Genomic DNA, 461,373 nt, shown 5'->3' on the forward strand with positions numbered 1-461,373 from the left:
TAACCAGCAACCTATTGTTCAACCATTAAGCATGATAGCTGCCGATGTGAATTATCGCCTGCATCTCCAACCTAACGAAGTGATTGATGGTACAAGATTTGAAATAGGTGTCGGTGTGAATTATTATGAGTGATAGTAAAAAATACGACACACAATTGTTTACTGGTGTCGTGGTAGAGCAGGACGCCTCGGGCCGGTATCGACCTAAAACTGGTGTTACACCTAATGTTTGGCGAACCGGAAAACATACTAAAGGAAAATTTAAACAAATTGGGCAGGTTTTTTTAACGGAAAAAGGCCAGGCGATAGCTGTGCTAAATACTGAAAAATTGGCTTTTAACAAACGACATAATTATTCCTCGTTACAACGTTGGACCAGCCAACAAGTTAGTCTCGAATTGTTAAAAGATTGGTTATGACAGTTAAATAGAAAAAACGTGCATATAGAAAATATTTTTGTTATTTTCTATATGCACGTTTTTTATGTTGTCTCTGAATTCAATTTAGATTGATTCATGTTCTAAATGACGTGTTGATACATTAAATAATACTGCGTTGATAATGATAATGATGGTACAGAAAACAAATATACCACGATAATCAAATAGACTCGCAATTAATGCACCAAACATAGGACCCATGACTGATCCTAGTGATTGAAAACTTTGGTTATAACTAAATATGCGACTGGTCATTTCAGTAGGTGAGTTTTTGGATAACAAAGTTTGGATTGCGGGTAACATTGTGGCATCACTAATACCAACTAAAAAACGAAAAAACATCAACATACTAACACTTGTGACAAATGCTGTTGGGAGGAAGGCAATAACAGCTATCATAAAACCAATTTTAATCATACGATCGGTGCCTAAATGGTCTCCGATACGGCCAAAAGGTGGGGCCGCTATGACAGTTGCAATACCGGGCATGGCAGCAACCATACCAGCAATAAAAGTCGTATTTGAGGCATTATGCATTAATTCACGAACAAATAAACTAATAATCGGATTGATGGCTGTATTCACAGTTTGAACTAACATGGTTGTCACAAATAGACCAATAATCAACTGCTTATTTGGAATATGTGTCCAGAGATACTTAGTCGAAGCATTAGCAATACGGGGTGTTGATATATGAGGCGTTTCTTTGACTAAAAATAATGTCAGTACAAATACTAGAAACAAAATGATACCGGTGATATGAAATGACGTACGGTAACTAAAAAAAGTTGCTAAAGTACCGCCAAATAAAGGGCCAATTAAATTGCCTGCAGTCATGCCAGTGACCAAAATACCCAGCGCTTTACCAGCATGTTTTTTAGGTGTTTGGGTAGCAACAAGTGCATTCGCATTTGATATAAAGCCACCCATGCCACCTTGTAGTGCTCGTAAAAAAAGTAATTGCCACACATTTGTCACATTGCCCATTAAAAATAGCACAATTGACATGCCAAGAGCAGCCCGTAATAGCATTAATTTTCGGCCTTTTCTGTCAGCGAGTTTGCCCCAAAAAGGTGACACAATTGCTGTCACAAGAAATGAAATGGCAAATACAGCACCAGAATAAAAACTTAATTGATTTTTACTGAAAGTACCTAACGTATCAATGTAAAGTGATAAAAATGGCATCACTTCACTTAGAGCAACACCAGTCATAAACACACCAAACCAAAGAACAAAAACATTCTGTTGCCAAATTGGTTCAGAATCATCTAATTTGGTGTTATAATTTTCAGACATTTGCATATTCCTTCTTTAAAAGTAATATTACTAGTTTATGCTTATTTGTAAAAATATGCACACTCTAAGACTGGCCTTGTGAAAATATTAAAATTTTATTATAATTAAATTACGCATAAAAAGCGTTATAAGGCACACTGCGGTTTTTAAAATAGCAATGTGTCTTCCGGAAGATATGAAGGGAAATATGGTTACATTGACACCATACTATGGTTGTCTAAGTAACATAGTTGAAAATATGGCAAAAACAAAAAAATATACAGGCGAAGAAGTACTGACCTTAGTTGGGCAATACATGTCTGATGCAGATACTGCAAAAGTTAGGGCTGCATATGAATGGGCATCAGATTTACATAAAGGACAGTTGCGTAAATCGGGCGAACCTTATATTATTCATCCCATTCAAGTTGCTGGTATTTTAGCTGAATTAAAGATGGACACGGCAACTGTCATATCTGGTTATTTACATGATGTTGTTGAAGATACGCCAGCAACACTTGCAGATGTTGAAGCAAAATTTGGCGAAACGATTAGCCAAATTATTGATGGTGTTACTAAAATTAGTAAGATTCAGTACAAAAATTCACAAGAGCAACTTGCAGAAAATCATCGTAAATTACTTTTGGCGATGTCAAAGGACATTCGCGTTATTATTGTTAAGCTGGCTGACAGGTTGCATAATATGCGAACTTTAGGTGCTTTACGTGAGGAAAAACAACATCGTATTGCAAGTGAAACGTTAGATATTTACGCGCCATTGGCCGATCGCTTAGGTATTAGTACAATCAAATGGGAACTTGAGGATTTATCTTTAAGTTATTTAAATCAAGAAAAATATCATAGTATTGCATCACGAATGAATATGAAACGTGACGAACGTATTAGGTATGTACAGGAAGCAGTTTCTGAAATTGAAACAGCCATTCAAGAGCTTGAATTACAACATATCGATGTTTATGGTCGACCAAAACATATTTATTCAATCTATCGTAAAATGACAGACAAACATAAAGCTTTCGAAGAAATTTACGATTTATCTGCGGTACGTGTTTTGACAGAAACAATTCCAGATACATATGCTGTACTTGGCGCGATTCATTCAAAATGGATGCCGTTGCCTGGTCGATTCAAAGATTATATTGCATTGCCAAAAGCCAATGGTTACCAAAGTTTGCACACCACCGTGATTGGCCCTGGAGGTCGACCATTAGAAGTACAAATTAGAACACATACGATGCATGAAGTGGCTGAATTTGGTGTGGCAGCACACTGGGCTTATAAACAAAATAAAGGTGCTAATAAAGAAGTTAAAATTAATGATCATAGCCAACAAGCACTAAATGTAATCCAAGGTATTTTAGAATTGCAAGAAGATGCGAAAAATGCTGAAGATTTCATGGATGGAGTTCAAGGTGATTTATTTAGTGACCGTGTCTATGCATTTACACCACGAGGAGATGTTTTTGAGTTAGCTAAAGGTGCAGGACCACTAGATATGGCTTTTTCAATCCATACGAATGTTGGTATTAAAACAACAGGCGCAAAAATTAACGGTCGAATTGTGCCACTTGATTATAAAATTAAAACAGGCGACATTATTGAAATTATTACAAGTACATCCGCCAAACCGAGTCGAGATTGGTTAGATTTAGTGTCAACCCGTCGTGCACGTAATAAAATCAAACAATATTTTAAGCAGTTAGACCGTGATGACAATATTGAAGCAGGACGAGAATTAGTAACACGAAATTTGCGTGATACAGGATTTAGTACGATAGCTATTTTGTCAACAGAGAATTTAACTAAAACAGCTGAGGTACTACATTATCATTCATACGATGATATGTTTGCAGCAATTGGTTATGGGGATGTTACAGTTCCTGGGGTTGTGAACAAGTTGACCGAGGGTATCCGTGAAGCACAACAAGAAGCTGAAACAGCTGAATTACAGCGCGAATTACTTGAAGAAGGACATGAAATTAAGCGTGGCGAAACGGCATTAACACAACGTCAAAAGGGTTCAGCAGATGATATTGTGATTGCTGGTGTTGACAATCTTTTAATCCGTTTGGGTCGTTGTTGCACACCAGTTCCTGGGGATCAAGTGATAGGTTATATTACAAAGGGACGTGGTATTTCTGTTCACCGAGTTGGTTGTCCGAATATTCGTGCGGCAGAAACACAGGGACAACGATTAGTTGATGTACAATGGGAAGATGAAGAAGGCTTAAAACCTAATTATGATGCTGATTTGACAGTTCACGGTGAAAATCGTAATGGTTTACTTAATGACGTTTTACGTGCTGTTAATGGGCGTACACGATTTGTGAATTCAGTTAACGGACATGTGACAAAAAATGGTATGGCGCAGGTATCATTGTCACTTGGTGTCAAAAATAGTATGCAACTCAATGGTATAATGGATGCACTAAATACACTACCTGCGGTTTATGATGTCGAGCGCACTTTTCATTAAGATTTATGGGCATTTTCAAAGTGAATATTATTCGTGTTGCATAGTTTGGTAAAAAGTTTTTTAGCAGATTGTGTTGTCAAAAATATAGGGGTAAAAATGAAAATAGTATTACAACGTGTGACACAGGCATGTGTCAGTATTGCGGGTGATAAAATTGGTGAAATTGAGCATGGATTTGTTTTATTCGTTGGTGTGGCAGATGCTGATAGCCAATTAGAAATTGACTATCTTGTTCGAAAAATTAGTCAATTACGTGTCTTCGAAGATGATAATGAGCGTATGAATTTAAGTATTAAAGATATAGATGGTGCCATATTGTCTATTTCACAGTTCACATTATTTGCTAACACTAAAAAAGGTAATCGACCCAGCTTTACGGATGCTGGTGCACCAGCATTTGCATCGATGATGTATGATCATTTTAATGAATCGCTACGTGCAAGTGGTTTGTCAGTCATAACTGGTGAATTTGGTGCTAATATGCAGGTATCAATGGTTAATGATGGGCCGGTTACGATATTATTTGATACAGCGCATCAATAAAAAATGGTATTTGCATGAGGCAAATACCATTTTTTATTGATGTCTATTTTGACGAATGCTATTGTATAAACCAAAGGGTACTGTGCTTTCTGTACCGTTTTTAATGCGAGAAATATTCGAACGGTGTCGATAAAAAACAAATATAGTTAATATAATAGTGACAATTGTTAAAACTAAATCATGATAAAATAATGAGGCACAAACTGCGAAACTAAAACTAATCATAGCACTCATTGAAACCATTGATGTTAACAGCAATACTAAAATAAATACACTGATGGCTAAAATAAAAAAATATGGATTATAGGCTAATAGAATGCCAGCGGATGTCGCAACGGCCTTACCACCTTTAAATTTGAGCCAAATTGAAAATGTATGACCGATAATGGCAGCAACGCCAACTAACATTGGATTAATGTTACTGTTGAATAATAGAGGTAATAGGCCGGCTGCAGTACCTTTCAATAAATCAAGTGCTAATGTTACAATGCCGGCTGCAGTGCCAAGAACACGAAATGAATTTGTTGTACCGACATTACCAGACCCTTCATCGCGGATATCTTTATGGTAAAAGAATTTACCAATCCAAAATCCGGGCATTAGAGACCCAAGTAAATAAGAGAAAACGAACATTAATATCGTTGAAAACATGATTTAAACTCCTCATATTGATGCGTTAGCATAAATTTAATTTTAGCATAAAAATAGATAGTAGAGGGGGTGACTTAATCAAATTAAAATATTTATACTTGTCAGAATGCATTTTTTCATCTATGATAATATAGATTGACGCGTGATGATGAACAATTATTGTTGTCGTGTGTGTATGAAATTAAGAAAGATATGAGTATTCATGGCAGAAAAAAACCATTATGATTCAGATTCAATAAAAATTTTAGAAGGACTTGAGGCAGTTCGTAAACGTCCAGGAATGTATATTGGCTCAACAGATGGCCGTGGTTTGCATCACCTAGTTTATGAAATTGTCGATAATGCCGTTGATGAGGCCTTAGGCGGTTATGGTCATGATATTCGGGTGACAATTCACGAAAATAATGCCATTACGGTGCAGGATTTTGGCCGTGGCATGCCTGTTGGTATGCATGAGTCTGGCAAACCAACGCCTGAGGTTATTTTGACCGTGCTGCATGCTGGTGGTAAATTTGGGCAGGGTGGTTATGCGACCTCTGGTGGTTTGCATGGTGTTGGTTCTTCAGTTGTTAATGCTTTATCTGAAAGCTTACAAGTGACAATTGTTCGTGATGGACACAAGTGGCAAGAAGATTTTATTAAAGGTGGACAACCGGTAGGTACGTTACGCGATTTAGGTGTGACCAAAGAGCCTAGTGGCACAAAAGTAACCTTTAAACCAGATGCAACTATTTTCAGTGCTACGGTTTATAAATATGATACTTTGTCTGAACGATTGCGCGAGTCAGCCTTTTTGATGTCAGGTGTTAAATTCAGTTTAACTGATGAACGGGTAAAGCCAAAAAGAGTTGAAGAGTATCATTATGAAAAGGGACTAGAGGCTTTTGTTGGTTTTTTGAACGAAGAAAAGGAAACCATTGGCTCAATTATGACGTTTGAAGGACAGCAAGATGGTATTGCTGTCGAAGTAGCTGCACAATATAATGATGGCTATTCAGAAACATTATTATCGTTTGTTAACAATGTGCGCACGCAAGACGGTGGTACACATGAAGTAGGCTTCCGTACAGCATGGACTAAAGCATTTAACGAATATGCTAGAAAAGTTAACTTATTAAAAGAAAAAGATAAAAATCTTGAAGGCACTGATGTTCGAGAAGGCTTAGCAGCTGTTATTTCATTGCGTGTGCCGGAACAATTTTTGCAGTTTGAAGGGCAAACCAAGGGCAAGTTAGGAACACCAGAAGCACGTGGCATTGTTGATGCCGTGGTTAACGAGACTTTAGGTCGATTTTTAATGGAAAATGGTGATTTTGGTCAAAATCTCATTCGAAAGGCAATTCGAGCACGTGAAGCACGTGAAGCTGCACGTAAAGCACGTGATGAAAGCCGAACAGGCAAGACAAAAGGTCAAAAGGATCGACTATTGTCTGGTAAATTAGCACCAGCGCAGTCAAAAAATGCAGAACATAATGAATTGTTTTTGGTGGAAGGTGACTCAGCCGGCGGTTCAGCTAAGCAAGGCCGAGATCGTAAGTTCCAAGCAATTTTACCGTTACGTGGTAAAGTTTTAAACACAGAGAAAGCCAAGCTTGCTGATATTTTGAAAAATGAAGAGATTTCAACGCTTATTTACGCTATAGGTGGTGGTGTTGGAACAGATTTCAAGGTTGCTGATACTGCATTTAGCAAAGTCATTATTATGACTGATGCTGATGATGATGGGGCGCATATACAGACATTGCTTTTAACTTTCTTTTATAAGTATATGAAACCGTTAATTGAAGCCGGCCGAGTTTATATTGCTTTACCACCATTGTATCGTGTTAAATATGCGTCTAAAAAGTTCGAGGATAAGTTTGCCTGGACAAACGACGAACTAGAAACGATTACAAATCAAAATGATGCCCGCTATGAATTAACGCGTTTTAAAGGGTTGGGCGAAATGAATGCACCATTATTGTGGGAAACGACAATGGATCCTGAATCGCGTACGTTGATTCGTGTGAAAATTGATGATGCTGTGCTTGCTGAAAAGCGCGTGACAACTTTGATGGGTGATAAAGTTGAACCACGTCGTGAATGGATTGAAGCAAATGTCCACTTTACGTTGGATGAAGCAGGCTCAATATTGGATACAGTTGAAGGTTATGATAGTAACGCAAGTGATATTTTCGAAAAAGTGCGGAACCATGAAAAGACCGATTCAGTTGTAAGCAATGATATAAAAACAAGTGAACCCGTAATTACAACGTGGCAAAAAGATGATAAATAATTACCTTGCTGTATGTTAATAGACTGTAACAGTGAGTCATTAATCTGACTAGCTATTGAAATACCGTGTACAATTGTATACGGTATTTGCGTAGTAATTTTATTTGAAAGGAATTGTGTCTATTTAGTAATAATAGACAATCATATATATGGCAGATCGTATAACTGAACTTTCACTCGAGGCAGTGATGGGCGAGCGCTTCGGGCGTTATTCAAAATATATTATTCAAGAACGTGCATTACCGGATATCCGTGATGGTTTAAAACCCGTACAACGGCGTATTTTATTTGCGATGGATCAGGATGGCAATACGTTTGACCATCCTTATCGTAAATCAGCAAAATCAGTTGGTAATGTCATGGGTAATTTCCATCCTCACGGTGATTCATCCATCTATGAAGCAATGGTTCGGTTGTCACAAAACTGGAAAGTACGCGAACCATTAATTGATATGAACGGTAACAATGGCTCGGTTGATAATGATCCAGCGGCGGCCATGCGTTATACTGAGGCGCGCTTGTCAAAAATTGCTGGGGAGATGATGACAGACTTAGGACAAGAAACTGTTGATATGGTTTTGAATTTTGATGACACGACGTATGAGCCGACTGTCTTACCATCACGAGTTTTGAGTTTGTTTATTAATGGTGCCACTGGCATTTCGGCAGGCTATGCGACAGAAATCCCACCACACAATTTAAAAGAAATAAATGGTGCTTTAACCTATTTACTCGATCATCCGGAAGCACCTTTATCTGCATTAATGCGTTATGTTAAAGGACCGGATTTTCCAACAGGTGGTATTATACAAGGTCTTGATGGCATTAAAAAGGCTTATAAAACTGGTCGCGGTAAAATTGTGGTTCGTGCCAAAACGGTCATTTCAGAAATTAAGGGTGGCAAAAAGAAAATTGAAATTACCGAATTGCCATATGAAGTTGTGAAATCGAATTTAGTAGCAAAAATTGATGGTATTCGATTAAACAAAGAGGTTGCTGGCATATCTGAAGTTCGTGATGAGTCTGATCGGGAAGGTATGTCCATTGTTATAGAACTTAACAAAGATGTTAATGCTGCCGGTATATTGACTTACTTATTCAAAAAAACAGATTTGCAAATTTATTACAACTTTAATATGGTGGCCATTCATGATCAGAGGCCAGTTCATGTGAGTTTGAAACAAGGTCTGGAAGCTTTTTTGAACTTTCGTAAAGAAGTTGTTTTGAAACGCTCAGCGTATGAATTAGCGAAAGCGCAGGCTCGACAACATATTGTTGAAGGTTTGATCCGTATGTTGTCAATATTAGATGAAGTCGTGGCGACAATTCGTGCCTCAAAGAATCGAAAAGATGCCACACAAAACTTGATTGACAGCTATCAATTCACACAGCCACAAGCAGAAGCAATTGTTACATTGCAATTGTATCGTTTGACGAACACAGATGTGACACAGCTAGAAGAAGAATTTGCGACACTTGCGGCTAAAATTGTGCGTTTAAACTTAATTATTAATGAATCGTCAGCCTTAAATGATGTCATACGTGACGAAATTGCAGAAATTACAACAACATATCGATCACCACGCCGATCAGAAATTGAAGCTGAGGTTGAAAACCTGATCATTGATTCAGCCATTACTATCGCCGAAGAGGACGTACAAGTGCTAGTCTCTCGCAATGGTTATTATAAACGTGCATCTTTACGGTCTTATAAAGCCTCAGACTCTGATAATGGTTTGGCTGAGGATGATTTAGCTATTTTTGAAGGTCAGCTCAATACAACGCAGCATTTGTTTATGTTCACTAACAAAGGCAACATCATTTATCGACCAGTTCACGAATTACCGGATTCAAAATGGAAAGATACTGGCGAACATTTTTCACAGCAGCTATCAAATTGGCACGCAGATGAGTTTGTTATTAAGGTTATTGCTATTGACAATCTTGAACAAGAAGGTGCTTTTACTGTTGTGACTAATGATGGCTTTATAAAGCAGACAATATTAAGCGATATGGTACCAAAGGCTTACAAGAAAAAAACAAGCATGGCAATTAAACTTAAGACAGATAGTAGTTATGTAGTTGGTATCGCCTATTTCAAACAAGCTAAGCAACAAGATGTTTTGCTACTATCTCACGATGGTGTGGGTCTTCGATTTAAAGTAACAGATGTCCCAGAAATTGGGCCACGTACAGCTGGTGTCAAGGCAATGGATTTACGTGGAACTGACACAATTATGGCAGCATTGTTTATTACAAATGATTCACAGCAAGTGGCAATTGTAGCTAGTAATGGGGCGTTTAAATATATGCCGATTTCAGAAATCAATCGTTCAAAACGTGCAAATAAAGGATTATTAATTTTCACACAAAAAAAGACGGTTGCCTATCATGTTGCTGCTGCGACTATTTTTGAGGCTCATGAAACGGCATTGGAAATTTTGACCACGCGCTGGCAAGCTCAAGAGCTACAGTTAAGCGACTATCATCCATCGCAACGCATTGGTAATGGACAATATGTTGTCGATGTTAAGAAGAATGGGACACCTTGGTTGATTAAACCGTTATCGATTCATGCGACAAAATAAGCTTTTTTTGCTAAAATAGATTTATAAACTTTTAGGAGATACGAACGAATGGCTAAGACATTAGTTTTCGGGCACAAGAACCCAGATACTGACACAATCGCTTCAGCAATTGCTGCGAGTTATTTATTAAATCAACTTGGTGGTGATACAGAGGCAGTTGCGCAAGGCACACCAAATGCTGAAACGCAGTTTGCATTAGATTTTTTTTCAGTCACTGCACCAAGAATTACGACATCAGCCGATACTGAAACTGTTGTCCTAGTTGACCATAACGAGGCGACACAATCTATTGATAATTTATCAGAAGTTATTGTTGAAGGTATTTACGATCACCATAAATTTTCGTTCACAAATAGTACACCATTGTACATTAATGCCAAACCATGGGGTTCTGTTGCAACAATTCTGTATTACGAATTTAAACAAGCAAACATCGACATCCCTTCAAAAGTTGCTGGTTTGATGGCCTCAGCGATTATATCAGACACGTTGTTGCTGAAAAGCCCTACAACAACGGCTTATGATAAGCCTGCATTAGAGGATTTAGCCGCTATTGCTGGTCTCGATGATTATGAAAAATATGGCTTGTCGCTGTTGAAAGCAGGAACAGATTTATCCTCACGAACTGATAAAGAACTCATTGATGGGGATGCAAAGTCCTTTGAAATAGGGGGACACAAGTTCCGCATTGGTCAGGTCAATACAGTAGATATTGCTGATGTTTTGACACGTCAATCAGGTATTGAAGCAGCTATGGTTGCTGAGGACTATGAGGATTTCTTGTTTGTGATCACTGATATTTTAAATTCAAATTCAAAAGCACTATATCTTGGTGATGCCACAACGTCTATCGAAGCAGCCTTTGGGGCAAAAATCAGTGACAATGTGATTGATCTACCTGGTGTTGTTTCACGTAAAAAACAAATTGTACCACCATTAGAAAAACAATTTTAAAAGTGATGTTGAAGAAATGTTTGGCTGTTAAGCAATGAAATCACTTTCATCGAACAGATTTTCGCTTGGATTTATAAAATAACTTTACACCACCTCAATGTTCATGTATAATAACTATTTGTATTGACAAGCAAATAATTTTAACAAACCACACACTAAGGAGTAAGAATATGCGTATTCACGTTGTTCTAGGAAATGATGAAACTGGCGAACGTATTTACTTGACGTCTAAAAACCGTCGTAATACACCAGATCGTCTTGAGTTAAAGAAGTACTCACCAAAACTTCGCAAAGTTGTAACATTTAAGGAGATTAAGTAAAATGGCAAAAAAGTCAAAGATTGCAAAAGCGCAAAAGCGTGAAGCTTTGGTTGCGAAATATGCTGACAAGCGCGCCGAATTAAAGGCAGCAGGTGATTTTATCGGTTTGGCTGCTTTGCCAAAAGATTCATCTCCTGTACGTGTACACAATCGCGACTGGATTGATGGTCGTCCTCATGCTTATATGCGTGAGTTTGGTATGTCACGTTTGAACTTCCGCCAATTGGCACACAAGGGTCAAATTCCTGGTGTTCGTAAAGCTTCTTGGTAAATTAAAGTTTCGTCAGTAACGTAACTTACACCGTAAGCATTACGTGGGCACGTTAAAAGTCAATTATTATAGCATCAGCTAAATACAGTGACTGCCTCAATGAGCAAAGCGAATGGGGTCATAAAGGTTCACAAACTAGTAAAAATCACAGTAATGTGATTTTTTTTGTTGTATTATGGGATACGTATTTGCATTTTTTTGGCTTTAGCGTTACAATTATAGTTGTTAATTTACATAGATTTTGTAAATGAGCGGGTCACATCCGATGCGGCCGGCTCATTTTTTATGGGATTGGCACTTGCTTACAATAAATATTAGAAATTCATCAGGGAGGGGCAGATAAATGGTAAATAAAGTTGAACAAAGAATCATAGAATTGATTACACCAATTGTTGATAGACGAAAAGAACTGTTATGGGACTTGACGTACACTAAAGAAGGTGGGCAAAAAGTTTTACGTATCTTATTAGATAAGCCAAACCATCAATTTATCACAATGGCTGATTTAACGGCTTTCACACAGGAAGTTAACGAACTTTTGGATACATCTGACCCTGACCCTATTCCAGAGGCATACTTACTAGACATTTCATCACCGGGAGCTGATCGACCGTTAAAACAGCCTTGGCATTTTAAATGGGCACAAGATGGCAACGAAAATATTCTAATGTCACTTTTCGTTGCAAAGAATGGTCAAAAGAAATGGCAAGGAAAGATTAAGACATTAACTGATAATGGTTTAGTTTTACTAACTGATCATGGTGAGATAATTCTTAATTTTGATGAAATTGCAAAAGCAGTGTTAGATATCCAGTTTTAACATAAACGTATGTATTGGTAATTTAAAATCTGTATTTTTGATAAGAACTGCGAAAACGTTGTTCTATGATAATACAGTAAATATCAGTATATACTCTACTAATTGAATGAGGATAGGCGAATGAGTAAAGAACTAGTCGATGCGCTCGATGCCCTTGAAGCCGAGCGTGGTATAGAACGTGAGATTGTTGTTGCAGCACTTGAAGATGCGCTAAGAGCAGCTTACAAGAAGCAATATAATGCTGAACAGAACGTTGAAGCAGTATTTGATACAAAAAAAGGGAACGTAGCAATTAAGCAAGTCAAAAACGTCGTATTAGATGACGATTTTGAAAATGAAGATACAGAAATCAGTCTAACAGATGCGTTAGTGATTAATCGTGCATATGAAGCGGGTGATGAAATTCGTTTTGATGTGACACCAAAAGATTTTGGACGAATGGCTGCTCAAGCAGCAAAGCAAGTTATTGTACAAAAAATGCGTGAAGCCGGTCGTGAAGCGATTTATAATAAGTTCGCTGATTATCAAGATGAGATCATTACTGGTGAGGTTGATCGACAAGATGCACGCTTCTTGTATATGACACTTCCAGGTAACCAAGAAGCTGCTATGGCACCAAATGATCAAATGCCAAATGAACGGTATCGTATGGGAGACCGTATTAAAGTTTTGGTAAATAAAGTTGAAAATAACGCAAAGGGACCACAAATCTTCGTCTCACGTACGGCACCAGACTTGGTAAAACGTCTATTTGAACAAGAAGTACCTGAAGTTTATGATGGCACAGTTGAAATCATGAATATTTCGCGTGAAGCCGGTGATCGTTCAAAAATAGCTGTTTATACACATGATACAGATTTGGATCCTGTCGGTGCAATGGTTGGACAGCGAGGTGCACGAGTACAAGCTGTTGTTAACGAACTTGGTGGCGAAAATATGGATATCGTTGAATGGGTTGAAGATGAAGCGCAATATATTGCTAACGCGTTGAACCCGTCCGAGGTAGCAGATGTTATCTTTAATCCTGAAAATGAACGTGCAGTGACGGTCATTGTTCCCGACAATCAATTATCATTAGCAATTGGGAAAAAAGGTCAGAATGCTCGTTTGGCTGCAAGGCTAACAGGTTTTAAAATTGATATTAAATCTGAAAGTGAAGCAGCAAATAGCTTGTCAAAACAGTCACCTTTAAAAGCTGAAAGTGGCGAATAAACTTTAGAAGGGAAATGTCTGCAGCTATTTGTTTTTGTAAGACTAGCTAAGACATGCTAAATATTATGAAACCTAGAAAAATACCAATGCGAAAAGATATTGTTACAGGTGAAATGTTTCCCAAAAAAGATCTTGTTCGTGTCGTTCGTGATAAAGAGGGAAACGTTAACCTAGACCCAACTTCCAAAGCTAATGGCCGTGGTGCATATATTGGATTGGATCGTACCATTGCAGCTGAAGCCAAGAAAAAGCATATTTTTGATCAAGCGTTTGAGATGAAAATACCAGATGAATTCTATGATGAACTTATTGCGTATGTGGATCATCAGCAGGCGCGTAGGGAGTTGTTTGCTAATGCTGATAAGTAAAGACGAACAAATTTTAAATTTGCTCGGATTAGCGATGCGTGCGGGTAAGTTAGTGCTGGGCTCTGATTCAACATTAACAGCTATTCGTGGTAATAAGGTTCAAATGGCTTTTTTTCCTAGTGATGGTGGGCAAAGCCAAAGCAAAAAATTTGCTGATAAATCAAGCTTTTATAATGTGACACTGATTCAAGACTATACCAAGAGACAATTAACCGATGCTATCGGAGTAAATCGCAGTGTATTTGCAATTGCTGATCGTGGATTTAGTCGAAAAATTAAACAATTAATTTCAGAAAAGGAGCGGAACTAAATGACAGAAGAAAAGAAATTCTCAGGGTCAAACCGTCCTGCAAGAAAACAGGCAGTTCCAGAACGCAAAGAGTTACCTGCCTCACAACGCCGACATGCGGCAAAATTGACAGATGGAACAACGGTGACACCCAATAATACAGCGTCTCGTCCAAGCAAACCAGCACGATCAGGTCAACAAGGTCAACAAAATCGCGCCTCTAACCAGAATCGTACGAATGGCACAGCTACTGGAACTAATGCCGGTGGTAACCGTTCAAACAATGGTGGGCAAAATCGTAATAGTCGACCTGGTGGATCACGTGTTCGAGCAGCAGAGGGCCGTCCAGCTATGCGCGAAACAAAAAATTGGTCAACAAAACCGCGTGAAGGTCAAGTAGACTATTCAAAGCAAAAAGACAATAGTTTAAAGCAGTATGTGAGCGAAAATGAAAAGCGTAAGCAAGCTGTAGCTGCGGCTAAAGAACCACAGAAGCCAAAGCCGGTGGCAAAGCCAGTTGAAAATAAAAAAACAGAGCCCAAAGTAGCAAAACCAACAACTGCAGCGCCAGCAGCTGGTGCAGGCAAATTTGGTGGGGCACTAGCTTCTGGAAATAATTCAGCGCGCAATAATTCTCGTAAACGCAATACAGCTGGAACTGGTCAACAGACACCACGCCGTAATGATAAGCCACGAGGTTCAAAAAAGTCACGTCGTATTGCCGCTAAAAGAGGACCTGTCGCACCAGTAACCGAACGTAAGAAACAACCGTTACCTGAAATTTTAGAATATCGTATTGGTATGAACGTTCAAGATTTGTCCAAGTTATTACATCGTGATACAGCTGAAATTATCAAGAAGCTATTCTTGCTTGGTATTATGACAAACCAAAACCAATCACTTGATACGGATACGATTGAAATTTTAGCAGCGGATTATGGTATTGAAGCACAAGTTAAAGCAGCAGAAGACGTTGCCGATATTGACCGCTTCTTCGATGATGAGAATATTGATGAAGGTCAGTTAGTATCACGTCCACCAGTTGTCACAATCATGGGTCACGTTGATCATGGTAAAACAACTTTGTTGGATTATTTACGTAATTCACATGTTACTGAGGGTGAAGCCGGTGGTATTACACAGCATATAGGTGCTTATCAAACTCAATTAAATGGTAAAACAATTACTTTCTTAGATACACCTGGACATGCTGCGTTTACAGAAATGCGTGCTCGTGGTGCTAATGTTACAGATTTGACTATATTAGTTGTGGCAGCAGATGATGGTGTTATGCCACAAACAATCGAAGCAATTAATCATGCTAAGGCTGCTAACACACCTATTATTGTGGCTGTTAACAAAATTGACAAGCCAGGTGCAAAGCCAGATGACGTAATGAATCAATTGATGGCGTATGATTTGGTTCCTGAAGAATATGGTGGAGACACAATATTTGTTAAAATATCAGCTAAATTTGGTCAAAATGTTGACGAATTGCTTGAAATGATACTATTGCAAGCCGAAGTACTTGAATTAAAGGCTAATCCTGATATGCCAGCACGTGGCTCAGTTGTTGAGGCACGTTTGGATAGAGGTCGAGGTCCGGTTGCAACTGTATTGGTACAGCAAGGTACAATGCGTGTTGGAGATCCTATTGTTGTAGGTAATACTTATGGACGTGTACGAACAATGACTAATGAACGTGGCGTTGAACTGGAAGAGGCTTCACCAGCAACACCTGTTCAGGTCACCGGTCTAAATGACGTGCCACAAGCAGGTGACCGTTTCATTGTTATGGCAGATGAGAAAACGGCCCGTGCAGCAGGTGAAGAACGTGCCAAACGTGCACAAGAAGTTATCCGTAATTCGGGCGCAGTTGTTACTTTGGATACATTATTTAGTACAATGTCTGAAAAAGCAATGAAGACTGTACCAGTTATTGTTAAAGCGGATGTTCAAGGATCTGTTGAAGCGTTATCCGGCTCTTTGAAGAAAATCGAAGTAGATGGTGTACGTGTAGATATTATTCATACAGCTGCTGGCGCTATTAATGAATCGGATGTTACTTTGGCATCTGCTTCAGGAGCAATTATTATTGGATTTAATGTCCGTCCAACACCTTTGGCAAAATCTCAAGCTGATTCTGAGAAAGTTGATATTCGTTTTTATAATGTCATTTATAATGCGATTGATGACGTTGAGGCAGCTATGAAGGGCCAACTTGAACCAGTTTATGAAGAAAAGGTTATCGGAACAGTGACGGTCAAAGAGTTGTTCAAATTCTCTAAGGTTGGAATTATCGCTGGTGCCATGGTTGAAGAGGGTAAAATTACCAAAGAAGCTAAGGTTCGTATTATTCGTGACGGTATTGTTGCTTTTGACGGTGAAATTGCGTCATTACAACGTGGTAAAGATTCAGTTAACGAAGTTAAGATGGGATTTGAGTTTGGCTTTACAGTTGCTAAGTATAATGATGTTAGAGTTGGCGATGTTGTTGAAGCCTATGTGATGGCAGAAGTTAAAGCAAAGTAACGTTAACACTATTATTTTAATCCGATATTTAGAAAAGAGGCAAAAGTTATGGTTAATCCACAACGAGCAGGTCGTCTCGCACAAGAAGTACAACGTGATGTAACATCTCTATTGCTTAAACGTATTAATGATCCGCGTGTGCAAGATGTTACAGTAACTAGTGTAGAGCTGTCGGGTGATTTGCAAATTGCAACAATTTATTATTCAATTTTGTCTGATCTAGCCAGTGATGGTAAGAAAGCACAAGCTGGGTTAGAAGCTGCTAGTGGATTAATTCGTAAAGAATTAGGTTCGCGTTTAACAGTTTATAAAACCCCAGAGTTGAAATTTGTGCGTGATCAATCTGTTCAATATGGCAATCATATTGAAGATTTGATTCGTAAGTTACATTCTGAAAATTAATAATTGTTCATAATTTAACGCTACCTTTAAAGGGTAGCGTTTTTTGTGTTAAAATAGAATTACAATAATCTGATTAAAAATAAGGAATTTAAAAAATGGCTAATTTTATACAACCACTCAACCCAATCATTACTGAAATGGCACCCGATAAGTTACTAGGATTTCAAAAATCAGTGCGAGATATTCCAGGTATTTTAAAATTAACGTTAGGTGAACCAGGATTTTCAGTAGATGAACGTATCAAAAAAGCAGCTACTGAGGCAATTAACAGTGACCGTTCTCATTATGCAGAAAGCCAAGGAGAACAAGCATTACGATTAGAAGCAGTTAACTATTTTAATAAACGATATCATTTAAACTTTCATGGTGAAGAGAATGTTATTGTGACATTAGGTGTGAGTGAGGCGATTAATGTTGTTTTAGATACCTTATTGGGTACAGATGACGGTCTATTAATGCCTGAACCAACTTATGGCCCCTATTTTACGTCGTTGGACATAGCGCATGGGACAAAAATAGCGATTGATACAACCCCTAATCGCTTTAAATTAACACCAGAAATGGTTGATAAAGCAGTAGCCAGTGCGACAGTTCCTGTCCGCGCTATTTTGATGAACTATCCTGCAAACCCAACTGGTGTGACATACTCGCGTCAAGAAGTCATTGCGTTGGCAGAAACATTTAAAAAACATAATCTTTGGGTTATTTCTGATGAGATATACTCGTTGTTAACATACGATCAGGCACATGTATCTTTTGCAGAAATTATTCCGGAACAGACAATTTATATTAACGGGTTATCAAAGTCACATGCTATGACAGGTTATCGTGTTGGATTTATATTAGGAGCAGCTGATGTGATAGCTGAAATGCAAAAAGTGCATGGGGCATTAACATTTGCCATTCCAACGTTTATTCAAGATGCTGCTTTAATCGCTTTACGTGATGTATCCGACACACCGATAATTATGCGTGATGCCTATAAATCTCGTCGTGACCGCATTGTGCCGCAACTACAAGCATTAGGGTTTGATGTGGTATCACCGGAAGGTGCCTTTTATGTGTTTGCCAAATTACCTACTGATATAGGTGATGATGGCGATGAATTTGCTCTAAGGTTGGCGCATGAAGGCAAGGTAGCGGTTATCCCAGGGTCTAGTTTTAGTGAAGTTGCAAAGGCATATATTCGAATTTCTTATGCGGCATCTGATGCTGATTTGGATGAGGGCATGCGACGATTGACAGCGCACATTAATCAACTGCGTGGAAAATAAGTAAGAGGCAATTTATGAACTGGTGGCAAAATGTATTTAATCAGAAAAATAAGTATAATCGTGTTAAAACGACCGGACAGATGAATGCAGTTCATGTTGCCCGTAAGTCAAAATTTCCTGTTGTAGTTGCCCCTGTCACAGGACAACTACAAAAAATTGATGGTGATAATGAGCAAAACCATAGTAAAAATGGCTTTATGATGTTACCAGACGGGAATAATATTATGTCTCCGGTATCAGGCATTGTAACAGCCTCAGATGAGCATACTGTTATCATTAAAAGTGTGAATCATGATAAAGTGACAGTTCAAGTTCAAGCACGCAATGAGATGCTGCAAGGAACACGTTTAGCAACTTATGGGACAGGCCAACAGCTTCATGCGGGTGATTTGATTGGAACTGCGCATGCAATGGACCAAAACGATGTTCGTGTCTATGTATTTTTTGAAGATAGCGTCGTGCCATATGTAAATTATGGCGCTGTGTATGCTGGGCAAAGTATTTGGCAGTATCAAGAGGATGAAGATGCAACATAATAATAACGTCGATGGTCTTATTGTTGTTAATAAACCACGTGGTGTGACATCGTTTGACGTCGTTGCCAAGGTTCGTCGTGCAATTGGTCAAAAAAAGGTAGGGCATGCGGGTACGTTAGACCCAAATGTTGACGGCGTTCTCGTAGTGGCTCTGGGTAAAGCTACAAAACTAATAGATGAACTGCAAACAAGGCCTAAACAGTATGTTGGTAGTATCACATTAGGCTTTGCAACAGAAACAGAAGATTTAGATGGTGAGGTAATATCAAAAGTTGATATTGATGTGCCGTTTACTGATGCTGCAATTGATACTGCTATAGCTAATTTAAATGGCGCTATAAAACAAGTGCCGCCTATGTTTTCAGCTGTTAAAGTTGGTGGTAAACGACTTTATGAATATGCGAGAGCAGGAGAAGATGTAACAAGACCAATTCGAGAAGCGTTAATTTATGATTACAAACGTATTGGTGCCACGATTTATGAAAATAAGCAACAACATTTTGATTTTGAGGCAACTGTTTCCAAGGGAACTTATATTCGAACTTTAGCAGTGGATACTGGTTTGCAGCTTGGTGTTCCTGCGACAATGAGCAGTCTGACACGCACAATGGGCAGTGGTATAACAATCGCGCATGCTGCGAATTTAGATGACATTGCTACCATTGCACAATCAGAATTATTAAAACTAATCATACCAATAAAGGATGTACTGACGTGGCCGACAAAAGCGCTATCAGATGATGAATGGTTTGCTGTTAAAAATGGTCAAAAGATAGCAACGTGGCCTGCAAGTGATACTTATTTGCAACTCACCTATCATGATGATGTTAAAGCGGTGTATGCTTATAATAAAGAAGATAACGTCTGGCAATCGCGCTACGTGTTTACGAATGAATAATAATGATTAAAGTAATTAAATTGCATTATCCAATCTTAAAGAAAATAATACCAGACCCAACACCACAGGTTGTTGCCATGGGTTTTTTTGATGGTGTACATTTGGGGCATCAAGCCGTTATTAAGCAGGCTAAACTTGAAGCTGATAAACAAGGTGTACCTCTTGCAGTGCTAACCTATGATCCGCAACCAATTGTTGTATTTGAAATGCTGACACAGCCTTTACGTTACTTAACATCAATTAATCAAAAAGCAGCATTATTAGCTGACCTTGGCGTTAATACAATGTATGTCATGCAATTCACTTCACAATTGGCGAAATTGGCACCACAAGAATTTGTTAATCAAGTTATTATGCGTTTAAATCCAGTAACCGTGGTGGGCGGATTTGATCATGTATATGGCGGAGATGTTAGTATAGCAGATATGGATCATTTACCTCAATATGCAAAGAAACGTTTTAATGTTGTATCAGTTTCAGAATTGGATGTTAATAACCAAAAAATTGGTTCGTCGTCTATCCGAAAGGCACTAGAACTAGGCAGCATGAATATTGTGAATAGCCAACTTGGGCGTATTCATCAGACAACTGGTTTAGTAATACATGGTGAAGCACGTGGTCGTGAACTAGGCTTCCCAACAGTTAACATTAAGACACCAGAATTAGAATGGCTGCCCACTATTGGAATTTATGCAGTTAAAATAATGATTGGTGATGATTGGCACTTAGGAATGGCTAGTATAGGTCGCAATATCACATTTGGCGACGCGCGGCCAATTACTGTTGAAATAAATATATTAGATTTTAATCAGCAGGTATATGGCGAAAATGTCACGGTTAATTGGTATAATTATCTTCGAGGTGAAGTAAAGTTTACGAATATACCAGAATTAGTAACGCAACTAAAAAAAGATGAAATTGCTACGAGACAATATTTTGATGCACTTAACTAATGTTAAGTGTGTTTTTTTTAGCACTCTTAAAAAAGAGTGCTAAAAAGCTTGCAATATTTTTGAAAAGGTGTATTATTATAGATGTTAGCAGTGAGTGTTATTGAGTGCTAAAATGGAGGTGGTGGCATGCTAACAGAACGACAAAAATTAATTTTAAGTGCCATCATTTACGAATACACACAAACAGCGCATGCGGTCGGTTCAAAGAGTCTTCAGGAACAACTTAATATTAAAGTGAGTTCTGCTACAATTCGTAACGAAATGGCGGCTTTAGAATCAGCAGCATTGATTAAAAAATTACATACATCTGCTGGACGCGTACCATCACGAGCTGGATATAGATATTATCTAGATAATTTGATGATGGCACGTGTGGCTACACAACAAGATATTGCTTTGGTCATGCAATCTTTTCGTGGTAATTTTCATGAAATAGATGACTTACTGGATGAGTCAGCCCGAACCTTGTCACAACTTACTGGGGCAACGGTGCTAATTTTAAAACCAGAACGTTTAAATATAGTTGTTTCCGGGTTTCGTTTGGTACCATTAGAAAATCAGCAATTGATTGCGGTATTGGTAACTAATGACGGGAAAGTAACGAGTCAAACATTTAAACTACCTCGAGAATTGGCGGTTTCATCATTAGATAGTATGATTAAATACATCAATGACCAGACTAATGGGAGACCTGTTTTGGAAGTTTTACAGATGATGCAGTCGGATGAACTACCAACACAAATGAGCCGAATGATTAAAACGCCAGCAGCATTCTTACAATTATTTGGGGATGTGTTAGCAAGATCAATTGGCGATAAAGTGCACATTGGTGGCCGGTTAAATGTGTTGGATTTTAGTGATGATGATCAAAACACGAAAAACGTTAAGCAACTATTAGAGTTTCTAACTTCTGCAGCTGATGTTCGTCGAGTCGCCACAACCACAGCACATCATGTCACCATTAAAATTGCTAAAGAAATCGATGAACCATTATTAAAGTCCTTTAGCTTAATTACAAGGGCATTCACTGTACCGAATCAAGGAGATGGCGTCATTGCCTTATTAGGTCCGATTCGTATGAGTTATGCACGTAATGTCTTGTTAATGGATGCATTTGGTGAAGCATTGAGTCAAAAAATGATTGAGTATACATAAATTAGGAGGTCACTTACGTGGCAGATGAAACTGAAAACAAACTAAAAGATGACAAAATAACAGAAGATAGTGATACTACAGCAAGTAATGCTACATCAGTAGAAGAGATGATTGAAGATGAAAATGTTGTGCAGGAAGAAATAGATCCTAAGCAAACTGAGCTTAATGAAGCCTTAGCGCGTGTCTCAAGCTTGGAAGATCAATTACTTCGTTCACAGGCTGAAATCCAAAATATGCAGCAACGACATGCACGTGAAATTCAAAATGTGCATAAGTATGATGGACAAAAATTGGCTAGTGCAGTGTTACCAGCAGTTGATAATTTAGAACGTGCGTTGTTGGTTGAATCTGAAGATGCAGTTGCACAACAAATTAAAACTGGGGTTGAAATGACATTAAAAACGTTGGTGCAAGCTTTAACTGACAATGGTATTTCTGCAACTGGTGAAGTTGGTGAAACATTTGATCCCACAAAACATCAAGCGATTCAAAGTGTTGATTCAGATGATGTCGACTCAGACCAAATTGCATCTGTTTTGCAAAAAGGGTATATACTACAAGATCGTGTGCTACGTCCAGCAATGGTGGCAGTGGCTAAATAATTGCAGTATTATTAATTTTAAATAATGATAATGTTATGGTGATTCAGCACAACGCACTACACCTAAAAAAGACAAAATTAAACTTAAATGTAAAGGAAGAATAAATTCATGTCAAAGATAATCGGTATTGATTTAGGAACTACAAACTCAGCAGTGGCTGTTCTTGAAGGTGGGGAACCAAAAATTATTACAAACCCCGATGGTGGTCGTACAACACCATCAGTTGTTTCATTTAAAAATGGTGAAAACCAAGTTGGAGATGTTGCTAAGCGACAGGCTATAACAAACCCAGATACTATTATTTCAATTAAGTCACATATGGGTGATGCTAATTATAAAGTTAACGTTGATGGCAAGGACTATACACCACAAGAAATTTCAGCAATGATTTTGCAATATATTAAAGGCTATGCTGAAGATTATTTAGGTGAAAAAGTTGATAAAGCTGTTATTACTGTACCAGCATACTTCAATGATGCTCAGCGTCAAGCAACAAAGGATGCTGGTAAGATCGCTGGATTAGAAGTTGAGCGTATTATAAATGAACCAACTGCAGCAGCTTTAGCATATGGCTTAGATAAGCTAGATAAGAATGAAAAGATTTTAGTTTATGATTTGGGTGGTGGTACATTTGATGTATCTATCCTTGAATTAGGCGATGGTGTGTTTGAAGTTTTGTCAACTAATGGTGATACACATCTTGGTGGTGATGACTTTGATAATGCAGTTATTGATTATTTAGCAGCACAATTCAAGTCTGATAATGGTGTCGATTTAAAGTCAGACAAATTAGCGTTGCAACGCTTGAAGGATGCTGCTGAATCAGCAAAAAAGACTTTGTCATCAGCAACTGAAGCACAAATTGATTTGCCATTTATTGCCTCAGGTGAACAAGGCCCATTGCATTTGCAAACGTCATTATCACGTGCTAAGTTTAACGAGATTACAGCTAGTTTGGTAAAGAAAGCTGAACAACCAGTTTTGAACGCTTTGAAAGATGCTGGTTTGTCATTTTCAGATATCGATGAAGTTATTTTAAATGGTGGATCAACTCGTATTCCAGCCGTTCAAGATTCTGTTAAAAAGTTAACTGGTAAGGAACCTAACCATTCAATTAACCCAGATGAGGCAGTTGCTTTAGGCGCTGCTGTTCAAGGTGGTGTGATTACTGGGGATGTGAAAGACGTTGTATTGTTAGATGTAACACCATTGTCACTTGGTATCGAAACAATGGGTGGTGTATTCACAAAGTTAATCGACCGTAACACAACAATTCCAACATCAAAGTCTCAAGTTTTCTCAACCGCTGCTGATAATCAACCAGCTGTAGATATTCATGTGCTACAAGGTGAACGCTCAATGGCTACGGATAACAAGACACTTGGTCGTTTCCAATTGTCAGACATTCCTGCAGCACAACGTGGTGTACCACAAATCGAAGTAACGTTTGATATTGATCGTAATGGTATTGTGTCTGTTTCTGCTAAAGATTTAGGCACACAGAAAGAACAAAAAATCACTATCCAAGCTGCAGGCGGTTTGTCAGATGATGAAATTGAGCAAATGATGAATGATGCTAAGGCTAATGAAGAAGCTGATGCAAAAAAGAAGGAATCAGTTGATACACGTAATGAAGCGGATCAATTGATCTTCTCTACAGAGAAGACTTTGGAAGAAGTTGGCGATAAGTTGGGTGATGACGATAAAAAGGCAACACAAGATGCATTGGAAGCTTTGAAAAAGGCAAAGGAAGATGCAGCAGCTGATGATGCTGATTTAACAGAATTGAAGACTAAGTCTGAAGAATTAGGAAAAGCAGCCCAAGAATTGGCTATGAAGTTGTATCAGCAAGCAGCGCCACAAGAAGGTGCTGAAGGTGAAGCTAAACCAGCTGATGATAATACAGTAGATGGCGATTTCGAAGAAGTTGATCCTGATAAGAAGAAGGACTGATAGCGTTTTATTAATAAATATCAAGCGAACCGCATTCAATTGAGTGCGGTTTGTGTACATAATATTATAAGGAGTGGGTAAGTGAATAATACAGAATTCTATGATCGTCTTGGTGTGGAAAAAAATGCCAGTCAAGATGATATAAAAAAAGCATACCGTAAATTATCTAAAAAATACCATCCAGATTTGAATCATGATGCCGGTGCGGAAGAAAAGTATAAAGAAGTCCAAGAAGCTTTTGAAACTTTAGGGACTGAACAAAAGCGTGCACAGTATGACCAATTCGGACCAGCAGGAGCCAATGGTGGCTTTGGTGGGCAAGGTGGACCTGGTGGTTATCAACAGCAGGGCGGATTTGGTGATTTTTCTGATTTGGGAGATATTTTTAGTCAAATGTTTGGCGGTGGTTTTGATCCAAACCGTCCACGCAAAGGACAAGATTTACAGTATCGTATGCATCTGAGTTTTGAAGAGGCAGTGTTTGGTAAAGAAGAAACCATTAAATTTAATCGTGGTGATGGTCCTCATGAAATTAAAGTGACAGTGCCAGCAGGCGTTGAAACGGGTCAACAAATGCGATTGTCTGAACAAGGCGAAGCAGGCGCTAATGGCGGACCACGAGGTGATTTATTTGTGGTGTTCCAAGTTTCACCGTCTAAAGATGGATTTGAGCGTGATGGGGCAGATATTTATTTAGAGCAAGCTATTGATTTTGTTCAAGCGGCACTAGGTACTGAAATGCAGGTTAAATCAGTTCATGGCGATGTTAATTTGAAAATTCCTGCTGGTACACAAACAGGTACACGCTTCCGCTTACGTGGAAAGGGTGCCCCACGTCTGCGGGGGACAGGTCATGGAGATCAATACGTCGTTGTGAAATTGGATGTACCGACAAAGCTAAATAGAGATCAAAAAAAGGCGTTAGAAGCTTATCAAGAAGCAACTGACGGTACCAAAAAGAAGAGCTTTTTTGACAAATTATAAAGATTAGATGTGTCGTATGATCCTACACATTTATTTCTATGTTAATTGGTAGTTTTTGTTATAAAGAAAGCACCTATACCATGTGGTATAGGTGCTTTTATGAGCTCTAATTTTTAGAGGACTTTTGATAAATATATTTAGTCAATATATTTTGTTTCATCATTAACTTCCCACGGCGCCTTTAAATCAATGTGATCGTAGTACAGATGTCCGTGCAGATGATCAATTTCATGTTGAAAGACAATAGCTGGGTAATCGCGTAATTTAATAATTTTTGTGGCGCCAGTTTCATCTTGGTATCGTACCGTAATGCGATCAGCACGGGGAACAAAACCAGGGACATCTTTATCAACTGATAAGCAACCCTCGCCAACATCTAATGCACCGCGTTTAATTGATTCAGAAATAATTGTAGGATTAAATATCGTACCCTTAAAATAAGGGGTCTCATCGGATTCATGTGGATCTAATGAAGGTACCAGTATAGACGCCATTCGCAATGAATAATTGACTTGTGGCGCAGCCAAACCAACACCTGGGCGTAGGCCATATTGTTCATTTTGTGACTCATCTTGTGAAATGACTAAATATGTCATCATATCTTTAGCCAGTTGTGCATGCTCCTCGCTTAAAGGAAAAGGAACAGATGCAGCTGTTTTTCGTAAGACGGAAGCGCCGTCTCGTGTGATTTTATCCATTGTAAATCGAATTGTCATGTTTTTACCTCTTTATTAGTATATCAAACTGTACAACATGTTAAAATAGTTGTATGAGTGAAAATTATATATTACCAATTGATGGCAATTGGACAGTGGATGATATTGTTAAAATATCTAACCTTGTAGATAGTGTTTTAGATGTTTATGAAACCGGTGTATTAAAATCAAAATTATTGATACGATACAACGCGTTTCGTGATGTGTTACCAGCACAGAGTGAGCAAAAACAATTCGACAAAGATTTTGAACGTCAAACTGGACACAGTATTTATAAAACAATAAAATTAGCACAAGGAACAACAAAAGATAAGGTGCGGGGATGACGTTAAGTCAGTTTGAAATACAAGATATCAATCAAACCGTTTTATTATGGTTAGATGAGGTCAGGAAAAGAACATTAATTGCCATGCAGCAGCATTTAGATATTTCTATCAAACATGATGCAAGAGATTTAGTGACAAATGTTGATCGAGACAATGAACAATTTCTAAACGCTAAAATTAGGTCCTATGATTCAGAGGCCAGTATTGTCAGTGAAGAAGGTTTTGGGGACCATCAAAAGAATATGCAAGGCAATGTATGGTTTGTTGATCCTATTGATGGCACAATGAATTTTGTTAAAGAGCAGGCAGATTTTGCAGTAATGATTGCCCTTTATATCGATAATGAGCCTGTACTAGGCTGGATTTTAGATGTGGTTAATAATGTTGTTTATCATGGGGGACCACAAGTTGGTGTTTTTGCTAATCAATTGCGGTTAGAGCAACCAAACAATGATGCATTAAGTGATGGCATTGTATTGTTAAGTGGTGCTCGTTTACTTTATGGTATGTTTGGCTATGATAAAATTGCCAAAGCTGCTTTAGGATATCGTGTTATTGGCGCCGCCGGACCCTCATTTTTACGTGTGATTTCTGGTCGTGCCGTGGGTTATTCTTCAAAAATGATGCCATGGGATTTTGCAGCGGGGCAAGTTTTAGCAAAAACACTAGGTTTATCGATTTCAGATATTGACGGCAGACCGTTAGATATGTTATCATCTAACATAGTATTAGTGGCTACAAATCGTGCGCATCGTGATATTCTCATGTTGCATCAAAGCTAGGGCACAACAGACCCTAGCTTTTACTGTGAGATAAGTAGCATTAAATTAAAGGAGCACTAGGAAATTGGCAAATCGCGAAGATATTCGTAACATCGCTATTATTGCCCACGTCGATCACGGAAAGACGACGTTGGTTAATGAATTATTGAAGCAATCAGATACATTGGACTCACGCAAAGAATTGGGTGATCGTGCAATGGATACGAATGATATTGAAAAAGAACGTGGTATCACAATCTTGTCAAAGAACACGGCCGTTAAGGTCGGAGACAAGCAAATTAACATTCTTGATACACCAGGTCATGCGGACTTCGGTGGTGAAGTTGAACGTATCATGGGTATGGTTGATGGCGTGTTATTAGTAGTTGATGCTTTCGAAGGTACAATGCCTCAAACACGTTTCGTTTTGAAAAAAGCCTTTGAACAACATTTGACACCTATTGTTATCGTTAACAAAGTAGATCGTCCGGGCGCACGCCCTGAAGAAGTTGTTGATGAAGTATTGGATTTGTTTATTGAATTAGGTGCTGATGATGAGGGACTTGATTTCCCAGTTATTTTTGCCTCAGCTATGAATGGGACAGCATCATTGTCACCTGTTATTGCTGATCAAGAGCATTCAATGAAGCCAATTTTTGATGCTGTTTTTGATACAATTCCAGCACCAATTGACAATTCAGATGAACCTTTGCAATTTCAAGTTGCTATGTTAGACTATAACGACTTTGTTGGTCGTATTGGTATTGGCCGCGTGAAGCGTGGAACAATTAAGATTGGTGATGCTGTTGAAGTTTTGAAACTTGATGGCACAACACAAACTTTCCGTGTAACAAAACTAGCTGGATTCATTGGTTTAGATCAAGTTGATATTCAAGAAGCCAAAGCTGGTGATTTGATTGCCGTTTCTGGTATGGAAGATATTTCTGTTGGGGAAACAGTTGCAGATCCAGCTCATCCCGATCCATTGCCAATCTTACGTATTGATGAACCAACTTTGCAAATGACTTTCCGTCAAAATGACAGTCCCTTTGCAGGTAAAGAAGGTAAGTTTGTTACAGCTCGTCAAATTGAAGATCGTTTGCGACGTGAATTGCATACTGATGTGTCATTACGTGTTGAAGACACAGGCCAAGCTGGTGCTTGGTTAGTGTCTGGTCGTGGTGAATTACATTTGTCAATTTTGATTGAAACAATGCGTCGTGAAGGCTTTGAATTACAAGCATCACGTCCACAAGTTATCTATCGTGAGATTGATGGCGTACAGTCAGAACCATATGAATCAGTTCAAATTGATACACCTGATGAATATTCATCGACTGTGATTGATTCTCTGAACCAACGTAAGGGTGAAATGATAAACATGGAGTCTGTTGGTAATGGACAAACACGTTTGACTTATATGGCACCTTCTCGCGGATTAATTGGTTATGCAACTGAATTTATGTCAGCAACACGCGGTTATGGTATTTTTAACCACACTTATGCTGAATATCGTCCAGTAGTGCGTAATTGGGAACCAGGCCGACGTAATGGTGCATTAGTGTCAATTACGCAAGGTACAACAACTAACTATGCTATCATGGGTGTTGAAGATCGTGGACAAATGTTCATTGGTGCTGGTATTGAAGTTTACGAAGGTATGATTGTTGGTATGAACGCACGTGACAATGATATCTCTGTTAACGTAACGAAACTAAAGCCACAATCAAACGTTCGTTCATCAAACAAAGACCAAACTTCGTCTATTAAGACACCACGTCTTATGAACTTAGAAGCATCTTTGGAATTTTTGAATGATGATGAATATGTTGAAGTAACACCTGAAAATGTTCGTATTCGTAAAGCTATTTTGAATACAGCAGAACGTGAAAAGTCTGCTAAACGTCGTAAGGCCTCAACAAATTAAATAGTAGTGACAGAAAATCTGACTAGATTTTCTATTACGGAGCTATGGCACAATCCGGTACTGCAACGGACTCGAAATCCGTCGAGCCGCTTTTGGCGGTGTGCGGGTTCGAATCCCGCTAGCTCCTTATTGGCTGTTTTATCAATAAATTTGATAGAATAGCTTTTTTGTCTGTAAACGTTTGTATGACGTTATTTTCAGTGTTTAATAACGTTCATTTATGTTTAACCAAAAACAATATTTTCACTTGTTAGTGCTACAGTTTATTTAATTCAGTCAATGCTTTTGAAGTTTCAATTTTTTTATCCAGCAATTAATCATTGCTTTCTAAACCCAATTACCTAAAAAGAAGCGCTTATTATTATCGTGCTGTTGTAACAAACATGTCTAGACAAGATAAATGTATAAAATCTATTGACAATTGTATATATACATTATATGATATCAAAGTTGTGTTAAATATATTTTTACAAAAAGTAAGTGAAAACAGAAGGATATTATGAAGTACAAAAAAACAATCATCACAATTACTGCTGCAGCCGCCATATCTTTTGGAGCAGGAGCAGCACTTGCCGATAGTGGTTCGTGGATTGGAACACCCAATTTAGCCCACACACGTAGTATTATTGACCAATTAGGTGATAAGTTGACAACGCAATCTGCTACCATTTCTACATTAAGTCAGCAAAGCACAACTTATCAAAGTCAGTTAACTGATGCCAAGAGCAATTTAATGTCATTGCAAAATCAGGTAGCTAGTCTACAGACCCAAGCAACAAATGACAATGCCGCTTTCCAAACCCAATTACAGCAAAAAATTGATGAAATTAACCAAAAAATAGCAGAAGGCAATCAAAAGGTTGCTGATAAACAAAAAGAATTGGACGGTGTACAATCGCAATTGACTGCTGCCAATTCAAAAGCATCAGATTTGCAGCAACAGTTGAATAGTTTGCAACAAAAATCAAATGATTCAGAAAACAAAAATTCTGATTTGCAAAAACAACTGGATAACGCATTACAAGATGCTAAAAATACTGAAACACATGCACAAGATGTTTTAAATCAACAGCAAAAGTAAAATACTAATATCTATCACAACATAAAACCGAGTTGATAAAAAATCTCAGCTTTTTCTATAAATTCATCTAAAATAAAGCAAGCTACTAAGTAGCTTGCTTTATTTTACTCAAGATTGTATAATATTGATTTATTGTGTTGTATACAAATGAAAAAATAACTTACAAATTAGTGAGTTATTTTTTCTTGTAGCGTATGTTATTATAAATTTTAGGTATAGCTTCAAACTATCAACAATATATTAAAAATTGTTGATAAATAAAATTTTTAATGGAAGAACAAAAATGTTAATCAAAATTTTTTTTAATTTCAAAAATAAATTAAAATCAAAGGTAAAGAATAATAATTATTTACAAAGTAGCGAGCTGAAAAGCGTGCAAACAATCGGAATTATTGGTGATAGTGTTTCTTTTGGGTTAAAATCTAGCATGAATTATGGTCAATACCTTCAAAAAATAACCGGAGGCGTAGTTCAAAACTTAGCGTATTCAGGGGCGCATTTATCCGATAATGGTCGAAAAAGTATTTTTCAACAATCTCAATATCTGGACCTGTGTGATTTGTATATTTTACAAGGCACTGACGATGATTGGCTCGCTAATGTGCCAATTGGTCATAAGGATGATACTGCAAAGCAATCTTATATTGGCGCTTTTTACCAAACTGTTTCTCAGTTACATCATTTGAATTCAACGGCCAAAATCATAATTGTTTCAACGACATGCCAAACACCTGTGTGGGGTAATGTTGTGAGACGTACGGATAAAACTGAAAATATGTTAGGGCATTCCTTACATGATTATATGATAGCACAAGAAAAAGCATGTGCCGATTTAAAACTACCTTTTGTTAATCTAATGCGTCAGACATTATTTGATCCGAGTAAAAAATCATTTCGGAAAAAATATATGCCTGATGGATTGCACCCGAACAAAGAAGGGCATCAAATTATTGCTAATGAAATTGTCAAGATTTTTAAACAGAATTTCGGATCATGATAATCAAAAAAAGCGCTTAGCTTAACTAAGCGCTTTTTTGATTAGTATTCAAACACAACACGAACACCTTCTGGGATAGTGAAGTCTTTTTGTAGTAGAGAGAGTTCACCGGATTGACTGTCACGTGCGTATAATGACACATTATCAGTATCTTGGTTAGCTACCACCAGGAACTCTTGATTAATATCCCAATTCATATCTCGTGGAAATTCACCTTCGGTGCTAATTAGCTGAATTCGTTCAATTTCTGAACCTTCATTAGCAATTTTGAAGACGGCAACAGAATTATGACCTCGATTTGAAGCATAAATAAATTTACCATCACTACTTAAACGTAGGGCAGCTGAGCCGTTATGTGCTGTCCAATCGCTGGGAATAGTAGATGCCGTCATAACATGTTCGAATGAGCCATCCTCTTTGTTGTATTTAAGAACACTCAGTAGACTAGACAGCTCACCGAGTAAGTATGCGTACTGTCCATCGGCTGAAAATCTTATGTGGCGTGGACCAAATCCTTCTTCTGTATGGAATCGAGAAGCTTCTAATAAACTACCACTGTCGTTAACATCAAAAGTGATAACTTCATCAGTACCAAGATCAATGGCAACAAGACGCTTATCCGGTGTAAGGTTGGCAAAATGAATATGTGATGAGCTTTGTTCAGGTCGGGGACCTGAACCGCTATTTTTCCAAGTATCAACAAGCGTTAAATTACCATCAGGTTGAATGCGATATGACTCTACTGTTCCGCGATGGTAATAACCTGCAAAAACTAATTGTCGTTCTTCATCAACACCAATATAAGCTGGGGCTGATCCTTCACTTAACTGTGAGTCAATTTCCGCAATGGGGCGGACTGAATTATCCAGTGTGACAATACCACCCTGACCGTCACGATTCTCAACGGCGTAAACTTTGTTCGCCTTGGATAATGCCAGATAAGTTGGATTTGTTAACTCGTTGATGAATGTTGGATTTTGTAACTGCTGTGATTCAGTATCTAATTCAGCTTGATAAATACCCTGTGAAATACGTTTTGTATAGGTGCCAAATAAAATCTTATATATTGCCATTTTTGTCTCCTCAATAAACTATTAACATTATACCACAAATGTAAGGGGTTTCACAAGTTGAGAAACAATCAGACATTCAGTATAATATAATTAGCGAACAAATGTTCAAGAAAGGTTACTATGAAATTTATTCATGCAGCAGATATCCATCTGGGCAACCCATTCATTGGATTAGACCAAACACTACCTAGTCAATTTAAAAAAAGTGTTCAACAATCGACGTTAACAGCGTTTAAAAGTTTAATTAATTCATCTATTACTGAAAATATTGATTTTTTGATTATCTCAGGTGACTTATACAATGCAGCTCAAAATAGTCCTCAAATTCAAGAGATTGTTAGTCAACAGTTCGAACGTTTAAATAGTGCTGGTATACCTGTTTATTTGAGTTTTGGAAATCACGATTTTGAAGCGAATAAACAAAATCATCTCTCTTGGCCAGAAAATGTGCATGTGTTTGAACAAAATGTTGAAACAAAATATTTAACGCTTAAAACAGGGGAAAGTATTGCTTTGACTGGATTTAGTTATCAAACACAACGTCAGACAAAAAAAATAATTAATGATTTTCCGGTAAAGATGCAGTCAGTAGATTGTCAAATTGGCTTGTATCATGGTGCTGTTGGCATAGATGGTGATCCGTATGCGCCATTTAGCGTGAGTGACATGTTGCAAAAAAATTATGACTATTGGGCGCTAGGACATATTCATATGCGGCAAACGTTAAATAATCAACCTTTTATCGGTTATTCCGGTGTATTACAAGGTCTTAATCGTAAAGAAATTGGCGAGAAAGGTTATTATTTAGTGACAAGTAAAAATCATGTATTAGTACCGGAGTTTTATGATATTTCGCCAATTATTTGGGAAGAATTAATCTTGTCGGAAGTGAGTGATGAGCTTGACTTAATTAATCAAGTATTAAATTATAAACATAATAAAATAACTTTTTTATCAGTCAAAATTACAGCAGATTTAGATGAGACAGTCATTCAACGTTTAGCGAGCGGTACGACATTGGAAAAGTTACGTGAAAAAGCATCGGTTAATCTGTGGGTAGTAAATTTAACAATCACTCATGAATTGTTGACATTGCTTGCTTCAGATAATATTGATCAAAAATATTGGCTAGAATCATTTGAAAAAATTTTCTCTGATTTTGTCATATCAGACTATGTCTCTAATCAAGCGCCAACCTTTGTTCGTGACTATTTTATGGGTGAAGAAGGAAAAAGCAGTCTGCAAAATAAGATGCAACAATTAATACAGTCTCGAAAGGTATGACAAATAATGAAAATAAAACAAATAGACATTAGTGGCTTTGGACGCTGGTCACAAAAAAAATTTGATTTTGTCAATGACTTGCAAGTAGTAGCTGGTCAAAATGAGTCTGGTAAATCAACATTACGTGCGTTTATTGTTGGCATTTTATTTGGTTTTCCGTCCAAAAAGAGTAGTATAAATGTTTATGATCCAAAAGATGGCAGTCAGTATGGTGGTAGTCTCATCGCTGATTTTAATAATATTGTTGTTAAAATTACGCGTCTTGGCAGAATAAAATCAGAGTTAACAATAACGTATTTATCTAATCAGTTAACTATTGTAGATCCTGAAAAATGGCTAACAGATCAATTAGCACCGCTAAATCGAGATATATTTAACAACATTTTTAATTTTAGTCAGCAGGATTTATCAAAAATATCACAGTTAAAAGCAATAGATTTACAAAAATTGTTGTTAAATATTGGTGCTGTTGGGAGTTCAGGTTGGCTTGAAGTCTCTGCCGATATTGAGAAACATGCAGATAAGCAATTTGCACAGCGAGCAACAGGAAAACGGCCGTTGAATATTGCTGCTAAGCAATATGAAGCACATAGTCATTTATTATTATCTAAAAATGAAGAAATGGTGGCTTATGTCGCTGAGAAAGAAAATATTGAAAGACAAACGCAAATCTTATCTCAAAATTATGAAGAAGTTCGTAAACTAACGCATCGCGTTCAAACTAGTCAAACAGTGATGCAAAAATATCAACTATATCAATCAGCTCAGTTATTGAAAAAAAACATGATAGTATCCGTACCACCAGTCACAGACACCGATATAGCCGCATTTCAACGGTTAAAAATTGGTATTGATATGCATCAAAATAAAATAAGTGAATTGAATACATTAATTAAAAAAATGCCGCAAACAACAGATTCTGTTGAAAAGTATGATGCAACCTCAGAATTGGCAAAAATTCAGATTGCTGAACGCCATTTACAGGAATTAATTAACCAAAAATCTTCAATTATGGCAGATGAAAAGCATCTGAGAGACCGTTTTTCAAATAAAAAAGTACCAGAATTATTGTCGAGTACGGAACAAAAAATATTGACTAACAAAAACAAAAGTATAATCACGCTATTAGTTGGTATTTTTATTGGTATCGTAGCTTTTTTCACTATCAAACCAATTGTTGTCGTGGCGCTATTAATAATTGTATATGGTTGTTATCTTTTCTACACACGTCGTAAATTTCTAAATAAGATACAAAAACGTTATAATATGATGTCCATTGCAGATATCGAGCTGATGCAGTCAAATATTAAGCAATTCTCTGATTGGCAGCATCAACTCGTGGCGATAGATGCAGATATTTTGGAGAAACAAAACAAAATTATGGCACAGTTATTGCCAATTGCTGATCATTTTCAAGTGCAATTAAACGATGATGTCTTTGAGGCTGTGATTATAGAACTCATGCATATTAATGATCAACAGCACATGCAGTCGCAAAATAACGCCGTAATGATTGCGCAAAAAAATCAACAAGTTTTAACAGAGATTAAACAACACCAGGAACAATTGGCGCAGCAATTATCAGATCAGCAAAATATACTACAAAAATATCATGTGCTAAATGAGCAAGAATTACTAACTTTAAAGCAAAATTATGTTGATCATATCCGGACTAAACAACGCTATGATGATATAATGCAACAAATTGAACCTGAAACGATGAATAAATTACAAGAAGTGACCGATGAAAAAGAATTAAAGAAACAATTGATATTATTGCAACATCAATTAGAACAGAAACAACGTACTGGACTAAGTTTACAGGCACAGTTATCAGATATGCAAGCACAACAGAAACAACGAACCAGTGACGACCAATTTTTGACGCTACAACAAAATTTGGCTGATGAACAGACGAGCTTGATTGATCAATTTGGGGATTTCATAGCAGAAAAAATGGGTGTTAAGTGGATTGATCAGGCTTTGCAACTGGCAACACAAAATCGTTTTCCAAAAATGCAACATATTGCTACAGATTTTTTTAAACGTCTTACTGGTGGTAAGTATGTAGCTATTCAATTTGTTAAAGATGATTTGAATCTCATTAGCTCAGCAGGTCAAAAATATCGTGTAATTGAATTATCAACGGGCGCACAAGAACAATTATATGTTGCACTACGGCTGGCTTTAAGTATTGTTATAGCAGATATTATAGCCGTACCACTATTGATTGATGACGGTTTTGTTAATTTTGATTCGATACGAAAACAAACGATGATTGATATTTTGCAAGAAATTGCTGAGGAACAGCAAATTTTTTATTTTACGACGTCATTATCACATAAGGCGAAAATTAATGTGATAAACTTGTAACAAGAGGTAGTGTATGACTAAATTATTAACAGAATACATAGATACAGAGCATATTGATTCCTTTGCGTTAATCAAAAGTGCTGATATTCGTTTGACAAAAACTGGAAAAACTTATTTAAATTTGCTCTTTTCTGACCGTTCAGGTGACTTACCTGGTAATCTTTGGGATGCATCAGACGATCAAATAAAATCATTGATACCTGGGCAAATAGTCAAATTACAGGGTGTACGTGGGGCTTATCAGGATAAACCACAAGTACAAATTACAAATTTACGTTTGTCAGAAACTGGTGAGCCAAATAATCCGACAGATTTTATGATTCATGCGCCAGTTAAAGAAGGTGAAATGAATGATGAATTAAGTGATTTTATTTTAATGATAACCAATCCAACATGGAACCGGTTAGTACGCAAGATTTTTTCGTTGTATCATGACCAATTTTTACGTTTTCCTGCAGCAAAGTCAAATCATCATGCTTTTGCCGGTGGATTAGCGTTTCACTCATTATCCATTGTTAAATTAGCTAGAAGCGTTGTGGCGCAGTATCCACAATTAAATAGCGATTTATTGATCACTGGCGCCTTGTTGCATGACCTAGGAAAAACAATTGAATTGTCTGGACCAATAGCAACACAGTATACACTTGCTGGTGATTTAATAGGCCATATTACATTAATTGACGAGCAAATTGTTTTAGCCGCCAATGAATTGCACTTTGATCTTCAATCTGAAGAAATGATTTTAATACGTCATGTTGTTCTGGCTCATCACGGTATTTTAGAATATGGGTCACCAGTTCGTCCTGCTGTTATGGAGGCGGAAGTTTTACACCAGTTAGATGAAATGGATGCTGGGATTCAAATGATGACTGCAGCTCTCAATAAAACAGAGGCAAAAACGTTTTCGGATCGTATTTTTGGACTTGATAATAGGAAATTCTACAAAATATCAGAATAAAATAAAAATGCGTTACAGCTGTTGGAAGCCGTAACGCATTTTTGGTTTACTTAGATGATGAAATGCCTGCAGTCATGTAACTGTTTAAAGCATTTTTGAGTTGAGAATCTTTGACATTGACGTTTTCCTTGCGTAAAATTTTACCAATGATAGTTTGAATTTTGGTTGTATTTTTTTGATCATTTAAGGATGTTGAGACAATTTTGTCTGATAACTTACTACGGACATTGTTTAAACTGGGCTTAGTCGTTGTCTTATTTAATTGAATGACATAGAATCCACCGTTTGAACCGGTAATAGGAGAATCTGAATAGTCATTTGGCTTGCTTAATTTAAATGCAGCTTCTTGAACAGCTGAATCGACGCTTGTGCTTGTTGAGTCAAATGAAGGTAGTTGACCATTCTGTTTGGCATATGTTTTTTCAGTTGTGTATTTTTTATAAACCGTATTCCAACTATCACCAGACTTCAATGCCTCAATGGCTTGTTTAGCAGAATTATCATCTTTAGCAGTTATCATGGAGATAGTGATATTTGGATGGTAGTCTTTATATGCCTGATTGATCTGCTTATCTGTCACTTTATAGTTCGCTTTGATGGCAGCATTCATGACTAAATTATTTTTGATGTTCGTTTTGAACTGATCCTCAGTTGCATTGTTTGATGCTAATACGCTTTTAAATGAATCACCATATTGTGCTTTTTGTGTATCATAAGCATTTTGAATGTCTGCCTTTGAAACGTTACCACCATATTGATTATCAAGAACTTTGTTAATCGTCATGTTGGCAAATTCTTGTTGGCCAGCTGATGATTTTTTGACATCATTGATAAACTGTTTTTCTGTAATTTTTCCTGAGTCAGAGGTCATCAATGTTTTTGATGAGTTTAAACTCAAAAATACAAGGCCCCCGATAAATATCACGGTAAGTAGACCCCAAATAAATTTACGCATGTTGTGTTTCCCTTTTCTGATTAGTATTTGAATAGTTTACCACAAAAAAAAATATTACGCTTTAAACTTTGATAGTTCAGTATTGAGATGATCCATTGTTTTCTGAATACGGTCCAAATGTGGCTTATTCTTAAAATTCATTTTCTCGATATCGATTTGAACATCATCAAGAACAGTTTGTGTATCGATTAATTGCTTAGACAAAATTTGTTGTTGTGATTGTAATTTTTTTGTTAATGCGGCAATTGTTTTAATTTGTGCGATTAATTGTTTGAAATCATCAAAAAGCTTCATGTTAGTCCTTTCTAAATTGTGCCGAAATGGCGTCAGCAATAGCTTGATATTTGTTTGCAGAAAAGTCTGCACTATGATCAATTGTTGGCGCAAGGGTAGAGGTAAGACCATCATCGTCATAACGAGGTATGAGATGCCAATGAGAGTATAGAACAGTTTGGCCTGCTGATGGACCATTATTAGATTGTATGTTGAGACCGCTGATTTTTGGATTGCTGTTTTTGATGGCGCGAGCAATCACAGGCAACTTTAAGAGGACTTTTTGAGCCATGGTTTCGTCATATCCAAAAATATCATCAACATGTTTTTTGGGTACAACAAGTGTATGTCCGGGTGTTACCTGTGAAATGTCCAAAAATGCCAATACGTCGTCGTCTTCGTAGACTTTATAACAGGGTATTTCGCCAGCAATAATTTTATCAAAAATAGTCATGTGTGAACCTCATTTCATTTTGTTACTTTCATTATACCAAATAACACATTATGCCTGTTATAATAGATTGTATGGGATTAAAAATAAAAAAAATATCCGGCGGCTATGTCGGTAACTCGGTTTTGAAAAATGTATCATTTGAAGTTGCTGATGGTGAAATTGTTGCCTTGATCGGTTTAAATGGTGCAGGAAAATCGACGACTATTAATCATATCATTGGTGAACTACACCCGCAGCAAGGAACAATTATGTTAAATGATGTTTATTTATCACAAGCACCTACTGCTTTTAAGTCTCAAATCGCTTACATTCCTGAGCAACCAATTTTGTACGATGAATTGACTTTGGAGGAACATTTACATTTAATGTTGTCAGCTCATATGATCGATAATACTGTGACATGGTCACGTGCTTTTGAGTTACTCAAATTATTTCGTTTGGAAGATAAATTACATTGGTTACCTACGCATTTTTCAAAAGGTATGCGTCAAAAGGTGATGTTAGTTGCTGCTTTCATGTTAGATGCGCCATTATTAATTGTCGATGAACCATTCTTAGGGTTGGATACATTAGCTCAAAAAGATGTTGTTCGCTTGATACGGGAGCAAGCAAAAAAGGGTAATAGCGTGCTAATGACAACACATTTATTGGCTTCTGCTGCAAAATTTGTTGATAAATTCATTGTACTGCATGAAGGCACTGTTCAATTTATTGGGACACCTCTAGCACTGGCAGATGCGCATGGGTTGACATTGGATAATCTAGATGATTTTTTTGACTTAATGCATGAGACTATAAATGATGAAAATTAATGACTTATTTGTGCAGCGTTTTGTGCGTGCACAAAATATTAATATTAAATATTTAAAATTACTCTTTAACGATCATTTCGTTGTCTTTCTTTTGATTGCTTTTGGCGCTAGTGTTTTGGGTTATCGACAATTAATTTTGTCCCCACAGCTTACATTAATCTGGCAATCAGCATGGTGGCAATTATTTGATGTGCTGTGGTTAATCATTGGGTTACAGATGGGAACATTAGTAACTTATTTTAAACCAGCAGATCGTCTTTACTTATTGAGTAATGATTATTTTATTGCAAAAAGTTACATGAAGCGCAGTATTGAGGTTAGTACAGTATTTGCTTCAGTGTGGCAAGTAATATTTGTGATTTTATTGGTACCTGTATTCTGGCAAACTCATGTTTTTTCATTCTGGCGTGTAGGCACCTTATTATTATTTACGTTGAGTTATAAATTGTTATTGTTGCTATTATTACGCGATAGTCTGTTTTTAAAACCACGTGTTAATCTGTTGAAATACCACAGCAGAATTAAGTATGTACTGTTTAATGTCATCGTGCCTGGAACAATAATGACACTTATTTTGCAATTGCCATCAGAATCTATTTGGATATTTGCTTGTTCATGGCTTATTGTAGCCAGTGTATGCGGCTACTTTTTTTATATCGACGACAAAAAAGCGGGACAATTAGCGCTTGATTGGACAAAAATAGTATCACAAGCAATAGAACATGAACAACGCGTGTTACATTTTTATGCCACTTTTGCTGAAGTACCACACCAATCAAGGACTATTAAGCGTCGAAAATATCTTGACTTTATGATCCGAAAATTGACAAAACAGCACCAGGTCATGTATCGTTTATATCTCATACGTTTAATACGAGATACTGAGGTGTTACCATTACTAGTGCGGTTAGAATTGGTTGGCGCTGTTGTTATGTATGCTTTACTGCGTGCCCCTATTTGGCTCATTGCCACAATTGCTGCAATGACAATGTATCTCATCATTTTTCAAATGATACCAATCTATTCAAATACTAAACAAAAATTGTGGACACAATTGTTACCAATAGACGAAAAAGCAAAACAAAAATCGTTTCAACAACTTGCAAAACAAGTGATGTTTATGACGACAATTTTATTGGCAATGGTTAGTTTGTCACATGGATGGTTGACCGCAATTGTCGTCATAATTGTTATGTATGCTATTGGCATTTTCTTAAACAAACAATATATTCCTAAAAAAATAAAATAAATAACAGAAAGTAAACGTGTGGCAGTGGGGTCGGTGTTAACTGCCACGCGTAGAGAAATAATATGCATCTTAGAGCAAAACCTTGGGCATCTGCTTGGTTAACAGCGCATTCTGACATTGTCATTGATCAAAAACAGGCAACAGAACAGATTGGCAAATGGCAAATGTTATTTGATCAAAAAAACCCAATTCACATTGAAATTGGTTCTGGAAAAGGACAATTTATTCTTGGTATGGCACTAGCACATCCAGAAATAAATTATATTGGTATGGAGATTCAAGAGACAGCAATAGCTATTGCTGCACGTAAAAGTTTTGAACAGGTTGGAAAACTGCCGAACTTGCGCTATATTTATGGCAATGGTAATGGTGTGGAAACGTACTTTGAAAAGGCTGAAGTTGCCAAATTATATCTTAATTTTTCTGATCCATGGCCGAAAACTCGTCACGAATCACGTCGATTAACCTACAAATCTTTTTTAAAGTCATATGAGGCTATTTTACCTGAAAAAGGCGAAGTAGAATTTAAAACTGATAACCGTCATTTATTTGAATACTCGATGGTCAGTTTCGTGAATTATGGTATGCGATGGTCAACGAATGACTATTCTTTAGATTTACATCAAGATGATGAAAAAGTTTTAGGTAATATAGAAACAGAGTATGAACAGAAGTTTATGGCTAAAGGTCAACCTATTTATAAGATAAAGGCTCACTTCTAGAGCGACAAGAATTACAGGATATTATATAAACAAAAAACAACGTCTAATTTAGGCGTTGTTTTTGCTTTCTGGGGACATTTGGGGACTTGAAGATAAAAACTTTAAAGCCATTGTACTTTGTTCTGTCTCTTTCTCTTTTAACATGTGGGCATAAACGTCTAATGTTATACGCGTATTCTTATGACCTAAGCGCTTGGAAACATAATCAATAGAAACATCGTTGTATAGTAGAAAACTAGCGTGAGAGTGCCTTAAATCGTGAAATCTAAGGTGTGGTATATCAAGAGCATCTATAATATCTTTTAACCGTCTGCTAAATTGTCTGTTGTAATAGTGAGAATATAAAGGGAGGTAGTCAGAATTGTCGTGTAGTAATTTCGAAAACTGCTCTGTGATAGCTATAATTCTATGCGATTGCATGTTTTTAGTTTCTGTCAATTTTTGCACGGCTATAGAATAAGATTTTGTGATGCGGTTTGTTTTCAGTGTAATATTTATTGTACTAATAAGGATTCTAATAGGTCAGGTGACAGTATCGATGATCAGTAAACATTGCTCTGATTATGTAATTACATGGCGATGTTTAAGACATATTGTAATTAATATGAACTGGTAGAACAATAAAGCGACATAAATGACGGTTATCCGTCGTACATAATATTAAGGAGCCAGACGAAAAATGCAGTTACTACCTGATATAAATGAAGCAGCAACGATTAGAGATGTCCGTCAGTTTTTCGAAGTGGAGGTGGAACGGATTGCCAGAATAGCTCATGAAGATATGGGTGGTTTAAAGTCACCAACTATGTCAGATATGCCACGGTCAGAAACATTTGGTAATTCAGTTGAAACTCGGTTGAATAAGCAAATCGAGGCACGTATGTTGTTTGATAAGATAAAAACTGCAATTAGTTTCATCAAATATCCCTACCGTCAGATACTCGAGACAAGGTATATTGATGGCATGAATTGGTTGGATATGGGGAGTCAGTTTCAATACTCGTCTAGACAATTAATGCGCAAGCGCGATCTAGCCTTTTTGTATTTTGCCGATACTTTTGAAGAGGTGCATGATTTTCATATTTACCAGTAGCTGAAAATGTCGCACGCGTGTCTGTTGAATGGTGGTATATTGGTATTATCGAATGATTACGAAGAGCACATCTTGCACGCACATTTTGGTTCTATATTAGATATTCACATGAGCAAGTAGCATACTTGATGTTCAGAGTATTTGGCTAAGGTTTAGAGTTCGATATGCTGCTTGCAAAGAATAAATAGCATTTTCAATACATGATAAGTCATATCCTTGTATCTGTTTTATATTAATTTAAAACTATTCTTGCATTATCCTTAAAATTGTTGTTAAATCTTAATAAGTAGATTAGAAAGAGAATAATGATAAATGGAAGAAAAAGAGATTACGAGTGATACAGTTTTAACGGACGTAAAAACTGTGGCAACAATGTTGAAAAAAGCAGGTGCAGACGTTAGATTATACCTTTTATGGAAAAATAAAAAAGAAACAATGTTTAGTTATGCTGAAACAAGTAAAGAGATTAAGGACTCGTTTAAAAAAAGGTGGATGAACGATTATAATGATGATAAAAATCAAGAAATTACTCAGTTTAATGTAGGCATGGAAAAAACGGATCATTTGATGTTTTGCAGTTCTGAAGAATTTCCTTTGATGAAAAAACATGTTGAAAAAACCAATACAGAAAATGATCCTAAACAATTTGTTGAAGATTTGTCTACTATTAGACCAAAATTAAATCTTGTAAGAGGTTACTGTGCACATATTTATACTGATGAAGAAAACTTGTATCTTTTTGGTAGCACTAATACTTTCAATAGCCTAACTAAATCGCGAGGGTTTGGATTGATTGGAAATGTTGGAGACAAAGAAATCACTAAATTATCGGATGATGATTTGATAATTGGATTCAATCCAAAAACTACTTGCTATATACACAATAGTGTTTGTGTAATAAAAAATAAAAAAGGATTTGAAGACTTATTTGGATTATTAGAAGAATATAAAAAGTTGGCAGAAGAAACAATAAAATTATTTTCGAACTATCCGGAATTTTATCAAGGAATCGAAAATTTCGAAGACGACCTGAATAGAAGACCTATCTTATATAGGTCAGTAGTTAATTTTGGAAAAAAAACTGGTATCATAGAAAGCGTTTCACAGCACTTGGATGAAATTAAGATGATTAAAGAAAACGATGCCTTTAAAGCGAAGTATAAAGATTTAAAAATAAATGACAAGGGAATAGTTTATACTAGAAGTTCACTTCCATTATTTTTATCTTTACTTAATGAAGAGCCGGTTAAATCCATAATTACAGGAAATGAATTTTTTGCAGAACACTAATATCCTGACAAAGGTGGGCACATGATAAAAATACAATTATTCTTGATATCATATATTCCTTTATATGGGTTAGTATATTTGCAATTAGTAGCTGATAAATATTTTCAATATCAAAAAAATTTTAAGTCAAATAAAATCTTAAATAACGTTCTTCTGATTATAAATGAAAATGCTGTTTTTGGATATTATATCCTAGCTCTTATTTTATTTCCTTTGCTATTTTTCATTATATACCTTGGTTATAGAATTAAAAAAGATAAGGGATCTGATCAACTTATAAATCGAATAAAAAAATCAGATGACAACATTATTAGTTATTTGATGACTTATGTGATTCCTTTTTTGACGGCCGGAATAAACGTTAGCGCTCCAATAGTAACAAATTTTGTATTGTTTCTTATAATAATGATCATTTACATTCGAATGGATTTAGTATATCTTAATCCTACCCTGATATTGGTAGGGTACAATATTTATATAGATAGTAATGATGATATGAAATACCTTACACGAAATTCATCGCAAGCAATACAAACCTCAAGGCAAAATCATGAAAAATTAAAAGTTACCAGAATTACTGATAGTTTTTCGTACATCGCAAAAAGAAAATAAACTGCACGTTAGTTTAAATCTAACGGCGGTTTTTTAGTACATAAAAATAAGTGGTCAAATTTGGGAACTTGAAACAACTACGCAGGTTGGACCTTTTGCATGGAGCGAATTATGAATGATGAAGAACTAATACGAGAGCAACGGAAACGCAATAGGCACATACGCGATGCCACAGATACCAATACATGCAGATGAGGTCAAGCGTGAGAGTGTTGCAAGGCATGCAAGAGCACGTGTGCAGATTAGAGCGGAAGTCGTTGATAACCGCAATATTGATTATAAGAGCCACATGGCGTGGTTAAGGAGATAAATAATTAACTAGTGTTAATTATGGTTGAAAGAATGTAGTATTTTTAATCATTTCATTATACAGCGATCCCTATTTCAATTTCATTCGTGTATAATATCTCGTGGAGATGAATTTTAATAAATAATAGGGAGTACTACATTCATGAAATTGAAAAACATTGTAATATCTGTAACTGTGATTTTAGCGGTGATTGGTGGTTCACTCGTATACATCGGTCACAATAGTGACACAGATCAAAAAGAAAATCACACAACTAAAAAAAGTGACAGGTCTAAATCAAGCTCAAGTTCTTCAACAAAGGAAGCCGCCAGCGAAAGCCAATCAGAGAATAATATTCTCATTTCAAGTGGAAAAGACTACGGTATTCAGCTATATCATGGGATGCCTGGTGCGGGTGCTCTAACTGCTAAACCAACCGCAATGACCAAAATGCTTAATAGAGAGACAGTCATAGATGTTGTCGCCTCCACTCCGAATATGAATCGCGGAAAATTAGTTAATATTGTTGCTGCTGGCGATAATTGGGAACTTGAAGTATCAAATAATAATACACAATATAAAGTTAAAGTAATGCATGCTCAAGATAATAAGGGAGCTGTTGTAGTCAGTACGGAAGGTGCTGATACTTTATTCTATGGTTTTACTATTCCTGAATCATTGTATGTACCATACAGGCAAGCAGAAAAAGAAAAAGCTGATGCGGTACATGATCAGTTAGTAGGAAAAAAATATAGAATCTCACCATCATTGTATGATGGTGAGAATACCGATCAAGCAATGAATGAACAGAAAGCCCCACAAAATTTAGCTCACGATGGTATACAAGATATCACGTTTATTACTGACTCCGTGGTACGTGTGAAACGGAGCGGTTCTTATAGACCTGATAGAGATGTTTCCTATACTCTGAACGCAACCACGTTGAGTTTTGATTACCAAAATATCCCCTATTCATTAATTAATGGTACTGTTTCATTCGACTCTTGGACAACTAATATGGACGGGCATACTGTTACTTGGACTATTACTCCTATGAATTAAATTTCAAAGTGCATAAGCGCTTTTTATTTTGCACTAAAACATTGAAAGGAGGTGCCGTAAATGACATGAAATTAACACCGAAACAGAAGAAGTTTGCTGATGAGTATATCAAGACTGGAAACGCTACGCAGTCAGCTATTGAAGCGGGTTACAGCAAGAAGACTGCAAGAAGTGTTGGCAGCGAAAACCTGACAAAACCTGACATATTTGAGTACATAGCTAAGCGAATTGAAGAAATCGATAAAGATAAGATCGCAGAGCAAAAAGAGATATTGGAGTTTATGACTCGTGTCATGCGCCGGCAAGAGATGGAACAAGTAACTAATGTGCTTAAAAAACCTGTTGTCTTAACTGTAACAGGTTCTGGTGATGATAATACTTATGAAAAGATCGTCAACGAAGAAGTTCTTGAAGTAACGGAAATTGCAGGTAGTGTGGGGGATGCAGTTAGAGCAGCAGACCTTCTTTCAAAAATTATAAAGCCAGCTAAAGAAGAGACATCATTCGAAGAGGATAGGGCTCGCAAGATGAAAGCTGATGCTGATCTGGCTGAAAAGAAAGTCGAGTTATTGAATGGTGGTAGCGGTGAGATAACTATCAATGTTAAACCGTTCGAGGAGGACATGTAATGTCTGAAATTGAATGGAATTTACCAGAAATGGTTAGTAAAGCATACGCGCCACTTTTTAACAGTAAGAAGCGCTACATTGTCTACAAAGGTAGCCGTGGAAGTGGTAAAAGCGAAGCAGAAGCCACGAAGGTCATCTACGATATACTCACGAAGTCATACGTTAATTGGTTGGTGTTGAGGCGATATGCCAACACTAACAGACAATCAACATTTACATTATTACAAAAGGTTGCTAATCGCATGGGCGTTGGCAGCCTTTTTCAATTTAACAGCTCACTACCTGAAATAACGTATAAACCAACAGGGCAAAAGATACTGTTTCGTGGTGCTGATAAACCATTGTCTATTACATCTATATCGGTTGAAACGGGTAATTTATGCCGATTATGGGTAGAAGAAGCCTATCAATTAGAGTTAGAAGATGCGTTTGATACAGTTGATGAATCAATGCGTGGCATTATTGCAGATCCAGACGGTTATTACCAAACAATAAATTGGGAAACATATGCAGCGATTGAATTTGGCGAGCGTGTCACTTCTCAAGAAGATTTCAACAAGTCATACGGCGCTTATATGTGGTTGACTCGTAAATTAGCAGACGAAGCAGGAGCAAATTATGATCTCGATGACAACGACGTTATTGAGATCAAGACGCACAACTTTGCTTCGCGTACCGGACGTGGTTCAGACCATGTAGTAGATCCTATTGCATTTTTGGCGAAGTGAAGTATTTGTTATGATCAATTAGAGGAAGACTCAATTAACGGTTTGGAGGAAAAATCTATGGCACAACCTAAATTGAAAGATGGCGATAACATTTGCCTAACAACAAAGGCAAGCACTTCTGCATATGGTACAGCGTTTGAATTGCATAAATCAAATTCTAACGACGCTTATCGTGTGGCGTTTTGGTATAACAATGCCATTGTGTTTTGGAATATTTTGGAACAAGATTTACAAATTAAATAGACAAACCACCTGTTAATTAAAATAGATGGCTTTGTGTTGTTTATTATGAATGGTCAATATTCAACGAACTTTAATTTTGAACGCACTAAAAAAGCCCAACTGGATAATTTCTGGTTGGGCTTTTTTGTGTTTTGGTAAGACATACTATTGTTTTTGTGCTATTATTATTGTGGCGATAAAAAACAGGTATGGAAACAATAAGAAATCAAGGTTCAACTCCTTGGACCGCCATTCCAACTTGTCTGTTCTGATGTCGTCCATCCTGATAACATTGTGTACTTCGATAATTGCTGACTGCATTTCACGTTTAGTTGAAGAAGGAGTGACTATGGAAAAGGTAAAATATTTAATAACATTTGGTGCTTTGCTTATTGTGGCGGTTCTGGTGATTAAAAGCACCAATATTAATTAGAGTCAGTGTAATAGCTGATTTTTTATTTGCAAATAAAAACAAATGTTCGTATGATGCCATAGAGGTGACATTATGAATTACGACGACCAACTTATCAAAAAAATTAAGGAACGATTCATTAAAAAGATAAACACACTATATTGGGTATGTATCGTGTATCAAAAATACTCAAAGAAAATTAATGTATATTTTCAGTTTTCTAAAATAGATACGGCAATACATTCTGGACAAATCGCCAAATATGATGAACAATATAAAGAACGAATGGCTGGATTATCTAAACGTATTAAACATGAAACAAAACCGACTAGAAATTAATTTAGTCGGTTTTTGTTTACCTGATAATTACTATTGTATTCTGCAATTTCAATAATCATTTTATCGCATGGTGCTGCTAGTTTTGTGTTTGCACAACACATGAAGTATAATTAAGCAATAAATAAATTAAACGAAAGAATGAACATGTCAAATCAACAATTATTTACGCAACTAAAACAATTGGCAAAATTAGTTGAGGGGAATAGTGTAACAGTACCAGCTTTTTCTAAAGAAAGTAGGACGTTGTTAAAAGACAAAGCAACCCGTAACTCGAAATTTGATTTAATTATAAACAAAAAGGGTCATAGAAACAAAGACATATTCTCACTTGTAATAATGTCAAGTAATTATCCAGATAAGATAATGATGCGCTTAGATTATTCAGGATCATCTCATAAAGGTGTGGAAACACCTCATGTTCATATATTTGATGAACAGCATGATTTTGGAAGTAAAGCTATTTCTTTACAAAATTTGTCGAGTATTATGATTAATCAATACATGGATGCATTAACTTGGTTTTTGAAAGAAAATAGTGTTGATATGTCGGGAGTACAAATTCAAGAAACTATTGTTTAGAAAGGAGCAGAACTATGAAACTTGATACAACGTTGTTGTTATCTCAATACCTGGATTGGTTAAAAAATAAGTATCGCATAAAAAATTTGGAAGATTCTAACCAAATAATTACTCCTTTTACAAACGCTATCGGTGATAATATAAATATATATGTTGATAAAATAGATGAAAAGCATTTTCTTTTAAGCGATGATGGAGAAACAATAAACGATTTGTCCTTAAACGGAATCGAATTAACAACTACTCGTAATCAAATGATCGATAGAATATTAATCGGCTCTGGCGTTCATAGAGTTGATGATGAATTGACTATAGATGGTGTTTCATCTGAATTTCCAGAAAAAAAGCACTCACTATTGCAAACAATTCTAAGAGTAAATGATTTGATGATGACTCGTAGGAATAATATTGTCAATCTTTTTTCAGAAGAAGTCACGGATTTTCTAAAAGAGAACGATATAATAGGGACGAGTAAAGCTAAATTCGCAGGTATTTCTGGTTTGAACTATACGATTGACTATACAATTCCGGCCAGAAAAAATAGGCCTGAAATGTTTATTCAGTTTCATAACCACTTGACATTTAGTGCGATTACTAATTCTACGTTTATTTTTGAAGATATTAACGAGCAAAGACCATTAGAAGTAGGAGACAAACCAATTAATAAAATAATTGCTAATACTGAAGATTATGCTATTAGTGACAAAGCATTTCGTGTTGCTGAATCCAAGAATATTGAAATACTTCCGTTTTCTGACAAAAACAAAATTTTAGCTACTCTACATTGATTATAATAATATTCTTTCATAAGTAGCATTAATTAACTCTTAATATAACAAATAAACACCACGTAACTTAATACGTGGTGTTTATTTGTTAAAATCAATCGATAAATTGGGGACATTTTGGGGACTTGCTACTAATATTCAGTTGTTGTTAACATTCAAAAAGCTTGATAAATCAACAATTAATCAATACATAACAGTGTTGATTAACTAATTTTTCGCTGAAACAAAATATGAACAGAAGTTTATGGCTAAAGGTCAACCTATTTATAAGATAAAGGCTCACTTTTAGAACGACAAGGGTTACATAGTGTTATCTAAACAAAAAACACGATTAAAATTGATGTGAATCTAGAAAAGGGACTTACATCTGTTCTCGTTAATCAGAACGGCCCCGTGCGTTTACGCGATTTATCAGACTTAACTCTTCAAAGATTAAGTTTTTTTATTTGCGATGAGTTGACCAAAGCAGGTAACATATGGCAATGATTGCTAATAGTGCGAAACTACCATATATAATCAAAAATATTAATTTGATATGAAACAAGCTGTACCTTAAAAAATAATTCATTTCTCCAATATCCTTTCGTCTATGTACGCCCGAGAGGGCATGTTATCGTTGAGCTCTTCTATAGCCATTTGCCTGAGCTTCAGCTTCACTACCAAAATATATAGCATTTGCTGAGTTCATATGGTATCCGGCTTGACCAGGAACATGATAAATGTGAGACCTTGCGTTACCGATAATTTGTTGACTAGTGCCTGTGTATACTTGTGTTGTGTCTGTTGCGTTATTTTGAGAAGCAGTAGTTGCAGCAGCATTATCATTAGATGCTTTTTCTGAATTCGATAGTGACTGCGCTTCGGATATCGAAGCAGCCTGTGACACTCTGACAGTTTCCTGACTTGATTTTTCAGCAGCGTCCGAACTAGCCTTTTCAGATGATTCAATACTTGCTTGTTTTGCTTTTGAACTTGCAGCAGCCTCCGAACTTGAAATCGCCTTAGAATTAGCTATACTAGCTTTTTCACTTGATTCGCTAGCAGATTTCTTTGACGACTCGCTTTTTTTCGAAGCACTTGAGGTCGGTTTACTGTCTTTGGTGGCGTTATTTGCGGTAGCGACGCCACCCATTAAACTAACAGTTAATACGACAAGCGAACCAATGATAGCCTTCTTAAACATTGGAAAGGGCTTATGCTTTAATCTAGCAATAAACCAATAAATTGCAATTCCGATACTAGCTAAAAATGAAAAGAAAAAAATAAAACCAAATAATATGCTCATCCCTAAAATCTCCTCAAACCTTTTTATGTGGTTGTTCAGCACATAATGCTAAATAATTAAAAATTGGATGGCATGTTTCAGCCAAACTTGTCACACCAAATGAGTGCGCAGTAGCTACTTTCTGCAATGTCGCGACAGTAGGTTCCCTGATAGTTCATGAATATATTGATTTTTCACCAATACTTGCCCTAATAGCAACACCAGTTAATGATAAATCACGTTTTTTTGAAACTTCTCTTATCGTGTCTATTAGCGTTTTTCTTATGTAAAACAAGAAAAGTATCACATACAGTAATAAATTATTGAAGAGTGTTTTAGATAGTATTGTATTTAATCTTGTAAGTTAATTACGCAAACAAAGAACAGGTAAAACATTACCAATTTTGACGAAAGAATATGTTATAAAATGGTTTATTGGGATATGTTTACTCTGTGATTATAGTACTTCACAGAGTAGTTGGAAAGTAAAACTTACAAATATTATTACAACAAATAATACTAAGAAGGAAAACATGAGTGTAAAAGAAGTTATTCAAGTACTGAAAGAAGACGTTATAAGTCTGTTCTTCATCTAAAACCAAGGAAGTTAAAATCTGATATGTTGGCGCCTTAAAGTCACCAACTATGTCATATAGGCCACGATTTGAAATATTTGGTAATTCAGTTGAAAGTTGGTTAAATAAGCAAATTAATGCACGAATAATATTTGATAAGATAAAAACAGCAATTAGTCTCATCAAATATCCTTATTGTCAGATACTCGAGACAGGAATGTTGGATGGCATGAATCGGAGTAAGTTTCAATACTCACCTAGGCAATTAATGCACAAGCGTGATCTAGTCTTTTTGTAGTTTGCTGATACTTTTGCAGAGGTACATGATTTTCATATGTATCAATAACTGAAAATGTTACATTGATGCTGCAAGCGTGTCTGTTGGATGATGGTATATCGATATTGCTGATAATTAACGAAGGCGTGGTTATTGCGCCGTACACTAATTTTACTTTTTGCAAGATTAATGATATAATTTATTAGTCAACCCAGTGATTTTACGATCGCCATATTTCATTTATCTAAATTGAAGTATATTCCAGGGGCTGACGTACATAGTAAAGTAGCAATTAGAGAGACACCTTTATTGGTGTTTTTATTTTGCCGTTAAACAAGCGTATCCATGAGTCGACACATATAAAACTTTAAGGCACAGCTCATAGGTTGCTAAATATTCAATGAAATTACCCTCGGTGATATAGTTTGTTTTGGTCTAGCATTCACAGGCGCTATGGGTAATAGATGGGGCTCATACTTAGTAACAGTTTCCAAAAAAGAAACAGCCACGCTACAGCACCATAAGGGTATTTTTTTATTAAGGATTTTCTAATTTAGTAAATTTGTATGTACTGATGTATAATTAATTTAGATTAATAAGTGAGGGAGAATGAATATGTCAGATGAATTTTTTGTAAAAGTACGACGAGCAATTGGCTTTGATGGACTGATTTCTATAATTATCGGTGCCTTTATATTATTCCTGCCTGGTCGAAGCGCTAGAGCAGTTGCTGGAATGATGGGTGCTGCTTTAATCGCAGCTGGGTTGTTCAAATTGCTTTCTGTGTTTAAAAAGGATAGCGTTAATGGCACCACCAGATTGGGACACTTAATCAGTTCTGTTATCTACATAGTTGCTGGTTTATTTATATTCATAGACATGCAAGCGGCCGCTGTATCACTCATTTTAGTAGTTGGTATATTGACGGGTATGGCATGGTTAATTGAGGGGATTATTCAGCTTACAATTTTAAATCAGATTAGCACTAACAAGTTTTGGTCAATCTTATCAGCAGTGATTAGTGTATTAGGCGGTTTAAGTCTATTATTTAGCCCATTATTGGGTGGTATACTTGTATGGACGTTCTTCGGTGTTACTTTGTTAATCATTGGAATTTTTAAGATAATACAATACGTCACTTTAAAAAAATAGGTTATTTCAATACACTAGTTAGTTAAATCTAACGGTGTTTTTTATACATAAAAATGAGAAGAACGAGTTATCTGCAGATCAACCTTTGTTTGCGAAGATTGATCATGCTAATTAATGAACTAAATTAATGAGATAATATAAATGATGAAATAAGCAATTGTTTGAGATGTGTGTTATAATTAAAACATTGAACGCAACAGAGAGTGTGTTCAGCAGTCTAGCAGAATACTTGTCAAATTATTAGTTACTGGTTTTAATATCATATTTGATATATGTTGAATGATACAGAGAGATCTTCAACCTCAGAAATATTAAGTTAGTTTAGTTAATCAATAAATTTAGTTTTGTAATGTATAGAAATTCTTATCAAGAAGCCTGTTAGGCTTTTTATTTTGTTATAATGTATTAACTTGCGTGGTTTTATATCTAAACCTCAATCCATAAGTTAGGAATAATTGAGCAACACATAACAGTTTTAAATAACTATATTTTCGCTGAAACGGGCAAATGAACAGAAATTGATGTTATGGCTAAAGTGAACCTATCTATAAAATTTAGGCTCACTTTTCATTTTCTAAAGGTGGTAGTAATATTAAGGAAGGATTATCCAGTATGAACCAGTCTCTCGAGTTAATAAAAAGAGGGGTCACAACTGAATTGGCGTATAATGTTGAACAAATGAGTGAGGAATCGCAAAATGTATTGTATGAAGGATTCAGATTCCGACTAAAAAATAAAACGTTTCGGAGTCGGCTAGCAAAAAAAACACCTACAAAAAAGGGCTATTTTGTTGCTTTTTGGGAAAAAGATAATCATGCTAAAAATAAACCGTTTGATTATGAAAGCAGTCCCGATTTTTTAATAATTAATGTGATTGATTTTAAAAACCAAGGGCAATTTATATTTCCTAAAGCATTATTAGCGCAAAAAAAAATATTGTTATCATTGAATTCAAAAGGAAAGATGGCAATAAGGGTTTATCCAGAGTGGGTGAAGGAATTAAATAAAACTGCTTTTCAAACACAACAATGGCAACTGCATTATTTTATTGATCTATCAAAAGATTTAATAGATGTCTCTAAATTAAAGCAGTTATATACAATTTGACTGCAAAACTGTATAAATTTTCAGTCAATTCGATGTCAGAGGCGTGATAGTTTGATACTTAAGTCTATTTCAATAGTTATTAGGAGAATTTTTATATGCCATGGATTTATTTGTTACTTGCAGGTTTTTCGGAAATACTTTGGTCAACTACTATGAAATTAAGTCATGGTTTTACAAAAGTTGGTTGGGCAAGTTTGACAGTTATTGGTTTGATTGCAAGTATGTTCTTTTTATTACAAGCAGTGAAGTATTTGCCATTTAGTTTAGCTTATCCAATTTGGACAGGGATTGGGGCAGTTGGATCAGTGGTAATTGGTGTCATATTATTTCACGATCAATTCCCACCTATTACTTGGTTTTTTATTATTTTATTAGTTGTTGCAATTATTGGTATTAAAGTAACTGCCGGGGAGTAATATTAATGTCACTGATAGTTTCTTTAATCAATTCAGAAACGAAATAGAAAACGGCGACATGTCAGGGAATGAAGCTAACATATTAAAAGTCATTATAAGCTGATCGAAACGTTTAAAAACGATGAAAGAAAATTTTGAAGCAAGGAATTTTCCTACGCCTAAAAAAGCCACGTCATTCAGTACGTGGCTTTTTTAGCACTTAGGTAACACTAATTCGAAATAAATTTGTTTATGGGCATACTATTATGTAATAAATGTCCTAGAGGTCTCAACTTTTTTAAATAAAAAAACTGTTTTACCAAAATTACAGGTAAAACAGTAACAATGCGCGGGGGGGGAGTCGAACCCTCGACCTGCCGGGTAGAAACCGGCTGCTCTATCCAGCTGAGCTACCAGCGCAATACAATATATATAATAGCATAAAAACAGTAAATATCAAAGATTTAATTTATCTATTTTTTTAATTGGCTTACCTATAGTATACTATAGGTAAGCCAATTACAGAGGATTTAACATATGAGAAAAGCATTTATCGCACTAGGCGTGATCTTTGTAGCATTATTAGTTGCGTTTGCAACATTTAATCAACAACCTAAATATGCCGGTGTTTCGATGCCTAGAGCAGATTATCGGCATTTGGAGCAGTCACGTCGTAGTATTAAAACCTTTATTTCGGCACTAGATGATTTTGATTATCAAGATGCTAAAACGATGGCTGTTGTTGAAAAGTCAGGCAATCAAATTATTAAGCATAATAGTAATAATTTAAGCAGTACCGATTCTCAGGCATTACGTGATGCACTATACGGTAAAACGGGAATTATTACAATTGTGCAAATAGCCAAAAAAGGTCACTATAATATCGACAGTAGTGTTGCTTCACGTTTCCATGATAAATTTGATACAATCATTACAATGTCAGTGAATGCCATGAATAAAAGTTCGGCACAACGTGCTGATATTGTGACACAAATGAAAGTAGATTTAAATATTGAAGCGGCAATATATAGAATAGGGGCAAAGAATGAGGAGTAAAGAGTAGTAGTATCGTTTTCCGGGAGAAATGATGGTTAAGAAAGAAGATGCACGTGTTTTACGGACAAAAAAAAATATTGAAGAAACAACAATTACGCTATTAACAACACAACCTAATTTTTCGATTACTTTATTATTGCGCCGTGCAGATGTCACCCGAGGTACTTTTTATAAGTACTATCAAAATAAAGAACACCTTATTTCTGAGGTCAACCATACATTGATACAGGAATTTATTCAATATACGCAAGGTAAATTTCATGTTGCCAAAATGATCCAAGCTGTAAGTGATCGTGCTGCTTTTTATAATGCGGTGCTCAATTTACATAGTGATTCAGTTTATGTTAAAACACTTATGTCGCGAATGCGAATGCAGATGCAATCACAATTGGGAATTATTGAAGACGAAGAGCGGTACAGACATCAAATGTTTCAATGGGAAATTATCATAGGTGGCTTTTGGGCGCTGATTTCACAATGGTTGTTAGATAATATGAATGTGACACAAACTAAGCTATTACAAGAGTTTATCGAATTATTACGTGTTGACACCACTGGGTGGACACAAACAGGTTTGAACTTATTTGATTTTGACAATATTAATTAAAAAATAGACTTGTATGATATTGACGCGATTATTAATTTTTGTTATAATTGATAGGTTGTTAGCATAGCTACAACCACTCGGAACAGGTTGAAGTACGTGTCGGACAAGAGCCGACCCGCCTGGAATGGTGAGTCTAAGTATAAGGAGAATTCAATAATGGCATATGCAGTTATTGTAACAGGCGGCAAGCAATATAAAGTCGCTGAAGGCGACACAATCTTCGTCGAAAAGTTGGATGCAACAGAAGGTGAAAAGGTAACTTTTGACCAAGTTGTTTTGATTGATGGCAAGGTTGGTGCACCTTTTGTTGAGGGTGCTAAAGTTGTTGGAACTGTTGAAAAGCAGGGTAAGCAAAAGAAAGTTATTACTTTCAAGTACAAGGCCAAGAAGAATATGCATTCTAAGCAAGGCCACCGCCAACCATATACACGCGTGAAGATTGATTCAATCGCGTAATTATTACTTGTAAAGGAGAAATAGACTTATGTTGATGAATCAAGAAAACTTACAAATGTTCGCTCACCACAAAGGTGGCGGATCTTCAGCCAACGGGCGTGATTCAGCTGGTCGTCGTTTAGGAACTAAGGTTGCTGATGGACAAGATTTGACAGCTGGTTCGATTATTTATCGCCAACGTGGGACACATATTTATCCAGGTGTTAACGTTAAAAAGGGTGGAGATGACACTTTATTTGCTTTAACAAATGGTGTTGTTAGATTTGAACGTAAAGGACGTGAAAAGCGTCAAGTATCTGTTTATTCACGTGAACAATACAATGAAATTTTAGCTGCTGCAAAGTAATTAAAATCAAAAAAAGAACAGTTCGCTGTTCTTTTTTTGTACTTATTAACAAGTTCGGCAATATGATGTATTGAATTAAAAAGTAATCGTATGAGCTTATGATATAATTATAGATAACAATGAAAAGGAAAGTATCATAAATATGACTAAATATTTTGAAGCACGTATTGTTAAACTGCAAAAACTACTTAAACAATTGAACCTTGATGGCATGATTGTATATCAAGGTGCTAACATGAAATATTTAACAGGTTTCAGTGGCGGAACAGGTGATGGAGTGGTTATTATTGGTCGTGACTCTGCTTGTTTAGTAACTGACGCACGATACGAAGAAGCATATAAAGCAAGTTTACCAGAAAGCGTTAATTTAAAAATAACAAGAGCCTATTATGAAGAGGCAGTTTCAGTAGCAGTATCTTTTGACATAAAAAAATTGGCTTTTGAAGCCGATATGCCATATAACATTTATGATTATATTGATGAGCTATTGCCCGCTGATATATCATTTGATGCGCTACCATTTGCTATTGAAGCCCTACGTGAAGTGAAAGATGAAGAGGAACTCACTGCGTTACGTAAAGCGGCAGCTGTGTCGGTGGCGGCATTTAAGGAACTCATTCCGTTTATTAAGCCGGGAATGACTGAACGACAGGTGGCCAATGAATTAGACCGGCTTCAAAAAAAATTCGGAGCAGAAAAGGCCTCATTTGACACGATAGTTGCATCCGGTTATCGTGCCGCTTTGCCTCATGGTGAAGCAACTGATAAAATAATCGAAAAAGGTGAACTTGTTACAATTGATTTTGGTTATTATGTCGACGATTACACGTCCGATGTAACCCGAACAATCGCTATCGGAAGTATAAGTGATGAGCTCAAACAAATTTATGCCATTGTTAAACAAGCAAATGAAAATGCCATAGCAATTGTAAAACCAGGTATTTCTGGTAGTGAAGTTGATCGTGTTGCACGTGATTATATATCTGCGCATGGTTACGGTCATGATTATAATCATTCTACTGGTCATGGTGTTGGCCTAGATATTCATGAAGGTCCAGCGCTGAGTTCGCAATCAAGTGATGAATTACAACCGGGTCATCTTTTAACCATTGAGCCAGGCATTTATCTTTCAGAAAAAGGTGGTGTCCGCATTGAAGATGATATTATTGTGACATTAGACGGTTATGAAAATCTAACACATGATCTTACCAAAGATTTAATTGTAATTGAGGATTAATATGACACACACGCGATTAGATTTTTTAGTGTTTTATCGTGGTAATTTAGTGACTGGTTTTGATTACATTTACATCAAACGCCATGAGGGTCATGCTTTTTGGCAGAGTAGAGATAAAACCCAAGAGGCGAAAGACATTGCAGATATAGATTTTGATTTTTATAATCCGCATTTTAATCAAGCGGGAAAAGCTTTTAATTGGCGTTATCATGAACAATGGACTGATATGACAATGTCATGGGATGAATTTACCGATAAAGCTATGAGTTATATTAATACTTGGATGACAGAATATCCTGGTCCTTCTCAGACTAAACCTAGTTTAAACGATGAATGGGGTATAAGATTTAAAGTGCCAGGTGAACATGAACGTATGATTTGGGGATTGAATGCTTATCCGGCTAATTTACAGAAATTCATAGATTTTCTGTATTCATTTGCTAATTGAGGCGCTGCATCTCGCGGTGCTTTTTTGTTGAGTTGGTGTAAAATGATAATAGGGAGCATGTCTATAAAAATAAAAAGTAACGATACACGCATGTAACAAATGTACCACTACGTTTGAAAGGAATTAAATGGGAACTGAAACCATACACTTATTGCATACGAATGATATGCACTCACACTTTGAAAATTGGCCACGTATTTTGCGCTTTTTGTTGGAAAAGCAAAAAACATATACGCAAAGTTACACATTTGATATTGGAGATGCGATTGATCGTTTAAATCCATATACTGATGCAACAATGGGACAAGGCAACATTGAATTGATGAATGAAGCAAACTATGATGGCGTGACAATTGGAAACAATGAAGGGTTAGTGTTGTCTCATGAAGCAATGAACCATTTATATGATGGGGCCAATTTTGATGTTTTATTGGGTAATTTAAAGGAGTATCCTGGTTTAACGCAACCAATATGGGCAAAAAACTATAAAATTATAACGACTACTTTGGGAACCAAAATTGCTGTATTAGGATTGACTGCACCTTATAATTTAACCTATCCTTCACTTGGGTGGAAACCATATGATGTGGATGAAACAATTGATAAATTATTACCAATACTTCGTCAAAAGGCTGATGTCGTGGTGTTATTATCTCATTTAGGATTACCAACAGATGAACATTTAGGTGAAAAATATGACATTGATATTATTATTGGTGCACATACACATCATTTGTTAGAGCATGGTAAAATGGTTTCAGGGACTTTACTGGCGGCAGCAGGCCGTTATGGTAATTATGTCGGCGATGTTTCTTTAGAAATATCAGATGATGGTCATATTTTGAGTAAAAAGGCAATCACGACACCGACGTATGAAATGTCGGAAGATGATGAGGACTATCATTTCATTCATGGCTTATTAAAAAAGGGACAAAGAGCTTTGACCACGCGATATGTGACGCAGATACCACGAGATATAACAACCGATGAACAAAGTTATGATGCGATGAGAGCTTTAAAGCAATATTTTGATGCACCGGCAGCTATGCTATCAACTGGTATGTTTGTTGAAGATTTTCCAAAGGGCCAGTTGAATCAATATGAGTTGCTCGAAAGTATGCCACATGCGATTAATCCGATGTTAATGACACTTAAGGGACAAAAGATTATTGAGTTGTTCGAAGAACTTGATTCGCAACGAGAATGGTTATCAACTTTAGCGATGAAGGGTAGTGGATTTCGTGGCAAAATTTTTGGTTATATGCGTTTTGATGGTATTGATAGACAAAAAAATGGTCAAATTCTGTACCAAGGTAAAATCATTCAGCCTCATCAAAATTACCAAATTGCTACACTTGACCATTACAAATGGGTACCATTTTTCCCTGTGATACAAGATGCACCAGTAAAAATCGAATTGCGTATATTATTAAGAGAATTGATGGCGCAATATTATAAGAAAAAATACAGTAACGTATAGTGTACTGTTAAAAGAGAGGCATTTAATGGATCGTGAATCGTTAAAAACACAAACGCTATTACAACAAGAAGAACGTAAGATGGCATATCAAGTTATACGCCATGAAAATAAAATAAGCATTGATAAATTAACGTTAGAACTTGTTGAAAATTTTAAAGAAGCTTTTAATACTGAAAAATTGGCCATACGTTATACACCATTGTTAGCGCAATATGATTATCTTGTAGGTGATATTTCAGCTGAACAGTTGCGTCTTAAAGGTTTTTATCGCAACGAAAAACATGTACCAAATCAAGATAAAATAGAGACATTGCAGGACTATTTGTATGAATATGTTAATTTTGGCGCACCTTATTTTGTATTAGAAAATATTAATCCGCGGCAATTGGAACAGGAAGATCGTCCTAAAAACAACAGGCGAACACATAAAAATAATCATAAGCGTTCACCTGAAAAGGAAAAAAACAAAACAAGCGTGAGAGAAAAGCCACAAAAAAAAGAGCAACCAAGTAACAAAAAACCAAGTAAACGGCCTTTCATAATTAAACAAAAATAACAGCCTGAGGCTGTTATTTTTGTTTAATTATGAAATATAAAAAGCCACAACCGAAGCTGTGACTTTTTATAGCTCGTGAGAGAATCGAACTCTCGATTCCGCCGTGAAAGGGCAGCGTCTTAGCCGCTTGACCAACGAGCCATGGTCAGTGATGCTTGTTTCTACCAAACAACTATACTAGTATAACAAAAAATTATTCACTCGTCAATGACTATACTAAAAATTGTTAGCTTTTGGTGCGACATAGGTTATTGAAAGACGCTGTGTGAATCAAGAATTAGTTAAGAGGAACATCGACAGCCCAATTTTCGGGTCCTTTTTCATCCCCATATTGAATAGCAGTTAGCCGGTCGTACAATTTTTGTGTCCATGGACCAACTTCTGTTTCTGAATAAAATACATGCTTATTACCATGATGTGTGATTGAACCTACAGGAGAAATAACTGCTGCGGTACCCATAGCCCCTGCCTCGGTGAATTGGTCCAAGTCGTTAATTGAAATGGTCGTTTCTTCAGCTTCAAGTCCAAGCTCCTTTGCGACCTCAAGAAGTGAATATTTTGTTACTGAAGGTAAAATTGAAGGTGACTTTGGTGTTAAGAAGCGGCCATCCTTTGTGATACCAAAGAAGTTGGCTGAACCTAATTCTTCAATATTCTCATGTAAACGAGGATCTAAATAAACAACATCAGAGTATCCAGCAGCATGTGCCTGATCGCCAGCAAGCATTGATGCGCCATAGTTACCGCCAGCTTTAGCTGCACCCGTACCACCGTGAGCAGCGCGGTCATATTCATTAGTAACGTAGGCTGTTGGTGTTAAGCCACCTTTATAGTATGCACCGACAGGTGTTGCATACACCTCAAAAACATAATTATCTGCAGGATGAACACCAACAACTGGCCCACCACCAAATTCAAATGGTCGAAGATAAAGTGTTGCACCAGTGCCATATGGTGGAATAAAATCTTTATTTGCCTTTGTTACTTCCTGTAGGGCACGTAAGAACAATTTTTCAGGAACCGGAGCCATCATTAATCTTGCAGCTGAATTTTGTAACCGTTGTGCGTTTCGATCAGGGCGAAAAAGATTTGCACCACCATCTTGACGTCTGTAAACTTTCAGACCCTCAAAAATATTTTGCCCATAATGAAGGCCAGTGGCTGCTTCATTCACTGGTATATTTGAGTCAGTCTCTAGGCCGCCTTCACTCCATTTACCATCTTTAAAATATGCGCGGAATCGATAAGGCAAATCATGGTATTCAAATCCGAGTTCTGACCAATTAAAATCTTTGGGTTGCGCTTTCTTCTGTGACATTTTCTTCTTCTTTCTTATAAAAATATAATAATTTTACTATAACGCTTATAGCATAATTAAACAACATCTAAATGTAAATCGTTTGGCCGCGTTTTACCAATCTTTTTTAAAGCATAGTACATTGCCATACTTCCAACTATTGGGACTACAATACCAAATATTGCGACAAGTAGTAGTGCCCGAGGATCTGATGAAGCTAATGCTATTGGGGCAATAAAACCATTTAAACCAAGTCCAGCAATAGCAAATGGGACTTTTAAATTAAACACACCAACAGCGACCATGGCTGATATACCAGCTATGAAAGCTGGACCAAACATAAGTAATGGGCTTTTTAATAAGTTAGGAAATTGCACTTTTGGTGTAACGATTGTTTGAGCAATATTTGCACCGACATTATTTTGTGTCCAACCCATAGCTGTATAAACAACGAATCCAGCGGTAGTACCAATTAAAGCTGCACCTCCCGAAAGTGGATCTAGCATTACTGCAATCGCAAGCGCTGCAGAAGAAGCCGGTGTCATTAAGAAGAGAAACCAAACAACCGAAACGATGAATGAGCCAAGGAAAGGATTGACATTCATTGTCGAAGCCAATGATTCTGATATCCAGTTTAGAAAGGGTGTCGTTACTGCTGCTGTGCCTAAACCAAAGAATGTTCCGGCAAGAGTGGCACCTAGCGGTACAAGCATCATGTCTAGCGGTGTCTTACCTGTTAACCAATTGCCTACTAATACAGCTAATAAGGCTGCTAAAACAGCAGAGATTGGTTGGCCGGAAGTCAATACAATTGATCCAGCAGCCTGATCTGCTACCCATCCTGTTGCTGTGTGAGTTTGTGGTGCTACAGCTGAAGTAAAGTAAACAGCGTTTGAGCCAACTGTGGCAGCAATCAGAGCAGCACCAGTAGTTAAAATATTAGCACGCATCATGATGGCAATACCAACACCAAGTGCAGGGGCAAGTAATTTTTGACCCATTAGACCAGCTTGCACTAATGGCGTGTATCCAATTATATTTCCAATTGAAGACATCAGGAGACCCATGCCAAGGACAGCAAGAATAGCATTGGAAATGCCAGTTGAGACATCAAACACGACATCGCGAACGGATGAGGGTGATTTTTCTTTATTACTTAATGACATTTTGTCATGTTTAGCTGTTGTGAGCGGGGTTGCTTGATTCATTATCGATCCTCCTAAATGTTGTTCAGTTAGTGATAAAACTATTTTTACAACTAACAATTGAACTGGTTCTTGAAATGTATAAAAAATAAAATAAAAAGAGACGCTAGTAAATTACTAGCGCCCCTTGAAAACATTGAGAAACTCAACATGTTCACGCCAGTTAAGAAAATGACTTCTCAACTGGTAGACAAAACAGACCAGCGAGGAGTCAGATAATAATGACTACGTTGATCGTAATGAGTTTTGTGAAATTGTATGAGTTTAGTGTGAACATTTCATTAGTTTCCTTTTATTTAATATTTAGTATTATGTCATTAAATTAATTAAATGTCAACAGCGTAATCTTAAATTCATTTTATGTCAAACATATGAGTATTTGATATAATGTAGTAAATTAGATTGGAGGCAGGTTTATGTTACTTTTAGCAGTAAAAGGAATCACTGAATCAAACCGCAAATTTTTATCACAATATGATGTCACTGTTGTAACACCCGATACAATTACGGCACAGCAAATACCTGAAATTGTCATTAGCTACGCATGGGATGATGCTATTGGCCAAAAAATATTAGCTAATCCAAATTCAAAATTAAAATGGATTCAGACACAATCGGCAGGAGTAGATTATTTGCCACTAAAAAAGCTGAAAGACTTTGGTGTTGTTGTCACAAATGCCAGCGGTTTAAAGGCCATTCCAATTGCGCAAACAGTTTTAAGCTATATATTATACTTTGCACGTGGTTTAAATATTTATGCGTCACGAACGCATTGGGAACCTTATACCAATCAATACCTAGTGACAGAATTACCTGTTTTAGTATTTGGTACGGGGCGTATTGGTCAACAAATTGCCAGTCATATTAGGGCATTTGGTGGAACTGTTTATGGTGTGAACACAACTGGACATATGGTTGATGGTTTTGACGAAGTCTATAGCATGCATGACTATCAAAAAGCGTTAGCAAAATCTCGCGTTGTTGTTGATGGTTTACCTGGTACACCTGAAACTGATGATTTTTTTAATAATCATTTTTTTGATCAAGTTAATCAATTATTTTTATTTATTAATATTGGTCGCGGTACGACCTTAAATCAAAATGACTTGTTGGCTGCAATTGATGATTCCCGTGTTAAATATGCTGCACTAGATGTGACTACACCTGAGCCATTACCTAAAAATCATCCACTATTCGACCGACCACAAGTATTATTGACACAACATACGAGTTGGGGAGAGTATGTTAATGCGGGGCGTACTGGCGGGCTATTTCGTTTATTTGAAAAGAATGTCCCTTCCTTTGTAAAAAGCGGCACAATTCAATACAATATTGTAAACCTTGATAAAGGGTACTAAAATAATAAGAACATACTAGAGATGGCATGTTTAATAATTAAGAGGGAACACAAAACGTTTATGAAAAAAATTGCTCATCGTGGTATCTCAGCTCAAGCACCAGAAAATACGCGTGCCGCATTTAAAAAAATGGTGGCATTGAATGTTGAGTGGTTAGAGACAGATATTGATATGACGTCTGATGGTGAATTAATCCTCATTCATGACGATAAAGTAGACCGCGTGTCAAATGGCAGTGGTTCAGTCAATGATATGACATTAATTGAGTTACAGAAACTAGATTTTGGTCGGTGGTTTAGTGAGGCGTACGCTAATGAGCGTATTGTGACCTTGAAATGGTTAATTGATTTTATTAATCACTATCAGTTTAATGTTAATTTTGAACTCAAAACAGCGTTGAAATCTGACACACAACATGCCTATCTCACATCTGTTTGTCAGGCATTACGGCAGGTTAGTTCAAAGGTTGAAATTATTGTGTCAAGTTTTGATATGACGCTGCTTCAAAAGTTTCACGTGTTAATGCCTAGTATTCAACTAGGTGTTTTAATTGAGGCACAATTACCAGATAACATTGTTGAAATTGCTAAAAACATTGGCGCTACATATGTTCATCCTGATGTTACTTTTCTGACAAAAGAGCAAACTCATAAATTAATTGATAATCACTTACAGGTGAATGTTTGGACAGTTAATGATATGATCGTGGCTGAAAAATTGGAAAAATGGCGAGTTGAAGCTATTTTTACGGATTTTCCAGAAGTGAAAGCAATATGACATAAGTAGTGCTTTATAAAGTATATCCTTGAAAACATGTCTATACTAATGAAACATTGTTTCTTTAGTATAGACATGTGATAAAATAGATTTCAGAGAAATTGTTGGAGGATTACTTTGGAAAAAGCATCAGAAAAACGTGAGGCTCGTGTAGCGATACGCTATAAAAATATCATAAAAAGTTTAGACAATACTTGGCATGTATTAGACGATACACGTGTACCAATTGTTCGTCAAGTATTGGGTTGGCTAGATCATCCAGACCAAAAACTAAAAATAATTCATATTGCTGGAACTAATGGTAAGAGCTCTACTGGTGCTATGATGGGAGCAGTATTACAAGCTAATGGCTATTCATATGGCCGTTTTTCAAGCCCTTTTATTCTTTCAGCAAGAGAACAAATTTGTATTGATGACGAGATGATTTCTAAAAATGATTTTGTTGATTACTACGAACGGCTCATCAAATGTTTTAAACTTAATAGTGTCTCAGCAGATTATTTGACATACTTTGAATATTTTACAATTATATCTTTATTATATTTTGTAGATCATCAAGTTGATTTCGTTTTGTTTGAAGCAGGATTAGGTGGTCTTCGAGATGCAACAAATGCAATAGACACACCTTTGTTAACCGTTTTTACAAAAATTAGCGTTGATCATCAGAATTTAATTGGTCGAAATTTAACCGAAATTTCAGAAAATACAGCCGCAATTATTAAAAAAGGCACTTGGGTTATTGATTATGCTGGTCAAGATCTGACTGCACGAAAGGTTTTAAAGGCGCAAACAGAGGCGGTCGGCGCAAAATGGTTTGAATATAAACAAGATCAAATCATTATTGCAAATACAACACCTTCAGGACTAGACTTAATAATTAATGGCATACCTGGTTATTTTTTGAGTATGTCTGGGGCTTTTCAAGTGCATAATTTTAGTATTGTCTTACAAATAAAAGCGGCTTTAACTGCGATGGGATACACCTTTATAAAGGATAAAACGCGAGAAGGGCTTGCAAATGTCAAACTGGTGGGTCGTATGAATTATCATAAGACATCAAATATTTTGTTTGATGCGGCTCACAATGTTGATGGGATAAACGGTTTGGTTGCGGCGCTTAATGCTTGGCATTTAAAAATTAAGCCAACCTTGATTTTGGGTGTATTAAAAGATAAAGATTATCACGAAATGTTGGACACTATTGTACCTGTTGTACAACAGATTATAACGGTTACGCCAAATAATAAAACACGTGCATTATCGGCAGATGAACTCGCGGCGGAATTATTGACAAACTATCAAAACATTGATGTCGAAATAGCAAGTGATGCTACTGCAGCTATTTCACTTGCTATGCGTGTTCGAGAATCATCACAGGCTTTGATTGTTGTGACAGGTTCTTTCTACACACTAAGTGCGATTCAAAAGGATCATCGAATGGCATGATTATTTTGATCTAGTAGCACAACGATATGAGCTATAACTACTATAATTGTATCGTTTATAATAATTAAGGAGAAGAGATATGACTGTAGAGTCTCCTCAAAACTTTTTCTGGGATGACGTCGTAAAACAAGCGCAACTAGAAAATAAGCAAGCAGAGAATCAACCTTTTTTTAGTATGGCACCAATGGAGGCTGTAACGGATACTGTCTTTCGACGTGTTATAGCACAAGCTGGTGGACCAGATGTTTACTATACCGAGTTTACAAATGCTAGTTCGATGGTTCATCCACAAGCTAAGTTTTCCGTTCAGGGTCGCTTAGCTGTGGCAGAAAATGAAAAACAACCGGTTGCTCAAATTTGGGGTTCACGGCCAGAAGAAATCGCTGGCGCTGCCAAAGTCTTGGCAACAATGGGTTATCAGGCAGTTGACATCAATATGGGTTGCCCAGATACAACTGTGATTAAAAATGGTGCTGGTTCTGACTTGATTCGTCATCAAGAATTAGCAAAGGAAATTATTTCTGCTGCTAAAAAATCAGGTCTAGCGGTTTCTGTAAAGACGCGATTAGGTTTTTATCAAGCAGAAGAGTTTCGTGAGTGGTTACCTATTATTTTACGTCAACAGGTGGCTGTACTAACTATTCATTTGCGTTCGCGTAAGGAAATGTCAAAGGCACCTGCACATGAAGAGTATATAGATGAAATTTTAGCTATGCGAGATGCCATTGCCCCTCAAACACTGATCCAAATAAATGGTGATATTAAGACACGCCAATCGGGGATGCAACTTGTAAAAAATCATCCTGGTATTGATGGTATAATGATTGGCCGAGGTATATTTGAAAATCCATATGCGTTTGAAGTTAAACCCAAACAGCACACTTTAGAAGAATCAATTGCATTATTGAAGTTGCAATTGGATTTGTTTGACGATGTGAATGCTAATATCGCACCCAAACATTTTGAAGCATTAAAACGTTATTTTAAAATATATTTGCGTGGTTTTGCACACGCCTCAGCATTACGTCAACTACTGATGGAAACACATGCAACCGAGGAAGTGCGTGATATATTAGATCGTGAATTAGCAAAAGTGTATGCGAAAGTTGCCGCAGATGAACATATTTATCGTGATAACGGTGTTGCAAGTGCAGATGTGGCAGCAGCTAACCAATTGAAATTAGCACGGGAAACAAAAAAATATAATTAGTGCCTGTTGTTGGTTAATAACCTGATGTTAAATTGACAATATTAACCTATCAAGGCATGGTTAAAAATCACATATGACTAACATAGCAACAATTTTTTTGTATAATAGCAGTATTATTGCCTCTCAATAATACATGTGCATAAAAAGTTGTTAAATCAAGATTGAAAAATAAAATAAAATCTATTTTGCATATAAAATAGTTTAACAGTCGGGAACTTTCAAAACAAGTTGCTGACAATTTTCCTTCGTCTGTTCGGTTGTTGTAATACATTGACATATCAATGTATTACAGCTGGTGTTTTAGCCATTACAATCTTATCGCCGATGAATTATGGCATAAATGTCGATAGAAAATAGCCAAGTAATGTTTATTAAGAAAATGTTTATTTAGAATTTTAATATATAAGCCGCTAGTTAGTTAAATTTAAGGGCAGTTTTTTAGTACATAAAAACTAAACTGGTTGAAAAAGACTAGTTTAAAGTAGCACTTTATATGGGTGCTTTTTTATGTAACAAGTATTCGTACATGCATAATATCCATTTTTATCATATAATAATTACAAAGGAGAAATATTCATGATCGCATTACATATTTTATTTGGTTTAATGATATTAGTTGGAGTTATCATGACCTCTGTTTCATTTCAAGGTGATACTGAAAAACTAACCAAACTACAAAAGTTTTCGTTAATTTTCACCACATCGGCAATTGGTTTAACAGTTGTTGCTGTGACGGCAATGTCGAGTTCAATTTACATTGCGCTAGCAATGTTTGTTGCATTAGCTTTGTACGAATATTACGCATTCTTACGCAAAGCTAGCCAAAAATAAACTAAATATCAAAAAAGCGCAATCTTAAAAATAGGTTGCGCTTTTTTATTGGAGTAAATTATGGATAAAGATGATATCATATGTACTATATTTGCAATTACTGGTATGGCTGATGTGGTTGTGGGAGTGATAGTTCAATTTAAATAAAATCTTAACCCTCTAGTAGTACAATAGTTATATCGGAGGTATGTGGACATGAAAAATAAACACAAGGTTGGCTTGTATACCGGTATATCTGCAGGTGTCATCGTGCTAATTACGGATTGGTTAAATCTTGAGAGGACGATATCATTCTTTGTAGTTTTAATTACAGTATTTGTAGCAAGTTCTATAATCAATAAGCTGATAAAATAATGTTTTATTGAACAAAACTCTAATTCAACCTACGTCTTTCTAGTAGTATAATTATTGTTATTGGACGTTGAAATACCAAATTCACAACAAGGAACGCGTGACCGAGATACTAGACGACATGTTGTATTTCAAAAAATATGATATTGATGTTACTAATATATCATTCAACAGATTTGAGAATGAAATAGAAAACGGCAACATTTCAGGAGATGAAGATGATGTATTGGAAGTTGTTGATAATCTGATCGGAACTTTTAAAAAGATGAAAGGAATTTTTGAAGCAGGCAATTTACCTATATCTGAAAAAATGGACTAACCACGTATTAAGTTACGTGGTTTTTATTATTGCAAAAATATGTACATCTTGCTATCAATGGTATAATTAAATTGTTAAAATAAAAAGTTGGGATTTAGTTGGGAACACCAATCGTAAACGTTGATGTTACAACAGTTAGTATAATAGCAGTATGAAACTTACAAGCAAAACAATTGAACAATTATTAATTGAACAACAGCTATTGGTATCAAAACCAAATATAGATTTGGCATTTGATTTTTTACATTATGATACGCGGCAGGTGAAAGCCAACACGTTACTTGTTGTTAAAGGCGCCTTCCGACCTGAGTATTTGACGCATACAGCTGATATAGAAGGCTTGATTACTGAGACAATATTAGATGTTTCTTTACCGCAGTGGCAAGTGACAAATGTTCAAAAAGCACTAGCTGTTTTGTCAATGGCTTTTTTTGATTATCCGCAAAAAGCCTTGTGGATTGGCGCTTTTACAGGAACAAAAGGTAAAACAACAGCTGCATATATGGCATTTAATATCTTAAAAGATGCTACAAACAATCATACAGCTTTGTTTTCAACTGTTGATCGTATTACAGGTACAGGACCTGGAGACAAGAAAAAATCGGATTTAACAACACCGGAATCCTACGAATTATTTAAAGATATGCGTCAAGCAGTAGACAATGGTATGACGCATTTGATTATGGAAGTAAGTTCTCAAGCTTACTTGAAACAACGTGTTTACGGTCTACGTTATAATGTTGGCGCGTTTTTAAATATTTCGCCGGATCACATCGGACCAAATGAACACCCAACTTTTGAAGATTATCTGGCTCATAAAATGATGCTGTTTGATCATTCAGACCAGGTTATTGTGAATGCTGAAAGTGAGCATCTTAAGACAGTTTTGGGGCATGCGACGCAAACACACGATAAGGTTTATACGTACAGTTTGGCGGGTCAAGGTGGCAATTATTCTTATGTTTCACGAGAAAGCGCTATTCACGAAAGTCGACTAATTGTTGAGCCAAGTGATTTAAATGAACTTGCTGGTGAATATCGTTTGAATTTACCAGGTGACTTTAATGAGTCAAACGCTATGGCAGCATTAATTATGACTGCACTGGCTGGCGCAAAACACGAAAATATGGTTCATGGATTAGATGTTGTTTTTATACCCGGTCGCATGTTAAGCTTGCCAATTGTAGGTCATGGCGTTGCCTTTGTAGACTATGCTCATAATTATGCATCGATGCGTGCATTACTTAATTTTGCTCAAAACCAGTATCCAGAAGGTAAAGTATTGGTTGTTGTTGGATCTCCTGGCAATAAAGGGGTCTCGCGACGTGCTGACTTTGGCCGAGTAGTTTCGGAACTAGCAGATATTGTCTATTTAACAGCTGACGATCCCCAATTTGAATCGCCAAAAGCTATTGCCGATGAAATTGCTGAAAATATTAATAATAAACAGCTTGAGGTTCATTTTGAAATGGATCGTATCAAGGCGATTTTTCAAGCAATTAAGCAATCAGGAGAGAGAGACATTGTCATAGTTGCCGGTAAAGGTGAAGACCCCTACCAAAAAATTAATGGTAAGGATGTACCATATATTGGTGATTATGCAGTTGTTCAAAGTTACCATGACTAAACGGGATTATAAAAAAACTAGCAGTACACTGCTAGTTTTTTTGATCAGAAATTCAGTTTGGCTGTTGTGTTAATGATAAATATGATATCATTAGTATATGACAAATCCAATTGAAGAATCACACAAAAAATCAGGTAAAATACCATTGAGAATTGATCCGGAATTGCACGAAGTACTGGTAACACGTGCAAACAAAGAAGGGCGTTCACTGAATAATTATTTAACAAAATTATTAGAGGATGGTTTGCAACCCAAAAATTTCGAAGATCGACAGTTTGTAGGGCAAGTGATCTCAGGTGAAAATTTTGATTTACCTAGTCGTTTAGTATCAATTTCGGGTATTTATTACCGTTATTTGATTGATAATGCGATAACGGCTAAAGCAGATGCACAATATGCTATCATTGAAGCAAACGGAAATATTTTAACATTACGAGAATTGAAATAGGAAATTATTTTTAGTTCAATAAACTCATTGAGTGAGGGAGAAAATTATGATTTTTTTTAGAATTGTACCACAGAATAATGCGGGGTTAGTCGAAACATTAGGCAAGTACAGTCGTCGCAAAGAAGCTGGTTTGCATTTTTATGTGCCTTTTTTTCAGACAATTCGAAATGTCAGCTTAGCCATGCGTCCACTTCGTTTACCAGACTATTCAGTGATTACTGCTGATAACGCTGATATTAAAGCTAGTGTGACGTTGAATTATCATGTAACAGATGCTGTGAAGTATATGTATGAAAACACTGACTCTGTAGAGTCAATGGCACAATTGGTACGTGGTCATTTGCGGGATATTATTGGTCGTATGGAATTAAATGAAGCATTAGGGTCAACAACGAAAATTAATGTACAATTGGCGGAAGCAATTGGTGATTTAACGAATACGTATGGCATCAATGTTGATCGTATCAATATTGATGAATTACGACCATCGGTATCCATTCAAGAAGCCATGGACAAACAACTAACAGCTGATCGAGAACGTGTGGCTACAATTGCTAGGGCAGAAGGTCAGGCGCGCTCGATCGAGCTCACTACAAAAGCAACAAATGATGCATTGATGGCAACGGCCAAAGCAGAAGCTGATGCAACTAAAACTCGAGCTGATGCAGAACGTTACCGTATTGATACAGTTCAAGCTGGACTAGCAGGAGCTGATGATAAGTATTTCCAAAACCAATCAATTAATGCATTTACAACATTAGCTAGTTCTGCAGCTAATCTAGTCATTGTCGATGGTAAAGAAATATCTCAACTGGGTCAACTACCTGTGGTTGGTAAGTTACTTGAAAAAGGTTTGAAATAATGACACAAAACCTATTTCCACTAAAATAGTGAGTTTAATATGATAGATCAGATATGAGTGAATCATTTAGAATCATGGTATTGACTATTGTTGTTCTTGACGTTATTGAAACATAAAACCCAGTAAACGCATCGACAATTGTTAAGTGCTATTTTTGATAGAAAAGAAAACATGGGCTACCGTCATGCTTATGTGAACAAAATTAACTGTAATAATATATATTAAAGTTGTCTATTTGGTGGAAAAAGATGTTTAAAGAAAAAAATGTTTTAGTAATGGTTTCTGGTAGTGTTGCCGCATATAAATCTGCAACATTGGTACGCTTATTGATAAAATCTGGTGCTCAGGTTCGAGTTGGCATGACAACTGCAGCACAAGAGTTTATTACAAGTAAAACCTTATCAATTCTGTCAGGAAATGATGTTTTAACAGATTTATTTGTTGGCCATACGTCAGATGTTGTTCATATCGATTGGGCAAAGTGGGCTGATATCATTTTTGTTGTACCGGCTACAGCTAATATTATTGGTAAACTGGCACAAGGAATAGCAGATGACGCTGTAACGACAACTATTATGGCATCAATTGCTGATAAAATAATTGCCCCAGCGATGAACGATAATATGCTGACAAATCCAGCAGTTGTGCGTAATATAGAGACATTAAAAAAAGATGGCTGGTTCGTAATTGAGCCAGCTGTTGGTTTTTTAGCTGAAGGCTATTCAGCGCAAGGCCGCTTACCTGAACCAGTTGATATTTTACAGCAGTCTGCTGTGAGATTGCGCGCAAAAAATGGCCTCTTAATAGGAAAAAAGATTATTATCACGGCTGGTGGGACACATGAAGCGCTAGATCCAGTACGTTATCTAACTAATCGATCCAGTGGTAAGATGGGTTACGCTTTAGCTCGTGCTGCTGCTGAGATGGGAGCAGATGTTATTTTAATTACAACAATAGCACGTGAAGATATATTTGGGGTAAAAAAAATATTTGTCAACTCGGCGCAAGAGATGTTTGATGCATCCATACAGGCATTTGCAACGGCTGACATTTTTATTAGTGCTGCCGCAGTTTCTGATTTTAAACCTGCAGAAAAAGCGATTCATAAAATTAAAAAGCAAGCCAATGGTGGTTTAACACTAAGACTGGTGCAAAATCCAGATATTTTACGAACTATCGGTCAATCTAAAAAGAATCATCAAATTGTGATCGGATTTGCTGCTGAAACGCAAGAAATATTAGCACATGGACAAGATAAATTAATCAAAAAAAATGCAGATATGTTAATTATTAATGATGTTAGTCGATCAGACACTGGCTTTTCATCGGATGACAATGCGGTCACAATTTTGATACCAGGACGCTTACCAGAAACATTATCGAAAGCATCTAAAATAGATATTGCGAGAGCCATTATGACACAAGTGATAACATTGAAATGAACGGCTATTTGTGATAAAATATGGTGTTACATATTGATTACAGGAGGAAAGATATTGACAGTAGGATAATTAGTTATGATGTCAGAAACTAATTATGATAAAGTTTATAATATCTTAATATGCTAAAATAATGACAGATGAAGAAGAAAGCAAGGCTTCAAAGTATAATATTGGTGACATTTTGCTTGCCCCAGCCTATGGTAATTTAGAAAAGCCATTTACTGGACAAGTTGAAAAGATATATGAGAATGCGCTTTTAGTTGAAATTACTGAAAATGATCCATCAGATCAACCGACAGTGAATGAAATGAATCACCGAGCAATCGTTCGAATGGACGAGATCGAGGTAATTAAGCATGCACCAGTTCCGGCAGCAGAAAAAATTGATGGCGACATCGAAGAGTAAATAGTTTCATATCATTTATATGTAGCGAATCTGAGAAGGTGAAAGTCAGATAATAAATGGAAACGGCGCGTACTTTGGATTTTGAATGATATATTGAGTGGCGAAAGCTATTAGAGTGGTACCGCGGGTAAAAACTCGTCTCTTGTCAAAAATAACAAGAGACGAGTTTTTTTATCCAGTTAATCAAAATAAGGTATAATAGTAACTAGTAAAAAAAGGAATGAATAATAATGGCAAATAATGAAATGGTTGTCGCTTCACTAGCAAAGGTGTTGACAGATTTTAAACCAGAAGAAATTTCAATGAAGTTAGAAACACCTAAATCATCGGAAATGGGTGATGTAGCATTTCCAACTTTCACTTTAGCAAAGGTTTTGCATCAGGCACCTCAGCAAATTGCAACTGACATCGTCGCTAAAATTAATCAAACAGGCTTTGAAAAAGTTGTTGCGATTGGTCCTTATGTTAATTTCTTTTTAGATAAACCAGTTACATCAGGTAAAATTTTACGTTTGATTCTTAAAGAACAATCGCATTTTGGCAGTAATACAGATGGCAATGGGAACAATGTTACGATCGACATGTCATCACCTAACATTGCTAAGCCAATGTCTATGGGACATCTAAGATCAACCGTTATCGGCAATGCATTAGCAAACATTACGGCCAAAAATGGATATGTTCCTGTTAAAATCAACCATTTAGGAGATTGGGGAACACAGTTTGGTAAGTTGATTTATGCTTATAAGACTTGGGGTTCAGAAACTGAAGTTAAAGCTGATCCAATTGCTACACTACTACGTTATTATGTTGAATTTCATGAGAAAGCTAAAAACGACGACACGTTGAATGATGCTGGCCGTGCTTGGTTTAAAAAGTTAGAAGATGGCGATTCAGAAGCACATCAGTTATGGCAATGGTTCCGTGCGGAATCGTTGAAAGAGTTTACAGCAATTTACGATCGCTTGGATATTACATTTGATTCTTTTAACGGCGAAGCTTTCTATAATGATAAGATGGCTAAAGTCGTTGATGTTTTAGAGGAAAAAGGTCTTTTGGTGTCCTCACAAGGCGCTAAAATTGTTGACTTATCAGCTATTAATTCTAGTTTGACACCAGCAATGATAAAGCGGTCAGATGGTGCTACATTGTATATGACACGTGATCTAGCAGCAGCTGTTTATCGCAAAGAAACGTACCATTTTTCAAAATCACTCTATGTGGTTGGTGGCGAGCAACGTGAGCATTTTGTACAAATGAAAGCAGTCTTATCATTAATGGGCTTTACATGGGCAGACGATGTTGAACATATTTCATTTGGATTAATTACATTTAATGGCAAAAAAATGTCGACACGTAAGGGTGATGTTGTGTTGCTAAAAGATGTCTTAGATGATGCACATGAGTTAGCATTGAAACAAATACAAGAAAAGAATCCGGCACTTGAGAATAAAAATATTGTGGCAGAACAAGTTGGTGCAGGTGCAGTTGTCTTTCACGATTTAATGAATGATAGAACAAACAATTTTGATTTTAATTTAGAGGAAGTTGTTCGTTTTGAGGGTGATACAGGACCTTATGTACAGTATACTAATGCTCGTGCAAAATCAATCTTGCGGAAATCTGGTGTCACAATTGTTGATCAGAATTTAGACTTGGATGATGTGGCAACATGGGATATTGTGACAATTCTTAATAGTTTTCCAGAAACGGTGCAACGTGCATGGCAACAACGTGAGGCAAGTATCGTTGCAAAGTATGCTTTAAATTTGTCACGATCATTTAATAGATATTATGCTAATTCAAAAATTTTAACAAATGATCAGCAACTAAATGCACGTTTAGCGTTAGTGCAATCAGTGTCGATTGTACTATCAGAAAGTTTACGTTTGTTAGGTGTGAAGTCACCAGAGGAAATGTAACTGTTATCTAACACGTTCTCAATTAGGAGAAATTATATGATTTCAAAACAACAACGACAAGAACTTATTCTTGATATCATTCAAAATCAGCCAATCACTAGTCAAGAAGAGTTACTGAGTGAACTTTTAAAACATCGTGTTGAAACAACACAAACAACGGTTTCAAGGGATATTCGTGCATTAGGCATCGTCAGAATTAAGGATATTAATAATGATTTACGTTATCAACAATTGCAAGATCAGGGTGAGACACCTGACCTCGTCGTAACAGAAAATGCGATAGATGCTGCTATTATCGAATATGCTGTTTTTGTCAAGCGTGTTCAGTTTATGACAATTATAAGGACAACAGATTCAAGTGGGAATGCCGTTGCTGGCATAATTGACGATGCAAACTTGCCGCAAGTCATTGCAACGTTAGCTGGATTTGACACAATTTATGTGACAAGTCCAGATGAAGTAAGTGCAGAAGCGTTAACTAAACGTTGGTCGGCATTGATAGGATAATCTATGAGTTGGTTGAAGCATATTATAAAAAAAATAAACGAGAAATTTTCCCCATTCGCTAAACGTTGGCAATTTGGACGTTTTCTTATCATAGTTTTTTTATCATTTTTTTTGATTATGAGTATGTACTTGGTTACTTTAGCGAAAACAGCGCATGTTAAAAATTTACAGGCAACGTTAGCACAAACAACAACGGTCTATGATGATTCAGGTGCAAAAGCCGGGGAACTGTATTCGCAAAAGGGAACTTATGTCAAGTATAGTCGTATATCTCAAAATATGCGTGATGCGGTTATATCAAGTGAGGATCGAAATTTTTACCATGAGTATGGTTTTTCTGTGAAAGGAATCGCTCGTTCAGCGGTACTTAATATTAAGAATAAGCTCTTAGGTTCATCTACTATCGCTGGTGGCGGATCTACTTTGACACAACAACTTGTTAAAAATGCTTACTTGACGCAAGAGCAGACAATAACACGTAAGGCTAAAGAAATTTTCTTATCGATGCAAGTTGAACAAGATTATACAAAAAATCAAATATTAACGATGTACCTGAATAACGCTTGGTTTGGCAATGGTGTTTGGGGTGTTGAAGATGCGTCTCAAAAGTATTTCGGTGTTCATGCTAGCGAGTTAACAACATCGCAAGCAGCAACTTTGACTGGCATGTTACCAAGCCCAGCGCTATATAATCCAATTGATCATCCACAAGCAGCAACTAAACGTCGTAATGTTGTTTTAAGTACAATGGTAGCAACAAAACGCTTGTCAGCATCACAATTAAAACAATCACAAGCAGCACCCATGATTTTGAATGATACGTATAATAGTTCAAATAAATATCAGTATCCGTGGTTTTTTGATTCAGTTATCAGCGAAGCTATTAAAACATATGGTTTAACTGAAAGTGATGTTATGAATCGTGGCTATAAAATTTATACAACATTAAATCAACAAGATCAAACAAATTTACAACAAAATTTTAATAATAGTGCTATGTTTAATTACAATACGGATGCGCAAGCAGCAAGTGTTGTGCTAAATGCGAAAACAGGTGGCGTTCGTGCACTTGTGGGTGGTCGTGAAGAAGAGCACACATTCCGAGGATTTAATTATGCAACGCAATCAAAATTATCACCAGGTTCATCAATTAAGCCAATTGCTGTGTATGCACCTGCCTTAGAAAAGGGTTATAGTATCGACACAAGCTTACCGAATACGACACGCACGTTTGGTACAAATGGTTGGGAAGTTCATAATGCATTGAATGTACAAACAGATGATGTACCTATGTACGAAGCTTTAGAGCACTCTTACAATGTGCCAGCGGTTTACTTATTAAATAAAATTGGTGTGAATGCAGGCTATGCAAGTGCACGCAAATTCGGTTTACCATTATCAGATAAAGATAAAAATCTTGCGTTGTCTCTAGGTGGCTTAACAGTTGGTGTTTCTCCTATGCAAATGGCACAAGCCTACACTGCTTTTGCCAACGATGGTGTTATGAGTGATGCACACTTTATTACAAAAATTGTTGATGCAACTGGCAAGGTGATTGTGAACCATCCTAAAGCTAAGCAAAAGCGTGTCATTAGTTCGCGCGTTGCAGATAATATGACACGTATGATGCTTGGCACTTATACTAATGGGACTGGTTTAGGGGCAGCACCGGCAGGTTTTACTATTGCTGGTAAAACAGGTACAACCGAAAATCCCAATGATACGGAAAATAGTCAATCATCGAAAGATTCTTGGGCGATGGCGTATACAAAGGATGTTGTCGAAGCTACTTGGATGGGGTTAGATGATAAAAGTAAAAATAATAGTTTGCCCCTTGGATTAACAGCAACTATGGGGCCTTTGGTAAAAACTTCATTAGAGGAAATTTTGCCAAATACACCAGGAACAAACTTTACTGTAACAAATCCAAATAGTGGTACCGACAGTAATAGTAAGGCATTTAAGTGGTCAGATATTGGTTCTGATTTCTCAAAGGGAGTTGATAATGCTGTAGAAGGGGCCAATAAAACTTGGCAAACTATTAAGGGATTATTTGGCAATTAAGAATTATTGATTGATTTAGTAATGATAGTGTATACAGTTTATTGAAAGCAAAAAGGAAAAGAAAAATGACAGTTAATATTTATGATAATGCCAATGAAATGGCAAATGTATTGAAGCAAACACAAGAATATACAGCATGGCAAAAAGCTTTTGATGACATTCAAAATAATGAAGAAGCTAAGAACTTGTTTGGTAAGTTTCAAGAGGTACAAGTTGCCGTGCAAAAAATGATGCAAGTCCAACAACAACCAAATCCAGAACAAGAAAAAGAATGGGATATTATTGCAGCTGAAGTGCAAAAAAACGAACTAATTACAGCACTTTTAACAGCTGAACAGGCATTAAATAAATTATTAACGGAACTTAATGATATTATTACAAAACCTGTTGCTGATGCTTACGCACAACTACGAAAGTAAGTGTGAAAACAATCTGTTTAGTTGTTTTTGTACATAAAAAGAGAGAAATACTATGCAAAATAAATTTGTTCAGTTTCTAAAAGAGTGGGTTGTACCAATCTTGGTCGCCGTTGTTGTGGTTGCCTTGATTCGAACTTTCTTATTCAGCTTTGTAAGGGTAAATGGGCCGTCAATGACGCCTAACTTGCAAAACGGTGAATTGGTTTTGTTAAGTAAAGTTTCTAAATATAAACGTGGTGATGTTGTGGTGTTTGATGCACGTCAAGAAGATCCAAGAATTAGATCTGGAGAAAAAGATTATGTCAAACGGATCATTGGCTTACCAGGAGATACGGTTTCATATCAAAATTCTAATTTATACGTGAATAACAAACGTGTTAATCAAAATTACATTGGTATCAATGAGCAAACACAAGGCACTGAAATGTCATTTGGCAGTACATGGTCATTGAAAACATTATCATCTACTGATCAATGGCAAGAAAAAGATCGTAACCATAGTAGGGTGCCCGCAGGTGAGTACTTTGTCATGGGTGATCATCGGTCAGTATCTAATGATGGTCGTTATTTTGGATTTATTGATAAGCAACATATTAAAGGAAAAGTCTATGTACCTTTCTGGAATTCAAATAAAACAGCTAAGCAAAATGTTAATGGTCAGAATAAACTTTTTTTTGCAAATTGAATTTGCTTAGTTGTAAAAAAAATGATAATATATGAGAAACAATAAAAACCTTTAATTAAGTCCAGAGAGACTTACAAGGCTTTTAGATACTTGGGTCAAAGTCCATTCTTTGACCGTAATTTTCTAGAACCGCGTGAGTCAAAAGGCTTATGCGGTTTTTTGTATAAAAAGGAGTATTATGCGACATTTTTTGAATATAAATTCAGTAAATGAATCTGATGTGCTAAAATTAATTCAACGGGCCTTAGCATTCAAGTCAGGTGTGCAGCCCGATCAGACCAATTTGACGGTAAGTAATTTGTTTTTTGAAAATTCTACACGTACGCATAGCAGTTTTCAGATGGCAGAAAATAAGTTAGGTTTTCAACAAATTAGAATTGAGCCGCAAAGCAGTTCAATGTCAAAAGGTGAAAGTTTAGTCGACACGTTGAAAACACTAAAAGCTATTGGTGTTGATGTTGCTGTTATTAGGCATAATGTTACGAGTTGGTATGAAAGTGTTCTGAGTGCAGAAGGACATGCTATACCACAGCTTGTGAATGCTGGGGACGGCAGTGGGCAGCATCCTTCTCAGAGTTTGCTAGATTTGGTGACAATTTACGAACAATTTGGTCATTTTACTGGTTTAAATATTCGAATTGTTGGTGATTTAATGCATTCTCGTGTGGCACGTTCAAATGCGGAAATTTTGAAAAGATTAGGCGCTAACATGACATTTTCTGGACCAGAAAATTGGCTACCAAAAGATTTTAGTCAATTTGGTGAGTTTGTGGCTATTGATAAAGAATGGGAACAGCTTGATGTTGTGATGTTTCTGCGTGTGCAACATGAGCGTATCACACAGACTGAAAATCAAATTTTTTTAACCAAACAATATCATGCTAAATTTGGACTGAATAAATTACGGTATGAACAGCTTAAAGCGCAGGCAATTATCATGCATCCAGCACCAGTTAATCGTGACGTGGAAATTGCCGATGAATTTGTTGAAGCACCAAAGTCACGTATTTTTGAACAAATGACGAATGGGGTGTTTGCAAGGATGGCAATACTAGAATATACAATGGAGACAAATCATGCAACTTATTAAGAATGCTAAAATTTTAGAAGATAGTCATTTAGTTACACGAGATGTGTTGATTGATGGTAAAAAAATTGTTAAAGTATCAGAAAATAATAATTTAAAGGTTGACACGTTTGATGCTAAAGGTGCGTTTCTATCCAGTGGATTAGTCGATGTACATGTTCATTTTCGGGAACCAGGTTTTGATTATAAGGAAACGATTGCGACTGGTTCTCAAGCGGCTGCGCGCGGCGGTTTTACAACAGTTATTGCGATGCCTAACCTTAACCCTGTGCCAGAAACTGCCGAACGTATCGCTGCACAGATTAAATTAAATGAAACAAATGGGACAGTTCATGTTAAACAATATGGGGCTGTTTCAGCCGATTTGATAGCATCTAAAATATCAGATATTTCAGGAATGTCTGCTGCTGGAGCTGTTGCATTTAGTAACGATGGCAAAGGCGTGCAAACCGCTGATACCATGCTACAAGCTATGGTAGCTGCTGCAAAAGCTGATAAACCATTAGTAGCACATTTAGAAGATGATTCCTTATTACATGGTGGGGTTATGAACGCTGGAAAACAATCTAAAAAATTAGAAATCCCAGGAATTACTGGTTTAGCGGAAAGCTCACAATTAGCGCGTGATTTGATGTTAGCTAAAGCAACAGGCGTGCACTATCATGTTGCGCACATCTCAACAAAAGAATCTGTTGCATTAGTTCGAATTGCAAAATTGCAAGGCGTAAATGTTACAGCTGAGGTTTCACCACATCATCTTTTGCTCTCTGATACGGACATCAAAGGTGATAATGCGTTATTCAAAATGAATCCACCTTTACGCTCACAAGCAGATCGACAAGCCGTATTAGCGGGATTATTAGATGGCACAATTGATATGATTGCAACAGATCACGCACCACATGGTACGGCCGAAAAAAATAAACCATTTCGAGAAGCACCATTTGGGATTACAGGAATTGAAACGAGTTTTCAATTGCTGTATACACATTTAGTTAGATCAGGCGTCATGACGCTAGAAACCCTTTTGCAACGTATGATCAGTGCACCAATAGCTTCTTTCAAACTTGAGGCGCCAACTGAGATTAAACCTGGTGAAACAGCTGACTTAGCTTTGTTTGATTTAGAGCATCAGAAAACTATTTCAGTAGATAAGTTTAAATCAAAAGGTAAGAACACACCATTTATTGGCTGGCAAGTTTACGGAAACACACTTGCTACCTGGGTTGACGGGCAGTTAGTTTATCAATCATTGTAAACGACGAAAACACGATAACGAGGATAATAAGACATGAAAAAACGCTATATAGTACTTGAAAATGGCTCAGTATATGAAGGTGAGTCCTTCGGATCTGATGCCAATGTGATGGCAGAATTGGTCTTCAATACTGGCATGTCAGGTTATCAAGAATCAATAACTGATTTGTCATATCGTGGTGAAATGATTGTTTTTACCTATCCTTTAATTGGTAATTATGGTATTAATCGTGATGATTTTGAAAGTTTACGACCGGCAGCTTCAGCAATTGTTGTCCATGAAATCGCACGTCGGCCAAGCAATTGGCGTCAAATGATGAGCTTAGAAGAGTGGGCGGAACGGATGAACATGCCTGGTATCACTGGTATTGATACACGTGCATTAACACGGGAATTGCGTGATAACGGTGTCATGAAAGCTGCATTAGTCAATGAAGTAACCGACGACATTTTTTCAGAGATTAAAAAATTTGTCCCTTCAAAAAAGATGGTTGCTGATGCGACAACAAAGACACAATATCAAAATCCAACAGACGGTGTGTCAATTGCTTTGATTGATTTTGGATTAAAAAATTCAATATTACGCTCTTTAGCTAAAAGGGGGGTCAATGTCATGGTGTTTCCAGCAGATGTTGATGCAGAGACTATTTTAGCCGCTAATCCTGATGGCATATTATTATCAAATGGTCCAGGCAATCCACAGGACGTTGCTTACGCGATTCCCACAATACAAACACTGCAAGAACAGTTACCATTGATGGGTATTTGCTTAGGCCATCAATTGTTTGCAATAGCTAATGGCGCTGAAACTTATAAATTAAAATTTGGACACCGTGGTTTTAATCACGCGGTTCGTAATTTGTCAAAAGAGCGGCTAGACTTTACTTCTCAAAATCACGGCTATGCTGTCAATCGAGACAGCTTATCAAAAACAGAACTGGTTGTGACACATGAAGAAATTAATGATCACACAGTAGAGGGTATCAGATTGAAAAATCATCACGCTTTCTCTGTTCAATTTCATCCAGATGCAGCACCAGGTCCACATGATGCTGAATATTTATTTGATGACTTTTTGAACATGATTGAAAACGCAAAGAAGGAGACAACACAAAATGCCTAAACGCACTGACATCAAAAAAATATTGGTGATTGGCTCTGGACCAATTGTTATTGGTCAAGCAGCAGAATTTGATTATTCTGGCACGCAAGCTGCACTAAGTTTAAAAGAAGAAGGCTATTACGTCATTTTAGTTAACTCTAATCCTGCAACAATTATGACGGACGCAGAAATTGCAGATAAAGTTTATATTGAACCATTATCAATTGATTTTATTGAGCGTATTTTGCGTAAAGAACGGCCTGATGCCATTTTACCAACATTAGGTGGTCAGACTGGTTTAAACATGGCTAAGGATTTGTCTGAAGCTGGCATATTAGATGATTTGAATATTGAGTTGTTAGGCACAAAACTATCTGCCATTGAAGAAGCTGAGGATCGTGAAGAATTCAAAGCACTCATGGAACGTTTGAATGAACCTATTCCTGAGTCAACAATTGCAACGACACTAGAGGAAGCACTCGAATTCGCTGATACACACAGTTATCCCGTTATTGTACGTCCAGCGTACACATTGGGTGGCACAGGTGGTGGTATTGCTGAAACGCATGAAGAATTAACTGAAATTGCGGCGAATGGTTTAGAATTATCACCAGTCACACAAGTCTTGATTGAACGATCAATTGCTGGCTATAAAGAAATTGAATTTGAAGTCATGCGTGATGCACATGATAATGCGTTAGTTGTTGCATCAATGGAAAATTTTGATCCAGTTGGTATACATACGGGTGATTCGATTGTTACAGCACCGGTACAAACATTATCAGATCGTGAAGTTCAAATGATGCGTGATGCTGCATTGAAAATTATTCGTGCTTTGAAAATTGAGGGTGGTGTCAATATTCAAATGGCACTCGATCCAAATTCATACAAGTATTATATTATTGAAGTCAATCCACGTGTATCGCGTTCATCAGCGCTGGCTTCTAAAGCCACAGGATATCCTATTGCTAAAATGGCAGCCAAAATTGCTGTTGGTTTGAATTTAGATGAAATTATTAACCCTGTTACTGGCACAACAAAAGCAGAATTTGAGCCGGCATTGGACTATGTTGTATTTAAAATTCCACGTTGGCCATTTGATAAATTTGCATCGGCTGATCGTAGTCTAGGGACGCAAATGAAAGCAACAGGGGAAGTTATGGCAATTGGCCGTAACATGGAAGAGGCGTTATTGAAGGCTGTACGTTCATTAGAAATTGACGCAATAGGGTTAGATGATATCACATTTGATGACCTATCAGACGAAGACTTATTGGCATCATTAATGCCTGCTCGCGATGATCGTTTATTTATGATTGCTGACTTATTACGACGCGGCGTGACAATTGAGGCTATTCACGACAAGACCTTAATTGATGAATTCTTTTTGGACAAAGTTCTTCATATTATTGAAATTGAACGTGATCTAGCACATAGTATTGGTGATCTTGATCAGCTCGCATATGCTAAGAAAAACGGTTTTGCTGACGCAACTATCGCAAATATTTGGCATAAAACAACAGTTGAGGTTCGTCAATTAAGAACACAAGCAAGTATTTTACCTGTTTATAAAATGGTTGATACTGTGGCGGCTGAATTTGAGTCGCAAACACCGTATTACTATGCGACATATGAGCGCGAAAATGAATCAATTAAAACGCATAAAAAATCTGTCATTGTACTGGGTTCAGGTCCAATACGTATTGGACAAGGCGTGGAGTTTGATTATGCGACTGTTCATGCAGTAAAAGCCATTCAACGCGCAGGTTACGAAGCGATTATTATGAACTCTAATCCTGAAACTGTGTCAACTGATTTTTCTATTTCTGACAAATTGTATTTTGAGCCGCTAACATTAGAAGATGTGTTAAATGTGATTGATTTAGAAAATCCGATTGGTGTTGTTGTGCAGTTCGGGGGTCAAACAGCTATTAATTTAGCACAACCTTTGACAGAAAATGGCGTGCACATTTTAGGCACAACAGTTGAAGATTTGAACCGTGCTGAAGACCGTGAAGCTTTTGATCAAGTCATAAAACAATTAAAACTACCACAACCCATAGGGAAAACAGCTACAACAGTTCCTGGTGCTTTGGCAGCGGCACAAGAAATAGGCTATCCAGTTTTGATTCGGCCATCGTATGTCCTTGGTGGACGTGCAATGGAAATTGTGACTTCAGATGAAGAATTAAATGACTATATGCAACGTGCAGTTAAGGTGTCAAATGATCATCCTGTTTTGATTGATTCATATTTGGTTGGTCAAGAAGCCGAGGTCGATGTGCTATCAGATGGTGAAACGGTTGTTATTCCCGGTATAATGGAGCATATTGAACGTGCAGGTGTACACTCTGGTGATTCTATGTCTGTCTATCCACCGCAATATTTATCACAAAAAGTTCAAGATGAAATGACGCAAGCCGCTATCAATTTAGCACAAGCCATGAATACGATTGGCTTAATGAATGTGCAGTTCGTCATTCATGAGAATACAGCTTATGTCATTGAAGTTAATCCACGAGCATCGAGAACTGTACCATTTATTTCGAAAGTGACACATATCCCGTTAGCACAATTGGCAACACGTGTCATGCTGGGGGAAAAATTAGCTGACATGGGATTTGAAACTGGACTAGTACCAGCAGATGACATGGTTCACGTTAAAGCACCTATTTTTTCATTTACCAAGTTACCAGATGTCGATTCATTACTTGGGCCTGAAATGAAATCTACAGGCGAAGTGATGGGCTCTGATACGACTTTACCAAAAGCGCTTTATAAAGCCTTTGTAGCCTCAAACATTAAAGTACCGCAATATGGTAATGTTCTCTTTACAGTCGCTGATGATGACAAAGAAGAAGCACTAATTTTGGCTAAACGATTCAATAATTTAGGATTTGCTTTGTTTGCAACATCAGGGACTGGTGCATATCTTGAAGTCAATGATATGCCAATTGAAATTTTAGATAAAATTTCGGAATCTAACAATAATTCAGTAGAAGCACTGAAATCACAAAAGTTACAAGTTGTCATTAACACAACTCAAGCTGATGATCGGGCAGAATCCGATGGTCGCCTTATCCGTAATGCGGCAATTGAAAATGCTGTACCATTGTTTACAGCATTGGACACAGTTAACGCTTTCCTCGATGTTTTGGAAAGTCGTAGTTTTACAGTCAATGAAATGAAGTAGTGATTAATGGATAGAATAACTAATAAAATTGTCCAGTGAGACAAATTAGGAGAAAAAATGATAGCAAATAATCGTCTGGCGGTTAACCTACCGGGATTAAATATGAAAAATCCTGTGATGAACTCATCTGGTTCTGTATATTTTGGCATAGAAGATAAAGGATTTGGGATTGAAAAAACAGGGGCACTAGTCACTAAAACTGTTACTATGACACCACGTGCTGGTAATCCGCAACCTTGGATTATTGAAACGCCAAGTGGTATTTTGAACTCAGTTGGGTTAGCTAATCCAGGTATCGAAAAGGTAATATCAGATATATTGCCAGCTATTCATAAAAAATATTGTGATGACATGCCGGTGATGGTTTCAATTGCTGGTGAAACTGTACAAGAATATGTTGAGTTAGCACGTCGGTTAACACATTCAGGTTTTGTAACTGCAATTGAAGTCAACCTATCATGTCCTAATGTTGATCGCGGAGGTATGGCTTTTGGAGTTGATGCACAAACAGCATCTGAGGTCATTGCAGCGTTACGACAAGCTACTCATTTACCACTTTATGCTAAATTATCACCAAATGTGACAGATATTAAACCAATTGTAAAAGCACTTGAAACTGCTGGTGCAGATGGTATTGTCCTCATTAATACAGTTATGGGAATGAGTTTTGACTTGGCAAAACGTCAAGCACGCTTAGCACGGGGAATAGGAGGTATGTCTGGTAAATCGATTCATCCTATTGCTGTACGTTTTGTTTATGAAGCTGCTCAGACGGTTAATATTCCGATAATTGGTGTTGGTGGTATTGCTAGTGTGGCAGACGCGTTGGAATTAATGATGGCAGGAGCCAGTGCCATACAAGTTGGAGGTGCACTAACTCAGAAACCTGAAGCAATGTTAGAGATTATTGATGCGATGACTGAAGCGTTAGATAAGTATGAGTTTACTGATGTTCGAGCTGTGACCAACACCTTTAGAAAGTAAATATAGATTAATTTATTTAGAAAGGACTATCCTCTATCATGAAGCGACCGGTATTTATAGCATTAGATTTTCCTGATGCAAAAACAACAAGACTTTTCCTCAATGATTTTCTTAAAATAGCTGATAAACCTGCAATAAAAATCGGCATGGAATTATTTTTTGCTGAAGGACCAGAATTTGTCCGTGAACTGCACAGACAAGGTTTTACAATTTTCTTGGATTTGAAACTTTATGATATTCCAACAACAGTTGGTCATGCGGTTGCTAGTATTGCAAAACTAAATGTTCAATACCTGACAGTTCATGCTGCCGGTGGTACAAAAATGTTACGACAGGCTGTAGCAAACAAAGGTAAGGAGATGAAATTACTAGCGGTCACGCAATTAACTTCTTTTTCAGAAGCTGATATGCAGGCAACACAATTAACGTCTTCAAGCATGACGGAAAATGTTATTCATTTAGCTGAATTAGCATATCAATCAGGAATTGATGGGACAATTAGTGCGCCGTTGGAAGCAGGTTTCATTCAGAAAAAAACGAATGATTCGTTTCTACGTATAACACCGGGAATTCGATTAACTGGTGATTCAACTGATGATCAAAATCGCATTACAACACCTGAAAAAGCGCGTGAATTGGGTGCTACCGGCTTAGTTGTCGGTCGTTCCGTTACTAAATCCAATGATCCTGTGGCAGCCTACCAACGTGTATTATTAGAATGGAGCAATTAAATGTTGAATTATGCAGAACAAGTGGCAAATGATTTACTGACAATTGGTGCAGTAAAATTTTCCCCAGAAAAACCGTTTACTTGGGCATCAGGTATTAAAAGTCCTATTTATACGGATAATCGCATGACTATTGGTTACCCAAAAGTCCGTCAAAATATTTATGAAGGTTTAGCAGCATTAATTCAAGAATCATTTGGGGATGTTGAAATTATTGGTGGTGTTGCAACGGCTGGTATTCCTCATGCTGCATGGGTATCTGAGAAATTGAATAAGCCTATGATTTATGTACGATCGAAGCCAAAAGATCATGGGGCCGGCCGTCAAACAGAGGGAGCAGTTACTACTGGTAAAAAAGTTGTATTAATTGATGATTTAATTTCAACGGGAGGATCGGTATTAGCTGCCGTTGAAGCGATACGTAAAGAAGGTGCTAATGTTTTAGGTGTCGTATCAATTTTTTCATATGAATTATCTGAAGGACTGACTAATTTTACTAATGCAAAGTTAACTTTTAAATCATTAACAACATACTCTCAATTGGTCGCCACAGCTATTGAGCGTGGTGAATTAAACAAATCTCAATTGAAAACACTACAAAATTGGCAACAAAATCCTAACAAATGGCAATTATAAATGGACACTAAAAAATCTTTGGGGAAATGTCCCCAAAGATTTTTTGTTTTTAATAGATTGCATCACGATAGAGGCCGATAACTTTACCTAAAATAGAAACACTTTTAAGAATAATTGGTGCCATTGCGTCATTTTCAGGTTGTAAACGGAAATGGTCTGCTTCTCGGAAAAAACGTTTAACTGTTGCTTCGTTATCATCATTCATGGCTACCACAACGTCGCCATTATCAGCGTTATCTTGTTTACGGACAATGACCTTATCACCATCTAAGATACCAATATTGACCATAGAATTGCCACGAACATTTAGCATAAACATGTCACCATCAAATTGCATCAAATTGTCCGGAATTGGAAAAAATTCAGTGGCTTCTTCTTCAACAGCCAAGATAGGTGTACCAGCAGTAACAAGTCCTAGTACAGGGATACGACCAGGAGTAATAGATACACCCAATGCTTCTAAACCAGAATCAGTGACTTCAATGGCACGAGCACGTGGTTTTGAGGCATCCTTTAAAAGATAGCCTTTTTTCACTAGCCGCTCGATGTGACCGTGAATTGTTGAAGAAGAGGACAAACCGACAGCTTCACCAACCTCACGCACCGTAGGTGGATAGCCATTTGTTATTTGTGCTTCATGGATAAACCTCAGCACCTGTAGCTGTTTACTTTCTTGAATTTGAATTGTCATTTTTGGATTTCATTCCTTAATACTACTCGATTTAATATGTACTAATTATAACGAAAAGCTAAAGATAAATCAAACATTTGTTCGTTTTTTTAGGTTTTAATAACTTATTTACTAAAAACATTTATCATTTCTTTAAAAGTACGTCTAATTTCAAGGGAAATCTGTGGATAATATTGTTGAAAGTCAGAGGTTAGTATTGGCAGAAATTTTGACGTCATTATTTTGTACTTTATGCTATAATTAATCTTAGAAATTTATTAAGGGGAAGACTATGACTTTAAATATTGGACTCGTCATCTTGATTGCAGTTTTGACTTTAATTATTGGATTGGCGGCTGGATTCTTCTTAGCACGGAACTCAATGAAGAGTTATTTAGCAAAAAATCCACCAATTTCAGAAGAAATGATGAAGTCAATGATGATGTCAATGGGTCAAAAGCCATCACAAAAGAAATTAAATCAAATGATGGCTCAGATGAAGCAACAAAGCGAACAAGCGCAAAAAAAATAAGCCTTAATGGCTTATTTTTTTTCACGTTTAGGATCGACATAAACGAAGGTAGGATCTACCTCATGATCTAGCTGATCAAAAGCGTCTTGAATCATCTGTGTATATTTGGCAATGTTTTCTTTATTTAACCTGTCTTTACGGTCTATTATAATCGGTTCACCGAAATTAATGGTGGTATTGTTTCGCTTAAACAGCTGTCCAAAGGATACTGGTCCTTGGTATACAGCGGGAACAATCGCTTTTCCTGACATCTTTGCGATCAATAAAGAACCTGATTTTAATTCATCATTGTGTCTGGAACCAGAAGGAAACATGATAAGTGAACGATTGCCGTGCTTTAATTCGTTCACTGGTATTTTGATAACACTCGGGCCAACATTTTCTCTATCAACCGGGAATGCACCAGCAGATTTAATGAGCCAAGCAAGTGGTGGAAATTTAAAAAGTTCAATTTTAGCCATAAAAATAAAATGTTTTGGGTAGGCAGCAACTGCATACCAAACGGGATCCCACCATGTACGATGTGGTCCGACCAAAACATAGTTATCATCAGTAGGTATACGATTTCGATTCATATACTTGATTCGCCCATTTACTGTCCACATTAGGCCAATAGCTACACCGCGCAAAAAATCATAAAATTTCATTATTAGTCACCTCATAAACTACCTTAACTATTTTACACGATAAAGCGAGAAAAAAACAATGATTGAACCAATTCTTAATACAGGTGAGCGTATTGATGGCTTACCATCACAAAATATTCATATTATCCAAAATCCGGATATGTTTGCATACTCACTAGATGCAATTTTATTAGCACATTTTGCTGATGTTAAAGGAAAAGGGCGTGGATTGACCGTGGATCTGGGTGCTGGTACAGGTGCTGTTGGTTTATTCTATGCACCAAAAGTTGCGGGTCTGATTAAGTTAGTGGAAATTCAGCCAGAACTAGCCGAAATGGCCAAAAGAAGTATTGCAATGAATGGGTTACAGGATCGTGTTAGTGTCTTACAGTCAGATATGAAGGCTATATTTGATGATATTCAACCAGGTTCAGCAGAAACCGTTTTGTCGAATCCGCCATATTTCCCATTAAATAATACAACAAAAACAAATCAAGATGAACATTATGAATTGGCGCGTCACGAATTGACGATAGATTTGCCAGGATTAGCCCAAGTTGCCAATAAATTACTTAAAAATAATGGCAAATTTTATATGGTTCATCGACCAGAACGATTGGCTGATATCTTTTCAGCATTTTCAGCACGAAAACTAATGATTAAGCGCATACAATTTGTCTATGGTAAATCTGATCGAGAAGCGAATATGGTACTTATTGAGGCAATAAAAGCTGGACGTTTAGGCGGTGTTCGCATTATGCCACCAATTGTGGCTTATACACAAACAAATGAATATACAAATCAGGTACAAAATATTTTATATGGGCAATCATGGGTATGATAAAACCATATTACTTTTACGTCTTATATACGGCTGATGGTTATTTTTATGCTGGCTTTACCGATGACGTTCAACGCCGATTTAAGACACATCAAGTGCGTAAAGGGGCGAAGTTTACACGTGTCAAGTCAAGACATCCTTTACAATTAATTTATGATGCACAGTTTGATACAAAAAGTGACGCGCTACGAGCCGAAGCAAACTTTAAAAAACTGACCAGAAAAAACAAAGAGAAATTTTTGATAGCGCATCAGGTTAATGAAAAAATTTGGATCTAATAGCTTGCAATACTGTTAATTATTTCGTATAATAATAGCTGTTGTTATTAGCAACAAATACACACGGCAAACAAGTTCACATAGGTGCAGAAATGTCATTGTGAATGTCGAATTTGTCGGCGGAAAAACCTAGGAGACCATATCATGGCAGTTATTTCAATGAAAGAACTCCTCGAAGCAGGAGTACACTTTGGGCACCAAACACGTCGTTGGGACCCAAAAATGGATGAATACATCTTTACAGAACGTAATGGTATTCATATCATCGATTTACAAAAGACAGTTAAGCTTGTTGATGAAGCTTATAACTTTGTCCGTAATGCATCAACAGATGATGCCAACTTTTTGTTTGTTGGTACAAAGAAACAAGCATCAGATGCTATTGCTGAAGAAGCAACACGTGCTGGTCAATATTTCATCAACCATCGCTGGTTGGGTGGCACTTTGACTAACTGGAATACAATTAAGACACGTATCCAACGTTTGAAGGATTTGGAAGTTATGGCCGAAGACGGCACTTTCGAACAATTACCTAAAAAAGAAGTTGTTTTGCTAAACAAGCAACGTGAAAAGTTGGATAAGTTTTTGGGTGGTGTTAAAGATATGCCTGGTTTACCAGATGTATTGTTTGTTGTTGACCCTAAGAAGGAAGAAATAGCTGTTAAGGAAGCAAACATGTTAAACATTCCTGTTGTGGCTATGATTGACACAAATGCTAACCCTGAAGTTGTTGATGTTAAGATTCCTGCCAATGATGATGCTATTCGTGCAGTTCGTTTAATCACTGCTAAGATGGCTGATGCTATTATTGAAGGTCGTCAAGGACAAGATTCAGCGCCTGAAGATGCTTTTGTAGCTGGAAATGAAAACACAGAATCAATTGAAGAAATCACTAATATCGTTGAAGAAGGCAATAATTAATATTTGAATGACAAATGCCGTTCCTGCGGACCTGTTTGGGATGCGGATTGGCATTTTTATTTGTCCGAAACGTGTAAAAAGCATGTTATAATGAAAACATAAATATTTTTAGAGGAGCAATATAATGGCAATTACTGCTGCACAAGTAAAAGAATTACGTGATAAGACATCTGTTGGTATGATGGATGCAAAGAAGGCTTTGGTTGAAGCTGATGGTGACTTGGAAAAAGCAATTGACTTGCTTCGTGAAAAGGGTATGGCTAAGGCTGCTAAAAAAGGTGACCGCGTTGCTGCCGAAGGTATGACATACGTTGCTGTTGATGGCAATAAAGCAGCTATTATCGAATTGAACTCAGAAACTGATTTCGTTGCGGGAAACGCTGAATTTAATGACTTGTTAAAGGCTGTTGCAAATGCAATCGTTGAATTTACGCCTGCAGATGTTGAATCTGCATTGGCTTTGGAAGTAAAAGCTGGCCAAACTTTGAATGATATGATTGTTGGAACAACACAAATCACTGGTGAAAAGATTACTTTACGTCGTTTCTCAGTTGTTGAAAAATCAGAATCTGAAAATTTTGGTGCTTATTCGCATTTGGCAGGATCAATTTCGTCATTAGTTGTCGTTGAGGGTGCCTCAGAAGCAGCAGCAAAAGATATCGCGATGCATGTTGCAGCTATTGCACCACAATATGTTTCAGATGATGAAGTACCTACAGAAGTTGTTGAGCGAGAAAAAGCTGTGCAACTTGCATCTGAAGATTTAGCTGGTAAGCCTGACAATATCAAAGAAAAGATGGTCGAAGGACGTATTAAAAAGTTCTTGGCTGAAATTTCATTGTTGGATCAAGCGTTTGTTAAGAATGGTGACCAAACTGTTGCACAATTTATTGCATCACAAAATGGCTCGGTAAAATCATTTGTACGTTACCAAGTGGGTGATGGCATTGAAAAGAAAGTGACTGATTTGGCTGAAGAAGTTGCTAAACAATTAGGGTAATAAATATTAAAAGTGCGTTATATCATCATAACGTACTTTTTTTGCGATATATTTTTGGTATAATTGATTAGCATAGAAAATGAGGTAAATCATGTCGAGTATGAAATATAAACGTGTTTTGATGAAACTTTCTGGTGAAGCATTGGCTGGAGAAAAAGGGCAAGGTATTGATCTTGAAACAGTTTCTGAAATTGCACAAGATTTAAAAGAAGTCCATGATCTAGGAACACAAATTGCAATTGTTGTTGGTGGTGGTAATTTATGGCGTGGCGAACCAGCTTCAAAAGTTGGTATGGAACGGTCACGTGCAGATTATACAGGCATGCTTGGTACAACGATGAACGCTCTCGTGTTGCAAGATGCATTGGAACGCGCTGGTGTTGACACACGTGTTCAAACAGCGATTACCATGCAACAAATTGCTGAGCCATATATTCGTGGTCGTGCTATTCGGCATTTGGAAAAAGGCAGAATTGTTATTTTTGCGGCTGGGACAGGTTCACCTTATTTTTCAACAGATACAACAGCTGCATTACGAGCAAATGAAATTAACGCAGATGCTATTTTGATGGGTAAAAATGGTGTTGATGGCATCTATGATTCGGACCCTAATAAAAATGCAAATGCTGTTAAGTATACCGAATTAACGCATTTGGAAATTTTGCAAAAAGGATTGAAAGTGATGGATTCAACAGCTAGTTCACTATCAATGGACAATAATATGCCACTCGTCGTATTTAACTTAAACACACCAGGGAATTTAAAACGTGTTGTACTGGGTGAAAATATTGGGACAACGGTTACAGGAGGAAAATAATGGCTTTTAACTTAACAGACGCTAAAACACGTATGCAGGGTGCTCAAGATGCTTTAAAACGTGAATTAGGTAGCATTCGTACAGGACGCGCTAATCCGCACATTTTAGATCGTATCGAAGTAGAATATTATGGTGCAATGACACCTTTAAAGCAAGTTGCTTCGATTTCTGTTCCTGAAGCGCGCATTTTATTGATTACACCATTTGATAAGTCAGCTTTAGAAGAAATTGTTCGGGCGATTAACATGTCTGATTTGGGTCTTAATCCAGCTTCCGACGGAAATATTGTACGTTTGGCAATTCCTCAAATGACGGAAGAAGGTCGTAAAGATCTAGCTAAGCAAGTAAAAGCTGAGGCGGAAAAAGCAAAAGTTTCTATTCGAAATGTTCGTCGCGATGCAATGGATACGGTCAAAAAAGATAAAGAATTACCTGAAGATGACGTTCGAAATGCTGAAGATGATGTTCAGAAGTTGACTGATGATAATATCAAGGCAATTGACGTCATTGCAGCCGAGAAAGAAAAAGAATTGTTGACAATTTGAAAATTTTTAGTGGCAGACATAGTGTTATACTAAATGATCATAAAAACTTGACGATGGGTCAAGTTTTTTTATTTGGAGGATATTTATTGTGCGTAGGTACTTGAGATATTGGCGCGAAACGTTTAATTTTAGGGGTGGCGCTTATCGCTTAGACTATTGGCTGGTTCAGGCTGTTAACAACCTGATTTTTGCCCTGATAATTTTTATTGTTGGTACTATTTTTAATGAGTGGACGTTATCAAGTCATATTTCTTCAATATTTAGTCTACTAATATTTGTACCAAACATATCCCTATTTATTCGTCGATTACGAGATTCAGGTTTACCTCAGCAAATTATAGCAATAATATTATTTAGTCCATTTTTAATTGGTATTTTTAGTGGCATTACTGTTGCACTCGGTTTATTGATTGCTGTACCGGTTCTATTGTTGCTATATTTAAGTGGTATAATTTACTTGCTCCTTCGACGTTCAGCATATTGGACACCATATTTAAACGTACAACAAAAAATAAATTATACTATTGTCTTTGTTACCATCATTGTGCTGATAATTGGATTACAAATTTTTACTATCAAAAAACAAATGACTGGTATTAATAATATATGGCAAAAAGCGCTAAAACAACAAGTCCAGCAAACACAACGTGAATCAGAATTGATTGATAAGTCGGCTAGTAGTCAAACAAATATTGAATCAAGTTTATCCAGTGTCTTGTCTAGTGCTGCGTCTGATACTCATCATTTAGAAAAAGCTCAAAAACCAATACCTGACATTTCAGTTAAAGCATTGCCAGATGATAAAGTAGCTGCTAGTTATCGTAATTTACCTGAGATGCGATTGGGAGATAATGATTTTGGGACTTTCACGGTTCAAGGTCACTGGGAACAAGACAGTTCAACACTACAATGGTTTTTAAGCATACAAGAACAACATGTGCTGATTTTGACCAGCACAATGGGACAAGGGTTCGGCGTTGATATATCTAGCTTGCCATTTGAAAAAATTGTTGGGCAAAGTTATTTTCAGTTAAAACAGCAGGGTGATTTACAAGTTTGGCGTATTGATGGTACATATAAAGAGCCCACAACGGATCAAATTAAAGCAATGAGTTATTTGGAATGGCATATGCCAGATGGTCATATTCGTGTGATGTATTTAATTTCTCAGTCGAAACCGTTGCTAAATACAATAATTAATTCCGTAGCAACAACGTACAGTCAATGACTTATAAATAAGATGAAACACTTGACGTTTTAAGAGTTGCAGTGCATAATAAATATATTCAGTTTACTAACTAAGATATCATGTGGCGATGATGGAGTGCGTAAACAAATCAAGTGTCGGGAATTTTTTCCGGAAATCAGGTGGAACCGCGTGTAAGCGTCCTGATGTCAATTATTTTGACATTGGAACGGATTATGGGCGGTTTTTTAGTGTCGGAAAGGGAAAATAACACACAGTATTTTTTAAAAGGTATGTGATTTTTATTTAAAAATATATCATTTCAATATTCCTTTTAAAATACATAAAAGATATATAAATATATATCTTTTATGCGAAGATATATATTTATATATCTTTTATGTGATATACTTCAAATATGGAAAAAAAGCAGACAATTTATTTCGAATTAGATGTGGTTAAGTCACGACTGGTTAAAGATAATAATGTATTGATACAGCAGACCATGAATGTGACAGAATATTTAAACAAATTGACTAAACAAACATTAATAATGCCATTTCAAGTGCACAATGGTGATGCGATTTCTGGTGCGGTGCAGTCAGTTAATGCACGAGATGACATTGTTAAAATTTATCAGTCATTGACAACTTATTTAATCATGCAAGCCATGACTTTACAATTATATATGGCTGTTGGTGTTGGCGATATTGATACAGATTTGAATTATACGCAAGATGAGGCGTTGGTCAATGGATCTGCTGTAGTATTGGCTCGAAATCTAGCGATGCCAACGTTGAAATTAATTGCCACCAAGCAAATGGATAAAAAATTAGGCATTCAAACTGATTTTAAAAAAGCACCAATTTTACTGAAAATCGCTACTGATCATGAAAAAATGTCAATGGTTGAACACATTCTGATGTTAGTTTACGAGTTCGAACTTAATACAGACAAAAAGCGTTTAATTTATTCAACGTTGCAACATTCTGAGAATTGGCGTGATGATTTGCCAAAATTGATTGCTATAAAAAATAGTGGATTTAAAGAGACGGACACACTTAAACAAATTGAAAACCGCGCACGTATGTTGGTTACCAAAGCAGATGTGCAAGCTGTTAATAACCAGTTAGCGGTATTTGAGGAAAAATAAATGAAGCAAGAATTAATAGATATGACATTTATAGTTGTTGGGTGGTTAGTACTAAGCTATTTCTATGGGATATTGATCAGTTTTACTCTGAGCAAAATTGGCCAAAAAAAATGGCAACCTGTAGCTGGTAAAAAAACTGATCCATTTATACATGGTCAACTCATTGGTAATATTGAACGCACTTTTGCGATGTTATTAATTTCATTGGGCAATGTTGGTGCTATAAGTATGATTGTTGCTATCAAAGGATTTGCGCGATGGGGTGAATTATCTAAATTAGATAGTGACGTGCAAAGTGTTGCAATTGATAAATTTATTATTGGTAATTTACTGAGTTTAGGATTTCCGGTTTTAATAGCTGCAATTTGGTTTTTTGTTAGTCAGTTTTAATAAAATAACGTTAAAATTTGAAATATTTAAAGGAAAAGAAAAATGACAAATACAAAACTATCATTACAAGATATTATTTTGACTCTTCAACAGTACTGGGCCAAACAAGGGGCAAACTTAATGCAGGCATATGACAATGAGGTTGGTGCTGGAACACAATCACCATACACATTTTTACGTGCAAATGGTCCTGAACCATGGCACGCAGCATATGTTCAACCATCGCGTCGCCCGGCTGATGGTCGCTATGGTGATAATCCAAATCGCTTATTCCAGCACCATCAATTTCAAGTTGTTATGAAACCATCCCCATCAAACATTCAAGAATTGTATTTAGGTTCGCTGGAAGCTTTGGGAATTAAATCATTAGAACATGATATACGTTTTGTCGAAGACAACTGGGAAAATCCATCAATGGGTGCAGCAGGCATTGGTTGGGAAGTTTGGTTGGATGGTATGGAAGTCACACAGTTTACTTATTTTCAACAAGTAGGTGGCATTGAGGTGGATTCCGTTACAGCTGAGGTAACTTATGGTTTAGAGCGATTGGCATCATATATTCAAGATGTCCCTACAGTGTATGATCTTGAGTGGGGTAATGGCGTACTGTATGGTGATATTTTCAAAGAACCTGAATATGAACATTCAAAATATGCTTTTGAATGTTCTGACCAAGAAATGTTGTTGAGACATTTTGATGAATTTGAAGCTGAAGCAACACGGCTATTGTCTTTAGGATTGGTTCACCCAGCATACGATTATATTTTGAAATCATCACACACGTTTAATTTATTAGACGCGCGTGGCACAGTGTCAGTCACGGAACGTGCAGGTTATTTGCATCGAATTCGTACCATGGCACGTCATGTATCAAAGGTATTTATTGAAGCCCGCTCTAAGCTTGGTTTCCCATTATTAAAAGATAGTGATTTACGTGAAAAGTATTTAGGTGTGAACGGTAAATATGCACAGAAGGAGGGCATGTAATGATGTCAACATTTTTACTAGAAATTGGTTTAGAAGAAATGCCAGCACATTTGGTAACGAGTTCAGAAGCGCAATTAATTGCACGTACAACAGAATTTTTGTCTGAACATCGTTTATCAGTAGGTCATATTCAACCTTACTCTACACCACGTCGATTAGCGGTAGAGTTGATTGATATATCATCTGAATCAGAGGCACTATCAGAAGAAAAGCGTGGACCATCGATTGAACGTGCAAAAGATGATAACGGTAATTGGTCAAAAGCTGCCCAAGGATTTGCTCGAGGGCAAGGTATGACACCAGAAAATTTTGAAGAACGTGATGGTTATGTTTGGTTAACTAAGCATACGCCAGGCGTGTCAGCAGCTGATATTCTAGCTAGTATTGGTGAAGAAGTTATTGCACAAATGAAATTCACAACATATATGAAATGGGCTAACAATGCCTTTTTGTATGTGCGGCCAATTCGATGGATTGTTGCTTTACTTGATGAAAAAGTGATTGATTTTAACATTTTAGACGTTAAAACAGGACGTATGACACGTGGACATCGTTTTTTGTCAAATGAACATATCACAATTGCTAATGCGGGGGTATATGTTGCGACCCTAAAGGCGGCCTATGTTATTGTAGATGCAGCGACACGTAAAGGTATTATACAGTCACAACTTGAAGATATAGCAAATCAAAATAACTGGTTGTTAGATTTGAGCTCAGATGCAGCGCAAAATTTGTTGGAAGAAGTTAATAATATTGTTGAATGGCCGACGGCATTTTCTGGTGGTTTTGAAAATAAATACTTAGAATTGCCAGATGAAGTGTTAATGACATCAATGCGTGAACATCAGCGTTTTTTCTATGTGACAAATCAAGCAAATGATTTGTTACCACACTTTCTGTCAGTACGTAATGGTAATTCTGAACATCTTGATAATGTCATTGCAGGCAATGAGAAAGTGCTGGTCGCTCGACTAGAAGATGCTGAATTTTTCTATCAAGAGGACAAACAAAAAACCATTGATGATAATATGACAAAGGTTAAAAAATTGGTTTTCCATGAAAAAATTGGGACAGTTTACGAACATATGCAGCGTGTTGGGCGACTAGCTGCTAGTTTAGCTGATGAGTTGCAATTTGATGAGACGCAAAAAGCTGATCTAGCACGTGCTTCTGAAATTTACAAGTTTGATTTGATGACTGGCATGGTTGGTGAATTTGATGAATTACAAGGCATTATGGGTGAACATTATGCGCAATTATTTGGTGAAAGCGCTGCAGTGGCCAGTGCCATAAGAGAACATTATATGCCGGTTTCTGCTAATGGTAATATTGCAGAAACTGCAGTTGGCGCCGTGTTAGCAATAGCTGATAAACTAGATACCATTGTCACTTTCTTTTCAGCCGATCTTATTCCCTCTGGATCAAATGACCCATATGGTTTACGACGCGCAGCAAACGGCGTGGTAAGAACGCTTCAAAATAAGCACTGGCATGTTGCATTGCGATCATTGTTATCTGATTTTGTAAAATCTAACGGTGAGGTCACCGAGAATGCTGATCTGACTGCAATTATGACATTTATTTTGGATCGTGTTCGTAAACTAGCTTTGGATGGCGATGTACGGCCAGATATTGTGGCTGCGGGAACAGCTCTGACGCCTGATGTAGATGTTGTTTATATTGTAGACCGTACGCAAACGTTAGCAAATCATGCTGATGATGATAATTTCCGTGATATTATTGAAGCATTAACACGTGTTTCACGTTTGGCAATGAAACAACCAGCAGAAGGGCTTGTTGATGAGAGTCTGTTTGAAAATCAAACTGAGCAGGCACTATTTATAGCAACACAAAAAATTAATTTGGCAGCACTAGAATCACAAGGTGGCGATGCAGTGTACAGTGCCTTAGCTGAACTACAAAAACCAATTGCAGATTACTTCGATATGACAATGGTTAATGCGGATAATGAGTTGGTTAAAAATAATCGTTATTTACAATTACATATGATTGATAAACTTATTTCTGCATTAGGTGATTTAGAACAAATTGTGATTAAATAGTTGCAAATGATATGAATGACTGATAAAACTAAACAAGGGTGAATGATTATGTTAAATATTGCTTATATTGGTTTTGGGAAAAGTACAAATCGTTACCATTTACCATACTTAAAATTACGATTGGATCAGTTCAAAGTAGGACGTATCGTGACTCCCACACTTGGAAAACGGCCGGCAGATCAATTTGAATGGGAAACAACAGGCACTATTTTTTCTACTGATGTACAAGATATTATCAATGATAGTACTATTGATCTTGTCGTTGTTGTCACACCATCGTCTAGTCATTACACGATGACTAAAAGGTTACTTGAAGCTGGCAAAAATGTACTGGTTGATAAACCAATGGCAGCAAATTTTGATGAAGCAAAAATACTTGTTGATTTAGCACGTAAACAAGGTCTATTCATTATGCCATACCAAAGTCGTAGATTTGATAGTGATTTTTTAACTGTAAAACAAGTCATAGGAAACGGTTATTTGGGTCGTTTAGTAGACTTAGAGGTCCACATGGATCACTATAGGCCAAATGATGGCATCTTTGAAGGACCTGCTATTGATGGTTCTCTTTACGGACATGGTGTCCATTTAGTCGACCAAGTTGTCAGTCTGTTTGGCGCACCAAAATCAGCAATGTACGATTTACGAGCGACACGAATTTTAGAGGCAACTCTGGATGATCAAATAGAAGTTAATATGTTCTATAAAAATGCGCTGAAGGCAACAATACAAACAACTGAATTAGCAACTATTCAGTATCCAAAATGGCAATTACGTGGCACACATGGCACCTTTATAAAATATGATGTTGATGAACAAGAAAACGATTTAAAAGCTGGAATTATGCCAGGGACTGTTGGTTTTGGGGTAGATGCACCACAAAATTATGGGAAACTTGTTTATTTCAATCAAAGCGGGGATCGTATTGAAAAAATGGTTCCTAGTGTTTTAGGTGATTATGGTCGTATATATGATAGTGTATTTGATACCCTGGTGAACGGCGCGCCAAAACTTGTCAGTGATGAACAAATGTTAACGGTTATGAAATTATTATCAACGGGTGTATCAACTGATTCAAACAAATTGGTATCCTTTAGTGGCAATTAATTTAATCATTTAAAAAAAATTAAACGTGTTGCGTATCAGAAATGGTGTGGCTCACGTTTTTTTCTGTCTATTCATGATAAAATAGACTAGATAGAAAAATTGAAAGTATACGCATAACTTGCGTGATAAAAAAATGACAGAAATTAATTTGGAACAACTTAAAGAACGACAAAAGCATATCCGCAATTTTTCAATTGTGGCACATATTGATCATGGAAAATCAACGATTGCAGATCGCATTTTAGAGCAAACACACACTGTAGCTGAGCGTGATATGCAAAATCAATTGCTCGACACTATGGATCTGGAGCGTGAACGTGGGATTACAATTAAATTAAACGCAGTCGAAGTACATTACGATGCAAATGATGGTGAAACCTATATTTTTCATTTAATTGATACACCAGGGCATGTTGATTTTTCCTATGAAGTGTCGCGCTCACTAGCTGCTGCTGAAGGGGCTATTTTAGTTGTTGATGCAGCACAAGGCGTAGAAGCACAGACGCTTGCCAATGTTTATTTGGCATTAGATAATGATCTAGAAATTTTGCCGGTTATCAATAAAATTGATTTACCGGCTGCTGATGCAGAAAAAGTTCGTGCAGAAATTGAAGATCTTATTGGTATTGATGCATCGGAAGCGGTATTAGCTTCTGCTAAAAAGGGTATTGGTATTCCTGAATTATTGGAAAAAATTGTGGTTGATTTACCTGCACCAACAGGTGATTTAACAGCACCATTACGCGCGTTGATTTTTGATTCAGCCTATGATGCTTACCGAGGTGTTGTGGTCAATATGCGGGTGCGTGAAGGTATAGTTAAACCTGGCGATAAAATTAGGATGATGAATACTGGAGCAGAATATGAAGTCAATGAGGTTGGTGTGATGTCACCAAGTGCTCAGAAACGTGATTATTTAATGGCTGGGGACGTCGGTTACTTAACTGCAGCAATCAAAGATATTCACACAACACATTCTGGTGATACAATAACTTCTGTTGACCATCCAGCCAGTGAACCATTATCTGGCTATAAACCTATGACACCAATGGTTTATTCGGGTCTGTACCCATCTGATAATGCTAAGTATACAGATTTACGTGATGCGTTAGAAAAATTGCAACTCAATGATGCTGCTCTAACATTTGATCCTGAAACATCACAAGCTTTAGGATTTGGTTATCGTGTTGGTTTTCTAGGTTTATTGCATATGGATGTTGTTCAAGAACGCTTAGAACGTGAGTTTGACTTGGATTTGGTGACCACTGCACCTTCTGTCACATATCATGTGATGACCAACGATGATGAACTGATTGAAATTGAAAATCCATCTGAAATGCCTGATGCTTCAAAAATTAAGTATATTGAAGAACCTTATGTGAACGCTCAAATTATGGTACCAAATGAGTATGTCGGTGCTGTGATGGAGCTTGCGCAACGCAAACGGGGTGATTTTGATACGATGGAATACTTAGATGAGACACGTGTGAACGTGAAATATAAAATTCCTTTATCAGAAATAATTTTTGATTTCTTTGATAAACTAAAATCAAGTACGCGAGGGTATGCATCATTAGATTATGACATTTTCGGGTATCGTCAATCTGATTTAGTCAAAATTGATATATTACTAAATTCTGAAAAAGTTGATGCACTGAGCTTTATTGTTCATCGAGATTTTGCAGCTGAACGTGGTCGTGTGATTACATCAAAATTGAAAGAAATTATTCCACGGCAAAATTTTGAAATTCCAGTTCAGGCAGCTATTGGGGCAAAAATATTGGCACGTACAAATATCAAAGCGTATCGTAAAGACGTAACATCAAAGATCCATACTGGTGATCCGGATCGTCGTGCCAAATTGCTAGATAAACAAAAACGTGGTAAAGCACGTATGAAGTCAGTTGGTACGGTTGAAGTGCCACAAGAAGCTTTCATGGCAGTGTTGAAAACAGATGATGATACACAGTATGCACGTGGAAATTAATGCTATTTTGTGATCTAAATGCTTGTTTTAAAGAGATGCAGTGAGATAACTCATGTTAAAAAATGCTAATAATCAGCGTTTTAGGCATATTAAAAGGAGACAAGTATGTCATTATTTGACAAGATAAAAAAATATTGGCCGTTTGGTGGTCATAAAATGCGCGCAATCGGTTTCGAACGTGCCTTAAGGATTGATCAGCCAAATGTTTTTATTGAGAAAAATATTTTGCAACCGAAACCTTCTGATCACGAATTATTAATCAAGGTTGCTGCTAGCGCTATTAATCCTGTTGATACGAAAATGCGTATTACTTATCAAGAAGATGGTCAATTTCGTATACTTGGATTTGATGCGACTGGTGAGGTAATTGGATTAGGCAAAAATGTCTCAAAATTTGAAATTGGTGATTTAGTATATTATGCAGGTGTGCAAATAAATCCAGGGGCCAACGCTCAATACCAAGTTGTCAATGAATCACTCGTAGGCCATGCTCCAGTTAAAATCAGTGTAGCCGAAACTGCTGCAATGCCTTTGACAGCAATTACTGCAGTTGAAATTCTACAGTCCTTTGGATTTGATGTGACTGAAAATGAGGGAACCGGTAAAAGTATTTTTATTTTGAATGGCGCTGGCGGTGTTGGATCAACATTAATTCAACTGGCAAAATATTTGGGACTAACAGTGATCACCACGGCATCACGTCCAGAATCTGTAACATGGGTAAAATCACTGGGTGCAGATTATATTTTAGATTATCATCAAGACTTACATGAACAGTTAATTCAAATAAAGCATGATAAAGTTGATTATATTGCTATTTTACAAGATACCAATAAATATTGGCCACTAGTATTAGAGTCAATTAAGCCATTTGGTCGTATTGCATCGATTGTTGAAACGAGTGGACCAATTGATATTGGTCCACTCAAAAATATTGGTGCGCAATTCAACTGGGTGTTTATGTTTGCAAAAGGAAATTATGGTGTTAACATGTCAAGCCAAGGTGAAGCGTTGAACAAAATAGCTGACTTGCTGGACAATAAAGTGATTAAATCTACACTAACTAAGACTTACAAGGGACTGACTGTTGACAATATTAAACAGGCCACTCGAGATGTTGAGAGTGGCCATATGATTGGTAAAGTTGTTATCTTACACGATGAGGAACCACTATGAGTTGGCAAGCAGTAAGGGTTGACACGAATACTGAGGCAGTCGAATTTGTATGTGATCTATTAATATCTGTTGGTGCTGATGGCGTTCAAATCGATGAAAAAAATGGGATATCAGTCATCGCTTATTATGAAGAAAATGATCAATTATCTTATATTCTTGCAAACATTCAAGCGCGACTTCAATCATTATCAAAAATAGCGGTAGATCCTTCACCGGCAACCGTGCATGTGAGTGGTATATCTCAATCAGACTGGGAGAATAATTGGAAAAAGTACTATCATGCGCAGCGAATCACACGGCATTTGACAGTTGTGCCATCGTGGGAGACATTTAAATCACAACAGTCAGAAGAAATGCCAATTATTATGGATCCACAATTAACCTTCGGTACGGGGACGCATGAGACAACGCGTCTTATGATGCAAGCTTTAGAAACGGTTGTACGTGGTGGTGAGTCAATGATTGACGTTGGGACAGGTTCTGGTGTTTTAGCAGTCGCGGCTAAGCTATTGGGTGTTCGTTCTGTTTTGGCGACAGATATTGATGATATATCAGTAAAAGTTGCAAAAGAAAACTTGATGTTAAATCCAATTGCGACAGATATAAAAGTCATCACGAGCGATTTATTACTAAATGTTGATACACAGCCAGTTGATCTGATTGTGGCAAATATTTTGGCGGATGTGATTGAAAGATTAATTCCACAGACTATCTCACGTTTAAAACCAACAGGCTACTTTTTAGTATCGGGTATTTATGATGCCATTGCACCTCATATTGAAGAACAATTACATATTAATGGTTTTGAAATTGTTCAAAAATCTCAAATGGGCGAATGGCATAGTTATATTACACAAATTAAGGAAAAATAATCATGCAACGCTACTTTTTAGAAAACTTAATTAACAGTGATCATATAACCTTGACAAAGGATCAAGATGTTTTCAAACATTTTGGCAAAGTATTACGTGCACGAGTTGGATCACAAGCAGAGTTTGTGAGTGTTGATTTGAAAGTTGTCATTGGTGAAGTTATTGCTATTGATGAAGCGAAAATCACGTTAGCAGTTAAGTCAAGATTAGACAGCGATGTTGAATTACCACTAAATGTCACCATTATTGTATCACCATTGAAAAATGACCGTTCCGATTGGCTTGTTCAAAAAGCAACTGAATTGGGTGTCAATCGAATTGTATTTGCTGAAATGACACGTACAGTGGCTGACTGGAAAAAACAAGAAGCAAAAAAAGCAGTACGGTTACAAAAAATTGCCCAAGCTGCTGCTGAACAGTCTCATCGGCTGTTAGTGCCACAAATTCAATTTTTAACTTGGCAAAATGTGCTTGATTTACCTAAACAAATGGGGTTGGTAGCTTGGGAAGAGTCCGCTCGTACCGGTGAAGTCGCAACGTTGGTTAAATCAATTAATGAGGTGCCTATAGATACAGATGTGAATCTTGTTTTTGGCCCAGAGGGTGGATTGACGATTTTAGAAATTGAAGCGTTGGCTCGTCATGAATATTATCCAGCCGGATTAGGGCCAAGAATCTTACGAGCGGAAACAGCGCCTTTATATGCACTGTCTGCAATTAGTGTCTTGCGCGAGTTAAATGAATAGTTTATAATAAATAATACATATTTACATATTGTTTTTTAATTAAAAGGTGGTCAGATATGAAAAAAGCATTTAACAAATTTTATGGTTATCAGTGGCTGTCTGCAATTTTATTGGGATTTTTGTTACCCTTCTTTGCACAACAAATTGGTTTTCGCGAAATCCATCAAATCATTTGGTTATATCTTGTTATTAATGGTAGTTACACATTATATTTTGGTTACGCTATTCGAAAACATGGCTATTCGCCATTATTAATTTTACTCTTACCAGTTATTTTTGGTGGTGTTTCAACGTTTTGGTTAAAACTTGTTCATACGCAATATGGTTTCTACTTTAGTTTGCTCTATATTGTGCTCAGTCTATTTACATTTTTTGGTGATACACGTGATGATCCCGATGAAAGTTTGATTCCAATTGAGAGTGGCTTTCAGGATCTTGCCTCAGGTATTGAACAGGATTTTTCGCTACCGATTGATGGTGGGTTCAAGTCTTAAGTGAGTAGTATATTTTTACTAATAGATCGTCATTATTGTGAAAAAGCGCGAAATTTCGCGCTTTTTCTGGTATAGTTATATAAGGTATTTTACCGATATGTGCGTATTGAACATATTTCATTGGAGGAAAAAAATTGATCACAGTATCAGAAATGAGTTTCAGCTTTGCTGGACCTAAATTATATCAGGATGTTTCTTTAAAGTTGATACCTGGAAATACTTATGGCATTATCGGTGCCAATGGTGCCGGAAAATCAACCTTTTTAAAACTACTTCAGGGTGAACTATTGCCAACTGAAGGAACAATTACCATTGGCGATGGTGAACGATTGTCATCTTTGCAGCAGGATCATTTTGCTTTTGATGCCTTCACAGTGCTAGATACTGTTGTTCAAGGACATAAAAGGTTATATGAAGTTAAAACTGAGATGGATGCAATTTACGCTAAACCTGATTTCAATGATGAAGATGGGGTACGCGTTGCTGATTTAGGTGCAGAATTTGAAGAACTCGATGGTTGGAATGCTGAAGTTGAGGCTGGACAGTTATTAAGTAAATTGGGTATCTCAGATACGATGCACAATACTTTAATGGGTGAATTGACAGAAAACGACAAAGTTAAAGTTTTGTTAGCCCAAGCGTTATTTGGAAACCCTGATATTCTGGTATTAGATGAACCAACAAACGGTTTAGACGTGCAAACGATTAACTGGTTAGAGGATTTCTTAGCGGATTTCCCTAACTTAGTGATTGTTGTATCGCATGATCGTCATTTTTTGAATGCTGTGTCTACTAATATTTTAGATGTTGATTTTGGTAAAATCACACCATTTGTTGGTAATTATGATTTTTGGCGTGAATCTTCAGAACTAGCTCAGCGCTTAGCTTCACAACAAAACTCTAAAAAAGAAGAACAAATTAAACAACTACAAGAATTCGTTGCACGTTTTTCAGCGAACGCGTCGAAATCTAAGCAGGCGACTGCACGTAAAAAGCAATTAGACAAAATTACACTTGATGATATTAAACCCTCATCACGCAAGTATCCATTTATTAATTTCCCACTTAATCGTGAAATGGGAAATGACATGATTCGTGTGGAAAATATCTCCAAAACAATTGATGGCGAAAAAGTGTTGGATAACATCTCGTTTATTGGTCGTCCTAGTGATAAAATTGCTATTTTATCACGCTCTGATTTGGCAACAACAACATTAATGCAAATTATTGCTGGTACTATGATGCCCGACACAGGTACTGTTAATTGGGGTGTGACAACAACACAGTCCTACATTGCAAAAGATTTAAATGATAACTTTGAAAACCAAGATGTAACGATTTTAGATTGGTTACGTGATTTTGCAGAAGAAGAACAAAAAGATAATACGAGTCTTCGGGGCATGCTTGGACAGTTATTGTTCCGTGGTGATGATTCGCTCAAAGCCATTAAAGTTTTATCGGGTGGTGAAAAAGTTCGTATAACACTAGCCAAAATGATGTTACTCAAGGCAAATGTATTATTAATGGATGATCCAACAAACCATTTGGACTTGGAATCCATTCAATCTTTAAATGATGCTGTTGTTAATTTCAAGGGCGGTATCGTTATGACTTCACATGACCATGAGTTCTTAGCAACGACGGCAAATCATGTTATTGAAGTTTCTGCTAAAGGTGTTGTTGACCGTGTAGATACATCTTATGATGAATTTATTTCAACCGAGAGTACACAAGAAAAAGTTGCGGCACTTTACTAAAATTATAATGAATAAATGTCATGCAAAAAAGCGTCTAGTGGCGCTTTTTTGCATGGTATAATAATTTCAGAGGAGTTTTAAATAATGACAATAGGTATTGATAAAATAGCATTCTACACCCCTAACTATGTGTTAGATCTTGTCACATTAGCAAAGGCACGTGGTGATGAACCAGATAAATATACAATAGGTATTGGACAGAATCGACAAACCGTCGTGCCTAATTTTGAAGATGTCGTTACAATGGGTGCTAATGCAGCTATAAAAATCATAACGGCTGATGATCGTGAAAAAATAGATCTCATTATTTTTGCAACAGAGTCTGGTATCGATAATTCAAAATCAAGTGCGCTTTATATGCAAACATTGCTTGAACTTTCTGAATTTGTGCGTACTATTGAACTCAAACAAGCATGTTATGCGGGCACTTACGGTTTGATGCAAGCGCGTGATTACGTCGCAACGCATCCTGGAAGACGCGTATTGGTTGTCGCATCAGATATTGCCCGTTACGGTTTATCGACGTCTGGCGAAGTTACACAGGGTGCTGGAGCAATTGCTATGATAGTATCGGAAGCACCTAAAATTGTTAGTATTAATACTGATTCGGTATATATGAGTCGCAATGTTTCTGATTTTTGGCGTCCAGTTGATCGTCAAGAGGCACTTGTCGATGGGCACTTATCAACTGATATTTATAAAGAAATGTTTCTGACATTGTGGCAGCGTTACCAATTAAAAACAAATCAACAGTTAAATGATTTCGCAGGATTTGCGTTTCATCTACCTTATACAAAAATGGGTAAAAAAGCACTTGATCAAATTATAAATGAAGCAACATTGGCACATCAACAAAAGCTAACACATCATTTGAAAGCTAGTCAAAAATTCAACCGAGAGGTTGGTAATCTTTACACTGGTTCAGTATATTTAAGCCTCTTGTCCTTATTAAGTTATGCTACTGATTTAAAATCTGGGGACAAATTAGCTATTTTTAGTTATGGATCAGGTGCAGAGGCAGAACTTTATTCTGTCACCCTTCAAAACGGTTTTGAAAATCACGTACCAGCTAAAATGACACAGCAGTTATTATTGAAACGGCAACTTGTGTCTGTAAATCAGTATGAAACGATGTTTAAATCCCAGCTGTATGATTCTCATATTAATATTAATTCAAATGCTGTTAAAGACACCAAGTTATTCCAATTTTTAGGTTGGCACAATGGTGAACGTGTTTATAGGTGAGCCTCCTAAAAGTAATGGCATTGAACATGTAAATACTGTATAATTACTTAAATAACTTTTAAAGAGGAAAAAAATGGCTAAAGCAGTTGTAACAGTTATAGGGAAAGATAAACCTGGAATTATAGCCGGTGTCTCTAAGACATTATCGGACCATAACATTAATATTTTAGATGTATCACAGACAATTATGTCTGATATTTTCACAATGAGTATGCTAGTTAATTTGGCACAATTGGATGAAGAGTTTAACAAACTTCAAGATGACTTAAATCTACTTGGCAAACGATTAACTGTTGAAATTCATACACAACGTGAAGAAATATTTGATGCAATGAGTCGTGTTTGAGTAACAGCAAGCATTAAAATAGATTAGTTACACAAACAAAAATTGGGAGAAATTATGGAAACCACTCAAATAACTGAAACCATTAATATGGTTTCAGAAGAGCATTTGGATATTCGAACCGTTACGATGGGTATTTCTTTGCTTGATACTATAGCTGGCACACCACAAGAAACTGCAAAGAACATTTATCAAAAAATTACAACTTATGCAAAGAATTTGGTTAAAGTAACACAACAAATTGAGCGTGAATTTGGTATTCCGATTACAAACAAGCGCATTAGTGTGACACCTATTGCTTTGATTGCTGGGAAGGCAACACCTGATGAGATGCTATACTATGCGCATGCTTTAGATGATGCTGCTAAGGCTGTGGGCGTAGATTTTATTGGCGGGTATTCTGCATTAGTTCAAAAAGGTTTTGCTAATGGTGATTTATCTTTGATCAAGTCGTTACCACGCGTGTTAACTGAAACAGATCTGGTTATGTCAAGTGTTAATATTGGATCGACAAAGGCTGGTATTAACTTAGATGCCATCAAATTGATGGGTGAAACGATTAAAGCGATTACTGATAAGTCAGATACTGCGAATGCAAAAATGGTTGTTTTTGCTAATGCGGTAGAAGATAATCCCTTTATGGCTGGTGCCTTTCATGGTGTGAGTGAAGCTGATGTTGTTATTAATGTCGGTGTTTCTGGTCCAGGTGTTGTAAAGCGTGCTATTGAAAAAGTTAAGGGCGAATCGATTCAAGTTGTTGCCGAAACGATTAAGAAAACAGCTTTTAAAATTACACGTGTTGGCCAAATGGTTGGCGCATTAGCTGCTGAACGTTTAGGTGTGGAATTTGGTATAGTAGATTTGAGTTTAGCGCCTACACCAGCTCGTGGTGATTCAGTTGCGGAAGTACTGGAAGAAATCGGACTTGAGATGGTTGGTACGCATGGCACAACAGCAGCACTAATGTTACTAAATGATGCTGTTAAAAAAGGTGGTGTCATGGCATCGCAACGTGTCGGTGGTTTATCTGGTGCCTTTATTCCCGTTTCTGAGGATGCTGGTATGATTGATGCTGTTAAGGCGGGGGTGTTATCATTAGCAAAACTTGAAGCAATGACAGCTGTTTGTTCCGTTGGGCTAGATATGATTGCAATTCCAGGTGAAACGGATGCAACAACTATTGCGGCAATGATTGCTGATGAAGCGGCAATTGGGGTACAAAACAATAAAACAACTGCAGTCCGAATTTTACCAACTAATGGCGCTAAAGTTGGGGATATGATTGATTATGGTGGTTTATTAGGGACCGCACCAGTGATGCCAGTAGTTGAGAAATCAAGTGCAGACTTCATTAATCGTGGTGGTCATATTCCAGCACCTATTCATTCATTTAAAAACTAATAATAGCGGCGTGTTTAACGTACAAATGTTATGCTTCTCATAAAAGCGATCTTATCAAAAAGATAAGATCGCTTTTATATTGGGAACATGAATTATTTTGATTTCTGTGGTGTTTGTTCTATAGGTTGTTGATTTGTTGAATTAGATTGTCCTGCCATAATAGCAATATAGACAATTAAGACGATAATGACGATACTTGCCAAAACTCGAGCTGGGCGATGCAAAAAAGATGTTATATGGTTTCGTATCTTGGATGATTGCTGTATGCCACTGTTGCTCTCTGTCATGGCAGACTCGAGTGCGTACGCAAAACTGTTTGAGTCAACGACTTTAGCATTTGATTCATAGGGGACAATGGCAATTTCTCTCGTATCAGATAATTTCAATTGTTTTGAATTAATATGATGCGCATCACGATTATTTAAAATGTTTTGTCGGAAACTGCTAATTGCGTGTAATGATTTATTTTTTAAAAATAAAACATTTTGATGTAATTGTTCCAATGGTGTTTGGATAGGTATTTTCATAAGGAGTCTCCTCTGTGATTAGTTTAAGAATTTAGTCAAACTACTACTAACCTTAATTATATCGAAAAAAAAACATAATTTGGGTATGTTTGAATGATTGTAACTAAATTAAAGTCTTCTTAATTTTTGAAACGAGAGAATAGCGCGTATAATGAAGTTATGAAAACACGAGAACAACAATTGTATCAAGTCTATATTGAGTCTGAGCGACAATATTCGCCGTTGACATTGAAGGCATATTTGTCTGATATTGATGAATTTGTGATATTTTTAACGAAAAATGGTGGATTTATTAACTTTAAAACAGTACAAATATTGGATGTAAGAGTCTACTTAAACGACTTATATGAGCGAAAATTAGCGAGAACAACTATTTCCAGGAAAATCAGTAGTCTACGTATGTTCTACCAATTCATGATTGCCAATCAATTTGTGACTGATAACCCATTTGATAATGTGGCCCTTCGAAAACATGAAAATCATCTGCCAGAATTTTTTTATGAAACAGAAATGACAACACTATTCGATGTCGCATATAATCCCGAAGATTTATTGTGGCAAAGGAATGCTGCTATATTAGAGTTTTTATATGCTACAGGTGCACGTGTGGCAGAAATTGCCAATTTGATGACGACACAATTAGATTTTTCTCAGCGATTAGTTTTAATTCATGGCAAGGGGAATAAGGATAGATACGTGCCATTTGGTCATTTTGCAGCACAAGCGCTATCGCAATATTTAAAAGAGACACGTCCTAAATTGATAGCAAAGCAAGTACCACATGATTTTGTGTTTGTTAATCATCGTGGTGAACCAATAACAACTGCAGGGATTACATATATTTTAAACGAATTAATGAAGCGTTCGACATTAACTGGTAAAATTCATCCACACATGTTACGTCACACATTTGCTACGCATTTGCTTAATAATGGTGCTGATATGCGTACCGTGCAAGAATTATTAGGTCATGTTAATTTGTCGACAACGCAAATGTACACGCATGTGACACGTGAAAATTTACAAAAAAATTACCAAAATTTTTTCCCACGTGCCAAAAAAAAGCTGTAAACGCTTAACATTAATTACATTTATCTCTCAAAATTTGGTAGAATATAGGTATTATGATTAAACTAGAAAATAAAAACTTAAAAATAATGATTAATGAAGAAGGTGCCGAATTAACTAGCGTGTGGCACAAACAGGCCGAGTTGGAATATATTTGGATTGGAGATCCAAAGTATTGGGGGCGTCACGCATCTAATTTGTTTCCTATTGTGGGCCGTTTACGTGGGGACCAGTACAAAGTTGCAGGTGAAACCTATTTTATGAATCAACATGGTTTCGCGCGCAATACAGTTTTTGATGTCGTTGAGCACAACGATAACCATGCTCTTTTTCGGATTCATGATACAGGTTCGACAATGCGCGTCTATCCATTCAAGTTTCAATTGGATATTCGCTATGATTTAACAGATGACAATGATCTTAAAATTGCATATATTGTTCACAATACTGACACAGAAGAATCACTATTTTTCAGTGTTGGCGGACATCCAGCATTTAATTTACCACTTGATGGTGGTAAATTTTCAGATTACTATGTTTCGATTGAACCGGAAAAACTTTATGATCGTGTCCGCTTAACTGGTCCTTACTCGAATCCAAACGTACCAACCCCTTTTAATGCAAATATTCCGTTACGATTACGTCAAGAAGATTACCATGATGATGCGATTATTTTAAAGTTAGATCGTCAAAAAACATCATTTTTACTTGCACGTCTTGCTAACCAACATGGGCTACGTATGACGTTAGATAATGCACAATTTTTAGGTATTTGGACACCAGCTGGAAAAGAGGCACCCTTTATTGCATTAGAACCATGGTGGGGAATTGCTGATACAGTTGATTCAACCGGCAACTTTAAAGAAAAGTTCGGTGTGAATGTGTTGGCAGCAGGTGACACATTCAACGGGACTTATAGTTTGAAATTTTTCTAGACTATGTTCGCGTCAAAAAATATTGAAGTACATCAATAACATGTTTTTTAGGTTTAATAGAATAGTGACAATATCATCGTTTAAACAAACTAATAAGATGAAGAGTAAACCAACTGTGTACTGAAGAAATCTAAGACACTGAAATCGTAGGCTTTCAAAAAATAATTAAAAGTAGTTTTCAGGTCTGTATTAGCAAGCTATGGCGGAGTAAGTTATTAGGTCATTATCTTTGATATGGTTTGATATCTGAAAATCAGATGGCACCGCGGAAAACTATCCTGAAAATATTGCAATAGGTAAATATTTTTAGAATGGTTTTTTATTGTCTCTAAAAACGATTGTACATGTAGAACAATTTGAACAATAAAGTGATAACATCAAGCATAGATTATGGATAATTTATGCTTGAATTATTGATGCCCGTTGTCAGTAAGGTGTTGAAATATTTAGTAAATTTGTTGATGATATACGAACTAAATTAATTGGGTTTGAAATAGTAGTTGCTAAAGTCATGTTATTAAACATGCAGCACATCGTGAAAGATAAAACAGATATATTACAATTCGATAGGATGGGCAATACGCGCATATGACTAAAATTAAACTTTGTGGGAACTTTCGTGTTGAAGATGCTGACCTTTTAAATAAAGTGAACCCTGATATGGCAGGCATTATTTTTGCACCAGGACAGCGTAGGACAGTGAATTTGATGACAGCGCTTAAAATACGCGATCGTTTAGATGGTAATATTCCGTTATATGGTGTATTTGTTAATCAAAATGTGATGGATATGTTGACTTTTTTTTCTACTGGCCTCATACAAGGTGTACAACTACACGGTGATGAATCCGAATTAGAAGTAACATTATTACGAGAAAAAAATGTTCCTGTGATTCAAGTGGTTAAACCACAGCAAGCATTAATTAAAACAGCCGCAAACTATGTATTGCTAGATAACGAATTTGGCTCTGGGAAAACATTTGATTGGCGTATTGTACCGCCAAAACCCTTACGTCAAACACCTTTGATGTTAGCGGGTGGTTTAACAACTGACAATTTGCAAGATGCGATAAATCAAGTTCAGCCGGAGTGGGTTGATATTTCTAGTGGTGATGAGGTATCCGGCATTAAAAATCTGGAAAAAATGCGTGCTTTGGTAGATATCGTACGACAACAGACAGATAGAAAATAATATTTTAAATAATTGTTGAATTAATCACAATAATAGCGATATTTGTTAACCTATAAGAGTTACTGTTGGCAACTAATAAAAGCAGTTTAGAAAGAATACTGCATGCGTTCTCAACAGATCAACCCTCAAAAAATTAATGGAGATTTTACGACACATGCTAAAAGCGCTTAATAAATCATGGTTATTTGACTTGTTTGGGGTACTTATTGTTATTTTTGCCGCCTATACGTCAGGTTATTTTTTTGATAATCTTACTCAAAGCGTATTCTTTTCAAAAAATGAATGGGCTAAATATGTGCCATTTGGTATAATTTCAGTGATTTCATCTAGTTTATCTATTATGTCTACACGCTTAACTGCTAGGTTGAACAAATTTGGAAACATTGTAGGAACTGTCAATACGCTCGTGTCAGGTGTCATTGATTTTATACTCGGAAACAATGGTGCTATATTGACATATCCAGTGTCTTTTTTACTTAACGCTGCATCGATTAAGGGCTGGCGCCAATATGAAGACAAACATGTTAATCGTGCGACTGATTTCAAGAAATGGCTGCCATTCGTAGTTGGCGGCGCAATCATATTAAGTTTAGGTTTAAATTATTTAGCTTTTCAAAATACAAGTCCGTTATTTTGGTTAGCAAGTGCAGTTTTTAGTCTTTCTTTAATTCCAAATATATTAAATATTTTCAAAATTGAAGATCAATGGTTATTTTGGATTTTTTATAACTTTGTCCAATTAGTGAAAGCTACTACGCAAGGCAATTTTGCTAATGTTGGAAAATATTTATATTATATTGTTAACAGCGGCGTCGCTTATCCAATATGGCGAATGGCTAGACAGAATGATATTGAAGACGTTTAAAAGAAATTTTTTTATGTTACTTGGTGCAAATAAAGCAACATGGTAGAATAAAATAACTGGCGTTGTTAAAATATATGAATCGAGTGGTTAAATGATTAAAAAAATAATCGTAGCATCCAATAATTCCGCAAAAACACGTGAAATACAAGGTGTTTTTGCGGAATTTGGGGTATCCATTATTAATTATCGTGAATTAATTGATGAAAAAGAATTTCCGACTGAAACAGTCTCAAATCAATACCTTAATGCTTTAAATAAGGCACAATATATTCAACAATTTTTACCAAATGATAATATCTTGGCTGATGATACTGGCGCCTATTTTGCAGCTTTTCCTGAACGTTTTGGATTAACAACCTCACGAGAATTAAAAGCACTTGGATTAAAATCAATTCATGAGGAAAACGATTATTTATTGCATCTTTATAATTCAGATGTTACTCGCAGTGCTTACTTAGAGGCTTTATTTGTTCTAGTGATGCCCCATGGTAGAATAGCTACAAGCAATGGACGTGGTGGGGTCATTGTTGCACAAAATGAACGTGGCAACTATTCAGTTGGATTTGATGCCCTATTTGTAGCCGAAAATGGTAAGACATTTGCAGAAATGCCGATGTACGAGAGGGTGGCTTATTCACACCGCGGTCGTGCAGCGAAAAAATTGTTGCAAGAAATAGACCAAACATTTTAAAACATTAACTAATTTAGAATTAAATTGGCAGCTATATGTCTAGAAAAGGTTATCTTTTTGTTAGTATTAGCATGAGAATAATATATTCATTAAAAAAGATTGCTATTCTTAAAAAAGTGAGCTATACTATAGAGGACCAACTGGGTAGAATCTATCTACCTACCCGCCACTTATTCTTCGGAGTAGGTGGCGTTTTTTAGTATGTTAGCAACAGATTTTAATCTGATGATTCACACAATAGTGAATTAGAACAAATATTTATGTGATGACAGTTTTGAATTCACGTTATAATTAACAGTACGGACAACATAATTGATAATTTATTTTTTGAAAGAAGATCACGGTAAACAACAACATGACAGAGCTCGTTATAACAGAACTAACACAGGCAGATACTGCTAAACAAGTGTCTCAAGTACTTAACATTACTTTTAAACAGGTTAACGCTACACTAACGTTATTAGGCGATGGCGCTACGGTCCCCTTCATTTCTCGATATCGTAAAGAAATGACGGGTGAACTTGATGAAGTACAAATTCGAGATATTCAATCAACGGCTAAAAAAGTTCAGGATTTGGCTGATCGTAAGCACACTGTTTTAAAAGCTGTGCAAGAGCAGCAACAGCTCACACCGGATTTACAAAAAGCAATTCAATCTGCAGAAACATTACAAATTGTGGAAGACTTATATCTACCTTATAAACAAAAAAGACGTACAAAAGCAATGGTAGCTCGAGAAAACGGTTTACAGCCACTAGCTGATTTCGTCCTTTTACATGTAACGACTGATATTCCTAGCGCATTGTACATTAATGATGCACTACCAACTTCAGAAGATGTGTTAGCAGGCCTACATGAAATATTAGCAGAACAAATTGGTGAAAATGCTCTTTATCGGCAATGGTTACGCACACGAATGAGTACAGATGGTGTGTTAATATCAAGCATCAAGCGTTCTGGTAAAGAAAAAGATGAACAAGAAGTTTACGAGCAATATTATGATTACAATGAGCCAATTAAAACATTGCGTGATAACAAATTTCGCATTTTAGCAGTTAATCGTGGCGAAAAAGAGGGGATTTTATCGGTTAAAATTGATTTTACCGAAGCCCGGATGATTCATTTTATTCAAACAAAAGAATTAAAGGGACAACCCGCATCTGGATTAGGATACGTAATACTACGTGCAGCTATTGAGGATGCTTATAAGCGTTTTATTCAGCCTGCTGTAGCACGTGAAATCAGACAAGAATTAACGACACAAGCACAAGAACAAGCTATTAAAGTTTTTGGAGATAATTTGTATCATTTATTAATGCAAGCGCCACTTAAAGAAAAAATTGTCATGGGATTTGATCCAGGATTTAGGACGGGTTCTAAGTTGGCTATCGTTGATGGCAATGGCGAGTTTTTAAAAAAGCAAGTTATCTATCCGCATAAACCGGCCAATGCACAGCAACGACATGAGGCAGGTGAAATATTTGAATCCTTAATACATGAATTTGATGTCCAATTGGTCGCAATTGGAAATGGTACGGCTTCACGTGAATCAGAGGAATTTGTCGCTGCACACTTACCAAATGGTGTACAGTATGCAATCGTTAATGAGGCAGGCGCTTCAGTTTATTCTGCATCCGATGCAGCGCGAGAAGAATTTCCCGATTTACATGTTGAAGAGCGCTCGGCAATTTCTATCGGTCGTCGTATCCAAGATCCTTTAGCAGAATTAATTAAAATCGACCCAAAATCAGTTGGTGTAGGTCAGTATCAACATGACCTTAACGCTAAATCACTTGATGAACAAGTTGATCATGTTGTAGAGACAGCAGTTAATCAGGTCGGTGTTAATTTGAACACAGCAAGTGTGGCGTTACTCACACATATTGCAGGTTTGAACAAAATTCTAGCTCAAAATATTGTGACATATCGTCATGAAAATGGTGAATTCACTTCTCGAACACAGCTTAGAAAAGTGACGCGATTAGGACCAAAAGCTTTTGAACAATCAGCAGGATTCTTACGAATTTTATCAGGTAAAAATATATTGGATAATACAGATATCCATCCGGAGAGCTATCCGGCTGCTAAACAGCTTCTAGAGTTGGCTCATGTAACACCGCAAACGTTAGCAACGCAATCAGCCAATGATGCGTTAACGATGTTGGATAAAGCAGACATAGCGGATAAACTGTCAATTGGTATGCAAACACTACATGATGTGATTAGTAGTTTACAAAAACCAGGTCGTGATGGACGTTCAGAAATGGTAGGGGCGCTATTAAAATCAGATATTTTACATATTGAAGACTTAAAATCTGGTATGAAAATGCAAGGTACTGTGCGAAATGTCGTTGATTTTGGTGCATTTGTTGATCTTGGTGTTAAACATGACGGATTGGTTCACATTTCTCGCTTGGCAAAACGTCGTGTGAAAGCACCATCTGAAGTTGTTGCTGTTGGTGATATTGTTGATGTTTGGGTGGTTGACATTGATGAGAAGCGTCAACGAATTGGACTAACAATGATTAGTCCAGAGGAGAGTAATGAATGATTATACAACCTGCTAAACAAATCGATCAAGCAGCGATTTTAAAACTTGAACAAACAATTTTTGATGATATGGCATTAGAAATATATGAGGAATTGAGTGTTGCTGATGTCCAGGCGGCATGGACGCTTGCGGTCGCGACATCAGAGAAAAGTCGCTATCATTACAGTCGTGCAATAGTTGCCAAAAATGATGACAATGAAGTGGTGGGGGTTCTTTTTGGTTATCCAGACACAGAAGAAAAGATACTTGATAATACGCTGCAGACGATACTAGCAGATAAATATAGTTATCATCGCTGGTTGTTTAGTGATTCAGAAGTTTTTGACAATGAATGGTATCTTGATTCAATTGTTGTGACAGACGCTGCGCGTGGACAAGGAATTGGCAAGCAATTGATCAAAAATGCTGAAATTCGTGCCAAGCAAGAATCGCGAGAGACAATTGGATTAAATGTTGATGATGGTAATCCAAGGGCCCAAAAGTTATATGCAGCGTTAGGTTTTGAGTCGGTAGGCAAAATAATGATTGGCAAACATGCCTATACACATATGCAAAAAAAACTGTGAAAAAGTTCTCACTGGCTACTGCTAGTGAGAACTTTTTTAGAAGAAGAAAAATTTTTTCTTGGGGCGTAGGTAAGAAAAGCCTTCGCCTAATTGTTCTTGTGCCGTAAATATAGAGACAAATGCTTTAGGGTCGATTTCTTGAATGATATGTTGTACGGTGCTGACTTCAGATGGATCAACAACAGCGTAAACAACTCGCTGCTCGCGATGTGAGTAGCCACCTTCTGATTTTAATAAACTTGTACCGCGTTCCAACTCATGCATAATTGCATGTGATATTTCTTCAGGATAATCCGTAAAAATCATAAATGACCTGGCAGTATAAGCACCTTGTTGTGTTAAACCAACGACTTGTGCAAATACAAATGAGGCAATTAAAGTGTACATCATGTGGATCACGTCAATATAAATTAAAGACATCAATAGCACAACAGCATCTAAGGCAAACATCGTACGGCCAATTTGAATACCTAATTTTTGTTCCATAATGCGTGCAATCACATCTGTACCACCAGAGGTACCGCCAAACCTAAACACAACACCAAGACCAATGCCTGACATAATGCCAGCCAAAAGACCGGCAATTAGCATGTCATGGTGAAGTGCTGGAGGCATTGGAAATTTTTGCCAGACATAGAGCCAAAATGATAATGAAATGATGCCCCAAATTGTATATATTAAAGACCGTCGGCCAAGAACACGGTAACCGATAATCAGTAAAGGAATGTTTAGAATTAAGTTGGTATATGCAGGATTCCAGTTAAATAATGCCAGTAAGATCAATGTAATACCAGATAATCCACCCTCAGCTAATTGATTGGTGATATTAATATTAATTAGACTCCAACCATAAAAACCTGTGCCAATCATAATCATAATGATATCTTTTATTGAAATACGTGCTAAATTTGTATTGTCCATAGACAATTTTTCTCCTCAAATACATTGATTTCATTTTATCATAAAATCTATTGGCAGGGACGTCTGTAAATTTGGTATAATAAGTTAAATTGAGAGGTGCATATGGCAGATAATGATTATAAACGTCCTAAATTTCAGAAATCAACGCATAACATACGTAATTTTTTTATTTTAATGGCAGGAATAGTTATTATTGGATTAGGTGTGTTTATCTATATTGGTTACTCGTCGTCACCAAAAACGTCAGAACCAATATCACAAAGTACCGCAAATAGTAGTACAATTAACGAAACAATTGATTCAAATGTGAAAGAATCTGGTGATGAAAGTAACTCTAGCCGTGCTACTGATTCGTCACAATCATCTAGTTCGTCTTCTTCTAGTAGCCCTGATAAAGATTCGGCTCATTTGAAAGGGAAGAGCATTAAAGAGGCAATAAACTGGGCTAAATCCCATGGCCGCTATTATTCATGGTCCATTACATCTGGTGGTGACAATGCTGTTGTTACTTCAGTAACGGATGATGGCCACAATATTAGTTTTATTGCATCCGAAAAATAAAATAGTAAGAGAGTATCATATGCCACATAAAATTTTAACGATTGCCGGTTCAGATTCTCTTGCTGGTGGTGGTATTCAGGCCGATTTAGCAACTTTTGCTAACTATGGTCATTTTGGATTGAGTGTGATCACGGCAATTGTCACGATAACACCAACTGATTTTGAAATATATCCAGTAGACCTTAAAATTATTGAAGCACAATTGAAATCTGTATTATCATTAGATGATATTGTAGCAGTCAAGGTCGGCCTCCTTCCTACACCTGAGATTATAAATCTTGTCACTAGCTATTTAGCACAAATAAATGTGCCAATTGTGGTTGATCCAGTGATGGTGTTTAAAGAAACGGATCAGATTAACATTAAAAGTATCGCAGATACGTTGAAAACGCAGTTATTACCGCTAGCTACTATTGTCACGCCAAATCTAAATGAGGCACAAATTTTAGCGAACCAGCGAATTGATAGTGTTGATGATATGAAACAAGCGGCAACTACTATTGCTCAGTATGGATGCAAGAATATTGTTGTTAAGGGCGGTTCTAAACTCCCAGGTAATGAAGCAATTGATCTATTATTTGATCGTGAAGCATTTTATATATTTCAGCAAGATAAGATACAGACATCTGAACTATATCACAATGGTGCAGGGTGTACTTTATCTGCAGGTCTTGCTGCTAATTTAGGGTATTCACTTGATATGATTCATGCGCTTAAGGATGCAAAAGATTTTGTTTGGCAGGGCATTCAAAACGGGGTGACATTAAATTCAAAGTTCAGTGATGGCAATGTATGGCAGGGTGCACGGAGAAACAATCATGAAACAAAAATTTAATACCAAGCAAATGACTATAGTAGCAGTGATGATTGCACTGAATGTTTCATTGTCATATATCGTTAGAATTCCAGTACCGGCAACAAATGGCTTTGTCAATTTAGTTGAGGCTGGTATATTTCTGACTGCGATACTTGGTGGTGCACGAAATGGTTTAATTGTGGGTGGACTCAGTGGTTTGCTACTGGATTTGTTGGCTGGCTATCCACAATGGATGATTTTCTCGTTGGTAATCCATGGTATGGAAGGGTTAGTTGTTGGTTATTTTGGTTATCAAAAAAAATTGCCTAGTCAAATTATTGGTCTAGTAATTGGCTCATTAATTATGATTATTGGCTATCTGTTAGCTGGCACATTTTTATATAACTGGACAGCTGGACTAGCATCAATTGTTGGTAACATAGCGCAAGCAGTTATGGGTTTGATTATTGCACTCGCTTTAATCCCAGTATTTAAACGGTTACCGCAAATTAATTTTAGAAATTAAAAGAAAAGGCGACAGGTTTTTGTCTGTTGCTTTTTCATGTGATGAGGTGTATTTCATGAAGTATCATTTTTCACGTGACCTATGTGATAGCGATAGAGCACAACTTAATCGTGCATTAGACTTTTTTAATATTACGGCTTATTTTAAGACCGTGGATGGTCAAGAAGAGTTGTTTGGTTTTGGCGCACAACAAGAGGCTGATGTGCCAAATAAATTGAATGGTACTATGATATTTGGTGGTTATCCTTTTGATCAACAAGTTGTAGAAAACTCTAAATTAATGAATGGCATTTGGTTTGTTCCCATAATTTTTGTGAAGATTACTCAAAATATTGTTATTTTTGAATCTGATACTGTCGAGAATTTTAACGAATGGTTAACGAAATTCAAGACCATAGCCAGATCCAAAGTAGTCAGCCATGTTATAACGAGCGAATTAGACTGGACATCACGGACACAAAAGTTAATTAATACAATCATTAGTAATGACAAACTCAAGAAAGTTGTTTTTGGAAGGCAACATCAGTATGCACTTTCAGACACATTATTGGCTTCAACGCTCGTTCATGCGTTAATCACACAAAAAAATACATATCATGTTATTTTAAAGTATCAGAAGGAAATGTTTGTTTCAGCAACACCAGAACGTTTAGTTAAAGTGACTGATGGGGCGGTTACAACAGCAGCAGTTGCTGGTACAATTCGTAGAGGAAATACACAAACTGAAGATAAATTACTTGGTGATATGCTACTAAATAGCCATAAAAATCAACAAGAGCATCGATATGTTGTCAATAGTATTTATCAAAAAATACAAAATATGACAACCAGTTTAAATTTACCACCTCAACCAATCTTATTACAAAACAGGCAATTGCAGCATTTGTATACGCCAATTAGTGCCCGATTAATCAAAAAATACACAGTACTTGATATTGTCAATGCCCTACATCCGACGCCAGCACTCGGTGGTGTGCCACAAAAACAGGCGTTAGACTACATTAGAGCGCATGAAAGGTCGCCGCGTGGTTTATTTGCAGCACCTATTGGCTATTACACGTCAAATAATAGTGGTGAGTTTGTTGTAGGCATTAGATCAATGTATATCAATCATGCAGCGCATACGGCAACTTTATTTGCTGGTGCAGGTATTGTTTCTGATTCCAATGCGACACAAGAATACCAAGAAACTAATTTGAAATTAGAACCAATGCGACAATTACTGAAAGGTGATGTCAATGACAATTAATTCGCTTACTAAAAATACGAAACATCTATTGCACGCACTTTATCAAAGTGGTGTCAGGCATTTTGTTGTGTCACCAGGATCGCGCACAACACCAGTTGCATTATTATTAGCAGAATATGCACGACAAAATAAAAACATCAAACTCTATATTGATGTAGATGAACGTTCGGCCGGGTTCTTTGCGTTAGGTATTGCAAAAAGGTTACTTGAACCAGTGGCGCTCTTAGGAACCTCTGGCACAGCGATTACTGAATATACCTCGGCTGTTGCTGAAGCTCACATTTCACATATTCCACTTATTGTTTTATCGACAGATAGGCCGATAGAATTGCAAGATAATGGTGCACCGCAAACGATACCACAACATCAAATATTTGGTGCGTTAACAAAAAAATTTGTGGTGTTTACCTTACAGGATGAACAACCAGATGTGACATCATATATTGATTTCATGACACAGAAATTAGTTCATGAGATAGTGATGGCACCCAAAGGACCACTGCAGATCAATTTACCGTTACGTAAACCATTAATGCCACAATTAAACGAACCAACCACAATTGTTGTGCCACCCCTAAAATTTGATAAAACAGCTGATAGTATGCCACCAATGCAGCTTTCTGAATCGCGAGTAGTTATTATTGCAGGTCCAAATGAAGGCAATGACTACCAGTCTGAAGTTCTCAATTTTTCAAAAAAATATCATGTACCAGTTATTGCTGATGTGTTAAGCCGTACACGACAGAAAGCAACCATTTATGGTATTGATGCACTGATTAAGGCCAATATTTTGACGGCGATTTATCAACCAGATCTTGTCATTCGGTTTGGTGCAACACCAATTTCGGCTCGTATATTGGAATGGTTAAAATCAGAAAATATACCAGTCTGGTTTGTCGGTGAAGATACGTTAGCTGATCACTCGAGACATGTATCACGTGTCTCGCAAGTGTCGCCAACTTCTTTTTTATCACAAATATCTGTCAACAATGATGCCGATTTTTATCAGCAATGGCAACATTTAAATCAAAAAAAACGACACATTACCGGAGAAGCAAGTATTGCACATGTTTTAGATCGTGTTTTACCAGATCAAACGGCTGTGTTTGTTGCTAATAGTATGGCTATTCGTGATATGGATGATGTTTTTACTGGACAGACAACACAAAATATTTATGCCAATCGTGGGGCAAATGGTATTGATGGTATTGTCTCGACTGCTTTAGGAATGAGCAGCACTTCACCAAGGCGTAGTGTATTGTTAACCGGTGATTTAACGTTATTTCATGATATGAATGGTCTCATGATGGCGCGACAATATCACTTACCAATTGATATCATTGTGATCAATAACAACGGTGGGGCTATATTTTCCTTTTTACCACAGGCGACGGCAGAGTCATATTTTGATATGTTATTTGGAACACCGCTTAATTTAAATGTGTCAAAAATTGCTGACTTATATGAATTAGCGTATGTGAAAATAAAAACGGCTGATGAATTAGAGCGGGTGATTAAAACCCCCGTTACTGGAACAAGATTGATTGAATTTGAAAGTAATCGCTCGAATAATGTTAAAGCACATCAGCAGTTAATGGGTGGTGTACAGCATGAATAGAAAAATTGTTACTGTAGCAGGTTATTCATATCATGTTTTCCATCAAATAAATGATGAGACGGTAACAAAGTGGGTATTACTTCATGGGTTTATGGGAACACATCATGATTTTGATGCGATAATTAATGAGTTACCAGGAGAGGTAATGACTTTTGATTTGCTAGGGTTTGGTGAAAAAGCAAATATAGTTGATGATCCAAAACGTTTTGAAATGGCAGCACAAATTGCTGATATTCAATTGATTTTAAAAACTTATAACTGGTCCAATATTAATTTGTTAGGCTACTCAATGGGCGGTAGATTAGCACTTGGATTCGCATTTTCGCACAATGAATTGATTAATCAATTATTTCTTGAAAGTGCATCAGCTGGTCTTAATTCAGCTTTAAATCGAAAAAAACGGCGTGCAGCAGATAATGAAAGAATAAAACAAATACTGACAGATTTTCATGAATTTGTTTTAAACTGGGAAAAATTGCCATTGTTTGCAACACAAAAAGACTTGGTAGCAACACAACGTCAGGCCATTAGGGCACAACGCTTAGCGCAACAACCGCAAAACGTTGCTAATTCTTTAAAGCATATGGGAACAGGGGTACAGGTTAATTTTTGGCCCAAACTAACACAATTAAAAACACCAACTATATTACTTGTTGGTGAGTTAGATCAAAAATTTAATCAAATCGCAGATGACATGGTCAGACTTTTACCTAGTGGTCAAAAGCATGTGATTGAAAATGCCGGCCATAATATGCATGTGGAGCAACCAAAACAAGTCATTGAGGTATTAAAAAATGTATCGTATTGAAGCATTGGAAATGATACCCATTTCTTTAAGATTAAAGCAAACTTTTAAAACAGCGCATAGTACCACTAAAAACCGCCCATTGACACTAGTTAAACTGACAGTTAGTCACAGTGCTACCGGTAAAAAGACAATTGGGTTAGGTGAAATACAATCTTTTGCTGACTTTAGTTATACGCTTGAAAATCAATCAGTTAGCCGAGATATTGTGAGCACTATGATTAATCCAATGATTCAAAACTTAACCTTTGAATCACCACAACAATTTGCTGAAAAGCTGGAACGTTTGACGCCGTTTGGTTCTTTTGCAAAGGCTGGTGTTGAAATGGCGGCTTGGGATGCCGTAGGTAAACTAACAAATCGATCTTTGGCACAAATGATTGGCGGGACAAAGCAATGTGTGCCGGTAGGGATTGTACTTGATGTAAATGCTGATGTAAGTGATATTAAACGAGCTATTGATAAGGGATATCAACGCATTAAAATAAAGATTGATGCGCAACTGTTAGATAAACAAAAATTAATTGAGCGATTAAATCAATTTCCTAATCAGCAATTTTCATTGGACGCTAATAGTAGCTTTAGTAGACAAACAGCAGATTTTTTTAATCAACTACCTGAAAATGTTACTTTTATTGAACAACCATTTTCTGAAAAAGATTTTGTTGATCATGCTTTTTTTCAAAAAAAGACACCACATTTTTTAAGTTTAGATGAAAGTATTAATAGCTTAGATGATATCCATACAATGATTGCGTTGCATGCTGCCAAAGCGGTTACCATTAAACAAGCCAAAATAGGTGGCATTACTGCGGCATTTAAAGCAATTCAACTTGCTAGTCATGCTGGCATTAAACCATGGATAGGTGGCATGTTGAGTAGTAATTTAGGCCGAGCTGTTGATCTCGCAATGGCTAGTCTACAAAACATTACTTTTGCGGGAGACATATCTGAAAGTAGTCGTTATTTTGAGCATGATATGACAGTTGAAACATTTGAAATAGCACAAGGATTAATGACTGTGCCAACCAGGAGTGGTCTTGGCGTGACTTTAGATGACTCTTTTGACGTGTTATAATAGACTTATAATTGGAAAGGAATTGCATATAATCATGATGAATAATTTCAAATTTCAAAATAAAACGTCGATTCGTTTTGGGAAAGATCGCTTAGAGGCAGAACTGCACGATGCTATCGCACAATTTGGCAATAATGTTTTATTGGTCTTTGGCAGTGGCTCAATTAAAAAATCAGGTCTTTACGACCGTGTTATGAGCTTATTATCCGACATGAACGTTGTTGAACTGTCAGAAGTTTCACCTAATCCTAAAATCAGTTCCGTACGTAAAGGCCAAACATTGGTAAAAAATAATGATATTGATGTTATCTTGGCTGTTGGTGGTGGATCAGTAATTGATGCCGCTAAAGTGATTGCTTCTTCTAAATTTTATGATGCAGATCCATGGGAATTAGTAGTAGATTCAGCAAAACGTCAAACAATTGAACAATTACCATTAGTTGATATTCTAACCTTATCAGCGACAGGAACAGAGATGAATACTGGATCAGTGATTTCTAACCCAGATACACATCAAAAATTAGGAACATATGGTCCAAAAACACCAGCAGTGTCATTTTTGGATCCACAATTGACATACTCGGTTTCAAAGTGGCAAACAGCTGCCGGATCAATTGATATTTTTAGTCATTTGACAGAGCAATATTTCGATAATGGCGCCAATGATGTGACATCAGGTATTATGGAAGGATTATATCGGGCAGTCATTAAAAATGCACCGATTGCCTTAGCAGAACCTGATAATTATGATGCACGTGCGACATTAATGTGGGCCGCAACAATGTCATTGAATGGTCTAACGAGTGTTGGTAATCAAAATGGCTGGACTGTACATCCTATTGAACATGAGTTATCAGCTTATTATGATATTACACATGGGGTTGGGTTGGGAATTATGACACCACGATGGATGAAACATGCATTGTCTGATGAAACTTTACCAAGATTTGCTCAGTTTGGTCGTCAAGTCTGGGGATTAACGGGTACTGATAAAGAGGTTGCTCAACTCGCTATCCAAGAAACGTTTAATTGGATAAAATCGCTTGAAGTTCCAACCACACTACCCGAAGTTGGCATTATCGATGACACATATTTTCAAAATATGGCTGAAAGTGCCGTAATGGTTGGTTATTTGAATCATGAAGCATATGTAACTCTACAAGCTGCAGATGTGGTTCATTTATTTGAAGAAGCAATGACAGATCACGATTTCAGTAAGTAGGATGTGCTCAGGTTAGCAAATCAATGCTAACTTTTTTGTTAGCACACAATGAGTAAATAATCATAAACTATCTAATCGTGATATACTAATATTAAAGGATTTTAACTATGGACAGCATACATCTTTCACCGCGCTTAAAAGCAGTTGCTGATTTTGTACCTTTAAATGCGCGATTGGCAGATATTGGTTCTGATCATGCTTATCTGCCAGTAAACTTATTACTTAATGATAAGATTAGCCATGCCATTGTTGGCGAAGTAGCTAAAGGGCCACTAGATAACGCGCATCATGAATTAAAAAAACGTCATCTTCTGGCGCACGCCGATGTACGACTAGCTAATGGTTTAGCAGCAATCAATGAGACGGACAATGTCGATACGGTCACTATTGCTGGTATGGGAGGCATTTTAATTAGTAACATCTTAAATGCTGGTAAAAAACAAGAAAAAACTTTCAAGACACTTGTATTACAGCCAAATACGGATGAACAAATTGTTCGAAGGTGGCTAGCGGCACAGGACTATCAAATTATTGCTGAGACAATTGTACAAGAAGAGAGTCATTTTTATGAAATTATTGCTGCAGTAGTTGGGGAACAACAGCAACAGTTATCTGACCTTGATTTAATATTTGGACCTTACTTAAGAGTAGAAAAAACAGCAACTTTTGTTGCTAAATGGCAAAAAGAGAGTGAACGTATTACGCTAATTTTTAACCAGTTAAAGGCTGCAGGTAAATCAGATACAGATGCATATAGGCAATGGCAATTACGCTACAATCAAATTCAGGCGGCCATTTCATGATTATTGCACAGGATTTAATTCATAAAATTGAAGCGTTTGCGCCCAAAGATCTGGCTGAGTCAGGAGACCCTGTTGGTTTACAAATAGGAGACCCACATCAAGTGATTCATCGTGTTATGACGGTGCTTGATGTCAGACCAGCAGTTGTCCAAGAAGCCATTGAACAACATGTCGATTTTATTTGGGCACATCATGAAGTTATGTTTTTGCCAGCAAAAAATTTAGATTTAAGTGTTCCGCAAAACAAAATGTACGCTGATTTGATTAAACATAATATTGTTGTTTACGCAACACATACTAATCTAGATAGTACAGTTGATGGTATGAACGATTGGCTTGCTGAAGCAATTGGTATTCAAAATGCTATACCAATAAAACCAAATGATGATGGTAAAACAGGATTAGGACGCATAGGGTGTTTGCCTGAAAGTATGACTGTACAGGCGTATGCTAAAAAAATACGCGATGTGTTTGGCGTTAAAACAGTTCGAATTATTGCCAATGATTTAAACCAATCGATTCAAAAAGTGGCGGTTCTTGGTGGCGATGGTGGCAAGTTTTGGCCTATCGCTCAGGCTGCAGGTGCTGATGCATACGTGACAGCTGATATATACTATCACGTTGGACATGATATTTTAGCTGCTGACTTTGTAGTCATTGATCCAGATCATCATATGGAAGCCATAGCCAATAAGCACATGTCTGAAAAAGTAAAATTGTGGTTTGAAAATGACAACACGCTCACTGTTTTTCCAACCAGTATTAACACGGACCCATATACTTATCTTTAAAAATAGTGGCGTTTTGACGTCAATAATGCCAAATTCGAAAGGAAAAATGATTTTAATTTTGCTAATATTTGTTAATAACAATAGCTAAAAATCATATGATACGCATGAAAAATGAAAAATATCCAGAACTAACACAACTTTTTTTGAAATATGTTGCAGTTGACACACGATCTGATGAAAATTCACAAACAGTCCCTTCATCTCCTAAGGAAGTCGATTTTTTGTCTAAATTAGCTGAAGAACTACAAGTTATTGGATTAACAAATGTTCGTATAATGCCAGATGGCTATGTTTTTGCTGAGTTAGCAAGTAATACTGACAACAAAAAAATACCAACTATTGGTTTTATTGCGCATGTTGATACGGCAGATTTTAATGGCACCAATGTTAAGCCACAAATAATTGAAAATTATGATGGTGAGTCCAATATAAACTTGGGAAATAGTGGCTATATACTTAAACCAACAGAATTTCCAAGTTTGAGAAAATATGTCGGACATACTTTGATCACAACAGACGGCACGACTTTACTTGGTGCTGATGACAAGGCTGGGGTTGCAGAAATAGTGACTGCTGCAAAGTATCTTGTGTCTCATCCAAATATTTTGCATGGGGATTTACGTTTTGCTTTTGGTCCAGACGAAGAAATTGGTATTGGGGCAGACAATTTTGATACAAATGCCTTTGGTGCTGATTTTGCCTACACGGTGGACGGTGGACCTGCTGGTGAGTTGGAATGGGAAACATTTTCGGCAGCAAGCGCAATAATTGATATACAGGGACGCAATGTTCACCCAGGTACTGCAAAAGATACCATGGTTAATGCTATTCAAGTCGCATTTGATTTTCACGCGCAATTGCCTGAAGCCGATCGTCCAGAACATACAACAGGCCGTGAAGGATTTTGGCATGTGATGGCAATTGAAGGTAATCCAGAATCAGCACAATTACGTTACATTATACGTGATCATGACCGTCAGAAATTTGAAAACCGCAAGCAAAAATTATTAGATATTGTGAACCAGTTCAACACGAATTTTGGTCAAGAACGTGTGACTATCACACTAAAGGACCAGTATTATAATATGGGTGAAATTTTAAAGGATGATATGCGATCGGTATCATTGGCCAAAGAAGCGATGCTAGCGCTAAACATTGCTCCTATTATCGAACCTGTTCGTGGTGGTACGGATGGTTCAAAAATCACTTTCCTCGGTTTGCCAACACCTAATCTGTTTGCTGGCGGTGAGAATATGCATGGTCGTTTTGAATATGTATCTACGACTGTGATGTCACAGGCTACCGATACGATTTTAAAAATTATTGCATTAGCAAAATAAAAACTGTTAGAGCAATCATGATTGGTTGCTTTTTTAAATCCTTATGCACAAAATTGCATGACTTAAGTAGTGGTTTAGCGTGGGTCCAATATTTTTGATACAATGGAGTATACATATTTCTAGAGGAAAATAATGAGAAAAAATTTAAAAATATTAATCACATTCGCTATTGTCATTTTACTGGGTATGATTGCATTTATTTGGCTCAAACAAACGCAACCATCGGTTAAAAATGCTTCACCACAAAAAGCAGCAAAATTAGCTAAAGTAAAGCATATTAATTTAGTTACATTGGGTGACTCTTTAACAGAAGGTATTGGTGATGATAAAGGAGAGCAGGGCTATTCTGGACGCATTGCAAAAAGAATTGAAATACAGTATAATATTGCTGTCAATATGTCAAATTTTGGTAAATCAGGTGATCGATCAGATCAAATTCAGGAACGCCTGACTGCACAACCTAAATTTCAACATGCTGTTAAGCAAGCTAATGTCATTGTTTTGACTTCTGGGGGGAATGATCTACAGCAATCGTTGCTAAAAAATGTATTTGCAAAAACGCCCACGGACTTAACGACTGCTGTAGTCAGTGAACAGGCTACCTATCAAACTAAATTAACACGGCTTTTCCATGAAATTAGAACATACAATCGACAGGCACCTATTTTTATTTTTGGTAATTATAACCCATTGTTTGTCCATTTTCCACAAAGAGAAGATTTAAACCAAGATGTACAACGATTTAACACAATTAATAGCCATGCCGCTAAGCAAGACAAAAACAGTTACTATGTTGATTCGTTTGACTTAACGTTTGGTCAATATCGATCAAAAAAAATGCGGCAATCATTGGGCCAACAAGCTGTTAAAAAAGCAACTGAAGATCAAAATAGCAATCAAGCTATGACAGCAACTTTGATGGGTGCAACACATGTCAATAATACATGGATTAGTCAGACAGATAATTACCATCCAAATAATATTGGTTATAATTATATGACAACACAACTGTACCACGTCATGAGAAAGGAACAGGAAAAATGGTTGATAAAACATTAAAAAGACCGCAATTTTTGAAACGGAAACAGTCACCTTGGTTTTGGTCATTTTGGTCACTTTTAGGTATAATCTTATTAACTGGTATTTTTTTATTTCATATTGCGGCACAACCAGCAGCAATGACAGATCACAGGTCTAAAATTGCCACTTCAGATGCCACATTTGATGTGTCACTCAATAAAAAACAAGTTAATGCGTTAGTTGCTTATTATTTGAGTGATTATCATGCTAATGGCTATTCTTTTCGTGTTGAGAATAATATTATGATGTATGGTAGCGCAAAATTTCTCGGAGAAAATTTTAAGTTTGGTATGATGCTACGACCAGAAATTACAAAAAATGGGAATGTTATTTTAACCGCACAAAAATTAGCTATTGGCAATTTACCATTACCAATCAGTGCGGTTCTGCAATATGTTAAAACGAGTTATGATGCGCCAAAGTTTGTGGAAATTAATCCTAAAAAGAAGCAAATTTTTATTGATATGACGCAATTGCCGGTGACGCAAGGCATGTCTTTTCGAGCGAAAGTGATTGATATGAAATCAGATAGTTTTATTTTTGAAGGGGGTCTTGCTAATGGCAAAAAGTAGTCGCTCATTTTATAGTTGGTTAATGACAAACAGAAACACAGTTTCGGCTAACGAAATACAGCAGTTTGCGAATAACGCTTTTTTAGATTTAACATTTCCCAAACAAAGTTTTGATTTTGATGAAATTTCAAAATATTTGGAAGAAAATACGACATACTTGATGAGTATGACAACTTTTGATCAAGCATGGGAACTATATCATACTGCAAGCACATAAATTTAAGATAGGAAATGTATTCACGCGATAGAAAGCGTATACATATATACTCATGGCACAAATAATACAATGGTTCCCTGGCCATATGGCTAAAGCTTTTCGCTTAATGCGCGAAAATTTAAAATTAGTTGATGTGATTTTTGAACTCGTTGATGCACGAATTCCAGAAAGTTCACGTAATCCAGAAGTTGATAAGCTAATTGGTTCAAAACCGCGCCTGTTAATTATGACAAAGGCAGATTTAGCAGATCCTGAACAGATTCGAGCATGGAAAGCACGCTTTGAATCAGAAGGACATACTGTTTTGGTACTCGATACACGCGATCCGCGTACACCACAGTTGGTTATAAAAGCAGCTCGACGTGCAGTGGCATCAAAAAAAGCAGCACAAACTGCCCGTGGCATTCAGGATCAACCCATTCGGGCAATGATTACTGGTATTCCAAATGTCGGGAAATCAACTTTACTTAATCATTTAGTTATGAAAAACGTCGCACCAACTGCAGATCGTCCCGGGGTGACTAAAAAAATTGCTTGGTTGAAAACGCCAACTAAATTAGATTTATTAGATTCACCAGGTGTGTTATGGCCTAAGTTTGAAGATCAAGTCATTGGTATGAAATTAGCATTAACAGGTGCAGTTAAAGATACAATTTTTGCCAAAGATGATGCGGCGTTATTTTTGATTGGATTTTTTAGAAATTATCGACCTGAATCAATTATTGAGAGATATCATTTGACAGAAGATATTTTTGACCAAGAAAATGTGCAAATATTACTCGAAATTACAAATAAACTTGGTTTTAAAGATAATTATGAAAAAGCGAGTGAACGGTTATTAAATGATCTACGCAAAGGAAAACTCGGAACATTTACTTTAGATTTAATTGTGGCGACAAATGACTGAAACCATTAGTAGCATTAGATCTTTACTGAAACAAATTGACGATATATTTGATGTTCGTTTATTGAAGTGGCGAGCAGATTCGCGTATAGGTGTTCAAACAGCACTGAAATCTTGGGATAAGCATTATGCAAAACTTCGTCAGCAAGAAGAAGCTTTTCAAGGACGCTTTTCCTTTGAACGCCATTATTGGGATCAAGGCGTGACATATATTGCAGGGATTGATGAGGTTGGCCGTGGCCCATTAGCAGGCCCGGTAATCGCAGCAGCAGTTATTCTACCATCTGATTTTCATCATATTGATGTGATTGATTCAAAACAGTTGTCAGCAAAAAAACGTGAAATGTTATATCATATCATTATTGAACAGGCTATCTCAATCGGAGTTGGGATAGTCGACGCAGCCACAATAGATGACATTAATATTTACCAAGCAGCCAAACTGGCTATGACAAAAGCAGTAAAAGATCTTGCACCGGAACCAGAAGTACTATTAATTGATGCGATGTCATTAGATATACCAATCACACAAGAATCACTGATAAAAGGTGATGCGTTGAGTAATTCAATTGGTGCTGCAAGTATTATAGCTAAGGTGACACGTGATCGCTTAATGACAGAGTATAGTGTGATGTATCCAGGCTATGGTTTTGCTAATAACGCTGGTTATGGGACCAAAGAACACTTAGATGGCCTTAAAAAAAGAGGGATTACGCCAATTCATCGCCAATCATTTCAACCAGTGCATGACCAGTTATAAATATGAAACACTCAAAAATCTCCAAGCAAGTTAGAAAAAATCTAGCTTACTTGGAGATTTTGGGTATGTCATGTTCTTTTTTATTGTTTAAAATTGCAAATAAATCATGATTAAAGCAGGATAATTTTTCGTTTATCTAATATAATAGTCCCGTTTGTAACTAGCTTTTTAAATAAGCGACTCAATGTTTCTGGTGTAATATGTAGTGAAACAGCTAATTCTTTTTTGGTTATGGCTAATTCAAATGTATTGTTCATTTGTATCGCAGCAATTTCATGAAGATATTTAAGTAACCGCTCATCTGCACTTTGTAATGATAAACTAATTTGGCGCTGTTCTAATTCAGTTAAACGTTCACCATACACATTCAACATATGTAAAGATAATTTTGGATTTTCTTGTAATAAATTTTGAAAATCTGTTCGGCGAATCATGCAAACACTTGAATCAATTTTTGCACGAGCAAAGTGATGATGAAGCGCATCGGTAAACAAAGAAGATTCGACGTCGACTTGATGACTATGTAACGTGTATAAAAGCAGTTCTTGACCATTCTCGTTAACATTTAAAACGTCAATTTTCCCAGTATCAACAATAATTAAAGCAGACAAATCATCATCAGGCTCATAAATATAACTGCCAGCAGCATATTTTTTTTGGTGTATGGATATGTTGACTAGTTCTTCAATCAACACATCGGGTAGTTGGGAAAAAATAGGTGCCGCTTTAATACAGGCAAAAGCAGAATGTGACATTTTTCACTCTTTCTTGATCCAAGTCAATTTTTTGTATGTGAATTAATTATACAATAAAAGTATCAAGAAAAGTAATTTGCCCTTGGAGGACAAAACATGAAAGTTATTATTATTGGTGCAACACATGCTGGCACGGCCGCAATTAAATCCATAACAAAGCGGCATTCTGATGTTGAAGTGGATGTTTATGAGAAAAATGACAATGTTTCTTTTCTTTCTTGTGGAATTGCACTCACAGTTCAGGGAGAAGTTAAAAATATTAAAGATTTATTTTATTCGTCACCAGAAATTCTAAAAGAAGCGGGTGCGAATATTCACATGAATCATGAAGTAACACACGTAGATACAACTAATAAAACAGTTGATATCTTAAATCTTGTTACAAATGAAACGGCCACAGAAAGCTATGATAAATTAGTTGCTACTACTGGATCCTGGCCAGTTGTACCTCCCATTCCAGGTATTGATGATAAACGGATTGTTTTATCGAAAAATTATACACATGCGCAAGAACTAATACGTCATGCCAATGACTCTAGTATCAAACGTGTTGTTATTATTGGTGGCGGCTACATTGGTACTGAACTTGTTGAGGCATTTAATGTCAAAGGATGCGAAGTCACATTAATTGATAATCAACCAACAGTTTTGAATCGTTATTTTGATGACGAATTCACCAAAAATGTCGCACATTTATTTACCAGCCACGGCATTGCTGTTGAAACAGGCAAAACAGTACAGGCATTTGAAAGCACAGATGAAGCAATTATTATTAAAACGGATGATGGTGATTTTTCAGCTGATTTAGTTGTCATGTCTGTTGGATTTCGACCAACAACACAGCTCTTTCAAGATCAACTTGAGATGACTCAAAATGGCGCTTTAATTGTTAACGATTACATGCAAACCAGTGATCCAGATGTTTTTGCTGCAGGAGATTCAGTAGCTGTTCATTATAATCCCACTGGTGAAAATGCCTATATTCCTTTGGCAACTAATGCAGTACGCCAAGGCACATTGATTGGTTATAATTTGGTAAGCCCAACCATTAAATATATGGGCACGCAATCTACTTCTGGTTTGAAGTTGTATGATTTAAACATGGCATCTTCAGGTTTGACTGCGTCTCACGCAAAAGAATTAGGACTTGATGCTAATAGCTTGACCATGACCGACAATTTTCGACCTGAATTTATGTCGTCTACTGAACCAGTATTGATGACTATTACTTGGGAAAAGGGCACTCAACGTATTTTAGGTGTTCAGCTGCAAAGTAAATACGATATTTCGCAATCCGCTAATACAGCGTCGGTAGCGATTCAAAATCGTATGACCCTAACTGATCTCGCTTTTGTAGATATGCTATTTCAACCCTGGTTTGATCGACCATTTAATTATTTAAATCTTCTAGCACAAGCAGCATTAGATAAAGACGAAAATTAAGTAGCAAGGAAACTATTTCAAAAATAAACTGTACCCGCAAAGTCATAAATACAACTTTGCGGGTTTTTATGACTAAAATTTCAAAAGAAACAAAACTGCTAGTTTGGCAGTAGAAGTTGAATTGGGTGATTTATCGAACTATATTACCATTGAAAAATTGATAACGGTTGTTACTCAGCCCAAAAATGCATAAGCTATTATCCGAGAATATCAAAGACATTCAAATTAAATAGGTAGCACCTAAGGATAAAATATCGGTTTCGGGCTACTTAGAAAGGATAAATAACAATTTATGGTTGTATTGGAATATGTTCAAAATTGGTGAATGATGAGCAAACAGAAACTTATTTTGAAAGATATTTATCTGTTTTTTGTGCAATTGTTAAAACATCCCCGTTTGGCGTCATATTGATTTTACTATATACCATGACTGGAATATCTGTTATTTCTGCCGCGACAAGGGGCAAGGCTTTTAAAATGTCCATAAGTTGGTTATAATCGCCTTCCAAAGTTGATTCAAAAGCACCCACTTGGTAATTTACACCGGAGTGATCGATATAGGCAATAACATGGTCAACAATACGAATTACTTCTGATTTGTTGGCGGTCATAGGTAATACCTGAACAGCAATACTTGCATTGATTTGAGACATCAGAATATCCTATCTTTCGGTTGATTTAAAATAGTAAGTTTAGTAGCACACTTATATAGTTTGCAACCAAACACGCTATCAAATAATGGTATTATTACGTTGGGGAAATATTTATATGCATCACAAATTAGCTGGTTTAGTCTGAATGTTAGGCAGACCGTCTATACGCGTTATTTTATCACAATGTGAATGTTCCTGCAATTTTTTTGAACAATATGATAAAAGTTGCCAAAGACTCACTATTTTATTATACTAAAATAGTATAATATTTCGTTGTAATTAATATTTCAACAATCATTGACAACTAACTATATTTTGGAGTGTTACTAATATGCTTTATTTTCTTGGTTTATTTGCTGGTTTTATTTTGGCTAATCAAAGTCCGATTAATGCTAGATTAGGCGATAGCGTAAAATCACCATTCATTTCGAGCCTTATTTCTTTTACTATTGGGACAATATTTTTGGCAGTTATTTATTTTGTTAGTGGGCAACACGTTGCAAACATGACTTATATTGCTGCCACTAACCCTTGGTGGATTTGGTTTGGCGGCGTCATAGGTGTCGTTTATTTGACTTCTAATATTTTAATGTTTCCCAAAATAGGTGCGATTCAAACAATCATTTTGCCTATTGTGGGGCAGGTTTTTATGGGTGTTATTATTGACAGTCTGGGCCTCTTTGGTGTCGAACAAGTGCCTATATCTTTAATAAAAATAATTGGTGTATTTATTTTGTTTATTGGTATTTATATTGCCGTTGTACTGGCCAATAAAAAAGTAGTAAACAAATTCTCGACAACGGGTGCAACGCAAACAACAGCAATATTAAATATGTGGCGTATTTGGGGCGTGTTTGTTGGTGCATTATCCGCAATTCAACAAGCTATCAATGGCCGTTTAGGTTATTTACTTGGATCAGCAGTAGCTAGTGCCGTTATTTCATTTATAATTGGCACTGTTATTATTTTAATATTTATTTTGGTAAGAGAGCCGCATTCATTAGCCAAGGCAGTACCACTTAAAACTAAACCATTTTGGTTGTTCATTGGTGGTATTTTAGGCAGTTTGTTTGTCTTTTCAACAACCTTTTTAGTTCCCAAAGTTGGTGCTGGTATGACTGTTACATTAGGCCTGACTGGATCTATATTAGGATCAATGGTTGTATCACAATTTGGCTTATGGCAATCGCCAAAACAGCAGGTAACTCGTATACAAATCGGTGGCATTTTGTTCATGATTTTAGGTGTCGTGCTGATTAAGTTTGGGTAAAGTATAATGCTTGCAGCAATAATTATTTTATTAAAAAAGGAAAGTGTATGTTTCAAAAAATTAAAAAATATTTAAAATGGTGTGTCATCTTATTAAGTACTGTGATTATTATTGTGACAATAGCTTTTACTGTGTCTCCGTGGCCTAGTGCCTATGTTATCGGACGTATGTTTAATGGTCCTGTCAAAATTACTGATAAGTCAGTGTTTGAACAAGCAAAGAAAAATGTGACAGTTAAAAGTGATGTGCGCTATGAATCCACGGTCAAAAATAATACGTTAGATATTTATACACCTAAAAAGGAAACAAAACCAGTAACGACTTTGATATGGGTACATGGTGGTGGCTACGTTGCTGGCGATAAATCAGGGCTAAGTGAGTTTGCCACGAAATTAGTTAACGATACACATGTTGCTGTTGTTAGTATCAATTACCAAACTGCACCATCAGCTATATATCCGAGTCAAGTGCGACAAGTCAATGATGCTATAAAATTTTTGAAAATGACGCCCAAGTATCAACAAAAATTAAATCTCTCACGTGTTATGTTTGGCGGTGATTCAGCGGGTGCACAGATTGCATTGCAATACGCAGCCATTCAAACAAACGCACGTTATGCTAAAGAGATGGCAATGCCAGCCGAGTTAGAAAATGGTCAAATTAAAGGAACAATCTCATATTGTGGGCCGCTCGATTTACAACAGGTAACTAATCAACAATCAAAGTCCTTGTTCATGAGATGGTTTATCAATACTGTTGCATGGAGTGAGTTGGGAGACAGAAACTGGCGGGAATCGTACACATTGCAACAAGCATCACTAGTGAAACAAATTACGAGTCAATTTCCGCCAACCTATATAACGGATGGCAATGCGTATTCCTTTCAAGAACAAGGATTAGCATTTGAAAAACGGTTACAATACTTGCACGTACCGGTTACGAGTTTGTTTTTCAATCACGTTCAAAAAGAAGTGACACATGAGTATCAGTTTAATTACCAAACGTCATTAGCTCAAAAATGTTACGAAGAGACACGTCATTTTGTGATGCGTTATCAGTAAGTACGTTAGGCAATTCTTTGATTACGACGAACTAACAATAAACTACTATTTCAATTTGTTGGAGCCTTTAAGTTATCTGTTATTACTTTATTTTTAAATTTTTAGGATAGTTATTTTATTTTAATTTAACGTGGTAAACGACTGATATATTTAGTTCACTATTTCAATATTTATTTTATTTGTAATGAATGTTGTTAAAAACAAGAATTCTATTTGACTTTTTATATTTGTTTTTCTACAATGCATTATATAGTATAAAGGGGAAAAACAGATGTTAGACAAAACAATTTACAAGCAGATTTTTAAGGCTAGTTTTAACGCCCCAATCGACGTTGAATTCTGGGATGGTGAACAGGTGAGTTATGGTACGGGAGAACCTATTGCTAAAATCATCTTACATGAAGTTATACCAATTAAAGATATCATGTCACATGCTTCATTGACTTTTGGTGAAGCCTATATGGATGGTAAAATTGAGATTCAAGGCAATTTACAAAAATTAGTTAATACAGTTTATAGTTCAAAGGAAAGTTTTTTGAACAACTCGAAGTTTTCTAAATTGATTCCAAAACATGCACACACAGAAAAAATTAGTAAGGCAGACGTTCAAAGTCATTATGATATCGGTAATGACTTCTACGAGATGTGGCTTGACCCAACAATGACCTATTCTTGTGCCTATTTTGCTAGCGAGGATGATTCATTAGAAGATGCACAATGGAATAAAGTGCGTCATATTTTAAATAAATTACATACTAAACCTGGTGAAACGGTGTTAGACATTGGTTGTGGTTGGGGAACATTAATGTTTATTGCGGCCAAAGAATATAATTTAGAGGCTACAGGTGTTACCTTAAGCCAAGAACAGTATGACTTTGTATCTCACAAAATTGAAGCAGAGGGTCTACAAGATCGTGTTCATGTTTATCTTAAAGATTATCGTGAACTTGAACAGACTTATGACCATGTTACTTCTGTTGGCATGTTTGAACATGTTGGTAAAGAAAACTTGGAAGAATATTTTATGCAAGTTAAAAACCGTTTGGTTGATAACGGTACTGCCTTAATTCATGGTATTACAGGGCAACATGATGGGGCTGGTGTGGATGCATGGATTAATAAGTATATTTTCCCAGGTGGTTACATTCCTAATATTGCTGAAAATATCGGTCACATTATGACTTCATCAATGCAAATAGATGACGTTGAACCACTACGCCGTCATTATCAAAAAACGTTAGAGATTTGGACTGAAAACTTTCATCATGTCAGTGAAGAAGTAATCTCAAAGTACGGGGAACGTTTCTATCGCATGTGGGATCTTTATTTACAAGCATGTGCTGCCTCATTTGAATCAGGCAACATTGATGTTGTTCAATATTTGCTTACCAAGGGCCCTTCGGGAACAAAATTGCCAATGACGCGTTCTTACATTTATAACGCTGATATTGCACACAATGTAAAATAATTTAAGAAAAAAATGCTAATGATCATGTGATTATTAGCATTTTTTCTTAAATTATAGTGGGATATAAAGTATCATAATTGTGATTATAATAACTAATGGTTGACATATGAGTTAAATAAGACTATATTGTAAGCGATTACAAGATCATCTTATTTGTTTTAGTAGCAATATTTTTATAAACAATAATAAGATAGGAAAATAGTTTTTGCAAACAGAAAGCAGGTAAAAAATGATGGAAGCAGATTTTGGTGTCGTTGGTTTAGCAGTAATGGGGCGTAATTTAGCGCTAAATATAGAATCACGTGGTTATAATGTTGCAGTATATAATCGATCACGTGAACGCACTGACGATTTGATCTCAAAACATGCAGATAAAAAATTTGTCCCTAGTTATTCAATTGCGTCATTTGTGCAAGCGATTAAGACCCCAAGACGTATTTTATTAATGGTTAAAGCTGGCACAGGAACAGATGCTGTGATTGATGAGTTATTGCCACAATTAACAAAAGGAGATATGTTAATTGATGGTGGTAATACTTATTTTGAAGATACAATACGCCGTTCTGAAAAATTAGCACAATCTGGTATTAATTTTATTGGAATGGGTGTTTCAGGAGGCGAACTTGGTGCGTTACAAGGTCCCTCGTTGATGCCTGGTGGTCAACGTGAGGCATACGATTTAGTTGCGCCTGTTTTACGTAAAATAGCTGCTAGAGCCCCTGAAGACGACCAACCAACAGTTACTTATATTGGCCCAAATGGCGCAGGTCACTATGTTAAAATGGTACATAACGGTATTGAATATGGCGATATGCAACTTATTTCAGAATCGTATGATATTTTAAAACGTCTGTTAAAATTGGATCATAATAATTTATCATCAACTTTTGCACACTGGAATGATGGCGAATTAAATTCATATTTAATCGAGATTACAGCTGATATTTTGACAAGAAAAGATGATTTAGGTTCGGATAAACCCATTGTCGATATGATTTTAGATCGAGCGGGAAATAAAGGTACTGGTAAATGGTCTTCACAATCAGCGTTGGCTGTTGGTGCGCCACAATCATTAATTACAGAATCTGTTTATGCACGTTATATTTCTGCTATGAAGTCTGATCGTGTTGCTGCTTCTAAGGTACTGTCAGGTCCAGAATTCACATTCACAGGCGATGTTGATGCCACAAAGGAAGATATTCGTCAGGCATTATACTTTGGTAAAATCATGTCTTATGCACAAGGATTTGATCAATTGCGCATGGCCTCTAATCATTATAATTGGGATTTACCTTTTGGCGAATTAGCACAATTATGGCGTGCAGGAGCGATTATTAGAGCACAATTCTTACAACGAATCACCGATGCATATCAAACTAATCCCAACTTGCACAATTTACTTTTGGATAATTATTTCAAAAATATTGCCGAATCATATCAAGCTGCCACACGTCGTGTAGTGGCAATGGCGGTTAGTGCTGGTGTACCTACGCCAGCGCTTTCAGCTGCTATTGCATACTATGATTCTTATCGATCAGAAGTTTTGCCAGCAAACTTGGTACAAGCGCAGCGTGATTACTTTGGCGCACATACTTATGAAAGAACTGACAAACCATCAGGTGAGATGTATCATTTTTCATGGTATGACGAAGCTTAAAAAATGTGAAGGCGCTTTTAAAATATGAAGCGCTTTTTTTGTGTCTATGTTAAAATTTTGTTTTATATTTTGTCCCTTCTGCGGGAGTAGTGACGAACTTATCATACTGATAGCTGGCAGAAAGTGATCAAAAACTATCAGTCGGATTTAAAATCTAACGAAGTCAGCACTAAGTTATTGACCTATGGATTTAATGAGATGTTGTTAAAAGCAACACCAAAATGGCTTATTTTTATAAAATAATTTCACAATGTTGTTATTTATATTTCAATGGTGGCAGCGTAATTAAGATTACTGATGTGCCACTATTATTTCGTTCAATAATTACAATTCAACTACCTATTTATCATAACGAACAGCACATTACTTGCAATGTCGTATATTAAAAGTTACAATCAAACTATATTTTAATGAAAATAGAAATATTATAAAGGAGAATTTTAACATGTCAAAAGAAAAACACGGGACTGGATTTTGGGGTAAATTATCATTATTGCTAGCAGTTGGTCAATTATTGTTTAGTCTTTATCATGAAATTCGAAGTTCTCGATCACGCAAAAAATAAAGCACTATCTTATATGAACCAGATGACCAGTGATTTCATCTATCACTTGAAAGGCGTGTATTATGCTAAAAAAAGTTATTAAATTTGCACTAGCTTCAACGCTAATTGTTAGTGGGTTAGTTATTGGCACAACTATTTTTACAGTTAAAGGCATTGATAAACTTGGGGATAAGTTAGAAGATACGATACACAATTAATTTATGAATAGTATAGTTTGAAGGAAGGCATAAACGTGGTTGTCCCTTCTTTTTTTATTAGTGATTTTTCAAGCAATTTAATTGTAAGCACTATGAGTTAATGATAGACTGAAATTGTAGGAGTGTTGTGTCATAGCATGATAATGAACAAAAGAGAAATGGAGGTTGAATGATGATTTGGTCATTAATAGTTGGTGCGATCATTGGTGCTATTGCAGGTGCCGTCACAAATAAGGGTGAATCAATGGGATGGATTAGTAATATTATAGCAGGACTAGTCGGTTCTGCTATTGGTCAAGGACTACTTGGCCATTGGGGACCTAGTCTAGCTGGAATGGCTATTATACCATCGATTATTGGGGCAGTGATTCTTGTGCTTATTATCTCAATGATATTTGGTTCTCAAGTCAAACGTTAAAAAATAATTTTAAATAACATTGATTTTATCATTAAACTTTTACTGCTAACTAAGTATAGTCATTGTTTTGATATTTAATTTGATTTTATGAACACAATGCAAATGCCATTATGACTAGTTACTAATGTCATTACAAGCTTAAAAATATAGACTATTTTTTGATAAATAATTAACCGTTAGGAGAAAACTCAGTGAATAATAATACTGTACCAGTTTATAATTTAAACGATGGACACATATTGCCTCAGATAGCTTTGGGAACATATCAAATACGTGGTATGCAAGGTGTTGATCAAATTTTAGCAGCTATTCAAACTGGGTACCGTTTGATAGATACGTCTACCAATTATGATAGTGAGGGTGCCGTTGGTGAAGCAATCAGGCGATCGGGCATTCCGAGATCATCATTTTATGTCACGTCAAAGCTCCCAGGACAATATCATCATCGGGAAGATGCTCTAAAAATGATTGAGGAAACACTTTTGCGTTTACGCTTAGATTATTTGGACTTGTATTTAATTCATTGGCCATTGCCTAAGCGTGATAATTATGTTGAAGCTTGGACTGCTCTTATTGAAGCTCAAAAACGTGGGTTGATACGATCTATTGGCGTCTCGAATTTTGAAGCGGCACACTTGGATCGCATAATTGAAGCAACAGGTGTCACACCAGCGGTCAATCAAAACGAAATTCACCCTTATTGGATACAGAATAGTTTGTTGCAAGCTAACAAAGACCGCGGAATAGTTACTGAAGCTTGGAGTCCATTAGGTCGTGGAATTGGAGAATTAAAAGAACCAATTATTTTAGAATTAGCAGAAAAATATCACAAAAATGCAGGACAGATTATTCTGCGTTGGCATCTTCAACGTGGTGTGCTACCTGTCCCTAAAGCTGGTAGCCTACAACACCAACGCGATAATCTTGCACTTTGGAATTTTGAGTTAACAGCAGATGAAGTAATTGCTATTAGCTCATTGACCAAAGTAGATGGACGTGTGGATAATCAGGATCCAAATACTTATGAAGAATTTAATTAAATTACGAACAAAATAGACTTTTAAAACCCCACTAACTGTTGAAGTTAGTGGGGTTGTTTATTGATTATATTTTAAGTCAATGCAACTATTCCAGCACATCATGAATGGTGATAATGCCAACGACGCTATCATCGTCATCTTTGACTACCAAATTGGATATATTATTCGATGCCATTTTTTTCCAAGCTGCGCTATTACGTGCATTTTGATTGATGCTAATAAATCCTTCAGTCATATAATCAGCAGCAGTTGAATTTTTGACTTGATTAATGTATAAAAACTTTTTACGAATATCACCATCTGTTATAATGCCAATAACTTTTTCTTCGGGTGTTTTAACTAAAGTCATGCCAACGCCAAAATCACTAATACGGTAAATAACATCGTTAATTGGTGTTGTTGTTTGAACATAAGGAATCTTAGTGTGCATAGAATGTGCAACATCCCGCAGTAACATTTTACCAATTGAGCCACCGGGATGGTATAGTGCAAAATCTGCTCGTTTGAATGCCTTTGCTTTTTCGACGGCAATTAGCAGTGCATCACCCATAACAAGTGTAGCAGTGGTAGAACTTGTGGGTGCTAGTTTAGTTGGGTCAGCTTCTTCTGCGACATCTACTTTCAAAAAAATGTCAGTATTTTTAGCTAACGTTGCATCTTCAGAACCTGTGAGAGCAATCGTTTTTAACTCGTTTTGATGAATATTTTTCAGTGCAAAAAGTGTTTGTACAACTTCTTGTGTTTCACCACTATTTGAAATAAAAATAACTAAATCATCTGCTGAGACACGACCTAGGTCTCCGTGGTATGCGGTACCAGCATCAATGAAAAAGCTTGGGACACCAACGGATGACAACGAGGCAGCTATTTTTTCAGCAATAATACCAGATTTACCAATGGCGATAAATATGGAACGGCCTTTTGTATTTAAAATTGCTTCAACCACCTCATCAAAATTTTCATCTAATGTCTCGCGGACTGTTTGTAAAGCAGCAATTTCTGTGTCAAAAGTTATTTTAGCGTCATCAAAGTAATTCGTCATTGTCATACACCGCCTTCATGTCGAGATGTTCGTGAAAGAGTTTGTTGGCATTTTCTAAAATAGGTTGAATTTTAGATAAGTAAAGTTGACTATCCTGATCAGAAATGGCTTCAGGTGGGTTAGGGTGTACCTCTGCAAAAATACCATCAATACCTATAGCTAAAGCGGCACGCATCAGAGGGAAAGCGTAATCACGATTACCGCCAGAATGATTTCCATAACCACTTGGAATTTGGACAGCGTGTGTTGCATCAAAAATAATAGGATAACCTGTGTCACGCATTTGAATTAAGCTTGTCATGTCAACAACTAATTGGTGATAACCAAACATTGTGCCACGCTCGGTAACCAGAATATGTTCATTCGTCTGAGCAACTTTGTTAACTGCACTTTTAATGTCTTCCGGTGCCATAAATTGTGCTTTTTTGATATTAACTACGAGCCCAGTCTTAGCTGCTGCTACTAATAAATCGGTTTGTCTACTCAAATAGGCAGGAATTTGTAGAACATCAGCCACCTTGGCCACAGGTTCACATTGGTAGGATTCATGTACGTCAGTTACTATTGGTACTTGATAGTTGTCTTTAATTTTTTGCAAGACTTCTAAACCAGCCGTCATACCAGCGCCACGTTCAGATTCAATTGCGCTACGATTAGCTTTATCAAACGAAGCCTTAAAAACGTAATTAATATCTAGCTTGTCTGTTAAGTTTTTCAGTGTCTCAACTACTTCAGCACATGTGTCGTATGATTCAATTGCACAGGGTCCGGCTAACAGTGTTAGTCGATCGTTACTAAAACCATATCCTTGAAATACATCAGTTATTTTAGCCATAATGTTCCTTCTCCTTTGCTTTAATAAAATTAACATTAAATTTTAAAAATACTATTTTAAAATTATGGTCATTATATCATCTTTATATATGTAATATGATTCAATAATTATTACAAAATAAACACAATCAAAATATTTGCAAATCAGCATTAAGTTTGTTATTATTTAAAAAATTATGTCTTTATGAAAAATGAGTTTTAAATAAATTAACTTTTTTGTTCATCAATTTATAATATCAGGAGACAATAATGCAGAATAAAAATGAGTAACATTAATCTAACACATTTAAAAAAACAGAGTCTCGATATTAGTTGATGATAGTGTGACAAATGATATGATCAATCATCCTCACTTGATAGCGGGTAGATAATTAGATGAACGAACCGATTAAAGTTGCTGGTGGGTGATCTGTCATAATTATTTTGATTAAATATTTAGAAGGGAGGTCAAAAATGGTGATTTTATCTCAAAATATGCAAGACATGATTAATGATCAATTTCCTTTTTTGGCGACAACAAGCCCAGATGGTTCACCACAAATTGGGCCAAAGGGTTCATTACATGTTTTAGATGATTCACATCTCATTTATTATGAACATACGTTTAGGCACGCCTATGAAAATTTACTAACAAATGGCTTAGTAGCTGTTGCAGTAGTCGATCGAGTGGCAGAAAAAGGGTTTAGATTTGAGGGTAAAGCGCATATTCACGAGAATGATGATTATGCCTCAGAAATTTTAGCAAAAACAAAAATCTATGACAGATTTCCACGCGCGGCTGTGGTGATTATAGACGTAGAACGAATTTATAAGTTAGATAACACGCTGGATGCAGGTATGCGATTGGCTTAAAATTAAGTGGTGATAGTGACAATGCGTGTTATTAAACAAATAAATAAAATGCCATAATCGGGCACCAACTTCTTAGAGAAGCTGGTGCCCGATTATTTAATATAAAAATGATTTTTATTTTGACAAAGTATCTACTAGCATTTTTTCTTCATTGGTTAATAAATGATTTTTTCTAAATGCGATACTGCCAGTGAAAAAAGGTTGTGGCTCATCTAATAAAGGTAATACAACTATGTCTGAAGCTGTTGTTTTGACGATGTCCGTTAAAATTGCAACCCCTAAATTTTCTGAAATCAGATTCATTAAAAAATGAATATCGTTTGTCTTCATAAAATATTTTGGTCGAAAACCAGCTTGTTGACTCATTTTTTTAATGGCTTGATTGTGAACAAAACTGGAGTCTAATGCTACAAATGCTTGCTTCTGCAAGTCTGAAAAATAAAGGTGTGATTTTTTGGACAATGGATTATTTTTTGAAATATACACACAGAAATTTGCGCGGATAAAGGGAATAATAAGTAATTCATCATCTTGTGGCATATTTAAAGCACCCAGTAAAGCGATATCAATCTCTCCAGCCATCAAGGCTTGCTTTAAATAGTTAGAACCGGCTTCATAAATGGCCATATTATTAATATTAAACTGACGGTCAAATTCTCTAGCAGCTATAGCAATTTTAGTAAAATAAGCGTTTTTAAGAATAGGTGGCAGTCCAATCGTTGTTGTTCGTGATTTCAAATGATCTAACTCATGTTTTGCGCTATTTAATTCGTTCAAAATCGACACCGTATGTTGGTGTAATTGTTCACCTGATTGTGTAAATACTAATTCAGATTGTGTGTTGCCTCTAATAACCAATTTCACTTGAAAAAAATTTTCCAAACGTTTAATAGCACTGCTAATAGATGGTTGGCTAATATTAAAATGTTTTGCAACTTTAGTGAAATTCTTTTTATTATATAACTCATTATAGTATTTTAAATCATTTATTTGCATGTATATTTCCTTTAATATCAATCATTTCCAAGGGACCTATAGTTTATATTTATAACATCATAATAATTTGACTATAAACTATTGACACGAGTATAGTCAAGCATGTTGTTAAATAAACTATAAATATAAGGTGGTAGTAACGATGCATGCAAAAGGATATGAAGTATTACGGAATCCCTTTTTGAACAAAGGGACTGGATTTACGTTAACAGAACGAAAGACATTGGGCCTAAATGGCACATTACCTAGTCAGGTGCAAACCATTGACGAACAAGCTGAGCAAGCATACCAACAATTCCAATCAAAAACAGCACCACTTGAAAAGCGTATTTTCTTGATGAACCTCTTTAATGAAAATATTACTTTGTTTTATCATTTAATGGATCAACACGTTTCCGAATTCATGCCAATTGTTTATGATCCTGTTGTTGCGGATTCAATTGAGCAGTACAATGACATTTATATAAATCCACAAAATGCCACATTTTTATCAGTGGACAAACCAGAAGATATCAAGCAATCACTTATTAATGCAGCAGACGGCCGCGATATTAAGTTAATTGTGGTAACAGATGCTGAGGGTATTTTGGGTATGGGTGATTGGGGTGTCAACGGTGTCGATATTGCTGTTGGTAAATTAATGGTTTATACTGCAGCGGCCGGCATTGATCCAGCCAGTGTTTTGCCAATTAGCATCGATGCTGGTACAAACAATCAATCACTGCTAGAAAACGAACGCTATCTCGGAAATAAGCATGCACGAATTGCAGGTGATGCCTATCTTGAATTTATTGATCAGTTTGTGATCGCAGAACAAGAACTATTCCCAGAGTCATTACTGCATTGGGAAGATTTTGGTCGTGCAAATGCACAGGTTATCTTAGACAAGTATAAAAATAAAATTGCAACTTTTAATGATGATATTCAAGGAACAGGCATGATTGTCTTGGCAGGTGTTTTTGGCGCATTAAATATTTCAAAAGAACGGCTCATTGACCAAACATTTGTAACATTTGGAGCTGGAACAGCTGGCATGGGCATTGTTAATCAAATTTTTACTGAACTACAAGAAGCAGGGTTATCTGCTAAAGAGGCTAAAAAACATTTTTATCTTGTTGACAAACAAGGCTTGTTATTCGATGATATGTCAGATTTAACAGTGGCGCAAAAAGCATTTACTCGAACGCGAAACGAATTTAATCATGCTGAAGAACTAACAACATTATCTGCAGTGGTTAAAGAAATAAAGCCAACAGTTTTAATTGGTACATCCACACAACCTGGTACATTCACAGAAGAAATTGTAAAAGAAATGGCAACACATACAGCACGTCCAATTATCTTTCCTTTGTCAAATCCTACGAAACTTGCTGAAGCAACGGCAGAAAATTTAATTAAATGGACTGATGGCAAAGCATTAGTGGCAACGGGTATTCCTGCAGAAAATGTTGAATACAAAGGTGTCACTTATAAAATTGGTCAAGGTAACAACGCATTGATTTATCCTGGACTAGGTTTTGGTTTAGTAGCCTCAACTGCGAAATTGCTAACACAAAAAACAATTTCAGCAGCTATTCATGCATTAGGTGGTTTAGTCGATTCCGATCAAGAAGGTGCAGCAGTATTGCCACCAGTTTCAAATTTGACTGAGTTTTCGCAAAAAATTGCGGAAGTAACTGCACAAAGTGTCGTAAATCAAGGTTTAAATCGTGAAAAAATCAGTGATGCTAAACAAGTTGTGCGAAATGCTAAATGGTCTGCTAATTATTGATAGGGATGAAAATGAAGATGAGAAGGTTTAGGGAAATCAAAATTAGTGGTGTGAGTTTACCACTTTATATCATCATGATAATTATTTTAATGGTGACCATAGCATACCATAAACTCCCACTTAATATGTTGGGCTTGACTTTAATGCTTGTGTTATTAGGACATTTGTTTTACTATATTGGAAACAAATTGCCGATTTTTAAATCTTATCTAGGTGGCGGTTCAGTATTTACCATCTTTGCTGCGGCAGCTTTAGCCACGTCAGGTGTCATCCCTTCAAATGTTGTTTCTGCGACAAAAATATTTTTGAACGACACTGGATTACTAGATTTTTATATTGCCGCTTTAATCGTCGGGGCAATTTTAGGTATGAATCGTAATCTGCTGTTGAAAGCCGCAGTTCGATTTATTCCGGTTTCTTTTGCAGCTATGGTTATTGGATTTTTCGCAGTTGGTTTGATGGGCATGCTACTAGGAGAAGGATTTGGACATTCAGTTATGTTTGTTTCGATGCCATTAATGGCAGGCGGCATTGGCGCTGGTGCTGTCCCATTATCACATATATATGCGCAGGGACTACAAACAAGTTCAGGTATAATGTTTTCACAGCTAATTCCAGCCGTAACATTAGGGAATGTTATGGCTGTTATAGGGGCTGCTTTGATAGCAAAACTTGGCGCGAATACAAAATATGATGGACATGGTGTATTATTACCAATAAGTGACGATGAAAAAACCAAGCCACTAGTAGCACTAGATGCTAATAAAATTGGTGTGGGTATGATGGTATCATTTTCATTTTTCTTAGTTGGTACTATCCTAAACAATTATGTGCCAAAAGTGCACACATATGCTTTTATTATTATCTTAGTTATTTTATTTAAAGCATGCAATTGGGTGCCTCAAGAATTAGAAAAATCCGTTGTGATGTTTAATACAGTCATTATGAATAATTTAACGCACGCTGTGCTAGCAGGCATAGGTTTAGCGTTGATTGATTTGCATGTCTTAGCACAATCACTGACCTGGAAGTTTGTTGTTTTGACTTTAACAAGTGTCGTTGCTATGGGACTTGCTAGTGCATTTATCGGTAAATTATTTGGTTTATATCCTGTTGAATCAGCTATCGCTGCTGGTATGAGTGATAATAGTATGGGTGGTACTGGTAACGTTGCCGTATTATCTGCCTCAAACCGCATGGGAATGATTGCATTCGCACAAATGGGTAATCGTATGGGTGGCGCAATCGTGCTTGTTCTCGGTGGCATTTTAATTCATTACTTTCATTGATAGTTTTGTTTTAAATTGATGAATTTTTAAGTGCTATGCTTATTGATTATGATAATCACCGTTTAACGGTTATATTATTAACTAAATCCTGCCGAAAGCGATCGATTTAATCAGTTAACATTATTTAATCAAGTTAGTCAAGAAATTTTAAAAGCCCATGAACATTATTTTATTAATGTTCATGGGCTTTTGTATTTAACTTTATTTTGTCATGCTGATCATTGTTTTACTTTGAATCACCTTGGCCGCCCGTTTTAATGAAAATAGCAGCAACAATACCACCAATAATCAATAGCATAGCATCTAAACGTATAATACTGATAAAACCTTGGTCAAAGGCTTTACGGACTGCTATTTGTAATTCGTGAGCAAAAGGTGCCTTTACTAATTGTTTACTCATAACAATCATATGACCGGAAAAAGGACCTGCATCAACAAGCGCTTTATGCAAAGTAGCTATAGTCGTTGCCGAGGCACCCGTAACCTCAGGTAGGTGTTTAGCCAGTCCGGCCTGATAACCATCGGCTAAATGTAATCCTTGAAAAACAACACCAAAACTGACACCAACTTGCATAAAGGTAGAAATCATACCCGAAGCCATCCCCATTTGCCGTGGTGCAACTGATGACATGGCTGCCGTTGTCATCGGTGGATTGATTGAGCCATTACCAATACCAATAATGATAAATGCTGGCCAAAAATCAGCAAATGTTGCTGTTGTGGTTGTCAAGGCACTTAAGGTAAATAAACCAACACCAATAAATAACGCTGATGTTGCTAACATATAGCCATGCCGTAATCTATTAGTGAGCATACCAGCAATTGGCCCTAATACTAGTGAGAATCCTGAAATTGTAGCTTGTCGTAAACCTGTGTCCCAAGCCGAATAACCAACATAATTTTGCATGAATGTTGATAAATATGCAAAAAATCCATATAGACCAGCACCTAAGAAAAATGCAACCAAAACAGCACCAGTAAAACTTGATGATTTGAACATACTTAAATCCATCATTGGGTTTTTAGCTGTACGTTGTCGCCAAATAAACAAAATAAATAAGATAACGGCCATGATTAGATAGCCGGCCACTTGCATTTTATCCCATCCCCAACTAGCATTCATCTCTTTTTGCACTAAACCAAAAACCAAAGAAAAAATTGTCCCAGTTGACAATAGCATGCCAATATAATCAACACTGCCTGTTGCGTGATGAGTTTGTTGGTTTGAGATAAATAATGATGCCATGATGATTGTTATAATACCAATTGGTAAATTAATAGTGAAAATTGATTGCCATGAAAAAGCGTCAACTAACCAGCCACCAACTAATGGTCCCGAAGCAGTAGAAAGGCCTATAATCGAGCTCAAAATACCTAACGCAATACCACGCTCTTTGCCATTAAATGTGGTACCAATAAGAGCGAAGGATAGAGACATCAAAGCTGAACCACCAATAGCTTGAACTGCTCGAAAAATATGTAACATGCCAATTGATGTTGATACAGCATCAAGTCCTGATCCAATTGTAAATATGATTAAGCCAACGATGAACATTAATTTCCGACCATATAAATCTCCTAATTTTGCCCAAATCAGTAATAAAACCGAAAAGACAATAGTGTACGCAGAGATAACCCATTGTAAATCTGAGTATGATGCATTCAGGTTTGTTTGAATACTAGGCAAGGCTACATTGACAACTGTTGTGTCAATCAACGCCATAAATACACCCAAAGAAACGGCTATTAAGGATAACCAGCGTTTTGGATCTAATTTTTCTTGTGATACATTTTCCATTATTCTAACTCACTTTCAATGATATCTAAATGTTCTAAATAGGTATTAGCTAAGGCGTGTTGTAATTTATTTATTTGCATAGCTGATTTAAAAAAACTCGCTTCAGAGTGATGAAGCTGTAATTGTTGATTGTACTCTGCATATTGCACACACTGTGATTGCTTTTCAGCACGAAAATCAGCAATAATTTGTTGCGCTAGCGTACGATCTACTAGTGATAGATTTGATAATTTAAATAAATAAACATCATCCATATGAGCATTTTTTGAGATTGGTTCTCGCATTAGTGTATCAAACCTGGTTCGACCAGCTGCGGTAACGTGTAACTTTTTTTTACCATGCCAATCTAAATCATTTGTCATCACAATCACACCCGTAGTTTCCATCTTTTCTAGTAATGGATACAGCACACCAAAGCTGACTTTTCGATTTATCCCCAACACATTTTCAAGGACAAAACGTAACTTATAAGCGGATCGATCAGTAAACAGTAATTGTCCTAATATATATAATTCATACATATTAATCTCCTTAATATATCTTTTAGATATGTAGAAACACTTGATTAAGTTTACTTTTTTTAGTTATCTTTGTCAAGAGACTAAAAATACAACTTGTTAGTTTTGCCATAATCAATTAAATTTATGTTGTAGCTATAGTTAGTTCCTCCTGAATAACGACTAGTAATAAAATATGCTATAATTATTGCAAAAAAGTTATTGCTCAATAAAAAAGGAAGAGAAATGAAAAAAAGAATTGCTTTGCTATCAGATGTTCATGGGAATAGCACAGCCCTATCAGCTGTCGTAGAAGATCTCAAAAAAAGAGATGTTGATACATGTTGGTTCTTAGGGGATTTAGTCATGCCTGGGCCGGGAAACAATGAATTATTTGATTTGCTTGCTGGTATTAATACAGATATATATATCAAAGGTAATTGGGATGATTGTTTTCTTGAGGTTATTAAAAGCCATTCTACGCTTGATCTTAGTGATGAGTCGGATGTGTATATTGGTATTTTAGGTCAATATGTTTATGAGAAATTATCGACGAACAACAGAGATAAAATTAAAAAATTTGAAACTTGTGCAACTCGTGTCATAAATAATCTAAAAATTAGTATTTCGCACAACTTACCTGATAAAAATTATGGATCAGCATTGATTCCAGTTGCTGAAACAAGCAACTTTAATGAGCTTTTTATCAACTCTAGTTTTGATATTGCTGTCTATGGTCATGTACACCACCAATTGTTAAGATATAGTAGTCAAGGGCAACTAGTTATTAATCCAGGAACCATTGGTGAACCATTTTTTGCGCATTCAAAACTGAATAATGATCGACGTGCGCAATATGCAATTTTAGAAATAGATGAAACTGGCTTAGCAGACGTTGATTTCAGAAAGGTGACTTACAATCTTGATCAAGAGATGTCTCTAGCAAGAAATATTAGCTTAGCTTATGCTGAATTGTATTCAGAAATGATTTATGATGGTCGTGTCTATACTCATAATCAAGAAATATTAAAAAAAATCAATCAGAAAAACAATTATTTAAATGCCTTGCGCCCGTTTCTTGATTCATTCTCGGAAGAATAATACTATGGAAAATCAATTTTTGTTTAAAAAATTTAAAGCGTCAAATCGTGATTTATATAGTCAAAATATAAATTTAAGAAATAAAATATTACGTGAACCATTAGGAAAATCATTATCAGCAGATGATTTACTCATTGAAAAGAACAATCAATTTTATGGTATTTTATCAAACCAAAAATTGATTGCGACATTGTCAAGTTATGAAACAGATAATTCAGTCATTAGACTCGTTGCTGTTGCTGTTGATACAAATTTTCAAAAGCAAGGCATAGGTTCCTTACTGCTCAAACAGGTCATTGATGATTATCAACATAGAGGATATGGTACGTTCAATTTGATAGCCAGAGTTTCAGCTCATGGCTTCTATCTTAAAAATGGGTTTCAAGATATTTTCGGACCGTTTAAAAATCGGCATTTGGATGTTACAGACTATGGTATGCAACGCGTGATTGAATGCAAACAAGGGTAATCTTCAAATCAAACTATTAAATCATATTTGTCTATCATTATTAACGAAAATTTTAGTCATAAAAAGCCACTAAATGTTAGTGGCTTTTTATCTGAACTAGTGGATTGGTTAGTTCATTTAAATGGTTGATCAACTATTTGACCTACGAATGACTGAGCACTTATAAAATAATATACATTAAAGTTGACACAATGTCATAAAAGTGACACAATGTCATATATAGGAGATTAACCAGTTATGCCGACAAAAACATTTTTAAATCTGAGCGCAGAAAAACAACATACGATGTATGATGCCATGTATGCTGAATTTTCAACATATACTTTGGCGGAGTCTAAAATATCAAATATTGTTACGACTGCACATATTTCAAGAGGCTCTTTTTACACCTATTTTGATGATATTGATGATGCATATCAATGGGTGTTGACTGATGTTATCACAGATATACATCAAACCATCGATAAGAAAGATATTGTATCATCAACAGAAGCCTTTATTTTAAAAGCTAAAACAAGTCCACATTTTGATTTTTTGAGTCATTACTATATTGTGAATGAAGCTTTTTTGCAACAAAAAACTGTTAAGACTGCGCAGCATGATTTTAAGTTACTGGACACTAATTCGACTACTGACGATATATCACAATGGTTGGTCATTCAATCTGTCCATCAATTAATTAGAGCGTTTTTTTTAAATCCTGACAAGCAAGCACGTATCATAACAACACTTCACATGTTGAAAAATTGGAGAACGGTAGGCTAAATTATGTATTTAACATTGAATGAGATGCACAAAGAAAAGTTGAGATATGGCTTAATCATAGTTGTTATGACCTTGATTAGCTATTTAATTTTTATTCTAAGCGCTTTAGCTATGGGGCTTGCTAATCAAAATACGTCTGCCGTTAATAGCTGGGGCATTAACTATGTTGCCATGAACAATGATGCCAATGGTAACTTAAGTCAATCCTTGTTAACAAACGACGATATTGATAAAACAAGCCTATCTGCTAATCAAGCAGCAATTGGGGTTGCGCCCATTATTGTTAAATCGCATGAAGCACGTGTCTCAGCAATGTTTATTGGTATTCAAAAAAATGATTTAATTTATAAACAGATGCAATTAATCAAAGGTCAATTACCTAAAAATCGTTATGACGTGCTAATTTCGTCGGCACTTACTCAAAAGGATTTAAAAATTGGAGATCATATCAAACTGGGCATGCTTGCACATGACGTTAAGGTCGTCGGGTACGTGAAAAATGCAACGTATAATATGGCGCCAATTATATATGGTAATTTAGTTAATTGGGGGGATGTAAAAGGTGTCAATAACACATTTTACGCCAGTGGCATCGTGTCTAATGGTGCCAAAAAAGCGAATACAAAAAATCTAAAGAATTACACTAAAGCACAATTGTTTAATAAAATGCCAGGGTATACCGCTCAAAACAGTACCTTTATATTTATGATTGGATTCTTGTTAGTGATTTCAGCTGTTATTGTTGCCATCTTTTTGTATATTCTAACCATTCAAAAAATACCTAATTTTGCTGTTTTAAGAGCTCAAGGTGTTCCGGGAAATTATCTTGTGTTAAATACGATCAGTGAAACACTTATCATTATGATCCTTTCGGTGCTCATCAGCAGCATATTGTGTGGTGTTACGGCGTGGTTTATACCTGAATCAGTACCCATGTTCTTTGATATTAAACTATTAGTATTGTCATCCTTGGGGTTGGTATTGACAGGTATTCTTGGCGCAATTGTGCCAGTGAGATTAATTACAAAAATTGATCCAATGTCAGTTATAGGAGGATAGACATAATGAGTAATCTTAAACTAATTGATGTTACAAAATTGTTTGGCACAGGGGATAGTCAAGTGACGGCTTTAGATCATGTTAATTTCACTGCAAATTCTAAGGAATTAACCTTAATTGTTGGTCCTTCTGGGTCAGGTAAAAGCACACTTCTCACAATTCTCGGCGGTTTACAGGCTGCTACTAGTGGCCAAATACTTTTAAATGGACGTGATTTGAATACTTTGTCAAAAAAGCAAGCAGATAACTTTAGGCTATCACATATCGGCTTTGTTTTACAATCTTATAGTTTAGTGCCATATTTAACTGTGCAAAAACAATTTGAGTTAGTTAAGCGAATTAAACCTGATAATAACTTGTCAGCAGCCTTATTCACACAATATTTAGAACGTCTTGGCATAACTAACTTACTATCAAAATTTCCAGACCAACTCTCAGGTGGACAAACACAAAGAGTGGCTATTGCAAGAGCGTTATATACTAATCCTGATTATATATTAGCAGATGAGCCAACGTCAGCTTTAGACAGTCAACGTGTAGACGAAGTGGCTAAACTATTTAAAGGCATTGCTAAAAATGAAAATAAAGCTGTTGTTATTGTGACACATGATTTAAGAATGCGGGCATATGCAGATAGAGTCTATGAAATAATTGATGGTAAAGTAGTGGTTGAATAGTAGAATGGGGGCGCCATAATGTTACTAAAAATGATTGGTCCCAGGGAAGCAACACTGAATTATGAGTTACGTATATCACCGCGTCGTTTATTTAGATAGTAAGCACTTTTAAAATAAATATGACATTATCATCAAGATTAAATGTTATTTTAAAAAAACCAAAATTGTTATTTTTTTATTTCTATTGTGAAATATTTTTTGTGTAAGCGTTGCCAACTCAATAGAACAGGCTATTTATTTGTTTAAAGTTTGTGAAATTTTAGAAATAATGATATACTGGAAGGTAATAAGTAGCGCTACTTAGATTGAGCAAGAAAAGAATGGAGGATTATATTATGATTTGGTCTTTAATCGTTGGTGCAATTATTGGTGCAGTTGCAGGTGCAATTACGAATCGTGGTGAATCTATGGGTTGGATTAGTAATATTATTGCTGGTCTTGTTGGATCAGCAATCGGGCAAGGAATTCTTGGTCATTGGGGTCCTAGTCTTGCTGGCATGGCAATTATCCCATCAATCATCGGTGCGGTTATCCTTGTCTTAATCGTATCAGCTGTTTTTGGCATTCGAGCAAAGCGTTAACGCAACCAAACAAAGGGGTGTGATATGAAAAAATGGCAAAAATCCCTGCTAAGTTTGCTTAGCATAGGTTATTTGATCGGATTAGCAATCATGCTTTGGCCACGTGTTATTTTGACAATAATGGCTTTATTAAAACGTATAAACATTAATATCACAATTAGCAGTCAAACGATTGTTGATTATTATGGTATGACGCTCATTGCGATAACTATAATTATTCTTTTAGTGATATTATTGATGCCTTCACAGAAGCCAGATATACAATTAAGTCAAACTAAACGCGGGCGACTAGCATTAAGCAATGATGGTATCAGTCACTTTATCCAAACGCAATTATCAGGTGAAGGATTGTCGAACATCAAAGTAAAAATTAAAAACACACGTCATCAAAGACGATTTCATATTGTAGCAGACTCAATCTATCAACAATATGCGATAACAGAATTACCCAGATTGACAAACACTTTAACAGATAAAATAGCAGATTTATTGGCAGGCGTTAACACCGTTCCCATTAAGGTCGACATGAAGGTCAATCAGGCAGCCGGTGGTAAGCGTAAGGCGACACGGGTTATCTAGCAGTTTGGAGTGTAAAAATGATTAACAAAAACAATATCTCAATGATTTGGATTACTGGTGGCACTGGTTTTGTTCTAGCAACCTTGTTAATGACTGTTGGTTTTCTCAGCACGATTTTTATCATCATTGTAACGCTGGTAGCTGCTTTTGGTGGCTATTTACTAGAAAAAAATAATATTAATTTATCGCGTATAGCTGAAAATTGGCGGCGGAAAAACCAACGCTAAACAAACTTGGAGGAAATGATAATGGTTACAGAAAACAAAAATGCACAGCGTTCAAACGTGACGACACCTAAGGGTGAATTAACATTTAATGACAAAGTGATTCAAAAAGTTATTGGTTATGCGATTGAAAATGTTCCTGGTTTACTAGGTGTTGATGGTGGTTTTATGGCTAACATTAAAAATAAAATTGTAAACAACGACAATTCTGTTGATGGCATTTCAGTTGAAGTTGGTAAAGAACAGGTTGCTGTTGACCTAAACGTTATCATGGCTTATGGGAACAACGCACACGATATTTATAAAACATTGACTGAGGTAATTGCCAAGCAGCTTACAGAAATAACGAGTTTAGAATTGGTTGAACTTAATGTTGAAGTGATTGATATTCAAACAAAGTCAGAATTTGATGCTGATCAAGTGTCGTTGCAAGATCGTGTGACGGATGCTGGTAATACAATTAAGGAAAAAACATCAGACGGTGTTAATACTGTCAAAGAAACAGCATCAAAAGTTAAAAATGATGAAGATGTACGTGTTGTATAAGCAAAAGATAAAATATTATTTTTATTATATATGTATTTTATGACATGTGTTGAAGTGATTTTCAAAAATTGGATAAAGTATTAAATAACAAATTGGTCGACATGAATCCGGTATTGAACTGGGCTCATGCCGACCAATTTTATTTTGATACTGGTCATAAGTTACAAAATGTGCTGGCTGACGTGTAAATTTACATGATAACCATTCATCAGTCATATATTATAGTCGTGACTTACGGTATCTTTGACTTAGAGGTAAATGGTAATTGTAGATTTCTTTAAACACGGTATAATCATCATGTTGCAGTTTTTGTAGCATTCTTATAAATTCATAACAATTAGCTTCATCACTTTTTTGATCCGATCCCAAATAGAGAAAAATGATCAATCTAGCAAAATTCATAGTCAATTTAGCTGTAAAATCTGTTAATGTACTGTAGCAAGAATTATCAGTAATTTTCTGCAAATTACTTGAATTATAGTTAAAATTTGTGAGTTCAATCTGAACATAATTAAGAACAATACTCGCAACACTTTGTTCGATTATATATGAATATTCTGTAAATCCTTTATACTTTTTGTATACTTCATGAACCTTAGCCATACATTCAAGTAATTCTGACGGATCTTTTCTAAATATAAAAATGCCATCAACAAATGCTCTTAATTCAAACACAGACCAATCTTTAGTCTGAGTTAAGTGCTTTTTTAGGGGATACGCAGGATCAATGGACATTCTTAAAGGATTATTGCCAATAATATATATTTTGATATAAGCAATAGCAGCAAGAATTTGACTGTCTAGAGATAAATTTTTTTTAAAAGTCACATGCTTTTTCATTAACCCAGCTGTATTTTTCATGCTAGCATCATTGTCAATTTGATTTAAAATGTTATTAAACCAATATTCTGAGTTATTATAGTGAATAAATTGAAACTCATTTGGAGAGACTTCTAATCGTTTGAGAATGGCAAACAATTTTTCGGATTCAATACTGTTATGTCCATTTTCTAATCGAGATGCGAAGTTTCTAGACACAATTCCCATATAAACTTCCTTTTGAGTTGTTTTCGAATTGCTTTAATCGTTTCTCCAATTGTTGTCATAATTCGTATTTCCTCCGCCTGTACCTAATAACGTAAACTATACTACACATATTAATAAAATGTCTAGATATAGTTGATGGTAAATTAGAAATAAGGAAAGGGCGGACGATAATGTTCAATACAATTATAAAAACATCATTAATTAGTTTAGTTTTTAATTTAGCGATAACCTCTTTAAATTTTTTTTTCGGATTATACTTTCTGCAAATCACTGGGTCAGCTTTCATTTTTGGGACACTAACAATTATTGGGCCATTGGTCAGCCTCATGCTCACACCGATTATGACCAGAATTGTAGACACAGGTTCACACAAGAAGATATTATTAATCGCTCAAATAATTTCATTTGTATTTCTTGTGGTTTATTGGGTCGTGGTTCGTGATCATTTAGATGTCGGTACACTATCATATGTCTATATTTTGATGATTATTATCCGTGTTAGTGAAGAACTATTTATCGTTACATTAAAAGCGTCTACGACACAACTAGTTGAAAAATATGACTATCAAAGACTGAATGCATCAGTTCAATCAGCTACTTCGGTTGCAAATATTCTTGGGCCTATTGTAGGCGGATTAGCATTTAGTCTCCTCACACTACCATTCTTTATTTCACTCATAATTTTTCTAGTCGGAATGTCAATCTTATTCACAAGGACGCTAAAACTAGCTCCTTTACATAGGCTATCAGCTACTGACAAAAATTCTTTTTTGATGGTTATAAAATTTGTCAAAGCCCGGCCAGAGATTTTATCTCTTGTGATTATTGCGATGTTTATAAACTTATTTGCCTCATCTATAACTATTGGTTTACCCATACTTGTTATTAAGCAACTGTCTCTGTCTAAATTAGTTTACAGTTTTTTGGAAAGTTTAACTAGTGTTGCAATGATAGGAGGTGGCATCCTATTGACTGTGCATACTATTAAGGATAACTTAAAAATGATGTATCAATCAATGCTATGCTTTACTATAATCATTGTGCTATTCGGGTTTCCGGAGTTAATAACGCGTAACTATTTAATAATTATTGGCTTTCTAGGAATATTAGTAGTTGTTTTCGGATTAATAGTGGTAGTGGCTAATACGGCAATGACAACGTATTTACAAATTGAAGTGCCAGAAAATAAACAGGGTGGGGTATATTCCATCATCAATGCCATTTCTCAACTGTTTATTCCCCTGGGGGGATTATGTTACGGCCTATTGTTTGATCGCTTTGAAAGCTACCAAGTATTTATTTCATCTGGACTTGTAGCCTTTGTTATCATCATTGGTTTATTACTACTGACGAAAAAAAGAATTATTAAAGGAATATAATTATGACATCATATTTGATGACTGCATCTATTAGTCAAAAAAAGATATTGATTTTAAATAGTTACTAGAAAATAGCGATATAGAAACAACAAATGTCAATAAAAATACAATAAATGAATGATGATTTTTATTAAATGTTGCGATAATTAATTCGAGTGGTCATTTTTGCCTCTAAAATGTGAATACTTTAAACAGTAACCTTTTATTAAGAGAAATTTCAATCACGAATTTATCAAAAAAGGCTATGATTCTTGAAAGTCAGATAGTCTAATAAACTATATCTGACATTCAAGGTCAAGCCTTGCTCTTGTGATTTGAATTTTGACAAATAAGCTTTTACTCAGTAGGTATTACTTATCTAAAATAGCCTTTGATTCAAGATAATCGTCTATTGAGTAGTGGCCGGATGTTCTGCCGACTCCTGATTGTTTCATTCCCCCAAAAGGAGCTTTCGGTTCATCGCTGTAAGCTTTATTGATTAGTACTCTGCCTGATCTTATCTGATTAGCAACTTTTCGGGCATTTGCAATATTTTTCCCGAAAACATAACCAGACAAACCGTAAATGGTGTCATTTGCTATTTTTACAGCTTCCGATTGATTTGCATATGTTAATACAGAAAGGACAGGTCCAAAAATTTCCTCTTGTGCAATTGTCATATCCGAAGTAACATTTGTAAAAACAGTTGGTCGAACAAAGTAGCCGTTTTCTAAGCCTTTAGGTTTTCCTAGACCGCCACTTAATATATGAGCGCCTTCTTCCATTCCAATTTTGATATACTGTTGTACTCTTTGATATTGCTTTTCACTTACCATCGGTCCAATTTGAATATCCGGATCTGTTGGTAGACCTACTTTAAAGTGGGGAAGAGCATTTAACAAAGTAAATTTAACGTTATCCAGTTTGCTTTCAGGTACAATCAACCTTGTTCCTGCATGGCAGGCCTGACCACTATTGCTGAATGCTATAATCAGTGCCTTTGATATGACGTCATCAAGGTCAGCATCCTCCAAAATGACGATGGGTGATTTCCCTCCCAACTCTAATGTCATACGAGCCATACTGTTTGCCGTTTCTTTCCAAATCATTTTACCTACAGTGGTACTTCCAGTAAAATTAACCTTGGATATCTTAGGGTTTGTTACGATTTCGGTACCTACAGTTGCTCCGCGACCATTGATTATATTTATTACGCCATCAGGTATTTCAGCATCAGCAAGGCATTCAGTAAATACCTGTGTTTGTAGAGCGCTGATTGCACTTGGTTTTACTACGATTGTGTTTCCTGTGGCTATAGCCGGTGCAATCTTTGAGGCAATATGAGTATAGTCTGCGTTCCAAGGAGTGATTGCCCCAATAACCCCCAACGATGTCATTACAACGGTTGCTTTACCTTCTTTATATTCAAACGGATAATGCTGTAGTTCTTCTTTCATTTCTAGAAATATTTGTGCAGAAAATTCGGTACGTCCATTCGTTGCGCCAGCAGGAGAACCGTACTCCTTCATGGCAATTATATTTAGTAAATCTTTTTTTCTCATAATACTGTCATATAAACGTTGAAGCATGGCGCAACGTTCATCAATTGATGTTTGAGAAAATTTTTTATATGCAGCAGCAGCAGCATTAATGGCATTCCGAGCGTCAGTTTGATCGCCAAGACTGACTTCACCAATTTTTTCTCCGGTAGACGGATTATACAATTCCTGAATTTCAGTTCCGTGAGAGGGCACAAATTTACCATTTATAAAATGTTGATTAATTATTTTCATTTTTAAAATCCTTTCTTTTCTTCTTTACTATACTTCTTAAACCGACGTTGAAGTAAAGGAAAACATATAAACAATGTTTAGATTTTGTGCATTTATAGATTGAATCAATTCAAAAATACGATTTTAGTTAAATTTATAGTAGTATAGTATCATAACTGAATAATCATAGATGAATGTTTGACTTAAACGTCGGTTTAAGTTGTATAGTAGGCTTATATATAGAAAAAATGGTATCTACTTGGCATTAAAATAAATAATAATATAAAAAAAGGAGAGGGATATGTTTTACAGTATCAAAGAAGTATCTGAAAAGTTGAATTTACCATCTTCGAAGATTCGCTATTATGAAAAACAGGGCCTGATTGTTAATATTAAACGCTCTGCAGGAGGAATTCGTCAGTTTGATGATCACGATATTCAATGGATTTTCTATATTTCTTGTTTTCTAAAAACGGGCATGAAACTTGCCGATCTGCGCAAAATTGTTGAATTGGGAATGGCAGGAGATTCTACTCTATATCAGAGGATGGAGATACTTGAAACCCATAGAGTAGAGCTACAAAATCGCCAGAGAGATCTGGATTTGGCAAAAGAGGCACTTAAGCATAAATTGGCGTATTATAAAGAAAAAATAAGTAATTAAACACAAGAACTCTTAATAAATTAGCAAATCGTCGGAACAAAGTTGTAAATTGATGTTGATAGAATGAAATGAAAAAGTAGTTATTGATTAATTTGTGACTTTCATGCCATGTTTATAAGAAAAATACAATTCAAGAAATATTTTATACTTTAATACTGATAGTTAAGCTTCGTTTGGCATTATGAATTTTTATGTGTTCGGAAATCAATAGTTTAACTATGATATACTACGTTTGCTCAGAGAGGCCTCTGAGCTTTTTTGATTTAGACAATCACTATCCATAAAGGTTCTTCAGCCTGTTGTTTACAGTGATGGGTTTCATTTTACAATTTCCGTGTACTTTTCTGACATATTTTAACCCTTTATCTGTTTTGTTTGAATTTTGGCGTTGAAAAAACAAAAAAATAGCAGATCATTAACTAAGTAAGCGCTTACAGTTTTATAATATACTGTGCTATTAAAATAGAGTGAAGGAGAATAAACATGGATAATAGCAACCAGGTTAGTTGGCCCGAACGATATTAGACTAGGTACTAAAATATTTGAACAATATTTAAATAATTAGTTTTCGTCTATTTTTCAACGTATTTTGGTAAAAATATTGATGGTATAATCATTAGTCCAGTTAACAAAACTGACCACCAGAATGCGTGTTGATAAGCAATTATATTTGCTAATGATGTATGATGCGTTGAGAGATATGAAGATATGATAGTTGCTACTAAGGCAGAACCGAAAGCACCACCCAAATTTTGAAATATTCTTGCACCAATATTAGCTTGTGGCACCAACTTTTTATCCATTCCCATTAATATGGTTGTCATTAATGGCATAATAACACCACCAATACCCAATCCACGAATAAACAATACGACGCTGATAACCAGAATATTTGTCTTGCTATCAATCCACCCAAATGGCATTGTCCCCAAGATAGATAATGATAGACTTAGCCAGACAACATAGCGAGCACCAATGCGATCCAGTAATTTTAACAGTAGTGGTCTAATTAAAAGCATACCAATACCTTGAGGGAGCAACCAAAATCCTGTTTGTAAAATGCTTAAACCACGGCCTTGTTGAAAATACAATGGCAGAATAAGCATGGGACCAGTTGTTATAATGCCAGCCAGAAATAAATTAACGGTAGACGCAGCATAAACAGGTGCCTTGAAAAGAACTAACGGTAACACTGCTGTTTTTTTCTTATAAATACCCCAAATAACATAAATAAATAGCGCAAATAGTCCGATGCTTGCAAATAACCATGTATCAGAATTGTTAAAAGTTGCTAGTTTCCCAGCTCGCGACAAACCGTAAATTAATGATGCAGAACCGAAACCTAACAAAGTAATGCCAAGCCAATCTATTTTTGTAGTTTTATCAGTCGCAGGAATACTGGGGACTATCCAAAAATTTAATGCTGCAGCTATAAGCATAATTGGCACGTTTATCCAAAAAATCCATTGCCAATTACCATATTCTACAATAATCGCACCTAAAATCGGACCGAACACTGGGCCAATCATTATTGGCAACATCACAATCATCATGAGTTTTTGAAAATAGTCACGTGGTGCAATATTGACAAGCAAGTTGCTAACAAGTGGCATAATTAAACCAGCAGCAAATCCTTGAAAAATCCGATAAAATATAAGCACATTTACCGTTGTACTCATGGCTGCACCTATGGATGATAAACCAAACATCATCTGTGCAACCAAAAAAACATACTTACCATTAAAATGTTGTGTTAGCCAACCAGAAAATGGGACAGCAATACTAGTTGATAATACATAGGCAGTTATAATCCATTGAACGCTGTTAAGCGTCGTGTGTAAATCATGACTAATATTGTTAATCGCAATATTAGTCATTGTAGTATCTAACATTGGCGCTAATAGACCAAATGCTAAAACTAATGATATGTTTCTTACTTGCTTAAAATTCATTTTCCCATGTCCTTTTTATTATTTTGTTTCTGTGAATAGAGTACTATTTGTTCTTTATAAAGTCAATAAAGAACTTTTTGTTTCTAATTTGATATGGTAGAATAGCCTTATGGAAAAAGAAATTCAAACAAGAAAACGTGGCATCACGTTGGAAAATACAATCTATGATGTTACCTTAAAGTTATTTGATGAAGAGGGTGTTGATGAAGTAACTTTTTATAATATTGCTCGCTTAGCTAATACCTCACGTAGTGTTCTGTATAGACGTTGGACTAACCCTAGGAGTCTTCTATTGGCAGCCGTACATCACTGGGCCCATAAAAATTCTGGCTATCCTGAAAAGATTGATTTAAAAAACTTCCCTGATATGGGTAGCTTACGTGGTGATTTAATTGAAAATGCACGTCGTAATGCTATTTTGTATGATTCATTTAGTAAATATCTTGTCAAATTTTCCATGTACAGAATGGCTAATGGAGAAAATATAAGTGATGATATACTAATTGATGCTGAAGAGGGTGCCATTGCTTTAGGAAAATGTTTTGCTCAACGCGCAATTAAAAGAGGAGAATTAGAGACTGTTCCTACAAAAGAAGTTCTAATGTTACTCGGTAATTTACGCCGTTATTACACTTTTGTAGCACCCGATTCTGCTCCCACAATTGAAGAACTGATAGATAATATAGTCTTACCTGCTTGGCTAGCAAGCAAAAAATAAAGACATTAGTTTCTGGTTAAAGGGCATTGTTTATCCTATTTTTAGCTAAAAAATTGGTTAACCTATCGTTTTGTTTACAATGTTATGTACAATATCAAAACTAATTTTGCCACACTATTAGACCGTATTGGCACGAATTAATTACAAAGCGGTAGTAGTGCCTTTGTCTTATAGGAAGAACACAAATAATAATATCAGTAATTTATTGCACAATTCAAAGTTAGATTCAAAATACCCTATGTCTATTCATATGTTATGGGGGTACATATATATTTTAAAGTGTTATAATTTCTTTAAAATATTCTTGGCATGATCATGTCAGTTAAAGGTAAGAAAGCTTGTATTATCAATGAAAAAATTACTACTCACTGCTTATGGGTTTTCAACACCTACAATTGGGGCCGTTGCTCTGAAAATGATTCATAAAAATAAAGTAACTAAAGCTTGCATTATTTCAACATCTTGGCCAAAAGAAAAAGAAAAACATCCTCAAATGAATCAAATAAAAAATGATCTGATCGACATGAATGTGACGAAAGTAGATTTCTTAGATGTTGAGTTTGAAGATGCAAAAAAGCTATATGACTACGATCTTATTTTTTTGAATGGTGGATACCCATTTTACCTATTACATTTTCTAAAAAAGAGCGGGGCAGATCGTATTTTGAAAGAAAAGTTCCGTAGTGGGAGCTTAATATTTGGTCTAAGTGCTGGCTCAATTGTAATGGGGCCATCTATAAACTTAATGCAGTATCTTTACCCGGAAGATAATCAGTTCAATGATGTGGATTTGACAGGTCTTAATTTAACTCATTTACAAATCTATCCACATTTTAAAGAAATGCTAACACGTGATGCAACGATCAAAGAAAAGATTACTGAATACGAAAATAAAACTGAAATTCATATAACAAGACTAAATAACAATCAAGCCGTGAAAATTGATAACGATACTTTAACATTTTTAGGTTAATTCACGTAGATTTGTTTTATATTTCACTCTAAGTTCACCCAAATGGATGGGCTTTTTTCGCGTAAATGCAGCTATGAACGATCCTTACACCCTCGTTATGCTGTGAAACACTTTAGTGGTCAGGCAGTAACATCAATGATTGTAACATTATTCAAGGCATTGAAAATGCAAAAAGAATTACAGCGTATTTATAGTAGAGAGTTTGCCAAATATGATGAGATTGAAGAAATTTGAGGCATTCGACAATAATTTTGACAAGGTACTGCCAAAACGGCAGTTAAGCGATTATGTTTTAGACTAATTGTTATTTTTGCGTGTGATATACTAGAAACGAACTGTAGAGATGTTAAAAAATAGACGTCAAGATAATTCTTTTATTTCGAAAGGTGTGTGATTGATGATTTTAATAAAAATTGCTCATTTGTTATTCAGAGCGCTAAAATTTGTATTTATTATGACTATTTGTTATTTGGTCTATATCGCTCTTTTATCTGACATACTGACAAAGGGATATCATATAATAGCATATCTAACCATCTGGTTATTGTCATCATACGTGATTGCACCAAAAGTCAACAGATTTATATCTAATCATTACTTACCAAATTACTTCATTGGTAGGTCTGTTACCAGTGATGGGTTGTTAGGCGATCCCGTAAACATAGCGATTAACGGCTCAGAAGAAACTATGAAAAACATATTTTTAGAATCAGGATGGCATATCGCAGATAATCTAACTTTTAAATCTTCTGTTAAAATTGTAATAGCCTCGTTATTAAAAAATTCTTATCCAACAGCACCTGTCAGCACTTTGTACCTTTTCAATGACAAACAAAGTTTTGCTTTTGAAAAAGAAATAAATAATAATCCGAGAAGGCGTCACCACATTAGAGTCTGGAAAACCCCCAGTAATTGGTACTTACCTGGAGGTTACAAAACTGATTGGTTATGTGCTGCAACATTTGATCAAAAGGTCGGTTTATCTTTGTACAATGGTCAAATCACTCACAAAATTATAGGTAATGTAGACCAAGAACGTGATTTTGTGTTAAATACATTCAAAAATTCAAATATTTCATATCAGATAAATGTTGTTGAAAATTTTACTACTGGTTATCATAGTAAAAATGGTGGCGGAGATAGAATATACACGGATGGTGCTTTACCTTTTGTTGATCTGAATAAAGACATTTAAAGTTTATAGTAAAATAAACATAAATGGCCATCCCCCTGATACAAAGAGACAGTTTCAATCATTTCATTTAAATATTTTGACATCACAAAACCCGATAACTTTCTGAACAGATTTTTATTTTGTCCAAGTTATCGCGTTTACTTCAAAGGCTACTTTAAGTAGCCTTTTTAATTTTAGATTATGGCAAATTCAAAAAAATTACTATCTAAAGAGTAACAAAAAACTTCTATGTGATTAACAATATAATAATATTTTTTGTTTGCACTATCAATTAAATATACATATTAACATGGGTGTCCCAATACCGGACATTGAGAAGGTGTTGTTTTCAGATAATGCGTCTGCTCTCATCACATTTGAAATGTTGGGGTTCCATCAATATTGGAAACGAAAACGTGTGAATTCTTGTCAAAAATCAGCAAATCGTGAATTATTAATATATTGCATACGTCAACGAACTAGGCTATATTTTAATAACAAAGAGAGGACGTGATGACATGATTTCGATTAAGCAAGTAGATTATAATGGCATTGATAGTTTGGAATATGTAATTGAACCGATACCCAAAGTTACAACTAATGGTGTTTTGGTTAAAATGTCCGTGTTACCAGTCGTTCCTACAGATTTAAAAAAAGAGAACAATCCTCATGCAACATCAGAACAATTTGGAAAATTGCCAAGAACAATAGGTGTTTCTGGTGTTGGAACCATAGTAGCTGTAGGTAGTAATCGCGACCAAAAGTTAATTAATAAACGCGTTTTTTTACTGAACCCAGCAGGTGCTTTTAGCGAGTATGTGTTGAATGAAAACAATAATTGGTTGTTTGTGCTACCCGATTGCGTATCAGATAATGAAGCAGCAACATTAACCGCAACCTCATTAGTTTTGAAGAAAGAAATCGAAAAATCAACTTCCTCAAACATCTTTATAACTGGTGCAAATTCCGTAATAGGTATTTATTTATTGCAACAACTCAATACAGTTAATAAAAAAATATATCCAATAGTAACACCATTAAGTAAAACATATTTAAACGATTTTTTGCCGGATATTCAGGTTTATACTGTTTCAGATATTAAAGAAAAATTTGATTCTGCCATCGTTGCAGACATAGCTGGCAATACGGAAATCCTGAAAGTTTTATCCGATAAAATTGTTGATTTGTCTATTATTTCGATTGCAATTATGACACAAAATGAATTTTCTAATTTCAAATTCGTTCATGAATCATTCGATCACAGTACTTATAAACACTTGATAGAAGCGTTAGCGAATCATTCATTGAAAGCGCCAATCGGTGAAATTTTTGACGATCATGATGTAAAAACAGCTCAGCATTTCCTTGAGGATAATCATAGTCGTGGTAGAATTCTCGTCAAATTTTAAGTTACCATGTTTAAATGCCTCAAAAGCAGAATTGTTTAAAAAGGTTGTTATGAATTAGGCATTTGGGGCAATCACTCTAGTACGAACTATGCTCAAAAAAGATGGTGGGACACGCTAGCTTAGTGAATGGTCATAATGAACGATAATAGCTATGATTAAAAGAAAGGATACTTGTTCATGGTACGACCTGAATTTACCAAAAATATGAGTATCAAAGAATTTCAGAGCTATTATTGGTACAAAACTGAATTGCAACAAATTTGCAAGAAGCACAGTTTACCAACAGCTGGGACAAAGGCTGAATTAATAGCTTATATTGTTAAACTGCTTGCTGGCGTACCAGTATCAAAAATTCGAGTAGCCAGAAAAATACGCCGAAAAGGTATGAAAGCCGATTTAATTACACCAAGTACACGCATATTAATGTCAGGTTTTAGTTTAAACAATGAAGCTAGAGCCTTTTTTAAAGCGTATTATGGATTAAGTCAATTTAGGTTTAAAAAATCCATGGCAATTAAGATGAGAGAAATTGAAATTGCACAAGATACTCTGGCCACAGTACAAGATTTAATGGATGCTTACGAGCATCCTTATGAGAAATTAGCATCTAACGCTGAGGAACAAACTTATCAATGGAATAACTTCATCAAATCATTTATGGCTGATGATTGTACCAAACTCTATCATGCGCGAATGACAGTTGCTTCCATTTTGTGGACAAAAGTTAGAGATTCTAATCAGCCTAAACTATACAGACGAGAATTATTGAAACAGTATCAATTAGAAATTCGTCAATACTTACTTTAAATAACATTTTTATGTTATTTTTTTATACAAAAAAACTAAAAGAATGAAATTTATTGTTAATAAATTTGGTAGTTTATCACTACAAAGAAAAAGTACTGGAATGTTCTAACAAAAAATATTTTGTATAAATATCTTTTAATTTTTCAGCCAATCTTATCATCTCATAAAAGTAGTAATCTCAAGTGCTATAAAAATAATGCTATTTTATAAATTATTAATCGCCTGCTAAAATAATTTTCAGCATGACAATCTTTTGATCTTTCATGGTGAAATAGTAATCAAGCGCAACAGGACTTCCATCAAAATTTCCAGATAGAGTAGCAGTGATAACCATTTCACTGTTTTTTTCTATGGCATTTGTAATATCAGTTTTAACCAGCAAATCGTTATTTGCCACTATAATATGTGCCTTTATAGCGGAAGGACCATGATAATTCTGTCCATCATCATAGAGTATCGCATCCTCTGCAAAGCACTTGGCAAGCAAGTTGCTGTCATAAGAGTTTGATGCCTGAAAGTAGGTTGTAATAGCTTCCGGTAAAGAAGTCGTAACCGTAAAAGAGCCATCTTGATTTTTTGTTATTTCTTTATCATCGAATTCATCAAACACTCGATAAGCACCTTGAGGGGAAATTTTCACTTGCACGTCAATCCACTGTTCGGAGTTTTGATTCTTTTCATCTATTGAAATTCTTTCCGAATTTAAACATTAATTGCTATAGTTCTTTTTAAGATTGTTTTTAAAATATGAAATCGTGCTATTCCATGTTTCATAGGTATCATTCATAATTAATTTTTGTCTGTATTTTTGTATCGATTATTAGGTTGGAATGGAATAGTCAACATGTGCCCAGCATTTTCAACATAATTTGAATTAAATTGATGTTGAAAATGATTTTGAGCTAATCTTCTTTGAATTCGTTTGCTTGCTTGTAATGCGTTCCAAATTTCATCTTTTGATGATGCAATGCATAGAATATTACAACTAATTTTTTCAACAGGAATTTCATAAGAACCATTTTCATTAATTATTGGAAATTCTTTATGAGTAATTTTGGAAAGAAGGAACTTTTTAAATACAAAAGGGAAATAGTTGATACTCTTACCTCTATAAGACCACGATGATGTTAGTGTGGGGAATCCTTTATGACTAATTCCTTCGTAAACAACATTTGAAGGTGAATTAACTACAATACATTTAATCTCGTTGAAATAACTTGCTGCAAGTAGAGCGAATTCTGCGCCTTTTGATCGACCGTAAATACCAATATGTTTACTATTAATCATTTTTTGGGATTTAAAAAAAGATATGGAATTTTCGATTATTTCTAATGGAATCTGACTTAAATCTTTTGTTAAATTTTCTATTCCAAAATAACCGATCGCTAGTGTTGCAAATCCGTGATTAGCTATCAATTGCGCTATCGCTTGCGCTTTTTCAATTCCACCTTCACTACCGCTTAGTACTAGAATTGCAGGTAGGTTTGATTCATTTTCTGGGTAGAAAAATCTTGCTTTAAATGCACTTTTCTCTAATAGTTTATGTTTAATATTTTTAAAAAATAGAAAGGATAGGTAAAAAATATGACTTTTAACGTTACAAAATACAATTAATATCAGAACAATCGATTGCAGATTTAAAAACAATCGAGAAATTAGGCGACTTAGAACATCTCTCACAGCTCAGTGATGAATTAAAGCGAATGCTTACTGATGAAAATTTGAAAAAATTAGTCCGATGTTGCCACCATACATTACAGAAATCCGAAAGAATATCGGGTTTTTATTGGGCAACTATAAGTCGATTCGAACTCATGCGATTAATCGTACTAAAGAGTTAAGTGCATTAATGGATCAACTATCACAAATCAATTAATCAGGATAATATAAAAGTCGCTTTGGAAAGTTAACTTTACATTCAAAAACTAAAGTAGTATAATTAATGGAAAGGGTGCTTTACATTAAGGAAGGTGACTTATTTTGTTAAATAATTTAGAAAAATTGCGCAAAGAACACAAAGTTAGCCAACAAGATTTTGCGCAGTATCTAGGTGTGACTAGACAAACAATTAGTTCACTAGAAAATGGTCGTTACAATCCTTCTATTTTATTAGCAATGAAGATTGCAAGATACTTTGGAAAGAGTGTTGAGAATATTTTTATTTATACAGAGGAAAGTGATAATCATGAAAGATAAAGAAAATACAATCAATTATAAGGAAATTGGCATTTTTATTTTGGTATTGCTAGCTATTATATTCATACTGCTAAAAGTAGTCCCAACTAATTTTAGATATGGCATTTTGATAGCTGTTGGTATTTCGCTGATTGTTATGCCTATGACAAAGAAAAAAATTATTGACCACGATGAAAGAAATTATCAAATTGATCTTCAAGCTAAAACATTTGCATTTAATATACTTGAGATAGTGTTTGGTTTGCTTTTACTCAGTTTTAGTATCATGCATATCACATTCATTGCTTTAGTTTTAACTTTGAGTGCTTACTTAATTATAAAAATGGTTAATCTGTTGGCTTTCTCGTATTACCATAAAAATAATTAACTAGAAAATGCATGAGAATTTTTAACGATAAACATTACTACAAACCTGTTGCTAAAGCGATAGGTTTTTTATTTACAATTGATATCGACTGAAAGGATGATTTATGACACAAAAAGTATGGCTAAAGCCAGAACAACTAGAAAACTATATCGCTCAACTACAAGGATTCAGAAACACTTATCAATCATTATTGAGTATTTTAGCATCAAGTCGTCAAAATTTTGAATTCAAACCAGGTGCACCAAACTTCCAAAATACACTTCAGATGTCAATGAAGTTACATTGTTATATTCATTCATTGCAGTCACAGACCTTTGAATACCGTGACTTAACCAACTTTATTAAATGATCATGATGTTAATAGTGAAAGTGGCATCAATCTAATTGATGCCACCCTAAAACAAGCGAAAAAACAATATCCTGTAAATACTTGTCCGTCTTCAGCTTCCAAGGCGCATACAACATGTTCAGCGTATACAAAAGGTGACACTTCATGTGGATTGTAAAGTACTTTAGCTTCGTTATACAGTTTTTCCCAAATATCCATTAAAAGTCTCCTCTAAATTGGTTAAATAAAATAATATTAATTCCGAACTATTTTTTGATATATTATCTAGTGTTAAACTGTGAAAAAGATCTTAGAAATACAATTTAAATAGTTCATAGTGACAAAATGAGTATACTATAAGAATAATTTAGAATTGGTATAAAAATATTTTGCTTGTGAGATTTAGAATGTGGTGTAATAAAATAGGCGTTTTAAGGACTTTGTGAAAAGTTTTTACAATAACCTTTTTTAGTGTTTTTGAACGCTGATATAGTACTACTTAAGATATCTCACGTTATGTTAACTTTAATTGGTATAGTTTTACCAATGTTTAGTTCATATTTTTTTGTTTAATTTTATTCTCTCTAGATGATAAGTGTACTTATACTATTGACAAGTATACTTGTCATAGATATACTTATAACCAAGAAAGTGGGGAATAAAAAATGAATCAAAAAAGATTTTTAAAGGTCGCACAACAGGAAAATAACGATGAGGGTCAGATAGCTGAACATAAAAATATAACAGTGGTTCACTATATAATGTTATTAGTAGCTTGGTTATTTATATTTACTGTGCGCCTAGTTCAAAAAGAACCAACAAATGATTTGTTTTTTATGATTCTATTACTGGCACTTGGACATGAAGCATACTTATTTAAAAGGAAATCCTCATTCTTTAGTATCATCACGATAATTATTTTATTGATAGCTACTATTATGACAGCGTGGTCAATTGTAGGTATGATTTTCAAATGAATAGTAATCATCAATTGACTTTAAAAAATAATTTGAAAGTGGCGCGGGCTGAACAAGAGTTTAATCAAAGTGAATTAGCAAAATTAGTTGGTGTATCTAGGCAGACTATTAGTAATATTGAAACTTATGAATATATTCCGACAGCGAAATTAGCGTTATTAATTTGCATTGCTTTGAATAAAAAATTTGAAGATTTATTTTATTTTTGAATAAGAAACGACATGACTTTGTAGTTATGTCGTTTTTGTTATAGTTTTAAAAATTTTAGAAAGAAGAAATATCTTTTATTAATGAAAAATAATAAAAGAAGTCCAACTTTTAGATTTCAGAATTTATATTTTAAAAAAGTAGAAAGAAGGTAAACAACATGACTTTAGATGTTAAAAAAGTACAATCATTGTCGGAACAATCGATTCTGATTTCAAAACAATCGAAAAATTAGGAGATTTGGAACATCTCTCCCAGTTAAGTGATGAATTAAAACGAGTGCTTGCTGCTGGCAATTTAGAAGAAATTAGTCCGATGTTGTCACCCTATATTACGGAAATCCGAAAAAATATTGGGTTTTTATTAGGAAACTATAAGTCGATTCGGACTCATGCGATTAATCGTGATAAAGAGTTAAATTCATTACTGAATCAACTCTCCTGGATCAAGTAAATAAGTAACGTAAACAAGTTGATGGTCTAATTTCTAGATAGTCAACTCGTTTTTTGTACATAGTGCTTGTTTGAGTAGAGTGATTCGACCGACCTGGAGAGCCAGTGCCACGCCCTACCCTTGTAAGAGGGCAGGGTGCGTGGTCGCAATGACTATGAGTGTCAGCGACTGGCACGTACTCTGCTCAAGAAACCACAAAAAAGACTTTAACCCCCAGTTACTAACAGGGGGGTTAAACCGGAAAAAACGCTGAAAGTGTCAACCCAATATGGGGTACAAACGCTGATATGAAACGATTTAGGTTGAAAAACAAAAATGTCCCTTTAAAGGTACCAAATGGGACATTTTGAGAAAGGAAAGCAGACATGATAACGATTAATAATAAGCCAACAGCTTATACACCTATTTTTCTAGGCACAACACAACATAGCTTACGGTTATCGTTGGAAATACTTATCATGATCGGTATGAAATTAAACGATGAAATTATGGAGACTTATAACGTGACGGTGTCGGCTATTGAATTGAGACAATTACCTAATATTGGTAATGAGATTGCGATTGATGAAATTACTGGTAGTGAGCTATCTGGTTTCAAAGCAAAATTTAGACAGTCTGATGCACAAAGACAAAACACTGTTTCAACTGAACTAGAAAACTTAATCGAGTTAAAGAATGTTGGTCAATACCAACTGTTGAAAGGACAAAAAAACATGAAACAAAAATTAAACGTACCAGAACTATCAAACAATAATTTGATATTGATACGACAATTACTTGAGGTAACACAACAAGAATTAGCGACTGCAATGGATATTAGTAGAAAAACAGTTAATCGTTTTGAAATTGGTGAGCAAAAAATATCGGATAAATTTGTTAACAAAGTCCTCTCGGTTTACCCACAATTATCTGAAGCTATTGAAGTGCAACTTGGCTGGGTTTCATTGACGTTCCCAGATTCAACTTCAAAGCAAGTGATTGCTGATGTGTTAGGGTTTCAAGAAAATCTATTTTTGGAACGTCCTACGTCTCAAAATTTTTATACGCGTGAAATGGCATTCGCTGGCGAGAAAAATATCTATATATAAGACTTTGCACCAGTGAAAAGCCCTGAAACACAAGCAGTAGAGCAAAAATTTGGCACAACTCTTTATTTAACAGGTAAAGGAACACGTCTATTTGAAAAAACTTTACTTAAACAAAACATGAATTGGCGCAATTTTTTTGAGAAAACAAGACAATATCGGGGACATTTAATTCGGTTAGATATTGCTATCAACGATAAATGGGGTCTGCTAGATATGAACTAATTAGTTAAAGTCGTACAAGAAACACGTTTTTGGAGTAGGTCAAAATCTTATGCCGTTCATGGCAACGTTGATGATGGCTGGACGGTTGATTTTGTTATCCGTTCCTATGATAAACACAAAGAACAAGCAAACAAGGGCTATGATACTGATGTTAAGACTCGTGTGGAATTAGAATTGCATCAGGATAAAGCAGAATATGTACTTGATGAGTGGTTTAATCAAGATGAAAAGTTGGTTGATATAACCTTTGATATTTTGTACACCTACCTTTGGTTTACTAATCAGCCGATTGATGCGCAAAAGCTAAAATCAGATAAGGTACGTGAAGTGATTGAGCAAACAGTTGAGCCAATGCCTGCTTGGTCATTATTAACAGCTTTAGGAAACAGAATGAAGTTTTGTTAGGCAACCAAAAAAACAAAGAGTTGAACGTATTGAAAAATGGGTCTTACAGTCAGTTGTTCCTAGTCTAGCAGTATTAAAGAAAACAGGACATTGGCATGAAATTGTTGAAGCGATCAATAGTGTTGAGTTGTCGGCAGAACACCAAAAATTGGTAGAGGCTAATTTGGTTAATGCTATCACACAAGCAAACAGTATTTTGCATCAGGCAAATATAACTTTTGATAAGGAACAGGAAATGTACAACGATCATTGTCTTTTATAAACCATTGACTCACAACAGATATTTTAGAACTTCTATTAGCTGAATAAGGTACATTATTTATTGTAAACTAAAAAAGGAAAATTGAAAAATGCCAACAAAAATATGGTTAAAGCCAGAACAACTAGAGCTGTATATTAAGCAGTTAGAACGATTTAGAGACTTATACAGTCAACTAGACCAGACTTTAGAAAGCGATAGACAAGGCTTTCAATTTAAAGCTGGTGCGCCCAACTTCCAAACAACTTTAAGTGTATCAATGCAATTACACACAACGATACGACAAGCACAATCACAGACCTATAGTGATGTGCTTTTTTTTAACAATGATTTAGCTAAGCGTGTGCAAGATTTGGTTGAAAAATCAATCGCTATTACGTTTGCTTATCGTGATTTAGACTTGCTGATAAAGGGAACTGATCGTACTAGTGACAGTGGTTTAAACAAGATTGAAGAACAGTTGTACCAAGCTAAAAAACAATTAAGAGAGCGTAGTTAGTCCATGTTTGAAAAATTATCTATTGCAAATATTAGGAGATTTCAATGTTCTATGACTAAATCTGTGTTTATTTTTTTGCTTTTCAATAGGGTCAAAAATAAAATAATAGGCATAAATGAGAAAGTGATAAACTTTATGATAGGCATTAAATGTCGGACTATTATAATAAGGAGTGTTTTTTATGAGTGATGAAACACCAAAAAAACGAAAGCGCCAACCACATATAAATGAAAATCAACGGCATATGATTGAATATTTGTGGAATATTGAGAAAATGACCCAATCTGATATTGCTAGGCGCTTGGGATATACACCGTCATCAATACTACGTGAACTACACCGTGGGAACACACTTGATTTTTCACATTTAGATAGACGAACACTGTTGAATATGGATATACACGCACGTATTAAGTATTCGGCACAACGTGGGCAATATCTTGCGTTAAAAAAGCGTAGTAAAATGGGGACTGGTTTAAGATTGACACCTGAATTAAAAGAAATCATTGAGATTTGGGTTAATGATGAACATTGGACACCTGAACAAATTGCTGGTAATGTACAAGATGTCGATGTGTCCGCATCTGTCATTAGATTATGGGCTAGACAAGGACTACTAGATATTCGGACACACAAGTATCATCGTCAAAATGGGACACCAAAAGAACGTACAGTAGCCCAAACAAGACGTGCTAAAGAACGTGAAATTGCAAGACTACGCGATCAATTAAAAAATGACGGCGAATTAGTCCGTCACTCTATATTTGATCGCTCACAGGTAGTAGAAAGTCGTAAACAGTTTGGACACTGGGAAATTGATTTGGTTTTACCTGCAAAAATGAATAATCAACGGTATCAAGATACGACTGCAATTATGACTTTAACCGAACGCAAAACGCGATTTACAGCGTTAATATTAGTCCGGAGTAAGAAATCTAGTGATATGGTTGAAGCCTTTAAGGTATTTTATGAACGCTATGGTAAAGCCGTGCGCACTGTGACCGCTGATAATGGCTCTGAATTTATTTCATGGGACTTTTTAGAGTATGTCCAGAAACAACTTAAAATCAAGCTATATTATGCTACACCGTCATCACCACAGCAACGTGGTACTAATGAAAACAGAAATCGTAAGCTACGTGATTGGTACCCTAAAGGCACGTCATTTAAAGATGTGAAGCAACGACAACTAGATGAAGTGGCTTCTAAAATGAATGCAATGCCACTTAGACAAGCACTTGACGGCAAACGACCTATGGTAGTCTTTGAACAAGAATATAAAGCGATGCAACGTTATCGTAGAGCTTATGAAAAGCGTAAACAGCGTATGTTTGAAGAACGCGAAAATAAGAAAAAATAAGCTATCAAAATCAGTAATATAAATAATAAACAAAAGACACTAGATATGTCTTTTTTATTTGTGCTTAAAATATAAATATTTAAAGACGGTTTAATTGATTGAAATATTTGATATACTAGTGAGTAAATAGATTGCTTAAAGGCTGTATAGAGATGTTTTAAAAGCGTGTAATCAAGGTTTACTTTTAAACGAAATCGTGATAATATTAAAAAAGTTGTGCTTTGTTATAAAAATAAAGTGCTTTAAGTTTACAGCAATGTTTCTAATAGATTACTATAATATTAAACATGTGGTTTTTGGGTTGACCTTAAAGTATAAACTTATAAGCATAGGGTGTGAAACAGGAGTTGAAATACTTCTGTAACATTCCTTGTGCTTATTCTTTTTGTCAAATACGAATAATTATTAAGAAAGTATTAACATTAAAAATCAGCACAAAAAAACACAACTAGATTTACTAGCTGTGTTTCAGTACATTGAAAACTTAATATACTCTTGATTGATAAAATAATGCCTTCGACAACGTTATTAATGAGAATCAAAATTTAAAGTTATTTTCAATAACTCAATTTTATATGATTATCAGCCATCAATCAAGCGCAGGTACAGAGAGAAAAGTCTGGTACTGTGTTGAAGAAAATCATAAGACCGATGAGATGAGCACTTATAGTGGCATATAAGCGCGCCTAAGGCTTATGTCGTGAAATACCATAAGTAAGTGAAAGACTAAAAAATAAAAAGTGATTTAGTCATTAGAAAGAGTGATATGATACGTGCTATTGTATATAAACCATATACTAGATTAAATATAAATCACATCAAATAATGTTATAATTAGTGATGAAACTAATGAAATTAGGAATTTATTTTGACCACAATTACAGAGTTTAATAATCTGTCTAAAAAATATCAAAATCGAATAAAAAAAGCATTACAAGCAACTGAATGGTATCATGCAACGACACGAAGTCAGCTTACATCCTTACAAAATGGCATTGATGTCAATCACAATTTAAATAATGCCTTAGATTTTGGAGCCGGATTCTACTTAACATCAGATTTGGAAAAAGCCAAAGAATATATCGGTAATAATCGTAAGTATGAAAATGTTGATAGTGTCTTTTTGAACAATGATTTAAAATCAGATCCTATTGTATTACAATATCATATTGATAATTTGTGGGATATTTTTTTTGATTCACCGAATTATAAGTTCTGCGTTTTTCCAACCTACAATGATGAATTTGCCAATTTTGTGTTTGAAAACCGTTCCGATGTATCAATTGTGCATCATGATTATGACTTTATTTATGGGGGACAGACAGACAGTAACCCATCTAAATTAATGGCTGATTATCAGAATAATACGATATCTCGCGATGCCGTTATTGAAGGTTTAAAAAAACATAATCCTCAAACTCAATTATATATTCATAATCAAGATTTTTGCGATAATTTAAAAATTGATGGTATAATTGATATAACAAATAATTAGTTAAAGGAGAAATTGTATGGTAAATAGCGATAAGATGTTCTTTTGTAATCAACTTACGGAGTATTTACTTCAAGAGAGTAATTACAAATTAGAAAACGATGTAGCCCACAGTATTGCAAAATCTATTAGTGAGTCTATAGACTTTACAAATCAATATGAAGTCCACAAGAGTATCCGCCAGCGTGCTCTTGATATCTTACCTAGTGTAAAAAAAGAGTACTTTATAGCTTAATTAAATGCTGTGTGAAAATATAGTTTTTATAATATGTAGGTGTTCACTAAAAGTTCAAGCAAATTTGTTTGAGCTTTTTTTCTTATCAAAAGGTTCTTTTATTCTTCTGTGACTATTTTTTATCAACTTCCTCCATTTGCATGGCTTATATTGAGACTTTTCATGGCATAATAGAAGAAGCAATAATCAATCGAATAATGCACTTTTCTATAAAATTGCATTGACGATCATTTATTAATTACAACTAAGGATCAGTCAATCATGTCATCAGAGTTATCAATTGAAAATCAATTTATCCATATTCTAAGTGAAAAAGAAAATCAGTGGCGATTTCGTTCAGATTTGAAAACTGAAGCTGATCTTTGGTCTAATTTTAGAAATCATCTTAATCGTTTAAATACGGCTGTTTTGGAGGGCTTATCGCTCACAGATACAGAATTTGAACGTGTTCGAGTTGAATTCCTACGTTTAACAAGTTCACCATTTTTAGCATCACAATGGTTACGTGGTGAAAATGGGGTTGCCCAAATTCTCTTAGAGCGAGAATCTGGAGAAAAAATTAGTTTGGAAGCTTTCCGTAATAAAGACGTAGCTGGTGGTACTTCAGCTTATGAGGTCGTGCATCAAATTGTTCCAGATACTGAACGCAGTACCAGAGGCGATGTTACGCTACTCATCAATGGCTTACCAATTATCCATATCGAACTCAAAAAAGAATCGGCTAAAGACGGATACATGCAAGCCTATCATCAGATACAACGCTATGCGCAAGATGGTTTTTTCAATGGTATTTATGCGACTACACAATTATTTGTGGTATCTAATCGGGTTGATACCCGTTATTTTGCACGTCCAAGTGAAGATACCGATAACGCTTATCAACGCATGACCAAATTTTTATTTAACTGGCGCACTGAAGACAATGTACCAATTCCTGATTTATTTGATTTTGCCAGAATTGTTCTCAGAATTCCAGATGCGCATGAACTCATCAGCCAATACACGATTTTAGTAGATGATCAAAAGAGTCAAAAGTTTTTGATGGTTTTACGTCCATATCAAATTCATGCTATTCGTAAAATCAAACGTCAAGCTGCTTTACATGAAGGTGGTTTCATTTGGCATGCGACTGGTTCAGGTAAAACTATTACGAGTTTTGTGGCTACTAAATTATTAGCCCAAAATGCAATTGGTGTTGATCGCACGATTATGGTTGTTGACAGAACTGATTTAGATGCTCAAACACAAGATGAGTTTACCAAGTTTGCTTCAGAATACCATACAGGGCAAACATCGGGCAACAGTATCAATAATACTTTGATTGTCGGCATCCAAAATAAAAAGCAATTAACACGACAGTTATTATCAAAAAAGAATAATAACACGATTATGATTACAACAATTCAAAAACTTTCTGCAGCGATGCGTTCGGCACAAGATGAAAGTAAGCAACAAAACGGACATAATCAGTTTGATAAGCTACGTCAAGAACATATCGTATTTATCGTCGATGAAGCTCACCGTGCGGTGAGTGATGAAGAAATGCGAAACATCAAAAAGATTTTACCCAATTCCACTTGGTTTGGCTTGACAGGGACACCAATATTTAAAGAAAACCAAAAGCAAGAAAATGGTACTTATGCCCGTACAACGGAACAACAATATGGTCCGTTATTACATGCATATACCACTAAAAATGCGATGGATGATCAAGCCGTACTTGGTTTTCAAGTCGAGTATCATGCACTTTTGCCAGAAGGAGATCAAGAAGAAATTATTGCACGCCTTAATCATGATCAAGTACCAGATGAACTCTTGGCACAAGAGCGCTTACTACCGACCGATATTTACGAAACTGATCAACATATTCAGGCAATGCTACACAAAATTTTTGATCGTCGGAGCGTTATTAAAAAATTTAAAGTGCAAAATGGTTATCCAACCATGTCTGGTATTTTAACCACGCACTCGATTGCTCAAGCTAAACGGATTTATCATACTCTAAAAGAGATGAAAGCTTCAGGAAAACTCATGACGGGGCGCCATTTTGATGAGCGTCATCAATTGATTGACCCTGATTTTCCACGCATAGCGATCACGTTCTCAACAAATCCTGACCAACAAGATAAAAACAGTACCGATGATGAATTGCTTGAGATTATGTCTGACTATGCGAAGCAGTTCGATAGTACCATTTATACTGATGAAAAGTCATACAACCAAAATATTAATAAGCGTTTAGCTCGTAAAGAAAAACAGTATCAATTTAATGGGCAGTGGCTGGACTTAGTCATAGTTGTAGATCGCTTGCTGACTGGTTTTGATTCACCAACGATTCAAACACTTTACGTTGATCGCGATCTGAAATACCAAAAGTTATTACAAGCCTTTTCTCGAACCAACCGGATTTATGCTGGTAAAGATGCAGGAATGATTGTTACATTCCGTAAACCAGAAACAATGAAACAAAATGTACAGGATACTTTCCGCTTGTTTTCTAATGAAAAGCAAAATTTTGAAGTCCTAGTGCCTAAAGAATATGCTGAAGTACGAACAGAATTCGATGATTTGGTGAATCAATATTTTCAGGCAGAAATAATCTTAGAGGAAAGTCCTGGACATTTACCAAGTATGATTGCACAAGTGAAAGCCTATCAAAAGTTAGCGCATAACTTTAAAATCTTAAAAAGTTATGATGACTACGAAGAAGAAGCTGATGCTTTGGCACCAATTACATCACAGTTACCAAGTTTTCAAGGTAAGGCTGAAAATTTAAAAGCAACCATTAAAGATGAAATTGAAGGAAATGGCGATAATACCATTGACCTAGAACAATTGTTATCAGATATTGTTTTCTCATCAACACAGAATGCAACCCATAAAGAACAAGTGGATAGTTTTTATATTAATCAATTGCTAAAAGCGATTCAGGATAAAGAAGATGGTGCCATTGAGAAGTTCGATCAAGAAATTAAAAGAAAAGATCCGTTGGTGCAACCAATGTATCAAAATTTAAAAGAGCAACTACTCCAAACATCAGATAACATTGATGTGGTTGCTTCAAAAGAAACTGCAATTCAAGCAAAAATCCAAGCAATAATGGCAGAGCAGGCACAAGAATTTGGTTTGTCACTTGAATTACTAAAATCAGCAGTTAACGAGTACCAGGCTGATAAACAAGTGATTCCATATTTACCTGACTTATTAGCGACGATGACCTTATCAAAAAACGATTTTGAGGCTCAAACAGGTGAAAAGTACCGAAAGCGTACGAAAATTATTGAACAAAGTTTACGAGCACGTTTTGATCTCATTCAAAAGTGGAAAGAAGAATTATAATGGCAACAAGTTTAGAGCAACAACTATGGGCAGCAGCGGATATTTTACGTGGTAAGATGGATGCTAGTGAATATAAAAACTATCTTTTAGGACTAGTCTTTTACAAGTATCTTTCAGATGCTGAACTTCGTGAAGTCTATGAACAAGAGAATGGTCAAACGAAAGATTTTCCAGATCGTAGTGTCCAATTTCAAACCCTGACAGAATGGTTTAAGGACGATGCAGAAGAACTAACAGAAATTATTCAACTGCAAAAAGGCTACTTTATTCAGCCAACACAATTATTTTATACGTATCGTCAACAAGCAGATCGCTACGAATTTAATTTAACAGATTTGCAAGCTGGTTTTAATGAATTAGAACGTCAAGGTGATCAATTCAAAGGATTGTTTGCAGATATTGATTTAAACTCAACTAAACTTGGTTCAAATGCACAACAACGTAACGTCACTATTACCGAAGTGCTTCGTGCGTTAGATGAAATTGATTTGTTTGAACATGATGGTGATGTAATTGGCGATGCTTATGAATACTTGATTGGCCAATTTGCGGCTGGGGCTGGTAAGAAAGCTGGAGAATTTTATACACCACAAGCCGTGTCACGTATCATTTCTGAAATTACTTCTATCGGCCAAGAGGATCGGACACCCTTTCATATCTATGATCCAACAATGGGTTCAGGTTCATTGATGTTGAATATCCGTCGTTATTTATCTAATCCAAAGCAAATCCATTATCATGGGCAGGAACTAAATACAACCACTTATAACTTAGCACGTATGAATCTAATTCTTCATGGCGTTGATCAAGAGCGTATGAATTTAAATAATGGTGATACCTTAGATTCTGATTGGCCAACTGAAGAGCCTTATCAATTCGATGCCGTAGTGATGAATCCACCATACTCAGCTAAATGGTCAGCAGCAGATAAGTTTTTATCAGATCAACGATTTGAACGTTTCGGTAAACTAGCTCCTAAATCAAAAGCTGATTTCGCCTTCTTATTACACGGTTTTTATCACTTGAAAGATACTGGCACAATGGGTATTGTCTTACCACACGGTGTATTATTCCGTGGTGCAGCAGAGGGTACTATTCGTCAAGCATTACTTGAAATGGGAGCTATTGATGCCGTGATTGGTTTACCCGCTAATATCTTTTATGGGACAAGTATTCCAACCACTGTGATTATTCTTAAAAAGCATCGTGCAACACGAGATGTTTTGTTTATTGATGCTTCAAGTGATTTTGATAAGCAAAAGAATCAAAATATTTTATTGCCAGCACACATTGAAAAGATTGTGAAAGCCTATAAGCAACGTGAAGACGCAGATAAGTATTCACATGTAGCAAGCTTTGAAGAAATTAAAGAAAATGATTTCAATTTAAATATTCCACGATATGTCGATACTTTTGAAGAAGAAGAGCCAGTGAATCTTGTAAAAGTCAGTAACGAAATTGCTAAGATTGAAAACGAGCTTTCCAAAAATCAATCAGATCTATTAGACATGATGAATCAAATAACAGTAACAAAAGAAAGTGAAGAGATTATTGAAGCCACAAAAAAAATTCTAGCAGGTGGTCAACATGAGTAAAATGACACCTCAGATTAGGTTTCAAGGTTTCACGGACGATTGGGAAGAGCGTAAGTTAGGAGAATTATCTAATATTGTGGGTGGTGGAACACCAAGTACATCGAACCCTGAATACTGGGACGGTGATATTGATTGGTATGCTCCAGCTGAAATTGGAGAACAAAGTTATGTTAGTAAAAGTAAAAAGACTATTACTGAACTAGGTCTAAAGAAGAGTTCAGCTCGAATTTTACCAGTAGGAACCGTCTTATTTACTTCTCGTGCTGGTATCGGAAACACCGCTATATTAGCCAAAGAAGCTACAACTAATCAAGGTTTTCAATCAATTGTTCCTGATCAAAATAAACTTGATAGTTATTTTATTTTTTCAAGAACTAATGAGCTCAAGCGATATGGGGAAGTCACCGGTGCAGGATCTACTTTTGTTGAGGTTTCAGGTAAGCAAATGTCGAAAATGTCGATTATGGTACCTGAACTTTCAGAACAACAAAAAATCGGTTCATTCTTTAAACAATTAGATGACACTATCGCTCTTCATCAACGTAAGTTAGATTTACTCAAGGAACAGAAAAAAGGCTTCTTGCAAAAAATGTTCCCCAAAAATGGCGCAAAAGTTCCTGAGTTGAGATTTTCAGGGTTTGCTGACGATTGGGAAGAGCGTAAGTTAGAAGATGCTGCTGAAATAATTGACGGTGACAGAGGTAAAAATTATCCATCAGGAGATGATTTTAAAAATAGTGGGCATACATTATTTTTAAGTGCAACAAATGTCACTAAACAAGGTTTTGTATTTAAAGAAAATCAATACATCACTAAATTAAAATCTGAATTATTAGGAAATGGTAAAGTAAATTTAAATGATATTATTTTAACTTCTAGAGGATCTATTGGACATATAGGGCTTTATGACGAAAGAATAAATGAAAATATACCACATGCCCGAATAAATTCAGGCATGTTAATTCTAAGAACTGACAAATTTAATAGCCCTAGTTTTATAGCACAATTTTTGAAGGCACCATTAGGAATAAAACAAATTAAATTAATTAGTTTCGGATCTGCGCAACCACAACTTACAAAAAAAGACATAAAAAAATTCAAAATCACACTGCCAAAAATTGAAGAACAGATTAAAATAGGAGCCTTCTTGAAACAACTAGATCACACTATCGCTCTTCATCAGCGTAAGTTGAATTTGCTCAAGGAACAGAAAAAAGGATTTCTACAAAAAATGTTTGTGTCGTAAATTTTATTGCAACAAACAATCTGTGTAGTACATTAATTTTATAAAGTAAAATTATCAAAAGTTCAAACTCAAATATTTGAGCTTTTTTTGTTTATCAAAAAATATTAATAAAGAAGAAAGAGGAAACAACAATGGTTAACAAATTTAACAAATTATCACTACAAGGCAAGAGCTTAGGAAAATTGACCTATGTAGGTCGCAACAAAGTTGGGACAAATGGCGACATTTCTGTTGCTGTGTTAAACATCAATAACACTCTAAATACGGAAAACATCACACCACAAGCTGGTTTTGATTTTGCTAAACCTTTTGGTACTGAATTGAAGTTAATCAATGCTTCAATAATTGGCGGTGAAGCACGTAGTAATCGCAGAGGTGGTGCGCGAGTGGCCACAAAGTCTGGCACATTATTACCAAATTCTGATTCAAAGACTGATGATATACCAGAATCAGAATATGATGCTGTATTTGTTTCTGGTAAAGACAAAGCACCAGTCGGACGAGTTCGTTCCGCTGATGCTTTTGATAGTCACGATTTGATTTTATTTAGTGTTTCACCTAACTACCAAACTGATAATCAAAACAATCCGGTTCGTGATGATAATGGTGAACCAATCATTTCAAATTACCAATTTAATTTCATGCAACAAAGTAAGTCGGGAGAAGTTAACAATGATGATACTTTTATTCGCATCTTAATTAATCCAACCGAAAGCGAAAGATTACAAGTTGATTTGCAGCCTGGGGCAAAATTAGTGCCACAAGGATTGAAGTTTGCCTTTGTTGGGAATAATGCGACTGATTGGACAGTATATGCTGATACGTTTGTCACAATTGAGGAAGCATCAGAGAGTACCTCAATAAAAAGTTCAAAAATAGTATCAGAAAACACAAATACAGACAAGAATAATAAATGATGCAGATAACATTTAAAATAAATTTATTTAGTCAGTGACTTTTATTCTCATAATATATATTATGCAAAATAGTATACTTAACTAAGTAAGATGTAAATAGTTTAAGAATATTGATATTAAACGGATAGAAAGATGTGACAAAAATTATGAACAAAACGATAATAAAGCATATTAATGACGCAATTGATAATAATTCTTTACTTATTTTTGTTGGAGCAGGTGTATCAGCAAATTCTAAATTACCTAGTTGGGATGAATTAATAGAAGAATTTAAGTCTGAAATGAATATTCAGGGAACAGATTATTTAAAAATAGCACAATACTATTTTGATTCAGTAGGGCAACAAAAATATTTGCAAAAAATTCTAGATATCTTCCAAGAACATGTCAATGCACAACCTAATGAAATACATGATGAAATTTTCAGGATTAAGCCTAGACATATTATTACAACAAATTATGATTCATTGCTTGAACAGAAAATGAACTCTAGCCTTGACAAATATGAAATTATTAAGAAAGATTCAGATATTCCCTATTCACAATCTGATCATTATTTAATTAAAATGCATGGCGACTTGATTGAAAAAAACATGGTTCTTAAAGAGGATGACTATTTAGATTATGAAACCAATTTTTATATGATTTCTACACTAATCAAATCAATTATTATGAATAATACAATATTATTTATAGGATACTCCTTAGGTGACTCAACATTCAATTCAATTTTCAGGTTGATTCAAAAAGGTTTTTCTGACAATGCTAAAAAAGCTTATTTCTTTACTGTCAATAAACAAGATAGTGCTAAAGTCCAGTATTTTAAAAATAAAGGTATTGAAGTTTTTACAAGTGAAACTAATAAAAAAATTAATAAAGAAGAGTTTGGTAACTACACAGTACAGTTTCTGAAACAGTTAAATTCTGATAACAAGGGTCTTCCTAGCACTTCCAAACAATTATGGAATAACATCAAGTTTCTAGACAATCTTTATTTTGTTGATCCTGATTCAATCGTTACTTTTTCTAATTTAAAAGATGAAGTATTCTATTTTTTATCTAGCCTATCATGGGAAAATAATAGTGAAACCAAATTTAGTGTTTCTGATAATATTACACTAACCAATTTTTTAAATGATAAAACTGGCTTTATAAATTTTTTTGACTTTAAATCTGATGATAATTTCTCATACAATCAAAATCCTTTTTTACAAAGTGGTTATAACCTTTATAACGAACATAAATATAGTGAGGCAAAAATAAGATTCAGAGAGCTGGCTAATGAGGCGTTTGATAAAAAAGATTATTGGAATTATTTAGTCGCTGAATTTAATATTAATCATATAGTTTTGTCTTTCTTTGAATCTAAGGAAATTCCTGAATCGAAGTCAGGCCTTAATAATTTAACACAAGCTATTGATGCTTTGATAATAAATGGAGATAATCAAACACAAAAAATAGCACTTTATTTTAGAGATGAAATACAGAGCTTTCGATTTGTATATAGAAAGCTTTTTAAAATTAATGATTTGTTAGATGAGCTTAGAAATGAACGTAACAATTATATGAATGGTGGGAATTCAGCTAATAATAATCTCGAATATGCCAAACAAGAATTTGGTTTATTAATTAACTTCGTTGAGTTGAACTGTATCACTATTTATCAATATAAAGAATTTCAACAGGTGGTTCATCGCTTCTTTGAATGCTTATTAACTGCCATTGGTAACGCAAATTATGGTTCTTCCCAAAACAATGATTTAATAAGAACATCATCAATTATTAATAATCTGTCGTTGGATGATGTAAAAAATATTGTTCCACACTTGAAAAAAGAAAGCATCAGAACACTACTTGAGAACTATGGTTTATCAAAGATTTCCATTGCTAATGATGCAAAGAATTATTTGCTTGAAAAAATTTCAAAATTATCTAGTAAAATCGATAAAAATCATTTTCGGGGTGATAAAACTGAACTAGCCAGGTATGTTGGATTTCTTTTCTTTATTAAAATAGATAATATTAACGACTTACTTCCTGTGTTAGACAATTACCCTATGGACAGGAATAATTTTGAAGATTTCCAACAATTACTTATTATGAGTATTAAAAATATAGATTCAATGAAAGAAGAGTCAACTGACGAAGTATTAACAATAGTGACTGATCAAATTAATAATATAATTGATAATGGTTTTTTAGATTTTCATAAACGCAATTTTGAATTGTATTCTTTGCTAATAGCAAAAACAGTAAATTTGAAGAAAAAAAGTTATGTTTTTCATTCGGAATTATTAGAAGAAAAATTTTGTTTTATTGATAATAACTCAAATAAAATTGATAGAATTCACAAATATAAAGAATTCCTTGTTAATTTTTATAATTTTTTAGATAATACCTTAAAAAAATATGTTGATAATATATTGTGTAAATATGACACTTTGGATGACGATTCTTTTAACTACTCTTTTGCGAATGATTTAATTATTTCTAAAATTAACTTTTTTCCAGAACACAAATTCAAAGTTTTGGAACAAGAAGTTAAAAAAATAAATGATAAACCAAAGGAATTCTATATATATCCCGATCCACGAAAAAATGCCATATCAGACATATACGCTATGATTCAACAAAGCTATTTCACACTTGAAGAAGTAAAAGAAAAGCTAGATCTTGAATCTATTAGAGGAGTTTTCCCTGAAGTAGACTGGACAATATTTGGTGATTATTCTGATCAAACGATTACAAAATTTATGAAAAGCCGTAATTTTTCAAATGTTCAAAAATATTTTGGAGATACAGATGAAAAACGTAAAAAACTTAATGAGTGGGTAATAAAACAAGCTCTTGATGATAATGTACGGTTTGAAAATTCTAAATAAAGTGTAATTTATTTACATGTACTTATGGAAAAGGAGAAAGATGATGCTCAAGATTCCGAAACTCAAAATTAACTTTGAGTACGAAAAAAAGAAAAAAGAAAAACCCATCAAAATTCCTAAAGCACATACTTTGAACTTAGGTCGGGTGCGTTCGATTGTCCTATTAATCTTAATAGGGCTTTTTATTTACTTGAGTTATGTGCTACTTTTAGCTAATGCAACTGCGCATAAAAATAAATCTTTACAACAAACAGTCACCACTTTGAATCACCGCATTAACCAAGAAAATGCTGGTACAACCAGTTATAATCCATTAGTGGATCAGTACATGACCCAGTTTTTAAAAGTTTATTATTCACCAGCAAGTGGTGATTCCGATACGCGAACGAAACAGCTAACTCAATATTTATCCAGTAATTTAACGTTACCTAATACCGATAAAAATACTGATTTAAAGCTGGTTTCATCTACATTAACTGGTATTTTCACAGTAGATACCGTCAAAACAGCACAATATCGTTTAACAGTTGAAGCCAATAACAAACAAAGTCAATTAACCGTTGATATTCCTTACCAACAGGATAACGAAAAGCTAACCGTTACTGGTTTACCTTATGTCGCCAATCCCATTAACAGTGTCAGTCATATAGGTCAATCTCGATTAGCTAACACTGGAAAGACACTGAGTAGTGAACAAACCACAAAAAAAGTTGCCAAGTTCACCAAACAATTTGCCCAAAAATATGTTTCCTCATCAACGAAAGATATGGCTTTTTTGATGGCATATCCTGTTGGCTTAGATGGCGCAGTTGATTTTGTTTCTCTTAATGATAGTTCAATCAAAGTATCTGGTACTAGTAAAAATCCAATAGTGACAGCGACTATGACCGTCAAAGTTCACGATTCAGATATCACACAAGTACAAACGATTCGACTGTATTTGAAACAACAAGCTTCAACTTATTTCGTCACTAAATTTATCCAAGCATAGAAAGGAGAACTAATGGATATTTATAATGCTTTAAAACCTGTATTACTAGGACTAGTCGTTATCATAGCAGGTGGTCGAGCCATTCAACACTATGGTAAAAATGAAAACAAAGATATGTGGGTCACTATTTTAATTGGTGGCTTAATTTATTTCTTCGTCAATGGGCCAGCCAACACCTTAAATGCTTTTTCGGGCTTAATGAATTCTGTCTTGACCTTTATTCAAGGGTTAGGAGGGTAAGAAATGTTTAACTATCGTCGTGTCTATACAAACTCTGCTAAGTTTCGAACGATTTATGGTGACTTGAAATTACCAGTCTTCATTGATTCGCGAGTGGCAGGGTTGCTAACGATTACCACAGTGATTGACGTGGCCATTATCTTTATTTTTCAATTTTATCAAATCCAAAATGACCGATTAACCTTTGGCTTTGCTTTACTAGTCATCTCACTATTTACCGTTTATAAATTGGATAAGGTATTGAAAATAGATGATCTACCTTTTGAAACTACGCTTAAATATGCCATGTTACATTACTGGCGTTATTGGTTTCAGAAGAAACAACTTTATCAAGATCAACACTTAAACAGTAATCAGAAAAAGTACCAAATATTATAATCGAAGAGCATGTGTAAGCATGCTTTTTATTATGTCATCGTCAATTCTTAGAATAGGACTGGTTGGGGCAGAACCAACCAAATGACACCATACTATTCGTTTAGAACATTACGCTCGAAAGGAGTATCACAATGAAAAAAGTTCAATTTGAACAAAAATTAAAAGACTTAACCAAACAGTTGACTAGCAGAAAATTCATCTTATTTATTGCTAGTGCTTTACTGATTGTTTTGATATGTCTACTACTCTTTGTATTTCACAATAAGCAGTCATCCGGATCACATTCAGAAACGAGTCAATCTTCATCACAAGTAACTAATCAACCTAGCGAGGATAAAGACTATCGAATTCAATATAGTAATTCATCGCTAATCAAACGCGCGACATTAAACACAGCCTTAAAAAAAGCTGGTTTGTTTGATTTCAAGTATTTATTAAACACCAGTGACGATGGTGGTAATGATGCCAAGATTTTAGTTTACTACAATCAAACCAACCAACAATTAGTTTTTAAGTTTTATCAAAATGGTTATCACTCAGACAATGACTATCAAATTGGTGGTTATGATCTCCAAAAGCAAACGGGTATTCACGGGTTACAACCGTCATCTTTTAATGGGCTACCACTGATTTATACCTGGGAGAATTTACAAACTAAATAATGGAAAGGAGGAAAACATGAAAAAAATATTATTGACCATAGCGGTGTTATTAGGCACGGCTTTTTTTGTACCACAAAATGTAGTGTTCGCTGATGGCACGATTGGCTCATCAAATGCGAATAGTAGTGTGATTGGCAAGAATAACAAGAGTAGTTTGAACACAAATACCACTAAACAGACCAATAGTCTTAGTACTGATGGTTCACCAGCTAATCAAAGTGAAAGTACCATTAGAGACAAACTAGGCGAAACCACTGGTTCACCGGATATGAACTGGGTGACGAGTAACATTTTAGCCAATTACAAAATTTATCACGAAGATGGCTCGATTACTGATTTTGCTTTAGGGGCTTCACATATTGTCACTGATTTATTTACCGCGATTAATTTAAATATTGTTTATCCTTTGTTTGATCAATCGCTATCGACGATGTTTGATCTCACTAACATTACCAATGGGGTAAACAATATCTTAACCGATGTCGGGCAATACACGAAAAGTTCCTGGCAGAGTCAAGCTTTTAAAGGTTTGCTTTACTTAGCCTTTGGTGTTGGTCTCGTTTGGGTGTTTTCTAAAACCTTTAATCATGGTGGTGGGTTGAAATCTATTCTCACTGTCTTAGTGATTGCTATTATTGGTACCGCTTGGGTTGGTTCGGGGAGCAAAGTCCTGCAAACGATTAATACCTTAACCTCACAAGCCCAGACACAGGTCTTTACGGCTACTAGTAATATTAACCAGACGAGCTTTTCTGATACCGGTGATAGTTTTCAAAATGCTTTACGTTATGTCTACTTTCAAAAAGCCGTAGCCAGACCATTTGCACTAGGCAACTTTGGTCAAGCTGATGTTGCGAGTGCTTATCAAAACAAGGATAAACAGGGAAATCCTTATCGCTTAATTGGGGGCAATGTCGATGATAAAGTAATTGCGAGCTTTGCTAGTAAAAATCATTATATCTCCAAAGATGGCGGTCTTGAATGGTATCAATCAGCGATTGCTTTTATGTCACCGGTCATGTCCGTGGCTTATGGCGTGCCATTACTAATGATTGGGTTAGCTAATTTATTAGTACAACTTGGCGCTGTCTTGTTGTACTATCTAGCACCATTTACGATTTTGATTTCATTGTTACCAAAATTTGCCAATAGTGCTTTAAAAACAGCCATGGGCGCACTCGGCTTACTCTTTGCAAAAGTTGGTTTGTTATTTGGTATCATGTTTGTTTCTTGGGTAGGTAATGTGACTGATGTCGTTGTCCCTGTTAAAGGGAGTGCCAGTGCGATGTTAAACTCCATTGTCTACATTACCTTAATGATCTTGCTGTGGAAAAATAAAAGTTGGCTCGTGCAAACGATTACTGGCTCAAGTGTTGCGAATAATGCTATGAATAAAATCAGTATGACTAAAGCTGGTCGTAAAGCCTTAAATGCGACTGGTGAAATGAAGCATCGGGCGAATCAACTATATAGTGGCGCTAGAAGTGGTTTCAATCAAGGCAAGCAGTGGCGTGACAACTATCAAACGAAACACAATTCAGAATTTGATGACAACGCCTTACGTGCTGAGTTACAAGCCGAACAACAAGACCAACGCAAGCAAGATCGCAAAGAATATTTAGCCAAAGATATGCAAAAGCACGCGCGCAAGATTCGCAAACAACGTGCTGAACGACTAAAGAAGATGAAACAGCAAAAGCACCAAACAAATGAGCCACAACATGAACCTGATAACACCGCTCGTTATCAACGTTCTAAAAAGCTCAAAGCAGACCAGATTTCCACACAAGAGTATGTAGATGTACCGAAGACTCGAACCCGATATGTTGTCAAAAATACAGCCAACGCCATTAATCATAAGCCTTACTTACGTGCCAAAAGATTGAAAAAGCCATTACCCAACGATTTTAATCAGAAGTTACAACAAAATATTGATCAACACCAACAAAGAAAAGAACGACTTGAGCAGGAATTGAAATGAAAAAACTGCTTAAAGGTTATTTAATAGCGATTCTTGGTCTGGTGTTTTTAATTATCTTAATATTGGGTATGTTTGCGGGCAACAGTAACCAATGTCAATCAACAAACACGTCTGTCACTGTGACAACTAGTGCTGATAAGGAGGCATTAGCTAAATCCATTCATGATAATTTGAAAAAAGTATCGGGTGTTACTGAAGCTGGCATTGCCGGCTATTTGGGAAATATGGAAGTTGAAAGTGGTTTCAACCCGAAAAGTATTGAATCCAATGCTACTTATGATGAGAGCAAAGCCATGAATGCTAGTTTAAGGGGTTATGCTTTTGGACTTAATCAATGGGATAGTGCCAGACGAGTGGCTTTATTAACTTATGCCAAAACCCAAAATAAGCAGTGGTCAGATGCTAGTTTACAATTAAATTTTGCTTTAAATCATGACGGTACTAATTCTGATTTGTTAAAACAAGGGTTGAAGATGACTGATGTCAATCAAGCCACTGAATTTCTAAGAGCTAAATGGGAACGTGGTGGTCAAGGGACAACCACTAAACGGCAAGCTTTTGCTCGTAATTGGTATGCCAAGTTTTCAAATGGGTCATCAAATACAGCCGTTGATACCGCAACGAATGGCACAGAAACCACACAAAACACGGATAACACGACCCATAATGCTAGTGGCTGTGCAACTAATGTGACGCAAGGAATGGGTACGAGTGGGGCACCGGTAAAAGAAATTCCTAGTGCTTATAAAAATAAAATCAAGAATACGAACTTTACCGCTACCTCATCCACGAATACTTATGCTTTTGGCCAATGTACTTGGTATGTTTTTAACCGTATGCAAGAGTTAGGAACACCAGTTGAGAATGGTTTAGGTAATGGTGCTGATTGGGGTAAGCATGCAAAAGCAAAAGGTTATAAAACGGATAGTCAGCCCCACGTTGGTTGGGCAGTGAGTTTCTCACAAGGCGCCGACGGAGCAGATGCCACTTATGGACACGTTGCCGTTGTTGAAGCAATCAGTGATGATAAAAAACATTTCTTAGTTAGTGAATGCAATGTCGTTAGTAGTGGGTCTGGTACAGTAAGTTTCCGTGAGTTAACGGCTGGCACAGGGGTCACTTTTATTCAAGGCAAATAAGAGAAAGGGGAGAAGTATGAAAAATAGTCATTTAATCATTTTTGCTAGTTTGGTATTGATTGGTATTTTGATCACACAATTGAATCAAATACCGAATCTCGATAAACAATTAGTACAAGCTAAAGCTGATTTAAAACAAACTAAATTAAGTCACAAAAAATCAGAAACAATCTTATCTAGTCCACAATCACAACAAGATAATGTATCAGATAGTACAAAAATAGTTACTGCATTCGTTAAAACCTTTAGTAATCAGCCAACATCAAGTTATTCCGAAGCCTTGAAAGGATTGGCCTCACAAAAAGTGATTAACGAATTAACCCAGACCTTTGCACCGAGTGTGACATTCAGTGATAAGGCTCATTACGATGTGCCAATTGTGGCGATTAAAAATGCTTGGGGTTCTGATTTGGAGTATCTAGTCATTGCTAAAAGTGATGTGCAAAGTGTGGCATACACAATCACTTATGATACTGATGAAAAGCAAGTGACTAATATGTCACGACTAACCTTGAAAGGAGCATTCGATAATGAAAAATAAAGTTTTACTTAGCATAATGGGTTTGCTTTTGGTTGGTCTTGGCATCATGATGTCAATTACCAATGGTAAAAGAGTACAAATTGAACAAGTTAAAAAGGAAGTGTCGCAAGTGAATAAACAACAAAAACAGGTCACAACACAAATTGATAACTTACAAACGACTTACAATTCTAACGATGAGCAAGCCAAAAATGACTTACTAGCTTTTGCCAAAGTCTACTACACTTTTAGTAGTCAATCAGATTATGATAAGCGTTTTAGTAAAATAGCCGATATTGTTGATTTAAAAAGAGATCAGAAAAATCAGTTATTCGATAGTGGACTAGATGTCACTGGTGGATCACGCATTGATAATCTGGGTCTAACAAGCCAGTATCACACAGCTACCGGTTATACTAGTGATTTGGACAACCAAACGATTGAAGCTCTAGCAACTGTTATGGTGCAAACAAGCGGTACTGGTCAAAAGGCAATCAGCCAAACCGTTCTATTACATGGCTGGTTTGATACTCAAACACAGCAATTCACGTCGATTAAAATTAATCAAATACAATAGGAGCAAAAACTGATGAAACAACGTATTAAGCGACCTGATAAAAACACACCATCAAGGTCGCTGACAAAAATAATAATCATCAAAGTATTACCAGTCATAGTATTTCTAGTGGCTGGTTTTTTATTGGTTCCGTATGGATCACTGTATTTTCAAAACAATAAAGTGAACACGATTCAACCCAAGAATGAAGCAGTGCTCTTCTACAAGGCCAATTGTCCACATTGTCAAAAGGTCTATCCTAAAATATTTTGGCATAATGTTTTGAACCTTAAAAATGAATCGAAGCAGATTCAAACAATTAATGTTCAAAATGCTAATAATAAACACTATATTGCTGAATTTGCTATTCAATCGACACCAACTTTTATGAAAACAACCAATATCAATCAACGGTTAGTTTCTACCAATAGTCAACAAATCAAACAATTTATTCAGACAGGAGGTCATTAATCTATGGGTAAAAAAGTAAACATCAAATACGAAAATCCAGTTGTACAATACCAAGATAACTTGCTATTAACTACGGTCGGTGATGTTTGGGCTTATTATCAATTGAAACCATTTCAAATCAATGTTGCCAACGTTCAAGACAAACAAAGCTTTAAAGAGAGTTTTATTGATGTCTTTGAACGTTTGCAAAAATATGATGATGTGGACTTAAAACTCATTCCCGCTGACATGGACTTAGCCGGACGAATTCAAGGGACTAGTCCTGATTGGGCTAAAGATATTGCCGAGGTGGCGCAGTATTACATGGGGCAAGAAGAAGTCAATATTTTAGAAAGTGAATTTCAACCAGCTATTCGTGATGAGTTTTATATCGGTGTGAAACTCAAAAATACCAATGTAGGTGATGACTTAAAAGATAAGTTTCAATTTGCTACGGATTTAATTTTAAGACGACTAGCCGAAACCATGCGTTATCAAGTGAAGTTTGATGCTCAGTTTTTTGAGCGCTTTACGACGATGAATGATGACGTGTTAGGTATTTTAAGACCCTTAGATGCCACTAAAATCAGTGAAGCTAAACTGATTAATTTATTAGGTACGAGTTATCATCATCAAAACATCAAAGACTTTGCCAATATGCGGGACACGACTTTTGATTTAGCCAAAATGGGCATTGTCAAAAGAGAAACAAAAACAGCAACGGATTACATCAGTCACTTAGTATTAAACTTGCCCGACCGTTTGGATAATCTGGCCTTGATTCCGGAAATTCAATCTTTTAAGTTTCCTGTTGAAGTCCATATCAAAGTCAACTTTCCCCAACGTGATGGCTTTAAAGGTATGAAGCAAGAAACTAGAAGTTCGAAAGGAAAGTACAAAGATGAACTGCGTGATGCCTTAATTAGTGATGATGATAGTTCGCAACGGTCTAAAACTAATTATGCGTTAGCGCAAGAATTAGCTGATGTCATGGATCGCAAAGATGCTTTTATGCAGTGGTTATTAGTTTTAGTCATTCGTGATGATGATTTAAAACAATTAAAGCAAAAAATTCGTATGGTCAAGACTAGGCTATCAACATTTAATCGTGATATTGAGGTGTTCCAGCCAAGTTTTAATCAAGAAATATTGTTATATCAAAATCTACCAGCAACGAACTTAGGCGTGTTTAAACGGTGGCGACAATTCACTACTGCGCCTGCCTTAGCACAACTCATGTTTGGCACCAGTCATGAATTAGGTTCAAGGACTGGTTTTTATATTGGGCGAGTATTAGATACGAATCGTTATTTTAGTGTGGATAGTGCGGTCGCTTCTTCAAGAACGTTACTGCTAATTAACCCAGTGATTGCCAATAAAGGGATTGTTGGGGCTAAAACCGATAGTCCACATATTGCCATTACTGGTGATACTGGACAAGGGAAATCCTTTTTAGTTAAAATTCTGTTACTTTACTTAGCGATGTTTGATGTGAAATTACTTTACGTGGATCCAAAACAAGAAGTTAGACGCTGGTTTCAGGCTTCATTACAAGATAACGATAATCCGTTCTTTACCGAGTTGATGAATGCTTTTCACTATGTGACTTTAAATGCTAATGACAGTTCCAACGTAGGCGTGTTAGACCCAATGTTAACCTTGAACAGTCAAAGTACGATTGATGAAATTCCGAGCGTTTTGACTTTGGTCAAGGAAATGTTAGTACAAATTCGTGCTATCTCTCAGGATATGGAGTTAGACACAGCGCTAACCAATGCGATTAAACAAGTTTGTAATCAACGGTTGGCTGGTGAAAAAGTCGGTACGATAGCCATTATTGATATCTTGAAGCATGGTTCTGAAAAATCTAAACAGCTTGCCAATTATTATGAAAGTGTGATTCCCGACAGTATGTTAAAACTAGCCTTTAGTGATGGTCATACGGATAGTATTGAATTTAATAAACAACGGACAATTCTAGAAGTGACGGGATTAGATTTACCGCATGCCGACCAAAAGTCGAGCAGTTATACAGAAACACAAAAGTATTCGGTCTCGATTATGTTGGCATTAGGTAAATACTTAGAGAAATTTGGGCGTGAAGATACCACTCGATTTAGTGCCGAAATTATTGATGAAGCGTGGATATTCAATGCTTCACCAGCTGGACGAAAAGTCCTAGATGGCATTAAACGATTGGGGCGGTCAGAAAATAATATGTTGATTTATTCTACCCAAAGAGTTGGTGATGTCAATGATGAAAAGAGTAATGGGCAGTATGGTCAGATTTTTGCTTTTGATAGTGCCGATGAAAGAGAGCGAGAAAGCATTATTCAACACTTTGGTTTACCAGTGACCAAAGCTAATCTGGAAATGCTCAAAGACTTGAAAAAAGGACAATGTTTATTCCGTGATATTTATGGTCGTGTGGGCAAGGTGGTGATTCACTCATTATTTGAAGAATGGACAAAAGCCTTTAAGACCGTTGACAAAAATGCTGGTGCAGAACTTGAAGCACAGTATGGCTCGTAATTTTTCATTAATGGCCTCTATGTTTTTCTGATTTCTTTTTTTGTGATAGTAAGTAACGTTGCTTTTTTATTTCTTGATTCCTTAATGATTTATGTTTCTTTTTTTCAAGTTTTTGGGTAGTTTGTGCTAATTTAACAGCTTCTTGTGCTTTTATACTAAGACCTGATTTTAAAGCCTTTTTGGCCAGGCGTTGCATTCTTTTCGGGTTGACCTTTTTTGAATTCGTTCATTATTTGCGATATTCACTGTGTTGAAGCGAACCTGATGCCAGTTTTCAACTAATAGTTCTTAAATCGAGCTATCACGAGGTTCTGAAGTACCCAAATTTATTTTTGAAACCTCATAAGTATTGCCAGTTCGCCGTTCAAAAATTCCAACATAAAAATGTTGATCAAAAATAATGGTCAACGACAAAAAGTTACTATTTTGGTGCATATCTTTTCTCCTTAATTTACCGATAGAAAGATGGACAACCAAGGAGGAGGTTTACTGAAAACTATTACATTTATGTCCGGACTACCAACCGCACAGTGTTTTTACTTTCTGTTTGTTATTATAACACCGAGAATATGTCAGTTTTATAGTCTTATTAAAAAATAAAAAATTGTTCAACCGATAAGGAGATTAATATGATACAAAAATTTACAATACAAGACTTATTACAGTATTACCCCAAATATGAGGAGGGCATGGATTTAAACAAAGATATTGTTCGAAATATTCAAAAATGCTCTGATGACTTTCATGCTTTACTGATGGAAAATAAAACGTTAAATAGAATAACTTGTTTACGCGATTTAGATATTAGCTTACAGTGTTTTTATGAAAATGCTCAGGGATTACTGCAAGAAGGACGAACTGATAGTTTAGATATCTTTGGTTGGTATTTAACCATCAATGATGACTTTCGTTATGCTAAGGACAAATTACGAGGCAAAACGATTTATGTTTAGAAAAATTAAATACAGTGATCAATATTTAGCAAAGACTTTGTTTAAGAGGACTTTACTTTTTATTTTTTTACTGGTTAATGTTTTGTTTATATCGTGGTACATCTCTATTTTTAGAGAATTGATGCGTGAGAAATTTAGTTGGTGGGATATGTCACCAATTGGACTTAGCTTTCTAGTAACCATAGTTTTCAGTTGGAGTTTGTTTTGGTTTTATAAACATTACGCACCAACACACGCTGACCTATTTTCCCGCTACTTAAAACGAATTGAATTTCAGCAGATGATTAGTCTGCTAGTTGTTTCTAAAGGTTTTTTTGATACAGAAAGTATGGACAATAATACTTATTTAACTTACTATCCAAAACTAAAAATCAAGGTGAAGCATACCACTGGGCAACTATTGATTGAAGAGCCAATTGATGGTGAAAAGTATATGGCACAATTTGCGAGTGGTGATTTTGATCAAAGTGTTGAAATAGCCTTATTAGCTGACCGACAAACAACTGAATTTATGAAAAATAAAATGATTAGTACGTTTGCGTTTGAACCGATTAAATTTAGACGGCAGTTATTGGCATTACATCCACAAAGAGGTCGCTTACAAATTGCCAAAGGGATTGATTGGAAATATGACACCTTTTATAATGCGTTAATTTCTGGAAATGTCGGAACAGGTAAGTCCTATACAATTTTCTCCATCTTAGGACAATTACTACAACTTACTAAATACGTTGATATTATTGACCCCAAGCGCTCTGATTTAGCCAGTTTGAAATATATTGATGCCTTAAAAGGTAGAGTACACAGTACACCAACTGAAATTAATCAAGCAGTCATTAAGTATTATCAAAATATGATGGCACGAGCTGAAAAAATGGAGAAAATTAAAGCGACCGGAAAAATTGGGACATATAAGGATTATCATTTTGAGCCATGTTTTTTAGTGTTTGATGAGTTTGGTGCTTTTCGAGAAATGAATGACCGGCTATCGTTTAGTGATCCCGCCTATGAAGCCTATCAAACAGCCATGTCTAATTTAAATGAGATTGCTATGCTTGGACGTGAATTGGGATTCTATCTTATTATCGGTATGCAACGACCTAGTGCAGATAGTCTACCAATAGCAATTCGTGGACAATTGAATTTACGCATTAATATGGGGGTGCCAACACCAGAAATTGAAAAAATGGTGTTTCCAGACAATGATAAACAACTTCGTCCGTTATCTTCGCAACTAAAAGGATGGGGCTTTATCAAAGTAGGTGATAGTCAAGTGCGTGCTTTCTTTGCGCCAGAAGTACCCAAAGAGTTCAACTTGCATCAATGGTTAGGCGAGCAGATAGAAATACGAAAACAGAGGGTTTCTTAAATTGGTCTAAAATAAATTGGCTTGTGAAATTCTAAAAACTTTGACGTCAAATCAACGTTTTATGGACTTTGTGAAAGATTTGGAGAAAGACATTTTTTTAAGCGGTTGGAAACACTGATATAGCATTACTTTGTATAGCATGTCTTATGTAAACCTAGATTGGTCTAGTTAAAATTACCAGTAACTGCAAACAAAACAAGTAAAACGATGACTACAATAATTAAAATAATCGTACTCTTGACATTAATAAATGCAAAACGTTGTTCTGAGTGAAATGTTGATTCAACTGGATTATTGTCTTTGTTAGTTTGGTTTTTAGTCATTAACAGTACCTCACAAGTTTATTTTATTACACCACATTTGATTTGATATAGCAATTAAGTACGGAAAAGGAAAATATTATTCATGAAATATTTAGCACGTAGTCCAACATAATTTTAAGTTTAATTTTATATATTGCAAATGTTCAAAAAGAAAAGAGGAAACTATGGCTTTTGACGTTAAAAAAGTACAATCATTATCAGAACAATCGATTGCTGATTTAAAAACAATTGAAAAACTAGGAGATTTGGAACATCTCTCACAGCTTAGTGATGAATTGAAACGAATTCTTGCTGATGGCAATTTAGAAGAAATTAGTCCGATGTTGCCACCATATATTACAGAAATTCGGAAAAATATTGGGTTCTTATTGGGAAACTATAAGTCGATTCGGACACATGCTATTAATCGTGATAAAGAGTTAAATTCATTGCTGGATCAACTCTCACGAATCAAGTAAATAGGTAACGTAAACAAGTTGATGGTCTAATTTCTAGATAGTCAACTTGTTTTTTGTACATAGTGCTTGCTTGAGCAGAGTGGTTCGACCGACCGGGAGAGCCAGTGCCACGCCCTGCCCTTAGCGGAGCGTAAGAGGGCAGGGGGCGTGGTCGCGGTTAAACACGAATGACCATGAGTGTCAGCGACTGGCACGCACTCTGCTCAAGCAACCACAAAAAAAGCTTTAACCCCCAGTTACTAACAGGGGGGTTAAACCGGTAAAAACGCTGAAAGCGTCAACCCGATATGGGGAACAAACGCTGATATGCAGACATTTAGATTAAAAAAAGCAAATGTCCGGTTGAAAACGTCAAATCGGACATTTTGAGAAAGGAAAGCCGACATGATAACGATTAATCATGAACCAAAAGCGTACACACCTATTTTTCTAGGAACAACTCAACATAGCATACGGTTATCGTTAGAAATCATGATCATGATTTGCATGAAATGGCATGATGAAATTATTGAAACTTATAACGTAACTATTTCGGCTATTGACTTAGGGCAATTACCCAATATCGGTAGTGAAATTCCAATTAGTGAAATCAACGGTAGTGAGCTATCCGGCTTCAAAGTAAAAATGAGACAGTCTGACGTCCGATTACAAAATAAGGTTTCAACTGAATTAAAACAATTAGTTGATTTAAAAAATGTTGGTCGCTACCAACTGTTGAAAGGAAAAAATACCATGACACAAGAATTAAATGTACCAGAATTAACAAATAATAATTTGATATTAATGCGACAATTACTTGATGTAACACAAGAAGAATTGGCAATTACTATGGGTATCAATGAAAAAACAATACGACGTATTGAAAATAAAGAACAAGGTATTAGTGAACGTTTTGTAGACAATTTACTATCAGTTTATCCAGATTTAGCTCAAAGTATTGAAGTACAATTCGATTGGGTTTCACTGACATTCCCAGATTTAACTTCCAAGCAAGTGATCAAAGATGTACTAAGTATTCAATCTGATTTATTTTTGGAACGTCCAACATCACAAAACTTTTACACTCGTGAAATGGCATTTGCTGGCGAAAAGAACATCTATGTGCAAGACTTTGCACCGATTAAAAACCCTGAAACACAGGCCATTGAACAAAAGTATGGGACAACCTTATATTTAACTGGTAAAGGCACACGCTTGTTTGAAAAAGCTTTGCTAGAACAAAATATCACTTGGCATGATTTCTTTCAAAAAGCGCGACAATATTGTGGGCATCTAACCAGACTAGATATTGCCATTAATGATAAATGGGGTCTGCTAGATATGAATGACCTTGTCAAAGCCGTGCAAGAAAAACGTTTTTGGAGTAAATCAAAATCTTATGCTGTTCACGGTAACGTTGATGATGGGTGGACAGTAAATTTTGGTAAATCGCCATTTGTTATTCGTGCTTACGATAAGCATAAAGAACAAGCCAGCAAAGGCTTTGACACAGATGTACAAAACCGTGTGGAGTTGGAATTACACCAAGATAAAGCAGAATATGTCATTGATGCGTGGTTTGATCAGAACAACAAGAAAACATTAACGGAAATTACTTTTGATATTTTGTATACGTATCTTTGGTTTACTGATAAACCAATTGAGGAAAAATTCCTAAAGGGTGATAAAGTGCGCGATACGATTGAAGCTTCTGTTGCGTCGATGCCTGCTTGGTCATTACTAACTGCTTTAGGTCATAAAATGAAATTTATACGTCAACCCAAAGAACAAAGTATTGAACGGATTGAAAAATGGGTTTTAGATTCAGTTGTTCCTAGTCTAGCAGTCTTAAAGAAAACCGGTCATTGGGCAGAAGTCATTGAAGCCATGAACAGTGCTGAATTATCAGCTGAACAACAAAAGTTGGTCAAGGCCACGATGATTAATGCCATCACGCAAGCTAATCAAAAATTAACGATTAATTTTGAAAAACCAAAAAAACGTTATCAAGAAATTTAAAAGAAGAAAAAACATGACACAAAAAATATGGTTAAAACCAGATCAATTAGAAAACTATGTTGCACAATTACAAGGATTCAGAAACACGTATCAATCATTACTAACTGTTTTAGCCTCTGATCGTCAGAATTTTGAATTCAGACCAGGTGCGCCAAACTTTCAAAACACACTCCAGATGTCAATGAAGTTACATCGTTACATGCAATCAGTCCAGTCACAGACCTTTGGCGATATCCTAATTTTCGGTAGAGAGCTCGATAAAGAAGTACAAACTTTAATTGAGACCAGTATTGCTTTAACCTTTGAATACCGTGACTTAACAAACTTATTGAATGGCCATGATGTTAATAGTGAAAGCGGTATTAATCTGATTGAAGATAAGCTGAAACAAGCGAAAAAGCAGCTTTATGAAGCCAAATGATAAGTAATATGAGGCTATTAATTTTTAAACCGTTTATCATCTTGATGTTATAAATGTTTGTTACGCTTAAATTGTGTATTTTTGAACAAAGGAGAATGAAAAATTAAATGACAGCAGAACAACCAAAGAAAAGAAAACGACAGCCACGATTAAACGAAAACCAACGGTATTTAATTGAACATTTGTGGAATAATGAACAATTGTCACAAACGGATATAGGTCGTCAATTAGGTTATGATCCATCAGTGATTAGTCGTGAATTAGACCGTGGTAATGTGCTAGATTTTTCAAACTTAGACCGTCACACGTTATTAAGAATGAGCATTCATGCGCGTATTAAATATTCGGCACAACGTGGTCAATATATCGCCACCAAAAAACGCTTTCGTATGGGACAAGGGCTGTTACTCACACCAGAATTAAAGGAACTGATTGAACACTGGATTAATGTGGAACATTGGACGCCTGAACAGATTGCCGGCAATGTTCAAGATGTGGCAGTATCGTCTTCAACCATCAGAGACTGGTCAAAAAGAGGGTTAATTGATATCCGTACCCACAAATATCATCGCCAAGATGGCTCCCCTAAACAACGTGAGTTAGCCAAGAATCAACGCGCGCGACAACGAGAGATTGCTCGCTTACGAGAAAACTTACAAAAAAGTGGTGAGTTAGTCCGTCATTCTATTTATGACCGTTCACCAGTGGTGGCTAAACGTAAACAATTTGGTCATTGGGAAATTGATTTAGTGTTGCCAATGAAACAAAATAACGGTCAATACCAAGACCACTCGGCTATTATGACGGTCGTTGAACGCAAAACCAGATTCTACGCCTTGATTAAAGTTAAAAGTAAACAATCGAAAGACATGATTGAAGCGTTTAAACTGTTTTATCAACGTTACGGTAAAGCAGTACGAACAATTACCGCTGACAATGGTTCTGAATTTATCTCTTGGGACTTCTTAGAATTTGTTCAAAAAGAACTTAAAATAAAACTTTATTACTGCACACCATCATCACCACATCAACGAGGTTCTAACGAAAACCGCAACGGTAAATTACGTGACTGGTTTCCCAAAGGCACAAGTTTTAAGCCAGTGAAACAACGACAACTAGATGAAGTAGCTGATAAAATGAATGCCATGCCAATGCGCATAGCGTTACAAGGTAAGAGTCCAATTGAGTTATTTGATAAAGAATATAAAACGATGCAAAGATATCGTCGAGCATATGAGAAACGGAAATTAAAGCAAAGCAAACAAAAATAATTATGAGCAGATAATAGATACAAATAATAATTTAATCAAAAAACCTTAAAAATAGCTTTGAAAACGCATGTTTAAGGTTTTTTATTTAAAATAAATCATAGATTAACTAACTTATTTTAAAATATTGCGCTTGCTAAACAGAACGTTTGTTCGTATAATAAGTTATACACACTTGTTTTGGAGATAGTCTATGGTGGACCAGCAAAAAACTGAATATGATTATACGCATGAAGAACGACGTGTGATATTTGTGATTGACTCCAAAAGTTTCTATGCCAGTGTGGAGTGTGTGGAGCGTGACTATAATCCATTAAAAGCATTACTTGTTGTGATGTCGGAACAAGAAAATACAAACGGTGGTTTAGTTCTAGCATCTTCACCAATGGCCAAGGAAAAACTGGGTATTACTAATGTTACCCGACAACGTGATATGCCTGTTTGCCCGGACTTAGTGATTGCTCACCCAAGAATGAATCTTTATATTCAAGAGAACTTGCGTATTAATAACATCTACCGACAATACACTGACGATGCCCACTTATTGCCATATTCGATTGATGAATCTATCCTTGATATGACGGATTCTTGGCAATTCTTTGGTCGGACACCAGCAGAAGTTGCATTCAAAATACAGCAACAAGTTCGGGCAGAAACAGGTATCTATTTAACTGTTGGTATTGGTGATTCACCCGTATTAGCTAAATTAGCACTGGATATTGAAGCCAAGCATGCAAAGAATTTAACTGGTATTTGGCATTACGAAGATGTCCCAGAGAAATTATGGCCAATCACACAGCTCAATGACGTTTGGAGTATTGGTTCACGGACTGCGCGTAAGCTCAATTTAATGGGTGTTCATTCGATGTATGACTTAGCACATCAAGATCCCTATTTTTTTCGTTCAAAGATGGGACTAATGGGCGAACAACTGCTAGCTTTGTCTTGGGGTATTGACCGTTCTGATTTGACTGAAAACATTCAGTCAAAAAGTAAGTCTTATAGTAACTCGCAAGTGTTACCACGTGATTATAGGCAACAAGATGAGATTGAAATTGTCATTCGAGAAATGGCTGATCAGGTTGCTACAAGAATACGTGCGCATCACAAGCAAACGTGCTTAGTTAGTTTGTTTATCGGCTATTCCTTTGCCGAAAGTGAACAACAAGGATCTCATGGTTTTAGGAAACAGTGCCGTATTCATTCTACCAATGATACTCACACCCTAATGGCTGTTATGGTTAATCTCTTTAGAAAGTATTGGCATGGCGAAGTGATTAGAAACATTGGTATTGCTTACGGTAGTCTAGTTGATGACACTGGGGTACAGCTTAATCTCTTTGAACAACCTGAACATCTCCTTAAAACAAATAAAATTGACCAGGTTGTTGATGAAATACGTCAACGTTTTGGCACAACTGCTATCATGCGAGCCATGTCTAAAGAAGCCGGTGGTACTGCGATTGATCGAGCTAGCTTAGTGGGTGGCCATAATGGGGGTAATAGCTATGATTAAAAGAAAGCGTATACTGGCCAAGTAAGATGACAAACAAAGAAGACTTTAGTACGATTATCAATCGATATTTTCAAAATGATTATCGTGAACGTGGCAAAATCAAATGGAATGGTTTCTTTTTATCCGATCACACCTCGTCTTTAGTTAAAGATGACAGACAACGTAATCAGAAACCGCAAAAGTTACCAAAAATACCACTAAATGAAGCACAAAGTATCTTGCAACACTCATGTGTTAATTATCACATAGTGACTATACAACAAAATATTGAAACTACTGATGGTTATTTGATTCCTAATGTGACTGGTTTAGTCAATGGCTTCACAGAATTAGGTGTCTACATCAATCAACAATTTATCGCTTATGAAGACATTAGGACGGTTATCAGAGAAAAATGAATCCAATTGACGACATGATTACAACTATCCAAACGCTATTCACCAAACAACCCAATACGATTTATGAAGTACGTATCGTTAATCAACGATATGCCAAAAAAGTTAATATCTTCTTTGAATACTATAAAATTGGACAAGCTAGACGCTCACAACAAATTGGTCGTCTTGATGATGAATACCGATTGCAAATACCAGCAATAGCAAAACAGATTTATCAAGCTACTAAATTAACGGTTCGTACGAGTACCTAGTCACATTAATTAAGACTATAAACAATCAAAAAATACAGTTACTCAGCAAAGCAACTGAGTAACTGTATTTTTTAGAAATATAATTGCGGAATCAATGTGTTAAACAGCTTTAAAATAAGCTTTAGAAACCGTGGACAGTGATTTAACATTAGTGTATGACATTGGTATAATAGAATAACAAGTGTCTTACAAATAAAAAAACAACCAGTGAAATTACAAAAAGATTTCCGGAATTTTACTAATTGATTAAACATCTGGTAAATGACTTGCAATCCGCCCCGAACACATTAGTTGACATAATATATATTATCGAAAGTAACATATGTCGGGCAGATTGCAAGCTGATTTATATATCCTATTCATTGGATTTAATTACAAATAAAAAAGCCAACACATATTCATGCTAACTTTGTAACCTAGTCCTCAATAATGAGCCAAATTGCTGTAAAAATAAAATATAGCAACTTTGCTTAAAAAAACTATATTTCTTGTACGTTAACCTTAATTTTATCACTGCTACTTGCAGTAACCATGATATTTTGGCCCAATGGCACGGTGAATATTGGTTGAGTATGTCCAAAATCTAAATCATATATTACTGGTATTGTTTTTAAGATTAAAAACTTATCTAAAATAACTCGAAGTTTCTGTTCACTCATTTCATTAACAGTAGGAAATCTGCCTATTACAAGTGCCTTTATATCAGTGTGTATTTGTAATATCTGAGCTAACTCACGAGAAAACTCAAGTGGGTCTCCATCTTCTGCTTGTTCAATAAAAACAATTGGACTTTGTGTTTTCGGAAAAAATTTTGTTCCTGCTTGTAAACAGTATGTCTGACTATTGCCACCAGTTGAGATACCTGTCGCTTGACCATTAGTATACACTTTCCATTTATTTGCCATTGGATTACGTGCCAATGACTTGTCAAACCACAAATCACTAATCCAAACATTACTAGGTTTTAATTCAAATGAACTATTTAATGCTGCCTTTAACCACTCTGTTGTTTGATATTTTTGTAAATCATCCATCTTGAATGAAGAGTAACATGGTCCATAATAAGTAACCTCATTTGTCATTGCACGAATTGCGTTATGTAGACTAGTTGTATCCGAATACCCAAAAAACATTTTTGGATTCAAACGCACAACATTCCAATCAATATGTGGCAATAATTCGTTCGAATTCAACCCGCCGATGGTAGTCATAATTGCTTTAACATTTTTGTCACCGAATGCATCGTGAAAGTCCGAAACTCGCGATGATATACTACTAGAATAGAACGCATCGTTTTCAAGAATATGTTTCCCGAAAGTTACTTTAAATCCTAAGTTCTCTAATCGTTTTTTTGCAATTAAATTGTCCTTAAAACCACCAACTCTCTTTATTGAGGAACTGGGAGATATAATTCTAATTTCGTCACCTTTTGTTAGATTTAAAGCCATCATAGATCACCATTTTTCTTTTAACATTAATTATTTATTATACCTTACGATAACGACGCAGTCCAAAAACATTGGCCACGAGTAAGACAACTATAAATATAATTAGCATCAAAAGTTCAGGTAAAATATTTGCAAAACTTTTCCCATACAAAATAACATCAGTCATTGCATTTGAAGCGTACTTCATTGGCAATATGTTGCCAATCCATTGTGCCCAGGTTGCCATAGAATCTAATGGTATAATTCCTGAAAAAATAATTTGTGGCACAACAATAATAGGAATAAATTGCATCATTTGAAATTCTGAATTTGCCAATGTTGATAGTAGTAATCCAAAAGTTAATGCAACTAAAGCCAGCAATAGATTAATTATGAATACATTGAGTATCGAGCCTGTTACTTGGACATTTAATACATAAATGGTGAAAAATACAATTATCGTTGTTTGAATAATAGCCACTAAACTATAACTCAAAATATATCCAAAAACTATTTCTGATCTTTTAACCGGTGTGGCGAGTAACCTACCCAGTGTGCCTGAAGTACGTTCTTTGAGTAAAGACATGCCTGAAATCAAAAAGACAAATAGGAAAACAAAAAATCCCATAAATATTGGCATTATTGATGAAAAATAAGTTGTATTTTTATTGCCGTAGTTATATGACTCTTTTAAATTAACACCATTAGTAGTATTTTTATTATCAGAATTCATGCCAAGTTTTTCTGTCATTTGTTTAAGCGTATCAGCCATTTGAAAAGTTTTTTCTTGAGTAAATGAAGCGCTCAAAATACGCCTAATCATCGCAGTTTTTGAGGCAGAAGTGTTTGCGTACAACACACTATAATCATCATGTTGATTTTCTTCGAAAATTGCATCTACTTTTTGATTATCTAACGCTTTTTTAGCTTCTTTTTTATTATCATATTCCTTTACATTAACATGTTTAACATCATTAATAGTAGATTTCATAGACCTTTGCACATTAACAACACCTATATTTACAGATGTACTAGTATTAATTGAAAAAACATAATTTAGCAGTGTCAATATTAATACAGGCGCTAAAAATAGCATAGCTAAAGTTCTCTTATCTCTTATTAATTCTAAAAATATTCGTTTTGAAATAGCTATTGTTCTCCTCATTTTAACTCACCTTCAGCTTTCAAAAATACTTTTTCTATGCTATCAACATGATACTGGCTCTCTAAGTTTTGAGGTGAATCGTTGGCTATTAATTCGCCACCTAATAACAGCGCCACACGATCAACTAACTCAGCTTCATCCATAACGTGTGTTGTCACTAAAATAGCATGGCCTTCATCGCGCATACGATGGAGTTCTTGCCATATTTGTAACCGTAAAGCTGGATCACTTCCTACAGTTGGCTCATCTAAAATCAATAATCCGGGATCAGAAATTAAAGCTATAGCCAAAGATAAACGCCTCTTCATGCCACCAGAGAAGCCAGATACTCTTTTATCTAAATAGTTTTCCAAGGAAACTATTTTAGCAACACGTGTTATCTCTTGTATTAATAACTTTTTGTCAACGCCTTTCATCTCAGCAAAAAATTCAATATTTTCTTTTGCAGTTAAACTTTCATATAATGAATCTGATTGTGCCATATACCCTAATTTACCTAGAAGCATTCTATTTGGCATTTTTTCTCCAAATATTGTGGTCAATCCTGAATCTGCTCTTTCAACACCTAGGGCAATGTTTATTAAAGTGGATTTTCCTGAACCTGAAGGACCGATTAACCCAATGATTTCTCCTTTTTTGAGCAGCATGTCAATATTTTTTAGAACTTGTTGATTTCCGAAGGATTTTGAAACTTTTTCTACACTAATGACAGTTTGCATAGTCATTCTCCTTTTGAGTGATTACTCACGACTTTAATAGTAATTGTCTACAACATCCATATAAAAGAGCTGCAGCTTAGTCTTATAGTTTATCATCTCATGAATCCTCTGTCATTAAAACCATACCAAACTAAATCATGTCGTTTCTATTAAAAAACATAGTAAAACCCGATTAGTCGTAGAAAATATAACTAATCGGGTTTGATTTAAAAAAACAGATAACTGCCATTTTTAGAATAAGGATATGGTTTATTTTGGCCGATGGCGATTGCAGACAAAAAACAAAAATTGTCCCTAATTATTTGATTGCCATTTAGTTTGAATAGTCTGGAAAATACTAAATACATCGGCAGTCATGTCATTATAAACCTTAATTTGATTTGGATTTTCAATCGCATTCTCAAAATCTTCAACTTCATATACTAGTGCATCCTCCGTATTTCCGCCTATAATCACCTCACACGTCTTTGTTTCCGTATGATACCAAGTTGCTTCTTGCGCACGGGGAAATTCCAGGACACGAATATATCCTTTTGTTCCTGAAATTGTTAATGCTTTGGGCTGTTTTGCCTGCATTGATAAAGAAACAGTAGCTAATTCATTTTTTGAATTACTTATAATTGTTGCTGATTGCTCATCTACTCCTGTTTCAAAATAATTGACGAAAGAACTCATATTGTTTGGTTGCTCCGACATAAAATAGCGGGCTGCTGTAAATGCATAGCCACCAATATCAAGTAGCGCACCACCGGCTAAGTCAGGGTTAAAAAATCTATTTTTAACATCGTAAGGTTTGTGACTGCCGAAAGTAACATTAATGGTCTTTATATCTCCTAATGCACCTGCTGTTACTAGTGATTTAACTTTTTTAATGAGCGGCATGTGCAATAGAGTCATAGCTTCCATGATCATTAAGTTTCGATTATAAGCTATATTATTGAGCTCATTTAACTCATCTCGATTGACAACAATAGCTTTTTCTATCAACACATGCTTATCATGTAGTAAAGCCTGCTTCGTTATCTCAAAATGAGTATTATGTGGCGTCGCAATATATACTGCGTCAACGTGCTCATCTGAAAGAAGTGCTTCTAACTTTATAAATTGTTTTTCTATATGATATTTATCAGCGAATTGTTGCATTTTGTCAATATTACGTCCGCATACTGCATAAATATTTTTATTTTTCTTCAAAAATGATGTCGCCATTTCATTAGCTATCGTGCCAGTGCCAATTATTGCCCAATTTAATCTCATCGTTTTTACCCTTTCTAATATAAAATTAATAGCATCCTCAAAATGTCAAATATCTGATCGACTACATCTATTCTATGGGGGCGTAACTCATCTCTAGAACAAGAATGAAGCTAACCAAACGGAGATTAAACCTGAGACAGATAAGACACTTGTTAATGTTGTCCATGATAGTAATGTTTCTTTCAAAGATAAGCCAAAGTACTCTTTAATCATCCAGAATCCTGCATCGTTAACATGATCTGCAAATACAGATCCGGCGCCAACCGCTAATACCATCAAAGCTGGATTCACACCCGAAGCCTGAACCATAGGTAATACCAATCCAGCACCCGTTATACCTGCAACTGTTGATGATCCAAGACTAACTCTTAAAATAGCAGTGATTAACCATGCGGCAAATATTGGTGATAGATTACTCGTAGCAAAAATTTGAGAAACATAGTTTGCAATGCCGCCCTGAACAAGAACTTCCTTCAAAGCACCGCCACCGCCAATAATCAAGAGCATCATGGCGATTTGTTTAACAGAATCGGTTAAACTGCCACTCAACCGGTCAAGAGTTTGCTTACGTCTAATACCCATAGTGTACAAGGCAAACAACAGAGATAAAATCATAGCAATGTCTGGGCTGCCTACGAATGTTACTGCTGTTTTTAGGACACTTTTACCAGCCAACAGTGACTGCACAATCGTGCTCACTCCGATTAAAATAACAGGCATCATCGATGTCAAAATACTAATACCAACCCCTGGTGTCTCATCAATATCAAATTCTTTTAAATCGCCAAATATATTTGGCAGCGTCTTGTGATAAGCTGAAGGATATACTTTTTGCAAAAACCAGTTAAAAAGTGGTCCAGCAATTATAATTGTTGGAATTGATACAACGATACCAATGAGCAATACTTGGCCAATATTTGCATTGAAAATTGCTGTAATTGCTGTTGGACCAGGATGTGGTGGTAAGAAAGCATGTGCTGTATTTAATGTAGCAGCCATTGGTATACCCAAATACAGCAATGGTATCTTCAACTCATTTGCAATAACAAATAAAATAGGTAACAAAACGACCAACCCTACTTCAAAGAAAAGTGCGATACCAACAATGAACGAAGCAATAACTACGGCAATTTGAATCTGTTTAACGCCAAACCTTTTTATTAAGGTTTGTGCAATGCGATATCCCCCACCAGTGTCTGAAACTAGTTTACCTATCATGGCACCTAAAGCAAAGACAATGGCCAAATGACCTAATTGAGAACCAATACCGGCTTCGATGACAGCAGGTATTTTTTCTGTTGGAATGCCTAAAGACACAGCCAGCAGAACTGCTGTTAGCAATAATGCTATGTACGTATTTAGCTTTAATTTAACAATCATGAATATCAATAAAATGATAAATACTAATGTTATTAATAATGGCATAATTCAATTCCTCCAAATTTTACGTAAGCGGTTACGTCATATTTATATTGTAAGCGCTTTCTTTTAAAAAGTCTATACTTGCACATTAATTTTTATAGTAGTACTATACAGGTATAATATATTTTACGTAAGCGCTTTCGTAAAAAAACAACATTTTTAATTTAAGGAAGAAAACAACATGACAACAGAAAATTTTTCAATTAATACTTTTAGTCTCACTGGAAAAACAGCTTTAATTACGGGTGGTGCATCTGGTCTTGGACGATACTACTCTGAAGCATTAAGTTCAGTCGGCGCTAATATTTTAGTTGTCTCGCGTGATGAAAGTGGTTGGGCAGAGACAAAACACATTGTTGAATCCTATGGGCGGACCGTTGATTTTCTCAAGTTGGACATCACAAAAAAAGATGCAGCAGATCAAATTATAAATTTTATAAAAAATAGCAGTCAGACATTAGACATTCTCGTTAATAATGCAGGCATGCAAAAGCGTCATGAATGGCAAAAATTTCCAGATGAGGATTGGGATGCAGTGATTAATTTGAATTTAAATGCTGTATATCATATCTCTAAAGCTGCGGCACTGCTAATGTCTGAAAATGGCGGCGGAAAAATTATCAACATTGGCTCGATGCAGTCTTATCGTGCCGGGAAGTTTATTTTCCCCTATACGGCTAGTAAACATGGCGTTGTTGGTCTAACTAAAGCTTACGCAGATGCCTTAGCAGTTCATAATATTCAAGTCAATGCCATTGCGCCAGGATATATCGATACACCAATGACCAAAGCATTGCAAGAAGATGAAACCAGGAACAAAGAAATTTTGCAACACATTCCAGCTGGACATTGGGCAAATCCTAAAGAACTCATGGGAACAGTGGTATTTCTGGCTAGTCATGCTTCCGACTATGTCACAGGCGTAACGTTACCAGTTGATGGTGGTTATTTATTACGATAAGTCGTTTATAGCGATCGGTACAAGCGCTAGTAAACATGCTTTGCAAATGCTAGAATGAAATAGGCTCAGTATTTTAGAGTATGTCTAAAATACTGAGCCTTTAATTTGATTGATGGAGACTGTGTAAGTATGGATAAAACTAAAAAATTAACGATCAAAGATATCGCTACTAAAGCAAATGTTTCAACCGCTACAGTCAGTCGTTATCTTAATGGCCAGTTGAATCAAATGTCTGAAAAAACAGCAGCAAAATTAAAAAAAATAATTAAAGAAACCGCTTATATTAGAAACTCAGCCGCTGTGCAATTGGCAAAACAAAAATCAAACTTAATTGCTGTTATTGCCTCAAATATTGATGAATATTTTTCTTCTGAATATTTCAAGGGCATTGTCTCTATTTTAAGTGCGCAAGGCTATATTGGTGTGCTTTTTGATTCAAACTCAGATAAAATAATTGAATCCGCTCTGCTAGAATCCGTTTACAACCAAAACTTTGCAGGTTTAATTTTGCAACCATTATCAACTGATCGTCGTTTAATTGAAAAATTTTCCAATAACCATATACCAGTTGTCCTAATTGACCGAGATATTGGTAATGGTGAAATTAGTGCTGTCACCACGAATAATTTTCAAGTAACAAAATTTGCAATGACAAGTTTTCTAGACAAAGGCTTTAAAAAAGTTACGATCATCACAGAGCCTGTTAATGACATATCAACACGTGTTGAAAGAGTTGCAGGCGCTCGCTCAGTTTTTGACCATGTCCAACTTATCGAAGTTGATACGGATCATCTTGATCTGGCTGAATTATCTGATAAAATAGATATAAAAAATTCTAAAAATCTTTTATTTGTCTTGAAAGAACGGCTATTAATTCAATTGATAGCCAACACTGATCTTTTGAATGAAACAACCAGCCAACAAAGATTGACTGGTTTTGTGGATACTAATATTCCTAAATACTTAGCACCAAAATATAAATTCATTCAACAATCTCCTTATCTTATGGGTGCAACAGCTGCTGAGATTTTAATGGCTCAATTTTTAGAGCAACAGACTACTGATATAAAACAAATAGTGATCCCATCACATTTCGAGTAATCTAATTATACTATCTGATTAGACTACTGTTTTATAAGTCACACTTCTATACCAACTTACTTTGTAGAGTATCACATTTTTAGCAATTGATATCAATGTAACTCATGATCACTTAAAAACGTGAAGCAAAAATCTTTGCGTTTTTTAATTTCTATTCTGACATCATAAAAACCGACCTCTTAGGCAAAATAATTGCGTCTAAGAAATCGATTTAACTGTTACAAATATCCCATTTAAACATTAGGCTGACTGACTTTAGCCGTGCCGTCACTACCAAAATAACGCCATGCATTATCAGATAATTTTTCAAAATGATCCGTCACCATTGCACCTGAATTAGCATCATAATACCGTGCTATTCCTTGATTATCAGTAACTGCTCTACCTTTAACTTGATGATAATTATCATCAAAGTAAAGGTTTTGACCATTTATTGTTTGATATCCCTTAACTGCTTGACCAGTGGCATCAAAATATGCCCATGAACCATCAGCTAACTTTTCAAAACGATTACTGATCATTTCACCAGAATCTGCATCATAAAAGTGTATCTGACCTTGTTGATTAACAGTTTCATGACCTTTAATTTGGTGAGCATCGTCATCAAAATAAAGCTGTTGTCCCTTAATTGTTTGATATCCTTTAACTGCTTGACCCGTAGCATCAAAATATGCCCATGAACCATCAGTTAACTTTTCAAAACGGTTACTGAGCATGTCACCAGAATCTGCATCATAAAAGTGACGTATGCCTTGATTGTCTACCTGTTCATGCCCTTTAACTTGATGATAATTATCATCAAAGTAGAGATTTTGACCCTTAATTGTTTGCTGTCCTTTAACTGCTAACCCGTTAACGCCAAAGTAAGCCCATGATCCGTCTGCTAATTTTTTAAATTGACTAGTTAACATGTCACCAGAATCTAGCGTAAAGTAGCGTAATTTACCATCTGCATCTGTGATAAATTGGTCTTTAACTTGCGTGCCATCCTGATTAAAATACTGTACGTGTTCTTTAACAGTAGACAATCCTCTGGCCATGACACCGTTTTGATCGAAATATCGCCAATTCTTATTACTATCCATGAAATAATTGTTAACAGTTTGCTTGCCTTGCTTATTAAAATAATAAACATTACCTTTACTATCTGACAAGTAAGCATCTTGCAGTTCAATACCGTTAGGTAAGAAATAATAATTGTCATTATTAATAGTTTGCAATCCATAAAGCATGTATCCGCTTTTATCGAAATAGTACCAATTTGATTTTTCATCTTGGATAAAGGTATCTTTGGCCTGATAGCCACTAGTTGAAAAATATGTCATACCTTTATCATCGGAAGCAAAACCTGTGTTAGAAATTTGATTCGTTAACTGTTTAGGCAAAAAATCATTGTTTTTATCCGCCGAACTAACTTGAAAATACGAATTAGTAGCCCAATCCTTTAAAACGTAATAGGCACCACGACCTTGTATATTGCTACCATTAAAATATTTTGCTGACCATTCTTGTATCTTTTCACTAGGGTCCATAGGCACACCTGTTGAAATTTGATTTGTTGTAAATAATGAAGGATATAATGACTTAATCTTGTCAAGAAAAGCACCGCCATATAACTTTTGATAGTCACCACCACCAACAGTTTTAGCTGCATAAAGTATTTTATTAATCACTGAATTTTCGTTGTAAATCCCAGAATTATTGACACGCTCTGCTGTCACAATTTGTTTACCCGTCAAATTATAAATCTGATCAGGTACCCAATCAGCCATTACTTTAATTCCTGTGGCATGCAGAGATTTAATAGCATCACGTAATTGATCAACTGTGCCGTACTTTGTTGGCGTATTGAAGCCAAGATCATATCGATCAGTAAAAGCATAACCGTTTTGAATAATTGAATCTAAAAAACTACCTTCTGTGCTTGATCGATACTGTGGTGGTAATTCAAAACTGGTAATGCCCCAACTTTTGTATAAATCAGTATTTTTGGCAATTAAAACGTTCGCATAATCACTTTCAGTCGTTGGAAAGTACTGAAAATTTGAGAAACCTTCATAAATTACTTGTGAATCTAATGCAGCGTTTGAATGAAATGTTTGATTATCTTTGGCATATTTTACATTATCACTACTTGTTCTTGCATCTTGTGTATTACTTGCATCCACTGGTACCCAGACAGATAAATAACCAGATACCTGTGGATTAGCAACGCCTTGTATGTCAGCCTGATTAAACACAAGTTCACCATTGTCAGTGGTGTATTTAACCAATGCTTGGTCAACGTCTGCATCAGTTAAATATGTTACAATACCATTCTTGGTTGTCAGTATTGCTGGCCGATAGGCCTGGTTTTTATGAGCAGCACCCATTTTTAAAATAACTTGGTCGGTTGCGCTTAATTTCAGTTCGGGATTATTGCCTTCAATAACAGCAATGCCCTGTGCCCGTGTGTCAGCCGTTCCTTTGTCTTCTGCTGTCATAGCGCCTTTACCATAACGAACAGATGTTAGTAAGCCACGATTACCTTGTGTAGCCATACTATTGTCACCCATCATATATGTCATAGACATTTTTTGTCCACCCGAAACATACTTCAATCGTGACTGCAATAGCGTATTAATGGCATCATAATATGGTGATTTGTTTGCCATATACTGACCGTCATCAGTATATAAATCACCATAATAAACGCGCGGAACAGTGTCTTTATTTGTTAGCAATAATGCGTAAGTACTAGGAATATTAAATTGTGTAAATTCTTTGTTTGCTTTTAATTGATCAGCATTATAAATTTTAAAAGCTTGTTCCAATTGATCTATTGTTGGGGTTAAACCATCAGAATTGGCATCAATTTTTTCCTTAATAATTTCAGCAATGACAGTTTGCACCTCACTATCATGTGCCCGTACAAACGAATAGTTAGGTTGTGCTATATTGTCAGTTGAATCTGTGGTACGATCAACCAGGCTATTTGTAATCAATGGCTCTAGTCCACTTCGGATAGCAGTACCCTTTTGATCAGTTAGTGGCATTGTCAATGAATATTTTAACGCTAGACGTAATTTATTATCCATTGACAATTGGTTATTACCTTGATCTTTAACATATGCTGCATCATTATCACTCCAATCCTCAAGGATTGATAAATGTTGATTGGCAGTAGCATCATTTTTATCAACGCCATAGGCAGCTTTCATATAATCTGAGGCGATTTGTAACAAATCTGCATCCACATTGTCAACAGCATCAACGCGAATACCGTCGAAATTGGCATCAGCATCTTGATTAGTAATTGAACCAAAATTCAATAAATAATACATCCAATTTAATTGTTCAGCTTGAACAACCGGATTCGAATTATCAACGTCATTAGCTAATAAAAAATCATAACCGCCTTGTGTTGGATCGATAGAATACGATGAATAACCTTTTTGGTTTGTTGGTGTGCGATTTAAAAGACGATAATCAGAATTAGCATCAGGCGTTTTATCGCTATTAACATAACGTAATGCACCACCTTGAAGATGGTCTTTATCATTACCAGTTGTTTGATACTCACTATTAATATTCCAATTGGATTGACTATCAACAAAATCAGAAATATCATGCTGTAGCCAATTAGTTTGGCCTTCCTGACTAATTTTTTGTTCGATTTTTACTTGTATATCTTGACTAGCCTGATTTAGTATACTTTGGTCATCATTGGCGGAAAAATTAACTGAACTATTGCTTAAACCAAGGGTTTTCATATAATTAAGATAATTAACTTGCGTCATTTTATCTGGCCACCAGCTCATCAAAAGTGGTCGAAAATCTTTATCAGATGAGGTTGTCCAATCTTTCCCATTAACTAATATATCTTTCGGACGATACCAACTATCAGCTGTTAAGTAACCATCAATTTCAGTAAAGCTATCCTTAGTCGTATTTTCAACCGCATTATGTGCTGTAAAGCTATTGTTTTGACTTGTCAGGCCTTGCTTGAATTGATAATCATTTGTTGCTGATAAAAGGCCCGTTTCTTTGTCAAAATATAGTACTTGTCCATCAACAACGGTGGTAAAGTTTTTCTTTGCCTGTCCATTGTCATCAATATAGTATGTTTTCCCGTCAATTGTTTGGATATTTTTGGAATGATATTGATTTGAATCTTTTTTTATTTCAGACTGATTATTTTCCTTTACTGGTGCCGTGCTGCTTCCATGATCTTCTGTTGGCGCTTTTACAGATACTGAAGTGTCATTTTTAGTAACAGCATCATTATCTTTTTGATTGTTAGCCAGCTGGTTGTTAGTAGTATCAGTGTTTGGCTGATTATTTGAATTAGTCGTGGATTGACCAGTTGTAGGTAATACATCAGTAGGTGTTTTAACAGGTGCATTAACTGCAAGGCTGTCCTTTGTCTGTACTGTATTAGCATTACTATCAGTATTTTTGTTTTGATTAGCTACAGAATTGTTTGAATCCTGAATAGTTTTTTTATCATTACTGACTGGTACTGCAGTTTGAGCTGATAAATCGTTTGAAACTGGCTGAGTTAAAGTGTTATCTTGAACACGATCTGTTGCTCCCTTTGTTTGATTCGATGAAACAGAAACATTTTGGTCAGTATTTGATATTTTTTTAGTTGCAGCAACAGGAGCGTCTTGCAACGTATTCTTGGCTTTTTTTACTGCAACATAGTGTGTCGTATCAGCACTAACTTGCTGTACAGACATGCCTAAACCGATAATCAGCGACATCCCAGCAGTAACCCATAATTTTCCTGATTTGTATAATTTTTTTCGGCACGTTGTTTCTTGATTTTTCATTTTCATTTTCCTCCAAAACCTTATTCATTATTTTTGATCATCTTAGGTTGACAGACCTTTAATTGACACAAACAACCTTTTCAATATACACTAATAAAATAATGATTTTTATAATATGCATAAATGAATATTATAAATAAGGGGGGAATAATGTTAATTCAAAGTAATGCAATTATTAGAAAAACAAGAAAATCAAGAGGCATTTCGCAAAAAGAATTGGGACAATTAATAGGTTCTCAGTCTATGATATCTCGAATTGAAAACGGTCTCACATCACCTACTGATCGTGCACTTCAACAAATTTGTGATATTTTAAACGTACCTATTGTTGATTATTTTGATACTGTTTTTGATAAAAAAAACAATTTATCTTTATTAAAATCGGAATTAGAGCAAGCATATCTTGATCAAAATAAAATTAAACTCAAAAAAATCTGTGAGTCGATAAAAATAATGTCTGCCCATCGCCCAAATGATGTTGCTTTACGTCACTTCTTTTTGATGACAAAATCTACAATGTATCATTTAGATTTTAATATAGCATCAGCATCTATACAACAGGAAATCATAGATTATTTCTTTGGCATTGAGAACTGGCAATATTATGATCTTTGCCTGTTTTTTTTTGTTGCTAATATGATAAGCGTTGAACATATACAACCCTATGTTACAGACATTATTGAACAATACGTTCAAAAAATCATGTCTCAAAATACTGCTCGTATGGTAGCTCCAGTATTAATTATGATTTTAGAAGCTTCTATTGTGCAACATCAATATCATCTAACGAGTGAATTATTAGGTAAAATTGCACCTTTGACATTTTATCAACAGAATTTTGAATTTCAAACTTGGTTATTATTTTGGGAAGGTATTTTTGAAAATGATGTACAAAAAATTGATGATGCTTATGGCATTACACACCGCCTTCACATTAACACAACTAAATTATTATTTGACCATATATTGACACACTATCAAATTGAAAAATAGTTATCAATTGAAAACCCTCGAATTGGACATAATCCAAATTTCGAGGGTTTTCAATATTTTATCATGTAATTATTATTCAACAGCTTAATTTATGATGTTATACCTTAAATAAGGTTGGTTGAATACGTTTTAAAATTTCAAGAATAATTGTTGGTACTAATGACAATACAAAAATAGTTATCCAGTGCCCTACTGAAACGGCTGTCAATCCAAACAAGACTTGTGTCGCAGGCAATAGTGCAACTACCAGCGTAATAATAGTTGCTAATATAGCCATATTTACTAAACCTGGATTGGCGTTATATTTAATCGAAAATAACGATTTTTCTGAACGGATATTAAAAACATGAATGATAGACGTCATCGATAAGACTATAAATGCCAATGTTTGACCAATTTGTTCATTTGGTGCTAAGCCACCAAAAACAACATTTTGGCCAATCCAAATCGCTATCAAGGTTACAATTGCAAATAACGCCGCATTGATCGCTATTTGACGACCGAGCCCTTGTGCAAATAAGTTAGTTTTTTTAGGCATTGGTGGTTCATTCATAACATTTGTTAGTATCGGCTCACGACTTAAAGCAAATCCTGGTAAGCCATCAGACACCAAATTAATGAACAATAAGTGAACTGGTAGCAATGGTGATCCCCATCCTAGCAGCATTGCAATCAAAATCACAATTATTTCTGATATGTTTGCACTCAATAAGAAGTTAATGGTTTTTCGAATTTTGATATATACGCCACGCCCTTCAGAAATGGCATCAACAATTGTTGCAAAGTTATCATCTGTTAAGATAATATCTGATGCGTCACGCGCAACGTCAGTACCCGTTTCACCCATAGAGATACCTACATTGGCTGCCTTTAATGCAGGCGCATCATTAACACCATCACCAGTCATTGCAATCGTAGCATCTTGCCTCTGCCATGATTTGATAATTCTAATTTTATCAGTTGGGGTGACACGCGCATAAACAGTATAGGCTTTAATATTTGCATCGAGTTCCTGATCTGATAACTTAGCCAACTCTGATCCGGTAATTGTTTGATCTCCCTCATGTAAAATACCTATTTCAGAGGCAATTGCACTGGCCGTTTCAACATGGTCACCAGTGATCATAATTGTTTTAACACCAGCTAAACGCGCCTTTTCAACAGCTAGGGTTGATTCTGGCCGAGGTGGATCAATAATACCAACTAATCCTACTAACGTTAAGTTTTGTTCATAAAATGCCTGGGTTGGATTTTCAGGCATCACATCAAAAGTTTGTTTTGAAATGGTTAACACTCGTAGTGCTTCACGACCAAACATTGTATTAATTTTTTCAGCCTGTACCATATTTCCATGTTTAATCATAGGCAACAAAACATCAAAAGCACCCTTTGTAATTGCAATATAACCACCTTCAGGTTGTTTATGAACAGTCGTCATTCGCTTTTTTGTAGAATTAAATGGTATCTGATCTACTAGTGGGTATTTAGCCAACAGTGCATCACGGGATTTCTCCATTTCGATGGCACGTACTAAGGCCACCTCAGTTGGTAAACCATCGTATATCGTTTGCCCATCATTCTTTTTAATTGACACATTTGTTGAAATTGCTGCTAGTGATAAAACCTCTATAGCATGAGGGTCTAGAGCGTCATGTGTTTCACTTAAATAATCTTGTTCATTCTGCCACACTTTGCGGACAGTCATTTTGTTTTGGGTTAATGTCCCAGTTTTATCAGAAGCAATAACATTTGTTGTTCCCAAAATTTCAACAGCTGGTAATCGTCGAATAATGGCGTGTTTTTGTGCGATTCTTTGCACACCTAAAGCTAATGTCATTGTCACAATAACAGCTAAAGTTTCAGGCACAACCGCAACTGCTAAAGATATTGCGGTTAAGAAAATATGTTTCAAATCCATTCCTTGCGCAATGCCGAGAATCAAAACAACTACAGCCGCCCCAATGGCAACCCAAGAAATATTTTTACCCAATTGAACTAAACGTCGTTGCAATGGGGTTAACGATGTCCCATTTTCAGCATTAAGAAGACCAGCAATTGTCCCCATCTCAGTTTGCATACCGACAGCCGTGACGATAGCTTTACCATGCCCATTGACAATTGTCGTGCCACGATAGACCATTGTCACACGTTCACCTAAACTCACTTCAGTATCAGAATTAAAGATTGCCTCGGCGTCTTTTTCAACCGGTAAACTTTCCCCAGTTAATGCAGATTCTTCTGCTTGTAACTCAATTGCTTCAATCAAGCGAGCATCTGCAACAATTGCACTGCCATTCTCAATTATCAGTATATCACCTAAAACAATGTCGTCTGCATCAACGAGATTCGCTTCCCCATCGCGTAAAACTTTGACCTGGGTGCGATTTAAATTATGTAAAGCTGCTAATGAATTTTCAGCTTTTCCTTCTTGAAAAATCGAAAGGAACGAGTTAATGATAACAATACCAATAATCAGTAAACTTTCAAAATAATGCCCCGTTCCTTCTATGTATGTTGCCACAAATGAAATAACTGCAGCAATCAATAATATAATAGTTGCCACGTCTTTTAAACTAATTAATATTTTATGCCACAATGGTTCCTTCTTGTTTGTGACAAACACGTTACTGCCAAACTTTTCTCGGCTAGAGCTCACCTGTTTTTTACTTAATCCTTCTTGCACATCAACATTTTGTGCTGCGATTGTTTCTTCAATACCCTTTCGGTACGCTGTCATTCGAATTCCTCCTTGACTTTTAGTCATTTCAATACAACTATAAAATAAACAAATTCCATTCTTTATAACAAGTCCATCATATTATCATTCTAAAATATGCCCTAATCGAACAATAGATAAATATCGGTTGTTAATTAAGCGATCACTCTCATATTATTAAAATAATGTTATTGTTATAGTCAATACACCGGTATTATATGATAAATAAATGACACGATGTGTGTATTTGTTTAATTAATGTACTATATATATCATAACATAGTTAGCCGATTCTATGTTTTAGTCTCATAAAAAAAACGCGCAAATTTAAATAAATATAAATCTACGCACGCGGCTTAACTATCGGAACTATGATATCTCTATAATGATAAAATAAACTTTCATATTGTTTAGAACAATCAGTTCAAAACAACAACTAACATGCAACAATGGTTTTGAATAGGAGAATCAGGACGGACAATTTCTTAGAAAGATTTAAACGCATTGTCAATATTTTGGTATTCGTCTGTAGACAAATCAATCTTCAAAGTAGCAACGTTATCAGCCACTTGACTAGGAACTCGTGCACCTGGGATAACAGCACTTATTTCGGGGTTTTTAATATACCAAGCTAATATTATTTGCGTAACTGTAGCACCATGCTTATTAGCAATAACATCAATACCCTTTAGTATTTGAATAATTTTTTCAAACTCTTCACGATTCAAATGCTTGAATTTATTAGCATCATCAATTGTATATTTTCCAGTCAGCAAACCTGAAGCCAACGGAAAATAAGGTACGAACTTGATGTCGTTTTCTTTTAAGTACGGCCATATTTCTCGCTCCACATGACGTTGAATGAGATTATAATGATCTTCAACATAATCCACTTGATTATTTTTATTCGCTTCTTTGATTTGTTCTAAACTAAAATTAGAAAGGCCAATCGCACGAATTTTGCCAGCTTTTTTCAATTCATTTAACGCTGCAACAGCTTTATATTTTGGTGTTTTGTCATCTGGAAAGTGAATATAAAAAATATCAATATAGTCAGTTTGTAGTCGTGACAGAGCATCGTTCACAGATTTTTCTAAAAAGATAGGATCATTATTGATCGTTAAATTATTGTCTGGATCTTGGGCAGCTTTTGTGGCAATTTTAAAATTTTCCCTAGGATAATTTTTTATAACCTGTCCAATAATTTCCTCAGAGCGTCCTAACCCATACATATATGCCGTATCAATCATGGTGATACCAGAATCAAGCGCTTCTTTGACAACATCAAAACCATCTTGATCTTTTAAATTATCAAATAAATTGTGGCCACCCACCTTATTGGTTCCAATACCTAATTTAATGGCCTGATTATTAATCATTTTGACTTCGTTTTGATCGATTAACATGATATCCTCCTAGTTTGTCTTTATTATTTGCAATTATACAACAAAGTGTTATTGCAAGTTGGTAATTTGCTCATAATACTATCACTGTTTTGCTATGTGCATTCGCAAACATGTAATCTCCTCTAATTCCAAGGATTAACTTATTGGGCCTGTTAATTAAAAATACCCCGAAAGTTAAAGTAACTTTCAGAGTATATGATATCATTGGTTTTTGAATTTTTGAATTCTAAAAAAATCAAGTAAAAATGTTAGGATAGGTAAACCGACAACCAATCCCCAAACACCAAACAGTTTTTCCATGATAATTAGATTGAGCAAAATGACTAATATCGGCATGTGCGTTCGCTGTGACATAAAGTGTGGATGCAAAAAATATGACTCAAGAAAATGGACACATGCGACAGCTACTAAAATAATCAATACCGTATGCCAATTTCCAATGATAAAAGCAGTAATTGTTAATGGTACTAAGGAAATAATGACACCAAAAACTGGAATTAATCCCAGAATAAATATCAGAATTGCAAATCCTAATAGGTATGGAAACTGCAAAAATGCTAGTACTGCCACCATGACTGCTGTATTGATAACACATATCATGAGTTGTACTTCAAATAATCTACCTAATATAATAATAAAGCGATGAATAATAATATAAAACTCACCAAAAAATTTATGGTATGGACTATGTAGAAAATGCAATGACCATGCTCGCAACTGTGGGTATGTCATACTAAATATGAAGCTAAACAGCAATGCTAAAACTAATTCATACAAGACATGACCAACTTGATTTAAATGCGAAATTCCTTTTGAAATCAATTGATCAGTATTTAAAGTATTCGTATAGTGATGCATATTTTTGTATACTTCCTTTAGGAAGCCATTGGTATCCCAACTGGTGTCTGTTGCCAGTGCCATCATACTTTTAACTTGATGCATCACAGTTGTCGTACCATGATTAATAGCTAATACAATTAAAGTGATTACCAAAATATAAACTAAAGCAATTGATATTGCACGCGACGTTTTTAAAACAGCAGATACCCGTTTACCAGCATTAATCGCTAGATATGAAAAAATAATTGTGAGTAGTAATAACGACATAAATTGTTTTAAAAAAACAATCAGTGCAATAATAACTGCTAACACAAAGTAACGGTACAGTTGGCTATGACGCCATGATATAAATGAATTCATTGAATTCCCCCTCTATATCATTTATTATATACGAAATATCAAAAATAAGTCGGACAATATTAAAAACATTTCAGATAGTGACTATCTGAAATGTTTTTAGTGCATTACTTTTTTATTTTAACACGTTTTTGATATCATCAATCATATCGTTTGGACTCGTTTTTGGTGCAAAACGTTTCACTACTTGTCCATCACGATTAACCAAAAATTTGGTGAAATTCCATTTGATCGTACTTCCTAATGGACCCGGTATACTTTTTTTCAAATATTTGAACAAAGGATCTGTATTTTTACCATTAACTGCAATTAAATGATGCATTGGAAATGTAACGCCATAAGAAAGTCGACATGCTTCTGCTGCATCATGACTAGAATTCAATTCTTGTTTAAACTGATTTGATGGAAACCCAAGTATCATTAACCCATCATCTTTATATTTTTGATAAATGGCTTCAAGCTCTGAAAACTGTGGTGCAAAGCCACACTTAGTAGCCGTATTAACGATAATTATTGGCCGCCCTCGCAGTTCATCAAGTGAATAAGTCTCCCCGTTTTCCTTCATGACAGTAAATTGATATACATTTTCAGACATTAATTTTCCTTTCTATGGCCTAAATTATAAGGTATAGGCTATACTTTTAATAATAAGATAAAAGCAGCCTTTTCCAATAGAAAAGGACTGCTTGAAAGACTATTTACTTAAGTCAACTATAATTTTAGCTTGAGATTTATCATGTGTTAGTGACTCAAAACCATCGGTCACAATATTATCTAATTCAATCGTATCAGTAATTACCGGTGCCACATCAATTTGACCACTACTTACAAGATCAACAGTTTGTTGGAAAGTTTCTTTTGAATAGGCAATAGTTGTTGTTAATTTAACGCCAGCATTCATGAGTTGCATTGGGTTAAATGTAATTGGGCGCGCAAATATTGATACAATAACCATTGTACCTCGTGGTCGTGTTGCATCAATTGCTTGCTCGAATGTAGGTTGTACCCCAGCTACTTCAAACGAGACATCTGCACCCCCAGGAATAATATTTTTAATGGCAGCTACTGTATCATCTACTTGGCTTGGGTTAATAATATCAGTTGCTCCCATTTCAAGCGCTTTATTCAGGCGAACTTCAGATAGATCAACAGCAACAATTTTAGTCGCACCAGCTGCTTTTGCGGCAGCCGCTACTAATACACCGATTGGTCCAGCACCAAATATAACTACTTTTTCACCGAAACGTAGACCACCTTCTTTAACAGCCTGAACAGCAACTGCTGTAGGTTCAATTGTGGCTGCTAATTTCATTGAAAAATCTTCTGGTAAACGATACAAGCTATCTTCGGGTACATTGACGTGTGAAGTGAATCCACCATCAGTACTCAAACCAATGAAACTGTAGCCATCATACACATCTACATCATCAGGTACATGTCCTTTAGTAATCGTTGGATTAATTGACACATGGTCGCCAACTTTATACTTAGTAACATCAGCACCAATTTTTTCAATAACACCTGAAAATTCATGACCCATTGTTAACGGTGCTTGACCACCTGTTAGTTCATCTGGTTGATCAACCGGAATAAACACTGGACCTTCAAGATATTCATGCAAGTCGCTACCACAGATACCAGCGTAAGCAACGCGAACAACCACTTCATTTGATTTGGTTGGTTTCAATTCCACTTCTTCAACGCGAACATCTTTAACGCCATGCCATACAGCTGCTTTCATTATAATTCTCCTTTATCATGAGTACGTATTTTAAAATTAGCTATCGCTTGATTTTATTATAGCACTACTCATTGAAAATGGTCACAGAATTTACAATGCAATTGTGCCTCTAAATTATCTTTTTTTAGTCACGTTATCTGAATTTTTTTGAACTATCAATCTTAATTCACGTTCAATCCAAAAATCATTTTTCGATCAAATATCTTCTTTAATTATAGAATTGAATACAGATCTATAATAGTAGTAATGTTTTATGATGTTAATGTCCAATTGTCCAACCACCGTCTATTGGCAGTACCGCACCGTTGATATAATCAGCTTGAGGGCTTGTTAAATACAGCGTCAAATTAGCAACTTCTTGTGCTGTGGCCCAACGTTTAGCTGGTGTTTGAGACGCGACTTTTTTTGCCATATCGCCATTACCAGTAAAATCTGCTGCGTTCATAGGTGTTTTAATTGCACCAGGAGCAATGGCATTCGTATGTAATCCCTGTGCCGCATAATCATACGCTAGTTGTTTTGTATAACCAATAATGGCATGTTTACTCGCAGTATAGGCTGCGCCACCACCACCAGCTGAAAAACCAGCAATTGAAGCCATATTAATAATATGGCCATAACCGCGTGATAACATAGCTGGTAAAAGAGCATTGCTTAGAATAAACATCGGTGTTAAATTCGTATTCAACACTAATTGCCAATCAGATAGCGACGTGTTTGTTGATGATTGGTAATCATCTAAAATACCAGCCGTATTTAATAATATATCAAAATCAACTTTATCCGTTATTTTTTTAACAAGTTCCAGTAAGGCATCATGTTCACTTAAGTCAATTTTAAAAGTGTGCAGATGTGGATGATTTAAAGGGATTTTTTGATAATCCAATGCATAAACAATTGCGTCGGCAGCTAAATATGTCTTTAATTGTGAAAAACCGATCCCTGATGCGGCACCGGTTAATAAAATATTTTTATTTGTATAATTTTGTTCAATCATTATTTACTTAAGTCAACCATCTTACTTAGTGCATAGATAACAATACCACCAGCAATTAATGAAACCACCTCACCAGGCATCACACTTAAATAATATGCCAGCCACTGCGCAAAGAGCCCACCATTCGAACCAGAAGGAAAAGCACCACTAGCACCAATATTAAAAGCTAATGTGAATTCTGCAGCTAAAATTGCCATGCCTATGGTCGCAACCACTACTGAACTAATTACAATTTTTGTAACAGCATGCTTAACACGGCGTGTCGCTAAGTAAGTAATGCTAGTCATAATAACAGTGCCCATAGTTCCAAATATCCAATCAATCCAACCAAGTGGGGAAACCAGATTAGCAATAAATACCCCTAAACCTAATGCTATAATATAGCGTTTGTGCCATGCTGCTAAATGATTTAATCCTTCAGAGGCGCGTAATTGCACGGGCCCAAAAGCAAAAGGTTGAATCACAAACGTAATGGTAGCATAAACAGCCGCAATAACTGCGATCAGCGTAATGTTTTGTACCGAGCCAATAGACTTATCCGTTTTAACTAAATTTTTTTGCATATTAAACATCTCCTAGTTTTTTTATAAGCGGGAAGGTTGATGAACCGCTAACAAGTAGCATAACATATGATAATAAAAAAAGCCACAGAACCTGTCGCTTCAAAAATGGTTAATTATTGCCATCATCCATAAAATCTTTTAATTGCTTGGAACGACTAGGGTGGCGGAGCTTACGCAATGCTTTAGCTTCAATTTGGCGAATACGTTCTCTTGTCACACCAAATACACGACCTACCTCTTCAAGTGTACGTGTGCGGCCATCTTCCAAACCAAAACGCAAACGTAACACATTTTCTTCACGGTCAGTTAATGTCTCCAACACAGATTCAAGTTGTTCACGTAACATTTCATATGCTGCTGAATCAGCTGGGGAAACAGCTTCATTGTCCTCAATAAAGTCCCCTAAATGTGAATCATCTTCTTCACCGATCGGTGTTTCAAGTGAAACTGGTTCCTGCGCAATTTTTAATATTTCACGTACTTTATCAGGTGTCAAATCCATTTCAGCCCCAATTTCTTCTGGCAATGGTTCACGACCCAAATCTTGAAGCAACTGACGTTGAATACGAATTAATTTATTAATTGTTTCAACCATATGAACAGGAATACGAATGGTGCGCGCTTGATCAGCAATAGCGCGTGTTATTGCCTGACGAATCCACCATGTAGCATAGGTTGAAAACTTGAATCCTTTGGTGTAATCAAACTTATCAACGGCTTTCATCAAACCCATGTTACCTTCTTGAATCAAATCCAAAAATTGCATCCCACGACCAACATATCGTTTAGCAATAGAAACAACCAATCGTAAATTAGCTTCTGCTAATTCTTGTTTGGCTTCAATATCACCATCTTCAATGCGTTTAGCAATATTAATTTCTTCGTCACCTTTCAATAAATTAACACGACCAATTTCTTTAAGGTACATACGCACAGGATCGTTTATTTTAATGCCGGCAGGTGTTTCTTGTGCTTGATCTAACTCTTCTTTGGATGGCTTATTTTGCTTTGCCTTTAATACTTCAGGTGCTGGTTCACCTTTTTCATCAACAATTGCAACACCAGAATCTTCAACTTTTTCCATTAACCGTTCGATATTTTCACCGTCTAAATTAAATGGTTCTGCTAACCTTTTTGCCAAATCTGCATATGTAATTGCTTTAGCAGCCTTATATTCTGCAATCAACGCCTTGACAGCTTTATCATATTCAGGGTTCTTAATAATCCCTGATTTTTTGGCCACTTTAGGCTTAGAAGCTTTGCCAGCGGCAGCAGCTTCCTCTGGTGTTTTGCCCTGTGCTAATGCTAAAAGTTCTGCTTTTTTAGCACGGCTATTGTATGAGATTTTTTGTTCATCTAGGTAATCCTTGATGTCTGAAATTTTACTTGAAGCTAAAATAGTTGCCATTGATTATTTCTCCTAGCATAAAAGCCATTTCAAAGGCGCGTACTAAAAATACGTCTTTGATTATATTTATAATTCTGATTGCTTCTTTTTGATATTAATTAATTCTGTCATAAATTGTAACAATTTTGCATCATCATGCTGTTGTTTAGCTGTATTAATTGCTTGTTGCAACTCACGAATTCGCGCATCAATAGGTGCATCATGCATGATAACACGTAAGTAATCGTTGATTGCGGCTTTTTCAATTGCAATGTCACCATATGAGCGATCAATTGCCATAATTTTTTGATTCAATTCTGGTTTTTGGATAAAATCCATGTATTGAGCTAAATCAAAATCTCCAGGATGCTGCGTTTGATAGATATTTGTCAGCATCATTAATAATTGATAATCCGGATGTACAAAAGCAAATCCCGCTGTCTCTTTTACTTGAACCATCACTTGTGATGATTTAATCATTGCCATGATTAGTGCTCGCTCAGCTTGCTCAACTTGTGTAATGCTTTGATTAATATCTTTTTGTCCTAAACCACCATCATAATCATTACTGTATAATGGCGGTTCAACCATAGTACTATAGGTTTGTTGGGATTTACTGGCTTTTTGAGTCACACTTTGTTGTAATTGTGTTTGTAACGCGTGCTTTGATGTTCCAAATTCATTAGCAATTCGAGTCAATTGAATATCTTGCTCAACAGGAGATGCAGATTTTAATGTTTTCATTACCTCTTGTAAAAATGCAAGATACTGTACTTGATTACTTAAATTTTTCCCGACACGTGCTGCATTTACCAAAAACTCTACAGGTGTTTGAATATTTTGTTCTAATGTTTGTTTTAACACTGACAATCCACGTTGCACACGTACTTCATCAGGATCAAGATGATCTGGTAAATATACCACACCAATATCAACATTTTTTGCGTATTCTCGAATGAGATCAATAGAACGACGTGCTGCATTTTGACCTGCTTCATCGCCGTCATACACTAACAAAATACGTTTCGCTACGTGCGATAATTGTCTCACATGATCACGTGTTAGTGCCGTACCCATTGTCGCCACACCAACTGGTTTTTCGGCCATACTTGCGGAAATAACATCCATAAATCCTTCAAAAATCATAACCGTATTTGTTTGCCGAATTTGATTTTTAGATAGATCAAAATTATATAAAATCTTCCCTTTCGTAAAAAAAGGACTTTCTGGGCTGTTCATATACTTGATACTATTATTAGCATTTAACGCACGACCTGAAAACCCAACCACTTGACCGCGTTCAGTTTTAATTGGCCAGACTATGCGACCAGAAAAGCGATCTCGTAATTCACCTTGATCATTCGAAATAAACAACTCAGATGTTCGCATCATTTCTCTAGAAATATTTTGTTCGGTCGCGTAATTTAAGAGTGCATTGTCTTCTGGGACAAACCCAATCCCAAAGTGTTTGATAATATCATCAGTTAATTGACGTTTATCATGAAGATAAGCTAATGCTTGTTCTCCAGACGTTGTATTCAACAATATATGCTGATAGAGCCGTTGCGCAGCGGTATGTAATTGATAAACAACTTGTGTTGTGCTATCAACTTGTTGTGTTACGCCAGCAGAAATACTACTGTCAACCTGCATGTCTGCACTTTCAGCTAGTGACAAAATGGCTTCCGGATAACTCATGCCTTCTTTTTCCATTAAAAATGAAAAAACAGAACCCGAACGACCACAGGAAAAACAATTAAATACTTGCTTATTTTCTTCAACAAACAATGAAGGATGATGATCATCATGAAATGGACAAGACCCATTCCATTGGCGCCCGCGCTTGACGAGATCCGTATATTGACCAATCACATCGACGATATTCACTTTTTGACGTACTTCAGTAATGAACGATTCTGGAATTCGACTTGCCATAGACCACCTTTCAACAATAAATGTCGCAAACGACAGTCTGCGACATTTCAATTGAACTACACTAAATTATACGTCGTACAACTTGATTTGTCAATCCCTACAACGTCACCTGACCTACTGTTATATCAACATTTCTTTTTTTAATTAACCAGATTATGTTAACTAAAAGCAGACGGCACATGTCAACCCAAAATAGAATATTGACGCACTTTTCATCTTTTTTTTGGCTATCTTTTAGCGAGCCATGCTTGCATATCAATGATGATAGTGTTTATTACAGTTTGATGATATTTTGAGAAAAACAAAAAAGTTTCCCTTATTTTTTACTAACGTTGTTCTTTTCTTATGTCATCACAAATAAACCAATCCAGTCCCTTGTACACAATCTTGACCAGCATGTCTAATACCACATCAATCAAGAACGCTTAGATTCAAAAAAGCATCAAATTTTTACGAAAGAAAGCTCATACAATTTGATGCTTTTTATTCATTTATGGTAGATTGCAAGAATTAACCGAACACGACAAATTGCTGAAAAATCTTTTGTTGCGATTACCCAGATACTTGTAGAGCCCCTAGCATTTTCTGACTAGAAACATGATCAACGTTACTTGTTAACATTATTAATATTAAAATCATTGCCTTTGTCCCATTTTTCAGACAACTTTTGGCAAAGACCACAACTTTAGTCATTACTACTTCATCACTTTCTGTCCGTTTGTGTTAGAATTTTATCTGAATTCGGTTTGAAATCTAAACTACTTTGACAAATGTCTTCTGTTACATAAGGTGCCTTAGATTTTGCCCTGGCATCAAAATCAGATTGACCGAATAACATCCAATCTCAGTTACACAATTTATCTAGTTGGGTCGTATCTGCACTCACATTGGGCTATTTTGAACTAAGTGCCTGCGTTTATAAATTATTATTGTGTTTTTGAATTTAACTAATGTTGTTAATAAGTTAGGTCATTTGTTTGTGATTGAAACTAATCAATCAGATTGAATAGACTAGAAAAAATGATTAAAGTTACAGCCAAGAGACAACCGTATATTTTCGATACATTTTACTTCTCTTTTTCTGTTGTGTTCACAACGTTATCAGAAAAAAAGGCAACGCAAAACCAGACTCTGTCAAACAAAAGTATGTTGAAATTGTTAATTGGCAACAAACAGGCTTATCAATAATTAGTGCTTCGTGATGATATTAATTACCTAACATCAAGACATCTAGTGGAAGTTGAAATGATTAATTTTAGTTTAAAAGACCGGTCTTTTATTTTTTCTGAATAATATGTTGGCTCAGTGCATCTATAAATTTCTCGATTACTAGTAATTCATTATGATCAAAGTTATCTAAAATACCTAAATAGCCTTTAACAGCCTCACTGTGCAAACGATCATGTTGTTCAGCCAATATTTTACCTTGAGAAGTTAGTTGAATTTTTTTCTGTCTTTTATCTTGACCTGAATCGATAGTAATTAACTTATTACTTTCTAGCTTACTGATAAGTCTTGACACAGCGGGTTTACTGATAGATAGGACACTTGACAGCTTTGTGATCCCACATTGAGTGTCTGAATTAATTAAAGATAATGCTTCTAATTGTCTTAATGACAGTGACGCATTTACATTTTTGAAATCAATCGTTCGACTGAGATGATCTTTTCTATTCCTAATTTTTGCTTGAGCACTGTACAAACTAATTAACTTTTTAATAATATTATTTTGCAATTTTTGAGTCATTTTTACTGCCCAAATCGTTTAAAGTTTTATCATCTAAAGATTGTGTTACTTCTTCACATCTAATGATTTTCTTGCCTTCGATAGAAAATAGGGCAAATACTTCAACATGCCCTACTACATTGTCAATCTTTGTAACATTAACGACATAGTGAAGAAATACTTTTTGATTTTGCACATCAAACATTTCTTCGAGAAAATGAGGTACTTGAATATTTTTTGTCACTTTTTGTAGGGTCATAATGTGCTGCTTGAATTGATCGTATGTTGCGTCTATCCCATCTGTTGTTTGTCGATAACGCGTATCAAAATATTTGTCTATTGTATCTACTTTAAGATTATTTAATACATCCTCGTAGGTATTTTCAATCAATGTCTTCATATCTCGTTGTTCCATAATTTCCTCCTATTAGTTAACATGTTAACTATTAACTCCAAAAAAATAATTTGTCAAATAAAATAAAAAGAGTTTAACAACGTCTTGTCAACTATCCACAAAGAGTATTAACTAAAAATCCCTTTGAATATTGTAGATTGCAGGACTCATCTGAACAATCACATCTTCCTTAAAAACTTTTCGTGAAGATTGCCAGTTAGGCGTTTTCATTGATTTGATCTTAGCATTATAAAATATGACACATTAAAAGACACAAGATCCAGCTTTTTTTGTCAGGCGTTTAGTTTGATTTTATAGTTTACCTGATACTCATCTCACTAAAATATGAATATCATAATTTTTATATTAAAATTATGATATTTCATTACAAAAATTTATAGAAAGCAACAGTATTTCCTTGGTCAGCAGACATAAAGCCATTATTTTCATAAAAATTTCTAACAATAGGTTCGTCATCTGTCAATAAGACCTTTTGTCTAACCTGTTTATATTTATCTAGAATCATAGATAACATAATTGTGCCAATTCTTTTATTTTGATATTCTGGGTGAACCAATAAGTCTTGAACATATATTATTGTGGATCCATCTCCGACAACTCGGGTTAATCCAACTAATTTATCATTATCCCAAGCAGATACAACTGCCAGTGAATTACTAATCGCTTGTTTAAGCGTACCCATATCATCTGTATATACAAACCACTGAACACTTAAGTATAGTTTTTTAAGATCATTATTAGACAATTCCTTAGTCTCTTTGTAACTAATCATTAAATACAACTCCTATATAAGATATTTTTAATTTATGTGATAAAAATTAATTTTATAGTATACTAGCATATTAAATATCTCCAATTACAGCCATTTTAACATAAATGTTGATACAAAAAGTAACACTATATCAACATTTCCAAGCATTTAAGTATTTATCATTTTTAAATACTTTCATAGCATCCTTAAAAATTCGATTTTTTACATAATTTTTATCAATAATTCTTGGACATACCTAGTTAATTCTTTGTTTAAAAAAACACATGTCGCCATGTGTTTTTTCTCGATTACCTTATAGTTTGTTCACATAATAGCGAAAACTGGTCTGCCTGCATTCCAATCACTGCTATCTCTACTTAAATTATTAGAAAGAGCGCTGACATCATACCAGCCATTATAATAACATCTATTATACGGATCTAATACTTCGGTAGCCCCATTGCTATAACCATACGTGGTAAGAGCATGTCCAATACCACCAGCAACATTTACAAAGAATATGACCGGCACACCTTGTTGCAATAAATTAGCAGTACGTTCAACTGTATTAATTTGTTCTACTTTTCTTCCATAAGCAGTAATTGTATTGATTAGATCACGTCCTGTGGCACCAAAAGATGATTGACTTAAATTGTTCATAACTGTTTTAACATCATCAGGATTCACATTAATACCGTATGAGCCATTTAATACCATGGCGATACTGGTAGGTACACAGCCTGCTTGACCCATTGAGTAATCATTAAATCGATGATTAGACCAACGACTATCTAACTGAGAAAAATAAACTGGCTTTTTTGCGATAATTAAATCACCGTTCCCACCAAAATCATATTTTTTGCCATTAACACGGATTGATGTATTACGTAGTTGATTATAGTTATTACCATAATATTCAACTTGATAAGGGTGACTACCATAATAACGTAACCCTTTTACGGCATCTCCATTGGCGCCAAAGAAATAGATGGTATTGGCATTTGTGCGAACATAATTGTTACGTACTTGGTTATAGTTATTACCATAGTATTCCATTTTGCCATTATCATAATTACGAATTCCCTTTATGGCATCTCCGTTGGTACCAAAGAAATAGATGGTATTAGCATTTGTACGAACATAATTGTTACGTACTTGATTATAGTTATTACTATAATATTCCATTTTGCCATTATCATAATTACGAATACCCTTTACAGCATCTCCGTTGGCACCAAAGAAATAGATGGTGTTGGCATTTGTACGAACATAATTGTTGCGTACTTGATTATAGTTATTACTATAATATTCCATCTTACCATTATCATAATTACGAATTCCCTTTACAGCATCTCCGTTGGTACCAAAGAAATAGATGGTATTAGCATTTGTACGAACATAATTGTTGCGTACTTGATTATAGTTATTACTATAATATTCCATTTTGCCATTATCATAATTACGAATACCCTTTACGGCATCTCCGTTGGTACCAAAGAAATAAATGGTATTGGCATTTGTACGAACATAATTGTTTTGTATTTGTTTAAAGTCCTGACCATAATATTGCATTTTGCCATTACCATAGTCACGTTCACCTGTCACAGCGTGTCCGTCTTTTTCATCAAAATACATATATGTCTGATCAACTTTTAAATAGCCATAATGCATGTGACCATTGTTATCATAATAAACAGTTTTAGATAAAAGATTGGTTAGTCCAACTGAATAATTGCCTTGCTTGTCAAAATTATACCAGTAATTATCAATATTTTTTTCACCGACAACTATTTTACCGTTTTCATAAAATTGATTTGTTCCGTTTTTATTGATCCACCCGTTTTTCACAGGTTCTTGTGTTTGAACCTGTGCGGAACTATCTGTCTTCCCTGATGTTGGAACGGTACTGATCTCTGATGAAGGTGTCACGTTAGTTGCTTTATCATTACTATCAGTGGACAAAACTGTACTTGATGATAAACTACTATTTGTTGCCGTTTCCTTGTCATTATTGACAGTAGTGTCAGTATTTGATGTGGTTTGCTTTTCAGCTTGTGCCTTATCTTTATCATTTTGCGTGGTAGTTATGTTACTATCGGCGACTTTGTTATCAATATTATCAGATGAATTTTTTGATGAATTCATTGCTATGTGATCTGGTTCCTTGACAGAACTAGAAGCCGTTGCTATCTGATTTTCAGATTGGTTAGTATCCGATTTGACAACTGCACTGTCTGAACCAGATACTAGCGTTGTATCTGCACTTGCCGAGTTAATAGCAAAGGTAGTCATGATACCAGTAGTTAAAACAACTCCTGTGACTAACCTCTTACCAACTTTATATAATTTATATCCCTTAATCATTTTGCCCCCCAATTATTCCATTGCAACAGTAATTTAATATCTTAATATTATAACCGGTTTTTCATTCATGTACAATTTAATTTTCATTGCTATTTTTATTAATTTCCGTTTAACTTGATATAACTGTTGTCCAATTAAAGTAAAGCCTATTCCCAGCAAAGCTAAATCACGATAGGTAACGGTTACGAACATGTTAATTCTTTGAGTTTGTTCACTCAAAGCAAACAAAAAAGAACTATCATAAATAAGTATAACAGGCGTTCCTTTTCAATCTAAAGTATTACAGTCAGTCCTGTGACATGCCTGATTTTTTGCGCAATTTCTGGCAATTTCTCACGATAAATTTCCCCATCTAATCGCGCAATCTGTTGAACTGTTGTGGCATAGCCAATCTTATAGTATTGAAAGTAGATATTGATTTGACCAGAATAAATTTGATCCACCAACTTGACTTCATAAATCGTGTTTGGTTTTTTGGTAAATAGTTGTTCGATTTCTAAAATAATCTCGTCAATTGTTGTCATGACTTAACCTCACTGCCCACATGTTCTCAAATAAAATATGTTCTGTGCCAATCATGACACCACGATCAGAAAAACCAGCAACTATACCAACAACGTTAGATAACATATGATTTGTTTGGTCTGTGTAATTTTCTTGCACAATAACCAATTTATAATTAATACTGGCATACTGTAAGCGTGACTTCATTTCTGATAAGGACATTTGTGCCATTTTTTTCGTGACATGATGTCTTTGTTGTCTTTGTTGTTTTTCTTGTTTCAGTGACGATGTATGATCAGATAAAAAGTAACCGTTCCACTTGACTTTGCCACGCTCACGATAATCATTTTTGAAGAAGTTGGTCACCAATCGGCTAAAATCATCATTCATAGCTGTTACCCCCGTCATGGCCACCCACTAAATTCGCACGATCAATCGCTGTACCGCCTTCTAGTTTGGACATGGCACGCATAATCGCAGTTGTCCCAAAGCGTTGACGTAACTCATCAACGACTTGATCAATTTTATTAGTGTTAATCTGTTGTTCTGGTTGTCTAAATAAGTCTAGTTGAATACCCATGGCATCAATTAGCCCACTATAATCAATGCCAATATGACGAATAACTTCGCCATGCCAATTTTGCTCAAATAACTGTATCATAATTTCCATTAATTTTCGCGTGTCGTTAGTTGCATCAATTCGTAATTGTTTTCTAAAACCATGACTACTTTGTTTTTCACTTTCTGCATACGAATGACCAATAAATAAACTCACTATAGTTGCCTGTTTTTGATGGAATCGAATACGTGAGGCGACTTGATCCACCATTTCACGAATGACAATTTCAATTTCTTCACGCTTATGATAATCGCGTGGTAATACTTGCGAATTACTATAAGATTTACTTTTAGGGACAATAACCTCTGTTAAATCAGAGCGATCAATGCCCCATGATAGCGCATAAAATTGTTCGCCGACGATACCCATTTTAGCACGGAAAATATAAGGATCTTGATGAGCCAAATCATACATGGAATTTACGCCCATATTATTTAATTTAAGTGCTGTGCGCTTGCCAATACTCCAAATATCATTTAATTGCGTGATTGGCCACAATTTTTTAGGGACATCTGCGTAATGCCAAACGCCCATAAGATTAGGCGCATGTTTAGCTTCTATATCTAAAGCAATCTTAGCCAAAACTGGCGAATCGCCAATACCAACAGTCAGATAAATGCCAGTCTCCTTACGGACACGTTCTTGAATTTTTCGCGCCACGATTTCTGGTGAATCGCCAAAGAAATCCCAAGTATCCGTCACATCTAACAATGACTCATCAATTGAATACGCCAATAATTTTTCTTCTGTGGTATATTCACGATAAATACTGTTAATCCGTAAATTTTCTTGAATATACAGGTTCATTCTAGGGTGTACAATAATCAATTTTTTATCTCTAGGTAAATCACGTTGGCGCATGATGTTACTTGCTCCAAGATTTTTTTTAGCCATAGGTGAAGCTGCTAAAACCAAACCACCATTTGTATTGGCTTGTTCAGACATAACAACTAAAATTGATCGCAGTGGGTTCAAACCAAGATCAACGCTTTCAACACTGGCATAAAAGCTTTTTGAATCAATCATAAAGAATACGCGTTGTTTTTCATATTGATAATTATAGCTCTGCCCAACCATTTTTTATTGTTCCTTGTCATATAGTCTATTTTACCATTATACGAACAAATGTTCTTATATGCAATAGTTTAATATATTAATTTTCTTAATTGTTTTTAGCATGATAAAGTTGTTATTACTTAAATTATATCCTGTATCTATAAAACTAAATCACGATAAACAAAGATCACAATTTTGAATTTTTCAACCAAATTTTGTACGCGCCTTGCTAAGTATTGAATCAAAAAGCACATCACTATATGTCTGTGATATGCTTGTCATATTTTAGTATGTAGCTGCATAGATATCTGTAACGTTTTTGGAAATATTGTTAATGTTTATGTTAAACTAATCATGAAATATTAATAGAAAGATGAGGTCCAAGGTTATGACCGAATTCCCTAATCCCGATAAAATTTATCCTGATGAAAATGTTAAAAGTATTGTCTTTTTAAAAAATGTTGTTACTAAACCTAATATTGATGTAGGAATATATACATATTTTTCAGACAAAGAACCGACAAAATTTGAAGATCACGTCACTCACCATTATGATTTTATAAATGATAAATTGATTATCGGTAAATTTTGTTCAATTGGAGAAAATATTGAAATTATAATGAATGGCGCTAATCATCTCATGAAAGGAATGACATCTTACCCTTTCTATATCATGGGTCACAACTGGTCTGATCATCTCCCAACATTTGATGATTTGCCAATCAAAGGAGATACTATAATAGAAAACGATGTGTGGATAGGTCAGAATGTAACAATTTTACCAGGAGTTCACATCGAAAATGGCGCAATCATTGGTGCTAATAGTGTTGTAGCTAGTGATATTCCGGCTTACTCAATTGTTGCTGGGAACCCTGCAAAAAAAATTCGAAAAAGATTTCCAGACGCTATCATTGAGCGTCTACAAAAACTTGCCTGGTGGGACAAAGATATTACATGGATAACGAAAAATATTGACAACTTAATGACTGCAAATGTTATAGAATCAAAAATAGACGAATTAATTTAATTCGTCTATTTAGATCCAATCTAAAATTTTTGAATTAAACTTTTTTTGATATTTGCAAAATTAATATCTCATTTTATAATTGCTTGTGTAATTAATACTTTTAGTCGTTACTAAGATCAAATTTTCATGTTTTAGCACTAATTTCACTGTATCGATTGCTTCAATAGTTTGTGCCAATGACCGGTTTTCTTTAAAACAGCGGATTCGGAACAATTGATTGCAAAAGCCATTTTTTAATATTTTCTACTGATTACTTTCTTGGTTGTCCTATAAATTGCATCCTATGTCCTAACAACGTAAGCATAATTATTATTGTACCGACTTGTTGGACAAATATTAGTTTGTAATTGATTTCATGTTAGCATAATCCAAATAAAATAACTTAAAAAATACTATGATTTAGTTATCACAGTATTTTTACTTTGAAGATTCAAGATTTAATAAATATTTTTTTCGTTCGACACCACCTCCGTAACCTCCAAGTTGGCCATTACTATTTATCACTCTATGGCAAGGAATAATAATTGCAATTTTGTTTGCACCATTGGCATTACCTACCGCTTGTGATTTGTTTCTGTCGCCAAGTATTGTAGCTATTTCTTTATAGGTCAGTTTATCTCCAGCCTTGCTAGTTAGTAATATATTCCAAACCTTTTTTTGAAATAAAGAACCGTCCAAGTATAATGGTACATTGAATTTTTTTAATTTTTTGTCAAAATATAGATTAATTTGGTAAGCGGTTAATTCACTAATTTTTGTGGCACCATAAATTAGTCTTGCATTTTGCTTATTACGTAACTTAGATATTTCCGTTTCAAGTCCTCTTCTATTTTCAAATTCTAAAAGATATAAAAATTCATCATCTGTTATTGAAATCATTCTACCTATTGGTGTTTCGATAAAATTAGTGTTTAGTAATTTTACTGTCATTCTTGTGGATGGGTTTCCCATTATTTTTGTAAAGGCATCATTAAAACCGCTTGCTGACTCAAAGCCAGCGGAAACTTGCTGATCGATTACTTTACTACCTTGCTGTATCGCTTTGAATGCAATACCAATACGTCGTGATCTTGCATACTGAACAAATGTCATACCATAAATTTTCTTGAACATTCGGCGAGCACTTGCCGAATGTATTCCTAACAATTTAAAATCATAATCTTTCCATTTTTTTTCAGGATTTTGTTCAATAGCTTCAACTAATAGTTTTACTTCAGTAGGTAATTCTTGTGGATAGGAAAGCGGATGACACACTTTGCAAGGTCTATAACCTCTTAATAATGCCTCCTCAGCTGATTGATAAAACTCACAGTTTTCGAATTTGGGCTTTCTAGCAGTGCATGATGGATGACAAAATATACCTGTTGTCTTAATCCCAGCGAAAAATACGCCATCAAATTCTGTATCTTTTTTTATCAACGCATTATAGTAAATCTGCTTTTGATTTTCAGACTTAATCAATGATCTACCCCCTTGCTAAGTTAATTAGTTTATTGTTTTCTAAATATGAAATTTGATCAATTTTCTGCTTAAAATAGTCTTCAACCGTAAAATTAGTATGATTAAATTCCAGAAAAGTTGAAGGACCAAAACTAATTCTTGAAATCCCTATTGAGAGATATTCTTCCAATTTATCAGATTGAATATCAAGCATAATATTCAAAGGAACTGAAATATTTCGTGCTATTGTACTAATAAATTCTTTGTTTTTTAACCCTGGAATAAAGATACCATCAATGGCATGTTTTTCATACTGATTGATTCTGTCGATTGTTTCCTTAAGTAACTCTTTATTTTGATTTTTAATCATTAAATCACCTGAAAAAAAACTATCAGTCCTAATGTTCACAAACATACTTTTTTCGATATCAGTATGATTGATTAGATTTATTTTTTCTGTAAATTTTTCAATGGCTTGCAGTTCATTTTCTCCAGGTAGTTTATCTTCTAGATTGATTCCACTAATCTTATTTTTAATCAAATATTTGATGTTACTTTGAAGGCTGTTTGAATTATCGGAATACCCGGCTTCAAAATCTAAACTCCTGAACATATCTCCTGTTAGACTGCTAAAAATGCCAACATTTTCATTTAAAGATACCTGTTGTCCATCTTCCTTGTTCTTATCTGCTGCAGAGCCATAGCTACTGCTGGCCACAACTTTTATTTTTTCATGTTGTAATGCTTTTGCACTATCCCTATTCCAGACATTCAGTAACGTTAGCGGTCTGTTAGGGTTATGCATTTTAGCAAAGTCATTGTTATTCATTAGTAAGTTCCTTTTCTTTTATAGGGTATGTACAGTATAAATAATTTTTTTAATTAATACATACGAAAAATGAACAACTATTTTTTTAAACAACAAGGACTCTAACCAATTACAAGTATCTAGAGGATAGTTTTAAATGACACCCTTAGCCATTCTAATCCATTTCTTCAGAGCGATATATTTCACCACTTTGTACGAATACCTGATGCGAGCATGAATATTCATGTTTAATCGTGTGCGTTTATCAAGGTATGAAAAATATAGTGAATTACCATGAGGCAATTCACGTAGAATCAATGGCAGTGTATATCCCAGTGATCTAGTTTTATCTGATTGAGTCATTTTTTAATATTCAATCATGTGACGTTGATTTTCATTTAAATGTAACCGACGTTTAAATTTTTTGGTGTTTCATCATTCATGAAGAATGCTTTCTTATTTTCATGTTTAGATTAAATTTTCTTGTATTAAATTTATTATTTCACATATATGTTTATTATTTTATTTTTAAAACTGATTTTACTCTGCTAGTCACTAAAAAGTTTGTAATAAAATTTCATTGTATAATATGCTTATAATAGTAATTACTACATTTCAATTTCAGTGAGGGAATTTCATATGATGAAGATAAAATATACAACAGTATTTATTGATCGCGACGGTACCATTGGTGGTAATGGCCATTTCAAGTCGTTGCAAGATTTCAGACTATTTCCCTATACAGTTAACGCCATTAAGAGATTAAAAGCAAATGGTATGCAAGTATTTGGTCTATCCAATCAAACGCATATTGAAGATGGGGAAATGAACTATTATGATTTTTTTAATTCACTACTGTCAATAGGCTTCGATGATGCTTTTATTTGTCCTCACTCTGAAAACACTAACTGCAATTGCCGAAAACCTAAACAAGGATTAATCGAACAGGCCCATGCAAAATATGATTTCGACAATAGTCAATCAATCATTATTGGTGATCGTTACTCATCTGATATGCAGTTGGCTCTGGATTGTAAAATGCTAGGAATTCACGTATCTACAGGAAAATCTGAATTGAATTCTCCACTGAATAACAAAGATATTACCGAAGGCATTATCAAAGTTAAAAATCTAGAAGCAGCTGTTGATTATATAGTTGTGTAATTAGGACCTGTGGCCTTTTATCGCCATCACATTTTAGCTTATTAATCATCTGACTTTGTTTATCATGTGCTTTTTTTGTTAAAAGACTTTTTCCGTTTATAAACATTAATTTAGATATGGCAGATTGCAAGTCGAAACAGTCAATCACCAAGACAAATCTTTCAGCAACATATGATGTTCGGTTAATTATTGCAATCTGCCTAAGAAAAAATAACAATGGTACTACGATATAACAAAGAGCCATGACGCTAACCACGGTTCCTAGTAAATCTGTTTTGACAGTAACTAACAATAGTTATTAAAAAATCATTATCTGGTTAAATATAAGTGGGTTACTTTTTCGATTAACAAAACTACGAACGTCAAAATACCTAAGATGAATTCACCAAAAGCACCCATGAGTTGTTATGCTGTACACTTATGCCATTATATTATTTTTTTCAGCTAAATTAATTAACTAATTGACTTATGATGATATTCTCTTAGTGCAATAGACGTACGCGTGTGCGCAGTGTGTATTAGTTCAAAAGGTGTTCCTTCAAAAAGCACTTTACCACCATCTTCACCAGCCCCTGGGCCCATATCAATAACCCAATCAGCCTGACTAATAAAGCGTAAATTATGCTCAACTACGATAATTGTGACATGATGCTTCACAACTAATTTTTTGAGTAAATCGATGATTTGCTGGATATTTGACTCGTGTAACCCACTAGTTGGTTCATCTAATACAATAATGCTATTTTTGTCTTTTAATAGATTCTTAGCTAACTTTAAACGCTGTAATTCACCACCAGAAAGCGTATTCATCGATTGCCCAACTCTGATATAATCAAGTCCACAATTTTGAAGGTTTTCCGTTACATGCTCAAACACCGGAAAAACTTGAGATAGCTGAGCCGCAGAAAATTCTAACACTTCGTGAATGTTATAACCATTTACACTAGCATTCAGTATTTCGTCAGAGTAGCGTGAGCCTTGGCAAACTTCACAAGTAGATACCTCATCACCTAAATAAGCTAGATCTAACTTAACAACTCCCAATCCCTTACAAACCGGACAGGCACCTTTACCATTGAAAGAAAACAAGGATTCCTTGTATCCGGTAGCATTTGAAAATAGTTTTCTTAGTTTATCAAATTCACCTAAATATGTTAAAACATTAGATCTGGAACTCGTGTGGATAGGTTTTTGATCTAATACTGTGACTGAAGATTGCGTTTTGATAAATGCATAGAGAAGCGAGCTTTTCCCTGATCCTGCAGGACCCGATATTACTGTTAGCGCATTTTTAGGAATTTTAGCATCAATATCTACTAAATTGTGAAAGTTCAAATGATTCAATCTAATAAATTGTTTTTTTAGTAAATCACTTTTGTTAATTATACCAGGATGTCTTAGTGCTTTGCCAGTAACCGTTGAACTGACAAGTAATTTCTCATATGTGCCCTGAAAAGTCACATATCCTCCTTTTTCACCTGCTTCTTCACCTAAATTAATAATATTATCGGCTATTTTAATGATGTCTGGATCATGATCAACAACTACAACTGTGTTTCCTTTTCGAGTAAGTAATTTAAAAATTTTGTTTATGCCAATTAAATCATAAGGATGAAGGCCAACACTTGGCTCATCAAAAATATATAAAACACCTGACAAGGCACTATTGAGATGATTAGCTAATTTAATTCGTTGTGCCTCTCCGCCAGAGAGTGTACTTGTGCGGCGATCAAGACTTAGATACGAGAGCCCAAGAGTTATTAGACTATTAATTTTCAAATTCAAATCTACCAGTAAAGTTTGAGCGTTGCCATCATTTACTCCTGCTAACCATCTTTTAAGGGCAATAAGTGGCAAAGCGCTACAATCTGATATTGTTTTGTGATTTAACTGAGCTGTTCGTGCGTCTTCATTCAGTCGTGTTCCATAACATTCGGGACAACTAATTTTTTGAGTAATATCGTTTAATTCCTTGCTATATTTGCTATTTTCTTGGTTAAAAAAAGATTTTTTCAGTCGCGGTATGATTCCAAGATACTTGGCCGTTTTATGCCATGCAATTGTAGGTGCTTCAGGAATCTGTTCTTCACCATATAACAATAAATTTACCGATTCACTTGTCCACTTTACCAAAGGAAGATTATTATCAAAAAAGCCAGATTCAGTGTAACGTGTTAATCGCCAGCCACCAGGCTGAAATGTTGAAAATTGAATGGCACCCTGATTAAGCGATAAACTTTTATCAAGAAGCTGATTAATATTTATTTCTTGAATATACCCCAATCCTTCGCATTTTTGACACATACCAGCCGGATTGTTAAATGAATAAGCCATTGAGTACCCAATAAATGGCCGTGCTTTTCGAGAAAAAAGTAGACGCAACGCAGTATAAATTTCAGTAAAGGTGCCGACAGTTGAACGTGCATTACCACTAATACCTTTTTGATTAACAACCACAGAAAAGGGCAAATTTTGAATAGTGTCTATATCCGGTTTTGTATATTTTGGTAGAAGCTGTTGAATATAGGCACTATAATTTTTGTTTATTTCTCTCTGACTTTCTGCTGCTAATGTTTCAAATGCTAAAGAAGATTTGCCCGATCCAGAAACACCGGTTAAAACGGTTATTTTGTTTACTGGAATATTAACATCCACATTCTTTAAGTTATTGGTTTTAGCGCCTTTGACAATAATATTACTATGAACCACTGTGTCCCCTTCTTTCTCGTAGTTCTAACACAAATTTTTCAGCCAGTTCGGAGAATAATTTCTGTTCATCGCTTGTAAAACAAGCCTTAGCATCAGACAATAATTCATCGTGCTTTTCATCAGTTTTAGTGAGGAAGATAAGTCCTATGTCAGTCAACTTAGTAATCATTTCGCGGCGATCAAGTTGAGCTGGTGTTTGATTGATATAACCCAATTCATGTAATATTGTTAGGTTTTTCGAAAGTTTTGATTTTGTAATACCAAGATGTTTACTCAGTTCTTTTGGCAATAGTGATTTTAACTTCAATAAACTTAAAATATCATATTGTAGCCATGAAACTTCTGCAGGATTGACGAGATTACGTTCCGCCACCAATTCACATTGTAATTGTGATAATATTATTTTAAATTTTTCGTCCATAACAAGTTCCCTCCATAAAAGGTATAGTTTCTATATAGAAACTATACCTTTTATGGAACTAAAAATCAACTATCTACTGCTAACGTATCAATTAATACGTGTTCGCCATTCATAACACAATGATTCAAATACTAAAATTTTAATCATTATTTATATTTCTACAACTGCTATTTTATTAACCATCTTCATTTCAATATACTAATTAATCGACCACCAGTTCAACTATGCAAGCTATCAACACCTTAAATTTGTGAAAAATCCACACTGTAATGAAATCATAGAAAAAAGGCGTAGTGTGTGAAGTGAACCCAATAACTTGGACAGAATAAAAAATCTGTTCAGAAAGTTATTGGGTTTTTCTATGTCAAAATATTCATATGAATTTAAATTAATGGTCGTTAAGGAATGGTTATCTGGTCAAAATAGTTTGATTGAATTAGTCAAAAAATATGCCATCAATAATGATCACGCGATTCGCGAATGGCGTGATGAGTATCTCGTGACTGGTTCCATTGGTTTTAAAAACCAGAAAACCTATTCAGCAGATTTTAAAATGACCGTGTTGAACTATCTTGAAACACACTCACAATCAGAGGCGGCACGCTATTTTGCGGTCTTCCCTAGTACAACAATCGCTAATTGGTTGAGAACGTATCGAAAATTCGGGTACAATGGGTTAAAACCTAAACCGAAAGGCCGGCAACCAACAATGGGACGCAAACGCATTCATCCACTCACACCCGAACAACAAGAACTCGCTGACTTAAAGCAAGAGAATTATCAACTCAAGATGAAAGTGGCGATATTAGAAAAATTAAAAGCCTTAGTGGATCAACGAACCGAGAAAAACAAACGGCAGTAACGTCACTAAGGCGGACTAAATATTTTAAAGTGGATGATTTATTAGCTCTAATTGGCTTGAAACGCAGTACCTATTATTATCTAGAAGCTCATCCGCTCAATACGGCATCAGACAACAAAATAGCAGACGTAATCCGTCAAATTAAGTCACCTCAATTCCAAACCGAATATGGGTATCGTCGCGTGACAACGTTGTTGCACGACCAAGGTTATTTGGTGAATCACAAGCGCGTGCTCCGCATTATGCGTCAAAACGCACTCCTCAGCACCACGTATAACACGCGTAAGCGTCGCTATAATTCATATCGCGGTACGGTTGGGCGGATTGCCGAACGCGTTATCAAACGCAATTTTCAAGCACAAGAACCCTATCAAAAGATCGTCACAGACGTCACTGAAATTCAGTTGAACGATCATAATAAAGCTTATTTGACGGCGTTTGTCGATTTATATGCAGGCGAAGTCCTGTCGTATCATTTAGCCAAAACACCAACCATGACGCTTGTCATGCGACCATTAAAAGCATTGTCAAAGCATCGTGGAGCTATTATTCATAGTGATCAGGGATTCCATTATCAGACACCGATGTTCATTAACACGTTGAAGGATTTTGGCATGACGCAAAGCATGAGCCGTAAATCAACACCAGTCGACAATGCACCGATTGAGAGCTTTTTCCATATTTTGAAAGCCAATATCGTGCATCATAAACAGTACGAATCATTTCATGATTTCAAAGTGGTCGTTGACGACTTTATCAATTATTACAACAATCACCGGATCAAACAAAAACTCAACGGTCTGTCGCCGGTTCAATATCGGCAACTTACCACTGAGTCTGTTAGTTAATTAATTCTATGTTGTCCAACTATTGGGGTTCACATCATGTGACTACGTCTTTTAGAAAACCCGTTTCAATGATGTTAATTCATAATTACTGATCATCCTCTTGTCATACAACAATGTATTTTCTTTAAAATAACAGAGCGTCCATAAGATAATAAACGCAGATTCTTTAGGATTGTTTTAAACAATTACCATCAAAGTCTCTGCATCTTTTTGTGCAAAGTGTGCCATTTAATTTCGCAATCTGCACTATATTTAAGTCAAGAATAAGAAATTATCCAATTTTTATTGGTTTTTGTTATTGATTAGTTTGTTAAATAGAGAATAGATAGTGTCAGGTTGATCTATCATGATATTGTGACCAGCAGAAGAAAGTAATGTTATATCGGCATTTTCTTTTTGTACAAATAATGCAAGTTGTTGTTTATAGCCTACAATATGATCATATCTTCCCAATACGACTTGAATTTTTGTTTCACTACCAAAATGATCTAATTCTTTTTCAAAAGATAGCCCATAACTATTTTTTTGCAATTTTCCTATAAATACCTGATTAGCTTTTTGCAGTCCAGGTAAAATGAGTTCTTGATATGCTAACCAACTTGTTTCATTGATCATAACATTCATTGCTTCAAAGTCAGAAAAAAAAGCATCATTCGTCGTAATCTTTATTTCATCGCCAAATTCATTTTTGTGCTTTTCAGTTATTCTTAAATTATCGTCAGCAATTACTACAGGACAAGTTAAAAACATTGCGCTTACCTGATTCTGGTAGTGATGAGCAATTGCTTGAGCTAAATACCCACCATATGAATGTCCATATACGATAAATGACTTTTCTCCGATGATATGATCGATGAATGCAACTAGTTTTTTAAATATTGCGTTAGAAGAAGGCTCTTCAATTATCGCCGAATCACCCATACCTGGAAGATCCAAATATATACGCTTGAAATTAATGATTTGTGAATCTCTTTCAAAAAATATTTGTGTAGAATTTTTATCTAAAAATAAACCATGAAGAAATAAGATTAGCTCTCCTTCACCTAAATCCTGGTATTGAATACCATTATATTGTTTAAGTACCATAAAATCTCCCTATACGTCATATAAATATTTCAAGTCAAACCGTAGATATGCCTAAAATTCTAGAATACACAGCGCTCAAAATCAAAAAATTCCGCACAACATTTAAATTGTGATCAAACATTTATATAAAAAATCAAACTGATAATGACTTCTTTTCAACTAGATAGCCATAACCTCCAACAAAAACTGCATCAATCATATCATCATGCGTTTTTAAATTAACAACTATTCGCGAAGGGCTATTTAGATTATAGCCTTGCTCAAAAATATATTGTGATTTTTTTTCAACATATTTAAAGAGATAACAAGCTAATGCACAGTTGGAAGTTCCTGTTGCAGACTCTTCATCAATGTCGTAAAGAGGCGCAAAATTTCTACAAATTGCAGTAATGTTGTCCATGCCTTCTTCTAGAGCAAAGGCATGGACACCAATGACGTTTTGTTCTTTACTCAATTCTGTCATAACACTAAAGTTAGGATCTAATTGTTGTAAATGCTTAGTTGATTTTATTGGCACCATAATGTCTCTTAAACCAGTAGACACAATCTGAATTGGTAGTTTATCATTGATTGAACTAGTATCTAAACAGTCATTAAATAAATCTAATGATAATTCATTAAAAAAAGTTGGTGTATTTTGTGCCATGAATACCATACCATCTGGATCAACTTCAATAGACAACACACCCGATTTAGTCTCTATTGTATAATTATTTTTAGATAATTTATTCAATAAATTCAGAATTGCAAATGTGCCTATTGTGGCGTGACCACAAAGTGGCACTTCTTCAGTGGGTGTAAAATATTCTAAACAAAAATCAGCTACGCTTGAACTTGTTATAAACGCAGTTTCAGCATAGCCTAATTTTTTTGCAATTGCCATTTTTTGAACTGAACTCAAATCAGGTCTATCAAAAACTAGTCCAGCTTTGTTCCCACCAACGTTATCCTTGCTAAAAGCACTTGCAACATAAACGTCAACCATTTTTATTTTCCTCTTTGATTATCTATAAATTTACTTGTTTCAGTGATTATACAGATAAATTTGGTTAATTACAACAGATTTAATGAATGAAATTTGAGAACTTGCTTCAATTTTACACTAGTACAATCTAATCTAATGATTGCAAATTATATCGCTCAACTAAATTAATGAGCCTATTAGCATAGGTTGGATCAGTCGCATATCCAGCTGCCTGTAAACCATTCGCCATATTCACATAATTTTTTGCATTAATGACACCATTGCCAGCATAGCGACTATTCGTCAATAAGAATTTCGTATGATCCTGAAATGAAGCCATCTGTGAACTATAAGCTCTGAATGGTGCCGAGATCGTCACCCACTTACCGTTTACATACTCAGAAGTTTTCATATTAACAATTGCGCCTTGCCAACCAGTTCCCTGTTTAATGCCAAACAAGTTATAGTAAGGTGCTGAAGTTAAAATTGATTGTCCCCAACCACTTTCAAGAATGGCTTGAGCGACAGTGATAGAAGGTAAAACGCCTGTCCCAATTGTCGCAATTTTTGCATCTGCCACAGCTGTTTTCAGCCAAGCAGCTTGATAGATACTCAATCCAGCCGTCGAGATATTCCCCGCTACTGGTGTTGATATCTCAGATGTAACAGGAGTCGCCGTTGATGTCGTTGTCCCAGAAATTTTCAACACTTGCCCAACGTAAATTGTACTTGTCAACTTCAAACCATTTAAAGTCAATAACGTATTAACGTTCATGCCTAATTTTGCAGCGATGCCATACAAGGTTTCTCCAGAGTTAACCTTGTAACTATTCGTGGTTGTGGTTGGCTTTGAAGTTGTTGTTGTGCTTGTCGTACTTGATGTCGTTGTATTTATAACTTGTTGCAAAGTTAACTTTTGATCAGGATAAATAATGGCTCCACGTGATAATTTATTCCAAGATAATAAGTTTGACAGTGTGACACCATTTTTGTTAGCGATTGCAGTAAGCGTATCTCCAGATTTAACCACATATGTTGTACTGGTGCTGGTCGTTGGCTTAGAAGCTGACGGAGCTGACTGACTTGTACTAGCAACAGTACCAGAAACTTTCAAAATCTGTCCAATGCGAATAGCATTGAGATTAGTAATTTTGTTTAAAACCGCAATTTGAACGAGGCTCATATGGTGGTTTGCAGCTATTTTGGATAGGGTATCACCTGACTTAACAGTATATGACGCTGTATTCACCTTAGCTGTTGTTGTCGTAGTAGACTTTACGGGTTGTACTGCACTGCTTGTTCGTGTTACTTTCAATACTTGTCCAACTCGAAGCATGTTCACATTTGTTATTTTATTTAACGTGGCCAACTGTGCTAACGTCATTTTGTTTGAACTAGCAATTTTTGATAGCGTATCACCAGATTTCACCGTGTAAGTTGCTGTACTTGTAGTAATTTCCGGACTGCTTGTTTTGGCATTACTTTGATTTGTGGAAATGCTCGTTCCAGCTATCTTTAGAACTTGTCCAACACGAAGGACGTTAACATTGCTAATTTGATTCAAAGTAGCAATTTGGGAAAGGCTCATATTATGATTTGAAGCAATTTTTGATAAGGTATCACCAGATTTAACGGTATATGTATTATTCGACTTTGTCGTAGTTTTTGTAGATGTGGTCGTACTAGAAGATGTTGCTTTGCCTAATATTAACTTTTGACCAGAATAAATGGTATCGGAGTTCAAGTGATTAGCTAATTTAATCTCACTGACGCTCAAATTATTTTTTAATGCAATGACATACAATGTATCCCCGGGTTTAACATTGTATGTGGTACTCGCAGAAACTTCAACTACCTGTCCACCCACAACTGATGCTGCAACTGCAGTCACTAACAAATATTTTTTCATATATTCTCTCACTTTCAAAATCAACAGATAAGTAAATTATAACATATTTCGTAAGATTGTTAAGAAAAACTTAAGAAGATTAAGATAAACTTTTCGATAATATTAATTGATCAACATAACACAAAAAAAGAAACAAAGCCTTTAATAGTAATTGCCTAAAACTAACCATAAAGGATCTGTAACTTATATCTCGTGAACATACTGTCATTGGAACGTTTCATTTCAAAGGAACGAAAAATTGAAACAATGAGTTCGATCAAATATATCAGTAACTGAATACTAGGCCAATGAAGCCAATTAGCTAGTAGCCACCTAGACCAGTCTTTCAGAAACATGTCGTGTTCAGTTAATTTTTTGTAATTTGCTTTTCACATACTTCTTTTAAAAATATTAGCTTTTCAATTAAATAAATAGACCAAAATAAAAAAAGACAATTGATTGCCCTTTTCGTTCTTCTCACAAAAAACAGTCACATTAGTGTTTGAATAAAAGCAATAATTAATACAACAGTGAGTGCTTTCTTCATATTTTCGGCATTAATTATCTTGTACGTTTTTGTTGTGATGGGTTGTAATTCTTCTTCTTCGTATAATCTTACCAGATGAGTTAAGATTTTGTGTTGACTAATCATATCTTCAGTTTGGTCGTACGATTTGCTATACATCCACTCCCAACTGAATGTCACTCGCTTTTTAGTTAGCTTCTGAAGGTCAATTAATTTATGATTTTCAGTGGTAGCATATGAAAAAACAACTACACTCAGATGATTAAATGAACAATCACACCAGAAAAATTCCGTATCATTTTTGGTGATTAACTATCGACAATTTTTGAAATTATAAAACGCATAGCTGCAACAGCTATGCGTTTTTACATTTTTTATATTATATATTACGTTTTATTTTTTTGAATAGCTGACGCCAGTATTGCACAATATAGCCAGTTAACGTAGCAATTAAAAACGTTCCTATACCAAGCGGTCCACCAAATATAATAGCTAATACAAAAAATAACAAATCTTGAACAGATCTTGTCAGGCGGTAACTGGCCCATTTTTTCTTACTAAACAATGGCGCGATTGCATCGTATGGAGAAACGCCTAGATTGACGCTCGTGTATATGCCAATTCCCAGTGAAAACAGAAGCATGCCAATAACAAATAAAAATATATTTTCAAAATAAGAAAAATTTCCAAACCAAGACATAGTTATAGGCGCTAGTTTCGGCGTGAAATAAGCGACAATGTATCCAGGTAAAGACATATTGATTAAAGTGCCAATACCAAATTGCGTTTTATCAAAGAACAACACGCCTAAAAACAGCAGTGCATTAAACGCCAATTGGTAATTCCCCAAGTTCCAATGACATGTATCTGATATCCCAACATCTGCTGCCGTAACCGGATCAATGCCTATGTTCGCCAAACGAAATAAGACAATACCAAATGCAATTATAACAGTGCCGACAATAGATAAACCAAGACGAAGAGAAAATACCCCTAATTTTTTATTGAACAAATTTTTCCCTCAACTTACTATTTGTAGGTGAATTATAAATGTTGTACTCAAACTTGTCAATAAATTATATCGTTATTGAAAAAGGCTACTTGCCATTTCACAACAGCGTTTATCCACTTTAGCCTTAAGTTATTCGTCTTTCAGCAGATCAAACAAATGATTATTTTATGTTGTTGTTGATTGCGTCGACAATTTTTTCAGCATTGTCTGCTCCTAGAATCAAGCGGTTAAATTTTTCGTTACGCAACTGAATCACGATTGGTTTAGCCTCTTTTTTTATGTTGAAAAAAACTTTTTTCACCATTTTTATCATAACTACCAGCCCAGTATCCCGGTAAAGCAGTTCCAAGATTTCGAAATCCCTTATTTTCATTTAATATACCCATATCAATTGAAGCACCAACTACATTTTGCCAAGGAATTTCCAGTTTTGATTTAAACGATGCTATTTTATCTATTCCTTGCGGGATGACAATTAACATTTGATTGGTTATCTCGATTTTATTTTCCATTATCTTTACCTCATTTCATTATTCCACTATTTTTTAACAGCACAAACCCCAGTTGTTTGGCAATTTCTTCATGCTGATTGTCTAAATACCACGTTTCAACTATGTCAAAAACTTTTTTATTTCGTGCCGTTACTTCTAGCATCGCTACTATCAGTAATCCCCATTTCAAATCATCTTCTCCTGTTTTTAAACATAGTTCCAATGTGGCGACAAACATGCCGAGTTTACTTCCGAAAGTCCCATAAAGACTTCCTCTGAGAAGACCAGTTTTCTCAACAATATCGTCTAGAGAGGTGCCGTTGTACCCTCGACTCACGAATAACTGCGCAATTTTTATGAGAACATCATTCGTGTTAAAACTTTTATTTTTACCCATAAACAAAGTATATATTTATTTGACTGTTTAGTCAAATAAATATAATTGTGTTTCCCATGATTTGGAAAAATAAAAACGCCCTTATGAAAACAGTTTAAATAATAAACCTGTTTTCATAAGGGCGTGTATCAATCACATATTTCCCAAATTCAATGAGTTGTGATAGTTAGAATTGACCCCTGAAAGCTTTTGAGTCACTTTGACTCATTCTGATGTCAATAATATCACCAGCTCGTAAAACTAAATCACCTTTCGGTATTAATAAGTTATCAGATCTTTTAACCAGTGTAATTAAGCTATTAGGCACTAATTTCAAGTCTCGTATTTGTTGATCTTCCATAATCCCACCTGCTAAAACTGATATTTCTATGGTGGTCATGTCAGATGATGTCATGCCTTGCTTGCTTCTTTTTAGTAATCTTTCCAGCAGAGACTCATAAATTGGGGCACCATTCAGTAAGTCAACAATTAAATACGCAACTAAACTGACTAATGCTAAGGGCAAGATATGAGTTATGCTGCCTACCATTTCAATAATAAGAATGATTGCTGTAAATGGCGCTTTACCAATACAAGCAAAATAACCAGCCATACCGATAACAACAAAATTCAAAATATAAGACGTAGGCATGAGATTAAAATACACAAACAAATTGGCAAACAAGGCACCGCTCAATGCGCCTAACGTTAGGATAGGTAAAAATATACCACCTGGTAGCCCAGACCCATAACTAATCATAGAAAAAATAAATCGTACCATTAGCATCACTAAAAGCACCTTAACATTCATTGGTGTGTCTTTTAAAGATAAAATCAGACTGTTACCGCCACCTAGTAGATTTGGCCAAAAAATACCGACTGGCATTAATAACATGAAAGGTATGATACCATAAAAATATTTTGGTATTTTTAATCTAGCGTACGTTGCCAAACTAAACAGCAATACTTTTTGATATAAAAATCCAAACAAACCTAATGCTATACCAAATATTAACAGTAACCAATATAACCTCACGGGAAAAATATTTAAATGACCAACAGCTAAGACTGGTGTCTGACCAAACATAACTGTTGAAACAAAATCAGCAACTGTTGCACCAGTCAAAGCGCCTACCCAAACAAATGGTGAGATACTGTGATAAACTTCCTCTAATACAAACATTACACCGGCTAGTGGTGCATTAAATGCAGCGGATAAGCCTGCGGCTGCGCCACTTGCAATCAAACTTTTTGTTTTATTGTGGCTCAATTGCCGGTATTTTGCAATACCCTGACCGATTGAAGCGCCTAATTGTATAGATGGCCCCTCTCGCCCTAACATTAAACCACTACCAATAGCCAGAATACCTGCCACAAATTTACGCCAAAGCGTAGACCACCACTTAACAGTCAATTCGCCCATTAACAGACCTTCGACTTGCGGTATGCCAGAACCGGAAATATTTGGTTCTCTTTTTAACAACCAGGATACGAAAAATAAGCACAACACATTTAATATGATAACAATGATTAGCGCTTGAAAATTACCATGACCAATACTCACATATAAAGACTGAAAATATGATAAGGATTTTTCAATCGACAATCTAAATAAACTAACTACTAATCCTGTAAAAAAACCTATAACTGCACCGTACAAAACAATGGCAAGTTTAGAAGTATTAAAATGAAATCTTTTTTTTAACATAGCATTAGTGTACAACAAAATGAGATGTTACTTCAACTTCATTTTTCTATTCGTGCCATTGCTCGCTTTCTTATTCATTCGCCAGCAACGATTTTTCATGAGATTAAATGCTCAACATCTTATATTGACTTAATTGTTTCATAAAAAACTTGTCAAAAATAAATTCAGTGTGTATAATTCCATTATATTGAATTTAATTTCATAAAGTAAATAAGAGGGCGCTAATGATTGGAAAACGAGTTGGAGAAAACTTGAAAAAGGTACGTATTGAAAAAAATATGACTTTAGATAATGTTGCAGAAATGACCGATGTCAGTAAACCAACACTGCATAATATTGAAACTGGCAAAACTTCACCATCAATTGATAATCTTTGGAAAATTTCGAGTGGTTTAGGTATTCCTATTAATTATTTTTTTTCAAAGGCTGGCATTGATTTTGAACTTGTCAAGCAATCCGATTTACATCCGATTGCTACTGAGAATATAGGTGTCACGATTCAAGCAACATTTAATACCTCTGTAAATGATAATTTCGAAATTTTCAAGATTTCCCTTAGTGGTCAGGCAGAAAGATATTCAGAACCACATGTTGATAACACAATTGAAATGCTAATCGTAGCAAGGGGTGCGTTAACAATTGTTGTTAACGATGAAAGCCATACGATTCAAGCGGGAGAATTGGCTAAATTTGATGCACAAGTGGGCCACCGATATATCAATCAAGAAGCAGACGACTGTGAATTCTATTGTATTATGCTGTATGACAATACACGATAAAGTGAGGTATTTATGATGATTGCTAAAATATTAAAGGCCCCTAATTTTATTGGTATTGTGTCGGCATTTTTCTTTTCGTTGACTTTCGTTCTGAATGAATTGATGGCAAAAAGTACTGGCTCATGGATTTGGTCTGCAATATTGAGATACTTATGGATGATGCCCCTGCTATTACTGATTCATTTTTTATTTAGTGATAGTTTCTCAATAAAACACGTCATTAAACGCATCAAATTAAACAAAATGCAGTGGCTTATAGGTAGCCATCTGTGCTTCGTTTTGTTTTACGTACCACTTTGTTTTGCTAATAGTATATTTCCAGGTTGGCTTACTGCAAGTATGTGGCAAATTACTATCGTGTTGGGGGTTCTTATTTCACCCTTAGTTAACACGACAAAAAACAGCAGGTATAGAATTCCTCGACAAAAAATCCCACTATCAATTTTGCCATGGCTATTTTTAATACTTATTGGTGTCGCTTTAACCGTATTAAACTACTTAATGGTTGACGGTGTGATTCTAAACTTTGGTATTGCGCTAGTTATGATGTTTGTAGCTGCTATCAGTTATCCGATGGGTAATAGGATGGTGATGCCTGTCAGTGCTTCCCTAAATGGGTTCGAGAGATTATTTGGTATGCTAGTTTGTACTTACCCCACATGGTTATGCCTATCCGTAGGGACTTATATTAAGTTCGGCGGACCATCTTTTGGTCAAGTGGAAACAACATTTCTAGTCGCTCTTTTTTCCGGTGTGATAGCAACAGGTCTATTCTTCCATGCAACTTCACTAGTCATGACCGATATGAAAAAACTAGCAAATATTGAGTCAACCCAATCAATGGAAATCATATTTTCAATATTGCTAGGGATTATAATTTTAGGCAATAGTTTGCCAAACTTTGTTATAGTACTTGGTATAGTTATTATTATTCTTGGTATTTATGGCGGTAATATGAATCGGTAGCGTCGTAATTAACATTATTTCATATTTTTAATTGTTTAGTATATTTAAAAAATAGATAATTCTCATGACTATTTATTAAGCTATACAATACAATCTAAGACGTCAGTAATGTTGAAATAAGATACCCTCTTATTGGTAAATTCATACGACTAACAGCCAGACAAACAATACATTGTACACAATACCTTTAATACTCATAACAAAACGCGATCCAAAATATTTTGGATCGCGTTTTTTTAGAAGCTATACTTGTTGTCGCTAGTTTCTTTAATGTATGTTGACGTTAGTCCCTCATCCTCAAGGAATTCACGGAATGGCACTAATTCTTGTGCTTCGTATCTTTCTTTATAAGCATTAACAACGTCTTCACTGTACAAGCTAGTATCCAACTTCAATGTTTCTACAGGTATTGGACGGTCCTTAGTGATTTTTGCATCAATAACAACAACTCGTCCTTGATTATAGTAGTCGACTGCCTCTTTCATAATACGGTCAATATCTTCAATGCGGTTTACAGTCAAACCAACAGCACCCTGTGCTTCGGCAATTTTAGCATAATCAACATCAGTAAAGTCAACGCCAAAGTTATACGTGTTTGTATCTTCATACTTGTTCTTGATGAAACCATATTCAGTATTTGTGAAGACAACGTTGATCACAGGCAAGTCATACCGAACATTTGTGACAACATCTGGATACGTCATGGAAAAAGCGCCATCACCCATTAAATTCCAAACTTGACGATCTGGGTAAGTATTCTTAGCGCCAATACCTCCTGGCAACCCAATACCCATTGTTGCAAACAGTGGTGATGTGCGCCACATATTCTTGGGTGTCATGTGCAAATGACGAACTGACATTTGTGTCACGTTACCAACATCAGTTGAGAAGATGGCATCTTCCGCTGCGTACTTATTAATAGCATTGTAAACTTGATAAGCTTGAAGATCACCTTCAGTCTTTTGTTCAAGCTTATTCATGTAATCACGCCAATTTTGCACGTTTTTAACGTTAGCCTGCCACCATGCTGATTCTGTAATTGGGGAAACTTTGGCAAGTATTTCATCAATCGCTTCACCCGCATCACCTAGAATAGCAACATCAGTTTGGTGACGTTTGCCTAACATTGCAGGATTATTGTCGATTTGAATAAACTTATCAACATGACGGAATGTACCCTCAACCTCTGAGAATGGGAAATTTGTTCCGACAAACAATACAGTGTCTGCTTCAAGAACAGCTTCGTTAGCTGGCTTCCAACCAACTCGGAATGTCGATCCAGTGAAAGCTTCGAAATCCCATTCGAAAGTCTCGAAGTTCTTACCAGTTGTGATAATTGGTGCCTTAATCTTGTGTGCCAACTCTTGGACTGCTGAACCGTGACCCATCGTGCCGACACCAGCATAAATTACTGGACGCTTTGCTTGGTTCAACAACGCAACAGCTTCATCGATGTCTGTTGCGTCAACAGGTGCCGACTTATATTCTTTATATTTCAAACCTGACGAATATAATGGTGATGAATAAATTGAATTAGCATCAATTTCTGAAAATCCAAAATCAGCAGGTACTTCAAGAACGGCAACACCACGCTTCGCAATTGCTGTTCGGATTGCATCATCAACCAAGTGAGGTAATTGTTCCGCAGTAGCCACACGACGATTATAAACGGCAATGTTTTCATACATTGGGTTCTGATTCAACTCTTGGAACGAATCCATATTCAACTCTCGCACTGGCTTTGATCCTAAAATGGCCAATACTGGTGTATTATCCATTGCTGCATCATATAGCCCGTTAATCAAATGCGTCGCACCAGGTCCACCTGATCCGACGGCAACACCCAACTTACCGCCAAATTTCCATTGCATGACGGCAGCCATAGCAGCGACTTCTTCATGTTTCACTTGCAAGAATTTGATATTATTTTCAGGATGTCCCATCGCATCCATCAAACCACTCAATGTTCCGGAAGGAATCCCGTATATTGTGTGAACACCCCATCCTTCCATGACTTTCAAAGCTGCTAACCCAGCTGATATTTTTTTATCTAACATCTGATATCTCCTCCTAAATGAAAAAAAGCGTCATGTATGAAAGCGCTTTCATAGCGATAAATAAAATTATATCTCAAATAATACACAAAATCAAGTCACTCAGTTAATTATTTGAATCTGTTATGATTTGAACTATATAAATCCCATTAATTTAGCAAATTGTTGCGCACTTAACTCAATCATTCACCATTGAGTTAAGTACCATCTATCTCCTATTTACTATGGCTTTTGCTGACCCAATGACATGTCAATCCGTACCGAATCCCAATACTAATCTTATCAGATTTTTATCTAACCTAAAGCAGACCTTGCAACAGCATTGACACTAGAAAATTAGGCCACATTAATGAAATTCCGATTAATAAAATATCGATTACTCAGAAGATCGTGTTAAAAATCAGGCATTGCATTAATCACTGCTCAGCTTCTTTTTTGATTGTTTTTCTAGTCATCAGTATAGGTAAAATAAAGTATGTTAAAAAAATCTAATAGTTCAGCCAGATTTTTATTCTGTCCAAACTATTAGATTCTATTCATCACATTAACTACTTTACTGTTTTTAAATTCATCCTTTGAAAAAAATACATGGTTATACCAAAAAGAATACCTTCAATAACGTACACTATCATTATGTGCCATGATGTTAACTCTCTAAAACCTGGAGACATGGTGCCATTACCAATAAAGGTCAATGTTCCAAAACATACACCTTGTCTAATAGATATATACACTAAACGTTTCTTTTGGCTTTGAAAATCTTTTGCTTCGATCCTTTCCAATTGCGCAAACGTTTACTCACTCTGTATAAAAGCATTGTAAACGTTTACTCAACATGTTATTCTGTACTCATAAATATAAAAGGAAAATACGCTCATGGCAAAACAGTGGTTTAAAGATTCAGTGGTTTATCAAATATATCCTATGAGTTTTCAGGATAGTAATAATGACGGTATCGGTGATTTAACTGGTATTAAACAACGTTTACACTATATTCAAAATTTAGGCGCAGATGTCATTTGGTTAAACCCAATTTATGTATCCCCAAATAAAGATAATGGTTATGACATTGCTGATTACAAAAACATTAATTCAAACTATGGCACGATGCAAGATTTTGAAGAATTACTCCAACAGGCGCACCAACTTAATCTTAAAATTATGATGGATCTAGTTGTCAATCATACATCTGACCAGCATGAATGGTTCAAAGAAAGTCGTACAAGTCAAACGAATCAATATGCGGATTACTATATTTGGAAAGATCCTGTTAACGGTCACGAACCAAACAATTGGCTAGCGGCATTCGGTGGTTCAGCCTGGACTTATGTTCCTGAACGAAAACAGTACTATTTACACATTTTTGCCGAAAGCCAACCAGATCTTAATTGGGAAAATCCAGAAGTGCGCGAAGCCGTGTTTGATATTGAACGTTTTTGGTTAAACAAAGGCGTCGATGGTTTTCGTATGGATGTCATCAACTTAATCTCAAAACCTGATAGTTTACCAGACGTTCCTGCACCCGTAACATCTGGCACAACAATGGATTTTGTTGCCGATGGTCATCGCTTAAATGAATTCTTACAACAGATGAATGATGAGGTTTTATCTAAATATGACACCATTACTGTTGGTGAGATGCCTGGAGCTACACCCGATGATGCGATTAAATATACTGGTTTGAATAGCCATGAATTAAATATGGTCTTCCAATTTGAACATGTCGCATTAAGTCCTAATCCAGATGTTCGAATAGGAAAATGGCATGATGAACCTGTTAAATTAGTTGAATTAAAACAATCGTTAAATCGCTGGCAAACAAGTCTTGATGGTAAAGGTTGGAACAGTCTCTATTGGAATAATCATGACCAACCTCGTGCAGTATCCCGCTTTGGCAATGATTCAAAAGAATTTAGAGATGTGTCAGCAAAAATGTTAGCTACTACTTTACACATGTTACAAGGTACCCCTTATATTTACGAAGGTGAAGAACTAGGCATGACCAATGGTCACTTTACTAAATTGGCACAATATGAAGATATTGAATCACTTAATTTCTATGATGAGTTAGTCAATCAAAAACACCTTGTCACTTCAGAAACAATGCTCAAGTATTTAGCAAATCTGTCGCGTGATAACGCTAGAACACCTATGCAATGGAATACAGAAGTTAACGCTGGATTCTCGACAGCAACACCTTGGTATGCACCAAATAATAATTACCCCGAAATAAATGCTCAAAAATCTCTGTCTGATAAATCTTCTGTATTTTATCACTATAAAAAGCTCATTGCGCTTCGTCATGATTCAGAAGTAATTAGATATGGTAATTTTGAACCTATTGACTGTGATGACGATCAAGTTTATGCTTATCGTCGTCATTATGAGGGGCAAACAATACTTGTTTTAAGTAACTTTACCGATAAAACCATTTCACGTGATTATCAACAATTAAACGCAGACGAATTATTGATTAATAATTATACCGATGACCAAGGAAAGACTTTACGACCATATGAAAGTAAAGTATATCTTTTCAAAAAATAAATAGTAGAACGGATAAAAATAAAAAACCTGCGACTAATGATGTGTACCCCGAAAGTTAAAGTCACTTTCGGGGTTTTCTGATGACTAAAATAGCTAAAAATTTACTGGTATTTTTTTCAAAAATCGGTTCTCTTTTTCACAAAAACAAATTTTATTAAGCGAAGTATTCGTTTGGGCTTGCATGATTCCTTGAATTGAATGCTTGATTTTTACTAACTCAGCAATTTGATCCTGAATTTTTTGCTCAGCTATTTTAAAAATGTTTGCATGATCTTTTTGCATCAACAATTCTTTTATAGATTTAATAAAGTAGCCAATTTTTCTAAACGCAATGACTTGATATAATTTGTAAAGATCTAAAAGTTCTAGCATAATACTTTTAACCACTTGTTAGCTCTTGCAAAATTAATTATCGTGTATTTATGTAAGACATCTAATTTTAGAAAAATGCCATTACTGTATCATAAACAAACTATTCACAGGAACCAAAATAGCTAGCAAAGTTTTTTAAACAAAGTCTTTGCTAGCTATTATTTGCTATACTTGATTACTTTAAACAGATTTTCCCTCTGTATCATTTTAATTTTTTTATAAACTTCTTTTGATTCTTCGTATGAACATAATTGATATGTTCATAAAATTCGTGTGCACTTTTTCTACTCATACCAGAATTTAAACGAATAGATTTGTATCCTTTTGATACAGCAGTGTTTTCTAACCATGACATTAACTGTGTCCCGATACCGCTATTTTGATTGTCTCTTACCACAGCCAAAGCTAACACATTTAGAGTAGGTTCGGCATATATTTCTTCATAAACTTCAGCATGAACATAACCTAAAATTTTTTTAGTCGTCTCATCTTCATAAAGTGCTAACAAATAATGGTTAGAATCATTCAAAATCTTACGAAGTTGCGTCAAAGATTGTTCTCTTGGGTAATCATACCCCAATTCTTCACTATTTATTTTGCAAAGCGCGTCAATGTCAGTTGTCATGATAGAACGTATCATTTTTTACTCCCCTTATTATCACCTTATAATGAATTGTATCACAGCCAACAACAAAACATTCTCGTATGTTACACGACATTTTTTACATACTGCATAAAACTTAATTTAATCAGAATTTTCACTACCACTCTCAGTTGTCAGATAGTTGTCATCACGTTCAACTTGCACAGCACTTTCATCCCCGTTGGATAAATCCACATAAAATTTTGTAAATCAACTATTTAATTTATCATAATGTTTTATTTATAAATTAACAATAAAAATATTTTTATTAATGATATTGATAAAATTAATGAAAATATGGTAATATTACTATGATATTTAAATGAATAAAGAAATGAGATTAAAGTAATGATTTTTATTATAGCTATCAAGATAATTATTTCACTTTACGCCTTGTTAGTGATGCTTGCATCACTAACAGAACTAAATTCTAAGAACCGTTGGGGTAATATATTAAATCTTATCAGTGGCCTCACTATATTACTAGCAAACTTCATGAGCCTAGGATCATTTAAAACAGTAACGATTATTGGACTGATAATTTTTGAGCTAACAGCTATCCTAAACGGATTACAAAACAATTCATTTCACATCAACCATCATCTCACAAGATTTCTGATCACACTAGTTTTTATTGTTTTAATCATTTTTATCTAAACATTTGAACCATCAGTTTGTAACTATACTTTTCTTCTATTCTGGTGCTCTCTCATTGCGTTTATAATGCCATATTCGGTATTATCCCTCTCCAAAAAATAAAACGCTCACAAATAATGTAAGCGTCATACTAAACTATTTATCTATATTTTGTGCGTCTACGTATAATTAACCAAATAATTTCATAGATACTAGCACGTGACTCGTGGTTAATAATCTTTGCAATCAAACACTAATAGTTCAAAGTTTCACCTTTAGTTGGTAAATAAACATTCAATCCAACTTCTCGCAAAGCTTTCGCCTCTTTTTCTGGCTTGAATGAATGCCATGTCACTGTTTTTTTGGCACTAATGTGTTGTGCCAAAGCCACTAAATCATCTGGCGTAGCGTGTCCACTGACCCCCAGACTGCAAAATAGCACATCATTGTTAGTTAAGTAATCACTTAGTTCAGCAAAACGTGGATCATATTCACCAAGTGGTTCGCCGTTCATATGCAAGTAAACATAATCGCCATTAAACTGATCCAAATCATGTAACTGATTAAAATGATTTTGAATCACATAGTGACCTGGCTGAGCTAAAACAGTCTCCCAATCAATCTCTTTGACATCGGTCATCCCCACCGCAAGCAGGATTGTAGCAAATTGATGATCCCAACGCATTTCACGTCCATTAGCTTGTACAGTTGCTTGCAAAGCTACTAAACGATCAATATTACGTTCATAGGGGTTGATCACAACCAATTGTTCTGAGCTCTGTAATATTTGAGCAAAATTTTGTTGCAATGACATTTCTGTATAGCGCTCATGTGCAATATCGTTTGCTTCATCAAAACTAAATTCAGTGCCTTCTAGTAACAACAAATCAATGTTTTCGTCACGTAAAACATCTGCCCAATGATTTACACGTTCTGGATGCGGACCATCTAATCGTACGTCGCCACTATGAACGACTGTATGCTCCCCGTTTCGTATACGAATAGCTGCTGCACCACGTGCATCATGATCTGTTTCAAAGAAAGTCACCTCAAAGTCACCAAAACTAGTGGGTTTTTCAAAATCAATGACTTTAATATTTGCGTAAGGCGCAGATTCGATCCCTAATTTTGTTAAAACATAGTATAAATCAGCAGATGCTTGACTCATGTAAACATCGATAGGCTTTGTTAAATATTTCAAAGCGCCCATATGATCTAAGTGTAAATGTGAGACAAATATTGTTGTCTCATATTCACTACTCACATCAGTAAATAAATCAGGTAAATCTGGTAGTGTGCCATTGGCTAATAAATCCCCTGTAGGTGTTTCAGATGGTGCAAAATTGACACCAAAATCCATCACAAGCCTTGTTTTTCCCTGCGTAAATGATACAACATTCCCCCCGATTGTATTGAGTCCATTTAAGAATTTTACTTGCATACGCATTATTCGTTCTCTTTCAAAGTCTTCTTTGTTTGATCAGACAATGTTTTCAACGCATCTGACGCTGGTGTTTTCTTCGTTAACATTGAATCAACGGCATTTAATAAGTTTGTATGATAATCTTGGTAACCTAAGAAAGCGGTATCTGAGAATGCACCTGGCAATGAATCTGAAGCAGCTTGAGCAAGTGGATTCTTTTTCAAATAGGCTTTATAAGCGGCTGACTTGGTTGCTTTTTTAGTAATTGGCAAATAACCTGTCGATTCCGCCCACTTTTCAGTTTGCTTGTCAGACATTAGATATTTCATGAAGGCCCATGCACCAGCTTGCTGATTCTTTGTTGCCGTTGCAGTCACCACTAAGCTGTTACCAGCCAAAACTGTTGCTGACTTACCTTTGTATGAAGGAAGTGGTGCCGTGCCCCAGTCAAAGTCTTTGGCAGCTGCAGCTTTCGTTGCTGTAATACCGGCAGATGATGAGAATGTCAAGGCTATTTTACCATTAACAAAATTTGTGGTGCCATAGATATCAGAACCGGCTGTTTTGGCAGTGCCATCAGAAACCATGTCTGTAATCAATTTAGCTGCTGCAACAGCTTTTTTGGAATCAACATTGACCTTGTTTTTATTCGTCACCAATGATACACCTGCTGAGCGAGCCATTGAGTTCCACTCCATATCAAATGACTTATCAAAGCCAACAGTGGCAATACCATCTTTCTTCAAAACTTCAGACATTTTAGCAGTTTCATCCCAAGTTTTTGGTACTGAAAGGCTATACTTCTTCAACAGTGTTTTGTTATAAAACATTTCACGCACTGATGCTGAAAAAGGTGCTGAGTAGAACTCACCTTTATATTTTGATTGTTGCAAGAAACCTGGATAAATATTGTTTAATTGTTTCTTTGACAAACCATTTTTACCATCAACTTGAGGTTGAAGTGATGTTACAATGCCATCTTTAACGTAGTCAGGTACCTGTGTGTAAATTGTTTGGGCCATAACAGGCAATGTTTTAGACTTAGCACCAGCCATAATTTTTTGGTTCAAAGTCGTATAATCACCTTGAGCAGTGGCAACAATCTCATATTTACTTTGTGATTTATTGAAAGCATCAATACGCTTTTGCAACGCGTCTTTATAAGGGCCAGCCATGGCGTGCCAGAACGTTACTTTTACTGGCTTACTGGCAACAGTATTGGCACTTACTGTTGGTGTGTGAACTGCTGACAAGCCAGCAAAAGATGAACCTGCCATAATTGTAATAGCAGCCAAAGCTGCGAATTTCTTCCCAGTACTCATGTGTACATATTTCCTTTCGTGTTCCCAAAAAAATTTAGCTGCTTTTATAAGCAGTAAAAAGACGTTATTAAACATGACATCTTTTTACCACCCACAAAATGTGGACAGTAAATTAACCCTTGATTCCCCCACCAGAAATACCAGCAACAACATACTTGTTTAAGAACAGATATAAAATTACCATTGGCAAAATGACAAAAGTCGATGCTGCCATCAATTCAGGATAATTAACACCCGAATCAGAACTAAATGCTTGCAAACCAACCGGTAACGTCCTCATTTTATCTGTATTAGTTACAATTAATGGCCACATGAATGAATTCCATGAACCAATAATTTGTAGAAGACCAATGGCGGTAATCGATGATTTAGCATTAGGCACCAAAATTTGCCATAAAAATTTCCAATCCGAAGCACCGTCAAGTTTGGCAGCGTAATACAACTGATCAGGTACGCTTGCAAATGACTGACGTAGGGTAAAGACTGCAAAGAAACTGGCTAACCATGGCAAAATCAAAGCGCCATATGTGTTGACAATATGTAACTGTGATAAGGTCACAAAGTTAGGGATGATCAACATTTCTCCCGGCACCATCATGGTCGCTAGTAAGATTGTGAAAAGTATTTTTTTACCGTGAAAATTCATTTTGGCAAATGCAAAAGCTGCCATAATTGCTGTAATGATTTGACCAATTGTCGTCATAAACGATACAATCACCGAATTTAGTAGATACGTCGCAAATGGTGCTGCTTTCCAGGCAGAAATCCAATTTGTAACCTGTAGTTTTTTCGGTAGCCATGTTGGTGGCACCTGTAACGCTTCAAATCCAGTTTTAAATGACGTTAACACCATCCAAAAGAATGGCAACAGCATTGTCAAAGCACCAACTACTAACAGCAAATAAACGATTGTGTTTGATATGATTTTTTTCATCGTCAACTCCTTTTAGTAATGCACATGCTTTTTGCTAAACCACATTTGCAATAATGTCACAATTAAAATCATGACAAACAATACAACACCAGCCGCTGCGGCAATACCGTACTTGTTTTGTTCGTAAAACATTCGGTAAAGATAGAAAACAACTGTCATCGCTGCATTACCAGGACCTGCTTGCCCACCAAATAAAGAAAAAATCTCATCAAACACTTTAAATGATCCAATGACTGCATTAATCGTAATCAAAAATGTCATTGGACTAATCATTGGTACCGTGATATGCCAAAAGCGTTGCCATATACTAGCACCGTCTAAAGTCGCCGCACGATATAGACGTTTATCAACATTGTTTAAGGCAACCAGGAATAACATGATATTAAATCCTAGACTTTTCCAAATGGCAAGAATAATTAGCGCTGGTAATGCCCAATTAGGGTCATTTAGCCAATCAATTGGATGAATACCAACAAAGCTTAAAAAGTAGTTCAACAACCCTGCATCTTTGTTATAAATCCACTTCCAAACCATTGAAATGGCAACGATGCTAGTCACAAATGGTAAAAAATAAATCGTTCGAAAAAAACCAGCAAACAATTTAATTTGGTTCAACAAGACAGCCACTGTTAAAGAAATAACGATTTCCAAAGGGACAACGCCAATCACAAAGATTAATGTATTGGACACAGCAGCATGAAACAACGGATCTTCCCACAAATATTTAAAGTTATCAAACCCAAGCGCCATTACTTGATTGGTAAAAAAGTTATACTGCGTATAAAAACTCATGGCTAAACTTGAAATAATCGGATACAAGCTAAAAACTGACACGATGATTAACATTGGTAAAACATACAACCAACCTTTTAACGTCTGTTTCCAAGTCGTCTTCTGATTGCGCATCATGTGCGTTCACCCCGTAGCGGGAGCCTCTGACCTTCTTTGTCAAAGGCATAAACCCCACTTAACGCTGCAAAAAGTGTCATTTCTTGATTAATTAACGCTGTTGTAGTCACATCAGTCGCAATTAATTGGTTTTCACCAACAGATATAGTTGCTTGATGATCACGTCCAAATGACAAAACTTCATGAACAATCGCTTGCATTTTAATTGCAGGTTCTTTGACTTCATTTGTCAGTGCTTCAGCACGAATACCAATAGTCGCGACCTCCCCATCAAACAATTGCGTCACTCCCGGACCAAGTTGGCGCGCCGATATGACGTTGAGTGCTGGTTCACCAATGAAATTAGCAACAAATTGATTACTTGGATTTTCATATAATGATTGTGGTTCATCATATTGTTGAATACGACCATCATTAAGCACCATTATTTTATCAGCAACATGCATGGCTTCACTTTGATCATGAGTAACAAAAATTGTTGTCACACCGGTTTCTTTTTGAATACGACGAATTTCTTCACGCATTTCCACACGTAAACGCGCATCAAGATTAGATAAGGGTTCATCCAAAAGCAAAATATTAGGTGATTTTGCTAAAGCGCGGGCAATGGCTACACGTTGTTGCTGACCACCAGATAAATCACTTGGTTTTTTGGCGATTTGATCATCAACTCGAACTAATTTAGCAAGATCTAAAGCACGCTGCTTCCGTGTTGCCTTATCAATTTTTGCCATTTTCATCGGGAAAATAATGTTATCCAATACTGTCATGTGTGGGTACAATGCGTAATTTTGAAATACCATGCCAACGCCGCGCTCTAAAGCGTCTTGTTTTGTCACATCTTTGTCTCCAAAGTAAATATTACCAGTTGTCGCTGATAATAATCCAGAAATCAGATTCAATGTGGTAGATTTACCACCACCAGAGGGTCCCAAAAGTGCAACGAGTTGGCCATCATTGATATCAAAATCCATATCATGCAACACTTCGATGCCATTTGGATAAGTCAAAGTCACGTGATTAAATTTAACTTCCAATGTGCTTCTCTCTTTTCGTTATAAGATAATGCTACTATGCTATCGCACAAATAAAATGTGAACCAAGACAACTATTGTCTATGCTTTTAAATATAACAAAACTGAGTCACGATTCTGTAAATATTAGATAGAGAGTTTATCGTCATTGTAAATATTAACTTTATTGGATAGATTATAATAATTAACCTCATGTCATATCTGATAAATCAGAAAGCTTACTTTGACTAAACCTATGCAATATCCATTGTCTAAAAAGTACATACGGACTGACTTCAGGCAATGGCATATTTTTTTAAATAGAGAAAATAATATAGCCATACACAACATTTTTGACAAATGACATTAAGGTTAGTTGCTTTTAACAACTAACAGAGATATAATCACTAATGTAAACGTTTACAAAATAAATGGATACTTAGGAGACAACAATATGAATCACACAAGACATTTATCAACAAATTTTGTCTATTTTTTCGGTGCCCTTGGTGGGCTGTTGTTTGGATACGATACAGGCGTCATATCAGGTGCTATGCTTTTTATAGGAAAGGAATTAGATATTAAATCAGGTTCCTTTCAAGATGGCTTTATTACAGCATCTGTGCTTCTTGGTGCCATAATTGGTGCTGCCGTTATAGGCCCACTATCTGATAAATTAGGACGTAAAAAACTTTTACTAATTGCCGCAATAATATTTTTTACAGGTGCATTAGGATCTGGTATAGGAATCAATTACACTGTATTAGTCGTGTCACGTGTTATTCTTGGTATTGCTGTAGGAGCAGCTTCAGCTTTGATTCCTACATATTTAGCTGAATTATCACCAGCTGATAAGCGCGGTGGTATCGGCACACTATTTCAATTAATGATTATGACAGGTATTTTCTTCGCCTATGTTTCAAATGAATGGCTTTCACCTAACGGATTTTTAGGACTTAAAGAAAATGTTGGTTGGCATTGGATGCTTGGTTTGGCTGCAATTCCTGCTGCATTATTGTTTTTTGGTGGTCTCAGATTACCAGAATCACCACGATTTCTTGTGCGCAACGGAAAAATTGATGACGCTAAACGTGTGCTGTCGCAAATGAATCCCAATGCGAAATTGGTCGAAGAAGAACTACACGATATTCAATTACAAGCAAATATTCCATCTGGTGGCTTTAAAGAATTATTCGGCGTTATGGCGCGCCCAGTTCTAATAATGGCTTTGGGTTTAGCTATTTTCCAACAAGTCATGGGATGCAATACCGTATTATATTATGCACCCAAAATTTTTATATCCGCAGGATTTAGCGAACATTTTGCGCTCCAATCCCATATTGTCATTGGCTTATTCAATGTTATTGTGACAGCTATTGCCGTTAAAATAATGGATAAAATTGATCGCAAAAAAATGCTCACCTACGGTGCAATAGGTATGGGTATTTCGTTATTACTGATGTCAACAGCGATGTTAGTGCTTCAAGCTGGTAATGGTAATCTTGGGTCATGGGTATGTGTTATTTCTCTGACGCTGTATATTGCATTCTTCTCAGCTACATGGGGTCCTGTTATGTGGGTCATGATTGGCGAAGCATTCCCATTAAATATTCGTGGCCTTGGTAACTCGTTTGGTGCAGTTATTAATTGGACAGCAAATTTTGCAGTTTCTCAAACTTTTCCTATGCTGCTTATTGCATTTACACCGGCTAATGCTATCAACTCAGAGGGAAAAGGTATTGCTAAATTATTCTTAATATATGGCGCTCTTTGTTTTGTAGCTATTTGGTTTATTGCTAAATTTACAATTGAAACACGTAATCGCTCGTTGGAGTCAATAGAAGCTGGTTTACGTTCGAAAGCTCATGCAAAAATGCCATACAGTCACAAAAGTTCACTACTATAAGTTATTAAATCTCCTCTATGACTGGCTTGATATAGGAAAACAGATTGACATCAATGCGTTGTTTCTAAATTAGAGTCTATGTCAAAATTCGAACAAAAATACTTGTAAAATTGATGCTGAGAATATTTGATTCTCGGCTCTTTTTGACGCATTAGATAGATTATCATTCAGCACGGGTTATATTACCGTTAAAAACTATTGTAAGATTGAATCCGTTAATTTTCCAAACTGTAAACACAAGATACAGTTTGGAAACATTTGTTTAACCATAGCTTGTACTGCTTTATTTTTGAACAAAAAAGAAGCCCAGCAAAGGGCTTCTTGACATGTAAATTTAGTGCTATGTTTTAAAATTATTTCAAATTTTAATTTAACTAACTTTCTACGTATCTCAATTCTATCTCTATGACACATGATAATAGATTTGTCTCATTCTCTAGACTGTCATTAAATCAATTGTCCTTGCGACGCAGCCATACAGCTATGGTAATTAAACCAATTATTATAAATCCATAAGTAGCAGTCCAAGCAATATTTTCCGAAGCAGTGTTTGGCAAACTAACTGACTTATGATTTGGCTGCCATGGCACTACAGGATTTACAGGATTGTTTGGTGTAATTGGTATGATAGGATCTATAGGTTTATCAGGATTAATAGGTGTGTGCGGCGTGTAATGATTAATCAAATCATAATTAACTATTTCTGTTTCATAACCAGATACCTTATCCTCAGTAATTGCATAACTGATTTTCTTACCATTGTTGTCATACTTTGGCAAGTCAGTAAACTGATATTGCCAATCATCATTTGCTGTAATCGTTTTCGTTTGTATCCCCTTACCATTAGCAAGTAGGTTTACCTTTATTGCATCAGGGCGCTTACCATCTTGGTTATTTTGATCATCCCAAGTTTTCGTCCCAGCAATTTTCGTGATATCTGATAGGGTGTTAGTAAAATCATACCCGGATTGAGAAGACATATAGTGATCAACAGACTCTTCCTTCACTGTATAAATATAGGCGTTACCGTTAGCATCGTACTTTGGTAAGTCTGTTATCGAATATTTCCAATCAGATTTGGCAGTGACAATCTTTGAATTGATCTTGACACCGTTTTGGTAAATATCGATAGTAATTGCATCAGGACGTAATCCTTCGATGTTATTATCGTCTTGCCATGTCTTGATACCGTCAATTGTTTCGGTGGTTTCACCATCACCACCACCACCATTATCAGGTGAATAAACATCAATGGTTTGCTTCTCAATATTTTCACCAGTTAATTGACCGGAGTTTTCATATTTTGTCGATGTACCACCATCGGTGGCCTTTGTATCATAGTCAACAAGGACTGTATCTGTTAATTCATGTAGATTAACGTGAAACTTCAACGTACTATCCTCAAAAATATCAGAACTGGGCACGTCATTTAATTGCGTAAAGTCTGTCCCATCACTATTGTATTCAACATGATAGGCTTGAATTGATCCTGGTACAAGATTTTGATTCCCACCAACAAAATCTGTATAAACAGCGTTTTTAATATCAACCTTGGCATAATTCAAACGCACCCGCCAATGAATAATTGTCGGATCATTTGAATCATACCAACCCCACTTGTACAACTCTTCATCAGGATCAGGACCGTCGTTTCCTGGATCAATATCAATATCAGTAGAACCACCATTGCCCCAATCAACAGGCACCGTTGTATCTTCTTCAACTTGTGTATGATCCCAATGAACCCAAATATTAAATTTACCACTAATACCATTTTTAGCAGACTGTTCGGCATAATCAGTAAATGTAATTGTGACTTTACCAGTGTTATGATCTGCAACTGCGTGCCCAATAACATTACCAGCAACATCGGTGATATCGAATTTGACATCAGTAGCCATGGTTAACACACTCGGCACCGTCACTGTCATCGTGTCATCTGTTTTGATATTGGTACCTGCAGGCACTGTCATATCCCAATGTGCCTGCATATCATCGTAAATGTCGAAATTTGTTTGTGGCTTACCATTTTCGTCTTCTAGTTCAGCATGTGTAATAAATTGATCTCCCCAATCTTTACCAGCTGTGATAGTAGGCGCACGTGGCTGCGTTGAACTTGATTTTATTTTACCAGTTTTAATCGTGTTATCTGTTGCCGGCGTGACTTTGGGTAACCCAGCCACTACATTTTTACTTGCCTCTTGCTTTTCAGTCGACTTTTCAACTGGTTGAATATCAGAATTTGATATGACATTAGAAGAAGTCATTGCAGTACTCAAATTGTCAGTGTTGGATTCTGCCAAGACTGAAACCGGTGTAACAAAAAAAGTACTCATAATAATTAATAAGCTAAAAAAAGTTGCTGTCTTTTTGAACATCTTTGTTCTCCTTTTAATATATTTCGTGAATTTAATTCATCATTTTCCCCAAGTTATCATAAGATAATGACGTATCATTCATTATTGCTATCTAGAGATTGTCTTCACCTGAGCTCATAAAAATATTTGTCAAACCAATACTTTTACGGCATATTATTAGCCATACTAAAGGTGATCTATCCATTACCATTACACATGTTAGCAGGTGTCAGAAACGATCACCCCCCTCGGTAGTAACTCTTGACAGGATTGCTGTTTTTGGATTAATAATAATTTTATCAACATACGTCGTTTGTTGTGACATATTTTCTGTGTTTACTTGATATACTACTGGTTGGATAACTATTTGTTTCGCATTATTTTTGGGGGTCATTACCTTGCTTTTCAATAAACGACGTTGTTTTGTTGCTAACACTTTATAGAAATTAGTATTATTAGCATTATTACTGACAGTTAATATCTCGATAATAGTCACTAACATCATCAAAAAAATACTTGAAACAGCTAATAAATGCAGAAAAAGAACTATTCTTTTAGACACCATTCATTTTTCCTTTCAATTGATGAATTTTATATTTCAATGAATTTCTATGCCATGTTACTATTTGACTTCGAGCCATTTTTGTAGTTCGGTAAAATTTGAATTCGTAACGATAAATCTAGGGACATGTTTTAGAATGTCTGGCATATTATTAGACACAATACCAGGTTCTAAAAGAAATATCGCCGCCATACCATGCGATGACATATATTCTGTCAACGATTTACTAGAGCTACCATATGGATAGGCAAAAACTGTTGGATCAATTGACAATTCTTTTTTTAGCTTTTGCTTTGATTTTTGGTAGTCTTTTATGATTGCTTTTTGTGATAATTTCCCACTAGATAAAATAGGGTGGTTATCTACTTGGTAATGTAAATCATTTGTATGTAGCCCTACCGTAACATTTGATTTCATCGCTAACTGCGTAATTTCTGACCAAGAAGCCAATTGCTCCCCATCTAAATTTTGCCCAACTTTACCAGTAATAACAAAAAAAGTAAAAGGTATACTCAGTTCGGCCAATTTTTGAGAAGCGTTTCTTGGCAACGTTGTATCAATATCATCAAAAGTAATGACAACGTGTCTACCACGAATCGTATTATTTTTAGTATGTTTAATAAATTGTGACATTGACCAAACACTGATATGATTCTTTTTTAACCAATCCATCTGCCTGATAAATTCGTCTTGAGACACATTATATTCTTGAAGTTGTGGATTTTTAGATATTTTTTGCGCAAAGCTCACGGTAGCATTATTTTTCAATATACGATGATAAGCTAGTACGATAACGCCGTCTTTAACATTGCTGTTCTTTTCAGCAAAATTTAAATAGGAATAATCTACTTTTTGTGTTACTTTTTGTCGTGCTTTTCCTTGTTGTATCCCAGAAAAAAACATTAGAATCAAAAGAGTTACCATTGTAAGAATCATATAGAGAACCAAACGCCTCTTTTTGTTAGTCATAACATGATGCCTCATTTTTTGACAATAATCCAAATAGTGTGGGAATGATAATTAAGGTTAAACAAATCATTATAATATGAATACCTTCGTCCACACTTGCGCTGTTCATACCAAGTAATAATTCTAATACAACAAATCTATCAGAATAAACATGACTTTTAATGGCTAACGTTGAAAATATAATAAATAAATTGAATAACCATGCAAGTAGCGTGATAACAAACGTGATTGTGTTGCCTATTTTATTACTTCGCCGAATAATTATATTTGGCATTAGTTTACCTCCCACGATCTGGACTGCTCCAAGATCCTCTCTGCTTATGAAAAAAAGCAACATTTAATTGTGATATAATGGCTGTTATTAATACCGTAATCCAATAGAATGTACTATAAAACGGTATGACGAATAATTCTTGCACGCCTACTTGTGATTGCCCATGATCTTGTACAATACCTTGTAACATCATGCTAAAGAACAAAAGAATATATATCATTATTACAACACCTGGTAATGAAAATGTTTGCGTATCAATCGTGACTACTAAATACTGAATAGAGGTAATAACGACTGTCCATGACCAAATATGGCTTAAACATACGTCAACCAATAATAGCTTTTGCCGTTTATTAGTGCCTTTGAATGTCCACTTCAAATTCTTCAATAGTACCTCGATGCCACCAACTGACCAGCGAACACGTTGTTTAATATAACCGTGGATTGTTTCTGGTGCCAGTATATAAACTAAAGCATGCGGTGTATAGCGAATTCGCCAATTCTTCTTACGTAAACGCCAAGTAATGTCAATATCTTCAGTTATGGCTGTGCTATCAAATCCTGCCACTGACATCAGTGCCTCACGTCGATAGAGCACAACAACCCCTGCCACTGTCATAATGCCACCATATAAAAAATCTTGCGCGCGTTTAATCCGATCAATAATTCCAACATATTCCAGAGTTTGAAGCTTTGCCAGCAAAGTTGTTCTATTTCTAACAACAGGCTTTCCAGTCACTGCAGCAACTGTTTCATCAGTCATCTGTTTAAGCAAATTTTCAATCACGTCATGTGCTAATATTGCATCAGCATCTGTTACTAATATATATGGCGAATTTATTTGTTTAATCGCTTGATTTAATGCTGCTGCTTTCCCAAGGTTTTTAGATAATTCAATTAGCCGTACTGGTGTACTTTCATGTTTATTTAACCAATTTTTGACCAAGTTAACTGAATTATCGGTACTCTTATCGTCAACTATGACAACATCACAATTAGCATATGTTAATTGTGTAAAAGATGACAATGTTTCAACTATATTATTTTCTTCATTAAATATTGACATTAAAATTGTCACTTTTTCATTAGTGTTTGGTTCGTTGAATTTTTCATGATTGAAATGAAACGAAGAAAGCCAAGAACCGATAATCCATATCAATGACATAAATATCGGATAGTAAGTTGTAAAATCTTGCACCAATTCGGAAATATAGGTCATCATTTTACGCTCTCCTCCGTTGATAAATAAGTGACATTATTTTTTCCAAAACATAAGCTAACAAACTCGCAAGTGTAAATGATAATAAAACAACAACTGGAGCCCACACAAAGCGCGAGGCAATATTAGGTACCAAGTGATTAAAATAATGATAGATGAGACTGTCAGTTAAATCTGAAAATAAATAAATAGTTAAAGTCATATTAGATAGTAAAATAAGTAAATTATGAAACTTAGTTGTTTTTTTAGGCTGGCCTATTTTTAAAATCAGTAGTGAAATCAGAATAGCGACTAGAAATGGCTGGTAACCCATATAATCATTTGCATCAGTCCAAGAAAAAATCCGACCATAATTGTCTATCAAAGATAAAAATGAAATCATACTAAAAATTGAAACAGACCATATTAATAACCGCTTAGTATTGATTTTTTTGATTTGTTCTAGGTAAGTTTTAAAGTAAAGCCCAACGTAATAGTACCCAATCGGATAAGCATTAGTCCACCAATCAGGTAGTATTTTACCTAACCCATTAAATAACGATGGCAAAAAAATAAAATCGTTGAAACCATAATAATATATATATGATACTGCTTACTTAAATCATAGTTCCAAGCTGCATTTAACAACGGTATGAGGAGATATAGACCAATATACATTTCAACATACCAAGAATAACTATCTGTTGAAAAATCAAGTAATCCCAGTAGCGCATCCTGCATAGAAATATCATTTTGAAATATAATCGTTTGCATAAGCCAATCGATCATTGATACTAAGACATAAAGTATGATTACTCTAAAAATTTTTGCAATGTATTGATCGCTAAGTTTCTTGGTTCCCATTAAAAATCCTGTTGCAATAATGAATAATGGTACTGATGTTATAAAAACCAACCGCAAGACAATTCCTAAACTGGCAGAAAATGATTGCATGTCAATGTCATAAAATCCTGTATTGAGTAGAAAATGCACTGAAATAACAAAAAAAATAGCCATAACCTTTAATACATCTATTTGATAAACACGGTTTCCCATATAAGTATGCCCCTAATAAAAGTTTTCACAAAAGTAATATGATAAATTAATAATTTAATTATATAGTGACGATTACCATTATTTTTCTCCAAATTTTCAAAAAAATTCAAAACAAAAAAAGCTTAATAAATTAAGCTTTTATCTATCAGAAAAAGTGGTTGTTGTAGCTAAAACTGCTAAGACCTTTGTAAAACTACTAATTTTATAGTTAAAAGGACTAGGTTGTGCTTGTCGGCTTAATTTCTTTTCAATCGCCATGCCTTGATCCAGTGTTGTCATATACATTGATTTATCTTTTTTTGGATGAGAAATGATATTAACAGAATTGTTTAATTCAAATTTATAAAACGTTAATTGTTGTTTTCGGGGCGAATCGTTCTGATCATCATTAGCTGCAACTATTTCTGGTATTATATTTTCTTTTTCGGGGAGAACAACGGTTTGATCTTGTGGCTCTTGATTCTCATTATGCTGGTCCATTGCCTGATTTGGTGTTTTGTTTGATGTTTTGTTTGATGCTTCATTAGTATCAATTTGTTCATTTTTTTTGGATAATTCAATATTAAAATAAAAATTTTGCTGATCCGTTCTAGGAATTGTAAACGTGCCCGGCCATTCATTACGTGTCACTTGATATTTTTTTAAAACTTCTAGCACAGGCATTGTGGCATAATTAATTGTCTCACCTGTATTTCCAGAAAACACCTCTTTGCGCAATGTTCTATCATTATACCGAAAATTAACAATAACATGGTGTTGCATTGGTTGATAATAAAAATTAATCTCTGAATCTGTTTCGTTAAATATACCTGAACTATTTTGTGATTGGTTAGACAGAATATACCCTGGAATTTTTTCTTCGTTTATTTTATAGGTTTCACCAATATTACCAGTAAATTTGGTAGACGGCAGTAAATTATTTTTCCTGTTATCAAGATAGTTTACTGTAACAGATGATGTGAAAGGTTTGTAATTTGTATCGTCAATCATAATCTGCTGAACATTATGATTTCTACCCGTTGCTGCTGAAAATACCAAGTACATAGGGCTTTGAAATTTTTGCATATTTTTATAATGCCAAACTTGATTATCATAAGTAACTGTAAATGAGCTAGACTGACTATTATATGAAACAATGAGCGATTTAAACTGGTTGTTAAATTTCTCATCAATTTGTTGTGCTTCATCCGTTATTGTGTGAATAACACCTTCATTTTTGGAATCAAAGAACGCGCCAAAACTTTGGCCATCCCCTTGCCTATGGCCAAACTGAGGAGGATCTGCTTCAAAAGAGCCTTCCTCAGGAAAACGATTAAAATAGGTATCAATTTTAAACCCAAAGATATGCGAGATACCACCTAATCCTAAACTTCCCCCATTTTTTTGATTGACCTTTTTTATTTGATCAGCAGGAACGAAGCTAACAGCCATACCATCCCCACCATCATGTTGTTGCGATTTATTGCCAATGTTGACGCTCAAATTTAAAGAAACATCATTTGAAAAATTAATCGGTGTTTTAATATAAGCTGTTCCTGATTGCTCAGTATTATCTGATGTCAGTGTTATCAAACTATCATTTACTGAAGATGAACCATTTAAGATAAGTTGACTAGCTAAACTGTTTTGATTGAGTAATTGCGACAGCGTAATAGTTTTAGCACTGACCTTATAGTTTGATGTTATCGAACTAAATGATAGCAACATAACAGATACTGTGGCCATATAAAACAAAGGCCTGATTCTAACTTGTTTGTTTTTCATTTTACACTTTTCATTTTTTTGATTTTCACAATTAGCTCACCCAATGCCGTCCAATCACTTAATGTAGGTGGCTTTTTCCAGATTACTTGTTCTCCAAGTACATCATCGTCAATCATATCAGATAAATAAATATCAGCAATTTTATCTGTACATGCGAAATCGACACTCGCATGATTAATATGACTTTTAAGCATTGCAATCATCATATCATTAGTAATTGGTGTTGCTGAAAAATTAACACTAATATTCACCCTATCAATGCTTGTATTCGTAATGTTTCTAAACATGATACCTATAAGATTGAAACAAAATAATTCACGCTGATAATTATTGACTATCGTTTCTTGTATGTTAATAATATCAATAAGGTAGGTTATTAATTTAAAAATTGATGGATAGATATCACGAAAATAATTTAGATTGACTTCCCCTTCATTTGTTACAAACCATTGATTTTTAAATCCAAAACGTAAACTATAAACTGAAATTTTATAACTCAACTGTGCTATTTCATTCTTCGTTGATTTAGAGAAAAAATTTTCTAAGGCTGGCGTGATATCATTTTGCAAAAGTATAATTTTATCACTTACATATTGTGAATACTTATAATTTTTATTTTCTAATAAAAAGTCAAAAATATCTAACATTTCTAGCAATACTGACAAAATTTTATCCGAATCATTGCCTATAAAAGAGGTAATAATTATTGGTAGCGATACAACAGTATGAATTGCAACTTCTCTATTTTCAAAAAGTGCCTGATTATTATACAACATTTCAGATACACAGAAGTTGATAAGTAACATTTTTTGCCGCTGATTCAAATCATTAATGAAATGATTTTCCAATAGAAACTTTAGCATTTCTTGGCCGATTACTTTGATACGATCAGAAAACATTGGTTTCTCATCAAAATAATTATAGATAACATAGCCAGCTTGAATAAATTCAAAAGAATCATTATCATTCACAAGGCCATTTAGTATTTTTTTCTGTGAAAAGAAGTATGACGGACTCCATCCATAATCGTATTGAATCGTTGTATAAGTTGGCAAAGAACCTGTTAAAACCCTCGTCTCAAGAAGTGGTTTCAAAGCCGAAAGATTAAAATAATACTGTGACATTTTATATAAATGATATCTCGTCACACGATATCTAGGATAAACCAATCCTTTTTGTAGTAATAACCAATCTGAATCTAAAATGTTATGCAAATCTATATTCAAGGAATCTAAGATTTCACGCAACATATAATTAGAAACAGCAAACTCTTGTTCTAAAGTTTTGGTCTCATAAAATTTTTGATCAGTTTCTAAGACATAGTTCATTAACTCAATTTTCAACAAATCATTTTTATTAATGAATGACACTAACGAATTCATAACGCTCCTTGCATATTTTAAATATTTTTATAGATTGCCATGTTGTTTATCATGCAATATACTGTCATTTACTTCATTCTTTCTAATTATACTATAATCGCTGATCTTTATTTTTTTGTAATTTTTAAAAAAATCAAAAATCAAAAAAATAAATCTACTCGACATTAGATTTAATTTTTTAAAATAATTAACAACCGTACTGTTTATGGTTAGATTATAAATTTAAATCGAACACTTTGCATAAAAAACTGCAGATTCTTTAATGGTCATTGTCTAAAACTAACCATAAAGAATCTGCAGCTTATATCTTCTATTTTATCATGTCATGCATTGAAAGCATTGCTTCAACTGTTCGATTTTTCAACCTTTATTCTTCAACAATTGATTACAATTGAATCGTATCTTACTATAAATGGTAATGTGTTAGCAACTCATCACAGTGTACTTAAGCTGACTGTACAAGCAATTGCCAAAACAAGTCTTTCAGCAACCTGCAATATTATATTAACTTTATGTCCGATCAGCTAATATTAATAATTGAAGCAACTCATTGAACTTGTTTTTATCATCCTTTAGAACAGAAAAGAATTTCTGATCTACTTTTTCCACTACTGGTAACGTCTCATTAATAATGTCTGAACCACTTTGCGTCAATTTTATAATTTTTGATCTCGTGTCTTTTTTTGAAACTTCACGTACAACAAATCCTGATTTTTCCAGGTTTTTTATAATCACCGAAACAGTCATAACATCAATATCAGAATGCTTTGAAATGTTGACTTGATTAACTTCATCATTCTGCTGTGTCAAATAAGCTAATGTTGATAATACAATAAATTGAGGATGTGTTAAATCATACTGGCGTAATTTAGTTTTAATTAATGTGTGCCATGCGTTATAAACTTTAATAAAAGAAAACCCTAACGAATTAGCCGCGTTATCTTTAAATTCTGAATTAAATTTTTGAATCATTAGTAGCAACCTCAATAAGTGAAAAAACGCTTGCTGGAACGTTTTCAAATATCTTAGAAATGAATTGCAAATCATTAGCTTTTGGTTCTCTGTTTAAAGGCACAAATTCAACAGAATGTCTAATGACTGTTTCTTTATGATGAGTTTCTATCAACTCATGAATAAAATTAATATCTCCCATATTTGGAATAGTTGTTTTATCAATAAAAACTTCCTCGGGAATAACTTTAACAAGTTCAAATGACATAGGCGGCATGTTCGTCAAGGTCATACTACCCTTAGTATTAGTTTCAAATAATCCTTCTAAGGAAATTTTCTCTAAATCATTTTCCCAAGTAAACCATTTGTTGACGTTTTCGTATAACGACCATACATCTGTAATTGAAGCGCTTGTTTTCTGCTCAAAACTATATTTCATATTCTCTTTTTTCCTTTTTATAAGTATACATATAATATAAACTATTATTATTTATATGTCAATAATTTTTTATTAAAACATACTAGATTATCTTTTACAATCATCACAACAATTTTAAGTAGCAAGCGTTACACCAAATGGTAGAATGCTTATTTTAACCAAATTTTGCGCACAAAAAAAGCTGCAGAAACTTTAATGGTCATTGTCAAAATCAACCATAAAAATCCACAGCTTATGTCTTCTAATTTATCATCACATGCCTGTACTACCACTGAGACAATACCTCAGCTTAATTTTTCTATTCAAGACTTAACGAGCACATCATTAATATTGTTCATTTATATTTTTTTGCTGTTCACGAAGTTTCTTAGTAATTTTTCTATAAGCCGGAATCATCACAATTAGTGATCCAATCCAAGCCAGTACATTAGCTAAGCTGGCCCCAAAAAAGCCAAAGGGCCCGACCAATGTAATGGCTGCCACAGTTCGCATCATCAATTCTGCAATGCCTGCAAAAGTTGGTGTTTTGGAATCATTTAACCCTTGCAAGACATATCGAATAATAAATAGTGCTGATAGAATATAATAAAAAGCACCATTGGCCCAGAAATATTGTTGCGCCAACTCAAGTACACGTTGCTGATCTGCGCCTACAAACAGCATGACCGCAAAATCACCAAAGGAAATTTCTAAAATTCCCATGAATAGGCCAAACCCCATACTCATGAATAACGCCTGCTTCACCCCAATAAGAATACGTTCATATTGTTTAGCACCGTAATTTTGGGCAGCAAAAGTTGCCATTGTAATACCAAATGACATTAACGGTAACGTAGCGACTTGATCAATACGTTGGGCAGCCGTCGTTGCGGCCACTGCATCTGTTCCTAATGTGTTAAGAGCTCCCTGTAGTACAAGTGCGCCAATAGCGATTATCGAGCTTTGGAAACCCATTGGTAATCCAGCACGTAAATGGATTCTAATATCTACCGGATCCCATTTGAAATCAGAACGATGAACTTGCAATAAAGGAGAAAAACGATAAATATGCCAAAAGCTTAATATTGTTGATACAAGCTGTGCAATAACTGTTGCCAGAGCGGCACCGGCAACGCCGTAGTTCAAACCGATAATAAACCATAGTTCAAGTATAATGTTAATGATCATGCCAACAATAAGATAAACTAACGGTGAGCGTGAATCACCAATCGCACGCAGTGAATTCGCCGTAACATTGTAACCCATTGTAGCAAAAATACCGCCTAAGATAATGGCGATAAAAATAAATGCTTGATTAAAAATTTCTGCAGGTGTTTGCATGATTTTTAATAATGGATAGACAGCGAGTAAACTCAAAATCGTGACAATAACGGTTGTTAATGCTGAAACAATCAATGTTGAAGCCATACTTTTACGCACACCCGCAATATCACGAGCACCATAACGTTGTGCAGTAATAATGGATAAACCAGCCGTAAATCCTTGCACAAATCCTAAAATCAAAAACATAATAGATCCGGTGGCACCAACGGCTGCCAAAGATTTAACGCCTAATGTTTGTCCAACAATAACAGTATCAGAAAAATTGTAAAGTTGTTGAAAAAGATTCCCAATAACCAATGGTATAGTGAAAAACAAAATTTGCTTAGCTGGTGAACCTTGAGTTAAATCTCGCATAATCAGTCACATCTCCAAAAATAAGTAGTCATAAGCTAAATACCTATTTTACCGGAATAACATCTGTTTGACTAGTCTTTGATTTAAGTTTTTAGCAAATTTATTGCAGGGTCTTCAAAATTAAACTATCTTTTTGTAGCGGGATTAACACCACAAACGCCATTTTTTTCTTAATGGCCTGTGTTGCTGTTTTTTAGTAATATATTATTCATTTAATGTATACCAAATCGTGTTTTTAATACCCGCAAGGTATATCAAATTTTCTTTTCGACACTGTCATAACGTTCAATGACTCGCGTTACATTTTTTTTGCCAGTATAAATTGCGTAGCCAACAGTTAATATAACTAGTATTCCAATCACGCATAACGCTATGCCGGAACCAAAAAACCAGATATTTTTATTTTTGAAAAAATAAATGAATAGCACACCAACACCTGTCAATAATGAGAAAATTGATTGCCAATGTTGTAAATTACGAATCATACGTTCTTGAAATAATATTTCTATTTTATAAGCTTTTTCTGTTTTGTCAGTATTTACTGTCATTACCCTCACCTCAACGTTAATTAGTATGTTAAGCCTGGATTAAAGAAACCAACTAATACACCAACAAGTGCAACAACTACCAAAATTAGCATAACTTTAATAGGAGAAATATTTTTTTTAGCCATTAACCACCAGCAGAGAACTATGAACAAAGCTGTCAACAATCCAGGATATACAGAATCAAGTTGATTTTGTAACACTAAATATGACTTTCCAGAACCATTTGTGAGCTTAAATGATGTTTTTACCGTCACCCAAGTTGCAGCGACACCACCAACAACCATACCACCAATGGTCGCAATCGCTTTCCTAATTGCTTTCCCCTGTGCACCAATTAAAATACCGACAGCCTTGTCACCTAATTCGTAGCCTTTGAAATAAGCAAAACGCATACCGAAGTAACCAAGTAAGTTCCATACAATAATGTAAAATATTGCACCTAAAGGTGATCCGCCTGATGACATACCAAGTGCAATACCTAAGATTACTGGGATTAATGTTCCAACAACAAGTGAATCTCCAATGCCTGCAATGGGACCCATAAGACCTGCACGTAAACCATTAATCGTGGTATCATCCACCTCACCATCATCAATTCCTTGACTAGCACGTGCTTCTTCTAAACTAGCTGTAATACCCACGATGACAGTTCCAAGTTGTGGTTCTGTATTGAAAAAAGCAGTATAGGTTTTCATTGCTTTTTCCTGATCTTCTTTGTTATCATATAGTTCTTCAACAATAGGCAACATAGAAGTTAGGTAACCAAATGTCTGCATATGTTCTTGAGAAAAAGCTGTCAAATGACCATAGAACCAATGATGAAAAGATTTATTTAAAGTTTTACGAGAAAGTGTCTTTTTTTCTATATTTGCCATCTTAAATATCCTCCTCTTCCTCATCATCAATTATTGTGTCATTTGAACCATTTAGTATTGGTTGTCGATTAATACTAATTGCCATATCCAACTTGTAAAAGATCATTGCAAAAATAAGTGAGATTACAGTAACTGAAACTAGGTTTAATTTTAGTGACGCCGCAAATGTAAATCCAACAAAAAATGGTATAAAATCAATTGGACCCTCAACTATTTGTTTTAACAAAATAGCTATACCAACACAAGGTAGCAATGCCCCAACAGTAAATAATGTTTTCATTGGGATACCATCCATAGGTAACGCTGTTCTAAGTGCATGAACAGCACTCGAACCAAAATGCGTCATTAATACTGTTGGAATGAAAGAGAAAAATAAATGTGAAATCCAAGGGTAACCCCAATCAACCGCGTATAGTTTTTTAAACTCACCTTTTTCAACTGCACGCCAACCTATATGCTGCCAAACTAAATTCATCGTTGCAGTACCGTAGAATAATACGGTACCGACAGTACCCACCAACGTGCCCATTGACTTAGCTAAATCAGCGGCATTACCAGATGTTGCTGCTAAACCTTGTGCATGGATAGCAACCATAGCAAGTGGTATACCAATGTATGATACCGCTCGTAAATCTGCAGAAACAGTCCCACCTGGAGTTACTAATGCAATATAAACTAACTGCATAGCCACACCAGCTGCAATACCCGTTTTTAAGTCTCCTAGAACAAGTCCACAGACTAAACCACCAACTAATGGACGTCCTAATGTATAATTACCAATTGTAGATCCTGCCATTCCTGGCATAGACGACAAACTGGCAAAAATGCCTAGAATACTTGCTTGTATCCAACTAATTGTCATATTCCTCACCTTTTCTATATCAAGTTACAAATTAAACTTTCCTTTAAAATCATTCCAATAGCCAATTGAAACGTCAGGTAATAATTGGAATTTAACCTGATAACCTTGCGCTTGAATTGCTTCAAATGCTACAGCTTCTTCAGGAATGATAGATTGATTATTACCTAATTTGATAGCATGAGGTCGATCATTAGCAGGTCCAACAATGATTTTTTTAACATCCCCTGGTACAAATCCAAAGTCAACAAGGATTGTTTTCATGTCTTGTGGTGTTTTTGTTATGAGAAAATATTGGCGTTTAGAAGCTAATACTTGCGCCTGTTTTTCCTTAAAATGTGCCAACGTCCAAACAAACGTCTTTTTTTCAGAAGCACTTATAAAGGCCTCTTTTAAAACAGGATTCGATGCGGCAGCATCGTTTACCGCTATTAAACCATCGCAGGGGTATTCCTTTGCCCAACGTGTAACTGTTTGTCCGTGAATAATTCTATCATCAATACGTACAAATGAAATACTCATAACCTATTCTCCTTTTTAAATATCATCATCATTTTCATCTGGTTTTTCAACTAATGAAAATTGTTTCACTGATGATACTCCTTCTTTCATAATAGCTGTTCCTAAGTCCTGTTGGCTGAGACTATCTTTTAAAATAGCAGCATTCAGCGCCATTGGAAAGTTCATGCCACCAAAAATAATGGATTTTTCTAGTTTCCCTTCTTGATTCAAAACGTTAGTTATTGTAGTTAAAGGGCTCCCTCCCATGATATCTCCCAATACAACGAGTTCCGCATCGTCAGTTAATTCAGAAACAAATTTTTGAAAACGCGTAGCCAAAACTTTTGTGTCTTCACCTGATTGCAACCCGATCGCTCGCACTGAATCCATGTTATCACCAACAAACATGCCTAGCGCATCTTTCAAACCTTCTGAAAACTTACCATGACTTACCAAAATAAGATATTTCATTTTTTCCTCCCACTTTTATTGAAATGACTCTTTTATATGTAAGCGCTTACATACCTTAATTAATATTTTACGCTTTTTTTTAGAAAAAAACAACAACGTTCCTCAATAATAAGAAAATAATAAAAAAGCCTGTCTTGACTAAAAATTTTTTTCAAATAGTTAGAAAAAATCTAACAGATTTGGTTAATTTTAGTCATGACTAAGCTTTTGACATATATTTATGAGTTGAAACTGTACTAAATACTAATCTAATATTATGCTTTTGATACTTCATCTTCAGGCACTTTTGGTGTGGTACCATCCGCCAAAGTTTTTTCTGTTGGCTTATCCCAAGATACAAATTCACAATCTGGGTAACGAGAACAACCATAAAATGTACGTTGACGCTTCGTTTTTCGTTCAACAATTTGACCTTTATGGCATTTCGGACATAGCAACCCAATTTCTTTAATAATTGTTTGTGTGTTACGGCAATCTGGAAATCGTGCGCAAGCATAAAATTTGCCATAACGGCCCATTTTAACAATCATTGGTGCACCGCAAGTTTCGCAATTCATACCAGCAAGTTCATCATGCATAATAACTTTTTCTAATGTAGCTGCTGCCTGCTCAACTTCTTTTGAAAACGGTTTATAAAAAGAATCAATCACCGGTACCCAGTGCTTATCACCTACTTCTACCTCATCTAGCTCATGCTCTATGCTAGCTGTAAAATGTGTGTCTGTTATATCTGGGAAGCTCTCTTCGACAATTGTTTGTACAATTTCACCCAATTCAGTGGGCACAAATTTGCGCGCATCAATTCTAACATAGTTTCGTCGTTGGATTGTGTCTAACGTTGGTGCATAAGTTGATGGTCTGCCAACACCGTTTTCTTCCAAAGCTTTAATTAACGCAGCTTCAGAGTAGCGCGCCGGCGGTAATGTGAAATGTTGCTCTGGATTCGTATTCGTTAATTTAACTTTGTCTCCAACTGATAAATCAGGTAAGGCGTTATCTTTTTCTTTAGCTGCTGGATATGCTTTAGTAAATCCTTGAAATTTTGTTTTAGAACCGTTTGCGCGAAAAACAACATTATTTTGTTCAATTGTCACGGCCATGGTATCCAGTATTTCTGGGGTCATTTGACTTGCAACAAAACGTGACCAGATTAGCGAATATAGTTTAAATTGGTCTGGTGTTAATTTATCTTTTATGCTTTCAGGTGTTCTTGTCACATCAGTTGGGCGGACAGCTTCATGCGCATCTTGAGCGCCTTCAGGCAACTTACCCTGAATCGGCTTATGTTGCGAGTATGCCTCTCCCCAAGTATCATGAATATATAAAGCAGCTGCATTACGAGCCAGAGAAGAAATACGTGTTGAATCCGTACGCATATACGTAATCAGACCAATTTGGCCAATACCACGCCCTAAATTAACCCCTTCATATAATTGTTGTGCAGCCATCATCGTTTTACGTGTTCTAAAATTCAACTGTGTATTAGCAGTTTGTTGCATTGTTGACGTTGTAAAGGGCTGCTGTGGATTACGTTTACGTTCCTTAGCTTCAACTTTGACAATATTAAAATCAGCAGATTGATCAATCTGCTTTAAAACATATTGAACACTCTCATTATCCGGTAATGGTTGTTTTTTACCGTCAAAACCATAGAATGAAGATTTAAACTTTGAACGAGATTTCTTAAATTCTGAATCTAATGTCCAATATTCTTCTGGTTCAAATGCCTGAATTTTACGTTCACGCGAAATAATCAGTCCAAGTGCGACTGATTGCACACGTCCTGCAGATAAACCACGTTTAACTGTTTTCCACAAAATTGGCGAAATTGAATAACCTACTAAGCGATCTAAAATACGACGTGCTTGTTGGGCATCAACAAGGTCTTGATTTATCTTGCGCGGTATCTTAAAGGCGTTTTTAATGGTATCCTTTGTAATCTCATTAAAAACCACACGATTAGGTTCTTCAGGATTTAACTCTAAAATATGTTGTAAATGCCAAGCAATAGCTTCTCCTTCACGATCTGGATCACTTGCGAGATAAACTTTTTTAGCTGCTTTTGCTTCTTTACGTAAACCCTTAATAACATCCCCTTTACCGCGGATGTTAATATATTTGGGATCGTAATCATTTTCAACATCAACGCCAAGCGTTGACTTTGGTAAATCACGAATGTGTCCTAAACTCGCAACGACTTTATATGAGCTTCCGAGATACTTCTCTATCGTCTTTGCCTTCGATGGGCTTTCCACAATGACAAGATTTTTCTTAACTTTAGCTCGTTTACGTTTTGTTGTTTTCTTTGTAACTAATTTGGTTGTTTTATTTTTTGTCTCTACCATTAGATATGCCTTATAATTTACTTCTTAGTATATAGCATATCAGATTGTATCAAGTATTTGGACACTTTCTATAATATCTTGGGATTTTGTGATTAACTTGGCACCCAAACTAAGTAATTCATTCGTACCTTGTGATTCTTCTGAAAAAATAGATCCTGGAATTGATAATACTTCACGATTATTTTGTAAGGCAGCATTAGCAGTAATTAAACTACCTGACTTTATTTTTGCCTCAACGACTAAAGTGGCTGAGGATAATCCAGCAATAATTCGATTTCTTGCTGGAAAGTGAGAGCGATGTGGTCCGATACCAGGACCGTACTCACTGACTACTAATCCTTGTTGCGCAATCTGCTTTTGCAGTGACGTGTTACGTCTAGGATATGCCACATCCGTACCAGTACCGATAACTGCAATCGGGACACCATTGTTAGCAAAAGTAATTTGATGAGCCATGACGTCTATTCCTTGTGCCAATCCAGAAACAATTGCAATGCTAGATTGAATAACTGGTGGTAACAAATGACGCAAACTATTTAGACCATAAATCGTAGCTGAGCGGGTACCTACGACTGATAAACTCGGTAAATTTAAAGCTGCCAAGTGTCCTTCATAAAACAACACAAGTGGTGGCTCAAATATTTCTCGCAAACGTTGCGGGTAGTTATCATCAGGGTAAGTAATATAATTACCCTTAAAATTACTTGCGCGTTGTAATGCCGTCGCATAGGTTGCACGAATTCTATCATGGTAACCACGATGAGTTATTTGTAGTAATAAATCTAGCGGCCAAGGATAAATACTTGGTAACAAGTTAGAATTCATTGCTTCAATAAGACGAGACTCAGTCGCAATGCCAATCCCTTGTGTCAAATGAATTGCCAGTAATTGTTGGTTTAAGTTCATATCGTTTTCCTCAGAAAATAATACGTTGTAACCAGCAGTGTATCACAAAAAAATTATGATATACTGGCTATTCTGAAACAATTAAAATAACAATCTATCCTGCGACAATTTCGCTCAAATACTCCCATCGATCCATTTTCTTATCAAGTTCTGCTTCAAGTTTGTCGGATTCTTTTTGCAAATCGCCAAGCTTAACATAGTCAGTACCATTTTTTGCCATGTCGTCTGGTATAGCAGCTAATCTAGCTTCTAACTTTGCAATATCATCTTCAATTGTTTCCCATTCTTTTTTTTCGTTATAGGTTAATTTCTTCTTTTGTATTGTAACTGATTTAGATTTTGAAACAGCTATCTTTTCTGATACGTTTAGTCGATCATCTGCATGCTCTATTAAATATTGACTAAATAAACCATCATAACGTTCAACAACGCCCTGACCTTGGAACATATATAACTGACTTGCTACCTTATCTAAAAAGTAACGGTCATGAGAAACAGTAATGACAGCTCCAGAAAATCCTGACAAAAAATCCTCTAACACGGTCAACGTCCCAATATCTAAATCGTTTGTTGGTTCATCTAACAATAAAACATTTGGTTGTTGTAATAAAAGCTTCAAGAGATACAATCGCCTTTTTTCACCACCAGACAACTTACGTATCAATGTACCGTGCATGAAAGGCGGAAACAAAAATTGCTCTAGCAATTCTGAAACACTCACCTGATTACCATTTTTATCCGTCACCGATTCAGCAACATCTGATAAATAAGCAATAACTCTTTTATCATCTGGTATTTCTTCTGTACTTTGCGTGTAATAGGCCATTTTGACTGTTTCACCTAATTCAATCACGCCACTTGTTACAGGTAAACGACCTGCAATTGCATTCAAAAAGGTTGACTTGCCGGCACCGTTTTCACCAGTGATACCAATTCGATCGCCTGCTGCTATACGCAAATTAAAATTTTCCAATATGATTTTATCATCAAACTTAATACTAGCATTGTCAATAACAATCACTTTTTTTCCCAAACGCTGCTGTCCTAAATTAACAGCAACATCGTCGTCTAATTTTAAATTACCCATCTGTGACTCTAATTCAGAAAAAGCATTCTCACGAGCTGTTTGTTTCGTTGTCCGCGCGCGTGCTGACTTACGCATCCAAGCCAACTCTTGCTTATAAAGCTGTTGCTGCTTATGATCAGCTACCTTACTTTGTTCAACACGTTGGGATTTGCCAATCATATAGTCTTGATAATTGCCTTTATATTCATATAAATCACCAAATGATAGTTCGAAAATACGCGTCGTTACTGCATCCAAAAAATAACGATCATGGGTTACTGCCAAGACAACGCCTTTATAATTAGCCAGATATTTTTCTAACCAAGCAATTGAATCAAAATCTAGGTGGTTTGTTGGTTCATCTAAAATTAATAGATCAGGCGCTTCAATTAATATTTGTGCTAAACCGACACGTTTACGCTGCCCACCCGATAATTCGCCAATTTGACGTTGCAAATCAGGCATATGTAATTGCGTTAAAATTGCTTTGACTTGTGCCTCAGTTGTCCACGCTTCGTCACGATCCATTGCATTTTGTGCATCTTCGAAATTTTGCGCAATTTTAATATTAGTCGGTTGTTCACCAAATTGTTGCAATGCATACTGATATTGTCTAATTGTTTTGAAAACTGGTTGGTCCCCCGATAAAATAGCATCCATAACTAAAGCATTGTCATCTAATGTTGGATTTTGTGTTAGATACCCAATACTATAATCATTTTGTTTGAATATTTTACCTGAATCAGCCAAATTGACACCAGAAATAGCATTGAGTAGGGAAGTTTTTCCAGACCCATTAACACCAATCAGACCAATACGGTCACCTTCTGTCATTAAAAATGAGATATCATTAAATAATACCTTCTCGCCATATGTACTTTTTAAATTGTCTACTCTAAATTGTTTCATATTATTATTATACCCAACATTGCTCCTTTTTATCGTGTTATTTTTTTGTTATACTTAGATAAACATTTCACGAGAAAATCATATTAGTCAGAGGAAACCAATTATGCAACTCACAGCCAATATTCAAAACTACCATTTTAATCACATTTTGCTTAACGCTGCTGGTGTCATGTGTCAAACTAGCATGGAGTTAGATACAGTTCTAGCATCTGAATATACTGGAGCAGTTGTTACTAAATCTGCCACGCCCTTGGTACGTCCTGGTAACCCTGCACCACGTTATTATGAACTAAATAATGGTTTAGGAACGATTAATTCAATGGGATTGCCAAATGAAGGCTTTGACTATTACATGGACTATGTTGACACTAAAGAAACTTATAAGCCCATTTTCTTTTCAATTGCTGGTTTATCCAAACAAGAAAACATTGCGATGTTGCATCAATTACAAGATGCTGATTTTGATGGTCTCATTGAATTAAATCTATCATGCCCAAATGTTCCTGGTAAACCTCAAACGGGTTATGATTTTGAAGCCACAGAACAAATACTAACTGAAGTTTTTGCTTTCTTTAAAAAACCTTTAGGGGTTAAATTACCACCCTATTTTGACATTGTTCATTTTGATGATATTGCGGCGATCCTAAATAAATTTCCTTTAGCTTTTGTTAATACGATTAATTCAATTGGCAACGGATTAGTCATTGATCAAGATACTGATACTGTCGTTATTAAACCCAAAGCAGGTTTCGGTGGTATTGGCGGCACATTGGTCAAAGCAACAGCTTTAGCTAATGTTCGTGCACTGCGCGACAGATTAAATACAACTATTAAAATCATTGGTACAGGTGGTGTAACAACTGGTCGTGATGTATATGACCATCTATTGTGTGGTGCTGATTTAGTTGAAGTTGGTTCGCAACTTGCTATTGAAGGTATTACTGTCTTTGAACGATTAGAGAAAGAACTAACCGAGATACTCACAGAAAAAGGTTATGATTCTTTGGATGATGTACGTGGACAATTAAAAATTATGTCATAAATCATAAAAAGGTTGATATTTCAAAAGTATCAACCTTTTTTATAAGCTCTAACAACAAAATAAAAAACAAGCTGATTAAAGACAGCTTGTTTCAAGAATATAATGATTTTAGTTTTTTACCGTAATGATTCCACATCACGCGCAATCATTAATTCTTCATTAGTTGGAATCAATAATCCAGTAACAGTTGAGTCTTCAGTAGTTAAAATGACTTCTTTACCACGGACATTATTAGCATCAGTATCTATTTTAACGCCAGCAAATGCCAATGATTCCAAAACTTTTGCACGTGTTACAGCATCATTTTCACCGATACCAGCAGTAAAGATAAGCGCATCAACACGTCCTAATTCAGCAAAATACTGTCCAGCGTAACGAATGACACGATCATAGAACATATCAAGCGCTAATTTAGCATGCGTATTAGTTTCTTGAACTTCTTCTAAATCACGCATATCACTTGAAATTGTTGAAATACCAAGTAAACCAGATTTTTTGTTTAATATTGACAGCATTTCTTCATTTGACAGACCTTCGCGCTCTTGAATATAGTAAACTAATGATGGATCAACATCCCCAGAGCGTGTTGCCATCGTCAATCCTGCTAATGGCGTGAATCCCATTGATGTATCATATGATTTACCATTCTTAATAGCTGTAATTGAAGCACCCGCACCTAAATGGAATGAAATTGCATTAAATTCATCAAGTGGAATACCTAATTTTTTAGCTGCACGTTCCGTCACATAGCGATGCGATGTGCCATGTGCACCATATTTACGTGCGCCATATCGTGCATAATATTCGTAAGGAATACTATAGAGATAATTTTTTTCAGGCATTGTTTGGTGAAAAGAAGTATCAAATACTGCCACAGACAATGCATTTGGTAGCAGTTTTTGAAAGGCACGGATGCCCATAGCATTAGCTGGATTATGTAATGGTGCGTAATCTGCCAAACGATCAATTTTTGTCAAAACTTCTTCAGTTACAACAACAGAATGATTAAACCATTCACCACCAGCAACAACACGGTGTCCGACACCTGTAATTTCATTGAAATCTTTAACGATGCCAAGATCTGTCATTTTCTGTAACAAAATATCGATTGCCTGATCATGATCCTTAATTGACATTTCATGTTCAAACTTTTGACCACCATTTTTTGTTAGTGTGATATGCCCTTCTTCAGCACCAATTAAACGCTTTGGTTCAATGTTTTGACCATATTTAATGGTAATTTCAGCATTTTCCTGACCAATGCGTTCAATAATTCCCTGCATTAATACTTTTTCTTCGGGCATTTCTAGCAATTGAAATTTCAGTGATGAACTGCCGGCGTTGACCGCCATTACTTTTGACATAATGTTTTCCTTTTTACCTTTAAGTTTAAGTATACCTTCACAACATACGCCGCTTGATATGTCATAGAATTATTGTAACATTTTTTGAAAGTAAAGGACACGTTGATATGTGTTACAATATTGATACATATAAATTGACTCGTGTAGGTATAAAATGATTAAAAAATGGCTCTTAAGTAATTTAATTGGCATTGTAATAACTGCCCTTGTATTAATAACAACATTTGGTTTGATTCTCTCTCTTGTTAATAAAGATAAAATAGCAACACGACCAAATAATGTACAATTTCGTACTGGACCTGGTCGAACATATAAATCTACGGCATCTCTGAAAAGTGGTACAGACCTCATCATTTTAAACAAGACACGTGGTTGGTACAAAGTTCGACGTACCGATAATGAGAAAATCGGCTGGGTCGCTGGCTGGGTTGCTGAATCAAAAACATTGCGTACAGCCACACCAATTAGTGAAGCTACAATTGTTTTAGACCCAGGTCATGGTGGTAATCCAGACAAAAAATACGACGGTTTATCTGGCGATAATGGCTCAGCATCCGTTAACGGTAAATTTTTTGAAAAAACATATACATTACGTACAGCGCGACAAATGCGCTCATCATTACAAAAAACTGGTGCACGTGTATTTATGACACGTGATAAAGACGTTCTTGTCCCGTTACTCCATATTCCACGTCTAGCCGAACATTATCAAGCAGATGCACAAATTTCAATTCACTTTGATCACGATGGCAATGAGGATAGCGCAACAACAGCAAGTGGCGTTTCTCAATTCTATTATCATCAAAATAGTTACGCATTGGTTACTGCGCTTAAAAATGCGCTCGATGGCCTACCCATTAACAATCGTGGTATTGATAGAACGCAGTATCTTGTATTAGACCATGTTACTCGGCCCGCCGTACTACTCGAACTAGGCTACATCAATAACCCAGAAAATTTTAAAAAAATTCGTACAGAAAAATATCAACAACAAATTGCAACTTTGGTCACCCACGGATTAACTACTTACTTTAAACAAAATACGGAGATAAAATAATGGCTTTATTTAAAAAAACAAAGCAAGCGTTTGAAGACAACATTGCTAATCAAACAACAGAGCAAGTAGAAGAACATTTGGATGGTATGATTGTTCAGCCATTTGCCTATAAAAAACTATTAATTATCTATCGTATTGAAGAATATCCAAGTACGAGTAATCATATTGATAATAAAATTCTAACTTTTGACAAAAAAGAACCGCTATCAGAACATCGTTACAATGACATCATCTCACGTTTAAAAAATGATGATAGTGATCGCATTTCTATTGTTAATATTTTGCCATTAGTGGATTAAAAATCATATAGCAACAAAAACGACACGCTTCTTTTTAAGAGATCGTGTCGTTTTTTGTCGTTATACTTTAATATCATTTTTCAAAAAAGGAAACTTTTGACGTAAATAAGGTGTAACCCAATGATCTAAACCAATTTTTCCAGAGTTATAGCCGCCAATCAACAAAAGCGCACCAATAATTATAAATGTCGGATTAACGGACACAACACCAGCGCCGAGATAAGAAAAATTCATGACTAGTCCAAAAAAGGCTGCAGCCAGTGTTAGTGTGCCAAATATTAAACCTAAGCCCACTAATAGTTCACCCCAAGAGACAAGAAATGAAAAAATTTCCGTATTTTTGCCATGGCTTGTTGTGACATTCAAAAACCAATCATACCATGGAAATGCCTTCGTCTTATCTGGTGTTAAGACAGGGTTTTTGATCGCACCTATAATTAGTCCAGAAGCATCAAATCCACCGCTAGTTGTTATTTTTTCCCAACCATCCAAGGTCCACTGATAGCCCAAATACACGCGTAAAATTGTTAAAATCCACATTGCGACTGGTGAGTTACGAAGCCATGTCATCATAATCTATTCTCCTTATACTATGCGTAGTCATCATAATTTCTATTACAAATAGTAAGTATATAGAACACATTGTGAAAAGTCAAACAATTTGATTTGAATAACATGACTTTAGCATAATGCGCATTTTATTATCTACAACAGATAGGTTAGTAATAATCATATTATTATTTTCTTTGACTCAAAATATGACTCACTTTTTGATCATGTCCTTCTAATGGTAAAGATGTCACAAGTTGCACGCCTAGAGCCAATGATACAGTATCACCACAAAATAGCGATAGAAAACGATCATAGTAGCCAGCGCCATAACCTAGTCGCTCCCCATATACGGTAAACGCTAGACCTGGTACAATTGCTAAATCAATCAAAGTAATATCGAAAATAGTGCTATCTATTGGTTCTTTAATATTCATTTGACCTAAATTAAAGTTAGAACCAGACGTTATTTCAACAAATACCATTTGCTTATTAATAATTTTAGGTACAACTGTTCGCTTACTTTCTGACCACGCACGAGCAATAATTGGTTGTGTATTGATTTCTGTGGCTGTACTCAAAAAAACAGCAATTATTTGGGCTTTTTGCCACTGATTGCTGCGAAATAGTAACTTTCGTAATGCCGTTTCCTCTTGCATGCGCTGAAATCCAACGTAATTAGCCAATCGCTGTTTTTGCAGAGTACGCACTATTTTTTTATCTAACATATCTTTATTCAAACAAATGTGTCATAGCTAAAATTTCAGTATCCTTTTTAACTTCTTTTAGTACTTTTAGATCATCATAGTTATGAATAGCTGTGACAATTAACTCGGCAACTTGTCGCGCATCAGCCTCGTTAAAGCCCCGTGTTGTCATCGCAGGTGTGCCAATTCGAATACCAGAGGTTACAAATGGACTCAAAGTTTCATTTGGTAACGCTTCTTTGTTTGTGGTAATCGAAACCGTATCTAACAATTCTTGTGTTTGCTTACCGTTTAAACCGGTTTTTGTCAAATCCAAGTTAAACAAATGATTATCTGTCCCGCCAGCCACAACACGAATGTCTTCAGTATGATTAAAAACATCAGCCATTGCTTGTGCATTTTTAATGACTTGTGCAGCATATACTTTAAATTCAGGTTGTAAGGCTTCACCAAATGCAATTGCTTTACCGGCTATCACGTGCTCCAAAGGGCCACCTTGTGAACCTGGGAAAATTGCGGAATTAAGTTTTTTAGCATATTGTTCTTGTGATAAGATAACACCGCCACGAGGTCCACGTAAAGTTTTGTGTGTCGTTGAAGTTACCACATCAGCAATACCGACTGGATTTGGATGCAATCCCGCAGCAACAAGGCCCGCAATATGTGCCATATCAACCATCAAATAAGCACCAACTTCATCAGCAATTTCACGGAACTTTGTAAAATCAATGATACGTGAATAGGCAGATGCACCAGCGACTATTAATTGTGGCTTGACTTCTCGTGCCTGTTTTGCAATAGCCTCATAGTCTAGTCGTTCTGTCTCAGAATTCAATCCATAGGTATAAGAATCATACATCTTCCCTGAAAATGACACCTTAGCACCATGTGTCAGGTGTCCACCTGCATCTAAATTCATTCCTAAAATCTTGTCGCCGGGTTTCAAAAATGCCATATAAGCTGCAGCATTCGCCTGCGATCCTGAATGTGGTTGCACGTTGGCATATTCTGCACCAAAGAGTTCTTTTAATCGATCAATAGCCAGTTGTTCAACAACATCGACATACTCTGTTCCACCGTAGTATCGCTTATACGGGTATCCTTCAGCGTACTTATTAGTTAACACAGAACCTTGCGCCGCACGAACACCTTTTGAGGCAAAGTTTTCTGAAGCAATTAATTCAATCGTACGATTTTGACGCGCACCTTCTTGCTGAATTGCACTCCAAACCTCGGGATCTCGTTCTTTAAATGACATGTTATTCTCCTAATCGATTAATAATCTAATTATAACGTATTTTACGTTATTTTTAAGTTTAATAGTCCGGATAAATACGAATTATTAAAAATAATAAATGAAATAGTTCGTGTTTAAAAAATTTCATGCTTGAGGGTAGCTAAAATTTGTTTTGAATCTATCACCTGTTTATGTCGTATTGGTTTATTAAATAATGTTGCAATTTGAATAGGAATTTCAGTTCCTGTCATTTTTGATAATTGAGCAAGTGCGGCTTGTCCGGACACCGGCGCCATATTAAGTGCCTGTAATACAGTTTCTGAAAACTTGTAAGGACTTGCTGTTGCGGCAATCAACGTTGGTCCTGTCACAGCCGTTTGTTCATAAGCATAACGACCAACGGCTGTATGAGGATCAATTGTATAGTTTGTCGCGTTGGCAATCTTTTTAATTGTTTCAGATACTTGATCTTGTGTTGCAAACGCAGCAACAAATTTGTTTAAGTTGGCACGTGTATCAGGTTTGATAACATAGGCCCCATCTTCCTGTAATGCTGTCATATATGCCTGAATTTCATCACTATTTTGACCACTAGCAAAATATAATAAACGTTCTAAATTACTAGATACCAAGATATCCATGGCCGGTGCGTTTGTCACTTTGAAATGACGGTTACTATCGTATTTACCTGTTGTAAAGAAATCCGTTAACACATTGTTTTCGTTTGAAGCGACAATGAACTGTTTCACGGGTAATCCAATTTGACTCGCATAGTAAGCTGCCAAAACATTGCCAAAGTTACCTGTTGGCACCACAATGTTAATTTCATCTCCAGCTTTAATTTTTTCGTCTTTAATCAGTTGAGCATAAGCATATATATAATAAACAATTTGTGGGACAAGGCGTCCAATATTTATCGAATTTGCAGATGAAAATCGCAGACCTTCTGCCTTTAAATCTTTTGCTAATGATTCATCAGCAAGTAAGGTCTTAACTGCCTTTTGAGCGTCATCAAAATTACCAGTAATTGCAATGACATGCGCATTATCAGCCGTTTCTGTTTGCATTTGTTGCCTTTGAATCTCACTGACACCTTCTTCTGGATAAAAAACAATTATTTCTGTCTGAGAAACATCCCCAAAGCCACTCATAGCAGCTGTGCCTGTGTCTCCTGATGTGGCCGTGAGAATAACAATCTTATCACTCATAGCCTGCTTTTTTGCAGCAGTAGTCATTAAATGTGGTAGTGCCTGTAGAGCAACGTCTTTAAAGGCAAGGGTTGGACCATGAAATAACTCAATGTATGTTAAATCGTTTTCTTCGTGGAATGATACCACATTGTCAGTTTCCCATTGCTTACCATAAGCTTTCTTAATAATGTAATCGATTTCAGAGACACTAAAATCATCAAAAAAGGCATCAAATATTAATGTTGCCAAATCGGAATAAGTTTGCGTTTTTAAGACCGACCAGTCAAGTGATATTTCAGGCCACTTTTCTGGTACATATAACCCGCCATCTGGTGAAATACCATTCAAAATAGCTTGACTTGCTGTTACTGCCGGTGCTTGACCACGTGTGGAAACGTATTTCATCATGTGCAACTTCCTTTTATCTGATTTATTAAATTATAACAAATAACTACATAATTATGAATAAAAATGATAGAATTATAAGAATAACAAATAAAAGGATGGATTATGGATATTGGAATTGGCCTTTTTGGCTTAGGAACAGTTGGCCGTGGCGTCGTTAAAATTTTACAAGAAAATGCAGAACAGATTACGAAACGCACGGGTTCTCGATTAATTGTCAAACATGCAGTCATTCATAATTTGACAAAAGAACGTACCGGTTTTGTTAAAAATTTCCCTATTACAAATCAAGCAACAGATATTTTAGACAACCCAGATATCCAAATTGTTGTTGAAGTCATGGGAACATTAGATGAAGCCTATGACCTGATCAAGCGCTCATTAAATGCCAAAAAACATGTTGTGACAGCAAACAAAGATTTAATTGCAAGTCGTGGACAAGAACTAGTAGCTATTGCTGAAATAAACGGTGTTGATTTATTTTTTGAGGCTGCAGTTGCAGGTGGTGTCCCAATTCTCCGTACACTATCAACTAGTTTCACTGCCGATGAAATTTCGCGTGTAGCAGGTATCATTAACGGTACAAGTAATTTTATTTTAACTCAGATGGCAACTAATAACCTATCCTATGCTGATGCACTGAAATTAGCTCAAAATAAAGGTTTTGCAGAATCAGATCCGACAAATGATGTTGAAGGATTTGATGCCGCATACAAGTTAATTATTTTGTCAAACTTTGCTTTTGGCGTACAACCTGTTTTAGGTGATTTGTCAATCACTGGCATTGCTAATGTCACCGATGCTGACATAGCTGATGCGTATGCATTCGGTTATGTTATTAAATTACTCGGTGTGGCGCAAGTGGTTGGTAATACAAAAGAAGCCATTAGCATTGAAGTTTCTCCACAGCTCGTGCCTTTCACGCATCCACTCGCTACCGTTCATAACGAAAATAACGCGGTACTTGTCAATGGTGAATCTGTTGGTGAAGTTATGTTATATGGTCCTGGCGCTGGCGAAATGCCTACAGCTAACTCTGTTTTAAGTGACTTGACAAATGTTGCGACAGATTTAGCTTTAAACACACCGGGACATCCTTTTAATTCATTCAACCAAGATCTTGATTTAGCTAAACCTTCACAACGTATTGCACGTCGGTTTATCGTTGTTGAAGTCGATGATACCCCTGGTGCTATGTACTCTGTTACGGGCATGTTTGCTGCAGCAAAGATGAGTTTCACTGATTTGAAACAAACACCTGCAGCTAATGGTACTGCACGTTTAGTTGCCTTAACACATCCGGCAAGCGATGCGCAACTAAATGTCATTCGCACCACACTGCGTAATGCAGATGGTATTAACTTAGCCGCGGAGTATAAAATATTCTCATGATAACAATCAAAGTACCCGCAACAAGTGCAAATGTCGGCCCCGGATTTGATTCACTAGGTGTCGCCTTACAACTTTACTTAACATTAGAAATTCACGAAGAAACGGCCACTTGGATTGTTGATCATGATTTTTCAGATACGATGCCACATGATGAGAAACACTTTATCGTGCAAACAGCACTTTCCTTATCTGCTAATATAAAACCTCACCACATCATTGTTACATCTGATATTCCTCTAGCGCGAGGTTTAGGATCATCGTCATCTGCACTAATTGCTGGATTAGCAATGGCCAACATTTTGTCTGACTTGAATTTATCCAATGATACACTATTACTCAATGCTACAGTGTTAGAAGGCCATCCTGATAATGTTGCACCTGCACTATTAGGTGGTGGTGTCGCCGCGTATTATGATGGTTCACATGTTTTCCATGCACCATTAAAAATGCCAAAAAATATTGACTTTGTGACATTTATTCCGAATTATAAATTACTAACATCTGCAGCACGATCAGCGTTACCTGACAGTTTATCATTTCATGAGAGTGTGGCAGCAAGTGCTATTAGTAATACACTAGTCGCTGCTTTAAATGCCAATGATTTTGCAACCGTCGGCAAATTGATTGAGCAAGATCATTTTCACGAAAATGCCCGTGCTTCGCTAGTTCCTCATTTGGCAATCATTCGTCAGATTGCCCACAAATTAAACATTGTGGGGACTTATTTATCTGGCGCTGGACCAACAGTCATGACAATTGTCGCTAAAGAACAAACCGATAATTTACTATCGGCATTGCTGGGGGCACACCTACTCGGTCAAGTCAAAATTCTCAAACAAGATCTTATGGGTCTAACAATCATGAAAGAAGAAAACTAGCATGAAAGTCTCAAAATTTGGCGGTTCTTCCTTAGCCGACGGGCGTCAATTGCAACGTGTTTTTGATATCATTCAATCAGATAAGAATCGCAAAGTTATTGTTGTATCTGCGCCAGGAAAACGTTTTAAAGATGATACAAAAGTAACTGACTTGTTACTTTCGTATGCAAAAGCAACCGTCGAAGATACAGATGCAACAGAAATTATAGAAACAATTAAAAATCGTTATCATGCTATTGGTGATTATTTCAAACTGCCAGCCTATGAACTAGCAGATATCGATGAACAGATTGATCATCTTTCAACAAAACATTACCGTTCGTTTGACTATCTTTATGCTGCTTTCGCGGCACATGGTGAGTATTTAAATGCACAACTCGTCGCTAAAGTCTTTAGTCATCTCGGCATTCCTGCCCGTTTTATTGACCCACAAGAAATTGGGTTACAAGTAGATGATAATGCGCGTTCTGCAACATTCGATGTTAAATCTTATACATCAATTGCTAAACTCGACTTAAATACAAGTGAGCGTCTCATTATACCTGGCTTTTTTGGTTATACAAAAAATGGTGATATGGCTACTTTTTCACGAGGCGGTTCCGACATCACCGGTGCCATTATGGCTCGCGGATTAAGTGCCGATTTGTATGAAAACTTTACAGATGTGAGCGCCATCTATGCTGTTAACCCAACAATTATCGATCAACCAGCTGCCATCGAGCAAATGACTTATGATGAAATGCGTGAACTATCTTATGCTGGTTTTGCTGTTTTCCATGACGAAGCTATTATTCCAGCCATTCAAGGTGGCATTCGAATCAATATCAAAAATACTAATGAACCAGATGCTCCCGGCACTTTTATTGTACCACCCACTGAAGTACAGCAAACACGGCCTGTAACAGGTATTGCAAATTCAAATCGTTTTGCGGCCTTATACTTACACCGCTACCTTCTAAACAAAGAAGTAGGTTTTACTTTACGCATTTTAGAGATATTAAAGCGGCATAATATTTCCTATGAACATATGCCTTCAGGAATTGATGATTTAACAATTATTTTTGATAAAACAAGTCTATCACAAGAGCAAGTTGACAACATGTTAGCAGACATAGCCTCTGATATTAAACCAGATACACTAAAATGGCTCCCTAGCTATGGCATTATCATGATTGTTGGCGAAGGCATGCGCAATCGTATTGGTGCGTTAACAGAAATTGTCACCCCTTTGAAAGAACACGGTATCAGTTTACAGATGGTCAATCAAGGTGCTAGTGAGATTTCAATTATGCTTGGCATTCAACCTGATTTAGCTGATCGTGCTGTAAAAGCCATTTATGACAACATCTTCAAAGCTTAAAAAATGTATATTTAAAAAAGAAACCTTACTGAAGTGAACCTAATAACTTGGACAGAATAGAAAATCTGTTCAGAAAGTTATCAGGTTCACTTCATTTAGTTAGGTTTCTTTTTCAGGTGGTCAGCAGTTAACAAACGATGCTCGTTTGTTAACATGCTGACATATCATTTTAGATAACTTTGTCTCGCATACTATGTCACATAAAATAAACATTTGTTGTTATTTTCAAAATTGATGCAAATAGTCATGCAAATCATGATTATTAAGTTGATTATCTAGACCAATTAATAATTTTAAACGCGCTTTTTGACCATTAATACTAGTGGCAAAGATAACACCATCTCTTTCTAATTGTACACCGCCACCTAAATAATCATATACTGGCTCAGCAACGCCATTAAAACTTCTTGATACAATAACAACAGGAATATTTCGTGATAAAAGGTAGCGCACACCAATTGCTGCTTCTTTAGATAAATTGCCAGCACCTAGTGCCTCAATAACAATACCATCAATATTTGCCGCTGCCAATAATTCTAATAATTGCCCATCCATGCCCGCGTAAGCCTTCAAAACTGGAATGCTCTTCTGTACATGAGCCACTGATAATACCCGACGTTTTGGCAAATCATAGAAAAAGATAATTTGACGTTTTGTTAAGAGCCCCATTGTGCCACTGATTGGTGAACCAAACGTTGCAACATTGGTTGTATGCGTTTTTGTTACAAAACGTGCCGCATGTATTTCATCATTCATAACCACTAAAACACCACGATTACGCGAATTTTCATTAGATGCAACACGTAAAGCAGAATGGTAATTATACAAACCATCAGATCCTAATTCATTTGAAGAGCGCATTGCCCCTGTCATAACAATTGGAAAATCTACGGATAACGTACTATCCAAAAAAAAGGACGTTTCTTCTAGTGTATCAGTTCCATGCGTAATAACGACTCCATCGAACGCATTACCTGCTGTCAAAATACGACGTTGCAGCTGCAACATATGCTCTGGTCCAATGTGTTCACTTGGTAAATTAAAAATACTTTCAACTGTTAAATCAACATTGGGCAGTGCCATTTTGACATCAATCAAGGGATTGTCTAATCCAGTTTCAACATCACCGTCTTGATCTTCATGCATTGAAATTGTGCCGCCCGTATGGAGCACCAAAATTTTTTTTATGGTCATGATGTACCTTCTTTTTTTTGTCTAAAATTTTTCAATGTGCTTTGCCACGCATGCATTTGTTCAATAAATTTTTTAGCACGAGGTTTTAAGCCCAATTGATTATCATAAATATAGTCAATGACCCGTTGTAACCCTCGTTTTGTAGTCGTTGAAATTTTAATTTGATGAATTTGCCTCAAATCTATCACACTAAATTGTCTCAAATAAAACATTGTTTTTTGATCTATCATTAACCGATGCTCATCTAGTTCATAATGATTTTCTGCAATAATACCATTGTATTTTTCAGAATAATCAAAACGGCCTGTCGTTTGCCCACTAATTGGATCAGCTCGCCAATTTGGTGCCACCCCTAAAGGTACTAATAATTGAATTTCAAAAATATTAGCAATAATTTGGGGATCCAATCCTTCATCAAGTTTTAAAAGTGCCAATAATAATTGATTATACCATCGGGTAATGACCTCACCTTCTTCAAATGTTTCATCAATAAGACTAGCAATCAAAGCAGCATAGGCATTTGCCTCAATATCATCAACAAGTCGCCTATGATATGTAGCCTGCTGGATATCATTAATATAACCTAGACCGACAGTTCTTTTTGCAAAAGCACCTTCAAATGTAACTACCGTATACGGCTGCATAGCTGCACTTAAATGAGATTTTTGCTTTTTTGCACCACGCGCCAAAAAAGTTCGTAACCCACGTGTTTCTGTGAGCATACGAACTAATAAATCATTATCTTTATATTGTCTTGTGTACAACACAATACCTTTGATTATTGACATCGATCACCTTCATGAATGTATAAAAAAATACTACTTTTGATTAATTACTGTTAATAGTCATCTTCACTATATCCCAATGTTTGTAATGCTTGCGGCCGCTCACGCCAACGAGGCTCAACCTTAACCCATGTCTCAAGAAATACTTTATCTCCCATCAAGCGTTCAATATCTTTGCGTGCTCGTGTCCCAATTTCTTTAATCATTGTCCCTTGTTTACCGATAATAATATTTTTTTGTGTTGGCCGTTCAACAACAATAGAAGCTTGAATATGGATCTTTTCTTCGCTCTCACGTGAAATTTTATCAATAACAACAGCAACTGAATGCGGTACTTCTTGTCTTGTTAATTGTAATACTTTTTCACGAATCAGTTCGCCAATGACAAAACGTTCAGGATGATCTGTTAGTTGATCAGCATCGAAATATTGTGGTCCTTCATCAAGGCCAGCAACAACATTGTCTAGTAATTCGGATACATTATCACCTTCACGTGCTGAAATTGGAAATACTTCTGCCCACTCTGGCGCATCTTCTTGATAACTCGCAATAACATTTAATAAATCTTTAGGGGCTAGTAAGTCCACTTTATTAATTAATAAATAGATTGCTGTGTTCTTAATTTCTTTTAATCGATTAATGATAAAATCATCACCACGGCCACGTGGCATTGAAGCATCCACAACAAACCAAATCGCATCTGCACCATGTAGAGCAGAGAAAGCTGATTTGACCATAAAATCACCTAATGAGTTTTGTGGTTTATGTATGCCAGGTGTATCGATAAATACAACTTGTGCTGAATCTGTCGTATATATACCTTGTATTTTATTACGTGTTGTCTGTGCCTTATCTGACATTATCGCAATTTTTTCGCCAACAATGCGATTAAGTAATGTTGATTTCCCAACGTTTGGTCGGCCAATGATGGTCACAAATCCTGATTTAAACGGTGCTTCTGTCATAAATAAATGCGACGCCTAGGTCGACTTTCTCCTGTTATACACTCGAGCACATTGCCCAACGTTATATTCTAATATGATATACATATATCACTCATATCATGGTTTATTACTGAAATCGATGTAATAAATCCGAAAAATTAGTTACAATACCAAACTGACGCCATACGTATGGTTGAAAAATAATCAATAAAATAATGATTTCAACACCTACAGCTACCAGTACTGCACCAGCTGCAACATCTTTGGCCAGTTTAGCAAGGGGATGATATTTTTTCTCAACAACTAAGTCTACCACAGCTTCAATAATTGTGTTTAAAAATTCACTAAAAATCACAATAAAAATAGCCATTGTAACCCATAACCAATCTGCACGGTATAAACCGTAATGTAGACCTGCAACTAAAATCAGAAAAGCTAGAACGACGTGAATTCGCATGTTTCGTTCACGGACTAAAATCAGCCATATACCGTTCAGTGAGTTACGCAACGCTTTAAAAAAACTACCATTACGTACTGTTTGTCGTTTTTCATGATCTGGTAAGCCTTCTAGTTCTGTTCGTTCGTTATCTCTTGAGGCCATAATCATCCAAAATCTTTCGTTGTAAATCAAACATTTCTTTTTCTTCAGCGTCACCTAACATGTGATCATAGCCGTTTAAATGCAAAAAGCCATGAACAACCAAAAAACCAAGTTCACGTTCATAACTATGACCTAAATAATCAGCTTGTGAGGCAATAATGTCAACAGACACTAAAATATCGCCAATATTTTTAGGAATATCATCTGCCCAATCACCTTCAGGAGATAAGTCAAATGTGTCATCCCCTTCTTCTAATGCGAAGCTAATAACATCGGTTGGTTTATCTACGCCACGGTACTCGCGATTATAACGCTGAATTTCATCACTATTAACAAATGTCACTGACATTTCTGTGTTATCTGGTAGTTCTAAAGTTGTTCCAGCAAAATTCAAAATCATATAAACTAAATCTTTGTGGTATTGTGTCACACTATTTTTTGTCTGATCAATTATTGCTAAATCCATTAGCATTTTGCTCCTTTTTTAATGCTGCCAATTTGGTCTCTGCTGCTTCATACGCATTAACTATCAAACCAACCACTGGATGACGTACAACATCAGCACTACTAAAATTGATAAACATGATACGGTTAACATCTTTTAAAATGTGTTGTGCTGAAATCAATCCAGACTGTGCACCACGCGGTAAATCTATTTGAGAAATGTCACCGTTAACAATCATTTTTGAGCCAAACCCTAGACGCGTTAAAAACATTTTCATTTGTTGGTTTGTGGTATTTTGTGCCTCATCCAAAATAATAAAAGCATCGTCTAATGTACGACCACGCATATAAGCTAAAGGTGCAATTTCGATCACACCACGATCCATTAGACGCTGTGTATGTTCTGCACCAATGATGCCATTCATGGCGTCATAAATAGGACGCAAATATGGATCGACTTTTTCTTTCAAATCGCCGGGCAAAAATCCGAGTGATTCACCAGCTTCAACAGCAGGACGTGTAATAATAATACGTTCCACTTCACCGCGTTTGAGGGAAGCAATTGCCATCACAACTGCTAGATAGGTTTTTCCTGTTCCTGCCGGACCAATACCAAACGTGATATCGCTCTTTCGTATAGCCTGTACATATTGTCGTTGCCCAAAATTTTTAACGCGTACTGCACGTCCTTTGTTGTCTTTGATCAATGTTTCAGAGTACAAATCACTAAAATAGTCCAATGTCCCACGCTGTGCCATTGTGACGGCACTAACAACATCGGTTGGTGAAATATTAATTTGATGTTTGATTAAACTAGTTAATTCATGCACTACAGCATTAGCTAGCGCTACTTTATCTTCATCACCGTTAATAGTCATTTGATCGCCACGTGCATGTAACTTGACTGCCAAACCTTCTTCTATTAGACGCAGAAAATTATCATTAACACCAATTAATTTTGCTTGTTGTTCTGCATTTTCAAATGTAAAAATTTGCTGTATTTGTATTGACAAATGACAGATCCCCTTTATATGTTTTCTTTTAATTTTAACACAAAAAAAGGGCTAATGCCCATCATTCAAGTGTTAAATCATGAAGAATACTATCATATCCCTGTGCCTCTTCAGATGCCGTCAACCGAAGAGGTGCTGCAATAAACTCAGTAATTTTTGCTAAAATAAATGTCCCAATTGCTGCAAAAGCTATAGTAAACAAAATTGCGACAAGTTGTTTCCAAAGCAATGATACGTCACCATTGATAACTCCGGCCACACCACCAATACTTTTATCAGCAAACACGGCTGTCAAAATTGCGCCCACTGCACCACCAATACCATGAATACCAAAAGCATCTAATGTATCATCATAGCCAAAACTATTTTTTACAAACGTAATGCCAGCAAAGCCAATAAATCCAGCTACCAAGCCCATAATTACTGCAGCCCAAGGGGCAACAAAGCCTGCTGCAGGTGTGATAGCTACTAAGCCTGCCACGCCACCACTTGTAATACCAGCCAAAGTTGCGCGACCATGGCGTTTATATTCAGCTATACCCCAAGTTAAAACACTGACCGCAGAAGCAAGCCACGTATTAACTAAAGCCAATACAGCTGTGCCATTGGCCGCCAAAGCTGATCCTGAGTTAAATCCAAACCAGCCGACCCAAAGTAACGCACCACCAATTAAAACATAAGATGGTCTAACAGGAATATGTTTGTCATGATGCCGATGACCAATCATTAACGCTAGCACTAAGCCAGTTACACCACTTGAAATATGAACTACTGTCCCACCAGCAAAATCGATTGCACCTAATTGTGCTAGCAAGCCACCACCCCAGACCATATGTGCCAAGGGTGAATAAATGAAAATCAGCCATAATGTAATGAATACAATCATCGCTTTAATGCGCACACGACCAATAACAGACCCAGTGATAATTGCGGCTGTAATAATCGGGAACATACCTTGAAATAAAGCAAAAGCACCATCTGGAATTGTTAAATCTTTAGTTGACTTGGTAAATGATACGTTAGTCATAAACAAATGGTTCAAATTACCTATTACGCTACCCGATCCCCCAAAAGCTAACGAATATCCCACAACAAACCAGACTAACGTGGCAATACCAATTATCAGAACTGGTACAAACATTGTATGGAGAAGATTACGTTTTTCACCTAAGCCGCCATAAAAAAGTGCTAATCCTGGTGTCATTAACCACACCAATGCTGAAGATATTAAAACCCAAGCCAAATCACCTGTATTCATAAAAAACTCCTCTATATATTGTTGTTATAATCATAACAGGTAGACCAATTATAACGGTTTGATTATGATAGGTTTTATAACATCTACTGTTTTTTAAATTGAAACAAAAAGCGATAGTTTCAGCTGAAACTATCGCTTTTTGTTTTATTAAACCAATATATGCTTATTAAGCCTACACAGTATTTTTTTATAACTTATGTGATTTATACTGTTTGAACAGTAATCATGTTTGTTGTACCAGATTGTGACATTGGTACGCCAGCTGCGATAACAATTGTATCACCTGAGTTAGCCAAACCTTGTTCCTTAACAGCTGTCTTAGCCAAGGCAATCATTTCATCAATTGTTGATGGTGCCTCATAGACAACAGGTACAACACCATAGTTCAAAGTCAAACCACGTTGTACACGCTCTGAATATGTGATTGCCAACACATTGACATCAGGACGGTGCTTTGAAACCATGCGTGCTGTATAGCCTGAGTTTGTTGATACAACAACAGCTTTAGCATTAACGCTGCGTGAAATACGAGTCACAGCAGACGCTACAGACTCAGTTGCACTAGATTCGTCAAACAAAATTTCTTGATGACGACCATTTTCACGTAATGAAGTTTCAGCTTTTTCGTTAATTGCAGCCATTGTAGCAACCGATTCAACTGGGTAATCACCATTAGCTGATTCACCAGATAGCATTGTTGCATCCGTACCATCGAATACAGCATTAGCAACATCGGAAGCTTCGGCACGTGTAGGACGTGGATTTTCTTCCATTGAATCAAGCATTTGTGTTGCTGTAATAACAGGCAAACCAAATTTATTCATCTTACGAATCATGTCTTTTTGAACCAAAGGCACATTTTCCGCAGGAATTTCAACACCCATGTCACCACGTGGTACCATCAATGCATCTGAAACTTCCAGAATAGCATCAAGATTGTCGATACCTTCTTGAGATTCAATCTTAGGAATAATTTGCACGTGTTCCATGTTCTTTTCCTTCAATAATGCACGAATTTCAAGTACATCTTCAGGCTTACGAACAAATGAAGCGGCGATATAATTAATCTCATTATCCAAACCAAAACGAATATCATCAGCGTCTTTTTCAGTGATACCAGGTAAATTAATTGCAACACCAGGTGCGTTAACACCCTTACGTGAACCTAAAATACCATCGTTATCTATACGAACAACAAGCTCGCGATTAGCCATGTCTTTTTCAAGAACTGTTGTGCCAAGCAAACCGTCATCGAACAAAACTTGTCCGCCAACATTTACATCATCAAATAAGCCGGCATAAGTAACAGCAATCTTGTCCTTTGTGCCTTCAAGATTTTCATCCATTGCAATACGTAATGTATCGCCTGTATGGAATTCAATTTTACCATCAGCTTGTTTTGTTGTACGGATTTCTGCACCCTTTGTATCCAACAAAATACCAGCTGTTTTACCAGTAATTTTTTCAGCTTCGTGAACTGCATTCATACGACCCAAATGTTCTTCGTGATCGCCGTGTGAGAAGTTAAAACGGAATACGTTAGCACCCGCTTGGATTAACTTTACGATTGTTTCGACATCAGATGATGACGGACCAAGTGTTGAGACGATTTTCGTCTTTTTCATGGTTAAATAGCTCCTTAGTTATCTTGGTTGTTGCTTGTGCAACTCTACCCAAACTCTATTTTATACATTATTAAGTGTTTACACAAGGCATAATATTATTGGCTTCTTCTGAACACAACATTTTTATAGCCTAATAAAGTTGATAATTCAACAATGATACCGGTTTCATCACTCATCCAAAATTTTGAATCTAGCGTTTGCTTTTGTTCCGTATTTTGCCAATATATCACAACCGGGTTATCACCATGATGTTTTTTTAGTATTTCAATCACGTCATGACGATTTTCAACCGTATCATGGTCATTATCAAATTGTAAAAACCAAGTACCAGATACATTTTCCAATGGTTCTAAATCAGGCGCATGATGTATTTGATTTGCAATAATTGATAGTTTGCCATTATAACTATCTATTTTTCCAGTAATTTCGATAATTGTCCCTGTTTTCAATAGATCACTTGTTTTAGTCAACACCTGACTAAACACTGTTATACCAATTGTTCCGGTTATATCAGAAACAGTCATAAACGCCATTTCTTCACCTTTTTTTGTACGCGTTTTACGAATACTATCAATAATCACTATGGTTTTTATTTTTTGATCTTTTTTTATCATATCGGCAATTTGTTCGAATTTTTTACTGATAATTAATGCTGAGTAAGTATCCAAAGGATGTCCTGATAAATTAACCCCTATTGCTTCTTTTTCATGTGCTAACTTATCAGTCAGCGTAAAATCATCACTTTTCTTTATTTTTGTTTCACTTAAAATAAAGTCACCAAAACCAGCTGCCTCAATTAAATCGGCTAAAGCAGTTATTAATTCTGATCGATTATAACCAAATGCATCTAACGCCCCAGCATAAACAAGTTGTATCAAAGTATCTTGCTTACGCAATTTATCGGGTAAACGACGAATAAACGATTGAATCGATTTGAAATGTCCATTCTCTTGTCTTTCTGCTAATACAGCAGACACAAAATCAGTTCGCACCCCTCGAATATTAGTTAAACCCATCTGCAATTTTTGATCATCTGCTGTCCAAAAACGTTGTGATTGGTTGATATTCGGTGGACTAACTTCTATATTACGTAACTTTGCTTCCATAATATAACTTCTTATTTTTTCAGGTGACCCAAGATTAGCATTCAATAATGCTGTAAAAAAAGCAACTGGATAATGTGCTTTCATATAGGCTAATTCAAAAGACAATTTGCTGTATGCAACAGCATGTGACCTGTTAAAGCCGTAATTTGCAAACTCATCTATATAAGCAAAAATCTGCTCAGCTTGTTCACCATCATGGCCCAAATCAATTGCCCCTTGCACAAATTTCTCGTGCATCGCTGTCATTTTTTCTATTTTTTTCTTTGACATAGCACTTCGCAAAAGGTCAGCTTCACCTAAGGTGAAGCCTGCAAAAGTTTCTGCAACTAGCATGACTTGCTCTTGGTAGACAATAATGCCAAAAGTTGGCGCCAAAATTGTTTTAAGACTTGAATCAAGTATCGTGACTTTTTCGTGACCGTGGCGTCGCTGAATAAACGATTGAATATTACGACTTGGCCCTGGTCGATACAACGCATTAACCGCCACAATATGTTCAAAAGTTGTTGGTTTTAATTGGCGCAACACGTTTTTAATACCTGAAGATTCAAACTGAAAGACACCGTTCGTATCGCCTTTAGCATATAAAGCCAAAGTTTTTGAATCATCAAGTGGTATTTTACTAATATCAAAATGATCTGGTAACTGTTTTTTTGCATCATATAACGTTTGCGCTAAAATAGATAAATTAGATAAACCAAGAATATCTATTTTAAGTAAGCCAAGTGCTTCAACTGGATTTTTTTCAAATTGTGTCAATAGCCGATCATCTGATCCTGATTGTACAGGTAAGGTGTTAATCAATGGTTCTGAGCTTAATACTACACCTGCAGCATGAGTTGAGTAATTACGTGGTAGTCCTTCAATATGTTGTGCTACTTTAAGTAACAACTCCCCATTATCAACATCAGATAAAACAGTCCGCAAAACATTAGACGCGTTTAAAGTATCTTGAATTAATACCTTACGCCCCTGTTTACCCTGGGGTACAGCATTACTAATTCGACTCATCATTTGCTGGGATACACCAAACACCCGGGCAGTATCTCTTAAAGCCTGCTTGGCTGCTAAAGTCCCAAATGTCAATATTTGCGCAAAATTACGTTGTCCATATTTATCATGTAGATAATTTAATATTAAATCACGTTTGTTATCTGGCCAATCAATATCAATATCTGGCATTTGGATACGCTGCGGGTTCAAAAAACGCTCAAATAATAAGCCAAACTGTATCGGATCGACATCAGTAATTCTCAAAGCATAGGCAACTAAGGAGCCTGCCGCAGACCCACGTCCAGCACCCATTTGAATATTTTTTTGATGAGCAAAATTAACAATGTCCCAAACAATTAAAAAATAATCATTAAATGCTAAATTATCAATTATTTGCAATTCATGTTGCAAGCGTTTCTCATACTGATCTAACGCCACTTGTCGTCCGTTTATTCGTTCTAATAAACCTTTTTCTGCAATAGAACGCAAATAGTTTTCTGACGTCTGATTCTCATTTGGTAAACGAAATTTTGGTAATGTTGCTGTTTGCTTAAATACGATTTCAACCTGGCTCTTTGATACTAGTAATTCATTGTTCAAGTAAGCTGTTTTTAATGCATCATTAGCCAAATAAGCTATCTGAACTTCATCAAAATCTTGCAATACATGAGTCCCAATCTGCTGTGCGAGCAGTTTAATGTCATCTAGCTTGGTATTTGTCTCAATTGCCTTTAAAACTTGTGTTGTGAATGCATCATCGGGATTGAGATAGTCAACCGTATCCAACGCAATCAGTTTTGCTTGATTTTTTGCACTAAATGTCACTAATCGTTCTTGAATTTGTGGCGCGAGTTGTGGATTAATACCTAAATATAATTTTTTTGGATCAATTTTTGTGATGAGTTGTTGCCAATAATCAACTGATTGTGTATATTCAGAAGCGATAAATTGCGAAATTTCACTATCATTAGGAAAAATGATGTTGATACCTGCCAAATGCCCAGTAATAACATCTAGTGTCATTTCACTGATTTTGGTAGTCATTTTTGCTGAAGAAATCCACATCAAATTCTGATAGCCTGTTTGATTTTCGGCGATGAGTACTATCGGAAAAACAGTAGCGGTATTGACCAAGCCATTAACTTGTAAAGTCACACCAAATAGCGGCTTGATATTATTTTCTTTTGCAACTTGATAAAATTTAACAGCGCCATACATCACATTTATATCGGTTAAAGCAATAGCCTGATAATGACGTTTTTTGGCAGTTTCAATAATTTGTTCAATTGTATTAGGATTTTTCAATAAGCTATAAGCACTCAAAATCTGTAAAGGTGCGTACATTAGGCCTCCACTACGCTTACTATGGTCATACGAAAATTTGTTCCCTTTAATTATACACGAAACACGTCTAAAAAGGTTGCGCTTTTTTTTAAAGAGCGTATGATAGTTTTGTAAAGAGGTGGAAATTATGAAGTTTATTACTGTTGCTATTTGGTCAGCAATTTTTGGTGAAATTTTAGGCTATATTGTTTCTCAACTATCTGAGGGAACCTATTCATTCACAACAGTTGCAATTATTGCCATTATTGTTGGTGAAATTGCAATCATCGCAATCCCTGCAATTTCAGGATCAGCTGCATCAAAGAAAATTACCGCCGAAGAATAAAAAGAGACGTGAATAAATTCACGTCTCTTTTTATTCTTGCCATTCTTGAACAAGATCGTTAACTGTTAACTGGCCTGGCGCACTGACTCGTGTGCCATCCAGTACAGCAAATGTCATTTCTGAACCGTAATGATAACCTTCTATTCGTGAACGTTTACCAAGTTCACCCATACTTATAGTAATCAATGGCTGACTAACGCTGGTCACAGCACTTTTGGTGGCATCTAGTAACAATTGTGTGTCTTTTTCAGACTGTGACATCACTGCCAATTTAATAATATCTGCTGGTTGTTTTGACATCTCCAATATAATTGCTGTACTATTTTTTGGCGTCATATTAAAATCATGGTATGACAATATAACAGGGACACCTACTTCATGTGCCGCATCAATAATTTTTTGGCGTAAAAGTTCTTCTAATGCATATTCCACATCAACAGCTACAAATGGGTAACCGGCATAAAGTGCATTAACCAAAAATGTCGTGTACTCAACAGGTGACATTTCTCCTTGTCCACCCTGAGAAGTCGTCCGATACGTTAAAATAACTGGAAAACCACCAATACTATTAAATACTGTTCCAATTAATTCTTTGATAATTTGCTGATTCATTACAGGCCAATTGGCAGTAAACTCTTGCTTCGCGTTGTCTATTTCAGCTAACATCTTTGCTTCAGTCATCACTGACACATTTTTTTGTGCGAGTTCATCTTGTGCCCCTAGTTTAACTTGTTGCCACATCACAGCTTGGCTAAAGTTATCTGCTATATAATCTGCTCGCCATTCAACAACGTCTGGATTTTGTTGCTGCAACTTTTGTGCAAATGGTCCAAACTTATCGGAAGGTCCTAAGGTTAGAGGGACCGTGATAATCGGCTTACCATTGGTGCTTGGCAGATGTAATAGTTCTCTTAATGTCATAATATTTTGTAGACGACCCATATCATTTGAGGCTTTAATACCTGCCTAATTTGATACTTTTCATCACTGCTTTCTGCAATTTTTTTGAAGTGTTCTTCTGAAATAATTGTAAACCGATTTTGGTTTTTTATAAAGTCCTGTAAGGCTACAACCTTACTTGGTGCAAATACAATTGATGGCCCAGCAGCATTATTCAACGCTATTTTTGTTAAATAACGCTTCATTAAACCTTCAGTAGCGGCATGAATTAACGCGATATTTCGTTGATACTGTGTATTTTCAATAAGACTCATTGCCATTAAAGGTAATGAAAATGTTGATTCAATCTCAAGATTCATCCAATTCAAATAGTTGAACTCTGCCCAGTCTATGCCATCCAATTTATTCGACTTGAATGCCACTGGCATCAATATTTTATCGCCACGATAATTGTGAAAATTCATGATTATTTCTTCAAAACTCGTATGCAAAATCAAGGTTTCATGTGTTAAATAATGTTGTGCTGCACGATCTGAATCAGTCCCAGTAGGACCCAGTGTATGTATATTCATAACTCACCTATTCAATTGCTTTACTTCTTTATCAATCGCTGCCTGCATTAAAATGGTCATAATATTATCAATCATATCATCAGTGATGTCTTTATTTGCAGAAAAATCACTTTTAAGAGCTATTCGTTGCTGAATCATACGATTATTTTGTATTGTTGCTATACCAAATTTTTCTTTGTAGCGCGCAATATCTTCAACTATTTGAAAGCGTTCAGCAATTGTTTGGAAAATTTGACGATCAAAAGCATCAATCTGTGATCGTAACTGTAATAATGCCAATTCATCTTGATTAGCACTAAATAATGCAATAATTTCAGCAGCAATACGTGAAGGTTTTTTACCAACCGTTTCTACGGTGAAATTAGCTATTTGTTGATATTTCGGATCACGTTTTTGCCACAAGGCAAAAAATTCTGCTGTAGATTTTTCTTGCAACAATGGTCGTTGTCCTTCCAATATTAACCGACCAATTGTACTTTCCAAGTTACCATGTAAGTAGATAACAGTTGCTGGCGAATGTTGTAACACCTCTAAATTTTCTTGTCGTTCTACGACGCCACCACCTGTTGCAACAATGCCATTAAATGTTTGCACATCATTTAAAACCTCAGTCTCCAATTGACGAAACCCAACTTCACCGCGCGTTTCAAAAATCTCACTGATAGTTTGTCCAGCAACACGCTCAATTTCAGAATCAATATCAAGAAATTTAGAATGATGCTGACGGGCTATTTCTTTGCCTACAGTCGTTTTTCCTGCACCCATAAAACCAATAAGCATCAATGTATCTGGCTCTTTAATCATTATTTTCTCACTTTAATTATAAATTTTCTCTTGATTGTCGTGCATCAGAAATAAGTGTTATCAGTGTGTCTTCATCATTATTTTCGATTGCCTGTGAAAATAAGTCTAATTGTTTTATCAGTTGCTTCTGGCTTTCTAACACAGCTTTTTTGTTACTCAGTAAAACATCTGCCCAAAGTTTAGAATCACTCGCTGCAATACGTGTTGTATCTTTAAACCCGCCAGCGGCATATTGACCAAACAGTGTTGCTGGCCCTAGCTGTGCTGTTGCTGTATTCATTAATGCAAAAGCAACAATATGTGGTACATCACTAATTATTGCCATTAACGCATCGTGTTTGGCAATATCAATGGTGATAAATTTAGCATTCAATGGTTTAAACACCACTTGTAGCCTACGACTGTCACTAATAGAACTAGGTACTAAAAAGTACGTGACGTGTCTATATAGGTGTTTATTAGCATAGATCACGCCACTTTGATGCGTGCCAGCCATTGCGTGTCCACCAATGAATTTGATATTAATTGGTGTTAATACTTCTTCTGCCATCGCCATGATATCTCGTTTTGTTGACCCTGTATCAGTTATAATAACATTTTCTTTCAGCACCATTTTTGCTAATTGATGCATATTTTTTTCAATACTAGTTATCGGTGTGGCTAAAACAATGATATCAGCCTGTGATGCAACATCACACAATTGAGAACTAATTGCCGAAACAAGATTATTTTCTATTGCATAACGCAAAGACTGTTCATTAATATCCACCCCGACAACATAATTATCAGATTGTGTATTTAGAATTCCAGCCAATGATGCACCCATTTCGCCAAGTCCTACAACAACAATATTCATCATAATTTTTCTCTCATTATTGCTGTCAAATCAGCCAGAAATCCAGGATATGAAACGCTCATTGCGTCTTCGCCTGTTAAAATAACATTTCCCTCAGTAATTAATGCCGCAACGGCATTCATCATTCCTATGCGATGATCACCATGTGAATCAAGTAATACAGAATCCTGCATGACATGTAATGGTGTACCACCATGAATAATCATGCCGTCTTGTTTTTCTTCAATATCGGCACCAAGTTTTGTGAGTTCACTGATCACCGTTGCAATACGATCAGTTTCTTTTACCCGCAATTCTGCAGCACCACTAATTACAGTATCTCCAAGTGCTTGCGTTGCAGCTAATGCCAAAATTGGCAACTCATCAACAGCACTTGGAATATCATCCGCCATAATATTAATGCCATGTAAAGACTGCGATTTAATGACAATGTCTGCAAGCGCTTCACCGTCTGAAAAAATTGGTTCTTGCTTAATATTGGCACCCATTCGTTCAAGTAATTTAATGACACCAACACGCGTTGGATTAACACCAACTTTTTTTAAGGTTATCTCAGAATTTGGCGTAATTAAGCCCGCCACCATAAAGAATGCCGCACTTGAAATATCTGAGGGAACTAGCACATGTTGTCCACGTAATTGCGGCTGTTGTTGTATAGTGATTACCCCATTATTTGTTGTAATGATCCCTCCAAATTGGCGTAACATACGTTCCGTATGATCTCTTGAAGTCACTTTTTCAATAATAATGGTTTCACCTTCTGCCTGTATGCCAGCCAATAAAATAGCACTTTTAACCTGTGCCGATGCAACAGGCATTTCGTAAGTCATACCCTGCAACCTATTATTTGCCCGAATCGTTCCCGGTAAAAAATTATCAGCTGTTAAATCAAACTGAGCATTCATTAATGATAATGGCTCTGCGACACGGCGCAATGGCCTGCTGCTTAATGATTCATCACCAAAAAAAGAAAGATCGAAAGGCTGTTTACTTAATAAGCCCATTAAAAGGCGCGTTGACGTCCCAGAATTTCCCATATTAAGTGCATGCTTTGGTTTTGTAAAACTATCCAATCCTTTCCCTATCACTTTGATTTGTGAGCCTACTTGATTTATGGCAACACCTAGTTCACGAAATACGGTCATTGTGCGCATCACATCGTCTGACATTAAAAAATTGTCAATGCGCGTTTCACCAGTCGCAATGGCCCCAAACATTAACGCTCGGTGTGAAATTGATTTGTCTCCTGGCACAGTAATTTCACCATGCAGACCTGATTTTGGTGCTTTGCTAAGTTTAATCATAAGTACTCCACCTTTTTAAGTATGTACGTAGCCGAGGCTACTTAGTTAAAATGTACGAATTTCTTCACGGTATGCTGCTACCTGTTCTTTCATACGCTCAATATTATCCGCATCAAATTTATCCAAAACAGCTATTGCAAGTTCAATAGCTACCATAGACTCAGCAATAACCGCTGCTGCTGTAACTGCCGTTGTATCTGAACGTTCAATAGAGGCTTTATGTTCTTGATGTGTGTCAATATCAACCGACTTCATTGGCCGATATAAAGTTGGAATTGGTTTCACGACGCCACGAACAGTAATCGCCTCACCAGTTGTCATACCACCTTCAAAGCCGCCCAAATTATCAGTACCACGGTAAAAGCCTTTTTCTGAATCCCAAAAAATTTCGTCCATAATTTGATCGCCATATTTTTCAGAGTTATCAAACCCACCGCCAAATTGTACCCCTTTGAAAGCATTGATACCAACAATGGCACGCGCAATCTTGCCGTCTAATTTCTCATCAGCTGATACATATGATCCAATACCAACAGGCATACCTGTTGCAATAACTTGTACCTGACCACCGACTGTATTTGCATCACGCTTAGTCTTGTCAATCACCTGACGAATAGCTTCATCAGCTTCAGCTGTTAAGGCTCGCGTTGCAAAGCTTTCAGTTACTGCACGTAATTCTTGCAAATCTTTATACTGTGTTAAGACATTTAAATCTGATTTTGCAGGACCAACATTAACAACGAAGCCGTGAACATCAACATTAATTTCTCGTAATAATTTTTTTGCTACTGCACCTACAGCAACGCGCATAGTTGTTTCACGAGCTGATGATCGTTCCAACACATTACGCAAATCATCATGATGTCGATATTTCATACCGCCTACTAAATCAGCATGTCCGGGACGTGGTCGTAAAACTTTTCGTAAGGTGTTTTCTGGTGTCGCAGGATCATTTGGTGCCATAATTTTAGACCAGCTATTATGATCATCATTGTGTACATTTAGTGTTATGGGTGACCCTAATGTGATTTGATGTCGCACGCCAGTTAGAAAAGTCACAGTATCTGTTTCAATTTGTTGACGTTCACCACGACCATAACCATGTTGACGACGCGCTAATTCCTCATTAATATCTTCTTGAGTGATATGTAATCCTGCTGGTACACCCTCAATGATAGCAATTTCTTCTGGTCCATGGCTTTCACCTGCTGTCGTATAACGCATAATTAATTTATTGTATGAGATGTAGCATAACTACTCCTCACACATTCCTTTCAGAGTTTTATTTAATAAAAGTTGGCATATCTGCCAATTTTTTTTGGATAATCACAGGATCACCAATTTTTTTGAGTGCAACAAGATTTAAAACACCACCACGATTTTTTTTATCATTGATCAAATGGTCAAAAAATTCAGGGGTCCCTATTAAATTTGAACTTGTTGGTAACCCTACCGCCTCTAAACGTACTTTAAGAGCGTTAGTCAAATCATCAGATGACACATCCTCACGAGCCATTCGCTCAGTCATCGCTATCATCCCAATAGCTACAGCCTCACCATGTCGTAGATTCCCATGTGCTAGTAACTCAATTGCATGTCCTATTGTGTGTCCAAAATTAAGATATTGCCGTTGCCCTGATTCCTTCTCATCATGCATCACAATTTTTGCTTTATAGGCAATAGCCAATTGTGACAGTTTTTGTGCATGCGCGCGAATGTCTTGAGTTGATTGTATAGTCCCAGTGAAGTCAAAGAATTCTTGACTATCAAGTGCCGAAGTTTTAACAACTTCCCCATAGCCTTCGACTAAATCACGATCTGTTAATGTATCTAAATATGTGCTATCAACCAAAACTAAATCTGGTTGATAAAAGGTGCCCGCAATATTTTTAGTATTGCCTAAATTGACAGCTGTTTTGCCACCAACTGACGAGTCAACTTGTGCTGTGAGGGATGTTGCAATTTGAATAAAGCTAATACCCCGCATATAAAGTGAGGCCACAACACCACCCAAATCACCAATAACGCCACCACCTAAAGCAATTAGGCCATCCCCTCGCGTAAATCCTGCTGCAGCCATTTTGGCAATCAATTCACCAGCCACTGTTAATGACTTAGATTGTTCACCGGCCGGCACTTGTAAGGGTAACACATCAAATCCTGCAGCTTCAAGCTGCTGCTGTGTTGCCGTCAAATAAAGCGGTCCAACATGGCTGTCAGTCAGCAAGGCGATTTTACGAAGCGACCAAACAGCTAAAATTTCTGATCCGATTTGAGTATGTGCTGTATTATTAATTTTAACGTCATACGCTTTTTGATCAAAAGAGACATGTACGGTTGACATAACTATCCTTTCTAACTAATTATTAGTATTCTGAGTTATCGTGTGCAACAATATCATGAATTTTTCTCACTTTGTCAGCAAGTTGAGAAAAGGCTTCTGGTGTCAATGCTTGTGCGCCATCGACAAATGCATGTTCCGGATCATCATGTATTTCCGTCATAAGCCCTTGACTGCCAGCTGCCGTAGCCGCCAATGCCAATGGTGTCACAAATTTCGCAACGCCTGCTGCATGTGATGCATCCGCAATAACTGGATAATGCGTTAAACTTTGTAAAACAGGAATAGCTGAAACATCAATCGTATTACGTGTGTACTTATTGTCGTACGTTCGAATACCACGCTCCATTAGCATGATTTGCGTGTTACCGCCTGCTGCAATATATTCTGCGGCATTTAATAAATCATCAATCGTTGCAGACATACCACGTTTCAAGACAACTGGTTTACGTTTTTGTCCTAAAGCCTTCAACAAAGCAAAATTTTGCATATTTCGCGTGCCAACCTGAAAAATATCCGTATACGAGTCAACTAAATCAACATCTCGTGTATCTAAAATTTCAGTAATCATATCCATACCAAGTTCATCTGCAGCTGCACGATGAGCTTTCAGCCCCACTTCGCCATTGCCTTGAAAAGAGTACGGCGACGTTCGTGGTTTGAAAGCGCCGCCACGCAAAATTGTTGCGCCGGCCGCTTTCACTTGACGACCCATTTCAAGTACATGTTCTGCACTTTCAATAGAATCTGGACCAGCCATAAAAATAAAATGATTTCCGCCAATGATTGAATGATTGGTCTTTATTATTGAATCATTTGGGTGGAAATCTCGAGAGGAAACAATTGCCGAATGGTGATTTGTGATCACTTTAACAACATCTTGTGATATTTCGTTTAAAGTGCTATTGGGCAAGTTTTTTACTCCTGCCAACGCCACGCGATTATCGTGTACGAACACTGGTTTGATAGGATTATTAGTGTCCAATTTTTTGGCAATCTCTTGTGCTATATCATTGTTTTTTGTAATTAAAATCATTTTATTTTCCTTCTATAGCTTGCGCCATTAACTGCCGATCAGCAGGTTGATTGAACCAGAATTCAAAGCTTAGCGCCCCCTGACCCACTAACATTGACAAGCCATTTTGTGTGAGTAATTGATGCTTTTTGGCCGCTTTTAGTAATCCTGTTTGCTGGTTACGATAAACCATATCGACTACCAATGCATATTGTGGTAGCAAACCGACTTGGTAATCTGTTAATAATGTTCTCGCGTCATTCATACCCACAGTTGTGGCATTGATCAATAAATCCGCCTGCTGTAAAGCATTTGTCAATGCACGATTATCAGATAAATCTGCTAATTGGCCAATACCTTGACTGAGATACGCAACAGCAGTTTCACGTTGGGACCACCCTGAATGTGGCCGATTAAATGCCGTCAAGTGGCGAACACCATACTGCTGTGCTGTAGCAATAACAGCTCTTGCTGCCCCGCCAGTCCCAAGAATCACAACATTTTCATGTGGTTGATTGGGATTCATACTTTGCCAAAATCCGTCGCCATCAGTACTTGTACCAATCAAACGACCATTAACATTTTTGACTGTATTTACCGCCTGTAAACGGTTTGCTAATGGTGTTAACTCATCTAAATACTGTATAATATCTGTTTTATAAGGCGTAGAAACATTGAACCCACCACAATTTAAAAGTCGTAATCCTTTGATAGTCATCGCTAAATTCTCTGGTTGAACATCAAATTTATGATAATAAGCATCAATCTGTCGCTGAAAAATCACTTTATTTTGCATAATAGGTGATCGTGAATGCCCTGCCGGATGTGCTATTAAACCGTATACTGCCATTTTATTTCTCCAAATGTTGTGCAATTTTTTTAACAATTGCACTTGCGTTCAAACCATATTCATCTAACATCATTTGAGGTGCAGCGCTCATACCAAATTGATCAATACCAAATATAAGCCCGGAATCACCAGTTAATGTTTGCAAACCAAGTGTTGTTCCTGCCTCTATTATCACATTTTCTGCAGTCGCTTTGGGAATAATTTGTGTTTGATCCTTCAAATCTAGGGACAAAAACTGCTTCAGATTAGGCATTGAGATTACACGACTAGGAACGTTCAATTGCCGGCTAACCGTCAGAGCTAATTGTACTTCTGATCCTGAAGCAATTAAATTTATGACAGGTTTGGGTTGCGTCGCAATATTAGCCGCCCCATTTTCGATAGCTGACTTTGCTTGTTGTGCTGTTCCTTGAGATCCAATGGCGCCACGACTCAAAATTAGAACTGTTGGTCGATTAACAGACATAAGTGCTTTTTGCCACGCTGCTGTAATTTCTTCAGCTGTTCCAGGCCGTAAAACATCAATGCCCGGAATCAATCTCAAACTCATAATTTGTTCAACTGGTTGGTGAGTCGGCCCATCTTCTCCAACTGTAATGCTATCATGTGTAAACACATAAATAACTGGTAGTTTTTGTAAAGCACTCAAACGAATAGCTGCCTTCATATAATCTGAAAATACTAGAAATGTAGCGCCAAAAATCTTAGTGCCACCATGTAATGCAATCCCATTCATGACGGCTCCCATACCAAATTCTCTGACGCCAAAAGCAATATTTCGTCCTGAACGATTATCCGCGTTAAATAGTGCTGTTTCAACAATTTCGGCATTAGTTGAAGCAACTAAGTCTGCTGATCCACCCCATAACTGCGGTAACTGTTTTGAGAATGCTTGTAAAGCAAATTTGGAAATTTTACGGCCAGCTTGGGATTTAATAGATTCTGTCAATTTTGGTGTCGTAGTCACTTGATGTTGCGTAAAAAAATTGTAGGCTGTTAATTCATCAATATCTGTTACCTGTTGATGAGTCAAACGGTCATGAATACGTTGACGCATATCTTGAAGAACATCAATATCTATTTCAAAATCACTTATTTTCGTATTTAAATTAGTTGCCAACGCATCAAGTTGTGTTTGAGTTAACGGCGTACCATGTGCTTTGTTGGTGCCAGCGTAAGGACCGTAATTTCCAATGATTGTTTTAACTGAAATAAATGTTGGCTTTGAACTTGTTTTAGCTTTATCAATCGCATGATGAATTGCAGAAACATCATTACCATCAGGTACGTCAAGTACATGCCAACCGTAACTTGCAAAGCGTGCCATATTATCTGAAATATCTGATCTATTTTTGTCACCATCAAGGCTAATACTATTATCATCATGTATAACAATTAATTTCGATAAACCTTGTTTACCAGCTAATGACGCAGCTTCATGACTGACGCCTTCCATGAGATCACCATCTCCAACGAGGACATATGTATAATGATCTATCACATTTGGAAATTGATCATGCAATTTCGATTCTGCCATCGCCATGCCGACAGCCATACCTAGTCCCTGACCCAATGGCCCTGTTGTTGCTTCAACCCCAGGAGTTATGCCAACTTCTGGATGACCAGGTGTTTTTGAGTGCGGTGATCTAAAATGCGCCAAATCATCAGATGACAGGTCAAAACCAGCGGCATATAACGTAGTGTAAAGTAATGCAGCGCCATGTCCAGCTGACAATACAAACCGATCGCGATTAATCATATTTGGATTGTCAGGATCAATCACTAACTGATTTGCATATAATTCATATAAAATCGGTGCAGCACCAAGCGCAATACCGGGATGCCCAGAACCAGCCTTTGAAATCATTTGGTTTGCAAGCAACCGCATACTATTAATTATTTTTAATGAATCAGTAGGTAACGCTAATGTTTCATTCATAATTTTCTCCTAATAAAAAACCGTACTAGTGTGTTTCACCTAGTACGGTTTATTAAAACAGTTCTACCCTGCCAAATAAAAAGTCACTAAGTGTTGAAATTCCACTTAGTGACTGAACCTTGAAAAGCTCCTGGTCGCTAAGTGCGTCGAAAACCGACGCACTTATTATGCGACGGTTCTACATAAACCAGAAGTAATAATAACTATTATTTTTGCTTTTCAAAATTTTCTTATCCATTAATTCATTCTCTTATCATTATTTAATATTTTAATTATACTGCCTGATATTAATTTTGTCAAATCCTCATTATATTATTGCACAAGCTAGCTGCAATCATTATTAGCATATAACGGCAAATAAAAAAACTAGCAGGTATAGTGTAAAGATTTTACATTTGGAAGAATGAACATTTTAAGGAAGTCAACCTGCTAAGTTTATGTCTTTAATTATGCCCGACCCAGATTATTTAAATATTAAAGTATTAGCGGCATTTTTTAATGTGATGCCACACAACACCTTACGGATAAAAAAGGAACCAACACATGTTAGTCCCTTTTAACTCTATAGTTTAAATTACTTTTCGCTATCTTTTTTCAAATCTGCAATAGTATCTTTAACGTTATCCTTAACATCTGTGATTGTATCTTTCACTTTACCGAGAACACCTTGTGCCTTACCCTCGGCTTCGCGATTTTTGTCACCGGTAACTTTGCCTTCTACTTCTTTTGCCTTACCAGCAATCTTATCCTTGGCGCTATCAAACTTTTCTTCAATTGACATAGTATTTATTCTCCTTGATTCTTATTTGATATTATAAGTATATTGTAACGTCATTATTAAACTATTACAAAATATATGCTCATGTTGACATTGGTATAAAATATTTAAAGCTTCATACTATGCTTCAAGGGCAGTTAACTACCTTCAAAACGTGCATTAAACCGCGTTAAAAAATGACCATGGAAAATATTTTATTAATCTCCAACTTTATAGGATCTCCAATCAATTTCAATAATTTATAGCGAATCAAAATATTTCAATTAAAAATATCACATCTATTGGTGTTACAAGTAAAATCGAAGAATAGATAGTATATATTGAACAAAAAATACGAAACATTATTTAATTTAAACCATATTACATCACAACATAAAATGCATGCCGCATTTTTCAAAACTGATGTGTCCCTTTAATTTTTCCTGATCAAACTTTTTAACCAGTCTAATAACAACGTGTTGATTTTGATAAATATTTACAATATCAAAAATTTGAGCACAATAAAACCCAAAACATAGTTTTGGGTTTTATTGTGCTCAACGTGCATGGTACAAAATAGCCAATGCACCAACACCAGTATGAGTTGATATGATAGGCCCTGTTGTCATCACTTCAATTTTAATATCTGGCCAAATTTTGTTTAAACGTACTGCCATTTTCTCAGCAACCTCTGGAACACCTGCATGTGAGACGCCAATTGCTAATATGTCAGAATATGCTTGCATCTTAGCAATCACACCATCATTAAATTTACTAAGCGCCTTCATTCCCCGGCCTTTTGTAATGACTTCAACTGATCCTGTTTTGTCGACACCAGCACCAACTTTAATGTTAAGTAGATTACCAATAAGTCCAGATGTTTTACTGAGGCGCCCACCAGCAACCATATTATCAAGCGATGTGAAACTTAAAAATGTGTGCGAATGTTCACGTATTTTTTTAATTTCAATCAAAATTTCAGACATCGTGGCGCCATTTTGTGCCATTTTAGCTGCAGCTAAAACACAAAAAGCCTGTGCACGATCAGCATTTAAAGTATCAAAGGTGGTAACTTTAGCTGCTGACAGTGCTGCTGCCTGATCAGCTGCATGTACCGTACCAGATAGACCTGATGATATATGTAAACTCAAAATTTCAGAATCTGGATTTTTTTTATGAATAGCTTCATAAACTGCTTGAAATTTACCAATTGATGGTTGAGAAGTTTGTGGTAAGCTATGGCTTGTCGTCATTTTTTCTAAAAATTCATCGCGTTGAATGGTTACACCATCTTCATACACAACACCATCAATTTGAACGGTTAGCGGTATAACTGTTATATCATATTGTTTTATTTCTTCTGGAGTTAAAGCAACCGCTGAATCTGTAACAATTTTAATATTAGACATTTTCTCCTCAATTCTTACGCTGATAACGTTCTACAACAAAGGCATATTCATTCTTATCGTCTTTTTCATGTGCCTGTTGACTAATTAAATCAAACTGCGTTAAATCGATTTCATCTACAAAGGTATCGCCATTGATCACAGCGTCAATACGCGTCACGATTAAATCAGTCGCATATGGCATAAAAGTACGATAAATCGATGCGCCACCCACAATAGAGACATCCCTTGAATCATTCTTAATAAACGATAACACGTCATCAGCAGAATGTGCAACCAAAACATCATCAAAATCAGGTTGCCATGTCAATTGTCTCGTTAACACTAAACTTGTTCTATTTGGCAAGGGTTGTCCGATACTTAACCATGTTGTACGCCCCATAATCATTAGTGTATCTGTTGTCTCTTCGCGAAATAATTTCAAGTCAGCGGGTATATGCCAAGGTAATTTTCCATTTTTACCAATAGCATGCTGCCGGTCTTCTGCCCACACCATTTTAATTTTTGTCATCGGACTTCAACTCCTTTATATATGTCAATAATACGTCATGTTTATTTTCAAGTTGACCAAGCACGACTGCTTTTTCCATCATTTTTAACGTGCGCCCCATTTCAGGTCCAGGCTTTACTAAGCCAGTCATTATTAAATCAGCCCCATTAATGGCCATATCAGCACTTTTAGAAATTGGTAAAGTTGCAAAGTTAGTGTCTATCTGTTGCACTTTTTCATCGGGCACTCCCATCAGATATAACACCGACAACAATATGTCACGGTACGCATAGACTTGATAGAGCTGAAATTTACGGACAGTTTCAATATGACGTACCAAGGGTACAATAAGGGAAGTCACTTTTATATCTTCACGGCTCATCTTCCACATGCGCATAAATTGCGTTATTTTTTTTTCATTTAAATCTGAACGGGCCAATAAATGGATCCAAGCTATTTGTGTGGTGTTAGCTTGATTGGATTCAAGGTCTAATATTATCCTGGATAAGTCCCATGTACCAATGTCACCAGGTAAATATGCCATCACCTGATCACGACTAGCTATTTGGAGACTTTCAGATGCTTGTGATCCCATTAATATTTTTTCAAATTCTACTCGAATGCGTTCAACAGCAATTTTTTCAAGATTAGGCGCTAACTTACGCAGTGCCTGTTGCGTATTAAAATCAATAGCAAACTCAAGTTGGGCACTAAATCGTAAAGCTCGCATCATGCGCAAAGCATCTTCTGTAAACCGCACTTCCGCGTCCCCAACAGCTCGCACAATCCCATTTTTTAAATCACTTAATCCGTCAAATAGATCCACTATATTACCAGAATAATTCATGGCTAGTGCGTTAATGGTGAAGTCTCGCCTTTTTAAATCTTCTTTCAGACTACGAACGAATGTTACCTTATCAGGTCTACGAAAGTCTGTATAAGTTGATTCAGTTCTAAATGTTGTTATTTCATAACCCGCACCATGATCTAACGCCATGACCGTCCCATGTTGAATCCCAGTATCTATCGTTTTATTAAACAAAGATTTAACTTCTTCTGGAAAAGCAGAGGTTGCAATATCCACATCATGTATCGGTTTATTTAAAAGCATGTCGCGTACTGCCCCGCCAACAAAATAAGCTTCAAAACCAGCATTTTCAAGTGTCTTCAAAACAGGTTGCGCGTCAATAAATTCTTGTGGCAGTGTATTAATTTTCATCGTTAAAAGTCCTTAATCAAATTATACCAAAAAACATACAATTAATACGTTTAAACTTGAGGTTCTTTTAAAACTGAAATTCACACAAAACATCTGTCATTGATTGTCTATTCAATGACAGACAAGTTAATGATCTAGTCGTTTAAAAAACTAAATCTTCCAATCGTATCTGCATATCCGCATCATTTGGTTCCAAAAATAAATACTGTTTCATGGCGGAAATTTCTGCATCACGATTACCTTGTTGATGGTACCATGCTATGATATCTAACAAGAACGTGGCATTTTCTTGAAACAACGGTTCTGATTGTTTCCAATATTCTTGTGCCTTATCATCATTACCTGTAGCCTGATAAGCACGTGCTAAATACCAATAAAATTGTGGATCTGAAATATCTTCAGTCAAGTATTGTGTTAACATATTAATCATGTCATCAAATTTATGCTGGGTTATTAATAGTTCTGACAACGCAATAATTGTCATGACATCAGCATCATCAATTTTTAAAGCTTTATGGTAGTATTCCTTTGCTATCGTTTTATCTCCTGTTTTTTCAGCCGCTAAGCCCGCCAAACGATATAAACGTACATTTGTCTCATCTTGTGCTAAACCAGCCTGATATGTCCGATAGGCATCATCTAGTTGTTGCTGTTTTTCATAAGCAAGACCTAGTAATGGATAAACAGACGTATATTTTGGATCAATTTCCAAAATATCATTAAAGATACGAATCGCTTCATCTTCACGATTATTTTCTTGATATAAAATTGCTAACTGAAAACGCGTATCTGTTGTCATCTTATTCAACTTAATTTGTTCTAAATAGCCAATAGCATTTTCATAATTACCTACTTGTGCGTAAGCAACACCAATACGAGCAACAATATCTACACGACTAATTTCGCGTTGTCCTTTTAGCAATAAAGCACGATAACGTGTAATGGCTTTTTGAAAGGCTTGGTTAGCATAGTCAAATTCCGCCAAAGCAAATTGAATAACATCTTCATTTGGCGCAATTTTTTCAGCTTGTAACAAACTATATTCGGCAGATTCGTTCAACCCTTCGCTCTGGTAAATATCAGCTTTTACAAGTAGTGAACGTAAATAAGACTCTGAATTTGGTTGAATTTGGGCTAAATAATTTTGCGCTTCATCAATTTCACCATCTTCAATTGCTATGTCAGCCAATGCCGTGCGAATTTCATCTTCTTTCGGATATTTTTCTAATAGTTTTTTATAAGCCCTTCGTGATTGATTTAAAAAACCAAGTGCATATAACTCTTCGGCTAAACTATATATTAAATCGTCATTATCATGTCGTAAAGATTGCGTAAATAGACGTTGCGCGCCTTCTAGTTGTCCACTTGATAAAGCATCTAACATTTGTTGTGCATAATTTGTTTCCATCAATTGCTCCCTTAAAAGTGCACTTTTAACATCCTAAATAATATTAATACACGCTATTTAAGTGATCGTATTTTCTTGTCTAACCGTGTATTTCTAATAACATATTATTTTAACATAAAAAAAGATATGAATACTATCTACGATTTTTTAATTGACGTCATTGTTGATGTCACTGCGAACCTGCTCTCATCTTAAATAAAAATCGTTATCCCTAACAGGACAACGATTTTTGATAATATGAACTACTTTTTGAGATTGTCAACGCCATCTTTTACTGCTTCAAAAGCGTCTTCTGCTTTATCTTTTACTGCCTCGGTAGCATCTACAACTTTATCCTTAGCTTTACCAAAGAAATTTTGTGCCTTACCTTCTGCTTCACGACTTTTGTCACCGGTAACCTTACCTTCTACTTCTTTTGCCTTACCAGCAATTTTGTCCTTGGCGTTATCAAACTTTTCTTCAACTGTCATAATTAATTCTCCTTGAAATTTTATTTGATGTTACAAGCTGATTTTATCATAATTGAGACTTATTGTATAATAATAAGTCTCAATTATGGTACTACTAAAAAAGTAACTCTTTTTAAGAGTTACTTTTTGTGTGTTAAAACGTGTTAAAAATAAGAAATTTATTCTAACATGCTTCAAAAACTGTTTTAAATATGTTTTTAAATGGTGCTTTATTTAACAGCTTCCTTCAAAGCCTTACCAGGCTTAAAGGCTGGTACTTTTGATGCTGGAATTTCAATTTCTGCACCTGTTTGTGGATTACGGCCCTTACGAGCTGCGCGATCACGAACTTCAAAGTTACCAAAACCAATCAATTGAACTTTTTCGCCATTCTTCAAAGCTGCTTCAATTGAGGCAAATACTGCATCAACTGATGCAGTAGCATCTTTCTTTGTCAAACCAGTTGCTTTTGCAACTGAATCTACTAATTCTTGCTTGTTAGCCATTTTTGCTTCTCCTGGTAGTATTTATTAACCGTCGAGCGGTTTTCTTGAAATGTGTCGAAACATTATTTCATGTAACTAGAATACCATAAGAAAGCCTGAATGTGTAGTATTTACGCGGGTTTTCGCTGTTTCGTAATCTTTTTGTTACATAAAAATCATGTTTATGCAAAAAAGTATCCTAACGATACTTTTTTTGATAAAACTAGCCATCATTTACGCGCGCGCACAATTAATTTAATAGGTGTCCCTGTGAAATCAAAGGCTTCGCGAATTTTATTTTCTAAGAAACGCTCATATGAAAAGTGCATTAATTCAACATCGTTGACAAAAATAACAAACGTTGGCGGTTGAATTGCTACTTGTGTCGCATAATAAACACGTAACCGGCGACCATTATCAGATGGTGTTGGATTAATAGCAATTGCATCCATAATAACATCATTCAAAGTAGAAGATGAAATCCGTTTGCGATGATTATTATCAACATCTTTCACTAATTGTGGTAGGCGATCTAAACGTTGCCCAGTTTTTGCAGAAACAAAGGTAATTGGCGCATAATCTAAAAACTTGAATTCAGAGCGAATCAAATCTTCAAATTCCTTCATCGTGTGATCATCTTTTTCAACTGCATCCCATTTATTAACCACAATAATCATGGCTCGTCCGGCTTCATGTGCAAAACCAGCTACGTGCTTATCTTGCTCTCGAATGCCCGCTTCAGCATCAATAACCATCAAAATAACATTACTATTATCAATGGCTTTCAATGCGCGCATAACAGAATATTTTTCAGTATTCTCATACACTTTACCACGTTTACGCATGCCGGCTGTATCAACCATGATAAACTCATCACCTTCAGGTGTCACAAAACGAGAATCAATAGCATCTCTTGTTGTACCTTCGATGCTAGAAACAATCACGCGATCTTCACCAAGCATTGCATTAACAATTGACGATTTTCCAACGTTTGGTCGACCAATAATACTAAATTTAATCGCCCCTTCATCTTCTTGTTCAGCTGCTTCATCTGGAAAATGTTTAACAACTTCATCCAATAAATCACCTAAACCAAGGCCATGTGATCCAGAGACTGGGAAAGGATCGCCTAGCCCAAGCGAATAGAAATCATAAATATCTTGTCGCATTTCAGGATTATCGACCTTGTTAATTGCTAGCACTACCGGTTTGTCGGTTTTATATAACATTTTTGCAACAACTTCATCAGCCGACGTTACACCCTCACGACCTGACGTGATCATGACAATCACATCAGCCTCATCTATTGCTAATTCTACTTGTGCTCGAATTTCTGCTAAAAACGGTGCATCTCCAAGTTCAATACCACCGGTATCAATCATTCGAAATTCATAATTCAACCATTCTGCTGGCGCGTACAAACGGTCACGTGTAACCCCTGGTTGATCTTCAACTATCGCAATACGCTCGCCTGCCATACGATTAAATATTGTTGACTTACCAACATTTGGTCGTCCCACAATTGCTACTACTGGTGCTGCCATAATGGCACCTCCTTATTTTCTTACCGTGTGCTGCCAATAATGCACACTCAAATTTTCTTCAAAAATAAAAGAACTGGAAATCCAGCTCTTTTTAGCTCATATTACAACTTATCACCGAAAATATCGCCCAATGTTGCACCTGAGTCATCCCCATGTTGCTTATAAGCGGCAATATCTGCACGTGATGCTGCACCATCGTTTCCACGACGATCTTCACGTTGTGGCTTTTCTTCCAATGCTTTCATTGACAATGAAATACGTTCTTCTGCTGGTTTAATATCCAACACCTTAACTTGTACTGTGTCACCTGACTTCAAAACTTCTGAAGGGTTTTCAATACGCTTGTTTGAAATTTGTGATACATGGACAAGGCCTTCAATACCAGGCAAGATCTCAACAAAGGCACCAAAATCTTTTACGCGCTTAACTGTACCTTCAAGGACTGCACCAGCAGCAATTTGCTCCGCAGCTTCGTCCCATGGTCCACGTTGTGTTGCTTTAATTGACAACGAAATACGGCCCTTTTCAGTATCCAAAGCCAAAATTTTAACATTGACTTTATCACCCTTTGTCAAAACATCTGCAGGGTTTTTAACACGGTCATGTGAGATTTCTGAAACGTGAACCAAACCATCTACACCACCTAAGTCAACGAAGGCACCAAAGTCTGTCAGACGTGCAACAGTTCCTTCGACAACTTCTCCAACTGACAACTTACTGAATATTTCAGCTAACTGTGCCGCACGTTCTTGAGCTGCAACAGCTTTACGTGACAAAATCAAACGTGCATTAGCAGGATCAATTTCGATAACTTGTGCTTTAATATCTTTATTTCGGAACTGGTTTAAATCAGAAACAAAGCGTTCTGCAACCATTGATGCTGGCACGAAACCACGAACACCGTTTACATCAACAATCAAACCACCACGAACAGCGTTGATAACTTTGGCATCAACTGTATCGCCTTCGCCGAAGCTCAAGTTTTCCCATGCTTTTCGTGCATCTAAACGCTTCTTTGATAACAAATAGGCCACGCCTTCTTTGTCACTTGTCACATTAGAGATAACGACAGCTTCAATGCTATCACCAATTTTTAATTCGTCTGCCAGGTTGATGTTACGATCGTCTGAGTACTCACGTGCTGGCACAACTCCTTCTTCACCGGTAGGCAAACCAACTACTGCTTGGTTATCGTTGTCAATGGCTAGAAGTTCACCTATAACAACATCTCCCACCTTAATTTGATCTGCTGCGCTTTCGAGAGCTGCTAAGAACTCGTTGTTTGTTTCACTCATGACGTCTAACGTCCTCCTACAATTTACACTATGAATATAGTTTACCAGAATAGTCTGCTCTTGTATAGTAAAAAACAGCGTTTTCACGCTGTAAATTATTGATATTGATTATTTTTAATGATTTTAGTAATTTCAGATACAACATCTTCAATTTTTTGACCGGTTGTATCAACTAAAATTGCATCTTTAGCTTGTACTAACGGACTAATTTTGCGATGTGAATCCTTGTAATCGCGCATTTCAATATCTGCTTTTAAATCTGCTAAATTTGTCGTCATACCTTTGGCAATATTTTCTTTATATCGACGTTCGGCACGTTCTGACACACTAGCAACTAAAAATATTTTAACCTGGGCATTTGGTAATACTGTGGTACCAATGTCGCGCCCATCCATAATGACATTTTGACTATCTGCGATGCTTCGTTGCCTTTTGACTAAGTCTTCACGAATAGCCGCATATGATGAAACTAGTGAAACATTATTAGTGATCTCAGTTGATCGAATATCATCAGTAACTTCTTCACCGTTCAAAAAAACACGTTGCATCAATGGATCGGGCTCAAAACGAATCGTTATTTGGGGTAATAATGCTATGATTTTTTTCTCTTCTTCATAAGCTAACCCTGCTTTTTTTGCTGCTAACGTAATCGCACGATACATTGCACCAGTGTCAACGTAGACATATTTAAAATCCGTTGCCAATATTTTAGCAATTGTTGACTTACCTGCTGACGCAGGTCCATCAATTGCTACTTGAAAATTTTCTGCCATAGTTTCCTCTAAATTATTGAATATTAAGATCTCTGCCTGAATATTGTGTGTAATTGCCAACTGTCAATCCAGGGTTTAGGGCAACGACTTGATCTGTCGTCATGCCATGGGTAATAGCAAAATTATACAATGTCTGGCTAGCGCCAAGAACTGCTGTCTGCCCTACAGCACTAGAGGCGGTATCTGCTGTACTACTTACTGCTTCACTAGATGATGACGGTGTCGAGCTAACTTCAGAGCTCGGCTCAACACTACTTGATTCTGTTTCTGAACTTGAGGATTCTTCAGATTGGCTTTCTGAAGAGGTTGTTGCTTTTACAACAGTTGATGACGTTTTACGACTTACAGAAGTTGCCGTCTGCTTCTGTGGTTCTTTTTTATTAGCCCAAGAACCATACACAGGGACACTAGCCAAAATAGCGAAAGCTAATATAATCAAAACTATTCGCAAACCTTTATGTTCGCCTGCTTTTTTCTCTGCTTCACGGGCAAATTTCGGCTCTATTTTTTTCTTTTTATTCTTAGCCACGCGGCTCATGTTATTCGGATCAAAATCGTTCATTGTATAACGACCTCCACTATAGTATATTCATTTAAAATTTTACCACAATGAACCCTTCCGTGTTTATAATGTTTCATTAAGAAGTCAGTTTATTTTGAAGTGGTTTTACTATTGATAATACAATTAAGCTCACACCTCCCCAAACAATACCTTGTATCAAATTAAACGGCAGTACCATAGCAATGAAGTAGCGGCTCAAGCCAATAATTTTTGCAATGTTAAAATTCGCAAATTGTGCATACAATGGTACTGCAACAAACCAGTTCATTATAACTGCTGACCCTGTCATACCTATTGTTGCCAATAAAATTGCTAATAGGCTCCTGCCAATATTTTTCGATGTGACATATGGCATTATCCACAACATAATAACAGAAAAAATGATTACAGCAACTAAGTTAACTGGTAATCCTAAGTAAGTGTTGACACCTTCATTTGCCAAAATTAATTTTAATAGTGTTCGCAAAACAACTGTCCACATGGCTGCCGAAATATCAATCCAGTAGCCAGCAATAATAATTGGAACAATCGAAAAATCTAACTTTAAAAAACTGGCACCAGGAATAATTGGCACTTGTGGAAATAACATTAAACCAAACGAAATTGCACTTAGTATCGCAATCAATGTTAATTTCTGTGTTCGTGTTGTTGTAACTGTAGACATATTTTAAGCCTCAAAAAAACTGCACAATTTGTCAGGGTAGCACAAAAAGGCAGTTTTAACTTTCTTTTTTTAACTTCTTTATACCCGACTTTACGGTCGGCTCCGGATTTTGACCAGATCAACTGCTTTCGCAGGTCGCGGGCTTACCATGTCATGCATGTCTCACCGCCGGTTGGGATTTGCGCCCGACCCTGAAGTTTATTCAATTTTTATTATTGTATCAAATATATAAATTAAAAACAACTGATTACTTTCTACGATAATTTTTATAATCTTCTGCTTTTAATCGTCTCACTTCAGCACCTGTCAATTTACGATATTCACCAGATTGCAAACCGATTAAATCAAAAAAAGCGTACTGTTCACGTGTCAGTTTAACAACTGGCAAATGAACTTTTTGGAGCATATTTTTAATTTGATGGTTACGGCCTTCATGAATAATGACGCGAACCATACTTGTTTTTTTATCCTTATCAACCCGTTCAATTGTTACCCGTGCAGGTGCTGTTTTACGACCTTTAATGACGACACCATGCTTCAACGGTGCTAGCTTTTCGTCAGTAGCTATTCCTTCAACTTTAGCCACATAGACTTTATCTACACGTGATTTTGGGTGCATTAATTGATTAGCGACGACACCATCGTTAGTCAGTAACAAAACGCCAGTCGTATCATAGTCTAATCGACCAATAGGATAGACGCGTTGACTAACATCACCCAAAAGATCTATCACTGTCTGACGTCCTTTTTCATCATTGTTAGTTGTTACAACACCACGCGGTTTATTTAATAAATAATAAACCAATTTCTCACGACCCTCAATTGGTGAACCATCTACTTCAACATGATCGTTTGGTTCGACCTTCATACCAAGTTCAGTAATCGTCTGCCCATTAACTTGCACACGCCCCTTGGCAATTAACTCTTCTGCCCCACGCCGTGATGCTAAACCAGCTTGTGCAATAATTTTTTGTAAACGTTGTGCTTCTTCAGACATGTTTATTCTCTTCTTCCGTTTCTGCCACACGCGCTTCAAACGCGCTGGTAAACAACTCGCCACCCTCATCACCAATTTCCAATGTGTCAAAATCTGGCAAGGGTGGTAACTCTGTTAGTTTTTTTAGCCCAAAATAGTCTAAAAATTCAGTCGTCGTACCGTACATAATTGGCCTACCTGGTTCATCTTTTCGTCCTGTCGCTACAATTAATTGGCGCAGTGCTAATTTTTGTAATGTTCCAGATGACTGCACACCACGAATTTGATCAATTTCAACACGCGTTATAGGCTGTTTATAAGCAACAATTACTAATGTTTCTAACTGTGCTTGCGACAAAGTTGCATTTATCGGTGCATCAAAGTAGCCTTTTACAGTGGCACCAAGTTCTGGCTTTGTTACTAAACGATAGGCCCCATCTGATTCTCGAATCTCTAAAGCACTATTTAAGTTGTTAGCATAATTTGTTGCTAACTCATCAATCAAAGTAATCACAGCTGACTTATCAAATTGTGTCATATGACAGATATCTTCAATCTTAATACCTTCATCTCCTGCTACAAATAACAGGGACTCTACTTGAGCTAGATTATTCATTATCGTCCAACTTTTCAATTTTTAAGAATATTTCTGATTGTGTATTTTCTTGGTGTAATGACACCTTATCTTCTTTAGCCATTTCAAGTAAAGCTAAAAAGGTCATTACCAACGGCTCGCGATCATAAACATTGTCAAATAGTGAATCAAAAGTCACCATGTCTCCAATTTTTTGAGTTGAAAAACGTTGTCTAATGTTCTTAATAGCTGTCGTCATAGTATATTTTTCACTGATAACGCGCCGGCTAATAGGTTTTTGTTGCTTTCTTTTCTTTAATAAATGCGCAAAAGCGGTTTGTAGATCAACTAATCCAAGACCTGGCGCTAACTTTGTTTCTAATTCAACATTAATTGGTGGTAACAAAGGTAATCTAGCAAATGATTGCTGATGTTGTTTCTCGCGTTCGCGCAATTGATCACTGGCTACTTGAAACTGCTTATAAGTCAGCAATTGCACCATCAATTCTTCACGTGGATCAAAATATGATTCTTCAACAAAATTTTCCTCAAAAATTTCTTGAGGTAGCAAGTCAGCCGACTTGATTTGCACGAGGGTCGCTGCCATGACAAGATACTCACTTGCAACATCTAATTGCATTTTTTTCTGTTCATGAATAAAAACTAAATATTGTTCCGTGATTTTGGCAATTTGTAAATCAAAAATATCCATCTCTGATTGCTTAATTAAATGTAGTAGTAGATCTAGCGGCCCTTCAAAATCACTTAATTTAATTGTTAAACTATGTGTTCCGATGACGACTTTCTCCATTTATTAATTAATTTTTGATTATCCAACGTCCCCATAACAAATACCGTTTGATTTTGATTTTGAAATTCCGATAACATCGCAAAATAATTTGTAGCTGTTCGCGACTCTGGTGTTAAGGCTGCATGCCGAATTAGGGCAATATCTTGCGGTAGTAGTTCGACGCCTAAAACACCTTGCACACGACTATCACTTTGCCAAATATACAAAAGACGTGTATCACGATCATTATACCAAGCAATTTCTGCGTTCAAATGAGATAATTCTCGCAGTCCTGGTAACAATGACAAAATACCCATAACCGTTTTCTGATTGTCGTTTCTAACCTGTGTTAACATTGTTTCTCCTGCATTTTCGTCGTGAGAATTATGCGCGTGGATGAAAATTATCATACACTTCGCTCAGCCGCTTTTTGGAAATGTGTGTATAAATTTGCGTCGTCGAAATATCTGCATGACCCAACAATTCTTGCACAATTCGCAAATCCGCACCATTTTCCAAGATGTGCGTCGCAAACGAATGACGTAATGTGTGTGGCGAAACATCTTTAGTAATGCCTGCTAACAAAACTAGTTTTTTAATAATTTTCCAAACACCCTGTCGACTCAGTTGGTTACCACGGTCATTTAAAAAAACAAAGGGTGACTCATTGCCTTTTAATAACAATAACCGACTATTAGAAAAATATTTTTCTAACCAATCAGCAGCAACTTCGCCAATTGGAATAATACGTTCTTTGTCGCCTTTTCCAATTGTTTGAATTAAACCAAGTTGCAGATGCAAATCACTCATCTTTAAATTTACCAGTTCACTCACACGCAAGCCAGTAGCATACAGAACTTCGATCAGTGTCCGATTACGCACACCTAAGGGTGTTGTTTCAGTTGGTACCGCTAGCAAAGCATCAATTTCTGCAACAGTTAACACAGATGGTAAGTGCTCAGCTTTTTTGGGTGGTCTAACATCTGTCATTGGATTGTGCAAAATAAGTCCTTCTTGCAATAAATAACCAAAAAATTTACGTAACGAGGTCACCATACGAATAACTGAGTTATTTGACTTCCCTTGCTCACGTAAGTTGTTCAACCAAGTCAATATAGCAATATGATCAATGTCATTTAATTGTAGTTTTTCGGTTGTCACATAAAGCGCAAATTGCTGTAGATCCTGGTGGTAGCTTTTAATCGTATTATCTGACAGTCCACGCTCAATGCGTATATAATGTAAATAATCGGCAATCGCACTATCTATTTTATGTGTCATTATTCCTCAATTAATTTAATGCCATCATCAACTTGTTCTATGATACGGCCTTTATATAAATGTCCCAATGCTCTTTTAAATTGACTTTTGCTAAATCCAAATTGTTTTTTAATCGCTTCTGGATTACTTTTATCATTAAATGGTAAAAAGTGATCAGCGCGACGTTGCAATTGCAATAACAAAAACTGTGCATCTTCGTCCATTGTTTTATATGCCAAAGGCTTTAATGACAAGTTAAGTGCCCCATCTTCACGTACACCAATGACACGTGCGTCAACAACTTGTCCCAAACGTGGCTCATCATCACGTTGCGAGGGATGAATAAATCCAAGATAATACTCGTCTGTTATGACTAACGTACCCGCAATTTTATTACGATAAACCGTTGCTTTGACTGTTTTTGATTTCAATTCTTGAGGTGCACGACGAGAAACAGCATCAATAACTTGTTGCTGCGCAATTTCACCCCACAGTCGCCCCTTATTATCTTCTTTCATAGCCAACATCAGTTTGTCACCCTTTTGTGGCCACAAAGTTGAAATTGTTGGTAAATCATCTAACGATACAACTAAGTCTTTATTGGGCAAGCCTATAGCTACGAAAACGCCTAAGTCGTGACGATTAGCAACAACCGTTCCCCAACCATAGACATCTTTTTGTACCGTGGGCAGTTGCTTTGTTATCTGAAACTTATGGTTTTCATTTTCATAAGCAAATCCTGTTACAAAGCCACCTATTTTTAATGGTTTTTCAAGTTCTAACTTATCAATTTCATAGGTATGACCGTCCACTTGGGCAAAAAAATAACCATCGTTTTCATCCGTCACATTTGCCTTTATAATTGTTCCAACTGTTGGGTTTATCATTGTTTTTTCCTTTGACACGCAACTTCACGTGTTTTTCTTTAGTATACTAGTTTACCACGGATAAGTTAACATAATCTATAAAAACGAGTTGCTCGTTATGATAATGCTGTCTTTACAAGATCAGCCACTAATTTACCGTCAGCTTTGCCCTTCACTTGTGGTGTCACTATTCCCATAACTTTACCCATATCTTTTAATGTTGATGCATTCGTTTTTAAAACAGCGGCATTAACAATTACTTGAACTTCTTCTTCAGTTAATTGTTTAGGTAGATATTTTGCTAAAATATCTAATTCTGAACGAATTCCTGCTGCTAAATCTTCACGATTTCCTTTTTCAAATTCTGACAAAGACTCGTTACGTTGCTTTACCTCACGTGATAAGACCGTCAATTCTTCATCTGACGTTAAATCATGTCCCAAACTAATTTGTTCATTCATAACAGTTGATTTAACCATACGAATGACTGACAAAGCACCTTTATTTTTGTCTTTCATAGCTTGCTTCATATCAGAGTTAAGGATTTCTAGTAATGTCATTTGTTCGCTTCTTTCTTTATGATTCTTTTTTGAGTGCTATACAGATAATTCATGCGTTTATTACATTTAATATTCTGACTATTACTGAATATTGTAACACAAATACCCGCTTTCTTTTTAGGAGGGTATTTATTATATGTTTGCATCATAATTTTCTGACATCTTAGTTTTGTCACAAAAGAAAAACGTCACCGAAGTGACGTTTAGAACCGCTTAACGGCCCTTCTTCTTATTACGCTTTTGTGCTGCTTCAGACTTCAATTTACGAGCAACTGAAGGCTTAACATAGTATTCGCGCTTACGGTATTCTTGGAGAGTACCGTCTTTTGAAACACCACGCTTAAAGCGACGCAATGCATCATCCAAAGATTCGCTCTTACGTACGATGACCTTTGCCATATGATAACCCTCCTTTCTCGCATTTTATTTCGTTTTAACGACATGCTATAAATACTTAATAAGTCTACCAGAATTAAGCGTTAGTGTCAATATATGATTATCAAAAATATGACCCTATCGTTTAAACGTCACCCCTAAATTTATAATATTTTGAGCACCTTAAAGTATTCCGTGACAATTAAATCTTGCGGTATAAATGACTGACCTATCTCTTTGGCAACCTCAGCAAAGAATGGCTCATGAACCTGTCGCCAATAAATTAGATCTCGGGTGCCTTCGCCCTCCAAAAAAGCAATATCATCCCCAATTTGATCATAGGATTGTAGCGTGACTTTCGTATTAACTGTCAACACTTTGGGCACCAGTTTATCATCTAATATTAAATTAAGCTGTCCAACTGATGGTACTGATTCTTTATCAAAAGCATATGCAGGAAAATAGCTTGATGTCGCAGTTTTTTGACCAGTAATTACCAAATCTACTAATTGAGATGGAGCAGCCCCAAATTGCCATTCAGATCGCGGAGAATTAGAGAAAATCGTGAACTCTTTTAATAAAGGCGTCCACACCTGTTCGTAGTTCATAACACACACTTTCTAATATTTTTTATAAATCATAAGCATTCTCGTATATTTCAGTGATAAAGTCCAACCAATATTGTGGATTAAGAGTTTCGCCTGTCACTTCTTCTAAAATTTTATTGGGATCAACAGCCCCACCATGACGCCAAATATTTTCTTTACGCCAATTAAAAATTGGTGAATAGTCACCTGAATTAAAGATGGCTTTGAAATCCAAGGTTTTGATCATGGTTGCTCTAAATTGAGCAGCATATAGATGGCCTAACGCATAGCTCGGGAAATAGCCAAATGAACCACCAGCCCAATGAATATCTTGCAGGATACCTGTTAAATCATCAGGAACGTCCAGCCCAAGATACTCTTTATATTTGGCTTGCCAAAGTGCTGGTAATTCAGCCAAATCAATATTGTCATTAAAAATTGCTTTTTCAATTTCATAACGGATAATAATATGCAATGGATATGTCAAGGGATCAGCTTCAGTACGAATTAATGTTGGCTCACTTTTTAGCCAACCACTATAGAAAGTATCAAAATCAATATCATCTAATGCTGGCGAAATTTCTGCTTGTAACTTAGGATATTCAGCTGTCCAAAATTCCTTTGAGCGACCTATCATGACCTCATTGAATAATGACTGTGACTCATGAATGCTCATGCTAATTGGGAGCACAGCACGTGCATTATCATACTTGCTATCAACATTCTGTTCAAATAACCCGTGCCCTGCTTCATGTAAAATACCAAGCACTGCCATTTGAAAGTTATTTTCATCCCAGCGCGTGGTAATTCGTGCATCATCTCGATTTAGTGCTTCCATAAAAGGATGAATCGTATCATCTAATCGCCCCTTGTCCAAACTATAACCTAGACGTTGAGCTGCTGCTATTGAATAGTTACTCTGATGTTGTTTTGTTACCCGTCGATGCAAAAAAGTCTCATCTGGTATGTTGCCAGATTCTACCAATCGTTGGCGTAGCGTAGTCACACCTTTTTTTACTTGTTCAAAAACATGATCCAACTTAGCCACTGTCAAACCAGGTTCATATTGATTCAGCAAAACATCATACGGTGTTTTTTCATTTGTTTGCCAAAGTGGTATAAATTGTTTTAAATAACCAATAATCTTTTCCACATAGGGTTTAAATATCTGATAGTCATTGGCTTCCCGAGCTTGTGCCCAAAAATCCTGTGCTTGCGATAATGTTTTTTGAAAAGCAACAAAATCCTCTTCTGGTATTTTACCTGTTAAATCGAAATCTTTGCGCGCTTTTTCAAGGACAAGTTGACCTAAATCATCAAGTGTCGATCCGTCTGCCTCTAAATTTATTAATAACTTTTCTCTTTTAGTACCTGTAGATAACTGAAAGGTCTTTTCAGCTAGATAAGCATCCACTTCCGCTCGAAAATGCCCTGCATCTTTTGGCATACCTGTTAAAGCATCCCACCCAGAAAGTGCTGACAATTGCAACAGTAGCGTCTGTTCCTTAACTGATTCAAATAAATCTTTTTGTGTCGTCATACTCACTCCTAATAAATTAAATGTTTGTTTATAATTATCTTATCATTTATTCATCTAATTTAGAAGTATGTTTTGTATCTGTCATTCGCCAATAAACGGCTAAACTAATCGCAATTACCAACGTTACATAAATAAAAAACCAATTTTCGTGATTTATTTTTTTTAAGTATAAAGCGACATACTCAACAGTTCCACCAAAGATAGCAACCGTTAGACCATAAGGGAGACCAACACCAAGTGCTCTAATTTCTGTTGGAAACATTTCTGCTTTAACAATAGCATTTATTGATGTATAACCTGTGACAATAATTAATCCAGCCATCATCAAGCCAAAAGCTGCCCACCCGCTTTTAACATGCGATAATAATGTTAAGATTGGTATCGTTAATACAGTGCCTAACCCACCAAACCAAAATAGTAGCGGCTTGCGGCCTATCTTATCAGAAAGTGCGCCTGCAAATGGTTGTAAAATCATAAAAATAAATAGTGCTGCAAAATTAATCCACGCAACTTGTTGTTTTGGCAAACCAACTGAATTAATCATAAATTTTTGTAAATAGGTTGTATAAGTATAAAAAGCAATCGTACCACCTAATGTGAGACCGACAACTGTTAAAACTGCTTTCGGATAGCGCATTAAATCACGTAAACGTCCTTTTGCTTTCTTGCTTTGGGCAATAAACTGATCGGATTCCTCCATACTCAACCGTAATATTAGAACTACAAGTGCTCCCAAAGCGCCAATAAAGAATGGTATACGCCATCCCCATGACGTTAGTGCTGCTTCAGTCATCGTCATTTGCAAAATAATTTGAACACCTAGAGCAATCAGTTGACCACTAATCAAAGTGACATACTGAAATGATGCATAAAATCCACGATGTCCTGCACTAGCCATTTCAGATAAATAAGTGGCAGATGTCCCATATTCACCACCTAAAGATAGGCCTTGAAACAGACGTGCTAAAATTAAAATAGCTGGTGCAAAGAGACCTATTTTAGCGTAACTTGGTGTTAGCGCAATAATAAACGAACCGCTTGCCATAATAAGTACTGACAACGTTAATGCAGCGCGGCGGCCATGTTGATCAGCATATTTTCCTAAAACCAAACTGCCTAACGGACGCATTAAAAAACCAATTGCAAATACAGCAGCTGTGCTAAGTAGCTCAGCTGTTTTATCATGCGCCGGGAAAAACGATGGTGCAAAGTAAATTGCAAAAGATGCATAAACATACCAATCAAACCACTCAATTAAATTTCCCAGTGATCCCTTTAAAACGTTACTAATAATCTTCTTTTCTGATCGCATAGTCAATCCTCCTAAAAACTTGTTATGACGTAATTTAACATGGTATCACATAAACGTCTTCATACGCATTGCACAATATTTTCTTCTCCCTTGTGCATAATAGACAAATACGGTAAAATAGCAATAAAATGATGAGGTTTAAAAATAATGAAACTAATTGACATATTAAAACATCCCTCACTTCACAGTATCCAAGTAGCTGCTGGTGCTAATGGCTTATCTCGTAATGTCACACAAGTTGGTATGATAGATGCACCTGATATTAATGATTTTCTTTTTGAAGGTCAATTATTAGTGACCTCTGGTTTTCATTTTACTAAAAATTCTCATTTATTACACGATCTCATCATTGGTATGCATGACATAAACGCAAGTGGCATTGCTATTAAATTAGACCGTTACATTTATGAACTACCAACAGACATCATCATTTTAGCAGACAAATTAGCGATTCCTATACTTTGGACACCGGCAGATGATTTTTTATCATTAACAGTTAAACGTCTCACCGCGGTCATCTTAGAAACACAAAATACCGAACTAAGACAAATTATCGCCATTAATCAACAATTATCAAATCTAAACGCTCAAAATATTACCTATCAACATTTACTTGATCAAAGTGCTAAAGTATTAAAAACGCCACTTGCCTTATTAGATTCTCATTTTACAGCATTATATGCTAGTAGTGAGTGGGTTGCTCAACGTGAATTTTTAACGCATTATTTGCGTCATGAATCTGACATCGATTATCTTAATTTATTAGCACCAACCCGTATTGCATTTAATCATCAAATTATTGATATTTTACCAATTTTTTCAGCGCTAAATGAAAACAAAGCATTTGCTGCATTTGTGGTCAATGAATCAGAACCATCAGATTTTCAAATGTTGCGGCAGCAACAAGTCATGAATACTTTAGGCCTTGCTAATTCTCGGACAGATTTATTAAATGAGACTGACTTTCGTAACCGTTCTGGATTTTTCTTGAATGTCATGCAAGGTGGCCTAAGTGACTCAGCCATAGATAATTATTTGCACGATGAAAGTATTGACAACAAACAATGTTTTCGTGTGGCCATAATAGACTTTGTCCAACAAAATACAATCATTGAATCGCACCAATTTGAAATTCGACAACAACTCACACGTTGGTTTATTTCAGAGCATCATCTACCCGTCCTAACATTTTCACATAGTCAGCAACTTGTACTACTTATTAATGAAGATATTGACACACGGCAATTTTTGAATCAATTGTTTCAATTTCTAAACACACAAAAAAAATTGAATTATCCTTTTACAATGGGCTTCTCAAGAATTTCAAAATCTGTTCATAAATTATCTGAATTATATGATCAAGCAAATAATGCTTTGAAATTAACATCCAGCCAACATCCAATTATGCGTTTTCGACCAAAAAATGCGCAAGAACTCCTAGATCTACTACCAAAACAAGAAAGTGACGTTTTCGTGGAGAAAACGTTAGGTAGTATTTTAAAGAACACAGAATTATTGGAAACTCTAAAAAGCTATGTATTTTTGCATCAAAATGTAACTGCAGTTGCAACAGCATTATTTGTTCACAGAAACACCATCAATTATCGACTAAAACGTATTAGTGACTTATTAGGCGTTGACTTAGAAATGCCAGATGTTCTTGTAGATATTCAATTAGCGCTATTATTAATCTGATTTGTGCATGATGCACAAATCAGATTAATTTTTTTGTGATTATTAAATGAGTAAATAATGATTAAAATGATAATATGGTTTCAACGACTATCTTCATAGCCCGTTGTAAATTGGGAGGTTTATTTATATGATGACACATACAAACATAGCAACAAACGCAGATGGTACCAAACGTGGTCTTAAAAAAAAGCACGTCCAAATGATCGCTATTGGCGGTACAATCGGAACGGGACTTTTCTTAGGTGCTGGTAATTCTATTGCCCGTACCGGCCCCTCAATTTTAATTGTTTATGCTGTCTTAGGCGCTTTTTTCTTCCTCATGATGCGTGGTATCGGAGAAATGTTATATGCGGATCCTTCACAACACACTTTCGTTTCTTTCATCAGCAAGTATGTTAGCCCTGGTGCTGGTTATTTCGCAGGTTGGTCATATTGGATTGGTTTAGTTTTCGTCGCCATGGCCGAGTTAACAGCTGTTTCAACCTATGTTAAATTTTGGTTCCCACATTGGCAAACTTGGATTATACAAATCGCTTTTTTAGCTATTTTAACCTTAATTAATTTAATTTCTGTTAAATATTTTGGTGAAACAGAGTACTGGTTTGCAATGATTAAAATTATTGCCATTGTTGCCATGATTGTGACTGGCTTAGTTTTGATTTTTACTGGTTTTCAAGCACCCGCTTCAGGTGGCCATACCATAGCCTCATTTAACAATATCACACATAATTTTTCAATGTTTCCTAATGGTGTAGGGATGTTCATTTCTGCCTTTCCCATGGTTTTCTTCGCCTTTCAAGGTATGGAATTCGTTGGCATCACAACAGCTGAAACACAAAATCCACGTGCCGTTTTGCCACAAGCTATAAATACAATAATTATTCGTATTTTAATTTTTTATTTAGGCGCGATGACCATTATTATGTCAATTATCAACTGGCATGTCATTGCAAAAACGCCAGATCAAAGTCCTTTCGTCATGGTATTTCAACTAGCAGGTCTACGAGCAGCAGCTGTCATCATTAACTTCGTGGTCTTGACTTCTGCTGCTTCAGCTTTAAATTCGGCAATATATTCTGCAGGTCGACATTTTTACCAGTTAGCGGAAGATTCTACTACACCAATCATGTCGCACTTCAAAAAAATATCAACACATGGTGTTCCTGCCAATGCTATTCTACTAACCGCTATTTTAGTCCTGCTATCGCCCGTTATTAATGCTATACCACAAATCACTTCAGCTTTTGGATTCATTACAGCTATTTCTTCAAACATGTATATTATTGTTTACACTATGACAATGTATGCACATAGAAAATTTCGCGAATCCTCCGATTATCTACCAGATGGCTTTACAATGCCGGGATACAAATTTACAAGTCCATTGACATTACTATTCTTTTTAGCTATTTATCTCAGTTTATTCTTCCAATCCGATTCTCGCGTATCCGCTATTGGCGCTGTTATATTTAGCCTTGTTTTTGGATACTTAGCTCACCGAAAGTTTGCAAACGTAGCAGCTGATGTGTAATATTGCACTTTAACTTATGGCAAACTGTTTACCCGAAATGTTATATAACATTTCGGGTATTTTCATACGATGAATTTACAATACACATGCAAGAGACAATATATACTAAAAAGTCAATCACTGATTCAAATTTGGTAATTGGTTGATCAATATCAGTGTTACTTTTCCTTACCTAATTAGATAGAAAATACACATATAACTTTTATTTATTAATCGTGTATTAGCAACATATAATTTTTTTATCCACAATTAAATAAGCTATGACTTACTTAATATTTATGCCACATCCTCTTATAAGCAGATAAAAGTTTATTTTAAATTGTGCATTGCTTTAAACAAGATATTGAATTGACCTCTAAAAGACATCACTTGTTCAAATAAATCTTCGCCATCATTTAACATTTTAACAGTTGTCCAGCCCAAGGCCTCAGTGATGGATACGGCTACAGAAGCATTAATTGCGGCTCCTGTGACAGTCCCAACAGCAGGAATAAATTTAATGATATTACCAACAGCACCTCTACCTAAGCCAACTACTACAAGCTCTTTAGATAAGCTCTTCCCAACACTTGCCGACCAAGATTGACCAAATAATTTGTGTAATCGCGACATCATTGTGAGCTGTATAGGGACAAGCAAAAAGGCATCCGAAAATGGTATTGGTGAACACCCTACAATTGCTGCAGTTAGCGCTGCTGCATGAATAATTTGATGGCATTTTGTTTTGGTTTGATTATCTACACCATCTAGAAATTCTGAAAAACGGCGTTCAACTTGATGCCTACTATTAAACACTATTTTTTCAGCTTTAACCCTAGATTCATTAAAGGTCTGTTGCATAATTTTTGCAGTTGTCGCTGGCATTTTCCTCAATACATCTGAAAAAAACGATTCAAAGACTGCTTCATCTGAGTTAACTTCATCTTGATTTTTTTGATGATTTTTAATCATACATGCCTGCTCTCTTTAAATTATCAATAACAAAAAATGACCTATTTCAACATTAAATTTACCACATTTGGTACAATCATCTCAACATTTTTGTTTTAAATAACTGTTTTTTTTGAATGACTACTGCACCTGATTAATTAAATACACAATATTTGTGTTTATTTTACTACGCTAGCATTAATCAAATCAGATTCAAAGGGACAGAAGTACAGCATCGCAATCATTATGACACCTAGTAATTATTATTTAGTTCATCACGTCATTTTTAAGGCAATAAAAAAGTATTTTTCTCATAATCAGAGAAAAATACCACCTAAAAAATCATTAATATCGCACTTTCTTGCACCAGTATAATCTGGTTCAGATTTAAAGAGTTCTTCTCAGCCAATATCGGCGCCCCTAGTGCATAATCACATCAACCGTATTATTTTCTAAATAGCTTATGAATCCTATTAGTTAGGCGTTGTGAGAGAAAATACAATTGTCGTGACTGTTTTATTTTGCGATAACGTATTTTATTTTTTTTATAAAAATCTTGGTGAAAATTTTCAGCTGGCCAAAATGTTGTCGCGTTTTCTATTCCTACAACAATCGGTTTGGAGTAACGATGTGACGCAATAACAGCTTCTTTGGATTGCTCAGCAATTTGCCGTTGTTTCTCATCATTTACAAAAATAACAGGTCGATAGTTCTCACCGCGATCATCAACTTGACCTAAATCATCAGTCGGATCAATCAATTGCCAATAAATGTCAACTAGCTGTTGGTATGTTATCAAGCGTGTATCAAACAATATTTCAACCGCTTCAACATGCCCAGTATATTGCCCAACAACTTGATCATATGTTGGCTGTTTCCAATTACCACCTGTATAGCCAGAAATAACAGCAACTATACCAGGACGCGTATCAAATGGCTCCACCATACACCAAAAACAGCCACCAGCAAAAATTGCCCGCTCTTGATACGGTGGATTTGGTGCAGTATGCAATGCTAGTTTATCTCTTGAATCTGTTTGTGGTTCCCCATTTATTTTTAAATAAAAATCCATCACGTCTGGCGTTAAATTGTTTCTTGTAGCTAAAGGTTTAAGCCCATTATTAAGTATGTCAAGATGTTCCCTAAAGCTAACATCAGATTGCCCATTTTTTGCCTGTACTAGCAATTCACGTTCCCACTCCCTTGTAGCTGGGTTCAGAATTAAATTATAGATTTCTTGTTGTATATCATCCGGATTTAAACGCATTTGTCACACCACCTGTATACTAATTTTTAATATATTTAATCGTTCAAACGATAATTATTTTCAAACTAGTTCGATCAATACCTTAATTATTTTTATAATTCTGGTTCATAAAAGCGGCCAACCGTATGTTCAATTTTCCAAGTTGATGAGAAAGCATGATCGTCAACAGACTTAATCGCTTCTCGTAATTCAAAACGTTCTTGTTGCGTGATAACAGTTAATAACACCGCACGATCTTCACCAGTGTAACCACCATGTGCATCATTGATAATCGTCACACCACGACGCATTTTGTCATAAATGCCTTGTACCATTTCCTCAGGTTTTGTCGTGATAATCATTACCTGCATCTGCTGTTGCCGTGTAAAGAAGGCATCAATCATCCGCGAACTCACAATAACACCGACAATAGAGTAAAGTGCATATTTCCAGCCATAAGTTAAACCAGCGCCAATCATAATCAACGCGTTAAATCCTAGGTTGACTGGTCCCATTTTAAGGCCAAACTTTTTTTTAACTAGCAGCCCGATAACATCAAGACCGCCAGTACCTACACCATATCTTAATGCTGTCCCAACTGCCATACCATTTAAAGCACCACCAAACAGTGCATTAATTAACGGATCAGGTGTTAATACACGTGTAGTATCAAATAGTGGCATTAACGCCGCACTTAATAATACAGCTAACGTTGTAAAGGTTGCAAAACGCCATGATAATTGCCACCAAGCAATTATTAACATAGGTAAATTAACCAACGCCAGCGCTAACGCAACAGGAATCTTGCCACCTGTCAATGTTGAAACTAGTTGCGCAAATCCCGTAAAACCAGACGAATAAATGTGCCCTGGTCGCCAAAAATAGTTCATAGCAACGGCAACAATCACAGCATAAAATATTGCGCCACCAACACGGCCAGTATAACGATGTTTCATAAAATTATGGAAAAATTTTTGCATGATTTTTGTACTTACTCGTACATCCCTTTTAAATAACGTATTTTGAACTGTTTAATAGATTGGTAATAGAAAAATATAATTTTAATTTATAATACATCGATTATATTATTATAACATTTTTATATTTTACTGATTAATTTTCTGGCACAAATAATCCAAGATCATTCAATTGTTTGCCATCTACAGGCATAGGTGCTTGCGTCATAGGTTCAGTTGCACGTGAGTTTTTAGGAAAAGCAATGACTTCTCGAATATTTTCTTGTCCTGCTAGTAACATGGCTAAACGATCTAATCCAAGGGCAATGCCGCCCATTGGTGGAAAACCAAAATCCATGCCTTCAAGTAGGAAACCAAAAGCCTCATGAGCCGCTTCAGGCGTAAATCCAAGCGCTTTGAGCATCTTTTCTTGGATAGCCATATTATGAATACGAATTGAACCAGATCCTAGTTCATAGCCATTCAAAACTAAGTCATAACTTTGCGCATGCGCTTGATGTGGGTCCTCCCCTTCGTCCAAATAATGAAGATCTTCTTCGTTTGGCATTGTAAATGGATGATGTGCTGCGATCCAACGATCAAAATCTTCAGAATACTCAAATAATGGCCAGTCAACAATCCAAGCAAAAGCCCATGCATTTTCTTGATTAACTAATTCTAAATCTTTGGCCGTTTGACGACGTAAATAATCCAATGTTGCCGCAACAATATCCGTACGACCTGCACCAAACAATAATAAATCACCAACTTTTGCACCAGTTGCATGAATTAAATCATTTCCCTCTGGAAAAAACTTTGCAATTGGTCCTTTAAGTCCCTCGTCAGTCACTTTTAACCAAGCCAAACCTTTGGCTCCGAAGCGTTCAATGTACTGTGCTAATTTGTCAAGGCCTTTGCGTGAATATTTGTCAGCACCACCTGGAACAGCGATGGCTTTAACAACCCCACCTGCCTTGATTGCATTGGTAAAGACACCAAAATCTGATGTTTTGACAATGGATGATAGATCTTTTAGTTCATAAGCAATACGTAGATCAGGTTTGTCAGTCCCAAATCTATCCATTGATTCTTGCCAAGTCAACGTTGGGATTTTTGCTGTATCAAGGTCAAAGTTCACAACATCATGCATCATTGTCTTAACCCATGCGTTTACTAAAGTACGAATTTCATCTGCCGACATAAAAGAAGTTTCGATATCCATTTGCGTGAATTCTGGTTGACGATCACCTCTTAAATCTTCATCACGAAAAGCGCGTGCAATTTGAAAATAACGATCAAATCCAGCACCCATTAAAAGCTGTTTAAATAACTGTGGCGATTGTGGTAAAGCGTAGAATGAGCCAGGAAATATTCTTGAAGGCACAAGGTAATCTCGTGCACCTTCAGGTGTTGATTTAGCTAAGATTGGTGTTTCAATGTTAATAAAGTCATTTTGGTCCATAAAGTGCATAGCACTTGACATGATTTTTGAGCGGATGCGTAAATTCTGTTGCATTTCTGGACGCCGTAAGTCTAAGTAACGGTATTTTAATTTCAATTCTTCGTTCGCATTAACACCATTTTCAATATAAAATGGTGGTGTTTTTGAGGTAGCTAAGATTTTGGCATCAGTGACATTAATTTCAATTTTTCCTGACTTGATTTTATTGTTAACTTGATCATCATTTCGATTAACAACCAGACCAGTAATTGATATGACATACTCACTACGCATCTCTTCTGCCACTGATAAAGCGATCTGATTAGTCGCACTAAAAGTCAATTGCACTATACCTTCACGATCACGTAAATCAACAAAAATGAGATCCCCAAAATCACGGCGCTTTTGTACCCATCCCGATAAAGTAACTGTTTGTCCAAGATATTTTTCATCTATTAATCCTGCGTATGTTGTTCGTTTCATTATTTATCTCCTTTTGAAGCGATGATTGTAGGTAAGTTTGTATACAAATCTGCTAATTTGACAGTTTGTTGGTAGCCAGTTGCCATGTCCTTGACATTAGCAGTATTGTTAACTAATTCTTGGTCACCGATGGTTACAACATATTTACTATGGTTACGATCTGCACTTTTAAACTGTGCCTTTGCAGAACGACCAAGGTAATCGCGTTCTGCAACATAGCCAAATGATCGAATAGCTTGCACAGTTTGCATAGCCACAACATCAGTGCCATCCCCAATATTAACCACATAAAAATCTAACTTGTCATCAACTATTGGTGCGCTATTTTGCGCATTAAGTAATCCGATCAAACGTTCCATACCAATACCAAATCCTACGCCAGGTGTTTCTGGCCCACCAAACTCTGCCACTAGTCCTGAATAACGGCCACCACCAGCAATCGTGGCAGCCCCTTTCAAGTTGTCATCAATTGTCATAATTTCAAATATTGTATCGTTATAATAATCTAAGCCACGAACCATTGTTGCATCAATGTCATAATTTATGTTTAACGCACGCAACATTGTCTGTACTTGTTGCCAATGTTTAGTTGCTTCCTCTGATAAGTAATCTAATATTGATGGCGCATCAGCGACAAATATTTTATCGCGAGGATCTTTTGAATCCAAAACACGCAGTGGATTTTGTTCTAGTCGATTTTGTGAATCAGTAGATAGTTCGTTAAAATGTGGTTTTAAATAATCAATCAATGCTTGACGATAAGCTACTCGTGATGACTTATCACCCAAAGTATTAATGGCTACTTTTAAATTTTTAAGACCTAACGTCTGAAATAAATCGACAGCCATTGCAATAATTTCAACGTCTAAGGCAGGTGATTTTGATCCAAACGCTTCTACGCCAATTTGATGGAATTGACGAAAACGGCCAGCTTGCGGCCGTTCGTAACGAAACATTGGACCCATATAATATACCTTGTAAGGTTTATCAAATTCTGGTCCAAATAATTTATTTTCAACATATGCCCGCACAACACCTGCGGTTCCCTCAGGGCGTAATGCAATATGACGATCTCCCTTATCATGAAAGTCGTACATTTCTTTTGTCACAACATCGGATGTATCTCCTGCTGATCGTGAAAAGACATCAAAATTTTCAAATAGTGGTGTCCGTATTTCTTTAAAATTATAATCGCCAAATAACAAACGTGCGGTACTCTCGACATGTTGCCACTGTAATGTATTATCCGGCAATAGGTCAGCCGTTCCCTTTGGTCGTTGAAATGTTGGTTTTGCCATTTTTTTAATCGTTGCTACGATAAATTGGACTAGAATAGCAACATATTCTCCTTTGAAATTTTAATATTTAACCTGAAAAAAGCGCCCTTAACGACTTCTCGTTAAGGGCGTTTTTACGCGGTACCACCTTAAATTCCGATACAAGTTCATGTATCGCTTGGTCTGCTTATCGCGCAACCACGCACTGTCTTAAACAACAATGACCTCCAAGGTGTCGCAAATCATGTTATCGTTTTGCTTGCATCATCCGCAAAATTTCTACTTGTCCAAACTATAATTTTTCCAATTCATCGGCTTTAATATTGTTTTAATCATAGCTTTAATTAATGATAAAGTCAAGTTAACTATGATTCATTTAAACGATTACGCCCTTAAAAATAATAAACTTTCGACTCATAAGGCCGTAATAGTTCGCCTTGATCATCATCATAATTACTAATCAGCACAGTTGCTTGTCTTGGTACGTCAAATTGACGTATTAATTTTTGATCTGTGAAATTATTGATAATTAATAATTGTTCACCGTCACCAAGTCGTCGGTAAGCATAAACTTCATCATCTTTTGAGTCCAGCAGCTCATAATCACCTGTTGTAATCACTGGCATCTCATGGCGCAATTGTATTAGCTTTTGATAATAATAAAAAATCGATTGGCTATCTGATAAGGCTTGTTTCACATTTATTTCTTGATAATTATCGTTTAACTTTAACCATGGTGTACTGGTGGTATATCCAGCATTTTTTGTTTCATCCCACTGCATGGGTGTTCGTGCGTTATCTCGCCCTTTAGCATGTACATAAGATAGCATCGTTTTCTCATCAATCAAATGATCTTTATCCACTAAATACTCAAATGCATTTTTTATCTCAATATCATCAAAATCAGAGCGCTTTAAATTATACGCATTTGTCATCCCAATTTCTTCACCTTGATAAATATAAGGAGTTCCTTGCATAAAATGCAATAGTGTCGCTACCATTTTAGCTGATACTTCACGATATTCTGGCTTATCGTTACCATATCGACTAACGGCACGTGGTTGATCATGATTATCCCAATACAATGAATTCCATGCTTTCCCCGCCAATTTATTTTGCCATTTGGATAAATTTTCTTTTAAATCAATTAACGAAACTTTTTTATCATACCATTTACCAAGTGCTGGATTGGGATTATTATCTAACCCCATGTGTTCAAATTGAAAGACCATGTTCAATTCAGAAGCATCATTATCAGCGTACTTAATCGCGTTACTGATATCAACACCTGACGCTTCACCAACTGTCATCATATCAGCACGATTTAATACTTTCTGACGCATTTCTTTTAAATAATCATGAACATATGGGCCATTTGCTACTGCTTTGTCAGAATTGCCATACGTCCCACCTGAAGGAACATCACCATCTGGTAAACCATCAGGTTTGGAAATTAATGAGATAACATCCATTCGGAAACCATCAATCCCCTTATCAACCCAGAAATTCATCATGTCAAAAACAGATTGGCGCACCTTCGTATTAACCCAATTTAAATCAGGTTGTCCTTCAACAAATAAATGAAGATAGTATTGACCAGTGCTCTCATCGTATTTCCAAGCAGGACCTGAAAAGAATGATCCCCAATTGTTTGGTTCATGGCCGTCAACAGGATCACGCCAAATATAAAAATCTCGTTTATCATTATCTTTAGATGATCGGCTCTCAATAAACCATTGATGTTGATCAGAAGTGTGATTAACCACTAAATCCATTAAAATTTTAATCCCCTTAGCATGTGCCTTACTAAGTAAACGATCAAAATCTACCATCGTACCAAATTTAGCATTAATATCTTCATAATCGGAAATATCGTAACCGTTATCTTTGTCAGGTGACGCATATACTGGATTCAACCAAATAACGTCTGCTCCTAATTTTTCGATATAATCTAATCGCTGCTCAATTCCCTGTAAATCACCAATACCATCCCCATTTGCATCTTGAAATGAGCGCGGATAAACTTGATACACCACTGCTTTTTGCCACCATTTAATGTTCTTTGTCATGATTTATATTCCTTTTTTTATTCTGTCCGTTTTTGACTCATCTTCTTTAACTATCCAAATTAAGCATCCGCCAATTATTAAAGTCACACCAGCAATAGCCAACATATGTGCCATTGATTGGCCGACAAGTGGGAAAATAACAAAACTTGCAATTGAAGCGACTATTTGGGGAATGCATATGAAGCAATTAAATAATCCTAGATAGATACCATCATGTTTGCCATTTAAAGCATTAGTTAATATCGTAAAGGGTATAGAAATAATGGCAATCCACCCAATACCTATTAATACAAATCCAACTAATGATGATATATGTGTATGTCCATATGCGACAACTATAAAGCCAATTCCACCAGCCAGTAAACTAAAGAAAAAAGCCCATTTGCGAGTTTTTTTATTGAGATGTTGGAAAAAAATACCAATTAATATCGCCACTACTGAATAGACTGCCTGTAATATACCAAACCAATTTCCAGCTGCTTGATATCCAGCAGACGCCGGATCTGATACGTGCCAAATATTTTCCGATAAAGCACCAGTAGAGTAAGTCCACATATATGGAATGCCAAACCAAACAAAGAATTCTACGATACCTAATGTCCAAAATACCTTAGGGGCATGTTTTAAGATATCGACAAATGAATCACGTTTTTCGTTATTAGCTGTGATACCGTGGTAATAGGCCAGTGTCTCTGGATCATATTCTTTCACATTGATAACAGTAAATATTGTAGATAGCAGCAAAATAGCTGCTGCAACATAAAATGATATTTTGACTGAATCAGGTACAACGCCACGAGCCGCCGTATTAGAAATACCAAAAATTGTTAAAGCAAATGGAAATATAAAGGCAATAACGCCGCCTAAACTGCCCCACATATTCTGTAGTGTCCATGCTTTATCTGTTTGCTGCTCACTAACCATATCTGGAATGATCATTTTAAATGGTTGCATAGACACATTTGCAGATAAATCCATAAATAATACAGTGACTGCACCAAACCATAAAGCTGTCATTGAACCATAACCAAAGCCAAACGAACCTGTATTTGGCAATAATAATAGCACCACAATTGATACTGCACAACCACCAATCAGGTAAGGTATGCGTCGCCCTAGTTTTGGGAGCCATGTTTTATCTGAAAATAAACCAATTAACGGCTGTGTTATCATGCCAGCTAATGGTGGCAGAATGAAGAAAAATCCTAACTTAGTTGGATCAGTTCCTAACGTTTGAAATATTCTGCCCATGTTACCAGTTTGAACTGAAAAAGCAACTTGTACACCAGCATAACCAAATGTCATTAAAAACAATTGCATACTAGTGAGTTTTGGTAGTTGACCCTTTTTTTGTATGTTGTTATTCAAAATATTCACTCTCTTTCGTTAAGTGATTAACACGTAATCACTTTTAAAGTAACCGTTTACATTTCAATCAAATAAACTTTCGTTTCATAAGCTCTTAAAATATCACCTGCATCATCTTTATAATTACCAATGATCAATGACGTGATTGTGCCAAAATTATAGTGTCGTATTTGCGGTTGATCTGAAAAATTACTGATTACCAACAACTGTGAATTTTTGCCAATCCGTCTGTAAGCATAAACAAATTCGTCCTCTAAATCTAATACTTCATAACGACCGGTTGTTATAATCGGCAATTGTTGTCTCAAAGCAATCAATTTTTTATAAAAATAAAAAATTGATTCCCTGTCAGAAAACGTATCAGATACATTTATCGTTTGGTAATTAGAATTAACGGGTAACCAAGGACTTCCAGTAGTAAAACCAGCATTTTTGGTGTTATCCCATTGCATTGGTGTGCGCGCATTATCACGGGAAGAGTGATGAATGTAAGCCATCATTTGCTCAGGCGTTACACGTTTTTTTTGACTAACCAGATCATCATAAGCGTTTAACGTATCAATGTCTTGATATTGATCAATAGATGATAATGTGATATTTGTCATCCCAATTTCTTCACCTTGATAGATATATGGTGTCCCTTGCATAAAGTGAAGTGTTGCTGCCAACATTTTAGCTGATTGAACACGATACACTTCTGAATCATTGCCAAATCGTGACACTACCCGTGGTCGATCATGATTATTCCAATACAAACTATTCCAAGCCTGCCCATATAAATTCGTTTGCCATTTAGATAAAATACGTTTCAAATCCACCAAATTAACACGTTCATTACTCCACTTGCCCAAGCCTTCATGACTACTATCAAGCTCTGTATGTTCAAATTGAAACACCATTTGCAATTCATGCCGGTCAAATCCAGCATATTTCACTGCATCATTTGTTGTTACACCAGGCGTTTCGCCCACAGTGATGATGTTATGTTTCGACAACACTTGCTGGTTCATCTCTTGCAGGTATTGATGCACATTTGGCCCATTTGCTGAAAATACCATTGAAGACCCATGATTACCATCAGCAACTTCTGGATCATTTGGCATCCCTGATCGCTTAGAAATCAAGTTAATAACATCCATACGGAAACCGTCAACGCCCTGATTCAACCACCACTGCATCATTGTGTAAATTTCTTGTCGTAGTTTTGGATTATCCCAATTTAAATCTGGTTGTTTTTTAGAAAACAGATGTAAGTAATATTGTGCTGTTTTAGCATCATATTCCCACGCTGACCCACCAAAATCAGATAACCAATTATTTGGTGCATGTCCATTGACTGGATCTCGCCAGATATAATAATCACGGTACGCGTTAGTCTTAGACTGACAACTTTTTTGAAACCAATAATGTTCATCAGATGTATGATTAACCACTAAATCCATCATTACTTTCAAACCAAGTTCATGTGCAACTAACAGCATCTCTCTAACATCAGCAATCGTACCAAATTCTGGTAAAATTTTCTGATAATCACTGATATCATAACCGTTGTCATCATTTGGTGATTGATAAATTGGACTTAACCAAATCACCTGTACACCTAATTTTTTCAAATAAGGTAAGCGTTGAATGATACCCGGAATATCACCAATGCCGTCCCCATTACTATCCTGAAAACTGCGTGGATAAATTTGATAGACAACTGCCTTTTGCCACCACTTTGTCTGTGTCATTATCATTTCCTCACTATGCCTATAAGCCTGTTTACTATATTTGAGTAAACGTTTACGCAAATATTATTGTAACCGCTTACACAGTGTTTGTCAATAGATTTTAGGTTATAATATGAGGTATGACTATCACAATTAAAGACATCGCAAATAAAGCTGGTATTTCAGCAGCATCCGTCTCACGAATTTTGACAAATCGTGGGCGTTTTAGTGAGAAAACAGCGCAACGTATTCGACAATTAGCAAATGATATGGGTTATTACAAGAACCAATCAGCTGCAGATCTGTCGCAAAAAGAAAGTCGTGTTATTGGTGTATTAGTCCCGACCACACACACCAATTTTGCTGATGAAATCATTAAGGGCATGCAAAACAAAGCATTTGAACTAGGTTATGAATTGTTAATCGCCTTTGTTGAGACAAACAGTCAACAACAAATTCAAACCGTTAAATCCCTGCTTTCTCGACAATTATTAGCGGTTGTTATGCTCGCTGTTGATATCGAAGATTCTGTTTTTGATGTTTTAACAAGTGCCGACGTACACCTTTTGAGCGTTTCTAACCAACTCAACAATGTCATTCCGTCTATTTCATCTGATAACTATGCAATGATGCACACTATTGTTGATTATTTATATGATCATGGTCACCGTCAAATGGCTTTAATCGGCGCTTCTAATCCCGATCCCATTGTCGCAGTCTTAAGACGTCAAGGTTTTATTGACGCTTTAGCAGATCATGGCATTACTTATAATCCGGATTTTATTTGGGGGGTCGAAACTGCTTATCAAACGGGACTAGATGCAATAAAAAAATTTGGAACGCCTTTGCCTTTTACTGCTGTCATCGGGTCAGCTGATATCATCAGTATTGGTTTGCTCAATGGTGCAAAAGATGCTGATATCGTCGTGCCAAATGATTTATCGATTGTAACCGTTGATGGTACAGAATTGACTCAATTAACGCGCCCCATTTTAACGGCCACTCAACAAAACTTCGCCAAAATGGGAGAATTAGCCGTCACTAATATTGCTGATCAGTCACTATCACCACATACTGTCATCTTTACCGATATCACCCTCAATTCAGGTGGAACAGTGGCAACAATTGTATAAAATAGCAAAAAAACGCCGATTTGCATTGGCGTTTTTTTAATCATTTATTTCATTTTTGCTTCGATGCTTGTTAGCGTAACTTCAGCGGTTGAATTAAAGTTTAAATCGGCACTCCGTAAAACAGTGACGTTACCAATTGCCAATGACGTTTCACCTGCACCGTTAATTGAGGCAATACCAGCAGCTGAATCTTCTAATCCAATGACCTGCTCTGAATCTAAATTCAGTACCCTAGCTGCGCGAACGAAAATCTCTGGATCTGGTTTACCTTTTGTCAGCGTGCCCGGATCGACGATACCAACAAAATAACTTGTCAAGCCCAAATGATCTAAGATCATTGGCGCATTTTTGGATGCTGAAGCCACCGACATCTTGTATCCAGCTGCCTTTGCAGATTGAATAAATGCTTTCATTCCTGGTAAAATATCTGCTTCAGTCAACATTGAAATTAACTGCTGATAATTATGATTTTTCTTCTCTGCCAACACCTCTTTGTCTGCTTGAGAAAAATCATCAGCATGGTCGCCAGCATCTAAAATCATTTGTAACGAGGCCATGCGACTAATGCCTTTCAAGCTTTCAGCTAGCTCTGGTGTCCAGTTTGTACCAACTTCATCCGCCGTCTGATGCCAAGATTCCCCATGAAAACGTGCCGTGTCAGCGATGACACCATCTAAATCAAAAGCAAATCCTTTTATATCTGAAAATTGAGTCATTTTATTTATCCTCACTTTTTTAATTTGGTAGGTCGCTGTATAAGTTTGTTTCATCAGCTGGCAATACGGTGTACCAAAACAGCTATGATTGATAGCATCAAAACTATTTCCCCAGAGTGCAAAACATTGCCATGATTGTTGCATATCAAAACAAAGTGTCGGCTGTCAACATCACGTCTTGACCCGATAAATCAATTACCAGTGATTCACCTGAAATCAAGTCAACATGTGCCCCTTGTTCATCAATTGATACTTCCAATACATGACCACGAAATACCAAACGAAATGCATATTTCGTCCAATTTTTTGGTAAAAATGGTTTTAAGTGAAGCTTATCATCACGTACACGCATACCCGCAAATCCTTGCACAATTGCCAACCATGAACCCGTCATCGCCGTAATGTGTAACCCATCAGCTGTGTCATTATTATAGTTGTCCAAATCCAAACGCGCTGCACGTTCGTACATTTCAACTGCTTTATCTGCCATTTGCAAATCAGCTGCCAAAATTGAATGAACAGATGGTGACAATGATGACTCATGCACCGTCAATGGTTCATAAAATTCAAAATTATTGCGCTTTTCTTCTTCTGTGAAAGCATCTGGAAAGTAAAACATCGCATGCAATGTGTCAGACTGCTTGATATAAGGTGAACGTAAGATACGATCCCATGACCAATTTTGGTTAATTGGTCGAATATCTTGTGGCATATCAGCAATTGGTGTCAAATCTTTATCCAAGAAGGTATCATGTTGGACAAAGATATGCTTTTTACCTGTCTTGGTTTCAACATCAGCCTCAGGTAAATACATTTTATCAACAATTTTTTGCCACTTTGCTAATTCATCATCAGTCAAAGCTAACTTGGCCTTTTCATCAGCATTGATTTCATCATAGTGTTCAAGTGAGTATTGCAAAACCCACTTGGCCATCCAATTTGTATAGAAATTGTTATTAACATTATTTTCATACTCATTGGGACCCGTGACACCATGAATCATGTACTTATCGTTTCGTGCAGAATAATGGACACGATCTGCCCAGAAACGTGCAATATTATACAAAACTTGTGCGCCATCACCATCAAGCCATGAGTGATCCCCTGTGATATTTGTATAATTATAAATGGCATAAGCAATCGTAGAATTACGGTGAATTTCTTCAAATGTAATTTCCCACTCGTTGTGTGACTCAATACCATCAAAAGTCACCATTGGATACAAAGCACCTTTTAAGCCTTGTTCTTTGGCATTGTGAAATGCACCATCCAACTGATCAAAACGATATTGTAGCAACGAACGTGTCACAGACGGATCAGCAACACCAAGATAAACAGGAATCGCAAAGGCTTCTGTATCCCAATAAGTTGCACCGCCATACTTTTCGCCAGTAAAGCCCTTTGGCCCAATGTTCAAACGAGGATCGTTGCCATAGTAGGTTGAAAATAGTTGAAATAAATTAAAGCGAATACCTTGTTGGGCCGCATTATCTCCTTCAATTTGAACGTCAGCTTTCTCCCATCGTTGAGCCCATTTTTGCGCATGAGCTGTGTATATGTCGTCATATGTTTGCGCCGCAATACCTGCGGTTAGTGTCTCGCCTGCTTTAATCACTTGAACTAGACTATCATAATCACGTGAAGTTGTCACAATCACGCGCTTTTCAAAACTAACTGAACTTTTGGCTGGCACTTCAATGTCAAAGTTATCGGTCACTTCTTTTTCAGAGCGATTCACACCATGCTTTTCACCGCCAACAAAACTCTGACGCGCAACAACTGTAAATTGCGGTACACCGAATGCGTTTTCGATCGTTTGCGTGGCTATAAATGATGAATTTGTTCCATTACCAGCGTCCAAAACTTGCCAAAACTTTTCATCATAATTTGAATCTTCGTTGACAACATCAGCATCAATACTAGCATCAAAACGAACATGGTGGGCTTGACCATCAGCAGATAACAAATCATAGTGAATATCTGCCAATTCCTTTACTGCTGCTGAAACTAAGCGCGTGATTTTAAACGTAACGCCAAACACGGTAAACGCTCGATTCAAAACACCGTTTTTCATATCTAATGATACTTCAAAATCAGTCACATCATTCTTAGCTAAATCAACTTGATTGCCATCAACGTAGATGTCTGCTTTGACGTAGTTTAGCGCATTGATAGCTTTTCCAAAGTAAAGTGGATAACCATTTTTCCACCAACCAACACGTGTTTTATCTGGGAACCAGACACCACCAACGTAAATACCTTGATGCGTGTCACCAGAATAGACCTCTTCAAACATGCCACGCATGCCCATGTATTCATTGCCCAAACTCGTCATAGATTCTTGGAGACGTTTATCTTCAGAATTCAAATCATGTGATGTAACTGTCCAAGGATCAACTTCAAAAATTCGTTTCATAAGATTTTCTACCTCTTCAATTTTTTTAATACTCAGCTGCGGCGCTAGCCATTATTGTGCATCTACTGGATTACTGTGAATTTCATTGATAAACCACACACTAACAGCACCAATTAACATTAAGATTCCGGATACTAAGATCATTGATGGAAAATGTGAACCAAGTGCTGGGAATAGTGCAAAACTAGCAACCGAGGCTACAATTTGCGGCAAGCAAATTGAACCGTTAAACAATCCTAGATAAGTACCCATGTGATCGCCAGGCAATGCGTTGGTTACCATGATGAATGGGTACGCCATCATACCTGCCCATGAAATACCGATTAAAATAAATGAGCCAATCAACAAATACTGTGAGTGAATAAAGAACACTGATGTGAAGCCAATAGCCCCCAAAAATAGTGACAAGGCATAACCTGCTTTGTTCTTGGTTGCTGGAATTTTTGATAAGACTAGTGACCACAAGACCGCCGCAATCGCATAAACCGCTGACATGATACCAAACCAGTTTCCACCATTTTGGTAACCGGCCGTTGTTGGATCAGTGGCATGGAAAATATTGTCTGCCACAGCACCAGTACCGTATGTCCACAAATATTGGAATGCCATCCAGCAGAAGAACTGAGTCAAAGTAACCATCCAAAATGTTTTTGGCGCGCGCTTTAACAAAGTCAAGAAGCCACCCTCACCATCATTTGGTGTACTTAAAGCATAGCCATGATATAACTCATAAGTGGCATCATCGTATTCTTTCACGTTAAAGACTGCAATCAGTGAAAAGACAACTAAGACAATCGCACCAACGTAAAATGAAATAATCACTGATGCCGGCACTTGACCTTTAGGCGCTGTATTAGCAACACCAATTGCGGTCAGAAAGAATGGGAAAATTGTTGCCAGCACAGATCCTGTATTAGATAAGAAACTTTGAATTGAATACGCGTATGATTTTTGGTTTTCATTAACCATGTCACCAACAACCATCTTGAAGGGTTGCATCGCAACGTTAGAACTCAAATCCATGAACAAGATCGTGATCGCCCCAAACCACAAACCAGCAGCAGTTGAAAAGCCAAAACTACCTGAATTGGGCAACAGGAACATCACGATAACTGACACAAGAGCGCCAACCAATAAATAAGGCATTCGACGACCAAAGCGCTTTGTCCAAGTGCGATCTGAGAAATAACCAACTAGTGGTTGAACAAACAACCCTGCCAATGGCGGTAGGATGAAGAAAAATCCTAACTTAGTAGGATCAGCACCTAATGTCTGAAAAATACGTCCCATTTGGGAACTCTGCAATGAAAACGCCATCTGTACACCCAAAAATCCAAAACTTAGCATCCAAATGGTGCGCAGCGGCAAGTTAGGCAATCCCCGCCCTTTTTGATTATCTGCCATAGTTACTTCCTCCAAAAATTATTTTGACACACAACTTGTTTGCTCTAATAATGCACCAATTCTATGAACAATCCACGATGAAACTGTATCTTCTTCATTAGAAATCGGACACATATTTTTGAACAGCAATTCATGTAACCGTTTACATTTTATAGTATAAAACATTTTTATAATTAATGGAAGCGTTTGCACAATGTTAACGATAACATCATCACAACCTTGTTGACTCTCGAACAACGATATCTGGTGAAATGCTGATATTATTTGGTTCTAAGATGATTTCGGATTCGATTTGAGAAATAATTTGTGCCACAATTTTTTCAGAAATTAAGGCAAACGGTTGCCTTACAGTAGTCAATTGTGGCTGGGTAAGCTGATCAATGAACACCCCATCAAATCCGATTACACCACAATCACGCGGAATATGATAAACACGCTGGACCGCACGTAACACACCAAGTGCAATACGATCGGTCGCGCAAACAATCGCTGTTGGTAATTGAAAATTGTGCAATAAGTTCGTTACTAACGTGTCCGCTAAGTGAGCATGGTTTTCGGTTTGATAGACGCTGACACGACCGTCTTTTTTTGCCATAACTGCTCGGTACCCAGCTTCGCGCTGCCTAGCAAAGGGCAAATCTAATGATAAACCAATATAATAAATATCACGATACCCCTGCCGCCACATATATTCAGTCGCTTTTTCAATACCAGCTTGATTGTCAACGTCAACAGATGATAAGGGACACTTTGTTGGCGCTGCGCCATAAAGTGTGACTGGTACGTCAAGGGCTTGCAACTTTGACAAATCTTCTGTTCGCCAACCGCTGACAATTATCCCATCAATACTTTGTGTTTCTGCCATAATATCCAAGCTAATTTCCAGTGTGTAGCCTTTTTTCTGCAAATTGTTAGCCAGTCGAATCAATAATTTAGCATAATTCGGTTCAACAGTTGAGACATCTTCTAAAAGTAAGAAACGAACGACATATTGACGTTGGTTGACTAATGCTCTTGCCACTTGATTTGGCACATAGCCGACGGCTTTAATTGCCTGTTGTACTAGCCTCATCAGCTCAGGTGATACTTGATCCGGATGATTAATTACTCGGCTAACTGTCATTTTTGACACATGCGCCTTTTGCGCAACATCATTTAAATTCACCATGTATCGCCACCAAATTCAGGTAAACGATACGGTACAATCACGCTTGTTGCCTTAGTTTGCTCCAGCAGAGAACGCTGATCGTTAAACAATAATCGAACCGCTTCACTCCCTAAACTACGCGGTAACATATCAACCGAATAAAAGTTCTTACCACCAAGTCGTGCATATTCGGAACGATTAAAAGCAATCGTTGGTAGCTTCGGGTGTGTGGGCAAATGGGCTTGTGCTTGATTACGTGCCAGATAACCGATTTTGTCGTCACTAGCAATAATACCGTCGATTTCGTGATGCAATTCGAAGTAGCTTTCCAACACTTGTTTTTGTGCTTGAAAATTAATTGGTAGTGATAAGACTGGTCCATCTGGTTGCGCAAGATGAAACCCGATTTCACGATTGCGCTCGTAACGCCAATCAGACAAAGTGCGGACGAAAAGTGGTGCTTTTAGATTAAACTGCGATACTAGCTGCCTAGTCGCTTCTTCCCCAGCTCGTCGATTATCATTGTCAACATATAAAACATCATTGGCTTGCTCCGGCTCACCAGTAACAACGACGCGTGCTTTGTTCTCTCGTAATAATTCAGAAATCGGATCATTTTCAACAGTGTAAAGCAGTATAAAACGACGTACTTGACCGGCCTCGACCATCATTTTAACGGCATTATACACTTCTGACCAGTTACTACCAGTTGCTGTAGTCAATAAATATTGACGGGCAACGAGTTGAGAATTAATGCCAAATAATAATTGCATTGCAAAGTCATTTTCTGCACTGTCAGATGCTTGCGGTTGAAAAACGACACCCACCGTGTTACTTTCACTCTGTGTTAAATTTCGTGCTGCAAAATTGGGCGTATAGCCCATGTCTTGTGCAATCTTTTTGATGCGTTCCTTTGTTTTAACGCTAATTTTGGGTGAATCAGCCAACGCGCGTGAAACCGTTGAAATAGCAACTCCGGATTTATTTGCAATATCTTGTATTGTTACCATAGCGACCTCCTGTACACGTTATTTTAACATGAAAAAGATTGGGACTGACGCCCCAATCTTTTTTAACCTTTGACTGAGCCACTTGTAACACCAGAAACGTAGAATCGTTGCAAAACAATAAACAAAATTGTAATTGGAATTGCAATGATCACTGCCCCCGCAGCGAAACTCATAAATAAGGAATTAGCTGTTTCCTTAGTCATCATCGAGTATAATCCGATCGCAACTGTATAATTTTTAACGTTATCACCCATGATAACTTGAGCAAAAATAAAATCCATCCATGGTCCAGTGAACGCTGTCAACGCTGTAAAGACAATGATAGGTTTAGACAGTGGCAAAGTTATTTTGGTAAAAATTTCCCATTTTGTAGCACCATCAAGCATTGCACTCTCATCCAATGAATAAGGAATCGTATCGAAAAAACCTTTTTGAATATAAAATGCAAGTCCAGCGCCTGAAACATATACTAAAATCAAAGCAAACAAACTCTGTGTTAAACCGGCTGCCTTCAAGATATAATAAATTGCAAACATCGCCATAAAACCAGGAAACATGTTCAAAACCAAAGCAATTTTCAAAAAGGGGCCTTTTATTTTAAATTTTAAGCGACTTAAAGAGTAAGCCATTGACAATACGAGCATCGTTGAAATGATTCCACTGATAATAGAAACAAACAACGTATTTAAGAACCACCGGCCAAATGGATATTGACTATTGGTAAACAGCTGTACGTAATTGTGAAGTGTGTAAGTCTTTGGCCAAAAATAATTTACAAAAGCACCACCTTCACCGCGAAAGCTCGTGAGGACAATCCATATAATTGGAATCACCCATATAAATGCCATAGCAGATAAAGCAATGTACAAAATTATTTTATTTCGCCGTTTTACGCCTCTAATGCTATGCATAGTTAGGCCTCCATTCCCGAGTTCGACACTTTCTTATAGGCAACCAATGAAAAGACTGCTGATAAGATAAAGATCAAAATTCCAATAACTGACGCTAAATTATAATCCGCTGTATTCAATGTCAAGTTATATAGCCATGTGATTAACAAATCCGTTGAACCTGCACCGTAGTAGTTTGAGTTAGCAGGTCCACCACCAGTTAATAGGTAAATAACGTTAAAGTTATTGACATTACCAATAAATTGTTGAATCAAACTAGGTGCCATGACAAAAACAATTTGTGGAAACGTAATTGATTTAAATATTTGAAATTTGTTAGCGCCATCAATTTGTGCTGCTTCAATTTGGTCTTCAGATTGATTTTGTAAAATACCAGTCGTAACCAACATCGTTGCTGGAATACCAATCCACAAATTCACAATAATGATTGTGAATTTTGCAAATAAAGGATTTGTAAAAAACGGCAAGTTTGTTTTAGTCAGGCCAGAATTAATCAACAATGTATTCACCAGTCCACCATCAGCAAACATATTATTCATAATCAGCAGTGATATAAATGCCGGAATGGCCATTGTTAAAATAAAAATTGTTCGGAAAATTTTTTTACCTTTGATTCCTTTAGCATTGATCATCATGGCTAAGATAACGCCAAAGAAAAATGACGAAATTGTTGCCACAATTGCCCAAATTAAAGTCCAGGCAAGCACTGGAAAAAATGTATGGGCCATTTGACCAGAAATAACGTTCCCAAAGTTGTTCAATCCAACCCATCCAAACAAATTTTTAGGTGGTAAGTGATTATGATCATAAGACGTGAAAGCAATTGCTATCATGTAGATTAATGGTAAAATCGTAAAAAATAAAACGCCTGTCATTGGTATGGCCATTAGGGTAATATGCATTTTTTCATCAAGCAAAGATGCTAAGTCCTCACGCAATGTTGGCAATTTAGCCCCTTCTTGCTTCAACTCCCAAATATGCCGCGCTGACTGTAAATTTATGCGATACAACCAGATAAACAAAACAGTAATAATAACTGACAACATCCCCCATAATAGTAGAAGCATCGAGTTATCACCGGCTTGCAAAATTGAAATACCTAACGATTTATCATAAACCAAACCCTGTGCGTGTGTTCCCAAGGTAAACATATTATGATAAGCTTTTAAACCAAGTGTAAACAACCAAGTAAGCCAACTCATTTCTAAAATTAGAAATATCAAACCCTTGAGAAATTGCTTATTTGCAAAGTTTGCCGACCCCATAATAAGATATGACGCTTTTGTAGCATTGTCAGCTTGACCAAATAATTTAATGAGTGAGGTATGCTCTTCAAGTGTTGAATGCTTCTTTTTTTTAAACATTTTCCATTCCAACTTTCATTAGTTATTATGTACGCAGAGAGGCATCGCTCTCTGCTAAAAAACATGTTTACTCTGATTAATTCACACTTTTAGATGCATTTTTAACTAATGCTTTCAACTTTGGCAACATTTGTTGATCTGAAATTTTACCTTTGTAGGTATCATTGAATAACGCATCCGATGATGCCCAAAAATTAGCCATTGCTGGAGATTTAGGCATTGGTGTTGAAAAACCAGTTTCTGACATTTTAACAACTGCCTTTGCTAGGTCATCGTTCTTAATTTCAGTTAATGCCTGCACTGCCTTTGACGATGGAATATAGTGAGAGTTCTTGAAACCTAATTCTTGAACTTTATCACTAGACAAATAGTTTGCTAGCTTCATTGCAACTAATGGTTCTTTAGTTGCCTGTTTAACACCAAACAATTTCACTCCTAAGAATGCCTGCATTTGCTTTTCACCGGTACCCATATTGACTGTTGGATATGGTGCAATACCCAAATCATCGCCTAATGCTTTTTTATAATCATTGTATGACCAAGGACCAGATAGCGTGGCTGAAATCTTTTTTGACTGTAACAGATTTAATGTATTTGTACTAGCTTGTACGAATCCGGGATTGTTTTTCTGGGCCTTTATCCAAGACAAAACGGCTGCACCGTTTTCATTGTCAATGTTTGTTCCCTTTGATTGTTCACCATTTTCGCCATACAACGTATCGCCTACCGTATAGAAAAGCGGCGAGAAGATATAGTTAGCGCCAGCAGCTCCTAAATTGGATCCCATCTTGCCTTTGCTTGTCAGTTCTGTCCAAGTTTTAATATCATTATCATTCAATTGCGTCTTGTTGTAATACAATACTTGTGATTCTATTGCGTAAGGATAACCATATGTTTTCCCTTGATAAGTGGCTCCAGCCATAGCATTTGGAATTTGCGTGTCCTTCAAACTTTTAGCATACTTTGTGCTTTGATAAATCAAACCTTGTGAAGCTAATGAACCAATCTGATCATGTGGAAACATGAAGACATCTGCTGCTGCAGATGGATCCTTTTGCAAATTTTTTAAGGCGTCTGTCGAATTAGTATACTTGATTGTAATATTAACTTTTGGGTTAAGCTTCTCAAAATTTTTAACCGCCGTGACATATGTTGGTTTTGTAGCAGTATCAACCCACAATTTCAAATTTTGAGTTTTTGATGTTTTACTCTGAGCTGACTCATGCATTTTTACTGCTGTGACCCCTCCTGCGGCCAATACTATAACAACCGCAGCAACTGCACCAATTTTTACCGTTGTACTCGTCATGATAATATCCTCCAAGATATTCTCTTTGTTTTATTGTTCGAGTTCATCATAAAACAAATGCATATTTTATGCAAGCGCTTTCATTATTTTTTAAAAGAAATTGGTCTAGACATTCATAATCAGCGTTATTGTGTTCAGGCAGCTTAGTGTATAAGATAACACATTGTTTTTCCTCTGTTAATAACTAATTATTTTTTGGAGAGGATTAAAAAAAACAAATGGTATAGCCGTTTTTAAGAAAACGCTTGCATTATATTTAGCCTGTTATATAATAAATTTGTGAAAGCGCTTACACGTTTTTGATTATCTCCTTGATATACTGGTGAGATAATAAATTATCGTTAAAACTATTTAGAAAATCCGAGGATATTAAAATGGCAGAAATACGTTTAGAGCACATCAAAAAAACGTATCCACATATGGATACGCCGTCGGTTACGGACTATAATTTAGCTATACATGACAAAGAATTTATCGTTTTTGTCGGTCCTTCTGGGTCAGGAAAATCAACAGTTCTGCGCATGATTGCTGGTCTCGAAGAAATTTCAGGTGGTGAATTCTATATTGATGGTAAACTCATGAATGATGTTTCACCAAAAGATCGCTATATTGCCATGGTTTTTCAGAATTATGCATTGTATCCTCACATGACTGTTTACGACAATATTGGATTTGGTTTAAAACTACGTAAAATGCCCAAAGATGACATTGAAAAACGTGTGCATAATGCAGCAAAAATATTAGGCATTGAAGATTACTTAGATCGCAAACCAGCAGATTTATCAGGCGGACAACGACAACGCGTTGCTATGGGTCGCGCAATTGTTCGTGATGCAAAAGTGTTGCTAATGGACGAGCCTCTTTCAAATTTGGACGCTAAACTTCGTGTCGAAATCCGTGCAGAAATTACAAAAATTCACAAAAAAATTAATGCTACGACAATTTATGTCACACATGACCAAACTGAAGCTATGACATTAGCCGATCGTATCGTCATTATTGATCGTGGTGATATTCAACAAGTCGGTACCCCGCAAGAATTATATAATGAACCCAAAAATATATTTGTAGCAACCTTTATTGGTATGCCCTCCATGAACCTCATAACAGGTAAATATGAAGCAGGTATGTTAATAACTGAAGATGGCCTAAGATTTATGGTGCCAGATGGTATGTCTAAAGTACTCTCATCTAATCATTACTCTGGAAAAAATGTTGTATTTGGTATCAGGTCAGAAGATGTGCTCTCGGAACAAATCGCTTTAGATACGTACTCTGACAATGTAGTCACTGCAAAAGTAAATATCGCTGAACTCATGGGTGCAGATTCAATGCTTTATACTGAAATTGGCACACATGAGTTAATTGCTCGTGTCAACGCGCGTGACTACCACCAACCTGGTGAAGAAATAAAACTGGCTTTAAACATGAGTAAAGGACATTTTTTTGATCAAGAAACAACAACCCGAATTTTATAATGATAGCAATTTGATAATAATTGTTAATAATAACCAACTAGCTATTAATAATTTTATTTGTCTTACGGAGGACTAATATGAACAAAGCAGCAATTTATCATCGTCCAGAGTCTGAATACGCTTATCTTTACACTGAAAAAGAAATGCGGGTTCGTCTGAGAACTGCTCTCGATGATATTAAAACTGTCACAATTATTTCCGGTGACCCCTATAATTGGACTGATGATACATGGCAAAAATCCGCCGACATAAGTATGAAAAAAACTTTAACAACTGATGTTCATCAATACTGGGAAGCTAAATTATCTGCTGCTAATCATCGTTTAAATTACGGATTTCTTATCACCGATACCGATGAAAAAAACATATTTTTTGGCGACCAAGGGTTTGAAAGTCTCACAAAGTCTGCAGATCAAAATGATGGATTAATGGGTGCCAGTAACTATTTCAAAATGCCCTACTTTCAAGAAATTGACCGGTTCAAGGCACCTGATTGGGTAAAATCCACTGTCTGGTACCAAATCTTCCCTGAGCGATTTGCCAATGGTGACCACACGAATGATAACAAGAATACTTTACCTTGGGATTCTGAAAGACATCCAACCCGAACAGACTTTTATGGCGGCGACTTGCGTGGCATTATTGATCATCTTGACCACTTAATTGATTTAGGAATTAATGGCATCTATTTCACACCCATCTTTAAATCGCCAACAAATCATAAATATGATACACAAGATTATTTAACAATTGATCCACAATTTGGCACCAAAAAAGATTTTAAAGAATTAGTCAAAAAAGCACACGATCATGGTATCAAAATTATGTTGGATGCTGTTTTCAACCATATTGGCGATAAAAGTCCTCAATGGCAAGATGTTCTTAAAAATGGTCAAAATTCTAAATACGCTGACTGGTTTCATGTGCGTTCTTGGCCTGCAACATACACAGCCACTAATAATTTTGAAGAAACAAAAGATGCGACCTATGATACTTTTGCTTTCACACCACACATGCCTAAGCTAAACACCGCAAATATTGAAGTACAAGATTATTTGTTAAACATTGCAACTTATTGGATAAAAGAATTTGATATTGACGCATGGCGCTTAGATGTTGCTAACGAAGTTGATCATCATTTCTGGAAACGTTTCAAACAAGCTACTACAGCTATCAAACCTGATTTTTATATTATTGGTGAAATTTGGACAAGCGCTCAATCTTGGCTGCAAGGTGATGAATTTACTGGGGTCATGAACTACGCATTTACTAGTGCCATTAGTGATTTTTTTGCAAAAAAACAAATTACCGCTACACAAATGATTAATCAATTAAATACTCAGCTCCTACTCAATCGTGATCAAACTAATCAAATGATGTTTAATTTATTAGATTCACATGATGCGCCTCGCATTTTATCTGTCGCCAAAAATAACAAAAATATTGTCAAACAAATGTTTACTTTTATGTTTTTACAGCAAGGCACACCGGATATTTATTATGGCACAGAATATGGTATGACTGGTGATCAGGATCCCGATAATCGCAAACCCATGGTTTGGAACAAACATTTACAAGATCACGAAATGTATGACTATTTCAAAAAATTAATTAAATTACGCCGAGATTATCAAATAATCTTAACAGATGGTAACCTCTCTTGGTCTAACAAAAATAGCATCGTTGGTTTACATCGTACATTAAACAATATGACGATATCAGCATTTTTCAATACGACTGGTTTTGATTATACCGTTGTTGAGCAGCCAAATTCGCATCCTATTTTTTCTAATCAATATCAGCATAAAATACTGTCACCAGATGGCTTTGTGGTCTTTGCTCATCAGTCATAAATTACACAAAAACTTGTGTAATTTCCCTTTGCTTTTCAAGACTATTACTAGTATCAACTTCTAAAAATTTACTATAACAATGACGTTACATTCTATAGTATGAAAACTATTTTGAAAGGCGTATATTTATGGAAATTAGTGGGGCTTCAACTCTTCCTTGGTGGAAAACAGCAATTGGCTATCAAATTTATCCACGGTCTTTTCAAGATTCAAATAATGATGGGATTGGTGATATAAAAGGTATCATAAATCATTTGGCGTACCTTAAATGGCTTGATATTGACTTTATTTGGCTCAACCCTATATATAAATCTCCCAATATTGATAACGGTTATGATATTTCTGACTTTCAAGATATTTCAGAAGATTATGGTACTATTGAAGATTTTAAAAAACTTTTAGATGAAGCCCATAAATTAAATATTCGCGTTATTATGGATTTAGTTGTTAATCATACTTCTGACCAACATCGTTGGTTTCAAGAAGCACGCAAATCTAAAGATAATCCCTACCATAATTTCTATATTTGGCGGGATAATATTAATGATACTCGTCCAAATGACTGGGAAAATTTCACAAATGATTCTGTTTGGGAATTAAACGAAGCAACAAATGAATGGTATTTTCATTTATTTTCACCTCAACAACCAGATTTAAATTGGGAGAATCCAAAAGTACAACACAAAATTATTGACATGATTAACTGGTGGGCCGATCAAAATATCGATGGCTTTCGTTTAGACGCACTCAGCCATCTGAAAAAAAGTAACTTTGATGTGCCTCAACCCGTCGGAGATGACAAATTCAGCATTTTCTCAAACAATCAGGGCATCGATGAATATCTTGATTTATTGCATCAAACGTTCGTCAAACGTAATCTAATGACTGTTGGTGAAGCCGGTGGCGTACACGCAGATACAGCTCGTATTTGGACTGGACAAGTAGGATTTATCGACATGATTTTTGAACTTGAGCATCAAGTCAGACAGTCTACAATCCCACCGCGTGCCGAACGTGAATCTTTTTTAACTATTTTAGCAAATTGGCAAGAAGCTTTAAATAAACAAGGTTGGTTAGGACTATATATTGAAAATCATGACCAACCACGTGCCATTACAGTATATGGTGCTAACACACAAGCAGCCGGAAAAGTTCTAGCAACATTACTTCTAACTTTACGTGGTACGCCCTTTATTTATCAGGGGCAAGAGCTAGGCATGACAAATATGCATTTCCCCTCCCCAGAAGATATTAATGATGTCGCCACACAAAACACTTATGAACGTTTAGTTCTAACAGGATTATCCGAAAAAGATGCGTTAACTGAGGCAACAAGTTGGTCTCGTGATAATGCCCGAACACCAATGCAATGGTCAAAGTACGGATTTTCACAATCTGATGAGGCCAAAAAAAAATCATGGATTCTTACAAATACTAATAGTGTTAGCATTAATTTACACAATGAGCTGATAGATAATCAGTCTATGTTACATTATTATCGGCGACTCATTCATTTGCGTCGTCATGATGCTGTTTTACAAACTGGCGATTTTAAATTGATAAAAACGAAAATAAAAAATATTTTAATTTTTATTCGCCAAATAGCTGATCAAAAACGTTTAATAATGCTCAATTTAGACGATAATCCTTTGTCCATTGTTTTGCCAGATTCAATTTTTTTGGAAGTTTGGTGGCCAATAATATCCTCTTCTGGTTCATTTACAAAGATTACCCCAAAAATGACACTGTCTCCTTATCAAGCCATGATTTGGAAAAATTGAGTATATGCGTTATACTTATGTTTCAGGCAATAAAGGAGGTCTACTATGGGGCGTTATCAAATTGATTTTAAACAAAAACAAGCAAATGCCAATTACAAGTCAGGTCAACAAACACAATTGACCAAAGCAGAGCAAGTTGCGGCATTAAAAGCGAAGTTCACACAAACAAAAAACAAGTAGAAAACCACTGTTGAGGTTTTCTACTTGTTTTTTGTTTGACAATGTCAGGCAGTTTATGATTTAAACAACTTAAAACGGTTTTCATCTGCTTCAAATGTTTTATCGTTTGCTGGCGACTCAATGGTGCCAAAAGGCATTTGTGCCCGCAAACGCCATGATGATGGCACGTTAAAGTTGTCTGCAACTTGTTCATCAATCAGTGGATTATAATGTTGTAGTGACGCACCAAGACCAACCTCTGTTAACGCTAGCCATGTCGCATATTCAGCAATACCATGGCCTTGTTCTGACCAGTCATAAAAATTTTCTGCATATAACGGTACATTTTCTTCAAAAGACTTGACAACTGACGTATCTGTAAAAAATAGAATTGTCCCATAACCAGTTTTAAAGGCACTATTAAGCTTAGCCAGTGTATTGTTATAGGCTATTTCATCTGACACTTCTGCCTTTAAGCGATCTGCTGTTAATTGCCATAATTTTTCATGAAAGGCACCTGTTAATAAAATTGTACGTACTGTTTGATTATTAAATGCTGTCGGTGCATATTTAACAGCAGATTTCACAATTTCAAAAATCTCTTCTGGCGTTTGTGGTATTTTTTTACCCAAAGTGTATGTCGTTCGACGTTGCTTTTGTAAATCTGTAAATGTCATAATTATTTTTCTGTATGCTGCCCACTATTTGACATATGAGTTAAATATTTGGTGTCACACAGATTCTCTCCTTAAGTATACTTTTTTATTCAAATAAATTAATACACTTATCATAACAGCTTACTTTTAATAAGTAAATAGCAGATGGCGCTATGCTAACAATACTTGATACGCCCATCGTATACTACTATCACCACCTTCATTAATACGTATAATACCTTGCCTAGTAAAGCCATTGTCCCTTATAACAGCTTGCATCGCCATATTTTTAGGGTGCGTGTCAATTCTAAAATCAATCACCTGCTGCTCAAAAAAATAAGTTAAAATAGCTGTCATAAATCGCTGTGTCAATTTTTGTCCCCTATAGAGCGGTGACAATGCAAATCGATGAATAGACACATAGTCAGTCGCTTGGTTTAACCAATGGCCAGATTCAATTTTTGTATAATTCGGTTCTTCTCCTGGTACAATTACAGCGTAGCCAGCTACTTGATTTTCGGCAATAAGTACATAGCCATTTTTTTGATTTAAATCATTTAAAATAGTTTCTTGATTTGGATAACCCAATTGCCACTGATTAATCCCTTGCTGTTTAAGATAAAACCGTGCAGCTTCAATAATAGTAACGATATCAACTAAATCGTTATTTTGCGCTTGACGCATATATACTAGCATATTCATATTTGATTACGACAACTGCAATCACTCCTTTATACAAATTATTTATTTTATCCTACGCAACAGCCGTTTTCAGGCCAAAAATCTAACGCTTCGCATTAACTGATACGACATTTTTTAAAATTGCGCAATAACACTAATAATTTTTAATATTTTAAATGTTTACTCAAAGAAAAAAGTTTTAATGCATGATGCATCAAAACCTCCTCTTTTTACTTAATCCGTTTGCCCCAGTACTGGAAATAATCGACACGCATTGCACCGTTATATAATTTACGGCGCTTCGTTGCCTTTTCACCGTATGATGTTTCAAATTCCAAATCACTTGTCAAAATGTATTTACTCCAACTTGGTAGTTGACGATAAACATCCCCCATCTCGACATATAGTTCCTGGGCTGCTTCTAACTCACCTAATCTTTCACCATATGGTGGGTTAGAAACTAGTACACCATTAACCTTATCAGTTTGCCAATCTTTAGCTGCTAAATGTGTGAAAACAATGTCTTTACTAAGACCTGCATGTTTTGCATTTTCAATCGCAATTTCGATCATATTGGCATCGTTATCAAACGCTTCTATATCAAGGTCACGATCATAATCCGCTTGTGCCTCGGCCTCATCACGAACTGTTTCAGATAATGATTTGTCAAACCAATCCATTTGCTCAACGTCAAAATCACGAATTAATCCAGGTGCAATATTTCGACCAATCAAAGCTGCTTCAATAGCAATCGTACCAGACCCAGTCGTTGGATCTACAAAAGGTCTGTCCGGATGCCAATTAGTTAGTAAAACCAACGCTGCTGCAAAATTTTCTTTTAATGGTGCCCCACCTTTATTCACACGGTACCCACGTTTGAACAATGAAGGTCCAGTTGTATCAAGTGTAACAATCACATGATCTTTATCAATCATGACTTCTAACTGCGCAAAATAACCATTTTCAGGCAAGCGTGTATGAATATGATAGGCATCTTGCAAGCGACTAACAATCGCTTTTTTTGTAATTGCTTGTACATCAGGTACACTGAATAATTCTGATTTCTTTGATCGACCAGCAACTGGAAATTCTGAATCATAATTTAAATATTCTTCCCAAGGTAATGCTTTCACACCCTCAAATAAATCATCAAAGGTTGTTGCTTCAAATTCACCAACAATAATCTTGATGCGATCTGCAGTGCGTAACCACACATTCGTATTCAAAATATCTCGGGCTGTGCCATCAAACCGGACACGGTAGTTTTCAACTTGATGTTCATAATTCAAACGCTCAAGTTCTTTCCCAACAAGAGACTCAAGCCCCGCTGCTGCAGTTGCCATTAAATGATATGTTTTTTCCATTAGTTTTCCTTTATAATAATATTTAGTAAAACATTGTTTAATTAATCTATATTCTAATATGGTGGTTCATATGAAATTAATAGACTTCGAAAATCTAACGCAATATATGTCACCCAAAAGTTTGTTGTTTTATCAAGAGGCTGATACAAATTTGGCATTTTCACAAATACGCTACATCCCTAATTCCCCAAACTTACAAATCGTTACCGGAAAAAAGCCAATGACTCTCTCCCAACTAACCGCACGTTTGCATGACATGAGTGATGATACCCAATTATTATCCACCAAACAACAACCTATTTTTGGATTTCATTTATCTTTAGATGATACAGTCCCTCATATTATATTAAAATAAATTGTCATAGGTGTAGGTTACACCTCGCCTTTTTTGCTTTGCAATTTGAGCCTGTGTAGGTGTTTTAATACTATCACGTTGCCAGTTGACTAAAATTGTTTCAATGTATCTTAGACTACGCGCGTTATTAGCAACAGCCTCTTGTATCGCTAGTAACATCAAATCGGGTTCAAAATGATCTTGATCAAACCAATGGCTAATTGTTTGCATTTCCATTGGTGTTAGTGGTCGACCAAATTCTGCTTCTATTGTTTGAAATATTTCTCTTCGTGCTGATTTACCATCAGAAATAATTGGTTTCTCAGAGACCTGTTTTCCTTGTAATAACTTTTCAATCATGGGCGTGAAATCATAGGTTTCAACTTGCTTAGTTGCAGATGAAATAATCATCAATTCACGCGTAATCAAACTTTTGAGTCGTGTAACAATCACATTTTCAGTCAAATGTAAAACGCGAGCTAAAGTGGTTGGGCTTGCTGAATCTCCTTGATTTTGAATGCGTGTCACTTGTAAATAAATAGCTAAATCATCATTATCCATGCCAATTTCTTGATAGTGTAGTAATAAATCATTACTAATGCTTAATTGACCTGCATGAATATATTGTTGTAAACGCTTATCTAACGCCATATTCCTACCACTTTCGCCCTGTTTCGATGTCGTTTTAAAAACGTCCAAGCCTTACTTGGACGTTTTTCCATCTCATTATAGTCTAACATGTTTTTTGAATAATCGTTTCAAAAAGGCACTTTTAACATTTTAAGTTAAGGTCGCAAACGATTGGTCATACGAGGAAATGGAATTGCTTCACGAATATGTTCTTCACCAGTCACAAACGTTACCAAACGTTCCAAACCAAGGCCAAATCCCGCATGTGGCACGGAACCATATTGGCGTAAATCTAAATACCACCCGTATTCTTCAAGACTTAATCCTTCTTCTTCGATCCGTTGCTTTAGATAATCATAGTCCGTGTCACGCTCTGAACCACCAATAATTTCGCCATATCCCTCAGGTGCCAACAAATCTGCTGATACAACAACATCTTCACGTGTAGCATGACGTTTCATGTAAAATGCCTTAATTGCTTTAGGAAAATTCACAATAAATACTGGTTTAGCAAAATGATTGGCTAAAAACGTTTCTTCAGGTGAACCAAAATCAACACCCCATTCAACATCAAATCCATTCTCTTGTAGTAACTTTATCGCATCATCATAGCTCACACGGGGATAAGGTAATTCAGTATATGATTGAAGTAAGTCTTTATCACGTTTTAAAATATCTAATTCTTGCTCATTTTTCTCCAAAACTTTTGAAATTAGAAATGAAATATAACGTTCTTGGATAACCAAACTTTCTTCTTGATGCATGAAAGCCATCTCCGGTTCAATCATCCAAAACTCTGTTAAATGACGACGTGTTTTAGATTTTTCAGCACGAAATGTTGGTCCAAATGTAAAGACTTTACCAAATGCCATCGCCCCTGCTTCAGCATATAGTTGCCCAGTTTGTGACAAAAACGCAGATTCCCCAAAATAATCAGTTTCAAATAGGTCCGTAGTTCCTTCGGGCGCTGATCCCGTCAACAAAGGAGAATCTAATTTTGTAAATCCTTCATTATTGAAAAATTCATAAGTCGCTGCAATCAGTGTATTACGAATTTTTAAGGTCGCAAAAGGTTTTAAATGGCGTAAGTACAAGTGCCTTTCGTCAAACAAAAAATCTGTGCCATGTTCTTTTGGTGTAATTGGATAATCATGGCTTTCACCAATAATTTCAATATTTGAAACAGCCATTTCATAACCAAATGAAGATCGTGCATCTTCATGAATTTCACCTGTCACATATAAGCTTGTTTCTTGTTTTAAATTCTTAGCTAGTTCAAAAAGTGCTTCCGAAATATCTGCCTTTACAACCACAGCTTGAAAGAAAGCAGAACCATCACGTAGCTGCAAAAAGGCCAGTTTCCCTGACCCGCGTTTTTGACGCAACCAAGCACCAATCTTAACTGTTTGACCGACATAATTTTTAGCGTCAATTATTTGTATTGTGGGAATCTCTTGTACCATGGATATATTTTTTAGGTGTCTATAGCAATTAAAATAATCATTGGTTCTCATATGGGCAAACCAAGCACACATCGGCCAAATTTACTTAATAATTGCAGACACATCTCTCCTAATTTTTAATTAAATATATTGTTGAAAAAACACAGTCAATCGTCGCACTGCTTCGTTTAGTACCTCTTGCTCTTTGGCATAACCCATACGTAAATAGCCTGCCATACCGAAACCTTCACCAGAAGGCATGGCAACGTGTGCTTCTTCTAAAATTTTCATTGATAGTTCACTTGTATTAGCTACACCCGCAGCCAACAATACTTCCGTCGATACTTTCGGAAATAAATAAAATGCGCCTTGTGGTTTAGTAGACACCTGTAAACCAGGCACAGTATTTAACAAATCAAATGTTGTATTCAATCTTTTTTCAAAGGCTAATCGCATTACTTCAACACTACTTTGATCGCCATTTAGTGCAGCGATTGCTGCATATTGCGCGACCGCAGTAGGATTTGATGTCATATGATCAAGCAACTTATTCATGACAGTGATGATTTCAGAAGAAGCCAAAGTCCATCCAATTCGCCATCCTGTCATCGCATAAGCTTTTGAAACACCATCAACAATAATCATACGACTATTTTCAAGTGTTTTAATTTGTAGCCCTGAAGTGAATACTGCACCATTATAAACAAGCTGACCATAAATTTCGTCTAAGATAATATATGTATCATGGTTTTTAGCCCAATCTAACAGTTCGACCAGTTCTTGTCGTGAATAAACCTGACCAGTCGGATTTGTCGGTGAATTAACAATAATTAACTTGACATGGTCAGATATTTTTTCTAGATCATCAACGGTTAGTTTGAGTTCATCATTCTTTGGCTGAATAGTTCGTACTATGCCACCCGCTAGTTTAATTTGCTCAATATAACTTACCCATAACGGTGCTGCCGCAACAACAATATCATTTGGATTTAAAAGCGTTTGCATTAAGACATATAATGATAATTTAGCACCCGTTGTCACCGTAACATTTTTTAATTCAATGCTAGCTTGATAACGTTTCGCAACTTGATTAACAATAGCCTGTTTTAATTCTTTCACACCACTAGTTGGCGTATAAAAACTAGTTTTGTTTGATTCAATAGCTGAAATTGCTGCTTCTGCAATATGTTTTGGCGTTTGAAAATCAGATTCACCGACACCTAAATTGATAACATCAATGCCCTCTGCTTGCATATCTTTAGCTAATTTGCTCATTGCCAACGTTGCTGCAGGTTGAACCGCTTTCGCTTTTTCTGAAACCATTTTTTCTCCTTAAAGTTCTTCTCTAGAGACCATTAATAACACGATATGACTTCCCTGTTTTAAAATCCAAGGTGACATAATTCAAAGTATTATTTTGCCCTTTATAGCTCACTTCCCAAACTAACGTTTGCTTATATTCACTAATATTAGCTGAATAAATTTTTTTAGGTTTATAGTTTGTTAAAATTAATTGACGTAATTGCTTATCTGTTAAGCCATTATCACGATTATACGTTTTCACTTGATTCATTTTGCTATTAACAATAGCAACTTTTTGTTGACCAGAAACGGTTGTCCCAGTAATCGCGTAAGTCGTTTTCTGACGATGATCAACGCTTATTTGTTGTACAGTAGCGATATTGGTTTCTTTTTTTACAAAACGTTGTAAACGCACCTCATCATTTCGCATAGGGGATAGTGATACATAAAAATAGCCTAACACTAAAGCACCCAACAAAATACCAACACCTGCTATAATAAACCAAAAGCGCGCCCAATGAACATGTGTTTGTTTTGGACGATGACGGATCCGAATATCATCTTTAAATTGCATCATAATGTCATTTCCCCCAACATACTCACTAATATTATATCAAACATCTTTTAAAATTTGGTTATACTGTTGTATTAAATTATTCTTGACATCAAAATGAGGTACAACTTTAATTTGAGCTTTAAAACGGTTGCGTTGCATGGCATTTAATTGCGTAATAAGTAATGGCGCCTGATGCCTTTGCATTTGCGTCAAAACTAAGGCTAGCCGTGATACTGGTTGCCACACCAAACGCTCTGGGACAATAACTACAGCTGGGACTTCTTGATCTCGTAGCCACATAGTACTAAATATTTTAGCCGTTACAATGACAATATTAGCCTGTTCAGGATGACTTTGTCGTTGTATTTTTTCTAAAGAACCCGTAATGCTTTCCGCAACAATACTATACTGCGTTGTTACTGTACGTTTTATTTTTTGGTACCAGTGATTTACACGCTCAATATCTGGCAAAATGATCAATATTTCACCAACATTTTGTTGTGTAATTGCTTGTAAATGTACAATTGGCGAAGATTTTTGCATTTGTATAATACGAACTGGTATTGCATTGTTATGAATAAAATCACGTTCCACTGTGATATTTTTTGGTGCATCACGTAGAAATTCACTTACCTGATTGTCTAAATATTCACTCACAATTAATAATTTGTGAATATGAACAATAAATTTTTCTTGATAAATACGTCTATCTAACACGTCAAAAGATACAACAACTTGTTGCTGCTCATTAATATTTTGTATCTCAACACTGCTGATAACATCGGATTGTTTCTGTAATCGTTTTATTTTAATTAATTGCCCCTTTCCCTGAGTTAGTTCACATGGTACTTGGGTGTCGCCGATTTTAATAATATCTGTTAAATGAGCCATAATTGTTAATAATCGTTCGATACGCTTTAAATTAGGAACTTTGTTGTCTTCATGATTAATTTGTTTAATTAATTTAAACGCTTCACTCAAACTCTGTTTAATAAACACACGCTGTTTATGTGATAAACCAACAATCTCTTGATGACTTAAATTTTTCAACACATTTTGAACCTGTGTCAAATTTAAATCTACATGAAAATAATTTTGTAGATTGGTCACAAATTGGCTTGGTGTTTCCATCACGACAACTGGCCATTTATCAATTTTCCGAGTTGCTCGTAGGTATTGTTCCTGATTAAAATATGATTCGAAATTCATAATAATGACGTCCGAAACGTTTGCATTAGCTTGAGCTTGTTTAAAATACTGGCTTTCGGTGTCGCCTTGAATATCTGAGAGCATATCAATATTTTGCGTACCAACCTGTATTTCACGTAATAAACCTGTTTTGGTTTGCGTTAGCCAGACAAGGATACGTGCTTTAAAAAATTGTGTTTGACTCGCATCCGTTGATATATTCAAAGCATCAGCAAACCGATCAAGATCAATATATTCAGCTGGATCATATAAAATAGCCGTATTTAACTTAATATCCAAAAGCTTTGTTAGTTTTTTCACCAACGCTAATTGTTGGCTTTGCAGACTACTATCATTAGTTAACAAAACAACTGGCCTAGATTTTGCATCTAATACTAATGGCATAAGATAGCCTAGTGTTTTACCAATTTTTGGTGCTGTCAGTACTGTTAAAATGCCATCAGATCTTTTCACTACGAATTCATTGACCCGATTCATTAAACTATTTTGTGCATCATTTGCAGTTAACCAATGGCCAAATATATAGGCTTTTTCCTGTGTTGATGTTGGGTATTTTGGAAAATTTTGTTGACTTGCGGATACAGTAGCCTGCGGTGGTTGCCTAATCGCAACATTTCTGGACAATTTAATATCTTCTCGTTGACCATTTGCTTTGATTATTTTCAAAAAATTTTGCGTTTCCCTCAAAAATGGCCACTGACCATCTTGAAGTTGCTTTAAAACGATAGCGGGTAGTTGCTCAGCTCGTTGCCATAATTTCAGAAATAAACGTGCTGTGGCATGCGCATCAGCATTTGCACGATGCGCATTATTCAGTGTAATATCTAGATAAGTTGTCAAATCTACTAACCGATATCCAGGTGCTGTTGGTAACAAAATTTGCGCCAATTGCACGGTGTCAATTGCAGAAGAAGTCAGTTCAGGAAAGCCTGTTCGTCTAAATTCATCATTTAAATAAGGATAGTCAAAATTAACGTTATGCGCAATAATAATTGTATTGTTTAATAAATTTTGTAACATTGGTGCTAATTCTTCAAAGTAAGGTGCATTTTTAACATCTTTTTGAGCGATATGTGTCAATTGCTGAATGTTGCGATCAATTAATTGGCCAGGATTAACAAAAGATTCAAAATGATCAACTATCTGACGTTGCTTAATAAAAGTCATACCAATTTGTATAATACGGCCACCTTTAGTGACGCTCTGCCCCGTTGTTTCCAGATCGACAACTACAAAGGTTTCGTTGGCGTTCATAACAAACACCTTTCTATGATTTATTTTTGAATTACGTTGTTAACTTTGCCTTAAACATTAAATTTACGACAAACTTAACAACGTAATTCTCTTATTATTTTACACTATTTAATGCGATGCGGTACAATAGTATAGGATATTTGGAGAAAAAACATGATTAATCAAATGATCGGCGTTGGGATTGCCCACGCTAAAATAATTTTAATTGGCGAACATGCTGTTGTTTATGGCCAACCAGCTATCGCGATTCCATTAACAAACTTAACTGTTACAACAACCATACGTCCAGCTTTTCGAGCACAAACCATTGAAAGTAGCACATTTCATGGCGACTTAGACGAACTTGGTGCTAATGTTGAAGGTTTACGTCAATTAATTTTGCGTCTGTTAACTAAATTTGAACTGACTGATGTTCCCTTTACACTTGCAATTGACACAAATATTCCTCAAGAGCGTGGATTTGGTGCCTCGGCGGCTTTTGCCACTTCAATTACTAAAGCTTTTTTTGATTTTGTTGATGTGCCATTGCTTACCGAAGAATTAAAATATTTCACCGATATTGAGGAAACAATTTCTCATGGTTCAGCATCTGGATTAGATGCAGCTACTGTTGGTTCAAGCAATCCAATTTGGTTTGTAAAGCATCAAGAATTAACACCTTTTACCATGTCACTTACAGGCACTTTAGTCGTTGCCGATACCGGCATACATGGCCAGACAATGCATGCTATTAATATTGTTAAAAGTCAGCTTGATGTCGATTACGAACTCACTTGGCAAAAAATTATACATCTTGGAAAAATAGCAAATAAAGTACGCATTGATTTGACTAGCAATAATCCAGATCATGCAGGATTGTTATTTACAGCAGCTCATCATGAGCTACAATCATTAGGCATTTCCCATCCAAAACTAGATAACCTTGTTAATGCTGCCATCCATGCCGGTGCATTAGGTGCTAAACTAACTGGTGCTGGTATAGGCGGTGCGATGTTTGCTTTAGCTAGAAATAATGATGATGCCATTACAATCGCTAACGCGTTAACAAAAGCTGGCGCACAAAACACTTGGATTCAACCATTATGAAATACTGTTATAACTAATAAATGACGCCATGGCCGGTAGATTAAATCTACCGGCCATGGCGTCATTTATTAAAAAAAAGTCACGTCAAACTATTCTGGTTAAAACACCAATTAATTTTGGCCACCTTTATTGCCATTAGCACCTTCTTCAATTCCCGGATTCCACCAATTAGCACGTGCATTCGTATGACGCACATTTAAATTAAACTCACTGACATATTTCGCCGGCGCTTGAGCCCATGTATACGTTTTTTGCAGTTTTGCATGTGTAATAATACGATACTGCGTTGATGGAAACAAACAGCTGATAATAGTTAATTCAACATTTTTTGTCGGATTTAAAATCGATACTTCTGTTGCTGAAACTGTTGTCTGTCCATAAATGATATATCGGTAAATACCTTTTTGGTTAGCTAGCAAAACATCTTGACCATTTAACCACGATGAACCTTTTAACTGACCGTTGACTATATATGGTTCATTGCGATTTGTTGATTCTTGTAGTGCACTGAATCCAGTATGACCATCATTAAAATTATGTGCTGCCAGTCCATAATTACTATGACCCATGCTTGGCTTTTCTTGACCAGTCGGATCAACTTCTGAGCGATTAGCGTAATCAGCTCCTGCATTTAAGCCTTTATCAGAATAGGCATCATTATAAATTGGCAATAAAATATTTTGACTCGGAATAGAAACAAATCCTTGTTTTTCTAAACCTTTCGCTGCATTACGCATAACCATTTGAGAAATCACAGATCGCTTTGTATGATCGTTTGTACTTTTTTTATTAAGTATTGTACGTTCACGCTTTTGAAAATACTTTCTGGTTATATCATTGATACCAAATATGTTGTTCTGATAAACATATAATCCACTAATTGCCATTACTGTGACGACACACGCGGCTATAATACTATTATAAAACGCAAAATTATGCCGTTTTCGCCTATAATTCATAATTAACTGACCAAGACTAAAGATAACAAATGTAGCAAAAAAAACGAGTCCAAATAAAATTATTTGATGCTCATTTTGTGAAGGTAGAATTGATGTTTTGAGTAATACGATTGAAATCACATTGCGTCCTTGCTATTTTTTATTATAATTTGTACACCAAAAACTGTTCATTAATTAACGATTTAATTTGATCACAGTCGTTTGTATAACTAGTCAATATTACATTTGAATAACTTTATTTTTCTAAAATATTTTGAATACGCACAAGCTCATCATCACTAAATAGCATATTATCACTAAATGATAAATTATCCAATAAATGATTAATCTTGCTAGCACCAATTATAACGCTCGGCACACGCTCATCTTTTAATAACCAAGCAAGTGCCATTTGTGACAATTTTTGGCCGCGCGCCATTGCAATTGTATTTAATGCATTTAGTTTGGCAATTAATGCAGTTTTCCCAGACTCAAATAAAAACTCATTTGTGCGATGAATTGGATAATCATTAGGTATATCCTCCAAATAACGATCCGTCAGTAATCCTTCTGCCAACGGTCCATAAGCAATTAAGCCAGCATGGTTTTTATCTAACACTTCAAGTAATCCATCTTTTTCAGCAGTACGATTCAACATATTATATGATACTTGATTACCTATAAATGGGGTCCCTAACGTATTAAATATTTTAGCAATAGCCTCAGTTTGCTCTGCCGTATAATTTGAAACACCGATATACAAGGCTTTGCCTTGCTTAACTAACAAATCTAAAGCCAACGCTGTTTCTTCTAATCGTGTGTTTGGATCCCAACGGTGTGCATAAAAAATATCAACATAATCAAGACCCATACGTTGTAGACTGAGATCTAATGCAGCAGTCAGCGTTTTTTTGCCAGAAAATTCTCCTAACGGCCCTGGCCACATATGATAACCAGCTTTAGTTGTTATGACTAATTCATCGCGATAGGGTTTTAAATCACTTCGAAAAACTTGCCCAAATGTTTCTTCCGCTGTCCCGTTACTTGGCCCGTAATTAGAAGCATTATCGAAACTAAAAATGCCATTATCAAATGCTTTTAAGATAACTTTTTTAGAATTTTCAAGTGGCATTTGGTCGCCCAAATTACGCCACAATCCAAAAGATACGGCCGGTAAAATCAGTCCAGAATCACTTACCCGGCGATAGGGTAACTTCTCATAACGTTGTTCGTCTGCTGCATAAACCATGGTTAAAGTCCTCTCAAAATATGCTCAGCAATTTGCTTATGTTCACTACTTAATGGATGTACTTTCAGATTTGGCACGATCCAATTATCTGTTGCCATAATTATAAAATTATCAAATCGTTTTACTTCGGTCTGATAAATATCTTTAAACGCACCATTAAAAGGTATCATCAAAATTATTTTAGCAGAATGAAAGCGTTTTATCAATTCTAATAAATAAATTCGCAAACCAAATGCGAAAGCGTCTGATGTGGCACCATAATTAAAATCGTTAGTCCCGTAATTCACAATAACAAGATCTGTTAAGACACGCTGACGTTCAATGTTGTCAGCCACTTGCCATAAAGCAGAAATTGCTGTAGGTTCTTGAAATGGCGCACTTGCTGTTAATCCAGTGCCACCATAGGCAATGCGGTTAAGTGGCTTCCCTAGTGCTTCGGCCACTAATAAAGGATAACTCAACTCTGGATGATTACCATCTAGAGCCATTTCCTCCCCAGCTGTAATTGAGTCCCCAACAAATGTGACATAGGGTTCATTATACGAAACTTGTGTTACCTGACCACTATCAATTAACATGGTTGATAAGATAATTTTCTGCTGCCATAGCGCCATGCTATTAGAGTTAATGGCACGTAGCATGATTCGTATATGCGATAGTTCAGTTGGTATTGTCAATACCAATTGTTGTTCTATCATTGGTAACGTTTGCCACGCTTCTTCATTAATTTTTACAACAAAAGATACTCCCTGACAACTTGTTTTAAAATTCAATTGTATTTTTGCAACACCGGTAGTTTTAAATTCGATGCATGCCCCAAATTGTGTAGTCACAAACATTTCATCAGAAATGCTCCATTCTGGTGAAAGAAATGGCTTAACGTTAATAGTTTTCATAACATCACATCCAAGTTATCTGGGCTCTTCATAATATCTTCTATACTTTCAAATGCATTAACGCGACGAATAGTTTCCGCAAACGGTGATGCCACAGATATTTGTATTAATTTATTAAATTGCTTGGCGACTGGTACTTCAATAGTATTTGTTATAATGACTTGTTGAATAGCTGATTCAACAAGTCTATTGGTTGATTGATCTGAAAAGACAGCATGTGGTGCAACAGCGTAAATTTTTGTAACACCTGCAGCAACTAAAGCCTCACTAGCAACTACCATACTCGTCCCAGTATCAATAATATCATCCACCAATATGGCTCTTTTACCAGTAACATTACCTGTCACAGCATACGACTTATTAGCTGCTAAATTATCAACACGACGATCAACAACTGCCCACTCTGCGTGCAATAATTCAGCAAATTTACGCGCACGACCAACACTAGAATGATCAGGTGCAACGACAACTAGATCGTCTCCTAATAAATCATTTTCATAAAAATAGTGTCCTAATGCAGGCATAGAAAGTAAATGATCCACCGGTATATCAAAGAAACCTTGCACCTGATCTGCATGGAGATCCATTGTTATAACACGTTTTACGCCCTGAGATTCTAACATATTAGCAATTAAACGAGCCGAAATAGGTTCTCGTGAACGTGCCTTGCGATCCGCACGTGCATAACCAAAATAAGGTAACACAACATTAATTGTTTTTGCCGACGCACGTCTTGCTGCGTCAATAAAAATCATCAATTTCATAAAATTATCATTCACTGGATCTGAAATACCTTGAATCACATATAAATCACGTCCTCGCACAGTTTGTTCAATACGTTCGTAAATTTCGTTGTCAGCAAACTGGCGCGTATCTATTGCAGATAATTTGGTCCCCAAAATTTTAGCAATTTCATTGCCCAATTTTGGATTGCTGCCAAGGCTAAATATTTGATATTCAGGGGTCGTCATGATTTATACTCCATTTATTTTCTCACTTTATTATAACAGGCCATATTTTAATTTGGCATAAAATCATATGGTGTGATACCATTTAATCCAATTAATGGCTCAATGGTATCTGACTGAATCAATTCAAATGTTAATATATTTTTTAAAATGGCGCGCTCTGTTTTTTTGTCATGACTATTTTTTTGTTGAATGACTACTTCATCTTTCAAGCGTTCTGTTAGAAAAGTTGCTCGATATGCGACTGCAGTTTGCGCAGCACGACTAAATGCTTCATATTCACCAACCAAAATTAAAGCTTCTTTTGCACGCGTAATACCTGTGTAAAGTAAGTTTCGATTGAGCATCAAACCAAATCGGGTTGTTAAGGCAACAATTACAAGTTTAAACTCATTGCCTTGTGCCTTATGTACAGTGGTTGCATAAGCAAGTGATAATTGATTTAAATTTTTCTTAGGATAAGATAATTCCTTTCCGTCAAAATCAACCAGTAATCGATCCTCATGATCATCATTACTTTTATCATTTTTATATTGCACAGCAATAATTTTACCCATATCCCCATTATACACGTCACGCTCACTATCATTTTCTAATTGCAAAATTTTATCTCCTTTACGGAAGATTGTTGTCCCAAATTGCAAAGATTTTTGAGCTGGTTTGATTGGATTAAATAATTCTTGCGCCATTGTATTCAACGCATTAACACCAGCAGTCGTTTTATAAATCGGCGTTAGAATTTGTAAATCATCCTGAGTATATCCCTTTTTTATAGCAGCTTGGACCACCTGTTTAATTGCCATATCGGTTTGATCATGTGACACCATAAACGTTGATCTATCAGGTTGATTTTGCATAAAATCTTCCGGTAACTGACCATTTTTGATATGTTGTGCCAACTTGGTAATACTGCTTCCTCTACCTTGTCGATAAATTGTATCAAGCTCTACATGAGTCATTTTTCCACTCGCGACCAGATCCGCTAATACATTACCGGGCCCAACTGAAGGCAACTGATCTGAATCACCAACAATGATTAGTTTCATACCATTTGGCACTGCGGCAAGTAGTTTAGCCGTCAATTCAATATCCAACATCGATGCCTCATCAATAATGAGCAGACCGCCTGAAATTGGATTATCAGCCGTAAACTCTGGTTCACCTAAATCAGCAATACCAAGTAAACGGTGTATTGTTGTTGCATCATGTCCAGTTACTTCAGTCATACGTTTGGCTGCTCGACCAGTTGGCGATGCCATTTTAACTGAATACATTTTCAAAAAATCCTGTGCCTGATCAGAGTATTTAGCACGCTTTTGAAGAATTTTTTGCCATGTTGCAACAATTGAACGAACGATGGTTGTCTTTCCTGTTCCAGGCCCACCAGTAAGCAAAAATACTTGTGCGTTCAATCCTGCTTTAACTGCCGCAATTTGTGTCCTATCGAGTTCTAATTGGCCCGGCGTGATAAAAGCCGCATCGATATCTGCAACTGACATCTCAAATGGTTGCTTTGCCTGCAATAAACGTTTCAAGTCATGGGCTACTTGTGTTTCTGCATCATACAAAGCTGTTGTATATAATTTATCATTGTCAGCCACTAAAATATGGGTTGCCAATAGTTTGGTAATTGCCTGTTCTAATGCACCCTTTAGTTCCTCATCACGCAATAATTGTGCCGTTGACTGCAGTAGCTGTTGTCGCGTTAAATAAGTATGCCCATATTGAAAGCTAACAGTCGTTATTGCAGCATAAACTGCTGCCTGTAACCGTCTTTCATCCAAATGATCAATGCCCGATTTTTGTCCGATCTGATCTGCTGTTTTAAACGATATACCATCAAACTCAAACACCAAACGATAAGGATCTTGAATCAAAATATCTTGTGCCTCACTACCATATTGATCATACAATCGTCCGGCAATATCTGCACCAATGCCAAATTGGTTGCCAACTTGAAATAAGCGTTCTAAGCCCAAATTCAATTGCAAACTATGGACAAGTTTTTTTGCAGTAGCTTCCTTGATGATACCATCCAATACATGAACATCATCCAAAATTAAATTAACAGCATTTAAACCCAAATGATCAACAATTTTTTCAGCTGTCTTTTGACCAATACCTGAAAATTGCCCACTCACAAAATATTTGATGAGCCCTTCTTCATCGGGAGGTAATTCATTTTCATAGCGCATTACTTTCAGTTGCTGTCCATATTTTGGGTGCCGCACAACCGTACCATAAAAAGCGTATACACTGCCCTCTTGCACATCGGCAAATGTGCCAGTTGCAATAATTTCAGGCTCTTGCCAACTTTCAAGCGTTGATTCTTCAATCAGAATAGACAAGATTTTAAAGTAGGAATCAGACGATGCAAATATAACATTTTGTAACGTACCAGTAATTTTTTCGAGTTGTTGTTCTTGATAAGCCATTTAATATTCTGTCCAAATCGTCTTTTCATCATAGTCGTACACGATTTTTAGATCGTAGTTGATGCACTTTGCTTTTTATTCAAATATGTTGTATTATTCCAGTCATCAACTGTAAAATGTTGCCCGTCATTAGTGGACAAAACAGTTGTCGACGTGTTACTTAATCCGCCTCTTTGACGAATAGTCATCCGTGGCTGTTCAAGCAAGCCATTAATACCAAAAGATAATGCCATACCATGCGAGACAATTAATATATTATCATTTGGATATTGCTTAGCAATATTTTTGACGAAACGGACAAAACGTTTTTCAGCCTTTGTGTAACCTTCGCCTTCAAACTCTTTGCCTTCAAATTTATCTAAATCTTCACGATAATTTTTGAACGACTCTGCGTAATTAATGGTGACATTTGCTACTAATTCACCTTCCCATTTGCCAAGACCAACTTCAGCAATATTTGATCGCAATGACAAACGTCCATGATAATTTAAGTGCTTTACAATATTAACAGCAGTGATTCGGGCACGTTTTAATGGTGAAGCAAATACACGCGCAAAATCCACATGGTTAAGAAACTTGCCGACTTTTGCCATATCATCGTAACTCGATGGTAATAAATTAGAATCACCTTGCCCGCCTTGAAAACGACGTTCAAGATTCCATTCAGTTTGTCCATGACGGACGAAATAAAATTTGGTCATATTATATCTTTTCCAGCACATTACGTGCCACCAACTCTGTCATAAAGAAATGATACAATTTAGTCATTTCTTCTGCGTTATTATTTTTAAATATATTAACGCGAACGACATCACCAGCAGACAATGTGCTTATTTTAAATCCAGTCAATTCTTGGTTAACCGATATTTTTAACTGAATCGCATTGACTAATGATTTTTCTGGTTCTAAAGCACGATGCAAAACATGCACACCAGCATTGTTGGTAATAAATCCAAGATCACCCAGTGTATATTTTTTGATATTATCACTTAATTTATAAGTCGCATCATCCGGAACCGTTACTATTTTGTTAAAAGCCATTTTATTATTGTGTGTTTGTTCTCCATCATATTAATAGCTAACAAACACACTTCCTCCTAAAACATACTCTTATCATTATAACAAAAAAGCGTCCTCAATCGTGACGCTTCTCAACTTTATTCTTTATCATAACTTATAGTGGCACTTAATCCACCAATTGCATTTAAAATTTTTGGTCAAATTGTGATCCCTTTGGGTGATTTGGAACTTTTATTGTGCCATTAATAATTGCCTTCTGTGCTTTTTTAACTGCCGCTGCTTCTGCTGCTGTTAATTCTGAATCTGTTAAATAAACGCCATTTTCTTTCAAACCATAAGCTATTGTCTTACCGCCAGGGAAAGTTTTATTTTTATTGTACGTCTCAGCAATATTTTTAACACCATCCCCAACCGAAGTAATTGAAGAAGCAAGTGTTGATGTTGCCTTTTTACCATCTTTTGATGTATACGCCCCATCTGATTTTTGGTCACGATCAACGCCAATAATGTATAGACGATCTTTGGAATCAGCTGTCAACTTAGAATTTTCAGCTTTTGCTTCTGAAAATGCACCATTGCCCACAAATCCCGCTGCAGCAAAAATAGTTTTAATTCCTGATGCATACATCGCCGCAGCAATAGTTTTTCCTTTAGCAGAATCAGTAAATGAATTTGCGTATTGCTTTTCAACTGTCAACGAAGAATCGGTTGCTTTAACACCTGCCTCAAAACCTGCATCAAACGCATCAATAATGTTCCCATGAATGCCACCAATGAAACCAATTTTTTTCTCATTGTTTTTTTGAGCTTTAGTAGCTGCTGCGACACCGGCTAGATATGATGATTGTTCTGAACGAAACATAACTGAGGCAACGTTAGGACGGTTTGTGACAATATCATCAACTAAAACAAATTTTTGTTTTGGATTTAGTTTAGCTGATTTTGTAATTGGTTGGTTTAACGAATAACCAATACCATAAACAATTTTATATTGTTTATTTTTCGTTGCTAAATTAAAATTTTGGTCTAAATCTGAATGATCCGATGCAGTAAAGTAAGTCACAGGTTTATTTTGTCCAGCCTGCAATTGATTTACCTTTGCATACTGCTTAGCACCCTCCCAAGCCGACTGGTTAAATGAGTGGTCATCGACACCACCAACATCCAAAACTAAACCGAGTTTTGCTGCTACATTCGCTTGAGTTGCTGTACTTGATTTATGTGTCGTTGCTGCATAAATGCCAACACCCACAACCGCTACAGCGGCTACACCAATAATTATTTTAGTTGATTTATTCATAATGATTATTCTCCCTTTTTGAGATGATTTAAAAAATATAAATTGCATTATTTCTCATATCATCAGCTCATAATTCATGCGTCCAAAACAATATTATACGTCATTTGTTGCCGAGAACAAGGCCTCATTATGTCCTTGACAAACAAAAAAAGCCTACCGGCTTTTAATACATATCATCCTCTAATAAATCAGAATGTGTTTGCTTAACCATAAAACGTAATCCCTTTGGAAAGAAATTTTTAATTTGTCCATCAACATAACGACCCCAACCAGCGCCATTACCGTTAGCAACCATCAACACCCAACCTTTTTTAAGTGAAGCACCACTATCTGGCCGAATCACATCTCCATGAACAAACTTAGCCCAATCATCAGTAGTCATATTGTATTTTTGTACAAACTCATCTGGATGCATTGCCAACGCCAAGGCATGCGCTGGTTCAAAACGGTTCTTTTTAAAAGTGCCCATTTCTATGCCTAAACGTAAAATTTTCATTCCTGAAATATCAGGTGTTCCAACAGGTGCTAAGTATAACCGGTCCCCGAATAAAGTGAATTGACGCTTGTCTAACTGGAATGAAACAAAAGATTCACTGACAAATGAAGTCATTAATTTTTGTTGTTCAGAATTCAATTCAATTGGTTTGAGTGGCTTAACAATGTGATCACTTAAAGGTACATTTGGTGATTTTTCAAGTTTGGCCACAAAATGACCTTCTCCATTCAATCGTTGTGGCCACAAACGTGCCGTTTTTTTAAGTACTTCTTGATCAATTGTTTTACTCTGATCCACTTGACCATCTGTAAATTGCTTATCTGCCCATGCAGGCTGGCCATCACTAATATATGTATCTTGTGGTTTATTAATTGCTTTTAGGGTGAATTCAGGATATTCAGACATCAACCATGCAATCATTTGTTCATCTTCTTCTGGTGAAAACGTACACGTCGAATAGATAATTTGACCGCCAGGGCGCAACATTTTTACTGCTTCATGCAAAATTTCACGCTGGAGTTCGGCTAGTTCTTGGGGAAAATCTTTATGCCATTGCTTTATTGCAGTGATATTTTTTCGAAACATGCCTTCTCCCGAACAAGGCGCATCAAGTAAAATTTTATCAAAATATTGTGGTAACTTAACACTAAGTTCCGCCGGTGTATGGGAGCTCACAACACTATTTTGCAAGCCCATACGTTCCACATTTTCACTTAATATTTTAGCACGATTCAAAAAAATTTCATTGGACCACAAAAGTCCCTTTTGTTGCATAAATGCTGCTAAATGAGTCGTTTTGCCACCTGGAGCCGCTGCCAAATCCAAAATACGTTCCCCAGGTTCTGGCCGCACAGTTTCGCCGACAAACTGTGCTGAAGGTTCTTGAGAATAAACGACACCCGTCACATGTGATATAGAGTGACCCGAAACCGCACCAAAAAAACCCCATTGACCATACGGTACTTGCCCATCATTTGGTGTGTCTAGTAAATCAGTATTCGCTTTTAAGGGATTAATACGATACGCCTTTTGCACAGGACCATCGAATGCTTTAAAGAAATCGATTGATTCGTTACCTAACAAACGTGTATATTTGCTTATAAAATCCTCTGGTAAAGTTGACATTAGAAAGCATCGACCTCATCACGTGTCGGGATTGAAGGAATAGCGCCAGCACGTGTGACAGCAATCGCACTCGCAATACTTGCCCGTTTCACAGTTTCTTCCAAGTTATTAAAATCAGCATCAATCACACTGGCTAACGTACCAATAAAAGTATCACCAGCACCTGTTGTATCAACTGCATCAACTTTATTAGGTTTAACCCACCAACGCTTATCTCTATCCGCTACAAAAGAACCCGCGTCACCTAATGTAATAATACTACGTGGCACACCTTTAGCTAGAATTGCATTGCTCACACGATTCAAAACTGCTTCATTATTCTCAACGGTAATACCCGTCAATAATTGTGCCTCAGTTTCATTTGGTAAAATAATATCTGTTACATGCGTTAATTCTGGTATTAAATCATAAACAGCTGGTGCAGGGTTTAAAATAGTTTGCACATTATTTGCCTTAGCAATTTTAAAAGCTGCAACAATAACCTCTAATGGTACCTCAAATTGTGCAATCAGTGTATCCGCTTTTGCAATCACATTTTCATCTAAATCAGCGACTGTGAGTGCCTGATTTGCACCACCATGAATCAAAATTGTATTTGCCCCATTTTCTTGCAACATAATGTAAGCTGATCCAGTAGGTACTTCACTATTTGTTGTCACTGCATTGACGTTAACCCCATTTGAAAGTAATGTGGCACGCATAAATTGACCATTGCTATCATTCCCAACAGAACCAATAAATGAGACATTGGCTCCTTGACGTGCGGCGGCCACCGCTTGGTTTGCTCCCTTACCACCGGGTGCTGTCGTCACATCAGTTAATGCCATAGTTTCACCGACTAGTGGCATGCGTGGCATTTTCATAATGTTATCGACATTTAGGCTACCAAGTACAACAATATTTTTAGTCATGGCTTATAGTATCCAGTCACAAGTGCTTCCATTTGTTTTTTATATCAGCTTTATTATAAAGGACAAGCAATTGCGACTGAACACATTCCCTTCATTAATTTTTATCATATCTATCATCATACCATGATTTTAAGTATCAAAAAAGTGCGTTAATAGGTGCTAATTAGGTATTTCCCAACAAGTTTAAGTCAGATAAGTCCACCATCATCTTATGAAAGTCAATCTTACACACATTGAATCAAAAAATCTCTGTGAACTCGGTTTTTTAATACCAATTTCACAGAGATTTTTAAATATTAATCCGTTACTATTATTTTATTTTTTTTCTCTAAAAAAACGATAAATTGTCAATGCAACAACTAGCAGAGAAATTGAAATTGCTAATAATAATGTTTTAGTGGTTTGATCATGATATACCAAAATAGCACGAATAAGCGCGGTTACGCCAATATACAAAAAGCTCTCCATACTAATATGTGCGTCTTTAATGAAATATTCGCGCACCAGACTCATAAACTCAAAAAATAAGAATACTGCTAATGTCGCCTCAGTTATTTCATTAAAATGCGCTCGCATATCGTTAATCGTAATCAATAAGTGTGCTAAATTATAAATCTCGCGTAATAAAAATCCAAAAATCACAAAGCCAATACAAATCATCACTATATTTAGCACATATTCAAAACAATTTGCAACCTTCTGGTGCCACTCATGTCTCATAACTTGACTCCTGTTTTTATGTCGTTTACCATTATTAATTCACATGTTATACGCTTACCTTGCCATAAGTTAGATGCATCTATTAAAAATCAAACAAACTTAACTGATTTTCATCAGGCATACCATCTAGTACAGAATTCTGTGTTAAATAGTCAATAACTGTTTGTGATACCTTACCACGTTTTTTCAGATCTTCTTTACTTAAGAAGGACTTATCTTGCCGTGCAACAATAATTTGCTTAGCAACGTTCTCTCCTAAACTAGGGACTGCTGAAAAAGGTGGGATTAATGTGTCGCCATCAATAACCCATTCATTGGCCTCTGATTTGTACAAATCCACCATCGAAAAAGTTATCCCTCGTTCAAGCGCTTCATTAGCCATCTCAAGTACAGTTAGCAAATTTTTATCACCAACAGTCGCATCGTTTCCAAGCGCTCGTAAACGTTTCAAAGCCTCTTTCGTTGCGTTCTTTCCACGACTCATCGCCACAATATCGAATTGATCTGCACGGACAGAAAAGTAAGTCGCGTAGTAAATCATTGGGAAATATACTTTAAAGTATGCAATTCTCAAGGCCATTAATACATATGCTGCCGCATGAGCACGCGGAAACATATACTTAATTTTTAGCATTGATTGAATATACCATTCTGGAATTTTTGCTTCACGTAACTGCACTTGATAGTCATCCGTTATTCCCTTGCCTTTACGCACTTTTTCCATAACGTTAAATGCATCAGCTGCTGGAAATCCCCAATTAATCAAATCAGTCATAATTTTGTCACGTGTTCCAATAACCGTACCGATTGTTGCTGTACCATTTTCAATTAATTCGTTCGCATTTCCTAACCACACATCAGTGCCATGTGATAAACCAGAAATTTGTAACAATTCCGAATAATTATGTGGTTGTGTTTCTTCCAACATGCCACGCACAAAATTTGTACCAAATTCTGGTAAACCAAGTGTACCAGTCTTTGAAAAAATTTGTTCCTCCGTCACGCCTAACGCTTTTGGTGATGTAAACAAACTCAATACACCGGGATCATTGGCTGGAATTGATTGTGGGTCAATTCCTGACATATCTTTTAAAGTGCGAACCATAGTCGGATCATCATGTCCTAATATATCCATTTTGAGTAAGTTATCGTGAATAGCGTGATAATCCATGTGCGTCGTTTGCCACAACGATTTTTGGTCATCCGCTGGATATTGTACCGGTGTAAAGTCATACACCTCATACTCTCGTGGCACAATCAAAATGCCTCCTGGATGCTGGCCAGTTGTCCGCTTAACTCCAGTTACGCCTTGCGCTAAACGTTCTACCTCAGCGCCACGATATTGTTTCTCATGATCTCTTTCATAACCCTTAACGTAACCGAAGGCCGTTTTCTCAGCGACAGTTGCTATTGTTCCTGCACGGTAAACATTATGTTCACCAAACAACACTTTCATATAGTTATGTGCAATGGGTTGATAATCACCAGAAAAATTCAAATCAATATCTGGTACCTTGTCCCCTTTAAAGCCCATGAACGTTTCAAATGGAATATTTTGGCCATCCCCAATTAACATTTCATTTGGATGATTAGGGTCAGCTTTGTCAGGAAGATCATAACCCGACTCATAGATTTTAGGATCTGCCAACTCAAAATAATCGCCATGTGCGCTACGATAATGCGGTGCAAAAGGGTTAACCTCTGTTATACCTGACATTGTGGCAACAAAGGAAGAACCAACCGAGCCACGTGAACCCACTAAATAACCATCTTTGTTTGATTTTTCAACTAGTCGTTGCGCGATAATATAGTGTGGCGCAAATCCATTGCCAATAATTGCAGTTAATTCTTGATCAATTCGTGATTGAATGACATTTGGCACCGGATCACCATACCATTTTTTGGCTGTTGCAAGTGTGCGTTTGGTAAGTTCATCACCAGCACTTGGAATATTAGGCGGATACGAACCGCTTTTTAGTGGTGAAATCGTCTCCAACATATTAGCAACAACATGTGTATTGTCGATAATTAGTTTTTTGGCCAAATCTTCACCCATAAAAGCATAATCATCCAATAAATCCTGAGTTGTACGAAAATACAGTTTAGGTAACGCTGTCCTGTTTTGAGGATTACCTGGTTGCGTGGCAATTAAAATATCACGATAAATTTTATCTTCCGGATTTGTATACTTAACATCTCCCGTTACAACGACAGGTTTTTTTAACTGATCACCAATTGACACCATCTCTTGTAAAATAGCGTGTAACTTTTCTGTATTTGCGATTAATTCTGATTCAAGCATTGGCTCGTAATTCGCAGTTGGTTGAATTTCGATATAATCATAATACTGAGCTTTTTTAAGGGCTTCATCTCGTCCCTTTTCAATCAATGTCATAATGACATCACCACTTGTATCACCAGTGCCAATAATTAATCCTTCGCGATATTGATCTAAAATTGAACGTGGGATACGTGGCACACGAGCAAAAAAATTAATATTGGATTGAGAAACCAATTTATATAAATTTTTCAAACCAATATCATTTTGAACAAGTAACGTAGCATGAACTGGACGTCCGTGTTTCCAAGCATCGCCTTCTGTCATATGATCATTTAATTGCTCATGACGAACTAAATCATAACGTAAATTTGCTTCTTTGATCAGACGCCAAGCAATATGCCCAGTAGTTTCTGCATCAAATATTGCGCGATGCGCTTGTTCTAGATTAATATTAAAACGCTTGGCAATCGTGCCTAATCGATAAGACTTATAATCAGGGTACAACCACCGTGTAAATGGTAAAGTATCAATCACTGGATTTGTAATAGATTCTTGGCTATATCTTGCGTAAGCGGCATTCATAAAACCAATGTCGAAGGTCACATTGTGTCCAATTAAAACAGCCTCACCAACCCATTGTCTAAACCGTTTAATAATATTTTCTTCAGTATCAGTATGAGCAACCATTGTATCGGTTATCGAAGTTAATTTAGTTGTAAAATCAGATAGTGGGAAGCCTGGATTAATATATTCTGAAAACTTTTCAATGACATTGCCAAGCTGCATTTTAACAGCAGACAGTTCAATAATCTTATCTGTTACAGCAGATAGTCCAGTTGTTTCTAAATCAAACGCAACATAAATTGTGTCCTTATCAAGTAACGCAACTGGTGATAAACCAAATCCGATTGGTTCCCCATCTTCAACAAGGTTAGCTTCCATACCATAAATCATTTTTAAATCGTTTTTCTGTCCGGCAGCTACTGCTTCTGGAAAACCCTGCACGTTAGCTGTATCAATGATTGCCAGTGCTTCTTGCCCCCAATTTTTAGCTAGCTTTGCCACAGCAGCATAATCGGTTACCGCATCCATTGATGACATAGTAGAGTGCACTTGTAATTCAATATGCTTTTTGTCACCTTGATATTTTTCTTGACGACCTTCATGATCAATAACTTGCAAATCATAAATGTTTAACACTAATTCACGCGCATAAGTATCTTCTTGGACATTACCAGACATGCGTACCCACATACCAGTTTTCAAGTTTTCAAATACGGCCTCATCAGATTCATTATTTGAAAACTTTTTAGCAGCTATGGCACTTGAATAGTCTGTTACTTTAAGTGTCATGAGTTTACGCCCTGAACGCAATTCACGAATTTCACTAGCAAATATGTATCCTTCGACAACTACACGATTTTCCTCATTATCAATTGTTTCTAAGCGTGTTATCTCAGCATCAGTTGCAATTTTACGTCCTAGTGTTAATTTCACACCTGTCATTGACGATTTTGGTTTAGCTTGTTCACTAGCTTTAATTGCCTTTTGCAAATCTTCATTCACCTTGGCATGGTGTTGCGCAACGCTTTCTTCAATTTGTTGCGCTAAAACATCATCTTTGCTTGGTGTCAAAATGATTTTAGAAAAACCAAAATTTTGATATGCAGACACAATTGAGTCTAATGCGGATTCATTTAAAGAACTATATAATAGCTGAGCACCAACGGCAACGCTATAGTGATTCTGGTCTATTCTTTTTAGCATCGTGTTACTAGCCATTTGTTGAATGACAGTATGATTCAGGTTTGATTCTGAAAGTGCAATATGCCAATATTGATTAACTAGCTCTTCATCAACTACTTGAACTGATGTTTTAATGATTACTACTGTCCCTGCAATATTAGTAAATGCCGTGTGTAAATTTTGACGAAGTTGCATCAATACATTAACGGGCAATATTTTATCCAAGGCTAATTGAAAGGTCCACGTTTTTGAGTTTTTTGAAACAACAACCTGTGTTAGTTCACCACCACTAAAAAACCCCTTCATTTCTTCGGGTAACTGAATATGATTCAGTAAATGCTGTAATTGTTCTTGTTGGGTTAATGCCATATTTCCCTCTAATTTATTGATTAAAAAAACCGAAAGAATCGGTTTTTTGTCTTATTTATCACCGCTCAGTAATACCGAAACAGAATCAACGACCTCACTTAGGCGCATCTCAATATTTGTATTACTTGCGCGTACCTTAACTTCGACAATATCTTCACTGGCTTTTTTACCGACCGTAATTCGAATTGGTAAGCCTATAAGATCAGCGTCAGCAAACTTAACGCCAGCACGCTCTTTTCGATCATCAACTAAGACTTCTAATCCTTGTGTTGTCAATAACGTTTCTAATTGTCCTGCCACACGTACTTGATCGGCATCTTTTATATTGACTGGCACAATGTGTACATCAAATGGCGCAACATTTGCAGGCCATATAAGACCGTCTGCATCAGCTTTTTGTTCAACTATAGCACTGAGAAGACGCGACACACCGATGCCATAAGACCCCATAATCATGTCTGTTTGACGACCATTTTCATTCAACACTTGTGCACCTAACACTTTTGAATAACGCGTACCGAGTTTAAATATATGGCCGATCTCAATTCCTGGCGTAAATACTAATTGACCTTTACCATCAACTGCAGTATCTCCCTCACGTGCTGTACGGAAATCACCAATATTTTCTTCAAGAAGTTTAACATCACGTTGCCAATTAATATTTTGATAATGTTTACCATCTTCATTCGCACCAGCAACAAAGTTTGCCATATCAGCAGCACGCTCATCGACCAACAATTGCACCTCTTCAGGTAGATTAACCGGCCCAAGTGACCCAAATCCAGCTCCCAATAGGTCGCGTACTTGGTTTTCTTCTGCAACTTCAAGCGTATCAGCCTGTAAGAAATTTTGCACCTTCACAGTGTTAACTTCAAAATCACCAGTCGTTACAACTGCTACTAATTTATCATCTGCCACAAACATAATTGTCTTTGCAATCATTGTCGCTTCAATTGATAAAAAATTTGAAATTTCTGTAATCGTTTTTGCATTCGGCGTATCAATTAACGTTAGTGCTTGCGCTTCTGCAGTTTGATTTTGTCGTTCGTAAAAATCTTTCGCCATCTCTAAGTTAGCCGCATAATCTGTTGCATCAGAGTAGGCAATAATATCTTCTCCGGCAGCAGCAGGGGCTGAAAATTCTTTTGAATCTGATCCGCCCATCGCACCGGCGTCACCAACAATGGCACGATATGACAACCCAATACGATCAAAAATTTTAATATAAGCAGTTTCCATATTATGAAATGCTTGATCTAAGCCTGCTTGATCTGCACTAAATGAATAAGCATCCTTCATAATAAACTCACGGGTACGTAAGAGTCCAAAGCGTGGTCTATTTTCATCACGAAATTTTGGCTGAATTTGATAAACAACCAACGGTAGTTTTTTATAAGATTTAATATCATCAGACATGAGCTGTGTAAATGTTTCTTCATGTGTCGGACCTAAAATAAAATCACGATCCTGACGGTTTTTAAACTTATACAATGCTGGCCCATATGTTTCATATCTACCTGATTTTTCCCAAAGTTCAGCGGGTAAAATTTCTGGTACCAGCATTTCATTAGCATCAATAGCATTCATTTCTTCGCGAATGATATTTTCAATTTTATTTAATACACGCTTAGCCATTGGTAAATATGAGAACATACCTGCCGCTACAGGACGAATAAACCCAGCTTTAAGTAATAACTGATGACTCTTAACTTCTGCATCAGCAGGTATTTCTCGTAAAGTTGGCATTAACAATTTAGATTGTTTCATAAGTAATCCTCGCTCAATTTTTTTGAATAGTCTATGTCGCTTATTATTTAAAGATTCAACGTAATAAATCGTTTATTGTGACAGCAATCATCAAAACAAACATGAAAACTGCACCGCCAATCGTCACCACATTTTCAATTGATGCTGGTAACGGTCTACGAAGGACGGCTTCTATAGCATTTAAAACCAATTTGCCGCCATCCAATGCTGGTATTGGAATTAAATTCATAATCCCTAAATTTAACGATAGCATAGCCATAAAAGCCAAAATACCCAGAAATCCTGTTTTGGCTACCGTGGATGTTTGCTTGGCGATAGATACCGGTCCACCCAGCTTATCTAAGCTAAACCCACCAGAAAAAAGGTGACTTAAAGCGTACCAAATTCTTTGTATCGTCGTACTTGTCGTTAAAACACCATATTTAATGCGCGAACCAAAATCAGTATATGTCCGTGCTGTTATACCTACTAATGATCTGTTAACACCATCTATTTTAACAGTTTTTGCAGTCATGTTTAATTTTATTTTATTTCCGTTTCGTAATACGGAAAAAACAAACTTATTGTTTGGTGTATTACTAATGGTGGTTGCTACCTGTTCCCAAGTGGTCATTTTTTGATTATTAATAGCAATAATTTGATCATTAGCTCTCAAACCAGCTTCTTTTGCTGGCATATTACTTTGGACAGTACCAACAATTGGTTCGTTTAACGTCACTTCCGGTAAAGCAAATGCCAATCCAGAAAATACGACCAGCGCTAAAATAAAATTCATTGCTGGTCCCGCAATATTAATTAACGCGCGTTTATAAACTTTAGCACTTTGAATCCACGTATCTCGAGGTGCAATTTGAATTTCTGTCCCATTGCTTTCAACAATCGTGGCATCGTGATGAACTGATAACGTTTTTGATGACTCGTCGCCATTTAGAAAACCGGTTAAAATTAAGTCATCACTTAAATCAAACGTGTCTACTTGAAATGGTACCCCTTCGCCAAACTCATCAATACGCTTATCAATTTTTATAATGTTTTTTTGATCATCAAATATTAAGCGTACCCGTTGCCCAGGATCTAAGTCTGCTTCTTCATCTAATCCTGCCATGCGAACATAGCCACCTACTGGCAAGATTCGAACCGTATACGCTGTATGATTGCGACGCCAACTTAATAACTTTGGTCCCATACCAATTGCGAATTCGCGTACTAGTACCCCTGCTTTTTTAGCAACAAAAAAGTGCCCAAATTCATGTACTGCTACCAATACACCAAAAACAAATATAAATGCAATAATTGCGGTTAAATTCATATGGTTTTCATCCTAACATACCTAAAATAGCCATCAACGGCATTACGATGAGCATTGAGTCAAAACGATCTAAAATACCGCCATGACCTGGTAATATATTTCCTGAATCTTTAACACCATAATGTCTTTTAAATCCTGATTCAATCAAATCTCCCAATTGCCCTGCAATTGACAATATAATTGCAAACACCAGCAATTCAAGTAACCCATAATTTGGCAACCATTTAAACATGCTAAAAATTATCGGAATAATGACAATAGCAACTACACTACCACCAATCGATCCCTCCCATGTTTTATTAGGGCTAATTTTAGGCGCCAATTTATGTTTCCCCAATGCACGTCCAAACATGTATGCACCAGAATCAGTTATCCAAACAATCAACATACCGAAAAAAACTGTTGGTAAACCAACGCTTGCTGCTTGAAAAAAATAATGAAAGCCGGTACCAATGTATAGCATAGCTAATGTCATTGCTCCTGCATCATCAAAATTAAAATGATTACGAGCTAGCACAGTATTTAATAGCATTAAAAATGCCAAAATGTAAAACACAATATGCGCACTTTTAATAAACGGAATGTCATGCCAAAAGCTGTTGGGTAAGGTAATTGCGATGACGCCCACAAAACTAATGAGCGCCTCAGTTGATACCAAAATAATATGTTTCATCCGTAAGATTTCACTCATCGCAACAACCCCCATTATCAATGTTAAAATCAATAAGGGCAACTTACCTATAATCAGAAGTGGCACAAAGATGAGTAAAGCCACAACGGCAGTTATAACACGCACTTTCATTTATCAAGTCTCGCTTTCGTATTTGTCGTTTAAACCGCCAAATCGACGATCACGTGAAGTAAATGATGTAATAGCTTCAACTAAATTATCTGCAGTATAGTCAGGCCATAAGACATCAGTGAAATATAATTCTGTATAAGCTGCTTGATAAGGCATAAAATTGCTCAAACGTAGTTCTCCCGAAGTCCGTATCATTAAATCAGGTGCAGCCAAATCACCAAGATCGCCTGTCTGTAATGCCCTCGAAAAAAGGGTAGCATTAATATCATTTGGTACAATCTCACCACTAGCAACCTGCTGGGCTAATGTTTTAGCTGCCTCAACGATCTCTACTTGCCCCCCATAATTCAAGGCAAAATTCAAAATCATGCCCGTTCCTTTAGCAGTCTGATTGATGGCATTTTTCACTGCGATTTGTGTTCCCTTTGGGAGACCATTAATATCCCCCATTATTTGAACTCGAATATTATTTTTAACTAAATCTGGCACAAAATCATTAAAAAAGTCAATTGGCAATTGCATTAAAAAATTAACTTCATCCTTCGGGCGCGACCAATTTTCAGTTGAAAAAGCGTATAACGTTAATACTTTAACGCCTAAATCGCTGGCTGCTGTAGCTATTTTTTTGACTGTGTTCATAGCTGTTTTGTGACCAGCAATTCTTGGCATAAGGCGTTGTTTCGCCCATCGACCATTGCCATCCATAATAATAGCAACATGATCGGGTATTTTCAATTTTGCCTGTACAGTACTAAAATTCGTTTTCGTTTTAAAAAGCGCCAAGATGGCCCCCTCCTTGATGCGCAACATGCGCAATGGTATCTAACTCATTTTACCAGATGTCACGCTCAGGCACAAAAAAACGTGATAAGAATTTTCTTATCACGTCTCAATTTTATTGTACTGTAACAGACTTAGCCAAATTTCTTGGACGATCAACATCAAGATTACGATCTAATGTTGCATAGTAAGCAATTAATTGGGCAGGTATAACTGTTAGCAAAGGCATTAATAATTCATTAACATCTGGCAAAACATAGGCATCCCCTTTTTTGGCTAACTTTTTGCCTGAAATAATAATTGTATTAGCACCTCGGGCTGCTACTTGTGCAATTTCGCCACGCACTAACCCTGCAGTCTTTGACTGTGTTAACAAAGCAAATACCGGTGTGCCTTCTTCAATTAATGAAATTGTACCATGCTTTAATTCACCAGCAGCAAATCCCTCTGTTTGAATATAAGAAATCTCTTTTAACTTCAAAGCGGCTTCAACCGCTACCGCAGCATCCAAACCACGACCAATGTAAAACGCTGATCTTTGTCCCCGCAATGCTTGTTCAGCAATCGCTTTAAATTCATCTTTTTGATCAATAATAACTTGCATTTCAACAGCAGTTTTTGCCAATTCATTTTTCAAATCAATTTGACTATTACCCACTGCATGTGCCAAAATTGCTTCGACAATAATCTGTGCTGTATAAGCCTTTGTAGAAGCCACCGCAATTTCTGGACCAGCCAGCAATGGCAGTGCAAAGTTTGCTTCACGTGTTAAAGTTGAATTCATAACATTTGCTAAAGTCAAAGAAGGATAACCTTGCTTAACCACGTTATCAAGAACTTCACGGGAATCAGCTGTTTCTCCTGACTGACTCAAGAAAATAAAGAATGGCCGTTGACTTAGCAAGGGTTGATCATAAGCAAATTCCGAAGAAATATGTACTTCTGTCGGAATACCAGTCCATTGTTCAAAATACCGTTTTCCCACAAGTCCAGCGTGATAAGATGTACCAGCAGCAACAATATAAAGACGATCAGCTGCTTTAATTGCTGAAATAATGTCATCATCAATATTTTGAATTTGTGCATTGTCGTCAAAGTAATATTGTGATAATGTATGTGCCACAATCACTTGTTCATCAATTTCTTTTAGCATGTAGTAAGGATATACACCCTTATCAGTTTCTGAAGCGTCGATATCCAAATGAAATGGCTCACGTGTCACTTCATGACCCTGTGCATCAAACAAATGCACTGCTTTTTTATCAATAATTGCAACGTCACCATCCATCAACTCAATAAAGTCTTGCGTCACATCAAGCATTGCCGCTGCATCTGATGTCACAACATTTCCCTGATCTGACACACCAATTAACAGTGGTGACTTTTTCTTAGCAGCATACAATAAATTAGGTGTTTCATTATCCATTAACAAAAAGCCATAAGCAGAGTTATCGTCCAACAAAGAAATCATTTGACGAAAGGCATCAAACGTCGACATATTATTTTCTTTTGAAAACTTATCAATCAATTGAACAGCAATTTCGGTATCAGTTTGTGAGTGTAACTCTACCCCTTGCAAATAAGTATCGCGTAATTCATCATAATTTTCAATAACGCCATTATGAACCAAGAAAAAGCGGCCATCTTCAGACATATGTGGGTGTGCGTTTTCGACAGAAACGCCACCATGTGTAGCCCAACGTGTATGCGCAATACCTGCTGTACCAGTGATGTTTTTATTTTTAGTTGCCTCTTCCAATACCGAAACACGGCCTTTTTCTCGTACTAAAAAGTCACCAGCATCACCACCATTAACATAAACACCAGCTGAGTCATAGCCACGATACTCCAGTTTTTCTAAACCTCTTAACAAACTTGGTAAAACTTGATTCAATCCTGTAGCACCAACAATTCCACACATAAATATATCCTCTTTTTTAAATTGGTTAAACTTTCAATATCGCACTAACAACCACTATTTTAAAGCATACTAAGCTATTTGTCAACGATATATAAAAATTGGTATAGGTCTAATTAACAATTTATTTTCTTTACTAGACAATATATCTATCATTCACAAACACTAAATTGTGGTAAACTATTAAAAAATGAAAGTGAGCGTTACTGTGACAAAAAACGTGACATGGCATATTATTAATGCCAAAATTTTAGATGTATTTAATCTTAAATTTGATGAAACAGAACTTTGGATAGACAACACCAAAATTATTTATCGTGGCCATCGCTCAGATCTAAAAGCCCTACATACATACGATGCTCAGGGACAGTATATTATCCCCGGGTTAATTGATGCTCATGTGCATATTGAGAGTTCATTATTAGCACCTAGTGAGTTTGGTAAACTAGTCATCCCACATGGCATTACTAGAATTTTTGCTGATCCACATGAAATTGCTAGTGTTTCCGGCGTTTCGGGTATTCAATATATGTTAGAGGAGGCACGTCAATCACCTCTTCACATACACTACATGTTACCATCATCTGTTCCAGCAACATCATTTGAGCATGCTGGTGCTACACTCCACGCAGACGCGCTTAAACCATTTTACAGCGTACCAGAAGTTAACGGTCTGGCGGAAGTAATGGATTTTCCTGCTGTTTTCAATGAAGATGATGATATGCATCAAAAAATCATGGATGCACAGGCAGCCGGTAAGCATGTCGATGGCCATGCTTCAGGATTATCACGAGAACAACTCGCAATTTACCGCAAATATGGTATTGATACCGATCACGAGAGTGAAAATGCAACACAGGCACTTGAGCGATTAAATTCAGGTTTTTCAGTATTTGTCCGTGAAGGTACAGTTGAACGTGACGAAATTGCTATTCTGCCAGCAATTAACGTTGCCAATCAATCACATTTTTCATTTGCTACTGATGATAAAACAGCAAATGATATACAACATGAAGGTGCCATTGATTTCAGTGTTAAGTTAGCAATTGAAAATGGTATGGCCCCTGCTATGGCTTTCACAATCGGTAGTTATAATGCTGCCCAAGCACAGCATCTCCAAAATGTTGGCGCATTAACTGACGGTTTTGTAGCTGATTTAGTCATAATCAATCAACTAGATGATTTTACTGTGAAAAAAACGATGATAAATGGTGAATGGTATGTTGAACCCGAAACCCAAGTGACACCACTAGCCAATCAACTTCTTAATTTCACTTTGGTAACATCAGATATTGAATTACCAATTGATCCCAAAAAGCCTGCACATGTGATGAATATCATGCCTCACCATATTACAACACAGCATACTATTGAAACTGTCCCAAGTAACAATGGCTATTTTATACCAAATAACACTTACGCAAAAATAGTTGTCGCAGAACGATACCATAATCTTGGACACGGTATTGGTATAATCAAAGGATTTAATCTGACATCTGGCGCAATTGCTTCAACTATTGCTCATGATTCTCACAATATTATTATTGCTGGTACAAACGATTCAGACATTATTCTCGCTGCCGATACATTACGTGAAATTGGTGGCGGACAAGTTGTTGTTAATAATGGCAAGATAACCACTTTACCACTTGCCATTGGCGGATTGATGTCTGATCAGTCATTTCAAGATACAATTGCCACCAATAATAAGTTACAACAAGCTTTTTCTGAAATTAGCGACATTAAGTATGACCCCTTCTTGACGTTATCCTTTATGGCACTACCAGTTATTCCAAGTCTTAAAATAACAGATCAAGGTTTATTTGACTTCAACAGTTTTTCTTTCATTCAGGTTCAAGACTAATTATGAAAACACTAAGTATCGCTCCAGAACAACTCCTGACAATTCTGCTTGGTCAACCGGTAACACTGCGCCTTGATTATACTGGCTTATTATTACTGGCGGCAGAAAAGAATAAACAGCGCAATTTACCCTCCGAAATGGCTGCCTGTATTATTTATATTGATAATCGTCAAATCACATTTGTTTCCCTAGTTCACCCATTCAAAGTACACTCACATTTTGATATGTGCCAAACTGACGACAATCATATTCATCGTGAACCATACAATTGGTTTGGACCGCAATCATTAGTCATTGAAAAAAAATTAAAAGATTTTTCAATGAGCTATGATGGTCCGTTAAATAGTGATGGCAACATTCCTAGAGAATTTATTCCAGATAATATTGCAGAACCAGTTATATTATCCGATAAGTATTGGCAGGATTATACGCAATTTGTTAATGATCCTGATCATAGTTTCGCTGCACAAATTAAACCTATGTTTAAACAACAATAAAAAATACACGAACTAAGACATAGCTTAGTTCGTGTATTTTTTATTTTTTAATAATTCGTACTCTACAAAGATTAGTCATGCTCTATCCCTGAGGTGCCATCAGTAATATTGACATGACGTGGTCGTGATCCGTCAGCAGGACCAATATAACCACCAGCTTCTAAATCATCAATTAATCGTGCAGCGCGATTGTAACCAATACGAAAACGGCGTTGTAGTAATGATGTTGACGCTTTTTGTTGTTCAATAATAAATTGGATAGCCTCTTGAAATAGTTCATCTTCACTATCCCCTTGACTCACACCATTGCCACTATCTTGTGAAATTTCATCATCAGTTACAGTCATTGACTCTGAGTACTGCACTTCTTGTTGTGCTTTAACGAACTCAACAACATTAGTGACATCAGTATTGCTGATAAACGCGCCTTGAACGCGTTGCGTTGGTTTGCCTGGCGGCGCAAAAATCATGTCTCCCTTGCCTAACAATTTTTCAGCACCATTGCTGTCTAAAATGGTGCGTGAATCGATACCCGAAGCCGTTCTAAAAGCAATACGTCCAGGAATGTTACTTTTAATTGTCCCATTAATAACTTTGACATCCGGCCGTTGCGTTGCTAGAATCATATGAATACCCGCTGCTCGCGCTTTTGCACCTAAACGGGCAATAGATACTTCTATTTCTGAACCAACTGTACTCATCAAATCTGCAAATTCATCAACAATGGCTATAATATAGGGCATTTTTTGCATAACACTAGCACCAGATTCTTTTGCTTCAGCATTTTGCTTGTCCACTGCTAAATTATATTCGCCAATATTACGTTTACCAAACTGCGCAAGTAATTTATAACGGTTTTCCATTTCGTCCACAACTTTTTGCAAAGACTTAGCTGCTTTTCGTGGGTCAGAAACAACTGGAGTCAATAAATGTGGAATGCCATTATAAATTGATAATTCAACTACTTTCGGATCGACCATCATCAATTTTACTTCACTGGGTCTTGCCTTTAGAAGAATTGAAATGATGATACTGTTTAAACCGACTGACTTACCTGAACCAGTTGATCCAGCAATTAATAAATGTGGCATATCTGCTAAATTAACCATGATAATATTCCCTGTGACATCACGGCCCAAAGGCACATTCAAAAGATGCTTATCATCTTTTGGTGCTTGTTCGATCATGTCACGGAAACCAACCGTAGCTTGGGTATCGTTTGGTACTTCGATACCTACATATGGTTTACCAGGTATTGGTGCTTCAATTCGAATAGACTTTGCTGCTAACGCTAATGCCAAATCGTCCGATAAATTAGCAATGCGATTAACTTTAACCCCCTGCCCTGGTTTAAGCTCATACTGCGTCACAGTCGGCCCAAGAGACACACTGGTCACTTCCGCCTCTACACCAAAACTAAGTAGTGTATCACGCACTAAACGTGATTTTTCAGTCAAACTTTTAAATTCCTTTGTTTGATCAGTTGGCGTGATTTGCGTTAATAAATCAATAGTTGGCAATTGATAATCAGGATTCTCATCTTCTGTTGTGCCTGTCGCCAATTCAATCAATTCATCACTAGTTTCGGTTGATTTGCCTATATTTTTTGCCACAACATCATTTTGTATGACTTCTTCTGTTACAGGTCCCTGCCATTTAATTTCGGGCTTTACAAAGTCCTCAGCATTTTGTATTTCTCGATCAGTAACAGACTGTGGCGCTTCAGATATTACTGGTGCTTTTTCTTGATGAACACCTAATGGGTCGTCACCGTAATCAGTCATACGCTTTCTTTGCCGATCACGTTTTTTAAAAAGTGATGCTCTTGGTGGCATATTTGCATGTTGCTCTTGAACATAGGCAACGCCTTTTTGCGCTTTTTCAATCCCTTTTTGTGTTAAATCACGCGCAGGAATACGGAAAAAAATAACAATTCCAGCAAACAATAAAATAATCGAAACTATCCACGTGCCAATGTTTGACATCAAAGTAAATAATAACTGATAAATTATAGCACCTACGCTACCACCACCTACTGGTGTATTTGATGCCTTATTAACAAAATCTTGGCCTATTAAATGGCTTACCTCTTGCGTATAACCATTGCCATTCTTCAATGAGTATGTAAAAAAAAGCAAAGAAGACATGGTGAGTAATGAAATAAAGACCATAATAGCCCCTATCCAAAAATGTCCCGGAATTTTGGGTAATTTTTTAAATACAAAATAATAAATCAACACAACTGTCAGTGGTACTAAAAATCCAAGATATAAGTTACCAAAGAAGAATCGAATGACATTTGCCGTATACGCACCTAATAAACCTAATTTAAATATCCCTAGGATACCAAATAATACCGTCACTAAAATAGCAATATTTTTACTAATTATTGTATTTGTGTTTGTGTTTGTTTTTTTTCGTGACGTCGGTGTACGACGTTTTTGTGGTGTTTTTCGAGTTGCCAATTATCTTCACCTTTATAATTAATTATTACTTAAACTTTATTTTACCATGAAAGCAAAACAAACACTTGTTCCTTATATTCTCAAAATTGTCTGACACAATATAAAAAGTCACAACCAAAGTTGCGACTTTTTATAGCTCGTGAGAGAATCGAACTCTCGATTCCGCCGTGAAAGGGCAGCGTCTTAGCCGCTTGACCAACGAGCCATGGTCAGATGCTATTTCATTATTGAAATAACTATACCATATTAACAATTATTCCAACCATTGTCAACCGATTACTTCAATTTATCTTGTTCATAGTTATGAATTGTATCTAAATTAGGAAAATGTTGCTGACGTAACGCTTCAAACAAAACAATTGCAACGGTATTTGACAGGTTTAAAGACCTAATGTGTGTATCATTTTGTGGAATACGAATGGCTTTTTCAGGGTTTTGACGCATAAATACTTCCGGTAGCCCAGTCGTTTCCTTACCAAACAAGAAGTACTGATCACCTTGCATTTGCATATAATTAGGTTGTGTGTAATCCATATTAGCAAATTTTGAAACTAAATAAAGTTGATCTTTATCAGTCAAAGTTGCCAAAAAATCAGGCAAGCTGGCATGTTTCACTAGTTTCACATGTTCCCAGTAATCCAATCCTGCGCGTTTAACATGCTTATCATCAAGATCAAAACCTAGTGGTTCGATTAAGTGTAAAATGGCATTAGTACCCGCTGTGGTACGTGCAATATTACCAGTGTTTGCTGGCATTAATGGTTCAAATAATACAATATGATTAGTCATTTCTATATATCTTCCACTTCGTCTTTATAAAATTCTGAATTGTTACGCCACCACATATATATACGTATCACAATAACCTTTACAACAGCATATGTTGGTACTGCTAAAATGATACCTAGCACACCAAAAATGTGTCCACTACTTAATAATACGACAATTACTGTTACTGGATGGATAGACAACGCCTCACCTAAAATTTTTGGTGCAATAACATGTCCTTCAATTGGTTGCTCAATAGCTAACACGATAATTGCTAATACAAGCATTTTTGGTCCACCTGCTATTAATGCCACAGTCCATACAGGTACTTGTGCAATAATTGACCCAACATAGGGAATCATGTTAAACAAGCCTGCCATTAATGCAAGTAGAATGCCATAGGGCAACCCAATCAACGTGAAGCCAATACTAAACATAATCATAACTGCAAAAGCAACACCCAATTGTCCACGAATGTATTGTGCAATTTGTTTGCTAATATCTGTCAGTAACTGTTGTATTGATTGTTGTGCTTGAGGTGGAAATTTTTCAGCAACAAATTCAGAAAATTTATGGCCATCTAATAACATATAATATAAAATAAAAGGCGTAGCAACAGCTGTTATGCCAACAGTTGTTAATATTGATGCAAATGAACTGATGCCAGCTACACCAGTTGTCAGGTATTTTCGACTCCAATCAATCACGGTTTGGTTAATATTGGTGTTTGTATGATTTAAAAATTCTCTCACCGGATTGAACTGGTCTGATTTAAATGTTTCATTAATGAAATTCTGACTTGTATGCCAATAGCTCGGCCAATTATCAGTAAAAGTGACGACCTGGCTGCGCAATACAAAAACAACGGTCGTTAGAATCCCTGCTATTATTGCTAATAATAATATCAAAATAATGCCAATTGATATGCCACGTGGTAATCTCGTGTATTTACTAATGAGATTAACCACTGGACTTAGTAAGTAATAAAGTACCCCAGCAATTAAAATTGGTGCACCCACCGCTGTAAATAACGCACGTACTGGTTCAAATATAAAACGTACTTGCCAACCCAAAAAAATAATTAATAAGATGAGTAAAATAACAAGCAAACCTTGTAGTAAATCATTACCTGAAAACAATCGCCGATACCAAGACTGTTGTTCTTTATTTTTAGCCATGAAACCCCTCCAATAATTATGCCACTAAAATACTGTTTTTCGCAATTAAAGTGGTATTTTGTATTACACCTATATTACCATATTTCGCACAATCCTAAACATACAATGTTTACCTGTTTTATCAATGAATCCTGCCTAAAAAGATTAAATATGATAATATTGAAGTAACTCATATTTTCAGAAAGAACCCTTATGTCCACAACTGTAACCGCACATACGAATATTGCTCTTATTAAGTATTGGGGTAAAAAAGATCCTATCTTAAATTTACCAACTACCAGTTCATTATCCCTAACACTTGAGCAATTTTATACGCAGACAACGGTCACTCCAAATACCCACAGTGATCAACTAATTTTAAACAATTTATCGGTAGACACAACAAGAACGCACCATTTTTTAAATGTTTTACGCGAACAACTTGGTAATTTTAGTCCGTTAACTGTCACATCAACAAATCATGTACCAACCAGTGCTGGGTTAGCCTCTTCAGCTTCCGCATTTGCGGCGCTCACAGGTGCTGTCACACATGAGCTTGGGCTTGAAATGTCAAATGAATCATTATCACGACTTGCACGTCGTGGTTCTGGGTCAGCTTCACGATCACTTTATGGTCATTTTGCCGTGTGGCATGAAGGCATGGATGATCTATCATCGTTTGCTGAGAGTCTACATGCTCCTGATATGCCAATAGCGCTTGTCGTTGCTGAAGTGTCATCTGACGTTAAAAAAGTTAGCTCTAGTGAAGGCATGCGGCGTGCGATGACATCACCAAACTATGGTGACTGGTTAAATCAGAGTAAAAACCAATTTGTTGATATGCAGGCTGCGATAATGACTAGAGATATTGAGAAAATTGGCAGTATTGCAGAAGACAACGCGTTAAGTATGCATGCTTTAAATCTAACTGCACGACAACAAGCTTTCACCTACTTCACAAGTGAGACACAACAAATACTAAAAATCATTCAAGATATCCGTCATCAAGGCTTGCTAGCTTTTGCAACCATAGATGCTGGTCCTAATGTCAAGATTATCACAACTTTAACCACTGCCCCACATGTTGTTGCAGCTTTACATGACAAACTACCGCAACTTCATATTGAAACTGCTACGAGCGGATCAGGTATAACTTATGACTAAAGTTTTCATCCCCGGTAAACTTTTTTTAGCCGGCGAATATGCTATAACACATCCTGGAAACACAGCAATAATTGCTGCTACAACTACTGGCTTAAGTATTGAAATAACGCCCTCAACTACAACATCAAGTGCCTACTCAAATACCCTTCCTAAGCAGTGGCATTTCGAAATTAATCAGACCGAAAATCAATATACTGATGACTGGCGCTATGTTAGAGCTGCAATTAAAATTATCCATGACTATGTCAAGATTAATGCAAACAATCATCATTTCAACGAAATCATGATGACAATTACAAGTAACTTAAATGGTCCATTTGGTAAAATTGGCTTAGGATCTTCAGCCGCTGTTGTTGTTGGTGTTGTTGAAGCGTTTAATGATTTTTTCCAACTCAACTTACCAATTTTAACGCGCTTTAAATTGGCTAGTTTAGCTCATCTGCATGTACAAAAAAATGGTTCTCTAGGTGATATTGCCGCAATTACTTATGGTGGTGTCATTGCCTATGAAAGTCCAGATTTATCTGAGTTTGCACAAGCTGATAATAGTTGGTTAAACCCTACTATTATCAATAAACCTTGGCCAAAATTAGCAATTACATCATTACCTTGGCCAACAGACTGGCAACTACTACTCGGTGCAACGCATGAGTCAGCTGACACTAAATCTGCTATCAAAAACATCCATTTAGCACAAGAATTTTTATCTGAAAGTCAACATACCGTTCAAAATATTATTAATACAGTCATTACAGGTAACTATGTTAATTTTTCCAAAGGTTTGCGTGACAACCAGCGATTGCTCACTCATAATTTACCTACTGGTTATATCACACCAAAATTAGCCATATTACTGGAAAGTCTCAAAAATATTGCTGGAAAAATTAGCGGTGCCGGTTTTGGAGACAATGGTTTTGCAGTTTTTAACGACAATGTTGACAATCTCATCCATTTTTGGCAATTACATCAAATAGATGCACAAGTCATTGTTATTTCACCGCAAAAAGAGGTTAGCTATGAGTGAATCTAAGCAAGCGCATCGTAAAGATGAACATTTATCACTGGGTGTCAATGTTTGGCGCCAAAATCAACGACTACAAGTTGGTGCTGATTTTAGCGATATACGCTGGCTACCTAACACTTTCCCAGAAATGTCAGTAGCAGATGTCAATCTTAGTACAACAATTTTAAATCATCACTTTGACTGGCCTTTTTATATTGAAGCAATGACCGGTGGCTCACATTTGACTGGTCGCATTAATGGACAACTTGCCCAAGTAGCCAAAAAAACGAATTTGGCGATGGCAGTGGGATCACAATCAATTGCTTTAAAAGAATCTGATGCAGTAGCCTCCTTTAAAATTGCCCGTCAGAATAATCCTGAGGGATTCTTAATTGCCAATTTAGGTGCAGACCATCCGATAGACAATGTTCGTAATGCCATTGACATGATTGATGCTAACGCAATTGAAATGCATGTTAATGTCGGACAAGAACTCGTTATGGCAGAAGGTGATCGTGAATTTTACTGGCTTGAAAATCTGGCCACAATTATTGCTAAATCACCTGTCCCAGTAATCATCAAAGAAGTTGGCTTTGGTATGAGTGACCAAGCTTTTGACATAATCAATCAACTTGGACCTGCCGCAGTCAATGTAGGTGGCGCAAATGGCACTAATTTTGCAGTCATTGAACGTCGTCGTAATCGGCAGCCAGATACTTTCAACATCGATCAATTTGGCTTATCCACAGTAGAAAGTTTATTATCAGCACAATTAGTAGATAATCAAGTACCATTAGTTGCAACAGGTGGTATTCAGTCTGCAAATGATATTGTAACCAGCTTAATGCTTGGTGCATCCTTAACGTCAAGTGCAGGATTTATGCTAGCAACGCTGATGGATAGAGGCGAAACTGCACTTATTCAACAAATTGAAGATTGGCAACGTGCTTTGCCACGCCTGTTTACGCTGCTGGGTGCCCAAAATGTGGCATCTCTACAGACTGCACAACGACTATATTCCCCTACGTTACAAAATTTTATCAATCAACGTCAAAGCGCGACTCACTAAGAGCCGCGCTTTTATAATTTATTAAAGTTTTATGATCAAAATAAATATCAAACAACAAGAACACAACCTACTTAATTAAATCCAATTTATCAAAATCCACAATAGCAATAACTGGTAAATTACGGAAAAAATTATTATAATCCATACCATAACCAACTAAAAATTCATCCGGCACGTCTAAACCAAAATAATCAACTTCAAAATCAACCACACGAGCTGCTTTTTTATCAGCCAACGCTACTGTTGTCACTGTTGCTGCACCTTTTAAATCAAAATAATTATGCAACCATTGCATCGTTCGCCCAGAATCAATAATTTCGTCAACAACAACAACATCACGACCCGTTAAATCCATACTCACATCATGTACAACTTTAACTTGCCCTGTCGATTCAATACCAGAATAACTTTTAACATCAATGAAATCAAAATCAACATCAAGTGGCATTTTACGTAGTAAATCTGTTGCAAATATCACGCCACCTTTAAGTACGGCAATAAATACCGGTCGCTGTACTTGATCTTCAAATTTGACTGTTAACTCGTTTGCCACACGTTGCACTTGTGCTTGAATATCAGTTTCAGTTGCTAAGACCGATTTGATAGCTGGATGATTAATTAACGACCTCATACTAAACCTACCCTCTTAAAAATTTCATCAACATGACGTAAATGATAGTGATAATCAAAGGCATCATCAATTTGGGCTTTTGTTAAGTGTGATGAAATTGTACTATCGGCATCAACAAGATCACGAAACATCAGACGTTCGTCCCAAGAACGGGCGGTCAAGGGTTGTACAGTATCATAGGCTTGTTCACGAGATAGTCCAGCATCAATCAAACTTAACAAGAGACGTTGCGAGTATATCAAACCGTATGTACGATCCATATTTTTTTGCATTGTATCAGGAAAAACACCCAAATTGTTTAAAATACCAGTATGTCGTTTTAACATGTAATCGATAATGGCAGTTGCATCAGCCAAAATAATACGCTCTGCCGATGAATGTGAAATATCACGTTCATGCCACAATGTCACATTTTCTAAGGCCGTAACAGCATAACCACGTAAAACACGTGCCAAGCCAGTAATATTTTCATCACCAATTGGATTTCGTTTGTGAGGCATTGCAGAAGAACCTTTTTGTCCCTTAGCAAAACCTTCTTCAACTTCATGAATTTCTGAACGTTGAAGAGCCCGAATTTCGGTAGCTAGTTCTTCCATTTGTGTGCCAATTAAAGCGATAGTTTGAACATAATCAGCATGTAAATCACGTGGTAAAACCTGTGATCCAATAGGTTGTGCAGTCAACCCAAGCTCTTGCATGGCAACTTCTTCAACATAAGGTGGCACATTGGCAAATGTGCCTACAGCACCAGATAACTTGCCTGTTTCAACCTCTGAAGCCACACGATCAAAGCGCGCAATTGCTCGCGTTGCCGAAGCATAAAAACGTGCCATTTTCAAGCCAAATGTGGTTGGTTCCGCATGCACACCATGTGTACGACCCATCATAACTGTCTCTTTATATTTCAGGGCTAACTTTTTTATTGCTTCACGCCATTCTTGTAAATCTTCTTTAATAATGACGTTAGATTGGCGCAGACGTAATGCTTGTGCTGTATCCACCACATCTGTTGAAGTCAACCCATAATGAATCCATTTACGTTCATCGCCAAGCGATTCTGAGACATTTCGTGTAAATGCAACAACATCATGTCGCGTTGACAATTCAATTTCAGCAATGCGTTTAACATCAAATTTAGCATTGGCACGAATTTTTTCAAGGTCTGCAGCTGGAATATGTCCGGCAGCCACCCAACCAGCATCAACGGCAATTTCAACGTCAAGCCAAGTTTGATATTGATTCTGCATTGACCAAATGTCACGAAGTTCTTGACGAGAATAACGTTCTATCATTTTTATATTCCTTTATGTTTTGTCTTTAACTATAATTGTACCAGTTAATGACGTATTTGCATTCGCTATTTTATAAGTTTTATCTCACAAACAGTGCACATCGTTCGTTAATTATACACTATACTATTATCTAAAAAAAGTAAGATACACATGAAAGCGTGTTATTCAACTAATGTTTGTTTTGAATCTACAAGCGTCATTGAAATGATGAAAGCAATTGCATATAGTACAGCAATGACAATAAATACCATTTTATAGTCCATACCCAAACCATGAACTATAAAACTAGCCAATTGGTTTCCCGATAGTCCGGCCGCTGCCCAAGCTGTCAGCGTCATCCCATGAATTTTTGAAATTGCATGCATACCAAACCTATCTGCTAACAACGGCGGTAGTGCAGAAAATCCGCCACCATATCCAGCATTGATTAAAAAAAATGTGGAAACAATGACAATTGGCATCAAAGTAGCTTGATCAGGTAACAAATAAGCACTTAATGCCATGATGAGAGACATGATAAAAATAACACGATAAATTGTGTTACGATCTTTTAAACGGTCTGAAAAGCTAGCAAATCCCACACGACCAGCAGCGTTGAAAAAAGCATCAACACTTACAATTATCGTTATCGCGGCAACTGAAAATATAGCCGATCCACTATTTGTTTTGAGTCCCATTAAAATATCTTTTTCTTGCGAAATAATAGCTAATCCTGCCGTAATGTTAAGGTAAAACATCAACCAAATACCAATAAAATTAGGCGTTTTTATCAATTTTAGCGGCTTGAATTTATTCTCAAGCGGTTTTTCTTGCCAATCAGCTGGTTTTTTTATTAAAATTACCCCAATCAACATCATTATGGCAAAAACACCCCCTAAAATAACAAACATTTGCCATAAACCAACATTTAGTTGCAAACTGATCATAATGGGAGAGAAAATCATTTTGGCTAAGCCAAACCCAGCTACAGCTAATCCTGTTCCAAGCCCTTTATTGTCTTTAAACCAGAGCATTAAATTTTTGACTGGCGTTAAATAGCCGATTCCTAAGCCGATACCCATAATAACACCATAAAAAAAATAAATACCAAGTAATGATTTTTGATGAATGCTTATGCCTGTTCCAATCATACCAACCACAAAAAACAGCGTTGATAATAACGCAGATTTTTTAATGTCACGTTCTACAAAATGCCCTAAAGCCGCTGCTGACAATCCTAAAAATAAAATGGCAATTGAAAACGCCCATTCAATATTCGGCACAGTCGTGCCAATATCGTCTGCAATAGCTTGTTTAAAGACACTCCATGCATAAACTGTCCCAATGCTACCATGAATAAGTAAAGCTGGTAATGCTGCCCGCACCCATTTATTTTCCACAATAATGATTTCCTCTTTTTGTTTTAAATTATCATTTAGCCATTGCTTATTATTGTTCTATTTAAGATAATCTTTTTTCTTTTTTGTAATTAATTGGTAACCATTCAAGAATCCGTTCAATTTTTTTATCCCAATAATACCAATCATGTTCACCTGGACTGGTTTCAAAAGTCACATCATATCCTAATGCTTTGATTTGTGATATTGTTTGTTGATTATTTTCAAACAAAAAATCTTGTTCACCAATCCATGCATAAAGTTTTGGTAATGGTTGTTTTCTAAATGATTGCTGTTGTGCTAATTTAACAATATCGTTTTCTGACCCCGGAAATTTTGTTAGGTTTCCAAATATGCCTTGCCAATAGGCATCGTTTTGCCATGCATCTCGACCTGGAAAGTTCGGATCTCCTATTAACGCACCAGACAAAGACGCGGCATAACTAAATTGTTGATTACTAAAAGCCATTTTAAATGCACCGTACCCTCCCATAGAAAGACCAGCAATAAAATTTTTGTCACGTTTTTTTGAAATTTGTGGAAAAAGTGTCGCTATTTTTTTGGGTAATTCATCAACTAAAGCGTCAAAATAGTTCATCCCATATTGTGTATTGGTATACCAAGCTAAATCAGTTGACGGCATTACAATTGCTATTGGTGTCTGTCGCACTAAACGTTCAATACTTGTTCGGCGCGTCCATACTGCTTGATCTCCTGACATACCATGCAATAGATACAAAACCGGTATATCTTGCAAATCAGCAGCCGTCCAACTTGGATTATGATCAGATAGTTCTGGTAGAATAACATTCATCACACGATCCATACCCAAAGTTTGCGAATAGTAATTTACCTGTAAAAGTGCCATAGTCTTTCCTCTCTATTTTCAAAATCGAATTTATTGTTAAAAAAGGCCAGTAATGATGCCATTCTTATCAATATCAATATCCAAAGCTGCTGGATGTTTTGGTAAACCAGGCATTGTTAAAATTGATCCTGTCATGGCTACTAAAAATCCTGCGCCAAGTTTAGGCACGAACTCACGAATATGAATCACAAATTTTTTAGGCGCGCCCAGCTGTTTGGCATCATCTGACAATGAATATTGTGTTTTAGCCATAATAATCGGTAATTTATCCCAACCAAGTTGCTTAAATTCTAATAATTGTCTTTGTGCTACTTGAGATAGTTCAACCCCTTGACCACCGTAAATTACTTGAACAATGCTATTAAGTTTGTTAGTAGCATCATCTGACGATTGGTAAAGTGGTGTAAAATCAGACTCTTGCGCGCTTTTTTCAATCACTGCTGCTGCCAGTGTTTTAGCGCCAACACCGCCCTTTGCCCAAACTTCTGTTGTATAAGCCGATGCTCCAAATTGTTCAACATAGGTTTTAACAACCTGTAACTCAACTTCTGTGTCATCAGTAAAGCGGTTAATCGCAACAATAACTGGTATCCCATAACGACCCATTGCAGTTAAATGTTGCCCTAAATTTTTTAATCCCATTTTTAAAGCGTCAACATTCTCAATATTCAAATCTTTCAGTGCCACATTTCCGTGATGCTTCAAAGCCCTAACTGTTGCGACAATGACAATTGTATCTGGTGTTTTACCCAGCAGCGGCACCTTGACGTCTAGAAACTTTTCGCCCCCTAAATCAGCACCAAAACCAGCCTCTGTTACCGCATAATCTGCTAACTGCAAAGCAGTTTTAGTTGCTAAAATTGAATTAGTGCCTTGTGCAATGTTGGCAAAAGGCCCACCATGAATAATTGCTGGTGTATGTGCCAATGTTTGTACAAGATTAGGCTTGATTGCATCCTTTAACAGCACTGTCAAAGCCCCAGCAACCCCTAAATCATTAACTGTTACTGGTTTTTTTGTATATGTATAACCAACAACAATACGCGCAATTCGAGATTTCAAATCCATCAAATCAGTTGATAGTGTTAGAATAGCCATCAGTTCTGAGGCTACCGTAATATCAAAACCATCTTCACGTGGCACACCAGAAGTTGGTCCACCCATACCAATATTGATATGGCGTAAAGCACGATCATTGATATCCAACACACGTTTCCACAAAATACGACGCGGATCAATGTTGAGTGGATTACCTTGTTGCATACTATTATCCAAAATAGCAGCCAATGTATCATGTGCTGATGTCAACGCATGAAAATCACCCGTAAAGTGTAAATTAATATCCGCCATTGGTATTACTTGTGCGTACCCACCACCGGTAGCACCACCTTTCATTCCCATAACAGGTCCAAGAGATGGTTCACGTAAGGCAATCATAGTTTTTTTACCAGCCATCTGTAAAGCATCAGCTAAACCAACAGTTACTGTTGATTTTCCTTCACCAGCCGGTGTTGGGTTAATTGATGTGACAAGAATTAATTTACCAAGTGTCTTATCTCTTTTAACCGTTGGATCTAACTTGATTTTTGCTTTGTCATAACCATATGGTTCAATTTCATGCGCCTTTAATCCCGCAATCGTGGCAATTTCTGTAATTGGCTTAACATCGGCCGCTTGAGCAATTTCAATGTCTGTTTGCATATCTTCATACTTCCTTTTTACACTTGAACATGATAATATTTTCAAAAAATTCAGTTACTTGATAAGAAAAGGTTAATTTTCTTCATGATTAACCGCTTGATAAGCTATGTCATGTCGATATTCTAGGCTTGTATCTAAGAGATTTATTTTATTGTACACACTTTTTTGTGCCAAAGTTGCACTGATATCATGGGCAACAACTGTTGCCACACGTCCGCCATTTGCAACACCATTTTTGACACCAGCAAAATTGATAATTAAAGGTGTTACAGCATCTACTGTTGGTACGACTGCACCTTTAACGGGTGCTTGCGGATAACCTGCTGCGACTAAAACAACACCGACATAAACATCAGTGTTTTGCCAGCGTACTGTCGGCGTTTGACCAATCATTAATTGACTGATTAAGTCATAAAAATCACCTGAGTATTGCGGCAAAACCACCTGTGCTTCTGGATCACCAAACCGAACGTTAAATTCAATTACTTTTGGACCCTCTTGTGTTAGCATGACACCAGTGTACAACACACCAGCAAAGGGCGTTCCTTCTTTTGTCAAAGCACTAATTGCCGGTTCTACAAGTTCGGTAATCGCGCGATTTTTAATGTCATCACTAATCCATCGAACAGGGCTATAGGCACCCATTCCACCAGTATTTGGCCCTCTATTCTGATCAAAACGGCGCTTGTGATCTTGTGCTAGCGGTGCATGTGTCACTATCCCATTTTTCCCAACAAGAGAAAATATAGAAAATTCAACCCCTTCTAGGTATTCCTCAATAACTAATTTTGTCGCAGGATCTTTCGTATATAAATCCGTCAAATACGTGCTTGCCACTATAGGATCAGTTAAAATAGTGACCCCCTTTCCAAGAGCTAAACCATCAAGTTTGAATACAATTGGTAGTCCGAACGCCTGTAATATCTCCGTTGCATGTTCTAGTGTTTCCACAGTCACCGATTTTGCAGTTGGAATTGCGTACTTTTGCAACAAATTTTTGGTAAAAGACTTTGATCCCTCTAACTGTGCCGCCACCTTGGATGGACCAAAAATAGGTAACTCAGCAGCCTCAAATATATCAACAATTCCTAATGTCAGCGGCTCCTCGTTACCAACAAACGTTAAATCAACAGATTCAGATATAGCTAAATCACGAAGACCTAATAAATTCGTTGCTGAAATTGTCACACACTCTAATCCTGCATCGGTCATCCCATCATTTCCTGGTGCAACAATCACTGTTGTCACTTGTTCACTACGCAAAAATGTTTGTGCCAAAGCGTGTTCACGTGCCCCAGAACCGATAATTAATACTTTTTTCATCACAGCCTCTAAAATATTTATTTTATGTTATATCCTATTTTATCAGATTTTTTTGTATTTTTGTTCGTTAATAAATTATCTTTTTCTCACAAATAGATATATTGTTCGTTATTATAATACTATTCAATTTTAATTTGTATACTACCGTTTGCTAACCAACACACACTTACAAAAAAGTCATCGTTCGTTCACCCTGATATATATCACTTAGTGCAAGCTCATTAATTTCTAGTTCATCAAACACTGGTAACATGTCTAAAAAAGTTCGTGGTGTGTCCATATGGCGCAACTCATCACGTGTCGTCCAAAATATGTCACCTTCCTGTCCTGATTGAAGTGTACCGTGGTATTGTGTTGCCTTAAACAACATCACAATATAGCGTGCACCATCAGTCAATGGCCATTCTTTGATACCAACTAGTTGCGGATTTTCAATCGTTAATCCAGTTTCCTCATACGCTTCACGAATGGCACTAGCCACAACTGTTTCACCAGATTCAATGTGCCCACCTGGAAAGGTCACGCCCGGCCAATTTGGATTTTTGCGATTTTCAACTAGGATTTCATGTGTTTTTGAATTTTCAATCATAATCATATTAGTCAATTCAATTGGCGATGTCCGTGTCATTTTGATTCCTCTGTGACAAATTATAGCATACAAAAAGCGCCACACTCAGCGCTTTAAATTAATTTTTAATGTTTGAAATGACGTGTACCAGAAAATACTAACACAACACCTAACTCATCTGCTTTTGCAATTGAGTCTTTATCTTTAATTGAACCACCAGGTTCAACAATGGCTTTAATATCATGGTCAGCAGCATATGCCACAGAATCATCCATTGGGAAAAAGGCATCTGATGCTAATACTGCTTCACTAAAACCTGTCTTGTTGACGGCTTTTTGTATCGCATAGACAACTGAATCAATGCGGTTAGGTTGACCTGCACCCACACCCAATGTTTGGCCATCACGTGCTACAACAATAGCATTTGACTTCACATGTTTGACAACTTTTTGCGCAAAGATCATTGCACGTAATTGCTGGGCTGTTGGTTGCGCTTTTGATACAACTTCAAAGTTTGCTTCTGATTCTCCCATCAAGTCACGTTCTTGTATAACGACACCACCCAAAACAGAAGTGACTTCCAAATTTTGTGAAATTGTATTTGTAAATGGTAATGTTAATAAACGCAAATTCTTTTTTGCTGACAAAATTTCAAATGCCTCGGGGGTGAAACTGGGGGCAATAATTATTTCCAAGAAAATACCGTGCATTTTTTCAGCCGTTACAGCATCAACTTGACGATTCAAGGCCACAATACCACCAAAAATAGAAATGTCATCAGCAGCAAAGGCTTTATCCCATGCTTCTTCTAAGTTTTCTCCTTGTCCGATACCTGCTGGATTCATGTGTTTAACTGTGACTACAGTTGTTTCCTCAAATTCAGCAATAATACGCAAAGCGGCATCTGCGTCACGAATATTATTATAAGATAACTGCTTGCCATGCAAAATATCAGCATTTAATACTGAATATGATTCTGATAAGGCAGTCGTGTAGGCCGCGGCTTTTTGATGTGGATTTTCACCATAACGCATATCATCAAACTTTTCATATGGCAATGTGAGATTTTTGGGAAATTCTGATACCGTTAGATAATCAGCAATTAACGCATCATAAGCAGCAGTATGTTGAAATACTTTAGCTGCCAATGACTTACGAAATGCTTGATCAACCTGATTAGTTTGCAATTTTTCAATCACAACATCATAATCAGTTGGATCAACAATTGGTAAAACTGATGCGAAGTTTTTTGCGGCTGAACGTAACATTGATGGACCACCAATATCAATATTTTCAATCGCTTCTGCTTCTGTTACACCGCTTTTTTGAATCGTTTCTTTAAATGGATATAAATTAACAACAACCATATCAATTGGTGTAATGTTAAATTCAGCTAATGTTGCCATATGTTCTGGTAAATCGCGTCTTGCTAGCAAACCAGCATGTACACGGGGATGTAATGTTTTGACACGACCATCCAGCATTTCTGGAAAATCAGTCACGTCGTCAATTGCAATCACATTTAAGCCTGCTGCCTCAAGCACTTTATGTGTGCCACCAGTTGAAACCAATTCATAACCAAGTTCAACTAATTTTTGGGCAAATGGGACAAGCCCATTTTTGTCAGAAACACTAAGTAATGCACGTGTCATTTTAAAAATACTCCTTCATTAAGTAACTGTTCTAGTGTGTTTGGATACAAAACATGTTCAACGTTATGCATGCGCGTTTCTAAATCCTGTAAAGTATCATTAGGCAATCGGGGCACTTTTTGTTGCGCAATAATTTTACCTGTATCAATGCCATTATCAACAAAATGTACCGTTACGCCTGTCATATCAACGTCTGCTTCATAAGCATCTAAAATACTGTGTCTACCTGGGAAATTGGGTAACATCGCTGGATGTAGATTAATAATCTTACTTGGATAATTGTCAATTAAAGTAGGTGTTAAAATGCGCATATATCCAGCGAGCAAAATACCATCGACCTCATCTATTTTTAACTGATTTAAAATTGCTTGTTCGGCTTCTGGTTTGGTTTTATACTCTGAGTATTTAATAAAAGTGGCCGGAATACCAAATATTTTGGCTAAATTTAATGCACCAGCAGCAGATTTATCAACTATCAAACGCACAATTTCAGCATGAAGATGTCGCTGCAAAATAGCATCGTGCAATGCTTGAAAATTAGTGCCTGTCCCTGAAGCAAATACAGCTAAACGGACTGATTTTACCATGGCGCTACACCTTGAAAGACAACGCCTGACTCCTGACGTGCAATCATTTCACCAATGAGGTAAGCTGGCTGGTTTGCTTGAGATAGTTGCGACATCACCTGTTTACTTGCTTCAGACTTAACAATGAGTACCATACCTAAGCCATTGTTAAAAGTTAACAACATATCTTCAACTGACAAGCTACCTGCTTTTTGTAGTGTATTAAAAATAGGCAACACAGGCCATGAACCCCAATTAATCTGAGCAGATAGCTCACTTGTATATGCACGCGGTAAGTTTTCAATTAAACCGCCACCTGTAATGTGTGCCATTGATTGAATGATCCCTTGCGCCACTAATGGCCAAACAGACTTAGCATATAAAGTAGTTGGTGTCATCAGCGTTTCTTGTGTCTCAGCAGCCAAGTGGTTAAAATCAGCATCAGTTTGAATCCCTAAAACATGACGAACCAAAGAATACCCATTTGAATGAATACCTGATGATGGCAGTCCAATTAAAACGTCTCCAGATTTGACATTTTTTGGCGCCAACAACTGATCACGTTCAGCTACACCAACCGCAAAAGCTGCTAAATCATAGTGATTCGGGGCATATAAGCCTGGTAATTCTGCACTTTCTCCGCCAATAAGCGCCATCCCAGAGGCTTTAGCCGCTTTTGCGATACCGGTAACAATTGTTGCAACAACTTCTGGTCTCATTTTGTCCACTGCCAAATAATCTAACATAAAGGCCGGCTTTGCACCTTGTGCCAAAATATCATTAGCAACCATAGCCACTAAATCTTGACCAATCGTGTCGTGTTTATTCGCAGCAATTGCAAGCAGTAATTTTGTGCCCACACCATCAGCGCCTGACACCAATACCGGATTCTTATAGTCTGATCCAAGTGCAAAAGCGGCACCAAAACCGCCAAGACCGTCTAAAACGTTGTCTGTATAGGTATCAGATACTGCATCTTTCATCAATTCAACAGCCTTTTCACCTGCTTTAATATCAACGCCTGCTTGCTGGTATGCGTTTTGCTCAATCATTATTCTACTCCCTGAATTGTTTGTGAATCTAAATGAATTGTCCCATCTGCCAACGTTTCTTCATTGCGTAATGATGCTACTTGGCGCGGGTGATAAATTGTCATGGGTTCAGGGGCAAAATCAACAAGATCTTTTGCCACAAAATTTGACAAACTGGCTGTATAATCATAAATTGGACTTGGATAATGACCATCAAAATAGGCAGTTGTCAATCCAGTTCCTTGGCCATCATAAGGTAAATCAATCGCTTTAACAAGTTGATCAACGGATAAGAATCCAAGCGAATCGGCCTCTATTTTTTCACGCATTTCCTCTAAGGTATTATTAGCTCCCATCAATTCTTTGGTGGTTTGCATGTCAATCCCATAGAAAGACGGAAATTTAAAAATTGGGCTAGCAATACGCACATGGACTGATTTTGCACCTGCCTCCTTTAACATACGTACAATAAACATTGAGGTTGTTCCACGAACAATGGAATCGTCAACTAAGACCACATTTTTGTCACGTACAACATCTTTAACCGCACTCAATTTCATTCGGACGGCACGCTCACGTTTATCTTGCGTTGGCTCAATAAATGTTCGCGCAATATATTGATTTTTCACGAGACCCATCTCATTTGGTAAACCTGTCGCTTCAGCAAATCCAGCAGCTGCGGACAAACTTGAGTTTGGTACACCAACGACGATATCAGCATCAGGGACCGGTTGCTCTACAGCAAGTGCAGCACCCATACGTTTACGTGCTTTATGCACGTTGACACCATAAATTGTAGAATCAGGACGCGCAAAATAAATATATTCCATTGAATCAATATGCAATGCTGTATTTCTTGTATAACTATCAATAGTTAGCCCATCGTCATCGATTGCCAACAATTCACCAGGTTGTACATCACGAACAAAACGGGCGCCAATCACATCTAGTGCTGCTGTTTCGGAAGTGACAATATAATTCCCCTCAGGCATCTGTCCAACAACAAATGGTCGAAATGCATGCGGATCAAGTGCTGCATATAGGCCATGAGGTGTTAACAATAAGTAAGCAAAACCGCCACGTACAATATTTAGTGCCTCTTTTAATTTATCTACAAATGTCGTTGCTTTTGATCGTCGAATCAGGTGTAACAAAATTTCAGAATCAGATGAACTTTGGAAAATAGCCCCTTCTTCTTCTAAATCTTCTCGCAAGGACATGGCATTTGTTAAATTACCATTGTGGGCCAGAGATATTTGCATATCGTGAAAATTGACCATAAGAGGTTGAATATTTTCAACACCATGAGATCCGGCTGTCGCATAACGTACGTGACCAATTGCAGCTGTTCCAGCTAAAGCGTCAATACGTGCAGGATCCCTAAAAACATCGCTCAGTAAGCCTAAACCACGTTCCTGCCAGAGATGCCCATTATTATTTGAAACAATGCCTGCACCTTCTTGACCGCGATGTTGCAGAGCATGCAAGCCGTAATAAGTGAGTTGTGCGGCATCTTGTCGCCCCCAAACACCAAAAATACCACATTCTTCATTTAGGCTACGTACGTTCACACGTGTTTTTTCAGTTTGCTGGGCTAATCTTTGTGCGATTTGTTGTTGCTCTATCCCTTTAATTGCCATGAAATGCTCTCCTGATAAACTGTTTGAATTTCTTCACGTGATAAGGCAATCGTTTGTGTTAGTGTATTAATGACAACATCTGACTCACTGGTGACTAACCCAATTTTTGTTGCCTGCTTTCCTGCCAAATGTTCAAAGTCTGCAACTTTAGTCTGAGGAACACTAACAATAAACCGACTAGGCGTTTCAGAGAACAAATACTTATCCGACTGTTTCGTAGCAATATTAAAACTAAGATCACCAGCAAAACTACTTTCTAACAAACTAACAATCATGCCACCCTCTGAAAGATCATGTACACTAGCAAGTAGATTTTTGGCAATAGCTTCACGGACTAATCCTTGTGACGCTAACTCTGTTTCATCATTAAACTCAAACAATTGACCAATAATTTTCCCTAACTGTAACTTCTGAATTTCTGAACCATTGAAACTATCTGTTGTTTCACCAATTAAGTAGATGACATCACCAGCACGTTTGAAAGCCATTGTCGTTGCCTGACTAATATCATCTAACAAGCCAACCATGCCAATCATAGGTGTGGGATAGATTGCTTGACCATCCGTTTCATTATAAAGTGACACGTTACCAGAAATAATTGGCGTATTAAGTTGCTTAGCCATGTCATTAATACCAGCAACTGATTGATCTAGTTCGTAGTATACTTCTGGGTTGTCAGGTGAACCAAAATTCAAACCGTCTGTAATGCCAATTGGCGTGGCACCAGTGGCTACAATATTTCGTGCAGCTTCAGCAACGGCCATTTTTGCCCCAACACGGGGGTTAAGGTATAAGAAACGCGCATTAACATCTGTCGTCATTGCTAAGGCTTTTTTGGTACCACGTATACGCACCAAACTCGCATCCCCACCAGGTTTTATGACTGTATCAGCACGCACCATGGCATCAAAATGTTTAAACAATGAGGCTTTAGAAGCGATGGTCGACTGTGCCATTAAGGCCTTAATTGTTGCCTTAACTTGAGACATATCAGGTTGATATTGTGTATCTGAAAATTCGGACAGCCGCTTAGGTGCAATCATTGGTAAATCTTGTTTTGGCGCATGTGTTAGGAAATTAATGGGCACATCTGCAACCCTATTACCCTCAAATTCTAAAATATAACGACCATTATCTGTCACTTTACCAATAATGACCGCATCCAAATCAGCCTCTTGAAATAAATCAATGATTGGCTGTTCTTCTCCATGCTTAACAACCAACACCATGCGTTCCTGCGATTCTGAAAGCATCAGTTCATAAGGTGTCATATGTAACTCACGCTGCGGTACAAGATCCAAGTTCAACGTAATACCCATACCAGCTTTAGCTGCCATTTCTGAACTTGACGATAGCAGACCTGCAGCGCCCATGTCTTGAATGCCAACAATAATATCAGAATGATCCTTGACAGCCTTAAGCGTCGCATCCATCACTAATTTTTCTAAAAATGGATCACCAACTTGAACAGCAGAACGGTCTGATGCTTGCTCTGTTGAAAACTCAGCAGAGGCAAATGATGCGCCATTAATGCCATCACGACCAGTTTTTGCCCCAACATAAATAATCGAATTACCAATACCTTTAGCCTGACCAACTTGCATGGCTGTTTGATCAATCAGCCCAACAGCCATAACATTAACCAATGGATTACCAGCGTAAACATCGTCAAAACTGATTTCCCCACCAACTGTGGGGATGCCAATAGCGTTCCCATACCCTGCGATACCTGCAATCACGCCATCAACAATATGTTTAGTATGTGTATTATCTAATTCACCAAAACGCAGTGAATCTAAAACAGCAATCGGCTGAGCACCCATTGAAAAAATATCGCGTAATATGCCTCCAACACCTGTTGCAGCCCCCTCGTAAGGTTCAACAAAGCTCGGGTGATTATGACTTTCTGCTTTAAAAACGACAGCTTGACCATCACCAATATCTAAAATACCAGCGCCCTCACCAGGCCCTTGCAATACACGTTCATTGTTTGACCAAAATTTGCGTAAAATTGGCTTTGATTTTTTGTAAGAAACATGTTCAGACCACATACCAGAAAAAATACCAGTTTCAGTAAAATTTGGTAAACGTTTTAACTCTGTCACAATGAGATTGTATTCTGTCTCAGTTAAACCCCACTGGGTATAAATTTTAGAATCACGTACTTGCTCAGGTGAGAGTTCGCTATTTATGACTGTTGTCATTTTTTTGCCTTTCATAACTGTGTTTTCCTACCATGACATCTGTTTTATAAATAATATGCATTATACTTTTGTTAAAATACCTGAAAGGATACTTTTAAAGAAATTTTGTCCGTCAATATTTCCAAGAACTGCATCAACAGCACGCTCTGGATGAGGCATCATGCCAAAAACATTGCCTTGCTCGTTCATAATACCAGCAATGTCATGTGCTGAGCCATTTGGATTATTGACGTAGCGGAAAACAATTTGATCATTTTTTTCAAGTTTAGCCAAAGTTGTTTCATCGGCAAAATAATTTCCTTCAGCATGTGCGATAGGGATTAAAATCGTTTCATCGACATCGTATGCACTGCTGAACGCTGTTTGACCGTTTGCAACATGCAATGCAACTTCGTCACAGATGAACCCTGGTTTTGCGTTAGGCAACAACTGCCCTGGTAACAAGCCAGCTTCTGTCAAAATTTGAAAACCATTGCAAACACCAACAATTAATTTACCAGCATTTGCTGCCTGAGTAACAGCACTCATAATTGGTGAAAAACGTGCGATAGCACCAGTTCTGAGATAATCACCATAAGAGAAACCACCTGGCAAAAAAATAGCATCAAATCCTGTTAAACTATTTTGTTTCGCCGAAATAATTTCTGCATCAACACCAAAACCCTGTAACGCATAGAGCATATCAAAATCACAATTTGATCCAGGGAAACTAATGACGGCCGCTTTCATACATCCACCTCATCTGATACCAAACTTAGGTCAAAGCGATAAGTTTCTGTATTTTGATTAATTAACAAAGCATCCGTAAAGCTTTCAACTTCAGCAGTTGCGGCATCAACGTCTTTGGCATTTAATTTCACTTCAAAATATTTGCCTTGCGCAACTTGATCAATCCCAACGTAATCCATACGCTTTAGTGCTGCCTTAATGACCTCACCCTGTGGATCTAAAATTGATGGCTTATAAGTCACATAAATTTTTGCTAAATACATCATTTTTCTCCTTAAATGATCTGCTGTAATCGTGTTAGAACTTCTTGATAACCAACCGTGACATCCCCTGAATGTTTACGGAAAACGTCTTTATCTAATGAGTTACCAGTTGCTATATCAACTAAACGCATATTATCAGGTGATAGTTCATCAGCTAACAATATATCGCCATTTTTTGTACGACCAAACTCTAACTTAAAATCAATTAACTGAATATTAGCTTGTCGAAATAAGTCGATTAAATGGCGATTAATAATTGTCGATTCAGCTCTTAGCTTGGTTAGTTCATCGTTTGTAGCGTAATTCAAAGCCAAAATTTGTGAATCATTTATAAATGGGTCATCTAACGCGTCTGATTTATAATAAAATTCTTGGACAATAGGTGTCAATTTTTGCATAGGTGTTGCCGCAAACTTACTCACAAAATGGCCAGAAGCATAATTTCGTGTGACAACTTCAATTGGCAAAATGTCCAAACTTGTAATTAGTTCATCAGTTTTTGAAATTGAATGCAAGTAATGATTTTTAATGTTGTTTCCAGTTAAATAGTTAAATAACAATTGACTAATGGCACTATTGAGTTCGCCTTTTCCACTAATTGTTTCTTTCACTTTGCCATTTAATGCTGTAGCTTGATCAAGGTAATGCACCCACAATATATCAGGGTCATCTGTCGTGTATACCTGTTTTGCTTTACCTGTATATTTCAATGCGCCACGTGTGATTGTACGTTTCTCATACTCAATGCTGTCCATGTGCTTGACTCCATTCATATAATTTTTTAATATTGTCTTCGCCAACTACTGTGATGTGTCCCATCTTACGATTGCGTTTTATCGCTGCTTTACCATAATCATGGAAGTGCCATTCTGAATGATTTACCAAATCATTTCTAGCTTGTTGAATCTCATCTCCTAATAAATTTAGCATGAGTGCTGGCTTTTCTAGCGTAATCTCAGGTATTGTTAAACCTGTAATGCTACGAATATGACCTTCAAATTGTGAGACGTTCGTTGCTTCAATACTGTAATGTCCAGAATTGTGTGGCCGTGGTGCAAGTTCGTTCACCCAAACATTGTCATCACTGACGAATAATTCTATGCCCAAGACACCTCTTAAATCTAATGCATTTGCAATTTCAGTTGCAATTTGTTGTATTTTTTTTGTAAGGACTGCACTAATATTAGCAGGTACAAAACTTGTTTTCAAAATGTGATCAACATGCACGTTTTCAGAAATTGGCCACATCGTCACATTATTTTGAACATCACGTGTCACCATGATACTCAGCTCTTTTTGAAATGGCACCTTTTGTTCTAATATAAGTGTCCCTGTTGGAAATTTTTTAACGATTTGATCAACATCATCTTGATTATCCACATGCCATTGGCCATGACCATCATAACCACCACTCACAGTTTTAAGAATTGCGGGAAACTTTATTTTTGCTACTGCTACTTTAAACTCTTTAGCATCATGAATCGCTATAAATTTAGCCACAGGTACTTTGGCAATATTTTGTACAAATGTTTTTTCTGTTAATCGATTACTTGTTATTTCAAGTAATCGCGTACCTTGAGGTAAGCTTTTTTTTTGTTTGGATAAGGTAACAATATCAACATTTTCAAATTCATATGTCAAAACATCACTACGTTTTGACAGTTCAGTTAACGCTGACACATCATCATATTCAGCAACAATTTGAAAATCTGATACCTGCCCAGCTGGTGATGCCACAGTTGGATCCAAAACACCGACTTTATATCCCATCATTTTTGCGGACAATGCCATCATTTGTCCTAATTGACCACCACCAATAATACCAATCGTTGCTGGCGGTAAAACAATATTTGTCATATTAATTCCGCCTCACTAACAATAGACTTTTGTGTTTGTTCCTTTCGAAATACCACTAATTTTTCTCTCACTTCTTCATGATGTAAAGCAATAATTTGTGCAGCTAGAATGCCGGCATTTTTTGCTCCTGCATCACCAATAGCGACAGTAGCAACAGGAATGCCAGCTGGCATCTGAACAATTGATAGCAATGAATCCATACCGTTTAGAGCATGTGACTGCATAGGAACGCCAATTACTGGAACAAGTGTATTCGCTGCAATCATACCAGGTAAATGAGCTGCACCACCTGCACCTGCAATAATTACTTGTAAGCCATTTTTTTGTGCCGCCTGGCCAAATGTTTGTAACTGTTCAGGCATTCTATGAGCAGAAATAACGTGCTTTTCATACGTTATGCCGAGCTTTTCTAATAACAAAGTTGTTTGTTGCATAGCAGGCCAATCACTTGTTGATCCCATAACTACAGCGACTTGTGTCATATTATTCTCCATTGTTCGTGTTTTATTCAAAATCACAAATACTATTCTTCCCTTGTTCGTTTACTATTCCAATTTAACAGAAAACAGCATAAAATGCTTCGCTTTTAAATAAGAAAATTCACACAAACAAAAAAAACGTTCGTTATATACGAACGTTTTTATACTTTTTATACATATTTACGAACGTTTGCTTTGTAAGCACTTTCATAAATCTAAAATCTTAATATTCGCTTCTCACTCATATTGTGAATTTAACGGCTACTACGCGCCATACGCTTTTCGGCATAACCTAATGCACGGCTAATACTAAAGGTTAATACAAAGTAAATCAATGAGGTGATTAGTAATGGGAAGAATGGCTGGAAACTAGCGCCCTGTACCACCCCAGTTTGGAACATTAACTCACCAACACCAATGACTGACACAACGGATCCTTCTTTAATAACCGTCACAAATTCATTCCCCAACGCTGGTAAAATATTTTTAATGGCTTGCGGTAAAATAATGTACCGCATAGATTTCCCTTTAGATAGACCAAGAGACCTTGCTGCCTCTGTTTGACCGTAGTTAACTGAATTAATACCTGAACGAATAATTTCAGCAACATAGGCGGCGGAATTTAATCCCATTGCCAACGCACCAGCAGCAAAAGCTGATAAATTCAATCCGATAACTTGTGTGCCGAAAAATACCATAAATGCCTGAACTAACAAAGGTGTCCCACGTACATATTCAATGTATATATTGCCCAGTGACTTCAATATGAAGTTTGGTGACAATTTAAATAGCGCCAACACCGTCCCGAGTACAGCACCAATAACAACTGCAATTGCTGCTAAAGCAAGTGTAATCAACGTACCTTTAATAAACAAATTACCATATTTTGCCCAAAATGATTGTTTGGCAAACATTAACGTATTTGCCTCTTTTTGGTAGGCTTTTAATTTACCAGATGACACAATGCCATCTATTGAAGCGTTAATTTTTGACTGCAACACGGGTGAATTTTTCCGCATTGCAATTGAGACAGCCCCTTCAGATTCATTTGGCTTTGGGTAAATCACTTGAAGTGCCTTATTTTGTTGTGCATAGGCTTCAGAAATTGGATCATTTAAGACAACACCTGAAATCTTGCCAGCCGATAATTGAGAAACTAAATCCGGTACCTTCTGGATACTAACTAATGTCGATGAAGGCATGTTATTCTGTACAAAAGTTTCCTGCGTTGTTTGTCGTTGTGCGCCTACCTTTTTACCAGAAAACGAATCAACATTAGTTGTAAACTGTGGCGCATTCTTTTTTAAGATTAATATTGTTTGTTTGGGTGACATATAAGATTTTGAAAAATCAACAACTTTTTCACGCTCGGGTGTTGCATTAATACCTGAGATGATCACATCAATTTTACCAGTTTGCACAGCACCAATTAACCCATCAAATCCCATCTCTTTAATTTGAATTTTTACACCCAAATCTTTAGCGATTTGTTTTGCCATAGACACTTCAAAACCAACGATTTGATCGCGGCCACCAACTGTAGCATGAAATTCAAATGGTGCATAATCAGCTGACAAACCAACAATTAAAACACCACGTTTTTTAATCGCAGCGTAGGCTGGATCAGTATCTGCCGCCTGTGTTTGTGGAACAAATACTAGAAACATTGGCAGCAATAATATCAATCCCATCGCCGTCATGACCAGTTTTTTTACAATTTTTTGTACCATATCTTCAATTCTCCTATATCCTAATTAACGTAATTAATCATAACTTGTTATGAATTTTTATGCAATGTTTTCAAGCTAATATTCATCAATAGGTTGTATATTGAATTAATCAATGCATAAAACATCATAAAAAAAACGCCACAAAGTGACGTCTCCTGTTGCAAGTATCTGTAGGCCATGTTTTGTTCCAGTAATATGCAGGATCATATTACCTTCGGTAATCATCTATCTAAGTTTGTTGCCAAACCATACCGATCATCGCTTCAATTTGCTAGATCAGCCGCCCCTACCAAAAGTTTGGGTTGCCCACTTGTGGGGTTTACCTCGTCTCAAACGTTAACTTTCATTAACGCATACGTTTCTATGGCACCTTCGAGCCTATTAAGACATAGCCGTAACCTTAGCCTTTTCGACCGCCGTAGCATCTCTGCTCCTGGGTTTATTTTTTATCCCAGCACAAACACTACAATCATCTCAGATTGTGTGAGCATGGACCTTCCTCACGCTAGAAATATAGCGCGCAATTACCCGATACTTACAAATTGAAAATTATTGACACAAATGATTTAATATGTCATTGACGGTTCATTAACCAACCAAGTACGTTAGATATTTTCAGCGTCATGTCCGAATACAGCACGTTCTAAATTAGCAACACGTTTAATTAAATCTAAATTAGTCACTACTTGTGCAGGCTTTGGTGTTTCAACCACAGGCGCCACATATGGTGCTTCAGGAATTACCGTAGCAGCTGGTGTCACTACCTGAGATTGCTGTTTCACAGCCACTAATTGTTCCTGTGAAGCCTTCAATGCCGTCTGCAAACGTGCTACTTCATTTTGCAATTGGTCTATACGACCCGCATAGGCACCATAATCTTTAATAATATCATCTAAAAAATTATCAACATCAGCTGGATCATATCCAACACCCATACGTTTTTGCTTGAAAACACGTTCTAGAATATCTTTTTGCGTGTACTTTACTTGTTCCACAAGTTCACACCTCATTTATTTTTTTACTCATTTAATATTACCAATAAATAACTAAAATTACAAGGTAATTACTCTCTTATTCATAAAAATTAGACTTTTCTTCATGTATTTCTTCATATTCTGTTGCATAATCCTGCAATTGATCCATATCAATCGTTGTCAACGGATATGGCATGATACTTTGATGTTTTTGAATCGCACGATAATCGTAAACAGGCTTTCCTTCAAAATCTAAATCATATACTAAAATGGCACCATCAGTATGCGTAAGCATAAATTGCTGATAATTTTTAAGTTGCTGGGGACCTTCATATGGTGCTTGTGATACGCTCTCGCAAAAATCACTTTTTGAAATTAGTGACTGAAGGCGCGCTTGATTATCAGGTTTCCATTGACTACCAAACTTTTGAAACGGCAACATCATAGCAACTTTTAAAGCCGGAAATTCTTGTTTCAAATCTGAAACAACCGCCACTGTCCATTGTTCAATACCCATTTGACCACCAGTAATTACCCATTCAAGACCGTTATCTATCTGTTCTCTAAGGGTACGATTTAAAGCGTATTTAATCACTGCAATTTTGGGGTCTTTATCACCAAATGTGCCAATTTCGTAATTACGATATCCCGTTACCCATAATCTTGACATCTCACTCACCTCCAAAATAAAAGTCTTGCCTACGCAAGACTTCTATCGTTCAGACTAATTATTACCCGTTGTTGCACCCACAGCTGCAGATCCTGAAATACCTGCTTCTGCCGGAGTCTCACCAGATTGTGGTAATGAATTAACCAACGGTAAACCACCATTACTCCATTTTTCACCCTTAACTTCATATTCTACAATATTGCCTCTTACTTTTGGCGTTACCGTATCTGGTGCTGTCCAATCAGTATTTGGTTTATTTTGCATGGCATATGACATGACTCTCTGATAATATTGCGCTGGTAGGTCTTGATATGTCCAAGGAATATAATTTTTAGCAGGCCAATCATAACCAGTCCATACTGATAACGCATATGCTTTTGTGAAACCAGTAAACCAGGCATCCTTAATAGCTTGGTCTGGCATGTTTTCATTATCACCATAAGCTACCAATCCTGATTTCCCAGCCTGGTGTAGTCCTGGAATGATTGCATCACTGGCTGTTGCATTTGGCTTGATGACACCTTTCATCATATCAGTTAACATGAAGGCTGTACTCGTTTTCATTGCCCGCTTACCAGTAGTATTATAATTATGAGTTGTGCCATCAGCTGTTACAATCTTAGTAATGTAGCTTGGTTTATAATAGGTACCGCCATTGGCAATGGCGCCATAGGCACCTGCTTCTTGTTCTGTTGAAGCATCTAAATTAATTGCATCCTGGCCACCTGGTATATGATTAGTTGGTACACCAAGACTATTAACAAACTTCCCAGCACTTGCACCACCAACTTCTTCCAAAGTTCGTGCTGCCGGAATATTACGTGACTGGGTCAACGCTGAACGCATCGTGATGTTCCCCATATCCTTGCGATCCCAATTATAGACATCAATATTGGTACCAGGGTACTTATATTTTTTATCTTCAACTGTGCGATATGTTGGCCAATTCAAGTACTCAATAGCTGGTCCATAATCTAGCAGTGGCTTAATTGATGATCCGGCTGATCGTCCAGTTAGCGTAGCATGATTAGTTGCCTGTAAAATTTGATTATTACGACTGCCGATTTGTGCAACAACTTTTCCGTTGCTGGGATCTGTCATAGTTGCGCCAATTTGCGCGTCTTCCGAGGGAAAAGCTACACTATTGCCGTTAGCAGTATCATACATGTACTGTTGCATAGTTGAATCCATATTTGTATAAATTTTCAAACCAGATTTTGTTGTATCATAACCTAATGCCTTGGCCTCGGCAATTGTTGACTTCACATACGCATCTGTCACTTGTCGATTATTATTTGCTAACTTGGCTTTTGTAGTTAAATCTTGTAGTCCATCAGTTACCGATGTTTTAGTGGCTGCAGTTGCTTGATTTTGTGTGATTGCACCATACTTAACCATGGCAGACAGAACAGTGTTACGCCGTTCTGTAGCACGTGATGTGTCTTTTAAATACGGATCATAGTTTGTTGGCGATTGTGGCATGCCAGCTAGTAAGGCAAGTTGCGCCAATGATAATTGTGTCAGTGGTTTACCATAAAAATACTCAGATGCCGTTTTCATACCTGAGACACCATGTCCCATGTAAACCTTGTTCATATAGAAGGTTAATATTTCATCTTTTGAAAAATTCTTTTCAACACGCATTGCCAATACTGCTTCTTGTGCCTTACGCTTGATCGTTTGATCAGCTGTTGATGTACTAAACACTGATAATTTAACTAGCTGTTGCGTTAAAGTTGAACCACCTTGCATACCCAATGATGAACCGCGAATATTAGCTAATAAGGCACCAGCAATACGAATAGGGTCAACACCATTATGCTTATAAAAACGTCGATCCTCAGTTGCAACAACCGCTTGTTTTAACTGTTTTGGAATTTCATTTGAATTTGCATAATCACGATCTACTGTTGATAATTTCCAAATTGCATTTTCTTGATTATCATAAATGCTACTCGATGTTTCAGAGGCTAAATTGGCTTGTGTGATGTTCGGTGCATCGTTTGCATATGTCACAAATACCGCTGTTCCAGCCAGACCGCCAATGATTCCTAAAACAACTAACCACAAAAATATTGCTAATACCCAATGTCGTTTTTTTCTTGGCTTTTTGGGACCGCCATTACCATTTGATTTTGGTATGCGTGGCGGTTCAGTTGCCGGATGGTTATCGTACATATTGCGATTGCGATTCACACGCGACCATTGATTTTCGTTTGCCATAATGACTAGAGTACTCCTAATTGTTAGTTTAAATGTTCAAAATACTGATCAACAGCCTTTAAATAATCTAGACTCGGATTGAGACTATTTGGCACAACGTAACTATCACGCACAATTTCATGATATGAAATTGATTGCTTTCCTTTCAGTTTTTGCCACTGTGCAATCAAGTATTGGGCTGGATACAAATAGGTTTCATCTAAACTTGTAAATTTAATAATCACAAATCCAACACCATGCTGCGATAAAATACTTGCCAAATGAACAATTTGATGTTCATGGAAATTTTTTAACGGAAATGATGTTTTGTTTTTAGTTTCTTTTGCATCAAAATCAAGATAACGTCCTTGATACACACCATTATAATCAGTTGTTGAAGCCTGTTTAAAATACGCTTCAGTAATTTTCGCCGCCGAACGTGCGGGATAATCAACTTTCACAATTGTTATTGGTGTTGGCTTTTTATGGATGACTGCTAAATGATTTGCAAGATAGTAGTCATTTGCAAGGTTAATTTCCTCCTCCAAACCCATTCCTCGTTTACCGAAGGTTAATGCCTTTTTAGTTGTTTTACCTGTACGTATTGTATTTTGAATTTCTTGGGCACGATGAGTCCCTGCAGGATAATTGATTGCCATTAATCCTCTCAACTTCAAATTTTAAACTATATAATTACTATTTTACCATAAAAGAAAAGATGACAAGCTAAAATTTGGTATCTTTTCTCTGCTTTATAATATAACAGTTGTTGATACTACTTCAACTATTAATCAAAAAAATTTGTATGCGTGATTTCTAAACGTATTAACGCTATAGTGCGTCATTTACGATCAACTAGCTGATGCTATTTAAAACTATTTTTCAATTTAACTATAAAAATATTACCCATTGTAATCAAGGAAGTATGACCAAGTAACACTTGTATCATCATGACATGCCTACCAAACTTTGTACCCCTTTACTTGTATATATCTGATTATTCTATAGAAAAGGTGAACTTATTATACAAGCATATTTTTTCAAGAATCAAGAACAATTGACACACATTGATCAACATGTAAATTATAATAACAAAATGATAATTCAATATCACGCACAAAAAAATACGATAAAGGCTAACCTCATCGTAATTTTTTTGTAAACACAACTTTTCATGTTCCCATAAAACGCTCTAAACCACTTTATGAAAGAATCTATTTTAATGCTATTCCCACTCAACAGTTGAAGGTGGCTTAGCCGTAATGTCATACACGACTCGGTTGATATGACCAACCTCATTCACAATACGTGCAGAAATTTTTTGTAATAATGACCAAGGTAATTGTGCAAAATCAGCTGTCATACCATCAACTGAAGTGATGGCTCGAATGGCAATTGTATAGTCATAGGTACGAAAATCGCCCATAACACCCACTGAACGAACACCAGTTAATACCGTAAAGTATTGCCACACATCAGCTTCAAGACCAGCCTTAGCTATTTCGTCACGTAAAATCCAATCAGAATCACGCACAATTTCAAGTTTATCTTCTGTAATGTCACCGAGAATACGAATGCCTAACCCTGGGCCTGGAAATGGTTGACGCCAAACCATCTCATGAGGCATATTTAGTGCCTCGCCAAGTTCACGGACTTCATCTTTGAAAAGGGTATTGAGCGGTTCAATCAGCTTAAATTGCAAGTCCTCTGGTAAGCCGCCCACATTATGATGTGACTTAATTGTTTGTGCTGTATCTGTACCAGATTCAATCACATCAGTATATAGTGTGCCCTGTGCTAAAAATTCAATACCATCCAATTTAGTTGCTTCATCATTAAAGACTTGAATAAATTCATTACCAATAATTTTACGTTTCTGTTCAGGGTCTTTAATGCCTGCTAATTTAGATAAAAAGCGTTCTTGTGCATCTACTTTAATAATGTTCAAGCCAAATTGCTTACCCATCATTTCCATAACTTGCTTCGCTTCATTTTTACGTAACAAACCATGATCAACAAAAATTGAGGTCAATTGATCACCGATCGCTTTATGCAATAAAACACCAACAACAGATGAATCTACACCACCAGAAAGACCTAGCAACACCTTTTTATCACCAACAACTTCACGAATATGTGCAACTTGTTCGTCAATAAAACCACTCATATCCCAATTCGCTTCAGCACCAGCAATGCCAAATACAAAATTTTGTAAAATTTGTTTACCATGCTCTGATAGTGTTGTTTCAGCGTGAAATTGTACACCATACAAACGGCGGTCTTCATTAGCAATAGCAGCTATTGGTGTTGATTCTGATCCCCCAGCAATGACAAAGCCGTCAGGTAAATCAACAACATTGTCTGAGTGGCTCATCAAAACTGTCTGAGACATCGGTGTATTGGTAAATAGACGACCGCTTTCTTCAGTTTGCTTTAAAACAGTCTGCCCAAATTCACCATTGCCAGTGTTCGCTTCAACTTTTCCACCAAGATTTTGTGCCATTAATTGCATACCATAGCAAACGCCAAGGACGGGTACATCAAGGTTAAAAATCTCATTGTCAATTGTGAAAGCATCTTTTTCGTAGACCGATTTTGGACCACCCGATAAAATAATAGCTTTAGGGTTGTACGCCTTGACCTCTTCAACTGTCATATTTCTTGACTTTAATTCAGAAAAAACACCCATTTCACGGATTCGGCGGGTAATTAATTGATTATATTGACTACCGTAATCTAATACTAAAACTTTGTCGGCATTTATGACATCGGCCATCTGTTACTCTCCTCTACATTCAAAAAATAAATATCATATAATTTAAAAAGTTTATACTTTTTAAAAGTCTAATGAATTGTTAATTATAAAAATTATTTTGCATAGTTAGGTGCAATTTTAGTAATTTCAACATCATGTGGATGTGATTCACGTAAACCATTATCAGTAATTTGAACAAATTGAGCCGTTAATTTCAAATCTAATATCGTTGATGAACCGGTGTAACCCATGCCAGCTCGCAAACCACCATCAGATTGGAATATTGCATCATCAATTGACATATCCCCACCAGCAAAAGTGCCATCTGCTTCTAAAACTTCACCTTTCAGTAAATCTGTCACTAGCGTTGCGTCAGCCCCAGCAGAAATAGTTTTAACCACATCACCTGAATAATGTACGCCACCTGTTGAAATAACTGCTTTATCAAATTCAGTTGCTATTTCGGCAATGGCCATTGTTGTTGTTAAAAATGGATACAAAGTATTATTTGGTAATTTAGAATTGACTGAACGTCCAGCAATTACAGCATCAACACCATCTTGAAATAATGCACCAGCAATCCCTTGTTCTTCAATCACACCAACTGCTAAAAAGACTGTTGGAAATGCCTTGCGAACTGCTTTTACAATATCATTTGTTTCTTTATTGAGTTCATCATGTAAATAAAAGAATATCGCATCAGCGCCAGCTACTATGAGTTTTTCAACTCTTGCTTGTGCACCAGTTGTTAACCAAACTTCTGCTGCAATTCTAACACGGCCTTTCAAGTCCAAAAAAGCGTTAGGATACTTTTCATGATCAACCTCTACTGACTTGGCTTCAGCGATAGCTGCCATTTGAGCCGAAATATCTTCTTGTTCAGCAATAACTCCCAGACCACCATTTAGCGCCGTTGCTGCAGCGCGTCCATCAGTTACTACACCATTTGCTTCTGCAATAATTGGTATGTTCAAAATAAAATCATCAGCTAGCTTTGTTGCAAGTGACACTGTGTGTGGTAAGACGTTTGAAGCACCTGGTACAAGCAAAACTTGATCATAACCAAGTCCTTGATTTTCATTATTTTCAGACATGTTTTTTCTCCGTGAATTTATTATTAAAATGTTGGAATGACAACTTGCTTTTTAACTTTTGACAATTTTGCTTCATAATCGATGCTGTCGATGTCGCGAACAATGTTGTTGTCTTGTATTAAATCAGTGATTGTTCTAGTACCCATTTTAGCCATATCTTCACGAACATTTGTCATGATCGTCGTTAAGACATCAATCAATGCACCTTTATATTGCACACGCGCCTCAATACCCTCTGGTACCATTTTCTTTGCTTCATTAACTTCGCCTTGGAAGTAACGATCTTTAGATCCAGCTTCCATGGCAGCAATAGATCCCATGCCACGATATGTTTTGTACTTTTTTCCATTATCTTCAAAAACAATGCCCGGTGTTTCCTCTGTCCCTGAAAACATTGACCCTAACATTACCGCGTTGCCACCAGCAGCAAGTGCTTTAACAATATCTTTTGATGTTTTAGCACCACCATCAGCAATGATAGATTTGCCACGTCTGGCAGCTTCAATAGCTGCATCACGAACAGCTGAAATTTGTGGTACGCCAATACCTGCAACAACACGCGTTGTACAAATTGAACCTGGTCCAATGCCAACTTTAACAACATCAGCCCCAGCATCATACAACGCCGCTGCACCATCTGTAGTCGCAATGTTTCCCGCAATAATATTGAGTTCAGGGAAAGCGTCACGAACTTCTGACACTTTACGCAAAACACCCTCTGAATGGCCATGTGCTGAATCTAATACAATAGCATCTACACCAAATGCAACCATTGCTTCGACGCGCTTTACTGTATCAGATGTTACACCAACTGCACCAGCAACTAGCAAACGGCCTTGTGAATCAATAGCAGCATTAGGATATTTCACAGCATCAAATTCTGCCATTTTAACTTGCTTAATTTCATCTGCCTGTTCAGCAATTGTCATATTTTTATGGACGACGCCCAAACCACCAAGTTTTGCTAACGCTATGGCAAAACGTGATTCTGTTACAGTGTCCATTGCTGCTGAAAGTAAAGGCAACTTTAAATTCAATGTTGGTGTAAGACTAGTTTCAACAGTCACTTCATCAACATTGACAGCTCTTTTTTGATCATAAACCAACTTGATATCATCAAATGTTAAGCCCATTTTTGCAAACTTGTTACGTGAGCTGAACTTAGGCTTTTCATCATCTAAGAAAAATTTTTGCATGAGATCCTCCGATTTTAAAAGCAACTTCTAATAAACTAAAGTACCTCAGACGTCAGAAATATCATCGATACTTTGTGCCATTATTTGTCGCGGATTGTCTAGTTGGCCTTTTTGTTAACACAATTGTTAACTGATCCGCCGAAAGATAGATAAGTAATAATAACAGTCAAATATTTGGTACAAAAAAAGCATTTGGGATACACAGATCCACAAATGCTTAGGCAATATCATAGACATTGTCTAACATCTGCGAATAGTCACGAATTTTGGGACGTGGTAGAAACTGCCGGCCATTTTCCAGCGATATATCTGCAAACAAATGATTTAGTTGTTGGTATTACTTTACCGGTTTTTATGAGAAAAATCAACCCTTAATTTGCAAGATATTTCCTGTCAATAACATTTAAAAAACCAGACATTAAATGCTGTCTGGCTTTCTTACATTTTCTCTAAACGCGCAATACGTTCTTCTATTGGTGGATGAGTATCAAATAAATGTGCCTTTTTCTTTAATGGATTACTAATATATAAAGCCGCTGATGAAGGGTCAACATTTTGCATCGGCTTTGCTGAACCCAACTTACGTAGCGCAGAAATTAATTCTTCTGGATTACGCGTTAATTCAACACTACCAGCATCCGCTAAATACTCTCGATTACGTGAAATAGCCATTTGTATCATAGCCGCAACTAATGGTGCTAAAACCATCACCGCAATAGAAAAGACAAAAAGTAATATTTGCAAACCACCGCCACTGCTGTTATTATCACGATTATCGCGGTTACGATTACCACTACCAAAAAACCACCAGTTACTGCCTAAATTAGTCAACAACGTAATTGCTGCGGTCAGTGCTAACGCAATTGTTGAGATACGAATATCATAATTACGGACGTGACTCATCTCGTGCCCAATAACACCTTCAAGTTCATGGCGATCCATAATTGCTATCAGACCCGTAGTAGCTGCAACGGCAGCATTTTTAGGACTATTTCCCGTTGCAAAAGCATTAGGGCTTGCATCGTCAATAATAAACACACGTGGCATAGGCAGTTGTCCAACCATTGCCATATCTTCGACAGTGTGCCACAATTCCGGTGCTTGATCGGCTTGGGTAATTTCTTTACCATGATTCATTGCCATGACAACATTAGTAGAATTACTAATCATAATCACAGTATAAATCGCACCAATGATTAACGCACCCACGATTCCCATAGTAAGCGAATTTAATAGCATGTACCCTACCGCTGCGCCAACAATGCCAACTAGAATGAGAAAACCAACCAAAAGCACGATGGTTCGGCGCTTATTTGATTGTATTTGCTCATATAACATTAAAATTTAACCGTAGGGACGTCTTTTTCAGTTTCTGGTACAGCAATAAATTCACTTGGTTCAAAATGATGTATTCCCGCGATGATATTGCTAGGAAACGACTGTAGCTTTGTATTATAGCTCGCCGTTGTCGTATTGAACAATTGACGGGAATAAGCAATTTTATTTTCAGTATTAGTTAATTCTTCTTGCAGTTTTGTAAAATTAGCACTTGCTTTTAAATCAGGATAGGCTTCAGCAACAGCAAATAAGTGCGTCAACGCACCTGATAGTTGGTCTGAAGCTGCCATAGTTGCAGCTGGACCTTGTGCACTATTAACACTTGTTCGTGCGTCAGTAACCGCTTGTAAAGTTGTCTTTTCAAAATCAGCATAACCTTTAACTGTGTTCACTAAATTAGGAATTAAGTCATTTCTGCGCTTTAATTGCACATCAATTTGGCTCCATGATTCCTTAGTCTGCATGCGATATTTAATTAAACTATTGTAAATGCTAATCCAGATAATCGCAATCACTACAACTACGGCAATAATAATAACTAATGTCATACGTGCTACCTCTTTCTATTATGGGTGGTTTAGGACAGTGGAGACTTCTGCGCTATTAAACTAAAAACGCCTTATGCTATTTTCTCATAATATGTGTCAATCTACAAACACTTCACGCTTATCTTTTAAGCCAACTACTGTTAAGTGATCACTATACCACTGATAAAAAAATGGTAATTGTTGAAATAACGTGTAAATGGTAACATCTCTATTATCATCTATAATATCATAAGTCCATTGTACATGCCCATCATTTATGTGATGTGTCGTTAATCTAAGTGATACTTCACCAATTGTAATGACAGCACCAGATTTTTTACCTGTCATACGTTTTAAAATAAATTGTTGCTTAGCACCGAGTACAAACAAACTATCCAAAATATTTGTGGACAAATCCTTTCGCAGCATTTCCAAATCAACCTGTTTTTGTGCATCAATACCCGGTAAATCAATATCATATGCTATCTCAGTGAATTGTGAGGCAATCGCTGTTAAACGTTTTTGAAATATGTCTAAAGCATCCAAACCAGCAAGTTGCACGGCTTGTGTTTGAACTAGTTTTGCAAACTGTTTTGTATCTAAATAAAAACGTTTATGCGCTATATCCCAGTACAATACTCTTAGATTTTGTGCCGTTTCTACTAAATAATAACCACCCGCAGCAAGTGGGGCTTGCACAAAACGAAAGGTCGCATTCGGCCACTCTGAAAAATGTAATTCCGCAACTTTTTGCGCGTTAGGCAAAACAACTTTAGTTGGTGACAATGATGCTTGATCAGAAATTTTTGCAAACGCAATAGTTACCCAGTGTGTACTTGGAAACCAATAATCATTGTCAATCCGGACCATTTTAGACTGGTGACTATCGAAAGCTAGAATCTTTTGCAAAATAACAAGTAATTCTGGCATATTTTCAGTCATGCTTAACGCATCAATTAAAATTTGTAACTGATTAAACAAATCTAAATCTGCTTTTAATTGACTACTATATAATTGTGTCTCAAACTTATCCATTATTCACTATTTCTGATCTAATTTTGCCATATATGACATATATATATGCTGCAATTCTGTGATAAAAGTTGGCACATCAACAAAATGTGCTAAAATCGCCTGTAATTCTAATTGTCGCAGTGTATCCTCTTTTTCAAACCTTAACAAATACGCTTGTTGTTTGTTCAGCTTTTCTTCAACTTCTGGCACACGCTTTTGAGTTGCAACCAATAACTCTTGCTTTTTTTCTAATGCCTCTCGTGTCACTTTGTCACTACGTCCAAATAATCCTGATTTATTAGTGACCATTTCTGATAATTGATCTTCAATGACTTGCAACTCTAATGAACGTTTTGTGTTATCGGCTAAAAAGGACTCTAAACCGGCTATCACTTTTTTTACTTCTTGAATTTTAGTTGTATTAATTGTCTCTGTCACAGGTAACTCGGATGTTTCTAAGAGTTCAGAAATAATTGCGTCATTACCTGTCAGTGTCACAGTTAACACATTTAAAGTTCCTAACTGTCGATGATCCCACCAATCACCTAAGTAAACATCATAAAGAGTCGCATTATCGGCAACAGGTTCCAATGTCAAAAAATCAAAATTTGTGACAATGTAGTTAATTAATTCAGGTGCCAAAAATGCTGCAATATCTTTTTTTATATCCACGACTAAACAATCTAGCTGTGCCATAGATATTTCAGATGATATGTTTTTGAATCTATCATTAAATTTATGCAAATCTATTAGCTGATAAACTTCTGATATTTGATTATTTTTAATGGCAGACTGCAAATCTCTTAAATATGAAATTTTACGCTCTAATTGATTAACAAGTTCTGGTTGTAATATTGTTTGCGTGTCTTTAATTGTCATTTTATGCCTCCACTATGCACAAATCTTAATTTTAGCATACACCAACTAGATTCTTAAAAATAGACTGTTAACAGTTTTTTATCTAATTATTATAAAAAAAACGATGATCTCTCATCGTTTTGGTCGCAACTTAGCTGGTATATATCGTATTTTATTACCTAATAAATCATCACCAAATCCCATACGCAAATACAAAATTATCACGACAATGCCACCAATAGCAGCACTAATCAGAGCAGTGATGGTAACTGAAACTTTTGTGTCCATTGGGAACAAAAAGTTACTCATCAAAAATACAACCACGTAAGAAACAATTGCCATAGTTGCTGCGCCAATAAATAATTGCCACAGTTCTTGACCAACAGAGGATAATGATACGCCATAAGCCGCTTGAAGGTAATCCAGCATGTAAGCTATCGCAATTGCCATCCCAATCATACTTGCTATCAAAGCCCCCATACCTTCAAAATACCGAATACTAGGTACTTGAAGTGCAATTTTGACTAACAAGCCCAAAACGAAAGCCTTGATAACAATTGATACTTCCGATAATGCTTGAAGAACAAACGCCAATAACATAAACAAACTAAATACAATTGCTAATATCGTTGAAAACTGTAATAAGTAAATTCCCTCTTGGTTTGATACGTCAATTGGATAAAACATTTTGTAAAGTGGCGCCGCAATGGCAAACATTCCCAGTGCACTTGGAAACATAACCAATGCAAACAATTTAATCACTTGTTTTAGCTGATCTTGAATATTTTCCCGTGTTAAAGTCGCTTTACTCCCGGAAAGCATTGGCAGTGCCGTTGCTGCAATACTTGTTGAAAAAGGTACAATAATCATAATTAATTTATTAGGATTTGCACTAAATAAGGCAAACTGAGTCTGCAGCTGTATATTAGTATTCGCAAAAAAATGATTCATGATATTAAAATAAGTATATTGATCTACTAATTGGAATAATGTTATTGCTGATCCAATAATAATAAATGGCCATGATTCTTTTAAAATATTAAAAATTAAACTTAATGTTGGCTTTTTGACATGTTGTGCATTTGAATATAAAGGTTTAATCAAAATATAGCGATATTTGAACCATCCCCAGATAAGCACTAACATACTAAATATAGCGCCAATAAACGCCGCAAAAGTAGATTGTACAACAACACCGCTCCAATTACCAGGATTAACTCGCAAAATAATAACAGCTGTAACTAGCATGTAAATAACACGCGCAATTTGTTCTATAACCTGTGACAATGCCGAAATACTCATGAGCTGATAGCCTTGAAAGATACCACGAAGCATAGACATCAACGGGAAGATAGCAACAGCTGGTGCTAGTGAATGTAAAACTGGAATAAAATTGGCATTTCCCATAGAAAGTATGGGTGTCAAAAGATAGATCGCGGAACCAAATACAATTCCTAATATGACCCCTAATATCATAGATTGCCGCATAAGTTGACGAGATTGATATA

Annotated in this window: 428 protein-coding genes, 4 tRNA genes, 1 other RNA gene, 9 pseudogenes, 3 riboswitches and 1 other annotated feature (2 of these 446 running past the window's edge); of the genes and pseudogenes, 223 read left to right on the forward strand and 219 right to left on the reverse strand. The window is 36.2% G+C overall.

Annotated features, from left to right (window positions below):
• Together LEGAS_RS03920 and LEGAS_RS03925 are read left to right on the forward strand one after the other, a co-directional pair.
• Window positions 1–133: the 3' end of a carbamoyl phosphate synthase preATP-grasp domain-containing protein gene (locus LEGAS_RS03920; RefSeq protein ID WP_013231471.1), read on the forward strand. The gene continues 2,381 nt to the left of window position 1, outside the view; only the last 133 of its 2,514 coding nucleotides appear in the window; its start codon lies beyond the left edge, outside the window; it ends in the stop codon at window positions 131–133.
• Entirely contained in the window at window positions 126–419 is a 294-nt protein-coding gene (locus LEGAS_RS03925) for a DUF7671 family protein (protein ID WP_010384576.1), read from the forward strand. The genes LEGAS_RS03920 and LEGAS_RS03925 overlap by 8 nt, the downstream gene beginning before the upstream one ends.
• 84 nt (window positions 420–503) lie before the next feature.
• Here LEGAS_RS03925 and LEGAS_RS03930 read toward each other — a convergent pair whose 3' ends face one another.
• Entirely contained in the window at window positions 504–1,739 is a 1,236-nt protein-coding gene (locus LEGAS_RS03930) for an MFS transporter (RefSeq protein ID WP_013231472.1), read from the reverse strand.
• A 238-nt stretch (window positions 1,740–1,977) separates the two neighbouring features.
• On the opposite strand from LEGAS_RS03930, the gene LEGAS_RS03935 reads away from it, so the two are divergent.
• Window positions 1,978–4,215: a RelA/SpoT family protein gene (locus LEGAS_RS03935; protein ID WP_010384572.1), complete on the forward strand. Its 2,238-nt coding sequence runs from the start codon at window positions 1,978–1,980 to the stop codon at window positions 4,213–4,215.
• Between the two features lie 96 nt (window positions 4,216–4,311).
• Entirely contained in the window at window positions 4,312–4,758 is a 447-nt protein-coding gene (gene dtd, locus LEGAS_RS03940) for a D-aminoacyl-tRNA deacylase (RefSeq protein WP_013231473.1), read from the forward strand.
• Between the two features lie 33 nt (window positions 4,759–4,791).
• On the opposite strand, the gene plsY is transcribed toward dtd, so the two are convergent.
• Window positions 4,792–5,409 (reverse strand): glycerol-3-phosphate 1-O-acyltransferase PlsY, encoded by a 618-nt coding sequence (gene plsY / locus LEGAS_RS03945; protein ID WP_010384569.1) that lies wholly within the window; start codon window positions 5,407–5,409, stop codon window positions 4,792–4,794.
• 202 nt (window positions 5,410–5,611) lie between these two features.
• On the opposite strand from plsY, the gene parE reads away from it, so the two are divergent.
• From parE to LEGAS_RS04040, 19 genes are all read left to right on the forward strand, one after another.
• Window positions 5,612–7,684 (forward strand): DNA topoisomerase IV subunit B, encoded by a 2,073-nt coding sequence (gene parE / locus LEGAS_RS03950; protein ID WP_013231474.1) that lies wholly within the window; start codon window positions 5,612–5,614, stop codon window positions 7,682–7,684.
• Between the two features lie 148 nt (window positions 7,685–7,832).
• Window positions 7,833–10,271, forward strand: a complete 2,439-nt coding sequence (gene parC, locus LEGAS_RS03955; RefSeq protein ID WP_013231475.1) for a DNA topoisomerase IV subunit A — start codon at window positions 7,833–7,835, stop codon at window positions 10,269–10,271.
• 48 nt (window positions 10,272–10,319) lie between these two features.
• Window positions 10,320–11,225, forward strand: a complete 906-nt coding sequence (locus tag LEGAS_RS03960; protein WP_013231476.1) for a manganese-dependent inorganic pyrophosphatase — start codon at window positions 10,320–10,322, stop codon at window positions 11,223–11,225.
• 170 nt (window positions 11,226–11,395) lie between these two features.
• Window positions 11,396–11,545: a 50S ribosomal protein L33 gene (rpmG, locus tag LEGAS_RS03965; protein ID WP_002815032.1), complete on the forward strand. Its 150-nt coding sequence runs from the start codon at window positions 11,396–11,398 to the stop codon at window positions 11,543–11,545.
• A 1-nt stretch (window position 11,546) separates the two neighbouring features.
• A complete protein-coding gene (gene rpsN / locus LEGAS_RS03970; protein WP_010384563.1) occupies window positions 11,547–11,816 on the forward strand; it encodes a 30S ribosomal protein S14 in 270 nt (89 codons plus the stop codon).
• 343 nt (window positions 11,817–12,159) lie between these two features.
• Window positions 12,160–12,636 carry a ribosome maturation factor RimP gene (gene rimP / locus LEGAS_RS03975; protein WP_010384561.1) on the forward strand — a complete coding sequence of 159 codons (477 nt, stop codon included), beginning with the start codon at window positions 12,160–12,162 and terminating at the stop codon, window positions 12,634–12,636.
• Window positions 12,637–12,756: 120 nt separating this feature from the next.
• A complete protein-coding gene (gene nusA, locus LEGAS_RS03980; RefSeq protein ID WP_010384559.1) occupies window positions 12,757–13,848 on the forward strand; it encodes a transcription termination factor NusA in 1,092 nt (363 codons plus the stop codon).
• A 65-nt stretch (window positions 13,849–13,913) separates the two neighbouring features.
• Window positions 13,914–14,216: an RNase P modulator RnpM gene (gene rnpM / locus LEGAS_RS03985; protein WP_010384556.1), complete on the forward strand. Its 303-nt coding sequence runs from the start codon at window positions 13,914–13,916 to the stop codon at window positions 14,214–14,216.
• The gene (locus LEGAS_RS03990) at window positions 14,206–14,526 is read left to right on the forward strand and encodes a L7Ae/L30e/S12e/Gadd45 family ribosomal protein (protein ID WP_041771824.1); all 321 of its coding nucleotides are present in this window, start codon (window positions 14,206–14,208) and stop codon (window positions 14,524–14,526) included. The genes rnpM and LEGAS_RS03990 overlap by 11 nt, the downstream gene beginning before the upstream one ends.
• Window positions 14,527–17,037 carry a translation initiation factor IF-2 gene (gene infB / locus LEGAS_RS03995; protein WP_013231478.1) on the forward strand — a complete coding sequence of 837 codons (2,511 nt, stop codon included), beginning with the start codon at window positions 14,527–14,529 and terminating at the stop codon, window positions 17,035–17,037.
• Window positions 17,038–17,085: 48 nt separating this feature from the next.
• On the forward strand, window positions 17,086–17,439 hold the full coding sequence (rbfA, locus tag LEGAS_RS04000; RefSeq protein WP_010384554.1) for a 30S ribosome-binding factor RbfA: 354 nt from the start codon (window positions 17,086–17,088) through the stop codon (window positions 17,437–17,439).
• Between the two features lie 95 nt (window positions 17,440–17,534).
• Window positions 17,535–18,713 (forward strand): aminotransferase class I/II-fold pyridoxal phosphate-dependent enzyme, encoded by a 1,179-nt coding sequence (locus tag LEGAS_RS04005; RefSeq protein WP_010384552.1) that lies wholly within the window; start codon window positions 17,535–17,537, stop codon window positions 18,711–18,713.
• 14 nt (window positions 18,714–18,727) lie between these two features.
• Window positions 18,728–19,249: a PTS sugar transporter subunit IIA gene (locus tag LEGAS_RS04010; protein WP_010384550.1), complete on the forward strand. Its 522-nt coding sequence runs from the start codon at window positions 18,728–18,730 to the stop codon at window positions 19,247–19,249.
• The gene (truB, locus tag LEGAS_RS04015; RefSeq protein ID WP_013231479.1) at window positions 19,239–20,147 is read left to right on the forward strand and encodes a tRNA pseudouridine(55) synthase TruB; all 909 of its coding nucleotides are present in this window, start codon (window positions 19,239–19,241) and stop codon (window positions 20,145–20,147) included. The genes LEGAS_RS04010 and truB overlap by 11 nt, the downstream gene beginning before the upstream one ends.
• 2 nt (window positions 20,148–20,149) lie before the next feature.
• Window positions 20,150–21,100 (forward strand): riboflavin biosynthesis protein RibF, encoded by a 951-nt coding sequence (gene ribF, locus LEGAS_RS04020; protein ID WP_013231480.1) that lies wholly within the window; start codon window positions 20,150–20,152, stop codon window positions 21,098–21,100.
• Between the two features lie 126 nt (window positions 21,101–21,226).
• A complete protein-coding gene (gene hrcA / locus LEGAS_RS04025) occupies window positions 21,227–22,255 on the forward strand; it encodes a heat-inducible transcriptional repressor HrcA (protein ID WP_010384546.1) in 1,029 nt (342 codons plus the stop codon).
• 17 nt (window positions 22,256–22,272) lie between these two features.
• Window positions 22,273–22,857 (forward strand): nucleotide exchange factor GrpE, encoded by a 585-nt coding sequence (grpE, locus tag LEGAS_RS04030; protein WP_010384543.1) that lies wholly within the window; start codon window positions 22,273–22,275, stop codon window positions 22,855–22,857.
• Between the two features lie 108 nt (window positions 22,858–22,965).
• Window positions 22,966–24,810 carry a molecular chaperone DnaK gene (gene dnaK / locus LEGAS_RS04035; protein WP_010384541.1) on the forward strand — a complete coding sequence of 615 codons (1,845 nt, stop codon included), beginning with the start codon at window positions 22,966–22,968 and terminating at the stop codon, window positions 24,808–24,810.
• An 81-nt stretch (window positions 24,811–24,891) separates the two neighbouring features.
• A complete protein-coding gene (locus LEGAS_RS04040; protein WP_010384539.1) occupies window positions 24,892–25,794 on the forward strand; it encodes a DnaJ C-terminal domain-containing protein in 903 nt (300 codons plus the stop codon).
• 137 nt (window positions 25,795–25,931) lie between these two features.
• Here LEGAS_RS04040 and def read toward each other — a convergent pair whose 3' ends face one another.
• The gene (gene def / locus LEGAS_RS04045; RefSeq protein ID WP_010384537.1) at window positions 25,932–26,510 is read right to left on the reverse strand and encodes a peptide deformylase; all 579 of its coding nucleotides are present in this window, start codon (window positions 26,508–26,510) and stop codon (window positions 25,932–25,934) included.
• 53 nt (window positions 26,511–26,563) lie between these two features.
• Here def and LEGAS_RS04050 point away from each other — a divergent pair, with 53 nt between their 5' ends.
• From LEGAS_RS04050 to LEGAS_RS04075, 6 genes are all read left to right on the forward strand, one after another.
• The gene (locus LEGAS_RS04050; protein WP_010384535.1) at window positions 26,564–26,836 is read left to right on the forward strand and encodes a UPF0223 family protein; all 273 of its coding nucleotides are present in this window, start codon (window positions 26,564–26,566) and stop codon (window positions 26,834–26,836) included.
• Entirely contained in the window at window positions 26,833–27,618 is a 786-nt protein-coding gene (locus LEGAS_RS04055) for an inositol monophosphatase family protein (RefSeq protein ID WP_010384534.1), read from the forward strand. Before LEGAS_RS04050 ends, LEGAS_RS04055 begins: the two co-directional genes overlap by 4 nt.
• A gap of 64 nt (window positions 27,619–27,682) precedes the next feature.
• Window positions 27,683–29,524: a translational GTPase TypA gene (gene typA / locus LEGAS_RS04060; RefSeq protein ID WP_010384531.1), complete on the forward strand. Its 1,842-nt coding sequence runs from the start codon at window positions 27,683–27,685 to the stop codon at window positions 29,522–29,524.
• A gap of 38 nt (window positions 29,525–29,562) precedes the next feature.
• Window positions 29,563–29,651: transfer RNA gene (locus tag LEGAS_RS04065), tRNA-Ser, on the forward strand.
• Window positions 29,652–30,023: 372 nt separating this feature from the next.
• Window positions 30,024–30,605 carry a hypothetical protein gene (locus LEGAS_RS04070; RefSeq protein WP_013231481.1) on the forward strand — a complete coding sequence of 194 codons (582 nt, stop codon included), beginning with the start codon at window positions 30,024–30,026 and terminating at the stop codon, window positions 30,603–30,605.
• A 283-nt stretch (window positions 30,606–30,888) separates the two neighbouring features.
• The gene (locus LEGAS_RS04075) at window positions 30,889–31,602 is read left to right on the forward strand and encodes an SGNH/GDSL hydrolase family protein (RefSeq protein ID WP_013231482.1); all 714 of its coding nucleotides are present in this window, start codon (window positions 30,889–30,891) and stop codon (window positions 31,600–31,602) included.
• A 41-nt stretch (window positions 31,603–31,643) separates the two neighbouring features.
• Here LEGAS_RS04075 and LEGAS_RS04080 read toward each other — a convergent pair whose 3' ends face one another.
• Window positions 31,644–32,675 carry a lactonase family protein gene (locus tag LEGAS_RS04080; RefSeq protein WP_013231483.1) on the reverse strand — a complete coding sequence of 344 codons (1,032 nt, stop codon included), beginning with the start codon at window positions 32,673–32,675 and terminating at the stop codon, window positions 31,644–31,646.
• 120 nt (window positions 32,676–32,795) lie between these two features.
• On the opposite strand from LEGAS_RS04080, the gene LEGAS_RS04085 reads away from it, so the two are divergent.
• The 3 genes from LEGAS_RS04085 to LEGAS_RS04095 are packed head-to-tail and all read left to right on the forward strand — an operon-like array spanning window position 32,796 to window position 37,290.
• Entirely contained in the window at window positions 32,796–33,959 is a 1,164-nt protein-coding gene (locus LEGAS_RS04085; protein WP_013231484.1) for a metallophosphoesterase family protein, read from the forward strand.
• A 6-nt stretch (window positions 33,960–33,965) separates the two neighbouring features.
• Window positions 33,966–36,332: an ATP-binding protein gene (locus LEGAS_RS04090; protein ID WP_013231485.1), complete on the forward strand. Its 2,367-nt coding sequence runs from the start codon at window positions 33,966–33,968 to the stop codon at window positions 36,330–36,332.
• A 13-nt stretch (window positions 36,333–36,345) separates the two neighbouring features.
• Window positions 36,346–37,290 carry a 3'-5' exoribonuclease YhaM family protein gene (locus tag LEGAS_RS04095; RefSeq protein ID WP_010391304.1) on the forward strand — a complete coding sequence of 315 codons (945 nt, stop codon included), beginning with the start codon at window positions 36,346–36,348 and terminating at the stop codon, window positions 37,288–37,290.
• A 46-nt stretch (window positions 37,291–37,336) separates the two neighbouring features.
• Here LEGAS_RS04095 and LEGAS_RS04100 read toward each other — a convergent pair whose 3' ends face one another.
• Genes LEGAS_RS04100 through LEGAS_RS04110 form a run of 3 tightly spaced genes read right to left on the reverse strand, consistent with a single transcriptional unit; the run spans window position 37,337 to window position 38,972 of the window.
• Window positions 37,337–38,245 (reverse strand): peptidyl-prolyl cis-trans isomerase, encoded by a 909-nt coding sequence (locus LEGAS_RS04100; protein ID WP_013231486.1) that lies wholly within the window; start codon window positions 38,243–38,245, stop codon window positions 37,337–37,339.
• A gap of 54 nt (window positions 38,246–38,299) precedes the next feature.
• A complete protein-coding gene (locus LEGAS_RS04105; protein WP_010391306.1) occupies window positions 38,300–38,539 on the reverse strand; it encodes a hypothetical protein in 240 nt (79 codons plus the stop codon).
• A 1-nt stretch (window position 38,540) separates the two neighbouring features.
• On the reverse strand, window positions 38,541–38,972 hold the full coding sequence (locus LEGAS_RS04110) for an HIT family protein (protein WP_010391311.1): 432 nt from the start codon (window positions 38,970–38,972) through the stop codon (window positions 38,541–38,543).
• A gap of 71 nt (window positions 38,973–39,043) precedes the next feature.
• On the opposite strand from LEGAS_RS04110, the gene LEGAS_RS04115 reads away from it, so the two are divergent.
• From LEGAS_RS04115 to trmB, 3 genes are all read left to right on the forward strand, one after another.
• Window positions 39,044–39,784 (forward strand): ABC transporter ATP-binding protein, encoded by a 741-nt coding sequence (locus tag LEGAS_RS04115; RefSeq protein WP_010391313.1) that lies wholly within the window; start codon window positions 39,044–39,046, stop codon window positions 39,782–39,784.
• Window positions 39,771–41,033 (forward strand): ABC transporter permease, encoded by a 1,263-nt coding sequence (locus LEGAS_RS04120; RefSeq protein ID WP_224127276.1) that lies wholly within the window; start codon window positions 39,771–39,773, stop codon window positions 41,031–41,033. The genes LEGAS_RS04115 and LEGAS_RS04120 overlap by 14 nt, the downstream gene beginning before the upstream one ends.
• Window positions 41,034–41,095: 62 nt before the next feature.
• A complete protein-coding gene (gene trmB, locus LEGAS_RS04125) occupies window positions 41,096–41,755 on the forward strand; it encodes a tRNA (guanosine(46)-N7)-methyltransferase TrmB (RefSeq protein ID WP_013231488.1) in 660 nt (219 codons plus the stop codon).
• Between the two features lie 48 nt (window positions 41,756–41,803).
• On the opposite strand, the gene LEGAS_RS09885 is transcribed toward trmB, so the two are convergent.
• Complete coding sequence (locus LEGAS_RS09885; RefSeq protein WP_010391317.1) at window positions 41,804–42,175, reverse strand: tyrosine-type recombinase/integrase; 372 nt, start codon at window positions 42,173–42,175, stop codon at window positions 41,804–41,806.
• A 259-nt stretch (window positions 42,176–42,434) separates the two neighbouring features.
• Between LEGAS_RS09885 and LEGAS_RS04130 the strand changes: the two genes are divergently transcribed.
• The 11 genes and pseudogenes from LEGAS_RS04130 to LEGAS_RS10185 form a co-directional block, all read left to right on the forward strand.
• Window positions 42,435–42,848, forward strand: coding sequence for an ArpU family phage packaging/lysis transcriptional regulator (locus LEGAS_RS04130; protein WP_010391319.1), 414 nt, complete (start codon window positions 42,435–42,437; stop codon window positions 42,846–42,848).
• A 312-nt stretch (window positions 42,849–43,160) separates the two neighbouring features.
• On the forward strand, window positions 43,161–44,138 hold the full coding sequence (locus tag LEGAS_RS04135) for a Kiwa anti-phage protein KwaB-like domain-containing protein (protein WP_013231489.1): 978 nt from the start codon (window positions 43,161–43,163) through the stop codon (window positions 44,136–44,138).
• A gap of 21 nt (window positions 44,139–44,159) precedes the next feature.
• Window positions 44,160–44,750, forward strand: a complete 591-nt coding sequence (locus LEGAS_RS04140) for a hypothetical protein (RefSeq protein ID WP_013231490.1) — start codon at window positions 44,160–44,162, stop codon at window positions 44,748–44,750.
• A 451-nt stretch (window positions 44,751–45,201) separates the two neighbouring features.
• Window positions 45,202–46,101: a hypothetical protein gene (locus tag LEGAS_RS09755; protein WP_013231491.1), complete on the forward strand. Its 900-nt coding sequence runs from the start codon at window positions 45,202–45,204 to the stop codon at window positions 46,099–46,101.
• 65 nt (window positions 46,102–46,166) lie between these two features.
• Window positions 46,167–46,730 (forward strand): terminase small subunit, encoded by a 564-nt coding sequence (locus LEGAS_RS04150; protein WP_010391335.1) that lies wholly within the window; start codon window positions 46,167–46,169, stop codon window positions 46,728–46,730.
• Window positions 46,730–47,458, forward strand: coding sequence for a phage terminase large subunit (locus LEGAS_RS04155; protein WP_010391337.1), 729 nt, complete (start codon window positions 46,730–46,732; stop codon window positions 47,456–47,458). Before LEGAS_RS04150 ends, LEGAS_RS04155 begins: the two co-directional genes overlap by 1 nt.
• 57 nt (window positions 47,459–47,515) lie before the next feature.
• A complete protein-coding gene (locus LEGAS_RS04160; RefSeq protein ID WP_010391341.1) occupies window positions 47,516–47,701 on the forward strand; it encodes a hypothetical protein in 186 nt (61 codons plus the stop codon).
• 484 nt (window positions 47,702–48,185) lie between these two features.
• Window positions 48,186–48,431, forward strand: coding sequence for a hypothetical protein (locus LEGAS_RS04165; protein ID WP_013231492.1), 246 nt, complete (start codon window positions 48,186–48,188; stop codon window positions 48,429–48,431).
• 144 nt (window positions 48,432–48,575) lie between these two features.
• Window positions 48,576–49,010, forward strand: coding sequence for a DUF6978 family protein (locus LEGAS_RS04170; RefSeq protein ID WP_010391347.1), 435 nt, complete (start codon window positions 48,576–48,578; stop codon window positions 49,008–49,010).
• A gap of 14 nt (window positions 49,011–49,024) precedes the next feature.
• Window positions 49,025–49,798 carry a DUF1828 domain-containing protein gene (locus LEGAS_RS04175; RefSeq protein WP_010391349.1) on the forward strand — a complete coding sequence of 258 codons (774 nt, stop codon included), beginning with the start codon at window positions 49,025–49,027 and terminating at the stop codon, window positions 49,796–49,798.
• Between the two features lie 220 nt (window positions 49,799–50,018).
• Window positions 50,019–50,087, forward strand: a pseudogene (locus LEGAS_RS10185) (tRNA (guanosine(46)-N7)-methyltransferase TrmB); the annotation flags it as partial.
• 321 nt (window positions 50,088–50,408) lie between these two features.
• Here LEGAS_RS10185 and LEGAS_RS04180 read toward each other — a convergent pair.
• Complete coding sequence (locus LEGAS_RS04180) at window positions 50,409–51,083, reverse strand: sunset domain-containing protein (RefSeq protein WP_013231494.1); 675 nt, start codon at window positions 51,081–51,083, stop codon at window positions 50,409–50,411.
• A gap of 1,446 nt (window positions 51,084–52,529) precedes the next feature.
• Between LEGAS_RS04180 and LEGAS_RS04185 the strand changes: the two genes are divergently transcribed.
• The 3 genes from LEGAS_RS04185 (at window position 52,530) to LEGAS_RS04195 (ending at window position 54,589) form a co-directional block, all read left to right on the forward strand.
• Window positions 52,530–53,066: an HdeD family acid-resistance protein gene (locus LEGAS_RS04185; RefSeq protein ID WP_013231497.1), complete on the forward strand. Its 537-nt coding sequence runs from the start codon at window positions 52,530–52,532 to the stop codon at window positions 53,064–53,066.
• 612 nt (window positions 53,067–53,678) lie between these two features.
• Window positions 53,679–54,173, forward strand: a complete 495-nt coding sequence (locus LEGAS_RS04190) for a MepB family protein (protein ID WP_010391356.1) — start codon at window positions 53,679–53,681, stop codon at window positions 54,171–54,173.
• 95 nt (window positions 54,174–54,268) lie between these two features.
• The gene (locus tag LEGAS_RS04195; protein ID WP_010391358.1) at window positions 54,269–54,589 is read left to right on the forward strand and encodes a DMT family transporter; all 321 of its coding nucleotides are present in this window, start codon (window positions 54,269–54,271) and stop codon (window positions 54,587–54,589) included.
• 325 nt (window positions 54,590–54,914) lie between these two features.
• On the opposite strand, the gene LEGAS_RS04200 is transcribed toward LEGAS_RS04195, so the two are convergent.
• A tRNA-Arg gene (locus tag LEGAS_RS04200) sits at window positions 54,915–54,988 on the reverse strand.
• A 117-nt stretch (window positions 54,989–55,105) separates the two neighbouring features.
• Between LEGAS_RS04200 and LEGAS_RS04205 the strand changes: the two genes are divergently transcribed.
• From LEGAS_RS04205 to LEGAS_RS04240, 8 genes are all read left to right on the forward strand, one after another.
• The gene (locus LEGAS_RS04205) at window positions 55,106–55,624 is read left to right on the forward strand and encodes a hypothetical protein (protein WP_010391360.1); all 519 of its coding nucleotides are present in this window, start codon (window positions 55,106–55,108) and stop codon (window positions 55,622–55,624) included.
• A 31-nt stretch (window positions 55,625–55,655) separates the two neighbouring features.
• Window positions 55,656–56,231 carry a TetR/AcrR family transcriptional regulator gene (locus tag LEGAS_RS04210; protein WP_013231498.1) on the forward strand — a complete coding sequence of 192 codons (576 nt, stop codon included), beginning with the start codon at window positions 55,656–55,658 and terminating at the stop codon, window positions 56,229–56,231.
• Window positions 56,232–56,292: 61 nt separating this feature from the next.
• Window positions 56,293–56,376, forward strand: a sequence feature (ribosomal protein L21 leader region).
• A gap of 11 nt (window positions 56,377–56,387) precedes the next feature.
• Complete coding sequence (gene rplU, locus LEGAS_RS04215) at window positions 56,388–56,687, forward strand: 50S ribosomal protein L21 (RefSeq protein ID WP_010391365.1); 300 nt, start codon at window positions 56,388–56,390, stop codon at window positions 56,685–56,687.
• 28 nt (window positions 56,688–56,715) lie between these two features.
• Window positions 56,716–57,033, forward strand: coding sequence for a 50S ribosomal protein L27 (gene rpmA / locus LEGAS_RS04220; protein WP_010391368.1), 318 nt, complete (start codon window positions 56,716–56,718; stop codon window positions 57,031–57,033).
• A 142-nt stretch (window positions 57,034–57,175) separates the two neighbouring features.
• On the forward strand, window positions 57,176–58,270 hold the full coding sequence (locus LEGAS_RS04225) for a M24 family metallopeptidase (protein ID WP_013231499.1): 1,095 nt from the start codon (window positions 57,176–57,178) through the stop codon (window positions 58,268–58,270).
• A 1-nt stretch (window position 58,271) separates the two neighbouring features.
• A complete protein-coding gene (locus tag LEGAS_RS04230) occupies window positions 58,272–58,718 on the forward strand; it encodes a hypothetical protein (RefSeq protein ID WP_010391370.1) in 447 nt (148 codons plus the stop codon).
• Window positions 58,719–58,845: 127 nt separating this feature from the next.
• Window positions 58,846–60,198, forward strand: coding sequence for a bifunctional metallophosphatase/5'-nucleotidase (locus LEGAS_RS04235; protein WP_013231500.1), 1,353 nt, complete (start codon window positions 58,846–58,848; stop codon window positions 60,196–60,198).
• Between the two features lie 25 nt (window positions 60,199–60,223).
• Window positions 60,224–60,754, forward strand: coding sequence for a YutD family protein (locus LEGAS_RS04240; RefSeq protein ID WP_013231501.1), 531 nt, complete (start codon window positions 60,224–60,226; stop codon window positions 60,752–60,754).
• Between the two features lie 69 nt (window positions 60,755–60,823).
• Here the strand turns inward: LEGAS_RS04240 and LEGAS_RS04245 are convergent.
• From LEGAS_RS04245 to LEGAS_RS04255, 3 genes are all read right to left on the reverse strand, one after another.
• A tRNA-Glu gene (locus LEGAS_RS04245) sits at window positions 60,824–60,895 on the reverse strand.
• 136 nt (window positions 60,896–61,031) lie between these two features.
• Window positions 61,032–62,072: a branched-chain amino acid aminotransferase gene (locus LEGAS_RS04250; protein WP_010387532.1), complete on the reverse strand. Its 1,041-nt coding sequence runs from the start codon at window positions 62,070–62,072 to the stop codon at window positions 61,032–61,034.
• 56 nt (window positions 62,073–62,128) lie between these two features.
• On the reverse strand, window positions 62,129–63,259 hold the full coding sequence (locus LEGAS_RS04255; protein ID WP_010387534.1) for a PTS sugar transporter subunit IIC: 1,131 nt from the start codon (window positions 63,257–63,259) through the stop codon (window positions 62,129–62,131).
• 413 nt (window positions 63,260–63,672) lie between these two features.
• Here LEGAS_RS04255 and LEGAS_RS04260 point away from each other — a divergent pair, with 413 nt between their 5' ends.
• The 23 genes from LEGAS_RS04260 (at window position 63,673) to pyrE (ending at window position 88,917) form a co-directional block, all read left to right on the forward strand.
• Window positions 63,673–64,614, forward strand: a complete 942-nt coding sequence (locus LEGAS_RS04260; RefSeq protein WP_010386234.1) for an NAD(P)-dependent oxidoreductase — start codon at window positions 63,673–63,675, stop codon at window positions 64,612–64,614.
• A 60-nt stretch (window positions 64,615–64,674) separates the two neighbouring features.
• On the forward strand, window positions 64,675–65,391 hold the full coding sequence (locus LEGAS_RS04265; protein ID WP_010386232.1) for a glycerophosphodiester phosphodiesterase family protein: 717 nt from the start codon (window positions 64,675–64,677) through the stop codon (window positions 65,389–65,391).
• Window positions 65,392–65,508: 117 nt separating this feature from the next.
• Window positions 65,509–66,837, forward strand: coding sequence for a bifunctional folylpolyglutamate synthase/dihydrofolate synthase (locus LEGAS_RS04270; protein WP_010386231.1), 1,329 nt, complete (start codon window positions 65,509–65,511; stop codon window positions 66,835–66,837).
• 79 nt (window positions 66,838–66,916) lie between these two features.
• On the forward strand, window positions 66,917–68,047 hold the full coding sequence (locus tag LEGAS_RS04275; RefSeq protein WP_010386229.1) for a tRNA dihydrouridine synthase: 1,131 nt from the start codon (window positions 66,917–66,919) through the stop codon (window positions 68,045–68,047).
• 576 nt (window positions 68,048–68,623) lie between these two features.
• Window positions 68,624–68,878: a hypothetical protein gene (locus LEGAS_RS04280; protein ID WP_010386227.1), complete on the forward strand. Its 255-nt coding sequence runs from the start codon at window positions 68,624–68,626 to the stop codon at window positions 68,876–68,878.
• A 451-nt stretch (window positions 68,879–69,329) separates the two neighbouring features.
• A complete protein-coding gene (locus LEGAS_RS04285) occupies window positions 69,330–69,548 on the forward strand; it encodes a hypothetical protein (RefSeq protein WP_029510809.1) in 219 nt (72 codons plus the stop codon).
• A 151-nt stretch (window positions 69,549–69,699) separates the two neighbouring features.
• Window positions 69,700–71,175, forward strand: a complete 1,476-nt coding sequence (gene murE, locus LEGAS_RS04290) for a UDP-N-acetylmuramyl-tripeptide synthetase (RefSeq protein ID WP_013231503.1) — start codon at window positions 69,700–69,702, stop codon at window positions 71,173–71,175.
• Between the two features lie 97 nt (window positions 71,176–71,272).
• A complete protein-coding gene (locus LEGAS_RS04295; RefSeq protein ID WP_010386246.1) occupies window positions 71,273–71,623 on the forward strand; it encodes a toxin-antitoxin system HicB family antitoxin in 351 nt (116 codons plus the stop codon).
• A 46-nt stretch (window positions 71,624–71,669) separates the two neighbouring features.
• On the forward strand, window positions 71,670–72,485 hold the full coding sequence (locus tag LEGAS_RS04300) for an SPFH domain-containing protein (protein WP_013231504.1): 816 nt from the start codon (window positions 71,670–71,672) through the stop codon (window positions 72,483–72,485).
• Window positions 72,486–72,733: 248 nt separating this feature from the next.
• Window positions 72,734–73,927 (forward strand): bifunctional phosphopantothenoylcysteine decarboxylase/phosphopantothenate--cysteine ligase CoaBC, encoded by a 1,194-nt coding sequence (gene coaBC / locus LEGAS_RS04305; protein ID WP_013231505.1) that lies wholly within the window; start codon window positions 72,734–72,736, stop codon window positions 73,925–73,927.
• A 130-nt stretch (window positions 73,928–74,057) separates the two neighbouring features.
• Entirely contained in the window at window positions 74,058–74,333 is a 276-nt protein-coding gene (locus tag LEGAS_RS04310; protein ID WP_010385615.1) for a hypothetical protein, read from the forward strand.
• Between the two features lie 230 nt (window positions 74,334–74,563).
• Window positions 74,564–76,255: an arginine--tRNA ligase gene (argS, locus tag LEGAS_RS04315; RefSeq protein ID WP_013231506.1), complete on the forward strand. Its 1,692-nt coding sequence runs from the start codon at window positions 74,564–74,566 to the stop codon at window positions 76,253–76,255.
• Between the two features lie 36 nt (window positions 76,256–76,291).
• Complete coding sequence (locus LEGAS_RS04320; RefSeq protein WP_010385613.1) at window positions 76,292–76,762, forward strand: arginine repressor; 471 nt, start codon at window positions 76,292–76,294, stop codon at window positions 76,760–76,762.
• Window positions 76,763–76,765: 3 nt separating this feature from the next.
• Complete coding sequence (locus tag LEGAS_RS04325) at window positions 76,766–78,826, forward strand: PBP1A family penicillin-binding protein (protein ID WP_013231507.1); 2,061 nt, start codon at window positions 76,766–76,768, stop codon at window positions 78,824–78,826.
• A gap of 65 nt (window positions 78,827–78,891) precedes the next feature.
• Window positions 78,892–79,245, forward strand: coding sequence for a YlbF family regulator (locus LEGAS_RS04330; protein WP_013231508.1), 354 nt, complete (start codon window positions 78,892–78,894; stop codon window positions 79,243–79,245).
• Between the two features lie 52 nt (window positions 79,246–79,297).
• Complete coding sequence (lepB, locus tag LEGAS_RS04335; RefSeq protein WP_013231509.1) at window positions 79,298–79,930, forward strand: signal peptidase I; 633 nt, start codon at window positions 79,298–79,300, stop codon at window positions 79,928–79,930.
• Window positions 79,931–80,108: 178 nt separating this feature from the next.
• Window positions 80,109–81,020 (forward strand): aspartate carbamoyltransferase catalytic subunit, encoded by a 912-nt coding sequence (locus LEGAS_RS04340; RefSeq protein WP_013231510.1) that lies wholly within the window; start codon window positions 80,109–80,111, stop codon window positions 81,018–81,020.
• Window positions 81,007–82,275: a dihydroorotase gene (locus tag LEGAS_RS04345; protein WP_013231511.1), complete on the forward strand. Its 1,269-nt coding sequence runs from the start codon at window positions 81,007–81,009 to the stop codon at window positions 82,273–82,275. The genes LEGAS_RS04340 and LEGAS_RS04345 overlap by 14 nt, the downstream gene beginning before the upstream one ends.
• 33 nt (window positions 82,276–82,308) lie before the next feature.
• Entirely contained in the window at window positions 82,309–83,397 is a 1,089-nt protein-coding gene (locus LEGAS_RS04350; protein ID WP_010385600.1) for a carbamoyl phosphate synthase small subunit, read from the forward strand.
• Window positions 83,390–86,569 carry a carbamoyl-phosphate synthase large subunit gene (gene carB, locus LEGAS_RS04355; protein ID WP_013231512.1) on the forward strand — a complete coding sequence of 1,060 codons (3,180 nt, stop codon included), beginning with the start codon at window positions 83,390–83,392 and terminating at the stop codon, window positions 86,567–86,569. Before LEGAS_RS04350 ends, carB begins: the two co-directional genes overlap by 8 nt.
• Window positions 86,570–86,626: 57 nt before the next feature.
• Window positions 86,627–87,553, forward strand: coding sequence for a dihydroorotate dehydrogenase (locus LEGAS_RS04360; protein ID WP_010384350.1), 927 nt, complete (start codon window positions 86,627–86,629; stop codon window positions 87,551–87,553).
• A gap of 38 nt (window positions 87,554–87,591) precedes the next feature.
• A complete protein-coding gene (gene pyrF, locus LEGAS_RS04365) occupies window positions 87,592–88,284 on the forward strand; it encodes an orotidine-5'-phosphate decarboxylase (RefSeq protein ID WP_013231513.1) in 693 nt (230 codons plus the stop codon).
• On the forward strand, window positions 88,285–88,917 hold the full coding sequence (pyrE, locus tag LEGAS_RS04370; RefSeq protein ID WP_010384343.1) for an orotate phosphoribosyltransferase: 633 nt from the start codon (window positions 88,285–88,287) through the stop codon (window positions 88,915–88,917). It abuts the gene before it with no gap.
• Between the two features lie 49 nt (window positions 88,918–88,966).
• On the opposite strand, the gene lexA is transcribed toward pyrE, so the two are convergent.
• Complete coding sequence (lexA, locus tag LEGAS_RS04375; RefSeq protein WP_010388586.1) at window positions 88,967–89,608, reverse strand: transcriptional repressor LexA; 642 nt, start codon at window positions 89,606–89,608, stop codon at window positions 88,967–88,969.
• Window positions 89,609–89,879: 271 nt separating this feature from the next.
• Between lexA and LEGAS_RS04380 the strand changes: the two genes are divergently transcribed.
• On the forward strand, window positions 89,880–90,119 hold the full coding sequence (locus LEGAS_RS04380; RefSeq protein WP_013231514.1) for a YneF family protein: 240 nt from the start codon (window positions 89,880–89,882) through the stop codon (window positions 90,117–90,119).
• 11 nt (window positions 90,120–90,130) lie between these two features.
• Here the strand turns inward: LEGAS_RS04380 and LEGAS_RS04385 are convergent, their stop codons facing one another.
• Window positions 90,131–90,766 (reverse strand): lysophospholipid acyltransferase family protein, encoded by a 636-nt coding sequence (locus LEGAS_RS04385; protein ID WP_010388584.1) that lies wholly within the window; start codon window positions 90,764–90,766, stop codon window positions 90,131–90,133.
• Between the two features lie 58 nt (window positions 90,767–90,824).
• On the opposite strand from LEGAS_RS04385, the gene LEGAS_RS04390 reads away from it, so the two are divergent.
• The 21 genes from LEGAS_RS04390 to LEGAS_RS04490 all read left to right on the forward strand — a co-directional run bounded on the left by LEGAS_RS04390 (window position 90,825) and on the right by LEGAS_RS04490 (window position 112,054).
• On the forward strand, window positions 90,825–91,586 hold the full coding sequence (locus LEGAS_RS04390; RefSeq protein ID WP_010388582.1) for a tRNA1(Val) (adenine(37)-N6)-methyltransferase: 762 nt from the start codon (window positions 90,825–90,827) through the stop codon (window positions 91,584–91,586).
• Window positions 91,583–91,864: a GIY-YIG nuclease family protein gene (locus LEGAS_RS04395; protein ID WP_013231515.1), complete on the forward strand. Its 282-nt coding sequence runs from the start codon at window positions 91,583–91,585 to the stop codon at window positions 91,862–91,864. Before LEGAS_RS04390 ends, LEGAS_RS04395 begins: the two co-directional genes overlap by 4 nt.
• A gap of 144 nt (window positions 91,865–92,008) precedes the next feature.
• The gene (gene rpsB, locus LEGAS_RS04400; protein ID WP_010016607.1) at window positions 92,009–92,785 is read left to right on the forward strand and encodes a 30S ribosomal protein S2; all 777 of its coding nucleotides are present in this window, start codon (window positions 92,009–92,011) and stop codon (window positions 92,783–92,785) included.
• 124 nt (window positions 92,786–92,909) lie between these two features.
• Window positions 92,910–93,785, forward strand: coding sequence for a translation elongation factor Ts (gene tsf, locus LEGAS_RS04405; RefSeq protein ID WP_010388578.1), 876 nt, complete (start codon window positions 92,910–92,912; stop codon window positions 93,783–93,785).
• A 91-nt stretch (window positions 93,786–93,876) separates the two neighbouring features.
• A complete protein-coding gene (gene pyrH, locus LEGAS_RS04410) occupies window positions 93,877–94,602 on the forward strand; it encodes a UMP kinase (RefSeq protein ID WP_010388574.1) in 726 nt (241 codons plus the stop codon).
• A complete protein-coding gene (frr, locus tag LEGAS_RS04415) occupies window positions 94,602–95,147 on the forward strand; it encodes a ribosome recycling factor (RefSeq protein ID WP_010016610.1) in 546 nt (181 codons plus the stop codon). The genes pyrH and frr overlap by 1 nt, the downstream gene beginning before the upstream one ends.
• An 88-nt stretch (window positions 95,148–95,235) precedes the next feature.
• Window positions 95,236–96,375, forward strand: coding sequence for a DUF805 domain-containing protein (locus LEGAS_RS04420; protein ID WP_013231516.1), 1,140 nt, complete (start codon window positions 95,236–95,238; stop codon window positions 96,373–96,375).
• A 376-nt stretch (window positions 96,376–96,751) separates the two neighbouring features.
• Entirely contained in the window at window positions 96,752–97,486 is a 735-nt protein-coding gene (locus LEGAS_RS04425; RefSeq protein WP_013231518.1) for a hypothetical protein, read from the forward strand.
• On the forward strand, window positions 97,487–97,876 hold the full coding sequence (locus tag LEGAS_RS04430; protein ID WP_013231519.1) for a hypothetical protein: 390 nt from the start codon (window positions 97,487–97,489) through the stop codon (window positions 97,874–97,876). It begins immediately after the preceding gene.
• A gap of 42 nt (window positions 97,877–97,918) precedes the next feature.
• Window positions 97,919–98,863, forward strand: coding sequence for a glycine--tRNA ligase subunit alpha (gene glyQ, locus LEGAS_RS04435; protein ID WP_010390667.1), 945 nt, complete (start codon window positions 97,919–97,921; stop codon window positions 98,861–98,863).
• 2 nt (window positions 98,864–98,865) lie between these two features.
• Entirely contained in the window at window positions 98,866–100,926 is a 2,061-nt protein-coding gene (gene glyS / locus LEGAS_RS04440; RefSeq protein ID WP_041771827.1) for a glycine--tRNA ligase subunit beta, read from the forward strand.
• Between the two features lie 48 nt (window positions 100,927–100,974).
• Entirely contained in the window at window positions 100,975–102,033 is a 1,059-nt protein-coding gene (locus LEGAS_RS04445; protein WP_013231521.1) for a Gfo/Idh/MocA family oxidoreductase, read from the forward strand.
• Between the two features lie 133 nt (window positions 102,034–102,166).
• Window positions 102,167–104,020 carry a translation elongation factor 4 gene (gene lepA, locus LEGAS_RS04450; RefSeq protein WP_013231522.1) on the forward strand — a complete coding sequence of 618 codons (1,854 nt, stop codon included), beginning with the start codon at window positions 102,167–102,169 and terminating at the stop codon, window positions 104,018–104,020.
• 105 nt (window positions 104,021–104,125) lie between these two features.
• Complete coding sequence (locus tag LEGAS_RS04455) at window positions 104,126–105,196, forward strand: zinc-binding alcohol dehydrogenase family protein (protein WP_041771713.1); 1,071 nt, start codon at window positions 104,126–104,128, stop codon at window positions 105,194–105,196.
• Entirely contained in the window at window positions 105,193–106,068 is an 876-nt protein-coding gene (gene prmA / locus LEGAS_RS04460) for a 50S ribosomal protein L11 methyltransferase (protein WP_013231523.1), read from the forward strand. Before LEGAS_RS04455 ends, prmA begins: the two co-directional genes overlap by 4 nt.
• A gap of 2 nt (window positions 106,069–106,070) precedes the next feature.
• Window positions 106,071–106,814 carry an RsmE family RNA methyltransferase gene (locus LEGAS_RS04465; protein ID WP_010385981.1) on the forward strand — a complete coding sequence of 248 codons (744 nt, stop codon included), beginning with the start codon at window positions 106,071–106,073 and terminating at the stop codon, window positions 106,812–106,814.
• A gap of 56 nt (window positions 106,815–106,870) precedes the next feature.
• On the forward strand, window positions 106,871–107,308 hold the full coding sequence (locus LEGAS_RS04470; protein ID WP_013231524.1) for a hypothetical protein: 438 nt from the start codon (window positions 106,871–106,873) through the stop codon (window positions 107,306–107,308).
• 134 nt (window positions 107,309–107,442) lie between these two features.
• Window positions 107,443–109,065: an ABC-F family ATP-binding cassette domain-containing protein gene (locus LEGAS_RS04475; RefSeq protein ID WP_010389399.1), complete on the forward strand. Its 1,623-nt coding sequence runs from the start codon at window positions 107,443–107,445 to the stop codon at window positions 109,063–109,065.
• Between the two features lie 84 nt (window positions 109,066–109,149).
• Window positions 109,150–110,310: a hydroxymethylglutaryl-CoA synthase gene (locus LEGAS_RS04480; protein WP_010389397.1), complete on the forward strand. Its 1,161-nt coding sequence runs from the start codon at window positions 109,150–109,152 to the stop codon at window positions 110,308–110,310.
• Between the two features lie 73 nt (window positions 110,311–110,383).
• Window positions 110,384–110,656 (forward strand): ACT domain-containing protein, encoded by a 273-nt coding sequence (locus LEGAS_RS04485; RefSeq protein WP_010389394.1) that lies wholly within the window; start codon window positions 110,384–110,386, stop codon window positions 110,654–110,656.
• A gap of 54 nt (window positions 110,657–110,710) precedes the next feature.
• Window positions 110,711–112,054, forward strand: coding sequence for a PFL family protein (locus LEGAS_RS04490; RefSeq protein ID WP_010389392.1), 1,344 nt, complete (start codon window positions 110,711–110,713; stop codon window positions 112,052–112,054).
• A gap of 92 nt (window positions 112,055–112,146) precedes the next feature.
• On the opposite strand, the gene LEGAS_RS04495 is transcribed toward LEGAS_RS04490, so the two are convergent.
• Window positions 112,147–112,581, reverse strand: coding sequence for a hypothetical protein (locus LEGAS_RS04495; RefSeq protein ID WP_013231525.1), 435 nt, complete (start codon window positions 112,579–112,581; stop codon window positions 112,147–112,149).
• A gap of 159 nt (window positions 112,582–112,740) precedes the next feature.
• Between LEGAS_RS04495 and xerC the strand changes: the two genes are divergently transcribed.
• The 7 genes from xerC to LEGAS_RS04530 all read left to right on the forward strand — a co-directional run bounded on the left by xerC (window position 112,741) and on the right by LEGAS_RS04530 (window position 120,448).
• On the forward strand, window positions 112,741–113,652 hold the full coding sequence (xerC, locus tag LEGAS_RS04500; RefSeq protein WP_013231526.1) for a tyrosine recombinase XerC: 912 nt from the start codon (window positions 112,741–112,743) through the stop codon (window positions 113,650–113,652).
• A gap of 53 nt (window positions 113,653–113,705) precedes the next feature.
• Window positions 113,706–114,584, forward strand: coding sequence for an aldose 1-epimerase family protein (locus LEGAS_RS04505; RefSeq protein WP_010389386.1), 879 nt, complete (start codon window positions 113,706–113,708; stop codon window positions 114,582–114,584).
• A gap of 588 nt (window positions 114,585–115,172) precedes the next feature.
• Window positions 115,173–115,775 (forward strand): phosphoribosylanthranilate isomerase, encoded by a 603-nt coding sequence (locus LEGAS_RS04510; protein WP_013231527.1) that lies wholly within the window; start codon window positions 115,173–115,175, stop codon window positions 115,773–115,775.
• Between the two features lie 154 nt (window positions 115,776–115,929).
• Window positions 115,930–116,640, forward strand: coding sequence for a nicotinamide mononucleotide transporter family protein (locus LEGAS_RS04515; RefSeq protein WP_013231528.1), 711 nt, complete (start codon window positions 115,930–115,932; stop codon window positions 116,638–116,640).
• Window positions 116,641–116,731: 91 nt separating this feature from the next.
• On the forward strand, window positions 116,732–117,331 hold the full coding sequence (locus LEGAS_RS04520) for a non-canonical purine NTP pyrophosphatase (protein ID WP_013231529.1): 600 nt from the start codon (window positions 116,732–116,734) through the stop codon (window positions 117,329–117,331).
• A 355-nt stretch (window positions 117,332–117,686) separates the two neighbouring features.
• Window positions 117,687–119,882: a Tex family protein gene (locus tag LEGAS_RS04525; RefSeq protein WP_010389376.1), complete on the forward strand. Its 2,196-nt coding sequence runs from the start codon at window positions 117,687–117,689 to the stop codon at window positions 119,880–119,882.
• Window positions 119,879–120,448, forward strand: a complete 570-nt coding sequence (locus LEGAS_RS04530; RefSeq protein ID WP_010389375.1) for a GNAT family N-acetyltransferase — start codon at window positions 119,879–119,881, stop codon at window positions 120,446–120,448. Before LEGAS_RS04525 ends, LEGAS_RS04530 begins: the two co-directional genes overlap by 4 nt.
• A gap of 36 nt (window positions 120,449–120,484) precedes the next feature.
• On the opposite strand, the gene LEGAS_RS04535 is transcribed toward LEGAS_RS04530, so the two are convergent.
• Window positions 120,485–121,369: a YitT family protein gene (locus LEGAS_RS04535; RefSeq protein WP_013231530.1), complete on the reverse strand. Its 885-nt coding sequence runs from the start codon at window positions 121,367–121,369 to the stop codon at window positions 120,485–120,487.
• Between the two features lie 102 nt (window positions 121,370–121,471).
• Here LEGAS_RS04535 and LEGAS_RS04540 point away from each other — a divergent pair, with 102 nt between their 5' ends.
• From LEGAS_RS04540 to LEGAS_RS04615, 16 genes are all read left to right on the forward strand, one after another.
• Window positions 121,472–121,930 carry a hypothetical protein gene (locus LEGAS_RS04540; RefSeq protein ID WP_013231531.1) on the forward strand — a complete coding sequence of 153 codons (459 nt, stop codon included), beginning with the start codon at window positions 121,472–121,474 and terminating at the stop codon, window positions 121,928–121,930.
• A 19-nt stretch (window positions 121,931–121,949) separates the two neighbouring features.
• Window positions 121,950–122,765 (forward strand): bifunctional hydroxymethylpyrimidine kinase/phosphomethylpyrimidine kinase, encoded by an 816-nt coding sequence (locus LEGAS_RS04545; RefSeq protein ID WP_010387458.1) that lies wholly within the window; start codon window positions 121,950–121,952, stop codon window positions 122,763–122,765.
• Window positions 122,749–123,252: an ECF transporter S component gene (locus LEGAS_RS04550; protein WP_013231532.1), complete on the forward strand. Its 504-nt coding sequence runs from the start codon at window positions 122,749–122,751 to the stop codon at window positions 123,250–123,252. The genes LEGAS_RS04545 and LEGAS_RS04550 overlap by 17 nt, the downstream gene beginning before the upstream one ends.
• Window positions 123,253–123,307: 55 nt before the next feature.
• Window positions 123,308–124,501 carry an isochorismate synthase gene (locus LEGAS_RS04555; protein ID WP_010387457.1) on the forward strand — a complete coding sequence of 398 codons (1,194 nt, stop codon included), beginning with the start codon at window positions 123,308–123,310 and terminating at the stop codon, window positions 124,499–124,501.
• On the forward strand, window positions 124,491–126,119 hold the full coding sequence (gene menD, locus LEGAS_RS04560; protein ID WP_013231533.1) for a 2-succinyl-5-enolpyruvyl-6-hydroxy-3-cyclohexene-1-carboxylic-acid synthase: 1,629 nt from the start codon (window positions 124,491–124,493) through the stop codon (window positions 126,117–126,119). Before LEGAS_RS04555 ends, menD begins: the two co-directional genes overlap by 11 nt.
• Window positions 126,112–126,927 (forward strand): 2-succinyl-6-hydroxy-2,4-cyclohexadiene-1-carboxylate synthase, encoded by an 816-nt coding sequence (gene menH, locus LEGAS_RS04565; protein WP_013231534.1) that lies wholly within the window; start codon window positions 126,112–126,114, stop codon window positions 126,925–126,927. The genes menD and menH overlap by 8 nt, the downstream gene beginning before the upstream one ends.
• A complete protein-coding gene (menC, locus tag LEGAS_RS04570) occupies window positions 126,914–128,002 on the forward strand; it encodes an o-succinylbenzoate synthase (RefSeq protein ID WP_010386716.1) in 1,089 nt (362 codons plus the stop codon). Before menH ends, menC begins: the two co-directional genes overlap by 14 nt.
• A 37-nt stretch (window positions 128,003–128,039) precedes the next feature.
• Window positions 128,040–129,224, forward strand: a complete 1,185-nt coding sequence (locus LEGAS_RS04575; RefSeq protein ID WP_013231535.1) for an iron-containing alcohol dehydrogenase — start codon at window positions 128,040–128,042, stop codon at window positions 129,222–129,224.
• 107 nt (window positions 129,225–129,331) lie between these two features.
• Window positions 129,332–130,027 (forward strand): tRNA (adenine(22)-N(1))-methyltransferase, encoded by a 696-nt coding sequence (locus tag LEGAS_RS04580; protein ID WP_013231536.1) that lies wholly within the window; start codon window positions 129,332–129,334, stop codon window positions 130,025–130,027.
• Window positions 130,024–130,818: a Nif3-like dinuclear metal center hexameric protein gene (locus LEGAS_RS04585; protein WP_013231537.1), complete on the forward strand. Its 795-nt coding sequence runs from the start codon at window positions 130,024–130,026 to the stop codon at window positions 130,816–130,818. The genes LEGAS_RS04580 and LEGAS_RS04585 overlap by 4 nt, the downstream gene beginning before the upstream one ends.
• 104 nt (window positions 130,819–130,922) lie before the next feature.
• Window positions 130,923–132,158 (forward strand): peptidase T, encoded by a 1,236-nt coding sequence (gene pepT / locus LEGAS_RS04590; protein ID WP_013231538.1) that lies wholly within the window; start codon window positions 130,923–130,925, stop codon window positions 132,156–132,158.
• 132 nt (window positions 132,159–132,290) lie between these two features.
• The gene (locus LEGAS_RS04595; RefSeq protein WP_013231539.1) at window positions 132,291–133,217 is read left to right on the forward strand and encodes a GDSL-type esterase/lipase family protein; all 927 of its coding nucleotides are present in this window, start codon (window positions 132,291–132,293) and stop codon (window positions 133,215–133,217) included.
• Entirely contained in the window at window positions 133,199–133,810 is a 612-nt protein-coding gene (locus LEGAS_RS04600) for a YpmS family protein (RefSeq protein ID WP_013231540.1), read from the forward strand. The genes LEGAS_RS04595 and LEGAS_RS04600 overlap by 19 nt, the downstream gene beginning before the upstream one ends.
• Window positions 133,797–134,027 carry a YozE family protein gene (locus tag LEGAS_RS04605; RefSeq protein ID WP_010386703.1) on the forward strand — a complete coding sequence of 77 codons (231 nt, stop codon included), beginning with the start codon at window positions 133,797–133,799 and terminating at the stop codon, window positions 134,025–134,027. Before LEGAS_RS04600 ends, LEGAS_RS04605 begins: the two co-directional genes overlap by 14 nt.
• A gap of 52 nt (window positions 134,028–134,079) precedes the next feature.
• Window positions 134,080–134,934 carry a ribosome biogenesis GTPase YlqF gene (ylqF, locus tag LEGAS_RS04610; RefSeq protein ID WP_013231541.1) on the forward strand — a complete coding sequence of 285 codons (855 nt, stop codon included), beginning with the start codon at window positions 134,080–134,082 and terminating at the stop codon, window positions 134,932–134,934.
• A complete protein-coding gene (locus LEGAS_RS04615; RefSeq protein WP_013231542.1) occupies window positions 134,927–135,691 on the forward strand; it encodes a ribonuclease HII in 765 nt (254 codons plus the stop codon). Before ylqF ends, LEGAS_RS04615 begins: the two co-directional genes overlap by 8 nt.
• Window positions 135,692–135,801: 110 nt before the next feature.
• Here LEGAS_RS04615 and LEGAS_RS04620 read toward each other — a convergent pair whose 3' ends face one another.
• Window positions 135,802–136,446, reverse strand: a complete 645-nt coding sequence (locus LEGAS_RS04620) for a Crp/Fnr family transcriptional regulator (RefSeq protein ID WP_013231543.1) — start codon at window positions 136,444–136,446, stop codon at window positions 135,802–135,804.
• 96 nt (window positions 136,447–136,542) lie between these two features.
• Here LEGAS_RS04620 and LEGAS_RS04625 point away from each other — a divergent pair, with 96 nt between their 5' ends.
• Window positions 136,543–137,889: an FAD-dependent oxidoreductase gene (locus tag LEGAS_RS04625; protein ID WP_010386697.1), complete on the forward strand. Its 1,347-nt coding sequence runs from the start codon at window positions 136,543–136,545 to the stop codon at window positions 137,887–137,889.
• A 344-nt stretch (window positions 137,890–138,233) separates the two neighbouring features.
• On the opposite strand, the gene LEGAS_RS04630 is transcribed toward LEGAS_RS04625, so the two are convergent.
• A complete protein-coding gene (locus LEGAS_RS04630) occupies window positions 138,234–138,542 on the reverse strand; it encodes a thiamine-binding protein (RefSeq protein ID WP_010386695.1) in 309 nt (102 codons plus the stop codon).
• 331 nt (window positions 138,543–138,873) lie between these two features.
• Here LEGAS_RS04630 and LEGAS_RS04635 point away from each other — a divergent pair, with 331 nt between their 5' ends.
• From LEGAS_RS04635 to LEGAS_RS04660, 8 genes and pseudogenes are all read left to right on the forward strand, one after another.
• Window positions 138,874–139,812 carry a DMT family transporter gene (locus LEGAS_RS04635; protein ID WP_010386693.1) on the forward strand — a complete coding sequence of 313 codons (939 nt, stop codon included), beginning with the start codon at window positions 138,874–138,876 and terminating at the stop codon, window positions 139,810–139,812.
• 47 nt (window positions 139,813–139,859) lie between these two features.
• Window positions 139,860–140,873, forward strand: coding sequence for an alpha/beta hydrolase (locus LEGAS_RS04640; protein WP_010386691.1), 1,014 nt, complete (start codon window positions 139,860–139,862; stop codon window positions 140,871–140,873).
• Between the two features lie 271 nt (window positions 140,874–141,144).
• On the forward strand, window positions 141,145–142,341 hold the full coding sequence (locus tag LEGAS_RS04645; RefSeq protein ID WP_013231544.1) for an SAM-dependent methyltransferase: 1,197 nt from the start codon (window positions 141,145–141,147) through the stop codon (window positions 142,339–142,341).
• Window positions 142,342–142,570: 229 nt separating this feature from the next.
• The gene (gndA, locus tag LEGAS_RS04650; RefSeq protein WP_010387701.1) at window positions 142,571–143,998 is read left to right on the forward strand and encodes an NADP-dependent phosphogluconate dehydrogenase; all 1,428 of its coding nucleotides are present in this window, start codon (window positions 142,571–142,573) and stop codon (window positions 143,996–143,998) included.
• Between the two features lie 111 nt (window positions 143,999–144,109).
• Window positions 144,110–144,241: pseudogene (locus tag LEGAS_RS10290) on the forward strand (hypothetical protein); the annotation flags it as partial.
• Between the two features lie 384 nt (window positions 144,242–144,625).
• Window positions 144,626–144,760, forward strand: coding sequence for a hypothetical protein (locus tag LEGAS_RS10245; RefSeq protein ID WP_010387698.1), 135 nt, complete (start codon window positions 144,626–144,628; stop codon window positions 144,758–144,760).
• Between the two features lie 172 nt (window positions 144,761–144,932).
• A complete protein-coding gene (locus LEGAS_RS04655) occupies window positions 144,933–145,178 on the forward strand; it encodes a GlsB/YeaQ/YmgE family stress response membrane protein (RefSeq protein WP_013231546.1) in 246 nt (81 codons plus the stop codon).
• Between the two features lie 191 nt (window positions 145,179–145,369).
• A complete protein-coding gene (locus LEGAS_RS04660; RefSeq protein ID WP_010388318.1) occupies window positions 145,370–146,218 on the forward strand; it encodes an aldo/keto reductase in 849 nt (282 codons plus the stop codon).
• A gap of 85 nt (window positions 146,219–146,303) precedes the next feature.
• On the opposite strand, the gene LEGAS_RS04665 is transcribed toward LEGAS_RS04660, so the two are convergent.
• Window positions 146,304–147,260 (reverse strand): KpsF/GutQ family sugar-phosphate isomerase, encoded by a 957-nt coding sequence (locus LEGAS_RS04665; protein WP_013231547.1) that lies wholly within the window; start codon window positions 147,258–147,260, stop codon window positions 146,304–146,306.
• Window positions 147,244–148,095 carry a 3-deoxy-8-phosphooctulonate synthase gene (kdsA, locus tag LEGAS_RS04670; RefSeq protein ID WP_010388312.1) on the reverse strand — a complete coding sequence of 284 codons (852 nt, stop codon included), beginning with the start codon at window positions 148,093–148,095 and terminating at the stop codon, window positions 147,244–147,246. The genes LEGAS_RS04665 and kdsA overlap by 17 nt, the downstream gene beginning before the upstream one ends.
• A 452-nt stretch (window positions 148,096–148,547) precedes the next feature.
• Between kdsA and LEGAS_RS04675 the strand changes: the two genes are divergently transcribed.
• Window positions 148,548–148,946: a pyridoxamine 5'-phosphate oxidase family protein gene (locus LEGAS_RS04675; protein WP_010388309.1), complete on the forward strand. Its 399-nt coding sequence runs from the start codon at window positions 148,548–148,550 to the stop codon at window positions 148,944–148,946.
• Window positions 148,947–149,060: 114 nt separating this feature from the next.
• Here the strand turns inward: LEGAS_RS04675 and LEGAS_RS04680 are convergent, their stop codons facing one another.
• On the reverse strand, window positions 149,061–149,942 hold the full coding sequence (locus LEGAS_RS04680; protein WP_013231548.1) for a LysR family transcriptional regulator: 882 nt from the start codon (window positions 149,940–149,942) through the stop codon (window positions 149,061–149,063).
• Between the two features lie 130 nt (window positions 149,943–150,072).
• On the opposite strand from LEGAS_RS04680, the gene LEGAS_RS04685 reads away from it, so the two are divergent.
• Both LEGAS_RS04685 and LEGAS_RS04690 read left to right on the forward strand, forming a co-directional pair.
• Complete coding sequence (locus LEGAS_RS04685) at window positions 150,073–151,713, forward strand: malolactic enzyme (protein WP_258954192.1); 1,641 nt, start codon at window positions 150,073–150,075, stop codon at window positions 151,711–151,713.
• Window positions 151,714–151,730: 17 nt separating this feature from the next.
• Window positions 151,731–153,002, forward strand: a complete 1,272-nt coding sequence (locus tag LEGAS_RS04690) for a 2-hydroxycarboxylate transporter family protein (RefSeq protein ID WP_013231549.1) — start codon at window positions 151,731–151,733, stop codon at window positions 153,000–153,002.
• Between the two features lie 226 nt (window positions 153,003–153,228).
• Here the strand turns inward: LEGAS_RS04690 and LEGAS_RS04695 are convergent, their stop codons facing one another.
• A complete protein-coding gene (locus tag LEGAS_RS04695; RefSeq protein WP_010388303.1) occupies window positions 153,229–154,800 on the reverse strand; it encodes an MFS transporter in 1,572 nt (523 codons plus the stop codon).
• A complete protein-coding gene (locus LEGAS_RS04700) occupies window positions 154,800–155,321 on the reverse strand; it encodes a PadR family transcriptional regulator (RefSeq protein ID WP_013231550.1) in 522 nt (173 codons plus the stop codon). The genes LEGAS_RS04695 and LEGAS_RS04700 overlap by 1 nt, the downstream gene beginning before the upstream one ends.
• Before the next feature lie 222 nt (window positions 155,322–155,543).
• Here LEGAS_RS04700 and LEGAS_RS04705 point away from each other — a divergent pair, with 222 nt between their 5' ends.
• From LEGAS_RS04705 to LEGAS_RS04745, 9 genes are all read left to right on the forward strand, one after another.
• Window positions 155,544–156,398: a metallophosphoesterase family protein gene (locus tag LEGAS_RS04705; RefSeq protein ID WP_010388301.1), complete on the forward strand. Its 855-nt coding sequence runs from the start codon at window positions 155,544–155,546 to the stop codon at window positions 156,396–156,398.
• Window positions 156,399–156,402: 4 nt separating this feature from the next.
• On the forward strand, window positions 156,403–156,867 hold the full coding sequence (locus LEGAS_RS04710) for a GNAT family N-acetyltransferase (protein WP_010388300.1): 465 nt from the start codon (window positions 156,403–156,405) through the stop codon (window positions 156,865–156,867).
• Between the two features lie 237 nt (window positions 156,868–157,104).
• Entirely contained in the window at window positions 157,105–157,632 is a 528-nt protein-coding gene (locus LEGAS_RS04715) for a TetR/AcrR family transcriptional regulator (protein ID WP_013231551.1), read from the forward strand.
• A 3-nt stretch (window positions 157,633–157,635) separates the two neighbouring features.
• Window positions 157,636–158,691: an FtsX-like permease family protein gene (locus tag LEGAS_RS04720; RefSeq protein ID WP_013231552.1), complete on the forward strand. Its 1,056-nt coding sequence runs from the start codon at window positions 157,636–157,638 to the stop codon at window positions 158,689–158,691.
• A gap of 5 nt (window positions 158,692–158,696) precedes the next feature.
• Window positions 158,697–159,368 carry an ABC transporter ATP-binding protein gene (locus LEGAS_RS04725; protein ID WP_010388296.1) on the forward strand — a complete coding sequence of 224 codons (672 nt, stop codon included), beginning with the start codon at window positions 158,697–158,699 and terminating at the stop codon, window positions 159,366–159,368.
• A gap of 335 nt (window positions 159,369–159,703) precedes the next feature.
• On the forward strand, window positions 159,704–159,949 hold the full coding sequence (locus LEGAS_RS04730) for a GlsB/YeaQ/YmgE family stress response membrane protein (RefSeq protein ID WP_010388294.1): 246 nt from the start codon (window positions 159,704–159,706) through the stop codon (window positions 159,947–159,949).
• Between the two features lie 24 nt (window positions 159,950–159,973).
• Window positions 159,974–160,528, forward strand: a complete 555-nt coding sequence (gene amaP / locus LEGAS_RS04735) for an alkaline shock response membrane anchor protein AmaP (protein ID WP_010388293.1) — start codon at window positions 159,974–159,976, stop codon at window positions 160,526–160,528.
• Window positions 160,529–160,545: 17 nt separating this feature from the next.
• On the forward strand, window positions 160,546–160,755 hold the full coding sequence (locus LEGAS_RS04740) for a DUF2273 domain-containing protein (protein WP_013231553.1): 210 nt from the start codon (window positions 160,546–160,548) through the stop codon (window positions 160,753–160,755).
• A 21-nt stretch (window positions 160,756–160,776) separates the two neighbouring features.
• Window positions 160,777–161,298 (forward strand): Asp23/Gls24 family envelope stress response protein, encoded by a 522-nt coding sequence (locus tag LEGAS_RS04745; protein WP_013231554.1) that lies wholly within the window; start codon window positions 160,777–160,779, stop codon window positions 161,296–161,298.
• A gap of 219 nt (window positions 161,299–161,517) precedes the next feature.
• Here LEGAS_RS04745 and LEGAS_RS04750 read toward each other — a convergent pair whose 3' ends face one another.
• Entirely contained in the window at window positions 161,518–162,345 is an 828-nt protein-coding gene (locus LEGAS_RS04750; protein ID WP_010388290.1) for a helix-turn-helix domain-containing protein, read from the reverse strand.
• A 170-nt stretch (window positions 162,346–162,515) separates the two neighbouring features.
• On the opposite strand from LEGAS_RS04750, the gene LEGAS_RS04755 reads away from it, so the two are divergent.
• The gene (locus tag LEGAS_RS04755; RefSeq protein ID WP_013231556.1) at window positions 162,516–163,724 is read left to right on the forward strand and encodes an MFS transporter; all 1,209 of its coding nucleotides are present in this window, start codon (window positions 162,516–162,518) and stop codon (window positions 163,722–163,724) included.
• 350 nt (window positions 163,725–164,074) lie between these two features.
• Here LEGAS_RS04755 and LEGAS_RS04760 read toward each other — a convergent pair whose 3' ends face one another.
• Window positions 164,075–165,496 (reverse strand): aldehyde dehydrogenase family protein, encoded by a 1,422-nt coding sequence (locus LEGAS_RS04760; RefSeq protein ID WP_010388287.1) that lies wholly within the window; start codon window positions 165,494–165,496, stop codon window positions 164,075–164,077.
• A gap of 280 nt (window positions 165,497–165,776) precedes the next feature.
• Here LEGAS_RS04760 and LEGAS_RS04765 point away from each other — a divergent pair, with 280 nt between their 5' ends.
• A complete protein-coding gene (locus LEGAS_RS04765) occupies window positions 165,777–166,139 on the forward strand; it encodes a MerR family transcriptional regulator (RefSeq protein WP_010388284.1) in 363 nt (120 codons plus the stop codon).
• A gap of 572 nt (window positions 166,140–166,711) precedes the next feature.
• Here the strand turns inward: LEGAS_RS04765 and LEGAS_RS04770 are convergent.
• Window positions 166,712–168,091 carry a DHA2 family efflux MFS transporter permease subunit gene (locus tag LEGAS_RS04770; protein WP_013231557.1) on the reverse strand — a complete coding sequence of 460 codons (1,380 nt, stop codon included), beginning with the start codon at window positions 168,089–168,091 and terminating at the stop codon, window positions 166,712–166,714.
• 109 nt (window positions 168,092–168,200) lie between these two features.
• On the opposite strand from LEGAS_RS04770, the gene LEGAS_RS04775 reads away from it, so the two are divergent.
• The 5 genes from LEGAS_RS04775 (at window position 168,201) to LEGAS_RS04795 (ending at window position 173,172) form a co-directional block, all read left to right on the forward strand.
• Window positions 168,201–168,809 carry a TetR/AcrR family transcriptional regulator gene (locus tag LEGAS_RS04775; RefSeq protein WP_013231558.1) on the forward strand — a complete coding sequence of 203 codons (609 nt, stop codon included), beginning with the start codon at window positions 168,201–168,203 and terminating at the stop codon, window positions 168,807–168,809.
• 349 nt (window positions 168,810–169,158) lie between these two features.
• Window positions 169,159–169,782: a Type 1 glutamine amidotransferase-like domain-containing protein gene (locus tag LEGAS_RS04780; RefSeq protein WP_013231559.1), complete on the forward strand. Its 624-nt coding sequence runs from the start codon at window positions 169,159–169,161 to the stop codon at window positions 169,780–169,782.
• A gap of 397 nt (window positions 169,783–170,179) precedes the next feature.
• Window positions 170,180–170,977: an LssY C-terminal domain-containing protein gene (locus LEGAS_RS04785; protein WP_013231561.1), complete on the forward strand. Its 798-nt coding sequence runs from the start codon at window positions 170,180–170,182 to the stop codon at window positions 170,975–170,977.
• Window positions 170,978–171,474: 497 nt separating this feature from the next.
• The gene (locus tag LEGAS_RS04790; protein ID WP_010388276.1) at window positions 171,475–172,365 is read left to right on the forward strand and encodes an MDR/zinc-dependent alcohol dehydrogenase-like family protein; all 891 of its coding nucleotides are present in this window, start codon (window positions 171,475–171,477) and stop codon (window positions 172,363–172,365) included.
• A 177-nt stretch (window positions 172,366–172,542) separates the two neighbouring features.
• Window positions 172,543–173,172, forward strand: a complete 630-nt coding sequence (locus tag LEGAS_RS04795) for an SAP domain-containing protein (protein WP_010388274.1) — start codon at window positions 172,543–172,545, stop codon at window positions 173,170–173,172.
• A gap of 214 nt (window positions 173,173–173,386) precedes the next feature.
• On the opposite strand, the gene LEGAS_RS04800 is transcribed toward LEGAS_RS04795, so the two are convergent.
• Entirely contained in the window at window positions 173,387–173,818 is a 432-nt protein-coding gene (locus LEGAS_RS04800; protein ID WP_224132500.1) for a nuclear transport factor 2 family protein, read from the reverse strand.
• Window positions 173,819–173,961: 143 nt separating this feature from the next.
• On the reverse strand, window positions 173,962–174,756 hold the full coding sequence (locus LEGAS_RS04805; protein ID WP_404818838.1) for an acyl-CoA thioester hydrolase/BAAT C-terminal domain-containing protein: 795 nt from the start codon (window positions 174,754–174,756) through the stop codon (window positions 173,962–173,964).
• Here LEGAS_RS04805 and LEGAS_RS10295 point away from each other — a divergent pair.
• From LEGAS_RS10295 to LEGAS_RS04820, 4 genes and pseudogenes are all read left to right on the forward strand, one after another.
• A pseudogene (locus LEGAS_RS10295) lies at window positions 174,757–175,048 on the forward strand (hypothetical protein).
• A 104-nt stretch (window positions 175,049–175,152) separates the two neighbouring features.
• A complete protein-coding gene (locus LEGAS_RS04810) occupies window positions 175,153–175,368 on the forward strand; it encodes a helix-turn-helix transcriptional regulator (protein ID WP_010388267.1) in 216 nt (71 codons plus the stop codon).
• On the forward strand, window positions 175,358–175,735 hold the full coding sequence (locus LEGAS_RS04815) for a DUF2178 domain-containing protein (protein WP_010388265.1): 378 nt from the start codon (window positions 175,358–175,360) through the stop codon (window positions 175,733–175,735). Before LEGAS_RS04810 ends, LEGAS_RS04815 begins: the two co-directional genes overlap by 11 nt.
• 103 nt (window positions 175,736–175,838) lie before the next feature.
• Window positions 175,839–176,151: pseudogene (locus LEGAS_RS04820) on the forward strand (hypothetical protein); the annotation flags it as partial.
• Here the strand turns inward: LEGAS_RS04820 and LEGAS_RS04825 are convergent.
• Window positions 176,148–176,282 (reverse strand): annotated as a pseudogene (locus tag LEGAS_RS04825) (cytidine deaminase); the annotation flags it as partial. The pseudogenes LEGAS_RS04820 and LEGAS_RS04825 overlap by 4 nt on opposite strands.
• Window positions 176,283–176,728: 446 nt before the next feature.
• Here LEGAS_RS04825 and LEGAS_RS04830 point away from each other — a divergent pair.
• The 25 genes and pseudogenes from LEGAS_RS04830 (at window position 176,729) to LEGAS_RS04945 (ending at window position 202,688) form a co-directional block, all read left to right on the forward strand.
• Window positions 176,729–177,040, forward strand: a complete 312-nt coding sequence (locus LEGAS_RS04830; protein WP_010388261.1) for a DUF6442 family protein — start codon at window positions 176,729–176,731, stop codon at window positions 177,038–177,040.
• Window positions 177,037–177,249: a helix-turn-helix transcriptional regulator gene (locus tag LEGAS_RS04835; protein ID WP_010388259.1), complete on the forward strand. Its 213-nt coding sequence runs from the start codon at window positions 177,037–177,039 to the stop codon at window positions 177,247–177,249. The genes LEGAS_RS04830 and LEGAS_RS04835 overlap by 4 nt, the downstream gene beginning before the upstream one ends.
• Window positions 177,250–177,407: 158 nt before the next feature.
• Window positions 177,408–177,700, forward strand: a pseudogene (locus LEGAS_RS10300) (hypothetical protein).
• 365 nt (window positions 177,701–178,065) lie between these two features.
• Window positions 178,066–178,788, forward strand: coding sequence for a helix-turn-helix transcriptional regulator (locus LEGAS_RS10305; protein ID WP_013231564.1), 723 nt, complete (start codon window positions 178,066–178,068; stop codon window positions 178,786–178,788).
• 12 nt (window positions 178,789–178,800) lie between these two features.
• Window positions 178,801–179,010 (forward strand): hypothetical protein, encoded by a 210-nt coding sequence (locus LEGAS_RS10310; protein WP_010388255.1) that lies wholly within the window; start codon window positions 178,801–178,803, stop codon window positions 179,008–179,010.
• Between the two features lie 96 nt (window positions 179,011–179,106).
• Window positions 179,107–179,415, forward strand: a complete 309-nt coding sequence (locus LEGAS_RS10040; RefSeq protein ID WP_220386828.1) for a replication initiation factor domain-containing protein — start codon at window positions 179,107–179,109, stop codon at window positions 179,413–179,415.
• Window positions 179,416–179,765: 350 nt separating this feature from the next.
• Entirely contained in the window at window positions 179,766–180,173 is a 408-nt protein-coding gene (locus LEGAS_RS04855; protein WP_010388251.1) for a hypothetical protein, read from the forward strand.
• A gap of 181 nt (window positions 180,174–180,354) precedes the next feature.
• Window positions 180,355–181,533 carry an IS30 family transposase gene (locus tag LEGAS_RS04860; protein ID WP_013231567.1) on the forward strand — a complete coding sequence of 393 codons (1,179 nt, stop codon included), beginning with the start codon at window positions 180,355–180,357 and terminating at the stop codon, window positions 181,531–181,533.
• Window positions 181,534–182,401: 868 nt separating this feature from the next.
• Entirely contained in the window at window positions 182,402–183,028 is a 627-nt protein-coding gene (locus tag LEGAS_RS04865) for a DUF3990 domain-containing protein (RefSeq protein WP_013231568.1), read from the forward strand.
• Between the two features lie 16 nt (window positions 183,029–183,044).
• Complete coding sequence (locus tag LEGAS_RS04870) at window positions 183,045–183,260, forward strand: hypothetical protein (RefSeq protein ID WP_041771719.1); 216 nt, start codon at window positions 183,045–183,047, stop codon at window positions 183,258–183,260.
• Between the two features lie 261 nt (window positions 183,261–183,521).
• Entirely contained in the window at window positions 183,522–186,599 is a 3,078-nt protein-coding gene (locus LEGAS_RS04875; protein WP_013231569.1) for a type I restriction endonuclease subunit R, read from the forward strand.
• Window positions 186,599–188,194, forward strand: coding sequence for a type I restriction-modification system subunit M (locus LEGAS_RS04880; RefSeq protein ID WP_013231570.1), 1,596 nt, complete (start codon window positions 186,599–186,601; stop codon window positions 188,192–188,194). The genes LEGAS_RS04875 and LEGAS_RS04880 overlap by 1 nt, the downstream gene beginning before the upstream one ends.
• Entirely contained in the window at window positions 188,187–189,440 is a 1,254-nt protein-coding gene (locus LEGAS_RS04885) for a restriction endonuclease subunit S (protein ID WP_013231571.1), read from the forward strand. The genes LEGAS_RS04880 and LEGAS_RS04885 overlap by 8 nt, the downstream gene beginning before the upstream one ends.
• 131 nt (window positions 189,441–189,571) lie before the next feature.
• Complete coding sequence (locus LEGAS_RS04890; RefSeq protein ID WP_013231572.1) at window positions 189,572–190,357, forward strand: hypothetical protein; 786 nt, start codon at window positions 189,572–189,574, stop codon at window positions 190,355–190,357.
• 146 nt (window positions 190,358–190,503) lie between these two features.
• Window positions 190,504–193,239: an SIR2 family protein gene (locus LEGAS_RS04895; protein WP_013231573.1), complete on the forward strand. Its 2,736-nt coding sequence runs from the start codon at window positions 190,504–190,506 to the stop codon at window positions 193,237–193,239.
• Between the two features lie 43 nt (window positions 193,240–193,282).
• Window positions 193,283–194,230 carry a conjugal transfer protein gene (locus LEGAS_RS04900; protein WP_013231574.1) on the forward strand — a complete coding sequence of 316 codons (948 nt, stop codon included), beginning with the start codon at window positions 193,283–193,285 and terminating at the stop codon, window positions 194,228–194,230.
• Window positions 194,231–194,242: 12 nt separating this feature from the next.
• On the forward strand, window positions 194,243–194,470 hold the full coding sequence (locus LEGAS_RS04905) for a TcpD family membrane protein (protein WP_013231575.1): 228 nt from the start codon (window positions 194,243–194,245) through the stop codon (window positions 194,468–194,470).
• Between the two features lie 3 nt (window positions 194,471–194,473).
• Window positions 194,474–194,848: a hypothetical protein gene (locus LEGAS_RS04910; protein WP_013231576.1), complete on the forward strand. Its 375-nt coding sequence runs from the start codon at window positions 194,474–194,476 to the stop codon at window positions 194,846–194,848.
• Between the two features lie 131 nt (window positions 194,849–194,979).
• A complete protein-coding gene (locus LEGAS_RS04915) occupies window positions 194,980–195,510 on the forward strand; it encodes a hypothetical protein (RefSeq protein WP_013231577.1) in 531 nt (176 codons plus the stop codon).
• A 16-nt stretch (window positions 195,511–195,526) separates the two neighbouring features.
• Window positions 195,527–197,491, forward strand: a complete 1,965-nt coding sequence (locus LEGAS_RS04920; RefSeq protein WP_013231578.1) for a CD3337/EF1877 family mobilome membrane protein — start codon at window positions 195,527–195,529, stop codon at window positions 197,489–197,491.
• Window positions 197,488–198,630, forward strand: coding sequence for a phage tail tip lysozyme (locus LEGAS_RS04925; protein ID WP_013231579.1), 1,143 nt, complete (start codon window positions 197,488–197,490; stop codon window positions 198,628–198,630). Before LEGAS_RS04920 ends, LEGAS_RS04925 begins: the two co-directional genes overlap by 4 nt.
• A 16-nt stretch (window positions 198,631–198,646) precedes the next feature.
• Window positions 198,647–199,171: a hypothetical protein gene (locus tag LEGAS_RS04930; RefSeq protein ID WP_013231580.1), complete on the forward strand. Its 525-nt coding sequence runs from the start codon at window positions 198,647–198,649 to the stop codon at window positions 199,169–199,171.
• Window positions 199,161–199,727 carry a hypothetical protein gene (locus LEGAS_RS04935; RefSeq protein ID WP_013231581.1) on the forward strand — a complete coding sequence of 189 codons (567 nt, stop codon included), beginning with the start codon at window positions 199,161–199,163 and terminating at the stop codon, window positions 199,725–199,727. The genes LEGAS_RS04930 and LEGAS_RS04935 overlap by 11 nt, the downstream gene beginning before the upstream one ends.
• A gap of 12 nt (window positions 199,728–199,739) precedes the next feature.
• A complete protein-coding gene (locus LEGAS_RS04940; RefSeq protein ID WP_013231582.1) occupies window positions 199,740–200,177 on the forward strand; it encodes a thioredoxin domain-containing protein in 438 nt (145 codons plus the stop codon).
• A 3-nt stretch (window positions 200,178–200,180) separates the two neighbouring features.
• Window positions 200,181–202,688 (forward strand): ATP-binding protein, encoded by a 2,508-nt coding sequence (locus tag LEGAS_RS04945; RefSeq protein ID WP_013231583.1) that lies wholly within the window; start codon window positions 200,181–200,183, stop codon window positions 202,686–202,688.
• A 7-nt stretch (window positions 202,689–202,695) separates the two neighbouring features.
• On the opposite strand, the pseudogene LEGAS_RS10250 reads toward LEGAS_RS04945, so the two are convergent.
• A pseudogene (locus LEGAS_RS10250) lies at window positions 202,696–202,896 on the reverse strand (DUF2992 family protein); the annotation flags it as partial.
• A gap of 80 nt (window positions 202,897–202,976) precedes the next feature.
• Window positions 202,977–203,123, reverse strand: a complete 147-nt coding sequence (locus LEGAS_RS10355) for a DUF2992 family protein (protein WP_198451484.1) — start codon at window positions 203,121–203,123, stop codon at window positions 202,977–202,979.
• A gap of 194 nt (window positions 203,124–203,317) precedes the next feature.
• On the opposite strand from LEGAS_RS10355, the gene LEGAS_RS04960 reads away from it, so the two are divergent.
• Both LEGAS_RS04960 and LEGAS_RS04965 read left to right on the forward strand, forming a co-directional pair.
• Entirely contained in the window at window positions 203,318–203,641 is a 324-nt protein-coding gene (locus LEGAS_RS04960) for a hypothetical protein (RefSeq protein WP_013231585.1), read from the forward strand.
• The gene (locus tag LEGAS_RS04965) at window positions 203,634–205,010 is read left to right on the forward strand and encodes an ATP-binding protein (protein WP_013231586.1); all 1,377 of its coding nucleotides are present in this window, start codon (window positions 203,634–203,636) and stop codon (window positions 205,008–205,010) included. The genes LEGAS_RS04960 and LEGAS_RS04965 overlap by 8 nt, the downstream gene beginning before the upstream one ends.
• Before the next feature lie 164 nt (window positions 205,011–205,174).
• On the opposite strand, the gene LEGAS_RS10050 is transcribed toward LEGAS_RS04965, so the two are convergent.
• Window positions 205,175–205,333, reverse strand: coding sequence for a hypothetical protein (locus LEGAS_RS10050; RefSeq protein ID WP_013231587.1), 159 nt, complete (start codon window positions 205,331–205,333; stop codon window positions 205,175–205,177).
• Window positions 205,334–205,497: 164 nt separating this feature from the next.
• Between LEGAS_RS10050 and LEGAS_RS04970 the strand changes: the two genes are divergently transcribed.
• The 7 genes from LEGAS_RS04970 (at window position 205,498) to LEGAS_RS05000 (ending at window position 211,643) form a co-directional block, all read left to right on the forward strand.
• Entirely contained in the window at window positions 205,498–205,791 is a 294-nt protein-coding gene (locus LEGAS_RS04970) for a hypothetical protein (protein WP_010001878.1), read from the forward strand.
• A gap of 384 nt (window positions 205,792–206,175) precedes the next feature.
• Window positions 206,176–207,789, forward strand: a complete 1,614-nt coding sequence (locus LEGAS_RS04975) for a replication initiation factor domain-containing protein (RefSeq protein WP_013231588.1) — start codon at window positions 206,176–206,178, stop codon at window positions 207,787–207,789.
• Between the two features lie 13 nt (window positions 207,790–207,802).
• Window positions 207,803–208,210: a hypothetical protein gene (locus LEGAS_RS04980; protein WP_013231589.1), complete on the forward strand. Its 408-nt coding sequence runs from the start codon at window positions 207,803–207,805 to the stop codon at window positions 208,208–208,210.
• A gap of 107 nt (window positions 208,211–208,317) precedes the next feature.
• Window positions 208,318–209,481 (forward strand): IS30 family transposase, encoded by a 1,164-nt coding sequence (locus LEGAS_RS04985; protein ID WP_013231590.1) that lies wholly within the window; start codon window positions 208,318–208,320, stop codon window positions 209,479–209,481.
• Between the two features lie 190 nt (window positions 209,482–209,671).
• Complete coding sequence (locus LEGAS_RS04990; protein WP_013231591.1) at window positions 209,672–210,994, forward strand: Y-family DNA polymerase; 1,323 nt, start codon at window positions 209,672–209,674, stop codon at window positions 210,992–210,994.
• Between the two features lie 26 nt (window positions 210,995–211,020).
• Complete coding sequence (locus LEGAS_RS04995; protein WP_013231592.1) at window positions 211,021–211,392, forward strand: hypothetical protein; 372 nt, start codon at window positions 211,021–211,023, stop codon at window positions 211,390–211,392.
• Window positions 211,389–211,643: a hypothetical protein gene (locus tag LEGAS_RS05000; RefSeq protein ID WP_013231593.1), complete on the forward strand. Its 255-nt coding sequence runs from the start codon at window positions 211,389–211,391 to the stop codon at window positions 211,641–211,643. Before LEGAS_RS04995 ends, LEGAS_RS05000 begins: the two co-directional genes overlap by 4 nt.
• Before the next feature lie 479 nt (window positions 211,644–212,122).
• Here LEGAS_RS05000 and LEGAS_RS05005 read toward each other — a convergent pair whose 3' ends face one another.
• The 5 genes from LEGAS_RS05005 to LEGAS_RS05025 form a co-directional block, all read right to left on the reverse strand.
• Window positions 212,123–213,091 carry a S66 family peptidase gene (locus LEGAS_RS05005; RefSeq protein WP_010386969.1) on the reverse strand — a complete coding sequence of 323 codons (969 nt, stop codon included), beginning with the start codon at window positions 213,089–213,091 and terminating at the stop codon, window positions 212,123–212,125.
• Between the two features lie 37 nt (window positions 213,092–213,128).
• Window positions 213,129–214,235, reverse strand: coding sequence for an ABC transporter permease (locus LEGAS_RS05010; RefSeq protein WP_013231594.1), 1,107 nt, complete (start codon window positions 214,233–214,235; stop codon window positions 213,129–213,131).
• The gene (locus tag LEGAS_RS05015; protein ID WP_010386967.1) at window positions 214,232–214,954 is read right to left on the reverse strand and encodes an ABC transporter ATP-binding protein; all 723 of its coding nucleotides are present in this window, start codon (window positions 214,952–214,954) and stop codon (window positions 214,232–214,234) included. Before LEGAS_RS05015 ends, LEGAS_RS05010 begins: the two co-directional genes overlap by 4 nt.
• Window positions 214,955–215,248: 294 nt before the next feature.
• The gene (locus LEGAS_RS05020) at window positions 215,249–216,211 is read right to left on the reverse strand and encodes a Gfo/Idh/MocA family protein (RefSeq protein ID WP_010386965.1); all 963 of its coding nucleotides are present in this window, start codon (window positions 216,209–216,211) and stop codon (window positions 215,249–215,251) included.
• Window positions 216,212–216,304: 93 nt separating this feature from the next.
• Window positions 216,305–217,636 (reverse strand): gluconate:H+ symporter, encoded by a 1,332-nt coding sequence (locus LEGAS_RS05025; RefSeq protein WP_010386963.1) that lies wholly within the window; start codon window positions 217,634–217,636, stop codon window positions 216,305–216,307.
• Between the two features lie 178 nt (window positions 217,637–217,814).
• On the opposite strand from LEGAS_RS05025, the gene LEGAS_RS05030 reads away from it, so the two are divergent.
• Window positions 217,815–218,594 (forward strand): SDR family oxidoreductase, encoded by a 780-nt coding sequence (locus tag LEGAS_RS05030; RefSeq protein ID WP_013231595.1) that lies wholly within the window; start codon window positions 217,815–217,817, stop codon window positions 218,592–218,594.
• A 129-nt stretch (window positions 218,595–218,723) separates the two neighbouring features.
• Window positions 218,724–219,695, forward strand: a complete 972-nt coding sequence (locus tag LEGAS_RS05035; RefSeq protein ID WP_013231596.1) for a LacI family DNA-binding transcriptional regulator — start codon at window positions 218,724–218,726, stop codon at window positions 219,693–219,695.
• A 233-nt stretch (window positions 219,696–219,928) separates the two neighbouring features.
• On the opposite strand, the gene LEGAS_RS05040 is transcribed toward LEGAS_RS05035, so the two are convergent.
• Complete coding sequence (locus LEGAS_RS05040; RefSeq protein WP_013231597.1) at window positions 219,929–224,509, reverse strand: glycoside hydrolase family 70 protein; 4,581 nt, start codon at window positions 224,507–224,509, stop codon at window positions 219,929–219,931.
• Between the two features lie 150 nt (window positions 224,510–224,659).
• On the opposite strand from LEGAS_RS05040, the gene LEGAS_RS05045 reads away from it, so the two are divergent.
• Window positions 224,660–225,502 (forward strand): helix-turn-helix domain-containing protein, encoded by an 843-nt coding sequence (locus tag LEGAS_RS05045; protein WP_013231598.1) that lies wholly within the window; start codon window positions 224,660–224,662, stop codon window positions 225,500–225,502.
• A 97-nt stretch (window positions 225,503–225,599) separates the two neighbouring features.
• Here the strand turns inward: LEGAS_RS05045 and LEGAS_RS05050 are convergent, their stop codons facing one another.
• From LEGAS_RS05050 to LEGAS_RS05125, 16 genes are all read right to left on the reverse strand, one after another.
• A complete protein-coding gene (locus tag LEGAS_RS05050; RefSeq protein ID WP_013231599.1) occupies window positions 225,600–228,239 on the reverse strand; it encodes a cation-translocating P-type ATPase in 2,640 nt (879 codons plus the stop codon).
• 464 nt (window positions 228,240–228,703) lie between these two features.
• Entirely contained in the window at window positions 228,704–229,624 is a 921-nt protein-coding gene (locus LEGAS_RS05055) for an aldo/keto reductase (RefSeq protein ID WP_010383495.1), read from the reverse strand.
• Between the two features lie 201 nt (window positions 229,625–229,825).
• Complete coding sequence (locus LEGAS_RS05060; RefSeq protein ID WP_013231600.1) at window positions 229,826–230,824, reverse strand: AI-2E family transporter; 999 nt, start codon at window positions 230,822–230,824, stop codon at window positions 229,826–229,828.
• A gap of 112 nt (window positions 230,825–230,936) precedes the next feature.
• The gene (locus tag LEGAS_RS05065; RefSeq protein ID WP_010389653.1) at window positions 230,937–231,416 is read right to left on the reverse strand and encodes a glutathione peroxidase; all 480 of its coding nucleotides are present in this window, start codon (window positions 231,414–231,416) and stop codon (window positions 230,937–230,939) included.
• A 99-nt stretch (window positions 231,417–231,515) separates the two neighbouring features.
• A complete protein-coding gene (locus LEGAS_RS05070; RefSeq protein ID WP_010389655.1) occupies window positions 231,516–232,562 on the reverse strand; it encodes a 2,3-butanediol dehydrogenase in 1,047 nt (348 codons plus the stop codon).
• Window positions 232,563–232,821: 259 nt separating this feature from the next.
• On the reverse strand, window positions 232,822–233,559 hold the full coding sequence (locus tag LEGAS_RS05075; RefSeq protein WP_013231601.1) for a 3-oxoacyl-ACP reductase: 738 nt from the start codon (window positions 233,557–233,559) through the stop codon (window positions 232,822–232,824).
• Window positions 233,559–234,122, reverse strand: a complete 564-nt coding sequence (locus tag LEGAS_RS05080; RefSeq protein WP_013231602.1) for a QueT transporter family protein — start codon at window positions 234,120–234,122, stop codon at window positions 233,559–233,561. The genes LEGAS_RS05075 and LEGAS_RS05080 overlap by 1 nt, the downstream gene beginning before the upstream one ends.
• A 109-nt stretch (window positions 234,123–234,231) precedes the next feature.
• Window positions 234,232–235,530 carry an RNA polymerase sigma factor RpoD gene (gene rpoD / locus LEGAS_RS05085; RefSeq protein ID WP_010016737.1) on the reverse strand — a complete coding sequence of 433 codons (1,299 nt, stop codon included), beginning with the start codon at window positions 235,528–235,530 and terminating at the stop codon, window positions 234,232–234,234.
• Window positions 235,531–235,596: 66 nt separating this feature from the next.
• Window positions 235,597–237,444, reverse strand: a complete 1,848-nt coding sequence (dnaG, locus tag LEGAS_RS05090) for a DNA primase (RefSeq protein ID WP_013231603.1) — start codon at window positions 237,442–237,444, stop codon at window positions 235,597–235,599.
• A 1,276-nt stretch (window positions 237,445–238,720) separates the two neighbouring features.
• A complete protein-coding gene (locus LEGAS_RS05095) occupies window positions 238,721–239,191 on the reverse strand; it encodes a MarR family winged helix-turn-helix transcriptional regulator (protein WP_010382255.1) in 471 nt (156 codons plus the stop codon).
• Complete coding sequence (locus tag LEGAS_RS05100) at window positions 239,169–239,585, reverse strand: hypothetical protein (protein ID WP_010382258.1); 417 nt, start codon at window positions 239,583–239,585, stop codon at window positions 239,169–239,171. Before LEGAS_RS05100 ends, LEGAS_RS05095 begins: the two co-directional genes overlap by 23 nt.
• A gap of 364 nt (window positions 239,586–239,949) precedes the next feature.
• Entirely contained in the window at window positions 239,950–240,357 is a 408-nt protein-coding gene (locus tag LEGAS_RS05105; protein WP_010382261.1) for a GNAT family N-acetyltransferase, read from the reverse strand.
• Window positions 240,358–240,660: 303 nt separating this feature from the next.
• On the reverse strand, window positions 240,661–242,700 hold the full coding sequence (locus LEGAS_RS05110) for a KxYKxGKxW signal peptide domain-containing protein (RefSeq protein ID WP_013231606.1): 2,040 nt from the start codon (window positions 242,698–242,700) through the stop codon (window positions 240,661–240,663).
• Between the two features lie 272 nt (window positions 242,701–242,972).
• Complete coding sequence (locus tag LEGAS_RS05115; RefSeq protein ID WP_013231608.1) at window positions 242,973–243,224, reverse strand: hypothetical protein; 252 nt, start codon at window positions 243,222–243,224, stop codon at window positions 242,973–242,975.
• Window positions 243,211–243,594: a hypothetical protein gene (locus LEGAS_RS05120; protein ID WP_010382748.1), complete on the reverse strand. Its 384-nt coding sequence runs from the start codon at window positions 243,592–243,594 to the stop codon at window positions 243,211–243,213. Before LEGAS_RS05120 ends, LEGAS_RS05115 begins: the two co-directional genes overlap by 14 nt.
• The gene (locus tag LEGAS_RS05125; RefSeq protein WP_013231609.1) at window positions 243,587–244,900 is read right to left on the reverse strand and encodes a Y-family DNA polymerase; all 1,314 of its coding nucleotides are present in this window, start codon (window positions 244,898–244,900) and stop codon (window positions 243,587–243,589) included. Before LEGAS_RS05125 ends, LEGAS_RS05120 begins: the two co-directional genes overlap by 8 nt.
• A gap of 367 nt (window positions 244,901–245,267) precedes the next feature.
• On the opposite strand from LEGAS_RS05125, the gene LEGAS_RS05130 reads away from it, so the two are divergent.
• A complete protein-coding gene (locus tag LEGAS_RS05130; RefSeq protein WP_013231610.1) occupies window positions 245,268–245,906 on the forward strand; it encodes a CatB-related O-acetyltransferase in 639 nt (212 codons plus the stop codon).
• 417 nt (window positions 245,907–246,323) lie between these two features.
• On the opposite strand, the gene LEGAS_RS05135 is transcribed toward LEGAS_RS05130, so the two are convergent.
• From LEGAS_RS05135 to LEGAS_RS10360, 3 genes and pseudogenes are all read right to left on the reverse strand, one after another.
• A complete protein-coding gene (locus tag LEGAS_RS05135; protein WP_013231611.1) occupies window positions 246,324–247,367 on the reverse strand; it encodes a bifunctional transcriptional activator/DNA repair enzyme AdaA in 1,044 nt (347 codons plus the stop codon).
• 4 nt (window positions 247,368–247,371) lie between these two features.
• Window positions 247,372–248,175 carry an isocitrate lyase/phosphoenolpyruvate mutase family protein gene (locus LEGAS_RS05140; protein ID WP_013231612.1) on the reverse strand — a complete coding sequence of 268 codons (804 nt, stop codon included), beginning with the start codon at window positions 248,173–248,175 and terminating at the stop codon, window positions 247,372–247,374.
• A gap of 141 nt (window positions 248,176–248,316) precedes the next feature.
• Window positions 248,317–248,597: pseudogene (locus tag LEGAS_RS10360) on the reverse strand (IS30 family transposase); the annotation flags it as partial.
• Between the two features lie 196 nt (window positions 248,598–248,793).
• On the opposite strand from LEGAS_RS10360, the gene LEGAS_RS05145 reads away from it, so the two are divergent.
• Window positions 248,794–249,318, forward strand: coding sequence for an HAD-IIIA family hydrolase (locus LEGAS_RS05145; RefSeq protein ID WP_013231613.1), 525 nt, complete (start codon window positions 248,794–248,796; stop codon window positions 249,316–249,318).
• Between the two features lie 309 nt (window positions 249,319–249,627).
• Here LEGAS_RS05145 and LEGAS_RS10315 read toward each other — a convergent pair whose 3' ends face one another.
• From LEGAS_RS10315 to LEGAS_RS05155, 3 genes are read right to left on the reverse strand one after another with little or no spacing between them, the layout of a single operon-like run.
• On the reverse strand, window positions 249,628–249,717 hold the full coding sequence (locus tag LEGAS_RS10315) for a putative holin-like toxin (RefSeq protein WP_128567919.1): 90 nt from the start codon (window positions 249,715–249,717) through the stop codon (window positions 249,628–249,630).
• Window positions 249,718–249,771: 54 nt separating this feature from the next.
• Window positions 249,772–252,027 carry an ATP-binding cassette domain-containing protein gene (locus LEGAS_RS05150; protein WP_013231614.1) on the reverse strand — a complete coding sequence of 752 codons (2,256 nt, stop codon included), beginning with the start codon at window positions 252,025–252,027 and terminating at the stop codon, window positions 249,772–249,774.
• The gene (locus tag LEGAS_RS05155) at window positions 252,017–252,448 is read right to left on the reverse strand and encodes a MarR family winged helix-turn-helix transcriptional regulator (protein WP_010382729.1); all 432 of its coding nucleotides are present in this window, start codon (window positions 252,446–252,448) and stop codon (window positions 252,017–252,019) included. Before LEGAS_RS05155 ends, LEGAS_RS05150 begins: the two co-directional genes overlap by 11 nt.
• 361 nt (window positions 252,449–252,809) lie before the next feature.
• Between LEGAS_RS05155 and LEGAS_RS05160 the strand changes: the two genes are divergently transcribed.
• Together LEGAS_RS05160 and LEGAS_RS05165 are read left to right on the forward strand one after the other, a co-directional pair.
• Entirely contained in the window at window positions 252,810–253,310 is a 501-nt protein-coding gene (locus tag LEGAS_RS05160) for a helix-turn-helix domain-containing protein (protein WP_010388672.1), read from the forward strand.
• Entirely contained in the window at window positions 253,262–254,158 is an 897-nt protein-coding gene (locus tag LEGAS_RS05165) for an IS3 family transposase (RefSeq protein ID WP_242821469.1), read from the forward strand. Before LEGAS_RS05160 ends, LEGAS_RS05165 begins: the two co-directional genes overlap by 49 nt.
• 282 nt (window positions 254,159–254,440) lie before the next feature.
• On the opposite strand, the gene LEGAS_RS05170 is transcribed toward LEGAS_RS05165, so the two are convergent.
• From LEGAS_RS05170 to LEGAS_RS05205, 8 genes are all read right to left on the reverse strand, one after another.
• The gene (locus tag LEGAS_RS05170) at window positions 254,441–255,244 is read right to left on the reverse strand and encodes an alpha/beta fold hydrolase (RefSeq protein ID WP_013231616.1); all 804 of its coding nucleotides are present in this window, start codon (window positions 255,242–255,244) and stop codon (window positions 254,441–254,443) included.
• Window positions 255,245–255,377: 133 nt separating this feature from the next.
• Window positions 255,378–256,229, reverse strand: a complete 852-nt coding sequence (locus tag LEGAS_RS05175; protein WP_013231617.1) for a PhzF family phenazine biosynthesis protein — start codon at window positions 256,227–256,229, stop codon at window positions 255,378–255,380.
• Window positions 256,230–256,356: 127 nt separating this feature from the next.
• Window positions 256,357–258,117: a LysM peptidoglycan-binding domain-containing protein gene (locus LEGAS_RS05180; protein ID WP_010381848.1), complete on the reverse strand. Its 1,761-nt coding sequence runs from the start codon at window positions 258,115–258,117 to the stop codon at window positions 256,357–256,359.
• Between the two features lie 469 nt (window positions 258,118–258,586).
• The gene (locus LEGAS_RS05185) at window positions 258,587–258,781 is read right to left on the reverse strand and encodes a hypothetical protein (protein ID WP_010381844.1); all 195 of its coding nucleotides are present in this window, start codon (window positions 258,779–258,781) and stop codon (window positions 258,587–258,589) included.
• Between the two features lie 220 nt (window positions 258,782–259,001).
• The gene (locus tag LEGAS_RS05190) at window positions 259,002–259,634 is read right to left on the reverse strand and encodes a YczE/YyaS/YitT family protein (protein ID WP_013231619.1); all 633 of its coding nucleotides are present in this window, start codon (window positions 259,632–259,634) and stop codon (window positions 259,002–259,004) included.
• Window positions 259,635–259,897: 263 nt separating this feature from the next.
• Complete coding sequence (locus tag LEGAS_RS05195; protein ID WP_010381839.1) at window positions 259,898–260,146, reverse strand: hypothetical protein; 249 nt, start codon at window positions 260,144–260,146, stop codon at window positions 259,898–259,900.
• A gap of 10 nt (window positions 260,147–260,156) precedes the next feature.
• Window positions 260,157–260,522 (reverse strand): TetR/AcrR family transcriptional regulator, encoded by a 366-nt coding sequence (locus tag LEGAS_RS05200; RefSeq protein ID WP_010381837.1) that lies wholly within the window; start codon window positions 260,520–260,522, stop codon window positions 260,157–260,159.
• A gap of 166 nt (window positions 260,523–260,688) precedes the next feature.
• Window positions 260,689–262,209, reverse strand: a complete 1,521-nt coding sequence (locus LEGAS_RS05205) for a ClC family H(+)/Cl(-) exchange transporter (RefSeq protein ID WP_013231622.1) — start codon at window positions 262,207–262,209, stop codon at window positions 260,689–260,691.
• A gap of 224 nt (window positions 262,210–262,433) precedes the next feature.
• On the opposite strand from LEGAS_RS05205, the gene LEGAS_RS05210 reads away from it, so the two are divergent.
• Window positions 262,434–262,988: a helix-turn-helix domain-containing protein gene (locus LEGAS_RS05210; protein ID WP_013231623.1), complete on the forward strand. Its 555-nt coding sequence runs from the start codon at window positions 262,434–262,436 to the stop codon at window positions 262,986–262,988.
• 12 nt (window positions 262,989–263,000) lie between these two features.
• Entirely contained in the window at window positions 263,001–263,954 is a 954-nt protein-coding gene (locus LEGAS_RS05215; protein ID WP_013231624.1) for a multidrug resistance efflux transporter family protein, read from the forward strand.
• A 236-nt stretch (window positions 263,955–264,190) separates the two neighbouring features.
• Here the strand turns inward: LEGAS_RS05215 and spxB are convergent, their stop codons facing one another.
• The gene (spxB, locus tag LEGAS_RS05220) at window positions 264,191–266,011 is read right to left on the reverse strand and encodes a pyruvate oxidase (protein ID WP_013231625.1); all 1,821 of its coding nucleotides are present in this window, start codon (window positions 266,009–266,011) and stop codon (window positions 264,191–264,193) included.
• Window positions 266,012–266,884: 873 nt separating this feature from the next.
• Between spxB and LEGAS_RS05225 the strand changes: the two genes are divergently transcribed.
• Entirely contained in the window at window positions 266,885–268,555 is a 1,671-nt protein-coding gene (locus LEGAS_RS05225; RefSeq protein WP_013231626.1) for a glycoside hydrolase family 13 protein, read from the forward strand.
• A 93-nt stretch (window positions 268,556–268,648) separates the two neighbouring features.
• On the opposite strand, the gene LEGAS_RS05230 is transcribed toward LEGAS_RS05225, so the two are convergent.
• The 7 genes from LEGAS_RS05230 to LEGAS_RS05265 form a co-directional block, all read right to left on the reverse strand.
• Window positions 268,649–268,942: a MerR family transcriptional regulator gene (locus tag LEGAS_RS05230; protein WP_224132546.1), complete on the reverse strand. Its 294-nt coding sequence runs from the start codon at window positions 268,940–268,942 to the stop codon at window positions 268,649–268,651.
• Between the two features lie 187 nt (window positions 268,943–269,129).
• Window positions 269,130–269,567 carry a GNAT family N-acetyltransferase gene (locus tag LEGAS_RS05235; RefSeq protein ID WP_013231628.1) on the reverse strand — a complete coding sequence of 146 codons (438 nt, stop codon included), beginning with the start codon at window positions 269,565–269,567 and terminating at the stop codon, window positions 269,130–269,132.
• Between the two features lie 892 nt (window positions 269,568–270,459).
• Window positions 270,460–271,653 carry an MBL fold metallo-hydrolase gene (locus LEGAS_RS05245; protein WP_013231629.1) on the reverse strand — a complete coding sequence of 398 codons (1,194 nt, stop codon included), beginning with the start codon at window positions 271,651–271,653 and terminating at the stop codon, window positions 270,460–270,462.
• Window positions 271,653–272,951, reverse strand: coding sequence for an ABC transporter substrate-binding protein (locus tag LEGAS_RS05250; RefSeq protein ID WP_010381805.1), 1,299 nt, complete (start codon window positions 272,949–272,951; stop codon window positions 271,653–271,655). The genes LEGAS_RS05245 and LEGAS_RS05250 overlap by 1 nt, the downstream gene beginning before the upstream one ends.
• 112 nt (window positions 272,952–273,063) lie before the next feature.
• Window positions 273,064–273,885 carry a carbohydrate ABC transporter permease gene (locus tag LEGAS_RS05255; RefSeq protein WP_013231630.1) on the reverse strand — a complete coding sequence of 274 codons (822 nt, stop codon included), beginning with the start codon at window positions 273,883–273,885 and terminating at the stop codon, window positions 273,064–273,066.
• A 12-nt stretch (window positions 273,886–273,897) separates the two neighbouring features.
• A complete protein-coding gene (locus LEGAS_RS05260; RefSeq protein WP_041771837.1) occupies window positions 273,898–274,791 on the reverse strand; it encodes a carbohydrate ABC transporter permease in 894 nt (297 codons plus the stop codon).
• Window positions 274,791–275,831 carry an ABC transporter ATP-binding protein gene (locus tag LEGAS_RS05265; protein ID WP_010381795.1) on the reverse strand — a complete coding sequence of 347 codons (1,041 nt, stop codon included), beginning with the start codon at window positions 275,829–275,831 and terminating at the stop codon, window positions 274,791–274,793. The genes LEGAS_RS05260 and LEGAS_RS05265 overlap by 1 nt, the downstream gene beginning before the upstream one ends.
• 430 nt (window positions 275,832–276,261) lie before the next feature.
• On the opposite strand from LEGAS_RS05265, the gene LEGAS_RS05270 reads away from it, so the two are divergent.
• Window positions 276,262–277,713 carry a sugar porter family MFS transporter gene (locus tag LEGAS_RS05270; RefSeq protein ID WP_013231632.1) on the forward strand — a complete coding sequence of 484 codons (1,452 nt, stop codon included), beginning with the start codon at window positions 276,262–276,264 and terminating at the stop codon, window positions 277,711–277,713.
• A gap of 452 nt (window positions 277,714–278,165) precedes the next feature.
• Here LEGAS_RS05270 and LEGAS_RS05280 read toward each other — a convergent pair whose 3' ends face one another.
• From LEGAS_RS05280 to LEGAS_RS05375, 19 genes and pseudogenes are all read right to left on the reverse strand, one after another.
• Entirely contained in the window at window positions 278,166–280,091 is a 1,926-nt protein-coding gene (locus tag LEGAS_RS05280; protein ID WP_013231633.1) for a Cna B-type domain-containing protein, read from the reverse strand.
• Window positions 280,092–280,299: 208 nt separating this feature from the next.
• Window positions 280,300–280,635, reverse strand: coding sequence for a hypothetical protein (locus LEGAS_RS05285; RefSeq protein WP_010381787.1), 336 nt, complete (start codon window positions 280,633–280,635; stop codon window positions 280,300–280,302).
• Between the two features lie 57 nt (window positions 280,636–280,692).
• Window positions 280,693–281,601 carry a polysaccharide deacetylase family protein gene (locus LEGAS_RS05290; protein ID WP_041771727.1) on the reverse strand — a complete coding sequence of 303 codons (909 nt, stop codon included), beginning with the start codon at window positions 281,599–281,601 and terminating at the stop codon, window positions 280,693–280,695.
• Complete coding sequence (locus LEGAS_RS05295; RefSeq protein WP_010381775.1) at window positions 281,594–281,875, reverse strand: hypothetical protein; 282 nt, start codon at window positions 281,873–281,875, stop codon at window positions 281,594–281,596. The genes LEGAS_RS05290 and LEGAS_RS05295 overlap by 8 nt, the downstream gene beginning before the upstream one ends.
• Before the next feature lie 4 nt (window positions 281,876–281,879).
• A complete protein-coding gene (locus tag LEGAS_RS05300; protein ID WP_010381771.1) occupies window positions 281,880–283,097 on the reverse strand; it encodes a glycosyltransferase family 2 protein in 1,218 nt (405 codons plus the stop codon).
• 1 nt (window position 283,098) lies between these two features.
• A pseudogene (locus LEGAS_RS10320) lies at window positions 283,099–284,129 on the reverse strand (acyltransferase).
• 138 nt (window positions 284,130–284,267) lie between these two features.
• Window positions 284,268–285,893 carry a lectin-like domain-containing protein gene (locus tag LEGAS_RS05315; protein ID WP_041771729.1) on the reverse strand — a complete coding sequence of 542 codons (1,626 nt, stop codon included), beginning with the start codon at window positions 285,891–285,893 and terminating at the stop codon, window positions 284,268–284,270.
• Complete coding sequence (locus tag LEGAS_RS05320; protein WP_010381759.1) at window positions 285,890–287,275, reverse strand: hypothetical protein; 1,386 nt, start codon at window positions 287,273–287,275, stop codon at window positions 285,890–285,892. Before LEGAS_RS05320 ends, LEGAS_RS05315 begins: the two co-directional genes overlap by 4 nt.
• 510 nt (window positions 287,276–287,785) lie before the next feature.
• Window positions 287,786–288,247, reverse strand: coding sequence for a MarR family winged helix-turn-helix transcriptional regulator (locus LEGAS_RS05325; RefSeq protein ID WP_013231638.1), 462 nt, complete (start codon window positions 288,245–288,247; stop codon window positions 287,786–287,788).
• Entirely contained in the window at window positions 288,231–288,665 is a 435-nt protein-coding gene (locus LEGAS_RS05330; protein ID WP_010381751.1) for an SRPBCC family protein, read from the reverse strand. The genes LEGAS_RS05325 and LEGAS_RS05330 overlap by 17 nt, the downstream gene beginning before the upstream one ends.
• A gap of 324 nt (window positions 288,666–288,989) precedes the next feature.
• Window positions 288,990–290,342, reverse strand: a complete 1,353-nt coding sequence (locus LEGAS_RS05335; RefSeq protein ID WP_013231640.1) for an MATE family efflux transporter — start codon at window positions 290,340–290,342, stop codon at window positions 288,990–288,992.
• A gap of 254 nt (window positions 290,343–290,596) precedes the next feature.
• Entirely contained in the window at window positions 290,597–290,890 is a 294-nt protein-coding gene (locus LEGAS_RS05340) for a hypothetical protein (protein WP_010388783.1), read from the reverse strand.
• A gap of 20 nt (window positions 290,891–290,910) precedes the next feature.
• Window positions 290,911–291,765, reverse strand: a complete 855-nt coding sequence (locus LEGAS_RS05345) for a PTS system mannose/fructose/sorbose family transporter subunit IID (protein ID WP_013231641.1) — start codon at window positions 291,763–291,765, stop codon at window positions 290,911–290,913.
• A gap of 1 nt (window position 291,766) precedes the next feature.
• Window positions 291,767–292,627, reverse strand: a complete 861-nt coding sequence (locus LEGAS_RS05350; protein WP_013231642.1) for a PTS mannose/fructose/sorbose/N-acetylgalactosamine transporter subunit IIC — start codon at window positions 292,625–292,627, stop codon at window positions 291,767–291,769.
• 24 nt (window positions 292,628–292,651) lie between these two features.
• Window positions 292,652–293,146, reverse strand: coding sequence for a PTS sugar transporter subunit IIB (locus tag LEGAS_RS05355; protein ID WP_010388790.1), 495 nt, complete (start codon window positions 293,144–293,146; stop codon window positions 292,652–292,654).
• A gap of 15 nt (window positions 293,147–293,161) precedes the next feature.
• Window positions 293,162–293,596, reverse strand: a complete 435-nt coding sequence (locus LEGAS_RS05360; RefSeq protein WP_010388793.1) for a PTS sugar transporter subunit IIA — start codon at window positions 293,594–293,596, stop codon at window positions 293,162–293,164.
• 254 nt (window positions 293,597–293,850) lie between these two features.
• Window positions 293,851–295,941 carry a type I DNA topoisomerase gene (gene topA / locus LEGAS_RS05365; RefSeq protein ID WP_013231643.1) on the reverse strand — a complete coding sequence of 697 codons (2,091 nt, stop codon included), beginning with the start codon at window positions 295,939–295,941 and terminating at the stop codon, window positions 293,851–293,853.
• A gap of 39 nt (window positions 295,942–295,980) precedes the next feature.
• Window positions 295,981–296,847: a DNA-processing protein DprA gene (dprA, locus tag LEGAS_RS05370; protein WP_010388795.1), complete on the reverse strand. Its 867-nt coding sequence runs from the start codon at window positions 296,845–296,847 to the stop codon at window positions 295,981–295,983.
• 94 nt (window positions 296,848–296,941) lie between these two features.
• Window positions 296,942–298,822, reverse strand: coding sequence for an ABC-F family ATP-binding cassette domain-containing protein (locus LEGAS_RS05375; RefSeq protein WP_013231644.1), 1,881 nt, complete (start codon window positions 298,820–298,822; stop codon window positions 296,942–296,944).
• Window positions 298,823–298,925: 103 nt separating this feature from the next.
• On the opposite strand from LEGAS_RS05375, the gene LEGAS_RS05380 reads away from it, so the two are divergent.
• Complete coding sequence (locus LEGAS_RS05380) at window positions 298,926–299,864, forward strand: dihydroorotate oxidase (protein WP_010385793.1); 939 nt, start codon at window positions 298,926–298,928, stop codon at window positions 299,862–299,864.
• Window positions 299,865–299,980: 116 nt separating this feature from the next.
• On the opposite strand, the gene LEGAS_RS05385 is transcribed toward LEGAS_RS05380, so the two are convergent.
• Window positions 299,981–301,228, reverse strand: a complete 1,248-nt coding sequence (locus LEGAS_RS05385) for an acetate/propionate family kinase (RefSeq protein ID WP_013231645.1) — start codon at window positions 301,226–301,228, stop codon at window positions 299,981–299,983.
• 154 nt (window positions 301,229–301,382) lie between these two features.
• Between LEGAS_RS05385 and LEGAS_RS05390 the strand changes: the two genes are divergently transcribed.
• Complete coding sequence (locus tag LEGAS_RS05390; RefSeq protein ID WP_013231646.1) at window positions 301,383–302,285, forward strand: N-acetylmuramoyl-L-alanine amidase family protein; 903 nt, start codon at window positions 301,383–301,385, stop codon at window positions 302,283–302,285.
• Window positions 302,285–302,584 carry a hypothetical protein gene (locus LEGAS_RS05395; protein WP_010687778.1) on the forward strand — a complete coding sequence of 100 codons (300 nt, stop codon included), beginning with the start codon at window positions 302,285–302,287 and terminating at the stop codon, window positions 302,582–302,584. Before LEGAS_RS05390 ends, LEGAS_RS05395 begins: the two co-directional genes overlap by 1 nt.
• A gap of 60 nt (window positions 302,585–302,644) precedes the next feature.
• Here LEGAS_RS05395 and LEGAS_RS05400 read toward each other — a convergent pair whose 3' ends face one another.
• The 4 genes from LEGAS_RS05400 to thrC all read right to left on the reverse strand — a co-directional run bounded on the left by LEGAS_RS05400 (window position 302,645) and on the right by thrC (window position 306,672).
• Window positions 302,645–303,157 carry a DoxX family membrane protein gene (locus tag LEGAS_RS05400; RefSeq protein WP_013231647.1) on the reverse strand — a complete coding sequence of 171 codons (513 nt, stop codon included), beginning with the start codon at window positions 303,155–303,157 and terminating at the stop codon, window positions 302,645–302,647.
• A 164-nt stretch (window positions 303,158–303,321) separates the two neighbouring features.
• A complete protein-coding gene (locus tag LEGAS_RS05405; protein WP_013231648.1) occupies window positions 303,322–303,861 on the reverse strand; it encodes a 5-formyltetrahydrofolate cyclo-ligase in 540 nt (179 codons plus the stop codon).
• A 4-nt stretch (window positions 303,862–303,865) separates the two neighbouring features.
• Window positions 303,866–305,098, reverse strand: coding sequence for a serine hydroxymethyltransferase (gene glyA / locus LEGAS_RS05410; protein WP_013231649.1), 1,233 nt, complete (start codon window positions 305,096–305,098; stop codon window positions 303,866–303,868).
• 113 nt (window positions 305,099–305,211) lie between these two features.
• Window positions 305,212–306,672, reverse strand: a complete 1,461-nt coding sequence (gene thrC, locus LEGAS_RS05415; RefSeq protein ID WP_041771838.1) for a threonine synthase — start codon at window positions 306,670–306,672, stop codon at window positions 305,212–305,214.
• A gap of 105 nt (window positions 306,673–306,777) precedes the next feature.
• Here thrC and LEGAS_RS05420 point away from each other — a divergent pair, with 105 nt between their 5' ends.
• The 3 genes from LEGAS_RS05420 to LEGAS_RS05430 are packed head-to-tail and all read left to right on the forward strand — an operon-like array spanning window position 306,778 to window position 310,302.
• Window positions 306,778–308,064 carry a homoserine dehydrogenase gene (locus LEGAS_RS05420; RefSeq protein WP_010386530.1) on the forward strand — a complete coding sequence of 429 codons (1,287 nt, stop codon included), beginning with the start codon at window positions 306,778–306,780 and terminating at the stop codon, window positions 308,062–308,064.
• Window positions 308,061–308,942 carry a homoserine kinase gene (thrB, locus tag LEGAS_RS05425; RefSeq protein WP_013231651.1) on the forward strand — a complete coding sequence of 294 codons (882 nt, stop codon included), beginning with the start codon at window positions 308,061–308,063 and terminating at the stop codon, window positions 308,940–308,942. The genes LEGAS_RS05420 and thrB overlap by 4 nt, the downstream gene beginning before the upstream one ends.
• A gap of 1 nt (window position 308,943) precedes the next feature.
• The gene (locus tag LEGAS_RS05430; RefSeq protein WP_013231652.1) at window positions 308,944–310,302 is read left to right on the forward strand and encodes an aspartate kinase; all 1,359 of its coding nucleotides are present in this window, start codon (window positions 308,944–308,946) and stop codon (window positions 310,300–310,302) included.
• A gap of 225 nt (window positions 310,303–310,527) precedes the next feature.
• Here LEGAS_RS05430 and LEGAS_RS05435 read toward each other — a convergent pair whose 3' ends face one another.
• The 9 genes from LEGAS_RS05435 to LEGAS_RS05475 all read right to left on the reverse strand — a co-directional run bounded on the left by LEGAS_RS05435 (window position 310,528) and on the right by LEGAS_RS05475 (window position 321,609).
• Window positions 310,528–311,496: an asparaginase gene (locus tag LEGAS_RS05435; protein WP_013231653.1), complete on the reverse strand. Its 969-nt coding sequence runs from the start codon at window positions 311,494–311,496 to the stop codon at window positions 310,528–310,530.
• On the reverse strand, window positions 311,493–312,284 hold the full coding sequence (gene recO / locus LEGAS_RS05440; protein ID WP_013231654.1) for a DNA repair protein RecO: 792 nt from the start codon (window positions 312,282–312,284) through the stop codon (window positions 311,493–311,495). Before recO ends, LEGAS_RS05435 begins: the two co-directional genes overlap by 4 nt.
• A 50-nt stretch (window positions 312,285–312,334) precedes the next feature.
• On the reverse strand, window positions 312,335–313,246 hold the full coding sequence (era, locus tag LEGAS_RS05445) for a GTPase Era (protein WP_013231655.1): 912 nt from the start codon (window positions 313,244–313,246) through the stop codon (window positions 312,335–312,337).
• 106 nt (window positions 313,247–313,352) lie between these two features.
• Entirely contained in the window at window positions 313,353–313,826 is a 474-nt protein-coding gene (locus tag LEGAS_RS05450) for a diacylglycerol kinase family protein (RefSeq protein WP_010386528.1), read from the reverse strand.
• The gene (gene ybeY, locus LEGAS_RS05455) at window positions 313,810–314,292 is read right to left on the reverse strand and encodes an rRNA maturation RNase YbeY (protein WP_010386526.1); all 483 of its coding nucleotides are present in this window, start codon (window positions 314,290–314,292) and stop codon (window positions 313,810–313,812) included. The genes LEGAS_RS05450 and ybeY overlap by 17 nt, the downstream gene beginning before the upstream one ends.
• A complete protein-coding gene (locus LEGAS_RS05460; protein WP_010386524.1) occupies window positions 314,273–315,283 on the reverse strand; it encodes a PhoH family protein in 1,011 nt (336 codons plus the stop codon). Before LEGAS_RS05460 ends, ybeY begins: the two co-directional genes overlap by 20 nt.
• A gap of 61 nt (window positions 315,284–315,344) precedes the next feature.
• On the reverse strand, window positions 315,345–316,541 hold the full coding sequence (locus LEGAS_RS05465; protein WP_013231656.1) for an ammonium transporter: 1,197 nt from the start codon (window positions 316,539–316,541) through the stop codon (window positions 315,345–315,347).
• Between the two features lie 203 nt (window positions 316,542–316,744).
• A complete protein-coding gene (pyk, locus tag LEGAS_RS05470) occupies window positions 316,745–318,166 on the reverse strand; it encodes a pyruvate kinase (protein WP_013231657.1) in 1,422 nt (473 codons plus the stop codon).
• Window positions 318,167–318,261: 95 nt separating this feature from the next.
• Window positions 318,262–321,609 (reverse strand): DNA polymerase III subunit alpha, encoded by a 3,348-nt coding sequence (locus LEGAS_RS05475; protein ID WP_013231658.1) that lies wholly within the window; start codon window positions 321,607–321,609, stop codon window positions 318,262–318,264.
• A gap of 127 nt (window positions 321,610–321,736) precedes the next feature.
• Here LEGAS_RS05475 and LEGAS_RS05480 point away from each other — a divergent pair, with 127 nt between their 5' ends.
• Window positions 321,737–321,934 (forward strand): DUF2929 family protein, encoded by a 198-nt coding sequence (locus LEGAS_RS05480; RefSeq protein WP_010388517.1) that lies wholly within the window; start codon window positions 321,737–321,739, stop codon window positions 321,932–321,934.
• 30 nt (window positions 321,935–321,964) lie between these two features.
• Here LEGAS_RS05480 and LEGAS_RS05485 read toward each other — a convergent pair whose 3' ends face one another.
• The 33 genes from LEGAS_RS05485 to LEGAS_RS05645 form a co-directional block, all read right to left on the reverse strand.
• Window positions 321,965–322,855: a type I 3-dehydroquinate dehydratase gene (locus LEGAS_RS05485; protein WP_013231659.1), complete on the reverse strand. Its 891-nt coding sequence runs from the start codon at window positions 322,853–322,855 to the stop codon at window positions 321,965–321,967.
• Entirely contained in the window at window positions 322,852–323,406 is a 555-nt protein-coding gene (locus tag LEGAS_RS05490) for a hypothetical protein (protein ID WP_013231660.1), read from the reverse strand. Before LEGAS_RS05490 ends, LEGAS_RS05485 begins: the two co-directional genes overlap by 4 nt.
• Window positions 323,407–323,409: 3 nt before the next feature.
• Window positions 323,410–324,210 carry a shikimate kinase gene (locus LEGAS_RS05495; protein ID WP_010388525.1) on the reverse strand — a complete coding sequence of 267 codons (801 nt, stop codon included), beginning with the start codon at window positions 324,208–324,210 and terminating at the stop codon, window positions 323,410–323,412.
• A gap of 16 nt (window positions 324,211–324,226) precedes the next feature.
• Window positions 324,227–325,069 carry a prephenate dehydrogenase gene (locus LEGAS_RS05500; protein ID WP_010388527.1) on the reverse strand — a complete coding sequence of 281 codons (843 nt, stop codon included), beginning with the start codon at window positions 325,067–325,069 and terminating at the stop codon, window positions 324,227–324,229.
• A complete protein-coding gene (aroA, locus tag LEGAS_RS05505; RefSeq protein ID WP_010388529.1) occupies window positions 325,066–326,370 on the reverse strand; it encodes a 3-phosphoshikimate 1-carboxyvinyltransferase in 1,305 nt (434 codons plus the stop codon). Before aroA ends, LEGAS_RS05500 begins: the two co-directional genes overlap by 4 nt.
• Before the next feature lie 45 nt (window positions 326,371–326,415).
• Window positions 326,416–327,594: a chorismate synthase gene (aroC, locus tag LEGAS_RS05510; protein ID WP_013231661.1), complete on the reverse strand. Its 1,179-nt coding sequence runs from the start codon at window positions 327,592–327,594 to the stop codon at window positions 326,416–326,418.
• Between the two features lie 58 nt (window positions 327,595–327,652).
• On the reverse strand, window positions 327,653–328,714 hold the full coding sequence (gene aroB / locus LEGAS_RS05515; protein ID WP_013231662.1) for a 3-dehydroquinate synthase: 1,062 nt from the start codon (window positions 328,712–328,714) through the stop codon (window positions 327,653–327,655).
• 22 nt (window positions 328,715–328,736) lie between these two features.
• A complete protein-coding gene (aroF, locus tag LEGAS_RS05520) occupies window positions 328,737–329,747 on the reverse strand; it encodes a 3-deoxy-7-phosphoheptulonate synthase (protein ID WP_010385691.1) in 1,011 nt (336 codons plus the stop codon).
• A 1-nt stretch (window position 329,748) separates the two neighbouring features.
• Complete coding sequence (locus tag LEGAS_RS05525; RefSeq protein ID WP_010385693.1) at window positions 329,749–330,576, reverse strand: shikimate dehydrogenase family protein; 828 nt, start codon at window positions 330,574–330,576, stop codon at window positions 329,749–329,751.
• A gap of 1 nt (window position 330,577) precedes the next feature.
• Entirely contained in the window at window positions 330,578–332,515 is a 1,938-nt protein-coding gene (locus LEGAS_RS05530; RefSeq protein WP_013231663.1) for a transketolase family protein, read from the reverse strand.
• A gap of 574 nt (window positions 332,516–333,089) precedes the next feature.
• A complete protein-coding gene (locus LEGAS_RS05535) occupies window positions 333,090–333,296 on the reverse strand; it encodes a CsbD family protein (protein ID WP_010385695.1) in 207 nt (68 codons plus the stop codon).
• A 533-nt stretch (window positions 333,297–333,829) separates the two neighbouring features.
• The gene (locus LEGAS_RS05540; RefSeq protein WP_013231665.1) at window positions 333,830–334,681 is read right to left on the reverse strand and encodes a DegV family protein; all 852 of its coding nucleotides are present in this window, start codon (window positions 334,679–334,681) and stop codon (window positions 333,830–333,832) included.
• Between the two features lie 7 nt (window positions 334,682–334,688).
• Complete coding sequence (locus tag LEGAS_RS05545; RefSeq protein ID WP_010385699.1) at window positions 334,689–335,189, reverse strand: dihydrofolate reductase; 501 nt, start codon at window positions 335,187–335,189, stop codon at window positions 334,689–334,691.
• On the reverse strand, window positions 335,176–336,387 hold the full coding sequence (locus LEGAS_RS05550; protein ID WP_013231666.1) for a CCA tRNA nucleotidyltransferase: 1,212 nt from the start codon (window positions 336,385–336,387) through the stop codon (window positions 335,176–335,178). The genes LEGAS_RS05545 and LEGAS_RS05550 overlap by 14 nt, the downstream gene beginning before the upstream one ends.
• A 142-nt stretch (window positions 336,388–336,529) precedes the next feature.
• Window positions 336,530–337,795, reverse strand: a complete 1,266-nt coding sequence (locus tag LEGAS_RS05555) for a tetratricopeptide repeat protein (RefSeq protein WP_013231667.1) — start codon at window positions 337,793–337,795, stop codon at window positions 336,530–336,532.
• Window positions 337,796–338,037: 242 nt separating this feature from the next.
• Window positions 338,038–338,265, reverse strand: a complete 228-nt coding sequence (locus LEGAS_RS05560; protein ID WP_010385701.1) for a CsbD family protein — start codon at window positions 338,263–338,265, stop codon at window positions 338,038–338,040.
• A 209-nt stretch (window positions 338,266–338,474) separates the two neighbouring features.
• Entirely contained in the window at window positions 338,475–338,750 is a 276-nt protein-coding gene (locus LEGAS_RS05565) for an HU family DNA-binding protein (RefSeq protein WP_010385704.1), read from the reverse strand.
• Window positions 338,751–338,959: 209 nt separating this feature from the next.
• Entirely contained in the window at window positions 338,960–340,273 is a 1,314-nt protein-coding gene (gene der, locus LEGAS_RS05570; protein WP_013231668.1) for a ribosome biogenesis GTPase Der, read from the reverse strand.
• A gap of 101 nt (window positions 340,274–340,374) precedes the next feature.
• On the reverse strand, window positions 340,375–341,568 hold the full coding sequence (rpsA, locus tag LEGAS_RS05575) for a 30S ribosomal protein S1 (protein ID WP_010385706.1): 1,194 nt from the start codon (window positions 341,566–341,568) through the stop codon (window positions 340,375–340,377).
• Window positions 341,569–341,663: 95 nt separating this feature from the next.
• A complete protein-coding gene (gene cmk, locus LEGAS_RS05580) occupies window positions 341,664–342,341 on the reverse strand; it encodes a (d)CMP kinase (protein WP_013231669.1) in 678 nt (225 codons plus the stop codon).
• Window positions 342,342–342,354: 13 nt separating this feature from the next.
• The gene (locus LEGAS_RS05585; RefSeq protein ID WP_013231670.1) at window positions 342,355–342,903 is read right to left on the reverse strand and encodes a hypothetical protein; all 549 of its coding nucleotides are present in this window, start codon (window positions 342,901–342,903) and stop codon (window positions 342,355–342,357) included.
• Between the two features lie 76 nt (window positions 342,904–342,979).
• Window positions 342,980–343,567 carry an ECF transporter S component gene (locus tag LEGAS_RS05590; protein WP_010385710.1) on the reverse strand — a complete coding sequence of 196 codons (588 nt, stop codon included), beginning with the start codon at window positions 343,565–343,567 and terminating at the stop codon, window positions 342,980–342,982.
• A gap of 67 nt (window positions 343,568–343,634) precedes the next feature.
• Window positions 343,635–343,770, reverse strand: a riboswitch (FMN riboswitch).
• Window positions 343,771–343,814: 44 nt separating this feature from the next.
• A complete protein-coding gene (locus LEGAS_RS05595) occupies window positions 343,815–344,564 on the reverse strand; it encodes a pseudouridine synthase (protein WP_013231671.1) in 750 nt (249 codons plus the stop codon).
• Window positions 344,557–345,159, reverse strand: coding sequence for an SMC-Scp complex subunit ScpB (gene scpB, locus LEGAS_RS05600; RefSeq protein WP_010385712.1), 603 nt, complete (start codon window positions 345,157–345,159; stop codon window positions 344,557–344,559). The genes LEGAS_RS05595 and scpB overlap by 8 nt, the downstream gene beginning before the upstream one ends.
• Window positions 345,152–345,928: a segregation and condensation protein A gene (locus LEGAS_RS05605; protein WP_013231672.1), complete on the reverse strand. Its 777-nt coding sequence runs from the start codon at window positions 345,926–345,928 to the stop codon at window positions 345,152–345,154. The genes scpB and LEGAS_RS05605 overlap by 8 nt, the downstream gene beginning before the upstream one ends.
• Window positions 345,895–346,263 carry a hypothetical protein gene (locus LEGAS_RS05610; RefSeq protein WP_010389697.1) on the reverse strand — a complete coding sequence of 123 codons (369 nt, stop codon included), beginning with the start codon at window positions 346,261–346,263 and terminating at the stop codon, window positions 345,895–345,897. Before LEGAS_RS05610 ends, LEGAS_RS05605 begins: the two co-directional genes overlap by 34 nt.
• Window positions 346,264–346,291: 28 nt before the next feature.
• Entirely contained in the window at window positions 346,292–347,188 is an 897-nt protein-coding gene (gene xerD, locus LEGAS_RS05615; RefSeq protein ID WP_013231673.1) for a site-specific tyrosine recombinase XerD, read from the reverse strand.
• Window positions 347,188–348,054 carry a CvfB family protein gene (locus tag LEGAS_RS05620; protein WP_013231674.1) on the reverse strand — a complete coding sequence of 289 codons (867 nt, stop codon included), beginning with the start codon at window positions 348,052–348,054 and terminating at the stop codon, window positions 347,188–347,190. The genes xerD and LEGAS_RS05620 overlap by 1 nt, the downstream gene beginning before the upstream one ends.
• A 95-nt stretch (window positions 348,055–348,149) precedes the next feature.
• The gene (locus LEGAS_RS05625) at window positions 348,150–348,593 is read right to left on the reverse strand and encodes a GatB/YqeY domain-containing protein (protein WP_010389693.1); all 444 of its coding nucleotides are present in this window, start codon (window positions 348,591–348,593) and stop codon (window positions 348,150–348,152) included.
• A gap of 213 nt (window positions 348,594–348,806) precedes the next feature.
• Window positions 348,807–348,992 carry a 30S ribosomal protein S21 gene (gene rpsU / locus LEGAS_RS05630; RefSeq protein ID WP_010017424.1) on the reverse strand — a complete coding sequence of 62 codons (186 nt, stop codon included), beginning with the start codon at window positions 348,990–348,992 and terminating at the stop codon, window positions 348,807–348,809.
• Window positions 348,993–349,132: 140 nt separating this feature from the next.
• Window positions 349,133–349,576 (reverse strand): ASCH domain-containing protein, encoded by a 444-nt coding sequence (locus tag LEGAS_RS05635; RefSeq protein WP_010389688.1) that lies wholly within the window; start codon window positions 349,574–349,576, stop codon window positions 349,133–349,135.
• A 22-nt stretch (window positions 349,577–349,598) separates the two neighbouring features.
• A complete protein-coding gene (locus tag LEGAS_RS05640) occupies window positions 349,599–351,095 on the reverse strand; it encodes a carboxypeptidase M32 (RefSeq protein WP_010389686.1) in 1,497 nt (498 codons plus the stop codon).
• A 46-nt stretch (window positions 351,096–351,141) separates the two neighbouring features.
• Complete coding sequence (locus LEGAS_RS05645) at window positions 351,142–352,407, reverse strand: MFS transporter (protein WP_013231675.1); 1,266 nt, start codon at window positions 352,405–352,407, stop codon at window positions 351,142–351,144.
• Between the two features lie 147 nt (window positions 352,408–352,554).
• On the opposite strand from LEGAS_RS05645, the gene LEGAS_RS05650 reads away from it, so the two are divergent.
• Window positions 352,555–354,102, forward strand: a complete 1,548-nt coding sequence (locus tag LEGAS_RS05650; RefSeq protein ID WP_013231676.1) for a PucR family transcriptional regulator — start codon at window positions 352,555–352,557, stop codon at window positions 354,100–354,102.
• Between the two features lie 127 nt (window positions 354,103–354,229).
• The gene (locus LEGAS_RS05655) at window positions 354,230–355,633 is read left to right on the forward strand and encodes an amino acid permease (protein WP_013231677.1); all 1,404 of its coding nucleotides are present in this window, start codon (window positions 354,230–354,232) and stop codon (window positions 355,631–355,633) included.
• A gap of 309 nt (window positions 355,634–355,942) precedes the next feature.
• Here LEGAS_RS05655 and LEGAS_RS05660 read toward each other — a convergent pair whose 3' ends face one another.
• The 8 genes from LEGAS_RS05660 to LEGAS_RS05695 form a co-directional block, all read right to left on the reverse strand.
• On the reverse strand, window positions 355,943–356,584 hold the full coding sequence (locus LEGAS_RS05660; protein ID WP_013231678.1) for a YcjF family protein: 642 nt from the start codon (window positions 356,582–356,584) through the stop codon (window positions 355,943–355,945).
• 320 nt (window positions 356,585–356,904) lie between these two features.
• A riboswitch (TPP riboswitch) is annotated at window positions 356,905–356,995 on the reverse strand.
• 13 nt (window positions 356,996–357,008) lie between these two features.
• Window positions 357,009–357,830 carry a peptide-methionine (S)-S-oxide reductase MsrA gene (gene msrA / locus LEGAS_RS05665; protein WP_013231679.1) on the reverse strand — a complete coding sequence of 274 codons (822 nt, stop codon included), beginning with the start codon at window positions 357,828–357,830 and terminating at the stop codon, window positions 357,009–357,011.
• Window positions 357,831–357,922: 92 nt separating this feature from the next.
• Window positions 357,923–358,789, reverse strand: a complete 867-nt coding sequence (locus LEGAS_RS05670; RefSeq protein WP_013231680.1) for a YitT family protein — start codon at window positions 358,787–358,789, stop codon at window positions 357,923–357,925.
• A gap of 133 nt (window positions 358,790–358,922) precedes the next feature.
• Window positions 358,923–360,689, reverse strand: a complete 1,767-nt coding sequence (aspS, locus tag LEGAS_RS05675) for an aspartate--tRNA ligase (RefSeq protein WP_013231681.1) — start codon at window positions 360,687–360,689, stop codon at window positions 358,923–358,925.
• A complete protein-coding gene (gene hisS / locus LEGAS_RS05680; protein WP_010387046.1) occupies window positions 360,689–361,987 on the reverse strand; it encodes a histidine--tRNA ligase in 1,299 nt (432 codons plus the stop codon). The genes aspS and hisS overlap by 1 nt, the downstream gene beginning before the upstream one ends.
• Window positions 361,988–362,358: 371 nt before the next feature.
• On the reverse strand, window positions 362,359–364,035 hold the full coding sequence (locus LEGAS_RS05685) for a glycoside hydrolase family 13 protein (RefSeq protein WP_010387045.1): 1,677 nt from the start codon (window positions 364,033–364,035) through the stop codon (window positions 362,359–362,361).
• A 3-nt stretch (window positions 364,036–364,038) separates the two neighbouring features.
• Window positions 364,039–365,355 carry an MFS transporter gene (locus LEGAS_RS05690; RefSeq protein ID WP_373868502.1) on the reverse strand — a complete coding sequence of 439 codons (1,317 nt, stop codon included), beginning with the start codon at window positions 365,353–365,355 and terminating at the stop codon, window positions 364,039–364,041.
• A gap of 104 nt (window positions 365,356–365,459) precedes the next feature.
• Window positions 365,460–367,136 carry a glycoside hydrolase family 13 protein gene (locus tag LEGAS_RS05695; RefSeq protein ID WP_010383195.1) on the reverse strand — a complete coding sequence of 559 codons (1,677 nt, stop codon included), beginning with the start codon at window positions 367,134–367,136 and terminating at the stop codon, window positions 365,460–365,462.
• 119 nt (window positions 367,137–367,255) lie between these two features.
• Here LEGAS_RS05695 and LEGAS_RS05700 point away from each other — a divergent pair, with 119 nt between their 5' ends.
• Window positions 367,256–368,248, forward strand: a complete 993-nt coding sequence (locus tag LEGAS_RS05700; protein WP_010383197.1) for a LacI family DNA-binding transcriptional regulator — start codon at window positions 367,256–367,258, stop codon at window positions 368,246–368,248.
• A 44-nt stretch (window positions 368,249–368,292) separates the two neighbouring features.
• Here the strand turns inward: LEGAS_RS05700 and pgmB are convergent, their stop codons facing one another.
• From pgmB to LEGAS_RS05740, 8 genes are all read right to left on the reverse strand, one after another.
• A complete protein-coding gene (gene pgmB / locus LEGAS_RS05705; RefSeq protein ID WP_010383199.1) occupies window positions 368,293–368,964 on the reverse strand; it encodes a beta-phosphoglucomutase in 672 nt (223 codons plus the stop codon).
• Window positions 368,965–369,109: 145 nt separating this feature from the next.
• On the reverse strand, window positions 369,110–371,380 hold the full coding sequence (locus LEGAS_RS05710; protein WP_013231683.1) for a glycoside hydrolase family 65 protein: 2,271 nt from the start codon (window positions 371,378–371,380) through the stop codon (window positions 369,110–369,112).
• A gap of 51 nt (window positions 371,381–371,431) precedes the next feature.
• Entirely contained in the window at window positions 371,432–372,784 is a 1,353-nt protein-coding gene (locus LEGAS_RS05715; RefSeq protein WP_010383202.1) for an SLC45 family MFS transporter, read from the reverse strand.
• A gap of 211 nt (window positions 372,785–372,995) precedes the next feature.
• The gene (locus LEGAS_RS05720) at window positions 372,996–373,952 is read right to left on the reverse strand and encodes a LacI family DNA-binding transcriptional regulator (RefSeq protein WP_013231684.1); all 957 of its coding nucleotides are present in this window, start codon (window positions 373,950–373,952) and stop codon (window positions 372,996–372,998) included.
• Window positions 373,946–374,941, reverse strand: a complete 996-nt coding sequence (locus LEGAS_RS05725; protein WP_010383208.1) for a LacI family DNA-binding transcriptional regulator — start codon at window positions 374,939–374,941, stop codon at window positions 373,946–373,948. The genes LEGAS_RS05720 and LEGAS_RS05725 overlap by 7 nt, the downstream gene beginning before the upstream one ends.
• Before the next feature lie 62 nt (window positions 374,942–375,003).
• Window positions 375,004–375,852 carry a sugar ABC transporter permease gene (locus tag LEGAS_RS05730; RefSeq protein ID WP_010383210.1) on the reverse strand — a complete coding sequence of 283 codons (849 nt, stop codon included), beginning with the start codon at window positions 375,850–375,852 and terminating at the stop codon, window positions 375,004–375,006.
• Window positions 375,853–375,854: 2 nt separating this feature from the next.
• Window positions 375,855–377,216, reverse strand: a complete 1,362-nt coding sequence (locus LEGAS_RS05735) for a carbohydrate ABC transporter permease (protein ID WP_013231685.1) — start codon at window positions 377,214–377,216, stop codon at window positions 375,855–375,857.
• A gap of 76 nt (window positions 377,217–377,292) precedes the next feature.
• The gene (locus tag LEGAS_RS05740; protein ID WP_013231686.1) at window positions 377,293–378,525 is read right to left on the reverse strand and encodes an extracellular solute-binding protein; all 1,233 of its coding nucleotides are present in this window, start codon (window positions 378,523–378,525) and stop codon (window positions 377,293–377,295) included.
• Between the two features lie 374 nt (window positions 378,526–378,899).
• Here LEGAS_RS05740 and LEGAS_RS05745 point away from each other — a divergent pair, with 374 nt between their 5' ends.
• From LEGAS_RS05745 to LEGAS_RS10255, 4 genes are all read left to right on the forward strand, one after another.
• Window positions 378,900–380,003 carry an ABC transporter ATP-binding protein gene (locus tag LEGAS_RS05745; RefSeq protein ID WP_013231687.1) on the forward strand — a complete coding sequence of 368 codons (1,104 nt, stop codon included), beginning with the start codon at window positions 378,900–378,902 and terminating at the stop codon, window positions 380,001–380,003.
• Between the two features lie 77 nt (window positions 380,004–380,080).
• Window positions 380,081–381,856 (forward strand): glycoside hydrolase family 13 protein, encoded by a 1,776-nt coding sequence (locus tag LEGAS_RS05750; protein ID WP_013231688.1) that lies wholly within the window; start codon window positions 380,081–380,083, stop codon window positions 381,854–381,856.
• Between the two features lie 128 nt (window positions 381,857–381,984).
• Window positions 381,985–383,637 carry a glycoside hydrolase family 13 protein gene (locus LEGAS_RS05755; protein WP_013231689.1) on the forward strand — a complete coding sequence of 551 codons (1,653 nt, stop codon included), beginning with the start codon at window positions 381,985–381,987 and terminating at the stop codon, window positions 383,635–383,637.
• A gap of 45 nt (window positions 383,638–383,682) precedes the next feature.
• Window positions 383,683–383,817: a hypothetical protein gene (locus LEGAS_RS10255; RefSeq protein ID WP_010017395.1), complete on the forward strand. Its 135-nt coding sequence runs from the start codon at window positions 383,683–383,685 to the stop codon at window positions 383,815–383,817.
• Between the two features lie 53 nt (window positions 383,818–383,870).
• On the opposite strand, the gene LEGAS_RS05760 is transcribed toward LEGAS_RS10255, so the two are convergent.
• The 3 genes from LEGAS_RS05760 to LEGAS_RS05770 all read right to left on the reverse strand — a co-directional run bounded on the left by LEGAS_RS05760 (window position 383,871) and on the right by LEGAS_RS05770 (window position 386,497).
• Window positions 383,871–384,473, reverse strand: a complete 603-nt coding sequence (locus tag LEGAS_RS05760; protein ID WP_010383229.1) for a nitroreductase family protein — start codon at window positions 384,471–384,473, stop codon at window positions 383,871–383,873.
• A 150-nt stretch (window positions 384,474–384,623) separates the two neighbouring features.
• Window positions 384,624–385,154, reverse strand: a complete 531-nt coding sequence (locus LEGAS_RS05765) for a GNAT family N-acetyltransferase (RefSeq protein WP_010383231.1) — start codon at window positions 385,152–385,154, stop codon at window positions 384,624–384,626.
• Between the two features lie 209 nt (window positions 385,155–385,363).
• Window positions 385,364–386,497 carry a THUMP domain-containing class I SAM-dependent RNA methyltransferase gene (locus LEGAS_RS05770; protein ID WP_010383233.1) on the reverse strand — a complete coding sequence of 378 codons (1,134 nt, stop codon included), beginning with the start codon at window positions 386,495–386,497 and terminating at the stop codon, window positions 385,364–385,366.
• A 70-nt stretch (window positions 386,498–386,567) separates the two neighbouring features.
• On the opposite strand from LEGAS_RS05770, the gene LEGAS_RS05775 reads away from it, so the two are divergent.
• Window positions 386,568–386,852 carry a hypothetical protein gene (locus tag LEGAS_RS05775; RefSeq protein ID WP_010383234.1) on the forward strand — a complete coding sequence of 95 codons (285 nt, stop codon included), beginning with the start codon at window positions 386,568–386,570 and terminating at the stop codon, window positions 386,850–386,852.
• On the opposite strand, the gene LEGAS_RS05780 is transcribed toward LEGAS_RS05775, so the two are convergent.
• The 5 genes from LEGAS_RS05780 to LEGAS_RS05800 all read right to left on the reverse strand — a co-directional run bounded on the left by LEGAS_RS05780 (window position 386,844) and on the right by LEGAS_RS05800 (window position 393,224).
• Entirely contained in the window at window positions 386,844–387,482 is a 639-nt protein-coding gene (locus LEGAS_RS05780; protein WP_010383236.1) for a DnaD domain-containing protein, read from the reverse strand. The genes LEGAS_RS05775 and LEGAS_RS05780 overlap by 9 nt on opposite strands.
• A gap of 134 nt (window positions 387,483–387,616) precedes the next feature.
• Window positions 387,617–388,924, reverse strand: coding sequence for an asparagine--tRNA ligase (gene asnS / locus LEGAS_RS05785; protein WP_010383238.1), 1,308 nt, complete (start codon window positions 388,922–388,924; stop codon window positions 387,617–387,619).
• Window positions 388,925–389,044: 120 nt separating this feature from the next.
• Window positions 389,045–390,226, reverse strand: a complete 1,182-nt coding sequence (locus LEGAS_RS05790; RefSeq protein ID WP_013231691.1) for a pyridoxal phosphate-dependent aminotransferase — start codon at window positions 390,224–390,226, stop codon at window positions 389,045–389,047.
• A gap of 22 nt (window positions 390,227–390,248) precedes the next feature.
• A complete protein-coding gene (locus LEGAS_RS05795) occupies window positions 390,249–390,782 on the reverse strand; it encodes a cell wall elongation regulator TseB-like domain-containing protein (protein WP_013231692.1) in 534 nt (177 codons plus the stop codon).
• A gap of 36 nt (window positions 390,783–390,818) precedes the next feature.
• The gene (locus LEGAS_RS05800; RefSeq protein WP_010383244.1) at window positions 390,819–393,224 is read right to left on the reverse strand and encodes an exonuclease domain-containing protein; all 2,406 of its coding nucleotides are present in this window, start codon (window positions 393,222–393,224) and stop codon (window positions 390,819–390,821) included.
• 153 nt (window positions 393,225–393,377) lie between these two features.
• Here LEGAS_RS05800 and mvk point away from each other — a divergent pair, with 153 nt between their 5' ends.
• Entirely contained in the window at window positions 393,378–394,310 is a 933-nt protein-coding gene (gene mvk / locus LEGAS_RS05805) for a mevalonate kinase (protein ID WP_013231693.1), read from the forward strand.
• 110 nt (window positions 394,311–394,420) lie between these two features.
• On the opposite strand, the gene LEGAS_RS05810 is transcribed toward mvk, so the two are convergent.
• The 17 genes from LEGAS_RS05810 to glmS form a co-directional block, all read right to left on the reverse strand.
• Window positions 394,421–395,389 carry a class A sortase gene (locus LEGAS_RS05810; RefSeq protein WP_013231694.1) on the reverse strand — a complete coding sequence of 323 codons (969 nt, stop codon included), beginning with the start codon at window positions 395,387–395,389 and terminating at the stop codon, window positions 394,421–394,423.
• A gap of 115 nt (window positions 395,390–395,504) precedes the next feature.
• The gene (locus tag LEGAS_RS05815) at window positions 395,505–396,497 is read right to left on the reverse strand and encodes an aldo/keto reductase (RefSeq protein ID WP_013231695.1); all 993 of its coding nucleotides are present in this window, start codon (window positions 396,495–396,497) and stop codon (window positions 395,505–395,507) included.
• Window positions 396,498–396,499: 2 nt separating this feature from the next.
• On the reverse strand, window positions 396,500–397,393 hold the full coding sequence (locus tag LEGAS_RS05820; RefSeq protein ID WP_010390874.1) for a GDSL-type esterase/lipase family protein: 894 nt from the start codon (window positions 397,391–397,393) through the stop codon (window positions 396,500–396,502).
• On the reverse strand, window positions 397,390–398,364 hold the full coding sequence (locus tag LEGAS_RS05825) for a ribose-phosphate diphosphokinase (protein WP_010390872.1): 975 nt from the start codon (window positions 398,362–398,364) through the stop codon (window positions 397,390–397,392). Before LEGAS_RS05825 ends, LEGAS_RS05820 begins: the two co-directional genes overlap by 4 nt.
• Before the next feature lie 47 nt (window positions 398,365–398,411).
• Window positions 398,412–400,796, reverse strand: coding sequence for an SF1B family DNA helicase RecD2 (recD2, locus tag LEGAS_RS05830; protein ID WP_013231696.1), 2,385 nt, complete (start codon window positions 400,794–400,796; stop codon window positions 398,412–398,414).
• 47 nt (window positions 400,797–400,843) lie between these two features.
• Window positions 400,844–401,497 (reverse strand): histidine phosphatase family protein, encoded by a 654-nt coding sequence (locus tag LEGAS_RS05835; protein ID WP_010388808.1) that lies wholly within the window; start codon window positions 401,495–401,497, stop codon window positions 400,844–400,846.
• A 1-nt stretch (window position 401,498) separates the two neighbouring features.
• Window positions 401,499–401,837: a cysteine desulfurase gene (locus LEGAS_RS05840; protein ID WP_010388810.1), complete on the reverse strand. Its 339-nt coding sequence runs from the start codon at window positions 401,835–401,837 to the stop codon at window positions 401,499–401,501.
• Window positions 401,838–402,000: 163 nt separating this feature from the next.
• Window positions 402,001–403,116 carry a BMP family lipoprotein gene (locus LEGAS_RS05845; protein ID WP_010388812.1) on the reverse strand — a complete coding sequence of 372 codons (1,116 nt, stop codon included), beginning with the start codon at window positions 403,114–403,116 and terminating at the stop codon, window positions 402,001–402,003.
• A 163-nt stretch (window positions 403,117–403,279) separates the two neighbouring features.
• On the reverse strand, window positions 403,280–404,737 hold the full coding sequence (locus LEGAS_RS05850) for an RsmB/NOP family class I SAM-dependent RNA methyltransferase (RefSeq protein WP_013231697.1): 1,458 nt from the start codon (window positions 404,735–404,737) through the stop codon (window positions 403,280–403,282).
• Window positions 404,737–405,648, reverse strand: coding sequence for a ribokinase (gene rbsK, locus LEGAS_RS05855; RefSeq protein ID WP_010389217.1), 912 nt, complete (start codon window positions 405,646–405,648; stop codon window positions 404,737–404,739). Before rbsK ends, LEGAS_RS05850 begins: the two co-directional genes overlap by 1 nt.
• Before the next feature lie 315 nt (window positions 405,649–405,963).
• Entirely contained in the window at window positions 405,964–406,368 is a 405-nt protein-coding gene (locus tag LEGAS_RS05860; protein WP_013231698.1) for a phosphate-starvation-inducible protein PsiE, read from the reverse strand.
• An 82-nt stretch (window positions 406,369–406,450) separates the two neighbouring features.
• Window positions 406,451–410,764 carry a PolC-type DNA polymerase III gene (locus LEGAS_RS05865; protein WP_013231699.1) on the reverse strand — a complete coding sequence of 1,438 codons (4,314 nt, stop codon included), beginning with the start codon at window positions 410,762–410,764 and terminating at the stop codon, window positions 406,451–406,453.
• A 51-nt stretch (window positions 410,765–410,815) separates the two neighbouring features.
• Window positions 410,816–412,531 (reverse strand): proline--tRNA ligase, encoded by a 1,716-nt coding sequence (locus tag LEGAS_RS05870; protein ID WP_010389220.1) that lies wholly within the window; start codon window positions 412,529–412,531, stop codon window positions 410,816–410,818.
• Between the two features lie 55 nt (window positions 412,532–412,586).
• Window positions 412,587–413,840 carry an RIP metalloprotease RseP gene (gene rseP / locus LEGAS_RS05875; protein ID WP_013231700.1) on the reverse strand — a complete coding sequence of 418 codons (1,254 nt, stop codon included), beginning with the start codon at window positions 413,838–413,840 and terminating at the stop codon, window positions 412,587–412,589.
• A 7-nt stretch (window positions 413,841–413,847) separates the two neighbouring features.
• Window positions 413,848–414,642, reverse strand: a complete 795-nt coding sequence (locus LEGAS_RS05880; protein ID WP_013231701.1) for a phosphatidate cytidylyltransferase — start codon at window positions 414,640–414,642, stop codon at window positions 413,848–413,850.
• A 3-nt stretch (window positions 414,643–414,645) separates the two neighbouring features.
• Window positions 414,646–415,425 (reverse strand): isoprenyl transferase, encoded by a 780-nt coding sequence (locus LEGAS_RS05885; RefSeq protein ID WP_010389222.1) that lies wholly within the window; start codon window positions 415,423–415,425, stop codon window positions 414,646–414,648.
• 112 nt (window positions 415,426–415,537) lie between these two features.
• Complete coding sequence (glmS, locus tag LEGAS_RS05890) at window positions 415,538–417,343, reverse strand: glutamine--fructose-6-phosphate transaminase (isomerizing) (RefSeq protein ID WP_010389225.1); 1,806 nt, start codon at window positions 417,341–417,343, stop codon at window positions 415,538–415,540.
• 205 nt (window positions 417,344–417,548) lie between these two features.
• On the opposite strand from glmS, the gene ade reads away from it, so the two are divergent.
• Both ade and LEGAS_RS05900 read left to right on the forward strand, forming a co-directional pair.
• Complete coding sequence (ade, locus tag LEGAS_RS05895; protein ID WP_029510861.1) at window positions 417,549–419,204, forward strand: adenine deaminase; 1,656 nt, start codon at window positions 417,549–417,551, stop codon at window positions 419,202–419,204.
• Window positions 419,205–419,206: 2 nt separating this feature from the next.
• Window positions 419,207–419,701: a hypothetical protein gene (locus LEGAS_RS05900; protein ID WP_013231702.1), complete on the forward strand. Its 495-nt coding sequence runs from the start codon at window positions 419,207–419,209 to the stop codon at window positions 419,699–419,701.
• A 71-nt stretch (window positions 419,702–419,772) separates the two neighbouring features.
• Here LEGAS_RS05900 and LEGAS_RS05905 read toward each other — a convergent pair whose 3' ends face one another.
• From LEGAS_RS05905 to LEGAS_RS05920, 4 genes are all read right to left on the reverse strand, one after another.
• A complete protein-coding gene (locus LEGAS_RS05905; protein ID WP_013231703.1) occupies window positions 419,773–422,166 on the reverse strand; it encodes an FtsK/SpoIIIE family DNA translocase in 2,394 nt (797 codons plus the stop codon).
• Between the two features lie 133 nt (window positions 422,167–422,299).
• A tRNA-Glu gene (locus tag LEGAS_RS05910) sits at window positions 422,300–422,371 on the reverse strand.
• Between the two features lie 71 nt (window positions 422,372–422,442).
• Window positions 422,443–422,955, reverse strand: a complete 513-nt coding sequence (locus tag LEGAS_RS05915) for a tRNA (cytidine(34)-2'-O)-methyltransferase (protein WP_010389230.1) — start codon at window positions 422,953–422,955, stop codon at window positions 422,443–422,445.
• A gap of 2 nt (window positions 422,956–422,957) precedes the next feature.
• Window positions 422,958–424,112 (reverse strand): AI-2E family transporter, encoded by a 1,155-nt coding sequence (locus tag LEGAS_RS05920; protein ID WP_013231704.1) that lies wholly within the window; start codon window positions 424,110–424,112, stop codon window positions 422,958–422,960.
• A gap of 192 nt (window positions 424,113–424,304) precedes the next feature.
• Here LEGAS_RS05920 and mvaD point away from each other — a divergent pair, with 192 nt between their 5' ends.
• From mvaD to fni, 3 genes are read left to right on the forward strand one after another with little or no spacing between them, the layout of a single operon-like run.
• Window positions 424,305–425,255, forward strand: coding sequence for a diphosphomevalonate decarboxylase (gene mvaD, locus LEGAS_RS05925; protein ID WP_010390607.1), 951 nt, complete (start codon window positions 424,305–424,307; stop codon window positions 425,253–425,255).
• Window positions 425,248–426,279 (forward strand): phosphomevalonate kinase, encoded by a 1,032-nt coding sequence (locus LEGAS_RS05930; protein WP_013231705.1) that lies wholly within the window; start codon window positions 425,248–425,250, stop codon window positions 426,277–426,279. Before mvaD ends, LEGAS_RS05930 begins: the two co-directional genes overlap by 8 nt.
• Window positions 426,272–427,327: a type 2 isopentenyl-diphosphate Delta-isomerase gene (gene fni / locus LEGAS_RS05935; protein WP_010390611.1), complete on the forward strand. Its 1,056-nt coding sequence runs from the start codon at window positions 426,272–426,274 to the stop codon at window positions 427,325–427,327. Before LEGAS_RS05930 ends, fni begins: the two co-directional genes overlap by 8 nt.
• 67 nt (window positions 427,328–427,394) lie before the next feature.
• On the opposite strand, the gene hpt is transcribed toward fni, so the two are convergent.
• From hpt to LEGAS_RS06085, 31 genes are all read right to left on the reverse strand, one after another.
• A complete protein-coding gene (hpt, locus tag LEGAS_RS05940; RefSeq protein ID WP_010390612.1) occupies window positions 427,395–427,958 on the reverse strand; it encodes a hypoxanthine phosphoribosyltransferase in 564 nt (187 codons plus the stop codon).
• The gene (gene purB, locus LEGAS_RS05945) at window positions 427,955–429,250 is read right to left on the reverse strand and encodes an adenylosuccinate lyase (RefSeq protein WP_010390613.1); all 1,296 of its coding nucleotides are present in this window, start codon (window positions 429,248–429,250) and stop codon (window positions 427,955–427,957) included. Before purB ends, hpt begins: the two co-directional genes overlap by 4 nt.
• 161 nt (window positions 429,251–429,411) lie before the next feature.
• Window positions 429,412–430,629 (reverse strand): OFA family MFS transporter, encoded by a 1,218-nt coding sequence (locus LEGAS_RS05950; RefSeq protein WP_013231706.1) that lies wholly within the window; start codon window positions 430,627–430,629, stop codon window positions 429,412–429,414.
• Between the two features lie 61 nt (window positions 430,630–430,690).
• The gene (locus LEGAS_RS05955) at window positions 430,691–431,494 is read right to left on the reverse strand and encodes an alpha/beta hydrolase (RefSeq protein WP_013231707.1); all 804 of its coding nucleotides are present in this window, start codon (window positions 431,492–431,494) and stop codon (window positions 430,691–430,693) included.
• 36 nt (window positions 431,495–431,530) lie between these two features.
• Window positions 431,531–433,195, reverse strand: a complete 1,665-nt coding sequence (locus LEGAS_RS05960) for a formate--tetrahydrofolate ligase (protein WP_013231708.1) — start codon at window positions 433,193–433,195, stop codon at window positions 431,531–431,533.
• Between the two features lie 72 nt (window positions 433,196–433,267).
• Window positions 433,268–434,518, reverse strand: coding sequence for a phosphoribosylamine--glycine ligase (gene purD, locus LEGAS_RS05965; protein WP_010390615.1), 1,251 nt, complete (start codon window positions 434,516–434,518; stop codon window positions 433,268–433,270).
• A gap of 166 nt (window positions 434,519–434,684) precedes the next feature.
• Window positions 434,685–435,146, reverse strand: coding sequence for an 8-oxo-dGTP diphosphatase (locus tag LEGAS_RS05970; protein ID WP_010390617.1), 462 nt, complete (start codon window positions 435,144–435,146; stop codon window positions 434,685–434,687).
• 65 nt (window positions 435,147–435,211) lie between these two features.
• The gene (gene purH / locus LEGAS_RS05975; protein WP_010390619.1) at window positions 435,212–436,738 is read right to left on the reverse strand and encodes a bifunctional phosphoribosylaminoimidazolecarboxamide formyltransferase/IMP cyclohydrolase; all 1,527 of its coding nucleotides are present in this window, start codon (window positions 436,736–436,738) and stop codon (window positions 435,212–435,214) included.
• The gene (gene purN / locus LEGAS_RS05980; RefSeq protein ID WP_010390621.1) at window positions 436,735–437,325 is read right to left on the reverse strand and encodes a phosphoribosylglycinamide formyltransferase; all 591 of its coding nucleotides are present in this window, start codon (window positions 437,323–437,325) and stop codon (window positions 436,735–436,737) included. Before purN ends, purH begins: the two co-directional genes overlap by 4 nt.
• Window positions 437,319–438,356 carry a phosphoribosylformylglycinamidine cyclo-ligase gene (gene purM / locus LEGAS_RS05985; protein ID WP_010390623.1) on the reverse strand — a complete coding sequence of 346 codons (1,038 nt, stop codon included), beginning with the start codon at window positions 438,354–438,356 and terminating at the stop codon, window positions 437,319–437,321. The genes purN and purM overlap by 7 nt, the downstream gene beginning before the upstream one ends.
• Entirely contained in the window at window positions 438,356–439,975 is a 1,620-nt protein-coding gene (gene purF / locus LEGAS_RS05990) for an amidophosphoribosyltransferase (RefSeq protein WP_010390625.1), read from the reverse strand. Before purF ends, purM begins: the two co-directional genes overlap by 1 nt.
• Entirely contained in the window at window positions 439,957–442,179 is a 2,223-nt protein-coding gene (gene purL, locus LEGAS_RS05995; protein ID WP_013231709.1) for a phosphoribosylformylglycinamidine synthase subunit PurL, read from the reverse strand. Before purL ends, purF begins: the two co-directional genes overlap by 19 nt.
• A gap of 60 nt (window positions 442,180–442,239) precedes the next feature.
• Window positions 442,240–442,908, reverse strand: coding sequence for a phosphoribosylformylglycinamidine synthase subunit PurQ (purQ, locus tag LEGAS_RS06000; protein WP_013231710.1), 669 nt, complete (start codon window positions 442,906–442,908; stop codon window positions 442,240–442,242).
• On the reverse strand, window positions 442,905–443,171 hold the full coding sequence (gene purS, locus LEGAS_RS06005; RefSeq protein ID WP_010390627.1) for a phosphoribosylformylglycinamidine synthase subunit PurS: 267 nt from the start codon (window positions 443,169–443,171) through the stop codon (window positions 442,905–442,907). The genes purQ and purS overlap by 4 nt, the downstream gene beginning before the upstream one ends.
• A gap of 11 nt (window positions 443,172–443,182) precedes the next feature.
• Window positions 443,183–443,926 (reverse strand): phosphoribosylaminoimidazolesuccinocarboxamide synthase, encoded by a 744-nt coding sequence (locus LEGAS_RS06010; protein WP_010390629.1) that lies wholly within the window; start codon window positions 443,924–443,926, stop codon window positions 443,183–443,185.
• Window positions 443,913–445,028, reverse strand: coding sequence for a 5-(carboxyamino)imidazole ribonucleotide synthase (gene purK / locus LEGAS_RS06015; protein ID WP_013231711.1), 1,116 nt, complete (start codon window positions 445,026–445,028; stop codon window positions 443,913–443,915). The genes LEGAS_RS06010 and purK overlap by 14 nt, the downstream gene beginning before the upstream one ends.
• On the reverse strand, window positions 445,025–445,510 hold the full coding sequence (gene purE / locus LEGAS_RS06020) for a 5-(carboxyamino)imidazole ribonucleotide mutase (RefSeq protein ID WP_010390630.1): 486 nt from the start codon (window positions 445,508–445,510) through the stop codon (window positions 445,025–445,027). Before purE ends, purK begins: the two co-directional genes overlap by 4 nt.
• 251 nt (window positions 445,511–445,761) lie before the next feature.
• Window positions 445,762–447,237: an ABC transporter substrate-binding protein/permease gene (locus LEGAS_RS06025; RefSeq protein WP_013231712.1), complete on the reverse strand. Its 1,476-nt coding sequence runs from the start codon at window positions 447,235–447,237 to the stop codon at window positions 445,762–445,764.
• Between the two features lie 166 nt (window positions 447,238–447,403).
• Window positions 447,404–447,773: RNase P RNA component class B (rnpB, locus tag LEGAS_RS09920), an RNA gene on the reverse strand.
• A gap of 69 nt (window positions 447,774–447,842) precedes the next feature.
• Window positions 447,843–448,232, reverse strand: coding sequence for a cell division regulator GpsB (gene gpsB / locus LEGAS_RS06030; RefSeq protein WP_010390632.1), 390 nt, complete (start codon window positions 448,230–448,232; stop codon window positions 447,843–447,845).
• Between the two features lie 76 nt (window positions 448,233–448,308).
• Complete coding sequence (locus LEGAS_RS06035; RefSeq protein ID WP_010390633.1) at window positions 448,309–448,881, reverse strand: SLOG family protein; 573 nt, start codon at window positions 448,879–448,881, stop codon at window positions 448,309–448,311.
• Window positions 448,882–448,935: 54 nt separating this feature from the next.
• The gene (locus LEGAS_RS06040; RefSeq protein WP_013231713.1) at window positions 448,936–451,104 is read right to left on the reverse strand and encodes a transglycosylase domain-containing protein; all 2,169 of its coding nucleotides are present in this window, start codon (window positions 451,102–451,104) and stop codon (window positions 448,936–448,938) included.
• A 23-nt stretch (window positions 451,105–451,127) separates the two neighbouring features.
• Complete coding sequence (gene recU, locus LEGAS_RS06045; protein WP_010390640.1) at window positions 451,128–451,742, reverse strand: Holliday junction resolvase RecU; 615 nt, start codon at window positions 451,740–451,742, stop codon at window positions 451,128–451,130.
• A gap of 566 nt (window positions 451,743–452,308) precedes the next feature.
• Complete coding sequence (gene guaA, locus LEGAS_RS06050; protein ID WP_010390642.1) at window positions 452,309–453,859, reverse strand: glutamine-hydrolyzing GMP synthase; 1,551 nt, start codon at window positions 453,857–453,859, stop codon at window positions 452,309–452,311.
• Between the two features lie 92 nt (window positions 453,860–453,951).
• Window positions 453,952–454,932, reverse strand: a complete 981-nt coding sequence (locus tag LEGAS_RS06055) for an IMP dehydrogenase (RefSeq protein WP_010390644.1) — start codon at window positions 454,930–454,932, stop codon at window positions 453,952–453,954.
• A 23-nt stretch (window positions 454,933–454,955) separates the two neighbouring features.
• A complete protein-coding gene (guaB, locus tag LEGAS_RS06060) occupies window positions 454,956–456,128 on the reverse strand; it encodes an IMP dehydrogenase (protein ID WP_013231714.1) in 1,173 nt (390 codons plus the stop codon).
• 234 nt (window positions 456,129–456,362) lie between these two features.
• Window positions 456,363–456,459: riboswitch (purine riboswitch) on the reverse strand.
• A gap of 107 nt (window positions 456,460–456,566) precedes the next feature.
• A complete protein-coding gene (htpX, locus tag LEGAS_RS06065; RefSeq protein ID WP_010390650.1) occupies window positions 456,567–457,466 on the reverse strand; it encodes a zinc metalloprotease HtpX in 900 nt (299 codons plus the stop codon).
• The gene (locus tag LEGAS_RS06070; protein WP_010390651.1) at window positions 457,466–458,014 is read right to left on the reverse strand and encodes a LemA family protein; all 549 of its coding nucleotides are present in this window, start codon (window positions 458,012–458,014) and stop codon (window positions 457,466–457,468) included. Before LEGAS_RS06070 ends, htpX begins: the two co-directional genes overlap by 1 nt.
• Window positions 458,015–458,110: 96 nt before the next feature.
• Entirely contained in the window at window positions 458,111–459,028 is a 918-nt protein-coding gene (locus tag LEGAS_RS06075; RefSeq protein ID WP_013231715.1) for a hypothetical protein, read from the reverse strand.
• A 6-nt stretch (window positions 459,029–459,034) separates the two neighbouring features.
• The gene (locus LEGAS_RS06080; protein ID WP_013231716.1) at window positions 459,035–459,886 is read right to left on the reverse strand and encodes a hypothetical protein; all 852 of its coding nucleotides are present in this window, start codon (window positions 459,884–459,886) and stop codon (window positions 459,035–459,037) included.
• 111 nt (window positions 459,887–459,997) lie between these two features.
• On the reverse strand, window positions 459,998–461,373 hold the 3' portion of the coding sequence (locus LEGAS_RS06085; protein ID WP_013231717.1) for a putative polysaccharide biosynthesis protein. The gene runs 562 nt beyond the window's last position; 1,376 of the gene's 1,938 nt are visible here — the last part of the coding sequence; its start codon lies beyond the right edge, outside the window; its stop codon occupies window positions 459,998–460,000.

It is taken from the genome of Leuconostoc gasicomitatum LMG 18811, assembly GCF_000196855.1.
Taxonomy (GTDB): Bacteria; Bacillota; Bacilli; order Lactobacillales; family Lactobacillaceae; genus Leuconostoc; species Leuconostoc gasicomitatum.

What these genes read in the sequence shown, in the direction of transcription:
- LEGAS_RS05490 (WP_013231660.1), bottom strand. Translation starts at nt 323,406, where the DNA reads ATGAATATACATACACTGGGTCCTACTGGGACTGATTCAGATCGTGCA.
- LEGAS_RS10255 (WP_010017395.1), top strand. Translation starts at nt 383,683, where the DNA reads ATGGGGCGTTATCAAATTGATTTTAAACAAAAACAAGCAAATGCCAAT.
- LEGAS_RS04750 (WP_010388290.1), bottom strand. Translation starts at nt 162,345, where the DNA reads ATGGGAATTGTGTCTAGAAACTTCGCATCTCGATTAGAAAATGGACAT.
- LEGAS_RS04920 (WP_013231578.1), top strand. Translation starts at nt 195,527, where the DNA reads ATGAAAAAAATATTATTGACCATAGCGGTGTTATTAGGCACGGCTTTT.
- LEGAS_RS05775 (WP_010383234.1), top strand. Translation starts at nt 386,568, where the DNA reads ATGAAATTAATAGACTTCGAAAATCTAACGCAATATATGTCACCCAAA.
- LEGAS_RS04205 (WP_010391360.1), top strand. Translation starts at nt 55,106, where the DNA reads ATGAGAAAAGCATTTATCGCACTAGGCGTGATCTTTGTAGCATTATTA.
- LEGAS_RS04625 (WP_010386697.1), top strand. Translation starts at nt 136,543, where the DNA reads ATGAAAGTTATTATTATTGGTGCAACACATGCTGGCACGGCCGCAATT.
- LEGAS_RS04485 (WP_010389394.1), top strand. Translation starts at nt 110,384, where the DNA reads ATGGCTAAAGCAGTTGTAACAGTTATAGGGAAAGATAAACCTGGAATT.
- LEGAS_RS04515 (WP_013231528.1), top strand. Translation starts at nt 115,930, where the DNA reads ATGCTAAAAGCGCTTAATAAATCATGGTTATTTGACTTGTTTGGGGTA.
- LEGAS_RS04745 (WP_013231554.1), top strand. Translation starts at nt 160,777, where the DNA reads ATGGTTACAGAAAACAAAAATGCACAGCGTTCAAACGTGACGACACCT.
- plsY (WP_010384569.1), bottom strand. Translation starts at nt 5,409, where the DNA reads ATGTTTTCAACGATATTAATGTTCGTTTTCTCTTATTTACTTGGGTCT.
- spxB (WP_013231625.1), bottom strand. Translation starts at nt 266,011, where the DNA reads ATGTTAGATAAAAAAATATCAGCTGGGTTAGCAGCTTTGAAAGTCATG.
- LEGAS_RS05765 (WP_010383231.1), bottom strand. Translation starts at nt 385,154, where the DNA reads ATGAATATGCTAGTATATATGCGTCAAGCGCAAAATAACGATTTAGTT.
- LEGAS_RS04940 (WP_013231582.1), top strand. Translation starts at nt 199,740, where the DNA reads ATGAAACAACGTATTAAGCGACCTGATAAAAACACACCATCAAGGTCG.
- LEGAS_RS04105 (WP_010391306.1), bottom strand. Translation starts at nt 38,539, where the DNA reads ATGAAGCTTTTTGATGATTTCAAACAATTAATCGCACAAATTAAAACA.
- LEGAS_RS04995 (WP_013231592.1), top strand. Translation starts at nt 211,021, where the DNA reads ATGACAAACAAAGAAGACTTTAGTACGATTATCAATCGATATTTTCAA.
- LEGAS_RS04605 (WP_010386703.1), top strand. Translation starts at nt 133,797, where the DNA reads ATGGCAAAAAGTAGTCGCTCATTTTATAGTTGGTTAATGACAAACAGA.
- rseP (WP_013231700.1), bottom strand. Translation starts at nt 413,840, where the DNA reads ATGAATTTAACCGCAATTATTGCATTTATATTTGTTTTTGGTGTATTG.
- LEGAS_RS05915 (WP_010389230.1), bottom strand. Translation starts at nt 422,955, where the DNA reads ATGACTAATCATATTGTATTATTTGAACCATTAATGCCAGCAAACACT.
- LEGAS_RS04705 (WP_010388301.1), top strand. Translation starts at nt 155,544, where the DNA reads ATGAAAAAAAGAATTGCTTTGCTATCAGATGTTCATGGGAATAGCACA.
- LEGAS_RS04615 (WP_013231542.1), top strand. Translation starts at nt 134,927, where the DNA reads ATGACTGAAACCATTAGTAGCATTAGATCTTTACTGAAACAAATTGAC.
- LEGAS_RS05485 (WP_013231659.1), bottom strand. Translation starts at nt 322,855, where the DNA reads ATGACATTAAGAGAACTATTACATCTGCCAAGCACCAATGGTAAGCCG.
- dtd (WP_013231473.1), top strand. Translation starts at nt 4,312, where the DNA reads ATGAAAATAGTATTACAACGTGTGACACAGGCATGTGTCAGTATTGCG.
- LEGAS_RS05560 (WP_010385701.1), bottom strand. Translation starts at nt 338,265, where the DNA reads ATGACAGTTGAAGAAAAGTTTGATAACGCCAAGGACAAAATTGCTGGT.
- LEGAS_RS05585 (WP_013231670.1), bottom strand. Translation starts at nt 342,903, where the DNA reads ATGAACGATTTTGATCCGAATAACATGAGCCGCGTGGCTAAGAATAAA.
- glyS (WP_041771827.1), top strand. Translation starts at nt 98,866, where the DNA reads ATGTCAACATTTTTACTAGAAATTGGTTTAGAAGAAATGCCAGCACAT.
- LEGAS_RS04310 (WP_010385615.1), top strand. Translation starts at nt 74,058, where the DNA reads ATGACAGATGAAGAAGAAAGCAAGGCTTCAAAGTATAATATTGGTGAC.
- purH (WP_010390619.1), bottom strand. Translation starts at nt 436,738, where the DNA reads ATGACACGTGCATTACTTAGTGTTTCTGACAAAAATGGGCTTGTCCCA.
- LEGAS_RS05645 (WP_013231675.1), bottom strand. Translation starts at nt 352,407, where the DNA reads ATGCGATCAGAAAAGAAGATTATTAGTAACGTTTTAAAGGGATCACTG.
- LEGAS_RS05180 (WP_010381848.1), bottom strand. Translation starts at nt 258,117, where the DNA reads ATGAAAAAATATTTGTTAGTGACTGCAGTTGCAGCATCAGTTGTGGGT.
- LEGAS_RS05715 (WP_010383202.1), bottom strand. Translation starts at nt 372,784, where the DNA reads ATGGCAGATAATCAAAAAGGGCGGGGATTGCCTAACTTGCCGCTGCGC.
- LEGAS_RS05820 (WP_010390874.1), bottom strand. Translation starts at nt 397,393, where the DNA reads ATGAAAACTATTAACGTTAAGCCATTTCTTTCACCAGAATGGAGCATT.
- dnaG (WP_013231603.1), bottom strand. Translation starts at nt 237,444, where the DNA reads ATGGCAAGTCGAATTCCAGAATCGTTCATTACTGAAGTACGTCAAAAA.
- LEGAS_RS05690 (WP_373868502.1), bottom strand. Translation starts at nt 365,355, where the DNA reads ATGCAATTGTTTTTAATGACATTTGGTTATGCTGGTGTACAAGTTGCT.
- LEGAS_RS04855 (WP_010388251.1), top strand. Translation starts at nt 179,766, where the DNA reads ATGCCAACAAAAATATGGTTAAAGCCAGAACAACTAGAGCTGTATATT.
- LEGAS_RS04185 (WP_013231497.1), top strand. Translation starts at nt 52,530, where the DNA reads ATGTCAGATGAATTTTTTGTAAAAGTACGACGAGCAATTGGCTTTGAT.
- LEGAS_RS05610 (WP_010389697.1), bottom strand. Translation starts at nt 346,263, where the DNA reads ATGTTAACACAGGTTAGAAACGACAATCAGAAAACGGTTATGGGTATT.
- LEGAS_RS04395 (WP_013231515.1), top strand. Translation starts at nt 91,583, where the DNA reads ATGATAAAACCATATTACTTTTACGTCTTATATACGGCTGATGGTTAT.
- LEGAS_RS06080 (WP_013231716.1), bottom strand. Translation starts at nt 459,886, where the DNA reads ATGACAATTAAAGACACGCAAACAATATTACAACCAGAACTTGTTAAT.
- LEGAS_RS05095 (WP_010382255.1), bottom strand. Translation starts at nt 239,191, where the DNA reads ATGACTCAAAAATTGCAAAATAATATTATTAAAAAGTTAATTAGTTTG.
- LEGAS_RS05055 (WP_010383495.1), bottom strand. Translation starts at nt 229,624, where the DNA reads ATGTTAATCGATCAAAACGAAGTCAAAATGATTAATAATCAGGCCATT.
- LEGAS_RS04360 (WP_010384350.1), top strand. Translation starts at nt 86,627, where the DNA reads ATGATAGCAAATAATCGTCTGGCGGTTAACCTACCGGGATTAAATATG.
- LEGAS_RS04965 (WP_013231586.1), top strand. Translation starts at nt 203,634, where the DNA reads ATGTTTAGAAAAATTAAATACAGTGATCAATATTTAGCAAAGACTTTG.
- LEGAS_RS04585 (WP_013231537.1), top strand. Translation starts at nt 130,024, where the DNA reads ATGATTATTGCACAGGATTTAATTCATAAAATTGAAGCGTTTGCGCCC.
- LEGAS_RS05120 (WP_010382748.1), bottom strand. Translation starts at nt 243,594, where the DNA reads ATGAATGATGATTTTAGCCGATTGGTGACCAACTTCTTCAAAAATGAT.
- LEGAS_RS04490 (WP_010389392.1), top strand. Translation starts at nt 110,711, where the DNA reads ATGGAAACCACTCAAATAACTGAAACCATTAATATGGTTTCAGAAGAG.
- LEGAS_RS04525 (WP_010389376.1), top strand. Translation starts at nt 117,687, where the DNA reads ATGACAGAGCTCGTTATAACAGAACTAACACAGGCAGATACTGCTAAA.
- rbsK (WP_010389217.1), bottom strand. Translation starts at nt 405,648, where the DNA reads ATGACTAAAAATATTGTTGTACTTGGTAGCCTAAATGTCGATAACATT.
- LEGAS_RS05385 (WP_013231645.1), bottom strand. Translation starts at nt 301,228, where the DNA reads ATGTCAAAAGTAATGGCGGTCAACGCCGGCAGTTCATCACTGAAATTT.
- LEGAS_RS04520 (WP_013231529.1), top strand. Translation starts at nt 116,732, where the DNA reads ATGATTAAAAAAATAATCGTAGCATCCAATAATTCCGCAAAAACACGT.
- hrcA (WP_010384546.1), top strand. Translation starts at nt 21,227, where the DNA reads ATGCTAACAGAACGACAAAAATTAATTTTAAGTGCCATCATTTACGAA.
- LEGAS_RS05695 (WP_010383195.1), bottom strand. Translation starts at nt 367,136, where the DNA reads ATGACACAGACAAAGTGGTGGCAAAAGGCAGTTGTCTATCAAATTTAT.
- LEGAS_RS04640 (WP_010386691.1), top strand. Translation starts at nt 139,860, where the DNA reads ATGTTTCAAAAAATTAAAAAATATTTAAAATGGTGTGTCATCTTATTA.
- era (WP_013231655.1), bottom strand. Translation starts at nt 313,246, where the DNA reads ATGACAGAAGCACCGTTTAAATCAGGATTTGTGACCATCATTGGCCGA.
- LEGAS_RS04960 (WP_013231585.1), top strand. Translation starts at nt 203,318, where the DNA reads ATGATACAAAAATTTACAATACAAGACTTATTACAGTATTACCCCAAA.
- LEGAS_RS04945 (WP_013231583.1), top strand. Translation starts at nt 200,181, where the DNA reads ATGGGTAAAAAAGTAAACATCAAATACGAAAATCCAGTTGTACAATAC.
- purK (WP_013231711.1), bottom strand. Translation starts at nt 445,028, where the DNA reads ATGACAAATATTGTTTTACCGCCAGCAACGATTGGTATTATTGGTGGT.
- LEGAS_RS04775 (WP_013231558.1), top strand. Translation starts at nt 168,201, where the DNA reads ATGGAAAAAGAAATTCAAACAAGAAAACGTGGCATCACGTTGGAAAAT.
- LEGAS_RS05430 (WP_013231652.1), top strand. Translation starts at nt 308,944, where the DNA reads ATGAAAGTCTCAAAATTTGGCGGTTCTTCCTTAGCCGACGGGCGTCAA.
- LEGAS_RS05235 (WP_013231628.1), bottom strand. Translation starts at nt 269,567, where the DNA reads ATGATACGTTCTATCATGACAACTGACATTGACGCGCTTTGCAAAATA.
- LEGAS_RS05525 (WP_010385693.1), bottom strand. Translation starts at nt 330,576, where the DNA reads ATGGCAGTATACGGTTTAATAGCACATCCGGCAGGGCATTCACGATCA.
- LEGAS_RS06025 (WP_013231712.1), bottom strand. Translation starts at nt 447,237, where the DNA reads ATGGTACAAAAAATTGTAAAAAAACTGGTCATGACGGCGATGGGATTG.
- LEGAS_RS04740 (WP_013231553.1), top strand. Translation starts at nt 160,546, where the DNA reads ATGATTAACAAAAACAATATCTCAATGATTTGGATTACTGGTGGCACT.
- LEGAS_RS05400 (WP_013231647.1), bottom strand. Translation starts at nt 303,157, where the DNA reads ATGATGACATGGCTTCGTAACTCACCAGTCGCAATGTGGATTTTAACA.
- LEGAS_RS04890 (WP_013231572.1), top strand. Translation starts at nt 189,572, where the DNA reads ATGGTTAACAAATTTAACAAATTATCACTACAAGGCAAGAGCTTAGGA.
- LEGAS_RS05815 (WP_013231695.1), bottom strand. Translation starts at nt 396,497, where the DNA reads ATGGTTTATGCAGCAGACGAACAACGTTATGAGAAGTTACCCTATCGC.
- LEGAS_RS05315 (WP_041771729.1), bottom strand. Translation starts at nt 285,893, where the DNA reads ATGAAAAACAAACAAGTTAGAATCAGGCCTTTGTTTTATATGGCCACA.
- LEGAS_RS05750 (WP_013231688.1), top strand. Translation starts at nt 380,081, where the DNA reads ATGAACAAAGCAGCAATTTATCATCGTCCAGAGTCTGAATACGCTTAT.
- LEGAS_RS05215 (WP_013231624.1), top strand. Translation starts at nt 263,001, where the DNA reads ATGATGATTGCTAAAATATTAAAGGCCCCTAATTTTATTGGTATTGTG.
- purS (WP_010390627.1), bottom strand. Translation starts at nt 443,171, where the DNA reads ATGTATTTAGCAAAAATTTATGTGACTTATAAGCCATCAATTTTAGAT.
- LEGAS_RS04005 (WP_010384552.1), top strand. Translation starts at nt 17,535, where the DNA reads ATGGCTAATTTTATACAACCACTCAACCCAATCATTACTGAAATGGCA.
- LEGAS_RS05790 (WP_013231691.1), bottom strand. Translation starts at nt 390,226, where the DNA reads ATGGTTTCAGAAAAAGCGAAAGCGGTTCAACCTGCAGCAACGTTGGCA.
- LEGAS_RS04925 (WP_013231579.1), top strand. Translation starts at nt 197,488, where the DNA reads ATGAAAAAACTGCTTAAAGGTTATTTAATAGCGATTCTTGGTCTGGTG.
- LEGAS_RS05655 (WP_013231677.1), top strand. Translation starts at nt 354,230, where the DNA reads ATGATGACACATACAAACATAGCAACAAACGCAGATGGTACCAAACGT.
- LEGAS_RS04540 (WP_013231531.1), top strand. Translation starts at nt 121,472, where the DNA reads ATGGCAGATAATGATTATAAACGTCCTAAATTTCAGAAATCAACGCAT.
- LEGAS_RS04700 (WP_013231550.1), bottom strand. Translation starts at nt 155,321, where the DNA reads ATGTATGAATTATATATATTAGGACAATTACTGTTTACTGATCGATCC.
- der (WP_013231668.1), bottom strand. Translation starts at nt 340,273, where the DNA reads ATGGCAGCACCAGTAGTAGCAATTGTGGGACGACCAAATGTTGGTAAG.
- LEGAS_RS04230 (WP_010391370.1), top strand. Translation starts at nt 58,272, where the DNA reads ATGACACACACGCGATTAGATTTTTTAGTGTTTTATCGTGGTAATTTA.
- LEGAS_RS04935 (WP_013231581.1), top strand. Translation starts at nt 199,161, where the DNA reads ATGAAAAATAAAGTTTTACTTAGCATAATGGGTTTGCTTTTGGTTGGT.
- LEGAS_RS05605 (WP_013231672.1), bottom strand. Translation starts at nt 345,928, where the DNA reads ATGGAGAAAGTCGTCATCGGAACACATAGTTTAACAATTAAATTAAGT.
- guaB (WP_013231714.1), bottom strand. Translation starts at nt 456,128, where the DNA reads ATGCAAAAATTTTTCTTAGATGATGAAAAGCCTAAGTTCAGCTCACGT.
- LEGAS_RS04815 (WP_010388265.1), top strand. Translation starts at nt 175,358, where the DNA reads ATGAAAGATAAAGAAAATACAATCAATTATAAGGAAATTGGCATTTTT.
- LEGAS_RS04275 (WP_010386229.1), top strand. Translation starts at nt 66,917, where the DNA reads ATGACTGTAGAGTCTCCTCAAAACTTTTTCTGGGATGACGTCGTAAAA.
- LEGAS_RS05465 (WP_013231656.1), bottom strand. Translation starts at nt 316,541, where the DNA reads ATGAATACAGGTGATTTGGCTTGGGTTTTAATATCTTCAGCATTGGTG.
- LEGAS_RS04445 (WP_013231521.1), top strand. Translation starts at nt 100,975, where the DNA reads ATGTTAAATATTGCTTATATTGGTTTTGGGAAAAGTACAAATCGTTAC.
- LEGAS_RS04635 (WP_010386693.1), top strand. Translation starts at nt 138,874, where the DNA reads ATGCTTTATTTTCTTGGTTTATTTGCTGGTTTTATTTTGGCTAATCAA.
- LEGAS_RS10050 (WP_013231587.1), bottom strand. Translation starts at nt 205,333, where the DNA reads ATGACTAAAAACCAAACTAACAAAGACAATAATCCAGTTGAATCAACA.
- LEGAS_RS04495 (WP_013231525.1), bottom strand. Translation starts at nt 112,581, where the DNA reads ATGAAAATACCTATCCAAACACCATTGGAACAATTACATCAAAATGTT.
- hisS (WP_010387046.1), bottom strand. Translation starts at nt 361,987, where the DNA reads ATGGCAAAACCAACATTTCAACGACCAAAGGGAACGGCTGACCTATTG.
- frr (WP_010016610.1), top strand. Translation starts at nt 94,602, where the DNA reads ATGGCTTTTAACTTAACAGACGCTAAAACACGTATGCAGGGTGCTCAA.
- LEGAS_RS03960 (WP_013231476.1), top strand. Translation starts at nt 10,320, where the DNA reads ATGGCTAAGACATTAGTTTTCGGGCACAAGAACCCAGATACTGACACA.
- LEGAS_RS10315 (WP_128567919.1), bottom strand. Translation starts at nt 249,717, where the DNA reads ATGGGTGCTTTTGGTGAATTCATCTTAGGTATTTTGACGTTCGTAGTT.
- LEGAS_RS05225 (WP_013231626.1), top strand. Translation starts at nt 266,885, where the DNA reads ATGGCAAAACAGTGGTTTAAAGATTCAGTGGTTTATCAAATATATCCT.
- parE (WP_013231474.1), top strand. Translation starts at nt 5,612, where the DNA reads ATGGCAGAAAAAAACCATTATGATTCAGATTCAATAAAAATTTTAGAA.
- LEGAS_RS04760 (WP_010388287.1), bottom strand. Translation starts at nt 165,496, where the DNA reads ATGAAAATAATTAATCAACATTTTATAAATGGTAAATTTGTGCCCTCT.
- ylqF (WP_013231541.1), top strand. Translation starts at nt 134,080, where the DNA reads ATGGCACAAATAATACAATGGTTCCCTGGCCATATGGCTAAAGCTTTT.
- LEGAS_RS04320 (WP_010385613.1), top strand. Translation starts at nt 76,292, where the DNA reads ATGATTTCAAAACAACAACGACAAGAACTTATTCTTGATATCATTCAA.
- LEGAS_RS04575 (WP_013231535.1), top strand. Translation starts at nt 128,040, where the DNA reads ATGAATAATTTCAAATTTCAAAATAAAACGTCGATTCGTTTTGGGAAA.
- LEGAS_RS04385 (WP_010388584.1), bottom strand. Translation starts at nt 90,766, where the DNA reads ATGAAATTTTATGATTTTTTGCGCGGTGTAGCTATTGGCCTAATGTGG.
- LEGAS_RS05360 (WP_010388793.1), bottom strand. Translation starts at nt 293,596, where the DNA reads ATGAAATATCTTATTTTGGTAAGTCATGGTAAGTTTTCAGAAGGTTTG.
- LEGAS_RS05535 (WP_010385695.1), bottom strand. Translation starts at nt 333,296, where the DNA reads ATGTCAATTGAAGAAAAGTTTGATAGCGCCAAGGATAAGATTGCTGGT.
- LEGAS_RS05420 (WP_010386530.1), top strand. Translation starts at nt 306,778, where the DNA reads ATGGATATTGGAATTGGCCTTTTTGGCTTAGGAACAGTTGGCCGTGGC.
- LEGAS_RS06010 (WP_010390629.1), bottom strand. Translation starts at nt 443,926, where the DNA reads ATGGACAGCATTGAGTATGAGAAACGTACAATCACACGTGGCGCATTG.
- LEGAS_RS04165 (WP_013231492.1), top strand. Translation starts at nt 48,186, where the DNA reads ATGAATTACGACGACCAACTTATCAAAAAAATTAAGGAACGATTCATT.
- LEGAS_RS05080 (WP_013231602.1), bottom strand. Translation starts at nt 234,122, where the DNA reads ATGCAAAAAAATTTAGTTAAAACGGATAAGTCTATTGGCTCGGTACAA.
- LEGAS_RS04875 (WP_013231569.1), top strand. Translation starts at nt 183,522, where the DNA reads ATGTCATCAGAGTTATCAATTGAAAATCAATTTATCCATATTCTAAGT.
- pgmB (WP_010383199.1), bottom strand. Translation starts at nt 368,964, where the DNA reads ATGACTCAATTTTCAGATATAAAAGGATTTGCTTTTGATTTAGATGGT.
- LEGAS_RS05770 (WP_010383233.1), bottom strand. Translation starts at nt 386,497, where the DNA reads ATGGAAAAAACATATCATTTAATGGCAACTGCAGCAGCGGGGCTTGAG.
- pyk (WP_013231657.1), bottom strand. Translation starts at nt 318,166, where the DNA reads ATGAAAAAGACGAAAATCGTCTCAACACTTGGTCCGTCATCATCTGAT.
- LEGAS_RS05595 (WP_013231671.1), bottom strand. Translation starts at nt 344,564, where the DNA reads ATGTCTGAAGAAGCACAACGTTTACAAAAAATTATTGCACAAGCTGGT.
- LEGAS_RS05195 (WP_010381839.1), bottom strand. Translation starts at nt 260,146, where the DNA reads ATGGAAAATAAAATCGAGATAACCAATCAAATGTTAATTGTCATCCCG.
- rpoD (WP_010016737.1), bottom strand. Translation starts at nt 235,530, where the DNA reads ATGGCAACTATTTTAGCTTCAAGTAAAATTTCAGACATCAAGGATTAC.
- LEGAS_RS09755 (WP_013231491.1), top strand. Translation starts at nt 45,202, where the DNA reads ATGAAATTGAAAAACATTGTAATATCTGTAACTGTGATTTTAGCGGTG.
- LEGAS_RS04695 (WP_010388303.1), bottom strand. Translation starts at nt 154,800, where the DNA reads ATGGAAAATGTATCACAAGAAAAATTAGATCCAAAACGCTGGTTATCC.
- LEGAS_RS05620 (WP_013231674.1), bottom strand. Translation starts at nt 348,054, where the DNA reads ATGATAAACCCAACAGTTGGAACAATTATAAAGGCAAATGTGACGGAT.
- LEGAS_RS05930 (WP_013231705.1), top strand. Translation starts at nt 425,248, where the DNA reads ATGACTAAAGTTTTCATCCCCGGTAAACTTTTTTTAGCCGGCGAATAT.
- LEGAS_RS04280 (WP_010386227.1), top strand. Translation starts at nt 68,624, where the DNA reads ATGATCGCATTACATATTTTATTTGGTTTAATGATATTAGTTGGAGTT.
- LEGAS_RS10355 (WP_198451484.1), bottom strand. Translation starts at nt 203,123, where the DNA reads ATGCACCAAAATAGTAACTTTTTGTCGTTGACCATTATTTTTGATCAA.
- LEGAS_RS04240 (WP_013231501.1), top strand. Translation starts at nt 60,224, where the DNA reads ATGGATCGTGAATCGTTAAAAACACAAACGCTATTACAACAAGAAGAA.
- LEGAS_RS04110 (WP_010391311.1), bottom strand. Translation starts at nt 38,972, where the DNA reads ATGACTATTTTTGATAAAATTATTGCTGGCGAAATACCCTGTTATAAA.
- amaP (WP_010388293.1), top strand. Translation starts at nt 159,974, where the DNA reads ATGAAAAAATGGCAAAAATCCCTGCTAAGTTTGCTTAGCATAGGTTAT.
- glyQ (WP_010390667.1), top strand. Translation starts at nt 97,919, where the DNA reads ATGACAAATACAAAACTATCATTACAAGATATTATTTTGACTCTTCAA.
- LEGAS_RS04255 (WP_010387534.1), bottom strand. Translation starts at nt 63,259, where the DNA reads ATGAATCAAGCAACCCCGCTCACAACAGCTAAACATGACAAAATGTCA.
- LEGAS_RS05335 (WP_013231640.1), bottom strand. Translation starts at nt 290,342, where the DNA reads ATGCGAGATTTAACTCAAGGTTCACCAGCTAAGCAAATTTTGTTTTTC.
- LEGAS_RS05920 (WP_013231704.1), bottom strand. Translation starts at nt 424,112, where the DNA reads ATGGCTAAAAATAAAGAACAACAGTCTTGGTATCGGCGATTGTTTTCA.
- nusA (WP_010384559.1), top strand. Translation starts at nt 12,757, where the DNA reads ATGAGTAAAGAACTAGTCGATGCGCTCGATGCCCTTGAAGCCGAGCGT.
- LEGAS_RS06040 (WP_013231713.1), bottom strand. Translation starts at nt 451,104, where the DNA reads ATGGCAAACGAAAATCAATGGTCGCGTGTGAATCGCAATCGCAATATG.
- LEGAS_RS05635 (WP_010389688.1), bottom strand. Translation starts at nt 349,576, where the DNA reads ATGAACTACGAACAGGTGTGGACGCCTTTATTAAAAGAGTTCACGATT.
- LEGAS_RS04010 (WP_010384550.1), top strand. Translation starts at nt 18,728, where the DNA reads ATGAACTGGTGGCAAAATGTATTTAATCAGAAAAATAAGTATAATCGT.
- LEGAS_RS04910 (WP_013231576.1), top strand. Translation starts at nt 194,474, where the DNA reads ATGTTTAACTATCGTCGTGTCTATACAAACTCTGCTAAGTTTCGAACG.
- dnaK (WP_010384541.1), top strand. Translation starts at nt 22,966, where the DNA reads ATGTCAAAGATAATCGGTATTGATTTAGGAACTACAAACTCAGCAGTG.
- LEGAS_RS05245 (WP_013231629.1), bottom strand. Translation starts at nt 271,653, where the DNA reads ATGCGTATGCAAGTAAAATTCTTAAATGGACTCAATACAATCGGGGGG.
- LEGAS_RS10245 (WP_010387698.1), top strand. Translation starts at nt 144,626, where the DNA reads ATGCTAAAAAAAGTTATTAAATTTGCACTAGCTTCAACGCTAATTGTT.
- LEGAS_RS04930 (WP_013231580.1), top strand. Translation starts at nt 198,647, where the DNA reads ATGAAAAATAGTCATTTAATCATTTTTGCTAGTTTGGTATTGATTGGT.
- rplU (WP_010391365.1), top strand. Translation starts at nt 56,388, where the DNA reads ATGGCATATGCAGTTATTGTAACAGGCGGCAAGCAATATAAAGTCGCT.
- LEGAS_RS05100 (WP_010382258.1), bottom strand. Translation starts at nt 239,585, where the DNA reads ATGGAACAACGAGATATGAAGACATTGATTGAAAATACCTACGAGGAT.
- LEGAS_RS04870 (WP_041771719.1), top strand. Translation starts at nt 183,045, where the DNA reads ATGGTAAATAGCGATAAGATGTTCTTTTGTAATCAACTTACGGAGTAT.
- rpmA (WP_010391368.1), top strand. Translation starts at nt 56,716, where the DNA reads ATGTTGATGAATCAAGAAAACTTACAAATGTTCGCTCACCACAAAGGT.
- LEGAS_RS05200 (WP_010381837.1), bottom strand. Translation starts at nt 260,522, where the DNA reads ATGGGTAAAAATAAAAGTTTTAACACGAATGATGTTCTCATAAAAATT.
- LEGAS_RS05035 (WP_013231596.1), top strand. Translation starts at nt 218,724, where the DNA reads ATGGATAAAACTAAAAAATTAACGATCAAAGATATCGCTACTAAAGCA.
- LEGAS_RS05000 (WP_013231593.1), top strand. Translation starts at nt 211,389, where the DNA reads ATGAATCCAATTGACGACATGATTACAACTATCCAAACGCTATTCACC.
- LEGAS_RS04465 (WP_010385981.1), top strand. Translation starts at nt 106,071, where the DNA reads ATGCAACGCTACTTTTTAGAAAACTTAATTAACAGTGATCATATAACC.
- LEGAS_RS05340 (WP_010388783.1), bottom strand. Translation starts at nt 290,890, where the DNA reads ATGACAGTAAATACTGACAAAACAGAAAAAGCTTATAAAATAGAAATA.
- rpmG (WP_002815032.1), top strand. Translation starts at nt 11,396, where the DNA reads ATGCGTATTCACGTTGTTCTAGGAAATGATGAAACTGGCGAACGTATT.
- LEGAS_RS04175 (WP_010391349.1), top strand. Translation starts at nt 49,025, where the DNA reads ATGAAACTTGATACAACGTTGTTGTTATCTCAATACCTGGATTGGTTA.
- LEGAS_RS04595 (WP_013231539.1), top strand. Translation starts at nt 132,291, where the DNA reads ATGAGAAAAAATTTAAAAATATTAATCACATTCGCTATTGTCATTTTA.
- LEGAS_RS04545 (WP_010387458.1), top strand. Translation starts at nt 121,950, where the DNA reads ATGCCACATAAAATTTTAACGATTGCCGGTTCAGATTCTCTTGCTGGT.
- purF (WP_010390625.1), bottom strand. Translation starts at nt 439,975, where the DNA reads ATGGCAATTAAAGGGATAGAGCAACAACAAATCGCACAAAGATTAGCC.
- LEGAS_RS05740 (WP_013231686.1), bottom strand. Translation starts at nt 378,525, where the DNA reads ATGACGAGTACAACGGTAAAAATTGGTGCAGTTGCTGCGGTTGTTATA.
- LEGAS_RS05530 (WP_013231663.1), bottom strand. Translation starts at nt 332,515, where the DNA reads ATGAATGAAACATTAGCGTTACCTACTGATTCATTAAAAATAATTAAT.
- LEGAS_RS05725 (WP_010383208.1), bottom strand. Translation starts at nt 374,941, where the DNA reads ATGGTAACAATACAAGATATTGCAAATAAATCCGGAGTTGCTATTTCA.
- menD (WP_013231533.1), top strand. Translation starts at nt 124,491, where the DNA reads ATGACAATTAATTCGCTTACTAAAAATACGAAACATCTATTGCACGCA.
- LEGAS_RS04135 (WP_013231489.1), top strand. Translation starts at nt 43,161, where the DNA reads ATGGAAGAAAAAGAGATTACGAGTGATACAGTTTTAACGGACGTAAAA.
- rpsU (WP_010017424.1), bottom strand. Translation starts at nt 348,992, where the DNA reads ATGGCAAAGGTCATCGTACGTAAGAGCGAATCTTTGGATGATGCATTG.
- LEGAS_RS05045 (WP_013231598.1), top strand. Translation starts at nt 224,660, where the DNA reads ATGTTAATTCAAAGTAATGCAATTATTAGAAAAACAAGAAAATCAAGA.
- pepT (WP_013231538.1), top strand. Translation starts at nt 130,923, where the DNA reads ATGAAAAATGAAAAATATCCAGAACTAACACAACTTTTTTTGAAATAT.
- LEGAS_RS05025 (WP_010386963.1), bottom strand. Translation starts at nt 217,636, where the DNA reads ATGCCATTATTAATAACATTAGTATTTATCATTTTATTGATATTCATG.
- purQ (WP_013231710.1), bottom strand. Translation starts at nt 442,908, where the DNA reads ATGAAAGCGGCCGTCATTAGTTTCCCTGGATCAAATTGTGATTTTGAT.
- xerD (WP_013231673.1), bottom strand. Translation starts at nt 347,188, where the DNA reads ATGACACATAAAATAGATAGTGCGATTGCCGATTATTTACATTATATA.
- LEGAS_RS05480 (WP_010388517.1), top strand. Translation starts at nt 321,737, where the DNA reads ATGAAGTTTATTACTGTTGCTATTTGGTCAGCAATTTTTGGTGAAATT.
- LEGAS_RS05565 (WP_010385704.1), bottom strand. Translation starts at nt 338,750, where the DNA reads ATGGCTAACAAGCAAGAATTAGTAGATTCAGTTGCAAAAGCAACTGGT.
- topA (WP_013231643.1), bottom strand. Translation starts at nt 295,941, where the DNA reads ATGGTAGAGACAAAAAATAAAACAACCAAATTAGTTACAAAGAAAACA.
- LEGAS_RS04265 (WP_010386232.1), top strand. Translation starts at nt 64,675, where the DNA reads ATGAAAAAAATTGCTCATCGTGGTATCTCAGCTCAAGCACCAGAAAAT.
- LEGAS_RS04180 (WP_013231494.1), bottom strand. Translation starts at nt 51,083, where the DNA reads ATGAGCATATTATTTGGTTTTATTTTTTTCTTTTCATTTTTAGCTAGT.
- LEGAS_RS04990 (WP_013231591.1), top strand. Translation starts at nt 209,672, where the DNA reads ATGGTGGACCAGCAAAAAACTGAATATGATTATACGCATGAAGAACGA.
- LEGAS_RS05065 (WP_010389653.1), bottom strand. Translation starts at nt 231,416, where the DNA reads ATGTCTGAAAATGTATATCAATTTACTGTCATGAAGGAAAACGGGGAG.
- LEGAS_RS04975 (WP_013231588.1), top strand. Translation starts at nt 206,176, where the DNA reads ATGATAACGATTAATCATGAACCAAAAGCGTACACACCTATTTTTCTA.
- LEGAS_RS04680 (WP_013231548.1), bottom strand. Translation starts at nt 149,942, where the DNA reads ATGCAAATAAATGATTTAAAATACTATAATGAGTTATATAATAAAAAG.
- pyrF (WP_013231513.1), top strand. Translation starts at nt 87,592, where the DNA reads ATGAAGCGACCGGTATTTATAGCATTAGATTTTCCTGATGCAAAAACA.
- LEGAS_RS05555 (WP_013231667.1), bottom strand. Translation starts at nt 337,795, where the DNA reads ATGGAAACAAATTATGCACAACAAATGTTAGATGCTTTATCAAGTGGA.
- LEGAS_RS05780 (WP_010383236.1), bottom strand. Translation starts at nt 387,482, where the DNA reads ATGGCGTTAGATAAGCGTTTACAACAATATATTCATGCAGGTCAATTA.
- LEGAS_RS05130 (WP_013231610.1), top strand. Translation starts at nt 245,268, where the DNA reads ATGACCGAATTCCCTAATCCCGATAAAATTTATCCTGATGAAAATGTT.
- LEGAS_RS04050 (WP_010384535.1), top strand. Translation starts at nt 26,564, where the DNA reads ATGAGTGAAAATTATATATTACCAATTGATGGCAATTGGACAGTGGAT.
- aroF (WP_010385691.1), bottom strand. Translation starts at nt 329,747, where the DNA reads ATGATTTTAATTACAAAAAACAATGATATAGCACAAGAGATTGCCAAA.
- LEGAS_RS05795 (WP_013231692.1), bottom strand. Translation starts at nt 390,782, where the DNA reads ATGATGCAATTTAAAGATGATATTCGGATCCGTCATCGTCCAAAACAA.
- LEGAS_RS04905 (WP_013231575.1), top strand. Translation starts at nt 194,243, where the DNA reads ATGGATATTTATAATGCTTTAAAACCTGTATTACTAGGACTAGTCGTT.
- LEGAS_RS05625 (WP_010389693.1), bottom strand. Translation starts at nt 348,593, where the DNA reads ATGACATTACTAGAAATCCTTAACTCTGATATGAAGCAAGCTATGAAA.
- infB (WP_013231478.1), top strand. Translation starts at nt 14,527, where the DNA reads ATGACAGAAGAAAAGAAATTCTCAGGGTCAAACCGTCCTGCAAGAAAA.
- LEGAS_RS05140 (WP_013231612.1), bottom strand. Translation starts at nt 248,175, where the DNA reads ATGAATAACAATGACTTTGCTAAAATGCATAACCCTAACAGACCGCTA.
- LEGAS_RS05735 (WP_013231685.1), bottom strand. Translation starts at nt 377,216, where the DNA reads ATGTTTAAAAAAAAGAAGCATTCAACACTTGAAGAGCATACCTCACTC.
- thrB (WP_013231651.1), top strand. Translation starts at nt 308,061, where the DNA reads ATGATAACAATCAAAGTACCCGCAACAAGTGCAAATGTCGGCCCCGGA.
- LEGAS_RS06075 (WP_013231715.1), bottom strand. Translation starts at nt 459,028, where the DNA reads ATGGATAAGTTTGAGACACAATTATATAGTAGTCAATTAAAAGCAGAT.
- mvk (WP_013231693.1), top strand. Translation starts at nt 393,378, where the DNA reads ATGATTAATCAAATGATCGGCGTTGGGATTGCCCACGCTAAAATAATT.
- LEGAS_RS05255 (WP_013231630.1), bottom strand. Translation starts at nt 273,885, where the DNA reads ATGAAAAAAATCATATCAAACACAATCGTTTATTTGCTGTTAGTAGTT.
- truB (WP_013231479.1), top strand. Translation starts at nt 19,239, where the DNA reads ATGCAACATAATAATAACGTCGATGGTCTTATTGTTGTTAATAAACCA.
- LEGAS_RS04195 (WP_010391358.1), top strand. Translation starts at nt 54,269, where the DNA reads ATGCCATGGATTTATTTGTTACTTGCAGGTTTTTCGGAAATACTTTGG.
- LEGAS_RS04725 (WP_010388296.1), top strand. Translation starts at nt 158,697, where the DNA reads ATGAGTAATCTTAAACTAATTGATGTTACAAAATTGTTTGGCACAGGG.
- recD2 (WP_013231696.1), bottom strand. Translation starts at nt 400,796, where the DNA reads ATGGCTTATCAAGAACAACAACTCGAAAAAATTACTGGTACGTTACAA.
- LEGAS_RS05185 (WP_010381844.1), bottom strand. Translation starts at nt 258,781, where the DNA reads ATGTATAGCAAATCGTACGACCAAACTGAAGATATGATTAGTCAACAC.
- LEGAS_RS04160 (WP_010391341.1), top strand. Translation starts at nt 47,516, where the DNA reads ATGGCACAACCTAAATTGAAAGATGGCGATAACATTTGCCTAACAACA.
- LEGAS_RS04260 (WP_010386234.1), top strand. Translation starts at nt 63,673, where the DNA reads ATGTTACTTTTAGCAGTAAAAGGAATCACTGAATCAAACCGCAAATTT.
- mvaD (WP_010390607.1), top strand. Translation starts at nt 424,305, where the DNA reads ATGTCCACAACTGTAACCGCACATACGAATATTGCTCTTATTAAGTAT.
- aroB (WP_013231662.1), bottom strand. Translation starts at nt 328,714, where the DNA reads ATGTCAACCGTACATGTCTCTTTTGATCAAAAAGCGTATGACGTTAAA.
- LEGAS_RS04430 (WP_013231519.1), top strand. Translation starts at nt 97,487, where the DNA reads ATGAAGCAAGAATTAATAGATATGACATTTATAGTTGTTGGGTGGTTA.
- LEGAS_RS04780 (WP_013231559.1), top strand. Translation starts at nt 169,159, where the DNA reads ATGAAAAAATTACTACTCACTGCTTATGGGTTTTCAACACCTACAATT.
- aroA (WP_010388529.1), bottom strand. Translation starts at nt 326,370, where the DNA reads ATGATTAAACTTAGCAAAGCACCAAAATCAGGTCTGCATGGTGAAATT.
- LEGAS_RS04505 (WP_010389386.1), top strand. Translation starts at nt 113,706, where the DNA reads ATGATTAAACTAGAAAATAAAAACTTAAAAATAATGATTAATGAAGAA.
- LEGAS_RS05825 (WP_010390872.1), bottom strand. Translation starts at nt 398,364, where the DNA reads ATGACGACCCCTGAATATCAAATATTTAGCCTTGGCAGCAATCCAAAA.
- def (WP_010384537.1), bottom strand. Translation starts at nt 26,510, where the DNA reads ATGACAATTCGATTTACAATGGATAAAATCACACGAGACGGCGCTTCC.
- glmS (WP_010389225.1), bottom strand. Translation starts at nt 417,343, where the DNA reads ATGTGTGGAATTGTTGGTGCTACAGGATTGAATCAAGTTTTACCAAGT.
- rimP (WP_010384561.1), top strand. Translation starts at nt 12,160, where the DNA reads ATGGTAAATAAAGTTGAACAAAGAATCATAGAATTGATTACACCAATT.
- LEGAS_RS05880 (WP_013231701.1), bottom strand. Translation starts at nt 414,642, where the DNA reads ATGAAAGTGCGTGTTATAACTGCCGTTGTGGCTTTACTCATCTTTGTG.
- LEGAS_RS04340 (WP_013231510.1), top strand. Translation starts at nt 80,109, where the DNA reads ATGCGACATTTTTTGAATATAAATTCAGTAAATGAATCTGATGTGCTA.
- LEGAS_RS04880 (WP_013231570.1), top strand. Translation starts at nt 186,599, where the DNA reads ATGGCAACAAGTTTAGAGCAACAACTATGGGCAGCAGCGGATATTTTA.
- menH (WP_013231534.1), top strand. Translation starts at nt 126,112, where the DNA reads ATGAATAGAAAAATTGTTACTGTAGCAGGTTATTCATATCATGTTTTC.
- LEGAS_RS04980 (WP_013231589.1), top strand. Translation starts at nt 207,803, where the DNA reads ATGACACAAAAAATATGGTTAAAACCAGATCAATTAGAAAACTATGTT.
- LEGAS_RS04425 (WP_013231518.1), top strand. Translation starts at nt 96,752, where the DNA reads ATGGAAAAAAAGCAGACAATTTATTTCGAATTAGATGTGGTTAAGTCA.
- LEGAS_RS04535 (WP_013231530.1), bottom strand. Translation starts at nt 121,369, where the DNA reads ATGGACAATACAAATTTAGCACGTATTTCAATAAAAGATATCATTATG.
- LEGAS_RS05125 (WP_013231609.1), bottom strand. Translation starts at nt 244,900, where the DNA reads ATGGTTGGGCAGAGCTATAATTATCAATATGAAAAACAACGCGTATTC.
- LEGAS_RS04055 (WP_010384534.1), top strand. Translation starts at nt 26,833, where the DNA reads ATGACGTTAAGTCAGTTTGAAATACAAGATATCAATCAAACCGTTTTA.
- LEGAS_RS04090 (WP_013231485.1), top strand. Translation starts at nt 33,966, where the DNA reads ATGAAAATAAAACAAATAGACATTAGTGGCTTTGGACGCTGGTCACAA.
- rpsB (WP_010016607.1), top strand. Translation starts at nt 92,009, where the DNA reads ATGGCAGTTATTTCAATGAAAGAACTCCTCGAAGCAGGAGTACACTTT.
- LEGAS_RS06035 (WP_010390633.1), bottom strand. Translation starts at nt 448,881, where the DNA reads ATGTCAAGATTATGGGTAACGGGATATCGTAATTACGAAATTGGCACA.
- LEGAS_RS04210 (WP_013231498.1), top strand. Translation starts at nt 55,656, where the DNA reads ATGGTTAAGAAAGAAGATGCACGTGTTTTACGGACAAAAAAAAATATT.
- scpB (WP_010385712.1), bottom strand. Translation starts at nt 345,159, where the DNA reads ATGAATAATCTAGCTCAAGTAGAGTCCCTGTTATTTGTAGCAGGAGAT.
- LEGAS_RS05350 (WP_013231642.1), bottom strand. Translation starts at nt 292,627, where the DNA reads ATGACAATTAGTTGGATACAAGCAAGTATTCTAGGCATTTTTGCCAGT.
- argS (WP_013231506.1), top strand. Translation starts at nt 74,564, where the DNA reads ATGGCAAATAATGAAATGGTTGTCGCTTCACTAGCAAAGGTGTTGACA.
- LEGAS_RS05270 (WP_013231632.1), top strand. Translation starts at nt 276,262, where the DNA reads ATGAATCACACAAGACATTTATCAACAAATTTTGTCTATTTTTTCGGT.
- lexA (WP_010388586.1), bottom strand. Translation starts at nt 89,608, where the DNA reads ATGACAATTCAAATTCAAGAAAGTAAACAGCTACAGGTGCTGAGGTTT.
- LEGAS_RS04795 (WP_010388274.1), top strand. Translation starts at nt 172,543, where the DNA reads ATGGTACGACCTGAATTTACCAAAAATATGAGTATCAAAGAATTTCAG.
- purM (WP_010390623.1), bottom strand. Translation starts at nt 438,356, where the DNA reads ATGATTGAGCAAAACGCATACCAGCAAGCAGGCGTTGATATTAAAGCA.
- LEGAS_RS04330 (WP_013231508.1), top strand. Translation starts at nt 78,892, where the DNA reads ATGACAGTTAATATTTATGATAATGCCAATGAAATGGCAAATGTATTG.
- LEGAS_RS05860 (WP_013231698.1), bottom strand. Translation starts at nt 406,368, where the DNA reads ATGAGACATGAGTGGCACCAGAAGGTTGCAAATTGTTTTGAATATGTG.
- LEGAS_RS05845 (WP_010388812.1), bottom strand. Translation starts at nt 403,116, where the DNA reads ATGAATAAATCAACTAAAATAATTATTGGTGTAGCCGCTGTAGCGGTT.
- LEGAS_RS05070 (WP_010389655.1), bottom strand. Translation starts at nt 232,562, where the DNA reads ATGAAAGCAGCTGTATGGCATGGCGTTAAAGATGTTCGCGTTGAAGAA.
- LEGAS_RS05730 (WP_010383210.1), bottom strand. Translation starts at nt 375,852, where the DNA reads ATGCATAGCATTAGAGGCGTAAAACGGCGAAATAAAATAATTTTGTAC.
- LEGAS_RS04390 (WP_010388582.1), top strand. Translation starts at nt 90,825, where the DNA reads ATGATTGAACCAATTCTTAATACAGGTGAGCGTATTGATGGCTTACCA.
- glyA (WP_013231649.1), bottom strand. Translation starts at nt 305,098, where the DNA reads ATGTCATTTAAAGAACGAGATCCCGAGGTTTGGAGTGCAATTCAGCAA.
- LEGAS_RS04080 (WP_013231483.1), bottom strand. Translation starts at nt 32,675, where the DNA reads ATGGCAATATATAAGATTTTATTTGGCACCTATACAAAACGTATTTCA.
- aspS (WP_013231681.1), bottom strand. Translation starts at nt 360,689, where the DNA reads ATGAAACGAACAACATACGCAGGATTAATAGATGAAAAATATCTTGGA.
- LEGAS_RS05540 (WP_013231665.1), bottom strand. Translation starts at nt 334,681, where the DNA reads ATGTCTAATATTAAAATTGTTACAGATTCAGCGGTTGCTTTAACTCCA.
- xerC (WP_013231526.1), top strand. Translation starts at nt 112,741, where the DNA reads ATGAAAACACGAGAACAACAATTGTATCAAGTCTATATTGAGTCTGAG.
- LEGAS_RS05685 (WP_010387045.1), bottom strand. Translation starts at nt 364,035, where the DNA reads ATGACAAAGAACATTAAATGGTGGCAAAAAGCAGTGGTGTATCAAGTT.
- hpt (WP_010390612.1), bottom strand. Translation starts at nt 427,958, where the DNA reads ATGAGGTCGTTAATTAATCATCCAGCTATCAAATCGGTCTTAGCAACT.
- LEGAS_RS04345 (WP_013231511.1), top strand. Translation starts at nt 81,007, where the DNA reads ATGCAACTTATTAAGAATGCTAAAATTTTAGAAGATAGTCATTTAGTT.
- LEGAS_RS05260 (WP_041771837.1), bottom strand. Translation starts at nt 274,791, where the DNA reads ATGCGCAATCAGAAGACGACTTGGAAACAGACGTTAAAAGGTTGGTTG.
- LEGAS_RS04325 (WP_013231507.1), top strand. Translation starts at nt 76,766, where the DNA reads ATGAGTTGGTTGAAGCATATTATAAAAAAAATAAACGAGAAATTTTCC.
- LEGAS_RS04860 (WP_013231567.1), top strand. Translation starts at nt 180,355, where the DNA reads ATGAGTGATGAAACACCAAAAAAACGAAAGCGCCAACCACATATAAAT.
- LEGAS_RS03935 (WP_010384572.1), top strand. Translation starts at nt 1,978, where the DNA reads ATGGCAAAAACAAAAAAATATACAGGCGAAGAAGTACTGACCTTAGTT.
- LEGAS_RS04130 (WP_010391319.1), top strand. Translation starts at nt 42,435, where the DNA reads ATGCAGTTACTACCTGATATAAATGAAGCAGCAACGATTAGAGATGTC.
- LEGAS_RS04770 (WP_013231557.1), bottom strand. Translation starts at nt 168,091, where the DNA reads ATGAATTTTAAGCAAGTAAGAAACATATCATTAGTTTTAGCATTTGGT.
- LEGAS_RS04885 (WP_013231571.1), top strand. Translation starts at nt 188,187, where the DNA reads ATGAGTAAAATGACACCTCAGATTAGGTTTCAAGGTTTCACGGACGAT.
- LEGAS_RS04300 (WP_013231504.1), top strand. Translation starts at nt 71,670, where the DNA reads ATGATTTTTTTTAGAATTGTACCACAGAATAATGCGGGGTTAGTCGAA.
- LEGAS_RS05835 (WP_010388808.1), bottom strand. Translation starts at nt 401,497, where the DNA reads ATGACCAAATTTTATTTCGTCCGTCATGGACAAACTGAATGGAATCTT.
- LEGAS_RS04075 (WP_013231482.1), top strand. Translation starts at nt 30,889, where the DNA reads ATGTTAATCAAAATTTTTTTTAATTTCAAAAATAAATTAAAATCAAAG.
- LEGAS_RS04580 (WP_013231536.1), top strand. Translation starts at nt 129,332, where the DNA reads ATGGACAGCATACATCTTTCACCGCGCTTAAAAGCAGTTGCTGATTTT.
- pyrH (WP_010388574.1), top strand. Translation starts at nt 93,877, where the DNA reads ATGTCGAGTATGAAATATAAACGTGTTTTGATGAAACTTTCTGGTGAA.
- LEGAS_RS04715 (WP_013231551.1), top strand. Translation starts at nt 157,105, where the DNA reads ATGCCGACAAAAACATTTTTAAATCTGAGCGCAGAAAAACAACATACG.
- LEGAS_RS05435 (WP_013231653.1), bottom strand. Translation starts at nt 311,496, where the DNA reads ATGACCATAAAAAAAATTTTGGTGCTCCATACGGGCGGCACAATTTCA.
- LEGAS_RS05060 (WP_013231600.1), bottom strand. Translation starts at nt 230,824, where the DNA reads ATGAATTCATTTATATCATGGCGTCATAGCCAACTGTACCGTTACTTT.
- LEGAS_RS05205 (WP_013231622.1), bottom strand. Translation starts at nt 262,209, where the DNA reads ATGTTAAAAAAAAGATTTCATTTTAATACTTCTAAACTTGCCATTGTT.
- LEGAS_RS04100 (WP_013231486.1), bottom strand. Translation starts at nt 38,245, where the DNA reads ATGCGTAAATTTATTTGGGGTCTACTTACCGTGATATTTATCGGGGGC.
- LEGAS_RS04900 (WP_013231574.1), top strand. Translation starts at nt 193,283, where the DNA reads ATGCTCAAGATTCCGAAACTCAAAATTAACTTTGAGTACGAAAAAAAG.
- LEGAS_RS05760 (WP_010383229.1), bottom strand. Translation starts at nt 384,473, where the DNA reads ATGACATTTACAGATTTACAAAAGCAACGTCGAACGACATACACTTTG.
- LEGAS_RS04530 (WP_010389375.1), top strand. Translation starts at nt 119,879, where the DNA reads ATGATTATACAACCTGCTAAACAAATCGATCAAGCAGCGATTTTAAAA.
- LEGAS_RS04510 (WP_013231527.1), top strand. Translation starts at nt 115,173, where the DNA reads ATGACTAAAATTAAACTTTGTGGGAACTTTCGTGTTGAAGATGCTGAC.
- guaA (WP_010390642.1), bottom strand. Translation starts at nt 453,859, where the DNA reads ATGGCCGATGTCATAAATGCCGACAAAGTTTTAGTATTAGATTACGGT.
- LEGAS_RS05700 (WP_010383197.1), top strand. Translation starts at nt 367,256, where the DNA reads ATGACTATCACAATTAAAGACATCGCAAATAAAGCTGGTATTTCAGCA.
- LEGAS_RS04190 (WP_010391356.1), top strand. Translation starts at nt 53,679, where the DNA reads ATGAACCAGTCTCTCGAGTTAATAAAAAGAGGGGTCACAACTGAATTG.
- ribF (WP_013231480.1), top strand. Translation starts at nt 20,150, where the DNA reads ATGATTAAAGTAATTAAATTGCATTATCCAATCTTAAAGAAAATAATA.
- LEGAS_RS05115 (WP_013231608.1), bottom strand. Translation starts at nt 243,224, where the DNA reads ATGACAACAATTGACGAGATTATTTTAGAAATCGAACAACTATTTACC.
- LEGAS_RS03925 (WP_010384576.1), top strand. Translation starts at nt 126, where the DNA reads ATGAGTGATAGTAAAAAATACGACACACAATTGTTTACTGGTGTCGTG.
- LEGAS_RS04600 (WP_013231540.1), top strand. Translation starts at nt 133,199, where the DNA reads ATGGTTGATAAAACATTAAAAAGACCGCAATTTTTGAAACGGAAACAG.
- LEGAS_RS04170 (WP_010391347.1), top strand. Translation starts at nt 48,576, where the DNA reads ATGTCAAATCAACAATTATTTACGCAACTAAAACAATTGGCAAAATTA.
- LEGAS_RS04970 (WP_010001878.1), top strand. Translation starts at nt 205,498, where the DNA reads ATGGCTTTTGACGTTAAAAAAGTACAATCATTATCAGAACAATCGATT.
- LEGAS_RS05145 (WP_013231613.1), top strand. Translation starts at nt 248,794, where the DNA reads ATGATGAAGATAAAATATACAACAGTATTTATTGATCGCGACGGTACC.
- lepA (WP_013231522.1), top strand. Translation starts at nt 102,167, where the DNA reads ATGACAGAAATTAATTTGGAACAACTTAAAGAACGACAAAAGCATATC.
- LEGAS_RS05720 (WP_013231684.1), bottom strand. Translation starts at nt 373,952, where the DNA reads ATGGTGAATTTAAATGATGTTGCGCAAAAGGCGCATGTGTCAAAAATG.
- pyrE (WP_010384343.1), top strand. Translation starts at nt 88,285, where the DNA reads ATGTTGAATTATGCAGAACAAGTGGCAAATGATTTACTGACAATTGGT.
- rbfA (WP_010384554.1), top strand. Translation starts at nt 17,086, where the DNA reads ATGGTTAATCCACAACGAGCAGGTCGTCTCGCACAAGAAGTACAACGT.
- LEGAS_RS05160 (WP_010388672.1), top strand. Translation starts at nt 252,810, where the DNA reads ATGTCAAAATATTCATATGAATTTAAATTAATGGTCGTTAAGGAATGG.
- LEGAS_RS05330 (WP_010381751.1), bottom strand. Translation starts at nt 288,665, where the DNA reads ATGAAATATAGTTTTGAGCAGAAAACAAGCGCTTCAATTACAGATGTA.
- asnS (WP_010383238.1), bottom strand. Translation starts at nt 388,924, where the DNA reads ATGGTACAAGAGATTCCCACAATACAAATAATTGACGCTAAAAATTAT.
- LEGAS_RS05030 (WP_013231595.1), top strand. Translation starts at nt 217,815, where the DNA reads ATGACAACAGAAAATTTTTCAATTAATACTTTTAGTCTCACTGGAAAA.
- LEGAS_RS05960 (WP_013231708.1), bottom strand. Translation starts at nt 433,195, where the DNA reads ATGCAAACAGACATTGAAATTGCTCAAGCGGCCGATGTTAAGCCAATT.
- LEGAS_RS06055 (WP_010390644.1), bottom strand. Translation starts at nt 454,932, where the DNA reads ATGTCTGAAAATAATGAAAATCAAGGACTTGGTTATGATCAAGTTTTG.
- LEGAS_RS05295 (WP_010381775.1), bottom strand. Translation starts at nt 281,875, where the DNA reads ATGCCAAATATAATTATTCGGCGAAGTAATAAAATAGGCAACACAATC.
- LEGAS_RS05345 (WP_013231641.1), bottom strand. Translation starts at nt 291,765, where the DNA reads ATGGCAAATATAGAAAAAAAGACACTTTCTCGTAAAACTTTAAATAAA.
- LEGAS_RS05545 (WP_010385699.1), bottom strand. Translation starts at nt 335,189, where the DNA reads ATGACAAAAATTAAAATGGTGTGGGCAGAAGACCGGCAGCATGCTATT.
- LEGAS_RS05710 (WP_013231683.1), bottom strand. Translation starts at nt 371,380, where the DNA reads ATGAAACGAATTTTTGAAGTTGATCCTTGGACAGTTACATCACATGAT.
- LEGAS_RS04150 (WP_010391335.1), top strand. Translation starts at nt 46,167, where the DNA reads ATGAAATTAACACCGAAACAGAAGAAGTTTGCTGATGAGTATATCAAG.
- LEGAS_RS04665 (WP_013231547.1), bottom strand. Translation starts at nt 147,260, where the DNA reads ATGACGAATTACTTTGATGACGCTAAAATAACTTTTGACACAGAAATT.
- thrC (WP_041771838.1), bottom strand. Translation starts at nt 306,672, where the DNA reads ATGAAATACGTTTCCACACGTGGTCAAGCACCGGCAGTAACAGCAAGT.
- tsf (WP_010388578.1), top strand. Translation starts at nt 92,910, where the DNA reads ATGGCAATTACTGCTGCACAAGTAAAAGAATTACGTGATAAGACATCT.
- LEGAS_RS09885 (WP_010391317.1), bottom strand. Translation starts at nt 42,175, where the DNA reads ATGCAATCGCATAGAATTATAGCTATCACAGAGCAGTTTTCGAAATTA.
- purB (WP_010390613.1), bottom strand. Translation starts at nt 429,250, where the DNA reads ATGATAGAACGTTATTCTCGTCAAGAACTTCGTGACATTTGGTCAATG.
- LEGAS_RS04070 (WP_013231481.1), top strand. Translation starts at nt 30,024, where the DNA reads ATGAAGTACAAAAAAACAATCATCACAATTACTGCTGCAGCCGCCATA.
- LEGAS_RS05395 (WP_010687778.1), top strand. Translation starts at nt 302,285, where the DNA reads ATGGCTTTATTTAAAAAAACAAAGCAAGCGTTTGAAGACAACATTGCT.
- LEGAS_RS05015 (WP_010386967.1), bottom strand. Translation starts at nt 214,954, where the DNA reads ATGCAAACTGTCATTAGTGTAGAAAAAGTTTCAAAATCCTTCGGAAAT.
- LEGAS_RS04350 (WP_010385600.1), top strand. Translation starts at nt 82,309, where the DNA reads ATGAAAAAACGCTATATAGTACTTGAAAATGGCTCAGTATATGAAGGT.
- LEGAS_RS04155 (WP_010391337.1), top strand. Translation starts at nt 46,730, where the DNA reads ATGTCTGAAATTGAATGGAATTTACCAGAAATGGTTAGTAAAGCATAC.
- LEGAS_RS05050 (WP_013231599.1), bottom strand. Translation starts at nt 228,239, where the DNA reads ATGACAGCGTACCGAAAGGGTATTGAAGAAACAATCGCAGCACAAAAT.
- LEGAS_RS04790 (WP_010388276.1), top strand. Translation starts at nt 171,475, where the DNA reads ATGATTTCGATTAAGCAAGTAGATTATAATGGCATTGATAGTTTGGAA.
- LEGAS_RS05210 (WP_013231623.1), top strand. Translation starts at nt 262,434, where the DNA reads ATGATTGGAAAACGAGTTGGAGAAAACTTGAAAAAGGTACGTATTGAA.
- prmA (WP_013231523.1), top strand. Translation starts at nt 105,193, where the DNA reads ATGAGTTGGCAAGCAGTAAGGGTTGACACGAATACTGAGGCAGTCGAA.
- LEGAS_RS04620 (WP_013231543.1), bottom strand. Translation starts at nt 136,446, where the DNA reads ATGTCACATTCTGCTTTTGCCTGTATTAAAGCGGCACCTATTTTTTCC.
- carB (WP_013231512.1), top strand. Translation starts at nt 83,390, where the DNA reads ATGCCTAAACGCACTGACATCAAAAAAATATTGGTGATTGGCTCTGGA.
- rnpM (WP_010384556.1), top strand. Translation starts at nt 13,914, where the DNA reads ATGAAACCTAGAAAAATACCAATGCGAAAAGATATTGTTACAGGTGAA.
- LEGAS_RS04455 (WP_041771713.1), top strand. Translation starts at nt 104,126, where the DNA reads ATGTCATTATTTGACAAGATAAAAAAATATTGGCCGTTTGGTGGTCAT.
- LEGAS_RS05475 (WP_013231658.1), bottom strand. Translation starts at nt 321,609, where the DNA reads ATGTACGCACCTTTACAGATTTTGAGTGCTTATAGCTTATTGAAAAAT.
- LEGAS_RS05970 (WP_010390617.1), bottom strand. Translation starts at nt 435,146, where the DNA reads ATGACACGGACATCGCCAATTGAATTGACTAATATGATTATGATTGAA.
- LEGAS_RS04630 (WP_010386695.1), bottom strand. Translation starts at nt 138,542, where the DNA reads ATGTCTCAAATCAATGCAAGTATTGCTGTTCAGGTATTACCTATGACC.
- LEGAS_RS05865 (WP_013231699.1), bottom strand. Translation starts at nt 410,764, where the DNA reads ATGGCATTAACCCAACAAGAACAATTACAGCATTTACTGAATCATATT.
- LEGAS_RS04675 (WP_010388309.1), top strand. Translation starts at nt 148,548, where the DNA reads ATGGTGATTTTATCTCAAAATATGCAAGACATGATTAATGATCAATTT.
- LEGAS_RS04765 (WP_010388284.1), top strand. Translation starts at nt 165,777, where the DNA reads ATGTTTTACAGTATCAAAGAAGTATCTGAAAAGTTGAATTTACCATCT.
- LEGAS_RS05650 (WP_013231676.1), top strand. Translation starts at nt 352,555, where the DNA reads ATGAAACTAATTGACATATTAAAACATCCCTCACTTCACAGTATCCAA.
- LEGAS_RS04295 (WP_010386246.1), top strand. Translation starts at nt 71,273, where the DNA reads ATGACAAATCCAATTGAAGAATCACACAAAAAATCAGGTAAAATACCA.
- LEGAS_RS05745 (WP_013231687.1), top strand. Translation starts at nt 378,900, where the DNA reads ATGGCAGAAATACGTTTAGAGCACATCAAAAAAACGTATCCACATATG.
- lepB (WP_013231509.1), top strand. Translation starts at nt 79,298, where the DNA reads ATGCAAAATAAATTTGTTCAGTTTCTAAAAGAGTGGGTTGTACCAATC.
- LEGAS_RS04720 (WP_013231552.1), top strand. Translation starts at nt 157,636, where the DNA reads ATGTATTTAACATTGAATGAGATGCACAAAGAAAAGTTGAGATATGGC.
- LEGAS_RS04380 (WP_013231514.1), top strand. Translation starts at nt 89,880, where the DNA reads ATGACTTTAAATATTGGACTCGTCATCTTGATTGCAGTTTTGACTTTA.
- LEGAS_RS05280 (WP_013231633.1), bottom strand. Translation starts at nt 280,091, where the DNA reads ATGTTCAAAAAGACAGCAACTTTTTTTAGCTTATTAATTATTATGAGT.
- LEGAS_RS05005 (WP_010386969.1), bottom strand. Translation starts at nt 213,091, where the DNA reads ATGGCTTTAAATCTAACAAAAGGTGACGAAATTAGAATTATATCTCCC.
- LEGAS_RS05850 (WP_013231697.1), bottom strand. Translation starts at nt 404,737, where the DNA reads ATGTCAACTTTACCAGAGGATTTTATAAGCAAATATACACGTTTGTTA.
- LEGAS_RS04710 (WP_010388300.1), top strand. Translation starts at nt 156,403, where the DNA reads ATGGAAAATCAATTTTTGTTTAAAAAATTTAAAGCGTCAAATCGTGAT.
- LEGAS_RS05550 (WP_013231666.1), bottom strand. Translation starts at nt 336,387, where the DNA reads ATGAAAATTAATACACTGCCACAAGAATTTATTGACGCGCAACCTGTT.
- LEGAS_RS04985 (WP_013231590.1), top strand. Translation starts at nt 208,318, where the DNA reads ATGACAGCAGAACAACCAAAGAAAAGAAAACGACAGCCACGATTAAAC.
- coaBC (WP_013231505.1), top strand. Translation starts at nt 72,734, where the DNA reads ATGTTTAAAGAAAAAAATGTTTTAGTAATGGTTTCTGGTAGTGTTGCC.
- LEGAS_RS06070 (WP_010390651.1), bottom strand. Translation starts at nt 458,014, where the DNA reads ATGACATTAGTTATTATTATTGCCGTAGTTGTAGTGATTGCGATTATC.
- recU (WP_010390640.1), bottom strand. Translation starts at nt 451,742, where the DNA reads ATGGCAATCAATTATCCTGCAGGGACTCATCGTGCCCAAGAAATTCAA.
- rpsA (WP_010385706.1), bottom strand. Translation starts at nt 341,568, where the DNA reads ATGAGTGAAACAAACAACGAGTTCTTAGCAGCTCTCGAAAGCGCAGCA.
- LEGAS_RS05640 (WP_010389686.1), bottom strand. Translation starts at nt 351,095, where the DNA reads ATGACGACACAAAAAGATTTATTTGAATCAGTTAAGGAACAGACGCTA.
- LEGAS_RS05500 (WP_010388527.1), bottom strand. Translation starts at nt 325,069, where the DNA reads ATGATGAATATTGTTGTTGTAGGACTTGGCGAAATGGGTGCATCATTG.
- murE (WP_013231503.1), top strand. Translation starts at nt 69,700, where the DNA reads ATGAAACTTACAAGCAAAACAATTGAACAATTATTAATTGAACAACAG.
- msrA (WP_013231679.1), bottom strand. Translation starts at nt 357,830, where the DNA reads ATGCGTTTAAATCCGGATGATATACAACAAGAAATCTATAATTTAATT.
- LEGAS_RS05170 (WP_013231616.1), bottom strand. Translation starts at nt 255,244, where the DNA reads ATGGTACTTAAACAATATAATGGTATTCAATACCAGGATTTAGGTGAA.
- LEGAS_RS05450 (WP_010386528.1), bottom strand. Translation starts at nt 313,826, where the DNA reads ATGGCCTCAAGAGATAACGAACGAACAGAACTAGAAGGCTTACCAGAT.
- LEGAS_RS05325 (WP_013231638.1), bottom strand. Translation starts at nt 288,247, where the DNA reads ATGATTCAAAAATTTAATTCAGAATTTAAAGATAACGCGGCTAATTCG.
- LEGAS_RS05300 (WP_010381771.1), bottom strand. Translation starts at nt 283,097, where the DNA reads ATGATGACCTATATTTCCGAATTGGTGCAAGATTTTACAACTTACTAT.
- trmB (WP_013231488.1), top strand. Translation starts at nt 41,096, where the DNA reads ATGCATCTTAGAGCAAAACCTTGGGCATCTGCTTGGTTAACAGCGCAT.
- aroC (WP_013231661.1), bottom strand. Translation starts at nt 327,594, where the DNA reads ATGCGTTATACGACAGCAGGTGAAAGCCATGGACCAGAAGAAATTGCT.
- LEGAS_RS05495 (WP_010388525.1), bottom strand. Translation starts at nt 324,210, where the DNA reads ATGATTAAAGAGCCAGATACATTGATGCTTATTGGTTTTATGGGTGCA.
- LEGAS_RS04140 (WP_013231490.1), top strand. Translation starts at nt 44,160, where the DNA reads ATGATAAAAATACAATTATTCTTGATATCATATATTCCTTTATATGGG.
- LEGAS_RS04550 (WP_013231532.1), top strand. Translation starts at nt 122,749, where the DNA reads ATGAAACAAAAATTTAATACCAAGCAAATGACTATAGTAGCAGTGATG.
- LEGAS_RS05390 (WP_013231646.1), top strand. Translation starts at nt 301,383, where the DNA reads ATGATTAAAAAATGGCTCTTAAGTAATTTAATTGGCATTGTAATAACT.
- LEGAS_RS05800 (WP_010383244.1), bottom strand. Translation starts at nt 393,224, where the DNA reads ATGAACGCCAACGAAACCTTTGTAGTTGTCGATCTGGAAACAACGGGG.
- LEGAS_RS03930 (WP_013231472.1), bottom strand. Translation starts at nt 1,739, where the DNA reads ATGTCTGAAAATTATAACACCAAATTAGATGATTCTGAACCAATTTGG.
- LEGAS_RS05590 (WP_010385710.1), bottom strand. Translation starts at nt 343,567, where the DNA reads ATGTCTACAGTTACAACAACACGAACACAGAAATTAACATTGATTGCG.
- LEGAS_RS05020 (WP_010386965.1), bottom strand. Translation starts at nt 216,211, where the DNA reads ATGAGATTAAATTGGGCAATAATTGGCACTGGCACGATAGCTAATGAA.
- LEGAS_RS05010 (WP_013231594.1), bottom strand. Translation starts at nt 214,235, where the DNA reads ATGAGGAGAACAATAGCTATTTCAAAACGAATATTTTTAGAATTAATA.
- LEGAS_RS05755 (WP_013231689.1), top strand. Translation starts at nt 381,985, where the DNA reads ATGGAAATTAGTGGGGCTTCAACTCTTCCTTGGTGGAAAACAGCAATT.
- LEGAS_RS05155 (WP_010382729.1), bottom strand. Translation starts at nt 252,448, where the DNA reads ATGGACGAAAAATTTAAAATAATATTATCACAATTACAATGTGAATTG.
- LEGAS_RS05355 (WP_010388790.1), bottom strand. Translation starts at nt 293,146, where the DNA reads ATGAGTATTTCATTTGTACGTATTGATGATAGAATTATTCACGGACAA.
- LEGAS_RS04120 (WP_224127276.1), top strand. Translation starts at nt 39,771, where the DNA reads ATGATGAAAATTAATGACTTATTTGTGCAGCGTTTTGTGCGTGCACAA.
- LEGAS_RS05285 (WP_010381787.1), bottom strand. Translation starts at nt 280,635, where the DNA reads ATGGTGTCTAAAAGAATAGTTCTTTTTCTGCATTTATTAGCTGTTTCA.
- dprA (WP_010388795.1), bottom strand. Translation starts at nt 296,847, where the DNA reads ATGAACTTAAACCAACAATTACTGGCAATTCATTTGACACAAGGGATT.
- LEGAS_RS04235 (WP_013231500.1), top strand. Translation starts at nt 58,846, where the DNA reads ATGGGAACTGAAACCATACACTTATTGCATACGAATGATATGCACTCA.
- LEGAS_RS04755 (WP_013231556.1), top strand. Translation starts at nt 162,516, where the DNA reads ATGTTCAATACAATTATAAAAACATCATTAATTAGTTTAGTTTTTAAT.
- rpsN (WP_010384563.1), top strand. Translation starts at nt 11,547, where the DNA reads ATGGCAAAAAAGTCAAAGATTGCAAAAGCGCAAAAGCGTGAAGCTTTG.
- LEGAS_RS04830 (WP_010388261.1), top strand. Translation starts at nt 176,729, where the DNA reads ATGAATCAAAAAAGATTTTTAAAGGTCGCACAACAGGAAAATAACGAT.
- LEGAS_RS05105 (WP_010382261.1), bottom strand. Translation starts at nt 240,357, where the DNA reads ATGATTAGTTACAAAGAGACTAAGGAATTGTCTAATAATGATCTTAAA.
- LEGAS_RS05250 (WP_010381805.1), bottom strand. Translation starts at nt 272,951, where the DNA reads ATGAGTACTGGGAAGAAATTCGCAGCTTTGGCTGCTATTACAATTATG.
- purL (WP_013231709.1), bottom strand. Translation starts at nt 442,179, where the DNA reads ATGACAACAGTCATAAATAGCGAACTCTCACCTGAGCAAGTACGTGAT.
- LEGAS_RS10305 (WP_013231564.1), top strand. Translation starts at nt 178,066, where the DNA reads ATGATAACGATTAATAATAAGCCAACAGCTTATACACCTATTTTTCTA.
- LEGAS_RS05375 (WP_013231644.1), bottom strand. Translation starts at nt 298,822, where the DNA reads ATGAAACAATTTAGAGTAGACAATTTAAAAAGTACATATGGCGAGAAG.
- LEGAS_RS04095 (WP_010391304.1), top strand. Translation starts at nt 36,346, where the DNA reads ATGACTAAATTATTAACAGAATACATAGATACAGAGCATATTGATTCC.
- recO (WP_013231654.1), bottom strand. Translation starts at nt 312,284, where the DNA reads ATGTCAATAATCAAAGGTATTGTGTTGTACACAAGACAATATAAAGAT.
- LEGAS_RS05955 (WP_013231707.1), bottom strand. Translation starts at nt 431,494, where the DNA reads ATGGCACTTTTACAGGTAAATTACTATTCGCAAACTTTGGGTATGGAT.
- LEGAS_RS04915 (WP_013231577.1), top strand. Translation starts at nt 194,980, where the DNA reads ATGAAAAAAGTTCAATTTGAACAAAAATTAAAAGACTTAACCAAACAG.
- LEGAS_RS04225 (WP_013231499.1), top strand. Translation starts at nt 57,176, where the DNA reads ATGACTAAATATTTTGAAGCACGTATTGTTAAACTGCAAAAACTACTT.
- gndA (WP_010387701.1), top strand. Translation starts at nt 142,571, where the DNA reads ATGATGGAAGCAGATTTTGGTGTCGTTGGTTTAGCAGTAATGGGGCGT.
- LEGAS_RS04785 (WP_013231561.1), top strand. Translation starts at nt 170,180, where the DNA reads ATGATTTTAATAAAAATTGCTCATTTGTTATTCAGAGCGCTAAAATTT.
- LEGAS_RS04470 (WP_013231524.1), top strand. Translation starts at nt 106,871, where the DNA reads ATGAAAAAAGCATTTAACAAATTTTATGGTTATCAGTGGCTGTCTGCA.
- LEGAS_RS04555 (WP_010387457.1), top strand. Translation starts at nt 123,308, where the DNA reads ATGAAGTATCATTTTTCACGTGACCTATGTGATAGCGATAGAGCACAA.
- LEGAS_RS05320 (WP_010381759.1), bottom strand. Translation starts at nt 287,275, where the DNA reads ATGAATTCGTTAGTGTCATTCATTAATAAAAATGATTTGTTGAAAATT.
- LEGAS_RS05175 (WP_013231617.1), bottom strand. Translation starts at nt 256,229, where the DNA reads ATGGTTGACGTTTATGTTGCAAGTGCTTTTAGCAAGGATAACGTTGGT.
- LEGAS_RS04480 (WP_010389397.1), top strand. Translation starts at nt 109,150, where the DNA reads ATGACAATAGGTATTGATAAAATAGCATTCTACACCCCTAACTATGTG.
- LEGAS_RS04835 (WP_010388259.1), top strand. Translation starts at nt 177,037, where the DNA reads ATGAATAGTAATCATCAATTGACTTTAAAAAATAATTTGAAAGTGGCG.
- purE (WP_010390630.1), bottom strand. Translation starts at nt 445,510, where the DNA reads ATGACACAAGTCGCTGTAGTTATGGGATCAACAAGTGATTGGCCTGCT.
- LEGAS_RS05380 (WP_010385793.1), top strand. Translation starts at nt 298,926, where the DNA reads ATGCAACTCACAGCCAATATTCAAAACTACCATTTTAATCACATTTTG.
- LEGAS_RS05840 (WP_010388810.1), bottom strand. Translation starts at nt 401,837, where the DNA reads ATGGCTTTTAACAAAATAGTAACGGTTCCGGATGATGCGACTTATAAA.
- LEGAS_RS04690 (WP_013231549.1), top strand. Translation starts at nt 151,731, where the DNA reads ATGAGAAGGTTTAGGGAAATCAAAATTAGTGGTGTGAGTTTACCACTT.
- LEGAS_RS05660 (WP_013231678.1), bottom strand. Translation starts at nt 356,584, where the DNA reads ATGATTAAAAATCATCAAAAAAATCAAGATGAAGTTAACTCAGATGAA.
- LEGAS_RS04250 (WP_010387532.1), bottom strand. Translation starts at nt 62,072, where the DNA reads ATGTCACAGAAGAAAGCGCAACCCAAAGATTTTAATTGGTCAGAACTC.
- cmk (WP_013231669.1), bottom strand. Translation starts at nt 342,341, where the DNA reads ATGGCAGAAAATTTTCAAGTAGCAATTGATGGACCTGCGTCAGCAGGT.
- LEGAS_RS04895 (WP_013231573.1), top strand. Translation starts at nt 190,504, where the DNA reads ATGAACAAAACGATAATAAAGCATATTAATGACGCAATTGATAATAAT.
- LEGAS_RS04115 (WP_010391313.1), top strand. Translation starts at nt 39,044, where the DNA reads ATGGGATTAAAAATAAAAAAAATATCCGGCGGCTATGTCGGTAACTCG.
- LEGAS_RS05870 (WP_010389220.1), bottom strand. Translation starts at nt 412,531, where the DNA reads ATGAAACAATCTAAATTGTTAATGCCAACTTTACGAGAAATACCTGCT.
- LEGAS_RS05040 (WP_013231597.1), bottom strand. Translation starts at nt 224,509, where the DNA reads ATGAAAAATCAAGAAACAACGTGCCGAAAAAAATTATACAAATCAGGA.
- LEGAS_RS05900 (WP_013231702.1), top strand. Translation starts at nt 419,207, where the DNA reads ATGAAAACACTAAGTATCGCTCCAGAACAACTCCTGACAATTCTGCTT.
- menC (WP_010386716.1), top strand. Translation starts at nt 126,914, where the DNA reads ATGTATCGTATTGAAGCATTGGAAATGATACCCATTTCTTTAAGATTA.
- LEGAS_RS04655 (WP_013231546.1), top strand. Translation starts at nt 144,933, where the DNA reads ATGATTTGGTCATTAATAGTTGGTGCGATCATTGGTGCTATTGCAGGT.
- LEGAS_RS05405 (WP_013231648.1), bottom strand. Translation starts at nt 303,861, where the DNA reads ATGTTAGATAAAAAAATAGTGCGTACTCTGCAAAAACAGCGATTGGCT.
- LEGAS_RS05075 (WP_013231601.1), bottom strand. Translation starts at nt 233,559, where the DNA reads ATGATTGAACAAAATTATACAAATAAAAATATTTTATTAACCGGTGCC.
- ybeY (WP_010386526.1), bottom strand. Translation starts at nt 314,292, where the DNA reads ATGGATTTAGCAATAATTGATCAGACAAAAAATAGTGTGACACAATAC.
- LEGAS_RS05110 (WP_013231606.1), bottom strand. Translation starts at nt 242,700, where the DNA reads ATGATTAAGGGATATAAATTATATAAAGTTGGTAAGAGGTTAGTCACA.
- LEGAS_RS04085 (WP_013231484.1), top strand. Translation starts at nt 32,796, where the DNA reads ATGAAATTTATTCATGCAGCAGATATCCATCTGGGCAACCCATTCATT.
- fni (WP_010390611.1), top strand. Translation starts at nt 426,272, where the DNA reads ATGAGTGAATCTAAGCAAGCGCATCGTAAAGATGAACATTTATCACTG.
- LEGAS_RS04645 (WP_013231544.1), top strand. Translation starts at nt 141,145, where the DNA reads ATGTTAGACAAAACAATTTACAAGCAGATTTTTAAGGCTAGTTTTAAC.
- parC (WP_013231475.1), top strand. Translation starts at nt 7,833, where the DNA reads ATGGCAGATCGTATAACTGAACTTTCACTCGAGGCAGTGATGGGCGAG.
- kdsA (WP_010388312.1), bottom strand. Translation starts at nt 148,095, where the DNA reads ATGGCTAAAATAACTGATGTATTTCAAGGATATGGTTTTAGTAACGAT.
- purN (WP_010390621.1), bottom strand. Translation starts at nt 437,325, where the DNA reads ATGGTAAAATCAGTCCGTTTAGCTGTATTTGCTTCAGGGACAGGCACT.
- purD (WP_010390615.1), bottom strand. Translation starts at nt 434,518, where the DNA reads ATGAAAAAAGTATTAATTATCGGTTCTGGGGCACGTGAACACGCTTTG.
- LEGAS_RS05670 (WP_013231680.1), bottom strand. Translation starts at nt 358,789, where the DNA reads ATGCAAAAATTTTTCCATAATTTTATGAAACATCGTTATACTGGCCGT.
- LEGAS_RS05290 (WP_041771727.1), bottom strand. Translation starts at nt 281,601, where the DNA reads ATGACTAACAAAAAGAGGCGTTTGGTTCTCTATATGATTCTTACAATG.
- LEGAS_RS04730 (WP_010388294.1), top strand. Translation starts at nt 159,704, where the DNA reads ATGATTTGGTCTTTAATCGTTGGTGCAATTATTGGTGCAGTTGCAGGT.
- htpX (WP_010390650.1), bottom strand. Translation starts at nt 457,466, where the DNA reads ATGTTATATGAGCAAATACAATCAAATAAGCGCCGAACCATCGTGCTT.